The organism is Candidatus Poriferisodalis sp. (assembly GCF_965219595.1).
Taxonomy (GTDB): Bacteria; Actinomycetota; Acidimicrobiia; order Acidimicrobiales; family Poriferisodalaceae; genus Poriferisodalis.
In genome coordinates, this window is the sequence record NZ_OZ244781.1 from 1491645 (window position 1) to 1951353 (window position 459709).

Below are 459709 nucleotides of genomic sequence, written 5' to 3' on the forward strand. Positions count from 1 at the left end.
TCCCGCCGGTGCGGCGGCGGCCATGCGTGCTGCAGGCGCCGGCATCAAGGTGACCGCGTTCGAGAAGGCTCCTGCGGGGCGCGACAAGGTCTGCGGGGATGGCCTGACACCGCGGGCGGTGGCCGCGCTGGACGAGCTGGGCGTGTCGCTGGCGGAAGCGCACCGCATCGCGGGGCTGCGGATGATCGCCGGTCGGCGGGTGCGCGAGCTGGACTGGCCGGCCAACGGGCAGTTCGGTCCGTACGGCGCGGTGTGGCCCCGCCGCCGCCTGGACAGCGCGCTGTGCGACGGCGCGGCTGACGCCGGGGCCGAGCTGTGCTTCGGCACCGAGGCGCTGCCGATCATCGAAGACGGCCGGGCGGTGGGCGTAACGGCCGGGGGCGAACGCTGGACCGCCGACTTGGTGGTGCTGGCGGCCGGCGCCCAGGGCCAGGCCGCCCGCATGCTGGGTGCGCTGCGCGATCCCGACGAGCCGTTCGGCCTGGCCATCCGCACTTATGCCGAGACGCCCCGCCACGCCGACGAATACCTCGAAGCCTGCCTGACGTTGCGTGACGCCGAGGGCACCGCGGTGCCCGGTTACGGCTGGCTGTTCCCCGCCGGCGACGGCACGGTCAATATCGGCGTGGGCGCCCTCAACACCATGAAGGGCTTCGCGAACCTGAACCTGAACCGGCTCTGCGACAGCTACCGCGACCTGGTAGCCGAGAGCTGGCAGCTCGGCCCGTACCTGGAGCGGCCCCGGGCGTGGCGCCTGCCCATGAGCGCCACCAAGCGGCACGGTCCCGGCTGGGTGGCCATCGGCGACGCAGCGGGGCTGATCAACCCGATGAACGGCGAGGGCATCGACTACGGCCTCGAAACCGGGATTCTGGTGGCCGACCTGTTCGCCGAGGATCCGCCCGCGGTTGCCGACACGTACGACCGCATCGTCGCCGAGAAATTCGACGCGTTCCTGCGGACAGGTCGCCGGTTCTCGTTCCTCATCGGCCACCCCCGCATCCTGCGAGCCGGCCTGCGGCTGGCGGTCGGCACCGACGCCATCGCCCGCCTCACCCTGCAAGTGATGGGCAACCTCATCGACAATGAGACCCCCGGCACGCCCGGCCGAGTTCTCGCCGCCGCCGACCGCGCCCTCGCCGCCGCATCACCCACGCTGCGCAAGCTGCATCAGCGCCGCAGGCGCAGAAGCTCGCCGTCATGTCGAACCTCTTTCGGGTCGGGTCTTCCCGATCCCCCTAACCCGCCGTCCGGCATCACAAAGCGATGCGCTACGGCGATTCGCCGTCCAGAGTCGTAGTAGCCGACGAGTTCACTCATCGTTCCGTGCGGTTGACCTGACGCGACCGCGGCTCGCCCGCTCATCAGCACGAGCTCATCCAGTTCGCCGTGTTCGATCCGCGGCCAGACGAACGCGTTGAAGACTGCGCGCAGCTCTCTGGCCGAGGTCAATCGCCTGGATTCCATCAGCCGCAGATTGCCAGCGCGGACTCGCGGGCGAGAAACGAATTCGATCAGGACCTGTGCGAACCGCTGTGTACAGTCGCGCTCATGGTCCGCGCGACGGCAGAAGCGACGCACCCTGCTCGCTCCACCGTCGGCATGCTCGAGGACTGGCTCGCTGCGGATCAAGCACAGGCGGCTGTTCTGCAAAACAGCCTGTTGGATTTGCTTGACGCTGTTGAGGATCCGTCGAAGCTTGCACTTGAAGCCCTGCGAATAGTCGCCGAGGCCACCTCAGCCGACTGGACACTCGACGAACTGCGTCACGCCGTAGGCCAGCTGTTGGCAAGTCACCGGCAGGAGTCGTCCGCCGTCGCTGGCTGACTCAGACAGGCGGCCGTCCGCTGCCGTGTGCCGGTCCCTCAGCGCGTTCGGCAGACGGCGAGCGTCCCGTCGCAGCGCTACTACGGTGGCAGCCCGTGACTGCGGTGCTATTGGACGGCCAAGCGCTGGCCGAACAGATCAAGGACGACCTGCGAGAACGGATCGAAGCCGAGGGTCTGCAGCCGGGACTCGGCACGATCCTCGTCGGCGACGACCCGGCATCGCACAGCTACGTGGGAGCGAAGATCCGCGACTGCGGCGAGGTGGGCATCGCGTCGATTCACGAAGAGCTGCCCGCCGACATCAGCCAAGCTGACTTGGACGTGGTGATCGAGCGCTTCAACGACGATCCCGCCGTGCACGCGTACATCGTCCAGCTGCCGCTGCCCCGCCAGCTCGACGAGGAAGCGGCCCTGCTGGCCATCGATCCCGACAAGGACGCAGACGGCCTGCACCCGGTGAACTTGGGCAGGCTCGTGATGGGGGTGGACGGACCGCTGCCATGCACACCGCGGGGCATCCAAGTGATGCTCGAGCACTACGGGGTGCCGGTGGAGGGGCGCCACGTGGTGGTGGTGGGTCGTGGCCTCACGATCGGCCGCCCCATGGCGCTGCTGATGGCGCTGAAGCGGCCGGTGGCGAATGCGGCGGTGACTGTCGTGCACACCGGCGTGGCGGATCTGGGCGCCTATACCCGCGAGGCCGACATCGTCATCGCCGCGGCCGGCGTGCCCGGCCTCATCACGCCCGACATGGTGAAACCCGGAGCAGCAGTGGTTGGCGGCGGCATCACCCGCGAAGGCCGCAAGATCCTGTCCGACGTGGACGAATCAGTCGGCGAGGTGGCCGGCTGGGTGACTCCCCGCCTCGGCGGCGTCGGCCCGATGACCCGCGCCATGCTGCTCGCCAACACCGTCGACGCCGCCGCTGCAGCTGGCTAGATCAGCGCCGCGGCGCGCTCGTCATCCGTCGGGGTAGAGCAGCCACAGCAGCGACAGCGCCACCCAGGAAGCGACGATCAGCCAATACGTGACCGGGTCGCCTCGCCGGGTGACGCGCTGTATGAAGCTGCTCTCGCCCGTGACGATGTCGTAGGCGGCCCAGCCCAAGAACAGCGCCGACCACATCCAGTACTGCCCGGAGAACGTCAGCACCCACAGGGCGGCCAGCCCGGCCCACGTCATCCAAGGACGCCGGAGGCGGGTCAGCGGTGGATCGTCCCAGCTCTGGATCATCGGTTCTCTCCTGTGTCGGGGGCCGTGTGCACAGCCGGTGGTTCCACGCCGTTGAGGCGCCAGTTGAGGTAGTGCCCGAAATCGGCAACGACCCGTTCGATCGGAACGAGCGGCCCGGGAGCGAAGTCACCGATCGCGCCACGCTGTCCTCGCTCGCAGATCGCTTTGTCTTCCGGGAGGAAGTCGGGCAGTCCGTATGCGGCGCCGCTCACCTGGCGGTTGAACCAGTTCGCGATCCGGCTGCGCGAGCGGATGCTCGATGCCGAGCCCCAGGCAGCGCCAGTTCTCACGGCGCATCGTTCGGCATCGATGGGGTGGACGGCCTGCCAGAAGAAGACGCCCGAGTTGAATGCGCCGACAAAGCCGGGAGGCAGGCTGATCAGCAGGTAGTCGTCGCCGGAGGAAGTCGAGCCGCCGGTGGCGGTCGCCCGAGCCGAACCGGCGATGTAGTAGGCCCCTTTAGTCGGCGAGAACGGTTCGAGCGTCTCAGGGTGCACCCTGAACAGGTGGTAGCTCTCCATGGCGTTGAGGATCGCGAGCTTCCAGTTGCAGGCCCATTCCTGCGTTTCTTGCAGATCGGACCGGTGTGCCACGGCGTCGAGGCCGTATGCGGCGACGTGCGGCTCCACCGCGGCGAAGCGCTCGGCGAGCGGCTCGACATCGGGGTTCAGGCTGACGAAGATCAGGCCATGCCACGACTCCACCCGGTAGACCGGCAGGCAGTGCGCCGGCTTGTAGACGGCGTCTCGCGGTGCGTGCGGCACCGACAGCAGCCGCCCGCCGCCGTCGTAGGTCCATGCGTGGTACGGGCACTGGATCCGTTTGGCGTTGGCCGGCCGGTCCACCAGCAGCGTGCCCCGATGGGCGCACAGGTTCGACAGCGCAGCGAGATCACCGTTCTGCTGGCGGATGAGCAGCACCGGCTGCCTGCCGACGATCACCGGCAGCTGGTCGCCGGGATTGGGCACGGCATCGGCGGTCGTAACGAACACCCAATCGCCGTGCCAGATCGCATCCAGCTCCGCGGCAAAGATCGCGGGGTCTCGATAGGCGACGTTGGGCAGTGCCGAATCGGGGTCGAACACCATCTGGCCAGGGCTCATGCGAGCAGCATACGCGAAATGCCGCATTAAATCAACGGCCGTTGATAATCTACGGCATAGGAGCAAGGAGTCAGCATTGAGCGATCACGCTGCGGAGGAGCAGATCTCGCTCCCGACTCGCGCACTGGTGCTGTCGACAGTCGGTACTGACGGTGCACTGCACGCCGAGCCGATCTTTGTCATGTCGGCCTTGCTCGGCCACAGCGACAAGGCGGTGCGTGACTGCCTGGCTCGGCTTGCCGGCGAGGGGCTCCTCGTTCACGATGCAGGGCGGGGCCGCGGCGCCAGCTACCGCGTGACTGCTGCGGGCCGTGCGGTTATCGAGAGCGACATCGGCTGGGCCGCCTACGCGCATCGCGTCGATGCAGGTCTCGAACCGTGGGATGGATGGTGGCATCTCACGGCATTCGAAGTGCCCGAGCGGCGCCGAGCTGCCCGCGATGCCCTGCGTCGCTTGCTCATCGAGCTCGGTGCTGCACCGATCCAGTCGGGGCTGTACGTGCACCCGCACGACCTCTTCGATCTGGTGTCCCAGCTCGCCGAGCATCTCGAAGTGCCTGATGCGGTGCGCAGCTTCGTCACGCCGTCGATCCGCACAGGCCTCGTCGCGGCCCAGGGCGCCGAGCCCACAGACGACGATCCGGCGGAGTTCGCAAGACGCACTTGGCCCCTCGATGAGCTCGCCGATCGCTACGGCGTTCTCGAACTCAGGCTCGCAGCGATCGAAGCGGATGCCGACCGCCTCGGCGGCGAGGAGCTCGCCGCTGCCATGTTCGCTGCCACTGCGGAAGCGGAGGCGATCCATCGCGACGACCCGCTGTTGCCCGCCCGAGCACTGCCCGACGACTGGGCGGGAAGCCGGGCGCGCCGGGCGTTCATGGCCGCTCACGCCGCAGTGAGCGCCCGCAGCGAGCTCTACCGCAATTCGCACTCGATGTCGTCATTCGTCGCCGAGATCGTCCGGTCGCTCGACGAGACCTCCGAGCAGTTCTGGCAGCGCTGGTGGCCCAGATTCCTCGATGCCTACCGGGCCAAGCTTCCCCCGGCCGCTACCGGCCTGGCACAGCGAGACTGACCGGCATAGAGCGGGGTGCAGAGGGACAGATGCTGCGCTAGAAACGCACGCGGCCGGGGCGGGTGCCCGGCACGTCGAATCAGGAGAGCGCAGTGAACGATCCCGTACGAGTTGCTGTGACCGGTGCAGCGGGCCAGATCGGCTACAGCCTGCTGTTCCGGATCGCCTCGGGGGCCATGCTCGGCCCCGACCAGCCCGTCGAGCTGCGGATGCTGGAGATCCCCCCGGCGATGGGCGCGCTCGACGGCGTGATGATGGAGCTCGACGACTGCGCGTTCCCGCTGCTGGCGTCACGCGCCGGCACGTCGGATCCCAACGAGGCCTTCGAGGGCGCCGACTACGCGCTGCTGGTGGGCTCGATGCCTCGCAAGGCCGGCATGGAGCGCAGCGATCTGCTCGAGGCCAACGGCGGCATCTTCACCACCCAAGGCAAGGCGCTCAGCGACTCGGCCAACCCGTCGGTGCGGGTGCTGGTGGTGGGCAACCCGGCCAACACCAACTGCCTGATCGCCATGCGTAATGCGCCCGCCATCGCCGATGGGCAGTTCACCGCCATGACCCGGCTCGACCACAACCGGGCCGTCGCCCAGCTCGCCGCCAAGGCCGGCGTGTCGGTGAATGACGTGACCCGCATGACCATCTGGGGGAACCACTCCGCCACCCAGTACCCCGACATCTTCCACGCCGAGGTGGGCGGTCACAACGCCGCGGCCCTGGTGGACGACCAGGCGTGGCTGGAGGACGACTTCATCCCCACCGTGCAGCAGCGCGGCGCTGCGATCATTAACGCCCGCGGCGCCTCCTCGGCGGCGTCGGCGGCGTCGGCCGCGGTGGATCACATGCGGGACTGGTCCTCGGACACGCCCGGCGGCGACTGGGTGTCGATGGGCATCCCGTCCACCGGCGACTACGGCGCCCCCGAGGGCATCATCACCTCGTACCCGGTCACCGTGTCGGGCGGCCAATACCACGTCGTGACCGGCCTCGACCTCGACGACTTCAGCCGCTCTCGCATCGAAGCCTCCTGGGCCGAACTTGTCGATGAGCGCGACACCGTCGGAGGCATGGGCCTCCTCGGCTGAGCCCTCAGCACATGCGCCGGCCAAGAGCCGCGTCGTCGAGGATACGCAAATGGTTTAGTTCTGCATAAACTCGCTTGCGATGGCGCCGAGTGCTGGAGGCCGCATATGAAGACCACCGACACCAGCAATTCGGACGACTTCGAAGAGGTCGCCGACATCCTCGACGGACTCGACCTCACGCACGCGGAACGATCGCAGATTGAGGACAGGACAGCCGGCCTGCTCGCGTTGGACGCCTGCCTCAAGAGCCTCCGGGTCGCCGCCGGAATCCGCCAGACAGATGTGGCACGGGCCATGGACGTCACCAAGTCCGCCGTTTCCCAGCTTGAAGCTCGCGGCATGCTCGAGGCCAAGCTCAGCACTTTGACTCGCTACTTCGCCGGCCTCGGGTACCAGATGGAAATCACCCTCACGCCCATCGACGCGTGAGCTCATAGGCGACACTGGCTCACGGAAGACACGGGGTCATGCGAGATCGGGCTCGCTGGCAGCGACCCGGTGCGCGAGCGACTGGTAGCCGCCGGCTTCCTCGATGGCTTCGCTGAGCATCGCCCTCAATCCGCCACGGCCTGCGGGCACCACCACCAGCGCGGCGCCAAGATCGGCGATCTCGACTGCGCCGCCGTCAGCGATTCTCCAGTGGCGGCGTGTCTCAGCCGGCAGTGTCATCCGACCACTTGCCGAGACTTGATACTGCGCAATTGCCATGGCGTCACTCTTACAGGGGAGACGTATGTCGCTGCAAGCGCACGTGTTCACGTAGGGCAGAGTGCGCTGTTGGGTGAGCTTGGGGTTGCGATGTGCCCATCGCTGGCCGGCGCAGCGGCCACCTACATTCGCTGGCCAAGCGGTCGAGCCGTCCCGGCGGAAGGATGCTCGTGAGAGAACTGACCCTCGACGACATCGACGACTTGGCGCTCGGAGCCACGCTGCTCGGCACCGGCGGAGGGGGAGACCCCTACGTGGGCAAGCTGCTGGTCTCCCAAGCCATCGCCGACCACGGACCCGCTCGCGTCGTGAGCGCCGACGAGCTCCCCGACGACGGCCTGGTGCTGACCACCGCCATCATCGGCGCACCGACGGTCATCTTGGAGAAGATCCCCGCCGGCACTGAGTTCCGGTCGGGCATCCAGGCACTGGCGGCCTACCTGGGCGAGGACCCAGTGGCGCTCATGCCGATCGAGGTGGGCGGCGTCAACACCCTCGTGCCGATCGCCACCGCCGTCGAGATGGGCCTGCCGGTGGTCGACGCAGACGGGATGCGCCGCGCCTTCCCCCAGATCGAGATGACCGTCTTCACCCTGCACGACCTGCCCGCCGGCCCGCTGTCGATCGCGGACGAGAAGGGCAACATGTGCGTGTTCGAGGCGAACACGAACCAGATCGCCGAATCGCTCGCCCGCGCCGCTGTCATCCAGCTCGGCCTCGCCGACGCCATCAGCTGCTACCCGATGAAGGTGGCTGACGTGCGGCGGGCCGGCATCGCCGGCTCCATGAGCTACTGCACCGAGGTCGGCAAGCGGCTCGCTCACGTGAAGCTGGGTGCCGAAGGAGCGTGGGACGAACTCCTCGACTACACCGATGCGGCCCACGTCTTCAGCGGCAAGGTGATCGACATCGACCGCCGGACCACCGAAGGCTTCGCCCGCGGCACGGTGGTGCTTGAACACCTCGACGATCCCGGCCGGACAATGCGCGTCGAGATTCAGAACGAGAACCTTGTTGCGTTCGAAGACGGCGACGCCGTGGTCACCGTGCCCGACTTGCTCTGCCTGCTCGATTACGAGTCGGCCGATCCGATCACCACCGAGGGACTGGCCTACGGCCAGCGCCTCAATGTGCTGGCCATGCCGTGCGCACCCGAGTGGCACCGCGACGGGATGTTGGACCTCGTGGGGCCCAGGGCCTTCGGATACGACATCGACTACGTCGACTTCCGGGAGCGTGCGCGATGAAGGAGATGAAGGACCTGCGGCTCGGCGTCGACGTCGGGGGAACGAACACGGATGCCGTCGTGGTGGACGGCAACGGCCACATCATCGTCGAGACGAAGACCGCGACCACCCCGGATCCCATCGACGGCATCATCGATGCGATCACCACAGTCATCGACCAGATCGACGACACCTCCCGGCTGGGCAAGGCCATGCTGGGCACGACGCACCCGACGAATGCCATCATCCGGCGCCGCGACCTGGACCGGGTGGGTGTACTCCGGCTGGCGGCGCCTTCATCGCTGGGCGTACGGCCCAGCGCCAACTGGCCGGAAGACTTGCGAGATCTGGTCATCGGGCGCAGCCAGATCATCGAGGGCGGCTTCGAGTACGACGGCACGCCGATCGCACCCCTCGACGAAGACACCATCCGCCGGTTCGCCGGCGAGTGCGCGGGCGACGTCTCTGCAGTTGCGGTGTCGTGCGCATTCAGCCCGGCATGCACCGACCATGAGCTGCAAGCCGCAGCGATCATCGAAGCCGAATGCGGAGCCGATCTGCCGGTCTCGCTGAGCCACACGGTCGGATCGCTGGGCTTGCTCGAGCGTGAGAACGCCACGATCCTCAATGCATCGCTGCTGACAGTCGCGAGGCGGGTGGTGAACGGCTTCCGTGACACGCTCGCCGACCTCGGACTCGACGTCGAGAGCTTCCTGACCCAGAACGACGGGACGCTGATGACGGTAGAGGAGGCAGACCGCTACCCAGTGCTCACCGTGGGCTCAGGACCGACGAACTCGATGCGCGGGGCGTGCGCGTTGGCGAAACTGACCGATGCGCTCGTGATCGATGTCGGCGGCACCTCGGCAGACATCGGCATCCTGGTCAACGGCTTTCCTCGTGAGTCCACTGCCGCTGTGGAAGTCGGCGGAGTGCGCACCAACTTCCGCATGCCCGATCTGATCTCGGTGGGCCTGGGCGGCGGCACCATCGTGCGGCACGATGGCGAGGCCGACGGCGATGTGTCCGTAGGCCCGGACTCGGTGGGCTACCGGGTCATCAGCGATGCAATGTGCATGGGCGGCCCCACGCTGACGCTCTCCGATGTGTCGTTGGCGATGGGCCGGCTGGACGGGTTCGGCGATCCGTCGCTGCTGGGCGGCGTCGAGAACGAGATCTGCGAAGCGGCGATCGCCTGGGTCGACGAACGGATCGGTGTGCTGGGCGAGCGGATGAAGGCATCCAGCACACCGCTGCCGCTCATGGCCGTAGGAGGCGGCGCTCACCTAGTGCCGGCGGAGCTGGCGGGCTTCAGCGAGGTCATCTGGCCACCGCATCACTCGGTGGCGAACGCCTTCGGCGCGGCTATCGCCGAAGCCGCCGGATCGATCGACAAGGTGTACAGCTACGACGCCACCAGCCGTGAGGACTGCCTGCGGAGCGCCCGCGAGGAAGCAACAGATGCCGCCATCCGTGCTGGCGCCAACGCCGGCGAGGTGCGGATCACGAGCGTCGTGGAGATCCCGATGACGTACGTGCCGGGCGGCGGGTGCCGGGTCATCGTCAAGGCGGTCGGGCCGCTCGCCGCGTGAGCCACGCCGGGGTCCGCGTCGCCGACGCTCACAACGACCTGCTGCTCGCGGTCCTGCATCAACGAGAACGCGGCCGTTCCGACCCCTTCGGGGACTACTGGCTGCCGCAGCTGCGCTCCGGCGGCGTGGACCTGCAGTTCCTGCCGATCTTCACCGAGGACCAGCACGTCGGCGAGGGCGCCTTGCGGCGCGCCTTGCTGCTGCTCGAAGAAGCTCGACGCATCGCTCACGTCCACGCTGCCGATGTCGCCATCGTCGAGACCCCATCTGATCTCGAACAGGCGCTGGAATCCAACCGGATCGGACTGCTGCTTGCCCTCGAGGGCTCCGAGCCGCTCGGCGCTGATCTCGAGCTGCTCGAGACGTTCTTCCGGCTCGGCGTGCGCAGCATGTCGATGACGTGGAACCGTCGCACGATGATGGCTGACGGCGTCGGCGAGGCCGCCACCGGTGCTGGGCTGACCAGCCTCGGCGCCGATGCTGTGGCCGAAATGGAACGGCTCGGGATCATCGTCGACGTGAGCCATCTCTCGGCGGCCGGCGTGGCCCACGTGTCCGAAATTGCGACCCGTCCCTTCGTGGCGACCCATTCGTCGTGCCAGGCGCTGTGCGGCCACCCGCGCAATCTCAGCGACGAGCAGATGCGCCAGATCACAGCTGCCGGCGGAGTCATCGGCATCAACGCGTTCGGCGGCTTCCTCGCTGACGAGCAGCCTGCGCTGGCCGACTATGTGGCGCACATCGCCTATGCGCTCGACGTTGCGGGCGATGGGGCGGTCGGTCTGGGCCCGGATTTCATCGACGATCTCCTGCACACGATCGACCCGATTCTGGGCGCAGGCCTCGTCGATCCTGACCGCCTGCCGCTGGTGGACGAGTTGCGCTCGCCGGCCGATCTGGCGCCGCTCGTCGAGCTGCTGGTGGCGAAACTCGGCCCCGAGATCGCGTGCCGTGTCGCGGGCGACAACTGGATCGACTTCGTCCTGGCCAATCTGCCGTCCCGTCGACCGCACGAGGTCGCGGAGAATAGAGCTGCCGGGGCCGCCGACGCCTAGGAGCCAGAGTGTTGCAATCCAGCGAGCAAGCTCGACCGCTGACTCTGCGGCAACTGCTGGCGGCAGGCGTGCTCGGCGAGTCGCATGTCGTGGCCGGTGCCAAAGGGCTCGACAGTGTGGTTGCCGATATCGCCGTAACCGAGCGTTGCGACCGGACGACGCCGATCTCCAGCGGGCTCCTGGTGGTGCTGGACGCGAGTTCGCTGGCGCCGAACTCCTACGCGCTGGACATCGCTCTGCGCGCGGTGCGCGATGGCAGCGGCGCCGGACTGGTGGCGGTCAACGCCGTGGCAGCACCAGGACTCGCCACGCGGCGATTGGCCGATCGCTTCTCCACGGCCCTCGTCGAGGTCAGCACGCCCGATGTGCTGTCGATGGCAGCTGCGGCACGCGAACTGCTGCTGCAGCCCACCGTCCGTCAAGCAGCGATGGTGTCCAAGCTGCTGCATGGCCTAATGGGCACCAAGACCGTGCCGGACACGCTGGCGCTGGTGACCGACGTGCTAGGCCGACCGTGCTCGCTGGTAGAGGCCACCGGCGCGGTGGTTGCCGGTCCTGATGTCACCGTCGAAGCCGGCGCGCTGCGACAGAGTGCTTTCAGCTCTCCCCGTGTGGGTGGCGAAGGCGCGGCGGGCATGACGTGTCCTGTGATCGTGGTACCGGGCGAGCCGGCCCGCTTCTGGCTGGTGTGTGTACTCGACGCAGCCGACGAGGCATTCATGGGCACCGGGCTGGAGCTGATGGGCGTGGCGTCGTGGGCGGTCGGCGCCTATCTGGTTCGGGATCGGCTGGTAATGGAGCGCGACGCTCGTCACCGGCTGGCGCTGCTCAACGAGATCGTGGGCGGCGGTGAATTGCCCGATGAGACCGTGCTGGCGCAGATGGCCACCGCCGGCTGGTCGGCCGCGGGATGGGTGACTGCCTTCCACGTCGAGGTGTCCGGCGCGGTCGATGCGGCATGGGTGCTGGTGAACACCGACACGCTGGGCGAGCTGCTGAGCGCCTGCGGCATCGACGGCCCCTTGATCGAGCGCACCGACGGCTGGTCGGGCTGGGTCAGCGCTCGCGCGGAGCCCCCCGTGGAGGAATACCGTGCGATGACGCGCCGGCTGCGGGACGCGGTCACCCAGCTCACCGACGAGGCTGCCGAAGTCATGGCGCACGGCGGGGTCGGGCGGCCGGCGACGGGCCTGCCGGGCCTGCGCGCCAGCCTGACCGATGCGCGCCAAGCCGCAACCTTGGCTGGTGCTGGCGGCCGACGGGTCGCTGTGCGACACATCGACGAGCTCGGCATCCAGCGGATCATGCTGGGCTGGTACGGCTCCGCCGATTTTGGCCGGGTCGTCGATGCATTCCTGGCACCGCTGGCCGCAACCGACGCCGACGAAACACTGCTGCGGACGCTGGAGGCATACCTGGACTGCCAGTCGTCAGCCACCAACACAGCGGCCGTGCTCGGCGTGCACCGCAACACTGTGATGAAACGGATCGACCGCATCTCTGAGGCGCTCCACGTCAACCTCGCCGACCCTGATCAGCGTCTGGCTCTGCAGCTCGTGATGCGCAAGCACCGGCTGGACCGGACCCAGCAGTGACAGGACCCCGAGACGCGGCCGATGTCGTGGTCATCGGCGGTGGTATCGCCGGAATCTCGGCTGCGTTCGAACTCGCCGGGACTGGTCACGAGGTGGTGCTGGTGGAGCGCGAACCGACGCTGACCGCGCACAGCACGGGCCGATCTGCCGCCCAGTTCCTGGCCTCCTACGGCGAGGCGACCAATCGACGGCTGAGCGCGGCCTCTCGGCAGTTTCTGGACTCGAACGCCGACGGGCTCGCTGACAGCGATGTGCTGCTGCCGCGCAATGTGCTCTGGGTCGCTCCGGCACGGCACGAGGCTCAGCTTGAGGAGCGTCTGCGGGCCAATGCCACCACCGGCACGCCCTGTGACCGGCTCGATGTCGACGAGGCGATGCAGGTGTGCGGGGCACTCGATTCCGCATGGGTTGCTGGGGCTGTGCTTGAGCACGGCGGGTTTGACATCGACGTCGCGGGTCTGCACCAGGCCTACGTGAGAGGTGCCCGCTCGCGTGGGGTCAAGATCTTGCGGCAGCACGGTGTGCGCGGCCTCGCCTCGGCTGGCGACGGCTGGCGGGTGGACACCGATGCGGGCGAGTTCAGCTGCAGAGTCGTCGTGAACGCGGCCGGCGCCTGGACCGACGAGGTAGCTGCGCTGGCTGGTGCATGCAAACTTGGCATGCGCCCGCTCCGCAGGACCGTCTTCACCTTCTCTACGAGCTATGACTGCGACAACTGGCCGCTCGTCATCTCGGCCGACGAGAGCTTCTACTTCAAGCCCGAAGGGCCAGGGCAGCTGCTGGGATCTCCGGCCGACGAGCACCCTGACCGACCGGGCGATGCACGGCCGCGCGAGGTCGATGTCGCGCTCGGCATCGAGGCCGTCAACCGGGCGACCACGCTCTCCATCCGAGCCGTTCGCTCGACATGGGCGGGATTGCGGACGTTCTCGCCCGATAGCGTCCCGGTCGTCGGATTCGACCCGTACGTGCCGGGATTCTTCTGGTGCGCCGGCCAAGGCGGGACCGGAATCCAGACAGCGCCGGCTGTTGCCCGGCTCACGGCTGCCCTCATTGGGGGCGAGATTCCTGCTGGCGACTTGGGGGCGCTCGAATCGCAACTCAGTCCAAAGCGCTTTGCCGCCGTCTAGCTGCCTCCCTTACGTGAAGCTCCGCCTCGGGCATGCGTGATCTGCACCACTAGGGCCTCCAATCGCAGCGATCTGCCCATTGAGGGGCGAAGTCCTCCTCCTTACGTTCGCCTCCACAGGCCGGAACGAGGCCCTGAGGGGGGATCCGATGAAGGCACGCACCTTGATGAGACTGCTCGGCGCGGCGCTTGCGCTGATGCTCGTTGCCGCCGCATGCGGCGACGGTGACGACGACGGCGGCGCAACGACCGATGTCACCGCAGCGCCCACGCAGACCGCCGCGGAACCCGCTGCGAGCGAAGACGAGCCCGACGCCACCGCGGACACCGCCGCGACCGAAGCCGACGACAGCGCCCCGGCAACCACCGCGGCACCCGCCGAACCGGCCGACGAACCCGATCCCGAGCCGTGGCGCATCGCCTACCTCTCGGCTAGCTCAGCCAACACGTTCCTGCTGGCATCAGTCGGCGAGATGCAGCGGCTCGCGGACGAGAACAACATCGAGTTGGTCGAGTTCGACGCCCAGTTCAACGCCGAGCTGCAGACCACCCAGCTACAGGACGCCATCGCCAGCAGTCAGTACGACGGCATCATCCTAGTTGCCCTCAACGGACCCGGGCTCGTTCCCGACGTCGAGTCAGCGCTGGCGAGCGGCCTGCAGGTCGTGCTCTTCAACCAGATCGTCGGCGACGATCTCTCGACGAACGAGCCGCAAGTCGACGGCATCGCAGCCTCGGTGATGGCGCCTCCGGTTGTGACCGGCGAACGCGCCGGCCGACTCACGATCCAGGCATGTGAGGGACTCGACCCCTGTCGCGTCGTGTACCTGTTCGGCATCCGGGGGATCCCGCTGGATGTGGCGCTGCGGCAGGGCTTCGACAGCGCTGTTGCCGGGCACGCCAACATCGAAGTAGTCGCTGAAGGCGAGGGCCTGTACCTGGGGCCCGAGGGCGGCATCAACGCCATCCAGGACATCCTGCAGGCGCAGCCAGAGTTCGACGTGGTGGTCGGCGCCGACCAGTCGCTGCAGGGCGTTGAGCTGGTGTTGACCGACGAGAGCAAGCTCGACGGTGTCGCCCTGATCGGCTTGGGCGGCTCCTCACCTGCGATCGAAGGCGTGCGCGACGGCCGCTGGTTCGCCACCGTGTACTACGCGCCAGCGAGCGAAGGCCGCCTGGCGATGGAGGCGATGATCGCCGCCCTGCGCGACGGCACCATGACCGGCGGCATCGACCCCAATGCCAACTTCCTCGATGAGGGTCTGGTCACTTCCGCCAACGTGGATCAGTTCACTGCGGAGTGGGATGGGTGATCGTCGAGCCGGCTCAGGGCCCAGTCCAAGCACCGGTCCACATTGAGCTGACGGGCGTCTCCAAGCGATTCGGATCGACGCAAGCGGTGGACGGCGTGAACCTCGCCGTCCGCCGCGGCGCGATCCACGCCCTCGTCGGCGAGAACGGTGCGGGCAAATCCACGGTCGGCAAAGTCGTCTCGGGGCTGTATGGCCCCGACAGCGGTTCCCTGGCTGTGAACGGTCGGCCGGTCCGGTTTCGGTCGCCGCGGCACGCCTTTGACGCCGGCATCACGGCCATTGCCCAGGAACTGGCGCTGGTTCCCGACCGCACCGTGGTGGACAACGTGTTCCTCGGCGTGGAGGCCACGCGATGGGGATGGGTGCGACCCCAGGAGTCGCGCAGGAGGTTCCGGGCGCTGGCTGAGCGCACTGGCATCCACGTCGATCCCGCCGCGCGGGTGGACGACCTCAGCGTTGCCGACCAGCAGTGCGTCGAGATTCTGCGAGCAGTTGCGCGCCGTACCGAGTTGGTGGTGATGGACGAGCCCTCGGCCCGGCTCTCGATTGCGGAGCGCGATCAGCTTCACCGCTTGGTCCGTTCTTTGCGCGATCAAGGCATCACCGTGCTGTTCATCTCGCACTTCTTGGACGAGGTGCTGGCGTTGGCCGATGAGGTGACGATCATGCGCGACGGGCGGGTCGTGCGTACCACGACTCCATCGTCGGAGACGGCTGATTCGCTGGTCGAGGCCATGATCGGCCGGCAGCTCGAGGCCACGTTCCCGCCGAAGCCTGCACTGCCTGACCTCGTTGGCATGCCCGCGCTGCGTGTGCGGGGACTGCGGTGCACAGGTTCGGCCCGCGAGGGCTCGCCGGCAGGCCTGGATCTCGACGTGGCTGCCGGTGAGATCGTCGGCATCGCCGGATTGGTCGGCTCAGGTCGCACCGAGTTCTTGCGAGCGATCTATGGGGCGGATCCTGGCGATGGCGGCGAAGTGGTGGTTGGCACACAGTCCCTGCGGGGTTCGCGTCCAGACCGGGCTATCCGAGCGGGTGTGGGCCTGATCCCTGAGTCGCGCAAGGACCACGGGCTGCTGATTGAGCGCAGCGTCCGCGAGAACGTCAGCCTGCCTCATCTGGCACGGATGACCCGAGCAGGCGTCGTCAACCGCATCGCCGAGCGCCGCTTCGTCCGGGCCGCAAGCACCGATGCCGGGGTGCGCGACGGCGGCATGGAAACCCCCATGCGGCTGCTGTCAGGCGGCAACCAGCAGAAGTGCCTTTTCGCACGCTGGCTGGTGCCGGGGCTGCGGGTGCTGATTGCCGACGAGCCGACCCGCGGCGTCGATGTGGGCTCCAAGCGCGCCATCTACGACCTCATCGCATCCGCTGCCGCAGACGGTCTTGCCGTGCTGGTCGTATCGTCCGATCTGGAGGAACTGGTGGGCCTGTGCCATCGCATCTTGGTGATGCGCGACGGCAGCTTCGTCGGCGAGTTCACCCACCCTGACCTTGACGAGGCCGAGTTGCTGCGCCATGCCTTCGGCGAAGCCTCCCTGAGCGCAGCGACGTGAGGGCGGCAGGGCCTGCCGTGGCCGATGCCGCAGTATCCGTTCCGTCGACATCGGGTGCCAGGCACCAGCTCAACGTGCTGGCGCGTTTCGGCATCGTCTGGGTCACCCTTGCGCTCTTCGTCGTGCTGGCCATCACGACAGACGGCTTCCTGACTGCTCCGAATCTGCGCAATGTGCTGGATCAGCAGGCGACCCTGCTGATCGCAGCCTCGGTCGCAACGCTCACCATGATCGCCGGCGGCTTCGACGTGTCGATCGCCGCAGTGGCGGTCGTAGCGCCGCTGGTTGCGCTGCGGGTCGAGAACGCCACCGGTTCGGTGGTGGTGGCGCTGTTTGCCGGGTGCGCCTTCGGTCTGGCGGTGGGGCTCGCCAACGGGTCGATCGTGGCGTTCGCACGCATCAACTCATTCATCACGACGCTGGCCATGTCGTTCATCGTGTTCGGACTGGGCTACATCGTGAGCGAGCGCAGCATCCTGAGACCGGTCAGCGAGAACTTCCGTGACATCGCACGGACGCGCGTGCTGAGCCTGACCACAGCGACGTGGATCTCGCTCGCCGTGGTGGCAGTGGCGTGGGTTGCGCTCGCAGGCACCCGCTTCGGCCGCCACGTATACGCAACAGGCGGCAACGCAGAGGCAGCGCGACTCGCAGGTGTGCGCACCCGGCGCATCGTGGTGTCGGTTTTCGCCCTGTCGGGGCTCGCAGCCGGCCTGGCCGGTGTCGTGGCGGCCTCCCGCACGATCAGCGCCACCCCCTCCGATGACTTCAGCTTCGTCTTCGGCGTCATCGCCGCCATCGTTGTCGGCGGCACATCGATCGCCGGTGGCACCGGTGCCGTGTGGAGGACACTGCTCGGCGCTCTCTTCATCGCCTTCATGGTCAACGGCTTCAACCTGCACCAGGTCGACCCGATCTGGCAGCGAGTCATCCAAGGCGTTGTGATTCTTGTTGCGGTCGCCGCTGACGCTTGGTCCCGTTCCCGCCGATCCTGATTTCTGACTCTTCATTGCATACGAAAGGACTCACCATGAAGATCCACATCGTCGTTCCGATCACCTCGGACACGTTCAACGAACAGATCACCCTTGAAGCTCGAAGCTTCGTCGGGCCGGAGATCGACATTGAGGTTTCGAATCTGCGCTACGGGCCGGCCTCCATCGAGTCGTTCTACGACGAGGTGCTGGCGGGCCCAGCAATTGTCGAGGAGGTGGGCCGCGCAGCCGACTCCGGGGCGGACAGCGTGTTCATCACCTGCTTCGGCGACCCGGCTGTGCCTGCGGCCCGCGAGCTGGTGGACATCCCCGTCGTCGGCGGTTTCGAACCGGCCATAGCGACAGCGCTCACGTTGGGTGCTCGCTTTTCGGTCATCACCGTGCTGGAGAACGTTGTGCCCATGATCTCGGATCTCGCGACACGCATGGGCATCCGAGAGCGCATGGTCTCGGTCGAAGTGGTGGACACGCCTGTCCTCGAATTGCACGACGGCGACGCCCTCCTCAAGAGTCTCTCCCAAGCGTCACACCGTGCCTTGGATCAAGGTGCCGATGTGCTGGTGCTGGGGTGCACTGGCATGCTCGGCGTGGCAGCGGCACTGCAGTCCCAGCTCGCAGCGGAGCGCGTGAGGGTTCCCGTTGTCGACCCGACCGGTGCTTCGCTCGGACTCCTGCTCACACTGCACTCGATGGGCTTAAAGCCGAGCCGGCGCACCTACATGCCCCCGCCTGACAAGGAGCGCGTCAGCGCCTGAGGGGAGTTCCACCGCTCTTGGGCACCGGCTGCAGGGAGTCATCGCCGGCTGCGCCAAGAGCGAAGTCGATTCTGAGGCCACCACTATGCTGGCGCCATGGCATCGGCGCCAAGCCTCGGCACGGCGGACTGAGTGTGCCTACAGCTTCCACACTGACGCCTTCGGCGAGAATCCAAGCGCTCATCAACGATTTCGTGGCGGAGGGAGGCTCCAGGAGCGTCGTCGTGCGTCTGCACGAGCCGTTCGATCAGGAATGGTCGGCCAACGCAGAGTTGCGACATCCTGCAGCGTCGCTGCTCAAGGTGCCGGTCGTCGCTGCAGCACTGATAGCGGGTGCAGAGGGACGCCTGTCACTCGACGAGCGGATCGATCCCAAGATGCTTGAAACAACGGTGTATCCCACCATTCAAGCTGCATTCGACGGTTCAACGCTGTCTCTTCGAGAGATAGCCGCGTTGTCGATTGTCACGAGCGACAACGCGGCGGCATCGGCAATCCTCGACGCCGTCGGCGATGCCGCAATAAAGGATTTCCTCGAGCGCGCAGGTTGTCGCGATACTGATCCGGTGCCTGGCTTCAGCGATGCCGACTTCGAGAATCTGCGAGGTGCGTACACCACGGCGGTGGACCAGTATCGAATTCTCACCCAGGTGTGGTCGAGTCGGAGGCTCGGAGACCTGCGCAGGTGGCTGACCAACAACTTGCGCAATACGCGGCTGTCAGCGCGGATCGAGCCCCCGCGAACGTTTGCGCACAAGACGGGAACTCTCTGCGACGTCGCTCACGATGTCGGAATGCTGTCGACGCCGCAGTGCCGGGCATCTGTGATCGTGCTGACCTCCAAGGAGACAGATCCGACAGCCGTGGCGTACAAGATGGCGGGACTCGGCTCTCAGATGGCGGACGAACTCGACTGCCTTACCGCCGGCTGAGGAATGGCTGACTCTCCCGGCAGGGACCGAAGGCAGACATCACGAACCGCGTACATCTGGGCGGCGCTGGCTTGTGCGATTGGCCTGCTGCTACTGGTGGCGTTCGATCCGGTCGACGCACTGTGGGGCCGGATCCTCAAGCTCCTCGGGCAGGCGCTCTTCGCGGCTGGCGTGGTTGCGATGACATTCGGTTGGATCTCGGCTGAAGAGAGCGCCGTGCGAATGCGCACGGTTGTAGAGGGGATCATCAGGTCGGCGCTGTCGCCGGTCGTCAGTCGCGTCGTGGGCGACGCAATTCGAAATCGCAGTTGGCGTTGTCACCTAGAGGCACCTAGCGAAGATGACGGGTACCCGGATTTCGCGTATCAAACGGTCGCTGTCTCTGCTTTGCTGCCCGACTGTCCGAGTTCGCTGCGCTTTCTCTGTATTGCCCAACAGTCGCCCGACTGGCGGGCTTACAGCGATTCCAGCTACCAATTCCGATGGGAGGTTGAAGAAGATCTCGACCCGCGTGACCCTGAGGTTTTTCGTGTCGACGAACTGCGAATCGACGGAGTGAGACACGAGGTGACTCCACGGCAGTCCAAAGACGGTGCTTGCGAGTACGTGTGCTCCACGCCGCGAGACCAGCGGGGCAGGGAAGCACAGGTCTCATTCGTGGTAACCGTGCGGAAATTCATCGGTGCGAACGACCGGCTTCACATTGCCACCAAGGTCTTCCGCGACGTTCAGGGCGCTGAGTTCTCACTGTCGGTCGGGGAATCAATGTGTGTAGCGGAGATCTCAGTTGGCACCGATGGCATCACTCCGCTGAGCGGCGGTGAACTCACGTACGACACTCGCCGTATCACTGCCCCAGATAGTTCTCCAGTCGAAGTTGCACTGCGAATCTCCGAAGCGATCCAACGAGACAGTCAAGTCACTTTTGCAGTCCGTCGGCGATGAGGGTGATTCCGCGCCGATCCTCGACGGATCGTGCCGGAACGGGTTTAGCTCGCGGGGCCGTAGGTGTAGCGGCCTATGGCGTCGAGGGTGAGCTGGCGCAGGGCGTTGCAGCTTCCGATTCGGATGATCAGCGGTTCGTTGGCGATCATGGCGAAAGTCAGCACGTCGCCGTTGGGCGCAGTGCTGACCCCGGCGATGGCCGAGCTGTCGTTGAGCTGGCCGCCCTTGGCGAAGACCGTGTTCGCCGGGCCCTGCCCGTTGCCGGGAGACCGAGGCCCGCAGCTCTGCAGCGTCGGGGTTCGACCTGCGATCGACAGCGAGGTCGCGAAGCGGGAGTCACTGCCCGCCAACAGCAGCAGCCGTACAGCGGCCTCGCAGCTCATGCGGTTGTGAACCGACAGCCCTGAGCCGTCCACCAGGACGATCTCGTCGGCCGCCGTTCCCAGCAGCTTGCCGAGCGCCGCCGTCGCGGCTGCAGCCGAGCCCGCCCGCGACGAGTCGCCGCGGTGCCGGCCGATCTGCTTGAACAGCACCTCCGCCGGCGTGTTCTCCGAGTAGCGCAGGATCCGCACCAGCATCTCGGCGACCGACGGCGAGGTGATGCTGCCCAGATCGGTCGAGTCGCCTGCTGCGGGGGCGCTGCCCGAACGCGGCCGGTGACGGATCACCATGCCGCGCTCTTCGAGCAGGTCGTCGAAGTCTGACGCTGCTGCCTGGGTCGAATCGGTGCTGCGGGTGTGGCTCCGGCGGTCGATGGCGTAGGGCGAGTAGCCGTCGTTGATGATCAAGCCCGACAAGACGCCCACGAAGTTCCCCGACAGGTACGACTGCTTCCAGATCGCAGGGGTCTCCGGCGTCGCGCCCGGCAGGGAGTGCGAGGTGTAGCTCTGCTCGCCGTCGGCGAACCACGATCCGTCGCCGACGATGGCGCCCTCGATGGTGTCGATGCCGTGAGCGTCGAGCGCCGCCATGACGCTGTCGGCGAGCTGGGTCACGTCGGTGTACGGGCGCGCATCGGCAATGCGATTGATGTAGCCGGGCGTGGCCAGCACCGGGTCGCCGTCGCCGATCAGGTACAGGTCGCCGCGCAGCACGCCGTCGGTGACCGCATCGAGCGCGCCGGCGTCGGCAACCACCCGGGTGGTGAAGGTGGCATCGGCACCCAGTTCGCTCAGCGCCACGGTGACCGTTGCAAGCTTCGCGAGCGATGCCGGCAGCAGCGGTGTGTGCGGCATGTGCTCGAAGATCGGCTCGCCATTGCGATACAGCGACATGCACATGTCGTCGGTCGCTTCGCTCGACCGCAGCGCGGCCGAGAATTCGGTTGCCAGCCGCTGCTGCCAGGCAGGCGCGCTGTCGTCGGCCGATTCATCGGTGTCGCCGGACCCGCTGGGGTCCTCACCCGCTGCGAGCGCCGCCGCAATGTTGCCCACGGCGGTTGCGGTCTCCCAGCGATCCGCGCCGTAGACGCGGATCATCTTGCGGCCCGACAGCTTGGTGTTTGGCACTGCTGCGGGCCCGCCGACGACGTAGCCGCCGGCCGATGCTGTGGCGAGCCTGTCCTGCTGGTCCTGCGGGAACGGGTCGTCGCGGCCGCCGGCCAGCACGATGCAGCTCTTGGCGTCCAGCACGCCGGCGAGCAAGACCGCCGCATAGATGTCTGACTGTGCGTCGCTATCGGATGCCACGATCACCGGCACCGCATCGGTGCAGTCGCCCAGCACCTCAGGCGGCGGCAGCGTCGCCGACCCAGCCGTCTGCGCGCCCGCGCTCGCAGGCCACATTCCCACCAGACCCGCGATGACAAGTGCCGCCGCAATTGCCTTCGATGTTCTTGCCATCAGTGGCGGAACTGCCGCTCGCCGGTGAACAGCATGGCGAGGCCGAGCTCGTCGGCCTTGGCAATCACGTCGTCGTCTCGCAGGGCGCCGCCAGGCTGCACCACCACGGCCACGCCGGCCTCAGCCGCGGCCTCCACACCGTCGCCGAAGGGGTAGAACGCATCGCTGGCGCACGCGCCGCCTGCAGCCCGCCCGTCGGCTTTCGCGGCGGCGAGCTGGCCTGACTCCACCCGGTTCTGCTGGCCGGCTCCGATGCCCCATGCCGTGCGGTCGCGCGCCAGCACGATCGCGTTCGACATCACATGCCCGCAGACGCGCCAGGCGAAGCGGGCATCGGCCAGCTCGCTCGCCGTGGGCTTGCGCTGGGTGACCACCTGCCAATCCTCGGGTGCTGAAGCGAACGTGTGGGGCGACTGCACCAGCCATCCGCCGTTGATCTGCCGCAATGACAGGCTGGCCTCGTCGGGCCGTGGCGCCTCCAGCACGCGGGTGTTGCGCCGCTTGGCCTCGAGACGCTCCACCACGCCGTCCTCGTAGCCGGGCGCGATGATCAAGTCGGCCTGGGCCGCTGCCTCGATGCGCTCGACCGTGTCGAGGTCGACGATCTTGTTGAACGCCACGATCCCGCCGAAGGCAGATCGGGCATCGCAGTCGTACGCCCGCTGGTACACGTCGGCGAGATCGTCGCCGGCCGCCGCGCCGCACGGGTTGGCGTGCTTGACAATCACGACCGCCGAAGAGCGCTCAGCATCGCCAAGGTCATACACGATCCGCCACGCAGCGTCGGCATCGAAGAAGTTCAGGTAGCTCAGCGCCAGCCCGCTGTGCTGGTAGGCGTGATCCCACCAGGTCAGCTCGCCGACCGGCCGGTAGCGGGCCCCGAGATGGTGCGGATTCTCGCCGTAGCGGCATTCGTCCACCCGTTCCAGCGCCAGGTGCACGGTCGGCGGCAGGGGAGCGGGCTCGGGTGACTCGCCGGTGCCCGCCGCTTCGGTCTCGCTGCCGGCCGGCTCGTCCAGCCAGCTCACGATGGCCGCGTCATAGGCAGCCGTATGGGCGAAGGCGGCCCGCGCCAGCCGCCGCCGCGTTGCCGCGCTCAGCCCACCAGCACCCGACGCGGCCGACGCCGCCAGCTCGTCCAGCACCGCCTCGTAGTCGGCCGGGTCCACCACCACACCCACGCCGCCGCTCTCGTCGCCGTGATTCTTGGCAGCAGCCCGCACCATCGCCGGCCCGCCGATGTCGATCAGCTCAGGACCGGGGTCGGACCGGAACGGGTACAGGTTGCACACCACCAGGTCGATGGCCGCAATGCCGTGCTCATCGAGCGACGCCAGGTGCGCCGGCTTCGACCGGTCCGCCAGGATCCCGCCGTGGATGCGCGGGTGCAGCGTCTTCACCCGGCCGTCCAGCATCTCAGGGCTGCCGGTGACGTCTTCCACCGCCAGCACTGGCACCCCCGCCTCGGCCAGCGCTGCGGCCGTGCCGCCGCTCGAGACGATCTCCCACCCGAGGCTCGACAGCCGGGTCGCGAAGTCGATCACGCCCGTCTTGTCCCACACCGAGATCAACGCCCTCATCGGGTCTGTCCTTCCTGCCTGCATTCGAGTTCGACTTCCCGCAGGCCCATCGCGTCCTCGCCGGCGCAGCGCTCCAGGAATGCCGCAATCGTGGCCGGGTAGAGCTCGCGTTCCACCGCTTTGATGCGCTCGTGCAGCGTGGCCTCGTCGTCGCCCGCCAGCACCGGCACTGCTTGCTGCGCCAGCACCGGGCCGGCGTCCACTTCGGGAATCGCCACGTGCACGGTGCAGCCCGACTCGGCGGCCCCCGCATCCAGCGCGTCACGCACCGCGTGCCAGCCCGGGAACGCCGGCAGCAGCGACGGGTGCGTGTTCAGCACCCGCCCCCGGTAGCGCCCGTCGCTCCATGCGAAGAACGACCCGTCCAGCACCGTGCCGAAGCCGGCCATCGCCACCACGTCCACACCTCGACCGCCGAGCACGGCAGCCAGCTCGCAGCTGTAACCCTGCCGGTCGAAGCGCCGCTGCCCTGGGACACTGCCCCCGCCCATCCAGTCCGAACGCGCCACCAGCACCGTCTCGAGCCCCGCATCGGCAGCAATTCCCAGCCCTCGGCACGGCCGATCGGCCCCCACCAGGTCCACTGGCAGCTCCACGCCGAGCATCGCTTCGAGGATGGATCCGGTTCCCGAGACCAGTACCGCCAGCCGCACGGCGCCGAACCTACGCGCCCCGCGCTCCGGCGGCGCGGTACGCCGGCTGCGGCGCCTGCGCTCCCCAGTAGCCTCAGCGCCGTATGCGCCCGCCCGAGGACATGCCACCCCCGTCGTCTGGGCCACCAGGCGGGCCCCAGGGTCCCCAAGGCCCCGGCGGCCCTCAAGGCCCCCAAGGTCCCGGCGGCCCCCGGCGGGTGCCGCGCCGCCCACGCGGACTCACCCGCTTCCGCCTGATCATCGGCATCGTCGTCGCGGCCGGCCTCATCCTGCTGTTCTCGATCCGGGGTCTCGCCGGCTTCTGGACCGACTACCTGTGGTTCGACAGCCTGGGCTACGCCTCGGTGTGGTGGAAGGTGCTGTGGGCCAAGATCGGCCTCGGCCTGCTGTTCACGGCGATCTTCTTCGTCCTGCTGTGGGTGAACCTGTTCATCGCCGAGCGTCTGGCCGCACGCGCCACGCCGACGGGCCCGGCCGAGGACATCGCCGCCCGCTGGCACCAGATCTCCCGTCGTCGCCGCGCCCTCATCCGCATCGGCGTCTCGCTGGTGCTCGCCTTCATGGTCGGCACGGGCGTCTCGGGCCAGTGGGAGTCGTGGCTGTTCTTCATCAACGCCACCGACTTCGGCCTCACCGATCCCCAGTTCGGCCGCGACATCGGCTTCTACGTCTTCCGCCTGCCGTTCTTCAACTTCCTCGTCGGCTGGGCATTTGCCGCCGTCCTGGTCACGTTCATCTTCACCACCATCTGGCACTACCTGAACGGCGCGATCCGGGTGCAAGCCCCTGCCGGCAGCCGGGTGCAGCCGCAGGTGAAGGCGCACCTGTCGCTGCTGCTGGGCCTGCTGGCGCTCATCAAGGCGGTGGGCTACTACTTCGACCAGTTCGAGCTCACACTGTCCACCCGGGGCTTCGTCGACGGCGCCACCTACACCGACGTGAACGCCCAGCTGCCGGTGCTGCGGCTGCTCATGGTGATCAGCCTGTTCAGCTTCCTGCTGCTGGTGGTGAACATCTGGCGGCGGGGCTTCACCTATCCGGTGATCGCGGTGGCGCTGTGGGTGGTGATCGCCGGGCTGGCGGGCGCCGCGTACCCCGCCATCGTGCAGCGCTTCCAGGTGGAACCCTCGGAGTCGACCCGCGAGGCGCCCTACATCGAGCGCAACATCGAGATGACCCGCATCGCGCTCGGGCTCGACAACGTGTCGCCCCGCGAGTTCAACTACGAACCCGGGTTGACTGCCGAAGACATCGAGAACAACTTCGACACGGTGCGCAACGTGCGGCTGCTCGATCCCGCCGTCATGCAGGACACGTTCCAGCAGACCCAGGGCATCAAGAGCTTCTACGACTTCCGCGACATCGATGTCGACCGCTACGAGATCGACGGCCAGGTCACCCAGATCGTGCTGGCGGCCCGTGAGCTGCGGCCCACCGAGCTGCCCACCGACACGTGGGAGACCGAGCACGTCGCCTACACCCACGGCTACGGCGTGGCGGCAGCGCCGGCCAACGGGGTCGACGCCAACGGCCGCCCGGCATACGCGCTGGGCGACATCCCGAATGTGATCACTCCGGGCGCGGAGGCCCTCGAGCTCGACGAGCCGGGCCTGTACGTGGGCGAGGACCTGCACGGCTACGCCATCGTGGGCGCCCAGCGTGCCGAGGTCGACTTCCAGGACGACGACGACCGCACCGAGACCACCCGCTACGACGGCGCAGACGGCGTGGGCATCGGCGGCTTCTTCCGGCGCCTGGCGTTCGCGGTGCGCTTCGCCGAGCCGAACCTGCTGGTGTCGGGCGAGATCCAGGGCGAGAGCCGGATTCTCTACAACCGCGACATCCAGCAGCGGGTGAGCCTGTTGGCCCCGTTCCTGTCGTATGACAACGACCCCTATCCCGTGGTGATCGACGGGAAGGTGAAGTGGGTGCTCGACGCCTACACCACCACCACGCAGTTCCCGTACGCGCAGCGCACCAATTCGCGGGCGGCCACGCTGGGCAGCGATCTGCGAGACCCGCATAACTATGTGCGCAACTCGGTGAAGGCCGTGGTGGACGCCCACGACGGCACGGTCACGTTCTACGTGGTCGACCGCAGCGACCCGATCGTGCAGTCCTACATCAAGCAGTTCCCGGCGCTGTTCGCCGAGGAAGACCCGCCCGCCGAGCTGCAGGAGCACTTCCGCTATCCCGAGGACCTGTTCCGGGTGCAGACCGATGCGTGGGGCCGGTACCGCCTCGATGACCCGTCGGAGTTCTACGACGCGGCCGGTGCGTGGGCGGTGGCGCAGGATCCGGGCGACTCGATCGGCCAGACCACGGTGGAGACCGTGCGCGACGAGACGACCGGGCAGGTGATCGCCACGGTCGAGGCCAGGATCTCGCCGCAGTACCTGCTGTTCCGATTGCCGGGCGACGATGCTCCGTCGTTCGTGATCTTCCGGCCGTTCGTGCCGTTCTCCGAGGATGACTCCAGGAAGAATCTCGAGGGCTTCATGGTGGTCCACAACGATCCGGACCGGTATGGCCAGATCGAGGTGTTCGAGATCCGCTCGGATCAGCCGATCGACGGTCCGGCGCTGTTCAACTCGAACATCCAGACCGAGGAGGAGATCTCCGAGCGGCTGACGCTGCTGAACCAGAACGGCTCGGTGGTGCGACCCGGCAACCTGCTGCTGATCCCGGTGGAGAACTCGCTGCTGTACGTGCGGCCGCTGTTCATCGCGGCCACTGGGCCAACGGCGGTGCCCGAGCTGCAGCTGGTGATTGCGGGCATCGGCTCGAACGTGGTGATCTCCGAGACGTTCGAAGGGGCGCTCGAGAAGGCAATCGGTGCCAGCATCGATATCGGCAACGGCACCGTGCGCCTGCCCGATGAGCCCGAAGCGCCCGACGACACCGAAGACGAACCGGCAGCTGCCGCGCCCGACGACGAAGCCGACGAGCCCGACACGACGCCGGACACCGACGATGTGGGCAACCTGCTCGAACGTGCCGCAAGGGCCTTCGAGCGAGCCGACGCCGCACTGCGAGAAGGCGACCTGGCCGCCTACCAAGAGGCAGTCGACGAAGCCGAGCGCCTGATAGCCAGAGCCGCCCGAATCCTCCAACAAGCCGCCACCGGCTAGCCCCGCACGCCGCCGCTGATAGGGCTTCGACCCTAGTCAGGAGGCGCGTGCTACAAGCCGAATGTCGGCATCGAGGGCGTCAGCGATCCGCTGAAGCGTGCGCGCCGTCGGGCTCGTGGAGCCGCGTTCGATCCTGCTGATGTCGGCTTGATTCACACCGCAGCGTTCAGCTAGCTGGCCTTGGGTCAAGCCGTGCTTCTCACGCAGATCCACGACCTGCATCGCGATCTTGTACGCCCGCGCGAACACCTCGCCCTGGGCTGCGACCTCAGGGGCAAGTCGTGCCCGGCGTGCTGAGACGACCTCTTCGTAGGGAAGTGACATAGGTAGGCCATCCCTCCTCAACCCATTATGGGGAATTCACCATAGGAGTTGCCAATGGGAGAACCGCGACCTTGCTGGCGTCGGGAGGCCACTGGTAGGGTTATCGCTCTCGCCGCGGGGTGGAGCAGTCTGGAAGCTCGTCGGGCTCATAACCCGAAGGTCGCAGGTTCAAATCCTGCCCCCGCCACCAAGGGGTCTTGGCCAGTGCACCCCATTTGTGTTGGCCAGTTGCACCGAAATCGGGCCATTTTGGCCCGATTTTGCGCGTATTGGCCCGTGTTCAGGGCTTGTCTTGCCGGTTCGCGTTCGTTAGGCGGTGAGGTGCGTGTGGACGCACGCGACGAAGCAGACGGCTTCGTGGCCGTCTGCTTCGCTGGCGGGCCGCCGGTCCGCTATGGGGGTGGTCGTGCGCGCGAGTCGGGTGCCTCGCCGGTCGGCGGGCTTGAGGCCGGTTGGTCGGTGTCTTGCCGCGTTTGGGGTGTGTTGTTTGGGGGATGTGCCTTGTTGGCGGCTCGTCGAGCTTGTTTTGCGGCTGTGAGTTCCGCTTCGAGTTGTGCTTCGCCGTTGCGGGAGAGTTTGAGGTTGTACCAGACGGCTTGTGCGAGGCACATGATGTGGCGGGCGGCGATGCCCATGATGCGGTTGACCTTCTTGGAGAGGCCGTTCTCGTCTTTGATCTGGGCGAAGATGTTCTCGGCGGGATTGCGCTGTCCGTAGACCTGGTCGTGCAGCGGTGTGCCCCATGGTGGCCACTGGAAGTAGTCGAGGTCTTCGACGATTGCGGTGATGAGTCCTTGGTGGAGGATGCCTTGGGGGAGGTTCTTGAAGATGCTGGTGAGATCCGGCGGCGGCGGGTACAGCGGCTGTTGACTGGGTCCGGCGTTCTGGTCGGGGTCGATGTTGAGCCGTCCGTCTCGGGTGGGCGACGAGAGCCGCTTGGCGCCGCCTTCGATGTGCGCGTGGACTCGCAGCGCGAGTCGTTGGGCTCGTTCTGTGTAGAACTGCTGGAGCTCGTCGCCTTTGAGTCCTGGTGGGGGTTTGCGCCAGCTGCGCGGGGTGCAGGCGTTAATCGCCAATCACCGAAGGCAGGCCAGGGGGCGTGCCCATATTCGAACTACTACGGTCGACGACATGGCTGAGAACGCTGCGGTGGTCATCAAGGGAGCCACGATCGTGTCGATGGACGCCGAGATGGGCACGGTCGTGGGCGACGTGTTGATCCGGGACGGTTCCATCAGCGCGGTCGGGTCGGTCGACGAAGCCACAACACGTGATGCGGAGCGGGTTGACGCTCGCGGGATGATCCTCATCCCAGGGCTGGTCGACTGCCACCGTCACGTGTGGCAGCTTCCGCTGCGCAGCGTGACGGCGAACTGGTCGCTCATGGACTATGTGATCGGCATTCGCACCACGGCCGCCGACGCGTACCGGCCCGAAGATCTCTACATCGCGCAGTTGGCCGGGGCGCTCGACGCGTTGAGCTGCGGCGTCACGACGGTGGCCGATTACAGCCACAACATCTTGAGCCCGGCCCACGGCGCGGCCGCATTGCGGGGCCTTTCCGAGTCCGGGATCCGCGCGTGGTGGGGAGCGGGGTTCAACGTCCCGCCGGGAAGCGCAGACCGCTACGGATCCAATGCCGACCGGGCGGCGCGGCTCGTCGATCTCGCCGCCGCGGCGGCCGACCATCCGCTCATCACGATGGGCATCTGCCCCGAGGAGTTCGGTATAGCGCGGCCCGTCGACGTGCCCGATCAATACGAGTTCGCCCGATCCAATGGGCTGCGCATCATGCATCACGTCAACAGCACCGCCGGCGGCCACGAGGTGGGCAACCACCTCGGTCCCCGGGGGTTGCTTGGCCCTGATGTCTTGCTCGTCCACATGAACTTCAGCACCGACGAAGAGTGGGAGACCGTCGCGGCCTCCGGTGCGTCGGTGGTCTTCACCCCCGAGACCGAACTCCAGATGGGCATGGGCATGTCGTCAACCGAGAAGGTCCGATCCGCCGGCATGGCGCCGACGATCGGCACCGACATCGTCTCCAACAACAACGGCGACATGTTCTTCGCGGCCCGGCTCGCGCTCCAGGTCGAACGGGCCCTGGCCAACGAGGCCCGCATCGCATCCGGCGAGATGTTCAGTGGCACCACGGTTGCGGCCGGCGACGCGCTCGCGTGGATAACCGTCAACGGTGCGCGAGCGTGCGGCCTCGAGGCAACCGTCGGCCGTATCGCCGTGGGTATGGCTGCCGACCTCGTACTGCTCGACGGCACCGACATCTCGATGAGCGGCTGGACCGGCGCCGACGCGGCCGGCCACGTCGTGCTTCAAGGCCACCCCGGAGTCGTCGACTCGGTCATGGTCGGTGGCACGTGGCGCAAACGCAGCGGACGACTGACCCACGATCTCGAACAGGTACGCGGTCTCGTGACCGACACCGCCCAGTACCTCCGGCAATCGATCGACGACGCCGGCGGATTCCTCAACGCCCAGTCCTTCGAGGCGATCGCCAACCAGCTCGCCATCATCGAGGGCGAGTAGAGCCAGAAAGGTCAGCTCATGCACACGAGACGCGTCGTAACCGGCCACAACGAACAGGGCAAGGCCGTCTTCACCATCAACGAGGTCGTAGAACCGATCGCGTCCGCCGTCGCCCCCGGGTACGAGTTCCGCCGCATTTGGGGCGCCGACACCATCCCCGAGTTCCCCGACGCCGGCCAACCACGACCAAGTCACGACTACTTCCCGCCGACCGGCGGGATCCGGTTCGCGACCTTCACCGTGCCGCCGACCCAGGTCGTCGACCTCGACGACATCGACTTCGAGGCGGCCGCGGCGGAGATGGAGGAGCGCCTGCCCGGCCTGGCCGGCCACATGGAGCCCGACAACCCGGGAATGCACACCACCGCCTCGATCGACTTCGACTACGTCGTGTCGGGTCGCGTCGTGCTCGAACTCGACGACGGAGCGGCCGTCGAACTCGGCCCTGGCGACGCCGTAGTCCAGAACGGCACCCGGCACGCATGGCGCAACCCATTCGACGAACCCGCGGTCATCGTGGTCACGCTCATCGGCACCACCCACAACGGCCTGCCTGGGTAACGCTTGGGTAACGGACTTCTCACGATTCGCCGGCACAGCCCGGGACCAGCCGGACCCCCCCTCCGCGGATTCCCGCAGAACTCAGCACAACCCGGCACTCGACGGGAGCGGACCGCACCGGCGGGCGGGAATTCCTAAACCGTGCGTCGCAGGTTCAAATCCTGCCCCCGCCACCAAGGGGTGGGAGTGAGTTGCTGCACGTCCCCACCGGGTCACGGCGGGGGAGCGTTGCCTCAATCGCCGGGTTCGGCGAAGATCTGAGCGAGGGGGCAGCTGAAACCGGGCAGCACGTCGTGCCCGTCGAGCGAAGCCTCGGGCGCCAGCAGTTCGACCGGTCCGTCGAGCCGGTGGACCCGGGCCGAGCGTGACTCGGGATAGATCACCCACACCAACCGCACGTCGAAGCTGAGCCACATGCGAGCCTTGTCGTGCGTTTCGCCACGGCGCTCGCTGGGCGAGGCCACCTCGACCACCAAATCCGGCACGACTTCGGCGTACCCCGCCAGCTCCTGCCCGACAGCCAGCCGCCGGGCGGAAGTGAACGCGATGTCGGGCTCTCGCACTGTGTCGGGATCGCGTTCGAGCAATACCCCCGAATCAGAGCCGACCACGGTGCCGAGGCCAGCAGGCGCCACGAAGTCGACCAGTCGCGCGCCTAACCGCATGACGATCGCTCCATGCATCTGGCCCGCCGACATCGTCTCGCAGAACACCCCTTCGATGAGTTCGCCACGTACGCCGGAGCCGTCGAGCCGCAGCAAGTCGGCTGCGGTCAGCAGCGCCGTTTCAGCTCTCGCCTCGGTCATCGTCATCGGTCTCCGCGGAACCTAACCCTGTCCAATCGTAGGTCCAAGCGATTATCGGCCAGCAACTCCAAGGCGGCCCGGACTGGTCACGGCCACTTGAGGTTCGGTGGTTGCTCCCGACATCACCCAGCGGGATCGTGGGTTGTTGGGTGCCATGAGTCAGCTGCGGGCGAAGCTGAGCAGTGGGGAGATGTCGCCGCGGTCCGCGGTGCGCAGCGCGCTGAGGTATGTGCACCGGAGCGCGTCAGTCTCCAGGTGGAGGCGGTCGCTCGGCGCCGGAGTGCCTTGGTGATGTTGCGCTGTTCAGCGTCGTTGAGGTCGTCGCGGGTCGCGATATGACTGAGCAGAAGACCCTGCCGGTCCTCTTCGGACAGCGGGGTATGTCCGCTGTCTTGGGGAAACTGCCAATCGCTCATTGGTTCTGGGCGTCGCTCCACAGTCCGCGTCGCTCGGCGAGCTCCGCAGCGAGTTCTTCGATCTGCTCGGCGAGGTCTGCGTCTGTGGGCTGTTGATCCTCGAGAAGGGAGTGCTGGGTGACGCGGCGCACATGCTCGGTTGCTCGACGTCGTGCCTGATCGTGGACCATGTCGTCGAGGCTGGTGCGGGGGACAAGCGCGTAGACGAGCTTGCAGTCGAGTGCATGAGCCGCACGCATCAGCGTGTCGAGCTTGATGGTCATGTCCTGCTCACCGCGTTCGATCGCCGGCACTCGCTGCTGGCTGACCCCCATGCGGCGCGCGAGGTCGGCGCCGGACATGCCGAGGGCGTCGCGCAGCGCCCGGATCCAGCCCTTGTTCGGCCGCGCCAGATCGGGCACGCCCGCGAGGCGCGCGTCGAGACGGTTGCGGGCGACAGCTCGTTGACTCTTCATGATCGTCCTCACAGGCCCTTGCCAATAGCAAGTATTGACACAATGTAAATATAGTGAGAAATGAGTTTAATGACAATTTATATATTGTTATACTGATCCGTCTCACAACTTGTCCTTCGACTCGTGCAGCGACTGCGAGCACCACCGGGGTGTCGCTGACGACCGGGCTGTGCTCGATGCGTCAGCGAATGATGTCGCCGATTGCTTGGCGGCGGCGGATGTCGGGAAAGGCTGATAGATCGGCACCATGAAGTTCACGCCTGCTGGAGACATCGGGGCGGTGCGGCGCTTGCTGTCTGCGACGAGCCGCGATGGCCGGCAGATGCGGGTGCTGGCTGTGTCGCGGACGTTCGATGTTGCGCCCGGCGAGTTGTGGGACGTGCTAACCACGCCGGATCGGATCCGAGTCTGGTTGGGTCCGACGAGCGGGGAGTTTCGGGTCGGGGGCAGGTTTGACATCGAGGGCAATGCCAGCGGCGAGATCCTTGCCTGCGACAAACCACGACTGATCGAGGTGACCTGGGAATACGGGGGCGACATCAGCTGGGTCGATGCGACGCTGATCCAGATCGGGGACGGCACTGACCTCACCATCGCTCACACCGCTGAGGTACCGCCGGAATTCTGGGACCAGTTCGGCGCAGGCGCGACCGGCATCGGGTGGGAAATGGCATTGCTCGGCATCGCCGAGCACCTGGCTGCACCCGACGCGCCGCAGCTCGATCCAGCCGACCCCGACCTCGTGGGCCCGTTCAAAGAGTTCATGGCCGCAAGCAGCGCGGCGTGGGCCGATGCCGAGATCGCCGCCGGAGGCGACCCGGACCAGGCACGCGCCGCCGCAGCGCGCACCCTGGCCTTCTACACCGGCAGCGACAGCCCCTAGACGGCGTCAACCGCTCGCGGCTCTGAGCGCCGCTGCGCCTATTGATTGTCAATCGTCCATGGCGTGGACGCAGATGTCATGCAGGTCGGCGGATCGGCCGACCATGGACTCTGGCGTGGCGGACGAGCCGGCGAGTCTGCCATCTCGGGACGATTGGCGTTCAATAGTTGACACTATAAAAAAAGCGATATCAGTCTCTTGACTTGGGGTTCGGGGCTGCCTAGTGTCGGGCGCACATCGATCTCGGTCGGTCGAATGCGACAGCCGGAGACCGGCCCTGGCGGCCCAAGGAGCGGCTATGCCCAGAACCCGGCCCCGCAACCGAACGCGACCTGCAGCAAAGTGGCGATTGCTGGTGGTACTGCTCGCCGTAGCCGGCCTGCTCGCGGCCGCATGCGCCGACGACACAGACACCGACTCGACCGCCGACGCCGAAGCCCTCCAAGAGGCACAGGACGCCGCGGCAACCGCCCAGGCGGAAGCCGAAGCGGCCGCTGCCAAGGCCGAAGCAGCCGAGGCAGCCCTGGCCGAGGCCGAGGCCGCAGAAGGCGTCGACCCCGAAGTCGTCGCCGACCTCGAGGAGCAGCTCGACGAGGCGCGCGAAGCCGCCGCAGCCGCCGAGGCAGAAGCCGAAGCGGCCGCCGCCGCAGCCGTCGAAGAGCGCAACTGCGTCGACGAGGTGGTCATCGGCACGGTCTGGCCGATGTCGGGAACCTTCAGCTTCGTCGGCAGCGCCGAGATCGCCGGCGCCAGCAAGGCCGTCGAGGACATCAACGCAGCCGGCGGCATCGAGTCGCTGTGCAACGCCACGCTGCGGCTCGCCATCTACGACGCGGGCGGTTCCGCCGAAGAGGCAGCCACCGCCGTCGAGCGCCTCCTCGACGACGAGCCCGACGTGTCGGCCATCGCCGGATCATGGCTGTCGTCGTTCAGCCTGGCCGCCACCGAGGTGTCCGAGCGAGCCGGCATCCCGTTCGTCACCGAGAGCTTCGCCGATTCGGTCACCGACCGCGAGGGCTTCACCCACGTGTTCGGCTACTCGCCGCCGGCATCGGCCATCAAGGGCCTCATCCTCGACGCGATCCAGCCCGGTCTCGACCAGGCAGGCATCACCATGGAGACCGTGGCAGTGGTGGGCTCCACCTCGGCCGCAGCCGTGCCGCTGCAACAGGCACTACTGGCCGAGTTCGCCGATCGGGGCATCGAGGTTGCCGTCACCGACACGTGGGCGCCCGGCGGGCTCGACGATCCCTCCGGCGTGGCCACCAAGATCGCCAACGCCGACGTCGACGTCATCTTCAACATCGCATTCGCATTCAGCGATGTCAGCGGCCTGCAGAACGAGCTGATCGCCCGAGGCGTCACCGCACCGGTGATCCAGAACGGCGGCCAGGGCCTGCTGCCCGCATGGGCCGACCTGGGCCCAGAGGTGGCCGGGCTGTCGACCTTCGTCTATGCCAACCCGCTGGCAGGCAGCGACGCGTTCGACGAGCTGGCAGCCGCGATCGACCAGCCCTACGCCCGCCAGGACCACATCGGCGGCTACTTCGTGGTCCACCTCATCGCCGCCGTGCTGGAGCAGTCCGGCGACCCATCGCCGGCCGCCGTCGCCAAGGCGTTCAACACCGTCAAGCTGACCGAGGGCGTCGCGGTGGATCTCATGCCGGCCTCAGCCATCAGCTTCAGCGCCACCGGCCGCGTCGACCAGCACTTCGGCGTGCCGGCCCAATGGCAGGAAGTGGACGGGAGGCTCATCCCGTGCACCGTCTATCCGGAGGAGTTCGCAATCTGCGACCCGGTGTGGGAGTAGCGCCGAGCTCGACCCCGCCCACAGATGACTGAATTCCTGCAGTTCCTCGTACCGGGGATCCTCATCGGCGGCGTCTACGCGCTGCTGGCCTCGGGGCTCGGCCTGATCTTCGGCGTGATGCGCGTGGTCAACTTCGCCCAGGCCGACTTCATGATGCTGGCCATGTACCTCTCGTGGGCGCTGTTCGCGGGCGGAATCGGCATGGACCCGTTCCTGGCCATGCCCGGCATCTTCGCCGTGTTCTTGCTGCTGGGCATGGCGATCCACTGGCTGTTCATCCGCTTCGTGATCGGGCGGCACGAGAACCACGACGCCCAAGTCATCCTCACGCTCGGGCTCGGGCTGATCTTCCAGAACCTCATCCTCATCAGGTACTCCTCGGAGCCACGCGTGGTGGCGCCGTCGTACGCCAACACGGGCGACTTCATCGGCGACATCTTCATCAGCCGGGCCCGCCTCTACGCCTTCCTGCTGTCGCTGCTGGTGGCAGCGCTGCTGTTCCTGTTCCTCAACCGCACCGGCACCGGCCGCGCCATCCGGGCCGCGTCGGAGAACTGGGAAGCCGCCACCTACATGGGCATCAACATCGACCGGACGAACCGCATCGCGTTCGGCGTGGGCGTGGCGCTGACTGCAGTGGGGGGAGCGGCTCTGGTCACGTTCCAGAGCATCACGCCGTTCGTGGGCCTGCGGTTCGTGGTGGTGATGTTCGCCGCAGTGGTGCTCGGCGGGCTCGGCAGCGTCAGCGGCGCCTTCGTGGGCGGAGTGCTCATCGGGATCATCCAGTCGGTGTCGCAGGTCTGGACGTCGGCGGCGGTGAAGAACGTCTGGGTGTTCGCGCTGTTCCTGCTCATCCTGTATGTGCGGCCCAACGGATTGTTCGGCAAGGTCCAACGGGCCATATGACGCGACGCCTCATCCCGTTCGTCGTGCTGGTCGCGGCCGTGGCGCTGCTCAACGGCTGGCTGTACCAGCGATTCCATGTGCGGGTGCTCACCCTGGCGGTGGTATGGGCGCTGGCCGGCGTGGCCTGGAATCTCATGGCCAAGGCCGGGCAGATCTCGCTCGGGCACAGCGCATTCGTCGGCATCGGCGCGTACGGCTTCACCGTGCTGCTGCGCGAGGGCGGCATGTCGCCGTGGACCGGCATGGCCATCGGCATGGGCGCCGCCGCAGTGGTGGCCTTCGTGATCGGCCTGCCCACGTTCCGGCTGAAGGGCTTCTACTTCACGCTCGCCACCATCTCGTTCCCGCTGATCCTGGAACTGCTCGTCTCCCACTACGGCGAGCCCGAGCTCACGGTGCCGTTCCATCCGGAGAACCAGTGGAAGTTCATGGAGTTCTCAAACGCGCACACCTACGTGTGGGTGGGCCTGGGGATGCTCATCGTGGCGCTGCTGATCAGCGAGCTGATTGATGTGACCTCGTTCGGATTCGCTCTGCGGGCCATCCGTGACAACGAGGTGCTGGCACGCGCGGTCGGCATCCGGACGGTGGCGTGGAAGTCGGCTGCCTTCATGATCTCGGCAGCGCTGTCGGCGGCCATGGCCGTGCTGTGGGTGAAGGCCGTGCTGCGGGTGACAGTCGCCGAGGAGGTTTTCGGCATCACCGTTGTCATCGTGATGCTGTCAGTCGCGTTCGTGGGCGGCGTGGGGCTGACGTGGGGGCCGGTCGTGGGCGCGGCGTTCCTCATCCCGCTGGCGATGTTCCTCGACGACTCGATCGGCGAGGCCGTGCCCGGCGCGCAGGAGCTGGTCTATGCCGCCGCGCTCGTGCTGGTGGCGCTGCTGATACCGCGCGGGATCCTGCCTGCTGCGGGACGGGGCTGTCGCTGGCTCGCAACACGGCTCGGGTCGACGCCGGGGTCGCCGGTACGGCAGTCGCTGCAGCGTGTCGTGGCGCCCCCGCCACGGCCGTCGCCGCTGCTGAGCGTGCCGCGCCGGCCCCGGCGACCGGTGGTGCTGCCGCAAGCGGGCGAGGCGCCGGTGCTCGAGGTGGACAGCGTGGCCAAGAGCTTCGGCGCTAACCGTGTCCTGTCCGACGTGTCGTTCACGGTTGCCGCCGGCACGCGGGTCGGCATCATCGGCCCCAACGGCGCCGGCAAGACGACGCTGTTCAACATCATGACCGCCCACCTGCGCGCCGATGCCGGGCGGATCCGCTTCAAGGGCATCCCGATCGACCGGCTCCGCGCCCCGCGGCGCTACGAGCTCGGCATCTCGCGCACGTTCCAGGTGCCTCAGGGCTTCGGGTTGATGTCGCCGCTCGACAACGTGGTGGTCGCCGCGATCGGTGCTTCGGTGCGGCACCCGGTGGATGCCTCGATGGCGATGCTCGAACGGGTCGGCCTCACCAGCAAGGCGCTGGGTTCGCTCAGCGCTCTCACCGTCGCCGAGACCAAGAGTCTCGAGCTGGCCCGCGCCATGGTGAGCGAGCCCCATCTGCTGCTGCTCGACGAGCCGCTCGCAGGTCTCAACGAGGCCGAGCGTGACAGGTTCTTCGGGATTGTCGACGACCTCGTTGCGCCGCACACGGCGATCGTGGTGATCGAGCACTCGGTGAGGTCGTTGGTGCGCTACGCCGAATCGGTGGTGGCGCTCGACGAAGGCCACATCATTGCCCACGGCTCGCCCGACGACGTCGTGTCCGACCCCCGTGTGATCGAGGCCTATCTCGGCTCGAAGTGGATGGAACGTGCTCGAGATCAGTGACCTGTCCGCCGGCTACGACGGCATCCCCGCCTTGAGATCGGTTGATTTCCGCGTGGGGCCCCGCGAGCACGTGGCCATCCTGGGTCCCAACGGCGCCGGAAAGACCACCCTGCTGAAAGCCATCAGCGGCACCGTGGTGCCCGACTCCGGGTCGATCCGCTTCGACAAACGGGACCTGCTCGCCCAGGCGCCGCACAAGCGGGTCGAGGCCGGCATCGTGCACGTGCCCCAGGGGCGGATGATCTTCGCGTCGATGACTGTGGCCGACAATCTCCGGCTCGGCAGCCACCGCGCGGCTGCGCAGAACCGGCACGACGAGCGACGCGAGCTCGTGTTCGAGATCTTCCCGGCGCTAGCCGACATGCTCGGCCGCGACGGCGGCGCGCTCTCGGGCGGCCAGCAGCAGATGCTGGCGGTGGCGCGCGGGGTGATGGCCTGCCCCCGGCTGCTCATGCTCGACGAGCCGTCGATGGGGCTGGCGCCACGCGCCGCGGACGACATCTTCGAGGGCGTCACGCGCCTGATGCAGAGCGAGACGACCGCAATGGTCGTGGTGGAGCAACGAGCCCATCAAGCGCTCGAGGTCTGCGACCGGGCCTATGTGCTCGAGTCGGGCGAGGTGTCGCTGGAGGCCACCAGCCGGGAACTCCTGGCCGACGAACGGCTGGCGGCCGCCTACCTGGGCTCAGAGCTCTGAGATGCTCGCCCCACGTACGCCCAACTGCGGCACCCACGACGGCACCGCCGCCAGGGCTGCCTCAGGCCTCGTCGGGCTCTCCGTAGAAGCTCCGGTGCCAGGCCCTTGTCACGATGCGCGCCACCGTCTCCACGTCGACCGTGGTGGTGTTGAGCGCATCGTGGGCGAACGTGGTGTACGCGGTCTGCTCGACCAGCGACGCCATGGCCCGGGCCACCGTGGCCGGGTCGAGCCCGTCGAGCCGGACACGGTCGTCGTTCTCGATCGCGTGCACGAACCGGGCGACGTGACGCTCGCGCATGGTCCACCAGATCGTGGTGAAGCGCTGCTCCACGGTGGTCGCTGCGATGAACGCACGCATCACGCCGCTGTTGTCGTGGTAGTGCTGCAGGTAGCCGAGGTTGGCCTCGAACAGCGCGGCCTCGGGGTCGTCGCTGATCGGCGTCGAGGATCTGCTCCGCCGGAAGAGCTCCTCGTGGATGTCGCGGATCACGCTGCTGAACAGGTCTTCCTTGTTCTCGAAATACCGGTAGAGGCCGCCGAGCGAGAGACCGGCCTCGGCTGCGACATCGCTCATGCGGGCGTCGACGTAACCGTCCTTGGTGAAGACCGTCGATGCTGCATCGAGGATCGATTGCCGTGTCCGGCGACCCTTCGGAGTGGTGGGTTCAATCGCCATGGTCGCTTCGGCGGCCCGAAGGCCTGCGTACGGTCTGAGGCACGTGACTGATCCCCGTGTCAGCGATTCGTGTGCGGTTCGTCTCGGGTCAGGAGGCCCGCGGCGGGCCAGCCTATCCGCACGGCTGGCGCACCCTAAAAGTAAAAGCGAAGTCGCTCTAGTGAACGCTCGACGAGCCTGCAATACTCCCGAGAACGGACCTCGCGGCGAACGGAGGAGCGCCGTGAGCGACAACCGGGCGCAGCACTACCGCCTCGCCGGATGGTGGACGGGTGTCCGGCTGATCGACCGGTTCGAGAGCCACGTCGGCGAGGGCGGCGACCAGCTTGCGCTGGTCAGCGGTGGCCACTCCATGACACGGTCCGAGCTGTGGCACGCAGCCGGCGAGGCTGCCGAGCAGGTTCGCTCGCTCGCCGGCACCACCAGGCGGCCAGTCGTGATTCACCTGCCCAACTGCGCCGACTGGATGGTGATGTTCCTGGCGGTGCTCAGGGCGGGCCATGTGCCGGCCACCACGCCCGTCACCACGCCCGAGGCCCATCTGCGCCACATTTTCGAGCTCACCGGGCCGGCCTTGGTGGTCTGCGAGGGCCAGAACCGAGGCAGCAGCTCCGCAGAAGCCGTCCGGCGAGCCGCCGCTGCGGCGGACTGCGAGCCCATCGCCGTGGCCGCGGCAGAGGGCAGTCGGCTCAAGCCGGACGGCCCGCCGACACCACCGACCACCACCGCCGAGGTGCCCGAGGCCACCGCACACCTGATGTTCACTTCGAGCACCACCGGGCCGCCCAAGGCGGTGAGCCACAGCGAAGACTCGCTGGCCGCGCTCAACATACAGTTCGCCGAGCGCTTCGATCTCAGCCAGGGCACGCCGGTGTTCATGCCGTCCCCGCTCGGCCACAGCGTCGGCGCCATTCATGGCTGCCGCCTGTCGCTGTACGTGGGCGCGCCGCTCATTCTCCAGGACGAATGGGACGCCGGCGTGGCGCTGGAGCTGGTGGCCGGACACCGGGCCGACTTCACGGCAGCAGCGACACCGTTCCTGCTGGACCTGGCGAATGCCCACTGGGACGCCAGCGAGCCCAAGCTGGCATCCATGCGGAGCTTCCTCTGCGGCGGCGCCCAGGTGCCGCCCGCCCTCATCCGGCGCTGCCGCGCCGAACTGCCCAACACGTTCGTCACCCCGCTGTGGGGCATGACCGAAGGCGGCCTCACCACCTGTGTGAGCACGTCCACCGAGTCGCAGCTCGAGACCACCGTGGGGGTGGGACTGCCCGGGTTGGAACTGCGCATCCTCGACGCCGAGGGAGCGCTGGGCGATTCGGGCAGCGGCGAGCTGGTGATGCGCGGCCCGGGCGTGTTCAACGGCTACTACGGCCAGCCCGAGCTCTATGCCGCGGAGATTGTCGGCGACGGCTTCTTCCGGACCGGCGATCTCGCCCGCATCGATGCCGACGGCTACGTGTCGATCACCGGACGGCTCAAGGACCTGATCATCCGCGGCGCTGTCAATATTTCTCCCGTGGAGACCGAGAATGCCATCGCCGCCCATCCCGACGTGGTCGGCGTGGCCGTGATCGGATGGCCCGACGAACGACTCGGCGAGCGCATCTGCGCTGCCGTCCACGCCCGCGTTGCGCTCGGCCTCGACGAATTGCTCGCCTTCTGCGCAGAACAGGGGCTGCCGCGTCGCTACTGGCCCGAGCGGCTGGTGCAGGTCGACGGCTTCCCGCGCACAGCGGCGGGCAAGATCCGCAAGCAGCAGCTCCGCGATGAGCTCGTGGCCGCCGCCGGCACGGCCGAAACGACGCTCGGCAGCAGTGCCGGCCCAAGCCGGGACACGAACCGATGAGCTCCGTCGAGCTAGGCGACATCGAGGTCAACTACTTCCGACACGGCTCGGGGCCGCCGGTGGTGCTGTTGCACGGGCTGGCCGAGGATCATCAGTCGTGGGACGGCGTCGCCGACCATCTCCGCGGGTTCACCGTGTACGCGCTCGACCTCCGCGGCCATGGCCAGACGACAGCCGGAGAGGGCACCGGCACGCTGTCGCAGCTCAGCGGCGATCTCGATGCGTTCCTGCGCAAGGTGACCGGCCCGGCCGCAGTGGTCGGCTACTCGCTCGGCGGCACCATCGGCCTCCGCGCAGCGACGGAGCCGGCCGCCCTGATCAGCCACCTGATCGCGATTGCCACCTCGTCGGTGGTCGGCTCTGCTGCGGCCGAGTTCTTCGCGGGACGCATCGCCCAGCTCGAAACCGGCGACGCGAGCGGATTCGCCGCCGGACTGCGCGACGACACGGCCGCCCAGATCGTCACCCCGTCCGACATCGACGCAGTGACCGCGAGGCGGCTCAATGCCATCGGCGACGGCAGCGGCTACATCAACGCAGCCCGGGCGATGATCGGCATCCGGTCCGAGCCGCTCAACCCGCTGCTCGAGAACGTCGAGATTCCCGTGGACATCATCGGGGCGTCGGACGACGTCTTCTGCCCCCGCCGGGCATCGGACATCATCGTGGAGGGTGTCAGCGGCAGCCGCTACCACGAGATAGCCGGCGCCGGCCATCTGATCTCGGTGGACCAGCCCGATGCCTACGGCACGCTGATCGCCAGGCTTCTGGGCGAGAGGCAGTCAGCATGAAGCGCCGCTACGGCATCTCGATGGGCGTCAGCCCCCGCGAGCCGCTGGAACGCACGGCCGAACTGGCGCGGGCCATCGACGAGCGAGGCTTCGAGGCGCTGTGGTTCATCGACTTCCAGCTCGGGATGAAGGACGTGTACGCCGCCATGAACTTGGCTGCGATCTCCACCGACAAGGTGCTCATCGGTGCGGGCGTCACCAATCTGGTCACCCGTCACCCCACTGTCACCGCCAACGCCACCGCCGCTGTGGACGAGCTGTCCGGCGGCCGTGCCGTGCTGGGTCTCGGCGCGGGCTGGTCAGCGGTGCTTGGCGCTGGGGGTGCGCCGTCGAAGGTGGCCGAACTGCGCTCGGGGATCGACGAGTTCCGGCAGCTCTTCAGCGGCGAGCCATGCGATCTCTACGGCAGCCAGGTTCGCCTGGCCACTGCAACGCGCCAGATCCCCATCTACCTGGCCGTGTCGCAGCCCGCCATGCTGCAGCTCGCCGCACAGACGTGCGACGGCATCGTGCTCATGGGCGCCGCCGACCCCGAGTTCTGCGCGTGGCAGCTCGAGTTCATCCACCAGGGGCTGGCCGCAGCCGGTCGTGATCGATCAGAGCTCACCGTCGACCTGTTCGTCACCATGTCGATGGATGAGGACCGCCAAGCCGCTCTCGACGACGTGCGGGCCTGGGCCGTCAGCCAGGCAGCCACCTTCCACCCGTGGAAGCGCATGCCGCCTGCGTGGGAGCGGTTCCGCCCCGAGTTCGAGCGCGCTGCAGACGCGTACGGCCTGGTCGACCACCTGTCGCTCCAGGCGGAGCACAAGCACATCGTGTCTGACGAGTTCGTCACGTCGGTGGCGCTCGCGGGCAGCCGCGACACCTGCGTCGAACGGATCCGTGAGCTCTGGCAGCTCGACATCGACCGGATCACGTTCGCGCTGCTGTCGGGCGGCCGCGAGCAACGCCTCGCGCAACTGGCCGACGATCTCATCGCCAACGTCGAAGCAGGGGGAGAAGGCTGATGACAACGGAGACGCAAGTGGCGCTGGTGACCGCAGCTGCCGGCGCCGGCATCGGGGCTGCAGCTGCGAGGCGGCTCGCCCATGACGGCTTCGACGTGGTGGTCACCGACGCTCACGAGCGCCGCTGCCACGAGTTCGCCGAGACGCTCGCCGGCGAAGTCGGGCGGCCGGTGAGCGCGTACCACCTCGATGTCACCGACCACGCCCAGGTGCAGCGCGTCATCGCGGAGACAGCGGCGGCCAAGGGCAGGCTCGATGTGCTGGTCAACAACGCAGGCTGGTCGAAGATCGAGCCGGTGGCCGAGATGTCGGTGGAGACGTGGCAGCGCTGCCTCGACGTCGACCTGACCGGCACGTTCGTGTGCATGCGCGCTGCGCTGCCGCAGATGATCGCCGCAGGCAGCGGCTCGATCATCAACATCTCGTCGATCGCGGCCTGGGAGATGTCGGCCGAGCACGGCGCGGCCTATTCCGCAGCCAAGGCCGGCGTGCTCGCGCTCACCCGTGTGGCCGCCGCCGAGAACGGCACCCACGGAGTGCGGGTCAATGCGATCGCTCCGGGCCTGATCTACAACGACTTCCTGCGCAGGATCTACCCAGAGGAGTTCTTCACGAGCTACCTCGCCGAGAAGGCATTCCTGGGTCGCATCGGCCAGCCCGACGATGTCGCGGCCATGGTGTCGCTGCTGGCGTCGGACGAGTCGAGCTACGTCACCGGCGAAGTGTTCACGGTTTCGGGCGGCGTGTCGGCTCGTGGATGAGGGACCCCTGTGGTGGCCGGTGCGCCAGCTCATCGACGCGTACGGCAGCGGCTTGCTGTCGCCGGTCGAGGTGTGTGAACAGGCGCAGGAGCGCATCGCCCGCCTCAACCCGTTGCTGAATGCGGTCGTCCTCTCCACCTGGGAGCTGGCCCGTGGGCAGGCCGTCGCCGCCGAGGAGGCGTATCGCGGCGGCACTGCCGGTCCGCTGGCTGGGGTGCCGGTGTCGATCAAGGACGCCTTCCATCTCGAAGGGCACGTCACCACGCTCGGTTCGCTGGCGCATGCCGACGACGTGAGGCCGCACGACTCGGGTGCCGTTCGTCGCCTGCGCCAGGCTGGGGCGGTCTTTGTCGGCAAGACCAACGTGCCGGAGTTCTGCCAATCGGCCACCACTGACAACTTGCTGGGTCCTGACACGGCAAATCCGTTCGACCCTCGTCGCACTGCCGGTGGTTCCAGCGGTGGTGCCTCATCCTCGGTTGCGTCGGGCATGTGCACCCTCGGCCTCGGCTCGGACGGGGGCGGATCGATCCGCATTCCTGCGTCGTTCTGCGGCCTCGTGGGATTCAAGCCCACCTACGGCACTGTCCCCGACGAGGGAGGGTTCCGTGCCTTCAGCCCGTTCATCTCGGTCGGCCCGCTGGCGCGCTGCGTCGCCGATGCCCGCCGCATGCACGAGGTGCTTTCCGACGGTGGCAGCAGTGCCTCCGACGCCCTCGGCGACGCGGCACCCCGCCGGGTCGCTTGGTGTGCCAAGCCCGAGGGTCGGCCGATCGATACCGGCGTCGCCGACGTGGCCACGGCCGCGGTGAACGCGCTTGCGTCGTGCGGGCACGACGTGCACCCGGTGGACCTCGATCTCGGCGGCTGGGAGGAGATTTTCGGCCCGCTGGTGCTGGCCGACGAGGGCGAGCGCCGCGGGCATGTGCTGGGCGGCCCCCACGAGCTGACCTGGTATTGCCGCCGGTCGCTCGCGGCAGCGGCGCGGCTCGATCCCGCTGTTGTCGCGGCGGCCCGTTCAGCCCTGGCGATGTACCGCGAACGTGTCGACCGCTGGTTCGGTGACTACGACGTGATTGCGACCCCCGCCACTGCCACCACCGCGTTCGAGCTCGGATGCCGGCCGTCGGCCATCGCCGGCGAATCCGTGTCGAAACTGTGGGGAGCCTTCCCGTTCGCCGTGCCGTTCAACGTCTCCGGGCATCCTGCGGTGGTGCTGCCCGCCGGGTTCGTCGAGGGCTTGCCGGCAGCGATCCAGCTTGTCGGGCGCCACGGAAGCGACCACGAGCTGCTGGCCGTCGCCGAACAGCTCGAAACGGCGCTCAACGTGCGCCCCTTCACTCGCCTGCCAGCTGGCGTCAGCGCCTAGCGGGCGGTGGACGTCAACAGGTCGGCGACCTGGTTGGCGGTGCTCTCGCCGGTGGAGAGGGCGCCGTTGACCGACGGGATGCCCATGTAGTCGCCTGCCAGGAACAGGTTGTCGATGTTGCCCGCAAGCTGTCCGGGCACATCGGCCAGGGCGGCGAGCATGCCGGGCAGCCCCATGCACAGCGCCTCTTCCCAGCGGTACACACGGAAGAACACGCCCTCGTCGTCGCCCGGAAGGGCGGAGCCCGGCGGCGCATTGCGACGAGCGGCGGCGAGCAGCTCGCGCTTGATCGTCTCGTCGTCGAGCGGGATCAGCTCCTTGGCGCGGTCGCGGCCGATGAGCAGGTCGAGAATGCTCTTGCCCGGCGGCGCGCAGGCAGGGAGGAACTTGGACCGGTCCATCAGCAGCGGGGCGTCGTCGTCTTCGGGGTAGAGCGCGCCATGCCAGCCCTCAGGCAGCGGCGAGCCCTCGACACCGATCACCACCCGGCAACCGGTGGAGTAGTTGATGGTGCCGAGCGCTCGTTGCACCGGCGCTGGCAGTTCCGGCACCAGATCGGCAACCTTCGTGCCGGGCACGGCGCAGATGACCGCGTCGGCATCGATCGTCTCGCCGTCGGCGATCACGCCGGTCGCCTTCCCGTCGGCGACCACGATCCTGCTGACGGGCGTGTCGACCCGGATGGCCTCGGCACACTTCGCGGCCAGCGCTGCGCTGAGCGAGCCGATGCCCCGCTCGGGCATCGACACCGCACCCCCGCTCAGCATCGTCTCGCCGATGTAGGCCCGCATCAGCGCCTGGCCGGCCGGCCTCGGGTTGCCCAGCACCATCTTGAGCGGACCGGTGAGCGTCACCTGCAGCTTGTGGGGCACACCGAGCCGCTGCAGGTAGTCGCCGAACGATTCGTCGTCGTCGATCTCGGCGAGCGGGCTGTCGCCGGCGAAGCTCATGTAGTCCGCTTGGCGGTGGATCTGGCGCATCACCTTGGTGCCCGACCGGAACCCGGCGGGCGACATGAAGCCCAGGGCAATGGCCGCAGGCAGCTGCCGCACGAAGCTCCCCAGCGACCCCTCGGGTGAAGTGGTCACCCACCGCCCACCGCGGAGGTGACCGAACTTCATCTGCGAACGCACCAGCGGCAGGCCCAGTTCCTCGCAGATGCGGAAGGCGGTGTCGTAGGTGGCGGTGAAGACGAAGGCGCCCATGTCCACCGAGAAGCCGTCGATCTGCTCGCCCTTGCCGCGCCCGCCCGCCCGCCCGCTCGGAACCCTCGAGCAGCAGGGGAGTGATGCCCCGCTTCATCAGCGTGTAGGCAGCGCTGAGCCCAGCGAAACCCCCGCCGACGATGACAACCCGCTCGGTGCTCATGCGAAGGGCTCCCCTCTCGCGGCTGCAGGCGCTCGCAGCAATTGAACGTTATGGCTGTGGCGGCCTGCAGGGCAGGCGGATGGTGACGGTGACGCCGCGCTCGAGGCCCTCGCTTGCCACGTCGATGGTGCCGCCGTGCGCCTCGATGATGGCGCGCGAGATCGCCAGGCCCAGGCCGGTGCCGGCGGTTCCCGCCTCTCGCGAGCTGTCGGCTCGGTAGAAGCGCTCGAATACTTGCGGCAGGTCGTCGGCACCGATGCCGATGCCGTCGTCGATGACCGAGATGGCCAGCATGTCGCTGGCTGCGCCGGCGTCCGCGCCCCGCTGCGAGTCCCGGTCCGCGCTGCCGGTCTCACACGCTGCGGCGATCACGATGCTCCCGCCGGCGGGGGTGCTGTTCATGGCGTTGCGCAGCACGTTTCCCAAGGTTTGGCTCATCCGCATGCGGTCGACCTGCACTTCGGGCAGGTCGTCGGCCAGGTCCAGCGACAGCGAGACCTCTTCGGCCTCGGCCTGGGGCAGCCAGCGGCCGAGTTCTGCTTCCAGCAGTTCGCTGGCGTCGGTCGCCTCCAGCGTGAGGCTCAGCTCGCCGAGTTCGGTCTCGGCGAGCGAGTTGAGGTCGGTGACCAGCCCCCGCAGCCGGGTCACCTCCTCGATGATGTGCCCGCTCACCCGCTCGGGCGTCTGCAGCCCGTCGCGCAGCCCCGCGGCTTCGAGCTGGATCACGCTGAGCGGCGTGTTCAGCTCATGGGAGACGTCGTCGATCAGGCGCCGCCGCAGCTCGCGCTGCGCATCCAGGTCCGACGACATCTGGTTGAACGCCGAGGTCATCTGGCCCAGCTCGTCCGACGAGGTCACCGGGAGCTGCGACGTGCTGCCCCGCGCGATGCCTTCGGCGGCCCGGGTGAGCGCCGTGACCGGTGCGGTGATCCGCTTGGTCAACCAGGCGGCGATCAGCATGGCGACCGCCGCGGTCACCAGCGCGCCGACCAGCGTGATGTACAGCAGCGCACTGAGGAATCCGTGCGACTCGCTCGAGAGCAGTTCGTGGTTGGTGTCGACGCGCACGTGGCCGACGGTCTCGCCGGTGGCCAGATCGATGACCGTGCCGGGATGGCCGCCCAAGCCGTCGCCGGTGCTTCCGGGCGACAGCTCGGCGGCGTTGTCAAGGATGACGCGGCCGTCGACGTCGGTGATGACCACCCGCACGAACTCGACGTGGGCGCCTTCGGTGCCGCCGCCCTCATGGCTGCCCTCTCCGCCGGCGCCCCCATGACCGGCTTCCGCACCGCTGCCTTCGCCTCCCTCGGCGTGGCCGCCGGCGCCTTCGCCCCCCGCGTCGTGCGACTCCCCGGGCGAGCGGTCGAGGCCGAAGCCGGCGTCGCCCAGCTCGTCCTCCGCAGTGGCCCACCCGCCTGCGTCGGTGTAGGCACGCGACAGGCCCTGTGCCAGCCGGTGCGCCTCGCGCTCGCCGATCTGGCCGACGAACAGGTCCAGGCGAGACTGGGTGGCGTAGTAGGCCACGCCCACGCTGGTCAGCACCGCCAGCACCACCACCGCGGTGGTGGCCGCCAGGATGCGCCAGCGAAGCGACATCACTCCTCCACGGCTACGAAGCGGTAACCCGCGCCGTACACGGTCTGGATGGGCTGGGTGCCGTCGCGCTCGATCCGCTTGCGCAGCCGTGCGATCTGGGTGTCGATGGCCCGGTCGAAGCCGTCGAACTCGTCGAACGACAGCTCGATGAGCTGGTCGCGGCTGAGCACTTGGCCGGCGTGGCGCATGAAGGTCGCGAGCAGGGCGAACTGGGCTTGCGTGAGCGTGACGGCTTCCCCACCCACGGTGACGGTGCCGGCGGTCTCGTCGAGCGAGATGTTCCCCTGGGTGAATATCTCCTGCACGGTGCCGTGCACCCGCCGCAGCACCGCTTGTGCCCGGGCCACCACTTCGTCGGGCTCGAACGGCTTGACGATGTAGTCGTCGGCGCCGCTCTCCAGCCCTCGGATGCGGTCGGCGGGGGCCTCCCGGGCGGTCAGCATGATGATCGGCACGTCCGACTCCCGCCGCAGGGTCTGGCACAGCGTGACGCCGTCGAGGTAGGGGAGCGTCAGGTCCAAGATGACGAGGTCTGGCTTGGTCTTGCGGGCCGTGTCGAGGCCTGCCCGGCCGTCACGGGCGATCTCGGCGGTGAAGCCGGCCCGTTCGAGGTAGGTCTGCACCCACTCGGCGATCCGGCGGTCGTCCTCCACGATGAGCACTCGGCCGCTCATGACACCATCTTTCTTCACGCAGGGATGATGTGGTGCTGCGGAGGCCGCTAGCCGCCGCTGCCCTCGCCGCCGCCGGAGCCGTGTTCACCGCCTGATTCGCCGCCCGAACCGTGCCCCTCGCCGCCCGAGCCATGCTCTTCGTTGCCGATCTCGGCGTGGGTCGTCCAGCTCGTGAACGGGGCGATGGTGGAGGGAAGTCGGATCTGCAGCACCTGGCCCGGTGCCAGGTCGGTGGGCGTGGTGGGGCCCAGCTCGGTGCCGTTGGAAAGGTGAATCTCCACCCTGGCCCTCGTGAGGACACGGTTGGTGGTGTTCTCGACAGTGCCCGTGAACGCGTTGGCAGCAGCGTCGTAGCTCATGATCAGCCGAGCGCCGTAGCGGGTCTCGTCGTAGGTGTCCTCCGGCGCCAGCGCCGCTGCCGTGCTGCCTTCGCGGCCCTCACCGCCGTGCTCGCCGCTGACTTCGCCGCCCGAGCCGTGCTCACCGCTGCCTTCGCTGCCTGAGCCGTGCTCTTCGCCGCCTTCGCCGTTGTGGGGGGTGGGCCCAGGCCCGCCGCAGTCGAACACTTCGAGGTGTACGACGTACCCGTCGAATGACACGCCGTCCATGGCGGGTTCGCTCGACACCGACAGCACCGACATGGTCTCCTGGCCAGGCTTCAGGTCGCCGAGCCGGTCGGGGCCAAGCTCGCCGACAGTGCGCGTGCCCGACTTGAGGTGCGGTTCCGACTGCACGAAGCACAGCGTCTGGTCGGTGGTGTTCCGCACCGTGGTGTAGGCGGTCTGGCTGGCCTCTTCGAACCAGGCGTCCACCTCCAGCCCGCCAAGATTGCCCGTCCACGGCTGGTCGAGCGGGGTGATCGGGCTCGACATGTCCGCCTCGTTGCGCTCGCGGATGCTGTCGCCATGTCCTTGGCCGCCGTGCTCGCCTTCGCCTTCGCCTTCGCCGGAGCCTTCACCGCCGTGCTCGCCGCTGCCTTCGCGGCCCTCGCCACCGTGTTCGCCGGAGCCTTCGCCGCCGTGCTCGCCCTGCTCTCGCTCCGCGTGCTGCTCTCCCGATTCCCGATCATCGTCCGAAGCGCAGCCGGCCAGCGCCGCCCCGGCGAGCAACAGCGCCGCTGCCACTCCCGCAATCACCTTCTTCATCCGCTGCCGCAGCCACCTCATCGCTGTCTCCTTTCGTGAGGTGTTGTTGGCTGCGCAACGTAAGAACGAGTTGTGTCACAAATGTGTCAGTGCTGCCCCGAATCCGAAGTGTGCGCGCATGCCCGTGCCGTGCCCGTCAGCGGTTCAGGGCTCGGGCCGCAGCCGTCGGAACGGCAGCGTCGGTCTAGGTGTCGCTGGGAGCGGCCAAGCGGTAGCCGATCCCGTGCTCGGTGAAGACGTAAGCCGGCCTCGCGGCATTGTCGCCGAGCTTCGCCCGCAGCTTCCGAACGGCTGCTCGTATGCGGTCGGAGTGGCGCGAGTCGGAGTGGCCCCAGACCTTCTCCAGGAGGACTTCGGTGGTCACCACCCCTCCAGCGTTGGCTGCGAGCACTCGCAGCACATCGAACTCGGTGGCGGTGAGAGTGATCGCCTGGCCGGCCAAGCTCACCTGGCGCCGCGCGAAGTCGACGCTGAGGTCGCCTCGCCGGTAGGTCTGGGGTTGCGTACGCCCGCGGAGCGCGGCTTGGACCCGCGCGACGAGTTCGATGGCTGAGAACGGCTTGACGATGTAGTCGGCAGCTCCGTTGTGGAGCGCCCGTGCAATCGTTTCGTCTCTGCCGTAACCGGAGACGAAGATGATCGGGATGTCGGCGAGCTCGGGCGTGTCGTTCATCAGTTCGATGCCGTCAGCGTCGGGGAGCATGAGGTCGAGCAGAACAAGGTCGGGCTTCTCGGCTCGGACGAGCTGGGCGAGCTTGTGCGAGTCCCCTGCCGTCAACGGTGCGTAACCGACCGCCGAGAGAGCGTCTCGCATCATGTACAGGGCGTGAGGGTCATCATCGATGATCAGAATCGATGCCTCAGCCTCTGGGGGTTCGGTGGTGCGCGGCTCGGCGGTGGCGGCAACCGATTCGCTGGAAACGGCCGGAATCGTGAACGTGAAGCGCGCGCCATGACCTGGTCCGTCGCTGCGGGCTTCGATCCGGCCACCGTGGGCTTCCACCAGGCCCTTGCAAATGGCCAAGCCCAAACCGGTCCCTTCTGCAAGGCGGGAGCGTCGCTCGAACAGGTGCGACAGCCGCTCCGGCGCGATTCCCTCGCCCTTGTCCGAAACCGAGATCGCGATGAAGCCGTTCTCGTGGACCGCTTCGATCCCGATCGGGGAAGACGCCGAACTGTGCCGGGCGGAATTCGACAGCAGGTTGTTCAGCACCTGCGTGATGCGCTCAGGGTCGGCCAAGGCTGGCGGCAGCGTCGGCGGGAGATCGATGATGACGGGGTTGCTTCCGCCCCCGCTCAGGAAATTGTTGCGAGCCGCATCGACCAACTCGACCACGCTTGAGGGCTGAGGAGCGACGGTGAGCGTGCCCGCATCGATGCTCCCTGCGTCCAGCAGGTTGGTGATGAGACTGCGCATGTGGTCGGCCTGCCCGTCGATGATGCGGAAGAACTGGAGCAGTTCGGCTTGAGGCGGCGCCGGTGTCGCGCCGAGCGCAGTCGATGCGGAGCCCTTGATCGACGTCAGCGGTGCGCGCAGCTCATGGCTGACCATCTCGAGGAACTCCGCCCGCTGCCGTTCCAGTGCTTCGAGGTCTGCGCGGGCTCGCTCGACAGCGGTGTGCGTTCGCGCGTTCGCGATCGCGGTCGCCGCCTGGGATGCGAAGAGCACGAGTATCTCCTCGTCATCGCTGGTGAACTCCCGCCCGTCTCGCTTGTCGCCCAAGAAGAAGATGCCGAGGTATTCGCCTTGGTACAGCATCGGCGTGCCTTGCAGCGTCGTGGAACCACCAGGAATCGCGGACAGGCCGAGCGATCGCAGGTACTCGGGCACGTCCGCAATCCGCAGTGGCGCAGAGAGGTGCCGCAGGTGGTCGAAGAACTGCGGGCCGTCCGGCCAGTCCAACATCTGCCGGCGCCTCTTGGCTGAGAATCCGCCAGTGACCAGGTCTTGGACCGTTCCCTGCTCATCGACCGTCGTCATGACACCCAGTCGAGCCCCCGTGAGGGAGCGGGCGCTTGCCTCCACTTCCTCGAGCACCGTGGCGACCTCGAGGCTGCGATTGATGCGGAGGATCGCCGCACTCAAGCGGGATATGCGGCTGCCGGATCCGCACTCGCCTGATCGCGCTGCGTCATCGCCGGCCAATTTTCCACCCCTGACGCAGCATCGGGTCCATCGTGACCTCTGTAGTTGTAGCTACAAGCTTCTCACAGTTTGATATTCGGCGATGTTCACACAATGGACACAATAGAGCGCGGCTCTCTCACAAACTGTGCTCGAACCCATCGGGCGAATTGCACAACACATCTCGCCCGTGTACGTCACACGAGCAACAGCGCGGCGAGCATCGCGCCGCCGACCGCGGCTGGGCCGCACGGCAAACACCCGGTGTATGCAGGATCGTTCGAAGAAAGGCAGCAGTCTCGTTGCCCAGATCCGAAGAGAAAATCACATATTGGTCACATAGTTTCCGAATATGACCACAATCCAGTCACAAGTAATCGACCCTGCTGAATTTCTGTCTCTATTTGAAGAAAGTCCGTGGCCAATTTGTCCTGATGGCGAGGCATTGTGCGTCCATTGCTGTTTTAGTCTGGTTCTACATCGTGCTACTTTCAGGAAAGTCCCGGCCAGAAGCTTCGGCGTATGTTGCTGTGAGGGGGAGAGATAGGTCGTCGGTTTCCACTCATGGGCTGATGACCACGCAGCGACCGTCAGAGTCTGACTGGCATAGGGGAAGTACTGAGAATTGGAGGATTTGATGTCAGTACTCCGGAAGTTGATATTGCCGCTCGCCGTTCTCGCCCTCGTGGGTTCAGCATGTGCGAGCGACGACGATGAGGAGGCGGCCCCCGCAACCGAGGCGCCTGCCGCTACCGAAGCGCCGGCGGCGACCGAGGCGCCAGAGCCTGAAGAAGAGGAGATGACGGATTCGTCAGATCCGATCCGTATCCCGCTGCACAACTGGTCGAGCCAGCTCGTGGGCGCCGAGGTTGTGGGCGGCATCTTGGAGGCGGCCGGCTTCAGCGTCGAGTACGTGCCATCTGACAGTCAGGTCGTGTACCAGTCGATGTGCGACGGCGACATTGAGCTGGTGCATGAGGTCTGGGAAGGTGCCTTCGGCGTCGCTTTCCAGGAACAGGTCGACGCCGGCTGCGTGCTCGACTGGGCCACCCACAACGCGGTGACGCGTGAAGAGTGGTGGTACCCGATCTACGTGGAGGATGTGTGCCCAGGGCTGCCCGACTGGGAAGCGCTGAACGACTGCGCCCATCTGTTCGCGACGGCCGAGACCGGCGACAAGGGACGCTTCCTGGGCGGGCCCGTGGACTGGCTCAAGGGTGACGAGGAGCGTGTCGAGGGCCTCGGCATGAACTTCGAGGTCATCAACGCCGGTTCCGCGGCAACGCTGTGGGCAGAGCTGGACGCCGCATCCGCCGACAACACCCCGATCGTGCTGTTCAACTGGACGCCGAACTTCGTGGAGGCGGTCTATGAGGGCAAGTTCATTGAGTTCCCGACGTTCGAAGACGCATGCCGCACTGATCCCGAATGGGGCACCAACGCCGAGCTGACCCACGACTGCGGCAACCCCGCAGACGGGTACCTCAAGACCGGCGTCGGCATTCACTTCCCGGAGAAGTGGCCGACAGCGGCAGCCATCGTGCAGCGCATGGACTTCACCAACCCGATGCTGGCCGCCATGGCCGCCGCGGTTGACGTGGACGGCAAGGAGGCATCCGAAGCCGCACAGGAATGGCTGGCCGCCAACGAAGACCTCTGGCGCAGCTGGATCGACGGCTGATCACAAGAGCAGCAGCGCAATGACCTCCTCCCTGGAGGCAGTCGGCGGGGAACGACACCGCGATCCCAGGACCCATCGGGATTCGTGAGCGGTGGACTTCCCCGCCGGCCGCGCCGTCTGTGACGTTGACGCGCAGCCGTTGAATTCGCGCGCTGCGCCCGCTGTTTCTTTGCGAGAGACGTGGATGGTGCCGTCGTGAACAGTGACGCCGTGATCTCGTGCCGTGACGTGTGGAAGCTGTACGGCCCCGATCCTGAGAAGTTCCTCGAACGCCACGATGGGGCACCGTCGGCCGACGCCGTCAAGGAGGCCGGCTACATCCCGGCCGTGGTGGCGGCGAGTCTCGACGTGATGCCGGGGGAGATCCTCGTGCTGATGGGCCTGAGCGGTTCCGGCAAGTCGACGCTGGTGCGCTGCCTGTCGCGCCTGATCGAGCCGACCGCGGGATCGGTTCACTTCGCCGGCATCGACCTGCTCGCAGCTTCGAACCGTGAGCTGATCGACCTCCGGCGCCACCGCATGGGCATGGTGTTCCAGCATTTCGCGCTGTTCCCCCACCGGACTGTGGCCGAGAACATTGTCTTCCCGCTGGAAGTGCAGGGGGTGGACAGCGCGACCCGGCGCGGTCGCGCCGAGGAGATCCTCGCGCTCGTGGGCCTCGAAGGACGCGGCGGCTACTACCCGCGGGAGCTCTCGGGCGGCCAGCAGCAGCGGGTGGGCATCGGCCGTTCCTTGGCGGTGGAGCCCGATGTCTGGTTCCTCGATGAGCCCTTCTCGGCTCTCGATCCGCTGATCCGGCGCGAGATGCAAGACGAGTTTCTGCGCCTGCAGTCGGTGCTGCACAAGACAATCGTCTTCATCACCCACGACTTCAGCGAGGCGATCCGTCTCGCGGACCGCATCGCCATTCTCTATGAGGGCCAGATTGTGCAGCTCGGCCGCGCCGAAGACCTGGTGACCCAGCCCGCCACCGACTACGTGCGCGCGTTCGCCCGCGACGTCCAGCGAGACCGGATCCTCACGGCCGGCAGCGTGATGGGCGACATCGCCGATGCCTCGCCGGATGCGCCGACCGTGGAGGCGCATGCAGTGCTGCGCGACATCGCCGCACAGGTGCTGGCCGGCCAGGAGCCGCTGAGAGTCGTCGGCGCCGACGGTGCGGTAGCCGGCAGCCTCGGGCGTGACGCGGTCATCGATGCCATCTGGGGCATCAGCGACCGCGACAGCCCCGGCGGAAGCGGCGGCGCCGAAGGCATTCGCACCGACGCTCACTGATGGCTGTGCCAGTCGAAGCCGAGACGCCTCGCACCGGCGTCGAGCCGGCTGCACCGCTGAGCCTGACCGAGCGGGTCCGCCGCCTGCGGGGCTGGCGGATGGCGCTGCTGCTGGTGTCGCCCTATCTCGCCATCCAGGTGTTCCACCAGGCGGCGCCGGACCTGTTTCCCGACTTCCTGTCGAAGCTGGGCGATTTCCGCTTCCTTCCCGACTGGGCGAACGAGGCCCTGCTGCACCTCAAGAACGAGCAGCTGTTCGGGCTGTTCAACGTCAAGGACGTCACGCGCACCGTCTCGGGCTGGCTGGAGTACCCGCTCGACATCAGCGAGCAGCTCCTGATCGCGGGTGACGGCCCGTTCGGCATAGGCGCGGTTCCCTGGGTGGTGCTGGTCGGTCTGTTCACCGTGGCGGGCGCCAAGCTCGGCGGCTGGCGGTTGGCGGTGCTGGCCGGCTGCTGCTCGCTCTACCTGGCGGTCTTCGACATCTGGGACGACTCCATGATCACGCTGTCGATCGTGGTGGTGGTCGCACCGCTGGCTGCCTTCTTCGGCTGGGCGGCAGGTCTGGCGGCAGCCAAGGCGAAGTGGTTCGAGGCACTGCTGGTTCCCGTCCTCAACGTGATGCAGTCGATGCCGCACTTCTCGTACCTGCTGCCGATCTCGGTTTTCATCGGCATCGGCGACGAGGCCGGCGCCATCGCCACCATCCTGTTCGCCGTTCCCCCGATGGCCCGCCTGACGCTGCTGGGCCTGCAGACGGTTCCCACCGAGGTGCGGGAAGCGGGCCTCACATCGGGCTGCACACGGTGGCAGATGCTGTGGAAGGTGGAGATGCCCGCGGCACGTCCGCAGCTGCTGGTGGGCGTGAACCAGGTGCTGATGCAGTGCTTCGGCATGACCGTGCTGGCGTCGTTCGTCGGCACCCGCGGCCTGGGCCTGCCGCTGCTGAACTTCCTGCAGAGCCTGCGGATCGGCAAGGCCCTGGAGTACGGCGTGGCCATCGTGCTGATGGCGATCATGCTCGACCGGTTGAGCCAGGCCATGGGGGCACGCCGGCCAGAGCACGTCGACCTGTCGAAGTCGTGGCTGGCACGCCACCCGTTCTGGGTTGCGGGTGCAGCCGTCGCCGCCGCCGGGACTGCGCTGGCCCAGTTCACCAGCCATGCACAGGTGCTGCCGAAGAGCTGGACCGTCAGCACCGCTCCGGCATGGGAATGGCTCGTGGACTGGGTGCAGCTCAACCTCAAGACACCGCTCGGCTATTTCCGCGACTTCATGATCCTGGAGATCCTGTTCCCGATGCGCGACGGGTTCGGGTCGCTGCCATGGATCGGGCTGCTGGTGCTCGTCGCGGCGGTGGGCTGGCGATTCGGCGGCTGGAAGCTCGCCGGGATCGTCTCGCTGTTCGTGGCGTACCTGGCGTTCTCCGGCTTCTGGATCGAGTCGATGGAGACGCTCTACCTGGTCGTGGCGGCCCTGATCGTGAGCGTGGCCATCGGCGTGCCGATCGGCGTGTTCGCCTCGACATCGGCTCGGCGGTATGCCGCGATCCAGGTCGTGCTCGACACATTCCAGGTGCTGCCATCGTTCATCTACCTGATCCCGGTGGTCATGCTGTTCCGGGTCGGCCCGGTCGCGGCGCTGTCCGCCATCGTCATCTACGCCACCGTGCCGGCGGTCCGCTACACGATGCTCGGCCTGCGCAATGTTCCCCCTGACATGGTCGAAGCCGCCGAGATGTCGGGTTGCACCCGCTGGCAGGTCTTGCGCAAGGTGAAGTTCCCGATGGCGTTCCCCGAGATCATGCTGGGCATGAATCAGGTGCTCCTGTTCGGGCTGCTGCTGGTGATCATCTCCGCGTTCATCGGCGGGATCGATGGTCTCGGCGACGAGATCCTCCTCGCCCGCACCGAGCAGGCCCTCGTCGGAGAGGGGCTGGTTGCCGGCTTCAACGTGGCAGTCATCGGGCTGACTGCCGATCAGCTCATCACCAACTACGCCCGTGAGCGCAAGTCGCAGCTCGGCATCAACTAGCGCCGCGAACCGGGGTGCTCATCGCTGCGTCGCGACCGGTCAGGCGTCGTTGCTGCCGGCGTTGGCGTCTTCTTGGCCGCTGTTGCTGTCGGTGGTGGCGGCGGCGGCGAACATTCGCACGATGACGTCAGCCCAATCCCGTTCGGAGGGAATCAGGCGTTCGGATCGTCCGGCCGAGATCAGCAGATCGGTGCCGACCCCGATGGCTTGAATCATCAGCGCCAACGCGGTCGTGCTCAGTTCTGGGTCGCACATTCCATCGGCCTTGGTCTGCTCGACCATGACAGCGAGCTGGTCGGCCTGCTTCTCGAGGAATTCCTGCAGCCGCTGCTGGATGCTCGGATACGCATGCGCGCTGCCGAACAGGTGCTTGAGCGCGCTCTGGGCAAAATCGGCAGTCAGCAAGTCGATGCCCCACGTCACCAGAATCTCCACTGGCTCCGCGTCGGAGATGCCCAGGTCCGCCATCCGCTGGTGCGTCCCGATCTTCTCGAGGATGTGGTCGACGGCGGCGACCATGATGTCGTCCTTGGTGGGCCATCTCGAGAAGATCGCTCCCGTCGACAGACCCGCGCGGCGTGCGATGTTGCTGATGACCGACCCGTCATAGCCGCGCTCAAGAAACTCCGCCGCCGCGGCGTCGAGCAGCCGGCGTGTCGTCGCACTCGGACCGTATCGACTGAGGGGCTCACCGCTCTCTGGCATGTGTTTCCCCCTGCACGGCCGAACGCCAAAGTACACACGTCACGCCGGAATTCGTGACGCAAGGCGTGCTTGTGAGTGCCCGCGTCGCCCTGCGCCGCTGGCGAGTTGGCCAACGCTGCGGACTCTCAGCGGCAACCCTCAGTCAGTGAACTGTCGGTGTCAGGCCTTGCTGCCGAGATGCCCGGCGCAGATGGTGAGTCGGACGGGCTAGCTGCGCTCGATCACGCCGCAGGCCACGCGGTCGCCGGCGCCGGGTTCGGCGCCGTAGGAGTCCGGCTGGGCGTGGATGATGATGGCTGAGCCGTCGGCGTCGAACACCGTGGTGTCGGCGTCGGCCGCGAGCGTGATCTTGCCGGTGAAGACGTCTGCCCGAGCCGTGCCATCGCTGGCGGCGTAGAGGTTGGGAAGATCACCGGCGTGCTGGTCGTCGCCGTACATGAACCCGTGACCGTGACCGCTGGGGGCGAAGTGGCTGCCGGCGGCGGAGAAGTCCGGTGTGCAAGCGCCCACATCATGAATGTGGAACCCGTGCGGACCCGGCGTCAGCCCGCTGACGTCGGCAGAGATCAGCACGCCGTTCGGACCCTGCTCCAGGGTGACGGTGCCCATCGGCGATCCGTCGGCCCCCGATATTGCGGCGGTTGCCCGCTGGCCGACACCGGCGATGTCGTCGCCGTCATCCCCGCCGCAGCCGGCAAGCCCCAGCAAGGCGAGGAGCCCCGCCGCCAACACAGTGATCGTTCCCCGAAAGCGCATACCCAGTCCTGACTGTTTCACCAGCTGCAAGCCCCGACCAAGCTAGGTCATGGCGAACCGGGTACCCGGGAGTCAATTGACGGCGGGGTGCGGCACGGCAGTGTCGCGAATCACCTCGGTGCCGCACAGCATTGAGCGGCCGCGAGAATTGGGGCTGCTATGGCGGCGTCGGCGAGGTTTGAGCAGTTCACGTTGGCCGGGATCGCTGCGCTGCATCTCGGCGTCGGGCTGACGCATACCTACAGCCACGCTGCTGCGGACGTGCCCATTCCGGCCGCCCAACAGGTGTACATCGCGATCGTCGTGACGCTGCTGCCGCTCGCCGCGGTGTGGCTGGCGTTCCGCCGCAGCCTCCGGCTGGGCGCTGCGCTGTTCGCCGCCTCGATGTACGCCTCGTTCGTGTTCGGCTACCTGCTGCACTTCGTCATCGACAGCCCAGACCTGCACTCCAACGTCACCGGCGACAGCGCAGGCGTGTTCTTCCACACGGCGCTGAACTTGGCGCTCATCGAGTTCGTCGGTTTCGCATTCGGCCTGGTCGCCGCGGCCCGCCGAGCCCGCTGAGGGGAATGTCTGTGATTGTCAGTGCTGAGTCGGAGCCTTCCCCTCGCGAAGAGTCGGCGAGATCGACCCCGTCCTCGGGGCGTCGGCCTCGCTGGGCCGATGGGCGGTTGATCCACCCGCGGGATGACGGAATTGCCGCGTGGATCAAGTTCGCCACGTGGAGTCTCGCCGGAATCGGGATCTTGTTGCTTGGGCTGGCAGGAATCCCTACTAGCGCGACGATGCCTGGAGCCGCGTTGGTTGTCGTGCTGGCTGTGGCCCTGGCGATCGCTGCAGGGCGGGTAGTGAGCGTTCGCGCCCGCTCGTTGGCGGAGCGTGCCGCGTGGACTGGCACCACAGTCGGGTACTCGCCGTCTGAGGCCGGCAGCTCGACGGATTGGTGGCGCGCAGCACGTTGGCCCGATGGCCGCTTTGTGGCCGCTACCGGCGTCGTCGCCTACGTCGCCGGGTTTGCCGTGCCGGTGTTGTTGGCGGTGGCATTGTGGGTGCTCGGGCGCATGGGCGCGCCGGATCTCGGTGTCCCGTCATGGTGGGGTTCGTTGGCCGCCGTGCTGATGTTGCCGACTTCGTTCGTAGGTGTTGCATCGAGTCGGCGGCTCAAGGCACTCGCCACCAAGGACGCTGCAGCCGGCGTCGGCGAACCAACCGAGCAGCCGACGACTTTCTAGCTGCGGGCGAATTCGACGAGTTCGCTTATCGGTCGCTGTCGGACTCAGCTCGCCAGAGGTCACGCCGACGCTTGAACTCGAAGGCAAATTCTCCGATCTGCGCTTCGAGCTCGAGCTGCGGCGTACTGATAATCCTGTCGCTGCTCGGAGGCATCTGGTGGTAGTGATGATGTTTGGCAACTGCGGCAACTGGAGTGGATCCTGAACGGAACGCAAGAATTCGACCTGAGCCAGCCCGTCTATTCGCTGACTGACGCGGCCGCGATCCTCGCAGTCAGCCGGAGCACGCTTGGTTGGTGGCTGGAGGGCGGCGAGCGTCGCGGCCATCACTACAAGCCGGTCATCCGGACCGAACCAACCGGCGACACCCGCCTCACCTGGCCGGAGTTCCTGGAAGCGGGACTCCTGCGCCAGTATCGGCGCAAGCTCCAGGTCCGACTCCATGAAATTCGCAACTTCGTCTCGGCCCTCAGGGACGAGCTGGGAGTGGCGCATCCGCTGGCGTACGCGACGCCGTGGGTCGGCGAGGGGCGGCGGCTGCTCATCCGTTTCCAAGAGTTGTGCGAACTGCGCGGCGAACTGCGTCTTATCGCATTGGTAGACGACCAGCCGTTGCTGCTTCCTCCGGCTGATTCATTCGTGAAGCGGGTGGAATGGGATGACGACCGGCCGGTCGCATGGCGGCCGCACGCCGATGATGCTTCGCCGGTCCGGTGCCGGCCAGACCGGCGGTTCGGCAGGCCGGCTATCGCTGGCATCAGCACGTCGGCGATTGTCGAACATCTCGACGGGGGCGAAACCGAGAGTGAAGTGGCTGAACAGTTCGATCTGGCGCTCGAGAACATCCGGTGGGCTGTCGCCTACGAGACATCGCGTGCCGCTGAGCACGCGGCGTGAAGGCAGCCGCTGTTCGCTTCTACTTCGATGCGGACATCCTCGGGCTTGCCAAGGTCGTCGGAGCGCTGAGACCAGACGTGACCTTTCCAGGAGATCCCGGTGCGCAGATGCACGGCTTGGTACGGGCGCCGTGTGCCATCAGCACCACGGACACACCCGACACGGTGTGGATCCCCTACACAGCCGCCGAGGAGATGATTGCCATAACGCGTGATGGAAGAATCAGTCAGCGGGTTGCTGAATTGGCTGCGGTCATTCAGCACGGAGCTCGTTTGGTGGTGCTCACGAGTGCCGATGCCGGGACGGTTTGGGGCCAGCTTGAGGTTCTGATGACGCAGTGGCGAAGGATCGAACGGTTGCACGAATTGCCAGGGCCGTTCATCTACCGCGCGAGCCGCAGCAGCCTCCAAGCAGTCGAGCTCGCCTGACCTTCACCTCGAACAGATGCGTTACTCCGGCAGGCGGCGTCCGCCGGTGACCTGAAACGTCAGCTCGTCGCTGTCGCTCGTGTTAGTGCTGTCGAGCACTAGGTGGGCAGCGTCGCCGGGGCGGTGCTGGGATCGGTAGCGGTCCTCGACGGGCATCCAGATGTCTTCCCAGCGGGTTTGTGCAGCTTGGCCGTCACGAGCCAGCCCACGGGCCAGCCGGGTGGGGCGGTCGGCTTCGACCCAGATCAGGAAGTGGTACCGGTCGCGGATCGACGGATGGGCGCAGTAGACGCCCTCCACGATGAGCGCATTGTCATGTGGCGCGGTGACCCATTCGCCGGGACGGTCTGTGCTCCAGTCGTAGCGCCGGTATCGAATGGGCGCGCCGCGTTCGTGGGGCTCGAGCACGTCTCGCTCCAGCCGGGAGAGGTCGAAGAGGCCGCCGATCTGCTGCTCCGACCTGGCCGGGTCGACCGTCGGCCGTCCGAAGTCGTCGCCGTGGACGAGAGCGACATCGGCCGGCCAGCAACGGACCAGCTCCGCAGCCAGCCTGCTCTTGCCGGACCCGCCCGGCCCGTCGATGCCGACCCGCACAGGTGATCCCGCCGGCGCCACCAGTCCCACGATGTCGGCCGCGCCAATCCGACCACCCTGAGACACAGCACTTGGCGACATGCATCTCCTCTCGCCGTTGGAGCACGTGATTCAGGTGCTCGATCCGACCAGGCCGACCCTACGTTCGGCACATGGCCGCCGACATAGTGACGGCGGCAGAACTGGAGTAGCTCCGCCTAGCTGAGCGTCACGGCGAATCCATCCCAGCCGCTGCTAGGTCTGTGCCTCATTGCCTCGCCATCGCGAACGACATCACCTAGAGTGGGCACCTAGACCACCCGGCCCTTGAGGGGCCGGGTTTTCTTTTGCCTACTAGCCAGTCGGTTTGGACAGGGTGCCGTTCAGGAGTGCATCTCGAAGCGGCCGTCGCACATGGTGAAGCACAGCCTCGACAGCACATCCATGCCGAGCACGATGTCGCAGTCGCTGATACGGCGACCCAGCCCGATTGCGATGACGGCGTGCGCTCTGCCGTACCTGTAGCCGTCGCCCCACGCGCTGGCCGCATCTGGCGTGTCAACAGGCAAAGCGATGTCGAGGTCGAAGGTGTCAGTCTGCACCTGCCCGATGGGCGTGTTGACGATCTCGATACCGCTCGCCGTAACCCCGAGCCGTTCAATCACTTCATGTGTCGCCGCCGTTGTCGTTGCGCCCGTATCGACAAGCGCCCTGTACCGGGCCGGATCCTGATCGCTCGTCGGAGCGCTGACTTCGACATAGAACCGCACATAACGGCCATGTTCGATGTCGGTTTCGAAGGTTGTCACCCGTGTCAGGCCAGGGCGGCGGCCATGGTGCCCAGTTCGATCGGCTCGGAACGGATCTCTTGGGTGGTGAAGTTTCCGACTCCGCAGCTTGCGTTGCCGGCGGTTCGTGCTTCGCGAATGCTCGCATAGGTGCCGATGAGCTGGCCGTCGTGCAGCACAGCGAACTGCCCGAGATGGCTTGCTTCGAGCTCTGCGCGCACGGCTTCGAAGGCTGCGTAGTTCTTCAGCACGTCGGCGCGTTCCATGGTGGCCTCCGAGGTTGCTGCGCTGAACTGCACCATAGCGATGCCAGCACGCGTGTCTCGGAACCATTAGTGCTCGATCCGGCCTCGTCGGTGCGGACAAGTCCGGGGGCGACGGTCCGAGGCCGCTCAGTCGGGGATCCAGTCCTCGGTTTTGATGCCGAGGCCGTCGGCGATGCGGTTGGCGTAGGCGTAGTAGCCGACGACTTCGGTGATGTCGAGGATGTCGCGGTCAGAGAAGCCGGCGTGGCGCAGGGCCTCGACGTCGGCGTCGTCCATGTCGGCGGGTGCGGCGGTGAGCTTGACGGCGTAGGCCAGCATGGCGGTGCGCTTGGGTGACAGCGGGGCGGTGGTCCAGTCGTGCTCGACGGCTGCGACCAGTTCGTCGTCGGCGATGAGGCGGCGCAGACCGCGCCGGTGGTGGACCACTCAGTAGTGGCAGTGGTTGGTGAGGCTGACGACCAGGGCGATGAGCTCGCGTTCGACCTTGCGCAGCGTGGCGGTGCCGGCCATGGCCGATTCGTAGAGGCCTTGGTGTGCGGCCATGGAGCGGGGGTTGAGCGAGTGGACGGCCAGGATGTTGTCGACCCGGCGGTGGGTGGGGTCCACGACCCGGAGGTGCAGCTCGCCGAGCTCGCCGTCCCAGGAGTCGTCGGGGATCATCTCGATACGCGCCATGGGCCAGCGTGACACACCGGCGGGGCACAGCCCGCACCGGGCCGTACCTCGCCCGAAAACAATTCTTCGGCCCTTCCCGCCATAGGTACATTGAGGCGCAGTCCACTCCCGGTAGAAGCCGTTCGCGATCGTTGGCCACCCCTTTTGCTGTTCGAGGCGTGTCACCGGAATCGTCGCTGGTGTCGCTGTCTGCTGAAAACCTTGCACATTGTGAAAGGTATTCAGTACGATTTCGAGTGCCGCTGTGGACGCCGGCGGCCCGCGGCGAAAGGACAGAGCGTTGGGCGCAACCGTGGTCGGCCGTCTTGGGGACGTGCCCGCAGCTCAGCATGGCTATTTCACCCGTGCTCAGGCGGCAGAGGTCGGCGTGCCCGACTGCGACCTCACCCGCTCGGTGCAGCGCGGGCTCATTGAGCGGGTCGGCCACGGCGTGTACCGGGTGGCCGGTGCGGGGCACGACCCGCTCGCGGACCTGCGTATCGCATGGCTGCGTCTCGACCCCGCCCGCGGCCCTCGCGAGCGGGTGATGCAGCCCACGGTGTGGGTCACGCTCGGGTCCGCAGCCCGGATTCACGGCTTGGGGGTGTTCGCCGGCGCCGGCCACACGTTCACCTCAGCGCGGCGCATCCAGACTGGTGGGCTTGTGACGGTGTATCGCCGCGTGGGCGGCGTGCCGCGAGCGGACTGGGAGGTCAAGGACGGGTTCGCGGTGACCACCGTGGCCCGCACAGCCGTCGACCTGCTTGCTGCGCGCACCGACGGGGGCCATGTCGGCCGGTTCCTCGACGACGCGCTCCGCGTCGGCGCGGTCAGCAAGGACCAACTCGCCCACCGCCTCGCCGTCAGCCACGACGACATCGAAGCGCTGCTAGCCCAAGCTGCCCAGCACCCGGCTCCGGCGTTTCATGGCTGACCCGGCCGTCGGCGACACTCCAGCCCAGCGCTATCGCACGCCCGAGGCATTCCGCCAAGCCCTCGCCGCTCGAATTGCCGACTGCGCTGCCGAGGGCGGCATCGCAGCGAGCGAGATACGGCGCCACTTCACATACGACCGACTGCTCTCGCGACTGTTCATCGCAGACCCCGACCGGTGGGTGCTCAAAGGAGCCACAGGCCTCTTGGCCCGGGTACCGGGCCGAGCCCGCTACAGCCTCGATGTCGACCTGTTCGGTCGAACCGGCGTCACGACGGCTGTCGAAGCACTACAGCGGCTTGGCACAGCCGACACCCTTGGCGACTACTTCACATTCGACATCAACGCCCGCCGTGCTCCCTCGCCGCACGAGGACGCAGCCTCTCTCACGGCCACGGCGTTCCTTGGCGAACGAGAATTCGAACGATTCAAGATCGATCTCGTGGTCGTCTCCAACATGACAGCGGAGCCCGAGTCCGTGGACCCCATCCAACCGGTCGAAGTGCCTGGGCTGCCGACCGCTAGATACCGCGTCTACCCGCTCGTCGACCACATCGCCGATAAGCACGCTGCCATGCTCGACACCTACCGAGGTCGGCCGAGCACCCGATACCGCGATCTCGTTGATTTGGCCATCATCGCCGAGACCCAGGTGGTCAGCGCCGATGCGCTCCGCACGGCATTGCTCAGCGAGTACGCCTTTCGCGGCTTGCCCACGCCGACTGCCGTCACGCTCCCTTCGCCGGACTGGGAGCGCGGTTATGCACAGGCTGCAAGACAGGCAGCACACCTTGAACACACCACCGCTCGCGGCGCTGCGGAACTCGTCGGCAGACTCATCAACCCCGTCCTCGCGGGCCGGCACCACGGCACCTGGGACCCGACCTCTTCGGAATGGACCGACGAACCTCACGCCGGCACCACGTAGCGCCACCGGTCAATCTCAGCGATACCGCACAGGCCGCCGCGGAGATCACTCCCAGTTCCATGGCCTGAGCAATGCGCAGAGTCGGACGCGTTGATCCAATGGCCGCTGCTGGCGGTGCGCGAAACTCTCCCGCATGGCAACTGAGCGCAGCTATCAGGGGTTTCCGCTGCACGAAGCCGTGCGACGTGTTGCGCGCCACCATGTGCACCCCGACGTGCGACACATCAACGATGAGGAGCTGCACATCTTGCTGAACGCAGCTACGTGGCTGGAATCGAACGGCTGTGAGGAGCTCGTCGGAGAGCCGCAGTTGTTCAGTCGCAGCGATTAGGCCGGCTTCGTTCGGCGGCCTCGTGAAGACAGGTGGGCGCCGACGCCGGCGTCTGCGTCACGTGCTCGGTTTCCGGTGCCCGGCGCTGCTGTGCGTGTGCGCCCTCTGGGCGGTGGCGTGCGGGCTTGGGGGCGAGGGCTCGTCGATAGCCGACGACACTCACCCAACACCCGTTTCGGCACTGACGCCAGCTGCAGCTTCGACGCCCGACTCCAGCAACGCGGCCGGTGCAGGGCGGGCATCCAGTCCAGACGCCACCGTTTCATCGGACCCAGGTGCCGCAGCGGATGCCGGTTCTTCGTCCGCGTTGCCGGATTCTGCCTCGGCTGATGCCAGCAACTCGCCGGCTTCGGACACCTCGGAGGTCGCCACGGCGGCCGCCCCGGAGAGCGAGCCGATCGCCGACTCGGGCAGTTCGGCGGCCGGTAGTCAGGTGCTGCCGCCGGTCACCTTTCCTGAGGCGTCGATTCGTGATCCCGAGGCCGAGGCGACAGACCTCGAACGCCGCCGCAGCGTGATCGGGCTGTTCGAGCGGCTGCGGGTGGAAGCTGAGCACCGATCGGGCTATGACCGTGACGCCGTGTTCGGCGGGTGGTTGTACAGCGGCGGGATGTCCACGAGGGAACGGGTACTTGCCGCTGAGCGCTTGGCGGACGGGTCGTGGCACTCGGCGTACGACAACTTGGTGGTTGCGGATGCGTCAAAGCTCGACATCGACCATCTGGTGCCGCTGGCCGAGGCGTGGGAATCGGGCGGCTATGCGTGGACAGCGGCAACCTGGCGGCGCTTCGGCAACGACCTCGACGATCCCCGATCGCTGATCGCCGTGACCGCGAGCACCAATCGCAGCAAGGGTGCGGGTGATCCCGCCGACTGGCTGCCGCCCAGAACGCAGTACCGATGCCGCTACGCCGCCGACTGGGTCGCAGTGAAGACGCGCTGGGAGCTCAGCGTGGACCGCCGTGAGCAAGCCGCAATCGAGACGCTGATCGACGGCTGCACCGGCGCCGACTTCGCGGGCGACCCCGCCGCAGCCAGCCCTCCAGACGGCCTGGCCGGCACCCCGCCGACCGGCGCCGCACCGGTCGAATCCCCGTCAGCATCGCGGGCCCAGTCTGATGCCGGCACCGATTCCGAGAGCGAAGACGTCGCCACCAACGACCCGAACAGCGCCGAGCCAGGCAGCACCGCGTCATGCACCCACTGGCACGCCGGCCACCCCAAGCACACCCATACCCGCCGCGCCGACGGCACCGTTACCGGTCACAGCCACCCACCGTCATCCCAAACCAAATGCGGCTACCTCTGGCAATAGGCCCTCACCCCGATGCCTGGATGCAGCCGCCGACATGCCCGGGTGCGTCCTGCTCTCGTTTCGGCGTGGCGATCCCCGGGGCCGCGCCTCGCCCGAAAACCATTCTTCGCCGCTTACCGCCATAGGTACATTGAGGCGCAGTTCGGCACTGGTGAGAGCCGTTCACGGCCGGGACTCGGAGCCAGATCAGATCGATGACCGCTTACGAGCCGCTCTCCGCACGCCTGAACGCCGCATTCGACGGCTGCTACGAGGCTCACCGCGCCTCGGCCCTGTCGGGCGTGCCGCAGTCGACGGTGTACCTGTGGGCTCGCAACGGGCTGGTGACCCCGTCGGTATCACCCACTCGGGTGAAGCTCTGGTCGTACGCCGACCTGATGGCGCTGCGCATCGTCTATTGGCTGCGGCATCCGAAGTTCGAGACCGAGGCGAGCGTTCCAGCGAGCCCGATGCCGCGGGTACGTGAGGCCCTGTCCGAGCTGGAGAGGCACGGATTGGACATCTGGGACGACAGCGGCGGCCGGCTGACGTCGCCGCTGTGGGTCGATGCCTCCGGCAAGATCTGGGTCGACGTGGACGGCGTCCCGCACCAGACGGGACAGGCGGCCCTGCTCAAGTCGATGGACCTCTTGGGTCCGTTCGATGTCGCCGATCGCCGCGGGCCCGACCTCATCCGCCCCCGCCCGAACTTGCGCATCGTTCCGGGCCGGGTCTCAGGCGAGCCGCACCTCGCCGGCTCGCGCATCACAACCCTGTCGGCCGCCGCGCTCTACAAGAGCCTCGGCGACTATGAGGCGGTCGCCGGTCTCTACCCGGGCTTTGACACGGCGGCCTTTAGGGACGCAGTCGAGCTCGAGAGCTCACTGGCTGCGTGATGCAGCTCTCGCTGGATCGCAACTCTCCTGAACCGATCGTCAACGCCCTGAAGCCCAGGATGGCTTCGCTGGAGAATCGTCGTATCGTGTGACTATTCCTCCCCGCCGTCTCGGCCTCGCCGGGCCTGGCGGGGTTATTTCTTGCCGCGTCATCTGGGCGGGCGGAATTCACGCCCAATGTCGTCGGCCGGGTCAGATCAAGGCCGCGGCGATCATTCCTAGGTCGACCGGTTCAGGTCGGATTTCTTGGGTGGTGAAGTTCCCGACTCCGCAGAGTGCGTTGCCGGCGATTCGGGCCTCGCGAATGCTCACGTAGGTGCCAATGAGCTGACCGCCGTGCAGCACGGCGAACTGCCCAAGATGGTCTGCTTCGAGCTCGGCGCGCATAGCTTCGAATGCTGCGTAGTTCTTCAGCACGTCGGCTCGTTCCATGCCGGCCTCCGAAGCTGCGGCCCTGTACCGCACGGTAGCGACGCCAGCGTCAGCGTCTTTGGACGGGAGAGTGTGACTCGTCGCGGCCATGCTCTCCGGGCGACGTTCGTGTCCGCGGTAGGACGACCCTCGGTCCGCGGCCAGCGTGTCGTCCGGGCCGGATCACCACGTTGCACATACGCTCCGGGCGTGACCGAGGCACTGCCTGCGAGCGTTCTTGGAGGACCCCAATAATGAAGGCGACTGAAACCCGGCTCCTCGACTTCCTGGAGAATTCACCGCAGTTCGTCATTCCCGTGTATCAGCGCACCTATAGCTGGACCGAGCGCGAGTGCAAGCAGCTCTGGGATGACGTTCTTCGCACCGGTGGCAACGAACAAGTCACGACGCACTTCGTCGGTTCGATCGTCTACATCGGTGAGGGAGCTCACCACGTCACGCGACGGCCACCGCTGCTGGTGATCGACGGGCAGCAGCGTCTCACAACAGCGATGCTGATGCTTGAGGCGCTGGCGCGGCACGTCGGGGACGATGAGCCGGTTGATGGTTTCTCCGCGCTCAAGATCCGGAACTACTACTTGCTGAATGACCTAGAGAAGGACGAGCGTCGTTTCAAGCTCCTCCTGACCCAGACCGACAAGGAGAGCCTGATTTCTCTCATGGGGCAGAAGCCACCTCCGGTGGACCAATCGTGGCGCATCCATGAGAACTTTGAGTTCTTCGAGAAGCAGATCTCCGCCTTGGGCGACGATCTTGAGCCACTCTGCAGCGGACTTGCGAAGTTGATGATCGTCGATATCGCCCTCAGTCGGGATCAAGACAACCCGCAGCTCATCTTCGAGAGCATGAACTCGACTGGTCGCGAACTGAGTCAGGCCGATCTCATTCGCAACTTCGTATTGATGGGACTGCCACCTGCGGAGCAGAAGCAGCTCTACGAGAGACATTGGCGTCCGATGGAAGTTGCCTTCGGACAGAAGTCGTATGGAACGCACTTCGACAGCTTCATGCGCCACTACCTCACCCTGAAGACCGGCGAGATTCCGAAAATCAGCGCTGTCTACGAGGCGTTCAAGGCATACGCCCGCCGGCCCCAGATCGCGCCGCAAGGGATCGGCCAACTGGTTGCCGATGTACATCGGTTCGCGAGCCACTACTGCTCGATGGCCCTCGACCAAGAACCCGGCGGCGTTCTCGGTGCAGCCTTCCGGGATCTCCGCGAACTGAGAGTCGACGTCGCCTACCCGCTGCTTCTTGAGCTGTATGACGACTACCGCGCTGGTCAGCTGAGCGGAGACGAGTTCTGTCAGGCGGTTCGACTGATCGAGTCGTATGTGTTCCGGCGGGCGGTCTGTTCGATCCCTACGAACTCGCTCAACAACACGTTCGCGACCTTCTCCCGTGACCTTCAGAAGGATCGCTACCTCGAGAGCATCAAGGCTCGGTTTCTTCTGCTCCCCTCGTATCGGCGATTCCCGCGGGACGAGGAATTCAAGCGCGAGCTCCAGAGCCGAGATGTCTACAACTTCCCGAGGCGCAGCTACTGGCTACGCCGCTTCGAGAACCATGGTCGCAAGGAAAGGGTTCCCGTAGACGAGTACACCATCGAGCACATCATGCCGCAGAACCCGGCTGTGTCGGCCCAGTGGCAGAAGGACCTCGGCGAGGAATGGCAGCGAGTCCATGAGACCTTCCTGCATACTCTCGGCAATCTCACGCTGACTGGCTACAACTCCGAGTACAGCGACCGTTCATTCGCCGAGAAGCGCGACATGGAGGGTGGCTTCAAGGACAGCCCTCTGAAGCTCAACAAAGGGCTGGGAACGCTGGAGCGATGGGACGAACTGGCGATCCAGGCCCGCGCCCGTCACCTCGCCGAGATCGCCGCGATGGTGTGGGCGGATGTGCATCTGCCAGAGGATCAGCTTGCGCAGTACCGCACGCAACCAGAGCGGGGATTGCCCAACACCTACACGATCGACGACCATCCGCAGCTCGCCTCGGGCGGCACCAGCCGCTCGCTGTTCGATGCGTTCCGTGCCGAGGTGCTCGCGCTGAGCCCCGTGGTGGCCGAGGAGTACCTCAAGCTCTACGTCGCGTACAAGGCGGAGACCAATTTTGTCGACGTTGTTCCTCAGGCGTCCCGGCTTCGACTCGCGCTCAATATGCAGTTCCACGAACTCCACGATCCGCGACATCTGGCCAAGGACGTCACCAACCTGGGACGATGGGGGAATGGCGATGTCGAGGTCCACTTCGGCGATTTGACCCAGTTGCCGCACGTGATGGCCTTGGTCCGCCAAGCATTCGAAAAGCAAATGGGCAACGGCGACGGCGACGCGTGACCGGCACCCACCGCTCTCGACCTGAGAGCTATTCGATCGGGCGTTTCGATAACGGCGAGCCGTACGTCGTACTGCCGCTGGGCCACATCTGGACAACCCATCCCGAAGCCGATGAGATCGGTCTTGTCATCTATCGGGAGCGCAGCGGTGGGAGGCACTGCCGAGCCATGACGGCTGTCGATTGTGAGCGCGCTCTCGCAGTTGCCACTCGACACAAGGAAGGAATCGACGGGCAGGGCAGGCGTGTCTCGGCCGAGGTGAAGCGGCGCGCGCCCACAGTGGTCAGCAAGCTGCGGAAGGGCCTGCAGAAGCTCAGTGCGTCTTCGCAAGGTGGTGCCGGCGCGCAACGCAAGATGTTCGTGCTCACGTGGAATCCCCGGCCGGACGAAATGAGCCCTGCCGAGCTGGACGAGCACCGGGAGTATTGGCTGGACAAGATTCGATCGACAGAAGGCGACGCCAAATCGGATGGTTGGTGGTCGACGGGTTCACGCAGTAGTGGCATCGACGAGGGCGACGACTTGATCTTGTTCCTGCACGGCGCCGGGGGCGGCATCATCGCGAGCGGCACTGCCACCAGCGAGGTCTACGAGGATCCTGCCGATGGGACTAATTGGATCGATGTCGAATGGGAGCACTGGGTGGCTGCCGAGGACTGCCTGCCGGTCGAGCTGCTGCGCAGCTACGTCGCGCCGAGGTTCTTTGAGCATGCGCCGCGAGGGTCCGGCCAACGGCTTTCGGACGGAGAAGCGGCCTCATTGCGGCAGGCTTGGCAGGACCTGCTTGAGCAACCCCCGTCACTCTCAGGTGACGAGGCAGGAGTGCAAGTGTCTGGGGGCCGAACAGTGCCGGAAGGGGCGATCAGTCGCGCAGAAGTGAACCGGTATGAGCGCAGCAGATGGGCCCGTGCGCAATGCCTGAGCTACTACGGGTGTCGGTGCCAAGTGTGCTCCCTCGACTTCGAGGAGCGATACGGTGAACTCGGCAGAGGCTTCATGCACGTGCATCACGTCACGCCGCTGCACGAGATCGCCGGCGACCCCAACTACCGGCTTGACCCAATCCAGCACCTGAGGCCGGTGTGCCCCAACTGCCATGCCATGCTCCATCGGCCCAAGGACCGGACCCTCACAGTGGAAGAACTGTGTGAACTCATTGATGTCGGGCCGGACGAAGGCGCTGGCAACTGAAGTCAGATATGGCAGCGACGGTCCAGAGCGTCGTTGGACTGGCAGTGTTCAGAGTCACCGCTCGTCAGTTGCGGCGAATCTTGAGACTGAGGGCGCGGTGAATGCTGTCGATCCGTGCATGTGTGTCGACGTCACCTAAGTCGAGCCTTCGCGTTTTTTTGGGATGGGGCTGCTGGGCTCGGTGGGGTCAGGCTATGTGGTGAGGATGCCGCGGGCTTCGAAGTTGGCGTGGTTGGTGAAGCCGTGGGCTTTGCGGCGCAGGACTTGGAGCAGGTTGTTGGTGCCTTCGATGGGGCCGTTGCTGGGCCGCCCGGCGCGGTGCCAGCCGAGGATCTGTTCGTGCCAGGCCAGGAACGTGTCGACGATGCCGCTGAACTCGGGGATCTGGCCGGTGCCGTAGATGTCGGCGAACCGGTCGAGCGCTTCGAGGGCGCCTTTGCGGTCTTTGGCGAGGTAGAGGTTGTGCAGCTCGCCGAGCGCGTCCCAGGCGGCTTTGAGCCGAGGGTGGGCGGCGAACAGGCCGTCGAGGCGTTCCCGCTCGGCGGCGTCGAGGGTGTCGGGTCTGCGCATGAGCAGGAACCGTGCCCGGAACACGTCGGGGTCGAAGCGGGGCTTGGCGCCTTCGGGGCGGCGCTGGACGTCTCGGCGCACCGCGGTCAGCCCGGCTGCGAACCATCTGATGACGTGGAACCGGTCCAGCACGTGGCGGGCGTGGCCCAGCCGGGCGTCGATGGCTGCCTTGTATGCCTTCGAGCCGTCGGACACGACGACCTTGACGCCGCGGCACCACTTGTGGCCCTGGGCGGCCAGGAACGCCGTCAGGGCTGCCTGGCTGCGGTGGGGCACCATGGCGAGCACCTCGCCGGTGTCGCCGTTGACCAGCACCGTCACGTAGCGGTGCCGACGGCGGATCGAGGTCTCATCGACCAGCAGCAGCCGGCACCTGCGCCGACGGCGATGCTCGCCGACCAGCCCCGCCCAGGCGACCACCAGCGCGTTCACCAGGCCCCAGCCCAGCCGGTGCCGGCGGGCCGCCGCGTTGACCGTCATCGCCTGGGCGTCCTGGACCACACGGCGTGCCAGCCGGGCCGTGAGACGGCCCTCGAACGCCGGGTGGTCCTCACAGAATCGACGGCCGCACGGCTCGCAGACCATGCGCCGCCGCTCCCAGATCAGCGTCACCGGCCGGCCCGACACCTCCAGGTCGCGCACCTTGTTGTCGCGGCGGTCATGGGTCCGCCCGCTCGGCGCCGAACAGTGCGGGCACTTCGGGCGCACCACCGTCGAGGCGACCCGCACCACCAGCCGCTCCGGCAGATCGGCAAGCACTCCCAGCACCCGCACCTGCGGCAGCCACAGCCGCACCGACATAACATCTCTCGCCATCGAGGCCCTCCAGGGTTCGGCGTCTCACGAACACCGATCCCAGCAGGGCCTCGACCCCTACCCAAGGACCCTCAACCCACCGTCATCCCAAAAAAACGCGAAGAGCCTATTTTCGTGGACGCGTGGCGGCTGGAACGACGAGGAGCGCAAGGCACTGCTGGTGATGGCCACCGGCGCGGGCAAGACGCGCACCGTGATCGCGCTGGTGGACCTGCTGATGCGTGCCCAGTGGGTCAAGCGGGTGCTGTTCCTCGCCGATCGCACTGCGCTGGTGAATCAGGCGGTGAACGCGTTCAAGACGCATCTGCCCGATTCGGCGCCGGTGAACTTGGTGACCGAAGGCAATGAGGACGGCCGGGTGTACGTGTCGACCTACCAGACGATGGTCGGCAAGATCGACGAGTACCGGGCCGACGGGACCCGCCGGTTCGGCGTGGGGCACTTCGATTTGGTGGTGATCGACGAGGCGCACCGGTCGGTGTACCGCAAGTACCGGGGCATCTTCGACTACTTCGATTCGCTGCTGGTGGGCCTGACGGCGACCCCCAAGGACGAGGTGGACAAGAATACCTACGACCTGTTCGACCTCGAGACCGGCGTGCCCACCGACGCGTACTCGCTCGATGACGCCATCAAGGACGGCTACCTGGTGCCGCCGCGGGGTGTGTCGGTGTCGTTGAAGTTCGTGCGCGAGGGCATCAAGTACGACGACCTGAGCGAGGACGAGAAGGGCGACTGGGACGAGCTCGACTGGGGCGAGGACGACGAGGGCAACCCGCTCGACCCGCCCGAGGAGGTCGACGCTGCCGAGCTCAACAAGTGGCTGTTCAACAAGGACACCGTCGACCGGGTGCTGGAGTACCTGATGACCGACGGCATCAAGGTGGCCGGCGGCGATCGGCTGGGCAAGACGATCGTCTTCGTCAAGAACCAGCGCCACGCCGACTTCATCAAGGAGCGCTTCGACGCCAACTACCCGTCGCTGGATGCCGGTGGCTTCGTCCGGGTCATCACCTATCAGGTCAAGTACGGCCAGAGCCTGATCGACGACTTCTCCAACAAGGCCAAGTCGCCGCACATTGCGATCGGCGTGGACATGCTGGACACCGGCATCGACGTGCCCGAGGTGGTCAATCTCGTGTACTTCGAGCTGGTGCGGTCGAAGACCAAGTTCTGGCAGATGCTGGGGCGGGGGACTCGGCTGTGTGCGGACCTGTTCGGGCCCGGCGACGACAAGACCGAGTTCAAGGTGTTCGACTTCTGCCAGAACCTGGAGTACTTCAGCCAGGAGCTGGTGCCGGCGGACAAGGCGGGCGTGAAGTCGCTGGGCGAGATGCTGTTCAGCACGCGACTGGAGCTGCTGCAGGCGCTCGGCTCCATCGAATCGCTCGGCGACGAACGGGCTGAAGTTGCCGCGACGCTGCATGAGGCGGTCGCGTCGATGAACCCGAAGAACTTCTTGGTGCGGCCTCACTTGGAGCTTGTAGAGCGGTTCAGCTCGCTGGCTGCTTGGGAGGCGGTGTCGCTCGAGGACCTCGCAGCGCTGAACGACCGGGTCGCCAAGCTGCCCGATCAGCTACGCGCCGACGATGAGGACGCCAAGCGCTTCGACGTCGTGATGCTGAATGCGGAGCTGAGCCTGCTGCGGCGGGAGCCGTTCGAGCGGCAGCGCAGACGCATCATCGGTGTGGCGTCGGCCCTGGAGGACTTGGGCACGACGATTCCTGGTGTGGTCAAGCAGCTGGAGTTGATCACCGCCATCCAGACCGATGAGTGGTGGGTAGATGCCACCTATCCCATGCTCGAGGACGCTCGCAAGCATCTCCGGGGCCTCGTCCATCTGATCGAGCGCACGAAGAAGAACGTGCTCTACAGCGACTTCACCGATGAGCTCGGTGAGCCAGAAGTGGTCGTGCTGCCGGGTGCCGGGGGAGCGGTCGACAGCAACGAGTTCGCTCAGTTCCGCAAGAAGGCCGAGCATTTCTTGAAGGAGAACCTGGCCGACGACGTGGTGGCCAAGGTGCGCAGCGGCGAGACGCTGACGCTGGTCGACATGGAGGCCTTGCAGCGGGTGTTGGTCGGGGCTGGCATCGGCGATACCGACACGTTCGCCGAGGCTTCGAAACGTGCCGGCAGCTTCGGGCTGTTCATCCGTTCGCTGGTGGGGCTGGACCGGGCCGCAGCGATGCGAGCGTTCGACAAGTTCCTCGACGACAAGCGCTACAGCGCCAACCAGATCCGCTTCGTCGAGATGGTGATCGAGTACCTCGCCGACAACGGCACCATCGATCCCGGCCGCATCTACGACTCACCATTCATCAGCGTCGCCCCCCAAGGCCCTGAACTGCTCTACAGCTCAAGCGACGCCGACGAGTTCTTCGAGATCGTCAAGCACTTCTACGACACCGCCGCCGTCTGACCGCCGGCGTTCGGCCTCGCCCGACTAGGGCAGCCAACCCTTCGGCGCGCGCAGCCGGTGACCATTCGCCTGCATCACCGGGTCGGGAAGGCGGCAGGAGCGGATGATGCCGCGACCGATTGGGAACGCCGTATCAGCCACGCGTCTGAGTTCACCGGAGTGTCGTTGCGGCGGGAACGCGACAACGACGGTCTTGGACGGGTACCTCCTCCGGACCGACTCGATGGGTGGAGCAAGATCGCTGTCACCCGAAACGATGATGGCGATGTCGAAGAGATCGTCGAATGCGTCCTCCAGCAACCGGACGGCGATGTTGACGTCTGTTTTCTTCTCTTCGTTCCGCCTCCATGTCGCACCGCAGGTCCGGCAGCGCGCGGACTGCGAGAGGAAGTGGCCGTAATCGATCTCGACCGCGCCTCGCGCCAGCAGCGCGTCGATGTAGGTCTGCTGGCGACTGTGCTGCGAAGGGTTGTTCCTGATACGAGTCGTGAAGTAGCGGACGAGGTCAAGGTGTTGTTGGGCGCTGAGCAGTCTTGTGCACATGGACCTCAGGTCGAGCCAGCGCGAGGTGCCCAGCTTGGCGTCCATGAGGCCGTGATAGAGGTTGAACCCGTCGATATAGGCGACAACTCTCTCTACGCGCATGGTGGGCTGACAGTAGGGAGCAAATGAGTTTCGACTGAAGTCGTTTTTCCGATACGATGTCCGTACCCCACCGGGGCTCGTTACCCCGGTCCGACGGCCCCGGCTTCGGCCGGGGCTGTTTAGCGTCTGGGCAGACGGTTGATGTCGCCACAGCGACCGTCGGAGACGTGTCGGTCACGGAGAGCTGTCACACCCCGTCCGTACGGTTGGGGCGTGGCTGACAGATCGGGGATCGAGTGGACCGAGGCGACGTGGAACCCGACCACGGGCTGCGATCGGGTGTCGCCGGGCTGCGACCGCTGCTATGCGCAGACGCTGGCCAAGCGGCTCAAGGCGATGGGGTCGCCGAAGTACCAGAACGACGGCGACCCGTCGACGAGCGGGCCGGGCTTCAGGCTCACCTTGCATCGGTCGTCGCTCGATGTGCCTCGACGCTGGAGCGCACCCCGCCTCGTGTTCGTGGACTCGATGAGCGATCTCTTTCACGACGATGTGCCGCCGGGGTTCATCGCGCAGGTCTTCGAGGTGATCCGCGAGACGCCCCAGCACACCTACCAGGTGCTCACCAAGCGAGCGCAGCGGCTGAGCCGGATCGCACCTGAGCTCGACTGGCCGCCGAACCTGTGGATGGGCGTGAGCGTCGAGACTCGCCGGTACGGGTTCCGCATCGACCACCTGCGCCAGGTTCCCGCAGCGGTGAGGTTCGTCAGCGCCGAGCCGCTGCTCGGCCCGCTCGGCGAGCTCAATCTTGCGGGCATCGATTGGGTGATCGCCGGCGGCGAGTCCGGTGCCGGCGCCCGGCCCATGGAGCTGGACTGGGTCACCGAACTGCGCGACGCCTGCATCTCGGCCGGCGTGGCGTTCTTCTTCAAGCAGTGGGGAGGCCGCACGCCCAAGGCCGGCGGCCGCGAACTCGAGGGCAAGCTGTGGGACGAGCTGCCGGCGCCGGCGGCGAGCTAGGGCAACGGCGATGCTTCAGGGCGGAGTGAAGATCCGATTCGGCGCCAATTAATTCGCTCCGCAAGTGTGAGAATTTATCGATACAATTTCTTCTCATGAGCGTTGCGGAGACGGTCCGTGAGCATGTCGAGCGCCTGCCGGTGCGGTCGTTTCTGTCGCGAAGTGACCTGCCGACACCAGGTCACGCAGTCGACTGCGAGCTGGCGCGGCTGGCAGGCCGGAATGAGCTGATGCGTGCCCACAAGGGCCTGTACTGGAAGGGGCCCCAGACACGGGCTGGGATGGTGCCTCCGGCGCCACTCGCGGTCGGGATGGCAGTAGCGGGCGCCGGGGCCGGCCCAGCTGGCTTCTCGGCTGCAACAGCACTGGGCTTGACGACGCAGGTTCCCTCTGTGGAGGCGGTGGCGGTCGCCGGCCGTGCTCATCGGCCTCCCCGAGGAGTGGTGTTTGCGGCGAGGTCTGTCGAGCGTCGGTTCCGGGAGCTGGAGCCGCTTGAAGTCGCCGTGATCGAGCTGATGCGCGACGGCACTCGATACGTCGAGGTCAGCTGGGACGATGTCGAGGCTGCTGTCGTAGGCCTGGTTGAGTCCGAAGCCGTCCGGCCGCGTGCGGTCTGCGAGCAGATCGACGACGAGCATCACGTGGCAGCCCGCACACGCTGGCAGGCCATCGAACGTCGGCTCGGCTTGTGAGCTTCCGACTGCGCGACGACCTGGACGAACTAGCGGCGTACGCGAGCGCGGTGTCAGATGTGTCGGGGATCCCTGCGTCACATGTCGAGAAGGATTACTGGGTGACCGAGACGCTGCGGGGTGTCGCGGACGTCTCGCGCCGCAACGGCTGCTCGGTGATCTTCAAAGGCGGGACGAGCCTGTCGAAGGCGCATCGGCTCATCGAGCGTTTCTCCGAGGACGTCGACCTCTTGATTGTGCTGCCGGAGGCTGGCAAGAAGCGGCGCGACGGCATGCTCAAGGAGTTCATCGCAGGAGCCGAAGCGGCGACCGGCATCGAGGGCCGTCTGGACGTCGCAACGGCCACAGCAGGTGTCAAGCGTTCGGTGAGGCTGCACTATCCGACGGCAGCGCCGAGCGAGGGCGTGACCAGCGGAGTCTTGCTCGAACTCGGAACTCGCGGCGGTGCCCTGCCGTGCGATCGGCGACCGATTCAATCTCTCATCGCCGAGTATTCCCAGCGAGCCGGCCTCGCCTCTGACTTCGAAGAGGTCGAGCCGATTTCATTGCTCGTGTTGGATCCTGTTCGCACGCTCGTCGAGAAGATGATGATCCTGCACCACGCGGCGACCGTCGGGGACTCCGAACGGCGCCGCCAGACTGCGCGCCATTACTACGACGTTGATGCGCTGCTGCGGAGCCCGGCCGTCATGAGCAGCCTCGAACAGCACGAGACCGATGTGCTTGCTCGTGAAGTTGCACGGCACTCGATGGCTGCGGGCCTTCCCAGCATCGACCGGCCACCGGCTGGGTTCTCTGCCAGCCCAGCCTGGCGGGAGGATCAGCCGGACATCGAGCGAGCTTACGAAGATGTGCTCGAACGGCTTGTGTGGCCGAGTGCGCTCACGTCAGCGTTCGCGCAATGCTGCCAACGCGTACACGATCACGCGTACCTGCTCTGAGCGTGGCGGCTTGGGCTCTTGAATCGCCAAAATTGCTTTGATGGCATTATCGCATTAGTGCGATGATGGGCTGTGCTGCCGATCGTGACGGAGTCGAGCTGTGGCTAATCGATCTCGCTGGGAGGATGTCAAGGCTGGCCGCGGCGAGCCTTCCCCGTCGACGCGAGCTGTCGTCGAGCAGGATCTTGCGTTGGGTCAGCTCATCCATGATCTGCGAGTGCAGGCGGGCCTGAGCCAGCGCGAGCTGGCCGAGCGCATGGGCACGACGCAATCGGTGATCTCGCGCCTTGAGGAAGGCGGGGGAGCACGCAACCGGATCGACACCCTTGCTCGCGTTGCGTCCGGGCTGAACCGGCACCTCGTGCTGTCGTTTCCGGCGGAACTGCCGAGCCGGCTCTACGATGCCGTCCAGGTCGCCTGAGTCGCCCGGTTCCCCATGGCTTCAGCCACCGATGCCTTTGGTACGATGAGCGCACCCCACCGGGGCTCGTTACCCCGGTCCGACGGCCCCGACTTCGGTCGGGGCTGTTTAGCGTTTAGGCCGCGAACGTCGTCAGGTCGTGGCTGAAGTGGGCCCGGACTGGGTTGAGCGAGCGCAGCGAACAGGAGAGTTCTGCTGATGCCGAGCACCAGGAAGTTCAGCGAATTGCGAGACGAGGCCCGACGCGATCCCGAGCGAGCCCGCCGAATCGACGAAGCCAAGCGGCGGGCGCTCTCGGAGTTGCGTCGATACGAATCGTCGACGTCCCCACGGCAGAGGGAGTAGCGCGAGCTGCGGATCGATGAGACCTATCGTCACGTCGCAGTATTTCCTTTAAATGGAATAAGCTTCTCAAGATATGGGAAAGACAGAGGCGCCGAAGTTGCTGCCGTTGCTGCGGTCACGCCAGCAGGGCGAGATTCTTGCTCTGCTGCTCGGCGATCCCGAGCTCGAAGCCAGCGTCACGGACATCGCAGCCATGGCGGGTGTTCCGATCAGCTCCGTGCACCGTGAGATCGAGCGAGCCGAAGCGGCCGGAATCGTCACGAGCCGCAAAATCGGCAACGTCCGGCTCGTGCGAGCCGACACCGACAGTCCCTACTACCGGGGGCTCGCCGACGTGCTGGTCAAGGCGTTCGGCCCGCCGCAAGTGCTCGCTGAGGTTCTTGAGGACATCGACGGCATTGAGGCCGCGTACATCTTTGGCTCGTGGGCAGCTTGCTGGACTGGGGAGGGAGCCAAACGTCCCGTCGCCGATATCGACGTCCTCGTGCTCGGCGCGCCTGATCGCGACCGGCTCTACGCAGCGCTCTCTGTTGCCGAGGAACGACTCGGCCGTCCGGTCGAGGACGCCATCCGCCCGGCCGACTGGATCGCCGAAGGAACAGACAGCTTCCACGCAACCGTCGTCAGTCGACCGCTGGTACCGATCAACCTCGGTCAGGACTGAACGGTTAGAGCTTGGCTGCGATGCGTTCGAGCGTGTTCCAGTTGCGGGCCGTGGCTGTCACGCCGAAGTGACGCTCGAGATGTGCGTACGTCAGGCGGAGCGCCTTGATGCCGTCGGGCGCCCAGACGTATGCCTCTGAGCCTTCGACGTGGAGGACTTCGGGGGTGTGGTCGGCCTCGGTGAGCTCACGCACGGCCCCGGGGCTCGGTTCGTCCGACAGGAAATTGACGAGGTAGCGCGACCCGTCATCGGCGAGGTGGCGGAGGGGATTGCGCTCGAGGATGGCCTCGATCTCGGCGGCGGTGCGGGCCACGCAGGCCACGTGGACGTCGAATTCGTCGGCCAGCAGCTGCTGGACGGATGCGGCCACGGCGGCGGCTACTGCGGACGGGCCCGGGGCATCGTCGGGCTGGTCGGCGGTGACGATGATGTTGCCGCTCTGGAGGATCGTGACGGGGTCGGCGTAGCCGGCGTCGACCAGCTTGGGGCGCAGCTCGGCCATGGGGACCCGGTTGTGCCCGCCCACGTTGATGCCTCTGGGCAGGACGACGCAGCGGGTGGTCATGGCTGGCGGCTCACTCGGGTCGCTTCGGCCATGACCGAACGGTAGGGCGACGGCGGCAGTCGGTGCCACGAACACATGTCACACCCCCCTTCTACGTTGACCGTCATGACCTCCGCCGTGGGAAGCCGACCAGCGACCGTCCGGCGTGGTCCGGACGGCCGCCCTGCGGGGAAGGCCTGCCTGGCGGAGATGCGTGCGCGGTTGGCGCTGCAGTGCGGTGGTGACGGTGGCGGTGACGTGGATGGCGGCGGTGGTGCTGTAGTTCGGTGCGCGGTCGATGCTGCGGTGGGGCCGCTGGTTGGTGGGGGTCCGTTGGTGGATGCGGCGGCGGTTCGGTCTGTGGGCGATGAGGATTTGGTGTGGTGCGCGCAGGCGGTGCAGCGCGCCATCAACGTGCTGGAGGGGTCACGCAGCGCGCTGGCTGCCGAAGCGGTACGGCGTCGGCTGCATGCCCGCCGCGGGGAGGCATCGGGGGCAGAAACGTTGGTGAACGCCACCGCGGTCAGCGGTGCGCTGGCGCGTCGGATCGAACGCGACGCTCAGGCTGTGAGCGCCCAGCCACCGGTTGCGGAAGCGCTGGGGCGCGGTGAAATCAACTCCGATCAAGCCGCGATGGTGGCCGCAGCAGAAGTGCCCGACGACGTGCGGCGCGAGCTGTGCAAGCAGGCGAGGAGCCAGACGGCTGATCAAACACGGCAGACCGTGCGTGCCGCAGAGGCGGCGTGGCGGCGCGAGAGCGACGCGCAGCGGCGGGCTCGCCAGCGCGCCGCGAGGTCGGCATCGATGTGGGTCGACCCGCACGACGGCATGTGGCACTTGCGTGCGAAGTTCGATGCGCTGACCGGCGACGCCGTCAACCGCCTGTTGGTGGCCGCGATCGAGCGGAACTGGCGCAGCGACAAGGACCTTCCTAAATCCCAGCGGCGCAGCGTCCCCCAGCGCGCCGCCGATGCGCTCGTGTGGCTGCTCACCGCCGCCGGCGCGCAGAGCGCTGATTGCGCGGAAGAAGGTGACGCGAGTTCTAGGAGCACCGGCAGCGCGGAACCAGCGCAGGGCGCGGACTCCGCTCGCGGTGACGCTTCGAGCCCCAGCTGGGCAGGGCATGCAGGTTCTGCGGCTCGAGATGCTGTGTCGGCCCCAGGTGATCTGGAAGCGGCACCCGCAGCCCGCGATAGGTCAACTGTCGCTGGCGTGGGCTCGGGTGACGACGGCTGGGTGATGCCGAATCCGACGCAGATGATCGTGCTCACCACCCTGGACAACCTGCGCGGCAGTTCCCCGCACAGCGCAACCGATCCCGAGTGCACATGCGCGGCGTCGAGACCTGCGAACGATCTGCTGGTGGTTCCGGGTGCTGCGGCGATTACCGAGACCGGCACGGTGCTCGGCGCGGCCGATCTGCGCAGGATCGCCTGCGACACCGGGGTCATACCGGTGGTGATGGGCGGCCCTGGCGAGGTGCTCGACGTGGGTCGTGCGAAACGCACCATCCCGCCAGCTATTCGCCGGGCGCTGATCGCCCGCGACCAAGGCTGCGTGTGGCCCGGCTGCGACCGGGCGCCGATCCACTGCGACGGGCACCACATCCAGCACTGGCTCGACGACGGCCCCACCAGCCTGGTGAATCTGGCGCTGCTGTGCCACAGCCACCACCAGCGGCTGCACGAGTACAACCTGGTGCTGCACCTGCCGACGGCGCCGGCACCCCCCGGCGAGGGCTGGACGGTCACACCAGCCCCGCCCCGCAAGCCCCGCACCCCAACGGGAGACCACGTCCGTCAGAACTGCTGATCTGCGGATCTCGTGCCCGCCCGCTTGCCGAACGTGCGCAGTTGCCTGGCGTTGCGGCGACGCTCGAACTTGCCGAGGTGAGTCTGAGGTGCCGCATGCGAGGAGTGCAGCGGGCTTTGACGAAGCACTGAGCGTCTGGGGACCGCCAAACTGTTCCACGCAGCGGAACGGATGAGACCAGCAAAGGGACGGACGATGAACGGACGGGTCAGCGACTCCACGGCACTGCGGGAGATCTACCGCCAGCCATCCAAGCTGGTGGCCAACAAGAACGTGCCGGCGATCGATGATGAGTCGGCCCGATTCCTGGCGATGTCGCCGTTGTGCGTGCTGGCCACCCATGGCCCGGGCGGGACCGACGCGTCGCCCCGTGGCGGGCCTCCCGGATTCGCCCGGGTGCTCGATGACGGCGCACGCTTGGCCTTCGGCGACCTCGCTGGCAACAACCGGCTCGACTCGTACACCAACTTTCTGGACAACCCCCAAGTGGGTCTCATCTTCTTCGTACCCGGAAGCGACCACACCGTGCGGGTGAACGGCACGGCATCGCTCACCACCGACTCCGACGTCTGTGCGGCGACAGCGGTGGGGGATCGGGTGCCCAAGACGGCCGTGGTCGTCGATGTCGACGAGTGCTTTCTCCACTGCGGCAAGGCGCTGATACGCGCCAACCTCTGGGACACGTCGACGTGGCCGGATGGCGAGGTGCCCACGGCGGGCGAGATCCTCGCCTCCCAGCACGAGCTGCAGGCCGAGCCAAGCGCCATCGACCAAAACCTCGAAGCGGGCTACGAAGCAACGCTGTGGTCCGACGCAGGTTGAAGGCGGGACTCAAGACCTGACGCAAGCCGCGCCGCCGGCGTGGATCAGCCGACGTGGCTCAGACTGTGCGAAGGGTTTCGGTATTGCCGTCCACGCTGAGGACTTGGCCCGATACATAGCGGGCGGCATCCGAGAGCAGCCAGCAACAGGCTTCACCGATGTCGGTGCCGGTGACGAGCGTGTGCATCGACACCTGTGCGGTGTAGCCGGCCTTGACCTCTTCGGCAGTGGTGCCGGCGGCGGCTGCCTCCCGCTCGATCACGCCGTCCATGCGCGGGCCTTCGACGGTGCCGGGGCAGACGGCGTTGACCCGGATGCCGCGCTCGCCGAGTTCCATGGCCCACGTCTCGGTGAGGCCCACCACCGCCCACTTCGAGGCGGCGTAGGGGCTCCGCAGCGGGTAGCCGAAGATGCCAGCGGTGGAAACGATGTTGACAATCGAGCCGCCCGCACCTAGCAGCGGCACCGCCGCCGCAGTGCAGCGGAACGTGCTGCCCACGTTCACCTTCACGCAGTGATCGAACGCTGCCGGATCGAGGTCTTCGACGCGGCCTGTCGGGCCGGCGATGCCGACGTTGTTGACCAGTCCGTCGATGCCACCCATCTGCTCGACGGCGGCTGCGAACAGCTGGGCCACATCGGCCTCGTCGGCGACGTCGTAGTGCCCGTCGACATCGGTGTCCCGGTCGATGTCGGCGCCGAACACCTTGGCCCCGTAGCCACGTGCCGTTTCCGCAATGGCAGCACCGATCCCGGCCCCCGCCCCGGTCACAACGATCCGCTTGCCCTCCAAGCGTTGATCGGCCGACATGTCGGAAAAGCGCTCTAGCTCGGGGTCGTCAATCTGACGCCTCGAGCATCCATCGGAAAGCGAACCGAGCCATGACGAGCACTGCTGCGCCGGTCAAGAACATGGCCAGCGCCAATGCGGGGCGATCACCGATCATTGTCGCGGCTACGGCGATCGGCACGATGGCGCCGACCAGCATGAGCAGGGTCGTCCAGAAACGAAAGGACGCCGACACAGGAAAACAGTAACTCTTGGGGCGGGACACTCCGTCCCTGCTTGACTGCCCCTACGGGGCTGCGATGTAACCGATAGCCGGGTCGTACGGCTGAGTCGGGGGACCCTTGAGCTCGACGGTATTGCCGTCGGGATCCTTGACGTACATCGACGGGCCGCGCCCGTCGGCGCCCCAGTTGTTGTAGAGGCGGCCGGCTTCGACGCTGTGGGCCGCGAAATGCGCACGCAAATCGGCTTCGTCGAATGGCTCGATCCGAACGCAGAAATGGTCGACGTTGTGCGCAGTCGGGCCTGGCGGCGGGCCACCCTCCTGCCCGAGCACGCCTGCCACGTCGACGAGATCGATGATGCAATCGCCGGCCCGCAACTGGTACAGACCGATCTCGTCGTTGATGTGCTCGACGCTGCAGCCCAGCACCGTCGTATAGAAGTCCATGCTCCGCTCGACGTCGACGACCCGCAGCACAATGTGGTCCAGCGATGTCAATCGGAACATCGGGCAACCTCCCGGCGCTCATCGGCCGCTGAAACTGGCACTGCCGACCACGCCAACCGCCGCCCGCAACTGCTCGCGACCGAGCGTACCGATGAGGCACAAGCAGCTTCGAACGCTGCTCAACGGATAGGTGGTGAGGGCAGAGTGAACCCTGCCGCGTCATAGGGTGGCCGCGTGCGGTTCCGCATCCTCGCCCGATCCATCACGGCGTTGTTTGCAACCACCCTGCTGGCAGCGGCTTGTGCCACTTCCGACACGAGCACGCCGCCGCCGAAGACCGATTCCGATTCAGAGGCACCGGCAGAAACGTCCGGCGGAGATTCTGACCAACGAGCCACGTCGGCAACGTCTGCCGATGTGACTGCTGACGCCTCGGGGACCACTGCTGACACGTCGGCAGGGGTCGCCAGCGAGGGTGAGAGCGGGAGCGATGTGGTTCTGGACCCACGTGAAACCGGCCAGCTGCGCAACTTCCTCGGCTACACGTTCCCTCCCGCACCCGAAGTGCAGACAGGCCCGCTGCAACGCGCCGCGCTCAACGACCTCAACATGATCTGGTCGGGCCTGCAGCGAGGCGGCATCAGCGGCGACGCCATTGCCCGGCTCGGCCAGACGGGCGACCCTCGACTCGGGTGGATCCTCTCCGACTTGCTCAGGTTCGTCCCCCCGGGCGAACTCACCGACGGGGCCATCTCGGCCTTCCAGTCGCTCACCGGCGTCAGGCTGGCCGACGACCCCGTCGCCCTGCGCAGCCCGTGGCAGTCGGTGACCGACCACCTGCTCGCCTGGGACCTGCCCGTCTTCGACGGCTACGCCGAATACAAGGAGCGGCTGTTCACGCTGGTCGAGCCCGGCTGGCAGCCGTTCTTCGACGACGCCGAATCCGACATCGACTGGCGGATCGTGAGCTGGGGCGGCGTGCTCATCGACAACCGCGAGCTCGGCGACGCCCGACTGTGTCCCCGAGGCTGCATCCCCGCGCTCGACAACCCCGGCGTCACCGACGCCGAGGGCGGTTCCTGGTACCCCGACGACGGCATCGTGTTCGCCGTTGTGCTCGGCGGGGAGGCCCGGGCGTACCCCCGCCACATCATGGAAATTCACGAGATGATCAACGACACGATCGGCGGGCGCCGCATCGGCATGCCGTACTGCACGCTGTGCGGGTCGGCCCAGGCGTACCTGACCGAGGAAGTGCCCGAGGGTGTGGCTACGCCGGTGCTGCGCACCTCGGGCCTGCTGTCACGGTCGAACAAGGTCATGTACGACCTGGTGACCAAGTCGGTGTTCAACACGTTCACTGGCAGGGCCATCTCGGGCCCGCTGCGCCGCGAGGGCGTCGTGCTGCCCCAGACCACCGTGGTCACCACGACCTGGGGTGAGTGGAAGGCCGCCCATCCCGACACGACGATCATCGCCCCCGACGGTGGGATCGGGCGCAGCTACCCGTTCAATCCGCTGGGCGGCCGTGACGACAACGGGCCGATCTTCCCGGTCGGCGACGTCGACGAGCGTCTCAGCGTGCACGACCAGGTCTTCGGCGTGGTGCTCGATGACGGCACGCCAGTCGCATTCCCCGTCGACGCGGCCGTGGCCGAGCTGGAAGCCGGCAGGACGGTGGAGCTCGGCGGCGTCACGCTGCAGCTCGACGGCGGCGGGGTGCGTGCAGTCGACGCCGCCGGCGAGCCGATCGAAGGCCACCAGTCGTTCTGGTTCGCCTGGAGCCAATTCATGGCCGACACGCTCCTGTGGGAGCCCTAGCGCAGGAGCAGGCTGCCGAGCGCGGTCATAGCGGCAGTCGCCGTCGCCTGCGGATCCCGCCACGCGACATGGCCGTCGGGCCGCACCAGCACGGCACCCTCCCGGCCGATGCCGTAGGCGGCTGCCAGCTCGCCGCCCGGATCGTTGAGATCGACCCCTAAGCGCAGCATGCGCAGCGTCGGGTGTGACTGACTGCTGCCGCAGTCGGTATGAGCCTCCGTGTCAACCGCCGCACCGACCTGGATGCCCTCAACCGCGGCCTCCGCCCCGTCACCGGCGGCGACTGCAGCGTCGCAATCGGCACCGCACAGCAGCACGAACTGCGTGTCGTACAGATCCAGCGTCGATGTCGCACCTTCCAGATCGATCGGCACATGGGGAGCGCGGTGTCCCGGCCGGGCCGTCGGCACATACTCGGATACCGGGTCCTCCACCTGCGGGGGCTCAGTGCCGTCAGGAATCAGGCACCCCTCGTCGTACCGCAGCCCCAAGTCCATCCCGAGCCAGTTGCCGTACTGCGTGGAAGCTCGCAGGGCCTCCCGCTTCTGCTCGACGGTCGCGGTGCCAGATTCGACCAACCGCCGGATCCGCCCCACGCTCCGGGAATTCTCACGAGACCGGTCAGCGTTGTACTGGGCGACCGGCGCCCGCTCGCTCTCGTAGGTGTCGAGCAACCCCTCGCCGGCCTGGCCGCCGGCCACCGCCGCGAACTTCCACGCCAGGTTGTGGGCGTCTTGCACCGCCGTGTTCATGCCGAAGCCACCCGTCGGCGGCAGCTGGTGCGCCGCATCGCCGATCAGGAACACCCGCCCGTCCCGGAACCGCTCAGCCACCGTCGAGGACATGACCCAGGGGATGACATCGGTGACCCGCAGGTCGAAGTCGTCGGGAAGATCCGGCCCGATCGAACGCCGGATCCACTCTGCCGCCACCTCGGTGCTGAAGTCCTCCGCCCGGTGCATCGACGGGTCGTAGTTGAGCTGGCACAGCCAACGGTTGTTGACGTCGATCTTCTGGAAGACATTGCGGGCCGGGCTTGTGGTCCAGTACAGGGCAGCGGGACGATGATCGGTCCACGGCCCCAGGTCGGCGTAGAACTGGCAGTTGATCATGGTGCCGAAGCTGGCGATGCCGTCCATCTCGATGTCGAGGCTTCGCCGCACGCTCGACGCCGCGCCGTCGGCACCGACCAGCCAGCGCGCCGTCAGGTGCCGCGTGCCCGATGGTCCGCGCACTTCGGCTGTCACCTGCTCGTCGCCCTGGGTCACCTCGACCAGCTCGGCGTCCCAGCAGATCTGCACCCCGTCCATGCCCGCCAGCCGGCGCAGCAGGATTTTGGGCTTCCCCCCAAATTTAGGAGGGTTTGGTCAGTGGTTGTTGGCTTGTTCGTAGTCGGTCGGGCTGGTCATGTCGAGGGTGCTGTGGAGCCGTCGTGTGTTGTACCAGTCGGTGATCCATCTGGCGATGTCTCGGCGGGCTTGGCGTCGGGTGGCCCAGTGTCGCTTGTGGATGAGTTCGTGGGTGAGGGTGGAGAAGAACGATTCGGCGGCTGCGTTGTCCAGGGCGCAGCCGACCCGCCCCGTGGAGCGGGTGATGCCGAGCCTGTCGCAGGCCCGGGCGAAGTCGCCGGCGGTGTACTGGGTGCCTTTGTCGGTGTGGAAGATCACCCCGGTCACGTCGCCGCCTCGGGTGGCGACGGCCATGTCGACGGCGGCCTGGGCGAGCTGGGCTGTGGGATAGGAGTTCGAGGTCGCGAACCCCACGATGCGCCTCGAGTACAGGTCCATGACCGCGGCGAGGTGCACTTTGCCCTCGCCGGTGGGGATCTCTTTGAAGTCCCCGACCCAGCGCCGGTCGGCCGCGTCGGCGGTGAAGTCGCGTCCGATCAGGTCCTCGGGGGCGGCGTCGCGGTCGTCTGTGCGGGAGCGGCGGCGCTTGGTGGGGCGTGCGACCAGGCCCTGGCGGGCCATGGAGGCCTCCACGGACTTCTTCGACACAGCCCGGCCCGCTCGTCGCAGCTGCACCCGGATCCTGGGGGACCCGTAGGTCCCTTCTGAGTCCTCGAAGCAGGCCAGCACCGCAGCGTCGAGCTCCGCCCGGCGGGCCTCGATGCCCGACGGGGACCCGTGCCGCCACCGGTAGAACCACGACTCGCTGACGTCCAGCGCCCGGCACGCGACCGCGTGAGGGATGCCGTGATCGGTCCTCTGGGAAGCCACAAACCGCGCCAGGGTCACTTTGTCGCCTCGTTCACCCACAGGACCACGGATCGTTTGAGCACGTCGCGCTCCATCTCCAGCTCAGCGCAACGGCGCCGAAGCCGAACCAACTCGGCCCGCTCGTCCGCGTCCAGCGCCCCCTCGCCGGCACCGCGCTCGGCCTTCACCCAGTTGCCCAGCGTGCCCGCGTGAATCCCAAGATCGCGGGCGACCACAGCGATCGGCTTGCCCGTCTCTGTCACGATCCTCACCGCACCAGCGCGGAACTCCGGATCGAACCTTCTTCGTGTCTCTGGCACAGCTCCCCTTTCCTCAAAGAGCATGCCTCCCAGATTCCGGGGGAAGCCCACTTTCCTCGATCCGGTCCTGCGACGTCAGCAGCCACGGCGCCGGCGACAGCTCCACGCCGTCCACGACCGGTTGCACCCCCGTGATCACACGGCCGATCTCGGTGCCCGCCAGCGTCTCGCAGTACACGAACTGCTCCGTCCACGGCAAAGGAAGGCTGGCGGCCTCGATCTCATCGAGCACATCCCACTGGCGCATCAGCTCGGCCGTTCGCACGTTGACCGACCGGGCGCGGGGATGAGGGTTGATGCCGCTGCGACGCTCCACGACGATCGAGTCGAGCCCGAGGCGCCCGAGCAGGATCGCCATCGACAGCCCCGCCGGCCCCGCACCCACGATGAGCACAGTGGTATCAGTCACGGGCGTTTTAGGGCAACAGCCCAGACAGCGTGGCCAAGGCTTCCCGCAGCTCGGCGTCGAGCTCGGAGTCGGACAGAACACCCGCTTCGGTATCGAAGTTCTCGCCGAACCGGGGGACGGCCAGGCTGGCCAGCACCTCGTTGCCGAAGTATCCGGCCAGGTGACCGGCGGTCCGCAGCACGAATCCGCCCCCGCCGCCGCCGGGCGACGTCGACAGCATCACAATCGGCTTGTCGTGGTACACCCGCATGTCGATCCGCGACGCCCAGTCGAAGACGTTCTTGAACGCAACCGTGTACGAGCCGTTGTGCTCGGCGAACGAGATCAGCAGCGCATCCGCCGCCCCGAGCGTGTCGTAGAAGTCGTGCGCCGCCTGCGGGATGCCAGCGGCCTCCTGCCGATCGATGCTGTAGATCGGCATCTCGAAGTCGTTCAGGTCGAGCGTGCTGATCTCCAGCGCACCGGCCGGCACGCCCTCGATCTCGCCGTCGGCAAGCAGCCCGATGGCGTAGTCGACAAGCTGACGGTTGATCGACTGGCTGCTGTTGGAGGCGGCAAAGGCCAAGAGTTTCATGATGTCTCCGCGTGGGCAGTGTGGCTGATGATCGCATCGATCAGGATCGGCCACAGCGGTTTCGGCAGGTCGTGGCCCATGTCGCCCACCATCAGCAGGTTGGCACCCGGCACGAGTTCGGCCGTGCGCTCACCGCCGTTCGGCATGATCAGCGGGTCGTCACGGCCGTGGATCACCAGCGTCGGCACGCCCAGCCGGCGCAGCGCCTCGACCCCGAGCGGCGAGCACCGCACGGCCGCCATCTGCCGGGGGAGGCCCTCCGGGTAGTACATGCGGTCGTACGAGGCGGCCACCATCTCGGACGCCTGGTCGGGGTCGAAGTGGCGGGGGCTGGCGCTGATCTTGCGAGAAGCGACGCTGGCCGCGATGTATCCCTCGCGGTCGGGCGGCGGCGGTGTTGTCAGCGCCGCCATGGCCTCGGGCGTGGCCTCGAAGTAGCCCGGCTCACGGGTCGTCGACATGATCGACGTCATCGACAGCACCCGGTCGGGGTGATCGATCGCCATCTGCTGCACGATCATCCCGCCCATCGACACCCCGGCGATGTGCGCCGCCCCGATGCCCAGATGGTCGAGCAACCCGGCGGCATCATCGGCGAAGTCGGACAGCGTGTACGGCACCGGCGGCATGGGCTCACCGGCGGCCGCAGCCTTCACGGCAGTCTTGCTCACCGCACCGAGGTCCACGTCGACACCGTCCAGGTGCGTCGACAGGCCGACGTCACGGTTGTCGAAGCTCACAACGAATCGCCCCCGCTCGGCGAGCTGCTCCCGGAAGCCGGGGTACCAACCCAGGATCTGCGACGAGTACCCGTTCACCAGCAGCAGCGCCGGGTCGGCCGGGTCGCCGTGGGTCTCGTAGTAGAGCTCGATCGCTGTCGCTTCATGGGTGTTGACGGTCGCATACGGCATCGTGGGTGCTGCTCCTGCTGGCGACGCGACGGGCAGCGCGTCGGCAGCGCCGAAGAGTCTGCCGCAAGAACTGCACGCGAGGGCCATCGCAGTACCCGCCACATCGCCGGATGCCGGCCAGCACCATTCAGGCCAGAGATACGTCCGTCAATGTCCTTTCGTGCGAGCCATGCCGCGCCCTATCGTTCGAGCCATGCGGCGCATGCACATCGGTTTGCAGGTCGACGACCTCGACGAGTCGATCGAGTTCTACACCCGGCTGTTCGGCTGCGAACCCACGATGCGGCGCGCCGACTACGCCAAGTGGATGCTCGACGATCCCCGGGTCAACTTCTCGCTCGACACCCACGGCGACGGGCCGGCCGGCTCGGCCCACTACGGCATCCAGGTGGAAACGCACGACGAGCTCACCGACCTGCGTTCCCATATCGATGCGGCCGCCCTGCCCCGGTCCGACCAGGACGACTTGGTGTGCGGCTACCAGCTCCAGCACAAGTCGTGGGTCACCGATCCCAACGGCCTGTGGTGGGAGGCCTTCTTCACCGAAGGTGTGGTGGACGAGGGCTACGGCACCGCCGAGATGCCCGATCCCGCCTAGCTGAACTACAGGTACACCGGCTGCGCTCGCCGCCGCCTCGGGCTGAGCGGGTTGGGCACGAACATCGGCACCGCAGCCTGGTAGCGGCTGTAGGCGGGATACCTCTCGCCCGAGATCTGCTCAGTGAGCCTCGTCGAGACAGCGAACAGCAGCAGCAGGATCACCCAGCCCAGCCCGGTCCAGTGCCACAGCCGGCCCGATGCCGAGATCGCGAACAGGTAGAACACGATCCACATGGCCTGCTCGCAGGTGCAGTTGGGATGGCGGCAGTAGCGGAACAGCCCCTCGGTGAGGAACGGCCGCTCCACCTCGGCACCCTCGGCCACGAGACGGGCCTTGTTCTGCTGGAACCGCCACACCTGCTGGTCGGCGATGGTCTCGAGTACCAGCAGCACCACGAACGCCACGATCGCGACGTAGTCCAGCCAGCCCAGCGGCACGTCGGCGTGCTGCCACGCCTGGTGCACCGGCGACGTGAACAGCCAGATGAGCGCCATCTGGCCGAACGACACGAAGAGCACGTTGAATGTCTGGAAGCCCACCTCGCCGATCTGCCAGCCGAGAACTCGCCGCTGGCTGATCTGCTCTCGGAGATAGCTCCAGCGATAATCCTCGCTGTCGCGCCGCCACCCACCCCGGCGGATGAGGTTGAAGGTGAGCCGTGCTCCCCACGCGCACGCCAGCGCCGTCATCACGGTGATCCGAGTCGAGCCGAGTCCCACGTCGGCGAGAACGATCCCGCAGTACAGCGCCGGCACGATCGACCACAGCCGGTCCACCCAGGAGGCGTCCCTCGTCAGCATCGACGCCATCCAGCTCAGCACCGCCACCGCAGCGCACACTCCCAGCGCGACGCCGTACGGCGTGCCCACGAGGGGATGGTCGATGGCTGCGTAGGCGATCCAGCCGGGCACGAAGGCCACGACGCCAACGATGGCGACTACGAGTGCCCTCAGGCGAACGCCGCGCACGAGAGCCTCTCGGGGTCTGCCGCTGCCGGTGCCGTCAGTTGCAGAGACCCTGCGCGCTGACGCCGCGATCGATGTAGCACATCAGGGTGCCTTCGACGTTGCGCAGCGTGAACGTTCCGTCGCTGTTGCGGGTGGCGAACACGCGCAGCCGGAAGCCGCGGATGGAATCGTCGGGCTGACCGACGATGTCCATCGTGACTTCGCTGAGTTCGCCGACTGTGGGCTCGCCAGCGATCCTCACACGCGATTCGGGTTCCTCCGATGCCACGGCGCCGGCGACAGCGCGTCCCAGTGCCGCCAGGTTCGCCGCGCTGGGTGCTTGGCCGAGGCGTGCCACGATCTCGGTGGTGGTGTCGACGGTCGCGCCCAGCGGCGTCACATAGTCGCCGCTGACCCAGCCGATCACGCCGGCCGCGTGCACTTCGTGCCAGAGCACCCCGGACACCTCTTGCCTCGTGCCGGTGGGAACGATGCCCGTGCCCATCGAGTCGAGCTTGGCCACGATCTGGCCGCCCGGCTCCTCGCGCACGTTGAGCGTGCTGTCGTAGCCGATGCCCACGACCGACAGCACCAAGCGCTGCTCGGCATCCTCGTCGGCTTCAGCCGCCGTCGTGGCGGTCACGACCTGCTGCGCGGATGTCGTCGTGGGCGCGGGCGGCAGCGTCTGGACCGTGCCGATAGTGGTGGTGGGAATCGGTGCCGGTTCGGTCGCTACAGGCGCCGACGTGACGGCGGTGGCCTCAGGCTGGTCATCGACCGCAGCGGCGCTGTCGTCGTCGGAGTCTCCGAGGGCGACCACCAACGCCGCGATCGCCACGATGAGCGCGAGCAGCGCGACGCCCAGCGGCAGCCGGTCCTTCAGCGCGATGAATCCCTCAGAAGGCGCGCGCTCCATGCCCTGGGGCTCCGGGAAATCAGTTGGACCGGTCATCGGTGTCCTTCGTGTAGCTCTCGGCGTCGAGGGGGGAGCCGAAGCGACGAGGACCGCCAGGACTGCCCTGTGCACCAGGCCAGCCAGCGATATCGACTCGCTTGGCATAGCGACGCACGAGTATCGAGAGTACGACCTTGCGGGTCGGCGGAAAGAGCATGATCAGCCCGGCAGCATCGGTCAGGAAGCCGGGTGTGAGCATGAACGCGCCGGCCAGCAGGATCAACAGCCCATTCATGAGTTCATTGCCGGGAATCTCGCCCTGTGCCAAGCGGGTGCGGATCTGGTTCAGCACGCCGAGCCCGGAGCGCCGCACCATCCAGGCACCCACGACGGACACCACGACCAGCAGCAGGATGGTCTGGCCGGCGCCGAGCCCACCTGCCACCTGCACGATCACGAACAGCTCCAGCAGCGGCACCGAGATGAGCACCAGGATCAGCACGGCCAGCACGCCGCCCACCCTACGGCTGCCCGCCGGGTCCGCTCCGTCACGTCCCGTCAGCGCCGGAGAGTCACGCTGCCGGATTAACGAGGCGCCCGACGAAGAGCACTGCTTGTGTCTCGCGGTGGATGATCGCCCACAGGAAGGGCCGATCGGCGACCACCGTCAGATCTGGCGGCGGGGGCATGGACTCGGCGAACGCCATGGCTGTTGCTGCGGCCGCTTCGGTGCCCTTCTCATCGACGATCACCTTGGCGCTGTGCAGCGCAGAGGTGATGAAGATGCCGGGCGCGATGCCGTCGAACGCTGCGCCGGCGCAGAACCCTTGCGGGCAGAGCCATTTGAAGAGATCGGCCGGCGGCAGCGTCTGCTCCCACTTCGGCATGGTGATCTTGACCGTGCCCGAAAGCGCATTGCTGGACAGCTCGGTCAGAGCCGCGGCGTCGAGCGATGCTTCAACGGGAGCGAGGCCGTCGGGAGCGTGGGGGACGATGAGCCACATGGCCAATTCGCTTCTGACATAGGGAAGTTCCACGGCATCGGCGTCGTCCATCAGGACGTAGCGGCGATCCACCGCTTCGTGATCGCGCATGAACGGCACGGTCACCGTCTGGCCAGAGTTGGTGGTGAACTCGCCGTCGCGGGTGAGGTCTGCCAGGAAGGGCTCCAGCCAGTTGGCCTTGAGGTAGACGGTGTTCACCAGGATCAGTTCCTGATCTTGGACTGTGGCTTGGTTGACGATGGCGGGGATGAGGCCGCGGGTGCGCCCTGACACCCAGTCGTTGATGACAGCGGCCGCCGAGTCGCCGTCGGCCGTGTCGACCGGTTGCATCGTCGCGCCGTAGTGCAAGGCGGCCGTCTCGAGGAACTCGGCCAGCGGCGAGAATTCGTCATCGGGGAAGAGACGGTTGGCTACTTCCACAGTGTTCGGCGCAACCGAAGCTTCGGCCAGCATGAGATCGACCGCGTTGGCAGCGCTGTGGCTGCCCTCCTCGGGGAACTCGAAGATGTCATCGAGCACTGCTGCGGAGTCGGCTGACGCGCCGGCCCGGCTCAGGCTGAAGGCGACGCCGATGCTCATCGGGCTGGACACTGCGTTGCCCTCGAGGTGCCGGTGGAATTCCCATCCCGCCGCGTTCACCCCCGCGACCCACTCAGCCGTCGGAGCACCGCGGTCAGCGGCCAAACGATCAGTGACCGGCTCGATGGCTGCGGGAACGACGGGCTCGGAAGCAGTTGCATCGGCAGTGGACAGCGCTGCGGGAGCGTCTCCTCCGTCGGCCGCGGGGTCACCGGCGTCCGTCGAGGTGCCGCAGGCCACAGCCATGATGCCGACCAGCACCAGCGACCCCATCAGTCGCATCCGCACCCTGCCCACCCTACGGCTGCCCGCCGGGTCCGCTCTGTCAGGCCCAGCGGCGGGATGGTCGAATACGCACGACGCCGCGCTGCGCGCGAGCCGTAAATTGTCGGGTCGCTGACGGGTCGAGAGGCTGCGCTGTGATCGGGTCCTACCTTGCTGGCGTGCCGTGCTGTCATGCCGTGCCGTCGTCGCCGTGGCAGGGGAGACCGAGCTGTGACTAGTCCGAACCTCGAACAGCGGATTCGCAGTGCTTGGATCGGCCGCATCAGCGGCTGCATGCTCGGCAAGCCCGTGGAACTGCTGTCGATGCGCCAAGGCCCCGCGGTACTGCAGGACTACCTCGCCCAGGCCGGCGCCCTGCCGCTGCGGAACTACGTCCCGCTTCTCCCGGGAGCGCCTTCGGCCGTCGAGCGCAACGCCGACGCCTGCAAGGACCGCCTGGTCGTGGCCGTGCCCGACGACGACATCAACTACACGGTGCTGTCGCTGATGCTGATCGAAGAACACGGCACCGGCTTCACCACCGAGGACGTGGCCCGGGCCTGGTTCCGCTTGCTGCCCGGCGGCCTCACCTTCACCGCCGAGCGGGCCGCCTACGCCGTGCTGATGGCCAAGGCTTCGACGCCATTCGCCTTCGGGCAGCCCGCCGGATTCAACCTCGACGAATGCAGTGACAACGAGTTCAACGACTGGATCGGGGCGCAGATCCGCGCCGACATGTACGGCTGGGTTGCGCCCGGCGATCCCGCGCTCGCAGCCGAACTCGCCGCCCGTGACGCCCGCCTGTCCCACCGGGGCGAGGGCGTGTACGGCGCCCAAGCCGTTGCAGCGATCGGTGCAGCCATCCCGTCGACCCCGTCCGTGCTGGCTGCGATCGAAGCCGCCATGGAATTGCTGCCGGCCGACTCGGCGTGCGTCGAAGCCATGGCGCTCGGCATCCGCTGCGCAACGGCCAACGACGGCCCGGACCCGATCCATGAGGCCTACGACGGCATGTCGCCGGTGCACACCGTGAACAACCTGGCATTGGTCACATGGGGCCTCCTTTCCGGCGAACACGACTTCTCGGCCGCCATAGGCGACACTGTCGCCGCGGGGTGTGACACCGACTGCAACGGCGCAACCGTGGGCGCCCTGTGGGGCCTGACCGGCCGCCCGATCCCGGCACATTGGCCCGACGCATGGAACGGCCGTGTGCAGGTCTCCCTCGCCGGCGTCGGCGAACTCGCTCTCGACGATCTCGTCGCCCGAACTGTCGCCGTCTGCGGTTGAGCGACTGTCTGCGGAGCTCGGCGCGCCTTGCGCGGCGCCCGTGCGACGCGCCTAGAGATCGAGTCCGATCGCCGCAATCGGCGTCGTCATCTGCATCTGCGGCGGCGAACCCATGAGCGGGCCGAACGCCGCCATGGCCTCCTGCATGGCAGGGGTCTGGCCGTGGTGCTGCATCGACTCAGCGTCGCTCATGAGAGCGAAGAACCAGAACTGGTTTCCCTCGCCCCGGTGGTACGAGTAGATCTCGACGCCCGGCTCACCCTTGGCGGCCTCGACCATCGAAGCCAGCACCGCCTCCATCTCGTCAGCCTTGCCGTCTTGACACGTAAAGCTGCCGATCACCGTTGCCTTGCCCATAGCTGTCGCTCCCGATGGTGGATTCGCCTCGGCGCTGTGCGCCGCGGCGGAATGCCTACCACGCTCGCAACTGGCCTGAAGCAACGGCGTCGCCTAACCGCCGGCCCATAGGGGAGGGGTGGGCATCGGGCCACGAGCCGCCTCGTACGCCGCTGCCAGCGACAGGGACAGGGTCTCGTCGCCGCCCCGGCACATGAACTGGATCGACGTCGGCAAGCCGCCCCCCGGTCCCGCCGGCGACACGCCCGTCGGCACGGTCGTCGAGCACAGTGCCAGGAAGTTGCCGGCCCGAGTGAACAGCGCCGGGGTATTCGTCTCGTCGGCCTCATCGACGGGCAGCGGCAGCATCGGCGTGGTGGGCGTCACCATCGCATCGAAGTCCTTGAACGCCTCGGCAAACTCGGCAAGGTCGACTCGCCGCTGCACCATCGCCGCGATGTACTCGCTGGCCGAGATGGCGGCGCCCGGCAGCACCCTGGCCCGCACCCGCTCGTCAACCTTCGAGCTTGGATCCTCCATCATCTCGCCGTAGCAGTGGTACGACTCGGCCGTCACGATCACGAAGCGGGTGTTCTTCATCTCCTCGAACGACGTCGGCGGGTCGAAGGGCACCACCTCGGCACCCAGCCCGACCAGCACCTTGAGCGCCGCGTCATAGGCGGCGAGCTGAGCAGCGTCCACACCCACTCGCTCGGCATCGCTCAGGCAGCCGATGCGCCGGCCGCCCAAACCGCCGTCGAGCGCTGCCTGCAGCGCCCCGTAACGACCTCCCCCGGCCAGCCAGTCACGTTCAACCTCGGCGGCAGGTGTGCCCAGCATGGCGTCGAACATCAGCGCCGCGTCCAGCACCGTTCGAGCCAGCGGCCCCGGCGTGTCCAGCGTGTGCGACAGGGGAACGATGCCGTCGATGGGCAGCAAGCCCTCGGTGGTCTTCAGCCGACGATCCCGCACAGCGCCGCCGGCAGCCGCACCGACCCGCCCGTGTCGGTGCCGACAGCACACGGCGCCATGCCCGCTGCCACTGCCGCGCCCGACCCAGACGACGAGCCGCCCGGCGTACGCAAGACATCCCGGTCCCACGGATTCCACGGCGTGCCCATGTGCTGGTTGGTGCCCCAGCCACCCATGGCGAACTCGACGGTCTTGGTCTTGCCCAGCAACACGCCGCCGGCCTCCAGCAGCCGGCGAGCAACCGTGCCCGTCGCTGGAGAGACCCGGTCGGCCCACTCGGCCGATCCCGCCGTGGTCACCCGGCCTTCCACGTCCACGATGTCCTTCAGGGCGAACGGCACACCCCAGAACGGCCCCACCGGCTCGCCCGCCGCCAGCGTCAGCGCCACCTCGGCAGCCTCGGCCGACGCCCGGGCCTCATCCGCGTACACCGCTTGCCAGGCCCCCACCCGCCCGTCCAGCGATGCAATCGCTGTCAGGCATTCCTCGGTGGCCTCCACCGGCGACCGAGATCCATCCCGGTAGCCCGCCGCCAGCTCAGCAATCGTCGCCGTCACAGTTCCCCCCGCCAGCCCGGTCTCATAGCAGCGAGCAGTCTCGCGCCTCGGCCAGTCCCTCTCACGCCCGGAAGCTGCCGCGCCGACCGCCGGGGTTCTCGCGCGGCCCGTAGTAGCCGAAGGTCCAACCCGGCATGTGCTCCCACTCGATGCGCCCGACCTCGACCGCATAGCGCTCGGCCGCAGCGATCAGCGCGTCCTCGGCGGCGTAGTCGAATGGATCCTGCAGCCGGGCCGCCACACCAGCATCGCTGGGAAGGTTCTCCGCCTGCCATCGCACGGTCCGCCGCAACCCGTCCTCGGGGTCGACCTTGTCTCGATAACCGAGCTGCTGGCGGATCTTCTCTGTGCTGAGAATCGAGTGCGCCGATGAGTGGTTGAGCAGGAACGGCCCGCCGGTCGCGGCCAGCTCACCCGGCACCGAGACGAGCTCGAACGGGTTGCCGAGCTCGTCGCCGATGATCTGCGCGATCTGCGCATACGTGAACTGCCGGTCGTCGCCCACGTTGTAGACCTCACCCGCCGACGCATCGATGTGATCCACCGCCAGCAGCACCGCTGAGGTGGCGTTCTCGACGAACGCCGACGTAGCGACGGTGAGCCCGCCGTCGGGCACGATGACCCGCCGCCGGCCGTCGAGCGCACGCTTGACCAGCGTCCACTCCCGCGGCAGCACCTGGTTGGGGCCGTAGATGTACGGGTACCGGAAGTGCGTCGCATCCGGATGCAGCGAGAATGTCAGCTCCTCCGACTCGGCCATCTTGAGCGGCTTGGGCCCCGAGCGCTCATCGCCGACCAGCAGATCGTCCTCGTTCGTCGGCACCGCCATCCCTTCGGGAAACTCGACAGCAGGCTCGGCGTACCCGCTGTACACCGGCACGCCGCCGATGGAGATGAGACGGGGCGTCCGGCCGACGAGCACTTTGACGATCGACCGCAACCGGCCGTACATCGCAAACACCACATCGAAGTTGCGGCCCTCGATCGACGAGCGGAACGCATCCTCGTCGAAGGGATCGGTGTGGATGTGCTCGAGATGGTCGGGAATGGTGTCGACCTCGTGGCGCCCGGTGTGCAGGATCGTCACGGTGTGACCGCGATCGACCAGACCGTTCACAATGTGGGGCCCGGTCGGCCCCGTCCCCCCAATAACGAGGATGTCCATCCCGTCAGCTTGGCCCACCAGCGCAAACGACGCTCAGTCCCGGCGCACCTCGGGCGGCGTCGGTACGGCCCGGGTCAGCCAGCACGCCGCCGTCCCATCGCGCCGCAAGCCGCACGCATGCTCCCAGCCGACGGAGACCGCGGCGAACGGACCCTCGGGAACGATCATGTCGGCCTCGGTCACATCGCCCCAGCACCGCACAGAACCGTTGGTCCGCACCCCGCAGCCATAGTCCTGGCTCAGCGACACTTCCAGATAGCTGCCCGCTGGCGGTTCCGCCTGGCCCGAATCGTTGCGACCCCAGCACGTCAGCTCACCGTCGAGCCCGATGGCACAGGCGGTGGCCCATCCCGCTGCGACGCCGAGGAATTCCTTGTCCGGCACCCGAGTCTGCCCAAAGCCATTGTCACCCCAGCACTGGACGGTCCTGTCAAGCCCCGTAGCGCACGAGAAATGACCCCCTGCGGACACCTCGACGAATGTGCCTGACGGCGAGTCGAGCTGGCCGTAGCGATCGTCACCCCAGCAGGTCAAGGTTGCATCTGAGCGAAGCCCACAAGCGTGTTCTAGACCGGCGGACACTGTGTCGAAGACACCACCAGGCGGCTTGCTGGCGCCGTAGTTGCTGTAGCCCCAGCACCTGAGAGCGCCGTCGGTCCGCGCCCCACACGAGTACAGGGCGCCGGCGGACACATGCCAGTAGACGCCTGCCGCCGCCGACGCACGACCCCACAAGTCCGCGCCCCAGCACACGACTTGTTCATTCGAGCGGATTCCGCATGAGTGACCGCTGCCCGCGGAAACCTGGTTGAAGGTGCCGGCTGGTGCGTCGATCACGTCGTCTAGGTCGTGACCCCAGCAGGTGAGTACGTCTTCAGTTGTGACGCCACAGGTCTGCAAGTTGCCCGCTGACACCGACCGGAAGGATCCCGCCGGCGGGTCGGCCTCGCCAGCCTGGTCCGATCCCCAGCAAGCGATGGTGCCGGTGACCCGCAGTGCACAAGATGTCAGCGCTCCTGCCGATACCGCGGAGAAGCTGCCGCTGGGCGCATCGGTGCGGCCTGGACCGTTGTAGCCCCAGCAGATCAGCTTGGCGTCGCTGCGCACCCCGCAGCTGTGGACGTTGCCCGCGGAGACATCCAAGAACCTGCCTGCAGGCGGTTCAGCCCGTCCCGAGTTGTTCAAGCCCCAGCACGCGAGCGTGTCGTCAGAGCGCACACCGCACGCGTGATACGAGCCGGCTGACACGTGGGTGAATTTGCCCGGGGGAGGCTCAGCCTGCCCGAACCGGTTGTTGCCCCAGCACCTCAACGTGCCGTCGATCTGCTGACCACACGTGAAGCCATCGCCGGCGGACACCCTCGTGAAGTCGCCGGACGGCGGCTCGGACTCCCGGTCAATGTTGCGACCCCAGCAGGCGAGAGCGAAGTCGTAGCGGATGGCACACGAGTGATTGCCGCCGACCGAGATGTCCACAAACTCGCCAGCGGGCGGTTCGGCTTGGCCATGAGTGTTGCGGCCCCAGCAGGTGAGCGAGTAGTCGCCGCGGACCGCGCAGGTGTGCAGGCCGCTGGTCGAGACCCACTCGAACCACTCGACGGGAGCGGCTGCCGTGCCGTCGCCTGCTCGGTCTGCTGCTGCAGAGTCATCGGCCGCGCCGTCCGAGTCGTCCGCAGGCTGGTCCGCGGTTGTCGGAGGCGGCGCAGTGGTGCCGGTCGGCGTGTCGCTCGAAATCCCATCGGCCGTGGTGGTTGCGGCGGGAGCGAGAGCAGCCGAGGAGGTCGTGGCGGGAGCCGGAGCTGTTGTGGCCAATGCAGCGGTCTCGACGCTGTCGATCTCAGCATCGTCGTCGTCGGTCCCGCCACCGAACAGCCACATCGAAGCAAGGAGAATGACGGCGACCAAGACCACGAGCGCGCCAAGCAGCTGGATCCAGCTCACTCCTGTTCCGTCTGCGTCGTCGTCCACGCTGCCGATCGTACGACTGGGCGACGGGTTGAGGCGGTGGGTTAGGTTCGACGTTGGCGCGGCGCATTGACGAGGGGGCTTGCGATGGTCGGAGAACTGGACGGGCATGAGCTCGACAAGATGCGGGGATTGACATTCCTGTGGGTGGTGCTGCTGGGCGGCGGCCTTGCGCTGATGTTCGGTTTGACGCAATGGGGCCTGCTCGACGACGTTCCGATAAGCGAGAGCGCGGCCATCGCCGTGGGCACCAACAACGGCATCGGGATCGTCGCGTTCGGCGGGTGGAACGCCATCGGCATCGTGGCCATCGGAGGTGCGAACTCCATCGGGATCATCTCGATCGGCGGTCTCAACAGCATCGGGGTGATCTCGTTCGGGGGTCTGAACTCGGTGGGCTTCCTCGCCCACGGCGGCGTCGGTGCCTTCGGTGCTCGCAGCACACGGTTCCTCGCGTGGTCGCCGCTCAAGATGCGCGGCAGCAAGCCCTGCTGAATGGACGTGCATCTGCCCGCAGACGGCTCGCTTGGCCGACACCTCACCGGAGCACTTGGTTGCGATGACTGCTCGGCAGTGCCGTTCAGGGCGTAAGCGGTGACGGCGGTCGAGTCGGGAGCGCCGCAGGGACCGTTGGCGGGCATCCGCGTAGTGGAGATCGCCACGTTCATCGCAGCGCCCGGCGGTGCGCACCTGCTGGCGTCGCAGGGTGCCGACGTCATCAAGGTGGAGGACCTGGTGGTCGGCGACCCGCTGCGCATGTTCGGGTCGAGCCGGGGCGGCATGTCGGGCTGGTTCGCCAACCTCAACGCCGGCAAGCGTTCGCTCGCCATGGACATCGCCTCGCCCGAGGGACGCGAGCTCATGGCCGACCTGCTCGCCACCGCCGACGTGTTCGTGCAGGCGTACCGCCCCGGCGTGGCCGAGCGGCTCGGCATCGGCGAGGCGGACGTGCGCAAGCGCAACCCCGAGGTCATCTACGTCTCGATCAGCGGTTTCGGCCGTGATGGGCCGTATTCGAAACGCCCCGCCTACGACGCCGTCATCCAGGGTTGGTCGGGCATTGCCGCCGTGCAGGGCGGCGACGGCGAGCCGCAGTTCGTCAAGAGCTTCATCCCCGACAAGGTCACCTCGCTGACGTGGACTCAGGCGGTGTGCGCGGCGCTGTTCGCCCGCGAGCGCACCGGCCGCGGCGAGCACGTAGAGCTCTCGCTGCTCGACTCGGCGGTCAGCTTCATGTGGCCCGACGCGATGATGGACCACACGGTGCTGGCCGACGACGCCGACCACCGCCCCAACGTGCTGGCCGGCTACCGCTTGCTGGCCTGTCGGGACGGCTACGTGGCGGTCATGCCGCTGACTGATGCCCACTGGAAGGGCGTGGCCGATGCGTTCGACCGGCCCGACCTGCTCACCGATCCTCGCTTCGCCGAAGCGGGGCCGCGAGCGGCGCATTTTGCCGAAATGCTCGACACGCTCGGCGAGGTGGTGGCCGATGTGGCCCGCGATGACGTTGTGGACTGGCTGGTTGCCGCCGACGTGCCGGTGGCACCGGCGCTGCGCCCCGAAGAGGTGGCCGCCGATCCGCAGGTGCAGCACACAGGCGTGGTGCGAGAAGTCGACCACCCCATCGTCGGCCGGATCCGCCAGCACCGCCCCGCTGCACTGTTCGCAGGCGACACGCCCGAGCTGGGCCCCGCCGTCGAGCGCGGTGCCGACACAGATCAGATTCTCGCTGAGCTCGGCAAGACCTCCGACGCCATCGCCGAGCTGCGTGCCGCCGGAGTCGTGCGTTAGGAATAGTGAGATGACGGTCACCGACGCACCAGGCGCTGCCGCTTCGGGCGATCCGACCCCCGGTGTACGCATTGACGAGCACGCAGGCGCAGTGCTGGCCGAGCACGCCGCTTGGAACGAGGAGCACCGCCGCCTGTCCGAGCATTCCCTCTCGGCGCTGCGCGACTCGGGAGCGCTGCGGCTGCTGGTGCCCGAACGGGTCGGCGGCGACGAGCTCACCCTTGCCGACATGGTGGCCAATGTGCGCGAGGCCGCCCTCTACGACGGTGCCGCGGCCTGGGTGCTGATGGTGCTGGTCGGCCACAGCTGGATGCTCGGCTCGATGAGCGAAGACCTCCAAGACGAGGTGTACGGGGCCGACCTCGACACGATCGTGCCGGGCTCGCTGGCCCCGGTCGGCTCGGCCACCGAGTGCGAAGGCGGCTGGCTCGTCGACGGGCGCTGGCCCTTTACCAGCGGGGCTGTTTGGGGCGATTGGTTCCTGCTGGGTTCCCAAGTGCTCGAGCCGGGCGAGCGACCCCGCCTGATCCACGTGGTGATGCCCCGCTCCGACATCGAAGTCGACGACAACTGGTATGCGATCGGCCTGCGGGGCACCGGCTCGTGCGATGTCACCGCCGAGCAGGCCTTCGTGCCCACCCACCGCATGCTCGACTCCGGCGAACTGCTCGGCGCCCGTTCGCCGTGGTCAGCCCGCCACCGTACGTCGCTGTACCACACGCCCGTCCTGCCTGGGCTGGCAGTGCATGTCGCGGCGACCGCGCTCGGGCTCGCACGGGCCGGGCTCGACGATGCCGCCGACCGCTTCGGCGTCCAGGACGATCGTTACATGGGCACCGCCAAGTCGCGCCGGCCGGGGCTGCACATGCGCCTCGCCGAGGCCAACGCCGAGGTGCGCTCCGCCGAGATGCTCATCGACGACACGATCGGCCTGCTCCGCCGGGCCGCCGAAGGAGACGACTCCAAGGCGCTGCGGGCCCACGCCAAGTACCAGGGCAGCTACGCCATCGAGCTGTGCCGCCGGGCGCTCGACCGGGTCACCACAGCCGCCGGCGGGCGGGCCGTGTTCGACGGCAGCCGCCTGCAGCAGGCCTTCCGGGACGTGACGATGGCCTCCCAGCACCAGGTCGCCGATCTCGACACGGTCGGCGAGGCCTACGGCCGCACCCGACTCGGCATGGACCCCGGCCCCCACCCGCTGTAGCCCGGACCCGGACGAGGCTTTGCGAATCGGCGGCGCCCTGCTCGCGTCGGCATTGTCGGCACTCCAGCAGGCCCCCTGGTTGAGGTCTTCGAAGAGCGAAGCCGTTGGCAGCCAATGACGTGCAGTGCAGCGGTTTCCTCTGGAACGCGGCCAGAATGTGCCGATGAGATTGCGCGCAGGCGTCGTGGGTGTGACGGCAGTCCTGCTGGTGGCGGCGCTGCTGGCACAGCCCGCTGCCGCGCAGCGTCCAGACGGACCAGTGTTCGCTGTCAAGGATCGCTGGACAGCGCTTGCAGACATCGAATTCCCGACCGCCTTCACCGCCGTGTCCGCCGGGAACGACTTTTCCTGCGGGCTGCTCGCTTCGGGCGAGGTGGTCTGCTGGGGCGATAACGCAGCCGGGCAGCTTGAGGCCCCAGATGGCTCATTCGCTGCAGTGTCGGTCGGCAGCCATGCGTGCGCGCTGCGCACGAGCGGCGAGGTGGTCTGCTGGGGCCGCAACTCTCGCGGGCAGGCCGATGCGCCGGAGGGTTCATTCATTGCGGTTGCTGCTGGCTTTTCCCATTCCTGCGGTGTGCGCAGTGATGGTGAAGTGGTCTGCTGGGGCGATAACGCATCCGGGCAGCTCAATGCGCCGGAGGGCCCTTTCACTGATATTGCTGTCGGCACTTTCTATTCCTGCGGTGTGCGCAGTGATGGTGAGGCGGTCTGCTGGGGCTACAACCGGGACGGGCAGCTTGACGTGCCGGAGGGTTCTTTTGCTCAGATCGCTGTCGGTTTTCATTCCTGCGGGCTGCGTACGGGTGGTGAGGTGGTCTGCTGGGGCGACAGGGGCAGTCTGCAGCCGAACGTTCCTGAGGGCTCGTTCGTTGCCGTGGCAGTCGGTGGCCTTTACTCGTGCGGGCTGCGTTCCGGCGGTGAGCTGGTGTGCTGGGCAGGGGCGCTTGACAGGGAGCTGTACGCGCCGGGGGGTTCGTTCGTCGCGGTATCTACCAGCGATTGGCATGTATGTGGAATTCGCGTCGATGGCGAGGTGGTCTGCTGGGGCACCTACTACGACGGCCAGCTTGACCCGCCCGACGCACGGCTCGAAATGGTCGCCACCGGTTCAGACCATGCGTGCGGGCTGCGCGCCAGCGGCGAGGTTGTCTGTTGGGGTGAGGGCCGTCACGGCCAGCTTGACGCGCCCCAAGGTCGGTTCACCGCTGTGACTGTCGGCGATAGCCATTCCTGCGGTGTGCGTAGCGACGGTGAGGTGGTCTGCTGGGGTGACGGCCGCTACGGACAACTCGATGCACCCGATGGTGCCTTCGCCGAGGTGTCCGCCAGCGGCACTCATTCGTGCGGGTTGCGCGCTGGTGGCGAGGTTGTCTGTTGGGGTGGTTATTGGGATCGTCGGCCTGACGCGCCGGACGGTGTCTTCACGGCCGTGGCCGCGGGCGATGGCTATTCGTGCGGGTTGCGCGCCAGCGGCGAGGTGGTCTGCTGGGGCAGGAACCACGACGGCCAGCTTGACGCGCCGGGTGGTTCTTTCGTCGCCATCGCCGCTAGCTACCACCATTCGTGTGGGGTACGCCCGAGCGGCGAGGTGGTCTGCTGGGGCGACAACACCTACGGGCAGCTTGACGCGCCCGACGGCTCGTTCTCTGCGGTGTCGGCCGACTTTGGCTATTCGTGTGGGTTGCGCGCTGGCGGTGAGGTGGTGTGCTGGGGCAGGAACGACGCTGGGCAGCTTGACGCGCCGGGGGGTTCGTTCACGGCAGTCGCCTCCGGTCGCTCCTACTCGTGTGGGTTGCGCGCCAGCGGCCAGGCTGTCTGCTGGGGCTACTGGCAGTCGGACCCACTGGTTGCGCCCAGACCGCTATGGCGCGATCAACAAGTGATCGCCGGAGGCTGGGCCGACGGCTTGATCGGCGCAGACAGGCTCGATCCAACAGAGCTCAGTGCCCGAGAAATCGTGATAGCGGCCATGAGTACAGAACACACAGAATCCAGCCGAGTCCGCACCGCTACCTACACGGGCGCTGCCGAGCGCCTCACGCAGGAGCAGTATTCCGAGGTCGACGAACACGGCAACACGCACACCTTAATCCGAACCGGGGTGGGACCGTACGACTCTGAGACGCAGTCGATTGTCGAGATTCTCATGGTCGACGATGTCGTATACGCCCGGCTCAGCATTGCCGAGGAGCTGCTCCAGGGTTCGGGCATCGAGTTGACCGATGGCTGGATGACAGTGGGCCGCGCGACGATGGAGCTGCTGGGTGTCGACTGCGGCCCTCCGGTGCCGGCTTCGGGACTTGCCGGCGATGAGTGCGCGCCGCCGAACGATCTTTCGGAGATGGCGGATTTCGTGCTTGAAGCCACCATCGTCGGACGTGAAACCGTGCGTGGGGTCGAGACGATCAGGGTTCAGTCTGCGCTTGACTTCAGATCGCTCATGGAAGAGGCCCTTGGCGAAGCTGTCGATGGCGGATTGCTGGGCCTGACGCTTGCATTGATGCCCAGCGAGTTGCCCATCGAGCTGTGGATTGACGACGATCTTCGGGTGCATCGCATCCGCATGGAACTCACGCTGAACTTCGAAGCGTTGAGCGAAGCGCTCGGGGAAGAGATCGACGAGCCGCCGACGACCGTCGTGGTGACGGACTCCTACGACTTCGGCGCCGACATCACCATCGAGGCGCCCCCGCCCGACCAGATCGTCGGCGAGTTCGGCGAGTGGCTTGAGGACTTGGGATTCCTAGGCCTCTTCGACGATCCGATCTTCGATCCGAATTCCACGGCATAAATGTCGGCACCGCCGCCGACCGAAACAGGTGGCCGTCCGCGGACACGGCCTGCCAAGACACCGGAAGAAGGCCGGTTCGTGTCGGCAGCGCCTGCGCCTCGGCTCCCCGGCACCGGCACCGGCAAGGAGATGATGACGGTGAAGGCTCGCAAGGCGAGGTTCGCGGCAGCTCTCGCGGCTGCCGCGCTAGCGGCCGTTGCATGCGGTGGCGCTGGCGAGGGAAATGAGGCGGACGTCGTGACGCAAGCGACATCCGCACCGATGACTGCTCCAGCGCCCCCGACCAGCGCTGCTCCCGCAACGGCTGTGCCGCCGGTAACGACCGCGGCAGCCAGCGGCTTGCCGACCGATGCCATGGAACTGCTGCATGCCAGTACTGAGGCAAGCATGGGCCGCTCCGTCCGGGGCGTCATGTCGCTCTCGTTGCCGGGTCCTGACGGGGACGCAGCACCGCTGACGGCGCGATTCGAAGCCGACGCCGATGGAGATGTGGCGGTGTTCATCAACCTCGACGAGGTGTCGGAAGCTGAGTCCGGCGCGCCCGAGGATGCCCCAGCGTCGAGTATCGAGATGGAGTACCGCTTCGTGGATGGCCTCGGGTATGCCCGGCTTGTGGTGCCGCCGGAGTCGCGCGATCGAGCGGGCGCGGATCTGCCGCCCGATGGCTGGTTCACGCTCGGCCCAGAGACAGCCGATGCAATCGGCCTGCTGTGCCCGTCGTCGATCATGGCGCAGGCTGTGGCCGGCGAGGAGTGCCCGCCGCCGCCCGACCTGTCTGCCTTGTTCGCAGCGGCCGCGGGGGCCGAGATCGTGGGTGAGGAAGAGCTCGACGGAACAGCGACGACGCGAATCGATGTGGCAGTCGATCTCGCCGTCCTGGCGGAAGCAGCGTCCTCGACCGGGATGATCGACGACGACGGCCTTTCGGGACTCCTGCTCAGTGGATTCTTTCCTGACGATCTGATCGTGAGTTTCTGGGTGGATGAGGACGCCCTGATGCGCCGCGTATCCATCGATCTGGGTTCGATGCTGAGGGGATCGCTGGGCGCATTCGCACAGGGCACCGATGAACTGGCGGACGAGATGCCCCAGCTGGGCCAAGTGGTCGACTTCCACGATTACGACACCGAGATCACCATCGAGGCACCGCCCGCGGACGAGATCATCGGCGATTTCGGCGACCTCGGCGATCCGACGGGATTCGGCATGTTCGACGGACAGGAAGCGTCCGGCATCTCGGCACCCGCGGGGGGTTGACGCCGTCGACAGATTCGCCTGCGCCCGGGCCTGCGCCCTCGTATAGCGCTGTCTGCGGCCTGCGCTTGAGTACCACGTTGCATGCCAGACTTCCCGCAGCGACGGCGAGAACACGGGGCAACGACAATGGCGATCGATGCAGCCACCGCTCCGGGATACGAGAACTCATAGCTGCGTGTCAGACTGCCCCGTGGATGGCACCGGAAACGGGGAGCGGGCATGTCGCTGGAACTTGAGACCGTGCGGGTGGACGGCGATGGGCCGGTGCGCCACTTGGTGCTGAACCGGCCCGAGGTTCACAACGCCGTCAACTCCCAGCTGATCGCCGACGTTCATGCTGCGTGCCTGGCGCTGGATACCGACCCGAGCGTGCGGGTGGTGATCGTGCGCGGCGAGGGCCGCAGCCTGTCGTCGGGCGCCGACCTGAAGCAGGGGCGCGGCACCAGCCTCGACGCCATGTTGGGCTCCAAGGCCGGCGCCCGCATGTACGACACGCTGATGCACCTCAACGCGATCACGATCTGCCTCTGCCACGGCTACATGATCGGCGGGGGAGGGGTGCTGCCCGCTGCGTGCGATTTCCGCATCGGCAGCCCGTCGATGAGCCTGACGCTCAACGAGGTCAGCATCGGCTTCAACCTCACCTGGCACTCGGTGCCGGCGCTGGTGAACCTGGTGGGGCCGCACCGGGCCAAGGAGATGCTGATCCTCGGGCGCACCTACGGCATGGACGAACTCGACGGGTGGGGCTTCTTCACCGAGACCGTGTCCAGCGACAACGAGCTGGTGCCCGCCGCCGAGCGCCTGGCTGCAGCCGTCGTGAACCAGCCGCCAGTGCCGGTCACGTCGTCGAAGGCATCGATCAATGCGCAGGCGATGCCGCTCGGCCGGGCCATCAACCACCTCGACCACGTGGCCGTCGGCTACATGGGCAAGAGCGACAGCTCCCGCACGGCCGTGCGCAGCTACTTCGACCGGGACGATCCCGACGCCCGTACCTGGTCCGACGACTGAGCAGGGCGATGGCTGGGTCCGGCAGCGCTGAGTCTGACGGTGTCGAGCCCGACGACCTCGAGCCCAGCGGCGCATCGAGCGGCGCGAGCGGGCCGAACCGGCGTGACCGTAGCTGGCCGAACCAGCGCACCCTGCTGCTGTACCTGCTGGGCGGGCTGCTCATCGCGGCGATCCCCGTCATAGTGGCGCGCTTCGTCGACCAGCCCCCCGGCGACACCTACACCATCGACATACCGCCGGGAACGGCCGCCGCCATCGCAGCCGGCCAGGACGTAGACGTCGTTCCTGACGAGCTGGACCTCACGCTTCGAGACGTGCTGATCATCGTGAACCGTGACTCGGTGGCGCACACCATCGGCCCGTTCGAGATAGGATCCGGCGAGCAATCCGAGCACTCGTTCAACGAGGTGGCTGCCATCAGCGCCTATTGCTCGCTGCACCCCTCCGGCAGCATCAGCATCTCCATCGGCGAGTAACTGCGGCTTCGAAGAATCAAACCCGCAAGTCCAGATGCCACAGCGGGCTCACGTGACTCTCTATGACTCCTGGCAGGCCGGCAAGGCCTCGTCGGCGAACTGCACGACCGCATCCTCGGGCCGGCCCATGCGCAGCGCCGCAGTGTTGATCAGCAGTCGCTGCACACCGTGGTCGCGGTACACCTCGAGCCCTTCAAGCCCTTCGCGGTGGTAGTTCCAGTACGCCGTCAGCGCCAGCTCGGCTGGGTCGCGCCCGTGCCGGTCGCATTCGGCGTGCATCTCGCCGATCAAGCGCTTGAAGTCGTCGAGATCCTTGTGGATCACATACCAGCCGTCGCCCCGCGCCACCAGGCGACGGATGGCCGGCGGCGTGGTGCCGCCGATGAGCAGCGGCATGCGGGGCCGCTGTGCCGGTGTCGGCAGCATGCAGAACCCGGTCCAGTCCAGGAACTCGCCCCGGAAGTCGACGTCCTCGCCGGTCCACGCGGCGGTCATGGCGTCGATGTACTCGTCGGCACGGGCGCCCCGGCGGTCGAACGGCACGCCGAGCGCGTCGAATTCCTCCTCCAGCCAGCCCACGCCGATGCCGAGCTCCAGCCGCCCGCCCGACAGGTGGTCCAGCGATGACGCCTGCTTGGCGAAGTACAGGGCGTTGGCCTGGGTGACGATGTTGACGCCGGTACCGAGTCGCAACCGCTCGGTGGCCCCGGCGACGAAGGTCAGCGCGATGAACGGGTCGGTGAAGCCTGCGTCCGTTGGGAGGCCCAGCTTGCCGCTGGGGTTGTACGGGTAGCGGCTCTCGTAGTCGTGGGGCACGATCACGTGCTCGAACGTCCACACCGATTCGTAGCCGAGCTCCTCGAGCTGCTGGGCGAACGACCGCAGGTATCCGGGGTCGAGGTAGGCGGCCGAGTTGATGGGGGTGATGCCGACGTGCATCTGCGGGACTGTACGCAACACCCGTGGCGTGTGACGGGTGGAGCGTGACGAGTGACTGTGGCTTGCCGGCCCGGTCAACCCACCGAGTCCGCAAGCCGGGCGTTCCGCGCAGTCGTGCACGCTGCGGCGCAGTGCGCCAAGCTGTTGCGGTGCGGGAGGAAGTTGCCATCAATGGCGCTGTCTTCGCCGTGCGGCGCGCCTCGAGGTACTCGCGCTCAGACCAAGCGCGCATCCAGCGGCGCACAGTCGTCGTGCTCATCGCCAGCCAGGCGGCCGGCGGTTTCGGCCTGGTCGCCACTTACATCGTGAGCGCCCTGCTGGCGAAGGACATCACCGGCAGCGCCACGCTCGGCACCATCGCCGCAAGCTGCCTGTCGATCGGCTCGGCGTCGGTTGCGGTGCCGATGACGCGCCTGATGAACCGCTACGGGCGCCGCTCGGGTCTGCGCTTCGGCTATCTGGTCGGCGCCGGCGGGGCGCTGTCGGCAGTGCTCGGCGCGATCCTGCTGAATTACCCGCTGCTGTGCGTGGGTGTGTTCGGCGCGGGTGCCGGCAATGCAGCCAACCTCGCGACGCGTTACGCCGCCTCGGACCTGTCCACCGAGCAGCGCCGTGCCAGCACCATCAGCATGATTGTGTGGGCGACCACATTTGGCTCGACTGCGGGCTCGGCGGTGTCGGGCTTTGCCAGCGAGGTTGGCGTCGCGTTCGGGCTTCCCGACAAGACCGGCTCGTATGTTTTCGCCGGCATCATGTTCTTGCTCGCAGCGGCGATCATCGAAGTCTTCCTGCGCCCCGACCCGATGCATGTGGCCAGCGAGCTGTCCGAGAACGGCCACGACGGTGCCTCCAAGGAGCCTGCGCTGCCCGCCCCGTCGACGCGTGAGGCAATCTCGCTGATCTGGCAACGGCCCGAGGCTCGGCTGGCGGTGCTGGCGATGATCGTCAGCCAGGTGACCATGGTGGGTGTCATGGCGCTGACGCCGTTGCACATGGATGAAGGCGGCCAGTCTCAGAGCGTCATCGGGTACATGATGGCGTTCCACATTCTGGGCATGTACCTGTTCTCGCCGGTGGTCGGTCGTCTGACCGACAGGATCGGCAGCTACCCGATGCTGTTCATTGCCGGTGGCCTCTGCACTTGGGGTGCCTACTGGGCCGCGATCACGCCGCCTGCCGGGGCGCTGGGAGTGTTCATGGGGAATTTCCTGGTGGGCCTGGGCTGGTGCTTCGGGGTGGTCGCGGCGTCGAACCTGATGGTGGCGCTGTATCCGATTCACCAGCGGGTCTCGGTTCAGGGTGTCGGCGACTTCGCGATGCTCGCTTCGGGGGCGGTGGCCGGTCTGAGCTCGGGGGCGCTGTACTCGATCTTCCAGTACAGCGGTGTGAACTACGCGAATGCGCTGTTCGGCTTGGCGCTGATCCTGGCCACGTTCCTCACCTACACCGGCGTGCGCCGCTCGGTGCGCCGCCCGCACCACCAGCAGCCGGCAGTCGCGGTCGGCGGCTGAGCCACAGCGCCGCGAGTTCGCCAATTCGTTCAGCGGCAGCCGAACGGGCTGCTGTTGCAGGGCCGGCTCGCCCGCGTTGCGCGCGGTCGCGCTCCCTACGGCGCAGTGAAGCTGAAGGTGCGCTCGCGCTCGCTAGGGCGCGATGAAGCTGAAGGTGCGCTCGCCGTTCAAGACGACCTCGAACGTCTCGCCCGAGATGAACCGGTCGCCGAGGTGGACGATGGCGTCGAGTTCGAGGTCTCGCTCGGAACAGTCCTGCGCCCATGGCACCGGTGCCGGCACCCATGCCGTCACGGCGACTTCGTAGCGGTCGCCGTTGCGCACGACTTCCTCCCGGCCGATGTGGTAGCAGCCGTCCTCGCTGGAGGCGGCGAACTCAACCCGCAAGAAGCCGCTGCTCTGGCTGCCAGTTGAGCCCTCCCAGAGCATCTCCACGCCGGTCACGTGCACCGGCGCGTCGACCCGGTCGGGATCGGTCGGGCTCCAGCCGTCGGGCGCAAGCTCGGGCGGCGGCTCCACCATCACGAGCGTCATGTCGACCCTGCGCGGGTTGCCCCGGGTGATCACGTCGTACGCGGTGTCGTTGGTGAACGCCATCCGACCGTCGCCCTCGGTGATCACCGCCGAGACCGAGTAAACGTTGCGGTCGTCGATCTCGTCGCTGACGTAGCGCACATCGAATTCGATCGGCACCTGGCCGGGACTGCTGATGATCTGCTCGGCGACGAGCACTGAGGCTGCATCGGCGAGGGACGTGTCGCGCAGCTGCACCGTCACGACGGCATCTGGCGTCAGTGCAATGCGCTCGCGGTAGGTGATGGTGCCGCGCACCGACGCGTCGGCACCCGGCGCTGCGGGCGTGACCACTTCGGTGGTGTCGTCGTAGTAACCACACGCGCCCGCAACGAGTGCGAGGGCGATGCCAGCCAGTTCTGATGCTCTGAGGACGAATCGCATGGGTCGCTTATGCCGCGCTTTGGAGGGAGGCCAGCAGCGAGCCCTGCTGTCCCAGCGGCTCGACGCCGAGCGTGCGGAAGATCCGCCAGTGCAGGCTGATGTCTGAGGCGATGATCGGCACGCCGAGCTGCGCTTCGATGTCGGCGGCCAGGCTGACGAAGCGCTGCGGCAGCCCGTCGGCGCCGCGGTAGTTGGACATGCCGTTGACCAGCACCGCGTCCACGTCGGGCGCCTGGCTCAGGGCATGCTCGCAGGATCGCAGTGCGAGGTCGCCAGGGAAGATCCAGGTGCAGTCGTTCACCTCGTCTTGGGTGTCGTACCAGCCTTGGTCGACGAAGTTCCCCGCCCACACCACGTCGATGCCCGCGCTGCGCAGGAACCGCACCACGCCGTCGCGCCAGTCGGGCCAGAAGTACACGGCGTTGAGGGCGATCCGCTCGTAGCCACGCGCTTCGCAGGCCTCCACCAGCGTCAGGCCGGCCATGTGGAACGGCGTTTCGTATTTCTCGGACATCTCGGCGGTGAAGCGGCGGATGTCGGCGCAGTCGGTGCCGGCAGCGTGCACCCAGTTCGTGCCGACCTGCCCCACCACGTCGGCGCCGCTGCCCGCCAGGCAGTGCACGGTCTCTTCGAGCAGGTGAAACAGCCCGGCCCGGTCGCTGAGCCGGTGCGCGTAGCCGGGGGCGTGCAGCAGACGGCCGTGCACGCCCACCGACGGCGGGCACATGCGCAGGAAGTCGGTGGGAGCGGCGTCGAAGTCCATCGGCGGCGCCGTGAAGCCGACCTGGTGCGGGAACAGCTTCTTCGCCGGGTCGGACCACTTGCTGGGCTTGATGGCCGAGCTCGCCGAGCTGTCAGCCAAGTCAGCCGCCGATGGGGCTCTGTGCTGTGAGGCCACCGTCCACAGTAAACACGCTGCCTGAGACGAAACTGGCCGCGGGACCCGCCAGCCAGGCGACCACTTCGGCGACATCATCGGGGGTGCCGAGCCGGCCCACGGGATGGCGCTCGATAGCCGCTTGCCGGGCTGCGGCGGGGTCCGCTTCGAGGTCGAACACGGCGTCGGCGAGCGAGGTCGCGATCCAGCCGGGGCTGACCGCCACGCAACGGATGCCCTGGTGGCCGTGGTCGATGGCGATGGCCCGGGTGAGCGCCTCGACGGCACCCTTGGACGCGTTGTACACGGCCATGCCGGCGTCGGCGTGGGTTGCGGCAATCGAGGCGATGTTGATGATGACGCCGCCATCGGGCCGGTTGTTTCGCTGGGCGTCGTGCTGCTCGGCGAGCTGGCGGCCGGACTGCGCCGCTCGCTGGCCGTCGTGCTGGCTCGACATGCGACGCACCGCAGCACGGCACATGTTGAACACGCCCCGCACGTTGACGTCCATGACCCGGTCGAATTCCTCATCACTGGTGTCGGCCACGGTCTTCTCCACCTGCACGCCGGCGTTATTGACCACCACGTCCAGCCGTCCGAACCGCTCAGCAGCGGCAGCCACCAGCGCGTCGGCCTGCGCCGGATCGGCGACGTCAGTCCGCAGCCAGAGCGCGCCATCGAGATCAGGCTCGCTGCGACTGCCGGTCAGCACATCCCAGCCGTCTGCCACGAACCGCCGAGCGATCGCCTGGCCGATCCCCGAGCTCGCCCCCGTCACCACCACACTGCTCACAGCCACTCCTCCGCCACGATCTCCCGCCGCAGTTGGCAGGCTTGCAGCATGGCTCAGCCGCAGCGTGCCACGTACACATCTTCCGAAGCGCACGACACCACCACAGGAGCGGCTTCGTGAGGATCGTCGCGATTGACCACGTGCAGCTCGCGATGCCGGCTGGCGAGGAAGCAGCGGCCCAAGCGTTCTACGAGGGATTACTCGGCGTGCCGCGGGTGCCCAAGCCGCCGCACCTTGAACGACGCGGCGGCTGCTGGTTCGAGAGTGAGCGCGGCGAAGGCGCAGTCAAGATCCACCTGGGCGTTGAGGATCCGTCTTATCCCGCTCGCAAGGCCCACCCAGCGCTGCGGGTCGAAGGACTCGCAGCGTTGGTCGAAGAGCTGCGAGCCGCTGGTGTCGCCATCCGGGACGACGAACCGCTCGAGGGCTACGACCGCGTCTACGTGGACGATCCCTTCGGCAACCGGTTGGAGCTGTTGGAACCGCACGCTTGAGCCGCGGGGCCGCGCTCGGGCCGGGATACCCGGTTCGCAGCGTCCTGATAGCGGTAGTCGCTTCGCGATGTCCGGTTCACACGCCGTTTGACGGACGGAACGATTCGAGCTTGAGCACGGGGTCGGTCCAGCCCTCCTCGGTGAACAGCGTGCCTGCGAGTCGTCCGATCTCGTCGGCCGACTTGGCGGCGGAACCGCATCCGCCGACCGCGACGGCGACGCGGTCGTCCACCCAGTCGATCCACGGCAGGTCGTGCGGCGTGTTCGTGACCACGCAGGGCTTGAAGTCGCGCGACCGGATCGTGCGGTTGGGGAGGAACTCGCGCAGCCGGGCCTCAAGGTCGTCCGCTTCGGCCACGCTCCCGCCGCTGCGGAACCAGTCGACCACAGTGGGCACGTCGTCGGCCATGGTGGCGGCAGGGTCGTAGCCGCCGATCTTCAGCATGACCCGACCGTCGGGGAACCGAACGGGCGGCACCCAGTAGACGTCGTGACGCGGATCTTCCTCGCAGGTGGCCGGGTCGGTGCGGGAGATGAGGCTCGGCAGTGCCGGGCCGTCGTCGAGCTCGGCCATCAAGATCGTCCGCAGGCTGCGCTCGAGTGGCAGGTCGATGCCGACCAGCTCGGCCGCCCACGCGCCGGTGCACAGCAGCACACCTTGCGCGTGCACCGTGTCGCTCCCGACGGTGAGCTGCACGCCATCGGGTGTCGGCACGGCCGCGGAAACCGGCGCGTCGACGACGGTTCCGCCCGCTGCGGCCGTCAGCCGGCTCTGTGCCGTGATCATCCGTCGTGGGTTGATGTGGCCCGCCGGTGCGGCTTCGAGGATGATCGCGTCCGCGCTCGACATGTTGATCCCGAAGCGCTCGGCAACCTCGGCAGCTGTGACCTCGCGCGCGTCGACATCGAGCTCGAGCGCGTGGGCGAGATCCGCATGCGGATCAGCACCCGAATAAACCAGTCCGGTGCCCGAATGAAACCCGATGCCCGAGCGTTCCTCGATGTCGGCGTACCTGCCGATCGAGCGGATCGCCAGGTGTGACCAAGCCGGATCCGGATCGATCATCCGCGTAATGCGGCCTTCGTCATAGTGGCTCGCAAACGGACCGGTTGACGCGGCGTAGTCCTCTGGCTCACCAGGCCCGATCAACGCCACCGAATGCCCGGCCTCCGCGAGATGGCGGGCCGCAGCACTGCCAATCAGCCCCCGCCCAACAACCGCCACCTCAAAGTTCGACATGCCCGCAACGTAGACCGGCGCAGTCAGGACTGCAGCGCCGAGACGTGGACGATGGTGCTGCCCGTGACGCGGTCTGCCACCGTGCGGGAGTCATCGCTCAACGCCAGCAGCATGACGTCGATGATCATGCCGAGACCCAGCGTGAGAACCCAGTAGATCTGTTTGAAGATCTCGCGAATCAACATCCGCAGCCAGCCGAACCGCGTCCCGTCTGATCTCACGGCCGCCATCCCAAGCAGCTGCTTGCCGGGTGTTTGCCCGCGCATCAAGGCGAACACGAGCCACACGACATAGGCAATTGCGACGTACCAGTAGGCAACGATGAACGCCCAGATCACCACCTCGATGAGATGCGCAGCCACACGTCGCATCGGCCTTGCCGACATCTCGTCCAGGTAAGGCGCACGCCGAGGCGGCTCGGGCCCGTCAGACATGCGGCGAGTCTGTCAGCGCGCCTGGGTGGACGCAGTGATCGGCTTCGCGAGGATGTCTGACACGTTGGGACGCGGCAGGCTGTGTATGTGCCAACCGAAGCAGGCGAGCCAACCGACGAGTCCGGTGCCTCTGCCGACGACTACCGCCTGGCCAATGGCCTGTCTGGACAAGCGCTGACCATCCCGTCGGCGAACCCGATCAACTTCCACCAGGCCATCTCGGACACGGCCGGGATGGCCGGCCAGGACATCTGGGCCAAGCTCTTCCTGCCCGACGGGCCCGGACCGTTCCCGGCGGTCATCGTGGTGCCGGGCAGCCTCGGGCTCCAGCCCCACCATCTTGCCCACGCGTCGGCCATCGTCGACGCCGGGATCGCCGCGTGCGGCCTCGACCCGTTCGGCCCCCGCAGCGTCACCTCGACCGTCGCCAACCAGGTCCAGTATTCCTTCGCTGCGAGCGCCTGGGACGTTCTGGCCACGGCCGAGGTGCTTGCGGCCTGCCCCGACATCGATGCGGCACGCATCGGCGCGCAGGGTCACAGCCGGGGCGGCTCAGCGGTGCTGAGCGCGGCGTCGGTGCACCTCGCCGCAGCCTCGGGCGCCCCGAAGCTGGCCGGCGTGTATGCCGCCTATCCCTGGTCAGGCCATCAGTTCGTCGATCCGTCGATCGGCAGCACCCGTGTGCGGGCGATCATCGGCGATCAGGACGACTGGTGCTCGCCGATGCAGGTCCAAGCCCACGTCCACGCCATGCGGGTGGCAGGCGACGACGCCACCGTGCGGATCGTGCCCGACGCCCACCACAGCTTCGACCGCTCCACCCCGCTGGAGCACATCGCAGATGCCGCCGTGACACCGGGAGCGCCCACCGTCTACATCGCCGACGACGGAGCCTTCATCCCGCCCACCTCCGACGAGCCAGACCCGTCGATGGTCGATCTCGACGGCTTCCTCTACGCCATCAACGCCGGCTACGGCATCCGCGGCGCCCACATCGGCGGCACGCCCGAGCTCGCCCCCCTCTTCACAGAAGACATGCTGACCTTCTGGACCGACGTCATGTCACCGGTTCCGTAGTACGCAGCAAGGCGCCGCGCGGGCCACAGGCGCGGTAGGGCTACCAACCGTCGTCAGACTCGGACGACTTCCAGGTCGTCGAGCTCAGGAAAGTCGGCGTCCCCGGTGACGACGGGAACGCCATGGGCGATTGCCGTGGCTGCGATCCATGAGTCGTTGATCGGCATCGCCAGGCCTCGCTCCCGAAGAGTGACTCGCAGCCGTGCCCATGCGGCAGCCACGTCGCCATTCACAGGAAGGGGGTGCAGCGCCATTGCGCTGGCCAGTGTCGAGAGTCGGCGATCGCGCACGACGGTGTCAGATGCTCTCAGCACGCCGACGCGGAGTTCGCCGATGGTGATGGCCGACACGCTCAGACGATCAGGTATTGCATCGGTTCGCAGGGGGCGACCCGTCTCCCGTGCGATGAACAGTGACGTGTCCGCCAGCCCGCGACTCACGGCCATGGCAGATCGTCCGTCGTCTCGGACCTGAGATCTGCCAGGTCATCAAACAGACCGGGGTCTGCCTGATGTGCCAGGACGTCGCGGATGAAGCGCTCGCGGCTCATCCACTGAGGCCGTTCTTCGATGGGACGCAGCTCGGCAACCGGCCTGCCGTGCACGGTGATGCAGATCGACTCGCCGGCCGCCACTCGGTCCAACAGGGCCCGCGTCTGGTTGCGCAGATCTCGAGAAGCAACTTCCTCCATCATGGAAGTGTCGCATATGTGCGACATTTGTCGCAAACCTTGCCGAGTTGGATGAGTGCCGTCTGGCGTACCGAGCGCTGTCCTTGGTTCAGCCACCCTGGCGACCGTAGAAGCGATCTCCCGCTCGGGCGCAGGACCCGCTTGAACGGCCCACCCGCATCACGCGCGCCGACTGCTAATCGCCGGTCTCGAACGACCACGGCTCGGCTTCGGCCATGGCGATGGCGTTGGTGATCGCTGCCAGGTCCTCCTCGGGCCCTTGCGGAAGCTCCCGGTACGACGCCTCGATCGCCTCGCCCTCGCGCGCCCGCTCGCCGCTGGACCGCGTGACGGGCTGGCGCAGAACGCGCCTGTGCCAAGAGTGTGGCGATGTCATGGTCCAACGCGCTGCGTCCCGCCTTCGAGACTGCGGTGCATTCGTACTTCATGCACCAGTTCTCACTGTGAGCTGCGCGACACGTCCGATGGTGTCTCGATGACGGTGAGCGTGACTCGCTCGGCGGCACACGCCGTTCGAAAGCGGTCGGTGGCGTTGCGACTGGAGGCATGCACTTGTGCGTGATGGTGAACAGCGGCGCCAACCAGTTCTGCCAAGGCCAAGCTGAGCCCGTACTCACGGGCGCATTTGGTGGCGTTCACTGTGTACGGGCGTGGATCCAAGACTTGAAGGAGGTGAGCGGGAGGATCCTGCGCGCGTTGGATCATCAACGGTGCCGCGTCCCGACTGATTCGACCAGTACGTCTTGAGTCGAGCAGCGCTCGAATGAGCCGGTAGTACATGGCCCAAGAGATTGCCGGGGTGTCGTCAGGCCATAGTTGCTGAGGATCACCGCTTAGTGCGTACGTCGCTAAGTGGTCATCAACGATGATCACGCCTTTGGCAACCGAGCTATCTGTTCTAGGTGGTCACGCGATACGAGCACGACGATGCCGCTCGGACTGCTCTTGTCGCTCGGGAGTTGCATATAGACGTGACTCGTGAGGTCGTCCGTCGCCGGGAGAGCACCAGCTACTGCGAGATTGGCAGGGAGGTACTTGGTCAGCAAGAACAAGCGAGTATCGCTGCGGAACCTAACAGTCCCAGACTGGGGGTCTTGCCCGTCAGGATCGCCAGTGCCACGCGGTTCTTTGCTTCCGAATAGGCCCTCTGCGATCTCCTCGTACTGTTCGGCCAAGATGCCGAATGCACGATCGACATCGCTGCTGGTCAACTCTGGTCTTGCACGATCCGCGTCCTCGGGCTTCGTTGCACTCGGATCGGCGGGCGCTGTGGGCACCTCCGCAACTTGCTGGTCCCCTTCGGCCGACTCGTCGGCGTCACTGTCATCGTGATACTCGGTGCCAAGGTCCGGATCTGATGCGAAGAGTGCGTCGCAGAGATCCGGGTAGGCGGCGGCGAAGTCGGCGAAGGCCTGGTCAACTGCTGATTCGTCCAGTTCCTCTAAGTCTCCAACACCCTCGTCGAGCGCAGTTGCCACGATGTCGCGGAGGATCTCGTCAGATGGACGCTGCGCTGCCCGAGCGCGCTTGTTCAACGTTCGCGCTTGGGCATCTGAGAGCGGCACCGTGACGTGCGGCATAGATTGAGCGTATCCCTGCCCGTCAGCGCAGGTGGCCGCGGCGGCTGCCGCTGAGCGGCTGGGTAACGGCGTCGCTAGGGGCCATGGCGAGCGCGTTCCGGTCGCCACGCCCTACTGCGATAAGCACGCCAGCACCGAGAATCACAGGCCGTGTCGCTCGCCCGTCGCCGACAGATCTTCGTCGCTCAGCGGGCCCTCTGCCGCTTCCCATTCGTCGAAGAAGGCGCGGACGGCTTCCTTGCGGTCGTGATCGGCTGCGAGTCGCCGTAACGCCTCGCCCACGGTCGCCGCCCGACCGCCGAACTCGGGCGCGATTCGCTCAAGCAGCCGCCGGGTCTCCTTGTCAAGCCGCACCCTTGCCCCCATCACGCTGCCGACTGTATTGGGCGCCTGCCTGGCAGTTGCCTGAATTTCGCGGCCTGAACGCTGGGTGCATTCACCGGCACGGCCGTTGGGCCGCCTGTTACATGATTCAGTACATTTTGTAGGGATGCGTAACTGTCACGTCTTGATCACTCACCGGGGATCGTTGTGAGCGAACTCGGTGAAGTGCTCGCGCGGGCTCGTGCACATGGCCGCTACTCGCAGAAGGATGTCGGCGCAGCGCTGGGTGTCAGCAGGGTGATGGTGTCGTACTGGGAATCCGGCGAGCGCACACCGAACGACCGGCAATTGAGTGCCCTCGCCCGGCTGTACAGCGTCGAGCCGGCGGCGCTCATCGCTGGCAGCTACGTGGAGCCAGTGGATGACCATCTCGCCAACACGCTCCTCCAGCATTGGCAGGGTGCCGAGGGCGACGTCGTGCTGAGAGTCCGTGAGTTCGTCCGCTTCCTTGACCGCTTCGCCGAGCTGGCGCAGATTCTCGACCAGCCCGTCCGAAGCCTCCGCCAGAGCCCATTCGCGGGTCGGCAGAGAAACTCGCAGAGCGACGACATCCGCCGCAAGGCAGCGGAGGTGCGTGCCCATCTCGGGCTCGGCCTGGCGCCGGTCGCTGACCTTGAACCGGTGTGCGAGATGCTGGGCGTCGTCGCCTACGGCGCGTCTCTTGGGCCAGATCCGCACACATCTCCGTCGGGTGCGTTTCTGAGGCATCCAGCTGCGGGCTTGTCGATATTGACCAATCTCGACTTGGCACACGATGAGCGACGCTTCGCCGTCGCGCACGGGCTAGCTCATGCTTTGTTCCACAGTGACGAGACCAACCAAGTGCTCTGCTGGGGCGGCGGCGGGCGTGAGAGCTTCGCCGACGCATTCGCAGGCGAGTTCCTCATGCCGAGCGATGGCGTCCGTCGCTTTGCTGAGGCCATCGGTCTCCCACGACGAATGGACGACCCACTCGATATCGCCCAGGTTCAGCACTACTACCGCGTGTCATGGTCGATGGCGCTGGAACGGCTCCGTCAGATGAACGCAATCACGCGAGGCGCCCACGACGAACTCCTGGCGGGGGAGCACCCGGCGGCCGCCGTCGCGCACCCGGCCGCGCTCGAGGCCGACGAGTTGGTGACCGAGCCGTTGCGACGGTTCCCGAGACCGTTCCTGCGGATGCTGCGCCATGCAGTGCGGACAGGAGCCATATCGCCGCCGACCGCCGGATCGTTCGCTGGTGTGGCGATTCCCGACATTGTCCAAGTCCTCGGCCAGCATGTGAGCAACGATGAGCACTGGTGAACGGAGGAGATGGTGATGATCAGATCCAAGTTCCGTGATGCGTGGGCCGCTTCCCGCCGTCGCAGGCAGTCACGCCCGGTCTACAGGCCGGCATTCAGCGACATACGCGGCCTGCCAGGGCCGAACGCCAAAGCGCCGCCTCCGCCCCCACGCGCCAACCAGACGAGTAGACCGCACGCAGAGTGACCGCCGCAGTGGCCTGGTTGGGCGTAACCTGCGGCCAAGTTCCCCCAGTCGCTTCGGTGGCTGGGTGCAGGGCCCGCTTCGGCGGGTCCTTGCGTTTTCATGATGCGGGTGGCTTGCGGGCAATCCTCGGTGGCGCTCGGTGCGGGGGGCGGCTGACGACGCATTGGCCGGATGTCACTACAAGGGCTGCTTGCGAGCGCTTACTCCTCCGTGACGCGAATTGTCCGCAGCGCAGGTGATGCAGCGAATCGACGTCAGGCCGACAACGGATGCATGCCGTGTTGGGAACGCATCGTGCTCATTCCGAAGTCATGTGAAATGGCCACCGAGTCCCGGAATCTGGGCGTAGCTCGATCCTGCCGATCCCGTCGGTCACGACTTCGGCACTTGCGAGATGCATCCCCTCATGCCAGTGCTCCTGTCGCTGGAACAGGTCCGAGAGCATCAGCCGAATATCGTCGCCCTCGACCTCGGCACCGCACGTGAGGCAGGCGATGAGCCTGTAGTCGTCGACCTCGACAGGCTTCCCGTGCCCTTTGGCACACTCAATGGTGCCGACGACCAGTTCCTGCTTGTCCACGTCGGATCCGGCGGGAACGGCTCCCATGAGCAGCCTCAGCAGTTGTTCCAGCAGATTGGGTGGGTTCGAGGTGCGCATGTCTCCACCATAAGGCTGCCCAAGCGACGTCGAGCGGAAGTGATCGGCCGATCGAAGCCGTTCCCTTGACCGGCTCGTCGTGACCGAGTGTGACCACCTGCATGACGCCCTGTTCGAGATCGGGAACCCGAAGACGCCGGGCGGTGACTTCGTCGCGACACTGGCTCGCGGCGGCAAGAATGTGGCGGTTCGTCGGAGGGATGGGTGTGGCGACAGATCTTGGTGAACTGCAGAGCAAGCTCTGGGAGACGGCCGACCAGCTGCGAGCCAACTCGGAGCTGAAGTCATCCGAGTACGCATCGCCCGTGCTGGGGCTCATCTTCCTGAGGTACGCCGATCAGCGATTCGCCACAGCCTCCGAACAGGTAGGCAAGGGCAGCGCCCGTCGGAAGATCGGCCCCGACGACTACAAGGCCATCGGAGCGCTGTACCTCCCGGAGGAGTCCCGCTTCGAGCGGTTGCTGAACCTGCCGGAAGGCGCTGATCTCGGCAAGGCGATCAACAAGGCCATGGAGGCGGTCGAAGAGGACAATCAGGACCTCCGCGGTGTGCTGCCGAAGGACTACTCCCGCATCCCCGACGACATCCTCGGCGAGCTGCTGCGGTTGCTGCAGACGCTGCCCGACGCCATCGAGGGCGACGGGTTCGGGCTGATCTACGAGTACTTCCTGGGCAAGTTCGCCCTCGCCGAGGGGCGCGGCGGCGGCGAGTTCTTCACGCCGACCTCGATCGTGCGCCTCATCGTCGAGATCCTCGAGCCGTTCCACGGGAGGATCTACGACCCCGCTTGCGGCTCGGGCGGCATGTTCGTGCAGTCGGCGCACTTCGTGGAGCGCCACCGCGACGATCCGAGCCGGGAGCTCTCGATCTATGGGCAGGAGCGAGTCGCCGATACGGTCCGGCTGGCCAAGATGAACCTTGCCGTCCATGGGCTCGGCGGCGATATCCGCCAGGGCAACACCTATTACGAGGACCTACACGACTCGCTCGGCCAGTTCGACTTCGTCATGGCGAACCCGCCGTTCAACGTCGACAAGGTCGATAAGACCAAGCTCGAAGACGACGACCGGTTCCCGTTCGGCCTGCCCACGGCCGACAACGCCAACTACCTGTGGATCCAAACCTTCTACTCGGCCCTCAACGGCACTGGCCGAGCTGGCTTCGTTATGGCCAACTCTGCGTCGGATGCCCGAGGAAGCGAGCTTGAGATTCGCCGCAAACTGGTCGAAGACCGCTGCGTTGACGTGATCATCGCCGTCGGGACCAACATGTTCTATACCGTGACGTTGCCGGTGACGCTCTGGTTCCTCGATCGCGGGAAGCGGGGCACCGAACGCGAGGGCAACGTCCTTTTCGTTGACGCTCGCGAGATCTACAACCAGGTTGACCGAGCGCACCGAGACTGGACTCCGAGACAGATCGACCAATTGGCTAACGTCGTGCGCCTCTGGCGTGGTGAACCTCCGCAGCTTGCTGACGGAAGTGCAGAGCTTCTCGACGAGCTTCTATGCGGTAGAGAGTATTCTGATGTAGTTGGATTCTGCGCAGACGCCTCAATTGAAGAAATCGAAGCTCAAGGATGGAGTCTCAACCCCGGTAGGTATGTGGGCGCGGAGACGCGGGCGGTCGACGATCTCGAGTTTGCAGCACGGCTTGAAGCACTTCTCGAAGAGTTTGAATCGTTGTCGGCTACAGCTGATGTGTTATCTCGCTCAGTTCGCGAGCAAATGCTGCAGGCACTCTCGTGAGCGTTGCGTCTTGGATGACTGTTCCATTTGAACAGTTAGTTGAGTTTCACGACCGCAGGCGAATTCCACTTAGCAAGCAGGAAAGGCACCAGCGTCCCGGAACGTTTCCGTACTATGGCGCACAAGGCATTATCGACTCTATAGATGACTACATCTTTGATGGAAGATTCCTCTTGATCGCTGAAGATGGCGAGAATTTGCGGTCTCGGAAGGAACCTATCGCGTTTATTGCAGACGGAAAGTTCTGGGTAAATAACCACGCACATGTTGTAAGAGCCATTGATAAGAAAGCCGATGCGGATTTTCTGCGTGCATATCTCGAGTTCCATCCTTTGAAGGGCTTTGTGACGGGCGCCGCACAGCCGAAACTGTCTCAGTCCAATCTCAAGAGCTTGCCAGTCACGGTTCCCCCATTTGACCTTCAGTTCAAGATTGGAGAAAGAGTCCGCGCCGTAGACGGGTTGATCGAGCAAATTGGGCGACAGATCCACATCTTGGAGAAGACGGCACAGCTATTGTATGACCAAAGGTTCACTTGTTTCCTGTTTCCGGGGCATGAGAAGTTCGAACTCGTCGCGTCTGAACTCGGCCCAATACCCAAGGGTTGGGCGATTTCCTCTCTTGGTGCAGAAATAGAGCTCAAGCGCCAGAACATCAAGCCATATGAGAGCGCGGATGAAGTATTTGATCATTATTCGATTCCTGCATTCGACGCCCATCGCCGACCGAAGGTTGAAGCTGGCTCAGATATCCGCAGCGGAAAATACTTGCTTTCGGGTCAGTCCATTCTGGTATCAAAGCTGAATCCTCGTCTACCGCGTATCTGGCGCGCTGATGTGACGAACGGATCCCGGCGAGCAGTGGCATCCACCGAGTTCTTGGTGTTAAGCGAACCGATGCGTTGGCCGTTGGCCTTTATCTATGGGTTGGTGTCATCGACTGGGTTCACCAGTGCGCTCGCATCGACTGCCGGGGGCACTTCGACAAGCCATCAACGGGTGAAGCCAGCGGATGTGATGGCTACGGCGATTGTGGACCCTCCATCGGAGTTGGTGGCGAACTATGCAAGGGCGGTGGAACCGATACTTGCCATGGCCGACGTGCTTCTCCGACAAGTGGAGGTCTTGCGCGAGTCACGCGATCTTCTGTTGCCACGCTTGGTGTCTGGTGAGTTGGATATCTCAGATTCGGACTTGGAGGCGGTGGGGGTGTGAGCCCCTCCGGTCTGACCGAGGATGAGCTGGTCGAGCAGCCGGCGCTTCGACTACTGGCGCAGCTCGGTTGGGAAATCGTCTCGGGCTTCGATGAGACGCTTGGTCCTGCTGGCACCCTCGGCAGGGATTCGCAATCGGAGCCTGTCCTCACTCATCGACTTCGAGATGCTCTACGGGGGCTAAACCCGGGGCTCGACGACACCGTCCTTGGGGAAGCGATCGACCAGCTCGTTCAGGATCGATCTGCGATGGATCAGGTGCGAGCCAACCGCGGGATCTACGAACTGCTCCGAGACGGTGCGAAGGTCGAGATCAGCGGCGACGACGGCAACCGGCAGACGACAACCGTCCATTTCGTCGCTTGGGATCGAGTCGATGCCAACGACTGGCTCGCTGTCTCGCAGTTCTGGATCGCTGGCGACATGTACAGGCGGCGTGCCGACGTCGTGCTGTTCGTCAACGGCATCCCGCTCGTGCTCATCGAGCTCAAGGTGTCGCACAAGAACGTCCACGATGCCTACGAGGACAATCTGCGAGATTACCGCGACACGGTGCCTCACCTGTTCTGGTTCAACGCCTTCGTCATGCTCTCGAACGGTGCCGACACGCGGGTCGGATCCACCTACGCCCCATGGGGGCACTTCGCGGAATGGAAACGCATCGACTCCGAGGGCGAACAAGGCATCGTGTCGCTGGAAACAGCGCTGCGGGGCACCTGCGACCGATATCGGACGCTCGACCTCGTCGAGAACTTCGTCGCCTACACCGAGCGACCCGGTGGCCTGGTAAAGGCGCTTGCCAAGAACCACCAGTACCTCGGGGTGAACAACTCGCTGGAAGCTCTGCAGCAACTGCAGCAGCGGGAAGGCCGGCTCGGCGTGTTCTGGCACACGCAGGGTTCGGGCAAGTCGCTGTCGATGCTGTGGTTCACCCAGAAGGTGCTCCGCAGGGAACCCGGCAACTGGACATTCGTGCTGGTGACCGACCGCAAAGAGCTCGACGAGCAGCTCTACGAGCAATTTGCCGACTCGGGTGTCATCACCGCCGGTCAGGAAGTCCACGCCGAATCCTCGGCCGACCTGCGGGAGCTGCTGGGCCAGGACCACCGCTACGTGTTCACGCTGATCCACAAGTTCATTCCGGCCGAGCAGGGCCAGCAGATGCCGGTGCTGTCCGAGCGAGACGACATCGTGGTCATCACCGACGAGGCGCACCGCACGCAGTACGACACGCTGGCCGCCAACATGCGGCTGGCGCTGCCCAACGCCTCATACCTCGGGTTCACCGGCACGCCGCTGATCGTCGGCGAGGAAGAAACACGTCGCGTCTTCGGCGACTACGTCTCGATCTACAACTTCCGGGACTCGATCGCCGATGGCGCCACCGTTCCGCTCTATTACGAGAACCGCACTCCCGAGCTGCAGCTCACCAACGACGATTTCGACGACGAACTCGAAGACCTGCTCGAAGAGGCCGAGCTGGACGACGCCCAGGAGCGAGCCGTCGCCCGACGCTTCTCTCAGCAGTACGAGCTGATCACGCGGCCGCAGCGCTTGGAAGAGGTCGCCGCCGACTTGGTCCACCACTTCGTCAATCGCGGGTTTCGCGGCAAGGCCATGTACGTGGCTATCGACAAGGCCACAGCCGTGCGCATGTTCGACCTAGTCGAAGCCGAGTGGGCCCGCTACCGGGCTGAGCTCGAGGGGCAGTTGGCCGATACGCCTGAGGTGGAGCGCCCGCACTTGGAGTCGCTGATCGAGTTCATGCGCTCCACCGACATGGCCGTGGTCGTGTCGCAAGCGCAGAACGAAGTGGCGGACATGGCCGATGCCGGACTCGACATCGCCAAGCACCGCAAGCGGATGGTCGAAGAGGATCTGGATTCGAAGTTCAAGGACCCCGACGATCCGTTCCGGCTGGTGTTTGTCTGCGCGATGTGGCTGACCGGCTTCGATTCGCCGTCAACGTCGACGGTGTACCTCGACAAGCCGATGCGCAATCACGCGCTGATGCAGACCATCGCCCGGGCCAACCGAGTGTTCGGCGACAAGGACAACGGCCTCATCGTCGACTACGTGGGCGTGTTCCGGAACCTGGAGCGCGCCCTCGCGATCTATGCGGCGGAGCGGCCAGACACCGACGGTGACGACGCCGGAAGGGAAGTTGACTCGCCGATTCGTCCCAAGGACGAGCTGATCGCCGAGCTCGAGTCCGCATTCGCCGAGACCATCGATTTCTGCCACGCCCACGACATCGATCTTCACGACTTGGAATCGGCGCAAGGGTTCGAGTTCATTGCGCTCCAGAAGGCAGCCGTTGAGGCACTGCTGGTCGACGAGGAGACCCGACGCCGATACATCGCCCTAGCGCGACGGGTGCGCAAGACGTTCAAGTCGCTCTTGCCCGATCCCGAAGCGATGGCCGTGACACATCGGGTGGCAGTGATCCGCTCGATCGCATCGAAGATCGAGTCATCGTCGGAGGCGCCAGACATCAGCGAGGTGATGGATTCGGTCTCCGACCTGCTCGACCGGTCGGTGGGCGCCAAGGAATACATCATCCGTTCGGCTGGCGGTGCCGATCCGCTCATCGATCTGAGCCAGCTGGACTTCGATCAGCTTGCGTTCCAGTTCGCAGCCAACAAGCGCACCGTCGCGAAAGCCATCGAGAAGGATCTTGAGCAACGCCTCGACGACGCGGTGCGGAAGAACCCGATGCGCCTCGATCTCGCCGAGCGATTCCGGCAGCTGATCGACGACTACAACGCTGGCACCCACAACCTCGAGGAGTTCCTGCGTCGCCTCAAAGCCATCAACGACGAACTCACCGACGAAGAGCAACGGGCCGTCCGCGAGGACCTGAGCGAGGCCGAGCTAGCGATCTTCGACCTGCTCACCAAGCCCGACCCGGAGTTGACCGAGTCGGAGGCTCGCAAGGTCAAGGGTGTTGCGAAGAAGCTGCTGAAGCACGTCGAGGACAAGCTCGTCCTCGACTGGAAGAAGCTGCAACAGACCCGTTCGGCCGTGAAGGTCGCGATCAGCAGCGTCCTCGACCAAGAGTTGCCTGAGGTCTACGGCCCCGAATTGTTCGACCGCAAGGTCGGCAACATCTACGACCACATCTACGCCAGCTACTTCGACGATCGCGGAAGTGTGTACGACGCTCCCGAGACCGCAGCCGGCCCGACCACAGCCGTAGCCACGCTGCCGACCGTCGCTGAAGAAGTCAGCAGCGAGTTGGTCGAGCTTGCTGGTGCCGATCCGGAGGTACGGGCGCTGCTCATGGAGCAGTTGCTCGGCGCGCACGCCACTTGGGCACGCCCGACCAACGAATTGCTCCGCGGCGAGACGCGTGAGGTCGAGTACAAGCAGACGGCCAGGTGGAACGTTCGGGAACGGCGCAAGGACCGGGCAATGGAAGAGGTGATCGTCAAGACCGCCGCCGGAATGCTCAACGACCACGGCGGCACGCTGCTCATCGGCGTGACCGACGACGGCGACCCCGTCGGTCTCCACGACGACTACGCCCAAGTCAAACCCCCGAACGCAGACGGCTTCGTGAACTGGCTCGACACCCTGTTCGAACACCGCCTCGGCCACGCCGGCGCCAACCGCCTCGCCATCCGCATGGACCAAGTCGACGGCCACGACATCTGCCGAATCGACATCCCCGCCAGCTCCCGCCCCATCTGGGTCAAGAACCCGAACGGCGCAGACACCCTCTACCAGCGCCGCAACAACTCCACCCGCGCCATCCCGGCAGACGAGATCGACAGCTTCCTCACAGACCGCTTCGATTAGCGCTGCTCCACAGGTAGCATCAGAGTCGGTGAAGCCCCCAAGGGGGGTAGGCCACCGGAGACCTACCGGATCACGTTCGGGTTGATCACCCGGTGATCCGAAATAGGAGCCACACCGTCAGGTGCGACTCCTGCGTGAGTGCGATGTTTCCCTTCCGGAATCTTCGGAGGCCGCTAGGTCCGGCCCCATTTGGGGCCGGGCCTCGCCAACGAAAGCGAGAATAATGCGCATTCAAGATGAAATACTGCGAGAAGCGCAACGTCTCATTGCGCGTCACGAAACGAAGGGTCGACTCCTCGCTGAAGAGAATGTACGGCGGGATCGACGTACGACATCGCCAATCCAGCCCCTAAAGCTTGAGCGTCCATCCCAATGGTCGATAGACGACGGCTTCAATCCCTATCTCACTCGCGCCAGAGCCTCTCGGGTCGCGCACAGCATCCGTAAGCGACTCGAAGAGCGAGAATACGAACCCAGGAATCCCATTCTCCTTCGCATACCAAAGGCAGACGGTAGCGAACGCGAGGTAAGTGTGTATCAGGTTGCTGATGGTGCCGTTTCGAAGATGTTGTTCGAAGGGTTGCTGAAAAAGAACCTTCCGATCATAAGCGCTAGGGCCTATGCCTACCGCAAAGACGTGTCTGCGCAAAATGCCATTCAATATGTCAAATCTGAATTTGCCGCTTCGAACCGGCTGTTCATAGCAGAGTATGATTTCCAGAAGTACTTTGACATGATCCAGCATGATCATATTCACAAGGTGCTAAAGGACCATTTTCTGATGACTGAGATCGAGCGCTCTGCAATTGAGGGCTTCTTGCGTGTGCCTGCGCATGATCAGGAGCGTTATGGAACCCAAAGTGTGGCCGCACGAGATTGCGGAATACCGCAAGGTACATCCATCTCACTCTTCCTCGCCAACGTTGCCGCTTGGCACCTAGACCGAGAGCTAGAGCGGTGCGGTGTGGGATTCGTACGCTACGCGGACGATACGCTCATCTGGTCTAGGGATTATGACCGACTGTGCCAAGCCGTCGACGTGTTGCATGCGCAGGCGGCATCAATAGGCGTAGATGTCAATCTAGACAAGTCACCCGGCATTAGGCTTCTTGTGCCGCCTGACGCGAAGTCAGAGATGAGCCGTACCGAGGGTGTCGATTATCTCGGATACCGTGTGGGCCTCACCAATGTCGGCATGAAGCAAACAGCTGTCGACCGAATAAAGAAACGCATCATCAGTCTCATATACTGGAACCTGCTTCATGAACCACTCAAGCAAACACAGAATCCCAAGCGCTTCGCAGGCAACGTCGATCGAGACTATGTTTCCTTGATCTGGAGTATTCGCAGGTTTCTGTACGGTGATCTCTCACAGAAAGCTGTTCGTCGATATCAACAGCGCGATACCCCATTGAGAAGATTCAAGGGCATTATGTCCGCTTACCCATTGATTGACGATGATGAGCGACTCATCGAACTCGACGACTGGATTCTTGACCGACTGTTCCTTGCCGTTCGAAAACGTGGTGCTATCCTCCTAGGTCAAGGATATGGGCCGAAGTTGCCACTGCCACATGCTCAATCGCGTAGCGACCTGCGTAATTTGAAAACGACCGGAACTACATCGCGCCAAGAGATTGACCTTGCCGTGCCGAGTGTGAGAATGATCGCGAGAGTGATTCGATCTGCCGCCGCTCAGCATGGCCCGAGCGTTGTGGGTAAGCGCGATCCTTACGGTCACCTGTCGACGGTCTCGTATCCTTGGTGACGGAGTAGCGCGGCGTGGTTGACGGCAGCAGCCCAGTAGGCCGTCGAACTTGAGGTAGAACAGATCAGCTGTCGGCCAACATATTCAGCAACTCTTGGTGTCGCTTGAGATTTCGCCGAAGTAACGCTTGGAACTCTGGGTCTCTGCGCCGGCGTTCGACATGTTCGGTGAGGGCAGCGCGGATCACATCGCTCACGGTCAATCCTTCGACCTCAGCGACGGTCCGGACCCGGTCGGCCAGCGTGCGGTCAATGCGCAGCGTCAAGTTCTTCGTGTCAGATTGTGTAGGCATCTGATCGTCCCTGCGTCAGCATCGCGGTCGAACGTAGCTGCTCGATGGTGAGGTAGCAAGGCATCTAGATACTTGCACAAGTAGCCTGAACCATTCGCCCTGCAAGCGCTTGGTCTGCTGCGACGTGGCGGACCGGGGTACCGTCAGGGGCGCGGGGAGGCTGGCGGCATGGCTACGGCGGACCAGGTCAAGGCGCTCATCAAGAGCCATGCGTCTGGCGATGACGAGCGCTTCTACGCGGTCGCGCTGCAGCTTGCTGCTACTGAAGCTCGTAGTGGCCACGCGACGTATGCACAGGATCTCAAGGCACTCATCGACGCAGGCAGGGGTCAGCCACGTGCTGCGACGCCCACGCCCGTGGCGGCACCACGCGGAGAGCTTGCATCGCTACTCACGGCTGCGTATCCCGATGAGCGACTGGCTGACTTGTCCTTGGCGGCACCATTGCGTAGTGAGCTACAGCGGGTGCTTCATGAGCAGCGCCAGCAGGACCGGTTGCGTTCGCGTGGGTTCGCGCCTGCCCGACGATTGCTGCTGGTGGGGCCTCCCGGTACCGGCAAGACGATGACGGCGCGGGCGTTGGCGGGCGAACTGTCGTTGCCGTTGTTCGCGGTGCGGCTTGACGGGCTCATCACAAAGTTCATGGGCGAGACGGCCGCGAAACTCCGTTTGATCTTCGATGCCATGGTCGCCACGACGGGCATCTATCTCTTCGACGAAGTTGACGCGCTGGCAGGCACGCGAGCCGCCCCGAACGACGTTGGCGAGATCAAGCGGGTGCTCAATTCGTTCCTGCAATTCCTGGAGGACGACGATTCCGACAGCGTCCTGATTGCGACGTCCAACCTGCCCGAAGCCCTTGATCGGGCACTGTTTCGCAGGTTCGACACTCGACTGGAGTACTGCCTTCCAGATGTGCGGATCGGGAACAAGGTCATCCGCAACCGCCTGGCAGCACTCGATCTCGCTGACATTGATTGGCGCAAGATCGGGGCCGCGGCAAAGGGGCTGAGCCACAGCGAGATCACCATCGCCGCGGAAGGCGCCGCCAAGGCCATCATCTTGGCCGACCGACGCACCATGGATACCGAGACGCTTCTCGACGCGCTCCAAACCCGTCATCGCGACGACACTCACGAATAGTGGCGGCACCCCGCAATCGCCCCCACATCGTCGTGGCCGCGCCCGCCACAGCGGAGGACTACCAACCGACGCCGCGCGGTCCCATAGGTCAGGCGCCACCGTCACCCGGCGACCGCGCTGCCCATGGCGAGCGCCTGCGCAACCGGCTCAACGTTGCCTTCGACGACGCCCAGACTCGACGCGCAGCCGCACGCGACATCGAGGTTGAGGGAACGATCGAAGGCATATACGTCGAGTTCGAATCGTTCCCCGACATTGAGCTGGCGCTTCCCTCGCTCGAACCTCGAAACCGACGGAATCACCCGGAGCTTCGAGCTGTGAAGAGCGTCGCGATTGAAGATCGCGTTGTTCAACGTGCGACCGTCTTCGTTCCCGACGAGCAAGTCGGTGACTTCTTGCAGAAATTTGAGCAGTACGCCACCGAAAATACAAAAAAGGGGCACCCGCGTCACCGGAAGCTCGCTGTGCCCATCGCAGATCTGCGACTAGCGACGCTTGAGACCTTCTGGACTGAGTCGACGGAGTCGTTTCCACCACCCGAAGAACGAAGGTGGTGGGAGCTATGGCTGCGCGAGAGGGAAGGCGTGGAGGAGCGAATCGTCTCATTCGCTGAACAGACAGGTGTGGTGATCGGGCCAACCCGAGTGCTCTTCGAAGACCGCCGCGTACTCCTCGCTCTAGCGACGGCGCAGCAATTGTCGTCGGCTATTGGCGTACTGGATGACCTGGCGGAGCTCCGCCGTCCGACTGTCGCGGCTCAGCCGTTGGCGGACTGGGCCGCGGCCGACCAGCGTGAATTCGTCGATGACCTCGCGGGTCGCATCAGCCCGCTGGCTGCCGGTGCTCCTGCGGTGTGTCTGCTCGACACAGGTGTCGACGAAGGCCATCCGCTCATCACGACCGTCTTGACGCCGTCAGATGCACATACATGCCACCCGCAGTGGGGACCAGCGGATCGTCGGGGGCACGGAACTCAGATGGCAGGCGTCGCTCTCTATGGCGACCTTGGTGGGGCGCTGCTTTCGCCGCTGCCAGCGACACTCGCCGGGCAACTTGAATCGGTGAAAATTCTGCCGGACCAAGGCCTCAACGATGAGCGACTCTATGCGGCACTCACCGCCCAGGCCGTCTCGCTGCCCGAGATCGCGCAACCAGAAAGAGACCGCACCTTCGTCATGGCGGTGTCTGCAGACTCGGGCAAAGCAGCCGGCGCAGAACTCGGCCAACCCACTGGATGGTCGGCCGCACTTGACGCACTTGCAGCCGGACAGGCGATAGACGTATCCGACGACGGCATCGTGGCAATCCTCGAAGAGGAGCATGTCAGTCAGCGGCTGTTCTGTGTATCGGCCGGGAACGTGCGCCGCCCGTACGAACTTGACCATCTCACGCGATCTGATCTTGAGCCGATCGAAGATCCCGGTCAAGCGTGGAATGTCATCACCGTCGGCGCGTCTACGGAATTGCACGACCTGTCCTCTCAGACTGATTTCAATGGCTGGGCTCCGCTCGCGCCGCGCGGCGAGCTGTCGCCATTCAGCCGCACCTCGGTTGGGTTCAAGCAACAGTGGCCCCACAAGCCCGAAGTGGTCTGCGAGGGCGGAAACGCGGCCGTGTCGCCCGCGAGGACGGCAGTCGACACACCGGGTGCACTGGGAGTGCTGACCACCCGTTCCACTGTGCTCGGTGGTCGCCTGCTCACGACGATGACAGGCACGAGTCCAGCGACGGCCGCAGTCGGTGGCCTAGCGACTGACTTGCGGGCGAACTATCCAGATTTCTGGCCCGAGACTCTTCGAGCTCTCATCGTGCAGTCTGCACGATGGTCGCCTCGGATGATCACCAGCACTCCGGGCCGCAGGAAGCAGGACCACGCGAATCGTGTACGCCGCTATGGCTGGGGTGTGCCTGACCGGGAACGGGCGATGCGCAGTGCCGACGACGCGGTGACCTTGATCGCTCAGGATGCGATCTGCCCGTACACCGGCGGCAAGATGCGAGAGATTCACCTCCATGACCTTCCGTGGCCCGATGCAGTGCTGGCCGACCTCGGAGACACTCAAGTCGAACTCAGAGTCGCGTTGTCGTACTTCGTTCTTCCGAACCCTTCCCGGCGCGGATGGACCAGCCGCTTTCGATACGCCTCGCATGGCCTCAGATTCGACATTCGCCGCGCGACCGAGTCTCGAGAGGAGTTTCGCCAGCGTCTCAATCAGCTGGCCCGCGCTGAGGACGAAGAGCGAACCCCCTCTGCTGACGACACCGGTGAGTGGTTCTTGGGCCCGCAAGAACGCGTACGCGGTTCGCTGCACGTCGACTACTGGACAGGATCGGCGGCCGATCTGGCGCAGCGCGCCACGATCGCAGTCTTTCCGGTCACTGGCTGGTGGAAAGAGCTGCCAGCCCGCGACCGCAGCGATCTTGGCGCCCGCTATTCCTTGATCGTCACGATTGAGAGCCCCGAGGTCGAGGTGGACCTCTGGACGCCAGTAGCCGTCGCTGCGGGCACGGCAATCCCGATCGAGATCCCCAGCGGAACCCAATGATCCGATTGTTTCTTGCCGTGCTGTGTTGCGTTAGCCGGGGCTGCCGAAACGAGGCAAGCTGAGGGTATGGCGGATTCGGGACGAGTGATTGATTTGTCGGTCGAGGTGATCGGCGACGTTGACACGGTGTGGCGGGCGGTGGCGACTGGGCCGGGGATCTCGGCATGGTATGTGCCTCACACCGTTGAGGAACGCGCTGGGGGAGCGGGAGTGGCTTCGTTCGGCCCTGAGCCCGAGATGCAGATCGAAGGCCGGGTCGCCGTCTGGGAGCCGCCGCGACGCATCGTGTTCGACGGGGGCGAGGGTGTCGACGGGCTGACGTTCGAGTGGATCGTCGAGCCGCACGACGACAACACCTGCACCGTGCGGCTGCACAACGCCGGTTTCGGCGACGACGACCCGCAGTACGACGCCATGGTGGACGGCTGGAAGCTGTTCATGTCCAACCTGCAGCTCCACCTCGAGCACTTCGCCGGACAGACCGCCACCTCCGCGCTCCCCATGGTGATGTGGCCGGTCACTCCCGAGCAGGGATGGGAGATCCTCGCCGGCGGGCTCGGCATCGGCCAGATGCCCAGCGTCGGCGAGCGGCTCGACGTGGCAGCCGATGACGACACGAAGATGGGCGGCACGGTCGTCGGCACCGGGCCACGCCGCATCAGCCTGCTGCTCGACACCCCCGCACCCGGCACCGGCTTTCTGACCTCCGAGGACGGGGGCGGGTTCACGATGGTCTCGGTGTGGCTGTATCTGTACGGCCCCGAGGGCGAGGTCGCCGCCGAGCGCGACGATGCCCGCTGGCGCGCCTGGCTGGACAGCCACGCCCCGGCGGTCGACTGACGTCTCGACTGTCTTTCCCTAGGCCTGAGAGCAGGGCCCGTGATGACTCAGTCGGGGTACACCTGCGTGCGGCGGCGCTTCAGCATGCGGTCCTGCACACGCCAGCCATCGGGCGTCTTGACCACCAGGTCGTGATAGGAGGCGGTGCCGACCTTGCCGCCGCCGAGCAACGCCAGGATGCGGAACTTCAGCTCGACGCCGTCCGCCGTCTCGTTCACGTAGATGTTGGTCATGGTGTGCGTGCGCGGGTGCTCGGCTTCATCCGCCATGAAGTCCCGGATCGCGGTCAAGCCCTCCAGCCGTGGCGCGCCCAGATCGGTCAGGTCGAACACCGCATCGTCGGTGAAGATCGTCCCCAGCCGATCCCAATCGCGGTCGTCAATGATGTCGCCGTAGCGACCCGGCAGCTCGTGCAGTTCCAGACGGTCAGCAATGTCCATGCCGGGACCATAGGTCACTCGACGCAACCGTTCCCCGGCGAATCCGGCCTGAGGCCGAGATTGCCGCACCGGACGGTCAGAGGGCGAGGTTGGCGCGCACCCTGGGGATCACGTCGCGGGCCATGCGCTCCAGCGAGGCGTTCATCACCGACGGCGGGAGGCCGGGCGGGCCGCCCCAGGTGACCAGGTCGGTGACGTCGTGGTCACGGATCATGGCGGTCAGCTCGGCGACGCAGTGGTCGGCGTCGCCGGCGGTCCACACCAGCGGGTTCAGCGGATCGGGCTGGCGCGGACCGGTGCGGGCAGCACGCTCGCGGGCCGTCTGCTTGTGGTCGGCGCTGGCCTTGATGATGCCGATGTAGACATCGCGGCGGTACTTCTCAGCCGCGGCCACCGCCTCCCAGACGGGGTCGTCGGCCGGGTCGGAACCGTCGGTTACATACACGCCGCGGATGATCCCCACCCGCTTGTCGCCAGGGTCCCGGCCGTCCGTCGCCAGCGCCTCCTTCCACGGATCCAGCACGGCAGCCTTCGGACCCTGGGGCAGCAGGTTCGTGTCGAAGCGGGCAGCTCGCAGGGCCCCGGCGCGGCTCGTGGCCGCCACCCACAGCGGCGGTCCGCCTGGCTGCACCGGATCGGGCGTGACCCGCAGGTCCCGGTAGGTGTACCGCTTGCCCTCATAGCTGAACGGCTCGCCCGACCATGCCAGCCGCACGACCTCGATGGCCTCTTCAGTCAGCGACACACGCCGGCTGAGCGGCAGCCCGAATCCGGCAAACTCATGCGCGGCGTAGCCCATGCCGATGCCGAGCTCCATGCGGCCGTCGGAGATGTTGTCGAGCACGGCCAAGTCCTCGGCCAGCCGCACCGGGTCGCGGAACGGCATCAGGCAGATGTCGGTGGAGAACCGGATGCTGCTGGTGAGCGCCGCTGCCGCACCCGCCACCGGCACGAAATTCGGCAGGTAGCCGTCGGCCATGAAGTGGTGCTCGGTGAACCAGCACAGCTCCATGCCGAGCTGCTCGGCCAGCACTACCTGCTCGAACGTCTCGGCGTACACCTGCGGCATCGTCACGTCGCTGCCCGGCGGGCAGCGGAAGTCGTGCACGATCCCGAACCTGAGCGATTGCGCCATGCAGCGAAGCTACTTGGACAGCCCCAGGCCGGCCCGGGCTCGTTCGGGTCAGTACCAGGCGTCGGGCACGGCTGATTTGCGGTCTTCGACGAAGGCTTGCAGCTCGCGGTCGACTGCGCCCTCGAGGGGTGGGGGCGGCTCGTAGTTGGCGAGGGTTTGCTTCCATTGCTGGTTGGCACGCTGGGCCATGTCGAGCGCACCCTCTTCTGACCACTGCTCGAACGAGCGGGTGTCGCACAGCGCGGCCTCGAAGTTGGCCGTCTCGAAGTTGGTGATGGTGTGGGCGGTTGCCAGATAGTTGCCGCCCGGGCCGGCTTCGCTGAACGCCTCGCCGCCGAGCTCGTTGCTGTCGACAGTCAAGCCTTCCATGAGGCGATGCAGCATGCCGCAGCGATCGGCGTCCATCACGAACTTCTCGTACCCGAGCGTCAGCCCGCCTTCCAGCCAGCCCGCTGCCTGCAGGATGAAGTTCGCTCCGGCTAGCAGTCCCGGCGTCATCGCATCGGCTGATTCCTGCATGGCCTGGGCATCGGCGATCTTCGAGGCCGTGTAGTGGCCGCCGCAGCGGAACGGCAGGCCCAGTCGCCGGGCGAGCTGGCCGATCGCGTAAGTCGCCAGCGTGGATTCGGCAGTGCCGAACGTGGGCGCTCCCGAGCGGAGGTCCATCGTGGTCAGGAAGTTGCCGTAGATCATCGGCGAGCCGGGCCGCACAAGCTGGGTGAGCGCGATGCCGGTCATGGCCTCGGCATGGGCCTGTGCGATCAGAGCCGGCTGGGTGACGGGCCCCATGCCGCCGCCGATGATGAACGGCGAGATCAGGCAGCCCTGGTTCGCCCCGGCGTACGCCTTGAGCGCGCCGCTCATGGTGGCGTCCCACACCAGCGGCGAGTTCACGTTCACGTTGCCCTGGATGACGCAGTGCGTCTCCATGTACTCGGCGCCGAACACGATGCGAGCCATCGCTATCGAGTCCTCGGCCCGCTCCGGCGCGGTCACTGCGCCCATGAACGGCTTGGCCGACCAGCGCAGGTGTGCGTCCACCATGTCGAGGTGGCGCTTGTTGACCGGCACGTCAACCGGCTCGCACACCGTGCCGCTGCCGTGTGCCAGCCACGGCGACATCCAGGTGAGCTTCACGAAGTTCCGGAAATCGTCGATGGTGGCGTAGCGGCGGCCCTCGTCGAGATCCGTGACGAACGGCGGGCCGTACGTCGGCGTGAAGATCACGTGATCGCCGCCGATCTCGATGCGCCGGCCGTCGCGGCCCCACATGGAGAATTGGCGCGGGGCCGTCGAGCAGAGCTGCCGGGCCAAGCCGGGCTCGAAGCGCACCCGCTCGCCATCCACCTGCGCCCCAGCCTCCCGGAACAGCTCCAGCGCCTCGTCATCGCCACGGAATTCGACGCCGATCTCCGACAGGATCCAGTCGGCGTGCGCCTCGAGCTGTTCCAGCGCTGGATCGTCGAGCAGCTCATAGGTGGGAATGCGTCGGCGCGGTGTCGTTCCGAGTGTCGACGGCGTCGGACCGGCGGTGCGTGCAGCGACCCGGCTCGACCGCCCGCGCCGTGTGCGGCGTTCGTTGCCGGTGCTGCCCGCCATCGGCACATTCTGGGCTACCTCCCTGGTCGGCGGTGTCCGCCGTGGCCGCGGCTCCGCGCAGCACTGCCCATCCCGCCGATGATGAACGGCGAGATCAGGCAGCCCTGGTTCGCCCGGGCGTAGGCCTTCAGCGCCCGGCTCATCGTGACATCGTTCCGAGCGTCGACGGCGCTGGGCCGGCGGTGCGCGCCGCGAACCGCGCTGGACGGGCCGGGCCCGCTTGAGAGCGTCCCGATCCCGCTGGCTACTGTGCTGTCGCTGTACGAAATCGCTGCATGTCATCGCTGAGCGGTGAGCGAGAGGATGCCGAGATGTCCGATCGATACGAGAACCTGAGCATCGATGCGCCCGCCGACGGCGTCACCCGCATCACCTTCAACCGGCCCGAACGGCTGAACGCGATCACGCATGGGCTGGTCAGCGATCTCCACGACGCGCTCAGCGCCGTCGACAACGATCACGACACCCGCGCCATCGTGCTCACCGGCGCTGGCCGGGGCTTCTGTGCCGGGCTCGACCTGACTGGGTACGGCACGGTGCCGGGCACCGAGGACCACGGCGGCCCCCAGCGCGGCATGGCCGTCCAGCAGGAGATCGCCGAGCTGGTCCACCACATGCGAGATGTGCGCCAGCCGATCATCGCAGCCATCAACGGCGCAGCCGCGGGCGGCGGGTTTGCCATCGCCTGCGCCTCCGACGTCCGTTACTGCGCCGAGACCGCCAAGTTCGGCACCGCCTTCGTGCGCCTCGGCATCTCGGGCTGCGACATCGGCGTGAGCTGGATGCTGCCCCGCCTCATCGGCGCCTCCCGGGCGTGGGAGCTGCTGCTCACCGGCAGGGTCATCGACGCCGCCGAAGCCGACCGGATCGGGCTCGTCAGCGCCGTCGTGCCCGATGACGACCTCATGGACACCTGTCTGGGCGTCGCCGCCGAGATCGCGGCCAACAGCCCCTTCGGCGTGTGGATGACCAAGGAAGTGATGTGGTCGAACCTCGAGATCGGCAGCCTGCGCGCCGGCATCGACCTCGAGAATCGCACGCAGATCATGTCGTCGCTCACCGAGGACAGCCGCGAAGCCATGGCGTCGTTCCTGGAACGCCGCCAGGTCAAGTGGTTGAACCGCTGACCGCCGTAGCCAGCCAGCAGCGGACTCGACCGGCCCGGCGCTCGGCTAGCTGACGGGCTGCACTGGGCTAGCCGGCGGGCTGGGCCACGTGATCTGGCTTGAACTCGAACAGGTAGGGGTCGAGCGATTCCTGCGCGGCGATCCGCCACTTGTGCCAGTAGCCGCCGCCGTAGTACGCCAAGCTGCCCGGCTGCGCGTCGCCGTGACCGTTGTAATACGACAGGCAATCGCGCAGCGGGGCCGTCGTAATGTCGGCTACCCGGCAGTGCTCGGCGTAGTTCATCTCTGAGTCGGCGGTGATGTCCACCACGTTCCAGGCTTTGTCGCGCAGCTCGGTGAGCATCCAGACGATGTAGTCGCCATGGGTGTCGATGGCGTCGGTGAAGTTGAAGCTGCCGCCGCCTCCCTGCGGACCCGACACGATGAACAGGTTGGGGAAACCATGGCTGTGCAGGCCGAGGAACGTCCGGGTGCCCTCGTTCTGCCACTTCTCGCTCAGCGTCACGCCGTCACGACCGCTGATCATGTTGAACGTCGAGGTCGCCATCCACTGGAACCCGGTGGCGTAGATCAGCACGTCCAGCGGGTACTCGATGCCCTCGTGCACCACGCCCCGCTCGTTGATCTCCTGCACGCCCATCGGGGCGGTGTCCACCAGGTGCACATGGGGCATGTTGAACGTAGGCAGGTACTCGTCGTGGAACGTGGGCCGCTTGCAGCCGTAGGGGTAGTAGGGCTTCAGCGCCTCGGCAGTCGCGGGGTCTTCCACGATCGCGTCCACCCGGGCACGGATCTGCTCCATGATCCGGAAGTTGGTGTTGAGCTGCTTCTGCACTAGCTCGTCGGGCGACAACTTGCGAGCGTGCTGCTTGCGCTCCTTGAAGTCGTCGACCCGGCCGGCGAGGTAGTCGTCGTTGGCCTTGATGGCGGTACGGCCCGACGAGATGCGGGAGAACCGCTTGCGACGCGCCCGTGCCCAGCCGGGCTCCTTCGACCACTCGGCGATCTCCTCTGGGTCGGTCTCGCGCTGGTCGCGCACGTCGATCGACGATGGCGTCCGCTGGAACACGTACAGCTCGCCCACCACCTTGGCGATCTCGGGGATGACCTGCACGGCGGTGGCGCCGGTGCCGATGATGCCCACCCGCTTGCCTTCGAGGTCGATGTTGTAGTCCCAGCGTGACGTGTGGAACGACTCGCCCGCAAAGCTCGCCATGCCGTCGATGCGGGCCAGCTTCGGGCTGGTGAGGATGCCGTTGGCCAGGATCACGTAGCGAGCCTTGATGGCGTCGCCGCGATCGGTGTAGACGGTCCAGCGGCCGGTCTCCTCGTCCCACACCGTGGAGTTGACGGTGGTGTGGAACAGGCAGTGGTCGTAGAAGCCGAACTTGTCGGCCATCGCCTGGCAGTACTCGAGAATCTCGAAGCCCGAGGCGAACTTCATCGTCGGGATGTACTTCATCTCCTCGAGCAGCGGCAGGTAGCTGTACGACTCCACGTCGCAGGCGATGCCCGGGTAACGGTTCCAGTACCAGGTGCCGCCGACGTCGCCGCCCTTCTCGCAGAAGCGCACGTCGGTGAAGCCGGCGCTGCTCAGCTTGTGCCACAGCAGCAGTCCGGCGAACCCGGCGCCGATGCACAGCACCTCGCACTCGTCGTCGAGTGCCTCGCGCTCGATCGGCGGCTCGGAATAGACGTCGTCGAGGTAGCGCTTGAACTCACCTTCCATGGCCATGTAGTCGGCAGCGCCCCGGCGCGCTTCCTTGAAGTCGCGGTACTTGGCCTGCTCTTCGGCGTTGAACACGGCACCGGCCGGGGGCGGGGGCAGTTCCTTGAGATGCTCATCGGCATTGACCGAGTAGCCCACGCCGTCGATCTTCTCCGAGGCCTTCGCTGCTCGGGTGTTGAAGATCTTGCGACCCGTCTCCGGGTCGATGCTGACCGCCGGACGTGTGCTTGTGTCAGTTGCCACCTGGCTCGCCGCCATCGGTTCAACCTCCCTGTAGGCCCCGTTTGATGTTAGGGGAGAGGCTTCGGGGCGCGCCGGGGTGTGACAGCCTTCTCAGCGGTATGCGGCGCGACCCACCGCGAGCGTTCATGTGGGCCTCGATCGGAATGTGCGTCGTGCTGGCCGCGTTCGTTGTGCATATGCGCACGGCAGTCGTAGCGGGCGGGCCAGTGGCGGTACCCGATGTGCCTGCATACCTGGGAATCGCTCAATGGGTCGGCGGCGACGGGCTCGCGCTGGGTCACATCCCGTTCCAGCCGGGCTACGGGCTGGTGGTTGCGCCGCTGGTGGCCGTCGGGCAGGTCTCGCTGCTTGGGACGCAAGGCGAGGCGGTGCACTACCTCGCGCTGGTCGTCAACTCGCTGGCGGCGGTCGCCGCCGTGGTGGTGGCCGGCCGGCTCGGCCTGGTGGGCTCACGGCGCTGGTGGGTGGCGGGTGCAGCGGGGCTGGTCGCGGCGGTCCATCCGTCGCTGTCGAGCGCCTCGCGCATCGCCTGGCCCGAGACCCTGCTCTCCCTGTTCGTGCTCATCGTGGCGCTCGCAGTGGCCTTCGCCGTGCTGCATGCCGGCTCCGCGGCGAGCCAGCGGGCGTGGGCCCGCGCCGGGCTGTTCGCCACGTTGGCAGTGGCACTGCATGCCCGCATGATCGTGCTGGTGGTGGCCGTGGTGGCGACGGCGCTGCTGTGCCGGATCGGCCGCCGTGCCTGGGCCGCCTTCGGTGCGGGACTGGTCGCCGGCGGCGCCGCGACGGCCGTGGCGCTGACCCTCACCGACACCTGGCCGGCGGAGCGGCTGAGCGAAGCTGCACAGCTGGATCGCGGCGCCGAGCCCGTCGCCACGGTGTCGGGACAGCTGCTGGCCCTGAGCGGGGGAACGCTCGGCCTCGGCCTGATCGGTCTGGTGGCCGGGCTGGGCGTCGTCTTCGAGTTCGTCCGAAGGCGGCCTTCCGACGAGGAGGATGCGCTGACTGCACCGGCCAGACCGGCAGCGACAACCGGCGGGCTGTTCGGACGGCGGCCTCCTGAAGGGCGTATGTCCGGGGACGCTGAGCGCAGTCCGGCCGCTCGGATGCCGCGTGAACATGCCGGCATCCCCGGTGCGCTCTCGGCAGCGCTGGTCTGCTTGGCGATTGGCGCATTCGGGGCCGTGCTGCTCGGCGGTTGGACGCTGACTGGAAGCGCGCGGGCCGACGCGCTGCTGTACGGGCGCTATGTCGACCCATGGGCGGTGCCGTTGGCTGTCGTTGCGCTGGCCTGGCTCGCGGCCCGGCCAACGACGCCTCGCGGCGGATCGTCGACGTCCGGCGTCGGTGCATCTCCAGGGCCGGCGTCGTTTCCTCGCAGCCCGTTGCCGTCCCGCGGTTCGGCCGTCCTCGGGACAGCCGTGGCCGTGGCGGTGGTCACGTGCGCGGTGGTCGTCGGTGTTGCAGGCGGCTACGACGCTGCGCCGCGCCGCATCATGACCCTGTCGCTCAGCCCGGCGTGGGCGTGGCTCGATGAGCGGCTGAGCGCCGTGGCCGTGGCGGCGCTTGTTCTCACGCTCCTCGGCGTGCTGTTGGCCGCCGCAGCGCTGCGCAGGCGAGCGGTGCTCGGCGAGGATGAAACCTCTCCACCCCCTATATCTGACATGGATCGCCGGGATACTCGCCAGCGCACGGCGAAGATCCCCGACATCGCGCTGGTCGCACTTGTTGCGGCAGTGCTCGTGCTCGGAGCGGTCGCGACGGTCTCGAATCACCGCCACCTGGCCGATGTGGGCGCCGTCGCCCGAGACCAGGTCGTCTCGGCAGGCACTGTGTCCGAGGCCGTCGACGACGGCCTGACGTGTCTTGCCCACGATCGGTCGTCGGTGCCCGAGTACGCACTGTGGCTGTACCGCCTGGAGCTGCCCGAGATCACTCACGAACGGGTGCAGCTCGAGGCCGGCGACCGACCGTGCTCCGAGCTGGTCATTGCCCACGATGATCTGGCGCAGCGCTGCACGAACGCCCGGCACCTCGTCGACGAACCGGCTGCTTCGTGGGCGCTGTGGCATCTGCCGGAGCGCACCTGCGTCGCCGCCCTGAACATGGAGGCGCGAACTGCCGGAGTAGCGTCGCACGATGGCTCTCACGACAGCGGCATCCGTTCCGGCTGAAGTCCGCGCCGGCACGACGACCAGCCGCCGTCTGAATCGATTCCGGCTGAAGCTGGCGCCCGTGCGCCGGCGTCGTGTCGGCCTCGCGCTGCGGCTGCTCGCCGCAGCGCTCATGCTCGTCGCGCTCGGGTGTGCCGACAACTCGTCCAGCGACGAGCCATCCGAACCCGACACCACCGAGACGGCGAGCACCGACGCCGCACCGGCGACGACGGCCGCGGCGCCCCCGTCAACCACGCCAACCGAGGTGATCGTTAACGTCAAGGTCACCCAGATTCCTGGCGGCCCGCGCGAGTCCACCGTCTCGGCGCTGCGCGAAGGCATGACCGCACCCCTGCTGCCCGAACCGCTGGTGTCGCCCCTCGATGTCCTCTCCGGCGGGCCGCCACCCGACGGCATTCCCTCCATCGACGCACCAGAGTTCGAGCGGGCCACTGACGTTGGCTTCCTTCAGCCGCAGGAGGCGGTGGTCACGCTCACGCTCAACGGCGATGCCCGGGCCTACCCGGTGCAGGTACTGCTGTGGCACGAGATCGTCAACGACACCGTCGGCGGCGAGCCGGTCACCATCACCTACTGCCCGCTGTGCAACACGGCCATCGGGTACTACCGCCAGCTCGACGATCGCATCTTCGACTTCGGCACCTCAGGCCGGCTCTACAACTCAGCACTCGTCATGTACGACCGCCAGACCGAGAGCCTGTGGGCGCACTACACCGGGCAGGCCATCGCCGGCGCGCTCACCGGATCCCAGCTCGAGCTGATCCCGATGGCCACCGTGGCCTTCGAAACGTTCCTCGACGAGCATCCCAACGGCCTGGTGATGACCCGTCCCGGCGGTTTCGGGCGCTCATACGGCACCAATCCCTACGTCAACTACGACACTCCCAATGGAAGCCCGACCTTCTTCGGCGGCCCTCCCGATGATCGCCTGCCGCCGCAGACCCGCGTGCTGGTCATCCGCCACGGCGGCGCCTCGGTGGCAGTGCAGCTCGACACGCTGAGCTCAGCCGGCGTGCTGCCGCTGGACCTGGGCGGCACGCCGGTCGTCGCTTTCCATCTCCCCGGCACGGCCACGCCGATCCAGAACCAGCAGGTGGCCTTCGGCCGCGATGTCGGAGCCACCGGCGTGTTCGACCCCATCGTCGACGGTCAGGCCCTGACGTTCAGCCGCATGCCCGACGCTGCGAGCTCGTCCGGGCCGGGAGCATTCACCGACGACCAGACCGGCTCCACCTGGTCGATACTCGGCCGGGCGCTCGACGGCCCCTTGGCGGGAGCCCAGCTGCAGCCCATCGAGCACATCGACACGTTCTGGTTCGCAGCCGCCGCCTACGACCCAGACATCGACCTTCTCGACGCCCCGTAGCTCAGCACGCATCGCACAGAGACCACCGCCATGCCGATCCGGCTCTCGCAGATACTCAGACGGTCCTTGGATCCCGAAGACGTCGAGTCGAGCGTCGGTGCCCACGAACGCAGTTTCGACTTCGGGCGCCGCAAGGGTCGCGACCGGCGCGCCACCGATCATCGGGACTTCGTGGAGAACTACTACGACCTTGCGACCGATCTGTACGAGTACGGCTGGGGCGAGTCGTTTCACTTTGCCCCGCGGGTTCCCGGCGAGAGCCGTCGTGCGTCGATTGCGCGACAAGAGCACCTCTTTGCACTCAAGCTCGGCCTGCGGCCCGGCATGCGCGTCGCCGACTTTGGCTGCGGTATCGGCGGCCCGCTGCGGGAGATCGCCCGCTTCTCGGGGTCGCAGATCGTGGGAATCAACGTCAGCGCGTACCAGATCAGGCGCGCGGTTGCCTACACCGAGGAGGCAGGGCTCAGCCATCTCGGGACCTACCTCGAATCGGACTTCACCGACATCGACGAAGCGGACGAGTCATTCGATGCCATCTACGCGCTCGAGTCGACGTGCCATGTGCCCGACCGCGTGGACGTTTTCGCCGAAGCGTTCCGCCTGCTCAAGCCGGGCGGCTGCTTCGCGTCGCACGAGTGGTGTCTCACGGATCGATTCGACACGGGCAACTCGCATCACCGGCAGCTCAAGCACGACATCGAACTCGGCGCCGGGCTGCAGGACATCATCTCGCTCCACGAGGTGGATGCCGCCTTGGACAAGGTCGGCTTCGAGGTGCTCGAAGCACTCGACATGGCCGATCAAGCCGGGCCGTCGATCCCGTGGTACGAGCCCCTAGCCGGCCCCAAGCTGTCGCTGACAGGCCTCAGGAGCTCCCGTGCCGGGCGATCGGCGACCCACACGATCCTCCGGGCGCTCGAAGCGCTTCGGGTCGTGCCGCGCGGCACATCGGGAGCATCGCGAATTCTGAACATCGGCGGGGCTGCCCTCGCAGAATCGGGGCAGCTGCAGATCTTTACCCCGCTGTACTTCGTGCTCGTGCGGAAGCCGGCGTAGCCGGTCGCCCGGCGCTGCCGCCCAGAGCGCCGAATACGGCGTACAGGGCGGCGATTCCCGCGAGCACCAGACCGCTGACGACGGCGACGTAGGCCGGGTAGTTCGAGTGCTCCTTGCCGCAGACGGTGTACCACTGCACGTCATGCGCAGGAGGCGTAGTGCACGCAAACGTGAAGTCCTCCGCGTGGTCCTCCACGCAGAGGTACTTGTCGCGCGTGTTGCCGGTGATGTCCGATTCTTCGACACCGCAGGGGCCGGGTACCTGGTGCAGACCGCTGCTCACGTGGGTCTCCGGCGCGAAGAACGCCATGCAGATGACCAAGGCGATCAAGTAGGCGGCAGCTCCGCGCCCCAGCCAATCCACCGGTTGCCCCTCCGGACGCGCAGTGCGGCGCCCCAGGAAGGAAACAGCGCCGTAGATGACCGCCCCGGTGCAGAACGCGACCAGTCCAGGCGTTCCCCCGTCGAGCAGCTGCAGAACGAACATCTGCGCCATCATCAACGGCGTCGTGATGCACGCAGTCAGCACGATGCCGGCGATGAAGCGCCGCCTGGTGACAAAGCTCTGCTCGGTGCCATCGTGGCCGCGCAGGACCAGATCGAGCAGCAGGGCGAATGATCCGGTGAACGTGAGCACCCACAGGCTGCTGCTCAGCGGCGCCCCGAAGAGCCGGTCCGCTATGGCGGGATCGGTGTCATGCCAGGTCCACCAGAGGAACTTGGCACCGACGATGTCGTAGGGCGCGTACAGCACTACCGCCACCAGTCCGGTGAGCGCCGCGGCAGGCCAGCGCCCCAGCCCGAGACGACGGATGCCGACCGTCGGCCAGTACAGGAAGACGATGTACACGCACGGGATGTACAGCGGCAGGCGCGGGGTGATCATGATGGTCGCCTGGGCCTGCCAGAAGGTGTCGACGACCGGCAGCGCCATGAAGATCACGTCGTTGGCTGTGCCGGCGATGAGCGCGGCAACCCAGGTCAGCCGGTTGCTGCGTCCGGCGCGGACAGCGTGGATCAGCGCCAGCGCTGCGCAAATGATGATGACGTACTCGCCGATCAGGAACGTCGGCTGGTTGGCCCATTGTTCGGCGGGGCTGGTGAACGTCTTCCAAGGAAGGTCTGGCGACACCTCCCACGGCAGCGTTCTCACTGTCGGAACGTCCGCTCAGTACCTGACGAACGGTTCGAGTTCGCGCCCGGCGACGGCATCGCCGAGGTCTCGCTGGCCGCGACCGCCGAAGACCTCCGGGCCGTAGTGCCTGCCGTGCCTGCGCAGGGTGCCGTGCAGGCGGTCCCAGATCAGCAGATGCTGGCCGAAGTTCACATGGACATGGGCGTGATGGTCATCGTGGAACTGCGCCGGCGGCTGCCAGGGCAGCACCGACGCCAGCCGGATGCCGGAGTGGCCAGCGACGTTGTAGACAACGATGTACAGCAACACGCCGATGACAGACAGTGCATGGAAGGGAATGACGAGCAGCGGTGCCAATGTGGCGGCTTGCAGCATCAGCAGTTCCGCCGGGTGCATTGCCATCGTCACGTAGGGATTCGTCGCGACGAACCGATGGTGAAATCGGTGCACGTGGCGGAACATGAACCGTGTGTGCAGCAGGCGGTGCACCAGGTAGGCGGTGTATTCGGCCAGCAGGAACCACACGACAGTGGAGCCGACCGTGTACGCCCAACCGCCCCAGCTCGTGACATCGGTGTAGATGGGCGTGTCGAGGCTGCCGCTGAGGTTGGCGTAGATCAGAGCGCCGCTCAGCAGGCCGCTCAGCATCATGTTGCGGGTGCTGGTCCAAACGGCGAGGCGGTGAAGCGCGGGCGACAGGAAACGGTCAGGCTGCAGCTTCCACGATTGAGCTGTCGAGCGCTGCCGGACGTAGTACCGGAAGTAGAAGTAGCCGGCGACCGCGTGATACGTGACGATGCCCGCGAGGCTGGCACCGCCGATGCACGCAATGAGGAGGCTCCAGTCGACCCCTCCCATGTCGATCACTCCGTCCCGCGCCGATCCTCGGCGCTAGTCGTCGCCGACCTGGCTCTGTAGGTAACGCTCGATGCCGATGTCATCGATGAGACTCTGCTGGGTCTCGATCCAGTCGAGATGTGCTTCCTCGCCGACCAGCAGGTGCTCGAGCAGCTCGCGGGTGCCGGCGTCACCGTTGTCGAGGCAGAGCCGCACACCGCTGCGGTACCGATCAATGGCGTGCTCCTCGAGCTGCCGGTCGAGGGCAAGTTGTTCTGGCACGGTTTCGCCGATCATCACGGTGCCCAGCCGCTGCATGTTGGGGAGCGCATCCAGCAGCAGGATGCGCTCCATCAGCTTCTCGGCGTCGCGCATCTCCTCGATGGACTCCTCGTGGTACTTGGAGGCCAACCGGTCATATCCCCAGTTGCTGGCGATCTTGGAGGCGGCGAAGTACTGGTTGATAGCCGTCAGCTCGGCCGTCAGCGCTTCGTTCAAGAACTCGATGACCTCGGGTGATCCCTGCATGAACTCCAGCCTATGCGCCCACGGTGATCGTCTCGAAGGCGATCGAGTGGACAGGATGATGCTCTGGATCGATGGCCTCGAGCACGCACTGGTCGAGCACGGCCTGGATCATGGCGACGCAGCTGCCGCAGTCGGTCCCGGCACCGCATGCCATCGACACGTCGCGGACCGTGGTGCCGCCGTGCGCGGCGAGGCGCCGGATGGCGGCCTCATTCGTCGCAAGACATTGGCAGACGATCATGGATGCAGCGGGCTCCGGCGGGCAGCGGCGCATGCACCAACGTGGTGCACGACTCCTTATGGCCCATGTTAGGCATTGCTAACGCACCGCGCGCAAGCGCGGCGTGTGACAGCGCGCAAGTCATTGCTCGGCGCAGCGAGCCGATGCGGGCGTGGAGACCGAACTGAGAGACGCCGCGGCAGGCGCCAGATCGCTTAGTCGCCTGCGGTGACGAGAATGCGCGCAGCGGTGTAAGCGCTGACGCCCACCGTGCCCTCGTCCATCTCCACGGTGGCAGTGCCGTCGGGCGAAACCGACATGACGGTTCCCGATCGGCCCGGCATGAGCCCGGACTGCTCCAAGAACTCGAGCTGGCCAGGTGCGAACTCCAGCTCTTCGGGAATGCGTTCCACGGTGAAGCCACCGGCCCGCCCGACATCCGCGAGCGGCTTTGCGTCGGCCGGCGCCATGTAATCGGAGCCGGGGATGGGGTTGCCGTGCGGGCAGGTGTTCGGATCGTGGAGCAGATCCATCATCGCCCGTTCCACGACCGGGGAGATCACGTGCTCCCAGCGGCCGGCCTCGTGGTGGGCGTCGGCCCAGCTCAGCTTCAGCACGTCGGTCAGGAATCGCTCGGCCAGCCGGTGTCGGCGCACCACGGTCGTGGCGATCTGCTCGCCCTCGTCGGTGAGGCTGATGTGCGCGTCTTCGCCCACATTGACCAGACCCTCGCGCTGCATGCGACGGATCATCTCCGACACTGCCGGACGCGAAACCTCCAGCCGTTCGGCGATACGCGCCTGGATGACTTCGACGCCATCCTCGGCCAACTCGTACACCGTCTCGGAGTACTCCTCGAAGGCCGGATGGTGTTCGGTCGGCTCGTACCCCATGGGCGTCACCATAGCGGTAGCCCGCAGATCAGCTGTACCGGATTACGGCAGAGCTTGCTGCCGTCGTGGCAGCGCGGTGCCGCGGGGGCGCTGGCGCTCACGTGCTGATCGCGACAGCGCTTGTTGCCGTCGTTGCAGCGCCATGTGGGGGCGCGCGGGCGCTCACGTGCAGGTTGCGGCAGACTGACGGAGCCCCGTGCGGGCGGGGGCCGACGAATCGGAGCGTGCGATGGATCTGCAGCTGTCAGGAAAGAACGTCCTCGTGACTGGGGCAGGGCAGGGGCTCGGGCTGGCCATCGCTGCGGCGTTCGCCGACGAGGGTGCGAATGTGGCCTTCGCCTACAACGCGTCGAGTGAGGGCGCGGAGAAAGGCGCAGCCGCAGTCCAGGAAGTCGGCCGCGCGGCGCTGGCGATCCGCTGCGATGTCACCAGCGGCCGCGATGTGCAGCGCGTGGTCGATGAGGTGGTCCGCGAGTTCGGCAGCATCGATGTGCTCGTCAACAACGCCGCGTACACCGCCACCGGACCGTTCGTCGACGCCGACCCGGACGACTTGGCCCGAATGGTGGACGTGACCGTGATGGGCACTCTGCGGATGACTCAAGCGGTGGTGAGTCACATGGTCGATGCCGGTGTTGAAGGCTCGATCGTGTCGCTGATGGGCGATTCTGGCCGGGTAGGCGAGAGCAGGTTGGCGGGAGTGGCCGCCACTCGGGCGTCCACGATGGGCCTGATGAAGTCGATCGCCAAGGAGTTCGGCCGCAACGGCATCCGCGCCAACACCGTGTCGCTCGGGTTGGTGCGCTCGGAGCGGTTCGCCCACCACACCGGCAATGCCGACGACGAGCGCATGGCCCGCATTGCGAAGATGTATCCCTTGCGCCGCGTCGGCGTACCCGACGATGTGCCGCCGATGGTGCTGCTGTTGGCCTCGCCACTGTCGGGCTGGACGACCGGCCAGACCGTCTCGGTCAACGGCGGCTACTCGATGGTATGACTCGTGTTCCAGCTTGACGAGACCGTTCCGACGAGCGGCGGGCCGTTCGGCGAGCCGGTACTCAGACGCGAGGACAGTCGGCTGCTGCGAGGCCGCGGCCGTTACATCTCGAACGTCCGCTACGACGGCCAGCTCGCTGTGGCGTTCGTGCGCAGTCCCGTCGCTCATGCGCGCATCGTCTCGGTGGATGTCTCCGCCGCCCGACAGGCCCCCGGCGTGGTCGACGTCGCGACCGGTGCCGATTCGGACTTCGCCAGCTTGGCGCTCATTGCCGAGTCAGCGTTGCCGACCCATGTCGCCACGCCTCAGCCCGTGCTGGCCGCCGACAAGGTGCGCTACCAAGGTGAGGCGGTGGCAGCGGTCGTGGCGGCCAGCCCGGCTGCTGCCGCTGATGCTGCGGAGCTGGTGGAGGTGACCTACGAAGAGCTGGGTGCCCATGTCGACGCCGTGGCTGCCGCCGCGCAGCCTGCCGACCCGGTCCACGACGCCGCGCCCGACAACCTCCTCGTCACACGGACCTTCGACGCCGGCGACGCGCACGCGGCAATTGCGGGTTCGCATTTGGTGATCGAACGCAGTTACCGCACCAACCGGCACGGTGCCGTGCCGATGGAGGGCCGTGGCGCTGTGGCCGCTTGGGACGCCAGCGGAGCCAAGCTCACGCTGCACTCGGTCTCGCAGGTGCCATACCTGCACCGAAGCAGCCTCGCGACCGCGTTCGCCCTGCCCGAGAGCGCGGTGCGCCTAGACGTCGGTGATGTCGGCGGCGGCTTCGGCACGAAGGCCGCGCTGTATCCCGAGGATGCTGCGGTGTGCCAGCTGGCCCGCCGCGTGGGTCGCCCGGTGGGATGGGTCGAGACCCGATCCGAGCACATGGCCACGGCCCTTCAAGCGCGTGACCACCAGTACCGGGTTCGAGCAGGCTTCGAGGCCGACGGCACACTGGTGGCCGTTGATGCTGTGCTGCACGCGAACGTCGGGGCATACAGCTCGCCGCCGTGGACGGCCGGCATCGAGCCGCTCATGGCCGGCGGCTTGCTGACAGGCCCCTACAAGCTCTCCCACTATCGCTGCGAGGTGCTGGGCGTGGCCACCAACACCGCGCCGACCGGCCCGTACCGGGGCGTGGCCCGGCCGGCGACAGTATTCGTCATGGAACGGCTGCTCGACGATGCCGCCGCTGCGCTCGGGCTCGACCCGGTCGACATCCGCCGCCGCAACCTGGTCGCCCCCCAGGACGTTCCGTACACCGCTCCGACCCGGCTGGTGCATGACTCGCGCACCTACCTCGACTGCCTCGACCAAGCCGTCGAACTCATCGACTACGAGGGTTTCCGTGCCTGCCAACGCGATGCCCGGCTTGTCGCATCGAGCGCCGACATTCCGGGCGGCGATGGCGGTGCTAACGACGGAAACGCCGGGCGAGACCGACTCATCGGGATCGGCTTCGCTTGCTACAACGAGCTGACCGGGCTCGGGCAGAAGGCGTCAGCCGGGCCGCGGCTGCCGTTCCGCACCGGTCACGAATCGGCCGAGGTGCGCGTTGATCCGTCGGGCGCGGTGACCGCAGCGATGGGCGTGACGGCCCAAGGTCAAGGCATCGAGACCACCATGGCCCAGGTGATCGCGGCCGAACTCGGGGTCGGCGTCGATGACGTGGCCGTGGAGATGGGCGACACCGATCGGCTCGCATTCGGCTTGGGGGCTTTCGCCAGTCGCCAGGGCGTCATCGGTTCGGGCGCTGCGACGCTCGCAGCGCGCACGGTGCGCGCCAAAGCGCTCGTCATTGCGGCACATCTGCTCGAAGCCGAACCCGAGTGGCTGAGCATCGACGACGGCTTCATCCATACGCAGGACGCCCCATCGGTCGGCATCACGCTCGCTGAGGTGGCGCGCTTGGCCTACTTCGAGCCGCACCGGCTCCCGCCCGGACTTGAGCCCGGCTTGGAGGCCATGCGCTTCTACGACCCAATGACCGGCACGTTCGCGGCGGGCGCGCAGGCCGCAGTGGTCGCCGTGGACCTCGAAACCGGCGAGGTCGACCTGCAGCGCATCGTGTGCGTGGAAGACACCGGCCGCGTGATCAACCCGATGATCGTGGAGGGCCAGATGCACGGCGCCATCGCCCAAGGCGTGGGCGGCGCGCTGTACGAGCACTTCGTCTACGACGCCGACGGCCAGCTGCAATCGGGCACGTTCATGGACTATCTGGCCATCACCGCAGACCGGATGCCCTCGATCGAGCTGGGCCATGTCGCCGATCCGGCACACAATCTGAACCAGATCCGCGGTGTGGGCGAGGGCGGCACGCTCGGCCCGTATGCCGCCATCGCGAACGCCGTGTGCGACGCGCTTGCGCCGCTGGGCATCACGATCGACGAGCTGCCGCTCAGCCCCGCCCGCATCCACGCCGCAATCACCGCTGTCTCATAACACCCCATCTCTATGTTCATCGCATGCCAAAGCCATGCATTGAGCGCAGCGCGCCCACACGAGAATTGCTGTCCTGGCCCCACGATCGCTTCGGATTCGCGGCGAACACGAAACAAGTCGCTGACGGCGGCGTGGACGGCCGCGGCATCAAGCCCCGAGCGACGGTCTCGCGTTAGTCATCTGCCGCCGCTGAACGATACGCGGGCTGCTGACACGTCGAAGCCTAGGAACGTCTGCGAGTACTCGCAGCTTCCGTCGACCATCTTGGCTGCCACGGTGCTCGGTCCTACCGCCGTGACGCGGATCGGATTGGCGCGGCTGTCGTTCTGGAACACCGTCTTGCTGTTGATCAGATCGCGGATCTCGGCTGCCGTCAGGCTGCCGACGGCCAGGTTGATGCGCGTCGCGCTGGAGCGGTAGACGCCGTTGTCCAAGCCGAGGTCTTTGCTCACGCCGATCTCGACGCCGTTGGCGTCCGCGCCGGCCGTGTGCCATTCAAGCTCGAGCCGCTCCTCGCCCATCTCGAAGTTCATGCCCCAGCACTGGTAGCGCTTCTCGACTGTCAGGCTGGCTGTGGCCTTGACCGTGCCGGCTGCGGCCGGGGGGCAGACATTCACCCATTCGTCGGCCGGGTCCACCGATACGTAGCCGGCTGTGCCGGGCGTGCGCGCGGACAGGTTCTCGCCGCCCCGCTCGACACGCCCGAGCCTGATTTCGGCGGGACCCAGAGAGCAGTCGATAGCGAGGCCGACCGTGCCGGCGAAATCGTCCATGGAGGTGAAGCCTCGCTCCAGCACAGTCCCGGTATCCGTGCCCGGACGCCACGTCAGATTTTGATAGGCGCTGGTAATGCTGGAGCCTGAACTGGTCCAGCCAGCACCGCGAACATCGTACGTGAGTTCCCATCGCGGAGACCCCTCCAGCGTTCGCCACACACGGAAGCCTGTTGGACCCGATCCGCCATACTGTGGTTCAAGCGTGATGCTGCCTGTATCGTCCTCGGCCACGCGCATGTCGACGTTTTGGGACAAGCCGTCGATGGTGTAGTCGGAACTCGACTTGAGGCGGATGGTGTGCGTGAGCACATCTGGCCCGACCCGGTTGTCGTCGGTTGACGTGCCCCATACACGGACTTCGGCGTCATGCCAGTCGGCATGCCAGCGGTCCGCCAGCACCCAGCCGTTGCTGTCCAATCCGTCCACGTTGACGCTGAACCTGGCCGTAGGAGGCAGGTCTATGCAGACGGCGGGATGGGGAGGGCCTGTAAAGGTGTCATTGTGGATCTTTAGGCGATAGTGGGCTTCCCCCGGAATCTGGGAGGCATGCTCTTTGAGGAAAGGGGAGCTGTGCCAGAGACACGAAGAAGGTTCGATCCGGAGTTCCGCGCTGGTGCGGTGAGGATCGTGACAGAGACGGGCAAGCCGATCGCTGTGGTCGCCCGCGATCTTGGGATTCACGCGGGCACGCTGGGCAACTGGGTGAAGGCCGAGCGCGGTGCCGGCGAGGGGGCGCTGGACGCGGACGAGCGGGCCGAGTTGGTTCGGCTTCGGCGCCGTTGCGCTGAGCTGGAGATGGAGCGCGACGTGCTCAAACGATCCGTGGTCCTGTGGGTGAACGAGGCGACAAAGTGACCCTGGCGCGGTTTGTGGCTTCCCAGAGGACCGATCACGGCATCCCTCACGCGGTCGCGTGCCGGGCGCTGGACGTCAGCGAGTCGTGGTTCTACCGGTGGCGGCACGGGTCCCCGTCGGGCATCGAGGCCCGCCGGGCGGAGCTCGACGCTGCGGTGCTGGCCTGCTTCGAGGACTCAGAAGGGACCTACGGGTCCCCCAGGATCCGGGTGCAGCTGCGACGAGCGGGCCGGGCTGTGTCGAAGAAGTCCGTGGAGGCCTCCATGGCCCGCCAGGGCCTGGTCGCACGCCCCACCAAGCGCCGCCGCTCCCGCACAGACGACCGCGACGCCGCCCCCGAGGACCTGATCGGACGCGACTTCACCGCCGACGCGGCCGACCGGCGCTGGGTCGGGGACTTCAAAGAGATCCCCACCGGCGAGGGCAAAGTGCACCTCGCCGCGGTCATGGACCTGTACTCGAGGCGCATCGTGGGGTTCGCGACCTCGAACTCCTATCCCACAGCCCAGCTCGCCCAGGCCGCCGTCGACATGGCCGTCGCCACCCGAGGCGGCGACGTGACCGGGGTGATCTTCCACACCGACAAAGGCACCCAGTACACCGCCGGCGACTTCGCCCGGGCCTGCGACAGGCTCGGCATCACCCGCTCCACGGGGCGGGTCGGCTGCGCCCTGGACAACGCAGCCGCCGAATCGTTCTTCTCCACCCTCACCCACGAACTCATCCACAAGCGACACTGGGCCACCCGACGCCAAGCCCGCCGAGACATCGCCAGATGGATCACCGACTGGTACAACACACGACGGCTCCACAGCACCCTCGACATGACCAGCCCGACCGACTACGAACAAGCCAACAACCACTGACCAAACCCTCCTAAATTTGGGGGGAAGCCCAATAGTCGTAGACGCCGCCCTCTTGCAGGTTCTTGGCGATGCGCACGTTGGAGTGGTATAGCTCGTACCCGATCAGCTGCAGGGTGTGCCTCCGCACAACCTGCTGCTGTTGCTGCTGCGCCGCGGGCTGCACTGAGTCCTGATGCGCTTCGGCCTGCACGGCGTGAGGGTCGAAGCCGCAGCCCTCCAGCCGCTTCAACTCGTCTCGGACGGCGATCCAGCGGTTCCAGCCGCGAGCGGCGTAGCCGCCCGCTTCGCCTGATGTCATCGGGTTCGCGGCGTCGCTGCGCCCGAACGCTGCCAGCACCCGATCCCAGCGCTTGTAATGAGCCGACACGGCCGGCTGCTCGACACGCCAGCCCTCCACTTTGCTGATGATGCTGCTCTTGGGCTCGCAGTCCTCAGCGGCGGCGGGCGACACCGGCAGCGCGACAGAAACGGCGGACAGCAGCAAAGCAGCGATGACGAGGCGGTGCCTCATACGTCCCCCCCCCGTAAATTCAGGATGGTGGGTCAGTCGGTGTTGGCCTGTTCTGAGCCGATGGGGCTGGTCATGTCAAGAGTGCTGCGCAGCCGACGGACGCTGCACCAGCCGGCGATCGGTCTGGCGATGTCTCGTCTGGCTTGGCGGCGTGTGGCCCAGTGTCGCTTGCGGATGAGTTCGTGGGCGATGGTCGAGAAGAACGACCCGGCGGCGGCGCTGTCCAGGGCGCAGCCAGTGCCGGCTTTTCGTGGTGCCGGTGTAGGGGCATCTTCGGTTGCCGCGAGGGCTGGCCGATTGGCGTGCTCAGGTGCTGGCGCCCGAACCCAGATAGGCATCGACCACCGTCTCGTTGGCCCGAATCTGCGCCGGGGTGCCCTCGGCGATGATCTTGCCGAAGTCGAGCACATAGATGTGGTCGCAGATGTCGAGCACGAGATTCATGTCGTGGTCGATCAGCAAGATCGACACGCCCTCCGAGGCCACGTCCAGCAGGCGCACGCCCAGCGCGATGCTCTCGGGAGTGGTCAGTCCTGCGGCGGGCTCGTCGGCGAGCATCACCCGGGGCTCCGACGCCAGCGCCCGTGCAACGCCGACCAGCTTCTGGCGGCCGAGCGGGAGGTTGGCTGGACGAGTCTCTGTGTCACCGACCAAGCCGACGATTTGCATCGCTGCATCAACCCGCGACGTGTCCGCTGGCCGCTCAGGTACAACGAGATCGGCGAGCACCGAGCGCATCGAAGACCGCTCGGCGGCAACCTGCACGTTCTCCCGCACGGTCAGGTCACCGAACAGCTCCAGCGACTGCCATGTGCGCGCCAGCCCCCGCTGGGCGCGCACATGGGGGGCTTCACGGGAGAGCCGTTCCTCGCAGAACGTCACGTGCCCACGGGACGGCACGAAACCCGTCAGTGCGTCGATCAGCGTCGTCTTGCCGGCGCCGTTCGGCCCGATCAATCCCACGATCTCGCCCTCGCGAACTCGCAGCGACACCTGGTCCAGTGCCTTCAGCCCGCCGAAGCGCACCGTGAGATCCTCGACTCCTAGCACGACCGGTGCGCCCTCGAAGCTCCTCTGGCGCTCCTTGCGCCGATACTCCGACAGGCGGACCGACTCGCCCGCTGTCCCGGGGCCGGGCTCGGCGGGCATCGCTCCGAGATCGCTGCGTTCGCGCGCCTCTGCCCGGGCCCGCCTGCGTGACCGGAATGCTCGCAGGCGTGCGAGATTCTGGCGGTACGCGCCGGCCACACCTTCGGGGAAGAAGATCGCAGTGGCCACCAGGGCGACACCAGCCACCAATTGGTACCACCGGCCCAGTTCGGCGATCCGGTCTGCGGTGATGTAGACGATGCCGAGCGGGGCGAACAGCCCCGCGATGATCGCGCCGGGAACGCTCGTGATGCCGCACAGGTAGGCCAGCGCCAGGAAGCTCAGGCCGATGAGCACGGCGAAGCTCTCCGCCGAGAGCTGTCCCCGGCTGTAGCCGATGAACGCACCGCCCACACCGGCCAGGAACGACGCAAGCGCGAATGCCAGCATCTTCGTGCCCGCGACATTGATGCCGACCGACGCGCCCGCCCGCTCGTTGGAACGAACGGCCAGGAAACGGCGCCCTGTCGCACTTCGGGCCAGGTTGCCCACGGCAATGGCGCACACGGTCACCACGGCCAGCACCAGGAATCCGAATTCCATGCGGGCAAAGTTCCTGCCCTCGCGAATGCTGAGGTTCGCCCCGAAGAACGAAGGACCTGTAATGGGATTGCCGTACAGGCCGGTGATGGCGGAGTTACGAAACACGAACTCCTCGAGCGCGACCGCACCGGCCAAGGTGACGACCGCGAGCTGCGCACCGCGGATGCGGAGGGCCGAGACGCCCACCACGAGTCCGAAGGCGGTGGCCATGAGCGCTGCCAGCAGCAGCGAGATGGGAAACGGGATGCCAACCGAATCGCCCAGCTTGCTGAGCGCGAAGCCAGCGGCTCCCGCGATGGCGGCCTGGGCCAGCGAGATCTGGCCGACGAGGCCGGTCAGCACCACCAGCGACAGCATCACGATCGTCATGATCATGCTGGTCATGATCCCGATGCGGTAGCTGCCTTGCGCCACAGCCGTGAGCACTCCGGCCGCCACCACGGCCGATGCGACCACGCTCGATCGCATCTTCGGCCGGACGACCTCGGGCAGGGCATCGGCTTCCACGGCGCCACGGGTCGGCAGGTTGTGGCCCAAGCCGAACAGGGCGATCACGATGACCCCGAACGGCAGTGCGTCGGGTATGCCGGTGATCGCCCAATCGGGCCACCACGGATTGGTGGTCTGGTACACGACGATCGACTGGAAGATGCCGAGCCCGAATGCGGCCGCCACGGTGACGGCGATCGACAGCAAGCGACCGATGACTGCCGCGGCCAGTGCCGGAACGATCGAGAGGTAGGTCCACGGGCTGAGGGAGACGACCGGCGAGGCCATGATCAGCAGGAAGCCGACGATGGTGCTCGACAGCACCCACGTCGAGCCGGCCAGCACCTGCGGCGAGTAGCGGGCCAGGCTGACCGCCCGCTCATTCTCGGTAGATGCCCGCGTGGCGAGCCCCAAGCGCGTGAAGCGGAACCACGCCCATGCCGCGGCGGCGGTCAGCAGCACGACGGCCGTGAGCCAGAGGCGATCGCGAGAGAAGCTGACCCCTGCGAAGCTCACTGGCTCGTTGGGCAGGATCGGAGCGACGACGCGGGCGCTGCTCATGAAGTGCATCACGATCAGGGCTTGGATGACCAGCAGCACGCCGACCGACGCGACCACGCGAGCCAGGATCGGGGCTCGTCGGAGCGGCCGGAAGACCAAGAAGTGCACCATCAGCCCGATGAGGCTGCACGACAGCACGGCGAGGACGATGGCCACCCCGAACGGCACGCTGCCTGAGCTGCCTCCGAGGCTGATGCGGCTGCGAATGATCACCAGCGGCAGCACGAGATCGCCGGTGTCGCTGAGTTCGTCGTAGACGTACGCCCCCCACATCGCCATCGCGCCAGTGGCGAAGTTGATGATGCCGGTGCCCCGGTAGGTGATGACCAAGCCCATCGACAGCGCCGCGTAGAGGCAGCCTGATCCCAAGCCGATGATCGCGAACAGCAGGTACTGGTCCACTTCGGCAGATCCGCCTCAGATTGCCCGATGACTCATGCGCAGATGCTCGCAGATGGTCCGGAGGCTGTGTGGATATTGACTGATTTTCTCGGGCCTGCGGCTCTGCTTCCCTACAGCCCGCTCAGCTCGTACGCGTCGAAGAGCCCGTCGCCGATCACGATCCGGCGCAGCGATCCGTCGTCGGCCTCGACGACCTGCCAGACCATGATGTGCGACATGCAGTGCGAGGACTCCGGCGGCCATGGTGCCTGACCGCAGCGCAGGTTGGGGCCGAACCATCCGGGAGTCTCGCCGGCGTTGGTGAACGCGTCGGTGATCGACTCGGAGGTGATCGGGCCCTCGATGGTCTCGAGAATGAACTCGATCTCGCGCCATGCCCCGTAGGGGGCGATGGCGAAGCCCTCGATGAGTTTCTCGTGACCGGCCGCTGTCATGTGGTCGGCGTATTGCGCGAGGCGTTCTTGGATCTCGGGCGGCGCAAATTCGGCAACCCAGGGGACCCACTGGTCGCCTTGGGTATAAGTGCCGATGGCGGCAGACCCGAGTACGCCGATGTACAGCGTGCAGGACCCGGCGAAGATCGGCTTGTCGAAGCCGCTCGCCGCGGCCGATCCCACCATGCCGATGCAGCCGAACTCGTCGAGCTGGCCCATCATGCCCTCGACGCCGGCGGACTGCGCCGCCGCGATGGCGGCGGTCCAATCGGGCGCCGCGATGTCGACCACGATGCGCTCCATCTCGATGCCGTAGTGCGCGAGCACCGGGGCGATGATGTTGTCCATGAAGTCCAGGGCGTTGGAGGAGTCCTGGACGACGACTGCGATGTGGTCGATGCCGAGTTCGGAGAAGGTCTTGGCGGGGCCCACGGCGAATGCCCCGGTCGCCACATGGAGCAGGAAGGAGCCGGGACTGTTCCTCTCGGTCTGGCCCCACGAGTGGGACGAGACGTAGGGAATTCCGGCGTCGAGCCACAGTCCGAAGGCCGCTTCGGAGCCCAGTTCGACGCCCATGTACGCCATGTCGACGTCTTCTTCGATCAGCTTGATCGCGCAGTTGATGGCGCTCTCGGGCGTGCCGTCGGAGAGGCAGACGATCAGCTCGATCATGGCGCCGTGGATGCCGCCCGCGTCGTTGATCACCTTGATGGCCACTTCGCCGCCGATGCGCAGCTCGGGCAGGGAGATGTTGCCGCCTTCGTTGTTGACATAGCCGACCCGGATGACCTCGCCGGTGCGGTCGATGGGCGCCGCATCGCCCGACGCGTCGTCGCCTCCTGCAGCAGCGCCGCCAGCGCCGTCGCCGGTCGTGTCATCGGTCGCCGTGCCGGTGCCGGTGGCAGCGCCGCTCGAAGCTGTGGTGGTCGGGGCGTCGTCGCCAGTGTCGTCTGAACCGCCGCACGCTGCTGCCAGAAGACAGAACGCAACGAGCAGCGCCAATGATCGTGCATGTAGATGTCTCATGGAGTCCCCGACGCTACTCCTGGTCGAGGGTGCGCTCCCCGAGGTAGCTCGCTTCGAGCACCTCGGGTCGCTGCGCCAACTCGTCCGCCGTTCCCGACAGCGCCAGCTCGCCGTGATTGAGGACATACGCCCTGTCAGTGATGGCGAGGGCGGCATGCACGTGCTGTTCCACCAGCAGCACGGCCGTGCCGGTTTCGTCGGCGATGCGCCGCACCACCGGCAGCAGGCGCTCCACGATGATCGGCGCGAGTCCCAAGCTCATCTCGTCCACCATCAGGAGCTTCGGATCGGCGATGAGCTTGCAGCCCAAGGCCAGCATCTGCTGCTCGCCGCCCGAGAGCAGCCCGGCCCGGCGGTCCAGGAGCTGCTCGAGGGCCGGGAACCAGCCGATGATGTCGGCTTCGGTCACCTCGCTGCGACGGTGCCGGTGCAAGCGCAGGTTCTCCGCCACGGAGAGCTGGAAGAAGATGCCGCGGTCCTCGGGCAGCAATGCGGCGCCCCTGCGCGCCACTTGGTGCGCGCTGGCGCCGTCGAGCGGCTCGCCGAGCACGTCGATCTCGCCGTCGATCGGCCGCAGGATCCCCGCGATGGTCAGCAGCGTGGTGGTCTTGCCGGCGCCGTTGGGCCCCAGCAACGCCACCACCTCGCCGGGATGGACATGCAGCGAGAGGTCGCGCACGGCGGGCACGCCGCCCCAGCCGGCCACGAGGTTCCGCACGTCCAGGGCAGGGGTCGTGGCTGGCCCGAGTGCATCGGCTGGTGTCTGGGTGTCGGTGCTGCTCATGCGTGTACCTCGGAACCAAGGTAGGCGTCGATGATCGCATCGTCGGAACGAATGTCAATGGATTCGCCGGACAGCATGCGTGACGACGCCGCGAAAGAGTCAGGCGTGAGCGGACATGACAGCCATGATGGCTGTCTGCATGCTCGCCGCTCACGACGAGGCCTGGTTCCGGCACCTCTATGCCGAGGCGTACCGCCCGCTGCTGGCGTATGCCCGCCGCAGGGTCGATGCCGCAACTGCCGACGAGGTTGTCGCTGACACGTTCCTGACAGCGTGGCGCCGTCGCGACGACGTTCCCGAAGGCTCCGAACGTCTGTGGCTGTTCGGCGTGGCCAGGAACATGATCCGCAACGCCACACGCTCCAGTCGCCGGCGCCAGACGGCGCACGATCGGTTGCGACTGGTCCGCCCCGCCGCGGCAGACGAAGCGGTCGCGCCTGAGGTCAGCGAGCGCTCGACGCTGATCGCAGCGGCCCTCGCTGCCCTGTCTGAAGCCGACCGGGAAGTGCTCATGCTCGTGGCGTGGGAGGAGCTCAGCCATGCCGAGATCGGCCAGGTGCTCGGCATCTCGGCGAACGCCTCGGCCATCCGTGTTCATCGGGCCCGCAAACGACTCGCTGCGCGCCTTGATCGTCTTGATGACGCAAGCGGCGGCGAAGGGAGTGCTTCATGACCGGTACCGGTATCGAAGACGAACTGCTAGCTGATCTGCGCCGGGCGAACCCGGTCAACGTCGATGCGCTCGCCTCGGCGACGGACCCGGAGCCGGCCCAGTTGCTGGATTCGATCCTGGCGGACAGCGCGGACGCATCTCCGCGGCTTCGAGTGGTTCACGGGCCGAAGAGATCGTCATCAGTCGGCGTGCCCGCTCGTCGACGCTGGATCAGCGCAGCGGCCGCGGCGGCGGTGATCGCCGTCGTCGCGGCTGCGACGATCGTGGTGTACGACACCGGCACCGGTCGCGATGCAACCGCTGCCGTGCACGAGGCCGTCCAGACCACGATCGGGGTGAGCAGCTCGGCCACCACATCCACGACGGTCACGTTCGACTTCGATGTCTTGGCCGAGCCGTGGGAGATGACGATCGAAGGCGTGTTCTCGGACCGCAGCTTCGAGTACCGGTTGACATCCGGACCCGCCGTGCCCGAGGCGGGCATCCCGGATCTGGGCTCCTACGCCGAAGTGGTCATCGGCGATCAGGCGTATCGAGCGACCGGCGACGGACCGTGGGAGGGCCCTCATCCATATGTCTGGGCTCCGGAATCCGAGGATTCGAGCGCACCCGTCAGGTCGAATCTGACGTTCGGCGTCACCATCGACGATCTCGGTGCCGTGTTCGACTTCGTCGAGGTGGGCGACACCAGTCTCGACGGCGTGACGGTCGCCCACTACCGCACGCACTCCCTGCCTGCTGGCGCAGGGGCCGGCTTCCTCATGTCGCTCGGCATGTTCATGACCATGACGAATCAGGAGCCGCCTCAGCGACTCGACAACGTCCAGCTCGACGTGTGGGTGGATCGCGACGACCTGATCAGGCGGGTCAGCTACACCGCCGTCATCGACGGCGCGGGATCATTCAGCGTCGTCACGGATTGGGCTGACTTCGGCACAGCACCGTCGATCACGGCGCCGACCACCTGAGCGCGGAAGTCACCCGCGGCCGCGCAGCGTCCTGGACGGACACCTTCGGCATGGGCGAGTGCATGCAGCTACTGCCATGATGAGCCCCGAATTGGCGGCCGTGCGGGCCGGCATGGCACGAAGGGCAGGTCATGGAGATACACGGCACGTGCAGGGAGGGATTCGAGGCAGTTCGCGACGCCTTCGAGCGGAACTTCAGCGAAGGCCTCGAAGTCGGTGCTGCGGCGGCGGTGACCGTCGACGGCGAGTCTGTTGTGGATATCTGGGCTGGAGACGCCGATACGAACGGCACTCCGTGGGACCGGGACACGATCGTGAACGTGTACTCCACCACCAAGACCATGGCGGCGACGTGCATGCTCGCCTTGGCTGATCGGGGCGAGCTGGACTTCGATGCGCCGGTGTGCGAGTACTGGCCCGAGTTCGCACAGAACGGCAAGGAGGGCGTGCTGGTGCGGCACGTCATGTCGCACACGGCGGGCCTGCCCGGATTCGTGCCGCCGGTATCGGCCGAGGATCTGTACGACCTCGACGCGATCGCCGAACAGCTCGCTGCCCAGGAACTGTGGTGGGAGCCAGGAACCAAGTCGGGTTACCACGCCGTCACCCAGGGCAACCTCGAGGGCGAGATTTTCTACCGCATCACCGGCCAACGCATGGCGGATTGGTTCCGCACCGAAATCGCCGAGCCGCTCGGTGCCGACTTCTGGATGAGCCTGCCCGCGTCGGAAGACCACCGCGTCGGCGAGCTTCTTCCGCCCCCGTCCCTGCTGGAGGTTCTCGAAGCGAGCGGGGTGCCGATTGACCCTGATTCGATTGCCGTCCGCACCTTGGCGAGCTGCTCGCTTGACGCCACCGAGCCCCGGACGCGTGCGTGGCGAGCAGCCGAAATCCCGGCGGCGGGCGGGATCGGAAATGCCCGCGCGGTTGCACGGATCCATTCGATGCTGGCCTGCGGCGGAGAAGTGGACGGCGTCCGGATCATGTCCGAGGCCGGGGCGCGCAAGGGCCTCGAGGAGCAGGTCGACAACATCGACGAGGTGCTGATGCTGCGACTGCGGCACGGCCTGGGCTTCGCCCGTCAGCTCGACGGCTGGGTGACCAGCCCGAATCCGAACCACATGTACTGGGGTGGCTGGGGCGGATCCATCGCCGTCGTCGACTTCGACGTGCGCACGTCGGTGGCCTACGTGATGAATCGGATGGATGCCGCCATCACCGGCGACCCGCGGGGCGGTCGCATCGTGGATGCCGCCTTTGCCAGCATCGCTGCGATGAACTGAGCGCAACGAGCTCGCCGCCGCCCACTGGCGGGCGCGCCGAGTCGCGCCAGTCACGGCACACTACGAGCCGCTCATCGCCGCTCGAAGGGAAACGGCATGCGCTTCAGCATCTTCTACGAACACCAACTGCCGCGCCCGTGGGACGACGGGGCCGAGGCCCGCATCGTGCACGAGGCACTCGAACAGGTGCAGCTCGCCGACAAGCTGGGCTTCAGCACCGTGTGGGAAGTGGAGCACCACTTCCTGGAGGAGTATTCGCACTCCTCGGCACCCGAGGTGTTCCTGTCGGCATGCGCCGCAACCACCCAGAACATCCGCATCGGGCACGGCATCGTGCCGGTGCTGCCGGGCTACAACCACCCGGCTCGGGTGGCTGAGCGCATCGGCACGCTCGACATCATCTCGAACGGCCGGGTCGAGTTCGGCACCGGCGAGACGTCGAGCGACATGGAGCTGGGCGGCTTCGAGATCGCCCGCGCCGACAAGCGGGCGATGTGGGAAGAGGCCGTCCCCGAGATCGCCAAGATGATGGCGCAGTCGCCGTACGAGGGGCACATCGGCAAGTTCTTCTCGATGCCGGCGCGCAACGTGGTGCCTAAGCCGTTGCAACGCCCGCACCCGCCGATGTGGGTGGCGTGCAGCCAGCGCGACACGATCCTGATGGCGGGCCAGCGAGGCCTCGGCGCGCTGAGCTTCTCGTTCATCGATCCTGACGAGGCCCGCCAGTGGGTGTCGGACTACTACGAGGCCTTCGAGGCCTGCACCGACCCGGCGGGCCTCGCGCCGAACCCCAACATCGCGGTGACGACGGGCTTCATGTGCCACCCCGATGAGCAGACGGCGATCGACCGGGGCCTCGACGGCTTCCACTTCTTCGCCTACTCGCTGCTGCACTACTACGCGTTCGGCACCCACACGCCGGGCGCCACCGACATCTGGACCCAGTTCGAGGAGAACCGCGAGGAGATGGGCTTTGCGAAGCTGACCGCCACCGTGCAGGCGGCCGTCGGCTCGGAGGACGCGGAGAACCTAGTGTCGGCTGGCGGCCTCGACTCGCTGCGCGGCTGCATCGGCACGCCCGACCAGATCCGTGAGTTCGTGCGGGCGTACGAGGACGCTGGCGTCGATGAGCTGATCTTCGTGAGCCAGGCGGGCCGCAATCGCCACGAGGACATCTGCGAGTCAATGGAGCTGTTTGCCCGCGAGGTCATGCCCGAGTTCGCCGAGCGTGCCCCCGAGCGGGAGGCCGCAAAGCGCGAGCGCTACGCCGAGACCATCGAGCGACTCCAGAACTTCCACGGCCTCGACCTGACACCGGAAGTCACCACCACCGTGCAGGCTGCCGCTAGCGCCTGAGGCACCGCGCCTGCACGCGACCTACGCGCGTGCTCTCAGTCGGTGTGAGCCGTGGCGGGTTCCTGAACGACTCCCCGGGCGATCAGGTCGTCCACCGCATCGGGCGCGTACCCCAGCACGTCGGTCAGAACCTCCACGGTGTGCTGGCCGAGCAGCGGCGCCGGGCGTCGCAGCCCGTTGGGGCCGTCGCTCAAGCGCCAGGGGACGCCAGGCACCACCCGGTCGCCGGTGAGTGGATGGTGAGGCCGCTCAAGCATGCCGATGGCTTCGAAGTGGGGATCGCCGGTCCACAGCTCGTGCGATGAAAGCGAGGGAAAGGCGGTGACGCCGACCGCCTGCAGCTCCTCGGTGATCTGCCAGCGGTCCCGCGTCTGCGTCCACGCCGAGATTGCGGCATCCAGTTCTGCCTCGTTCCGCTTGCGATTCGCGGCGCCGGCGAATTCCGGGCGGGTCGCGAGGCCGGGGTCGATGACCGTGCACAGCGATTGCCACATGTCCTCGTCGGTGCAGGCGATCGTGACCCATTGATCGTCTCCGCGCGCCGGGTAGCAGTTGTGAGGCGACCAGAACGGGTCGTGGTTGCCGATGGGAGCCGGCGACTGGCCGCTTTGCTGGTACTGCATCCAGCCCTCGCCGACCGTGGCGGCAACGGCTTCGGCCATCGCGACATCGATGGTGGCGGCGATGCCGCCGCGACGGCGAGCGGCGAGCGATGCCACCACCGCCCACGCGGCGGTGATTCCTGTGCATGGATCGCCGATGGCCACGCCGGTCTCGTACGCCGGGCCGCCTTCGTAGCCGTTGGAGGCGTACAGGCCCGCGAACGCCCCGCCGGCAGGTCCGTACGCCACATACTGCGCGCAGGGGCCCGTGCTTCCGTAGCCGGACAGCGAGGCGATGACGACATCCGGGTTGATCGCACGCAATTGCTCGACGCCGAATCCGAGTCGATCCATGACGCCGACGCCGAAGTTGTCGACCACCACGTCGCTGATGGCGACCAGTCGTGCGACGACCGCCGCGGCATCCGGGTGGGACAGGTCGATGCCGAGGCTGCGCTTGTCGCTGTTGTAGAGCTGAAACAGGCCGGAGGTGTCATGCGACGGCGGGCTGTCGGGCGGGCTCAGCGGCAGTCGCCGGAACATGCACAGATGATCGGGAGATTCGAGCTTGATGACGTCGGCGCCGAGGTGGGCCAAGATCTGCGTGCAGAACGGGCCGGCCCAGATCCACGTGAAGTCGCAGACCCGCACGCCCTCGAGCGGGCGGTGTCCCGCCGCCGCGGCGGTGGTGCTGCTGGCGCCCGCGGCGGCTCCAGCACCCTCAACGACGGCTGCCCTGGGCCGCCAGCCGTCCCCCTCGTGAGCGCCGGCGTCGGGTGCTTCGGCGGCGAGATTCCACCACGGCTGATCGATCTGGAACCCCGGACCCGGCAGCTTCAGCCCGTCAGGCGTCATGGCAAAGAACCCGCGTTCGGCGAAGTGCCCATCGGCTTCGAGCTGGGCCATCGTGTTCACCGGCGTCACGGCAATCCGAGCAGCTTGGGCGGCGTGGTAGATCTCGTCGGCCCGTTGTTCGGCGAACCACTCGGCCAAGTACATGTTGACGACATCGGAGTTCTGGGTGCGGTCGGGACCGGTGGCGAACACGTCGAGTGATGCCCACTCGGGGGAGCCCATGAGCTCCACGAACGACTCCCACTGGGACTGCTCGGGGCAGATGAGCTGCAGCAGCCCGTCGACGCACTGGAAGATGCGCCACGGCACCACCGTGCGCGTGCCCAGCCGGGAGGCCTCCACGCCCAGGAACGAGACCGACGCAGGAGCGACCTCAGTGAGCTTGGCCGCTGCGGCGACAGCCGAGAAGTCGATGTGCTCGCCGTAGCCGCTCATGGCGGCACGCTCGGTTGCCGCGAGGGCCACGATCGCGGCAACCGAGGCCACGTTGATGTTGGCGTGATGCCCCGGTGCCTTCAGCGGCGGGAGGTCCGGATCGGTGGCGCCCCCGGGTGACAGGTTTCCCCAGCTCGACCCGTGGATGACGTTGATCTCGGTGGCGTCGTAGTGCGCGTAGGGCCCCGTGAGCCCGAACGGGGTGATGGACAGCACAACAAGCCGGCTGTTCTGCTGCGTCAGATCGGCCAGGTCACGGCGATCGTGAATCACCAGGTCGGCACCGGCGATCAGCTCGTCGCTCACTGACCAGACGGAGCGCTTGTTGGAGTTCAGCCAGCGGTGGACATCGTGGGGCCGCGACCGGACCAGGTCGTGGTCGTCCTCGATGCGTATGACGTCAGCGCCCAGGTCGGCGAAGAGCTTCGCCGCCCAGGCAACTCCCACGCTGCCGGCGAATTCCAGCACCCGCACATGGGACAGTCCGGCTTCGGGCGCAACTGGCGGCGGGCGGCGGGACGGCATCGGCGCTGCTTCGGCCATGACTGCCCCCGTTCGTCGCGCGGCGATGGTAGGCGCGAGCGATTGCGCTCTGGGCTGGAGCGCTATCGCCCGGACCCCTCCGACGACCGCGAAGTAGCGTGCGGGGGCTCAGAGGCTGAGCCGTGAGGCGAAGCCGTGGCCCGAGCGGCCCGTGAGCGTCAGCGAACAAGAGCGGGAAACGACAGGTGCGACAACCAGTAGGCGCACCTCTCAGCGCGACTGCTCTCGGGGGACGGCGGTGAACGGCGAGTGGCGCCGGGTGCTGCTCTACCTCGGCGGGATGATGGGCCCGCTCGGCACGTTCGTGATGCTGCCGATGATCCCCGAGCTGCGCGACGCGTTCTCGGTCAGCACGAGCCAGATCGGCTGGGCGCTCAACGTCTACCTGGTGCCCTTCGCCGGCCTCCTGCTGGTGTCGGGCACGCTCGGCGACAAGTGGGGACGGGCGCGCACGCTGCGCAGCGCCGTCGCGCTGTATGCCGTCGCGACGCTCGGGTGTGCCCTGGCGCCGAACTACGGATGGTTTCTCGCGGCCCGTGCCGGCCAGGGCGCCATGAATGCGTTCATCACGCCGCTGCTGCTGGCGACACTCACCGAGACCGCGCCGACCGGGGGAATCGGCCGCATCGTGGGCCGTTACGCGGCATGCCAGGCACTGGGACAGCTCTCCGCTCCGATGCTGGGCGGGATCGGAGCCGACACGAACTGGCGCATCGCATATGTGGTGACGGCCGCCGTCGGTGCTGCGATTGCACTCCTGTTGCCGGCCAGCACAGCCCGAGCCGAGCCGGACGCTCGCCAGCAGGCAGGTTCTCCGCCCCGATTCCAGTCCTTGATGCGCCGCCCGACGCTGCTGATAGCCGCCACGGCATCGCTGTGCGCTATGGGACCCATCGGGGCCAGGATCCTCGTGAGCTTGAGCGGCCGCGATGTGGTGGGACTGTCGGGTTCGCAGGTGGGGGTGCTGCTGCTCGCCGGCGGCTTGGCCGGCATGGCTGCGGCTCCGCTGTGGGGGATCGCGCTCGACCGCTTGGGAGGGCGGCGGGCGGCCACTATTGCCATCGCCGTGTGCTCGGGACTGGTGGCCCTGCTGTCAGCCGCGGACGCGGTATGGCTGCTCGCCGTTCTCTGGTTCGTCACTGGCGCGGCAACGCAGGCCGTCGTGGTCAGCTTCCAATCGCTCGCCTCCATTGCGACACCCGACAATCGCGCGGGAGCGCTGTCGTTCACGCTCTCGCTCCGATTCAGCGGCCATGCGCTCGGTGCGGTGATCTGGTTGCCCGTGTTCACCTTCAGCCCGACGTGGGCCTATCTCGGTTCTGCGGTGGCAGGCGCGTTCGCCATCGTCGCCGTTCTGGCCAGCCGGATCGACACTGCGGGCCCATCCTGAGACAGCGGTGCAGCGGTCGTCCTGGAACCTCAGATGTCAGGCCAAGTCAACCCACAGGTAAGCGAATTCTTCGCCCCGAGGTTCCACCGAGACACGCACCGGCTGCCCGAGGCCGGCCTCGCCGGGCTGCACGTCGCGCAGCGAGCCGACCACGCGGGGGCCCTCGTCGAGCTCCACGACGGCGGTGATGTACGGCAGTTCGTCGGCCCAGCCGCGATCCACCGTGAAGTGGTTGACCGCCATCGAGTAGATCCGCCCGCTGCCTGAGACGGGGGCGAAGTCGTAGTTGCGGCTGTGGCACGACGGGCAGTACCAGCGCTGCGGGTGGCGGAAGTGGCCGCAGTCGGTGCACCGCTGAATGCGCAGCGTGCCCGCTTCCAGGCACGCCAGGTGGAATTCGAGGTTCAGCCCCTCGGGCTTGGGCACGTACTTGCGGGCCGATTTGGCTGTGCTCATGGCATCAATCTCATCCGCACCGGCTCAGCCTCGGGCGAGCACGGCGATGCTGCCGTCGCCGAGGTCGCCGTAGCCGGTCACCACGCCCAGCTCGGCGTCGCGCACCTGCGCGTCGCCGGCCTCGTGCCGAAGCTGGCGCGCCGCTTCCACCACGTGGTTGAGGCCCCATGCGTGGCCCTGCGACAGCAGGCCGCCGTGGGTGTTCATGGGGTAGCGACCGCTGAGCGAGATGTTCCCGTCGGCCACGAACTCCTTGGCGGCGCCCTTGGGGCACATGCCGATGGCTTCGAGCTCCATCATCACGACGTAGGTGAAGCAGTCGTAGATCTGCAGGAAGTCCATGTCGGCCGGCTGCACACCGGCCATCGCGAACGCCCGCGGCGCTGCGGAGTCGAGTCCGAGCTTCAGCATGTCGGGCCGGTTGGTGATCTCATCGGCGGGGTAGGGGTGCCCTTCGGCACCGCCGAGCCACAGCACCGGCGCGTGGGGCAGATCCTTCGCCCGCTCGGGCGATGTCAGCACCACTGCGGCCGCGCAATCGGTCTCCAGACAGCAGTCGAACTTGCGCATCGGCTCGGTGATGAGCGGCGAGGCCAGGTAGTCGTCCATGGTCATCGGCCGGCCGCCCATGAGAGCCTTGTCGTTGAGGTGCGCGTGCTCGCGACAGGTCAGCGCGACCTGGGCGGCGTCGGTGGGCTCCACGTCGTACAGGTCGACATAGCGCTGGATGTACATCGAGTACCACTGCACCGCCGAGCGCACGCCGTAGGGCGCGTAGAAGTTGCGGCTCACGTCCACGAACGGGCCCGGCTCGAGGCGTCGCTTGGTGGGGCGGGCATCGGGACGGGGCCGCATTGCCGAGTAGCCGTTCCAGCCCACGGTGATCACGACATTGGTGGCGATGCCTGCCGCAATCGCCATGGTGGCCGACTGCAGCGCTGCGACCGGGCTGGCGCCGCCCATGTGCACGGTGACCGCGTAGCGGATGTCGTCAGCGCCGAGGTTGGCGGCGATCTCCTCCGACGAGATGAACCCCGGCGGCGGCAGGATGCCGTCGATCTCGCTGGGGTCGAGCCCGGCGTCGGCAATGGCGGCCATGGTCGCTTCCAGCACCAGCTCGGGCACGCTCAGCGAGGTGCCCCGCATGTAGTCAGTCTCGGCGACGCCGACGATGGCAGCGGCTCCGGATATGTCCACGGTTCACCTCATCGGGAAGCGGTCACGTCAGCGCGTGGGTCACAGGTCGCGGCCCTGTTTCGGTTGTGCCGATCCGGTTCAGCCGACGCCGACGGCCGTGCGCTCGGTGGCGAAGTCGACTTCCTGGTAGCTGCCGTCGGCGACCTCGTCGATGCGGCGCTTGTACTTGGGGGCGCCGCCGTTGTACACGAAGTACCGGATGGTGCCCGCCTCATGGCCGTCGATGTTCGAGTTGTACCCGGTGAACCAGCCTTGCGCCTTGCGCATCAGCATCATGCTGTACATCTCGATGACGTGGTTGGTCCACTCCCGCTCAGCGTCCGCGTCGGCCTCGAAGCGGGTGTAGCCGTTCTCCCAGACGAAGTCCATCAGGCCGGTGATCCATTCGACGCCGATCTCGATGCCCCGCGGGTAGTTGGTGGAGGCTGAGCCGCTCTGCGGGCCGGCGATCGTGAGCAGGTTCGGGAAGCCGTTGACCATCATGCCCAAGAACGTGACGGGGCCGTCCTTCCACTTGTCAGCCAGCCTCTGACCGCCGCTGCCCCGGAAGTCGATGCGGTCGAACGCGCCGGTCATGGCGTCGAATCCGGTGGCGTACACGATCAAGTCGAACTCGTAGTGCTGATCGGAGGTCTGGATGCCGGTGGGGGTGATCCGCTCGATCGGGGTCTCCTGCAGGTCGACCAGCGAGACATTCGGCCGGTTGTACGTCTCGTAGTACCTCGTCTCGAGCGGAACCCGCTGCACGCCGAAGCCGTGATCCTTGGGGATGAGCTTCTCGGCGATGACGGGGTCGTCGACCCGCTCGCGGATCTTGTCGGCGATGAATGCAGACAGCTCGGCGTTGGCCTCCTCGTCGAAGAAGATCTCGCGGTAGTTGGCCATCCAGATCCCGAAGCCGGGCTCGCCGTACAGCTTCTCCCACATCGCGCGGCGCTCCTCGGCAGAGACGTTGTGGAAGCCGGTACGGATCGGCTCGTGCTCGAAGCCGCCCGGTGTGCGAGCGCACAGGTCGAAGATGTCGTCGTAGCGGGCGCGGATGGTGGACATCTCCTCGGGGGAGATCTCGCTGTTGTGCAGCGGGGCGCACCAGTTGGGGCGCCGCTGGAATACCGTCAGGTGCTCAGCCTGCTCGCCGATGGCGGCGATGGCCTGCACGCCGGTGGCACCGGTGCCGATGACCGCCACCCGCTTGCCCTCGATCTCGACTGGTTCGGCGGGCCAGTGGTAGGTGTGGAACGACGGGCCCTCGAACACGTCGGTGCCGTCGAAGCTGACGCCCTCGATGCGGGGATAGGTGGGCGCGGACAGCAGGCCCAGTGCGGTCAATAGGAAGCGGCAGCTCAGGTCGCGGCCGTCGCCGAGGTGCAGCCGCCAGAGACCGGCATCGTCGTCGAAGTGCGCCGTCTCGACGGTGCAGTTGAACTGCATGTACTTGCGCAGGTCGAACTTCTCGGCCACGTAGTTGAGGTAGCGCAGGTTCTCGGGCTGGCCAGAGAAGCGCTCCTTCCAGTGCCACTCCTCGAGCAGCTCGTCGGAGAACGAGTAGCCGTAGGTGTAGCTCTCCGAGTCGAAGCGGCAGCCGGGGTAGCGGTTCCAGAACCAGGTGCCGCCGAGATCGCTGCCCATCTCGAGCACGGTCGCGTGCACGCCCCGCTCGGCCAGCCGGTACATCTGGTAGATGCCGGCCACGCCCGCGCCGATGATGATGACCTCGTATTCGTTGGTGCCGTCGGCGCTGCCGTTTGAGGTTCCGTTGGTCGCTGTTGCTGCCATGTCTGGTCTCCCCCAATTGAGATCGTACGGCGCATCGCCGGATCGAGCGGCTGCGAATTCGCCAGAGTCGACGCCGACGCTCCGGACCCGTCTCTTCACAATAGTCGAACGCCCATTAGGAAATTTCGTGGGGGCCCAGCGTCGAACGGTCGGCTCGGCTGGCCTGGCCCTAGTCTCCGGCCATGGCTCAACCACTGCGCTTCGGGGTCGTCCACGATCTGCGAAGCCCGCCCGGCAGCGATGTGCCGCTGCCCGAGATGTACGCGCAGGCGCTCGATCAGCTCGAGATGGCCGATGAGCTGGGGTTCGACCTGGCGTGGTTCACCGAGCATCACTTCCTCGACGACGGCCACTTGCCGAACTTCGTGCCGGTGGCGGGGGCGGTGGCTGCTCGCACGTCGAGAATCCGCCTGTCCACCGACATTTTGCTGGCGCCGTTCGCGCATCCGATCCGGCTGGCGGAGGATCTGGCGATTCTCGACAACATCTCGGGCGGGCGCATCGAGCTGGGCATCGGCATGGGCTACGCGGCGCATGAGTTCCGTGGCTTCGGGATCCCCCAGTCGCGCCGGGTGTCGCTCACCGAGGAGTTGGTGCAGATCCTGCGGCTGGCGTGGAAGGGCGAGCCGTTCAGCTTCCGCGGCAAGCGCCACCGCTTCGACGACCTGCTGGTGACGCCGGCGCCGGTGCAGCCGGGAGGCCCGCCGCTGTGGATTGCAGGCATGAGCGCGAACGCGGCGGTGCGGGCTGCCCGCTTCGACACGCACCTGCTGCCGCAGGGTGCGCCCGAAGTGGTGATGGATCCGTGGAAGGACGAGCTGCGGGCGACCGGGCGTGATCCCGACGACTACCGGGTGGGCATCATCCGCTCGGTGTTCGTCACCGACGACGAGGAGCGCGAGTGGAACCCCATCAAGGCCGCAGAGCGCTACCGGCTCGGCGTGTACGCCAAGTTCTTCGCCGAGACGCCCGACGAGTTCACCGCATTCGACCCGTCGAAGGGTGCGATTCCCCAGAACTGGATCGTCGGCGATGAGGACCACTGCGTCGCCGAGCTGACTGGGTTCATTCAGCAGTACGGCTTCACCGACGTGTGCACTTGGGGTGCCTCGCCCGGCATAGCCCCGTCGCTGTTCAACACGTCCCTCGAACGGCTCGCTCGAAACGTCATCCCGCGGGTGCGAGCCGCCGTCGAGGGCTGACCGTTCGGTTCGTAGCGGTGTGGCGGACGGTGCAGGCGTAGCTGGCGAGCGCCGCCGCAATCAGGTGCTGGCGTTGTCGACGAGCCAGCGGAAGCAGGGGTCGGCGAGTGCCCCGGTCATCAGCTCGGGGTGCCACTGCACGGCCAGGATCGGCAGCTCCGCGTGCTCGATGCCCTCGATGATCCCGTCGGGGGAATGCGCCGTCGCGATGTAGCCGTCACCGAGCTGATCCACCGCTTGGTGATGCAGCGAGTTCACCGCCACCTCTGGGCCGTACATCTCGCGCAGCTGGCTGCCTTCGACGGTGATGACGGTGTGGGGGGTGGCGTCGGGCGGCCCGTCGGTGGCTGCGTGCTCGGGCAGGTGCTGGTGCAGGGTGCCCCCGGCGGCGATGTTGATGAGCTGCGGGCCGCGGCAGATGCCCAGCACCGGCAGGCCGCTGTTGACGGCGGCGTCGAGCAAGGCGATCTCGAACGCATCGCGCAGCGGCACGCGGTCGGTGACAGCCGTAGACGGGTTGCTGTGCTCGCCGTCGCTGCGAGCGAGCATTGGAACCGCGTCGACGGCGCTGACGGTGTCGTTGTCGAATCCTGCGGCGCGCTCGGCGAACGGGTCGATGCCGTCGTACACCTGCTCATGCAGGCGGTCGGCGTACAGGCACGCAGCCACGTCCTCACCGCCGGTGAGCAGCACCGCGTCGAGGCGCGGCACCACCTCGGCGGGGTCGGCGTCGAGCGGCACGTGCACCGCGATGGCCCCAGCAGCGTGCACCGCCTGGGCGTAGTGAGCGATGTACAGATCGACTTCGACGTCGACGAACACCGGCGGGAAGCCGCGGATGCGAGCGCCGGCGCGGCGCCGTCCCGACAGTCCGATCAGCGGCTTGGGCACCGGGCCACCCTAGAGAATCCGCTTCGCGCGTCCTCTGACCGACTGTGCGCAATCGGTTGCAGGTACGGTCGCGCGCATGGTGGTGTCGAGCTCAGGTCGCCGCGGTCCTGATCAGCCTCGAACGCGATGGTGGCTGGTTGCGGCCATCGCCGGCCTGTTGCTCGTTGCTGCTGCCGCAGTCAGTTCGCAGCTGGGTTCGAATGGGGCCGCCGACGACGCCGAACCCGCAGAAGCGGCCCCGGAAACGAGCGCAGATGCTGTTGCGCCCGAGGACGATGCCGCGCCGGTGACGACTGCTGCCGCTGCCGAGGCACCGGTGGATTCGGAGCCTCCCCAACCTGAAGACGAACCAACTGACACAACCGACGCATCGGGCTCGGAGCTGTCGGAGGCATTCGGCGAACCGGAGCACCCGGTGTCGGGCGTCGAGCCGTACATCCCCAGTCGCATCCGACTCGACGAGCCTGGCCCGCCCGCCGCCGTCTGCAGGGGAGTGCTGCCCGCCCAGCGGGTGCAGCTCCCCCTGAGCTTCGCGAGCACCAAGCCCGAAGGCGTCGATCATCTGTCGTGGTCGCCCGACTGCCGGCGCATGGTGTTTCGGGTCGGCAGCACCCTGTGGGTTGCGAACGGCGACGGAACCAGCGACCTGCCGTTCCTCACTGCCCAGTACGGCCTGAATGCTCCGGCGTGGTCACCCGACAGCCAGTGGATCGCGTTCTCGCAGGGCGCAGTCGTGGAGGGAGAACGAGCCAGTCACATTTTCATGATCTTGCCCAACGGTCTGGGCCTTGCTCAGATCACGCAAGGGAGCGTGTTGGATCAAGACCCCACCTGGTCTCCCGACGAGGGCCGCATTGCGTTCGCCCGCCGAATGCGGGTGACTGAGGCCGATGGGACTAGCCGCTTCGAGCACCGCATCGTCGTGGTGGATCTGCTGGACGGCGCCGAGCAGGTGGTTGCGGCCAGTGGCGGGTGGTTGTCAGCGCCGTCGTGGTCTCCTGATGGCGGCGCCATCGCCTACCGGATCGGCGACGATCTGAGAATGGTGCAACTCGACGACCTGTCCGAGTCGCTGTTGTTGACGGGCGTTGTCGGCGGCCGCGGCACGTGGTCGGCCGACGGCTCGGCAATCGCGGTGATGCGCGAGTGGTCGGACGGCCAGGCGACCGCCGCGATCCGCTCGCTGCAAGATCCGACCGCCACCGAGGACTTCAGCCTCACCGTGAATGCGCCGGGCGAGATCGCTTCAGGCAGCACGCCGACACTGCGATGGAGCGAGACCGGCGAACACCTGCTGTTCCACGCGATCGACCCAAGAGGCGGCCACTGGATCTACCGCCTCCCCACGCCTCACCCAGACGGCTAGCGCCAACATCCGCTCGCCTCCGACGCCTCCCGTATTGCTGCCAGGGCAAGTCCGGGTGTCATGGGACAATCACAGCCTTGCGGTTTGGGGGCGAGAGTTCGGAGCATTGTCATGAGCGAGATCGACCAGCCTTCGTCCGGACCGGCGGCTTCGGGTCACTGCTTGTGTGGTGCCGTGAGCTACGAGGTGCACGGGCCGATCCGGCATGTGTGGAACTGTCACTGCTGGCGCTGTCGGCGGTGGACGGGGCACTTCATGGCAGCGACGGGCTGCAAGACCGCCGATCTCCGGCTGATCTCGGATGCCTCCCTGGCGTGGCACCACCCGGCCGACGACCCCAACGTGGCCTACGGGTTCTGCCGAGAGTGCGGCGCGTCGCTCTTCTGGAAGGTGGCCGAGGGCAAGTCGCACCAGGTCGACACCATTGCCATCTGTGCTGGCACGCTCGACCTTCCCTCGGGCCTGCACACTGAACGGGCCATCTTCGTGGACGATGCCGCCGACTACCACACGCTCGACCTGGCAGTCCCCAGCGAGAACCGCGAGTGAGCGGATGGCGGGCAACCTTCACGTGCCGTAGATGGCCTCGTCGATCTCGCTAGGTTCCGCGCTCAATCCCTGCGGCCCGAAACCAGCTTCGGTTCTTCAAGGATCATCAACAGTCCGTGATGCGTTGAGTCTGGTGTCAGGCGTGCGGTGGGCGAGGTTCGCGACGGCAGTGGGCGTGGCGATGCCATCGGTGAGGTCGGCGGCGGGAGTGGGCAGTTCGAAGCGGGTGGTGAGGGGGACGACGCCGGCCCACCAGTTGCCAGCCATGTCTTCGGCGTCGTCGACGGGATCGCCGGCCCGGACCTTGGCAGAGGCCTCCGCCAGCGGCAGTTCCAGCACGAGCGTCGCCCGCAGGTCCTCCGCGGTCGGTGGCCGGGAGGTGTCCCAGTTGGCGACGATGTGGTCGGTCACCAGCTTCAGTGCCCGTTCCTTGGCCGCGGCGTCGGTGACCCGGTGAGCGAGGCCGCGCACCACGACGCAGCGGAAGTTCATGGAGTTGTGGAACGGCGTGCGCGCCATCACCAGACCGTCGAGGTGGGTCACCGTCACGCAGATCTCGGTGCCCTCGCCGGAGTTCAGCAGGTGATTCGCCAACGCCCCGTGCAGGTACAGGTTCTCGTCGTCGCGGCCGTAGGCCATCGGCAGCACCAACGGGCCGTCAGGTGTGTCGACGCCGACGTGGGCGATCAGCCCGGCGTCGAGGATCTCCCGCACGTCGTCACTGCCGTAACGGCCGCGCTCAGCCATCCGCCGCAACTTGGTGCGCGCCGAGGGTGCCTGGGTGCTGTTCTGGTCTGAAGGGCCTGATTCGCCTGATTTGCTCACGCCCGCACGGTACGCGGCACACGTACCGCCGTCATGGTGATTTTCGGGTTCCGGTCCAGCCGTTTTCCGTCAGTCGAGCAGGTCGTCCTCGCGCACGCGGCTGCGCTCGGCTTCCTCGTGCTCGGCCAAGACGCGGCCGAATAGCTGGCGGGTTCGCTCGACTCGCCCGATGACACCGGGCTGGTGGGTGTAGGCGAAGATCGCCGCATGGCGGGGTTGCGAGCTCGCAGCCACCCGGGTCACCCGGTGCAGCGAGTAACGCCCGCGGAAGATCTGCAAGTCGCCTGGCTGCAGATCCAGCGTATGAACGCCGTCGCGCCCGCCGTCCAGCAGCCCGTCGATCGCCTCGAAGCCCTCGTCATCGGCCGACCGCACTGCAGGCGCGTACTCAAACAGTCCGCCCTCGTCGGCGGGCTGCACCAGCACCGTCACGGCGAAATCGTTGGTGTCGAAGTGCCAGGGGAACTGCTGACCAGGATCCAGGATGTTCGCCGTCAGGCCCGCTAGCGGATCGGCGTAGCAGTGCAGCTCGTCGATCTCGAGGCAGTCAGCCAGCAGCCGGCACAGCTGCGGCGCACGGAACACAGCGTCAATGGCGCACACCGACGGCCACGCGTCACCCGGAATGAAGCCGCTCGAACGTTCGGTGAACGTGTTGACCGGGTGGTCGTCGCTGAACTCGGGATTGACCTGGGTGTGGAAGTAGGGATTGATGACCTGCGTCGAGAAGTGCGTCTGCGGCTTCGCAGCGACAATCTCCTCGTTGAGCTGCCTCACGCCGTCTGGCGTCACGAATCGCTTCAGCACTGCACAGCCGTCGGACCGCAGCCCGCTGCGAGCGTGCTCGACCACGTTCCAGTAGGCCGAGTGACTGGGGTTGGCCGCGGGCAGGTCGCGCCCTTCCAGCTGGTAGCGGCCGACATCGACCAGTCGCCCCAATCCGGCTGCTTCGCTGCCGTCGTCCAGGCCCGACGGCGCAGCGGCGGTCGTGCTCATCTCGTCATGCCTCCCAGTGCGGAACCCAGTCGCCGTCGAGCCGCAGCGACAGGCCGGCGTCGTCCTCGATGCGGCGGGCCACGCTCAGCTCGGGTCCGTCCACGCCGTAGCGCTCGGCCGCTCGCTCGAACGCAGCCCGCGCTGCCGCAGTCATCGGCAGCTCGGCGCCCACGATGGTCTCCAACTCGCCCAGCAACCCGAGGTCCTTCACGCACAAGCCCAGCGAGAATGACGGGTCGTAGTGCCCGGCGAAGATGCTGGGCGCGTCGTGGCGGGCAACGAAGCTGTCGGCGACGCTGCCCTTGATCGCCTCCCAGAGGTCGCCGAGCTCAACCCCATTGCGCACTCCGACCGCCAGCCCCTCGGCCAGTGCGGCAGCGCCCACAAACCACAGCTGATTGGTCACCAGCTTCGTCACGCACCCCGTGCCCAACGCCCCGCACACAATGACCCGCCCCAAGCGTTCGAGCAGCGGTTGCACCCGCTCGACGACCGTCGACTCACCGCCTGCAAACAAGGTGAGCGTGCCGTTGCGGGCACCATCCACAGCACCTGTGACCGGCGAGTCCACCACCGCGACGCCCTCGGGAGCCTCGCCCGCCAGACGCCGGATCAGCTCAGGACGGCTCGTAGTCAAATCCACCCACACCGACCCCGCCGACAGCGCCCCGAGCGCTCCTGCATCGCACATCACCGCCTCGACATGCTGAGGAGCGGGCAGCGATGTCAGAAAGACGTCGGCCCCAGAAGCCGCTTCCGCAGCCGAACCAGCCGCAGTTGCGCCTGCTGCCACCGCGGCATCGAGCGCGTCAGCATTCAGGTCGAAGGCCGTGACCGGGTAGCCGGCGCCGACCAAGCGAGCGCACATCGGCCCGCCCATCGTGCCCAGCCCCACGAATCCAACGGTGTTCACGCTCATATCTTCGCACCGCCCCCATTCCCGTCCAAACACCCCTGTATGCAACGTCAGCGGAGGGGTGGGTGGCAGGACCAAGCTCACCGATCAGCCCAGCTACCTAGGATGACCGGCGGTCCAGCGCACAGGGAGACACAACATGAAGTTCGGGATCTTCTACGAGCTGCAGCTGCCGAGGCCGTGGAACGACGACTCCGAGTTCGTCCTGTTCCAGCAGGCGCTCGACCAGATCGAGCTGGCCGACAAGCTCGGCTACGACTACGCGTGGGAGGTCGAGCACCACTTCCTCGAGGAGTACAGCCACAGCTCGGCGCCCGAGGTGTTCCTGGCGGCAGCCAGCCAGCGCACGAAGAACATCCGGCTCGGGCATGGCATCGTGCAGCTGCCCACCAACCATCCGGCCCGCGTGGCCGAGCGGGTCTCCACGCTCGACATCGTGAGCGGCGGCCGGGTCGAGCTGGGCATCGGCGAGGGTTCATCGGTCACCGAGCTGCATCCCTTCGACCGCCGTTTCCGCGACAAGCGCGTCGTGTGGGAAGACGCCGTGCGCTGCCTCATGCCGATGTTCCAAGAGGTCAACCACAGCTACGACGGCGAGATCTTCAAGTTCCCCGCCCGAAACGTCGTGCCGAAGCCGTACCAGAAGCCGCACCCGCCCCTGTGGGTGGCGTGCAGCCAGCTCGACACGATCGTCATGGCGGCCCAGCGGGGCATGGGCGCGCTGGGCTTCTCATTCGTGTCGGCCGACGCCGCCCGGGCCTGGGTGAACGCCTACTACAACAACTACCTCAACCATCTCGACCTGCTCTGCGACTACCAGACCAACCCCGGCGTGGCAGTGGTGAGCCCATTCATGTGCGCCGAGACCGACGAGGAGGCCCAGGCCAAAGCGGAAGGCTGGACGTTCTTCCAGTTCTCGCTGGTCTTCTACAACTCCCACGGGCCCGTCGAGCCGGGCTCGGTCAACCTGTGGGACGAGTACCAGGAGTGGAAGAAGTCGCCGAAGGGCCAGAAGGCCAGCAACAACGTCGGCCTCGTGGGCTCACCCGACACCATCCGCCAGAAACTGGAGATGTACGAGGACGCCCACGTCGATCAGCTCATCCTGCTGAACCAGGCCGGCAAGAACACCCACGAGGACATCTGCTCCAGCCTTGAGCTGTTCGCCGCCGAGGTCATGCCGGAGTTTCACGAGCGCGATGCCGAGCACCAGGACTGGAAGTCAGCAGTGCTGGCCGGCGATGTCATCCTCGACGACATCGACACCGACCTGTACCAGGTGATCACCAACCAGACGCCGGTGGAGAAGCGCGAAGAGATCGAGCGCAAGCAGCGCGAGGCTCGAGCCCGCCAAGCAGTCGGGCTCGGCTAGCTCAGCGGTTCGCCAGCCAGTCGGCGATCGCTTGTCCGATCTCGTCGGGGCTGTCTTCCTGGCAGAAGTGATTGCCCTCGACGGTCACCTCGGTCTGGTTCGGCCAGGTGCGGCAGTACTCGAGCTGCGGACCGTTGAGGATCGCGCCCGGATTGGCGTTGACCAGCAGCTTCGGCACGTCTGAGCCCGACAGCCACTCGCCGTAGTCGGTCACGATCTGGGTGACGTCGGCAGGCTCGCCCTCGATCGGGATCTGGCGCGGCCAGGTGAGGGTAGGACGCCGGTGCTCGGGCTCGACGAACGGGCGCCGGTACTCGTTCATCTCCTCGTCGGACAGCTTGCGCTGGATCGAGCCGGGCAGCACCGCTTCCACGAACAGGTTCTTGGTGATGACCATCTCTTCACCGGCCGGCGACCGGAAGCCTTGGAAGATGCCGGCTGCCGCCTCGGGCCACTCCGCCCAGCTCATCGGCCGCACGATGGCTTCCATGTAGCAGAGACCCGCCACCCGGTCACGGTGCCGGTTGGCCCAGTCGAAACCGAGCGCCGATCCCCAGTCGTGGATCACGAACGTGATGTTGTCGCCCAAGTCGAGCTGGTCGAGCAAGCCGTCGAGGTACTCGCGGTGCTCCACGAAGCGATACGAGTCGGGCCCGGTGTCGTCCAGCTTGTCGGAATCGCCCTGGCCGATCAGGTCAGGCACTACGACCCGAGCGTGCGGCCGCACATGGGGCACGATGTTGCGCCACAGGTACGACGACGTCGGGTTGCCGTGCAGGAACACGACCGGATCGCCCGAGCCGGAGTCGTGGTACGCCATCTGCTTGCCGTTGACGGTGGCGTAGGACTTGGACAGCGGTTCCGCAGAGAGGGTGGCCATGGGTGCTCCTCGGGGTTGGGGGGTGCGCCGGATCGGCGCCACATCATGCCCGCCCCGTCGCACCAATGCTCCGGCTGCCCTCGTTGCTAGCGGTACGAGACGGGGATGCCCTCATTGGTGTAGGTGACTTGCGGATCCCACAGCAGCCAGTCGCTGATGCCGAGGTCGGCTGCGGCATCGATCTGGGCGCGCACCTCGGCTGGGCCGTAGTTCACCCGCATCGAGAAGTCCTGCAGCCACGGCACCACCGCCGTGTTGGTGCCCGCAAGCACGCGCTGGAATTGGGCCAGTGACGCCCTGGTGATGTCGTAGGGCTGTGCCTCTGGGTGCACCACCCCGTACTCGCCGCGCCCCCAGTGCGACGGGTACACCATGGGCGCCACATAGTCGACGTGGTCGGACATGGCGCCGATGTCCTGCGCCACCCACTCACCGCGGTCTGCCGCGATGCCGAACACCGAGACACCGTGGAACACCTGCGCTTCGCGCAGCATGGAATTGGCCTCGGCCAGGAAGCTCACTATGACCGGCGACGGATCGCCGCCATCCCAGCCGGGAATCCGCATGCCGCTCAGGTCGCCTTCGGGCCGGCGCATGTAATCCCACAAGATGTCGTCGATGCCGGCCGCGGCGGCCTCGGCGGCGATATCCAGGTTGTACTGCCGCACGACCGGATGGTTGAAGTTGGTGAACCCGCCGTACTTCGCCAGCGGGCGTCCGTCCGGCGTCTGCACGACCCAGTCCAGGTCGCCGTTCGCCGCGGCGTAGCGAGCCAGCGTCGGGTCGTTGAACGCCACGATGCGCCCGATCACCCGCACACCGAGGTCATGCAGCTCGTCGATGGCTTCCTGCAGGTCGTAGAGCTCTCTCGACGCACCTGTCAGCTGGGCCAGCCGGACCTCTGTCCGGTGGCCGATGCGACCATCCTCGTCTTTCAGATCGAGCTGTACTGCGTTGATGCGACCTTGCTCGATGAGCTCCACCACCGACTCGCGCAGCCCGTCGTGGTCCCATGCGGCCGCCGTCACGTGAACCCCCGTGGTGTGCGGGTAGCCGATGGGCACGATGACGTCGAATTCGGTGATGTTGCCGGCAGCGTCTGTGGCGATCACCGGCACCGGGCCGCCGGGCGGACTCGGCAAGGTGAGGCTGAACGAGCCCGATGCCGTATCGACGCGCTGGTCCCCGATCTGCAGCGACACGCCCGGCTCGACCGACCCGGCCAACACGACCGGCTCGTCCAATGCCACCGGTTCGAAGATCCTCGGCAGCTCCACCGCTGGGGGCGTCCCGTCGACCGTGAACGTGACCGCTGCCGTTGCCGTGCCGAAGAAGCGTCGATCGACATCGAGCGTCACGATGTGCGCGCCTTCGGTCAGTTCCGGCACCGGCCACACGATCCGGTTGTCGTAGCGCTGCACTCCGCTCACCGGGAAGCCGTCGAGCAGCATCTGCGCGGAGGTGACATCACCGCCGTCGATGCTGAACTCCAGGACGGTCCCGGCCAGTCCAGCCGGGCGCACCATCGCGCCGTCGTTGATGCCTGAGACGGTGATCTCGGTGACACGCAGCGCGTTCATTGCCACGAAGCCCACACCGATGGTGGCGGCGATCAGCAGGATCGCGACGATCGCACGGCCGCGGCGACGGCGCTTGGGCGGCGGTCCCGCGATGCCGATCACGGCGCGGTCGGCCGCTCGGCGCGCACGCCGGCTCAGGCCGGTCGCATAGAGCGGCGCTTCGGGCTTGGGCGGACGCCACGGAAAGCCCCAGCCCTCGGCCGGGTCGGTCGGACCGGTCGCCTCGTGGCCATCGGGGCCGCCGGCGAGGTCGCTTCCGACCAGCGACGGCCCCACTTCATGGCCGTGCCGGGTGAGCGACCAGCGTGCGCCCCGCAGGCCCGGCACGGAGCCGGCCTGCGCCACGATGCCCGATTCCTGCAGGGTGTCGAGCGACATCTGCACGGTCTGGTTGTCCAGCACCACAGCCGCGCTGATCTCGCCGATCTCGGCCGTCCCCCCACGGCGGAGCAGCTCGCGCAGAATGCGCCTGTCGGCGGGCGCCAACAATGGCATCGGATCGAGTGTATTGAGGCCGCCAGACGGCCTTCGGTCAGGCGTGCCGCCGCTTCAGCCCAGAGATGCCTGGGCGGGATGGCGGGCCGTGACCGTCGTGGTGATGCCGCCTCGCACCAGCCAGCGCGTCTCTACCGTGGCCTGCTTGGGTGCGACGGTCGCCACCAGGTCGTCGAGGATGCGGTTGGTGATGGCTTCGTGATGGACCGGCTCGTCCCGGAAGCTCCACAGGTAGAGCTTGAGCGACTTCAGCTCGACGATGCGACGATCGGGGATGTACGCGATGTCGACTGTGGCGTAGTCGGGCTGCCCGGTCACGGGGCATACGCAGGTCAGCTCCGGCGTGGTGCAGCGCACCTCGTAGTCGCGGTCGGGGTAGGGGTCGTCGAGCGCGATCAGGTCTCTGGACGGTTCGCTTCCCATGTCGGACCTCCTCGACTGACGGGCACGGGTGCCCGTCAGTACGACAGGGTGGCGTGCGGGGTGTTCTCCGCCAACCCGAGCGGCGTCACGGCGACAAACTCGGTGCGCTCGGTGAATTCGGCCAGATTGCGGGCGTTGGTGTAGCTCATGGCGCTGCGCAGGCCGGCCATCAGCTCGCCGATCAGCTTGCCGGCCTCGCCCCGGTAGGGCACGGTGCCTTCGACGCCCTCAGGCGCCCGCTGTTCGAAGTACTCGTCGTCGATTTCCTCGCCGTGACGCTCGGCCCGGGCCTCGATGGCTTCGAAGCTGGCCATGCCGCGGATGCGCTTGCGCAGCCCGTGCGGGCCCTGCTCGACCTCGCCGGGGCTCTCCTTCGTACCGGCGAGCATGCTGCCGATCATCACGGTCTCGGCACCGACAGCCAGCGCCTTGGCGATGTCGCCCGATGTCCTGATGCCGCCGTCGGCGATGACCGGCACATCGAATCCCGCATCGGCGAGCCCGTTGACCACGCTGTCGGTCGCAGACAGCTGCGGCACGCCGACTCCGGCCACCAGCCTCGTGGTGCACACGCCGCCCGGTCCCACGCCCACCTTGATCGCGTCGGCACCGGCTTCGGCCATGTCGATCGCGCCGTCGATGGTGGCCACGTTGCCGGCGATCACGTCGGTGTCGGCGAAGTTGTCCTTCAGGCGGCGCACCCCGTCGATGGCGTGGTCGGCGTGACCGTGCGCTATGTCGAGCACCAGCACATCGGCTCCTGCTGCCACCAGCGCCTTGGCCCGGTCGCCCATGTCGTGGTCGGTGCCTACCGCGCCGCCGGCTACCAGTGAGCCGTCGTCGGCGTTCTTGATGGCGGCGATCTGGGCTGCTTGCGCGTCGATGGGCATGAACCGGTGGACGATGCCCGCACCGCCCAGACGGCCCATGGCAATTGCCATCTCGTGCTCGCAGACCGTGTCCATGTTGGCCGCAATCACTGGCAGATCCAGCGGGATGTTGCGGGAAAGGCGGGTGCGCACCGACACGTCGCTGCGGCTGCGGATCGACGACCGCTGCGGCACGATCAGTACGTCGTCGAAGGTCAGTCCGGTTCTCAGGTCGCGCAGTTTCATGAGCGGCCCCAAGCTACCGTGAGCCGCCATGAGCCCCCGGCGCCGGACGGTTGTGACGGTGGTCGTACTGATCGTGATCGTCGCGGCCGCAGCGGCCGTCGGCGTCTGGCGGGTGCTCGGCGACGCCCCCGAAGAGGTCAGCCTGGCCGGAGCGGTCGAAGTCGCCGAACAGGCGCAAGCAGAGGCCGAGGCGGAACCGGCCACGCCGGACACCGGCAGCGATGCCCGGCAAGGCGACGACGCTGCGCAGGACGCCGAGGACAGCAGCGAGACAGGCGATGCGGGCGACGGCGATACGGGCGACGGCGCGGCCGACGCAACCGGCGGCGACAGCGGCACCGATGACGACACAGCCTCCGACGGCGTCGCAATGGCCACCGCTGAACTTGACGGCACGTGGGCGGTGGATGCCGAGACCGGGGAATTCACCTTGGAGGACGCCACCGGCTCGTTCGCTGGCTTCCGCGTTGACGAGGAGCTGGCGCGCATCGGCGCATTCACCGCCGTAGGCCGCACCGGCGATGTCAGCGGCACGTTGGTGATCGCCGAGGAATCGGTGACCTCCGTGGAGATCGAGGTCGACCTGACCACGCTGCGCACCGACGACAGCCGCCGCGACGGCGCGGTCCAGCGAGCGCTGGGCACCTCTCAGCACCCCACGGCCACGTTCTCGCTCAGCGAGGAATTGCACATCGAGGGCGCCGTGGAACTCGGCGAGTCCATCAGCCTCATGGCATCGGGCGACCTGACGGTCAACGGCATCACCCAGCCAGTGACCATCGACATCGAAGCCCAGCTCGTCGGCAGCCTCATCGCCGTCGTCGGCTCGGTCGAGATCACCTTCGCCGACTTCGACGTGGCGGTGCCGCAGGTGCCCATCGTCCTGTCCGCCGAAGACCACGGAATCATGGAGTTCCAGCTGCTGTTCCGACGCTCTTGAGCGTCGGAACCATCAGATACAGCGACGCAGTTAGTCGAAGCGTTCTCGCAGCCGGTACTTCTGGATCTTGCCGCTCGGCGTCATCGGGAACTCGTCGACGATGACGAGTTCCTCGGGCCAGAACTGCCGTGTCACCTGCTGGTCGTCGAGAAACTCTGTGAGCTCCGCCAAGGTCGGCGCCTCGCCGATGGCTTGAACGAACGCGCAGCCGATCTCGCCGAGTCGTTCATGAGGCTTGGCGACGATTGCGGCCACACCCACGGCGGGGTGCCGCAGCAGGACGTCTTCGACTTCCTTGACCGGGACGTTCTCGCCGCCGCGGATCACCAAGTCCTTCGTACGGCCCGCAATGCTGATGTATCCGTCGCTGTTCATGACCGCACGGTCGCCCGTGTCGAACCAGCCGTCTGTCCAGAACTGCTCCGTGAACTCCCGCCCGGCCATGTAGCCGGCGAACAGCGCGCTGCCACGGCACTGCAGGTCGCCTTCGGCGTCGGTCACTGCCTGGCCGGCTTCGTCGATCACCCTCACTTCGTTGTCGTCCACGGCTCGGCCGTCGGTCAGCCGGCGCTCGAGCGGGTCGCTGGGCCGGCCCACGGTCAGCAGGCCGGTTTCGGTCATGCCCCAGCCCGGCATCACCACGCAATCGGGCAGCAACTCGAGCGCACGTTCGAGCACCGGGCGAGGGATCGCTGCGCCCGCACACAGGAATCGCTGCCACGTGGAGAGGTCGTAGCCGGCCAGATCGTCCACGTTGAGCACATCGGCCAGGAACGGCGTCGCACCCATCGACAGCTGGATCCGGTGCTTGCCGATGAGCCCCACGAACTCCACCGGATCCCACACGTCCTGCATGACGACGTGGCCGCCCGTGTAGAGCGGCAGCCGCATCCCGTAGAGGTAGCCGGTTTGGTGGCCCAGGGTGGAGGCCATGTGGGTGACGTACGCCTGCGGCGCCCCGGCTCCGGGATGCGGCTCGAGCCCCTCGCACACCGTGTCGAGGAAGGCATCGACGGCCACCGACAGGATGTTGTGGGTGTGCATGACGCCCTTGGGCAGGCCGGTGGTGCCCGAGGTGAACATCATCTCGCACACGTCGTCGGGTCCCGGCCGGCACAGGTCGACCGCGGCGCGGTCGTAGGAGGAGAACCGGCCTTCCTCGACCAGGTCCTCCCAGGTGATCGCGCCCTCCGGCAGCCACGACTCGTCCTCGCTCGCATCCGACTGCAGGACTTCCGGTCCGGGCACAACCACCAGCTCGGTGACCCATTCGCATTGCTCGCGCAGCTCCGCGTGCATCTCGGCGAGCTTGAAGCCCCGGTAGCTGTCGGCGGTCACCACCACCATCGGCCGGCCGAGTTCGCTCATCACCGTGAGCTCGTTGTGCCGGAAGATCGGTGCCACCGGATTCACCACTGCTCCGATGCGGTCGCACGCCACCGCCGTCACCACGAAATGGCGCCAATTCGGCAGCTGCAGCTGGACGACCGTGCCGGGACGCACGCCGATCTCCAGCAAGCCCTTGCTGACGGCGTCCACGTCGTCGCCGAGCTCGCCCCAGGTCATGGTGCCGAAGCGATCGGTGATGACCGGCTCGCCGGCCCGCTCGGCAGTCCACCTGTCGATCCGGTCGTCGAGCAGCCGGTTCGGCCACGCTCCCGAAGCGCTCGTCTCGTCGATGCGCTCCGCTGCCAGCGTCGTCTCGAAAAATCGCTTTGCCGACATCGGGTCCCTTCCGGCGACTAGGCCTGCCCCTCGCGGAAGCGTGGAAGCACCTCCGCTGCCCAGAACCGTTCGCTTTCTTCGATATAGCTCATCGGCGAGGCAGCGCTCAATACGACAGTGCGCGCACCGGCGTCGATGTACTCGCGCAGCCGCGCTTCGCAGCGGTCGGGATCGCCGGCGATGGCGAATTTGTGGACGAGCTGGGAGAAGTCCTGCGCGTACTGCTTGGACAGCCGCTCGGCGGCGTATTCGATGGCCGTGTCGTTGTCTTCGTGACAGCAGAAGAACACGAACAGGCCGGGCTCCACCGGAGTCGGGTTGCCCTCCTCCTCCCGGTAGCCGGCGATGGCCTCGATCGACTGCGCGAGCCGCTCGGGCGTGTACATGTACGGCAGCCAGCCGTCGCCGTAGCGGGCTGCCCGCCGCCACGCGGCGTCCTGGCGCCCCGAGACCCACACCGGCGGCGGCGATGCCGGCTTGGGAGCAAGCGTGACGCCGTTCAAGGTGTTGAAGCGGCCCTCGAACGTGACGTCGTCTTCGGTGAACAACCGCCGCATGATGTCGAGCGCCTCATTGGTGCGAGCGCCACGCTCGCGCACCGGCACCCCGCAGGCCTCGAACTCCGACGGCATCTCGCCGCCCACGCCCACGCCGAGGTGGAAGCGCCCGCCGGAGGCCACGTCGAGCGAGGCCGCGAGCTTTGCGCACAGCGCCGCCGGGTAGAGCGGGATGAGCGTGATCGACGTCATCAGCTTGAGCGTGGTGGTGGCGCCCGCTGCCACCGCCAGCGAGATGAAGCCGTTCGAGGTGGGCACGTGGAAGAAGACGTGCTCGCCGGTGGTGGCGTAGTCGTAGCCGAGCGCTTCGATCTCACGCGCGGCCCCCGCGATGTCGTCGCTGCGACGAATTGCCAGCCCGAACTCGATCTTGCCGTTGGCCGGTGTGCTGTCGCTCATTGGGTCCCCCTCAGTTTTGCCCGCTCTTGTTCGCTGGCGCTCACGGGCCGCTCGGGCCACGGCTTCGCCTGCCGGCTCAGCCTCTGGCCCGCTCTTGTGGAGCGAGACGGTAGCCGCGGGTGCTAGGCCAAGGCCGTGAGCACAACAACTGACGCTGCACCCACTGTCCAACCGTCCCGCATCGATGCGCTGCTCGACCGCTGCAAGCGCGAGGTGGAATCGGGTCTCCTGCCGAGCTGCCAGGTGGCTGTCGGATTCGAAGGCGAGATCGTTGCGCAGGCCACCTACGGCGATGCCACCGACGAGACCCGCTACTGCATCTTCTCGGCTACCAAGCCGTTCGTGGCCTCCACGATGTGGCAGCTCATCAGCGAAGGGGTGGTGGAGCTCGACGCCACAGCAGCCAGCTACGTGCCGACATTCGGCGAGAACGGCAAGGACCAGATCACGGTGGAGCAGGTGATGCTGCACACGTCGGGTTTTCCGCACGCTCCGCTGAAGCCGCCGCAGTGGGACACGTCGGAGTCGCGGCTGGTCGCCATGGCGAACTGGCGGCTCAACTGGGAGCCAGGCACCCGGTACGAGTACCACCCGACGTCGGCGCACTGGGTGCTGGCCGAGATCATCAACGCAGTCACCGGCAACGACTTCCGCGACGAAGTGCACGACCGTGTCACCGGCCCGCTCGGGCTGCCCCGCCTGCTGGGCTTGGCACCCGACGACCAGGACGGCATTGCGGAGCTGATCCTGGTGGGCGAGCCGGCCACGCCCGACGAGCTCGAGGCGACGTTCGGCGTGCGGGAACTGCCCATGACCGAGGTCACCAACGAGGCAATCCTGCGCTTCAACGAGCCGACGGTGCGCGAGGTGGGCGTGCCCGGCGGCGGGGGATTCGGCACCGCGGTCGACCTGGCGCTCTTCTACCAAGGCCTGCTGCACAACCCCGACGACCTGTGGGACCCCGAGATGCTGGCCACCGGCACCGGCGAGGTCCGCAACACGATGCCCGACCCGATGGGCATGCCCGCCAACCGCTCGATCGGGCTGTTCCTGGCGGGCGACGACGGCCTGTCGAACATGCGCGGGCTGGGCCGGACCGTGTCGCCGATGGCCTTCGGCCACAACGGCGCCGGCGGGCAGCTCGCCTGGGGCGACCCGGCCACCGGCCTGTCGCTCGGCTACACCACCAACGGCTACGACGAGCACGAGGTTCGCCAGCCCCGGCGTGACACTGCGATCGGCAGTCTCGCCGGGCTCTGCACCACCCCCGGCTAATCGCCCCTGACCGACCGCGATCGCCAACGTGGTAGCAACGGGGGCGATGCGGCTCCTCGTCCTTCAGCACATCGACTGCGAGCATCCCGGCCGGCTGCGCGACTTCCTGCGTTCCGACGGCGTGGAGTGGACCGCGGTGGAGCTCGACGAGGGCGAGCCCATCCCGCCGCTTGAGGACTACGACGCCATGTGGGTGATGGGCGGCCCGATGGACGTATGGGACGTGGAGGACTGCCCCTGGCTGGTGCCCGAGAAGCGTGCCATCCGCCGCTGGGTGCGCGAGCTGCAGCGGCCGTTCCTGGGGCTGTGCCTGGGGCACCAGCTGCTGGCCGACGCGCTGGGTGGAACCTGCGGGCCCCAGCGCCCGCCCGAGATCGGCGTGCTGGCCGTCGATCTCACGCCAGAGGGCCGCAGCGACCCGATCTTCCGCCAGATGAGCGACCGCCAGCACGCGCTGCAGTGGCACTCAGTGCAGGTGGCGCAGCCGCCCGACGATGCGGTCGTTCTGGCCAGCTCGCCTGAGTGCCGGGTGCAGGCGATGCGGGTCGGCCCACGGGCGTGGTCGATGCAGTACCACGTCGAGGTGGAGGACGACACAGTGCGCAACTGGGGAGCCATCGACGCCTACCGCGACGCCCTGGAGTCGACGCTCGGCCCCGGCTCGCTGGACGCGCTCGCTGCCGACGCCGACCGCGCCATGGTCGGCTTCGCTGCCGACGCCGAGCAGCTCTACCGCAACTTCATGGCGGCTTCGTTCGACTAGCGGGCGGCCTGCAGGGGCCCGACTCACCATGGGCTGATGTGCGCGCCGGGGCTAGCTTCGGGCCGTCATGAATCGGCCCGCCAAGCCTCGCAGCCGCGACTCCTCGACAGTCCACGGGGCGCTGTCGGGACTGCGTGTCGTTGACCTGACTGGAGACGCAGGCCGGTTCGCGACGAAGCTGCTGACCGAGATGGGTGCCGACGTGGTGAGAGTCGGCACCGGAGCGCCGGGCCTGCCGCTGGCCGATCCGGCTGCAGCAGCGCTCGGCGGGGTCGCCGACTGGTGGTACGACGGCGGCAAGCGCCGCTGCCCGGTGGACCTGAGCACCCCTGAGGGTCAAGACGCTTACCGTCGATTGGCTCTCGCGGCCGACGTGGTCGTGGAGACCGAGCGCCCTGGCCGGCTGGCCGAAGCGGGCATCGACTACCCCGACATCAGCGCAGTCAACCCGGCGCTGGTGCAGGTGTCGATCACGCCATTCGGGCGCACAGGCCCGCGGGCGCATTGGCTCGGCTCGGACCTGGTGGCCGCTGCGATGGGCGGGATGATGGCGTTGACGGGCCTCGCCGACCGCCCGCTCAACGTGTGGGGCCGCCAGGCGTACAACTACGCGGGTTTCGTGGCGGCGACCTCAGGCGTTGCGGCGGCATTGTCGGCCCGCTCGACGGGCCGCGGCGCACACCTCGACCTGTCCATCCACGAGACGGTCACCGGTTCGATCGAGAACCTGTTCATGCAGTACTTCTTCGACGACCTGCTGCCGCTGCCCAAGGTGGCCCCGCGCCAGGGCGCCCTGCACTGGCTGGGCGCATACGACCTCGCGCAGTGCCGGGGCGGCGACGGCGGTTACGTCATGATCACGCCCACGCCGACGCCGGATCTGCTGTTCGAGTGGATGATCGAGGTCGGTCCTGACGAATCCGGCCGCGAGGTGAAGCGATGGCTTGGCGTCGATCCGGCCGACATGCTGCTCGACGTCGTTGAGGTCATGGATGCCGTCCGGCGCTGGATCGCTCCGCAGGATGCGCACGAGGTCTGGTGGGAAGCGCAAGAGCGGCACGTGGCCTTCGGCGGTGTGCTCGACATCGCCGAAGTCTGCGCGAACCCGCAGTTCGCGCATCGTGGGTTCTTCGCCGACGTCCTGCCGCCCGGCGCGGCGGCTGCGAACGGCTCGCGAGTGCCCGACCGAGCTGCATCTGGCCAGCCGGGCCCGGTGCGAGTGCCGAGCCGGCTGGTTCGCTGGAGCGACGCCGGCCGCTCGGGCACGGTCCCGCCGAGTCCGCCGGCCAGCATCGACACGCCGCTCGACGAGGTGCTCGCGTCGTGGGCGGCACCGCCAACCGAGGCTCGCAATGGCGGCACTGGCAGCCTGTCTGGGGCAGTGTCGACCGGGAACGAAGGCGCCCGGCGCCCGCTCGACGGCATCCGTGTGGCCGACTTCACCTGGGTGCTGGCCGGGCCGTCGGCCACGAAGCTGCTCGGCGACCTCGGCGCCGACGTGATCCGCATCCAGAGCGAGGAGCGATCCACCCTCGTCAACTCGCCGGACTTCCCCTACTACTTCGTGTGGAACCGCTCCAAGCGCAGCGCCACGCTCGACATGAAGCATCCCGACGCCCTTGCGGCAGCGCGGCGGCTGATCGAGACGTGCGATGTGCTCATCGAGAACTTCAGCGCCGGCGTGCTCGACTCGTGGGGCCTCGACTGGGAAACCGTGCATGAGTGGAACCCGCGGCTCGTGTACGTGACGATGTCGGGCTGCGGCCACGACGGGCCGTGGCGGCATGTCATCTCGTACGCGCCGACGGTGCATGCGGTATGCGGCATCACCCACCTGACCAACTTCGCCGACCGCGGTGACGTAGGCCCGGGCTTCTCGCTCAATGACCACCTGGCCGGATTCGCTGCGGCGGTCTCGACTGTCGGCGCGCTGTACGCCCGCGAGCGCACCGGGGAGGGGCAGCGCATCGACATGGCGCAGCTCGAAGTGGGCACCTACGCGATCGGCGCCGCGATTATCCGCCAATCGGCCGGGGTGTTGCCGCCCCGTCCCGCAGGCAACCGCGACGGCATAGCCGACCATGTGCCCAACGAGGTGTACGCGACGGGCGACGGTTTCGTGGCGGTGACAGTGACCGAGCCGGCGCAGTGGCTCGGGCTCGTCGGCCTGCTCGACGATCCCCGGCTCGACGATCCGTCGCTCGTCACCGAGGCGGCCCGCCGGGACCGCAGGACGATGATCGATGCCGTGCTGGGGGAGTGGGCCGCCGGCCGCACCGCAGCCGAAGCAGCCGATGCCCTGCAGGGTGCCGGTGTGCCGGCGGGCCCCGTGCAGAGCTCACACCAGCTGTATGCCGACGATCCCCAGCACGCCGACCGGGGCTTCTGGCAGCCGGTTGACCATGCGGTCTTCGGCGAGCGGACCGTCGACGCGTTCGCAGGGCTGTGGAACGGCCGGCGTTGGACGCCCCGACATCTCAGCCCCGCATACCTTGGCGAGCACAACTTCGACGTCTGGGCCGATGCCGGCTACTCGCCAGAGGAGATCGCCGAGGGCATCGGCGACGGCCTGTTCCGCTGAGCCGCCCCGCCGCGGACCTGCGCCGCGGAAGCACCAGCTCTGCGACTCTATGCTGCCTCGCCGAAGCGCAAGGCAACCGCCGAGTGCGGGTGCTGGGTGCGGGAAGGCCGCGGCGATGAAGCTGTACCGCTACACCCTCACGTTCGATTCTGGGTTTGCTCCTAACCCCTACGGCGGCTACTGCACCTTGGCGACCTGCAAGCCGCGGGTGCGTGAGCACGCGCAGGTCGGCGACTGGGTCGCAGGATTCGGGAGCGCTAGCAGGGGACGCTCGGGGCAGCTCGTGTACGCCATGCGCGTTGCCGAGACCATGACGTTCGAGGAGTATTGGGGCGATCCGAGGTTCGCAGCTAAGAAGCCCATATGCAGCTCCCGCTACGAGGAAACTTGCGGAGACAACGTCTACCGCCGTGCCCCTGACGGCAGCTGGTTGCAGGAGGCCTGCTTCCATTGCTCAGACCATATGGGCAACGATCTCCGCGTCGACAGGGTCCTTGTGGCGACAGAGTTCGTCTACTACGGCGACGAGTCGATCGATCTGCCATTCGAGATCGCATGCCTTGGCGAACGGCATTTCGCAGGCATACGCAACTATCGCGTGAATGGCCTGTCGAACGATGGCGTCCAGATGGTCATCGCGTGGCTGCGGGGTCTATGCAGCGATGGCGGAGTCGTGGGCTCGCCAGCACAACGGCAGCAGATCATCGCTTCAGACCGAGACACTGGCCCCAGCAGGCGCTGCTGACAAGCTGCCCGTTGGCGCACGCAGACCGACGAGCATGGGGCTCTTCGTCCTTTTGTGGGCTGGGGGTGGGTTGAAGGTTCCCTGGCAGGCGTGTATTGCACCGGGTTCGGAAGAGTCTGTCTGCTATGTGTGTTGCAGCCGCGTCAGGGATGTGCTGTTTCGCTGAGCCGGTACCGACCCCGCCAAGCGAATCCGAGGATCGTCAGCCGGCGGCGATCTCGGCGACGAGAGCCAGCACTGCGTCGGAGGTCTCGCGGTCCTGCTCGATCCGATCTTGGGTCGAATAGGTGATCTTGCGGGCGACACGCACACCGCTGTCGCTGACCGCCGCGATGTGTGCCCGATCTTCTCCGCGCCGAGGCGGGTCGGTGACCAGCGCCGCGGTGCATGAGATGCCCGCCAGAGGCCACGGCTCGGCGCCCGGCCTAGGCGTCGACACCAAGTACTGCGCCCGGGCCAGGCAGCCGTCGGCCATGGCCAGCGCGGCCTCATCGGACACGTGCGGCTCTAGCTCTGAGCCCATCAGCTCATACAGCGATTTCACCGAGTACGGCACGCCGGCCTCGAGGATCGTGCGCGAGCCGCCCGGTACCGTCAGCAGGTCGCTGACCGCCAGCATCCCGCCTCCCGTCACCGACAGCACGATTCGCAGCGGCGAGTCATGGATCGCCCGGATCGTCGCCAAGCGCTCGTCAGCTGTCATATCGGCACCTCGTGTTCCTTCGCGTCGCTCGCCGCGCCGGTAATCCGGCTTGTTCACCTGAAGCCGAGCTGCAGTTCCGGAGTATTGCCGCCAGTCGCCGAATGGACGAGCGACGCGCGACGAACGATTGTTGTCACACCCCGAAATCATGCTGGTCCAGCGGGCGAGATGGGCGCGCCACGGACTCGGAGGTGTCGTATGCGAACATGCCAGCAGATGGCCTTGACCTTGCCGGAAGCGGTACTCGATGACGGCCCGACCGGCGGCATCGTCGACGAGCAGCAATTGTGCGCGATTGCGTGGGCGCTCGCCGGTGCCGGGCATCTCAAGGACGTGAGCCGTGCCGAGCAGAGGCTTATTGCGAGAACGAGTCAGTCACCTGCGCAGGCTGTGATCGAGCAGGTTGCGTCAGCGATCCGGCAAGGAGAGGACCCGCTCGGCACGGCGTTCGCATCTCTTCGGCCTGCGGCACAGCGGCGCAAGTTGGGCGCGACGTATACGCCTGCATCGCTGATCGGGCCGATGTCGGAATGGCTCGCGAATCACAAGCGCGCGTCTCGGGTGGTAGATCCCGGTGCCGGCTCCGCAAGGTTCTTGGTTGCGGCAGGCCGACTCCTACCGGAAGCTCGGCTCGTAGCGGTCGAAATCGACCCACTCGCATCACTCGCAGCGCGCGCGAACCTGACCGTCCTGGGTTTCGATGAGCGGTCGGAGATGCACACGGCCGACTATCGCACGTTGGCACTGGAGCCTGGCCCCGGCCCGACGGCCTTCATCGGCAACCCCCCCTATGTGCGTCACCACGACATCGCGCCCGAGTGGAAGGCATGGCTGCGAGAACGTTCTGCGGAGCTCGGCTTGAAGGCGTCAGCGCTCGCGGGATTGCATGTCCACTTCCTCCTCGCAACGGCACATCACGCGCGAGCGGGCGATTACGGCGTCTTCGTCACCTCATCTGAATGGCTTGACGTGGGCTACGGACAGCTCGCACGCGATCTGATGGCCGGGCCGTTGGGCGGCCTGTCCATTCATGTACTTGATGCCCGAAGCCAAGCATTCGCGGACGCCGCGACCACCGCAGCCGTCACTGCGTTTGAGGTGGGCGACTCGCAGCGCGGCGTTCGCGTGCGCAAGATCAAGCGAATGGAGGACTTGCGATGCCTGCAGGGTGGCAGGAGGTTCAGCCGTGAGAGGCTGCGCACGGCGCGTCGCTGGTCTTCGCTCTTGGAGCCCAAGGTCAGCGTGCCGCGGGAGTTCGTTCCGCTCGGCGAGTTCTGTCGAGTGCACCGGGGAGCGGTCACCGGCGCGAACTCGACGTGGGTTACACAACAGGACGACCCGCGATTGCCGACCTCGGTGCTGTTCCCCGCCGTGACGAGAGCTTCTGAACTTATCAATCTTGGCTCCGACGCCTTACGGGACGACGGCCATCTCAGGGCAGTGATCGATCTGCCAGAAGACCTGGATGTCTTGGATGCAGACGGTCGAGAGCTGGTCAAGCAGTTCCTGAGTTCGGCTCGACAAGCGGGCGCTGCGAGCGGTTACATCGCTCGCCACCGCAAGCCGTGGTGGTCAGTCAAGTTGCGTGACCCGGCGCCGATTCTCGCCACCTACATGGCGCGGCGCCCGCCGACGTTCGTGCGCAACCTCATCGCAGCCAGAAACATCAACGCGGTGCACGGCATATACCCAATTGACTTCTTGTCGGACGAAGCGCTGAGCAGGCTGACCAAGTCACTGGGCGAGCGCGCCACCGTGGCCGGGGGCCGCACGTATGCGGGCGGTCTGACCAAGTTCGAGCCCTCAGAAATGGAGCAGATCATGGTTCCGCCTCCAAACTGGCTCGAATCGAGCGAGGCGCTGGCATCCTTGGCGTAGAACGCAGAGGCTGTTGGTAGTCGAGCCGAGGTACGAGGGGGCTGCTAATGGACATGGGAGGCGGGACAACGAGCCGGATCCGCCCGGAACCGCAGACGGTGCACAGCGTCGGCCCCGATGCGTCTGGCCGCGACAGCATCGCGGCGGTTGACGTCTTCTGCGGGCTTGGTGGCCTTTCTTTTGGCCTAGCCGCTGCAGGAGTCGATGTCGTAGCAGGTCTCGATGTGGACGGATCCTGCCGCTATCCCTTCGAGGCCAACGTGACCGGTGCGAAGTTCATCGAGCGAGACGTGTGTGACGTGACGGCTGAAGAGCTGTCCGCTCTGTGGCCTGAGGGTGCGACGAGGCTTCTGGCCGGATGCGCGCCATGCCAGCCTTTTTCGTCATATCGCAAGAACGTGTGTCCGTCGAGCGACGACCGGTGGGCGCTCTTGCGCGAGCTGGGCCGACTTGTCGAGGAGACACAACCGGAATTCGTCACCACCGAGAATGTCCCTCGTATCCAGGGCAAGGCCGTCTTTGGGGACTTTGTGACGATGCTTGACCGTCTGGGCTATTCCGTTGACTACCGCATCTGCAGGTGTACCGACTACGGGCTCGCACAAGATCGCCGCCGCCTCGTGCTCGTCGCATCGCGGATCAGTGCAGCTGTAGTGCCGGAGGGGGCGCGACGCGACCGTCCTGCTAGAACCGTCAAGCAAGCGATCGGGAATCTGCCGTCACTCGAAGCTGGCGACACTCACGAGGCCGACCCGGTACACCGCAGCCGCGGCTTGTCGGCACTCAACCGCCAAAGAATGGCTGCGTCGGAGCCGGGAGGCACTTGGCACGACTGGCCGGTTGACCTGCGGGCCCCTTGTCATCGGCGTACCAGCGGAGCGGCCTTCAAGAACGTGTACGCCCGGATGTGCTGGGACAAACCATCTCCGACGATCACGACCTATTTCCACAACTTTGGAGCAGGCCGCTTCGGCCACCCCGAACAGAACCGAACCATCTCCCTGCGGGAGGCTGCCATTCTCCAAGGCTTTCCCGTTGACTATAGGTTCACACCAGACGGCGAAGCGGCGCCGCTGACGACCTTGGGGCGACACATCGGCAACGCGGTTCCGCCGCCGCTCGGAGAGGCCATAGGCCGCAGCCTGCTTACCAATCTCCGCGAAGCCGGAGTGCATGAGTGAAGGAGAGTCCATCACCGAGTGGCCTACATCGTGATCTAGGGACGACAGAGATGCGCACTTATGAAATGACGGTTGATCTCGTTGTGGTGGAACACCTCGGCATCAACCTTTACAGCAATATCGCAGCGGTACTGAGCGAAGCGGTCGCGAACGCGTGGGACGCGGATGCGCGAACGGTACATGTCGATCTTGATCAAGCGGGTGACACAATCATGATCACCGACGACGGCGTTGGCATGACTGTGGATGATATGAACAACCGCTACTTGAGGGTCGGGTATGCGAGGCGCGACGACGACGCGCAGACGGGCGAAAACACCGCCCTGGGCAGACCAGTAATGGGCCGCAAGGGCTTGGGCAAGTTGTCGCTGTTCTCGATAGCCGAAACAATCCGAATACAGTCAGCAAAGGACGGTCAACGACACGGCTGCATGCTCACCAGCCAAGGTATTCGCGAAGCAAGTGGCAGGAATGAGCGCTATCACCCCAGCCCGCTCGACGACAGCGAGATCGCAATAGAGGTTGGCACGCGTATTACTTTGAATGACCTCAAGAGTGAAAGACTCGGCGTCACCGCGGCTGCTCTCCGAAAAAGACTTAGCCGACGTTTCTCGATTCTGGGGATGCAGCATGACTTCAAGATGTATATCAATGGTGAAGCGATCACTGCCGACGACCGAGGTGACTTGCGAGCTTCCGAGTACTTGTGGACGATCGGGCACTTCGAGGAAGAAACTAGTAATCTGCCAAACCTAAAGACACAGAAACAGATCGAGTTTGAGCGTGTCAGCGATGATCCAGTGCGAAGTATCAGTGGATGGATCGGAACAGCGCACAAGCCGTCAGACCTCAATTCGCGCGACGCCGGTAACCTGAACGGGGTTGTTCTGTTCGCTCGTGGCCGCCTGTTTCATGAGAACATCTTGGACAGCATTAGTGACGGACGGCTATATACCAAGTACATTACCGGCCGCATCAATGCAGACTTTTTGGACACCAAGGGCGACGTTGACGTGGCGACCAGTGATCGCCAACGGGTACAGGAGGATGATGAGCGAATAATACTACTCAAAGATCACCTCAAGCGTGTACTCAACCACGTTAAGTCTGATTGGACCGAATGGAGAGGTGATCAGCAGCTGGAGGACATCATCCAAAGCACTCCGGCATTGCGTGAATGGCTGACAACCCTTAAAGCGGGGCCGCGACGGCAAGCCGAGGCGATGATCCGTCGAATCGGAAGACAACACTTCGAGTCGGACGACGATCGTAAGGAACTTCTGAAGCACTCAATATACGCCTTCGAGCGTATGAAATTGCGGGGCATGACTGCCGAATTCGCGGAAGCAGTTGACGACTCCGATAAGCTCCTGCGGCTATTGGCAGACCAAGACAGTTACGAGGCTAGCTTATACTTGGACATCGTGACCTCACGGCTAGATGCCATCCAAGGATTGATGCGAGCAATCGACAACAATGCGCGCGAGTTGGCGCTTGAACAATATCTGTTTGATCATCTCTGGCTTCTAGATCCCGCGTGGGAAAGGGCTGACGGTAGTGAGCGAATGGAATCCAGATTGCTCGAAGAGGGAGTAATTGTCGAGGATCTCACTGAGAAGGAGCGTCTGGGCCGAGTCGACATTTGCTACAAAACGATAGCCGGCAAGCACATCATTGTCGAGTTGAAGCGTGCCAAACGCAACCCGAATACTCTAGCTCTTGTTGAACAGGGTACAAAATACGTCGACAAAGTCAAGAAGATCGCTATATCGCAGGGCGACAAGCATCCGAATGTAGAAGTGGTGTTTGTGCTCGGTGACCCGCTTGTAGAAGAGACGCAAAACCCCGATCGGCTAAGGCGCCTTATGGAGTCCATTTCGCCTGGTTCTCGCGTCACCTACTATGAAACACTGATTACAAAGGCAAACAAGGCATATGGCGAGTTCATTGACAAACGAGACCAATTCGCAACCGTGCAGAGGATCATTGACCAAGTTTGAATCCCCGCGCTTCTCGGGACATTCTCGTGTGGCGCGATCGAACCACTGCGTATCGCCGCCTTATCCGTGCGCATGACTTGACGGAGCGATCGTTTTCTGAGTTTGAGCTGCTCAGGACCCGGTTCCTTGGAAGGCTGGAGATGGGAGGAAGATGCCGCTCGTAGACCCACCTCATTGGACTGACGGTGAGCTTGAGCAGGAGCGCCGTCGAGCGATCGAACTATTTCGCAACGAACGCCTTACCGAGCCGGTCGAGCGATACCTCCAAGCGTTCGACGACTACGCGGCCAGTGTCGATCGTCTCATGCGCGAGAGTCAGGATCTCCAAGCTCTGCGAGATGTTGCCCAGTCCGTACTGACTGATGAGGACCTGCTGGAAGCGTTCCGTTACGTGGCCGGACCGCCGGTCTCTGCGGACGATCTGATGGAGTTGGCGGAAACGAGTTTGACCGCGAGTCGACTGCGAGACGACGTAGCCGCCGTCGAGCGGGTGATCGCAACGGTGTTGGCGATGCTCGACAGCCGCCGATTCACGTGGGTAGCCGAAGGACGAACGCCTAGCGACGACGAACGTTCCGCGGCCGCCATGGCCTCTGCATCTCTCATGGCGAGCCAGCGAGTACGAACGAATCGGGCTAACGAAGCCAAGACCGATCAGGAGGAAGCCGTCCGCAGCCACCTCTCAGGTTCAGGGTTGACGGAGGTTGAAACACGCGAGGTATCGACACCCGCGGATGCACCTCGCCGGGGTGAGTTCTGCGCTGAGTGTTCCGTAGCCGGTCGCAAGGCCGATGTGGTGGTCGGATTGCACGACGGTCGAGTGATGCCAATTGAGTGCAAGGTTTCCAACTCATCGACCAATTCGGTCAAGCGCCTGAACAATGATGCGGCGGCGAAGGCCGCAGAGTGGATCCGGGCGTTCGGCCATCAGGGCATCGTGCCGACTGCCGTACTGTCGGGCGTCTTCAAGACCCACAATCTTGTTCAGGCGCAAGATAGTGGTCTCACGATTTTCTGGGCGCACGACCTAGAGCCACTCACCAACTTCGTGTCAGCTACTCACTGACGCACATGCCGTTCAGCCGATGGCGCCAGCCACGGCGAGTTCGACAACACGGTCGTCGTCGTAACCGAGGATGTCCCGCAGGACGCGGTCGTTGTGCTCGCCCAGGCTGGGTCCTGACCTGGTGACCTCGTGGGGTGTCGCGCTGAGCTGCAGGCGGGGCGCCTCGACGGTCATGCGGTCGTACACCGGGTGCTCCACGTCCATCCAGTGGCCGCGGTGAATGAGCTGCGGATCGGCCAAGCAGCCGAGACTGTTCTGGCTGGCGTGTGCGGGCACGCCCGCAGCCTGCAGCGCGGCTTCGGCCTCTCCCGGCGTGCGCCCGGCGGCCCATGCCGCGATGGCGGCGTCAATGTCTGCGCTGAGCGCGACGCGTCCCGCTGCATCGAGGCCGGCGAGTTCCGCCGGCACGGGCTGACCGTCGCGGTCGAGCACCTCACACAGTGACTCCCACTGATGCTCGGTCTCGCACACCACCGCGATCCACGCCTCCGGCGGCTCGAGCGGATTGTCGGGGTCAGCGTCGCCCGGGTCGCAGGGGTACATCGCATGGGGGCACAGGAAGGCGTCCGCGTTGCCCGACCGGGTGGCAGCAACGCCATTGACCGTGTGCTCGAGCACCTCGGTCGCGAGGAAGTGCACCGCGGCCTCGGCCTGAGCGAAGTCGAGATGCTGGCCCCGGCCCTGCGGATCGGCGTCGCGGGCGTCGAGCGCGGCCAGCAGCAGCGGCACCATGTACTGCGGGGTGACGTAGTCGGTGTAGGCGAGGAACGGTCCCGCCGGCGCCCGGTCCGGCCAGCCGGTCATCTCGTAGTAGCCGGTGATGGCACCGGCCAGATTGCCGAAGCCGGCGAATGTGGCGAGCGGTCCGCTCTGGCCCATCAGGCTGGTGCTCAGCAGAATCAGGCCCGGGTTGCGGGCCGAGAGCGTCTCGTAACCGATGCCCCAGTCGTCGAGCGTGCCAGGCGTGTACGACTCGACGTAGATGTCGGCCCATTCCGCCAAGTCGCACAGCACGTCGCGGCCCTCGGCGGTGTTGAGATCGATGGTCACGCCGAGCTTGCCCGCGTTGAGCGTGCCGTACTGGATCGAGGCGTCAGGTCCCATGTCGCCCCGCAGGCCGCCGCCGCTGCCGCGTGCAGCGTCGAATCGCGCTGGCCCTTCCACCTTGATGACCGTGGCGCCGAAGTCGGCGAGCACCCGCGTCGTGAACGGCCCGGCGTACACCCACGTGGTGTCGAGCACCTTGATCCCCTCGAGGGGCCGCGGGCTCGACGGATCGCCGCCGCCGTCGCGCAGTTTCTCCGCGGCGTCCAGCAGCGCCGAGCGCGGCTTCGCCTTGATGGCCGCGGTGTGGGCGCCGAGATCCGGCGGGGTGCCGAGGGAGCGGAGTGGCGTGCGGCTGGGCTTGCACCATGCGCCTGGGGTGATCACGCTGCCCCACGCAGGATCGGCGACGGTGTCCCAATAGCCGCGCTCGTTGAAGTGCTCCACCTCGGTCAGCTCGGCTGGCGTGTACACGGGTGCCAGCAGCAGCTCGCGGCGCTGCGCTTCCGCGAACAAATCGGCGCGGGTGCGCGTGCTCGTCAAGCGGGTGATCGCGGCCTTGGTCTGCTCGAGCTGGCCCGGCGCAACCTCAGGATCGGTGAACAGGCGCATCCCGAAATCGACCCAGTCGAGTGCCGCGAGCTCGTCGTCACAGCAGCCGTTCTCATGCACCCAGTCCATCAGCCGCTTGGTGAATCGGCCGATGGTGTCGCCGAACAGCAGCGTGATTGAGACGTAGCCGTCGGACGCCGGATAGACGAACTGCAGGTGGAAGTTGAGGAAGAGGATCCCGCCTGAGGTTCGGCGGGCCGACGGGTACTCGTTAGGGGCGTGGATGATGCCGGGGAATGCCGTCTGCATCATCGCCTGCTGCGCCGAGATGTCGACGTGCTGGCCGTACCCGCTGCGGTCGCGTTGGCGCAGCGCGAGCGACGTGCCGACGGCCGCATGCGATCCCGCATGCAGCCAGCTCTGCGGTGCCGTGATGCGCAGCGGCGCCCGGTCGGCGTCGCCGGTAATGGCGGCGCTGCATGCCGAGGCGGCAATGGTGAGATCTGATGCTGCCCATCCGGCCTTGGGTCCCGTGCTTCCGAATGGGGTGACGGTGGTGTGCACGAGTCCCGGGTTGACCGCACGCAGCTCGTCGTGGCTGAGGCCAAGTCCGGGGTCGGGCGATTCGATCAGTGCGTCGGCGCTGGCGACCAGCTCCATCAGCTCGTTGCGATCGTCAATGACGCAGCTCTGCGCACCGCGCCGCAGGTTCCACCAGCTCAGCGATGTGCCGTCGGGGCCTGTTTCCCGATGGTCTCGCCCGCGGCCATCGGGGCCTTCGATGAGGATCACCTCGGCGCCCAATGAGCCGAGGATCGAGGTGCACATCGCGCCCCGGGGATCGGTGAGGTCCAGCACTCGGTATGGCTTCAGCATCGCCGCGAAGCTAACGCTCGCTCTCGGCGCCGACCGACGACCCGGCACCGGCGCAGATCGGGCATCGCGTCGGCGCCGGCGGCTAGCGTGCCGCCGGTGACGATTCGAGGCAAGGCGCTCATCGCCGGGGTGTACGAGCATCCCGGCCGTGAACTGCCCGATCGCACGCTGCCGCAGATCCACGCCGAGGTAGCTGCGGGCGCGCTGGCCGACGCCGGGCTGACCCTGGCTGACGTCGACGCCTACTACTCGGCCGGCGACGCACCCGGCTTCGGCGCCCTGTCGATGGCGGAGTACCTCGGCCTCGACCTCACCTACATCGACGACACCGAGACCGGCGGCTCGGCGTACTTGGTCCATGTTCAGCATGCCGCTGCGGCCATTGCTGCAGGCCACGTGAATGTGGCGCTGATCACGCTGGCCGGCAAGCCGCGCACCGGCGGCGCCGGGCCGGGCGGCAGCGCTCGGTTCAGCTCGGCGCCCGAGGCGTCATTCGAGAACCAGTTCGGCATGTCGGTGCCCGGCGGGTACGCGCTGGCCGCTGCTCGGCACATGCACGAGTTCGGCACTACCTCTGAGCAGCTGGCCGAGGTGAAGGTGGCGGCATCCACGCACGCCCAGCACAATCCGCACGCCTTCCTCCAAGATGTGGTCACCGTGGATGAAGTGGTGTCCTCGCCCGTGATTTCCGACCCGCTGCATCGCCTGGACTGCTGTGTGATCACCGACGGCGGCGGTGCCCTCGTGCTGGTCAGCGAAGCGGTGGCGGCGTCGCTTGACCGTCACTGCGTGCCGGTGCTGGGAACGGGAACGGCCATCAAGCACACCTCGGGCGGGCGCATCGATCTGACCCACACGGGGGCGACGCGCTCGGGGCCGCTGGCGTTTGCCGAAGCCGGCGTGACACCCGCCGACATCGACTACGTGTCGATCTACGACAGCTTCACCATCACGGTGCTGATGACGCTGGAAGACCTCGGCTTCTGCGAAAAGGGTCATGGCGGACGCTTCGTGTCCGACGGCGCTCTGCAGTCGCCCGGCGGTGCGCTGCCGTTCAACACCGACGGCGGCGGCCTGTGCAACAACCATCCGGCCAACCGCGGCGGCATGACCAAGGTGGTCGAAGCCGTGCGGCAACTACGCGGCGAGGCGCATGCGGCCGTGCAGGTGCCCGACTGCGAGCTGGCCCTGGCGCACGGCACCGGAGGCAGCCTCGCCACTCGCATGGGAAGCGCCACGCTCGTGATGGGCAGGTCGACATGAGCGAACTCGGGCAGTTCGGCCTGCCGGTGCCGCCGCCGACGGTGAATCTCGAGACGCAACGGTTCTGGGATGCCACCGCCGAAGGCCGACTGGTGCTGCCCCGCTGCGACAACAGCGGTGACGTCGTGTGGTACCCGCGGGAACGCTGCGATGGGCCCGGCAGCAACTCGGTGACCTGGTTCGAGGCCTCGGGGCGAGGCACCGTCTACAGCTGCACGGTCACCCGCCGCATCCCGGGTTCGTGGCGCAAGGCGGCCCCGTTCGTGCTCGCCTACGTCGAGTTGGAAGAGGGTCCCCGAGTGCTCACCAACATCGTCGGCTGCGACCCCGAGACGGTCCATATCGGCCAAGCCGTGCAGGCGGTCTTCGACCCCACACCCGACGGCCCCGCACTGCTCCGCTTCACGCCGGCCTGACCGCTGTTCAGCGGGAGCGCCGGAGTCAGACTTCGAGCATCAGCGTGACCGGGCCGTCATTGATCAGCTCGACCGCCATCTCGGCCCCGAACGAGCCAGTGGCCACGGTGGCGCCCAGGCGACGCAGTTCGGCAACCAATTCGTCGATCAGCCCGGTGGCCTGATCGGGCGCTGCCGCGGCGACGAACGACGGGCGGCGACCCTTGCGGGTGTCGCCGTAGAGCGTGAATTGGCTCACCACCAGCACCTCGCCGCTGGTATCTGCTACTGACCGGTTCATCTGGCCGTTGTCGTCGGCGAAGATGCGCAGGTTCCAGATCTTGCCGGCAAGCTTGTGTGCCGACTCAGTGCTGTCGTCGTGCGTCGCACCCACCAGGCAGCACAGCCCGGGACCGATCTCGCCGATCACCTCGCCGCCGACTCGCACCCGGGCCTCGGCGGCCCGCTGCACCAGTGCTCGCACGCGCTCAGGGAATGATCGCGTCGACTTCGATCTCGATGACGAGGTCGGGATGGATCAGCCCCGACACCTCGACGAGCGTCGACGCCGGCCGGATGTCGCCGAACACCTCACCATGGGCGCGGATGAAGTCGTCGAGCATCCCGATGTCGGTGACGAACGAGCGGGTCCGCACGACATCGCTCATCTGCGCTCCCGCCTCAGCCAGCGCCTGCTCAATAACGCCCAGCGTGTAGATGGCCTGCCCGTAGCAGTCGCCCGGGTGCGCCACGCCGTCGGGGCCCAGCGACGTGCTCCCCGATACCGCGACCCAGTCGCCGAGCCGCACAGCCCGCGAGTAGCCGGCCACGGGCTCCAGCGGCCCGCCGCTCGAAATGTTCTGCCTGTCGACGCCTGAAGCGCCGCTGTCTGTGCTCATGCTGACCTCAATTCGGCATGGTCGGGTTCGGTGGAAAGCTGACGGAGCGTTCTAGGCGAGGGCGCCGGCTATGACGAGTTCGGCGATCTTGTCGCCGTCGTAGCCGAGGATGCCTTCGAGCACTTCCATGTTGTGCTCGCCGAACATCGGGCCGCCCCACAGCGGCCGGCCGGGCGTGCGTGACAGCTCGAAGTTGCTGTTCTCGACCCAGGTGTGGCCGTGCTTGGCGTGCGGTACCGACAGAAAGTGATCGCGGGCCACGATCTGTGGGTCGGCCATGAGATCTGCTGCATCGCTCACACGGTGGGCGGGCACGTCTGCCGCTTGGAGCGCCGTCTCGATGTCGGCTGCCGCCTGAGGCTCTGTCCACGCGGTGATTGCAGCGTCGATGGTTTCGGCGTGCGCTCGACGGCTCTGCGCATCGAGGCCTGCAAGGTCCCCATCGGCGCTGGCGCTCAGCGTGTCCAGCGCCTGTGCCAGATCGGCGTTGCCGGTCGCAGCCTCAGCGAGCAGCGCCGTCAAGGCGCCCCACTGGGCCTCGGTCTCGCAGGCGATCGCCACCCAGCGGTCGTCGCCTGCGGCGGGGTACACGCTGTGGGGGCACATGTGGCGGTCGGCGTTGCCGGCCCGGCCCGCGGTGCGGCCGTTGATCTCCTCGTCGGCGAACTCGGTTGCCAGGAAGTGCAGCGCTCCCTCCATCTGGGCGAAGTCGATGTGCTGGCCCCGCCCGGTGCGATCGCGCTCTGCCAGCGCGGACAGGACCAGCATCACGCCCAGCTTCGGCGAGATGTAGTCGGTGTAGGCGGTGAACGGCCCCGCCGGGATGCGGTCTGGCCATCCGGTCACCGGGTAGAAGCCGGCGATGGCTGCCGCCATCGTGCCGAAACCGGCGTACATGCGCATCGGTCCGGTCTGGCCCATCAGGCAGCTCGAGAACATGACCAGCTCGGGGTTCACCTCGCGCAGCACGTCGTAGGTGAGGCCCCAGTTCTCCATGGCCTTCGGCGAGAACGACTCGGTGAGTACGTCGCACCACGCCACGAGGTCGAGGACCACGTCGCGCGCCTCAGGCAGCGACAGGTCGAGCGTCAGGTCCATCTTCCCCGCGTTGATCGAGTGGAACTGCAGGGCGTTCTCCTGCCCGCCCTCCTCGCCGATGAACGGGTGGACGCCCCGCAGCACGTCGGGCTTCAGCTCGCTCTCGACCTTGACCACGGTGGCGCCGTAGTCGGCCAGCGTGCGGGTGGCGCCCGGGCCTGCCAGCGCCCACATGAAGTCGAGGATCTTGACGTCGTCGAGCGGGCGCTCCAGCGAGCGGCCGGTGGCGGCGATCTCGGTGCGAGGGCGCGCCGTGATGGTAGTGCCCGGCGAGCCATCGCCGTTCAGGTACGCCTCAGTGTGCTCGCCGAGTCTCGGCGCGACGGGCAGGACCGGCAGCGGATCAGCGGTGGTCTTGGCCAGCGAACCGCACAGCCGCACGGGCGCCGAACCCCCGGCCCGGGGCACCTCGACGTGCTCCCAATAGTCACGCACTTCGAGATGGTCGAGCGCCAGCACGTCGGCGGTCGTCGTGATGGGCGCGATCAGCAAATTGTCAACCAGCGCCCGTTCCAGCAGCTCGGCCTTGGTCTTGGTGGCCACGAACGAGGTGAGGGCCTTGATGGCCTGATCGAACGTGTCCATCGACTCGCGGCCCTCCACGATGGCCATGCCGAAGTCCACCCAGTCCTTGTCGCGCAGCTCGGGCTCGCAGAACCCTTCCTCGCAGGCCCATGACAGGATCCTGCTCGTGAACGGGGCGATCATCGGACCGAACAGGAACGTGACGGTCACGTAGCCGTCGGCGCATTCGTACACCCACGGGATCAGGAAGCCGCCCAGGTTCACCGCTCCCGGCAGCCGCACCGGCACTTCGCCGCCGGTGAGCACCGCCATCATCTGGAATTGGGTGCAGTCCACGAACGACTGCTGGGCCGAGGTGTCGACGTGCTGGCCTAGATGATTGGTTCCAAGGGGTGGGGGGTCCGCTGTTGGTGGGGTGAGGGTGTCCAAGCTCGGGGTGTGTACCTGCACCTCGATCCTGGAGGACCTGGGCATGAACCCGGACTTGGACACCCTCGCGACGGCACTGTATGTGAGGATTGACGATCTGTTGGCCGACAATCCCGGCTGGGCGCCGCGGCGGCCCCGTGTGGGGTTCGCACCGAAGCTGTCGGACGCGGAGCTGGTCACTTTGGCGGTGATCTCGGCGTTATTGGGGTACGACTCCGAGCGCGGGTTCGTGCGCTTCGCTCATCAGCACCTGCGGCCGTGGTTCCCGTACCTGCCCAACAGAGAGGGCTTCAACAAGCGGCTGCGCCGCGCCGGCGAGATGATCGGCCACGTCACAGCAGCGCTGGCCCGCGACTGCCCGGACTGGCACGACGACGTGTGGCTGGCCGACTCCACGCCGGTGCCGTGCGGCACGAGCCGACCCACCGCGGTGCGCTCCGAGCTCGCCGGATGGGCCCAATACGGCTGGTGCGCGTCGCATTCGCGCTGGTTCTGGGGGCTGCGACTGCACCTGATCACCACCCCGGCGGGGCTGCCGATCAGCTTCGCCCTGGCAGGCGCCAAGGCCGACGAACACGACACCTGCGCCGCCATGATCGACCACGCAGACCTGGCCCGCCCCGGCCAGACGCTCATCGCCGACAAGGGCTACCGCAGCAAAGACTTCGAGAACCGGCTCAACGACGCCGGGATCACCCTCATCCGGCCCGCCGCCCGCAACGAGCCCGCCCGCCCCCACCAGCGGTTCCTGCGCCCGTTCCGCCAGATCATCGAATCGGTCTGCGACACCCTCAAAGGCCAGCTCAGCCTCGAACGCCACAACGGCCGCACCCGCGCCGGCGTCGCCGTGCGCGTCCTGGCACGCATCCTCGCTCTCACCGCCGCCATCTGGCACAACAGAACCCACCACCCCCACCTGCCAGCACGCACCCTCACCCACTACGACCACTGACCCCTTGGAACCAATCATCTAGGCCGGAGGTCTGCCGCTCGTGCAGCGCCATGAGGATCGCGCCGGCGGTGTCCACCGCAGCGTTGTGCCAGGTTTGCGGCGGCCCGATGCGCACCGGCGCCCGGTCGCGGTCACCGGTGAGCGACATCGTGCCGCTCGACGCCGCGATGGTGAGGTCGGTGGCGGCCCAGCCGGTCTTGGGGCCCGTCTCGCCGAACGGCGTGATGGCCGCGGTGACCAGCTGCGGGCTGGCAGCGCGCAGCGCATCGAGGTCGACGTCGAACGAGCCGCACGAGATCACCGCATCACAGCCCGCAGCAAGCTCGGCAATCTGCGCCGGGGTCTCGACGACCACCGAGTGCTTGCCCCGGTTATAGACGAGGAACTCGATGGAGCGCTCCGGATCGACAACGTCATCGACGTACGGTCCACGGTGTCGGGTGCGGTGCCCGCCGGGCGGCTCGCAGAGCACCACCTCGGCACCGAGCTGAGCCAGCAGCATTCCGGCGAGATGGCCCCGGTCGTCGGTCAGATCCAGTATCCGGTAGCCGTCCAGCACCTCGGTATGCCCCCAGTTGTCGCCAATGAGCCGGAGTGCCCGGCTGAATCCCGCAAACTCTGCCAGAACCGCTCACCGCACGCGTGCAATGCGTGCGGTGTCCAGTCCGCGGAACTGCCGCTCGGCAAAGAGCCTGAGCGTTACTTTGCTTGCATGACCACGCTTGAGGCACAGGGAAGCTCGAAGGGTTCGTCGAGACCGTCAGGCCCGCGTCGGCGCCGCAGTCGACGTTTCGGCATCGCTCTGATGGCCGTCGTATTTCTTGCCGCAGCGTGCGGCAGCGATACGTCCACCGACGAGCCGGTGCCCGATGAACCGGCATCCGGATCTGCGACCACTGTCGCACCCGATACCGGGGATGACCCCAGCGGCGGCACGCTCGTGCTGGCCGTCGAGCAGTGGCCCGAGTGCGTCAACCCCGTCACCTCGTGTGCCAATGCCACCTGGACGATCTGGTCGGTGCTGATCCACTACCTGCCGCGGCTCATGGAGCTCGACCAGAGCAATACGTACGTGGCGTCGTCGTTGCTGGCCGAAGAGCCGACCGTGGCGAACGGCGGCCTCGTCACCGCAGACGATGGCACGTTCACGCTCACCTACCGCCTGAATCCTGACGCGACGTGGAGCGACGGCACGCCCATCACCAGCACAGATGTCTGGTTCAGCTGGCGCGCCGGGCTCGACACCACCGGCACGCTCAGCACCATCGGTCTGGATCTGATCACCGACATCGACCATTCCGACCCACATACGGCCGTCATCACCTTCAGCGAGCCGTATGCACCGTGGCCGACGCTGTTCGGCGGCTTGCTGCCGGCGCACGAGCTGGGTCCCGACACCGATATCGCCGACAAGTGGAATGACGAGATCACGGTCTCGGGCGGTCCGTGGATCCAGGAGGAATGGAATCAGGAGCAGCACATCCTGGTTCCGAACCGCAGCTACTGGGATGCCGAGCGCATCCCACTGGTGGATCGGGTGGTGATGGTGCCCCGCGAGGACACCGACTCGGAACTGCTGGCCCTGCAGACCGGCGAAGCCATGGCCGCCTTCCCCCAGCCGTTTCCCGGTGCCCGCGAGCGGATCACCGGTGATCTGACCTACAAGGTCGCTGAGGGCACCTACATGGAAGGCCTCTGGATCAACCAGGACGCGCCCGACCGCCGCTTCGACATGACGCGCAACGTGCGCCAAGCCGTCGCCTATGCGCTGGATCGCGAACGCATCGCCGAAATTGCGCTTGGCACGATCACCGCCGACCCGCCGGTCCTGCAGTGCACTGGCTGGAATCCCGGGTTCGGCCCCTGGTGCCAGGACGACTTCGCCCGCTACACGCAGGATGCGGCCAAGGTCGCCGAGCTGCTCGAGGCCGAGGGCTGGACACGACCCGACCCCGACGGCTTGTGGATGAACGCCGAAGGCGAAGAGCTTGTGCTGGCATGGAACACCGTCGCCGGCAACAACCGGCGCGAGGACGTGCAAGCGCTGGTCGTCGACATGACCGCTCCGCTGGGCATCGGCTGGGAGATCATCAACTACGACCCGGGCGAGCTATTCCAGAATCGACTGCCGGCGCTGAACTTCGGCCCGGTGGCGCTCTTCGCGAACAGCACCAACCCGGATCCCTCCGTAGCCAATCTCTACGACATCGACGGCATCCCCACCGAGGAGAACGAGTACACGGGCCAGAACTTCACGGCCTACCGCAGCCAGCAGGCCAGCGACTTGGCGTTCGCGATTGATGCCGAAGTGGACCCAGCAGCCCGCTTGGAGCTGGTTCACGAGTTAAGCCAGATCCTGGCGGCCGATGTGCCGTGGATCCCGCTGTACATGCTGCCCAACATGATCATCTGGGACCCCAATGCGGTGTCGGGACCGGGCGCCTATGTGTCGAGTCCCTACGGCGGATTCTTCGACATGTTCGACTGGATCGTGCACGTCGAATGAACGCATAGTCCGCGAACGGGCTGGCAGGCTCAACATCGTGGCGCGTTACGTGCTGACACGGCTCGCGACGACGGTCCCGATCCTGCTGGCCATCTCGTTCGCCGTGTTCTGGGCGGCGAATCAGGTCTCGGATCCCACGGTCGCGCTCACGGTGAATCCCCGCATCGCGCCAGAGGACATCACCAGATACCGCGAACACCTCGGGCTCGGTGATCCGATCCTGAGCCGATACCTGCAGTGGCTCGGGGACTTCGTGCAAGCCGATCTTGGCATCTCGCTGGTGCGCAACGGTGCGGATGTATGGCCCATCGTGCGCACGGCGCTGGTGAACACGCTGGTGCTGGTGAGCTTGGCGGTCGCGCTCTCGCTGGTCGCGGGAATCGCAATCGGCGCGATCTCGGCCATCCGTCGCGGCTCATTCATCGACTACCTGGCCACCACGATCTCGTTCCTGGGGATTTCCATCCCGGTGTTCTGGCTGGGCCTCATGCTGCAGCTGTTCTTCGGCTTGTACCTCGCAAACTGGCTGGGGATCGGTCCACCGCTGCTTCCGACGGCGGGGCTGTACTCGCCTGGCCAGCAGGGTTTCGACCTCGCCGACCGAGTGCGACACCTAGTGCTGCCCACGATGGCGCTGTCGCTGCAGCTCATTGCCGTCTACAGCCGCTATATGCGGGCCAGCCTGCTTGATGTCATGAACTCGGATCACGTCCGCGCTGCTCGTGGACGAGGCCTGCCGGAACGCACCGTGGTGGTTCGTCACGGCGTGCGCAATGCGCTGCTCCCCGTGACTGCGCAGGCCGCCACCGATGCTGGTCAGCTGGTCGGCGGGCTGGTGGTGACCGAGCTCGTGTTCCAGTACCCGGGCATGGGCCGGTTGTTCGTCGACGCCCTCTACGGCGGCGACTATCCCGTGCTGCTGGCCTCCGTGATGATCGTTGCAACAGCGGTTTTCTTGGTGAACCTCGCAGGCGATCTCTCCTACGGCGTCCTCGACCCCAGGATCCGGCGTGGCGCTCGCTGAGCACGAGCTCGCAGAGCGCCCGTTGATGGCAGCCTGGCGGCGCTTCGCCAGCCGTCGCGTGTCGGTCGTAGCGCTCGTCGCGCTCGTGATCATTGCCGCGGCAGTCGCCGGTGCCGACCTGATCGCCCCCTACCGGTCAGGACAGCAGCATCTCGATCATGTGCTGGCGCCTCCCGGGGCGGAATTCCTGCTCGGGACCGACACCTTGGGTCGGGACACGCTGAGCCAGACGCTGTATGCCGGCCGGATCTCGCTCGTCATCGGCATATCGGTGGCGCTCATCGCCTCGCTGCTCGGCACAACCGTCGGCGTGGTCGCCGGCTATCTGGGCGGACGCATCGATGCCGTGTTGATGCGTTTCACCGACACGCTGCTCGCGCTGCCGCTGCTCATGATGATCATCCTGCTGGCGCGCATCTTGGGCGACAGCGCCGCTGATGTGGTGTTGGTGCTGTCGCTGCTGGGGTGGATGGCGCTGGCCCGCATCATCCGGGCGAAGACGCTGGCGCTGCGCGAGCAGGAATTCGTTGTGGCGGCCAGCTCGATGGGCGCAAGCACCACGCGGATCATGGTTCGCCACCTGCTGCCAAATCTGGTCGGTGAGATCTCTGTCGCGGTATCGCTCGCAGTCGCTGGTGCAATTCTGGCCGAGTCAGTGCTGAGCTTCCTGGGCTTGGGGGTCAGCTCTGCCCACACGCCGACATGGGGAAACATGATCGGAGGCAACGAGGGCTTCATGACCGTTGAGCCATGGCTGGTGTGGGCGCCCGGATTGGCCATCGTCATCACAGTGTTGGCCGTGAATTACGTCGGCGACGGCCTGCGCGATGCGTTTGACGTGCGAGGTGAAGGCCGCAGCTGACGGTCGCTCCGAGCGCCGTCGCGGGGTGCAAGTACCGGGTCGCGCCGATAGACAGCGGGCCGCAATTCCACCACTTGAGGGCTTTTGTGTGCTGAGGTGGTACCCCGAATCGTTTCAGAGAGGAACTGGACTGTGGTGAACAAGGCAGAGACCATCAAGGCAGTAGCCGCGGAAGCCGGTGTGACTGCGAGCGACGCAGAGCGGACGCTGTCAGCGTTCTTCGATCTCGTTGCGGCCGAAGTGAAGGCCGGCGGCAAAGTGACCTGGCCGGGATTCGGCTCGTTCTCCATGTCTGAGCGTGGTGCCCGCATGGGCCGCAACCCGCAGACCGGCGAGTCCATCCAGATCGGTCCGAGCCGGTCGCTGAAGCTGGCAACCGCTGCAGCCATGAAAAAGCAGCTGATGAGCTGAGCTGACGCTCAGCTCAACGGCGCCGGCTGTGGCGCCACACCATCCCTGCGGCGCATCGTCGCCATGCAAAAGCATGCAGTGAGGGCCAGTGCAGCGATGACCCCATAGGTCGCGCTGAAGCTGCCCGTGCGGTCGGCGAGCCAGCCGCTCGCGGCGGGTCCGATGACCGACGCGGGGCCATAGAACATCGTCATCGAGCCGAGCACCGCGGCGAAGGTGCGGTCGGATACGTGATCGCTCACGAACGTCGCGGTGAGCGACGGGAATGAGAATGACGCTGCGCCGAAAACCACCACTGCGATGATGATCGCCGCGCCGGGCGCACGCGTCGTCAGGACCACGGCAGCACCGGAGCTCAAGGCCATGACCGTGGCCATGGTCAAGGGTCGCCCGATCCGATCGCTGAGCCGTCCAAAGGCCAGCGCTCCCACAATCGAACCCGCGCCCATCCACGAGAACATGAGCGTCGCGGCGGTGCGGCTGAATTCGTGATCGCCCTCCAGCGCTCGCCCCAAGAAGTTCGCGAACGAGGACGTCATGTAGGCGAATGCCATGTACGCCGCGACCGCGCGCTTCCACCCGTGAATCCGGAACAGTGCCCCGAAGCCGCCGGCACCGGCCACTCGCTCGGTGCGTCGAGCTCGGACGAAGACCGACAAGGCTGCAAGCAGCACTACCGACAGCGCAGCCTGGGCCACCCAGACGGGCCGCCAGATCGCATCGTCGGCCGCAATGCTGCGCAAGGCAGCGGTAGCGATGGGCACGCCGATGAGCGCGGCGCCCATGGTGGCGGTAAGCGTGCCCAGTGCGGCACCGCGCCGGCTCGCCGGCACACCTTCGCTGGCGATCACCGGTGCCGTGAGCCAGATGCCGCCGCCGCCGAGGCCGGCCAGTGCAGTCCCGATCACCACGGCTGCCGGGCCCGACGCCGTGCCGATCACCGCAAGGCCCACGGTGGAAGTGACGATGCCGGCGCGCAGCAGGGTGAACGGTTCGATTCGGCCGGCAGTGAATGTGACGATGATCACTCCGGTGAAGTAGGCGCCCATGTTGGCCGAGCCGAGCGCGCCGATGAGCGTGTCGCTGAGGTCGAGATCGTCTGCCATGGCGGGCACCAGCACCCCGACTGTGGCCCGGCCGAAGACATGTGACACCACTCCCGACAGCGCCACCAGCACGACCCGTCCCCAGCGGACGCGCTCGCGCCGGGTGCGCCCGACCTCGCTGGGTGCCGCTGCGCTAGATGCGGCCTGGCCCGAAGTGACCTTGAAAACGTCGGGCAGGCGGCCCATCTGCGCGGTGACGGGGTTCAGTGCCCCGGCGTGAACCTGATCGGCAGTGTCGATGGCCCCCAGATGCCGTTGGACACAGGTTTCCATTCCACGTCGCCGTCGAGACGCAAGTCCGGCATTCGCTTCGCGACGGCCTTGAGGGCCTCCTGCAGCTCGGCTCGTGCCAGGAATGCGCCGAGGCAGTAGTGGATGCCGCTGCCGAAGGTCATGTGCGGCGCACTCGACCGGCGCGTGATGTCGAAGCGCAGCGGCTGATCGAACTGCGTCTCGTCATGGTTGGCGGCGGTGAAGCTGGGGAAGATCAGCGTGCTGGCCGGGAACTCGATGTCGCGGTACACGAGATTCTCGCTGGCGTAGCGGGCGGTGCCTCGGATGGCGCCGAAGTGCCGCATGACTTCTTCGGCAGCCAGGGGAGCGAGCGACGGCTCGTCACGCAGCAGCCGGAGCTGGTCGGGGCAGCGGGCGAACAGCTCCACAGCGCAGGCGAGCTGATTGCGCGTGGTATCGGTGCCGGCGAGCAGTACGGCGTTGGCCAGCGACTGCATCTCCTCAGTGCTCAGCCGGTCGCCTTCCTCCTCCGCGGCGATGAGGTCCGAGAGCAGGTCATCGCGCGGTTCGGCGCGCCGCTCGGCAATGAGCTTGGACATGTAGGCGCCCATCTCGTCCTGCGCGGCCATGATCGTGTGCAGGTCGCGAGCCAGGTTGCCGTTGAACACCCGGAAGATGTCGGTGGCGAGGCGGCTGAACAGCTCCCAGTCGTCGCGAGGGGCGCCCAGCAGCTCGCAGATGATCGGAATGGGGTACGGCTCGCAGACCTCAGTGACGAAATCGCCGTGCCCGCGGGCACACAGCGGGTCGAGCAGCTCATCGATGACCTCAGCCATGAACGGGCGCAGCCGTTCGGCGGCCTTGGGAGTGAACGCCGGCCCGACGAGCCGGCGCAGTCGCTGGTGCTCGTCGCCCTCCATGCCCAGGATGTTCTGCCCGCTGCGGCGGTTCCACTCGGCGTCGTCGACGCCTTGCATCTGGGCGATGAGGCCGATGGCGCTGAACCAGCGCTTGTCGCGCAGCATGGCGGTCACGTCGGCGTGACGGGTGATGACGTAGCCCAGCGGCGTGCGGGCGATCCAGTTGCGCTCAGCGAGCCCGATCAGCGCCTCTCGCCTCTCGTCCTCGCCTTCATCGCCCCCGAGACCGACCTCAGGCATGTCGACATCGGCAACAAGTGTGGCCATGGCCGCACCCTAACCAGCCCGCCTGCGGCGCCGAACAGAAGCCCCACGAGATCGGGTCGAGGCCGACGCTGGTGGTCGATGCCGAGGATGCGGGGGGTGGGTACGAAGCTGAGCACAGCGCCGTTTGGCGGCCGTACCATTCGCCCGATGAGCGAGACAACAGACAACGGGAGCGGGACGGTTGCGGCAGAGCGGCACGGCGACGTTCTGCTGGTGCGCGTGGATGACGGCAAGGCCAATGCCTTCTCGGTGCCGATGCTTGCGGCGCTCGATGCCCAGATCGACATTGCCGAGGCAGACGATGAGATCGGGGCGGTGGTCATCGCCGGCAATGACCGGGCGTTCTTCGCGGGCTTCGATCTCAACGTGATCCGCGGCGGTGACCGTGCTGCGATCGGCGAGTTGGTCTCGGCGGGCGGCGCGATGGTGCGGCGCGCCTATGGCGCATCGGTGCCGGTGGTGGCGGCCTGCACCGGCCACGCGGTCGCCGCCGGCGCCTTGTTGCTGCTCGGCTGCGATCACCGCGTCGGACCCGATGCGCCGGTCAAGATCGGCTTGAACGAAGTGGCGATCGCGCTGACGCTGCCCGACTGGGCCATGACCATCTCCAAGGAACGGCTGTCGCGCCGTCACCTGCAGCGCTGCGTGGCCAACGCCCGCTTGCTCGACGGCAATGGAGCGGTCGAGGCCGGCTACCTGGACGAAGCCGTCAGCCCCGATGCCGTGGTGGATCGAGCGCTGGAGGTCGCCGCGGAGCTGTCGGAGACGCTGGATGCCGGTGCCTACGCCAGCACGGTGCGCGCGCTGCGCGGTGACGTTCTCGCGGCCATGGACGCTTCGGTTGAGCGGGATCGGGCTGCAGCGGCTTGAAACAGACATGACAGCCAGCAACATGGGGGCTCAGTGATGAAGGCAATCGTCTTCGACGAGCACGGCGATATCGACGTGCTGGCGTACCGCGACATCGACACGCCTGAACTGCAACCCGGCGAAGTCCGGGTAGCGGTGCGGGCCTGCTCGCTCAACTATCACGACGTCTTCACCCGTCGGGGCATGCCAGGCATCAAGGTGCCGCTGCCCGGCATTCCGGGCTGCGACGCCGCTGGGCAGGTCGCCGAGCTCGGACCCGACGTCGAAGGATGGGCGGCGGGCGACCGGGTGCTCGTGGACCCTGTGCGGTGGGACCGCGGCACCGGCAAGTTCTCCATGATCGGCGACACGCTGTGGGGTGCGTATGCCGAGTACGTCGTGGTGGCGGCAAGCCAGCTGATCCCGCTGCCCGATGACGTCTCCTACGAGGACGCTTCGTGCCTGCCGGTGGCGTACGGCACGGCACACCGGATGATGATCACCCGCGGCGAGGTCGGCCCCGATGACACGGTGCTGATCCTGGGCGCCAGCGGGGGCGTAGGCACCAGCGCGCTGCTGATCTCGAAGATGCGCGGCGCCAAGGTGATCGCCGCCGCAGGAACCGACGAGAAGTGCCAGCGCCTCGCCGACCTCGGTGCCGACGAGACCATCAACTACTCCGAGGTCGACATCGCCCGGTACTGCCGCGAGCAGACAGGCGGCCTGTTCGGCGGGGGCGGCTACGACGTGGTGGTCAACTTCACTGGCGGCGACACTTGGGCCCGCTCGCTGCGATGCGTGCGCCAGGGCGGGCGCGTGCTCACCTGCGGTGCCACGGCTGGTTACGACCCGCAGACCGATCTGCGGTTCATCTGGACGGCCGAGATGGACATCCGAGGCTCCAACGGCTGGCAGCGCAGCGATCTCGACGAGTTGCTGCGGATGGTGCAGACCCGCGAGCTGGTGCCGGTCATCGATTCGCTGGTGCCGCTGCCTGACGGCGTGGAAGCGCACCGGGCCATGGAGGAGCGTCGCTTCTTCGGCAAGATCGTCATCACCGCCGACGCGCCGGCCTGAGCATCGCTGCCGTGCCCGACGACGGGAGTCCCCCGGCCGACGGAGGCGACACCGATGACGTAGGCGTCATCGACTTCCGGTTCCGGCCGATCGGCGCTCGCAGCTGGACGCCCGAGACCACCTACCACTACCTCGAGCGAATGGGCCTCGAGCCGTGCCCCAGCTTCGAGACGCAGTCTCGCGACCTGATGTTCGCCGAGATGGACGAAGCCGGCATCGCGCTGGGCGTCATCGGCGTGCCGGGGCCGACCGGCATACGCGGGCTGGACCCCACCGGCTCCGCCGAGATCCGCCAGATCGTCTCGGAGCATCCGGATCGGTTCGTGGGGTTCGGCTCGGTCGAGCCCAGCGATGTCGAGGCCGCAGTGTCGGCCGTCGGCGAGCTGGCACGCCAGGGCATGCGCGGCGTCACCGTCGATCCGTCCACCGCCCAGATCAGCCGCCGGTTCGACGACCGCGAGCTCTACCCGATATATGAGGAGGCGCAGCGCCTCAGGCTGATCGTGTCCACCACCATGAGCTGCCTGCTCGGGCCGTACCAAGACGACTGCCGCCCCGAGTACGCCGACCACGTCGCCACCGACTTCCCCGGCTTGACCGTGTCGATCCAGCACGGCGGCTGGCCGTATGTGCGCGAGGCGCTGGGCGTGGCCTACAAGCAGCCCAACGTGGTGATCGTGCCCGGCCAGTACGTCCACTACGGCTTCCCCGGCTCCGAGGATTATGTGACCGCATTGGCCCGCCAGCTTCCCGACCAGATCCTGTTCGGCAGCGTCTATCCCAACTGCGGCCCGCTCACCGACCTGCGCCGCATCGTGGCCGGCTGGGAACTGCCGCCGCACATCGAGCGCAAGTACCTGCGCGACAACGCCGCGCGAGTGCTCGGCCTCTGAACGCGACGCGAGCCTCAGGACGCTCGCAATGCCGGACCGCAAGCCGGGAGACACGCCAGACTTGACCGACTCATGGATCGCATCCCGGGTGCCGCCGAATCTGACGACTGATCGCCTGTCGACAGATCCAGGGATCAGGAGAGCGGGGAACGGAAGTCAGGAGGTTTGATGACTCAAACGCTGGAGCTCATCACGGCCGTTCGTCCGCGTACGCGCCGCGCCGCGGAATTCGCGGCGATGGCGGAAGAAGCGGGCTGGCATGGCATCGGGTTTCTTGACAATCAGAATCTCTGCGGAGATGTGTATGTCTGTCTGGCGTTGGCGGCCGCAGCGACCGAGCGGATCCAGCTGAGCACCGATGTGACGAACCCGGTGACCCGTCACCCGGCCGTGACGGCCGGGGCGATCGCAAGCATTCAGGAGGTGTCAGGGGGGCGAGCGTCGCTGGGAATCGGCCGGGGCGACTCGGCGCTCGCGTTTGTGGGGCACGCACCCGCCTACACGAGGCTGCTGGAGAGCTACCTGAAGGCGCTGCAGACCTATCTGAGGGGGGACAGCGTGGCATTTGGCGAGCTGACACCTTGGTGGCGCGAGATGGCGCCACCCGTCGATGCAGTCCAAGTTGCAGACGCATCTGATGAGAGCCGACTCAGATGGATCGATTCACGGGACGAGAAAGTGCCCGTCTACGGCGCAGCGACCGGGCCGAGGGTGATCGGGACCGTGGCGAAACACGCCGACATCGTCATGTTCGCCCTCGGGGCAGACATCGAGCGACTGAGATGGGGATTGCAGCAGGCCCGAGCCGCGCGTCGCGAGGCAGGCCTGGACCCGGACGGCGTGCGCTATGGCGCATACCTGAATGTCGTCTGCCACGCGGAGTCCGAGTCTGCTCCCGACACGATCCCGTTCTTGGACACGTTCGTGCGCTTCTCGACGTTGCACGGCAAGACACACGGTCCGGCCACGAAGGCGGCGAAGGAGCTCTTTGCGAGTGCGCACGAGGGGTACCGAATGTGGGACCGCGGCCCATCGCTCGACGTGTCCGCGGAATTCGTAGACCGGTTCGCGATCGTCGGGCCGCCGGACACGTGCATCCGGCGAATCCAAGAAATCGTCGACTTGGGAATCGACAGGATCGTGGTGATGGGTCCCACCGTGGACGACACCGACGATGCCCCGAAGCGGTATGCGGAACTGATGGTCCGCGAAGTGCTGCCCGCGTTGGCGAACTGAGGCCTCGTCGTTCAGGTCAGGCCGGCGGTGGCGTCGAGTTTGCCGCCATCAGGTACGGAGGGAACGCCCAAGATGGAGGCGGCCATCCAGCCTCCGCCGACCGCCAGGGTGGTGCCGGTGACGTAGCTCGCCAAGTCCGAGACCAGGAACAGGGCCGCTTTGGCGACTTCGTCGACCGTTCCGAGGCGCTTGGTCGGGATCAGGCCCTCGCGCGTCCTCTCCTGCCGCTCGGGTGTGGCAGGGATACGCGGCGTGGCGATGCTCCCGGGCGCTATCGCATTGACGCGGATGTGGTGCGGTGCCCATTCGACGGCCATCGATCGCACCAAGTTCACGAGACCGGCCTTCGCCACGCCGTAGGAGGCGTGATTGGGAGCGGATTGCAGCCCGGCTACCGACGAGACGCACGTCATCGCGCCGGGCGTACCGCGGGCGATCATCGAGCGGGCCGCTTCACGCGCGATGAGGAAGAAATAGCGCAGGTTGAAGTGCTGGTCGCGGTCCCACTGCTCGGGCTTCATGTCGACGAGCGGGGCGAAGGATGCTTGGCCGACGGTCGCCACCAGGACGTCGAGTCCTCCGAGCGCGGCCTCGGCCCGCTCGACAATTCGGGGCACCTGATCATCGTCGAGCACGTCGCCGACTATCGGCGCGCTGGGCTGGCCCATGTCGGCGACCTCGGCGGCGACCCGCTCGGCGCTCCCGCCCTTGATGTCGGCAACGGCGACACCGCAGCCGACTTGCGCCAGGAGCCTCGCGGTGGCTTCGCCCATGCCTTGCCCCCCGCCGACCACCAACGCATTCTTGCCTTCGAGCTGAAAGAGCGATGTGTCCATGGCGTTTTTCCTGTCCGTCTCACATAAATCGGCCGATAGCTGCAACCCTACGGTCCGCCGCTATCTGCGCTCGACTTCGACAGTGATGATGTCGATGCCCGAGTACTGCCGGTGGCGCACTGTCGAGGCGAAGTGGCTCAGAAGGCGCAGCGAGAAGGCCCCCTCGTGAGATGCCTCGGATCGTTCGCTCAGGAAGGTCAGCCGGTCTTCGAGATTCTCTGCATCCAGCGACGCTCGCAGCTCCAGTTCGATCTTGGCCGGTGCAGGCTGCGCGATGACAACGAGGCGGGGCTGAGACTCCTCCTCGCTGGCTTCGATGAGGCTCAGCAGTGATTCCTCCCCGACGAGGCGCAGCCGATTCGCCGACGCTTCGTTCCAGCCGACGCTGGCGGCAACCTCCGACAGGAAGCCGTCGACCTCCCGCAGCGCCTCCGCCTTGAGCTCGGCTTCGAGCCTGCTGCGCTTGCGACTGCTCAGCTCGATGTACGCGGTCAGCAAGAGCGCTGTCAGCGTGCCGAGGATCATGCCGTTGCCGAGCAACGCCCCCCAAGCACCCCCGATGATCGACTCCATCAGATTGTTGCCGTGCAGGCTGGCGCCGATGCCGATGGAGACGCCCACGATCACAGCCTTCTGCGGTGCGATGCCGTCTTGGAACACCAAGCGGAGGCCCTCCACGAACAGCAGGCCCATGAAGAAGATCAGGTAGCCCGAGGTCACGGCATGGGGAATGGACAGCAACGCAGCCACGAACTTCGGCAGCATCGCCAAGGCCACGAAGATGGCGCCGATGCTGTAGCCCACCCGACGTGCCGCGACGCCGGTCAGGGAAGCGAACGAGATCGAGGTGGCGTCCATCGTGCCCACCGGGAGCGTGCCCGCCAACCCGCCTGCGAGCGAGCCGACGCCGATGGCGTTGACCGTGCCCCGCACCAATCGGTAGTCGGGAGTGGTGGGTTGGCGCCACGAGACACGTTGAAGCACCACGCTGGTCGTCATCGTCTTGATGACACTGGCCAACGAGACGACGAGAAACATCGGCAGCAGTGTCCAGAAATCGACGCCCGGCGTCAGATCGAGTCCTGGCATGTCCGGGCGCGGCAGTGCGATCCAAGCGGCGTCGCGCACACCTTCGAGGTCGAACAGGCCGAAGAGGGCGGCGATGACGCATGCCACGATGACCGCGAGGACCGGCGACCAGAGCCGGAGCCGGCCCCGGGCACGCATCGCGACCGCCGCAGCGCTCAGGATGGTGATGAGCGCCACCGCAGGTTCCGCAGCCGCCGTCACACCCTCGGACGATCCATCGAGCCGATCCACCGCGACCTGCATGACGCCGATCGCAATCAGCATCAGGACAACGCCCGAGACGACCGGCGTGATGATTCGGCTCAGCCGGTGGAGCCAGCGCGCCAGCACGATGTGGCACAGGGCCGAAGCAACGACGAGTGACGCGAACGTCTGGGGCCCAGCACGATTCACAGCGAGGATCGAGACCGCCAGAAAGGCGGTCGAGCTGATGATGAGCAGGTTGTGCCCGCCGCCGACAGGGCCGAGGCGAGCTGCTGACAGCACGCTCGTCATGCCGCATACCAGGATCGCAGCGACCACCGCCCACGTCGCCTGACGCTGGCTCAGATTTGCTGCCTGCACGAAGAGCGACATGCCCAGCACCGTTGGCGCCAATGCGAGCACCACACCCTGGATGCCCATTCCCAGCGACAGCGCAATGGAGCACTTCTCGTCCGGTTCGTAGGTGATGCCCTCGCCCGGCGCTGCTGCGGACACGGAGATCGAGTCGCCCGCTACATGGAGTAGGCGAAGTCGCGCAGGGCTGCGGCGGTGGCGGCGTAGACATCGGGGATGGCGCCGCGGAAGATCACGTCGCCTGCGTGGCAGGTGCCGTTGACCGTGCGCGACTGGGCTGCATTGCCGGCCGCCAGCAGCTTGCGGTAGTAGGCGAGCCCCTCGTCGCGCAGTGGGTCGAGCTCGTTCACCGAGATGACATGCGGCGGCAGCCCGGTCAAGTCCTGCTCGGAGGCATGCAGCGGCCACGCCAAGGGGTTGTTGTCGCTGGCGCCAGTCGGGTCGTACAGCCGCATGATCGCGCCCATGTTGGCCACGTCCAGGAAGTACTGGTCGTTCTCGATCAGCGACGGCAGGTCGGCGGGCGGGTCGCTGTAGGCGCCGGAGATGTACGGGCACTGCGCGAACACGCCGTCGATGATGTCGAGGCAACCGTCGTGTTTGGCCTTCAATGTGGTCGCGAGGGTGAGGTTGCCGCCGCCGGACTCGCCCGAGACGGTGATGGTGCTGATGCCCAGGGCCTCCTTGTTGGTGGCCACCCACTGCAAGCCCGACATACAGTCGTTCAGCCCGGCGGGAAAGGGGTGACGGCCCAGTGCCCCGCTGGCGTTGCGAAACTCCACGCCCACGGCCACTAGGCCCAGTGCGGCGAGTTCGTCACGCCAGCGCACGTACGACTTGCCCGATGCCTTGAGCAGCACCATGCCGCCGCCATGGATGTGGTACACGCACGGCAGCGGGCCGTCGGCATCGGCCGGTGCATGGATGTACAGAGCGATGTCGTTGCCGTCGATGCCGCTGATCACTTCAGTGCGCGACGACACGCCTTCGACGGGCGGCAGGGTGTCGTACAGCGCGTCGAAGAGCGTCTCATACATGGGCTCGGCGGCGTCCACGTACGCGTGCATCTCGTCGAGCGATGAGCTGGCAGTGACCGGCGTGGGGGGCGACTCGTCGGCGATGCCCATGGGTTCCATCACCGCCACCATCCGGCGGTCGGCTCTGGGATCGGTCGCCAGCGTCATCGTCGGATCGCCCAGCCGTCCGGGACGATGTACTGCTGCAGTGCTCATGGGAGATCCCCTGTTCGCCCGGCGGCCCCGTGCCCCCGGGATGTGGCGATGAGAGTAGCCCCGTCCAGTGACGCCCCGGTTGTGCCGTGCAGGGCAGGCCGACCGGCGCGTCGGTGTGTCTAGAGATCTGACGAGTCAGGACCGGTCAAGCGACGGGAGGGAGGGGGACCGCCTTCGGATTTGTCGACGAGCAGGCGCCGGGCAATGTCCTGAGCTTCGTCGAGCGAGCCGACCATGTGCTCGGACGGGATGCGGCGGAGAGCGTTGAGAGACTCGAGAGTGGCGGAGGGCGCACCGTCGAGGTTGAGGACTATGCACGTTGCATCGCCGTCTGCGGCGGTGTCGATGAGCTGCTCGATGACGAGCGCGGCGCTGTCGTCGATGTACTCGGTCTCGGAGAAGTCCACGATGACGACCTCGTGGCCGACGATGTCGTCGCCGATGGTGCGGATGAGCTTGCTGGACGAGGCCACGGTGAAGCTGCCGCGCAGTTTGACGATGCCGGTGCGCGCGGAATACGGGCTGATGCCGTGCGACTCCGCGCTGTGCTCGTACAGGAAGATCTGGTCGAGCAGAGGCACCGAGACGACGCTGTCGAGCTGGAGTCGTTCGAACTGGCGAGCTCCGATCATGCCGGCCACGATCAGCCCCACGGCGACGGCAGTGACCAAGTCGACGAAGACTGTGATCCCGAGCGTGGTGAGCATGATCAGCAGGTGCTCGCGCTGCACTCGCCGGAGCCGCGCCAAGAACCGCCAGTCGATGAGCTGCCAGCCGATCACGGCGAGCATGCCTGCCAATGCAGCGTGGGGCACGTAGGCGAGCAGCGGTGCCAGGCCGAGAATCAGCACCAAGAGCGTCAGCGAGCGGACGACGGGTGAGATCGGTGTACGGGCTCCCATCCGCCACGCCAGAATCGACGAGACGAATGTCAGATTCCCCGGCAATCCACCGATCAATCCGGCGGCCACGTTGCCGATGCCGGTGCCCAGCAGCCCCTTGTCTGGGTCGAGCTGCGTGCGGGTCTGCGCATCCACCGCCAAAGCGGCCAGCAGCCCGCGCACGGTGCTGAGCAGCGCAATGGTCAAGGCCGGCACGACGGCGCTAGCGAGGAATCCCAGCGAGAGATTTGGGCGCTGCAACTCGGGCAGAGCGCGAGAGATGCCCTCGAGCGTCGGCACGTCGCTCAGCCACAACACACTGAGCAGGGTCCCGGCCAGCAGCGCCGCGACCATGGCGGGCAGCAGCTTGCGCAGCCGCTGAGGCCATAGCAGCGAGACGCCCAGTGCCGCCAGCCCGATGACCAGCGCGCCTGAGTTGAACGAATCGAATGCGTCGGGCCAGCCTTGGATCGCATTCACGGGCTTGGTGATCTTGACCGGATCGCCCAAGAAGGCGTTGACCATCGAGAGCACAATCATCACGCCGATTCCCGACGTGAATCCAGCGATCACCGAATACGGGGTGTAGGTGACGTAGCTGCCGATGCGCAGGATGCTCAACAAGAGCTGGATGACGCCGGCGAGCATCGCGATCGTGAATGCCTCAGCGGCCGTGTCGGCATGGGTCGCGACCACGGACGCCATTGCAACGGCCAGGACGCTGCTGACTGATCCCATCTGGGGTCGAGACCGCTCGAAGACGCCGATGAAGAAGCCCACTGCCGCGGCGCCGTAGATGCCGCTCGCGGCCCCGAGTCCCGATACCACGCCGAACGTTGCAGCGGGCGTGATGGAGATAGCCGCCGCGGTCACGCCGCCCGCGACATCACCTCGCAGCGTCTGCAGGTCGTAGCGCATAGCGGAGCTCCCGCCCCCCGGTCGGACGCCGAACTGTACGACGCTGTTGCACCGTGGTCATCGGCACCGTTGTCAGATCGCTAGCTGTCTGCCGTGATCACGACCAGCAGCTCGCCGTTGTCGACTTGGTCGCCGACCGCAGCCCGCACTTCGCTCACCTCACCGTCTGCTGGTGCGGTGATCTGGTGCTCCATCTTCATGGCCTCCATCACCACGAGCACCTGGCCTGAGGTCACCCGGTCGCCGGGCTGCACGTCGACCATCAGCACCTTGCCCGGCATCGGAGCGACCAATCCCCCTTCGACAGCCTCGGCATCGGGATCGGGGAACCGGGACCGTTCCCGCAGGGTCGCCGAACCCGTGAGCGGGCCCGTCACGTACCAGTTGTGGCCGCGCCTGCTGACCTGCCAGGTGCCCCGCATGCTGCCCGTCTCGACATCGAGCTCCGCGTCGAACTCCTCAGCGGGCGGTGCGTCGGTCACCCCGCCGCCAGCGTCGGTTCGGATGTGGTCGTCGGCGATGGCGTGGATCTGGATCGAGTGGGGCCGAACGACGAACTCGCTGGCCTCTGGCAGATCGCCGTCGTCGCTGTCGCGACTGCCGTCGTCGTCCGGTGGCGCTTCGCTGTCGTCGGGAGGGGCGTACGGCGCGTCCGCTCGCAGCGGGGCGACTCGAAGCCGGTAGCTGCCGTCTCGCTGCCGCCGGTAGGTCACGCTCACATCCACATCGCCTGCGGATGGATCGAGCGCTGTCAGCGGCAGCACCTCGTCGGGCATCACGCTGTTGCGGTAACCGGAGCTCATGAAGCTCAGCGCGGTCGCCCGAGACCGATTACGGGCCTGCGAGACCAGCGCCACCGCCGATGCCGCCGCGTGAAGGAACTGGCCTCGGTACGGCGGCGAGTCGCTCGCGAGCCCGGTTCGCGCGATGAAATCCGTCGTGGTGTCGCCGGCGAGGAACTCGTCGCTGCGCAGCACGGTGCAGAGGAAGTCTCGATTCGTGACGACGCCGCCCAATCGTGTGCGGTCGAGCGCCGATGCCAGTCCGAGCGCGGCCTCTGTGCGCGTCGGCGCCGCCATGACCACCTTGGCCAGCATCGGGTCGAACTCGGTGCCGACCACCGACCCCACCTCGATGCCGGAATCGAAACGTGCCTGCGGATCGCGCGCTGGCGCCCACAATTCGATCGTGCCGGTGGCGGGCAGGAATCCGCTGGCGGGATCCTCCGCGTACAGGCGGGCCTCGGTGGCATGCCCGCGGATGGTCAGGTCGTCTTGGCCGTAGCCCAGCGGTTCGCCGGCCGCGATGCGGATCTGCTCCCGGACCAGATCGAGGCCCGTGATCTCCTCGGTGACCGGATGCTCGACCTGCAGGCGGGTGTTGACCTCGAGGAACCAGAACTCGGCGTCGTCGCCGCTGCCCTCGAGCAGGAACTCGACGGTGCCGGCCGAGTGGTAGCCGATGGTGCGAACGGCCGCGACGGCTGCGGCGCCCATGCGGTCGCGCAGCGCAGGTGTCACGGCGGGCGACGGTGCCTCCTCGATGACCTTCTGATGGCGCCGCTGGATGGAGCATTCCCGCTCGAAACAGTGCACCAGGTTGCCGTGGGTGTCACCGAGCACCTGGATCTCCACGTGGCGCGGCGCAGGCAGGTAGCGCTCCAAGAACACCGTGTCGTCGCCGAATGCGCCGACGGCCTCGCGCCGGGCAGCGGCAACGGCGTCGGCGAGGGCGTCGGCGGAATCGACGATGCGCATTCCCTTGCCGCCGCCGCCCGCCGATGCCTTGACCAGCAGGGGGTAGCCGACGTCGGTGCCGGCAGCAGCCAGGTCATCGCCGGACATCGAATCAGCCACTGGCACCGACGGCAGCGTTGGCACACCGGCAGCGATCATCGATTCCTTGGCGGCCAGCTTGTCGCCCATGGCCGCAATCGCCGCCGGCGCAGGCCCCACCCAGACCAGCCCGGCGTCGATCACTGCTTGGGCGAAGTCGGCGTTCTCCGACAGGAAGCCGTAGCCCGGATGCACGGCATCGGCAGCGCTGGCAGTGGCCGCCGCGATCACCTTGTCGATGGACAGGTACGAGTCGGTCGCCGTGCGGTCGCCGAGCGGCACGGACAGGTCCGCGTCGGTCACGAAGGGTGCCTCAGCGTCACCGTCGGCATAGACGGCAACGGTGGAGATGCCCATCGAATGTGCGGTGCGGAACACCCGCCGGGCGATCTCGCCGCGGTTGGCCACGAGCAGGCGCCGGATCGGTCGAAGCTCAGAATCAGTCATACCCAGCCGCCCTTACATCCGGAAGACGCCGAAGCCATCGGCGCCTTTCACCACGTTGTTGTGGCATGCAGACAGCGACATCGCGATCACGTCACGGGTGTCGCGGGGGTCGATGACACCGTCATCGGTGACGCGCCCACTGGCGTAGGGGGCCAGCGATTTCAGCTCGTGATAGTGCTCCACCTGCTCGGTGATCTTGCGGTCGGCATCCTCGTCGAACTCGATGCCGCGACGCATCGCCTGGCCCCGCCGCACGATCGACATGACGCCTGCGATCTGCTTGGGCCCCATGATGGCGATCTTGGCGGTGGGCCACAGGTAGGTGAAGCGGGTGTTGAACGCCCGACCCGACATGCCGTAGTTCCCCGCGCCGTAGCTGTTGCCCAGGATGACGGTGATATGCGGGACCATCGAGTTGGACACGGCGTTGATCATTTTCGAGCCGTTCTTGACGATGCCGCCCTGCTCGAAGTCTTTGCCGACCATGTAGCCGGTGATGTTCTGCAGGAACACCAGCGGAATGTCCTGCTGGTTGCAGAGCTGGATGAATTGCGTGGCCTTCTCGGAGCTGTCGCTGAACAGCGGGCCGTTGTTGCCCAGGATCCCCACGGGGAAGCCGTGCACGGAGGCCCAGCCGCAGATGAGCGTGGTGCCGTAGCGGGCCTTGAACTCCTCGAAGCGGGAGCCGTCGGCGATGCGGGCGATCACCTCGCGGCAGTCGATCATCGCCTGCAAGTCCCGCGGCATCAGCCCGAGCAGCTCCTCGGGATCGTGCACCGGGGGATCGGCCGGCATGGTGGGCCCGGGACCCAGCTTGCGCCAGTTGAGATGCGCCACCACCTCGCGGCAGATGCGCAGCGCGTCGGCTTCGTCCTCGGCCAGGTAGTCGGCGAGGCCCGAGATCTCGGCGTGCATCTGCGCCCCGCCGAGCGTTTCGTCGTCGGAGTCCTCGCCGGTGGCCATCTTCACCAGCGGCGGCCCGCCCAGGAAGACCTTGGACTGGTTGCGGATGAAGATGTTGTAGTCGCTCATGCCGGGCTGGTAGGCGCCCCCGGCGGTGGAGCTGCCGAACACCACCGAGATCGAGGGGATCTTCATCTTCGACAGCTCGGTGACGTCATAGAAAAGCCGGCCGGATTCGGCGAAGTGGCTCTCCTGCTCGAGCATCTGGCGCTCAGGGTCGTCGTCGCCGCGCAGGTCGCCGCCCGCCGACTCCACGAACTGGATGTAGGGCATGCGGTTGTCGCGGCAGATCTCGATGGCCCGCATGATCTTGCGGCCCGCAAACACCGTGATGGCCCCGCCCAGCACGGTGGGATCGTTGCCCTCGATCATGCACTCGACGCCGTTCACGACGCCGATGCCCATCACCAATCCGCCGCCGACGGCGTAGTTCGAGCAGTAGCCGGCCAGCGAGCTGATCTCGAAGAACGGCGAGTCGCGGTCGAGCACCATGGCGATGCGTTCGCGCACCGGCATCTTGTCGCGGCTGCGCATGCGTGCCATAGCCCGAGGCCCGCCGCCGGCCGCAGCCTGCTGCTGCAGCTCGTCGAGCTCTGTGAGCTGCTCGCGCATGTCGTCGCAGTTCTTCGTGAACCACTCAGCGGAGGTGTCGATGTGGGATCGCAGTACCGGCATGTGACTCCCGCAGGCTCGCAGCGCTCCCGCCTGTGCCCCGCCCTCAGGCCAGCCGCAGACACGAACCCCCGAAGTCTGCTTGACGCGTCCGCCGATTGCTCAGTTGGGCTCTGAGTGGGACACGCCAATAGCCTCCCGGCCGTGTGCATCAGGCTGTAGGGCCTCTGTCGTAAGCGGCCAGCGGCGCCCGGTCTCGACCGGCGCACCTACACTTCCGTGGTGGATCCGGTCGTTCGGCACAGCGCGCGACGGCACGGCATCAGCGACGAGGACATGCTTCACGCCTACCGCAACCCCATGCGTGCGTTCCGTGACGAGGACGACGAGAACTTCATCATGTACATCGGCGGTGACCGGAGCGGTCAACCACTCGAAGTCGGCGTTGTTGCCGACGAGAACGGCGGCGAGACGGTCGTCCACGCTATGCCGGCGCGACCTCGCTATCTGGAGTAGGACCCATGGGCTGGACGTCTGAGGACATCGAGGAGCGAGCTGACGAGCTGGCCGATTGGTTCGAGAACGAGTTCCCGGAGCGGGCTCGCGAGGTGCCAGTGGCAGAGCTGCTTCTCGAGCGCGCAGCACGCGCCCGTGCGCAATGCGAGCAGGCGGTGGCCGATGCCGTGCGCTCGGCGCTCGATGCCGGAGTGCCGTGGTCTCGCGTCGGCGCGATTCTTGGCATCGACGCTCTCGATGCGCGCCGCACCTACGGGCTCGGAACCGCGGAAGACTCGGTTGGCGTTCCCGCAGGATTGGAAGTCTCCCGGGACGACAACTCCGGCGTGGCGATCGACCTGTAGCGCAGAGTCGCAGCCCGCTCGGCCTTGGCGGCACAGGGATGACGGCTCGACGATGACGGCTTGACGTCCCTCAGCGGTGAGGTAACCGCCGCCGCCGGGACTTATCCGCTGGTCAGCTCAGGGTCGCCGAAGCCGATGGCCGCCTCTGCCCAGACCTCGTCGGTGATGGCCTTGAGCAGTTGCGCGCGCTGCCATCCGATTCGGTCTGGCTATGGAGCGATCGGATCGACTTGGAGTTCCTTGCATCCGTCGAGGTACACGTCGATCGAGCGTCGGAATTCACGTTTGAGGCTGACGGGTTCAGCGGCTTCAGCATTAGCGACGGGGTAGGAGCCGCTGTTGACCACGCGCGCATGCAGCAGTCCCGTCTCTTCGTCGCATGAGACTTCGCCGATGTAACCCTTGTATTCGAGCACCAAGCGGTCTGGCGGCGGTGCGTCGAGCGGCTGAACATGCCGACGATCCATCTCGGCAACCTAGGCCGTGTTGACAAAAGGTGAGTTGTGATTGTTCAACTGGGCGCGTTGGCTGCGGTGCTGAGCTTCGCGATGTTGTCGTGGCCTCGCTTGAAGTGGCAGGTGTCGGTTCGGTTGGCTGTGCAGCTTGGCCGTAACGACTTGTTGTCGATGGTCGGGCTTCACCGTCCTACGCGTTTCGGCTGGTGGTGGATCGGAGCGAGACGACGGCTGATCGATCCTGACCATCGCCGCAGCGCTAACAGCGTGCGTTACGGCTGCCGGATCATTCGCTTGGAGAACGGTGTTCGCTGGCTGGCCTCGGTCCCTCGTGTGAAGGGTGTTCCCGCTGGTGACGACAAGCGGGCGTACGAGATGATCGAGCGCCAAGTGAAGCGCAGTCTGCGTCGGCGGCTCATGCGTCGGACCAAGCGTGTGCGGCGGCTGATGGACGCTGCCACTGCGCGATGAGCGCGCCGGAACGTGTGTCGTCGGTGGTTGCTTGACAGGCTGCGCTATTCTGGCTGCGCCGGAGTCCGGCGCTTGCGCCGACTTGTGATCGCAGCCCCCGTGGCCATCCTGACGGGGGCTGCGTCGCGCTTCAGATGGCCTCTGTCGGGGTGCTGGATGAGGCAGAATTGAAGCACGTAATGGATGTCCCTGCGGACTCCGGCAGAGCAGGCAGGGCAGGATGGAAGGAGCCAGTGATGGCTCGATTGTGCAGATATGGACGTGACCCCGCCGAGTCGGTGGAGGTTGCGCTGTGACGGCAGAGAAACGGCTCAGCGATGAGCAATGGCAGCAGATAGCGCCGCTGCTGCCTTCGGCTTCGGGCCATCACGGTCGCCCCTATTGCGACGACCACCGAAGGACCGTGGAGGGCATCTTGTGGATCGCCTACTCGGGCGCTCAGTGGCGGTTGCTGCCCAAGGAGTTCGGGAAGTGGCAGACCGTGTATCGGCGGTTCCGCCGCTGGGCTGAGCGCGGCGTGTTCTCACAGGTGCTGGCGGCGAGCGCGGACAGCCTGGATCTGTCGATCTCGCAGGTGGACGGCACGTTCATCAAGGTGCATCAGGACGCTGCCGGCGCGAGAAAAAGCGAAGGCCCCCCGCTGAGTCCCGACGAATTCAGGCCATCGGGTCCACAGCGGGGGGCCATACTTCCAAGCTCATCGCGCTGACCGACTGTGCAGGCCGCTTCGCGCGATTGATGCTCACAGCAGGGAACACCAACGAGAGTCGAGTGTTCGGCTCTGTAATCGAAGACGCCCCCTCAGGTGTCGGCAAGGTCATTGCTGACAAGGCATACGATAGCTACACGCTGCGCGACGACCTGACCGAGCAGGGCATCGAGCCGGTGATACCGCCCCGCAGCAGCAACACCCGTCCGGTGATCTTCGATCCCGGCCTCTACAAGGCCCGCCACGCCGTCGAGAATGCCTTCGCTGACCTGAAGCGGTTCCGGGGGATCGCCATGCGGTCACACAAGCTCGCCGTCACGTTCCTCGAATTGGCGTCGCTGGCCGCGTGGTACGTGTCCACCACCCCAGGGCACCGCAAGACCTCGCCGCACGTCAAGCCCGACAGCACCGGCACGCCCACAGTGGGCGACAAGCCCCGCCAAGGACGGTTCTGGCAACGAGAATGAGCGCCCCAGCCAAGAAGGGCTGGGGCCATCCCGACCAGCGTCAGCCAGTAGTCAGGGCGACTTGATAGGTCATCAGCGCAGCAAGCAGAAAGCCGATGCTGGCAGCGATACCGAATACACGAGCCATATTCCTCACCTCCCGACTTCGGCCTGACCCGGCCTCTCGATGGGATATGGGAACGCTCAGTCTGATGGTTCGCGCAGCGAGTCACACATGTGGATTTGCAGTGCTGTTCTGAGAACGACTTCGGCCCGCCGCAGTCGGAAGCGGCGGGCCGAGCGTTCGCGAATGAAACAGCGCTGAGTGGTCACTGCTGACTATAGCAGCAATCGGCGGAAACCCGCGTACCTGTTGGGATTTTGGCCGTTCGCGTCAGCAGCTATTGTGTGTGTTTTGCTCGGCCACGATCATTCCGGCACGAGCGTCCACGATCTGTCGGGCGGTCAGTTCGTGCTCGTCGTGATCGACGGTATGGCCGTCCGCTTCGACTCGGTGCGCGGCTTCATGGGCTTCGATGGCGTTGCCCCATGCCTGTTCGGCGTGTGCTTGCGCGTAGGCGGCATCCTCGCACGCGCTCGACGTTGCCGAGCACGCGAAGGATGCCGCCCCAAGCGCTGCGGCCAAGCAGGCCGCAATCATCTTCACGCCGGTCAGGCTGAGCTTCGGACGCGTCGTCCTCGACGCGGCAGCCTGCGCTGTTTCACGCTGCCGTCGCGTGCGAGACGTTGCCCGTCTCGGGTGATGCGGTAGCGGCCCGTCGGCGGGAATATCTCCCGCAGCCGAGCAGCAGCCCCGCTCCACTCGCCGTAGTCGCGTCGGGCGGCTTGCAGCCGCCGGACCGTCTCCCTGTCAGGCATGAGACGACTTCCCGGCAAGCTCCCCCCGCAGCTCGGACGCGGCACGCGCCTCTGCCAAGGTCGGGGCATTGCGTCGGGCCAGCATCCCGTTCGCTCGCAGAAGCCGGAACGCTGTCAGCGCGGCCTGCACCACGATGATCGCGCCGACCACAACCATGAGACGGGCGGCAAGGCTCCACTGCGTACGCGAGAACATCGCGGCCACGACAGCGCCCATGTAGCAGGCGCCGAGAACTATTCCCAGCCTGTTTCTGATCTGCATGACGACGCTCCTAGATGTGGGCCATGAACATCCAGCCGCAGGCAGTGCTGATGCCCGCGCCGGTCTTGCCCTTGGTCGCCGCCCCGGCACCGGCGCAAGCGACGTGATACCAGTGAGCGTGATAGTAGGGGCGTGTGTCATACACACGGTCACAAACAGTCCTGGTGGTCGGCTTCAGCGTGTACGTGCCAGCAGCGGCCTGCTCAGGCGTCTGCACCTTCGCGTAATCAGTCACGACGCGACAGTTCGACTCGACCAGCACGGTCTCATAACGCGTGTCAGCCGAAGCAGGCTGCGTAGCCGTCAACACGATGACGCTCGACAGTGCAACTGTCAGCGCCATCGCCAAAGCCAACGTTTTTCTTCGCATGGCGGTTCCCTCCTAGCGGGAGACAAGGTGTGCTTGTCACCAGCACCGCGCCAGCCGAAAGGAGGGAACCATGAACCCGACTCCCGCAATCCGACTGGCACGGCCTGAGAGGCCGCGGCACTGGTGACAGCGGGAGAACATAGGCGAACCGCCACGCGCGCGCAAGCCCAACCGTACCCAGCCAGCAGACAAGCCCTAACCCGGTACCGCCCCGACCTTTTGTCAACACGGCCTAGCCTCGCCGGGGTGTCCCGGGATTCGGGGTTTGTGGAGGAGCGGGCTGCGCTGTATGCGGCCGCACATTCGCTGCGGCCCAGCGAGGTACAGCTCGAACTGATTGAAGAGACGGCATCGCTCGGCCGGGTTGCCGGCATGCAGATCGGCCCGCTGCAGGGCGCGTTCATGACGGTGCTGGCGACGGCGCTTCGTCCGCGGCTGGCCGTCGAGGTGGGCACATTCACCGGGTACTCAGCCTTGTGCGTCGCCAGTGCCTTGGATCCGGGCGCACAGCTCATCTGCTGCGATGTGTCCGAGGAATGGACGTCGATTGCCCGCCGGTACTGGGAGCGCGCAGGCGTGGCTGATCGCATCGATCTCCGCATCGGGCCGGCACTCGACACGCTGCGTGCACTGTCGCCGGAACCGCTCATCGACTTGGCGTTCATCGATGCCGACAAATTCAGCTACCCGGATTACTACGACGAGATCTTCACGCGGCTGTCGCCCGGCGGCGTGATCTTGGTGGACAACGTGCTGTGGGGCGGCGCGGTTGCCGATCGGGCCAGCGGTGACGAAACCGCCGAGGCGATGCGCGCGTTCAACAAGCACGTCGCCGCTGATGAGCGCACGCGCACCGTGCTGCTGCCGATCGGCGACGGCCTGACGATGATCACCCGCCGGCTGCCTGCGTAGGAGGTCTCTGAGCAAATGGGTGCGGTTGCGGAGATCAGATCGCGGCTTCGGCTCGCTGGCGTGCTCTCTGGCTTAGAAGTCGGCGATGCGCAGCGGCCCGACGACGACGCTGTTGGGCACGCACGGCGACGAGCGGGCCAGGGGACACACCTTTCCGAGCTGGTGCGCAGCAATCGGCGACGGCCTCACGATGATCAGCCCCAAGCTGTAGCCCTCCGCAATAGCATCGCCGCCGTGGCTGACCCGGGCGCCTGGCCCATTGACACGCACATCCTTCACCGGCGCGATGCGGGCCGGAGCTACCAGCTCTGGGTGGCGCTTCCGATGGGCTACCGGGCGGATGCCTCCCAGCCGTACCCGCTGGTCGTCTGCTGCGATGCGCCGTGGACGTTCGGCACGGCGGTGGACACCACCAGAATCCTGTCGATGTCGCGGGAGACGCCCCGCTGCGTGGTGGCCGGCATCGCGCACGACACGGCCGACATGCGTGAGATGCTCGACCTGCGCGCGATCGATTACACGGTGACACCCGCGGAGGCCCCGCCGATGACCGGCATCCGTGCACCGGCCGCCGAGACCGGCCAGGCCGAGCCCTTCCGCCAGTGGCTCGCCAGCGACGTGATGCCGCTGCTGTACGACCGGTACCACGTCGGCGAGCCGACCTATGTCGGCCATTCGTTCACGGCGCTGTTCGGCCTGCATGTGCTGTTCAACGCACCCGACATGTTCGCGCGCTACCTGCTGGCCAGCCCATCGGTGTGGTGGGACTACGAGGTCATGTTCCGACTCGAAGCCGAGCACGCGGCGGCCGGAGGCGACCCGGAGGTGAAGGTCTTCATGTCGATGGGCGAGAACGAGACCGATGAGTACTCGCCCCAGGCCAAGTTCCACGGTCAGTTCGCTGCCCGCGGCTACCGCAACATCGACCTCACCTGGCATGTCTTCCCGGGCGAGAACCACAACACCGTGGTCGGCCCGGCCGTCAGCCGAGGGCTCCGGACGCTCTACGCCTACTGACCTCGCACCGCGGCGCCGGGCGGGGCTGCCCCTTTGCCCGCGCTCCTGTGCGTCGCTGTGCCGAGTTCGCCACGCGATCCCCTCGGCCCTGCCTGTCCCGAGAGCCAGCGTCAGCCGGGCTCAGTCAGAAACGGAGTCAGCACGTCGAGCAGGCCAGTGGGGTTGTCCACCGGAATGACGTGGGTGCTCGCGTCGACGCTGGCCAGCTGCGAGTTCGCGGTGAGCCGGTCCATCTCGGCCATCACCTGGGCCCGGACGAAGCTGTCGGCGGCATGGACAAACAGCACCGGCATCGCCAATTCGGCCAGCCGGTGCCAATGGTCGTCCGAGCGGAATGGCCAGCGCTCGAAGAAGAACGGGTCGTGCTTGGGCACGAGCCAGCCGTCCGGTGCCGGGCCGAAGCACGTTGACGCCACGATCTCGACCATCTCGGCGGGGGCATTGGGGTACGCGCGCTCCACCGCTAAGCGCACGTCTGCGTGATCCTCGTGATGCGTTGGGCGGGGGAACAGCTCGGTCTCGCCCTGCTCGAACGACGGCTCCACATCGATGACCGCCAGCCTTCCGACGGCGTCGGGATGTTCGGCGGCGTACTGCAGCGCCACCAAGGCGCCCCAGGAGGAACCAGCCAGATCGACGGGTTTATCCGCTGACAGCGACTCGACGACATGAGTGAGATCGGCGACGTGATCTGCAGTGGTGTACCGGTGCTCCGACGACCACTGGCTCTCGCCGTACCCCCGGAAGTCGAGCGCCAGCACGCGTCGGCACCCCAGCAAGCCCTGCGCCACCGCGTGCCAGTTCCAGGCATTTCCGGTGACGCCGTGGAGGCAGATCAGCGTTGGACCATCGCCGCCAAAGTCCAGACCGTGGATGCGGTTGCCGTTTGCACCGCTTGAGTAGACATGCCGAACCTCATTCGATGCGCGCACGGGATCCATAGGCGGCATGCTCGCGCGGTTGCCGCAGGGGGGCAACCGGGGCGGTACGTTCGCGCCGAGGGTTTCAGGCCGATGCCGAGGCGGAGGATCGCTCGTGTCCACTACCCCGCTAGACGACATCGTCGACCCGTTCGTCCCCGAGCGAGAGTCGACGTGGTACCGGGCCATGCGGCACTTCTGGCATCCCGTCGCCTACTCCCGGGACGTGGCCGAAGGTGCGATGATCTCGGGTCGCCTGCTCGGCGAGCGCATCCTGGTGGTGCGCCATGACGGCGAGGTCCGAGCATTCATGGACGTGTGCCGGCACAAGGGGGCCGCCCCGTCGCTCGGCTGGGTCGAATCAGGCTGCATCCACTGCCCGTACCACGGCTGGGCTTACAACATGGATGGCAGTCTGGTCTCAATTCCCTCGCGCCCCGAGCTGAACGGGGTGTTGCAGGCAAACCTCCTCCGCTATCTCTGCCAGGAGCGGGCGGGCATGGTGTGGATCAGTCTCACAGATCAGCCGTGGGGCGATCCGCCGGGCATCGACGAGTGGGACGACCCGACGATGCGATGGCTGACTCCCGACCACTACGACTGGGCCACCAGTTCGCCCCGACGCCTTGAGAACTTCGTTGATTTCTCCCATTTCCCATTCGTGCATGAGAACATCCTCGGCACGAGAGACAAGGCGCATATCGACCAGCACGACGTGTGGCGGGAGGACGGGGCCCTTCGATTCGAAAAGGTGTTCGTCGAGCCGAACGTCGACCGCATGAGGGAACTGCTGGGCATCGACGACGAGACGATGGCTGTGCGCAACTGGTACCGGCTGACCGTTCCCGGATCGATCGAGTTGGTGCGCACCTTTCCCAACGGCAGGCGTTACGCGCTGTACATGGTGACTGCGCCCACCGGCCCCGCGACGTGCCGCAACTTCTGGCACATCGGCGCCGACTTCGCACCGACCGACGACGACATGGACTTCCTTCTGGAGTTCGAGCACTTGGTGCTGGCACAGGACCAGCCTGTGGTGGAGTCGCAGTGGCCGGAGCACCTGCCCGACCGGCTCAGCGCGGAGATGTACGTGAAGGTCGCCGACGACGTGACGCTGGCCTACCGTAAGTGGCTCTTTGAGCTGGCCGGCGAGTTCGAGCCCAACTGAGTTCTCCGGCGACGAGGAGGAGCCTCATGGGAATGCTCGACGGGCGAGTGATCATCGTGACCGGTGGCGCGAAGGGCATCGGACGGGCCTATTGCCGGGGCCTCGCCGAGCATGGAGCGACGGTCGTCGTGGCCGATCTGTCCGATGCCAGCGAGACGGCCGATCAGGTCATGGCGCTGGGCGGCGAGGCGATGGCGCTGCGGGTCGATGTCTCAGATGCAGCCCAAACCGAGGAGATGGCTGCCAGCGCCGTGGCGAGGTACGGCCGTATCGACGGACTCGTCAACAACGCGGCGTTCTACCTGGCTGCGACGCGTGCGCTCATGGAAGATGTCCCGCCCGACGAGTGGGACCTCTGCTTCGCAGTCAACGTCAAGGGCACTTGGCTCTGCTCAAGGGCGGTGGCGCCCACGATGAAGGCTCAGCAGAGCGGCAAGATCGTCAATATTGCCTCGATGACGGTAAACGACGGAACGCCGCGGTTCCTGCACTACGTCTCGTCAAAATCGGCGATCTGGGGACTGACCCGGGCAATGGCCCGTGAACTCGGCGCCCACGGCATTGCGGTCAACACGCTCACGCCCGACTACATCCCTCACGACGCGCAGTATTCCGGCGTCCAGCCCGAGGTGGATGTCGCCATCCGGGCTCGCCGTGCGTTCTCGCGCACGCAGGTGCCCGAGGACATGGTCGGCACGCTGATCTACCTGATGAGCCCGCTGTCCGACTTCGTCACGGGACAGAACATCTGGGTCAACGGCGGCTCTGGCTTCAATTGATCGAGTCTCGGTGGCGCGGATGCCCCATATTGCGGCGGACTAGGGTTCGCATGAGGGAGGCAGTCCTGCCTCCCTCATGACGAAGTCCGGCACGTCTGCCCCGTGGGTCAGAAACCTGGTCGACGGCACGACGGTGTCCACCCTGGGGAGGGAAGGTCTGACATGCGCAAAGTGTTGATTCGAGTCCTGATCGCTCTAGCCATCGTTGCCTCGGTCGCAGCCTGCGGCAGCGACGACGACGCGGAGACCGCCGACACAGCGACACCAGCGACGACAGCGGCGTCGGCGCCCGCGACCACGGCGGCACCTGAAGACATGGCGCCGACTGAGCTCGATGTAGCGATGATCCTGCTCGGCACCAAAGAAGAGGGCTGGTACGCCACCTTCATCGACAGCATGAATCGGGTCATCGAGAACCAACCTCACGGCCTCACGATGACGCTCGACACCTTCGAGGAGATCGCCTACGCCGACGGTGAGCGAGTTATCCGAGATCTCGCCCAGCAGGGCAAGTACGAGATGATCGTGGCCCACAGCACCTACGTGGACGGGGTGCAAGCAGTGCAGGGCGACTATCCCGACATGCTGTTCGCCTACTCCGGCTCGGGCAACGACGACCACGTCGGCGGCACCAATGCCTACTGGATCGATGTGTTCATCCATGAGCCGGCCTACCTCGCAGGCATCATCGCCGGCATGATGACCGAGACGAACAAGCTCAGCGCCGTAGCGGCGTTCCCGTTCCCCAATGTGAACGGCCCGCTCAACGCGTTCTTCGACGGCGCCAGGTCGGTCAATCCCGATGTCGAGATCGCCGGCGTGACCTACATCGAGAGCTGGTTCGACCCGGCGACCGGCGCCAACGCCGCTGCCGCGCAGATCGACGCCGGCGCCGACATCGTCTACGCCGAACGGTTCGGCCCCTTCGCAGCAGCCGAAGAAGCTGGCAACGTGCGGGCGATCGGACACTTCACCGACCAGCTGGGGCTCTCCGACGTGGTGCTCACGAGCGCCGTGGCGCAGTGGGACGCGGCCATCAATGACCTGGTGGACGCGTGGTACGGCTACCACACCGAAGGAACGCCCTACAACGCTCCAGGGGAGCGCATCGTCTACCAGTCGATGCGCGACGGCGGCTCGGCGCTCGGTGGCATCAGCGACGCTGTGCCCGCCGATGTCGTAGCAGCCGTCGAAGAGGCGGAGGCGGCGATCCTCGCCGGCGAGTTGACCATCCCGCTGGTTCTCGACTCGCCTTCGTGAGTCGCGAGACGAACAGCCAGGGCTGAAGCGGCAGAGATCACGAGCAATCCGGAGTGACGACAGCCGACGCGACCGCGCCGGGGGAGCCGATCCTCATCGTTGATGAGGTTTCGAAGCACTTCCCCGGCGTGGTTGCCAACGACGCGGTCAGCGTGGAGATACGCAGAGCCGAGATCCACTGCCTGCTCGGCGAGAACGGCGCGGGCAAGACCACGCTGGCCGACATCCTCTACGGCGTCTACCGGCCCGACGAGGGCCGTGTGCTGCTGCACGGGCAACAGCTTGAGCTGAGCTCACCCCGTGACGCCATTGAGGCCGGGATCGGGATGGTCCACCAGCACTTTGAGCTGGTGCCACCGATGTCGGTCATCGAGAACGTGGTCATCGGCACTCAGGCCAAGCAGTGGCTTGATCTGTCCGAGGCGAGGAGTCGTCTTGACGATTTCTTCGCCGACTACGACGTCGAGATCGACCCCGATGCCGAGGTGGGCCGGCTCTCGGTGGGCGAGCAGCAATGGGTGGAGATCTTCAAGACGCTCTACTTCGGGGTCGAGATCCTGATCCTCGACGAGCCCACCGCGGTGCTGACACCCCAGGGTGTCGAAGAGCTCTTCCGCATTCTGCGCCGGATGCGCGACGACGGGCTCACCATCATCCTCATCACGCACAAGCTGAAGGAGGTCATGGAGCTGTCCGACCGCGTCACCGTGCTGCGACGCGGGGAGGTCGTGGGAACGGTCAACACTGGCGATGTGGATCAGCGAGATCTCGCGCGGATGATGGTCGGGCGCGATGTGCTGCTCCAAGTGGACAAGCACCGACGCGACCCGGGCGATCCCGTGCTCGAGGTGAGTGATGTCCACCTGGTATCCGACACCGGCCGCGGCTCCCTCGAGGGCCTGTCCGTCACGGTCGGTGCGGGCGAGATCGTCGGTGTGGCCGGTGTGTCGGGCAACGGCCAGAACGCCCTGTTCGACGCTGTGATCGGGGTGCGACACCCTGACACCGGCACCATTCGCATCGCGGGCACCGACGTCACCGACAGCCCGCCCCACCGGATCGCCGAGCTCGGTGTCGCCAGCGTTCCCGGCGATCGCATCAACCAAGGCCTGATGATGGACTTCAGCGTCAAGGAGAACTTGGTGCTGGGTGACCAACGAGACCAGCGATTCGCGCGGGCGGGCTTCCTCAGCCGCAACCGGATCGACTCGTTCGCCGAGGAGTCCATCGAGCGCTTCGAGATCAAGACCCCGTCCGCTACCCAGAAGACGCGGACGTTGTCGGGCGGGAACCTGCAGAAGATCATCATGGCGCGGGAGCTGTCAGGCGATCCCCGGCTCATCGTGGTTCATCAGCCCACCCGCGGTCTGGACATTGCCGCCAGCGAGTACGTCCGCCGTCGCTTGGTGCAAGAACGCGACCGCGGGGCCGGACTGCTGCTGCTCTCGGAGGATCTCGACGAGATCTTCCAGCTGTCTGATCGGATCGCCGTCATCTACGACGGGCGCATCGTCGCGGTCACCGAACCCGACGACACCACGCTCGAAGAGATCGGCATGCACATGGCCGGCGCCAGCGGCGCAGACGCGAGCACGACCGCTGCACCATGAGCGAACCGACCACGCAGGCACCACCGGAGGATCCCGCCGACGGCCGGGATCTCCGTCCCAACTTGGGGGCGATGCTCTCCCGCTCGGGCGGGCTGCGGCTCGAACGCAGGCTCGACACCCGTCCCGTCCACGAGTTCTACGCGACGGTGGCGGCGCTCGCGATCACCGCCGTGCTGATCGGCGGACTCGTCGCCCTCGCCGGTGTCTCACCCACCGACGCATACAGCGCCCTGTACGACGGCGCCTTCGGCAGTGTGGAATCGGCGCTGGAGACGCTGGTCCAGGCGACGCCGCTCATCCTCACAGGTCTGGCTGCTGCGGTGGCATTCCGTGCCGGAGTCTGGAACATCGGCGGCGAGGGACAGTTCTTTGCTGGGGCGATGGGTGCGTACTTTGTCTCGACCCTCGTCGGGCCGCTGCCGGCGCCACTGCTCTTCGTGGCAATGTTCGTCGGCGGTGCAATCGCCGGGGCGCTGTGGGCGTCGATCGCCAGCGTGCTGCTGGTCCGCTATGGCACCAACGAGATCCTGACCACAGTCATGCTCAACTTCGTGATCCTGTACGGGCTGTCGTGGCTGCTCGCCGGGCCATGGCAATCACCGAAGACGCCCTATTACCAGACCGAGCGGATGGACGCCAAGACGTTCCTGCCCCGCTTCGTCGACGACAGCAGGCTCCACTGGGGCTTCGCCATAGCGCTGCTCGCAGCCGTCGCCGTCTACTTCCTCGTACAGCGCACGAGCCTTGGCTACGAGCTGCGGGGCGTCGGCGTGAACCGCACCGCCGCCGCGTACAAGGGAATCCACGTCGGCGCAGTGGTGATCGCCGTGATGGCGATCTCGGGGGCGCTGGCCGGCATCTCAGGTGCCGGCGAGCTGCTGGGGCTGCACCACCGGCTGCAGCTCGACATTGCAGCGGGCATCGGGTTCACTGGCATCATCATCGCCCTGGTCGCTCGGCTCAATCCGGCGGGAGTCGTGGTGGTGGCAATCGCCTTTGCCGGGTTGCTCAACGGGTCGACGTCGATGCAGGTGGGCACGGGCATCCCAGCAGCGTTGGTCGAGGTGATCGAGGGTGTTGCCCTGTTCCTGGTCTTGCTGGCTGCGGTGGCCTGCCGTTATCGCCTCAGGAGGCGGAGGCAGATCCATGACTGAACCTGTCGAGGGCGTGGTGAAGCGCCATGGGTGACTTCTTCACGTACTCGGTGATCCTGGGCATCTTCGTGGCGACGCTGAAAATCGCCACGCCGCTGCTCATCGCTGCCACCGGCGAACTCGTGGCAGAAAGCAGCGGGATCCTCAACCTGAGCATCGAGGGCACGATGACGTTGGGAGCGTTCGCGGGCTTCGTGACGGCGAACGAGACCGGCAGCCTGTGGCTCGGATTGCTGGGAGCAGCCGCTGGCGGCGGAGCACTGGCGCTGCTGATGGCGATCATGACAGTCACCGTCAGAGTCAACCAAGTAGTGGCGGGGCTGGCGCTCAATATCTTGGGTCTCGGCGCCGCATTCTTCTGGTATCGCTCCGTTTACTCCGCCGGCGGAAGCATCCAGATCCCGGTGGTCGACAAGTTCGAAGTGGTGTCGGTGCCGCTGCTGTCGAGTATCCCCATCGTGGGCGAGGTCCTGTTCGAACAGCATTGGCTCACCTACATCGCATTGCTGATGGTGCCGGCGACATGGATGTTCCTCAACCGCACCAAGTACGGCCTCGAGCTGCGTGCCATCGGGCACAACCCCGAAGCGTGCGACATGCGCGGTGTGCCGATCGCGTCGAGGCAGTACGCCGCGGTGATCTTCGGGGGCGCGATGGCCGGGGTGGGCGGGTCGTTCCTCTCGCTGGCGGCCACCGGGCTGTTCTTCCCGGACATCGTCGCCGGGCGGGGATGGATCGCCTTGGCCATCGTGATCTTCGGCAACTGGCGAGCGACATGGATCCTGGCGGGCTCGCTGCTGTTCGGCTTCCTCGAAGCGACGCAGCTCGCACTGCAGGCCAGTGACGTCAACTTGCCCTACCAATTGCTGCTGGCGCTGCCGTTCGTGTTGACCATCCTGGCCTTGGTGCTGAACCGGAGTCGTTCGGGGGCGCCGCTCTCGCTGACGATCCCGTACCACCGCGGCGAGCGATGAGCCGCCTAGACCCGCCGATCAACATCTCGGAGCACGTACGTCACAGCACCCGCTACGTCGGGCGTTCGCTTCGGAGGCGCGAAGACCGGCGACCGCTCACCGGGCGTGCTCGGTACGTGGCCGATCTCCAGCTTGCCGGAATGGTCGAGGCGGTTGTGGTGCGCAGCACCGAGGCCCACGCGAGGATCGTCTCGATCGACACCTCGGAGGCTCGCGCGCTCGACGGCGTTGTTGCGGTGTTCACCGCGGCCGACCTCGCTGAGGTTGCGAGCTTCCCGGACTACATCGACTACATCGGCCCGGTCCGCCAGCGGCCGCTCGCGGAGGATCGGGTGCGCTATGTGGGGGCGCCGTACGCCGTGGTCGTGGCCGCCGACCGATATGTGGCTGAAGACGCGGCGGCGTTGGTGGCGGTGGGAACTGTGTTCGAGCCGCTGCCGGCCGTGGCCGACATCGACCAGGCGCTCGCAGCCGGTGCGCCCAAGCTCCATGACGACTGGGCTGACAACCGCTCGGTCGACATCGGCGCCGAGCGCCCGGAGATCACCGAAGCGTTCCGGCGCGCAGATCACACTTTTGCCGAGACATTCACGAGCCAGCGCCAGACCGGGTTGCCCATCGAGACCCGGGGCGTGGTCGCGGATCCGTCTGACGGGGTACTCACGGTGTGGTCGTCAACCCAGAGCCCGCACATGGTTCGCTCCACCATCGCCCTGATGCTGGGCGTGCCCGAACCGCAGGTCCGGGTGGTGCTGCCGACGGTCGGCGGCGGGTTCGGCACCAAGACCCACATCTATCCCGAGGACATCGTGGTGCCGTGGGCCGCCCGTCTGCTCGATCGGCCGGTGCGCTGGATCGAGGACCGCATGGAGAACCTGGTGGCGTCGGTACATGCTCGCGACCAGCGTCACAACGTCGAAGTCGCCTATGACGACGACGGCACCATCCGGGCGGTGCGCTGCACGTCCATTCTGGATCTGGGCTCGGGTGAGATCTTCATGCCGGGAACCGCACCGGTGTTCGTCACCAATGCGTGCATCACGGGCGGTTACGACTTCCCCCTGATGCAGACACGCACGGTGGCGGTGGTCACCAACAAGACCCCGGCAGGCGCCTATCGCGGGTTCGGGATCCCGGAAGGCGCGCTGGTGATGGAGCGGGTCATCGACCGGGTCGCCCGGCTGACCGGGACCGACCGGGTCGGGCTGCGCCGCAGGATGCTGCTGCGGCCCGAGCAGCTTCCGCACGTGATGCACGGCGGTGGGCGCCTCGACTCGGGGTCGCACGCTGAATCGTTCGAGCGCGCCCTGGAGATGGCCGAGGCGTCGCTTGCTCGTATCCGTGAGCAGTACGCCGACGATCCCGACATCCGGGTGGGCGTCGGCTACTCGAACTACGTCGAGCCGACGTCGCCGACCTATCACCTCACCACCGGGCACTGGGCCGGCTATGACGCAAGCACGATCCGGGTGGATCCCGACGGTTCGGTCCGCGTCGCCGCGGGTCTCAGCTCCATCGGGCAGGGTGCTGAGACCATCGCGGCCCAATTGGCGGCCGACGCGCTCGGCGTTGCGGCCGATGACGTCACGGTGGTGCTCGGCGACACCGAGCGTTCTCCCTACGGCTTGGGGTCGTGGGGGAGCCGGGGCGCCATGATGCTCACCGGTTCGGTGCTGATGGCCTCGAATCGGCTGCTCGACAAGGCACGCGCCATAGCGGCCCACATGCTGGAAGCGGCGGACGAGGACGTAGTGGTGTCCGACGGCGCGTTCCATGTCGTCGGCAGCGAACAACCCAGCGTCAGCTGGTCTGAAGTGGCGACGGCGGCGTGGATTCGCACTGTCGACTTGCCGCCCGGCACCGAGGCGGGCCTCGAGACCTCCGGGTATTACGACCCTCCCTACCTCGAACACGAGCTTGACGCCTCCGGCAAGATCAACGCCGCTGCGAGCTGGTCGAACGGTTCTCACGTCGGGATCGTGAGCGTTCGACTGAGCACCGGCGAAGTGAAGATCGAGGACTACGTCGTGGTACACGACTGCGGCACCGTCATCAACCCCCAGCTGGTGGACGGGCAGATTCACGGGGGCGTGGCGCAGGGCATTGCCGGGGCGATGTACGAGCACTTCCAGTACGACACCGAGACGGCCCATCCCCTGTTCGCTTCATTCATGGACTACCTGGTCCCCACGAGCGCCGAAGTGCCGAGGCTGCGGCTCGACCACTTCGAATCGCCGTCGCCCGACCAGCCGCTCGGCGTCAAGGGATGCGGCGAGGGCGGCACAATCGGCCCCCCGGCCGTGGTGACCGGGGCAGTCTCCGATGCGCTGGCCGAGTGGGGTGTCGACCTCACGACCTGTCCGGTGACGCCTGTCTCGGTGCGTGCGGCACTGCGGGCAGCACAGTCCCGGCCCGCAGCAGAGGGCGAGCAGCCGTGAAGCCATCGGCGTTCGACTATGCCCGGCCCCGCAGCGTGGCAGAAGCCGTCGAGGCTTTGAGCAGCACAGAATCGTCGCGAGTGCTGGCGGGCGGTCAGAGCCTGATCCCGGCCATGAACTTCCGCTTGGCCGAGATGTCGCTGCTCGTCGATATCTGTGATGTGGACGGACTTGGCACGGTGTCCTGCGACGCCGCCGGAGTGCGTGTCGGCGCTGCTGCCACCCAGACCCGCGTGCTGGATGATGCCGACGCCGCCCAGGCTGTGCCCGGTCTGCGGGCGGCGCTTCGTCACGTCGGACACCTGCAGATCCGCAACCGGGGCACGGTCTGCGGCAGCCTTGCCCATGCCGACCCGGCTGCAGAGCTGCCAGCGTTGGCGCTTGCCTCTGATGCGCTCATCGGCATCGCTGGGCCGCGGGGCCGACGCGAGGTGACTGCGGCGGATTTCGTCACTGGCCCGTTCACCACGGTCGTCGAGGACGGGGAGCTGGTGACCGATGCGCTGTTCAGGCGGCCGCCGTCGGGCGCGGTGACGGTTGTGGACGAGGTGTGCCGGCGAGCAGGAGATTTCGCCCTCGCCGGCCTGGTCGCCGTCGTCGAGGCCCAGGACGGTGCAGTGCGCACTGCCCGGCTCGTCGGATTCGGGCTTCGCGGCGTGCCGACCCGTCTGCGCAACGCTGAGGATGTGCTGGCCGGCTGGGCGGGCGATCACTCGATCGAGGCCATCACCGAGGCCGTTGCTGCCGACACCACTGAGGTGTTCGACGACACCCACGCACCGGGCTGGTACCGCCGCGATGCCGTGACGGCGCTGGTGGTGCGAACGGTCCGCAGCGTCTTGGAATCGCATGCGGCCCCATAGGGTTACCGTGGGGGTCAGGGAGGAAGCACGCCGATGATTGACACGGCGCGTGAGGCCGACGTTCACGTCGACATCAACGGCCGGTCACACCATCACCGCGTGCCCGTACGGCTGCTGCTGTCGGACTACATCAGAGATGTCGTCGGCCTCACCGGCACCCACGTGGGCTGCGAGCATGGCTATTGCGGAGCATGCACCGTCATGGTCAATGGCGACGCCGTGCGTTCGTGCCTCATGCTCGCTGTCCAGGCCCATGGCGCCGATGTGCGCACCGTGGAGAGCCTCACGGCTGACGGGACGGCGCTGTCGCCGATGCAGCAGGCGTTCCACGAGAACCACGCGCTGCAGTGCGGCTTCTGCACAGCCGGCTTTCTGATGACGTTGGAGAGCGTCGACCCGGACGATTGGCGGGACCGCACGGTCGAGTTGCTGTCGGGGAATCTGTGCCGGTGTACCGGCTATCAGAACATCATGGCCGCCGTCGAGCGGGCGTGGGGCATCGAACGAGCCGGCTCACGGGACGCAGCGGGCGTTGGCGGGGAGGCGCACGGCGATGGTTGAGCCACAACCGGCAGCGACGATCGAGTTCGACGAGGGCATCTGCGTTGTCTCAGGCATGTGCACGTCGCTGGCGCCGGAGATATTCCGCGTGAGCGACGATCGCCTGACCCTCGAAGTCCTGCAGACGGAGATACCCGCCGACTTGGTCGCGAAGGCGGAGCGAGCAGAGGCCTGCTGCCCGATGGACGCCATCAAGGTGGTCCGACGAGAGGGAGAAAGCACAGCATGACCATCGCAGAGCGATCGAGGCCCATCGCGGAGCGGGCCTCCGCGGAACTCGAGTTGCACGGCAGCACCCAGCTCGACATGGCAGGCGAGGAGCGGCTGTATGAACAGCTCAAGCGCTTCTGGCATCCGGTCGCGTTCTCCGACGACCTGACCGACGAGCCCCTGCAGGCCACCCTGTTCGACACCCGCCTGGCGGTGGCGCGCCTCAACGGCGAGGCTCATGTCTTCCACGATGTCTGCCGGCACCGGGGCTCGGCGCTGTCACTGGGCAGGGTCGATGGCTGCAACCTGCGATGCTCCTACCACGGCTGGGCGTACGACCGGGAAGGAACGGTCGTAGACATCCCGGCCCGCCCCGAGCTCAACGGCCAGCTCGTCGCCCAGCTGCCGGTGTATCCCGCTGTCGAGGCGGCGGGGCTGGTGTGGACCTGCCTGGCTGGCGAGACGCCGCTCTTCCCGCCGGCGGAGTTCCCCGAGCTCGAAGATCCCGAGTACCGCATCATGCGATTCCCGCCGTATGAGTGGAACTGTTCGCTGGCTCGGCGCTTGGAGAACTACTTCGACTTCTCTCACTTCGCTCATGTCCACCATGGCATTCTCGGCGACCGGGACGAAGCGGAGATCGCCGACTACGAGGTGAGCCGCCACGGTGCCGAGCTGCGGATAACGGCCGGTCCTTTCGTGGAGTACACCGACAATGTCAAGAACTCGGCCGTCACCCATGTCGGGGAGACCTACGACGCGTGGAAGCGCTACCGGGTCTACATGCCGAACGCCATGAAGCTCAACAGCTCCGCAGGCGTCACCGAGGACTACGTGCTGTTCGTCGTGGTTGCACCCGTCAGCCGACGGCGGACACGTTGCTTCACGTTTGTCGCACGCAACTACGCCCACGACCGCGATCAGGACTTCCACGAGATGCAGTACGTCATCCTGGGTCAGGATCAGCCGATCGTGGAGTCGCAGCGGCCCGAGGAACTGCCGGTGGATCTCACGGCGGAGATGCACGTCAAGGGTGCCGACTTGGGCACGGTGATGTACCGCCGCTGGCTCATCAGCATCGCCGACGGCGACATCTCGCTTGCCCCGACGGGCTGAGCCGCTCTGTCAGCCGCCGTTTCGCTCCGCGCCGGGCCTCGGGAGTGGGGCAGAATGGGCGCACAGGGGCAATGGGGAGGCCGTGACATGACGGTGACCGAGACCACATCCGCTACCCAGGACCGCAGCCGCGGACCCAAGCCGGCCAACGGCAAGGTGCCGGTGTACGACGCGGACGCGCACATCGCCGAGCCGACGTCGGTGTGGGAGGAGTACGCCGATCCCAAGTACCGGGATCTGATCGCGCAGTGCCGGATCATGGGTGACGGCAGCGATGCCATGTTCGTCGAGGGCAAGAGGCTGCGCAACGGCATCGCGCCGGCCTGCATCCCGCACGCCTATGGCACCGACGTCACCTGGGACGACATCGTGCCCGGCAGCTACGACCCGGCCGCTCGCTTGTCGGTGATGGACGACGAGGGCCTCGACGCGGCGCTGATGTTCCCGTCGCTCATGCTGATCTCGGGTGACATCAACGACCCCGATATCGCAGTCGAGAATGCCCGTGCCTACAACCGCTGGATGACCGACTTCTGCTCGGAGGATCCGAACCGGCTGTTCGGCATGGGCGTGTGCCCGCTGCAGTCGATCGACGGGGCTGTGGCCGTGATCGAAGAGGTCGCCAATGCCGGTCTGACTGGCATCACCTTCCGGCCCGAGCGGTATAACGGGCTTGAGCTGTTCTCCGACGACATGTACCGCGTGTGGTCAGCCGCCGAGCACCACGACCTGACGGTCGGCATCCACGGCAGCTTCGGCTCTGGGATGCCGAGCTTCGCCAAGACCCGCTACGAGAACCAGTTCTACGTCCATATGGTCTGCCACCCGTTCGAGCAGATGGCCTCGGTGATGGAGATGGTGGCCTCCGGCGTGCTCGACGACCATCCCATGCTGCGGGTGGGATTCTTCGAGTCGGGCCTGGGCTGGCTGCCGTACTGGCTCGACCGCCTCGACGAGCACAAGGAAGCCATGGGCCACCTCGTGCCCCGGCTGAAGCGCGACCCCACCGAGATCTTCTCCGAGCAGTGCTTCGTGACCATGGAAGCCGGCGAGGGCGAGGCCTTCGAGCAGGTCGCCGCGATGGGCCTGGCGCACACCGTGGTGTGGGGATCCGACTACCCCCACTACGACTGCACCTTCCCCGGCGCGCTCGCCGAGCTCAACGAAACCTTCGAGAGCTTCGACGACGAGGTGAGCAGCCTGCGCGACGAGGTCGTCTACACCAACGCCCGCCGCTTCATGGGCCTGACCTAACCCCATGAACACTAGGCGCAGCATGGAGTTCATCTGAATGGACTCCGCGCCCGACGACATTGCAGCCGTCCTGCCCACGGCCAGGCCGTGGGATCAGCGAGGAAAGTCAGTTCTGCCGCTTGCAGGCGGCTACACGCAGTACCTCGAAACGCTCCGGTGGATACTGGAGACTTGCCGTGACGAGGAACCCACTGAGGCAGTGCTCCAGCAGCGCTACGCGGCAGAGTTCAACCTGGGACCTCGGGTAGCCCAGCAGCAGCTCTGGTTCATACGCAGATGCGATTTGTTGCATCAGCATCACGGCCGAATCCGAGTCGCGGCCCCGAGCGCCCGGTACTTGGCTGCGCAGCGTCCGGAGATCATCATCGGCACTATGCATGCGAATCTCCAGTTCGTGGGCGAATTGCTCCACGAGATTCGAGGCCCTAGAACACGGAAATCCCTGCTTGAGACGGCTAACGGCCGCTACGGACTCGCTTGGAAGAAGGACTCGCCAGTCGCGTATCGACTCGGATGGCTCCGGTCCGCAGGCCTTGCCGAACACCTTACGGGCCATTCCTACCAAGCAAACGGCGCAGGAATTGCGTTCTTGGAACGGATTGACTTGTATGTGCCGTCGGCTGACTCGCCGCTGCGGAATGACGTGTCGCCACCTTGCTCGGCTGGGTCGGACGCGGTGGGGTCACTGAAGGGCGCAGACATGTCGGTCACCCCGCTCGACTCCGCGGGTGGGACGACGCAAGGCGAAACACGAGAAGGCAGCGACGTTGACGCGATTGAGGATCGGGACGGAGAGGCCGCGGCGCCCGGTACGAAGTTGGGCCGATCCGCTCATGGTGTGGCTGCCGAGATTGGCGACAGGCTGGAGTCACTGTCTTGCGACGGTTCCAAGCATCAGGAATTCGAGGTCGCCGTGCGCGATGCGTTCGCGTTTCTGGGATTCGGCGCTGAGCGCTTGAGCGGCCCGGGTCAGACTGATGTGCTGCTTACGGGCGTCCGACCGCCGGAAGCTCAAAGACCCGATGACTCGACATCATGGCGCTACCTGGTGGCGGTCGATGCGAAGGCCGCGACGAATGGCCGGCTCGCTGACCTTCAGGTGACGTGGCCGGCGCTGGCGCTGCACCGGAAGCAGCACTCAGCGGCGTTCTCGGTGCTCGTGGGGCCGAGTCCGCGGTCTCGATTGCTGCAGTTCGCGGTTGACGCCTCCGTAACCGTGCTGAGTGCTGAGCAACTCGCGTTGTTGTGTCGCAATCACGCTGAGGTGCCGTTGCCGGTAGCCGACTACCTCTGGCTGTTCGTTGACTCCGAAGGTGACCCGCGAGGGGGCGCTGTTGACCTCAGTCCCATTGCAGATGCTCGCGCTCAAGCGACAGCACGCCGGGATCTGCTCGCGCAAGTGGGCGAGGCCGTTCAGGACATCGCGGCCGACTTCGGCCCGGCCAATCGACAACTGGTCCGTTTCTCGCTTGCGAAGACGGCTGCGCTGAGCGGTGATGCGCTCGGTATCGAGGTAGCGGCGGCCTTGGACTTCCTCAGCAGCAGATGGCTACGAGCGATCGCGCGCTCCGATCCTGAGTCCGCCGACCCTCACTACATGTCGACAGCACCCGGTCGAACCGTGGCGGCACGACTGCGATGGCTCGCTGACGCCTTTGACGAGGTGGTGGACCAGGCGAGGGAAACTCCTGAAACCGGCTGAGCTCAAGCGGCCGATTCGATGGCGAGCCGTTCGACGGGCTGGCCGGTGATCTCCGCGATGAGCTCGAAGTCCTTGTCGACGTGGAGAATGGTGAGTCCGGCGAGCTCGGCAGTCGCAGCGAGCAGAAGGTCCGCAACTGACGGAGCGCGGTGGCGACCCTGCTCCGCCAACAGCAGTTGAACTTCGACAGCCCGACCCTCGGCCATCGGCGTCAGGTCTTGCGTCAGCATCTTGTTCAGGGGAAATTCCGCAAAGCGCTGCCGATACTGCGCGGCAGATCGAGCGGAAAAGCCGAGTTCCAACCTTGTGACGGTCGAGATTCGTACCAGTCCGCGCTGGATGCGCGAGAACCACTCAGCGGCATCGGATGCGGTATCGAGACGAACTAGCGCAGAGGTGTCAATTAGCCACTCTGTCACCGCCACGCGCCGGCCATGATCTCTGGATCTCGGGCGTCGGCAAACGTCTCGGCAAGCCTGCGGAAGCACTCCAGTGGGTCTTCAGGGGCCGGCGCCTCGGCGACGGCCGCGCGGTCGCGTTCGCGCAGGAGCACTCGGTGCATGTAGTCGGCTCGCGAGAGTCCCGCGCGGTCCGCGTTCGCATCGACTGCAGCGACAACATCGTCCGGAACATCCGGAATCAGCATGTCTGCCATCTTCGACCTCCCGCATCTCGTTGAGATGCGACTCTAGCGATGCCTGTCGAAAGCAAGAAATCGATTACTGCAGCGACGAGGCCCTCGTCGACTTCCTCTACCGTTACGAACCGGACCAGGAATCGCTCCACCGCGTCCTCGTCGAGAACCCGGCACGGCCCTTCGGCTTCGAAGATTGACCGACCGATCACACCCAGCATCAAGAAAGAGGGGCAATGGAGTTCGGGATCTGTCTGCATTCGAAGATCGACGACATCGACTTGGTGGTCCGGGCCGAGAACCTGGGCTTCGATGCGGCCTGGTTCGCCGACTCACAGATGCTGTGGTCTGACTGCTACTCGTGCATGGCACTGGCAGCCGACCGCACCACGCGCATCAAGCTGGGCACTGGCGTATCGGTCGTCGATACTCGGGTCGCGCCGGTCACAGCGCACAGCATCGCCACCATCAACGTGTTGGCTCCCGGTCGAACGTTCCTGGGCGTGGGTAACGGCTTCACGGCGTGGCGGCTGATGGCACGGAAGCCAGCGCGCCTGGTTGAGTTCGAGGCGTTCCTCGACACCACACGTCGACTGCTCAGGGGCGAAGAAGCACCGTTCACCCACGGGGGGAAGACCACTGACGTCGCGTTCCAGATGGCCGAGCTGGGGTTCGTCAACGTCATCGATCCGGTGCCGATCCACGTTTCGGCGTTCGGGCCGAAGGGGCAGGCCCTCGCCGGTGCGTACGGTGACGGCCTGATCGCAGCGGTGCCACCCCAGCGCAGTGCAGTTGAGCGTTGCCTGGCAAATGCTGCAGGCGGCGCCGCCGGTGCCGGTCGCGAGTTCGACGAGGACAGCTTCCAGCTGACGACTTTGACGGCGATGGCGGTGCTCGAGCCGGGCGAGGACCTCACCTCGGATCGTGTCGTCGAGCAATGTGGACCGATGGCGGTGATGGGCCTCCACTATGCCTATGAGCGTTTCCGCCAGTTCGGGGTCGACCCGACGCCCCACCTCCGCAGCGTGTGGGACGACTATGTCGCGCTGGTGGAGCAGAGTCCGGAAGCCGAACGCCACTATCGCATCCATGCTGGCCACGGCACGTATCTGCACCCCGACGAGGTCCAGTTCGCGACTCCGGAGCTCATCGAAGCAGCCTGCATCGTGGGCCAGGCCGATCAGTTGGTGGAGAAGATCTCCGAGCTTGAGGCTGCCGGTCTCGATCAGCTGATGGTGCTGCCGAGCTTCGCGTCCCGCTACCGAGCTGCCGAGGAGATCGGGTCGTTGATCAAGCGGTCAGGCTGAGGTGAGCAGATGTCGGTGGCGCCGAGCTCAGGGCGTTTCGGTGACCAAGGTTCGGTGGTAGACGGCTCGCACGGCCAGTGCCTCGCGCAGCTCCTCGGTCATGTCCTCGGCGAACTCTGAGCGGTAGCTGGAGTCGAGTACGACCGACACGGCGAACTGCAGGCCGGAGAACAGCCCGATGAAGGCCGCTACCAGCACGAGTTGGCGGCTGAACAGCAGTTCGCCGCTCCAGAGCGGAAGACGCACGACCCACGAGCCTTCCCAGGTGACCTGGCTCAGCGTGGTCCACTGCAGCAGTGTGCTCTCGCGCACGGTGAAGATGCCGAAGAGCACGTAGAAGCACGTCACGATCACCGCCACCAGCGCGATCTGGATGCTCTGGGCCACGAACAGCAGCAGGCTGACATTGAATCGAGCCCGGCGTCCCAGCGGCGGTGAGTCCGGAGGCGGGGCCTCCTCGGCGGGCACCAACTTCGCCACGGGAGTGTTCGCGCAGCGAGAACGCACATCGGCCCACGACGGGAAGCGGGCCATGTCCACCGCAAGGCGTCGCACCGAGATAATGACGAACAGCGCCCCGACTGCCATGAGCAGCAGGGCGACCATGCCGAAGAACGGCAGTGTGAAGTCGTTGGCTACCTGCCACATCTCGGCATTCAGGAAGATGAACGCCGAGAACACCAGCAGTATCGGGAGCGACTTGGCCAGCAGCGTCATCATCTGACCCACCTGGCGCCACAGTTGGCCTACCGACCACCGCACCATCGGCAGCAGGCCCCAGCTCGTCACTACGTATGCGCCGACGAGCAGCACCGCGTTCAAACCCAGGGCGAGCGCTGCGTCGACAATGACGGCATTGGAAGATCCCAGACCGGCGAAGACGGCGCCGAGCCCGAGATAGGCGAGCACCTCGGTGATGCCGAACCGCTCGGGAAGCTGCCACAGGCGTCGGCCGCGGATCCGGTTCACGAGCGCCATGGCGCCGGCCATCACTGTTGAACCCACCACGAAGATTCCGGCCTGGGCCCAGCCCGTCCACCGGTCTCCGAACACGAAGAAGAACTCGATGAACACCACAAACGCCAGAAACGGCGCAGCGCGGGTCAGCACATCGGAACTTGCCGAATAGTCGTGTATCAGGTGCGGCAGGCCTCGGTGAACGAACCACCGCTCGCACCGATGTCGCTCGGCTGCGAGGTCGTGCTCGTTGCTTGACTCGCCGGGGCCGTCCATGACCGAGCACCTTAGGAAACCCGTGGACGGCGGCCAAAGTGGTGGCTGCCAAATCATCGGCGGTGCTCGGGCCGCTAGACATTGGCGCCATGGGACAGACGATTTCCTTGACAGCTTCAGACGGCGTGACCTTCAGCGCATACCGGGCCGATCCTGACGGTCCGCCCAAGGGCGGTGTGGTGGTCGTGCAGGAGATCTTCGGTGTGAACGACCACATCCGTAGCGTCGCCGACGGCTATGCGGCCGACGGCTACCTGGCGGTAGCGCCCGCACTGTTCGACCGTGTGCAGGGCGGCGTCGAACTCGGCTACAACGCCGAGGGCATTGACGTCGGGCGCAAGATCGCCTTCGAAGATCTCACTGTGGACCAGGTCATGGACGACATCTCGGCGGCGGCCGATTGCGCTGCCGACGGCGGCAAGGTCGGCATCGTCGGCTATTGCTGGGGCGGGTCGATGTGCTACGTGGCCTCAGCCCGGCTAGCCGACAAGATTGCGGCGGCGTCGGGTTACTACGGCGGGCAGATCATGCCCCACCTCGACGAGCGACCCACCGCACCGCTGTTGCTGCACTTCGGCACCGAGGACCACGGCATCCCGCTCGAGAATGTGCATGCCATTGACGAGCGTTGGGATCACATCACCGTGCACATCTACGACGGTGCCGATCACGGCTTCAACTGCGACGCGCGTGCCAGCTTTCACCCCGATGCGGCAGCACTTGCCAAGCAGCGCACGCTGGATCATTTCGCCCAGCACCTGAGCTGAACCGCTCGGGGGCCGCAGCAACCGACCTGCTTGATGACCGGCTCTGCGACGCCGAGGCGCCGACGTCGCTCGGCAGCTGAGGTCAGTCGCTCAAGAAGATGACACCGCGGTCGACTGCGGGGCCGCCCTCGGCGTTGAGCACATCGAAGCGCACGGCCTCGGTTGCGCCGCTGCCGTCGCTGATGGGGATTACGTCCCAGATGCGTACGGTGATGGTCGAAGGCATGAGCACCATGGCGCGGAAGCGGCAGACGATCCGGCGCACCCGGTGGGGATTGCCGTCGGCAACGGCGTCGACGACGGCCGAGACGCCCAGCGCAAGCGTGGCGGTGCCGTGCAGGATGATGCCCGGCAGCCCGGCCTTGCGGGCGACCGCGGCGTCGGTGTGGATCGGGTTCCAGATGCGGGCGCATTCGGTGTAGGCGTGTGCTGCCCCGTGTGCCACTGGCACCCCGATCTCGGCGAGCGGCTCGGCGGGCAGGTCGCCGAAGTCCGGCTCGGCAGGGGCGTCGGGATCGGGCCTGTTGCCACCGGTGGTCTCGACGTTGAGGAACACCCCGCCCTGGTACGTCGTGGCAACCGGGTTCCCGTCGGCATCGGCAGTGTCGATGCGCATGGTCTGGTAGGTGCCGGGCTTGCGCTGCTCGACACCGGTGTAGGTGACGCTGGTGGTGAGATGGTCGCCGGGGCGCACCAGCCGGTGCACCGTCAAGTCATGGGTGGCGTGCACTGAGCGCCGGACCTCGTCGGGTGTGATGCCCCAGCGGTCGGAGATATCGCGGCCTGCCACGATGACGGGCCACTCCGGGCACACGGCGAACATCGGGTGCGCCACCACGCCGTCGTCGCCCAGCGTGTCGAAATAGCAATCGTGGGTGTCGCCGAGCGACGCTGCGTAGGCCATCGTCCAGCGCTCGTCCACATCGTGGGTGATCGGCCCGATCACCTCGCCAACCATGTCTGAAGGAACCGGCATCGTGCTTCCCCTCGCTCTGACGCGCAGAGTAGTCAGCGCCGACCGTCAGGCGGATGCCCATGGTGGCTGGCATGCCCGGCCATCGCCGTTGCGTCAGCGAGCCGGGTCGTCGCGCGACCACTGAGAAACGCCAGAATCACCGTGTGGACATCGGCAAGCGATTGCGACACCTGACCAGGCCGGGCGGACTGCTGGCCGATGACGGTCTCGCTGGGCTACTGGCGTGGCGGGCGGCGCGGGGACTGATACGCATCCTGCTCTTTCGCATTTTCCGGCTGCGCGCCACCGGGTTCGAACGCTTGCGGGCGGACGGCCCGTTGATCTACGCGCCGGTGCACCGCAGCCACCTCGACGGCCCTCTCATCGGCGGCCTCACCCATCGCCGGGTCCGGTACCTCGGAAAAGAGGAGCTCTTCCATCCCAAGCCGCTCGGCTGGTTCATGCGCTCGATCGGCACGTTTCCGGTGCGACGCGGCGAGGCCGACCTGGATGCGATGCGCGCAGCGCTCGGCCTGCTCAAGGGCGGCGCGGCGATGCTGGTCTTTCCGGAGGGAACACGTCAGCCCTCCGACGACATCGGCCCCGTGTTCGACGGCACTGCGTGGCTGGCGGCGAAGTCGGGGGCACCGGTGCTGCCGGTGGGCATTGCGGGCACGCGCGAGGCGATGCCCAGCGGCGCGAAGTTCCCGAAGCGGACGCAGGTAGCGATCGTGGTGGGCGAGCCGCTCGCGCCGCCGACCGGACCCGATGGCGGCCGTGCCAGGCGACCGGACATGACGGCATGGACGGCAACGCTGCGAGATGCCCTCGAAGACTGCCAGCAGCGCGCGCGAGCGTTGGCAAACGAGCCCGGCCGCGCCCGTACGCCTATGCGCGACCTCGTACCGTGATCGGGCCGGATCACCGTTCGCCGGTGTGGCCCACGGCTGAACCAGCAGCGTTGGCCGGCATCCGCATCTGCGACTTCACCGGGCAGCTCGCGGGCGCCGGCGCCACCAAGATCCTGGCGGCTCTCGGCGCCGAGGTGATCCGTATCGAAGACCCGGTACGACAGGGGAAGTGGGACATCCTGCGAGGCACCCAGCCATTCGTGGGCGACCACCGCGGCATCGAAGCCGGAGGCTCGTTCAACAACCACAACGCCGGCAAGCTCGGTATCACGCTCAACCTGCGCGACGACCGGGCCAAAGAACTGCTCCGCGACCTGGTTGCGGTTAGCGACGCCGTCACTGAGAACTTCGCGGCCGGCGTGCTCGAGCGGCTCGGCTTCGGCTACGAAGCGCTGCGGCGCATCAAACCCGACATCGTTTACGTGTCGAACTGCGGCTTCGGGGCCGATGGGCCCTATGGCAGTTTCCGCTCGTGGGGACCGATCGTGCAGGCCGTGTCGGGTCTCACGTTCCAGTCGGGGCTGCCCGACTTGCCGCCCGCCGGCTGGGGCTACTCGTTCATGGACCACACCGGCGCCTACTACATGGCCACGGCGATCCTGATGGCGCTGTTCCACCGGCGGCGCACCGGCCAGGGCCAATGGGTCGACCTCGCGTGCATCGAGGCAGCAGGAACGCTCCATGGCGCCGCGTCGCTGGACTTCACTGTGAACGGCCGCCCGGCCCGACGAAGCGGGATGCCCAACAGCAACCGATCCCAATCACCCGCGATGGCACCTCACGGCATATGGGCCTGCGACGGCGACGACGAGTGGGTCGCGATTGCGGTGCGCCACGATGACGACTGGCAGCGCTTCGCCGGAGCGGTCGGTGAGCCGTGGACCGGCGACGAGCGGTGGGCGCGCCTCGCCGGGCGCTTGGCGCACGAGGACGAGCTGGAGCGTCTAGTCGGCAGCTGGACGGCCGGCCGCCCCAAGCACGATGTTGCGGGATCGCTCGTCGCGGCGGGTGTGCCCGCTGCGCCGGTGCTGCGCCCGAGCGAGCGCATCGACGGCGATTCCCGCACCCGGGACTGGGGCCTGTGGGTCACCGTGCCGCACAGCGCCGTAGGTGACACCCGGGTCGAGGGCCTGCCCGTCCGCCTGTCGGAGACCGACTGGGCGATCGGCCGTGGCGCTGCGTGCTTGGGTGAGGACAACCCGTACGTGTTCGGCGAGGTGCTCGGCCGCAGCGCCGACGAGATTGCCGAGCTCGAAGCCGACGGGGTCATCTGATGTCTGCGTTCGATGCCTCGTCCCCAGCAAGCCCCCGCCCCCTCGACGGTGTCCGCGTCATCGAGCTGACCTCAGAACGATGCGCGCTCGCAGGCAAGCTGCTCGCCGACATGGGCGCCGACGTCATCGTGGTCGAGCCGCCCGGCGGGTCGCCGATGCGCGCCTACGAGCCGTTCGCCGGCGACGAGCCCGATCGGGAACAGGCGCTGTGGTGGTGGCACTACAACACTTCCAAGCGCTCGGTCGTGCTCGACCTCGACGAGACCGTCGGTGCTGATGACTTCCGCCGACTTGTGAGCACCGCCGACATGGTGATCGAAGCCGAGCCGCTCGGCCGTCTCGACGCAGCGGGGCTCGACTGGCGCCAGCTCGGCGCGGTTTCGCACGCGGCGACCGGCGCAGCCCAGCCCTCGACCGATGCCGGCAGGCGCAACGAACGGCTCATCTGGGTGTCGATCACGCACAACGGGCGAGAGCGCTCCGACCCTCCGGCCACCGATCTCACCGTGCTGGCTGAAGGCGGTCCCGTGTGGTCGTGCGGCTACGACGATCACACCATTCCTCCGGTGCGAGGCGGCGGCAACCAGGGCCTGCAGATGGCCTGCCACTACGCCGCCGCCACGCTGATGGCAGCGCTGATGTGGCGGGAGGACTCAGGCCGCGGGCAGCTCATCGACGTCTCCATGCTCGCTGCCGCCAATCTGACCTGTGAGTTCGCGACCTACTTCTGGCTGAACCAGCAGGTCGATGTGCAGCGCCAGACCGGCCGCCACGCCCTTCCGCAGATCTCCGAGCCCACCCAGGTGCGCTGTGCAGACGGGCGCTGGCTCAACACCGGCGTGCCGCCCCGGCGCGGACCCGAGTTCGCAGCCCTCTCAGGGTGGCTGGCCGAGTTGGGCCTAGCCAGCGAGTGCCCCTATACCGAGCTGCTGAAGCTGGGCGAGAGCTATGAGCAGATCGACATCCTGCACCTCGACGCCGATCCGCTCAGCGCGGAAGTGTTCGGAGCCGGCCGCGACACCATCAACTTCCTTGCCGAGCGCCTCGGCGCTCACGAACTGTTCGTGGGCTTGCAGTCGATCGGCCTCGCCTGCGGCATCGTCTATTCGCCAGAGGAGATGCTGGCCGACGAGCACTTCGTGGCCCGGGGCTTTCCCGTCGAGATCGATCACGACGGCACCCCGGTCACCTACCCAGGCGCGCCCTACAGGTTCTCAGCCACGCCGTGGCGCTCCACACGGGCGCCACGTCTCGGCGAGCACCAGGATCTGCTCGCCGACTGAACGCCGCAGCACAGTCAGCAGTCTGCTAGGCAGCTGCGGTCACTGGTTCGGTGGCGGCGAGGCCCACGGGCGGGGCGTCCCACTCCTTGAGCACAGGCAGCACCTCGGTGGCGAACAGATCGCGGTTGCGGCGCGCCTCGGTCCAGGTCATGCCGGCGTAGCAGAGGTTCGGGAAGAACGCCGCCATGTCGATCTTGTCCTTGATGATCTGCAGCTTCTCAAGCACCTGATCTGGCGTCCCGTAGGGCATGAGCCGGGTGAAGTCCTCGGCAGCGCCACGGGCCCCGTGGCGGTCGATGTACTTCGAGATGCCCTCGTAGAACTCGTAGCCCTTGACGCCTTCGTGCGGCCGCTTGGGCCCGAACTCGTAGTGCTTCATCACCGTGCCGTAGTAGTTGCCGATGTGCTCCATCGCCTTCTCCTCGGCACGATCTGCGTTGGTGTCCACCCAGCAGAAGCCGCCTGACAGGGGCGGGGGCGGCGGTGCAGTGTGGTGCTTGGCCCACTCGCCGTGGTACGCGGCGAAGTCGGATTCGACGATCTCCCAGGGCTTCTGGGGGATCACCAGCAGGCCGATGCCGAGCTGTGCCATGAGCGGCATGCCTTCAGGCGACACGGCAGCGGCGTAGGTGCGTCCCTTGAACGAGTGCTCCGGCCGGGGGCGGATCTCACGGCGGGGCTGGGTGACGAACTCGCCGTCGTGCTCCACATAGCCCTGCTCGAGGCCCTCGATGAGCATCTTGGCGTACTCCAGGAACCGCTCCCGGCTGGAGTTCATGTCCACCCGGAAGCCCTCGTACTCGATCCGCGCCAGGCCGCGGCCGATGCCCAAGATCAGCCGGCCGTCGGACAGGTTGTCGAGCATCGTGACCTGCTCAGCGACGCGCATCGGGTCGTGCCACGGCAGCACGATGACCGCGGTGCCGAGCTGCAGGTTTGTCTTGCCGGCGACCCAGGTCAGGAACTGCACCGGGTCGGGGCACATCGTGTAGTCGGTGAAGTGGTGCTCCACCGTCCAGATCGAGTCGAAGCCGAGATCCTCGGCCTCCTCGACCATGCGGATCTCCTGCTCCCAGACCTCGCGGTCCGAGAGTGCGTTCTCCGGATTCTGAAAAACAGCCGAGTAACCGACGTGCATGACGTGCCCCCTACCTCTGGCCGCTTGTGCCGCGACCAAAATCTAATGTTAGGCAGATTCTCGACCTTCCGTGGCCGGGCCGAAGCCGTTGCCGCGATGTGCGTACGTGCTGCCGCAGAGCCAGCACGTTTCACGCGCAGTGGAGCCATGCACGGTCGAGGACCCGACGGTTAGCGTCGGTCCGAATCGAAGCAGGAGAACGCAGGAGAACACGGTTATGGAGACAACGGCGGTAGCGCGCAGCATGCGCGGCTCAGTGGGAATGCTGGCGATGGACTGGCTGATGGACCCGTCCACCCTGGAGAAGGCCGCGCAGCGTGGCATGGCCGAGGGCCTCGGGGCGTATGCAACCGGCCGGCTGGGTGTGCTCGGCGAGTGCCCGGTCGACAACGTGATCGGCGCAGCGTTCTTCTGGAATCCCGACACCATGCGCTCGGCCGTCGAAGCGGGCCGCGCGGTCATGAGCCCGTCGCAGGGGGCGCTGATCTGGGCCGACATCTGCACCGAGTACGGCGAGAAGCGACTCGCCGGGATGGAGGGCGCGGAGCGTTTGGGGGAGCTGCTCGAGCGGGTCGTCGACGCTGCAGTTCCCCAGGGTGCGCCGACCTTTGTCGGCTGGCGGGATATGCCTCGACCAGGCCAACCCGGCCCGGCTCATGCCTTCTTCATGGCACAGATCATGCGCGAGCTGCGCTTCGGCCGGCATGCGGTTGCCGTGCAGGCGCTGGGCATGGGGCCGCTCGAGGCGATCCTGTCGGGTCCTGCCGGCGAATGGAATGCCGAGTTCTTCGGCTGGCCCAAGCCCTACCCCGACGTCAGTGATCTCGGCGATGCCCGCGAGGAGATCGAGTCGCTCACCGACAAGCTGCATGCGCCCGACTTCGAGTGCCTGACGCCCGATGAGCGGGCCGAAGTGCGCGAGCTGGCCAAGGCGGCGCGATTCCACAATCCCGACGAGTAGCGGGGACTGCACGTCAGGCGACGGTCGCAGGCTCCTCGCTTGGCGCCCACTGCTCGAGCGGTGCGGCTTCGCTGACCATTTGCAGGCCGAGGGCGGCGAGAGCTCGTTCGACCTCGTCGGGCTTGGCGGGCCGGTAGATGTCGGTGAGCCGTTTGGCGTGCGAAGGGCGCATGCCGATGCGGCCCGCCAACTCTGCAGCGGTGACGCCTTGAGCCAGCATGGCCTCGTGGAGCGCGAACTGCGAAGCCACCCCGGGCGACACCGCCACGACGACCTGACCCGGCGCCGGCTCGCTTGGCTCTGGCAGCGGTTGGGCGTCGTACACGCAGAAGTTGAGCGCCGTCTCGAGGCAGTCACGTAGTCGGCCGTTCACCTCTTCGAGCGTGTCTCCGCAGGTGTGCGCCCCGTGTACATCAGGAAACGTTGCGTTGTAGCCCTCCCGGCCGGTGTCGCGCAGGTGCTCTTCGTCGAGTTCGACAGTGCACGGATACGCATGCGGCATGTCTCAGAACTCCTGCTTGTCGATTCCCAGATCGCGCAGAATGCTGCGAAACGTCCCTGGCTTCATCTCGCCTCTCGGCAGTGTGGTCTTGCGATCTCCCAGCCACACCTCGGCGTGGCTGCCCTTGCCGTGGTCAGGCCGATACTCGATCTGCAGCCCACGCTTGCGAGCGTAGCGGCGGAGTCTGCGCAGGAATTCCTGGTCGGTCACTGCTCGCCATACCAACCGAGTCGGCAATGTGCGGCAAGCGAATTTCGGCGCCGCGGGAATCCGCGGCGCTGATCGGCCATGATGTTCGCCGCCGCGCCGCCCGAGCGCGGCGGACAGGGGCTTCCAGATGAGATTCGGCCTGATCTCAGCGAACTTGATGGGCAACGTCGATGGCGCTGCGGCGCAGGAGACCGCGCAGACCGCTGAGGAAGTCGGCTTCGATTCGCTGTGGGCGATCGAGCACGTGGTGGTACCGAAGTCGTACAGCTCCACCTACCCCTACGACGACGGCGGGCGCCTGTTCAAGGGCGCCAGCCAGCTCGATCACTCCGACCCGCTCATCTGGCTGGCCTATGCCGCCGCAGTGACCACCCGCATCCGCCTGGCGACCGGCATTCTCATACTGCCCCAGCGCAACCCCCTGATCCTGGCAAAGGAGATCGCCTCGCTCGACCGCCTGTGCGGCGGGCGTTTCGACTTCGGCATCGGCGTGGGATGGCTGCGCGAAGAGTTCGACGCACTCGGCGTGCCCTTTGATCGTCGGGGTGCGCGCACCGACGAGTACATCGCGGCGCTGCGCGTGCTGTGGACCGAGGAGGAAGCCGAGTTCCACGGCGAGTTCGTGGACTTCGACCCGGTCTACTCTCAGCCCAAGCCCATCCAGCAGCCGGTGCCGATCCTGGTAGGCGGCCACAGCGACCGCGCCGCCCGGCGCGCCGGTGAGCTCGGCAACGTGTTCTTCCCGGCCGAACGGCCTGCTGAGGTGCTCGCGGGGCTCTTCGAAGCGACGCGTCGCTATGCCGAGGCCGCGGGACGCGACCCAAGTGAGATCGAGATGTGGACGACCGGCGGGACCGACCGCGCTCACCTCGATCAGCTCGTCGAGCTCGGCGTCAGCCAGGTGATGGTGCCCGGGCGCAGACCGCCCCAGCTCGGCGAGACATACGGGCAGATCCTCGCTGATTATGCGGATGCCTGAGGCTGAGCCGAACGGCGAAGCCGTGGCCAGAGCGGCCCGTGAGCGCAGCGAACAAGAGCGGAAATAATGGCGAGGAGGCTCTAGTGCAGGAGGCAAGCAATGGCTGAATACGGCGACGGCGACGCGATCAGCCACGAGCAACGGGTTGCCGAGATGCAGGCCCGAGCCGAGGTGATCCGGCGGGACATGGGCGGCGCGTCGAAGGTCCGCGCCATGGAGGCCGAAGGCGACCGGACGATCCGCCAGCACATCGATGCGTTCCTCGACGACGGCTCCTTCCGTGAGATCGGCACGTTCAGCCGGTCGCTCCGTCCCGAGATGCGCGACATCACGCCCGGCGACGGCAAGATCGGCGGGCACGGCAATGTGGACGGCCGGCCGGTGGCAGTGTTCGGTGACGACATCACCGTGCTGCGCGGCTCGAGCTCCATCGTGGGCACTCGCAAGGAAACCCGCCTCTACGACCGCGCGCTCACCATGGGCATTCCTGTCGTGCACTTCGGCGAGACCGGCGGCGGCCGCATTCCCGATCTCATGGGTTCGGAGGGCATCTCCGAACCCGGTGCCATGTTCGAGATGGCCCAGCGGCGTCACCGGGTGCCGATGGCCACCATGATCTGCGGCCAGTCGTTCGGCGGCTCGTCGTTCGTGTCGGCCATGAGCGACTACGTGGTCATGGTGCGCGGCTCGTGCTTGGCAGTCACCTCGCCGAAAGTGTTCGAGATCGCCACCGGCGAGGTCATCTCATTCGAGGACGTGGGCGGTGTGGACGTGCACGCTCGCATCACTGGGCAGATCGATCTCGGCGTCGACACCGACGAGGAGGGGTATGAGGCAGTCCGGCGGTGGCTGTCGTACATGCCGTCGAATGCGTGGCAGCCAGCGCCACGGGCCGAGCCGACAGGAGATGACGGACCCGACCCCCAGCTTGCCAAGATGGTGCCGGCCCGGCGCACCCGCGGCTACGACATGCGACGCGTCGTCGCCCGCATCTGTGACCCGGGGTCCGTCTTTGAGATGCAGCCGAACTACGCCCGCAATGTGGTGTGCGCGCTCGCCCGGCTGGACGGGTACGCGGTGGGCGTCATTGCCAACAACCCGATGTTTCAGGCGGGAACCCTCGACCCGCAGGCCTGCCACAAGGTCATTCGCCTCGCGACCGTGTGCGACTCATACAACATCCCCATGATCTTCCTGGTGGACGTGCCGGGTTTCATGGTTGGCAAACGCGTCGAGCACGACCTGATGCTCCACTGGGGCATTCGCATGATGCATGCGCTGCAGAATGCGTCCACGCCCACGCTCACGGTGTGCCTGCGCAAGGCATTCGGCATGGCTTGGCAGGCCATGAACGGCTCCCGGATGCCGAGCCATGGCATCTACTGCTGGCCTGGTGCGGAGGTCGGCTTCATGGATCCTGAAGTCGGCGTGAACGTGGCGTTCGGCTCGAAGCTCTCGCGCATCGCCGATCCCGACGAGCGCGAGGCCGAGCGGCTGAAGCTCGTGGCCGAGGTGGCTGAGGCGACGAACCCCTTCGAAGCAGCCGGCACGATGCGCATCGACGAGATGATCGACCCGGCCGACACCCGCAGTGTGCTCATCTCGGACATTCGGATGCTGGCCAATCGGCCGGTGCCGCCGCCCGAGCAGCGACCGCTCAGCTACTGGCCGAGCTGCTGAGGCCCGGGCCCGAGCGGCCCGTGAGCCCAATCGCACGAAATACGGGAACAAGAGCGGGAAACAACGGGTGCGGTTCACCTGGCTGAGTAGCCCACGGACTAGCCAGCGAGCAGTAGCGTCTTGGAGCAATGCCGAGCGACCATGATGACGGTCGAGAGTTTCAGTAGTTCGTACCATTACCGACGTCGGCAGCGACTGGGGAGATCTCTGAGGTGATCGATCTCGAAGGCGTCACGAAGCACTACGAGGTGGGTCCCGTGCTGGTCACGGCGCTGGCCGGTATCGACCTGCACGTCGATACCGGAGAGTTCGTGGTCGTGCTTGGTGCATCCGGCAGCGGCAAGACCACGACGCTCAACATCATCGGTGCCCTGGACGTGCCGTCGTCTGGCAAGGTGACCGTCGGGGGACGCGATCTCACCACGTCAAGCCGCAGCGAGCTCTTTGCGCTGCGGCGCGAGACGGTCAGCTTCATCTTCCAGAGCTTCAACCTCTTCCCGGGTTTGACCGCAACCGAGAACGTCGAGTTCGGCATGGACGTCTCCGGCAAGAGCGGATCGGCCGATCCTGCCGACATACTCGACTCCGTCGGGCTCGGCCACCGGCTCGGTCACTTCCCGCATGAGCTGTCGGGCGGTGAGCAGCAGCGCGTCGCCATTGCGCGAGCACTCGCCACCGGCAACCCGGTGCTGCTCGCTGACGAGCCCACAGGCGAGCTGGACTTCAAGACGGGTGCCCAGATTCTCGAATTGCTCGCCGAGCAAGCCAACCAGGACCGGGCAGTGCTCGTGGTGACCCACAACCGCGAGATCTCCCGGATGGCCGACCGCGTCGTGGAGATGAGCAGCGGGCAGATCATCAGCGACGGTCCACCCGAGGGCGGCAAAACCCCGCTGTCCGAACTGCACTGGTAGGCCCGCAGCCATGTGGTTGTTCCGGCTGCGGTGGTCCCTGCGGGACGCGCGCAAACGCTGGATCCAGATCGTCGCCATCGGCTTCACGCTGGCGATCGGCATCGGGCTGTACGCGGGCCTCTCGAGCGTGACGCAGTGGAGGCTCACCTCCATTGACAAGAGCCTCGAGGCCACCAGCATGTACGACCTGCGGGCGACGGTCGGCGAGGGCGGGGATGTACCGGCCGGCTCGCTTGCTCGCATCGCCAGCGAGATCGACGGCATCGACCGCTACAACGAACGCCTCCTGTTCGACACCCAGGTCGAGACCGTCGTCGACGGCGAAGAACTGCTGGTGCATGGGCGCATTGTCGGCATGGACCTGTCGGGGAGCGAGCCCGTCGTCAATGACGTCTACCTGATCGACGATGCTGCGCGGCCGGTCTCGAACAGCGCAACACCGCAGGTGCTGGTCAATCGGGGCTTCTCGACCTTCTGGGACTTGCCGACGAGCGGCGCGCTGACTGTGGGCGGCGACGTCGGCGTGGACTACGTCGGCTCTGCCGTGTCACCGGAGTTCTTCCTCATCATTGAGGGGAACGGATCGCTCGGCAGGTCCAACCTGGCGGTGCTCTTCGCTCCGCTGGCCGCCGCGCAGGACATCTCGGGTCGGTCTGGCGTGGTCAACGACCTGGTGCTCACCCTGGAGCCCGGTGCCGACGCTGCGGCGGTGACCCAGCAGCTCACCGAAGCCGCCGCGTCGCAAGGCGGTGTACTGCTGGACGTCCTCACCCGAGAGGCGACGCCCTCGTACATCGGCTTGACCGGCTCGCCGGAGATCGACCAGGGCATCTACAACGCCATCTCGCTCCTGCTCTTCGTTGGAGCTGCGTTCGCCGCGCTCAACTTCTCGGCCCGCATGGTCGAAGCACAGCGGCGCGAGATCGGCAACTCCATGGCGATCGGGGAGCATCCCCGGACGATCGTCATCCGGCCGCTGCTGATCGGTCTGCAGATCGGCATCATCGGCATGATCCTGGGCGTCGCCGTGGGCTACGCGATCGCCTTCCAGACGGTGACCGTCGTGCAGGAGGTTGCGTGGCTGCCGATCTTCGAGCAGCCCTTCCAGGCGGGCATCTACGCGCAGGCCATGGCGCTCGGATTCGCAGTGCCGGTGCTTGCCGTGCTCTGGCCTGTCCTGCGCGCCGTCAGGGTGCGGCCGGTCGACGCGATTCGCTCAAGTCATCTGGCATCGAGGGGCGGCAGTCTGGGGCCCATCATCAGCCGCATCCCCCTGCCGGGCCGCAGCCTCGAGCGGATGCCGTTCCGGAACCTGATGAGGGCTCCCCGCCGGACGTTCCTGACGCTGCTGACCTTCACCATGAGCTTGGCGATCATGTTCGCCATGCTGGGGCTGGGCAGCACCTTTACGGCCACGCTTGACGACGGCAACGAAGAACTGCTCGGTGGCGAGCCTGACCGCTTCACGGTGCAGCTGGATTCCTTCTACCCGGTCAACTCGCCGCAGGTCCAGGACGTGCTCACCAATCCGACGGTGCAACTCGGCGAGCCGGCGATGGTGCTCGGGGCCAATGTCACCGCCGCCACGTCAGAAGCCGCCGACGACCCGATCCGGCTGGATCTCGCGGTCCGCTTCGTCGATTTCGGCAGCGCCGTGTGGACACCGACCGCGACGGAGGGAGCGCTGTCGCGGGGATCGCCGGGCATCGTGCTCGCCGACAAGGCCGCTCGTGACTTCGGTGTGGGGGTCGGCGATGATGTCATCGTGACGCATCCGGCGCTCGTCGACGGGGCATTCACCTACAGCACGCGCACCCTGCCCGTCGCGGCGATCCATCCGCATCCGCTGCGGCTCAACGCCTACATGGATCTCTCGCAGGTGTCCACCTGGGGCTTCGGCGGTCTTGCCAACATCGTGACCGGCGTGCCGGCAGACGGCAGCAGCCTGAACGACGTGAAGCGAGCGCTCTTCGGCAGCGGCACGGGCGTGGCACTGGTGCAGGGGTTGAATGAGACGTTCCAGTCCTTGGAGGATTCGCTGGAGCAGTCCAGCAGCGTGTTCGTCATCACGCGGATCTTCGTCATCTTCTTGGTGATGCTGATCGCGTTCAACACCGCCAACATCAATGTCGACGAGCGCTCCCGCGATCACGCCACGATGTTCGCCTACGGCATACCCGTGCGGCGGGTGATCGCGAACCTCTCGGTGGAGGGGCTGCTGCTGGGCGTGGTTGCCGTCGTGCTCGGCGGTCTGTTCGGCTACGCCCTGTTGCTGTGGATGGCGCTGTTCCAGATGCCGACGGCTGTGCCCGATGTCGGGATGATCGTGTCGGTGCGCTGGTGGGAGATGGCGGCGTCGTTCGTCGTGGCGTTGGCCGCGATCGCGCTGGCGCCTTTGTTCCCTGGTCGCAAGCTGAAGAAGATGTTCATTCCGGGCCAGCTCCGGGTCATGGAGTAAGGCTCCACAGCTATTGCGTCTGTGCCTCACCTTTAAGCGCGGGGGGTTCGTACACCCACGGCTGTCGTGGCAGCACTGCAGGGTCGAATTGCTGCGCTGTCTCGGCGAGACCTTCGAGGCTCATCACGGGGTCGAGTTCGAGGCTGGTGAGCAGGAGATTCACCACGTCGAGCGGTGTCTCGCCGAGTGCTAGATGATTGGTTCCAAGGGGTCAGTGGTCGTAGTGGGTGAGGGTGCGTGCTGGCAGGTGGGGGTGGTGGGTTCTGTTGTGCCAGATGGCGGCGGTGAGAGCGAGGATGCGTGCCAGGACGCGCACGGCGACGCCGGCGCGGGTGCGGCCGTTGTGGCGTTCGAGGCTGAGCTGGCCTTTGAGGGTGTCGCAGACCGATTCGATGATCTGGCGGAACGGGCGCAGGAACCGCTGGTGGGGGCGGGCGGGCTCGTTGCGGGCGGCGGGCCGGATGAGGGTGATCCCGGCGTCGTTGAGCCGGTTCTCGAAGTCTTTGCTGCGGTAGCCCTTGTCGGCGATGAGCGTCTGGCCGGGGCGGGCCAGGTCTGCGTGGTCGATCATGGCGGCGCAGGTGTCGCGTTCGTCGGCCTTGGCGCCTGCCAGGGCGAAGCTGATCGGCAGCCCCGCCGGGGTGGTGATCAGGTGCAGTCGCAGCCCCCAGAACCAGCGCGAATGCGACGCGCACCAGCCGTATTGGGCCCATCCGGCGAGCTCGGAGCGCACCGCGGTGGGTCGGCTCGTGCCGCACGGCACCGGCGTGGAGTCGGCCAGCCACACGTCGTCGTGCCAGTCCGGGCAGTCGCGGGCCAGCGCTGCTGTGACGTGGCCGATCATCTCGCCGGCGCGGCGCAGCCGCTTGTTGAAGCCCTCTCTGTTGGGCAGGTACGGGAACCACGGCCGCAGGTGCTGATGAGCGAAGCGCACGAACCCGCGCTCGGAGTCGTACCCCAATAACGCCGAGATCACCGCCAAAGTGACCAGCTCCGCGTCCGACAGCTTCGGTGCGAACCCCACACGGGGCCGCCGCGGCGCCCAGCCGGGATTGTCGGCCAACAGATCGTCAATCCTCACATACAGTGCCGTCGCGAGGGTGTCCAAGTCCGGGTTCATGCCCAGGTCCTCCAGGATCGAGGTGCAGGTACACACCCCGAGCTTGGACACCCTCACCCCACCAACAGCGGACCCCCCACCCCTTGGAACCAATCATCTAGACGGTCTTGGAGTGTCACGGCGCCGTCTCGTTTGGCTAGGCGGCGGCCTACGGGGCCCAGAACGAGTGGGACGTGGGCATATGAGGGCGGTTCGATGCCGAGCAGTTGAGCGAGGTGGGCCTGGCGGGGCGAGGACGGCAGGAGGTCGTCTCCTCGCACGATCTCGGTGATGCCTTGTGCGGCGTCGTCCACGACTACCGCGAGGTTGTAGGCGGGCGTGCCGTCGCCTCGCTGGATCACGAAGTCGTCGACGGTGCCGGTGTAGGCGCCGAGCTGGCGGTCGACGACAGTCACCTCGGTGGGCTCGGGACCGTCCGAGCCAACGCGCAGCCTGAGGGCTGGTGGTCGGCCGCTGCTGCGACGCTGTTCTCGCTCAGCCGGTGTCAGGTGCCGGCAGGTTCCGGGGTAGGCGCCTTCGGGTGATGGTCCGTGCGGGGCTGCCGCGGCTTCGGCTATCTCGCGCCGGCTGCAGAAGCACTCGTAGGTGAGGTCGCGCCGGCGCAGGTCGGCGATGGCGTCGCGGTAGCGGTCCAGGCGCTCGCTCTGGCGGACTGGCTCGCCGTCCCAATCGAGGCCGAGCGCGGCCACGTCGCGCAGCTGCGAGTCGTAGAACTGCGGCCGCACGGCCCCGTCGAGGTCTTCGAACCGCCACAGGAACCGCCCGCCGGCAGAGCGGGCGAACAGCCATGCCAGCAGCGCTGTGCGGAGGTTGCCGAGGTGCAGGTCGCCTGTGGGGCTCGGGGCCCAGCGACCGATTGTCGGGCGTGGGGTCAAGCGCTGCCCTCGGCGAGCGCCTTGATGCCCTCGACGCAGCGCGCCATGTTCGCCAGATGCTCGTCCTGGCGGCGGGACAGGATGCGAGGCTCCTTGTCGGGCATCGCCGTGATCGCCACCGAGAGGCCCGATTCGCCCGGACCGATCCGCACGGTATGACGCAGGCGGCAGCGCTGACCGTGCAACACGTCGATTTCGTAGCGCCACCGGGCGCCGGCTACCTCTTCGGTCTCGCCGGTTGCCCAGCCGAACAGCACGTTGGGCTCGTACTCGGTGACCGTGAGATCGATGTTCCACTCGCCGATGGCGGGATGCTGGTTGTGGCCAATGAACTTGGCACCAGCGGCCGGCCCGTCGTAGCCCGGGGCCCACTCGGCGCGCACAAACTCCTCGGAGAAATCGGCTCCGGCGTTGATGTCGCTGACGATCTCCCAAACGCGTTCGGCAGGCGCGTCGATGTCGACTTCGACTGTGGCGCCGGGACCCTCGCTCAGCGAGCGGGCTGCTGACTCGTCACCGCGTGCCTCCCAGGTGCGACCCCAGCCGTCCACGTACGCGATCTCATTGGCGCGCCGGCGTGGCACCGAGCCGAACTCGGTGCCCTTCGCATAGGCCAGCGGAAGCAGTGCGACTGGCGTGACTCCCTCAGGGATGCCGAGCACGTCGCGCAATTCGTCTTCCTTGTTCAGAATTGCCGTCGTCCACGCCGTAGCGAGGCCCCGGGCGCGGGCCGCGAGGCAGAAGCTCCATGCCGACTGCAGGACTGAGTCGAACAGGCCCGGCTTGCCGCTGTCATCGTGGACTCCCCACACGCAGGGAATGACGATGACCGGCACCTCGGCGAGATGTTCCGCGAGGTGGAACGCCGACTTCATCACCTGTTCCATCGGGTGCCCGGTTCCCGCGGTCGCGTCGCGCCCCCGCTTCATGAACGCGCCGACGACCGAGTTGTACATGTCGCCGATGGCCTGACGCTGCTGTGGGTCACGGATCAGCAGCCATCGCCGGCTGGCCTGGTTGCCGCCGCCGGGACCCTGCTCGGCCACGTCGATGCAGTCGAGCACGACTTCGTGGGGGACCTCACGTTCCAGGTCGAGGCGCAGCCGCACCGAGCGGGTGGTCGACAGCACGCCGTCGACCGACGCGAGGTCGACAGCGGCCGTGTCGTAGCGGGCGGGCACGTGGGGGTTCAGCTCTGGTGTCGGCATGCCGCCAGTATTGCCGTCTCACTCAATAGTTTCTCCGAGCGTGATGAGACCCCCGCCGGCCGGCTCGCTGCCGAGCCGCATGGCCAAGCCATGGCCCGAGCAGTTTGTGGGCCTGTTTCGAATGGGGACGGGGAGCAGGATCGGAAAGCAGCTGGCTCTGGCTGCCCTCGCCGTGCTCGCCGCCGCGTGCCTGCCGGGTCGTGTGGAGACGCACGAGCCTGCGGCTGCTGCCGGGGAGGATGCTGGCGCGGTTGCTGAGACGACGGCTTCCCGAGCGCCAGAGCCATCCGAACTGCCTGCGCCCGCTACGACTGTTCGCGACTGCTCGCCGCGGGACGCAGCCGACGACCTGCCAATCGACATCGCTGCTGCTGTGCTCGCGAGCGTCCAGATGTCGCGTGCGCTCTACGACTGCGCCGACGAGATCGGCTTGGCGTTCGCCGATGATCCGGAGGCGATCCTCACGCTGGCCGCACGCGGGATTGGCGGACCGCTGCTGCTGATCGAGTCGTGGTCGGCAGCCGAGCCGATGACCGAGATTCAGCGGCTCGCGCCAGAGCGGATCGTGGCGGCAGGCTTCAACGAGCAGCGACTCTCCCAACAGCTCCCCGGCTTCGATATCGAGTGGGTGCCCGTCAATCCATCGGCAACGCTGCCGCATCGAGACGCTCCCCCCGAGCGGGTCTGGATCGTCGGCAATGCCGAACAGGCTGCAGTGTTCGGGGCTCTCGGAAGCCAGATCGACGCAGCGGCGCTGACGGTGAGCGAGGGCGACGACTTGCGAGCTCTGCCTGTGGCCGATCGCGCCATGCTGCGCGACGCTGCGCACGTCGAGTTGCGCTCGGACCTCGGCCCCGACGCAGCGTGGCAGCTGGAGGTGGTCCGCGGCGGCCACGAAGTACCCGGAGGCGGCCTGCTTCTGTTCGAGCCGGGCCGCGCCCGCCGCCTCGTGGCCATGTACGGCCACCCGGCGACATCGCAGCTCGGTGTGCTGGGCGAGCAGGACCCAACCGAGGGCGTGGCCCGCCTCGCGTCCATCGCGGAGGGCTACGACGCTGACGGATCCGATGTGGTGCTCGCCTTCGAGATCATCGCCACCGTTGCGTCAGCCAGGGCCGGCCGTGACGGCGATTACTCCAACGAGACCGCTCTCGACGACATCAGGCCATGGGTCGAGGCGGCGGCTGCCAATGACATGTACGTGGTGCTGGACCTGCAGTCGGGCCGAACCGACTTCCTCACGCAGGCGAAGCACTATGAGGAATTCCTGCGGCTTCCGTACGTCGGGCTGGCGCTCGACCCCGAATGGCGGTTGCGGCCCGGCGAGGTGCATCTGCAGCAGATCGGAACGGTCGATGCTGCCGAGATCAACGAGGTCGTCGGGTGGCTGGCCGGCCTCGTGCGTGAGGAGGCTCTGCCTCAGAAGCTGTTGATCCTGCACCAATTCCGCTTCTCGATGATCACCAACCGCGAGCTCATCGAGACCCCAGCAGAACTCGCAGTGATGATCCACATGGACGGGCAGGGTCCGATCAACACGAAATACAGCACATGGAATGCGTTGACCGGCGAGCCAGACGCCCACCGCTTCTACTGGGGCTGGAAGAACTTCTACGACGAAGACTTCCCGACGCCCACCGCAGAACAAGTGCTGGCTCAGACACCGTCGCCGTTGTTCGTCTCCTACCAATAGGCCTGAGGTACAGCCTCTAGCCTCCGCGACATGGCACGGCTGCCGTACTTGAGCTCGCGCCTGCAGGGCTACCAGTCGACGATCTTCGCCGAGATGTCGGCGCTGGCGGTTCGCACTGGTGCCATCAACCTGGGCCAGGGCTTCCCCGACACCGACGGGCCGGCGGAGGTGCTCGAGGCAGCGGTCGCAGCGATACGCGGCGGCACCGCAAACCAGTACCCGCCGGGCATCGGCATCGTTGAGCTGCGCCATGCGGTTGCCCGCCACCAGAAGCGGTTCTGGGGCATGGAGGTCGACCCCGACAGCGAAGTGCTCATCACCGCTGGTGCGAGCGAGGCTTTGGCCGCGAGCATCCTGGCGCTGACCGAAGTGGGCGACGACGTGCTCACGTTCGAGCCGTGGTACGACCTCTACGGCGCCGTGATCTCCATGTCAGGCGCTGTGCGCAAGGTGGTCACCTTGCGGCCGCCCGACTACGGCTTCGATCCCGACGAGTTGGCAGCGGCGGTCACGCCGCGCACCCGAATGCTGGTGCTCAACAGCCCGCACAACCCGACCGGCAAAGTGTTCAGCCGGGCCGAGCTGGAAGCCATTGCTGCCGTGGCCATCGAGCGAGATCTCATCGTGGTCACCGACGAGGTGTACGAGCACCTGGTGTTCGACGGCGAGCACATCCCCATCGCGACGCTGCCCGGCATGGCCGACCGCACGGTCACGATCTCCAGCGGCGGCAAGACATTCGCCGTCACCGGCTGGAAGATCGGCTGGGTCTGCGCCCGCCCGGAACTGGTGGCGGCAGTGCGCACGGCCAAGCAATGGCTGACCTATGTCAGCGGCGGACCGTTCCAGCACGCCATCGCCGCGGGGTTGGATCTCGGCGACGACTACTTCACAGCCCAGGCCGAGGATCTGCGCGCCAAGCGGGACCGGCTCTCGGAGGGTCTGCGCTCGACCGGCCTCGAGGTCTTCGAGCCGTCTGGCACCTATTTCATCACTGCCGACATTCGCTCGATCGGGCACGATGACGGCGTGGAGTTCTGCTGGGGTCTGGCTGAACGGATCGGCGTCGCGGCGGTGCCCAACGTGGTCATGTACGACAACGTCCACGAGGGCCGCCACCTCGTCCGCTTCGCCTTCTGCAAGCAGCACGACGTCCTCGACGCCGCCATAGAGCGCCTCCGCACCCTCTAGCCCGCAAGCTGGTTGATCGCTCGGGCTAGGGCAGCGACCCGTGCTGCGCCGAGTGTTGCCCGGATGCTGGGTTCAGGAGCTCGCTCGCAGGGGAGCGATCACGCCTTCGGCGAATTCGTTGAGCATGGCCAGCTCTTGGTCTTGCGTGAAATAGCCGACGTGGTGCCACAGGAAGAACTCGGTAACGCCGAACTCCTCGTGCAGCGAGGCGACGTGGTCGAGTTCCTCCTCGCGGCTGCCGCGCCAGACGCGACCCATCGGCACCACGTAGGGCGGCGCGTTGTAGGCCCAGTTGAACAGCTCCTCGAAGCCTGCGTACAGGTCGGCGCCCTCGGCCGGCGTGCGGCCCATCGTGAGGTGGCCGCCGATCGCCAGTGCATCAGCCGCCGTGGTGTCACGCCCCGAGTTGTGAGCCTCCTCGAGGTAGATGTCGAGCGCTGTGCCAATGAAGCTCTGCCGCTCGGGCGCCACGAAGCTGACCATCTTGCCGCCCTCGCGGGCCCAGAACTTCGAGGTCTCCATGCTGTAGCTGAACGGTGCGTACACCGGCGGGTGCGGCTGCTGCAGCGGCCGGGGCACGATGCCGATCTCGCGCAACGTCTTGTTCTCGTCGACCGCCGTCGGGTCGAAGTCGTCGGTCGGCGGGAAGTGCCACTCCATCTCGGGCGGGGCCTGCCAGAACTCGCCTCGGATCGACACCTTGTCCTGCGTCCACAGCGACTTCACCAGGTGCCAGTTCTCGTACAGGGCCCGGCGGCTTCGCTGGTCGGCATCGGATTTGTCGGACTCGGTGGAGGTGATGCCGAGGTGCTGGCCGAACGTGCCGGTCCAGCGCGGAGTGTTGCCACGCGTGAAGCCCACGAAGGTGCGCCCGCCGGTGAAGTGGTCGAGGATGGCGATGTTCTCGGCGAGCTGGATCGGGTTCACGGCGGTGAGGTTCATGCCGAGCTGGCCCACCCGCATCCGCTCGGTGTGCTGGGCCACGAAGTAGTCCCAGAACAGCGGGTTGGTGGTGGTCTCGATGCCTTCCACCTGCATGTGCTGCTCGGTCATGGCGAAGCCGTCGTACCCCACCGACTCGGCGAACTGCATCTGGGTCCGCACGTGATCCATGAGGGTCTGCCAACGCTCGGGCATCGACCCGGGGAGGCCGATCTGCTCGCCGCGACGGCGCATGTACGGCACCACGAGGATCGTGAAACGGAAGTCGGTCATCGAGACTCAGGGTCCTTTCGGCTCACAGCACTTTGCGGCAGCGGCCGCACAGACTGCAACACTAGGAAACCGGCTGGCTCCTGAACCGGCCAGCCCAGCGCCATCCGATTGGAGGAGGAACCGCCAGATGCCCAAGTTCGAGCCCACCGCCGGGCGGGGTCTGCATCCCATTGAGAATGCCCCGATCCCGGAGATCCGAGCGCTCCAGCTGGAGCGGCTGAAGTGGAGCCTGGCGCACGCCTACGCACATGTGCCTGCATACCAGCAGCTGTTCGACGAGGCGGGCGTCCACCCGTCCGATCTGCACACGCTCGACGACTTGGCGCGCTTCCCGTTCACCTCCAAGACCGAGCTGCGCGAGAACTACCCCTTCGGCATGTTCGCCGTGCCGCGCGAGCAGGTGCTGCGGGTGCATGCCTCCTCGGGCACCACTGGCAAGCCGACCGTGGTCGGTTACACGCAGTCCGATCTGGACATGTGGGCGCATGTGTTCGGGCGCTCGCTGATGGCGGCGGGCGTGCGACCGGGCGACGTGGTCCACGTCTCCTACGGCTACGGGCTCTTCACCGGCGGGCTGGGGGCGCACTACGGAGCCGAGCAGTACGGGTGCACCGTGGTGCCGGCATCAGTGGGCCAGACGGCCCGGCAGGTGCAGCTGCTGGTGGACTTCGACGCCGATGTGCTGTGCGCTACGCCGTCGTATGCGCTGGTGGTCGCCGACGAGTTTCGCAACCAGGGCATCGACCCGGCGTCGACGTCGCTGCGCGTGGGGATCTTCGGCGCGGAACCGTGGTCCGAGGCGATGCGGGCCGAGCTCGAGGAGGCCTTCGGCATCGACGCCGTCGACATCTACGGCCTCTCCGAGGTCATCGGCGGCGGTGTGGCCAACGAGTGCGTGGAGACCAAGGACGGGCCGACGATCTGGGAGGACCACTTCTATCCCGAGGTCATCGACCCCGATTCGGGCGAGGTGCTGCCCGAAGGCGAGACAGGCGAGCTGGTGTTCACGTCGCTGACCAAGGTTGCGATGCCGGTGATCCGGTACCGGACCCGCGACATCTGCTCGCTGCAGCCCGGGACCGCCCGGTCGATGCGCCGCATGGGGCGTGTGGCTGCCCGTACCGACGACATGCTGATCATCCGCGGCGTCAACGTGTTTCCCAGCCAGTTCGAGGAGCTGGTGTCGGCCGATCCGAGGCTGACCGGGCATTTCTTTCTCGAAGTGCACTCTGCGGGCCGAATGGAGGGCATCACCGCAGTGGTGGAGCCCAAGCCCGACGCCGGCGACCACGAGGCCATCGCCGCAGGCTTCGCCGCCACCGTCCGCCAGCGCATCGGCATCTCTGTGGAGGTGCGGACCGTCGAGCCCGGCGGCATCCCGCGCTCAGAAGGCAAAGCCCAGCGCGTCCGCGACCTCCGAGGCTGAGCACATGGGCGGCGCGCTACGGTGCGGCGGTCGAGCCACGACGGGGCATGGCTTGAGCACGGTCGAAGGAGACAGTCATGAGCTTTGTGGAGATGCGGCACTACCGGCTGAAGGTGGGTGCCCCTGAACGCTGGGTGAAGGAGTACTTCGAGAAGGGCTACGAAGCGCAGCGCAAGTACCTGGGGGAACCGGTGGGCTACTACACGACCGAGTTCGGCGGCATCAACGAGATCTACCACCTGTGGCGCTACGACACGCTCGAGGAGCGTGCCCAGAAGCGCAAGGCGCTGTTCGAGGATCCGCAGTGGCTGGAGTTCGTCAGGGAGATCGCGCCCCTGGTGGAGATTCAGGAAAACGTGATGCTGCGCGACATCTTCGAAAGCTGAGCTGACGGCCATCTGTCGTTGGCAGTGAGCCGGGCTGCGGCTCGGCTCGTGAACTTGCATTGACCCTGTGAACGGAGACGGGAGCGCACACACATGCCGAACACGATGATGGATGCCTGGGCCGCTGGAGACGAGACGCTGGGCACATGGCTGTCGATGGCGTCGAGCCATTCTGCCGAGATCGCCGGGCGGGCCGGCTTCGACTATGTGTGCGTCGACATGCAGCACGGCGTGGCCGACTACCAGGTCGCGGTGGAGATGATGCAAGCCATCGAGATGGGCGGCGGAACACCCATCGTGCGCGTGCCATGGAACGAACCCGGCATCATCGGCCGGGTGCTCGACGCGGGGGCGCGGGGCGTCGTTGTGCCCATGGTGAACTCGATCGCCGAGGCTCAGGCGGCGGTGGCGGCATGCAAGTACCCGCCGCTGGGCGCCCGCAGCTTCGGGCCGGTGCTGGTGGCTGCCCGGGCCGCAACGGGGGAGAACTACTTCGATGTGGCGAATGCGACCACGGCCTGCATTCCCATGATCGAGACCCGCCAGGCGGTCGAGGCGCTGGACGAGATCCTGGCGATCGAGGGCGTCGATGCGATCTACGTCGGGCCTGCGGACCTGTCGATCAGCTATGGCTACGGCCCCGGCTACACCGACGACCACGCCGACTACAAGGCGGCGCTGGAGCACATCGCCGAGCGGTGCGCCGCACATGGCGTGGTAGCAGGCATCCATTCCACGGCGGCCCTGTCGGCGGACCGCCGTGGCAAGGGCTTCCGCATGCAGACGGTGGCCGGCGACGCCATGGCGCTCGGCCGCGGCATGGCCCGCGACCTGCGCACCGCCCGCGAATCCGGCACCGCCGAGGCCGCCACCGGAGCCGACTCCAAGATCTACTGACGTGCAGAAGCATCGGCTCAGCCGTGAATGGGTCCCTCGCTGCTCTTGGACTCAGCCGTCGGGCGTATCCGGCAGGTCGACTTCGGCGTCTTCAGGCTCGTCGCGGTCAATGAGCGCCTTGGTTCGCTGCGCCGCTGAACCGACTGCGGACGCAGTCGCCGTGGCGGCGCCCGCTGCGAGGCGTCCGGCAGCCTGAGCTGTGCCGACCGCCCCTCGTCCGGCTGCTGATGCTTGCTCGGCTGAGAAGCGTCCGACGCTTGCCGCCGAGTTCGCGACTGCCTGTCCGGCGGTCGCGGTGCGGCGCACTGCAACCCGTCCTGTGTCGGCCAAGAAGGTGCCGATTGCATCGCCGAGGGCGCATGCCTGATCGGCAATCTGCCGTATGACCTTGGCAGCGTCTTCCTTGACGAAGGTGCTGATCGCATCCAGTGTCACCTTCTTGGCGGCGACATGCGCGAGCACTCCAGCGGTGATTCCGGCGAGGAGAGCAACCCCAGCCGATCCGCCGGCAATGCCAACGAGCGTGACCGTGCCCAAGACGGATGCCGAGGTGATCAGACCCTTGAGCATGCCTTCGGCGAGCTCGTCGTATTCGTCGGCGAAATGTGCCTTGTGAAAGGCGCGTGCTAAGGCTATGACCGCGACGGGCATCAGCAGCGGGTTGACGCTCACTGCCGCTGATATGCCCATGCCGACGGCGAGGCGAGCGAAGGTCTCGGTGTCGGCTCGATTCCATCCGAAGATGACCGAGACCACGCCGATGGCGCCGCCCAGCAGGTCGCCGGCGTCGTAGGTATTCAGCTCGCGGAACCAATCCTTGGGTATGCCGAAGGTCGACTCGAGCGAGTCTGCGACGGCATCAAAGGTCGCCTTGTCCCAGTTGGCCAGCGGCAGGCCCCGTGGGGTAGAGACATCGCGCAGCAAACCCTGAACTGCACCCAGCGCTTCTTCGATGAGGCTGTCATCGGGAGACGCCGCGTGAGCCGCACTGAATGCGCCGGGAATCGTATGCCCGCCATCGAACAGCCGGTGCCAACTGCCGCCGATACCGGTCTCGATGAATGCAGCGTCCATCGCCTTGTCGTAGATGGTGGCACTGCCCTTGACGGCCGCCGCGACCAAGTCATTGATTGATGCGGCGAGATCGCTCGCCACGAGCGATTGCGCCGCTGACAGCACCGCCGCCGACCGGTCGATGCTCATGTCGCGCATCCGCCGTACGCCAGTGACGACGGCACGTCCGCTGGCAATTCCGGCCCTGGCGGATCCGCTGCCAATGGTCTTCGCTGCCGATGCGCTCGTCGCCACTGCCGCCTCGGCGCCATCGCTGATGGCTCGCCCCGCCGATGCACCGGCTGCGGCTGCTGTCTTGGCGCTCTCTTCGATGACCCGCGCCGTCGACGCTGCGGTTGCGGAAGCGGCCTCGGCCGCCCTGCGACTTCCGGAGATGGTCGCGTCAGCCGTTTGCTTGGCAGTTTCAAGCGCCTTGTCGGCGAGGCGACTGAGACGTCCAGGCTCATCGTTCTCGGGTTCTGGTTCCTCCTGCGAAGCGGGCGGCGGTGCCAGCGGGTCGGTGCAATCGGACGGCTGGTCTCCCGCTGCCGACCGGCGATCGGCAGTTTCGTTCAGATCCTGTTGCACGTTGCTCATTCGGCTGAGACTAGATGATTGGTTCCAAGGGGTCAGTGGTCGTAGTGGGTGAGGGTGCGTGCTGGCAGGTGGGGGTGGTGGGTTCTGTTGTGCCAGATGGCGGCGGTGAGAGCGAGGATGCGTGCCAGGACGCGCACGGCGACGCCGGCGCGGGTGCGGCCGTTGTGGCGTTCGAGGCTGAGCTGGCCTTTGAGGGTGTCGCAGACCGATTCGATGATCTGGCGGAACGGGCGCAGGAACCGCTGGTGGGGGCGGGCGGGCTCGTTGCGGGCGGCGGGCCGGATGAGGGTGATCCCGGCGTCGTTGAGCCGGTTCTCGAAGTCTTTGCTGCGGTAGCCCTTGTCGGCGATGAGCGTCTGGCCGGGGCGGGCCAGGTCTGCGTGGTCGATCATGGCGGCGCAGGTGTCGTGTTCGTCGGCCTTGGCGCCTGCCAGGGCGAAGCTGATCGGCAGCCCCGCCGGGGTGGTGATCAGGTGCAGTCGCAGCCCCCAGAACCAGCGCGAATGCGACGCGCACCAGCCGTATTGGGCCCATCCGGCGAGCTCGGAGCGCACCGCGGTGGGTCGGCTCGTGCCGCACGGCACCGGCGTGGAGTCGGCCAGCCACACGTCGTCGTGCCAGTCCGGGCAGTCGCGGGCCAGCGCTGCTGTGACGTGGCCGATCATCTCGCCGGCGCGGCGCAGCCGCTTGTTGAAGCCCTCTCTGTTGGGCAGGTACGGGAACCACGGCCGCAGGTGCTGATGAGCGAAGCGCACGAACCCGCGCTCGGAGTCGTACCCCAATAACGCCGAGATCACCGCCAAAGTGACCAGCTCCGCGTCCGACAGCTTCGGTGCGAACCCCACACGGGGCCGCCGCGGCGCCCAGCCGGGATTGTCGGCCAACAGATCGTCAATCCTCACATACAGTGCCGTCGCGAGGGTGTCCAAGTCCGGGTTCATGCCCAGGTCCTCCAGGATCGAGGTGCAGGTACACACCCCGAGCTTGGACACCCTCACCCCACCAACAGCGGACCCCCCACCCCTTGGAACCAATCATCTAGGACCGACGAGGCTCCCCAGTCAACTCGCTAGCGCCTCGCGCGTATTGCTGTCACACCCCCTTCGTACGGTTGTTCTCATGTTGCGAGACGGGCCGGGCGGAACTCGACGAGTCGGCGATGGGGATGTCACCGATGTGCTGACGCTGCGCCGTTTGGGAGCCGTCGGGTTCGCTGAGCTGGGTCGTGACGAGCTCATGAGCGAGCTGGGCGACATCGAGCGGCTGGCGAACCGGCTGGCCGGCTATCGGGCACAGGTTCTCGGCGCGCTGGATCAGCTGGATCGGTCCGGTGTGGCGCCCGATGCGGCGCCGCACCTGTCGTTGCGCGAGGCGACGGGGGTGTCTGAGAGCGACGCTCGCCGACTGGTTCGGTCCGGGGAGAAGACCCGCGAGCATGGCCCCGTACTGGTGGCGCTGTCAGATGGCGACATCAATCCTGCCCAGGCCGAGGTGCTGAGCGACGCTCGTGTGCCCGAAGACGTGCGCGACGATTTAGTCGTAGCGGCCGCCAGTGAGAACACTGACGAGACACGCCAGCGTGTGCGCCGAGCCGAGGTTGAGCATTCGAGCGAAACCTCGATGGAGCGCTTCGAGCGTCAGCGCCAAGCTCGTGGCGCCGGATGGCGGCGAGATCACGAGGGGACGCTGCGGCTGTAGGCCAACTTCGACCCTCACACCGGCGCGCAGGTCGAAGCCCGGCTCGAAGCGATGCGGCGCGAATTCTGGAACGACGACAAGCAGGTGCGCAACGGGCGGCGCACGCCTGCGCAGCGGGATGCCGACGTATTGGCCTACGTGCTGGCGGGCATCACCCACTCCGATGCTGACGCCGCAGCGGTCGAACGCCTGCGCGCACGCGCTCGCCGCCGAGGGCTGGCAGCGGACGATCAGCCGGTGTCCCGGCGCGTCACGCTCCGCAAGGACGCACACGAGCACCCTGCGCCAGAGGATTGCGGGTTGGGCCGCGGTGTTCCCGAGGGCCAGACGGCCGACGGCGAGTTCCTCGGCAGTGAACCATGGCTGCCGCCGGCGCAGATCAGCGTGCTCATCGGCCTCGACGCTCTGCGACGTCGAACCGACGAGATGGGATTGACTGATGCCGGCACTGAGCTGCCGCCCGAGCTGGTGCGACGGCTGGCCTGCGATGCGGGGATCATTCCCATCATGCTCGACGGCCCGGGTGGCTCCGCCGATGCCGGACATTCGCGCCGCACTGTGACACGGCGGCTCCGCAGACTGCTCGTCGCACGCGACAAACACTGCCGATGGCCCGGCTGTCACGAGCCGCCGTCACGGTGCGACGCACACCACATCATCCACTGGCTCGATGGCGGGCCGACCAATCTCGACAACTTGGTGCTGCTGTGCCACCGGCATCACCAGCACCTCCACGAGCACGGCTACAAGATGGTCCCGCAGCCCGACGGCACCTGGACTACAGCTCAAGCGTCAGAGCCCAAGCCGGTACGGCGACGGTCCGCACGGCAACCCCGTGGCCCTTGAAGGCCGCGGCGACGCGCGGCCGGCGGCCCGAGTGTCCCGCGCCAGCCGCACGTGGAACCCCCGTCGCTTGGTGATCACCGGCGAGGAGTGTCTGGCCGCATGCCTTGTGCTTCGCACCGGAAGTTGTCACACCCCCTCTCTACGTTGGAGATCAGTGGGGTGGAGGCCGATCAGCGGCTCCGCCGCCGGTCCGTCTGGCAGTCACGCCGGGTGGGTCGGGGTCTGCAGAAAGGGAAAGACAGTGGGCTCAACATCAACCAACGGGACTGCGAACGGGCAGCTCGAGCGGAGCAGCACGGCGCCGTGGGAGCGCGGTGGCGACGGCGCAACTTCGGCGGGCGACGTACAGCAAGCGAGGAGTTCCCAGAAGGCCAAGGGCGGCAAGAAGAGCGGCCAGCAGGGTCAGAAGGGGAGCGGCAAGGGGCCGACATCTGACCGATCGAAGGTGTGGATGCTGCTTGACCGGTCCGGCTCGATGTCGGGGCTCGAGGTCGCGGTCGTGCACGGCGTCAACGGGTTCATGGCCGAGCAGGCAGCCCTGCCGGGCAAGTGCAAGGTCACCCTTGTGCAGTTCGATTCCGAGGAACCGTTCGAGATCCTCGCTGACGCTGTGCCCGTGAACAAGGCGTGCCCGCTGTCAGTGGAGCAGTATCGCCCGCGTGCCGCGACGCCTCTTCTGGATGCGATCGGTTCGCTGATCGGGCGGGCTGACGAGCGAGCGAAACGGCGCCGCAAGGCCGGCAAGGAGCCCGAAGATCAAACCGTCGTGATCGTCACCGATGGCCTGGAGAACGCAAGCACCGACTTCACCTGGGCCGATATCCACCGGCTCATCAGCAGTCGGCGCGAGCAGGGCTGGGCGTTCGTGTTCATGGGTGCCAACCAAGACTCGTACTTCGAGGGCGCCCGGCTGGGCGTCGAGCCCGGAAACGTGCAGAACTACGAGGCGTCTGACGAAGGCGTCGGTGAGGCATTCGCGTCGGTGAGCCGGGCGTACAGCGAGCGGCGAACCATGCACTCCACTGTGGGCCTGACGCCCGACAACGATGAGTTCTTCGGTGGCGTACGCGAGGCCGAGGAGGGGATGCGACGCCGCGCGCAGTGAGATGGGTCCCGGCGCTTGCAGTTGACGCAGCGGCGACTGTGTGGGCCCGGCGGTACTCCGTGTGAGCCGGGCGGTGCTCGGAGCTCGGACAGTACGATCCGCTGCGGGGACCGACCTGGAGGGGAACGTGGACGTCGACTATCCGATCATCTCGGCCGATTCGCACATCGCGGAGGCACGCAACACCTACGTCGACTACATCGACCCCAAGTGGCGAGATGTGGCGCCGCGGGTCGAGTGGACCGAGGAGCGTGGCGATGTCTATGTGATCGACGGCATGAAGCGCACGATCGACATGGGCCTCATCGCCGCCGCAGGCCAGAAGCCCGAGGAGCTCAAGCGCAGCGCGGCGTACGAGGAACTGCCGGCCAGCAGCTACGACCCGGCCACGCGGACGGCCGACCAGGATCGTGACGGCGTGTCGGCAGAGGTGATCTACCCGTCGGTGGGCATGGTGCTGTGCAACCACTCCGATCCCGACTACAAGAAGGCGGCCATGGACGCCTACAACCGGTGGATTGCCGACTACTGCTCGGTGGACACCGACCGGTTGCTGGCGGTGGGCCAGACGGCCCTCCGCTCGGTGGAAGAGGCCATCAGCGACATCGAGGCCATGGCCGAGGCGGGCATGCGCGGCGTGATGATGTCGGGCAACCCCCATACCGAGTTCGACTTCGACGATCCCCAATGGGACCCGTTCTGGCAGGCCGCCGTCGACCTCAACCTGCCCGTGTCGTGGCACATCCTCACCAGCCGCGGCCAGGGCCGGCCGAGAGGGCCGAAGGCGAACGCCTTCATGACGATCATCCGGGCCAACCAGGACATCATGGGCACGCTGGTGTTCGGCGGCGTGTTCGAGCGCAACCCCGGCTTGCGAGTGGTCTGCGTCGAGGCCGACGCCGGCTGGGTGCCGCACTACATGTACCGGATGGACCATGCGTACAAGCGCCACCGGTACTGGCTGCCGCCGGGCCAGGAGCTGTCCAAGCTGCCCAGCGAGTACTTCAGCGAGCACATCTACACGACGTTCCAGGACGACTGGGTGGCGTTCAAGATGGTGAACGACGTCAACCACAAGCGGCTGCTGTGGGCCAACGATTTCCCGCACTCCGACAGCACGTGGCCGTGGAGCCAGGAGCTGCTCGACGAGCACTCGGCCAATCTGACGCCAGTGCAGCAGCGGGACATCCTCTGCAACAACTCAGCAGAGCTGTACGACATCGACCTGTCCAAGCTGCCCGTCGGCGGTGATCGTCTCGCGGCCAACGCAGCCTGAAGGCACAGCCGCGAGCGCCGCGCCGACGCCTCGTCTGGCCGGCAGCTTCGGCCTGAAGGCAGCCCAGCCAGCGTTTCGGCAGCGATCGGCCAGCGGCTAGCGCGGCCTGAAGGCAGTCTGGCCGGCGCTTCGCCGACGGTCGTTTAGCGCCGGCCAAGGGCTGAGAGCGACGCCTGCAGTGCATCGTTCTCCACTGGTACAGCGGGCCTCAGCGCCGTAGCCGACGCGCGCCAGACCGAGTGAGATCGACCGGTACCTTGGGCGAGGAGCGCCGCTCGCGCCCGCTCGCGGCCAAACCAGCGAGGAGCCACCCAGCCATGCAGAGCCACGAAGTCGACTACGAGATCTTCGGCGACGACATGCAGTTCGTCGAGGTCGAGCTGGACCCAGGCGAGACCGTCGTCGGCGAGGCCGGAACGATGATGTTCATCGAGGAGGGCATCACATTCGAATCGGTCATGGGCGACGGCTCCCAACCCGACTCAGGCATGTGGGGCAAGCTCAAGGGCGCCGGCAAGCGGGTCATCTCCGGCGAGTCGCTGTTCCTCACCCACTTCACCAACACCGGCGCCGGCGGCAAGTCCAAGGTCGGCTTCGCAGCGGGATATCCGGGCAAGATCATCCCCGTCGATCTGGCGCAGATGGGGGGCGAGATCATCGCCCAGCGGGACGCCTTCCTGTGCGCCGCGCTCGGCACCAAGCTCGACATCGCCTGGCAACGCGGCATCGGCACGGGCCTGTTCGGCGGCGAAGGCTTCATCCTCCAGCGCCTGTCCGGCGACGGCATGGCGTTCCTGCATGCCGGCGGCTCGATCAAGGCCGTCCAGCTGAACAACCAGACGATCAGGCTCGACACTGGCTGCCTCGTGGCGCTGCAGCCGTCGCTCAACTACACGATCGAGCGGGCCGGCAACCTCAAGTCGATGTTCTTCGGCGGGGAGGGGCTGTTCCTGGCGACGGTGTCGGGCACCGGCTGGGTGTGGCTGCAGTCGTTGCCGTTCGAGCGGCTGTCGTCAAGGGTGCTGGCCAACGCCGCAGGCCCGATGTCGGACGACTCCCGCGGACTGCTCTCGGGAATGTTCGAGCGCAACTGACGACCCCGCGGCCCGACCAGCGTCGCGGAGGCCGCAGCCGCCGGCTGGCCCGCCTGATGCAGGTGGATCGCCGGCAGGCCCGCCTGCCGCGGACGGCCGACCCGGCCATACAGTCATGGCCATGCAGCTGACCTCGAGTCGCATCAGCGTCGACGACTTCGCCGAGGCCCAAGAGACGTTCCACGCACGTGGGTGGACCGATGGCCTGCCGGTCGTGCCGCCCACCGACGACGCAGTGGCGGCATGCCTGGACTGGGCGATGCTCCCGCCCGATCACCTGATCGGCATCGAGCCGGTGCGGGCGCGCACAATCACCGCGGAGAAGGCGGCCGTCAACGCTGTGATGGCAGGGTGCCTGCCGCCGCACTTCCCGGTCGTGGTGACCGCGCTCACCGCCCTGCTGCAACCCGAATTCGGCCTGCACGGGCCCACGGCGTCCACCGGCGGCTGCGCGCTCCTGCTGATCGTGAACGGCCCCATCCGCAATGAGCTCAACATGGACGCCACGTTCAGCGTGCTCGGGAGCGCCGACCGGTCGCGCGCCGTCATCGCTCGGGCGGTGCGGCTGGTGCTGGCCAACGTGCTCGACGTCAAGCCCGGCGGCATCGACCGCTCCACGCTGGGCCACCCCGGCAAGCTCGGCTACTGCATCGCCGAGGACGAGGAGGCCACGGGCTGGGTCTCGCTCGGCGATCAGCGGCTCGGCACTGCACCCGCCGAGCGGGGCCATGTGTCGTCAGTGACGGCGGTGGCCTCGCTGGCGCCCAGGCAGGTCATGAACGAGTGGACCACCGACCCCACCGAGCTGTGCGAGACCTTTGCCGCCGAGATCCGGGCCAACCAGCTCAACTACTCCATCTGGCCGGGCAACTACGTCCTCGTCGTGCCCCCGCAGCTGCGCACCCACTTCGATGCAGCCGGCTGGACCAAGGCCGACGTCGCGGCGTGCGTGTACGAGCGGGCCCGGGTGCGCCGGGGCGACTGGGCGGCCGTCGGCAAGGGAGCCGTGGTCAAAGATCGCGCCGAGCGCATCTACCCCGCCTTGGAATCGCCCGACGACCTGCTGATCGTTGCCGCCGGAGGTCCCGCAGGCGGCTTCGCTGCGGTCATCCCGCCCTGGCTCGGCACCCGCAGCCACGCAGCCACGGTGGCGGTGGGCGCCTGCGTCGACTGCGAGATCAGCTAGCGCGATCAGCCGTCGGTGGCGAGGCGGAGGCTCGACGCCCTCGGCGTGTGCGTCGTGCTTGGAGCCTGCTGCGCTCAGCCGCGGGTGAACGCCACCGCACGCCTGGTCGCGCAAGACTCCGAATATGGACAAGAACCACAGTTCGCACCAGCCGCAGACTGTGCACGATGGCTTACTGGCAGAGCTGCCAGACGGATACCTCGCGTCGGTCGAGGACTACCACCGGCTGGCCTTCGCCGTGGTGGGCGAGGCGCGCCGGGTGGCGACCGGCCGGTTCGGCCTGCGCAGCCTGGACGAGGGTTTCGGCACGCCGGTGTTCGAGGTGACGATGGGCCGCGCCGGCGAGATGGAGTGCCAGCTATGGATTGATGGCGACGAGCTGTTCGCCACCGAAGGCGGCACCCTGCGCAGCGCCCACATCACGACGCTGTCCGCAGCCGCCGACTTCGCCGGGGTGTCGCCGGGCACGGAGGCGCGCGAACAGGACAGCCCAGAGCTCGGCGATGTCGATCGCTGGCTGCGGGTGAGCCCCGAAATGGGTGCGCACCTGGCGACATGGTTCCGGGTCGGCAAGCAGGCGCTGGGACAGTTGCACGAGCTGCCCGGCGCAGCAGTGCCCGACGAGATCCAGCTGTGGCCCGGACACTTCGACATAGCGACGGCCGTCGGCGATGCCGACGACGGGGCCCGAGCCACCTACGGTCTGTCGCCCGGCGATGCCGCACACCCGTTCCCGTATGCCTACGTGGGGCCGTGGGGCGCGGTGGACCGCGCCGATCCCTACTGGAATGACGACGCCTTCGGCGGGGCGTCGCTGCGGTATGCGGAGATCATCGCTGCGGCAGACCCCGCCAGCGCCGTGTTCGAGTTCATGTACGCAGGCTTCGACACCATCAACGGCTGAGAGATCAACGCCACGCACGAGGCGCAGCCCTGCGCTCGTGGCAGCATGTAGCCGACCGGTGCTCGCCGGAGCAAGCTGTCGAGTCAGGCCATCAAGGAGGACAGCGTGGAACTGCTGGACCCGACACATGAGCAGGATCCCGCAGGTTTCGCCCCGCCGGCGCGGCTTACGACGCTCAAGGGCGCCACCGTCGGCGTCATCTCCAATGGCAAAGAGAACACCAAGCCGTTTTTTGACCACGTCGAGCGTCTGCTGCGCGACCGTCATGGCGTGGCCAAGGTGATCCGCCGGATCAAGGCCAACTACAGCGCCCCCGCGCAGCACGAACTGATGGCCGAGGCGATGGGCTGGGACGCCGTGCTGGCCGGCGTCGGCGACTGAGGCAGCTGCTCGTCGTGCAGTCTGCACGACGCCGTTGCCGCCGAGAAGGTCGGCGTGCCTGCCATCAGCGTGATGACCAGCGCATTCATCGACGCAGCCGAACTGATGGCCCGGGTACAAGGCGTGCCCGAGCACCCCTTCACCGTGATCGAGCATCCCATCGCCAGCGCCGACCAGGCGGGGCTCGAAGCCCGCGCCGAGACGGCAGTGGAGCAGGCCGTCAGGGTGCTGGTCGGGCACTAGCTTCGGTCTGCGCCCGCGCACCTGCGGGCCACACGCACGAGCGCTCCGGCCGGAGCGCCGGACGAGTCGAATTCAGGAGCACATCTCGATGGTGAATCCCATTCCCGACGACTACCCGCGCATCTCGGTGTCGATGAGCATCGACGGCGCCGCAGCCGCCATTGCCTTCTACACCGAGGTGCTCGGAATGACCGAGCGGATGCGCATCGACATGGGAGACAGGATCGGGCACTCTGAACTGACGCTCGGCGACTCGCTCATCATGGTGGCCGATGAGTTCCCGGAGATGGAGTTCCAGTCACCCAAGCACTACGGCGGATCGCCCGTGCAGATGAGCGTGTACGTGGAGGACGTCGACGCCACGTTCGCGGCGGCGCTCGCAGCCGGTGCCACCGAGGTGCGGCCCGTCGTGGATCAGTTCTACGGCGACCGCTCGGGCATGATCGAGGATCCGTGGGGCCATCGATGGAACCTCACCACCCACATCGAGGACATCGATCCCGAGGAGATGGCCCGCCGCTCTGAGTCCGCCATGGCCGAGATGGGCGACTGCTGACAGGAGCCGACCAAACCGACTCGGGATCTCACGCCGGATTCTGGATCCGCTGCGACACGACGCTGCTGTCGCGGTGTCGGCGCCGACGCCCGATGTGTGCCGTTGTGGAACTCAGTCCTCAGACGCGGCAGTGCGCCACCCGACCACCGCCGCGGGCGCAGCCGAGGCGGCGAAGAGCGCCGCAGCAATCGCCAGCGCGAACGGCAGCGAGACGAGCTGCGCCACCGTTCCCAGCGCCAGGCCGATCGACGCTTCTCCCACTGCCTGGGACTGCCCGACGAACGAGACCACGGTGGCGCGCACCGACGAGTCGGCATGCCGATTTGCCATCGCCTCGGTCAGCGAATATGCCGTCTCGCCGGCCACGTCGAGGATCGCCCAGCCGATGAGTGCCACCGTGAACCACGGGCTCAGCGCCAACGCCATGGCGCCTGCGGCGGCGATCACCAGGAATCGCGCCAGCAGGAAGGCGTCACGGCGGGCGCTTCGCTGGTCGGCCTGCGAGCGCTCGAGGTGACGGCGCAGCCACGTCATCATCGGGATCGCCAGCGCCGACATCACGAACCAGGCCGCGCCGAAGAACAGCACGGCTTCACGGCCGTCGAGCTCGGTGAGGCCGAGTTCGAACAGCCGCAGGGCCGAGAGCCGGTCGTTGGCTTCCCACGCTCCGGCGGCAATGGCGGCCGCGAGCGTCACCGCCAGCAGCGACGGGCTGCGGCGCACGAGCCGCGCGCCCCGCTTCCACAGAGCGATCGCATCTCGCCATGCGCTGGTGCGCGCCGGCCGGGGTGCGCCGCCGGCCCGGCGGCGGGGTGACTCGAAGCCGGCCTCGGGCATCGTGACTGCCAAGTAACCGGCCGCCGCGATCGACAGCAGGCCCATCACGGCCATCGACCCCCGGACTGACCAAGCGCCCAGTGCGGTGGCGGCGACCAGGCCCACCATGACGCCCGCCGACCGGAAGACGGCATGGCGCACGATGAGCCCGTCCACCTCGCGGCTGGGATCGCTGCCGACCGCACCGCTGTCGCCGTCAGCCCCGCCGCCGTCGTCAGCCCCGGGGTCGGCTGCTGCGGTTTGGGGTTCGACAGGCATCACGGCGGCACTGCGATGCGAATGCGAGGCGTGGTGCGCCAGTTCGTCGGTCATCCACGCCGTGGCAGCGCCGCTCTGCAGCGTCCAACCGACCCCCCACAGCACCTGCCAGATGACGAGAACGCCGAACAGCTCGGTGACCGGGCCCAACGCCATCGCCGTGCCCATCACGACGTAGGCCGCGACCACGGAGTACTTGCGGCTGTAGAGGTCGGCGACCACCCCGGTCGGCGTCTCGGTCACGAGAATCGACAGCACCAGCGCGGTGCCCAGCACCGCAAGCCGGAATGGGGACAGCCGCAAGTCGACCACCCACCACACCATCGCCGGCAGGCCCCACGAGAAGGCCAAGCCCTGTACGCCCCCCGTCAGCAGAAAGAGCCGATCAGGCCGATGCCGCACAACGCCGCAGCCTAGAAACCACTTCCGGTTACCTAGCGCCGAATGCGATGATCCCGACCTAGCCGCTCAAGAGGGAACCGCGACTAGAGTGCAATATATAGTGCAATATATGGCAGACTTCACAGCATGATGCAGACGACGATCTACCTGCCCGACGAACTCAAGGAACGACTCGAACGCGCAGCGGAGGAAGCCAGTTGCTCTGAGGCTGCGCTGGTCCGCGAGGCGCTGGTCGAAGCACTCGCTCGGCGTGAAGCTCGCCCTACAACTCCGTTGTTCACTGAGGGGTGGGGCGATCCTGACATCGCCGAAAACGTCGACGAATACCTAGCCAAGACCGGCTTCGGCACGTGATCGTCGACACCAGCGTCCTGCTGGCGGCCTTCGTGCCAAATCAGCGGATGCATGAGCCGTGCGCCCAAACACTGGCCGAGACCCGTCCGCTGGTGATCTCGCCCTTTGTGCTTGCGGAACTCGACTACCTCACTGCGCGCATCGCTGGTGTCGATGCTGAATTGATGGTGCTCGAGGAGATCTCGTCGGGTGCGTACGAGTTCGCAGCATTCGATGCCGTCGATCTCGTCCGGGCACGCGCCGTCATCGAGCGATACCGCGACCTGCCGCTTGGCTTGACCGATGCATCGCTGGTCGTCCTAGCCGACAAGTACGACGAGGTTGCGATTGCGACGCTCGACGAGCGGCACTTCCGCGTCGTCCAGTCACTGCGCGGAAAGCCATTCCGCATCCTTCCCGCCGACATCGATCACTGACAACGACATCGCGGCCCGACTCGGCCGTCTCGTCTAGCTTGCATTCCGGTTGTCCGCCTGCGGAGTGTGGGCTTTGCGCGAATACGTGGTGTTCGACTTAGAAGCCAATGCGGATCGCTCCGACCCGCCGGCCCATGAGATCATCGAGATCGGGGCCGTGCTCGTCATCGACGGCGTCGAAGCTGGCGACTTCGCGACGTTGGTGCGACCTACCCGGCCGTTGCGACCCCAGACTCGTGAACTGACGGGCTTGACTGACGAGGACTTGGCGCAAGCGCCGACCTTGGCCGAGGCCTTGCAGAGCTTCGCCGCATTCGTCGGCGACTGCCCGCTCATGGCTCACAACGGCTTCGGCTACGACTTCCCGCTGATTGATGCGGCGTCAGCGCAGTCGGGGCTGCCAGCGCTCGGTGGCCAACGTTTCGACACGTTGGAGCTGGCGCACCTCGCGCTCCCGAGGGCCGGTCGGGACATGACGATCGGCAGTGATGACAGCAAGCCCCCACCTGGGCGGAGCCTCGACGATCTGGCGGAACGGCTCTTGGGGCGTACCGCCCGTTCCGAGCACCGGGCGCTCGGCGATGCCCGTCTGCTGGTTGATGTGCTGAGCCCGCTGCTCGCGTCGATGAACGAAAAGTCCCCGCCTCGTCGCCTTCAACGCTGGGTGCTGCACGCGACCGCCCACCCATGGTCCGCATTCCTTGACGCCGAATCCGACTCGCCGTCGCTGGCCTCGACCATCCCGGTGCCCAGGCAACGGCAACGGCGCGAACCGACACGCAGATTCAACCCAGAAGCGGTCGCTGGCATGCTTGACGACGGCGGCGTACTGATGTCGCAAGGGCGCTCACCACGCGCGCAGCAGGTCGAGATGGCTCACTTGGTGGCGTTGGCGCTAGCCAACGGCGAACGTCGACTCATCGAAGCTCCGACGGGCACGGGCAAGACCTTCGCCTATCTCGCACCCGCTATCGAATACGCCCGCGCCAGCGGCGCGACGGTCGCAATCGCTCCGCATTCCAAGGTGCTTCAGGATCAGATCGCGCACTCCCTTGAGGAACTGACCCCGCTGTTGGTGCCCTTCAACTGGGTGTTGCTCAAGGGCAGGGGCAACTACATCGACGTGGCCGCGCTGGAGAGCGCGCTTGGCGAGTTGGGCATTCAAGGCGACCATTCCGGCGACGCACAGGATGTCGTCGCGGGACGCACCGCGCGCCCGGAGCACGAACCCGGTCACCGTGCAGGCTCGCGTCAGTCAGTGCGCGGTTTCGCACTCGCAATCCTGTGCGGCTGGGTTTCGCAAACGCCGACGGGCGATTGGGACGATCTGAACACGTGGGCTCTCGGCAGCGATTTTCGAAGCGTCATGTCGAGTCTTCGATTCGTGCTCTCCGTCAGCGAGCAGCCGGGTCCGGCAAAGACAGTTTTGGACGAGCGTTGCTTCTATCGCCGTGCTCGTGACGGGTTGCGCCATGCGGACGTGGCCGTGATGAACCATGCACTGGTCGTGACCGATCACGAGTGGCTCGATCACGCCAAGTACCTGGTGCTCGACGAAGCGCACAACCTCGAAGACTCGGCGACCGATGCACTGACGGCCGAAATCGGAGTGGGCGAAATTGAGCAACTCTGCGATGCAATCGATCCGAGCGGCGCAGGGAGCGGGACGCTAGGCCGGCTCGCCCGCGCCGCTCGCTGGTCCGTGCGTGAATCGCCGTTGACCGACGTGCGCCGCTGTGTCACCGCCGTACGGAATCAGCTGCCGCGCTTCGGCTCGGAGCTGACGGCCTACATGCGGGTGCGAACTGCAGCGAGTTCCGACGATCGTTACCCCTCGACGTATCGAATTCGCCGCGGCATCGACACTGCGCACCCCGACTACTACGCAGTGCTGCGCGAAGGGCGGTCGCTCGCCGAAGCCTTGGAAGGCATCGTCGGCGAGCTGAACGAGATCAATTTGCCAGAGCAGCTCGCCGGACGGTACCGGCGCGACCGCCTCGAAGCCGAGTTACGACACCTTGGGCGCTTCGCCCGAAATGCCGCCAAGACGCTCCGCCGCGTCATCCACGCCGACGCGGGCTCGGCTGGCCCGCAGGCTGCGGGAGACGGCGGCGATGCGATACGCGGCGCAAGTCTGATTGCCAATCTTGAAGAGCAACAGCGCATCGCAGTCAGTCAGGTCCAGTACACCGAAGGACGCTGGACATGGCTGCTGCGGCATGTGCCCCTGTCGGTAGCGCCGCAGTTGCGGCAGCTGTGGAATGAGCTCGACGCCACAGTCGCAACATCGGCGACCCTGCAAGTGGGCGGCAACTTCAGCCACATCCTGAATTCACTGGGACTCGACGCCGCCCAGACGAGGGCCCTGCCAACTCCGTTCGAAGCGCTCAGCGAACAGCATCTGCTGATCTTGGCTGACTGGCTGCCCTCCCCCAGAGCACGCCTGATGGACGAGTTCACTGAGGCAGCAGGCCGTGAGACCGGGCGGCTGATGCTGTTGTCCCGAGGTCGGGCGATGGCGTTGTTCACCGCTCGTTCCCGCATGGAAGCGGCTCGCAACAAGCTCCGTGACTACCTCGATCAGCACGGAATTCCGCTGCTCACCCAAGGCGACGCACCAGCACCTGCGCTCGTCGCCCGGATGAGAACTGAGATCGCCACCAGCCTGCTCGCTCTGCGATCATTCTGGGAGGGCGTCGACATCCCCGGCGAGGCGCTGAGCTTGCTCCTATTGGAGAAGATCCCGTTCGACTCTCCTGCTGACCCGATCTCGGGCGCTCGGATGGAAGCCGTGGAGCAGCAGGGCAAGGATGGCTTCGCCGACTATGCCGTGCCGCGCGCCGCACTGAGGATGGCCCAAGGAGCAGGGCGGCTGATCCGTACGGCAAACGATCGCGGAGTAACCGTGATGCTTGACAACCGCCTGTGCCGGGCCACCTCGTACGCCGATCAGATCCTCGCCACCCTGCCCGGCCCGCCCTCGCAGCATCGCGTGCGTGATCCCAGCGACGCGTATGACCTCATCTGTGACCAACTCGACGGCATCGAGCTGACCGATGAACTGCGGAGCGCCATGGATGCAGTTCCGGTCGACGACACCCTTGTGAGGCTTCGAGCGCTCGCGCTCGACGAAGATCAGGCCCGCGACGCCCGCATCGTCGAGCAGCGGCTGGACCGCGTGCGTCAGATATTCGGCTTCGAACGATGGCGGCCCGGCCAGTTCGAGACCATGCAGCGCTTCATGGCAGGCGAAGACGCCCTCTCGGTGCTGCCGACAGGATCTGGCAAGTCGATTACCTACCAGATTCCTGCGCTACTGATGCCCGGCGTGACGCTTGTGCTGTCGCCGTTGATCTCGTTGATGAACGACCAAGTCGAGAATCTGCGCCGTCGATGTATCACCGAGGTGGCAGCCATCCACAGCGGCGTGGGGCAGAGCGAATGGCGCGACGTCCTTCAAGGCGCAAGCCGGGGCGACTACAAGCTGCTGTACATCAGCCCCGAACGGTTGTGGTCGCAGGAGTTCATCAGTCTGCTCTCCCAAGTCGACGTTGCTCGGATTGCCATCGACGAAGCGCACTGCATCTCGCAGTGGGGACACACATTTCGGCCCGAGTACGCCAGGATTCCCGAGGCAATCGAACTGCTCGGAGGACCACCGAGAGATCGCCGCCGCATCGTCCGCGGCAGGGACGCGTCAGCCGGTGACCGTCCGGCACTGTTGGCAGTGACGGCTACCGCCAATGCCAGAGTGCGTGCTGACATTGTGGCTTCGCTGAGACTGCGGACTCGTGAGCCGACGGTGCTGTCGCCGGATAGGCCCGAGATCAGCTATCTCACCGAAGACTGTGTGAACCGCAGCGACCGCGATGTCCGCATCGCTCAGGTGGTGGAGTCGTTTCGCCGCCAGGCAGCTGTGGTCTATGTGCCGACCCGGCGCGACGCCGAACGCGTCAGCGGGTTGCTGCGCGTTGCCGGCCATACGGTGCGCGCCTACCACGGAGGCATGGAGGCAGTGGCAAGGTCGCACGTCGAGGACGCATTTCGTCATGGCGAGATCGATGTGGTTGTCGCTACCAAGGCCTTCGGGATGGGCATCGACAAGCCTGATATCGCTCTGATCGTGCATTCCGAGATGCCCGCCACCATCGAGGAGTACGTCCAAGAGACCGGCAGGTCCGCCCGCGGTGCCGGTCAACCAGGTATGCCGACCGACGGCACAGCAGTGCTTCTGACTATGCCGAAGGACTGCTCCATCCATCGAGTCTTCGTTCGCAGCGCTGCGCCGTCAATCGCGCAGGTGCGAGGCATCTGGGCGAAGCTGCTGCCGGGCCTGGGCTCATACGACCCGGAGGATCTTGTCGATCGACCCGATGGCGAGACCCGCGAGAGCGACGCGGAATCGGTCGCGACCTCGCTCGCCGTTCACTACTTGGCGCTCGCGGACGTTCTGAAACGCCACCCTGACACGCCATGGGAGGGCCGCGTCACGATCATCGACGACTCCCGCAAGCGGCTCAGCGAGCTGCGCCTGAGCGACGCGTCGGGCGATTCCGACACGCCGAACGCCGACGGCGTCGCAGGCCTGCAGAGAGACACAGCGGTTGAACCGGAGTTCATCGCCCGCGCTCAGCGGCTCATTGAACTCGCACAGCAATATGGCGGCCGTTATGACGCACCGCAGTGGTCGAAAGACCTCGGCCGATCCGAGGTGGAGGTCGCGCAGGACCTGCTTGGGCTTCACCACCGGGACGTCATCGGGTTCGCCGTCTGGAAGTACGGATGGGTGCTTGAGCGATCGCAAGGCGAACCGGACTGGGCAGAGGTCGAACGACAGTGCGAACAGCGCCGCAGCGAGGTGGCCGAGAAGTCTGACCGTGCCAAGGCTTTCGCCCGCGACCGAGGCGCGTGTCGGGTGACTGCCCTTCTTGATTATCTCGATGCATCGAATTCACTGCCCCTTGCAGCCGACGGTGGCTGCGGTCGGTGTGACGTGTGCTCTGACTTGCCGCGGCCGTGGGCCGACAGCCATCTCACCGAGACCGGCCTGCGCGAGGCACTACCGGTCGCTCAAATCATCCTCGGCCTGCTGGCAGACACCGCTCATTGGAAATATTCACGCAAGAACGTCGAACTCTGTCTTGCAGGCAACCCGTGGGGTGCCGAGGCCGTCGGGGCGGGTGGTTCAACTTCGCGTCTGGCGACGCACCCGTCAGCAGGCCGACTGGCGTTCCTCGGTGAGAAAGACGTGAGAGCAGCAGTTGACGCGTTGATTGGCGAGGGCCTCGTCGCTGCCGTCGCCGACGAGTTCGACGGCACTTCTTACGTACGGCTCGAACTCACCGATGACGGTTCTGACTTGGTCAGCACCATGTAGGCGCCTCATGGTCATCGGCCCGAAGTCGCAGGGTGAGTGACGCGTTCACTAGATTCGCATAGCCCCATCCGCGGAGCACGCATGGCATTCCTGCAGCCTGAGAATCTTGCGAGTCGAAACGATGTGCCGGAGCGGCTGCATGAGGTGGCTCGGCATCTTCGGGACGACTTGCCAGGGGAAGTGACCGTCTGGCTTGAGCGCACCGGGGAGGGTGAAGCGGCGGCGCTGCGGCGCGAGTTCGACGGCGCTACGTCGTCTGGCGACGACGGTGACTGCTATCTGGTGGTGCTCGACCCGCAGGCCGGGATCGCCGTCCTGCAGGCGCCGTCGCGTCGGCAGATCAAGGCTTCTCGCCGACGCCGCGCACGGCTCGACGAGGGAGAGACCCATAGTCTGGTAGTGCAGCGGGCGACGCAGCTTGGCGGCAGTGTCGCCGAAGTCCCGGTCGAGTCGCTGCCGGTGCGGCACGTCTTCGCATTACCGCAAACCAGCCGAGAGCACGCAGCCGAGATCGACGGCCGGCTTCCGTTGTTGACCCGCGACGACTTCGAGCCGGGCGAATTGCGGCCGGCACTTCAGCGAGCCATAGGCGGCCGGATTCTGCCGCTGGGCGTACCTGAGCGAGCGCGCACCCGAGCAGCGGTCAAGCCGGAAATCATGATCACCGGCAAAACAGCTGCGATGTTCCGAGAACCCGATCCTGCCAGCGAGGAGATCATTCGAACGCTCGACCGCGAGCAAGAACGCATGTCTCGGCACTTGGGGGCCGGCTACCGGGTGATTCGTGGCGTAGCTGGCAGCGGCAAGACGCTCGTGCTCACGCACAGAGCCCGGCACATCGCCCGATACTTCCCGGATTGGCGAATCCTGATGATGTGCTTCAACAGGCCGCTGGCCTCGGCACTTCGGGCACAGGTACGGGACTGCAACAACGTCTTCGTCAGGACTCTCGACCAGCAGGCGCGCCGCGTGCTGAAGCAGGCCGGCCTCGTTGGGGATGCCGAGGCCAAGCCAGACTTTGGACAGCGCCGTCTTGACGCGATCGCCCATCTCCGCACGCTCACGGAAGCGCAGCGCCGAGATCGGGGGTACGACATGGTGCTCGTAGACGAGGCCCAAGACCTCGGTGCCGACGGTTTGGACTTGGCATGGACCCTGCTCAAGCCCGGCCGCGATCACTTCGTGATGGCGCTGGACGGCGCACATCGAATTTACCGCGGCAAGCGCAGTCGCTGGTCCCCGCCGGGAATGGAAATGACAGCGCGAGGGCGCACCAAGGAACTCAAGGTCAACTACCGCAATACGGAGCAAGTTCTAGAGGTGGCGCTGTCGGCGCTGGGCGATTTCGCGGAGCGAGTTCGCTCGGCGGGCTACGGAGTCGATCTCGATGTCTTCGTGAAGCCGGGGCAAGCAGCTCGACGAGGATCGCAACCGGTGCGACTCGCCTGCGGCTCGATGCGCGCGGAAGCCGATGCCATCGCCCACCGCATAGCAGAGTTGCGAAAGGATGGCACACCTCCCGAGCACATCGCAGTGCTGTCGGGCTGGCCGGATCTGCGCGAGGAACTGCTCCAGCGCATCCCTGACGCTGTAGAAGTCGAAGGTAAACAGCGCGACAAGATTGCCGATGCCGTCGGCATTGTGCCGGTCGCGACCTTGCATATGCTCAAGGGCCTCGAGTTTCCTCATGTCGTCATCGGCGGCGCGAACAACATCCGGGTCAATAGCGACGAGCCCGACGAGCAGGATCGCCAGCGCCGTCGACTGCTGTACGTGGCTATGACCCGAGCCAGCGAAACGCTGACGGTCACCTATTCCGGTAAGGGAATCATGGATGCCATCAGTTGGCTGCCGGAGCTTCGGCCGACGCAGCCTTGATTTCGGCACGGAGCGTTGCTAGGTGATCAGGTCGATGCGTGGCGGCGGCAGGTCGGTTGGCCAGGGGGCGCGTGCGGTGCGGGCGTCGAGTGTCACCAAGGGGGCGTCGAGCATCACGGCGAGGGCAGCGAATGAGGCGTCGTAGGCGGTGAAGTTCTCGCGCAGCCACCAGATCACCGGCAGCAGCAGCTCGTGCGGATGGGCCACGATGCCGAGCCGCGGGAATTCGTCCAGCGCACGCTGCGCTTGCTCAGCCGACAGGTCCCCCCTTCGCACGTAACGCTGCAGCACATGGGCGGTTTCCACTGCGAGCAGCGCAGGCGCGTGCAGCGAATCGGACGACATCACACGCCGCTCGACATCGGCCGCTTCCGGCAAACGAAGCAGCCAGGCGATGACGGCCGATGTATCGAGAACGATCACCTCGCGTCGCGTATCGCGCGCACCGCATCGGCAGGCGACTCGGTCACCGCAATGCGATCAAGGGCCGCGATGCGCTCCATCATCTCCTGCCGTGTCGGGATATCGAGCGAACGGCGCAGCTCGCGCAAGACGTACTCCGACATCGACTGGCCTTCCAAGGCGGCGCGCGCCTTCAGACGGCGATGAAGCTCATCCGGCATGTCGCGAATCTGCAGCGATGTCATGCAGAAATCATACTCTCATGCAAACTTCATGCAATCGCGCCAGTGGGTTCCCGCGGCTTGCGAACGCCATATGGGGCAAGATTCAGCCAGCCCGCCAACGGTTTCGGCGGTGGGCTGGCAATGCGAGCGTCCAGGAGGTTTGCCCAATGAACACGACCGGAACAGCACAGCATCGGATTGACGGGGCGACGACGGCGTCGACACCGGGAGGCTGCGCAGACGAAGCAGCGCAGTTCGAGGAGATGGGGCTGTCGGCGGCGTGGACGTTCGAGGCATCCCACGACCCATTCCTGCCGCTGGCGCTGGCAGCAGAGCGCACGCAGAGCATCGAGCTCGGCACAGCCATTGCCGTAGCTTTCGCCCGCAACCCGATGACATGCGCCGTCACTTCGTGGGATCTGCACCGCATGAGCGGCGGCCGCTTCATCCTGGGGCTCGGAACGCAGATCAAGCCGCACATCACCAAGCGGTTCAGCGAGCAGTGGTCACGCCCCGCTGAGCGGATGCGCGAGTACATCGAGGCGGTACGCGCCATCTGGCACACGTTCGAGACCGGCGAGCGGCTCAACCACCGGGGTGAGTTCTACACCCACACCTTGATGACGCCCTTCTTCAACCCGGGCCCGATCGGCGGGGCGCCGCGGCGATCTACGTGGCTGGCGTCGGCGCCCGCATGGTCGAGGTGATCGGCGCCGCTGCAGACGGCTTCTTCGTCCATCCGTTCCACACGCCGCAGTTCATGAACGACGTGACCCTCCCGGCGATGGCTGCCGGCGCGGAATCCGCAGGACGCGACGTCGGCGAGGTCACCGTGGCCTGCCTAACCATCGTGGCGATGGGCGAGAACGACGAGCAGATCGACAAGGCGCGCCGCTCCGCCGCAGGCCAGCTTGCGTTCTACGGATCGACGCCTGCCTACGCCGGCGCGCTCGACCACCACGGCTACGGCGACCTGCAGCCCCGGCTGAACACGCTGTCCAAACAGGGCAACTGGCGGGAGATGAGCGACCTCATCGACGACGACCTGCTGGATCTCATCGTCGTGTCGGGTACACCGTCGGCCGTGGGCGCGCAGATCGCGGAGCGCAACACGTTCGCCGACCGCACCACGATGATGTTCTACGGCCCGGCACCCACCAACGACGCCATCGCCGAGGCCGTCGCCGCCGCCAGCGGCGCATGAACCGACCGGCTGAGGTGCCTGAGGGGCTGAGGCGACGGGCTGACGGAACGCTGGCGTGCTGGTGGGGCGAGGGCCACGACGACTACGAGGCGTACCACGACACCGAGTGGGGTCTGCCGGTCACCGAAGACGCGCGCCTGTACGAGAAGATGTGCCTCGAGGGCTTTCAATCGGGGTTGTCATGGCTGACGATCCTGCGCAAGCGGGAGAACTTCCGGGCCGCGTTCTGCGGGTTTGACTTCGAGATCGTGGCGGGCTTCGGTGACGCCGATGTCGAGCGACTCCTCGGCGATGCAGGCATCGTGCGCCATCGCGGCAAGATCGAAGCCACCATCAACAACGCGCGCGCTGCGCTCGACACCATCGATGCGCACGGCAGCCTCGCCGCCTTCTTCTGGTCGTTCGAACCGGCGCCGCAGGATCGGCCGCTCGTCATCGACTACCGCACGCTCGCCTCGATGCCCTCAACGCCCGAATCGACAGCGCTCAGCAAGGCACTGCGCAAGCAGGGCTGGCGTTTTGTCGGCCCCACCACCTGTTACGCCCTGATGCAGGCGTCGGGCATCGTCAACGACCACCTCGAGGGTTGCCATCGCCGGCCGGTCATCGAGGCCGTGCGCGCAGCGCTTGAACGACCGGCTGCGCTGAGCACCTGAGGTTCAGTCCCAGCCCGCTGCATGGTTTCGCGACGCCGGCGGCTGCGGCGATGAGCCGGCCGGCGGCTGGGTGTCAGGCGGAGCCGGGGGCGATGACGGTGTCCACCATCGAGAGGTGCATGCCGCTGACGCGATCGGGCTGGCCGGCGAACACGGCCGCTCGCTCAGGCGACGAGGCGAACTCCTCGTACGCGGCTTCGTAATCGCCAGGGTGGCTCACGGCCCACACGAGCTGGTTGTTCTCGCGGTCGGCGTACATGAACTCGACCTTGAAGCCGAACTTCTCCCGCACGGCGATGATGTTGGGGAACCACTCGAGCAGCGAGTCCATCTGGCCCTCGATGACGTCGTAGCGGCGCAGTTGTGTCGCCATGCCGGCTCCTCTCGGTGTGATGCCTCACCGCTATTGCTAGCGCGATTCGACGAGGTGCACCACTAACTGCCATCGGAGCCGAGATCGACGACGCCGTCTTCGGTGGCGAGGTGGGTCATTGGCACATCGTGGGGCTCCGATGGAAGCTGGTCGAAGACGATGTCGCGGCAGGCGACCCCGACGCGCGGGCAGTCTTCGGGCAGCCTGGCCAGCAGCTCGTCGAAATAGCCCACGCCGTGGCCCAGCCGGGTGCCGTGACGGTCGAACGCCACACCGGGCACCAACGCCAGCGAGATGTGCCGGGTTTGCAACTCGAATGCATCCGCGGTGGGCTGCGCAAAGCCGTACCGGTGCTGTTCCATCGCGCCGATCGCCGGATGCAGCGTGAGCGGGCCGTCCGGGGGAGTGCGCGTCACAGCGAAGCGCTGCCAGCCGACGGCGTCTGCGAGCCGATCCAGCGACAGCTCATTCGCCATGGCCCGGTAGAAGAGGATCAGGTTTGCGCCCGGAGGCACCCGCCTTCCGGCGATGGCGGCTGACTTCCCGTCGAACGCCTCGATGAACGCCTGAATCCCTGCGACTACGGCGGCAGTCGACGCTGCTGTGATTGGTGGCCGGTGATCTCGAATCCACCGGCGCCAGGCGTCCTTGGAAGACCTAAGTCCGGGCTCGCCGCTCATAGAAGCGAAGCTAGGTGCCTCGCGCCCCTCGATGTCACCGCCGCTTCATATGCGAAGAGGCACAATTCGCTGCCGGCTAGCCGGCGACGCTTGCCGAGCGGCGTCCCAAGCAGTCGTACACTTCGCGTCGTGGGGATTGGGGAGGTGACGCTCCCGCCGCTGTACGACCGGCCGCCTCGCCCGCTTGCGATGGCCCGCTGGACCATCACCAAGTTCCTGTGGTGGCAGGGCGGCCTGTGGATCGCCGTCGGCATCGTGGCGTGGAACTGGCTCACGCCGTCGCTTGAGAGCTTCGCGACCCCAGCGGCGTGGGCCGTCGCAGCGCTGTACCTGCGCAACGTGGCGCTCCTGATTGCTGTGGCCGGCGGCCTGCACTGGTGGCTATTCATCCGGCGCAGCCAGGGAACCCAGCACAAGTACGACGAGCGCTGGCTGTCGGTCGGGCGCGGGCCGTTCCTGTTCCGCAACCAGACCCGCGACAACGTGTTCTGGTCGCTCGCCAGCGCATGCTCCATCGCGGCGCTGTACGAGGCGCTGATGCTGTGGCTGTATGCCAACGACCTCATCTGGACCGTTCCGGCAACGGGCAGCCTCGCCAGCTTCGGCTACACAGCAGCATTGACGCTGCTGATCTTCCCGCTGGGCTCGGTGCACTTCTATGCCAACCACCGGCTGCTGCACACCAAGCACCTGTACCGCTGGGCTCACTCGCTGCACCATCGCAACGTCAACATCGGCCCGTGGTCGGGCGTGTCGATGCACCCGCTCGAGCACGTGCTGTACCTCTCGGTGCCGCTCGTTTTCCTCGTGATCCCGGCGAACCCGTACTTGATCACCCTGACAACCACGTACTTCCTGCTGTCACCGGCGGCGTCGCACTCGGGCTTCGACCGATTCGCCGTAGCCCGTGGGCGCACTGTGGCCGGCGGCGACCGGTTCCACACGCTCCACCACCGGCACTTCGACTGCAACTACGGAACAGCGATCGTGCCGCTCGACAAGTGGTTGGGCACGTTCCACGACGGCAGTCGCGAAGCTACCGACCGCATCGTCGAACGCCGCCGCCGCGAAATTCGTTCGTAGCTCGGCGCAAGCGGTTCGTATGGTGATCCGTGAGGCGGGTCGCTGTCACCACACTTAGCAGGGAAGCGCAGCGACCTGCCTCACTTGTCGGATCCGAAGTGCCACGGTACCACGCTGTGGCACTGAGCCGTCCAGCGCATTACGTCAATGCGATGCTCAGGCGATGGTCTCGGGTTCGGTGGTGACGAGCAGCTCGGCGACCGATGCGGTGTTCGGCAAGCGCAGGATCGTGGCCAGAGCCTGGGCCAGATCGTCGGCTTGGATCATGATCGACGGGTCGACGCCGAAATCCGAGGTCATGTCGGTCTGCACGTAGCCAGGGCATACGGCGGTGCAGCGGATCCCATCGGGGAAGGTGAGGTGCCGAACCGAGTGGTGCAGCGCCATCGCGGCGTGCTTGCTCATCGCATAGCCGGGCGCGAAGGTGCCGCGCACTCGCTTGCCCGACATCGAGATCACGTTCACGATGCGGCCCTCGCCACTGCCGCGCAGGTGGTCGAGCGTGGCGCGGAGCATGCGGAACGGCCCTTTCGCGTTGACCTCCCACATCTCGTCGAGCGTGCTCTCGGTCAGGTTTTCGAAGTCGTCGGGATGGGCGACGCCTGCGTTGTTGACGAGGCAGTCGATCCGGCCGTGCGCCGAAATCGTCTCTGCGGTCCAGCGCTCGGCAGCCTCGGGATCGGTGGCGTCGTAGCGGTGCAGACTCACCGCCGGCCCGCCGCTGGCGTCGGTTCGATACTCAGCCGCTGAGGCTTCGAGCGCGGCCATATCGCGTGCGCTCAGCGACAGAGCCCAGCCATCGGCATGCAGAGCTGCGGCGATGGCCTCGCCGATGCCGCGATTGGCACCGCTGATCATCGCCACGCAGCCGGTGATGTCTCGCATCTCGCACTCCTCCTGCCGGGCAGCCGGGTCATCCCGACGCGCTTCGGTGACCCGCAGTAGCGTTCGCAATCGGCCCCGCCGCGGTACCGGCCGGCCGATCCGGAGGCTAGGTCGATGGTGCAGAGTTTGTCGGAGGGCAGCGGGGGAGCCGCATACCTCCCGGGTTCGCCCGAGCGCGACGAACTGGCACGCCGCACCATCCGGGTTCTGCAGCTCGGGGTGATCCCCGGCGGGCTGGCCATGACGGCATCGTTCTCGGCGTCGACCCTGCTGGCCGACCAGATGACGGGCAGCGAGACAAAGGCCTCGCTGGCCGCGGTATGCCTCAGCATCGGCGGCACCCTCGCCGGCATCCCGCTCGCTGCGCTGATGGCCCGCCGCGGCCGCCGCGCCGGTCTCTCAGCCGGCTACTTCGTCGGGGCAATCGGCGCCACGCTGGCGCTGCTATCAGCGTTCATGGGTCGCTACTCGGTGCTCGTGTTCGGCATGGTGCTGATCGGCACCGGCCAGGCCGCCAATCTGGCAGCGCGCTACGCCGGCGCCGACCTGGCCACCGACGAGAATCGGGCCCGCTCGATCAGCTTGGTGCTGTGGGCGAGCACGGTCGGCTCGGTCTTGGGACCCACGGTCGCGCTCGGTCTCAAGAGCGTCTTCGCTGACACCGAAGGGCTGAGCGGATTTGCGCTGCCGTACGCACTGGCGCTCGGTCTGTTCGGCCTGGGAGCCGTCAACATCTGGCGCCGCTTGCGCCCAGATCCACTGCATGTAGTGGCCGCCGATGCGGGTTCGACGAGCGTCAAGCTGCCGAGCTTGGCCGAGGCCGGCCGCATCCTGGCCCATCCCGTGGCGTCCATTGCGCTCATCGGCATGATGCTGTCGCAGGCCGTGATGGTGGGCGTCATGACGGTGTCGCCGATTCACATGTCCCAAGGCGGCCAGAACCCGCTGATCATCGGCATCATGCTCTCGTTGCACATCGCCGGCATGTTCGCGTTCTCGCCGTATGTGGGCTGGCTGGTGGACCGCGTCGGCGGCCAGATCGTCATCGTCGCCGGCGCGCTCGTGCTCACCGTCGGCGCTGTCATGGCCGCCAACACCGACGCTGAACACGCCACCGGTCTGCTGTCGGGGCTGTTTCTCATCGGCATCGGCTGGAGCTGCTGCGTAGTGTCCGCCAGCTCGCTGCTGACCGCCTCATTCCCGCTGGAACGCCGAGTCAGCGTGCAGGCCACCGCCGACGTGCTGATGACGGCCCTCGGCGCCGCCGCCGGCGTCAGTTCAGGCTTGGCGGTGGAGCACCGCTCCTATGCCGATCTGGCGAGCTGGGGAGCGTGGGTGGCCGTGGCGCTCGGCATCGCGGCCGTCGTGATGCTGGTGCGCAACTTCCGGGTCACGCGGCGCTTCACGGCTTGATCAGCGGCTCAGCCAGGATCGTCTCTCAGAACAAGCCGTTGAGGCAGGCAGTCAGCTTGGCGTCGGCCGTCGGCGTTTGCGCAGTGAGACGCGACAGGAACGACACCGAGACGAAGTCGTCCATGACCGCGCCGGTGTCGACCTCGGCGGGCATGTCGACAGCGTCGCCCCACTCCATGGCGACCCGGAACGCGTCAGCGTTGTCGGGATGCGGCTCAAGGCTCACCGAAGTGATCGAACGCGGCGGCAAGGTGCCGACCTCGGTGAACCGCCAGCCCTTCATGTCGGCGACTTCACGATTCGGCACATTGAGGTTGACTGCCCACGCCGAGTCATGTTCGTCCGCGAGCAGGCCGCTGAGCACGACGCTGGCGACCTCGGCCGCCGAATGCCACTTCTGGTCGGCGATGGCGTCTTCCCAGCCTTGGCCCTCAACCCCGAATCCCTCGACTGTCTGGCTGACCGCAAGGCCCGGGATATTGCCATTGCGGCCGGTCAGCACCGCGCCGACGGTGCCGGAGTGGTACACGGATCGGCCGACGTTCGCGCCCGGGTTGATCCCCGACACCACCAAGTCCACCGGGCCGAAGGCGCCCAGCCGGGCGAACATCACGCACAGCGCCGGCGCTCCCGAGACGGCCCAGGCGTCGGTGACGCCGTCGAATCGCACCTTGTGCACTTGGGGATCCATGAGATGCAGCGGACCGATCGCGGCGCCCGCACCCGAGTATTCGGAATCTGGCGCCACCACAACCACATCGCCATGAGCGGTCATGGCGCTCGCAAGTACGTGCAGTCCTTCGGACTCGATTCCGTCATCGTTGGTCACCAGGATCCGCACTGTGTCGAAGGTACTGCCCGCCGGTGAAGCGTGGATGTATGGCTCCCGAACGGGGAGTGTCGGTGTCGTGGCAAGCTGTCTCGCTGTGAAGGAGTGGGCTGAAACGGGCAGCGAGCGCCAGTTGCGCGTCCTGCACACATCCGATGTGCACATCGGGCATGTACGCGGGCCGCACGGCAGTCACCGCGACGTGTGCCAGTGCCCTATCCATGCCCTCGCCGCGACCGCAGTAGCCCACGCAGCCGACATCCTGCTGATTGCAGGTGACCTGTTCGACCACGCCCGGCTGAAACGCTCCGACGTCGCACACACCATGGAGCTGCTCGGCCGCGTCGATGCGTCGGTTGTCATCATCCCCGGGAACCACGATGTCCATGACGAACAGTCGCTGTGGGGTACCCATGCCGACCACGAGCACCGGCTCGAGGTCACCGGCGCCGGCGTGATCTTCCTGGACGATCCCGAGGGCGCGACGCTGCATTTCGGCGAGCACGACCTGACGCTGTGGGGTCGGGCGATGGACCTGCACCACTCCGAGTACCGACCCCTCGCAGGCGTACCGGTACGCCCGGACGACGGCTGGTTCATCGCCGCTGGGCACGGGCACTTCCAGCGCACCGCTGACGATGCACACCGGTCATCGCCGATCGCAGCCGAAGAGATCGAGGCCACCGGAGCCGACTACGTGGCTCTCGGGCACTGGCATGTGACGACCGATGTCTCGGTGGGCGACGTCGTCGCCTGGTACCCCGGGGCGCCCATGGGCATCCCGTCGAATGGCACGGCCTCACTCGTCACGTTCTCGCGGGGTGCTGACGGCGCAGATCGCTCGATCGGGGTATCGCATGTGCCGGTGGCCGCGCCGCTCGACGGCTGCGCCTAGCGATTTGCACCGCTGCCCAGTGCTCAACCCCTTGGCGCGGGTTGGTCAGAATCTGGTTGCAGCGTGGTCGGCTGCTTAGCTGCCGGCTGCGGCGCGGTCGATGCGACGCTGCAGCACCTCGCATGCGGACATGTGGCGCATGGCATCGGATTTGGCCGTGCCGTAGTCCTCGGCGACCTGGCGCGCACGTTCGGGATCGTCGTAGGTCGTGGGCTCGCCGAGCAGTGCCTGCAGTTCCGCGACGCGGTGCTCGGCGGCTTCCCACGACCGCTCGGCCGCAGCGAGTTCCTGGCGCAGGTCCGCTGTTGCGTCGTGAGCGGCTTGACGCTGGCGGGCGGTGTCTCGACGTCGCTGCGCCGCGCTGGCACGAGTGGATGCGGGTGCGGACGTGTTGCCGGTTGTGGTCGAGCCATCGGCACCCTGACTGCTGGTGCTCCCGGCAGTACTGCCGCCGGCGGTCCGCCTCGTGCTCAGCCCCGGCGGTCGCAGCAGACCCTCGTCGACGCCCGGGTGCAGGGTGGCGGTGCCATCACGCACCACGATCAGCGAGTCGGCCACGCTTCGGATGAGGTGGCGGTCGTGGGTCACCAGCAGCACCGTGCCCGGGTACACCGACAGCGCATCCTCCAGTAGATCGCAGCTGGGCAGGTCGAGGTGGTTGGTGGGCTCGTCGAGCACGAGCAGGTTCACCGGGTTCGCCATCGTGATGCCAAGCGCCAACCGGGTGCGTTCACCGCCCGAGAGATCCGCCACCTTGCGATCTGCAGCGTCGCCCGGAAAACCGAAACCGCCGAGCATCGTGCGCACATTCCGCCCGGGCTGATCGCCCACTGAGGCGGTGAACTCCTCCACCACCGACCGTCGAGGATCCATGACCTCGGCGAGGTGCTGAGCGAACGTGGCCATGTCCACGTTGCGTCCACGGTGCAGCTCGCCGTCGAGAACGCCCAATTCGCCCTGCAGCACCCGCAGCAGCGTCGTCTTGCCGGCGCCATTCGGACCGACCACGCCCACTTTGGTGCCTCGTTCGATGACGAGGTCCACGCCTTCGAGCACCGGAGCGTCACCGTCGGCGTATCCCACCGAAGCACCGATCAGCTCCACGACGACCCGCGACGAGCGCCGCGGCGTGCCGAAGCCGAAGCGCGCCGCCAGTTCCTTGCGGCTCGGCACCTCCACCGGCTCGATCTTCGCCAGTGCCTTGATCCGGCTCTGCACCTGGCGGGCCTTCGTGGCCTTGTAACGGAACCGCTCGATGAAGCGCTCGGTGTGAGCCCGCCGGCGAGCCTGTTGTGCCGCAGCCGCCTCGGCTGCCGCTATCCGCTCCTCGCGGGCCATAACGAATTCGGCGAAGCCGCCGACGTGCTCATACGCGGTCGTGCCGTCCATCTCGATGACGCGGTTGGCGACGGCGTCAATGAAGTCGCGGTCGTGGCTGACGAACAGCAGCCCGCCCTCCCAGGCAGCGAGCTGGTCTTCCAACCAGGCCACCGAGTCGACATCGAGGTGGTTGGTGGGCTCGTCAGCCAGCAGCACATCGGGCTTCGCCAGCAGCAGTTGAGCGAGCGCGACCCGCATCCGCCAACCGCCCGACAGCTGCGCCACCGGGCGTTGCGCATCATCGGCTGCAAAACCCAGGCCGGCGAGCACCCGGTGAGCCTCCGCTTCGAAGCCGTAGCCGCCGATCTGGCGAAAGTGAGCCTCCAGCTCGCCGTAGCGGGCGAGCACGTCGTGATGGTCGGCAGCGTCGACATCGGCCAGCCTCGCCTCCAGCGATCGAAGCTCGGCTGTCATAGCGGTGACGTCGCCCGCCCCGGCCAGCGTCGCTTCGAGCACCGTGCCGTCGGCGATTTCGGCGAGCTCCTGGGGCAGGTAGCCGATCGTCAGCCCGCTCTGGCGGTGTACCTCGCCCTCGTCCGGATCGTTGATGCCGGCCAGGATCTCCAGCAAGGTCGTCTTGCCGATCCCGTTGCCGCCCACCAGCGCCACGCGCCGGCCAGGCGCCAGCTGCACGCTGACGTCAGCGAACAGCCGCCGCGGCGGATACGACTTGCCGAGCGAGGAACCCCACAGCACGCAGCGAGTCTGCCGCAGGGCCGCCCGATCGAGCGGCTGAATATTGGGTCAGGCGTTATGCGAAGTGGGGAGCGACGTCGGCCATGAAGGCACGCAGCGCGTCGAGACGGCCCTCGATGCCGCCACGTGCCACCGGATCGAGCACGAAATGCGTCACGCCGGCCTCGGCAACTCGCCCGACGCTGTCGATCATCTGCTCGGTGCTGCCGGCGATCGACACCTCGGGCTTCATGGCCGATGCCGGATCGAGGTAGTACCGCAGCGACAGCGTGATCTCGCTGCGGTCCCGGCCGGCGGCGTCGCACGCTGCGCCCACCCCGCTCCAGCCCGCAGCAACCTCGTCGACTGTCTCGAACGCCGCATGGAAGCCGTGCCCATACTGCGCCACCCGCCGGTATGCGGCAGCCGTATTGCCGCCGACCCATACCGGCACCGGGTCTTGCACCGGCTTGGGCTCGAAGCCGACGGCGGGGAACGAATAGAACTCGCCGTCGAAACTCGGGTCGTTCTCGGTGAACAGCGTGCGGAACACTTCGAGCTGCTCGTCAGAGCGCTTGCCGCGGCGATCCCACGGCATGCCCAGTACTTCGGCTTCCTCGCGCATCCAGCCCACGCCCACGCCCAGGATCAGCCGGCCGTTCGAGAGCACATCGATGGTTGCGAGACGCTTCGCCGTTTCCACCGGCGGCCGGTACGGCAGGATCAGCACGCTGAAGCCCAGGCGCAGGTTCTCGGTGACGGCGGCGACGAAGAGCAGTGTGCCGATGGGGTCGAGCCATCCCGTCTTCGGCGGCGCCGGGAACGAGCCGTCGTCGGAGTACGGGTACTTCGACACCAGCTCGGCGGGCCAGCAGACATGGTCGGACGCCCAGCCCGAAGCGAATCCGAGCTGGTCGACTTCCGATGCGAACGTGATGAGCCCATCGCGAGATCCGATGCGGCCCAAGTGCGGCAGAGTGACTCCCCATTCCATGGGCCGACACGCTATGCCTCCCGCGCCCGCTGCGCAGGCGGCAGGACCCTCAGCGACCAGCGACCAGCGATCCAGCAGGTCGCAACGTCGCAGAGTTTCCTGCCGCCTCCACAGCTACCGCATCTGTGCCTGTGGCTCTAGGCGATTGTCACGCGATCGTCGTACCCGAGCTGAGAACGGCCCGGCGCGGCGCGATTACTCTCGCGCGCACCGCCGCAGCGGTCATGGGGAGACAGTCGGGGGCTTCGGCTGCTGATTGTCGGCTTGCGACGCCGCGGTGGCTGCTGTTCCACCCAGGAGGGGACCCATGCAACTATCCAAGAACCGCCTTTTGCGCTTGCTAGCGCTGCTCTTCGCATTTTCGCTCGTCGCGGCCGCCTGCGGTGGCGACGATGGCGACGATGACGCCGGCGAAACCCAGACCACTGAGGCCATGGCCGAAGAAGAGGAGATGGCCGAAGAAGAGGAGATGGCCGAAGAGGATGAGATGGCCGCCGACGAGCCCGAGGAAGAGGCCGGCGGTCTCAGCCAGGAAGTCATCGAGCAGGCGGCCGAAGAAGAGGAGATGGCCGACGACGAGATGATGGACGAAGAGGAGATGATGGAGTTTGACCGCTCCACCATGGAGGGCATCTTCGAAGAGGCCGAATTCCGGCGGGCCAAGGTTGTCGAGCGCATCACTGCTCAGATCGAGGCTGGCGAGTGGGGCGTTGGCGACGACAACGTCCTCCGCGGCCCCGAAGGCTTCACCATCGACCTCAACGAGTGTCCCGATGACTGGTCCAACACTGAGGGCATCACCGACACCGAGATCCGTCTCGGCCAGACCGGCCCGCAGTCGGGCACCCTGGCGCTGTACGGCAACGCCCGTCTGGGCTGGCAGACCTACCTCCTGCATGTGAATGCCGAAGGCGGCATCGCAGGCCGCGATGTGGTCATGAAGTCCTACGACGACGCGTACGTGGCTGCACAGACCATCGAGTTCGTCGACGAGCTGATCGAGAACGACAACGTCTTCGCGATCCACACGCTGGGCTCGCCGAACACGCTGGCCGTGTACGACACGCTCAATGCCGAGTGCATCCCGCAGCCGTTCGTGTGGACGGGCCACCCGGCCTGGGGCGATCCCGAGATTCACCCATGGACCACGGGCAGCATCCTGTCCTACTCCACTGAGGCAGTGCTGTGGGGCAACTGGATCAAGGACAACCTCGCCGATGAGCTGCCGGTTGTGGTGGCTGGCCTGGTGATGGACAACGACTTCGGCTTGGCCTACGAGCTGGGCTTCGAGGAGTACGCCCACAACAACCCCGACGTGGTGTCGGAGTTCGTGCCGGTGCGTCATGACCCTGCATCGCCGACGATCACCAACGAGATCACGACCATCGCCGCGAGCGATCCGGACGTCTATATCTCGATGACCGCTGGCAATGCATGCCTGCTGGCCATCCAGGAGGTCGCAGCGTCAGGTCTGAAGGATGACATCTCGGCAGCGTTCACGCCGTCAGTGTGCAAGGCACCCGCAAGCTGGGTCTCCCCGGCCGGCGACGACGGCGACGGCTGGTACATCGTGGGCGGCGGCGTCAAGGACACCACCGACCCGGCGCTGATCGGCAGCGATGCGTTCATCGACTTCATCATCGAGAGCCTCGAGGCCAATGACCTCGATCCGACCATCTCGATGTTCGGCAACGGCTACATGCTGGGCTACCCGTACGTGGAGGCGCTGCGCATCGCCGCAGAGCTGCCTGCGAGTGCGAACAACCCGGCAGGCCTGAACCGGGCCAACTTCATCCTGGCGGTGCGGGCGATCGACATCCACCACCCGATCTTCCTGGACGGCATCACGTTCGCCATGAATGGCAACGCGGATGCCTTCCCGATCGAGGGCACGGATATCAGCCAGTACGACTCGTCCACGCATTCCTGGATCGTCTCGAACGTCATCGACGTGAACGGCGCTTCGGGCAACTGCGTCTGGGACAAGGACAACGGCGGCTGCCGCTAGTCCTTTCTGACTGAGCGACATTGAGCGGCCGTCGCCGCCGGGGACGATCCCGGCAGCGGCGGCCGCTCGTCGCGTCTGTGCTGCGTGTGGCGAGCGATTAGCTTCGGCGGAACTGTTGGGCGCCAGCAGGCCTCGGCCGCTGGTGCGGGGATACATCAAGAGGGAGTACCCATGACCGGATCACACCGACGGCTGTGGCGCCTGCTAGCGCTGCTGTTCGCGTTCTCGCTGGTCGCTGCTGCGTGCGGCGGCGGTGACGACGACGATGCCGGCGACGGCACCACCGACGCAGGCACACAAACCGCCGATGAGGACATGGCCGATGACGAGGCCATGGCTGATGAGGAGGAGATGGCCGACGAGGCTGAGCCGGAGGACGAAAGCTCCATCGGCGGCGGCATCACCCAGGAGGCGCTGGAAGACGACGCCGCCGAAGACGAGGGTGACATGGCCGATGAGGACATGGCCGACGACGGGATGATGAGCGTCAACATCGACGACTTCGATCTGTCCACCATCGACGGCATCTGGGAGCTGGCAGCGGCGCAGCGTGCAGCCATCGTCAGCAATCTGACTGCCGGTATCGAAGCCGGCGACTACGGCGTCGGAAGCGATGGCATCCTGCGCGGACCGTCAGGCTTCGAGATCGACATGAACGAGTGCCCGTCGGACTGGTCGGACACCACCGGCATCACCGACACGGAAATCCGGATCGGCCAGACGACCGTAAAGTCGGGCAACCTGGCTGCCTACGGCGACATCACCGTCGGCTGGGAGAACTACTACGAGTACGTCAACGCAACCGGCGGCGTCGCCGGCAAGGAGATGGTGCTGATCTCCCGTGACGATGGCTATGTGGCCGCACAGACCATCGAGTTCGTTGACGAGCTGATCGAGTCGGAGAACGTCTTTGCCCTGCACACGCTGGGCTCGCCGAACACGCTGGCCGTGTACGACCAGATCAACGACGAGTGCATCCCGCAGGTGATGGTCGCGACGGGCCACCCGGCCTGGGGCGACCCGGTGAACCACCCGTGGACGACCGGCCTGCAGATGTCGTACTCGACCGAGGCGATCCTGTGGGGCAACTGGATCAAGGAGAACCTGGCCGACGAGCTGCCTGTGAAAGTGGCGGGCCTGGTAATGGACAACGACTTCGGCTTGGCCTATGAGCTGGGCTTCGAGGCCTACGCCCATGCCAATCCTGATGTCGTCAGCGAGTTCATCCCGGTGCGCCATGATCCGGCCGCTCCCACGCTGACCAACGAGGTCACCACCATCGCTGCGGCGAGTCCGAACGTGTTCATCTCGATGACCGCAGGCAACCCGTGCCTGCTGGCCATCCAAGAGGTCGATGCGTCGGGCCTGCTCGACGACCTGTCGGTGGCGTTCACGCCGTCGGTCTGCAAGGCCGTGGCTGCCTACATGGCGCCGGCGGGCGACTCCAGTGACGACTGGTGGATCGTGGGCGGCGGCGTCAAGGACACCACCGACCCGAAGCACGTGGACGAGCCGTTCATCTCGTTCCTGCGCAACGAACTGGCCGATCGCGGTCTCGATCCCGAGATCTCGCTGCTGGGCACGGGCTACTACTTCGCGTACCCGCACACGGAGGCGATCCGGGTGGCCGCTGAGCTGCCGGGTGGGCTGACCAGGACGAACTTCATCCTGGCTGCGCGGTCGCTCGACATCTACCACCCGCTGCTGCTGGACGGCATCAGCTTCGCTGCCGACGGCGCGGTGGACGGCTACTACGTCGAGGGTTCGGACTTCAGCCAGTACGACGCCACAGAGCAGACGTGGAACATCGTCGGCGACATCGTGGATGTGAACGGCGGCTCGCCGAACTGCGCTTGGGACAAGGACAACGGCGGCTGCCGCTGATCCTTCCCTACTGAGCGACACAGAGCGGTCGTCGCCGCCGGGAGCAATCCCGGCTGCGGCGGCCGCTCGTCGCGTCTAGGGGCGGACGCGGATGAGCGGAACTTCCCGTTGCGTCACCTGTTGTCTCCCGCTCTTGTTCGCTGCGCTCACGGGCCGCTCGGGCCACGGCTTCGCCATGCGGCTCAGCCTCAGGGATCGATCAGCACGCCGGGGTTGAGGATGCCGTTGGGGTCGAGCCGCTTCTTGGAGGCCCGGATCGCTTCGGCGAAGAGCTCGGGGCGCTGGCGGTCGTAGGCGTTGGGACGGTGCATGCGGCCCACCGCGTGATGGTGCGTGCACGTGCCGCCGGCTGCCTCGAGTGCCTCGTTGGCGGCGTCCTTGACGATCTGCCATTGCTCGATCTCGCCGCCCTGGGCGCCCATGCCCGACCACGTGTAGTACGGCGCCGGGCCATCGGTGTACACGTGGGTGAAGCGGCACGACAGCGTGTGATGATCGCCGAACACTTCTGCCAGCACGGCGCCCACCTTCTCGCGCACGACGGCGTCGAATTCGGGCCACTGGTCCCAGGTGATGGCGGTTTCGAAGGTGTCGTTGATGAGGCCCAGCGAGGTCTCGACGCCGTTGCCCACGCCGATGAACGCGTTGCGCCACGCGCCGACTGCGCCGCCCCGGCCCGTAGGCGTGCCGGTGCCGTCGTCGATCTGGACCTCGTCGTCGGGCACGTGCCCGTCGCACCCGCGTGCGATCTCGACCGCCTGGGCGACGTTGTGGCGCTGGGTCAGCTCGGCCGATTCGAACGACACGATGACCAGCGCGCGCTCGCCGTCCATCCCAGCGGCGCGCCCGGCTTCGGCCGGGTCCAGGATCCGCAGGTTGGCCGGCCACAGCTTGGCCTGCACCAGGTGTCGCACGGCGTTGTAGCCGGCTTCCCATGATGGGAACGTGATGCCGGCCGTGGCGCGGAACGTGGGGCGCTTCTGGATGCGCATCCACGCCTCGGTGATGATCCCGTAGATGCCTTCGGAGCCGATCACCATGCGGTCGGGGCTGGGCCCCGCGCCCGAGCCGGGCAGTCGCCGCGACTCCCACCAGCCCGACGGCGTGATCATCCGGGCCGACTCGACGAAGTCGTCGATGTGGGTGTGGTTGGTGGCGTAGTGACCGCCCGAGCGTGTGGCGATCCATCCGCCGAGGGTCGAGAAGCGGAACGACTGTGGGAAATGGCGCAGCGTGTGCCCGCTGGGACGCAGTTGGTCCTCGAGGTGCGGCCCGAACACGCCCGCCTGGATGCGCGCGGCCCGGGACACGTCGTCGATCTCGAGCACCTGGTCGAGCTGGTCCAGCGAGATGACCACGGTAGGGCCACGATCTTCGGGCGGTGTCAAGCCCCAGACCACCGACGAGCCACCGCCGTAGGGGACGGCGATGTAGCCGTTGGCATCGCACCAGTCGAGCGTGGCCTCGACCTCGGTGTCGTTGCGAGGGTGGGCCACCACGTCGGGCGGGTTCGGGAAGTCGAGGTTGAAGGCCCGCACCCGCTCGGTGAAGTGGGCGCCGTAGGCGTAGCGGGCTCGGTCGTAGGTGCTGGTCGAGCACCAGCCGGCGACCGAGTCGGGAATCGCGATGCGCGGCGGGCGCAGGTCGGCATCGTCCACCGACGGCACGGGCTTCGCTGTGATCTCGGTGCCGTACTGGGCTGAGAGCTCTTTGGCCAGCTCAGCCCGCTCGGCGTCGGTGGGTTCCTCGGACTCCAGGCACCACGCCCAGAACGACTTGCGGTCTGCCATTGCACTACCTCCAGGTGCGCCCCCGCCAACCTAGGCGCGCCGTGTCACATTTCTCCCAGCACCAGACGCCTTCGCGCCCGTCGCCGCCGCGACGTCTCAGTCTTCCGCGAGCAGCGCCCGGCTGATGACCAGCTTCTGGATCTCGCTCGTTCCTTCGCCGATGATCATCAGCGGCGCGTCGCGGTAGTAGCGCTCCACGGGGTACTCGGTGGAGAAGCCGTTGCCGCCGTGAATGCGCATGGCGTCCAGCGACAGCTCTGCAGCCGTTTCCGATGCGAACAGCTTGGCCATGCCCGCGGCCAGGTCGACCCGCTCGCCGGCATCCGCCTTGCGAGCGGCGTCATAGGTCATCAGCCGGGCGGCGTGCAGCTTGGTGGCCATCTCGGCGATCTTGAAGGCGATGGCCTGGTGCTTGGCGATGGGCTTGCCGAAGGCTTCACGCTGCTTGGCGTAGGCCACCGCGGCGTCATAGGCGGCCTGCGCCACGCCGACACCGCGCGCCGCCACGTTGATGCGGCCGAGTTCGAGCGCGGCGAGCGCCCAGCGAAGGCCATTGCCGATGCCGCCGTCTCCGTTGAGACCGTCGCCACCCAGCACCCGGTCCGCCGGCACCCGGTGGTCCACGTAGGACATCTCGACGGTCTCGAGGCCGCGGTAGCCGATCTTGTCGATCTTGCGGCTCACGGTGATGCCGCCCGAGTGCTTGCCCGGCGTCTTGTCGACCAGGAAGCAGGTGATGCCCGAGCTGCCCGACGGGTCGCCTTCGGGAACCCGTGCGAGCAGTGCCACGATGCCCGCGCGCTCGCCGTTGGTGACCCACATCTTCGTGCCGTTGATGACGAACTCGTCGCCGTCGCGCACCGCACGGCAGCGCAGCGCGCCCGCGTCGGAGCCGCTGTCGGGCTCAGACAGTGAGAAGCAGCCGCGCAGCTTGCCAGTGGCCATTCCGGGCAGCGACCGGTTGCGCTGGTCGTCGGTGCCGAATCGGGAGATCAGCTTGGCGCAGATGAGGTGGCTGTTGACGATTCCTGCCAGCGACATCCACCCTCGCGAGAGCTCCTCGATCACCCGGGCGTAGGTGACGTGGTCGAGGTCGAGCCCGCCGTGCGATTCTGGAATAGTGGCGCCGAACAGGCCGAACTCCTCCATCTGTTCGGCCATCGCGGTGGGGTACTCGTCGGCCAGCTCCAGGGCAGACGACTCGGGCACCACCACCTCGTCAACCCAGCGCCTCAGCGTGTCGATGATCTCGTCGGCTACCTCGTCGGCGGCTTCGTCGTTGTCGTGCACCGATCCTCCCAACATGGTTCGTGCCGATGCTTGCCCCGTCATCGACGCGGCGTTGCTCCTAGCATTCGCGCCGACCGAACGCAGCAGCGAGCACGACGGAGTACGACGATGAAGATATCCATGGCGATCGGAGCGGGCGCGAGCTTGGACCCCAAGCGCCTCACCCAGCACGTGACAGATCTCGAAGCCGCCGGCGTCGACATGATCTGGGGCGGTGAAATCTACGGCTTCGACTTGGTGTCGACGCTGGCCTATGTGGCCGCGAAGACCGAGCGCATCCAGCTCATGACCGGCATCCTGCCCATCTACTCGCGCAGCCCCGCCATCATCGCCCAGACCGCAATGACCATCGACACGCTGTCGGAGGGGCGGTTCATCCTGGGCCTGGGGACTTCGGGACCGCAGGTGATCGAGGGCTGGCACGGCGTGCCGTTCTCCAAGCCGATGGGACGGACCCGCGACGTGATCGAGATCTGCCGCAAGGTCTGGTCGGGCGACAAGGTGGTCCACGAGGGCAGCGCCGTCAGCCTCCCCTATGACGGGGGCACGGGCCTGGGTAAGCCGCTCAAGCTCATGGCCAAGCCGCACCGCCGTGACATCCCGATTGCGGTCGCTTCGATCGGCCCGCGCAACGTGGAGATGACCGCCGAGCTGGCCGAGGTGTGGCAGCCCATCCACTTCCTGCCCGAGAAGTTCAACGACGTGTGGGGCGATGCGTTGGACGCCGGCGGGGCCAAGCGCTCCGACGACCTGGGAGACCTGCAGATCGTGGCCGGCGGCACGGTGGCGATGGGCTCGGGCCCGATGGTCGAGGGGGTCCGCAAGGGCGTGCGTGACAACGTGGGCTTCTATGTCGGCGGCATGGGCGCTCGCGACAAGAACTTCTACAACGACCTGTTCAAGCGCTACGGCTACGTGGACGAGGCCGAGAAGATTCAGGACCTGTTCCTGACCGGCAAGCGAGACGAGGCGTTCGCCGCGGTGCCCGACGACTACGTCGACCGGGCCAGCCTCACCGGCGACCCCGAGCGGGTGAAGGAGCGCATCGAGGTGTACCGCTCGGTGGGCGTGTCGTACCTCGACATCACCATCCCGCCCGAGACCGAGAACCCCCTCGACGTGATCTCCCAAGTCAAGGCCTGGGCCGAGTAACGGGCGACCCATTGCCTGCCCATCTGGCGCTGACGGGCGCTGGTCTCTCTGGCGCTGTGGAGTAGTTCGTCAACCCATCGGCTATAAGGCAAACGATGGTCGAGCTGCCGCTGATTACCCCGATGCCCGCCGTCGCCGATTGCGTGCTCCCGTGGGACGGGCCGGTCAGCGACACTGTGGCGGCCATCGGTGCCGCCCGGTCGGCGTGCGGCGACACCTTCGTGGTCGACAGCGGCGACGATCGCTACCTGTTCCTGTTCTCACCGGTCGGCCTCAGGCATTTCTACGCAGTTCCCGAACAGCAGGCCAGCAAAGCCCTCGCCGACTGGAAGATGCTCAGCCGCAAGCTTCCCGACGAGCTCTTCGACGGTCGGCGGACCCTGCCCCACGAGCTGTTCACCCGAGCCCAGGCGTCGGGCCTCCGAGCGTCGCTGGAAGCGGCCATCTCGGCCCAACTGGCAGAACTGAGTCACGGTGCCGAGATCGATCTGTTCGATTTCGCCCGACGGCTCGGCCACCGCATGGGTCTGGCCAGCTGGGGCGGCCGCGAGACGCTGCGCTCCGGCAGATTCGAGGAACTGACTGCAGCGCTGGATGCGCTCGACGGGTCCGAGGCCTTCGTGGCTCCTGCCCGCATGCGCGACGTCGCACAGTCGGGCAAGGCTGCCGAGTACGCCGCCATGGCCAAGGCCGAGCAGATCCTGGCCGAGTCCGTGGCCTCCCGCCGCCGACCTGTCGGCGACGTGCTGGACATGATCCTCGAACGATGGGCAGACGCCCCCGATGCGGAGAGACGAGTCGGCGTGGCCCGCGACGTGATACTGATCCACATCGCATCGATGTCCAACCTGTTCGCAGCGCTCGGTTGGTCGCTTGTCCATCTGGTGCAGCATCCCGACGTGATTGCCCGCATACGGGTCCGGCGAGGAGACGATCACGACTTGGCGTCGCGTTGTGCGCTGGAGTCGACTCGCATCGGCCAGCGATCCATCATGCTGCGCATGGTGCTCGAACCCGTGACCATCGATGACGGCTCTCGGATCTACGAAGTTTCTTCCGGCGCCTCGCTGGCGACATTCCTGCCGCTGACGAACATGTTCGTCGGGCCCGGGTTGGACCGCTACAACCCAGACCGGTGGCAGGGCTCCCGGCTGGTGGCGCCATCGGGGCTGGCGCCCGAGTCGGTGGTCACCTTCGGTGTCGGCCCCCACGCCTGTCCGGCCCGGCCCTTTTCCCTGACGGCGATGTCGCGAGTGATAGAGCATCTGTTCGACGCGTACGAACTGGTGCCGCTGTTCGACGATCCCAAGCCGCGCCCCGACCAGATCGGGGGTGTGGCCCGTGCAGCGGGAAGCTGCCGGGTGGCGGTGCGAGCCCGCTGACACGGCTGCAGTACCTTTCGTGCTCCGAACAACGCGCCTGCCCGGGCGGCGCCCCGTTGCATGGTGCGTCTGGGGATCTGCTTGTCGGGGTCGCACCGGGTTCCCTCGGTGCAGCCCCGGCTGCACGCCGTGAGTTTTCGCTGTTCGGTGCATGTGCCTGCGGAAGTCTCCGAAAACCACTTGGAAGTATCGAGCTTCTGTGTCTACGGTTCGGTTCTGTCGCTGTCAGCGCCATGGGAGGGCTGCCATGTCTGAAGAGATCCGCTCGGGCATCTACGCTTGGCTGCGTGAGCAGACCGACGAGCAGCGCGCCGAGTACCTGATGTCGTGCCTGGCCCCCGCCCCGCTGTCCGATCTGGTCACCAAGGACTTCCTCACCGCGGAGCTGTCACGGTTCGCCACCAAGGACGACCTCGCCGCGGAGCTGTCACGGTTCGCCACCAAGGACGACCTCGCCAAACTCGAAGCCAAAGTCGACCGGCTCGACAGCAAGATCGACAGCAAGGTCGACGGCCTGGACGCCAGGGTGACCGGCCTCGAAACCGCCGTGGCCAAGCTCGACACGAAGGTCGATGGGCTCGCCGCACAGCGCGACGAGGACAGCAAGGCGCAGCGGGTGCGCCACTACTGGCTCGTGGGCATCGGCGTGTCCATCATGGTGCCAATCTGGCTCAGCGTCGCAGGCGTGATCGGGGCCGGCGGCGTTATCGGCTGAGTTCCGCACGCCAACCAATACTGCCGCGCCCGGTCCCCGTCAGCACCCTCTGGAGCTGACGCAGGCAGCTTTGCCCCCGCTCGATAGCTTGCCGCGGATGAGTGAAGGCAGGCGCAGCGCAGGTGCTCGGGAGCGATTCCTTGCGGGGGCCGAGGCGCTGGGCTTGACGCCGGAGATCCTGCGCTTTCCTGAGGGCACGCGTACTGCGGAGCAGGCGGCTGCCGCTGTGGGCTGCGAGCTCGGCCAGATCGTGAAATCGCTGGTGTTCCTGTGCGGCGGTGAGCCGGTGCTGGCATTGACCTCCGGTGCGAACCGGGTCGATACCACCCGACTGGGCGACCTGCTCGGAGGCGCGATCAGCCGTGCTGACGCCGATGGCGTGCGGGAGGCCACTGGCTACGCGATCGGCGGCACGCCCCCGTTCGGGCACGCTCAGCCTCTGCGTGCTGTCATCGACCGGGCGCTGCTGGCCTACGACACAGTGTGGGCCGCCGCGGGCACACCCGACACGGTCTTTGAGCTGACGCCAGATGAACTGGTGCAAGCGAGCGGCGCCGAGGCAGCCGACTTCGCCGCCGACTGAGGTGCGGAATCGGGCTCAGGTCGTGTGCTCGGACGCCTCGTCAGCGACGACGGCTGAGGCAGGTTCGTCTGCATCGTCGGCCGGCACGCGGTCGGGCAGCTCGCCTTCGACGCGCAGGTTGGGGATGATGCGGTCGAGCCAGGCCGGGAGCCACCAGTTGCGGGCGCCGAGCAGTTCCATGGTGGAGGGCACGATCAGCATCCGCACCACTGTTGCGTCGAACGCGATGGCGGCTGCGAGCCCGAAGCCGAACAGCTTGACGACGCGGTTGTCCTCGAGCACGAAGCTGCCGAACACCACCACCATGATCGCTGCAGCAGCACTGATGACCCGCGCTGTCGCGGCCAGACCGTCGGCGATCGAGTTCACGGGGTCGCCGGTGCGTTCGTATTCCTCCTTCATGCGTGACAGCAGGAAGACCTCGTAGTCCATCGACAGCCCGAACAGGATCGCGAACAGCATCATCGGGATGAACGGCTCGATGGGCGCCCCGTCGATGCCGAACAGGCTGCCCAGCCATCCCCACTGGAAGATGGCCACCACGACGCCGTAGGCAGCCCCGATCGACAGCATGTTCATCACTACCGCCTTGAGCGGCACCACCAGCGACCGGAACACCGCCATGAGCAGCAGGAACGAGGCGCCCAGCACTGCGGCGAAGAAGATCAGCATCCGCTGTGCCAGGTAGTCGCTGAAGTCGATGCCGAACGCCACGCTGCCGCCGACCTGTGCCGAGACCGACGTGCCGGCGAGTGCCGCGGGAACCACCTCGTCGCGCAGGCGCTGCACCAGTTCCTCGGTGGCGGCATCCTGCGGCCCGGTGGCCGGCTGCACCCGGATGAATGCTGCGCCGCCGTCGGGACTCGGCATCGGGGGCGACACAGTGGCGACGCCCTCGGTGCTGCTCATGGCCTCCGCCAGCAAGCCGAGCGACTCCATGTCGCCTTGGTTCGGCGTTTCGGCAACCACCAGCAGGGGGCCGTTGGCGCCAGGGCCGAAACCCTCGGCGAGCAGGTCGTAGGCCTGCCGTGTCGCGCTGTCGGGAGGGAAGTTGCCCTCATCGGAGAAGCCCAGCCGCAGGCTCAGCACCGGTGCCGCCAGCAGAATCAACAGAGCGATGCCTCCGAGAGCGCCCGCCCACGGCCGCGCCTGCACCATGCGGCTCATGCGGTACCAGCCGGTCTCTCGCAGTGCCTTGGGCGGCCGTTGCTGAATGACACGGCGCAGCGGATTGCGGTCGCCGGCGAACGAGCCGGCGATGATCACAGCCGCCGCAGCTGGGATGCCCGCCAGCAGCAGCGTGATCCCCAAGCCGAATCCCAGCAGCGCGACGGCAACGAGAGCCGATGCGGCGATGCCGCGCACCCTGATGGTGCCCAGCCTCCCGCCGACGAGTCCCAGCACAGCCGGCAGCAGTGTGATCGAGCCCGCCATGACGATGGCGACCGTGACTGCCGCTGAGATGCCCAAGCCCGAGACGAACGGCAGGCCCACCAGCAGCAGGCCCAGCAGCGACAGCACCACCGTGGCGCCGGCGAACACCACCGATCGTCCCGCAGAGTCGAGCGCCGACCCCACAGCATCGTCCAGGCCGAGTCCGTGGCGTGTCCACTCGCGGACACGATTGATGATGAACAGCGCGTAGTCGATGCCGACGCCGATGCCGATCATGACGCCCAGCGTCGATGCGAAATCGGGGACGGTCGCGACGTTGCTGATGATCACGATTCCCGCGGCGCCGATGCCGACGCCGATCAACGCGGTGCCGACAGTCACACCCATCGCCGCTACCGAGCCGACTGCTGCGATGAGCACGAAGATCGCGAACGCCAGCCCGATGGCCTCGGTCTCGGGAGGCTCTTGCCCGGAGAGCCAAGCCCCGCCGACATGCGCCTGCACCCCGGGGAGGTCGCGCAGCCCGCTGGCGTCGATGAGATGATCGATCTCTTCGCCGAGGCCGGCAGCTTCGTCGACGTTGAACCCAGGGGCCACCTCGACGTCGGCGTAGGCGATGCGGCCCGCTGCTGGTCCGGTTGCAGAGATGCGGCGAGCGCCCCCGGCCTCGAATGGAGAAGCTGCGGAGACGTCAGGAATTGCGTTGACATCGCTGACCAGTGCCGTCATGGCGGCGCGAACAGCAGGATCCTCGACGCCGTCTGCCGTCTCCCGCGCGTCGACGACGATCGTGCCGCTGACGCGCGAGCCGACGCTGCCGAAGTGCTCGCCGAGGATGTCGGCGGCCCGGCCGCTCTCGGAGTCGGGGGTGGACAGTTCGGCGCCGAACGAGGGACCGAGTCCGCCGGCGACGGCGCCGACGGCGACGGCGACCGTCAGCCAGACGGCCAGTACGCGCCACGGGTGGCGAAAGCACCACCGGCCGAGAGACGAGTACATGTCAGTTCCTTTCGCAGGCAGCTGCCATGGCACCGGGCGCGCTGCGGCGATGCCGGAGGCGACGGCGTCGGGAAGCCGTCAGGATGACGGGGGAGGGATCAGGCCGGGACGCTATCCGGCGATTCCGCTCGCGCCCGTGCCGGGTCGTGGTGCGCTCGGACCGCGCTAGCGACGGCCAGCGACCGGCTCGGACACCGCCCGGGCGGGCTCCGCGTGGTGCGTCCCGTTGGTGGGGTGAGTAGCCCGTCCGGTCTCGGCGACTTCGGACTCGATCACCACGGTGCGTCCGGTGATCGCGGCCAGCAGCTCACTGCGATTCTGGGCAGTGAACATCTCCACTGAGGTGTCGACGCCGGGTGAGACCCGTGCGAAGAGGCGAAGCTCGCCGTCGTGGTTCGAAGACTGGAGCCCGCCTGCGACTCGCACGCGGGTCACCACCTGACGATTGGAGCGGTCCAAGCCGATGGCGACGCGCAGCATGGCTGCCATCCACCGCACCCTGTCCTGGTCAGCCGAATTCAGCGAGGCGAAGTCGGCATGCTTGGACTTGGGCGCGCTCTTGCGGTGGTAGCGAGCGACTTGGGCGATGATCTCGATCTCGCGTTCGGTGAAGCCGGTGAGGTGCTCGCTGTTGCGGATGATGTAGTAGCTGTGGCGGTGGTGGGCACTGTGGGAGATGAAGATGCCCACGTTGTGCAGCAGCGAAGCCGCTTCGAACAGCTCCCGGTCCTCTTCGTCGAGTCCGTGCAGCCCGCAGAGGCCGTCGAACAACTCCAGCGCCAGGTCGGTGATGTGCTCGGCGTGCCGCAGATCTTCGTGGTAGCTGTTCGCCACATACATCACGCCGGAGCGCCGCAGATCCTCCAAACGGTGGAACGGGTCGAGCTCGGGCGCTGCTGCCCGCCGCATCTGCTCGAAGAGAATGCCTTCACGCAGCGCGTAGTCGGAAACTTCCATGCGCTTGATGCCCAGCAGCTTGAACGTCTCCGCCAGCAGCAGCGCGCCGCCCACGATGATGTCTGCCCGGCGTTCCTCCAACCCCTCGACAGAGAGCCGGCGAGCAGGTGTCGCGGCGTCGGTGAGGTCGGTCGTGAGCGATCGGAGCTCTTTGCGTGTGAATGACAGCCTCCCGGTGCGGTTGTCGCGATCGCCGCGCCGGATCGCGCACATGCGTGCCAAGGCGATGATCGTTCCCGACGAGCCGACGGCGGTTTCGAAGCCGAGTTCCGCGACTTCTGCCGGCAGGTGGCCCAGGAACGATCTGATGTAGTTGCGGCACTCGTGCACCGAGCGCTCTCGCGTGCGGCCTTCTGGGAAGAAGCGATCGGTGAGCCGGATCGATCCGAGCTTGAGACTGCGCAGCAGCAGCGGTTCGGCGCCGTCGCCGACGATGAACTCCGTAGAGCCGCCGCCGATGTCGATGATCAGGTGCCGCTTGTCGAGCAGCGGCACGGCTGCCAGCACGCCGAGGTGGATCAGCCGGGCCTCCTCGACTCCAGAGACCACCTCGATGTCGACGCCGGCCTCGGACAGGGCCCGTGCCACAAACTCGCCTCGGTTGTCGGCCTCCCGCACCGCGCTGGTGGCCACCGCGGTGACTGAAGTGGCGCCGGCGTGGTCGGCGATGCGTCGCATCCGATCCAGCGTCGAGACGCCGCGATCCATGGCATCGAGCTCGAGACGCTTCATGTCCTCGCCGCCCGAGCCCAGCCGGACCGGTTCGCGTTCGCGTGTCAGTACTTCGAAGTGGCCATCTGCGTCGATCGATGCGACGACGAGGTGGAACGAGTTGGTTCCGACGTCGATCGCCGCGATGACGCTCACGCACCGCAACGCTAGAGGGAGCAGTGCGCGGCCCAGATGATGTCGGCTCAGCGATGGTTGCGGCCAGCCTGTCGTGGCGCGCCACTAGCGTTCTGCCGATGGCGACACACGCGACCCAGATCGTGCCCCGATTCGGCGAGCTGGACCCGTACAACCACGTCAACCATGCGGTCTATGTGTCGTACTTCGAAGCAGCCCGCTGCCTGGCGCTGGAATCCGCCGATCTTGCACTGCCGGACCTGTCAGATCAGAACGTCCAGATCGTGGTGACCAACCTCGAGGTGCGTTTCCGGGCGCCGGCGACCGCCCGCGACACGCTGCGCGTCGAGACCGAGCTGGTCGAGCGCCGCCGTGCGAGCACCCGCTGGCAGCAGCGAATCATCCGCGAAGCAGACGACGCGGTGCTGGTCGAGGGCAACCTGACCGCGGCCATCTGCGACAACGACGGCAAGCCCCGCCGTCCGCCGCCAGGCTTGATGGACAAGTTCGACGCGCTCGCTCCCGGCTAGAGGCTCGAACCTATACCGGCATAGAGGAACTCGGCCGCTCCGGCTAGTCGTTGTCGGTGATGGTGCCGATGCCTTCGCCGTCGGCGATTGCTGCTTGGACTGCGGAGTACAGCACGACGGTGAACGTCTCGTCGCCTTCGGGGCTGCTGTCGTCGACTGCTGCCACGGTGATGGTCTTGGAGGTCTCGCCGGGGTTGAAGGTGAGCATCCCGTAGGCCTGCGCGAAGTCCGCGAAGGTCGCCGACAGCCCGGCCCCGAACGCGGGCCGCGCGTAGTAGTGCACCCACACATAGCGGCCGCTGGCGGGGCTGAGCGTCACGGTGAACGTCAGCGTGCCGCCCTCGCCCGCCGTCGCGTCGCTGATCGACAGCGACGGCGTCGCGTTCACCGCCGTCGGAGGCGGCGGGTCGTCGTCGGACACCGCGACCGTCGCTGTGCCCGCAGTCGCGGAGACGGTGTAGCCGCTGCCGGCATCGACGGTGACGGTGGCCGTCCCGTCGGCCTCGTCGGCGCTGTCGTTCGTAGTGGTCACTGTGAGCGTCGCGGTGCCCGACGTGCCGACGGTCACCGTGCGCGGTCCGGTCGCGACGCCGAAATCGCCGGACTGGGACACCGACACGTCCACCGTCAGCGGCGCCGACGGCGCAGGAACAGCAGACACAGTGAAGGTCGCGTCGCCGCCCTCGGTCACCCCTGCGCCCGCCGCGACGCTGATCTCGGGGATCACAGGCGGCGGGTCGTCGTCGTCTGCCACCGCGACCGTCGCTGTGCCCGCGGTCGCCGACACGGTGTAGCCGCTGCCGGCGTCCACAGTTGCGGTGACCTGCCCGTCGGCCTCGTCGGTGCTGTCGTCGGTGGTGCTGACCGTGAGCGTGACGCTGCCGGAGGCCGGGACCGTGACGGTCCGGGTCCCCGGCGACACACCGAAATCGCCGGACTGGGCCACCGAGACATCCACCGTCAGCGGCGCCGACGGCGCAGGAACAGCAGACACAGTAAAGATCGCGTCGCCGCCCTCGGTCACCCCGCCGCCCCCGGCGACGCTGACCTCAGGGTCAGGCTCAGGATCGGGCGTCACCGGATCAGGGTCAGGGTCGGGTGTCACCGGGTCGGGGTCGGGGTTGTCAGCGGTGGTGCAGCGTTGCAGCGCGTCGTTGATGGGCGCCCAGCCGGCCCAGCCCTTGCCGTCGCTGAAGTCCCTCGCTTCCTGAGCCGTGATCGTGTCGTGGGTCACCCCCGGCGGCTTCGCCGGCAGGTCCTCGGCGCCGAGCGTGTTCAGGATCCGCCAGAACAACGCCGCGTTCGACCCGTGGCTGAGATGCCACTCGAACGCCGCACGCGCCCGCCTCACGCCCTCGCCGGCATCGCAGGGCACCGCATCGTCCTGCGCCGACACCGAGTCCAGGCTGTCGTCGCCGCCGGAGGACGCCAGCACCGTCACCGTGGTGAAACACGTCCACGACACGGTGTTCACCTGCCGCGCCCGGCCAGGCTCGCCCGGATCCACAATGGGTACGCCGTGCCGGTTGTGGCCCTCTACTCGAGGGGCCCTGTAGGGCCGTGCGGGAATCACCTGCTCAGCCGCCTTGCAGTTCGGCGCATCCGGGTCATAACCCGTCTCGGGATACGGAACGTTGTACGGGGAGGGGTCGCCCCAGTTGATCTTGAAGTTCTTGCCCACCGACGGCGTGCACAGCCTGATCGGAATCGACACCGACCCGCCAGCCCGCAGGTTGCGATAGTGCCAGTGCTCGTCCCAGCCGTGGTTGTCGTGGTTGTCGTAGTCATTGTCGACGCCGCACGAACCCTTCAAGTTGTCCCGAGCAGTGCCATCGGAAATCGTGAACAGCACACGATTGCCGTGCACACCCGGCGGCACCGGCAGCACCACGTTCACCACCCGGCCGTGGCCGCCGAACTGCACCGTCGCCGTCTCCGGCGGACGCTTGTACTGCAAGCCCTGCGGTTCGGCGACCTGGAAGATGCCCGACAGTCCGACATAGACGTTGTTCATGCCCTTGGGGATGTCGCCCTGGTCGATCGGGTTCTGGCCCGGGTCGCCGCCGCCCCAGCGCGTCTGGCTGGCGCCCAGCGGCCTGTTGGGCTTCTTGGTGCCCGCGGTGGCATGCGTTGTGCCGGTCCGGGTGCCGGTGTTGGGCCCCCGGTTGTTGGTGGAAACGTTGCCGTTGGCCCGCCGATGAGCGCCGTGGCTGTTGTCGTCCCAGGTGCCGTCCCAGAAATCGTTGTAGTCATCAGCGATCCTGGGACCGTTCAGCCAGTAGATCGGCGTCGAGAACGGCGTGTGGCTCGGCTCGCCGGCGACCATGATGCCCGTCGCGGTATGGGCCGCCGCGTCCACCGTCGCCGTGGAGCCCACCACCCGGAACGTCGACGAGTACTGGCGGATGTCCGCATGACCGGTGCCCGCGCCGCTGACCCGGTTGCGCACGAAGGTGTCGTAGGTGGAGATGGTGCTGGCGGTGGCGTCGCGCTCGTTGTGGGTCTTGAACAGCAGTCGGAACTGCTCGCCGGGGCCGACGCCGCTGGGCTTGAGGGCCCAGTTGTCAGGCACCAGGCTGACGTTCACGATCTGCACAGTGGCGTACTGCCCCTGGTTCGTGGCGTCCTGCTGGGAGCCGATGGTGATCCCCGCCGGAATCGCGCCGAAACCCATGACGAAGGTCTCGTAGTCCTCGATCTCGCCGTCCGCCGGCACGGGAACGTCGAAGGTGTGGCTGGTCACGCCCGCCGGCACCGTCACCGAGTGCGCGGCGGAGACATCGGTGCTGCGCGCAAATGGACTTTGTTCGGCGTAGTCCACGCTGATGTCATTGGTCAGGTCGGCGTCGCAAGTCTGGAAGACAATCTCGAAGGTCTGCTCCGCCGCCGTGGGCGAGCCGAAGGTCAGCGTCGGCCGCAGCGAGTCGCCCTCCCGCACGTTGTAGTCGCCGCGGCCGAACCCCACCGTGTTCTCCGCCGCAACCGGCCCGATCGGGCCGACGATCGGCGAGTAGACCCGCGTCCTAACGTTGTTTCCGTCGTGGTACTCGACACGGAGCCGCAAGTAATAGCCGGAGTCCGCTTGCGTCAGGGTGTAGCTCTGGGAAGTCGCGCCGATGATCTGGGTAAACGTAGCCCTTCCGGGTGTAGCTCTTCTCTGCCACTCGTAGCTGAACGTGCCGTTGCCGTCGGCGTCGTCGCAGACCCGATGCCCCGTCAGGGTGCCGTTCACCGAGGGCTGGCCGCCGATCCGAAACGCGGCCTGGCCGGAGTTCTCAACGATCGTCACCGTGTATGTGGTTCCTGAGCCCAGGTTGTAGTCGGCGCCGTCGTTGATGGCCAGAATGATGGTCTCGCCGCTGTCGGGGACCGCGTCGCCCAAGGCCGCAATTGGGAATTCAACATTGGTGAACCTCGCCGTACCCGCCGGAATAGTGAACGTCCCGGTCCCTTGGCCGCAGTCCGCGCCGGCGATGGTGTAGTCCGTCCCGCAAGTCGCCGTGCCGCCAATGGTGTAGCTGACGGTCAGGGGTGCAGTGAGATTCTGGTTGACCTGCAAATTTGACCCTGGTACCTCTGACGACTCCAGTACGACATCAGCTAGTACGCCCCACCACACGTTCGGGACACTCTGCGCCTCAGCCCGCCCGGCCGGCGTCACCGCCACGACCGCGACGAGCAGCACCGCGACAGCCGCGAGACGTCCCCCCAAAGCGCGCCTCACGCGCCTCGGCCGCCCAGCCGAACCAAACAGGGGGGGGGGGAACTCCTCAGCCCAGACCCGAAGTCTGCGAACACCCATACCAAGCCTCCCTCGCCCGCGCCGACGCACGCTCACACTCACCATATTGTCGGAGATCAGCGAGCCGAAAGCAACCCTCGAAGGCTCCTGATTCTGTCCAAGCCGGTGGAGCTGACGGAACTCGAACCCGTGACCCCCTGCTTGCAAGGGGGCTATACGACGGGGCACAGACCGCCGTCGATGTTGATTGCGGCGCCGGTGACGTAGCTGGCGGCGTCGCTGGCGAGGAACAGAGCCAAGTTGGCGAACTCCTGGGCGTCGCCCATGCGGCCGATGGGAATCCGCTCGCCGACCGCTGCGGTGTACTCCTCGAACGTTTCGGCGGGCTGCATCCGCTCCCAGCGGGCCTGCCACTGGTGGGTCACGAGCAGGCCTGTGTTGAGCGCGTTCACGAGCACGCCGTCGGCTGCGAACTCCGACGCAAGCGCCTTGGTCATCGCCATGCCCGCGGCGCGGGTCGCAGAGGTCGGGCACGTCTGCGCCCTCGGCGCTTTGGCCTCGGCATTGAGCGAGTTGATGATCCGCCCCCAGCCCTGGCTGCGCATGTACGGGATGCAGAGCCGGCACAGTCGGATCGCCGAGAACAGCTTCAGGTCGAGATCGTCATGCCAGTCGTCGTCGGTGATTTCCAGGAACGGCTTGGCGTGCGACGTCCCGGAGTTGTTGACGAGGATGTCCACCGGACCGCAGACCTCCACCGCTTCGGCGTGCGCCCGGGAGACCTCGTCCGCCACGCGTACATCGGCCGAAATCGCTGTGTGAGCGACATCTGGGTTCGCATCTCGGAGCGCGCCGAGCGTCTCGTCGAGCACGGTCTGGTCGCGGGCCACCACTGCCACCGCGGCACCCGCAGCAGCGAACGTCTTGGCCATCGCCCGTCCCAGACCCCGGCTGCCCCCGGTGATCAGCGCTGTGCGGCCGTCAAGTCTCAATTCCATACGCGAACGATATGTGAAGGCGGTGATCTGTACGCGTTGCCGGTCGGCTGGCTCGGCTTGGGTCGGTGCTAGCTGGGCAGTGCCTCGAGGGCGCTGGCTACAAGTGACTTGTGCATCGCCGACAGGCGCCGCCTCTCGGCCTCGGGAAAGTTCTTGCCCGATCCGTACTTGCACCAGAGCTCGGCGTAATTCGGAGCGCCGCCGGCGGCGATGACGCGGTCGATCTCGGCGGCCGGCACGGCGACGCGGCGGTCCGGGTCGGGCCCCCCGATGATCTCGCCCCACTCGATCATGCAGTAGATGTCGAACAGCTCGACGCCGAGCCGCTCCGCAGCGATCCCCGCTCGCACGGGGTCATCTTCAGGTACCAGATGCCGCATGGTCGGGGGTCTAGCCATTGTGATCTCCGTTCATTTCGAGAATGTCCGCGAGCTCGTCCCAGAGCTTACGCGTGATGAGCAATTTGGCGGCCTCTGCAACCCGCTCTTCGTGTGCGCTTCGAGCTCTCGCGATTGCAACGTCGAGCGCGTACAACACTGCCAGCGCCTCGTCTCCATTCAATTCGATGAGGCCGGGAAGCCACACATACGGCTCATCTGCTGACATCGCTGAGAGAATAGATTGAGAATTATTGAAATATACTATTGTTTTCTGACAGGCGCGGCGATCAAGCTGCTGGTCGGTCCCACTGCCGGCTGAAGCGGGCGGGATGCCCGTCGGGCTCGGCAGGCAGGCACCCCGAGCGCAGCCGTACCCTTTGTGCGGGTTCGCTGCGTCGGGGCGAGCCGCCAGAACGGGGGTTGCATGAGCTGGGAGCCTGAGATCGCTGAGCTGCGCCGCCGCGAAGCGTTCGCTGAAGCGCTGGGCGGGCCCGACAAGGTCGAGCGGCAGCACTTCTTCGGCAAGATGACCGTCCGCGAGCGCATCGATGCCATGGCGGACAAGGGCTCGTTCCACGAGATCGGCAAGACAGCCGGCGTTGCCGAGTACGACGATCACGGCAATCTCGTCCACCTGACGCCGTCCAACTTCATCTTCGGCCTTGCGCGCATTGACGATCGGCCTGTTGTCCTGTCCGGTGATGACTTCACCGTGCGCGGCGGCTCCTCGGACGCCACCATCCCCGCGAAGCGCGACGCCGCCGAGTCCATGGCGTATGAGATGCGTCTGCCGCACATCCGCCTGGTGGACGGCATGGGCGGCGGCGGCTCGGTCAAGTCCATCGAGATGGCGGGCCGCACCTACATCCCCGAACTGGCGGGCTGGGATGTCATCGTGAACCACCTCTCGGTGGCACCGTCGGTGTCGCTGGCGCTGGGATCGGTTGCGGGTATCGGCGCCGCCCGGGTGGCCACCGCGCACTACTCGGTCATCGTGCGCGACACCGCGCAGATGATGATCGCCGGGCCGGCCCTGGTCGAGCAGGCGTCGCTGGGCGATCACGGCAAGGAAGAACTCGGCCACGCGGACATCCATACGGCCAATGGCGCCATCGACGATGTGGTGGACAGCGAAGAGGAGGCGTTCGATCGCGCACGCCGGTTCCTGTCGTTCCTGCCTGCCAATGTGGACGAGCTGCCCGAGCGGGTGCTGAGCGGCGACAGCCCGCAGCGGCGCGACGACGAGCTGATCTCTATCGTGCCCCGGGAGCCACGACGCGTCTACAAGATGCGCTCGATCATCGAATCGGTCTGCGACCAGGGCAGCTTCTTCGAGATCGGCAGTCGCTGGGGGCGGTCGATCATCACTGGACTGGCACGCCTCGACGGATGGCCGGTGGCGATCTTCGGTGAGGATCCCTACGTGTACGGCGGCGGCTGGACAGCCGACAGCTGCCGCAAGCTCATCCGCCTGCTCGACACCGCTTCTACGTTCCACCTGCCGGTGGTGCACCTCGCGGACTGCCCGGGCTTCTTGATCGGCAAGGAATCCGAGGAGAGCGGCACGATCCGGTTCGGCTCGGCGGCGCTGGCCGCACTGGGCCAGCTCACCGCGCCGTTCGCCTGTGTGGTCATCCGCAAGGCATTCGGCGTCGCGGGTGCGGCCAACAACCAGCCGGGCGCCCGCAGCTTCCGGGTGGCATGGCCCTCGGGCGACTGGGGCTCGCTGCCCATAGAGGGCGGCCTCGAGGTGGCGTACAAGCAGGATCTGGCCGACAGCGACACGCCCGACGAGCTGCTCGAAGAGATCCGTGAGCGGCTCAACAGCGTGCGCTCGCCGCACCGCTCGGCGGAGTTCTTCGAGATCGAGGAGATCATCGACCCCCGCGACACCCGTCCGGTGCTGTGCGAGTGGGTCGATCTGGCCCGCCGCTCGCTCCGGCCCGGGCCGAGTACCTTCGGCTACCGGCCGTAGCCGAACCTTTGGACACGGCGGCTACCGGCCGTAGGCCGGGGCCGAAGCGACCAGCACAGCGGGTATCGACCCTGAGCCAACCTTCCTGTCGCGTGGCAGACTCAGCGGCGAGCTGAGCTGAATCTCAAGCAGGGGAGCGCACGTCATGGATCCCACCTACACCGACGAGGCCGAGGACTACCGGGAGAAGATCCAGGCCTTCCTGGCAGAGCACCTGCCCTCGAACTGGTCCGGCATGGGCACCCTCGACGACGAGGCTGCAGACCGCTTCACTGACGAGTGGCGGGCGCTGCTGTCGGAGAATCAGCTGCTGGCCGTCTCGTGGCCGGTCGAATACGGCGGAGCGGGGCTCAGCGAGGTCGAACGGATCGTGCTGGCCGAGGAATTCGCCAAGGCCGGCGTCCCCACCGGCGGCAACAATGACGGCTTCAGCATCACGATGGTCGGCAACGCCATCATCGAGTGCGGCACCGAGGAGCAGAAGCGCCACTTCCTTCCCAAGATCATCTCGGGCGAGCACCGCTGGTGCCAGGGCTACAGCGAGCCCGACAGCGGCTCGGACCTCGCCAACCTGGGCACACGCGCCGTGCTCGACGGCGACGAGTGGGTGATCAACGGCCAGAAGATCTGGACCTCCAGCGGCCACACCGCCAACTGGATATTCGTGCTGTGCCGCACCAACCCCACCGAGGCCAAGCACCGCGGCATCTCGTTCCTGCTGGTGCCGGTGGATCAGCCCGGTGTGGAGATGCGCCCGATCATCAACATCAACAACCGTCACGACTTCAACGAGGTGTTCTTCACCGACGCCAAGACGGCGAAGGAGAACGTGGTCGGCGACGTGAACGACGGCTGGCGGGTGGCGAACGTGCTGCTGGGCTTCGAGCGGGGCCATGGCGCCACCACCGATGCGCTGCGCTTCCGCGACGAGCTCGACCGGATCAAGGCCGAAGCCGTCGACCGGGGCGCAACTGACGACCCGCTCATGCGCCAGGATCTGGCGCGGGCCCACACCAAGGTCGAGATCATGCGGTGGATGGGCCAGCGCAACGTCACCAACGTGCTGGCGGGCGACGCACCAGGGCCCGAGTCGTCGCTGCACAAGCTGCTGTGGAGCGAGTATCACAAGTGGGTCACCGAGCTGTCGATGGACCTGCTGGGCATGGAGGCGACCGCGCCCAGCGGGCATCCCGCTGCGCACGGCATCAGCACCGATGCCGTCGGTGTCGAGTTCTCGTCGCTGGCGTGGGTGCAAACCTTCATGGGCGCACGCCCCGGCACGATCTACGCCGGCACGTCGGAGATCCAGCGCAACATCATCGGCGACCGGGTGCTCGGGCTGCCGCGTGAACCGCGTGCCGACGGCGGCCCGTGGAACGAGATCGGCAAGACCTGATCCGGGCAGAACGAGACCTGTACGAGCGAGGCGCGCACGCGCACACACCTATGACCGAAGAGGACTGAAGGGGACTGATCATGGAACTGCGACTGGACGGCAAGACGGCGCTGGTGACCGGCGGCTCCGCCGGCATCGGCAAGGGCATCGCGAAGTCGTTCGCCGATGCGGGCGCGAACGTGATGATCACAAGCCGCAAGGCCGACAAGTGCGAGGCGGCAGTGGCCGATCTGGCCGAGACAGCGAGCGGCGAGGTGAGCTACATCGCGTCGCACATCGGGCACCTCGAAGAAGCCGAGCGGGTGATGGACGGCACGATCGAGCGATACGGATCGCTGGACATCCTGGTCAACAACGCGGCCACGAACCCGTGGGCTGGCCCCATGATGGACTGCGACATCCCGCGGCTCGACAAGACCTACGAGGTGAACCTGCGCGCACCGCTGCAGTGGTCGCAGGTGGCGTGGGACAAGTGGATGGGCACCCACGGCGGCTCAGTCATCAATATCGCCTCAGTGGGCGGGCATCACACCTCTGAGGCGCTGGGCGTCTACTGCATGTTCAAGGACGCGCTCATGCACATGACCCGCCAGCTCGCAGCCGAGATGGGGCCGAAGGTGCGGGTGAACTGCATCGCGCCCGGGCTGATCCGCACTGACTTCGCTCGTGTGCTCTGGGATGGACCCCGCGGGAAGATGATCGCCGACCAGCTGCCGCTCAAGCGGCTAGGCGAGCCGTCCGACATCGGCGAAGCTGCGCTGTTCCTGTCTGCTGCCGGCTCGTGGATGACCGGTCATGTGATGGACATCGACGGCGGCGAGTGCGTGAAGATCTCCGGAGAGCTGCCGCTCGAAGAGGGTTAGGGCGCGCTCAACGCAGCGAGCCAGTCGGCAACTGCGCGGGGCTCCTCGACCATCGCGTTGTGGCCGAGGCCGCTGAACACGTGTGGCTCGGCGACGCCTGCCGCCAGCGGATTCGTTGACGCTGCAGCGGTCAGATCGTGGTGATGCTCCGGGGTGACCACCGGGTCGCGCCCGCCGAGCGCCATGACGACCTGGCACTTCGCCGCCGCGAGCAGGCCTGTCACGTCGGGCGGCCCGACGCCGACGGTCGCCGGGTCTTGGGCGACGCACCAGCCGGCCGCCGAGTCGGGCGAGTTCTCGTGTGCCGGCTCGTCGCCGGCGCTGAGGCGGCGTTCGCTGCCTGTGCGCATCACCCCGGCCTCGATGGCCATCCCGATGCGCTCGTCATCGGTCTCGACAACTCGGTGCAGGCCCGCCAGCTTCATGAACCACTCGACGGCGTCGGCGCGTTCACTGAACTCCCGAGGCGGCCGGCTGGCGAGCTCGGCGATGCGGCCGACCTCCTCTGCCGACCACCGCAGCTTGACGCCGATGGTGGCGGCGAGTTGGGGCGGCGTTCCGAACCATCCGCTGGCGAGCGCCAGGCCCACCACGCCTCCCATCGAATGCCCGGCGACGATGTACGGCGTGCCCCTGTGATCACGTTGCAGCGCCTCGGCCACGTCGGCTGCCATGGCGCCGAAGGTGTAGGGCTTGCGCCAAGGCGCCTCGCCGTGCCCGCGTATGTCGGGCGCGTACACCGTGACGCCATCTGCGCGCAGCAGTCCGGCTACGCCGTCCCACACATGGCGGTTGGCGCCCAGCCCGTGCAGCAGCACCACGACCGGTTGCTCAGCCATGGGTGCACCTTCCGTGCTGCCCGATCTGCGCGTGCTGCCCGTGCAGTCCGTTCCGGTCGCGATCACCGCCGGCCTCGCTACTGGTGACGCCACTCATCGGGGACGCTCGCCGTAGTCGCCATGGGGGGCGTCGCGCTCGGCGATTACTTGGCGGAAACCCTTGGTCTCGAACGACTCGGCCCAGCGGTAGGCCTCCTCGGTGTGGCGGGTCACGCCGTCGAAGAACGTGCCCAGAAGCTGGCTGGTGCGCAGGCCCATGTTCTCGTAGGCCTGATTGATGAGCAGCTTGTTGAGCGCGAGCTGGTTGGCGGGGATGTGAGCCAACCGCCGCGCGAACGCCTCGACCCGCTCGCCGAGTTCGTCGGGCGGGTACACGTAGGCAACCAGACCGATGCGATGGGCGGTGTCGGCGTCGATGGCATCGCCAGAGAGCAGGAACTGCTTGGCGTGCTCGAGGCCCAACCGGTACACCCACATCATCGTGGTGGGCGTGCCGTAGATGCGGGATGGGGCGTAGCCGATGTGCGCATCGGAGGCCATGAACAGCAGGTCGCAGCACAGGATCATGTCGGTGGCGCCGCCGATCGCCCAGCCGTGGATTTGGCCCAGTACCGGCTTGGGGCACTCCCAGATCTTCATGAATCGTTTGACGTTGTGGCCCATGAACTGCCAGTCGCGAACCGGGTCCCAGGCGCCTTCGCGCGGCTTGGGGCCGGGGGCGCTGTACGGGCTGCCCCATGAGTCGTACAGCTCGTCGTGCGCCCCGCCGCTCGAGGTCTGCCCCGACGCGGTCGGAGTGCCGCCGCCTGGATTCAGGTCGTAGCCGGCTGTGAGCGTGGGGCCGTTGCCACGGAGCACGATCGAGCGCACGTTGCGCGACGCCGTCGCCCGGTCGATGCCGTCTGCCACACCGGCAATGACGGCTTCGGTCAGCGTGTTCATGCGCTCGGGCCGGTTCAGCGTGATGAACGCGACCGTGTCGACCTCGTCATAGAGCACCACCGGCTCGGGCTCACTGGTGCCTTCAGTCCCTCCGGCGGTTCCCGCGTCTCCCGCGTCGGAATTCATGGCGCGGACGCTAGCTGCGCGCGCCCGGCGCATGGCTGCGAGGGCCGGCGGGCGGCGGAGGACCGGGGTGTTTCGGGCGGTGCGGCGACGGAAAACGGGCGAGCTTCGGCCGGTGCACGTCGGCCGACGGTTCAGGACTGAGATGTTTCTGGCGGTGTGGGCCAGCCGGGGATGCCTTCTTCGAGTTGCACGCCGGCGCTGTTGTTGAAGCCGCACACCATGCGGTAGCAGCCCGACACGGCGAGAAGCTGGCACATATCGGCGGCGCTGTAGTGCTGCGACGCCTCGGCCCAGGCCGAGTCGGAAACGCAGTCGTCGGCACACAGATCGTCGACAAGCTGGAGCATGGCGGCCTCGGCGGGCGTCCAGTGGCCTTGAGAGATGGGGCGCGTCGCGTCGTAGAGCTCTGCTTCGTTCACGCCGTCGACGAGCGCCACAAGGCCGTGCTGTGCGAACGTGTATTCAGAACCGCAGTTCCAGCATGTGCGCAGCACGGCGATCTCCACGTCGCGCCGGGTGAGTTCGTCTTCGAACTGGAGCAGGATGGTCTGGGAGAACATGCCCATGGCCTTGGAGACGAGGCGATTGTGCGCCATGGTCGCTCGCATGTTCACCACGTTTGCAGGCGACGATTTCATTGCCTCGCGTGCGAGCTCGGCCGCCCACTCCAGGGGCTCCAGCCGCGGCTCAGATGGTCGGTTCAGATGCATGCTCCGAGCCTACGACGCTCTCCGTACACCAGTGCATGTCCAACGTCGGCGGCGATGCTGAAGCCGAGCCAGCGTCCTGTGCCGAACGCCTGACCTACGCTGGCACCATCTGAGACCGTTGGGCCTCGGGTGAGGGGGCTGCTGTGAGTGCGACGACCGGTGTTGATCACGGTGATGTCGAGCGCGATTTCGACATCTTCAGCGACGAGTACATAGCAGACCCGTCGCTGGTCTGGGACGAACTGCGCACTGAGTGCCCTGTCGCGCACAGCGACCGCAATGGCGGCGGCTGGATGCCCACCACCTGGGACGACATCGCGGCGGTGGCCTACGACACCGACAACTTCAGCTCGCGTGATAGCTCGGTGGCCCAGACGCCCGAGGGCGCGTCGTTCATCTCGGCCCCGCCGATCACGTCAGATCCGCCGTTCCATGCGGACGCACGTCGGATGCTGCTGCCGTTCTTCTCGCCCAAGGCAGTGGAGGAGCTTGTGGAGGTGACGCGCAGCATCGCCCGTGAGCGCCTCGGCGTCATCGCGGCCGAGACGGGGGCAGACCGGGGCGGCTCGGGAGTGATCGATGCCGCCGACACCTTCTCCAAGTACATCCCGGTGCGCGTGATCGCCCGCATTTTGGGACTGCCCGAGTCGGACGAGCCGATGTTCACCCGCTGGGCGGTCGCCGTGCTGCAGGCCACGCCCGAGGAGCACGACCACCGGGCCCTTGCGACCCGTGAAGTGCTGAAGTACTTCGGCGACCTCGTCGACGCTCGCCGTGAGGAACGTGCGGATGATCTTCCCTCGAAGCTGATCGACACACCGTTGCCGAACGGCGACCCGCTCACCAATCGCCACATCATCGGTGTCGGTTTCCTGCTGCTGCTGGCCGGCATCGACACCACGTGGAGCTCGATCTCGGCCAGCCTGCTGCACTTGGCGACCCATCCCGACGACCGCGAGCGTCTGCTGGCCGAGCCTGAACTGCTGGATTCGGCGATCGAGGAGTTCCTGCGGGCCTATGCACCGGTGACGATGGCACGGATCAGCGCCACCGACGAGGCCGAGATCAGCGGCTGCCCGGTTCCCAAGGGCGACAAGGTGTACCTGCCGTTCGGTGCGAGCAATCGCGACCCCGCCATGTTTGACCGTCCCGATGAGGTGCTCATCGACCGAGCCCACAACCGGCACGTCGCCTTCGGCATCGGCATCCACCGCTGCCTGGGCTCGAACCTTGCCCGCATGGAGCTCAAGGTGGCGCTCGAGGAATGGCTCGCACGCTTCCCCAACTTCGAGCTCGCCACCGACGCCGACAGCCGCAGCGCCGAATGGGGCGGCTCACAGATCCGAGGCCCCCGCAACCTGCAGATCCGCGTCGGCATCTGAGCCCCGGCCAGACGCCGACTTCTGGCGTCAAGCGACCAAGACGCCAGCTCGTATTCGTTGACGTCGCCGCTTGGGCTCGGCGCGTACGAGACGTTTTGCTGCTGCCTTTGAACGCTCCTTGTTTTCGTGCCTCTAAATCCTTGGAAATATGACCTCTAAATCCCTAGATCTCGCATCTCTAAATCCTTGGAAATATAACCTCTAAATCCCTAGAAAAATAGTCTCCAAATCCCTAATTCAAGTTACGATACCCAACATGCTGCAATCCATCGACCGGCGTATAGCCGCAAACGTGCTGGATCGGTTGCGCGACGAGCCGGTGGTGGCGTTGCAGGGACCGCGCACCGTGGGCAAGTCGACTCTGCTCGCCGACATAGCCCGTCGCCATGGTGTCCAGGTGATCGATCTCGACCAGCCAGCGGTACGCGACGCAGTGTCATCCGATCCCGCAACTTTCGTTTCGGGGCCCGCGCCCGTGTGCATCGACGAATTCCAGAAGGCACCTGTAGTGCTCGATGCCATTAAGGCCGAACTGAACCGGAACCTTGCACCAGGGCGGTTCGTCATCACCGGTTCGACGAGATTCGACGCCTTGCCGACCGCAGCGCAAGCGCTGACCGGGCGCATTCACATCGTCGACGTGCTGCCGTTCTCGCAGGGTGAGATGACAGCGCACGCCGAGGACTTCTTGACGACTGCACTAAACGACCCCGACTCACTCGTGTCGCCGATTCAGTCGAACTCCACTCGCGCCGACTACATCGACCGGCTCTGTGCCGGAGGCATGCCGCTTGCCGTCGCTCGAACCCCCGCAGGCCGTCGCCGGTGGTTTGACGACTATGTCCGGATGTCATTGGAGAGGGACATCCGAGACTTGACGAATGTCCGCCACGGCGAACTGTTGCCGGCGTTGCTCAGGCGTCTCGCGGGTCAGACGGCACAGGTGCTGAACATGGCACGGGCCGGCAGCGCTGTCGGCCTCAAGGCCGCCACGACCGAGACGTATACGAAGCTGCTCGAGGCCCTGTTCCTCATCCGTCGGCTGCCTGCATGGGGTAGGACGCTGCGGGCACGTGCGGGCGCATCGCCGAAGGTGCATGTGCTCGACAGCGGCTTGGCTGCGCGCCTGCTGGGATTGACGCCCGAACGTCTGGTTGGGCCAGATCCGGCGGCGCGAGTGGAGTTCGGTCATCTCTTTGAGACATTTGTCGTCGGCGAGCTGCTCAAGCAGGCGTCGTGGACCGAGGACATCGCGTCCGTGGGTCATTGGCGGACTCACGATGGCCAAGAGGTCGATCTGGTCACTGAGCGCGTGGATGGATCCGTTGTCGCGTTCGAGGTCAAGGCTGCGTCGCGTATCGAACGTCGTGACGCCAGCGGCCTGCGTGCGTTGCGCGAAACACTGGGCGACAGCTTCCTGGCGGGCGTCGTTGTCTGTACAGGCGAAATGAGCTACCGCTTGGAAGATCGCATCTGTGTAGTCCCGGCAGATCGCCTCTGGAGCGCCTGATCCGTTAACCCGCGGACTCGTCCGGCGCTCAGGCTGGGGGTGCTCTTGGGGACCTGCTGTCACCCGTCGCCGGCGGCGTGGCGGGAGAGCGCAGTTCGTAGCGGCCGGTGCCGGGCACTGGTTCGACGGTGTGGCCGTGGTCGTGGATCTTGTGATGGCAGTCGTTGCAGACCAGCACGAGGTTGTCGTAGTCGGTACGGCCGCCGTGCTGCCATTCGATGATGTGGTGCGCCCGGCAGTAGTCGGGCGACACGTCACAGCCGATGCAGCCCTGGTCACGGAGTGCGAGCGCGGCACGCTGCAGCTCGGTGGCGGTGCGGCGGCTGCGGCCCATGCGCAGGTCGCCGGTTGCGTGATTGAAGATCGCCGGCAGCACCTGTGCATCGGCGGCAATGCGGCCGATCTCACCGATGGGGATGGGGGTGCCGTCTGACAGGCGAGCGTTGGTGAGCCGGTGGTTCACGGCGTCGTAGTCGGCCACCACCAGCAGTGAGGTGCCGACTGGCCGCGCAGCCTCGGGCTCGAGCATCAGCATGGCGATCGCATCCGCAGTGCGCTGGGTGTGCGACGGACGTGACTTGGGGTCTTCGTTGCTGTAGAGGCGCCGTTCTGCCGCGGCGATCGCGGTCGCCAGCCGGGCTCCGGTGACCGGGTCGAACTGGGCATTGAGCACCACCATGCCGTCGTGCCGGCTGGTGAAGACCTTCCCTGAACGCGCCTGACGCTGTCGCTCCAGCAGAGAGGCGCCGTCATCGGCGCTCGCCTCGGCTTGGTGGCGGGCGACGGTGCGGCGGAACTGGTCGTACCCCTCACGCTGAGCCCGGTCGGCCAACCATGCCTCGTCGATGGGCCCCTCGGTAGACGCGCGGGCGATCAGCTGAGCGTGCCCGTCGGGAATCGTGCCTTCCTCGAGACCGCTGCGAGTCGCGTCGAGGTCGCCGAGCGCCACGCTGAGCTTCACATCGCTGCGCGCCGCCCGCCCCGGAATCCTCAGTGTGTCCTTGGCCGTCTGTTCGGCCGTAGCGGCATCAGTACGCCGGGTCAGCTCCCGCAGCGTCTCGCTGCGCAGCGCGGCCAGCGCCGACGTCGCCCGGCCGATCTCGGCCAACCTGCGATGCAGCGCAGCATCGGACAGCGCAGACACCGCCACGGCATCGACCCGCACCTCGACACCGGCAGACGCCTCAGGTGAGGCACCCGCAGCAGAGGAGTCGCCACCGCCAACCCGGTCGCTGCCGTCCGTTTCCATAAGAACAACCGTACGAAGGGGGTGTCACAAGTACCGCCGCAGAGGCGAAATCGGGCACCGGCTCGACGGCGTCCGCCCTATGGAGCGGTCGTCGCGGCTCGTGCTCAGGACTGCTGGCTCGAGTGGGCGGCGCCGTTCAGGAGCAGGGTTTCGATGCGCGCGAGACGTTCGGCATGATCGAGCAGCACCGCACCGACCTCGGTCCGGAAGTCATGCAGTTCGGTGCGCAGCGACCCGATCTCGTCTCGCATCTCGGTGCGCAGTGATCCGATCTCACCGTTGATCTCCTCTCGCAGCTCGGTTCGCACAGAGATGATGTCGGAGCGGAGCGTGTTGAAAGCTGTGACGGCTGCCAGTGTCATGGACGCGATCAGCGCGGCGATGATCGTGACAGCCGCCGTCGGGCCGAAGAAAGCCCGGCGCTGACTGGCGCGCGAACCTGACATCGGCGGCGGTTGTGTGCTGTTCGTGCCATCGTCGTGCTCGCCTGCGGGCTCCCGGGACGCAGCCGCGCCGTGCTCGTCCTCTGCCTCGCTGGCCGCGCCTGCTGTCGCGGACTGCTCGTCCACAGCCTGAATGGTAGCCACGTGCCCTTCCGCTGCTCGGCGAGCCATGCGTCCCGAACGTACGGCCATTGATCCGGCACATTCCAAAGGTTTTCAATGCCTCTCGCGCCTGCCGCTCGAACGGATCGGTCTTGGCAGCCGGCCATTTCCTAGCCATCTAGAGTCTGCGGCAATGGGGCAAGCAGTGAGACGCCGGCAACAACCCGTCAGAGTGCTGCTGGCCGAAGCCCTGATCTACCTCATGTGCGGGCTGATCGTGCTGCTCCTGTGGCTGTTCGCGTTGGCAGCGTGGTACCCGTCCAGCAGCGCCGTCGATCCGTTGATCCATCCGAATGCAGGCTGTCCCGACCGGATGGCGTGCCTGTCCCTGTAGGGGTGGCCTGTCGCACCCACCGCAGGGGAGCCATCGCTGACAACCTGCTCTTCGCCGTTCGTTTCCATGAGAACAACCGTATGAAGGGGGTGTCACAAGTACCGCCGCCGAGGCGGAATCGGGCACCAGCTCGACGACGTCCGTCCTGTGGAGCGGTCCTTGTGGCTGGAGCTCAGGACTGCTGGTTCGGGTTGACTGCGCTGTTCAGGAGCAGGGCTTCGATGCGCGCGAGACGTTCGGCATGATCGAGCAGCACCGTCCCGACCTCGGTTCGGAAGTCATGCAGTTCGGTCCGCAGCGATCCGATTTCGTCTCGTGTCTCGGTCCGTACCGAGAGGATGTCGGAGCGGAGCGTGTTGAACGCCGTGACGGCTGCCAGCGTCATGGACGCGATCAGCGCGGCGATGATCGTGATTGCTGCCGTCTGGCCGGGGAAGGGACGGCGCCTGCTGGTGCGATGGTCGGCAGTCGCGGCCGGTTGCGTGCTGCCCCTGCCGTCGTCGCTCCCGCCCGTCGGCACTCGGGATGCGGTTGAGTCATCCGGGCCGTCGGCAGCCTCCGTGGCTGCGGGCTGCTCCTCCACAGACTGAATGGTAGCCATGCGTTCTCCCGCTGCTCGGCACGCGATGCGCCTCGAATGTACGAATGCCGATTCAGTACATTCAAATGGTTTTCAAGTCATCTCGCGTTCGTCGCTGGAACTGGATCGCTGTGGTGATGCTGTCGCTGCCGACGGCGGAGCACCGCGGCATGCCGCCATCGACCATCTCGGCCCTTGACCCCCTGCCTGTGCCGCAAACGGCCGATTCGGCAATACGCCGACGCGCTGTTCAGAAGTGTGGACACGAGACTGCCCGACTGCGGCATCAGGCGATCGGTGACCTGTAGATGCTGAGCACCTCTGAGCAAATTCACTCAACGCGATCCACTGGATGCAGGTCATCACGCGGTGGTCACCGTTCGTGTCACAGCCCCCGACCAAACTGTGATCAATGGTCCACGACGCCGCCTCAGATACAAATCGGCCTGCGCGCGTGCCCAGTTCCTCGCCTCGGTATGGATCGACTCTCGCGGTGCGGTCCGATCTGACGGTAGAGGAGCTGTACCTGCAAGCGACAGGGTTCAGGCCGTATGGATTTCAGCGACGTGTTGCTGACGACGGACTTCCCGAGTTGTTGCGAGTCCCGACAGGTTGCGGCAAGACGGAAGCCGTCGGCTTGGGATGGCTCTATCGCCGACGCGTGCATCCGGACATCCAAGTCCGCACTACTACGCCCCACTGGCTTGTCGTTGCGCTGCCGATGCGAACCCTCGTAGAGCAGACCGCCGATCGATTCGAATCGTGGCTCAAGCGCCTTGGCATGGATGGCGACATCGCCCTTCACAAGGTTCAAGGTGGGGCTGGCTGGAGCGACGACGACTGGCGGCTCAGTCCCGATCGTGACGCTGTGTTCGTTGGGACCATCGACATGCTGCTGTCCCGAGCTCTCAATCGCGGGTACGCCGATCGCCGGTGGCATTGGCCTATGGCATTCGGGGGGTTCAACAACGGAGCGCACTGGGTGTTCGACGAGATCCAGCTGATGGATGTCGCCACGCCCAACACCCGCCAGCTCCAGTCGTTCCGTGACTCCTTCGGCACGGCTCTGCCGACGTCGAGCACGTGGATGTCTGCCACTGTGGATGAGCGGCTCCTGAGCACGGTAGATCGGCCTGACATCGGGTCCACGATCGAACTCGACGATCAAGATCGACGTGGTGCCCTCAGTCGTCGTTTGGATGCGCTCCGGACCGTCTCAGAGATCGACCTGCCGCTGAAATGGCCGGAGCGAACTCTCGCAGAACAGCTGGTTGACCGCCACCAACCAGGCACCCTCACGTTGGCAGTGTTCAACACAGTTGACCGAGCGACAGCTGCCTGGAGTGCGCTAAAGGAGCTCGGCCCAGACGCCGACGTGGTGCTCCTGCATTCTCGTTACCGGCCCGCCGACCGTGAGGCGCACACGGCGGCTGCTCTGTCCCCACCGGGTCCGGCGGGAAAGATCGTTGTCAGTACGCAGGTTCTGGAAGCTGGCATCGACCTCTCATCAGCGGTCCTGTTCACCGAATCTGCGCCGTGGCCATCGATCGTGCAGCGCGCCGGGCGCTGCAACCGAGACGGCGCACGAGACGACGCTCAGCTGTTGTGGGCGATGCCGCCCAAGTCTCTGCCTTATGAGGAAGACGACGTGCATGCGTCGGCCTCAGCGCTTCGCTCGCTTGAAGGGGAACGAGTATCGACCACGAGATTGCAGAACGCTGACGTACGCACAGTCGACCGGATCACGCCCGTGATTCGACGCAAGGATCTGATCGATTTGTTCGACACCACTCCAGATCTGAGCGGTAACGATGTCGATGTCGCCCGGTTCATTCGTGACCGAGGCGATCGCACGGTCCAAGTGGCATGGCGCGAAGTCGCCGACAAGCAGCCTTCGGGGGCATCACCGCGTAGGGATGAACTCTGCGGCGTGCCGATAGCCGAGCTCGTGCAATGGTTGCGGAAGGGCAATTCGGGGAGAGGCAATTCGGCATGGTTCCTCGATCACTTGGCTCGCGACCGCGACCAGCCCTGGGCGGAATGCAAGGCTGGCGACCTGCGCGACGGGGTCGAAGTGGTGCTCGATGCGAGCGAGGGTGGATATGACTCAGAAATTGGCTGGAATCCAAGGAGTAAGGAGCCGGTGGCCGTCGTCACTCCACCCGGCTCGCCATCGGTTGGCGCTGGGTCGTTACCCGACGAAGACGTCGCAGTGGCTGACGAACCAGCGTCACTCGCTGACGCTTGGTATCCGCTGACCGAACATCTCATCGATGTCGAGCGTGAGTGCACCACGCTGCTCGAGGCGTTCGGAGCTGTCGGTCTGACCGCCGAAATGCACCATGCCGCAATCGTCGCCGGACGGCTACACGACATCGGAAAGGCATCGGAGGTGTGGCAACAGGCGGCACTGGCAACTGCACGCGATGACGAGCGAGATGATCTCCAATCAGGCGGTCCATTTGCCAAGACGGGCAACCGCACGCCATTGCGCTTCGATCCACCATTCTTCCGGCACGAGCTTGCGTCGGCCCTGGCCCTGATGAGTGAGGGTGCGTCCGCATTGGGTGACCACCGGGAAACCGATCTAGTGATCTACCTCGTCGCGTCGCACCACGGGCGCATCCGTCTGTCGATCCGTCGGCCGCCCTCAGAACTCGGCACCGATGATCAGGCCGTCACCACGCTCGGCATCGCACCCGGGTCCGAACTACCGGAGGTAGATCACGGCGACGGGACGATTCCGGCGACTCAACTCACGATTCCGACAGGGCGCGATCGGTACGAGCGACGCGCGCTCGCCTTGCGAGACCGCTCCGACCTCGGCCCGTTTCGGCTGGCATTCCTTGAGATGGTCGTTCGCTGCGCGGATTGGCGGGCAAGCCGCAACGTTGGCCAGGCCCCATGAACACGGTCCATCTACACGGGTGCAGAGCCGAGCCCTTGCTTGGCTACCTGACAGGTCTCGGGGTCATCCGACTGGTGGGCGAGCAACTCGACCCAGATGCATCGGCCAGATGGGATGGTGATCACTTGGTCATCTCCGGCACGTACCTGAGCGAGACCAATCTCGTTGACTTCTTTGCTGAGGACTACAAGCCCACTCCGGCAGTAGCCCCTTGGAACAGCGGGGGCGGCTTTCAGGATGCGGGCAAGCCCACCTCCCCATCCGCACAAAGAGTCGTCGAGATGGTCAGAAACAGTGACTTGGCGCGGCTAGGCCCGTACCGCGAAGCGATAGCCGCCGCCGACGAGGCACGGCACAGGGCACGCCGACTCGGGCTGACCAAGGACGGCAAGGTCCTCAAGCAAGGTAAGGCGCCGCTCATTGAGCTGTGCCGCGGTTCGTTTCCGGACGAAGCACTCGCTTGGCTGGATGCATCGGTGGTCCTGCTCGACGACGACATTCGCTACCCATTGATTCTCGGCACCGGGGGCAACGTCGGCAGGATGGACCTGTCGGCAAATTTCTTGGAGCAGCTAGAGACAGCAGGGCTCTTGGAGGATTCGCCGAATCAACCGATGCGGGGGCGCATTGACGCCCCCACATCGAGAGCGCTTCTTCGTCATGCCCTGTTTCGAGTCGGCGAGGTTCGATTCGTTCCTAGCAGTACCAGCCAATTCGACCCAGGTGCCAAGGGCGGCCCAAATTCCTCCGCGGTCGGGGATGGCAAGGCTCTCGCGAATCCGTGGAGCTTTGTGCTGGGTATCGAGGGAGCCATGGTGTTCGCCAGCGCAGCTGCTCGGCGGCTCAGTGTTGAGAGCCAAACGGGCGGCAGCAAGGCCAGCATGCCCTTCACAGTCGATGCAACGGCGAGTGGCTACGGTTCAGCCTCAACAGGTGAGAACGTAAAGGGTGAGTTGTGGGCACCGTTGTGGCGCAATGACTTGTCTCATCGTGAGATCCAGCACCTGATCTCAGAAGGGCGATCTCAGTGGGGCCGCAGTCAAGCTCGCTCGGGGCTTGATTTCGTTCGAGCCACGGCGACGCTCGGCGTTGATCGCTCCATTGACGAGTTCGTTCGTTATCTCATCGGCGTTCGGGATGGGCAGAGTCCGCTGGCCGTACCCGTCGGGCGATTCAAGGTTCGCGATCGGGTGAGACCTGAGGCCGATCTCTTGCGTCAACTCGATGGATGGGGCGGCAAGGCACGATTCAAGTTCAACAGGGTGCCTGCAGCGGTCAGGTCTGCGCTGAACTCTCTCGAGCGGGAGCAGTTCGCGGTGTCGACGTTTGGTGGCGCTGCCCGTCTCCAGACGGTGCTTGCCGTGCTCGCCGAGACGGAACAAGCCGCGTCCCGGTCAGCCAAGTATCGGCAGGACCGACGTCTTGAGCCGATTTCGGGGCTCTCAGCCCGAGAGTGGGTGCCGAAACTCAACGATGATTCCGTTGAGTTTCGGATCGCAGCAGGCCTTGCTTCGCTGAGCGATCGCATGTCTGCGGGGCGGCCCACCGCCGCGGAGGCGGTGGGCGGAAGCCTCATGACGCTTCTCCGTCCGGTCGTCCTGACCTCATTCGGTTTGGGTTGGGCGAAGGGCGGGCCGAGAGTTCCGAACCTCGGCCGTCGCCCGCTGTTCGATGTCCTCAACGATGTCGTGGGCGCTCGGGCTGCTCTCGCGTGCTCAGCGCGATCAGGTATCGACGCTTCGGATCAAGTCGCAGGCCTGCCCTTCGCATTCGACTACGGACTCGGCGTTGATCTCGCCGACATCGGGCGCCTCCTGCATGGGCAGGTCGATGAAGAACGCCTAGGTGCGATTCTCAGCGGCCTGCTGCTTCTGCAATGGAAGGACTCGTTCAGTGTCATCGGGCATGATCTGGCCGTCCCCGATGATCCAGTCGCCCGACTCCATGCTGCGAGCGAGCCCGCCTATGTGGTGCTCGCTCCCTTCTTCGCAGGGCGATTGCCGGTCGCGCCGACCGACGCAGAACCAAGACCCAACCGATCAATCGCGGTACACCCGCGACCCGAGTGGGTCGGAGCAGTCCGCACTGGGCATGCCCACGCCGCAGCACGATCTGCTGCGCGACTGTTGCGCGGGCGCGGCTGGAGGCTCATCGTCGACAGCTTCGAACGGTCCAATGTCGCGCGCAGCCGGTTGGCAGCGGCGCTGTTGCTGCATCTCGGCCGGGGCGACGGTGATCTGCGCCAGATCCGTTTTCTGCTCAATCACCAATGCACAGTCGGAACTCGCTGGATTGCGAGTCGAGAGAGTCAGGAGTCAAGCAATGAGCAAACGTGAAATGCACGCGATCGAGTTGAGGGCCGTGCCCTCGGATCGCTTTCAACCCACCGGCTTCCCAGACTTGGGCGCAGCCAAGTTCGAGAAGCCGGTCGGCAACAGCGAGTGGGTCGACGCCATCCTCGTTGAATCCGCTCAGTCCATGGCGAATCGGTTCGAGGCCGTGGGCTGGAGTGAGGCGCTCCACGAGCCGATATCGACGCTCAAGGGATTGCCATGGATCAAGGTCGTAGCCGAAGACGACAGTCGATACTTGACATCGAGCCGCACTGAGGCGCATCGGCTGGCTTCGGCATTCGTCAAGGAATCGATGAATGCCAAAGGCGAGGACATGGTCACCAGCCTCGGCACCCTCCTTGAGCTGTCTGACGACACCCCTCTCGCGGCGAACCGCATGGCTGCTGCCATCTTCGCCTTGGACCCCCTGTGCCTGATCCACGGTGTCTTCTTTGCCGACGCGAAATGGCCTGGCCAGCCCAAGGTTGCTCGCGCACTCACCGGCTTCATCGAGGCTGTCGATGTCAAAGAGGCCTACTCCGGCGGTGTGAAGCGAGATGATGTTCGGCACAAGATCGGCCAAGGGGACAGCGGATCCACCGAAGGGTACGGCTCCGTCCCGTATCACCGAACGGAGTACACCGCCCGCTCAATCACGCTGTATGTGTCGATCGACATAGGCCAGATCGAGGCGTATGGCCTCTCTCCGGAGGCAACAAACCTGTTGCTCGCCGTGGCCCGCTGGCAGGTCCGCACACTGCTCGACAGCGGACTGCGTCTACGCACAGCCTGCGAATTCGAACCGCGAAACGACGACGAGACGATCGATCTCGCGGACAGCGAGACCCTGGCGTCGGAGATACGAACTCTCCTTGACCAAGAAATTCCCGAGCTCAGAGACCTGGCTGAGCCTCCGATGATCGTCCGGTGGTCAGATGGGAAGAAGCGCCCAAAGTGACCACGGTTCTCCGGCTGGAGTTTCCGTGGGGCCGGTATCACGCCACTCCCTGGGGCCGCAATGTGAACGAAGGGCTGCCCGAGTGGCCCCCATCGCCATGGCGCGTTCTTCGAGCGCTGGCCGCTTCGTGGAAGACCCGCTGTCCAAGTCTCCCAGCCGAGGATGTCGGAGCGGCCTTGGGTCAGCTCGCAGGTGCGCCAACGATTCACGTCCCGGCGATGAAGCCTGCCCACCTGCGCCATTACATGCCCCAGATCGCTCATCGTTCGGTCGGCAAGCGCTCCACGACGCTCACCTTCGACACGTTTGCGGTGATGAACCCCAGCGCGTCGATCTTCATCGAGTGGGACGCCGACATGGCGCCTTCGGCACTGAAGGCCCTCGACGAAATAGCACTCGGAATTCCTTACTTGGGCAGGTCGGAATCGATCTGCAACGTGGCGTTGGTGCACCAAGTCGAGGATCGCGCCGGCTATGTCCCGTGGCGACCAGCAGCGAAGGACGATCCGCCGGATGCCGAGATCCTGTGTGCCCAGCAACCCCTCGAGTTGAGTGACCTGATGCAGAGCCCGGACGTCGTCCGGAGGAACAGACGGCTGTTCCCGACGGGGAGCCGCCTTGTGCCCTACCGGAGGATCGACTCGGCAACGGTCCCGACGACCGCCGATGACTGGCGACCGACACACGCGGCAGTGCGGTTCGCAGTTCATCCCCGACCTCGGCCGACGCTGGCCAACGCGGTTGTTGCGGGCGAGTTGCTGAGACGTGCTTCGCTCAGCAAGCACGGAACCCCGTCTGAGACTCTCAGCGGCAAGCGGCCATCTGGAGAGCGGCAACTCGGCAGGCATGAACACGCCCACTACATTTCTCTTCCCGGTCAAGACCGAGGGGGACCATCGTCGCCGATCGAGTCGCTTCTCGTCTGGGCACCTAGTCGGTTGAACGGCGATGAGTTCGCAGCGCTTGCCCAGATCGACTGGTTACGCGCCGGCCGCGCAGTCTCGGGCTTTCCGGACATCGCGATAGCAGTTCAGGGCTTCGGTGATGTAGATGACGTTGCTCGCGAATTGGTCGGGCCATCGTTCGTCTGGGCCTCGTGCACTCCATTCGCACCCGGAAGGCACCCCGCCAAGAGAACCACTTGGCCTGACCACATAGCGACCGAGATCGAACGTGAGCTAACGACGTACCGCGACTATCCGGTGCCCGTCTCTGTCGAAGTGATTGACGGAGACGCTCGTCGGTATCGCAGGTATCGCTTGCGACCCAAGGAGCGCTTGGCGAACAGCCGGTATGCCTCCATGGTCGAAATCCGATTCGCACATGCCGTCAGAGGCCCCATCGCCCTTGGCTCTTTGAGCCACTTTGGGCTCGGCCTCTTCAAGCCGGTCGGGTAGACCCCTCGACGTGGCTGACGTTCCTGAGCTTGTGCCGGCCCGGATGGTCAATGAGTTCGTGTACTGCCCGCGGTTGTTCTATCTCGAATGGGTGCAGGCCAGATTCGAGGACAATGCCGACACGGTGCACGGTCGCTATGTGCATCGCAATGTGGACAGGGGCGGCGGTCGGATGGGTGAGTCGTCGGAGGGCGATCCGGTTCGCGACGCTCGCTCTGTGCTCGTGAGTTCCGAGCGTCTGGGTCTCATTGCGAAGACGGACATCGTCGAGGGTTCTGACGGCAGGGTGGTGCCGGTCGAGGTCAAGCGGGGCCGGCCGCCGAAGCACGGCCCCGCGTGGGAGCCCGAGCTGGTGCAGCTGGCCGCGATCGGGTTGATCTTGCGCGAGAACGGTTACGACTGCGATCACGGCCAGTTCTATTTCGCCTCGTCACGAGAGCGCACAACTGTCGAGTTCGATGATCGTTTGGTTCATCGGACGCTCGACACTGTCGACCGGCTGCGCGAGGTCGCTGCTGCCGATGACCCGCCGCCGCCGTTGGTGGACAGCCCGAAGTGTCCGCGTTGTTCGTTGGTGGGTATCTGCCTTCCCGACGAGACCAATTTCCACACTGGGCGTGTTGACGGGACGCCTCGGCGCCTGACGCCTCGCGATTCGGCTGCGCGGCCGTTGTATGTCGGCCAGCAAGGCGCTCGGCTCGGCATCAGTCAGCGTCGGGTCGAGGTGATGGTGAACCGCGAGGTGGTCAGCAGTGAGCGCCTGATCGATGTGTCGCAGATCAATCTCACTGGCAATGTGCAGGTGTCCACTCAGCTTCTCCACGCAGCGTTCCGGCAGGACATCCCGGTGTGCTGGTTCAGCTACGGGGGGTGGTTCCAAGGGATGGCCCATGGCCTGCCGTCCAAGCATGTGGAGCTGCGGCGGCGCCAGGTCGCGGTGGCAGCGCAGGCAGGCTTGCCGTTGGCGCGTCAGATGATTGTCGGAAAGATCCGCAACTCCCGAACTCTGTTGATGCGCAACTCTCGTGAACCGGTGGACTCAGCCGTCGCGCAGCTGAAGGAGCTCGCTGCCAAGGCTGCTGAGGTTGATTCGGTTGAGTCGTTGCTCGGGATCGAAGGCGCCGCCGCTCGCTCGTACTTCGGCAGCTTCGCGACGATGCTGAAGGACGACCGCCTCGGGACATTCGACTTCGGTGGGCGCAACCGGCGGCCTCCCCGCGATCCCGTGAATTGTCTGCTGTCGTTCCTGTACGCCCTGTTGGTCAAGGATCTCACGGCGGTGGCGTTCTCGGTCGGCTTCGATCCCTACCTGGGCGTCTATCACCGGCCGAGATTCGGGAGACCGGCGCTCGCGCTCGATCTTGCTGAGGAGTTCCGCCCCATCATTGCTGAGTCAGTCGTCGTGAACGCCGTGAACAACGGCGAGGTGGCCGCGAACGGGTTCGTCGTCCGGGCCGGGGGAGTGGCGCTGGAGCAGCCAGCACGCCGAGCAGTCATCGCCGCCTACGAGCGGCGGCTCGACCACGAGGTCACGCATCCGACGTACGGATACAAGATCACCTACCGTCGTGTGCTCGAAGTGCAGGCACGGATGCTTGCAGCAAGCATGCTCGGCGAGATACCCGAGTACGTACCCTTCATGACCAGGTAGAGCCATGAGTGATCGACGCCGGTACTTGGTCTCATATGACATCCGGGATCCGAAGCGACTGCGCAAGGTCCACAAGGCCATGAAGGCATACGGCTGGCCCATGCACTACAGCGTGTTCATCAGCGATCTAGATCGCATCGAGTTGATAGAACTCAAGTTCGAACTCGGCGAAGTGATCCACCACGGAGAAGATACAGTTGCGTTCATCGACCTAGGAATGCCAACAGAACGCGGCCGAGACTGCTTCGATTTTCTCGGAGTAGCGCCGCCACTGCCACAATCTGGACCGGTAATCGTCTGATGCGAGCGGTCCGGTCAGGCCTCGATGCCTGGGCAGCGCTCGCAGCCCTGGAGTACGGGCCTGAAACGCACCTTGACAACAGAATCCTATGCTTCCCGAGCACTCCTGCACAAGGAGCACTCGCAACCGCCCTCAACGCCGCTGGTCACAGCCGGTAGTTTTCGAGAGCGGTTTGGCGGGGAATATTCCCCGCCCTTCATTGAAGCGCTGTAGTCACGCTCGTAGCTATCCAAGATGGTGCGCAGTTTGGCGGGGAATATTCCCCGCCCTTCATTGAAGCACCACCACCCCGCTCGAAGCGGACTGCTCCTACGCGGTTTGGCGGGGAATATTCCCCGCCCTTCATTGAAGCCCGCTTATCGCAGCCGTGCCAGAACGCACCCGTGACGGGTTTGGCGGGGAATATTCCCCGCCCTTCATTGAAGTGTGCAGGGCGACGTGGTGTGCAACGCAGACGGCTAGTTTGGCGGGGAATATTCCCCGCCCTTCATTGAAGGCTCCAGATGCACGCAGGCTACGTCGTTGTCGGGTTGGTTTGGCGGGGAATATTCCCCGCCCTTCATTGAAGGCGCAAGTGAGGGTCGCCGTCATCGCCGCAGCCGTGGGTTTGGCGGGGAATATTCCCCGCCCTTCATTGAAGGGTCTTCGTCGGCTGTGAAGGTGATGCTCACATTCCGGTTTGGCGGGGAATATTCCCCGCCCTTCATTGAAGGCCGACCCGCACCGACGAGAACCACGGCGTCACGTTCAGGTTTGGCGGGGAATATTCCCCGCCCTTCATTGAAGGTCATGGACCGCGGCTGCTGCGCCGACTGTCTCCATTCGTTTGGCGGGGAATATTCCCCGCCCTTCATTGAAGGTGCAGGTCAGCTTGCCGGTGGACCGGCCCGCCTGCCGTTTGGCGGGGAATATTCCCCGCCCTTCATTGAAGGGCGCGTCCCGTCTCACTCATGCCGATGGTCGCTAGTGTTTGGCGGGGAATATTCCGGCTCTTCGTGTTTTAGCGTGGAGTCAGCGTGTCGAGCAGGGTCCAGTCGGGCTTGCCTGCATACAGCAGGACTCGTGTGCGGTAGTGGTCGAAGTTGGTGATCCCGAACGACACCCGCTTGATCAGCTTGGCGAGGTTGTTCGCTGCTTCGGTCGGCCCGTTGGTCACACGCGACCGGTGCCAGTTCGTGATCTGGGTGCGCCAGGTGGCCAGGGTGCGGCCGAGCTTGTTCAGCTCCGCCGAGAACGTGTCGTCTTGGAGGTCGCGGGCGAGCTCGTCGAGCGTCTCGGCGGCGACGCTGCGTTTTGGGATCCGGTAGACGCCGCGCAGGGTCTCCTTCGCGTGCCACGCGTCGCGCACCTCGCCGCGGGGGTCGCCGGCTGCGAGCAGGCCCCGCAGCTTGGCTCGTCCGCGGTCGGTGACTCGCTCGGACGCTTTGAGCAGCAGTCTGCGTATCCGGTAGAGGGGGTCGTGTTTGGTGCCTCGCCCGCCGGTGGTCTCGTTCTGAACCCGGCGGCGCACGTCGTCGATAGCCGAGTTGGCGAGCTTGATCACGTGGAACGGGTCAGCGACCTGGCGGGCGTGCGCCAAAGCGTCGGTGAACGTCTTGCGATAGGGACCCGACAGGTCCATCACGCCCCAGCGGATCTGCTTGCGCCATAGCGACGATCTCGCTCGGATCCATGCGGTGGCCCCGTCGGCGCTGCGACCAGCGACTATGTCGAGCAGCCTGCCGCGGCGGGTGTCCACGATCGTGGTGCCCCAGTGCTTTTCTCGGTACCGGCCGCGGCGGAACATCAAAATCTCGTCCAGGCCCAAAGCGGTTACCCCGTCGAGGCGTGCCGAGTCGGCATCGAGCAGCGCCGATCCCCACCGGTGCACTGCCCGCATCACCGTGTGCCATCCCGCACCCAGCTCGGCGGCGATCTCGCTGACCGCCCGACCGGCACCCGCGCGGCGGGTCGCGTGACGCGCTGCCCGGCTGGTCATCCGCGCCCTGGGCGGCGCGACTGCGGGGTCCTGGTCGGTGAACGTGCCTACCGCGCACGACCCGTCGGGGCAGCGCCAGCGGCGCTTGCGCCACCCCAGCCGCACCGGCCGCCCGAACGCCGGCAGATCAGCCAGCCTCACCGTGCTCGCGCTGTGCGCCCACACCGGCCCCCCGCAGCCGACACAGCACGGCCGCCCCGCCAGCTCGACCCCGATCTCGAGCGGACCGCCGTCGCGGTCCCTCACACCGGTCACCGTCACGCCGGCGCCCAAGCCGACAACCACATGCAACGCGCGAATAGCGTCAACCCTCACAGGGATCCTCCAGAACTCGGGGCTACGAACACCTCCGATTCTGGGGGATCCCTCCCAATCAGGCCGTGACCCTCACACAGCTACTCCACGCGCAAACGCGAAGCGCCAATATTCCCCGCCCTTCATTGAAGGTTCGCGCTCCTGCTCCGACATGTCGCGGGCGTTGTCGTTTGGCGGGGAATATTCCCCGCCCTTCATTGAAGCATTAGGCCACGGCGGACGAGGCAGAAGGTCAGGCCGAGTTTGGCCGATCAATTGATTGGCCCTTCATTGAAGGCTCGTATTCGCCCGTTTCGCGGCCCGGACGTAGCCAAGCATGGTCGGTCATTTGGCCAATCCTTCATTGGAATACCTGTGTGAATGCCGGCTGCCTTGCGCTGTGGGAGTGCTGCGTGGCGGGGCCTGTTTCTCGCCGTTTATTGAGCGACGGCTGGCTATTCGGCTGGGAAGGGGAGCTGGAGCCACCAGGGGCGGCTGACGGGGTCGATACGGCTGACCCACTTCACCCACCAGAAGCCCCGCCTGCCGGGGGCCACCAGCCGCACCGGTGCGCCGTGGCCTCGAAGCAGTGGTTCACCTCCGTAGCCGATGGCCAAGTACAGGTTGGCGGCGTCGCGGGCGGGGAACAGGCGGCTGTAGCCGGTCAGCGAGGTGACTTCCAGCGTGGGCGCGTCGATGTCTGGGAACAGCTCAGCCAGGGGCACGGCATCCCACGACTGGCGGCTCCACCATCCGCCGGTGCAGTCGAGGTCGGCGGTCAGGGGCGCGGTCAGTTCGTGGAGGGCTGCAAGCTGCACTGGCTCGCCTGCGACGGTGAGCTCCCAGTCTGCGGCCGCTACCCGGGGCGACCGGTCATTGAGCCACATGGTCGTCGGCATCTCGGCGGGGTTGAACGAGCCGATCTCGTGCGAGCCGGTGAATCGCCGGTTGTCGCCCACTACCAGCTGCTGGATCCAGTAGGCCGCGCCCGCGGCTGCCAGCGCGATGGCCCCGCCGATGAACGCCCGGCGGTCGAGGTCGCCGATGCCGGGACGGCCCGGCCGGCTGGCGATGTGCCACAGCAGCAGCGGGGCCACGAACGCGACCAGCAGGACGTGAGTCCACAACGCCGACCAGTAGCCCACGCCGTGCCACAGCCCGGTTGCGTGCAACACCCCGAGCACAACGGTCGCAACGACGAGAGCTCCGAGCAGCATCGACAGCCATCGGCTGGCACGGCGGCGCTTCAGCCCGGTGCGCACCGAGCCGCGGAGTTTTGCGGGGGCCAGCGCCAGCAGGCTCAGGCCGGCGAGGGCGTGCGTGACGGTCAGCCAGCGGCCCCAGCCGGTGCCCACCGCCCACGACGCCAAACCCGTCCCGACCGCAACGATCGCCGCAGCTGCCAGGAGCACATCGACCTGCCGGGCGGTGAGCTGTATGCCGAGCCTCATGCCATGGCGATTTGCCGCAACGCAGTCATGGGCGCACGTCGTTGCTCGTCAGCAGCTCGCCAGCACCGACAGCGGTGATGCGCTCGTCGAGGGCGAAGCGGTGAGCGCCCGCGTGAACGACGTAAAGATGATCGAGTTCGAGGTCGGCAAGGGCACTGCGCATCGAGCGGGTCACCGAGGGCCGCTCCGTGCGTTTGATCTCGAACCCCAGGGTCTGCCCGCCGACCACGAGACGCAGGTCGAGTTCAGCACCGCCGTGCGTCGACCAGAACGCCGCTGTTGCCCGAGTCGCGCTGTCGAGGCGGGCAAGGAGCAGTTCGACCACCAGGCCTTCCCAGCTCGCGCCGAGCCGGGGGTGACGCTCGAGTTCGACATGGTCGGCGATCCCGAGCAGTCGGTGCAACAGGCCGGTGTCGCGCACATACACCCGCGGCGACTTGACCTGCCGCTTTCCGACGTTGGCGAACCAAGGCGGCAGCTGGCGCACGACGAGCGCATCGGTGAGCGCATCCAGATAGCGGCGCACGGTGCTCGCCGAAACATCGACCGATCGGGCAACCGCGGCGCCGTTCCACGTCTGGCCGTGAAAGTGAGCGACCATCGTCCAGAACCGCCGCATCGCGGCCGCCGGGATGCGGACGCCGAGGTTGGCGAGGTCGCGTTCCAGGAAGGTGGTGATGTAATCGTCCCGCCAACGGTTGGAGGACGGGAGGTCTGGCGCAAGGAAGGAGGGGGGCAGTCCGCCTCTCAGCCAGAGTTCGTCGAGCCGCTCCCGGCCGAGGTCGTCGAGACGGAAGCCGGTCAACTCGACGAAACGCACCCGGCCGGCGAGCGTTTCGGCGCTCAGCCCGGTCAGGTCGGGAGAGGCGCTGCCGAGGACGACGAACCGGCCCGGCCGGCGATGCTGATCCACCAGCACACGCAACGATTTGAAGAGTTCTGGCATGCGCTGTGCCTCGTCGATCACGATGGTCTCGCCGCGGTCCCGCAACGCGAGCATCGGCTCGGACAGGCGGGCGTGGTCGCGATAGTCCTCAAGGTCGAAGAACGCGGCGGGCGAGGGCGCGATGACGCGGCGCACCATCGTCGACTTGCCCGCCTGGCGTGGTCCCGTCAGCAAGGTCACCGGCGCTTCGGCAACCGCGGCGCGCAGCGCTTGTTCGTCAGCCGGCCGAGGCACGAAGGCCATGTCCGCCAGTTTATCGTTGAAAATCGTTCATTTTTCGGAGGATTTTCGTGTTAGAAATCAGCAGCCATCTCCTCCAGCCGCTCATGCCCCGAGCGCCGGAATGATCCGCTGGCCGTAGGCGTTCAGGGTTTCGTCCTTGGCATCGTGCATCAGGTAGATGGCGAACTGGTCCACGCCGAGATCTCGCAGTTCGCGCAGGCGCGAGACATGGCTGCTGGCGTCGCCGAGAATGCAGAACCGGTCGATCACCTCATCGGGCACGAAGTCGGTGTGGACGTTGCCGGCCTTGCCATGCTCGGCGTAGTCGTAGCCCTCGCGCCCAGCGATGTAGTCGGTGAGGGCTTGGGGCACCGCGCCCCCGGTGTCGCCATACCGCTCGACGAGATCGGCCACGTGGTTGCCGACCATGCCGCCGAACCACCGGCACTGGTCGCGTTGGTGGGCAAGGTTGTCACCGACATAGGCGGGCGCCGCCACACAGATGTACAGGTCGTCGGGGTTCCGTCCGGCGTCGGCCGCAGCCCGGCGGACGGCGGCGACGGTCCACTCGGTGATCTGGGGATCGGCAAGCTGCAGGATGAACCCGTCGGCCTGCTCGCCGCAGAGTTGCAGCGCCTTCGGTCCGTACGCCGCCATCCAGATGTCGAGCCGGCTGCCCGACGACCACGGGATCTGCTGGCGGGTGCCGTTGTAGGTCACCTCGCAGCCTTCGGCCAACCCCTTGATGACCGTCATCGACTCCGACAGCGTGGCCAGGCTGGTGGGACGGTGTCCCAGCACTCGCATGGCCGAGTCGCCCCGGCCGATGCCGCACACCGTCCGGTTGCCGAACATGTCGTTGAGCGTGGCGAACAGCGACGCGGTGACCGTCCAGTTCCGGGTTCCCGGATTGGTGACCATCGGGCCGACAATCATTCGGTTCGTGGCCGACAGCATCTGGCTGTAGATCACGTAGGGCTCTTGCCACAGCACATGGCTGTCGAAGGTCCACCCGTAGTCGAACCCCAGCGTCTCTGCTCGCTGGGCCAGATCAACCACTCGCCACGCGGGCGGATCGGTCTGAAGAACAACGCCAAAATCCATGTTCTCAGTCCCCCGATCCGCTCCGCTGCCCGAACGCTCCGTTGCGTCGGGCCATGGTGATGCCCCCTACTGCAGGTACTGGCAGAGACCCCGGCGCAGGTACTGGCCGTCGCCGGCCCGCCCCAAGTACTGGTTGTCGTCGATGATCTTGCGACCCCGAGAGAACACCGTGTCGACATGTCCTGTCACATCGACCCCTTCATAGGCCGAGTGGTCGATGTTCATGTGGTGGTTGTCCACGCTGATGGTCCAGCGATGCTCGGGGTCATAGATCACGACGTCGGCATCCGAACCTGCCGCGATGATGCCCTTGCGCGGGTACAGGCCCATCATCCGGGCCGGGGTAGTGGCGCAGAGCTCGATCCAGCGTGCCAAGCCGATCTCGCCTGTCACCACGCCCTGGTAGATCATGTCCATGCGGTGCTCGACGCTGCCGATGCCGTTGGGTATTGCCCGGAAGTCGTTGAGCCCGAGCTCCTTCTGCTCCTTCATGCAGAACGGGCAGTGGTCGGTGGACACGACGGCGAGATCGTTGGTGCGCAGACCTTTCCACAAGGCGTCCTGGTGGCCTTCTTCGCGGGAGCGGAGCGGCGGCGAGCAGACGTAGGCGGCACCCTCGAAACCGGGCCGGTTGAGCTGCTCTTCCAGGCTGAAATGCAGGTACTGCGGGTAGGTCTCGGCGAACACGTTCATGCCGGCGTCGCGTGCGAGGGCCACCTGCTCGAGGGCCTCGGTGGCTGACAGGTGCACGATGTACAGCGGCGCAGCGCCCACCTTCGCCAGCTGGATCGCCCGGTGGGTGGCTTCTGACTCCAGCTCCTTGCGGCCCACGTAGCCATGAGTGACCGGCGCTGTCTCGCCGCGCTCGAACGCCTGGGCAGCCAGCACGTCGATGGCCAAGCCATTCTCGGCGTGCATCATGATCAGCCCGCCGTTGCCGGCGGCCTGCTGCATCGCTCGCAGGATCTGCCCGTCGTCGGAGTAGAAGACCCCCGGATAGGCCATGAACAGTTTGAAGCTGGTGATGCCCTCGTTGACCAGCAGGTCCATTTCTTTCAGCGAATCGTTGTCGACGCCGCCGATGATCATGTGAAAGCCGAAGTCGACAGCGCAGTTGCCCTCGGCTTTGGCCATCCATTCATCGAGGCACTCGCGCACGTTCTCGCCGTAGCGCTGCACGGCGAAATCCACGATCGTGGTGGTGCCGCCCCACGCTGCGGCTCTCGTTCCCGTCTCGAACGTGTCCGAGGCATACGTGCCGCCGAAGGGCAGCTCCATGTGCGTATGCACGTCCACGCCGCCAGGCACGACGAGCCGTCCGGAAGCATCGATGACCTCAGCGCTCTGCTCGGCGGCAACGGCGATGTCGCTGCCGGGTTGCAGCACTGCTGCGATCTGCTCACCGTCGATCAGCACCTCGGCCGGATCTGCCCCGGTCGAGCTGACAACGGTGCCCCCCTTGATCAGCGTCGTCATCTCCATGTTTGTGCACTCCTCGCTCCGTTGGGAGTCCTTGGTGCGTGGCTGGAGGAAAAAAACGAGTCTAGATCAGCCCAAAGAGGGGTTCTGAACCGACGCAGCAGCCGCCTCATCAGGCAGGATGTAACGATGTCCAAACGCAGCACCACCTTCCGCGGCTGGAAGGTGGTGGGAGCGGGGGCAGTGATCCAAGGGCTGCAGTCGGCGCTGATCATGCACGCCATGGGCGCCTACTTCGTCGAGCTCGAAGAGGAGTACGGCTGGAGCAAGACGGCGCTGTCGGGCGCGTTCGCGATGAATCGCGCCGAGACGGCGCTGCTGGGGCCGGCACAAGGTTGGCTGATCGACCGTTTCGGACCCAAAGCCATCACCCGAGCAGGCGCTGTGGGCATGGCGGTCGGCTTCGTGTGGTTCAGCCAGCTGCATTCGTTGTGGCAGTTCTACGGCGCATTCCTGGTCATGGCCGTCGGCAGCGCGTTCTGCGGATTCTTGACCGTCACCGTCGCGATCGTCCGATGGTTCGAGCGGCTGCGAGCGCGCGCTCTGGCATTCGGTGGCATGGGCCTCGCTGCGGGCGGGGTGTGCCTTCCGCTCGTGGTGCTGTCGTTCACATGGTTCGGCTGGCGCTGGACCGCTGCGGTCACCGGCGTCGGGGGTGCCGCTGTCGCGTGGTGGCTGGCCAAGTACCTCGACGGAAGCCCTGCCGAGTTCGGCCAGGAGGTCGACGGCGGGGCCAAGATTGTCGCTGACGGGAGGACGGTCCGCGCGGAAGGCCTCACCGATGTCCACTTCACGGCGAAGGAGGCGATACGCACGCGAGCGTTCTGGACGATCTCGTTCGGTCACCTGAGCGCCCTGTTCGTGGTGGGCGCCGTGATGGCGCACCTGCAGCTCTACCTGACGTCCGAGCGGGGCTACTCGCCGCAGCATGCCAGCTTGTTCGCTGCAGCACTGCCGCTGATGCAGCTGGCCGGCATGGTGGTGGGCGGCTGGCTCGGCGACCGGGTCAACAAGCGGCTCATTGCGTCGGTCGCCATGTTCGGGCACGCGGGCGGCATCTTGCTGCTGGCGTGGGCGCCCAACGCGTTCGTGGTGGTGCTGTTCGTAATCTTCCACGGGCTCGCGTGGGGAGCGCGTGGGCCGCTCATGCAAGCCTTGCGAGCCGACTACTTCGGTTCCTCGGCGTTCGCTGCGATCATGGGCGTGAGTTCGCTCATCGTGATGATCGGGCCGATCGTCGGCCCGATCGCCGCAGGGCGGCTGGCTGACACCACCGGCAGCTACGTCACCGGTTTTGTGGCGCTTGCAGTGCTCACGGCGCTGGGCATGCTGTTTTTTGTCGTCACGAAGCCGCCGGCGCCGCCGGAGCGAGGCGGCAGCAGCCCTCGCAGGCCTGCGGCCAAGCCGAACAGCGACGATGTCGATGCTCCCGCCGTCGCTGAGGGGTCGAGCGACGGCGCGGACGTGGGTTCCGCGCAGCGTCAGGTGGCAGGCTGAGCGGCGTGAGCACGGTTTGTGCCGCGAGCGGCTCGAACAGCACTGCACCGGATCCGACGCAGTTGTTCGATCCGCGCACGTATCTGGACGGCGTGCCCCACGATCTGATTGCCGAGCTGCGCTCGTGCGCCCCGGTTCACTGGGTGCCCGAGCCGGAGCTCATGGGGTGGGAGGCCGGACCTGGCTTCTGGGCGGTGCTCACGCACGAGCTCATGAACCGGGTGCTGCGCGATCCGGGGACGTTCTCGTCCCACCTCGGCGGCACGCAGATCCGTGACCCGGGGACCGCTGCGATGCTCGAATTCGTCCAGCGGATGATGCTCAATCAGGACCCGCCGCAGCACACGCGGCTGCGGCGCCTGCTGATGCGCTCGTTCACACCGAGCGCGGTGGCTGAGCTGGAGGCCACCATCTCTGCTCGGGCCGAACGGCTCGTCAGTGCCGTCGTGCATCGCGGGCACGCCGACTTCGCCAAGGAGGTCTCAGCCGAGCTGCCGCTGCTGACGCTCGCCGACATCATGGGTGTGCCGTCGCAGGACCGGATGCTGCTGTTCGACTGGTCCAACCGGGTCATCGGCTACCAGGACGCCGAGTATTCCGTGTCCGACGCATTCGATCCGGCAACAGGGACCGAGATGGCGCAGCGCGCCTGTGAGGTGCGAGCCCAGATCCGCCCCGGTCCCGACGGTCGCATGCCCGACCCGCGCTCACGCGAGGGCCTCGCAGACATGTACGCCTACGCGCACGATCTTGCGACCTACAAGCGGGCGAACCCGGGCTCTGACGTGGTGTCAATCCTGCTGGCTGCCGACGACGCCGAGGGCGGCATCACCAACGAAGAGTTCGAGACCATGTTCTTCCTGTTTGCCGTGGCCGGCAACGAGACGTTGCGAAACGGCATGCCCGGCGGGCTGTGGGCGCTGCTGCAGCATCCCGACCAGCTCGACAAGCTGCTCGCCGACCCGGATCTGCTGCCCGGTGCCATCGAGGAGATGCTGCGGTTCATACCGCCGGTGGTGCACTTCCGCCGCACGGCCTCGCGCGATGTCGAACTCGGCGGCCGCTCCGTGCGTTCGGGCGACAAGGTGGTGGTCTTCCATGTGGCGGCCAATCGCGACCCGGCCGTATTCGCCGAACCTGACCGGTTCGACATCGAGCGCAGCCCGAACGACCACCTCACCTTCGGGGCAGGTCCGCACTTCTGCCTGGGCGCTCACCTGGCACGCCGCCAGATGTCCGCGATGTTCACCGAGTCGTTGTGGCGAATGCCGAATCTGCGCCTCGACCCGGCCCGCAGGCCCGAGCGCCTGCTGTCGAACTTCCAGCACGGCTTCAAGCACCTGCCGGTGCTCTGGGATGTGCCTGCCGGCAGCGAAGCGGCTGCCAGTCGCGAGGCGGCTGCGCAGTGACCGGGCGCCCCGCTGCGCCGCCCATCCGGGTCGGCGTCACACCCGACGTGAAGCTCTGGTCACGACCGTGGGCCGAGCGCCGTCGCATGCTCGAACTAGTGGCCGACGCGGGCATCGACCACGTGTTCTTCGCCGATCACGTCAGCTTCCGGATCGGGCACGGCAATGACGGCATGGTCACTGCGGCGGCGCTGGCCAACCTGCATCCCACGCTGGGCGTGTATCTCGGCGTGTACCTGCTGCCGCTGCGCCACCCGATTCCCGTCGCCCGCCAGCTCGCGAACCTGGCGGAGATGGCACCGGGACGGATCAGCTTCGGCGTGGGCATCGGCGGCGACGACCGCCACGAAGTCGAAGTATGCGGCGTCGATCCGCGAACCCGGGGGCGCCGAACCGACGAGTCGCTCGGCATCGTGCTGCGGTTGCTGGCCGGCGAGACCGTCGATCACGCAGGCGAGTTCTTCTCATTCGAACAGGCCCGCATCGTCCCGCTGCCCGACCCGCCCATCACCACCTACGTCGGCGGCCGTTCCGACGCCGCCATCCGCAGGGCCGGTCGCTTCGCCGACGGCTGGCTGGGCATCTGGTGCACGGTCGAGCACTACCAGGCGGCGCTTCGCCTGTACGCAGAGACGGCCGCCACCGAGCGGGCGACCGATGCCCCTGCGCCCGGCGCACCGGATCACGGCATCCAGCTGTGGATCGGCCTGGGCGACACCCGCGAAGAAGCGGCCGGCTGGGTCGGCCCGGAGCTGGAACGCTTCTACCGGGTGCCGTTCAAGGCGTTCGAGAAGTACACGCCCTGCGGCAGGGTCGACGACATCGTCGAGTTCTTCATGCCGTACCTCGACGCCGGCTGCCGCCATATCAACATGACGCTGTGTGGAGGGAACCCCGATGAGGCGATACTTGCAGCGGGGGAAGTGGCACAGCGGCTGAAGCAGGCAGACCCGTTCGGCGTCAGCGCCCGATCTGTCGATGCCGTCATGACGCCGAAGTGAGCTGGTCGAGGCAAGGACGCCGCAATGAACGCGACAGCAACGAACGCGACAGGGCCGTCATGAGCATCACGGCCAAGCCCCTCGCCGGCGCACTCGGTGCCGAGCTCTGGGCACCCGACGGCGAGCCGCTCGATGTCACCACGATTGACGACCCCGGGTGCGCAGCGATCCGGGAGGCACTGTGCGCGCACCACGTCGTGGTGATCCGAGACCAGCAGATGGATGCAGCAGCGCTCGCACGTTTCGGCCGTCGCTTCGGCGAGCTGGAGCGTCACCCGTATCTCGGCGGCACCTCGGATGAACCCGAGGTGGTGCCGGTCATCAAAGAGCCCCACGAGACGGTCAACTTCGGCGGCGGGTGGCATTCGGAGATGTCGTTCCTGGAATGCCCCCCGATGGCGACAGCGCTGTATGCGGTGGAGGTGCCGAGCTTCGGCGGTGACACGCTGTTCGCGAACCAGCAGGCGGCCTATACGGGGCTGTCCGACACGATGAAGCGCTTCGCCGAGAGCCTCAGCGCGGTGCACTCCGCAGCCCGCCAGTACGGGCGGCGAGGCGATTCAGACCGGTACGCCGGCCAGCGCAGCTCGATGAAGGTAGAGGTGTCCGACGAGGCGCACGCACAGCTGACACATCCGGTCGTGCGGACCCATCCTGAGACCGGCGCGAAGGCGCTGTATGTGAATCGGGCGTTCACCGAGGCCATCTCGGGCATGCGCCGGCACGAGTCGAAGGCGCTGCTCGACATGCTGTGGAGCCATGCGGTCGGCGAGCAGTTCACGTGCCGGGTGCGGTGGGAACCGGGAACGTTGACCATGTGGGACAACCGCAGCGTCCAGCACTACGCGCTGAACGATTACCACGGGCAACGCCGGCACATGCTCCGGGTGACGATCGCCGGCGACCGGCCTCGCTGAGTCACTGCGCGGGAGGCTGAGTCGATGAGACCGCTGGCAGGCATCCGCGTGGTCGACATGAGCCGCGTTCTGGCCGGGCCCTTCGCCGGACGGATTCTCAGCGACCTCGGAGCAGACGTCGTGAAGGTGGAACCCCCCGAGGGCGACATCTCGCGCCTGTGGGGCGTCAATCGAGCGGGGCTCGCCGGCTTCTATACCCAGCAGAACGTGGGCAAGCGAAACGTCTGCATCGACCTGCGTGCCGAGGGCGGAGCCGAGACGGTGAAGCGGCTTGTGGCGGAGGCCCATGTGCTCGTCGAGAACTTCCGACCGGGCGTCATGGCGCGCCATGGCCTGTCGTTTGCCGAGCTGTGCCAGGTCAATCCGGCACTGGTGATGCTGTCGATCAGCGGTTTCGGGCAGGAAGGTCCCGATTCGCAGCGAGCGGCCTATGCGGCGGTGCTGCACGGCGAGTCGGGCTGGATGGCTCGCGCCGCCAAGATCCACCAGCAGCCGCTCCAAGAGCCGTACCTGGCCGTCGCCGATACCAACGCGGCGCTCCATGGATCCATCGGCGTCCTCGCCGCGCTGCGCGTCGCCGAGACGACCGGGCACGGCCAGCACATCGACATCGCGATGCTTGAGTCTTTCTTGGCGACCGATGAGGGGAGCCAGGCCGGACTCGACGGCGGGAACTACACATCCCAAGGCGGGCTCGTATGGGACGGTGTGGACGGGCCAGTTCTGACTGCAGGCGATTTCCGATGGATCTGGCGGCAGCTGAGCGAAACCCATGGGCTTGCGGACCCATCGCCCCCCGATGCCGACATCCCGACTAAGCGGGCGCACCGCGCCGGGGCGATCAACGCGTTCCTGAGCTCGTTCACGACCCGTGCGGAGATGCTGTCGGCCCTCGACGAAGCCAACCTGGCATGGGGTGACATCCGCACGACGGCGGAGGCGCACGAATCGCCCACCGCGACCCATCGGGGTTCCTCGGTGGAGATCAGTGCTCGCGACGGCGGCACGCGCCGCGTGACCCAGACGCCGTACAGATTTGCCGGTGCTACTGCGGATTCGGCGGCGGTCTCGGGGGTGACATCGGACTCTCTGGCGCCGTACCTCGGCGAGCACAACGGCGAGGTGCTGGCGGAGTGGCTGGGCGCCGGCCGCACAGAAATCGACGCGTTGCGCGAAGCAGGCGTGCTCGTCGAGGACGACTTCGCGGCCGAGCGGCGCGCGCACGGGCGGCCGTGACCGTCGGCCATGACGTTCATGCAACGATCTTCATGGAACCGAAACAGTCCGGCAGGAGTCTGAAGGGATAGGCAGTCTTCGTGGGGACTTGGCATGGCTGGCGCGCCCGTTGCATTGACGATTCCGGCAGTGATGAGCTGGGGTCTGCGTCCCGATGCTTCGCCGATGGCTGCCCCGATGACGGAATCGAGCACGATCGGCTCGGCCGCCATCCGCCCAGGACTGACGGTGAGCGCGGCTGAGGGCGGGCCGTCGACCGGGGCCGGCCCCATCGATGCGGTGGCGGTCCGCTTCGAGGACTTCTATGCGGCCCATCGCGACGAGTTGGCGCGGGCGCTCGGGATGGCACTGCGCGACAGCGCGCTCGGCGCCGAAGCAGCCGACGAGGCATTTGCACGCGCATGCCAGCGCTGGGGACAGGTCAGCGCCTACGCGAATCCGCAGGGTTGGGTCTTCCGCGTCGGGCTGAATTGGGCGCGGTCGTGGCTGCGACGGGTTCGCCGGGAACGAGAACGGCGACCCCTGCTGGCCCAGCCGCACGCCACCGAGGACCGGACGCGCGACGTGGACCTCGAGCGGGCATTGGCGACGCTCAATGATTCGCACCGCGCGGTGATTGTGGCCCGCTTCTACCTGGACTGGTCGGTGGCCGAGACTGCCGATGCGCTTGGCGTCGCGACGGGCACCGTCAAGAGCCGTCTCAGCCGCGGTCTGGAACAGCTGCGCGAGGTGCTGGGAACGGCAGCCGACGAAGAGGACGGGTCGTGACCGACGAGGATCTCCTCCGCGGGCGGCTGCGCAGCGCAGCATCGGATATGCCGGTGGGCTCCGGCTCGCTCGCGGGCGTCCAGGCGCGCGCAGCCCAACTGCAGCGTCGACGCAACGCGGTGCGCGGCGGCATGGGCGCCTTTGCGCTCGTGGCGGTTGCGCTTGTCGGCGTGGTGTCGCTGCGCGGCGGCGGGCTTGATGAACTCAGCGACTCCGTGGTTTCCGCCGAGCAGCAGGAGGCGGCCGAGCCCATGTCGGCGACGACTGCTGCTGTCGCATTCAGCGTCGCTGAAGAGGACATGGCCGAGGAGGAAATGGCCGACGAGGCTGCCGCTGAGATCGTGACCGCGGCGGCGGCGAGCGATGACGATTCCCAGCAGGACGCAGCGGAGCTGTTGGAGGACGCCGCTGCTGGCGCCGCCACGCCGCCCGTCGGCGAGACGCTCGAACCGGCGATAGCTGGCGAGTCGGAGAATTGGGACAGCAAGCCGCCGGCCAGCAGCGACTCCGAAGCGGCAGTGTTCGCCACGACCGTGTCGATCGTGAATCCGCCGCCAGCGGCCGAGGGCGCAGACATGCGCTACTCGTTCAGCGGCGCGCACGCCGTCGCCCGCGCTGCCGGCAACTGGTACGCGTACGACGGCGCGGACTGGCAGTCGGTGGGCCTGCCCGATGACATGGACGTCATGGCGGTCGATCTCTCCGGATCGGGGCGCATTGCCGTGCTCGGTGTGGTTCGACCGCTCGACTGCGCACGTGAGCAGGTGGTGGCGATCCGCACAGGCAAGCAGTGGAGCTACGTGCGCGTCGATGACGACACACCGCCGACGGTGGGGTGGGAGCTGCTCGATGCCCGGATTCGCGTCACCGACACCGCCATCGAACTCGAGCGCGTCGAGCGCCTGTGGCTGGACGAGCAATGCACAGGCTCAGCGGAGTACGAAGCGCCGACCGGTGCGGCAGCAGAACTCGTCACCGAGCTGGAGGAGCTCGGCGAAATCCAGCGTGACAGCTGGCCGCTCGCACGGTTGGACGGGGGGTTCGCGGATCGCTGGCCGCACGTGGCTCGCTCCGACGCCGATGCTGCCGCAGCATCCGGCGCCGACTTGGATTGGACGACGATGAGTCCGCCGACGTACACGGTGCCTGCGCTGCAGCTGACTCCCAGTCGATCGGCAGACGGGGGTACCGCAACCGTGGCCCTGCACGAGGCCACCGTCATGGATGTCGCCACGACGGTGCACGTCAGCCATGGCATGGCGATGCTGCGGCGGGGCGGACAGACGTGGGAGGTCTGCCCGATCACCGATGAGGAGCTGGACCAGGTCAACGGGGAGGTCGGCAGGGCGGGCGAGCATCTCGCGGTCGTCGTCGGCAAGCCGGAACAGACGCTGTTCATCGTCGAGCGCACCGAGTAGCGGCGGTCGGTCAGGCGGCCGTGCACCTGCTGCGCGTGCCATGCAGCCGATGAATCGATTTCACGCGCAGGCAGTGTCCTAGTGTCTCGCAGATGTCAGACAGAGCAGTGGCACCGCAAGAGTTTCCCGAGCTGGGCTTCTACATGCTGCCTGGCGATGCGCTCGACTCAGGAGATGCCCTCACCGAGGTTCGAGCGGCCGAAGCGATGGGGATCGGCCGGGCCTTCCTAGGAGAGCGGCCCAATCGCAAGGAGGCGGGAGCCATCTGCGGTGCCGCCGCTGCGGTGACCGATTCCATCGGCATCACGCTGGGCGTGACCAACATCAACACCCGCCACCCGACGCTCACCGCGGGCCTCGCGCTGACGGTGCAGAGCCTGGCTGGCGGGCGATTCACGATGGGCTTCGGGCGCGGCGTCGCCGTGGCGCAGCAGATCATGGGCTTGGAGCCCGTCACCACGGCCGAGCTGGAGGACTTCGCCTTGGTCATGCGCCGGTTGTTCCGGGGCGAGATCGTCGGCGACTACGACGGACCGACCGGTCGCGTTCCGATCTTGCTGCTCGACATGACGCTGGACGAGCACCTGCCCCTGGCACTGGGGGCGATGGGGCCGAACACGCTGGCCTTGGGCGGGCGCTGCTTCGACGACGTGATCCTGCATCCGTTCTATTCCGACGAGACCGTGGTGCGCTCGGTGGACGCGGTCACGGTGGCGGCCGAGCAGGCCGGGCGCGATCCGGCTGAGGTGAAAGTGTGGTCATGCTTCGTCGTGGTCAGCGACGAGGTGCCGCATGAGTTGCGGCTGCGCAAGACGGTCGGACGGCTGGCCACCTACCTGCAGTACTACGGCGACGTGCTGGTGAGGGTGAACCGCTGGGATCCCGAAGTGCTGGCGAGCTTCCGTGCGGACGAGGTCGTCGCCAAGTTCCTTGCCCCGATCGACGGCACGGCCACGGTTGCCGAGCTTGAGCACATCGGCGCGCTGCTGCCGGATGAATGGCTGGCCCCGATGGCAGCGGGTACGCCGGCCGAATGCGCCGCGGCGGTGAGACGCCAGATCGACCTCGGCTGCGATGCTGTGCTCATGCACGGCGCAACGCCTGCCGAGCTGGCAACGGTGATCGACGCCTACCGGCAGATCGGCGCGTGAACGCGGCGGCTGCCTCAGCCGCGACGGCACTGCACCCAGAACCTGCCTGCGACGTCAGAACTAACGTCGGCGCAGCGCCGGGGCGAGATCGGCGCGTGGGGATCAGGGGACAAGATGGCGAGCGATGACCCGGGACTGTGGAGTGCGAGCGAGCAGGCGAGAGCCATCGCCGCGGGGGAGCTGTCGAGCCGCGAGCTGACTGCCCATGTCATCGACCGCATCGAGCGGCTCGACGGCGACATCAACGCAGTGGTCACCCGCGACTTCGAAGCGGCGCTCGAGCGCGCCGCTGCTGCCGATGCTGCGCAGGCGGGCGGTGGCACACTCGGGCCGCTGCACGGCGTTCCGTTCACCGCCAAGGACGCCCTGATGACCGAGGGCATCCGCTCGACCGGCGGGGCGCGGGAGCTGACCGACAACATTCCCGACACCGATGCGGCCGTGGTGGCGGCCTGCCGTGCTGCGGGAGCGATCGTGATCGGCAAGACCAACCTGCCGCGCTGGTCGGCCGACAACCAATCGTTCAATGACCTTTTCGGCACCACCAGCAACCCGTGGGACCTGACGAAGGTGCCCGGCGGCTCCTCGGGCGGTGCGGCAGCGGCGACCGCCATGGGCTTCACAAGCTTCGAGATCGGCACCGACATCGGCGGTTCGATCCGATTCCCGGCTTCGTACAACGGCATCTGGGGCCACAAGCCGAGCTTCGGGGTGATCCCGACCACGGGTTACCTCGATCACCTGCGCGGCGGCACCACCGAGCCGGACATCAACGTTTTCGGCCCGCTGACGCGCAGCTGCGACGACCTGGAGTTGCTGTTCGACGTGCTGCTGCGCACCGAGGAGCCGTGGGTGCCGCAGCTGCCGCCTGCGCCGGATGACATCGGCGGCTTGCGTGTCGCCGCATGGCTCGACGACGACTACTGCCCGGTCGACGGGGACGTGCTCGAGGTCATGAATGCGGCTGTCGCGGCCCTCGAGGCCAGCGGCCTGAGCGTCGACCACGCCGCCCGTCCGGACATCGATCCGATGCCGGCGTGGGAGACGGGGCTGTGGTTGGTGCGGGCCGCCATGACGCTTGCGGGCCGCGGCGAAGGCCCTGGCCATCGTGAATGGCTCGAGCGTCACATGGCGCGCGAGGAGTGCCGCCGCAAGTGGGCGGACTTCTTCACCGGCTACGACGCGATCCTCATGCCGGTGAGCTTTCACCCGCCCTTCGACCACATGCAGGAGGGAACCTTCGCCGAGCGCCGCATCCCCGCAAACGGCATCGAGCGGCCCTACATCGAGATGACCCGCTGGACGATCCTGACCGGCATGTCGTACCTGCCCGCCACCGTGCCGCCGCTGGGCCTCACCACTCAGGGCCTGCCCGTGGGGTTCCAGGTGGTCGGCCCCTACGGCGGCGACCGCACCACGATGGCGCTGGCCCGCCGCATCGGCGAGCTCACCGGCGGCTATCAGCCCCCACCCCGCGCGCTGGCGTGATCTTCAGGCACCCGGGCTCGTCAGCGCTGCTGCAATGCCGTCCACGGCGTCGATGTTGCCGCGAAGGGCGTCGCCGACGAGCGCATCAGCAGTGGCGGGAGAACCGTCTGCCTGCAGGTACAGGAGCACCACCCGGCTGACCGGTTTGCCGGTTGCCCGTTCAAGGCACCAGGCATAGGCGGCGCACTGCCGACGGTACTGCTGGGCACGTTCGCTGTCGGAGTCGGGCATCTCGCCGAGCGCATCGGTCTTGTAGTCGACCACGACGAGCCCGCCGGTTGCCGAGTCTGCGTACATCAGGTCAACGAAGCCCTCGACGACGGTCGAAAGCGATCTGGGCGAGTCGGAGTCGCCAGTCGGCGCGGCGACATACACCTCCTTCCAGTGGGGCGCACGCGCAGCGCCTTGCACCTCGTCGCTCGCGAGTGCCGACCGCACGTACGCCTCGATGACGTCTTGGCGACCCCCGATTCCTTCGGCGACTGCCTGTGCCGCTGCGAGCGGTCGGAGCCCGATGCCGCTGCGAAGGTCGATCGATTGCAGGACGCCATGGACGGCTTTGCCGGTCGCGGTCGCGCCGCGTCCGCGGCGGACCGGGGCGCGCCCGACGCCGAGGCGGTCATCGGGCTCGTTCTTGGCGTACACCTCCGGCCGCGAGCCGAACGATCCGTCTGCGTCGTCGCCGGCCGCCCGGTGCGCGATGGCCGTCGCGCTCACAGCGGATCGCTGCCTCGACGCCTCAGCAGCGCTGTCGCGTCGTGTCAGCCATTCGGCCCGATCGGGACGGCTGGCGTCGCGGGACGGGCCGCTGGCCCCGCGCAACCTTACGATCTCGGCCTCGGGATCACGGTAGTGGCGGTAGTCCCACTGGTGAGGCGCAGTTGCTGCATCTTCGGTGTCGCCTGGACCGCCGGGCGCAGACATGGCATCGACGATGACCTGTGCGTGACTGCGATTGAACAATTCGCCCGCGCTCGACGGCGTCTCGCGGTGAAGCGAGACCACCAAGCGGTCACGCGCTCGCGTGCATGCCACATACAGCAGCCGGACGCGCTCGTGGTGCTCCGCCATCCGCTTGCCATTGGCCAGATCCGCATACGTCGACGTCTGCGCGTTCTTGCGCAGGCGCACTGCTGCTGCTCCGCCGTACCGGCCATCGGCGGAGTCGTCGGCGCGTTCATCGGCGAACATCGCCCCAGCGGAGGAGGGGCTTGCGCCGTTTCCCTGCAGCCCGGCGACGATCACAACGGGAAACTGCAATCCCTTCGACGCATGCACAGTCATCACCCGGACCGAGTCGTCGTCGGACTCGGGCAGGATCGCCTCGGTCACCTTGGACCGCTCGGCGCTCTGCATCTCCACCCAGCGCAGAAACTTGCGCAGACCGCCGCGCTGGCTCTCCGACCAGGCACGCGCCTGGTCGATGACGAACCGCACGTGTCGCCAGACATCGCGCGTCCGTGGCCCCGCAGCGGCTTGCTCGAAGACGCGGCGCTCGCGCACGAGACGTTCGAGCAGCACCGCGGGTGCGATCAGGGAGTGCGCGTCGTACAGCGTTCGCAGATGTGCCAAGGCCGACGCGACCCGATGATGCTCGCCATGCTGGGACGAGACGACCTCGGAGGCGAAATAGCTCCACGACCCGACGGCCCGGAAGTAGGCGTACAGGTCGTCGTCACCGCAGCCGTACATCGGGGTCCGCAGCGCGCTGACCACCGCCAGTGAGTCGTCGGGATCTGCTGCAGCCCGCAGACACATCATCAGGTCGCGCACTGTTCGGCTGCGCCACACGAACTCGGAGGCCTCAAGCCGGTAGGGCACCGATGCTGCTGACAGACCGGCTTCGAGCTGAGGCAGGCAGGTGCGGGTCGGCACCAGGATCGCGATGTCGCTGAGGCGCGCCGCTCTGGTGTCGTTGAGATGACGGTCGTGCACCTCCCAGCCGTCGTGGATGATCTCGGCGATGATGCCTGCGACATCGGCCGCCTCGACCGCGCGGATGCCGTCGGCAGTGAGGCCCGAGGTCTTCTTGTCGTGAGCGTCGAGGCCGAGCGCGGTGACCGCCGGCTTGTTGTCGAAGTCGGCTCGGTTTGCCGTCAGGGTCGCGTACGGAGCCTGCAAACGGCCCGCAGAACTGTCCGCATCACCCCCCATGAGCGCGCCGAACACTGCGTTGACCCACGCCACGATCGACGCCGTTGATCGGAAGTTGACTCGCAAGCTGGCCAGTTCGCCGATCTCGCTGCCGAATCGCTGTCGCGCGTCGGCGTACAGCTCGATGTCCGCTCTCCGGAAGCGATAGATGGACTGCTTCGGATCGCCGACGAAGAACAGCTGACCGGGTGCCGTGTGGATGTCGTCCCAATGCGGCGGGTGCACCGGCTCGGTTGCGCCGACGGCGTCGCTGTCGGCGGCGATGAGCGCAGCGATCTCGATCTGGATCGGGTCGGTGTCTTGGAACTCGTCGAGGAGCAGGTGGCAATAGCGGCGGTGGAGCGATGCACGCGCCTCGGGTGAGACGCGCAGCAGATCACGGGCGCGAACGAGCAGATCGTGGAACTCCAGGCGCCCGGCCGCCCGGCGCTGTTCGGCTGCGCCCAGGGTGAAACGGGCGATCCGATTGCACAATGCGGCGATCGCGGCGTCGATGGTTTCGGTGGCCGCGGCAGCGCACTGCTCCCGCAGATCGGCGAGCCCCTCTCGGATCGGGGCCCAGTCATCTCCCCGAAAGACCCCGCCGCCCTTGGGCACGCCGCTGCCATCGACGCTGGACTCGTTGAGCACAGCGAATCGCTCGACGTCTGTCGTCGCCGAGCTCAGCCGCTCCAGATAGCCGTGGAGACGTGCCAGCAGCCTCGTAGCAGCAGGGGTGAAGTCTCTGGCGGGATGCCGCCACGCCATCAGCCCAAGTCCTCGATCGATGATGCGGCTCGCATCGACCGGGGCCGCTCGCACCGGCACGTCGTCAGTGCGCACACGATCCCAGTTCGCGTTGAAGGCGAGGCCGATGTCACGAAGCATGCTGAGCGGGGTGTCTGTGGCATCGACCAGCTCGACGGCCCAGCCGATGTCGGGGTCTGACAGCAGATCGTCGACGAAGCGATGCCACCGTTCGTCGAATTCGACATCGCTCGCAATCTGGTCGAGCGCTTCGAAGCGGGGCGGCAGTCCAGCCTCGATCGGGTGTTCGGAGAGGATCCTGCGGGCAAATCCATGGAGCGTGGAGATTGCTGCGCCGTCGAGCCCGTCGAGCGCCTCCTGCAACGTCTCCTTCGCGCCGCTGTCAGCAGGCGACTCGAGCAGTTCGTTCAGCGACGCCCGGATGCGGTTGCGCAACTCTGCGGCCGCCTTCTCGGTGAACGTGATGGCGGCGATCGAGCCGATTGGTGCGGCACTCGAGCCGGTCACGAGTTCGAGTACCCGATTGACCAACGCCGTGGTTTTGCCGGTTCCCGCGCCCGCTTCGACGAACATCGTCGTGCCGGTTTGGCGATTGACCCGATGGCGGTCTGCCTGATCGACCGGCTCGTCAGTGATCGGCCCGGCGCCGGCGGAGCCGTTCCGCAGCGATGCAGCCGGCATCGGCACCGCGGTCATGGCGACGCTCCGTCCGGATCTGCCAGTCGCGCGAACACTGCGAGCGCCGGGTCGTCTCGCTTGAGACGCCACGAATGCCCGATGTCCGCGGTGCCGAGCCCATCTGGGTCGCAATAGGGGCACACGCGGTACTGGCGCCGGTCGTCGGCAGGTCGGGCGAAGCCGGGGAACACTCCGCTGCGGATCCCGCGCACCATTGCACTGACCACCTCGCGAAAGCGAGCCAGCACCGGCTCGTCGATGCTCAACTGCAGCCACATCCAGCGTCCCTCGGCGGTCGAGACGAACCAGTACGCGCTCAGCACGGCCTCGCGTGTCGTCTCGCTTCGTCCGAAGTGGGCGGCTGCCGCGAGCGCGTACACCGGCAGTTGCAGCTTTGTGCCCCGGACCGTGGGGTCAGCACCCTCACCCTTAGTAATGCTGCGGTAATCGTCGGTCTTGCCGGTCTTGTAGTCGACGACGATCAGATCGCCCTTGATGTGGCGCTCGACGCGGTCGATGATGCCCCGGAAACGGATCACGCTCCCGTCGTCGAGACGGTAGGGGACCGCCGGCGCGGAGCCGTCGAAGCCGAAACGAAACTCTGAGCTCTCGATGTCCCCGCGCGAGTGCGGCTCGCGCTGGCTGTCGCGGTCGAGCAGTTCGCCGAGATCGGCAAGCAACCTCTCACGATCACGTTGCCACAGCAGCGGCAGGCCTGTCATCCCGCGCTGTTCGGCCTCGTCGGCGAGCTGGCGCCCCACGCCGACGAGCTCGCTGCGATCCTCGTCGGTCGGCGGGCGGCCCGGACCAGGCGGCGGCCGTCCCGAGCCTTGGCTCGGCATCGGCTCGCTTGATGTCCATGCCTCGCGATTCGCGATGAGCGGTTGGTAGAAGCGATCGATCGCCTCGTGCACCAGGTGGCCCCGATCGAGCGCGCTGAGCCGAACAATCTGCTCGGGATCGGCTACGGCACGTACCTTGAGGAGATGCTCGAACAGGTACCGGCGAGGGCACGACGCCCACGCCTCGAGGCGCGTCGGCGACACGACGTCTGCCAAGGCGCTCTCGCTGTCGATGACTCCCGTGAGGTTCCCGTCGAAACGCGTGAACTCTGCGCTGCGGCGCGCTGCGGAGAGTTCGACGCCGTGGCGGAACGCGGGATCGGCGAATGCCGGATGCTGTTGTCGGCTCAACGAGGCGGGACTCGACTCGAGCAGGCTCGCTGCGTCGTATTCCCAATCGGCAGCAGGGAAGTCGCAGGTGCGCACGGCACCCAGGAACGATGGGTGCTCGACTATGCCCGATACCCGATCATCGAGCGCTGCGGCTGCGAGGTTCGCGGCGTCGAGATACCCGTCGGCGAAGTAGCGCCCCGTGCTGTCGAGCCGGCGTGCCGTGTCTGCCAGCCAGCGCGACGGCACATATTCCGCGCTCTGGCGCAGGTCGCCGCGCGGCACCAGCAACGCGCAGTGCTGCGCGGTGCCGGCGATAGCAGCGAGTAGGACCCGGTGGCTGTCGGCTGCAACGTCGGCGTGCAGGCTCAGTGCACCGTCCAGTGATCGCCGCTCGTCCTCGTTGACGAGGCTGTCGGGCTGAGGTCTGGTGGGAACGATGCCTTCGGCCAGCCCGACGACATAGCTCCGGCTGGCAGCGACGTCGGGCGCGCCGGCCAGCGGACCGACGTACACGCCCATGCCCTCGGTTCCGCTGCGACCGTGGGGCTGTGCGAGCTCGGCCTGAAGCGCTTGATGCACTGTGTCGAAGCTGACGAGCGGTTCTAAGGCACCGAGGTCGGAAAGCCGTTCGAGCACTCCCTCGATGCGCTCTGCCGCGGTGATCTCCCACTCAGGCCAGTCTCCGAGCCACGGCGCTCGACCCAGCGCGCCCAGGTAGCGACGTAGCGACGACTGCATCCAATTGCACAGGCTCTGCCACGTGTGCCTGGTTCGGCCGTCGATGAGGCGCTCTCGCATCTCCGACATGAATGCCGACGCTGCGTCGCACTCTGCTGCCTCGCGTTCAAGCCGTCGGCACCGGGCCCGACTGGGATCGTCGCTGTCCTGCTCGCGAGCCGCGCTTTCGCGCAACTCGGCACAGTAGCGCCCCAGCCGTGACGTCCAGTCGCCGCCGCCGACCACGTGCGCTGCCCGTGCGAGGCGCTCCCATGCCGAATCGGGCACGAAGAACTGATCGGTGCCCATCGCATCGACGTGATGCCCGCCATGCACCTGGCGGGGCACCTGCGCGCCGGCGAGCAGGTCGAAGACGTCGCGGCGCTCGAGGCGAGGCTCGTCCAGATGGGCGTCGGCCAGCGCGGCGAGGCCCAGTGCGAACCGCCCGTAGATCGACTCGGCCAGCGTTCGGGCCGTGTTGCCGTACGTGGCGACACCGGCGGCAGCGAATTGATCTTCGAGTGTGCGTCCGTACGGCTCGGCCGCGCCGAGATACACCGCGATTCTGCCTGGGGGGATGCCCTCATCGAGGTCTGCGAGCACCTCGCGCACCACGGTGCGAGCTTCTTCGTCGGCATCGGTGACGCTCACGATCCTGTCGGCGCACGCAGCGCTGCACAGCGATTCCCGACGCTGATCGTCAAGCATCGGCACCGCGACGCGCAGACGTCTGCAGATGCGCTTCGCCGCTGCGTCTGCGCTGTCGCTGCCGGTCAGCCCGACGAGCACTTCGACCCGAGCCGTGGCCGGAACATCGCCGAGTGCGCGCAGCAGGCGCATCTCGTGCTGATTGAGTGTGCGAGGCAGGTAGACGCAGATGCTGCCCAGTTCGGATGGGAGAGCATCAAGCGAGGCGACGTGTTCCGCGGCAGCCGACATAAGGTCGAACTCGTCGTACCAACTGTGCCGCAGCGACGCCCGAACTCGTCGGCAGATATCCACCACGCCGGAGGCTCTCTCGGAGGCGGCGGCGAGATGGTCGAGCTGGGTGGCCGACAGATCGCGCAGCTCCAGGTATGTGTCGGCCAGAGCGCGGGCCGTCTGATGATGGCCGGCGACGGGACCGAACGGACCGGGTTCTTCGGCGAGCGCGATACGAGTGGCCGCTGCGATCGCCATGCTGCTCAGAGGACGCCGCCCCGATTGCTGCAGCGACGATCCGCCGAGGCGATCGGCCAGCGCAGCGATCGTGAGCGTCTCGAGCACGGCCACGCCGCCGCTGCGCCTGCCGAGTTCGCGCCGCAACGACAGGCCCGTGTAGTTGGACGGCACCACGACAGTGGCCGCCCCGAGCGGGTCGCAGGCCTTGGCCCGGGTCACGAAGTCGGCGACAGCCTCACGCGCCTCGGCACCGAACCCGACTCCGACCACCGCCAATCCGCCTCCCGACAGCGCATGGTCGTCGCCTGCCGCCTCGTCTGCAGGCCCTGACGTGCTCACAGCAGGCAAGATAGGCCGAGGGTGTGACGGACACGCTGTTCGGATCAGTCCGACTCATCTTGTGCGATGACGCGCAGCTCGACCTGCTCCAGATCGCAGATTTCAGGCCAGTGCTGTCCCACGTTCCCGACGGCTAAGAGCACAGGTGCCCGGTGATGGACAGCGGCACCCAGCAGATCGGCGGCGATCATGTTGAGTCGGTACTCGAGCTTGAGGCGAGTAGCGAGGCCGGTATACGGTCGCGGGTCAAGAACCTGCAAGACGGCTTCGGGCGGGGACAATGCCCGTTGCACCATTTCGGGCGTTGCCCGCCGGCTCAGTCTCCCCGCGTCTGACGGGCTCTGCAATGCCGTGAGCAATCGGGCGTAGAGCACCCACGGGATTGTCGGGGTCTCGGTCGGCCAGTAGGTGTCGTCACCCTGCAGCGCCCTGAGCGCAAGGTCGTCATCAACAATGATCACGCCCTCGCGCTGTCGGAACGAGGATCTGGCTGTGATTGCGGATAGACGATCAGCGGCCCATCGAACGGCTCGTCACCGGCGAGATACATGTGCACGATGTACTTGCTGAGCATCCTGACCCGTGACGATGTCCAATCGTGTGGTTCCAGCATGCTCGCCATCGTGACGACATCGCTGTCGGGTTTGGCATCGCGAGGTATCCGAACCGCCATCGCATAGACGTGCCGATCAGCCAGGTGACCTGTCAAGGCCGCATCCCCGTCGTCCGCTGATGAAGAACCCGATGAGGACGGGATCGCACCACCCGATTCTGCGCTCGGTGCGGTGGGCTCGTCCAAGCGCAGGTCGGCGTCAGCATCAAAGAGCTCCCGCCGAAGTGCCGGATACTCCCGGGCGAAGTCAGCGAACTGCGCCTTCAGAGCCTCTTCGTCCACGCTGCTGACGCGATCATCGAGTTGCCGGAGCACAGTCTCGATCAGCGTGCGCGCGCACTCGCTCGTCGTGCTCTGTTCAGCGTCGGCCAGTTTGCGAAGCAGCCGGTGGAAATCCTCCGAGAGCAGCACCTCGATGCGCGACATGGGGAAATCGTAATGGCAGTGCCTCGAATGACCCGAAGCGATTTTTTCAGCGGCGTGGGTCAGTGGGCAGCGAGCGCCTTGAGTCTCACGGCGGACAGGCGTTTGAGCTGCTGGTTGCGCGGGTCGACCTCGATGCCGGCTGACTCCAGCGCGGTGAGGCCGAGCAACGGCTCGACGTCGTCGTCGACGAACACCACGGTGCCCATGACCATCTCGTCCATGAACTCGAGCTCGGCACCTCCGATGTCGAATTGCAGTCGACGGCCGTCGGCCATCTCGTATGTGCGAGATCCGAACGGCTCGACGCCGATGGCTTCGAGGTGCTGGCGCGGCACCAGCGACTCGATGGCGCCGGTGTCCACCAGGAACTCGCCTTGCCAGGCGCGATCGCGTGCTGCTGGGTTCTTGACGGTGACGGTGACGTGCGTGGTGCCCACAGGAGGCCTCCTCTGTCGAACAGGGCGGATAGACGGCAGCCGACGGCTGCGTCGCTGAGCCTCGCGCGCGCCGTGAGACGCGTCACCATCATTTTCGGGCGTTGAGTCTTCCTGCGTTGATGTCATGGATTCATTGTCGCAGTGCAATCGCGTCATTCGCGACACGGCGGGCGACAGGGCTCAGGTGCCGGCGAGCCGGGCCACCACTGGGGCCATCGCGTCGACCTCGGGGTCGTGGATGATGATGTAGCTGGCGCCGTAGGTCTCGCGATGGTGATGCAGCTGCTCGCAGATGTCGTCGACCGTGCCGGCCAGCACCAAGGGAACTTCGCGCGCCTCTTCCAGTGTCAGCCCGAAGCCAGGCGCGAACTGCGCGAGAATGCTGTCGGCGTCGTCGGACACCAACGCCATGAACGTGTTGAGCTGGATCTCGATGTCGGCGAATCGGTCGCCGGCGGCATCGGCAATCCACTGGCGGCGCTCGACAAACTTGTCCGCTACCGAGCTGCGGGCAGCATCGGGGCCCACGGTGCCAGACCGCAGATTGGGATTCAGGCTGATGATGTCGGCAAGGCGGGCAGCTGCGCTCAGCACCCGCTTGCCGCCGCCGCCGATGATGACGGGCGGTCCGCCCGGCGTGTGGGGCAGCGGGCGGCCCACCATGCCGGAGATCTGGTAGTGCTCGCCGTCGTAGTCGAAGGGCTCGCCGGTCCACAGCCCCTTGATGACCTCCAACGCCTCGATCATGCGGTCGATGCGCACTCCGGGCCGGTCGAGCGCAATGCCCGACTGCTCATAGTCCTCGGTCAGCCAGCCGGCGCCGATGCCGAACTCGGTGCGGCCTTCTGCCAGCAGGTCGAGCGTGGCGAAGTCCTTCGCCAGCACTGCGGGGTGCCGGTAATCGGCTGCGTACACCAGGGTCCCGACGCGCAGCGTCGTGGTGATCTCCGCCGCAACAGCGGGATGCACGATGGGCGACCAGCTGTCCCAGAAATGGTCGTGGCAGAACAAGGTCGAGTAGCCGAGATCCTCCACCTTGCGTGCCATCTCGCGGAACGCCGCTGGACTCTCTGGCTTGCCGTACTGGACACCAAATCTGAACGGATGCACAGCGGCATCCTACGCGCCGCCTTACGACGTCACGGCGTGCCCGACAGCGGGCTGATGTCGGCCCCGAGCCGGTGAGGTCCGGCTAGATCTGCGTCTGCTGGTCCAGGAAGGAACGCTCCGCCAGGCCGTGCCACTCGGCGATGCCGTCACGGAACTCCCGCCACGGCGCCAAGATGGCGGCGAAGCGAGCATCGTCCGCCGCCACCGCGTCCAGCACGTTCTCGGTCTCTTCCTTGAACGCCGCCATCAGCTCGTCGGGGAACTGGCGGATGCTGGCGAACTCCTTGACGCGCTGGAGATCGGCCTGGTTGCGCACGTCGTAGTCGGCGATCGTGTTGATGTTCGCCGATGCCGCCGCAATCTCGATGGCTGCCTGGTATTCCGCCGGCAGGTCGTTCCACAGCGACAGCGGGAACTGCACCTCGACCGCCGTGCCCGGTTCCCACCAGCCCGGGTGGTAGTAGAACAGATCGCCGGCGAACTGGTCGAGGCCGAGGATCAAGTCGTCGGTGGGTCCCACGAACTCGGCGCCGTCGATCGCACCCTGCTGGATCGCAGGCAGGATCTCGCCGCCCGCCAGGGTGACCTGCTCGCCGCCGAGGCTCTCGAGCACACGCCCCGCAAGACCGGGGATGCGCATCTTCAGGCCCTGCAGGTCGCTGACCGAATTGAGCTCCTTGGTGAACCAGCCGCCCATCTGGCAGCCGGTGCCGCCGGCCGGGAAGGCGATGACGCCATGCTCTTCGGCGTAGAACTCGTTGAGCATGTCGAGGCCGCCGCCCTTGTACAGCCAGGCGTTCTGCTGGCGCTGCGTCAGCCCGAACGGCACAGCGGTGCCGAACTGCTGCACGGGGCTGAGCCCGACGTAGTAGTACGACGCCGTGTGGCCCGCCTGCACGCCGACGTCACGCACGGTAGGCAGCACCTCAAGGCCGCCCACGATCTCGCCAGCGGGTCGAGGATTGATCTTGAACCTGCCGCCGGTGAGCCGGCTCACCTGCTCGGCGAAGAAGTTCGCCGAGCCGAACAGGGTCACCAGCGCCGCCGGCCAGCTCGTCGCCATTTCCCATTCGATCTCGGGGCCGTCCTGGGTGAGCGCCACCGATGTGGCCGGGGCGTCGGTGGCGGCGGGACCTTCGGTCGTTGCTGCGGTGTCTCCGTCGTCGGAGGTGCAGGCGTTGAGCACCGTTGCGGCCGCCGCGAATCCTGCTACGCCGAGACCGGCCTTGAGGAACGATCGCCGGTCGAAGCCAGCGTCTTCGATGCCTTCATCGAGAGCAGTCTCCGGACTGGCCTCGTCGTGCATAGTCATAGGTAGTGCCTCCCCGCAGGCGCGCAAGTCGCGCCAACTACGTCGCGCGAAATTAGCACGCACCGAAATTGCGCCGGACAGGCTGCGCAGCTAACTGAACAGTTCGAGCGACGTGTACACGATTCCCGGAAACACGCCGAGGATGATCAGGGCGATGGATTGCAATCCCATGAACGGGATGGCGCCCTTGTGGATGTCGGCGGTGCGCACTTCGGGCGGCGCCACGCTCTGCAAGTAGAACAGCGAGAATCCCACCGGCGGCGAGATGAACGCCATGTTCAGGTTCACCGCCATCATCACGGCGAACCAGATCTTCTCGTCCTGGGTGAAACCCAGAATTTCCATGGCCGGAACGAAGATGGGCACCACGATGAAGGTGATCTCGAGGAACTCCAGGTTGATGCCCAGCAGGAACACAGCGATCATCGCGACGATGACGAAGCCCAGCTTCCCGCCGCCGATCGAGGTGAGCCATTCGGAGGTCTGATCGGAGCCGCCGAGCTGGAAGAACATGGCGCTGAAGAAGGTGGAGCTGAACAGCAGCGTCATCACCAGCACCACGACGCTGGCGGTCGACTTGCCCGCCTGCACGGCAGCAGCACGGCTGAGCCGCCACTGGGGCGTGATGTGGGTGGCGCCCTCGCGCATGAGCAGGCGGTCGAACAGCCAGTTCAAGCCCGTCAGCGCCAGCGCTCCGAACACGCCGACTGCGCCCGATTCGGAAGGCGTGGCGATCCCCTGGAAGATCGACACCAGCACGCCGAGGATGAGCACCACGATCGGCACGATCGCGATGAGCACCTCGCACGCCAGCATCCGGGTGAACGCCATGATCGCGAAGCTGACGATGAGCACCAGCACCGCCGCCATGGCTGCCACCCGCAGATTCGCGAGCAGCATCACGCACCCGACCATGAAGCCCAGCAGGGCTGCGATGAGCAGTTTGGTCTGGATCGACGGGTTGCCTTCCAGCTTGCGCTCTTCGAGCGGCATGGCCGGGCCCATGTCGGGCTTCCACCACGACACGATCAGCACGTAGGCCACGTAGAGGCCGCTGAGCATCAGGCCGGGCAGCAGGGCACCGGCGAACAGGCCCAGGATGCCCACGCCCATCTGCTGGGCCAGCAGGATCAGCACGATGCTGGGTGGCAGCAACTGCGCGAGCGTGCCCGAGGCGGTGATGGCACCTGTCGAGAGCTTGTTGTCGTAGCCGAGCCGCACCATTGCCGGCAGCGACAGCAGGCCCATCACGATGACGGTGGCCGCCACCACGCCGGTCGCGGCAGCCAGCAAGGTGCCCACCAGCACCACCGCAGCGGCCACGCCGCCGCGCAGCGCGCCCATCAGCATGCCGACGGCGTTCAGCAGCCGCTCGGCCATGCCGGATCGCTCCAGGATGGCGCCCATCAGCACGAACAGCGGCACCGCCAGCAGCACTGGGTCGCTGATGTTCACGAACCAGCGCGCCGGCAGCGTGTTCAGCGTGGCGGTGTTGAACGACCCGGTGAGATCGCCGATGAATGCGAACGCCAAGGCTGTCGCGGCGAACGAGAACGCGACGTTGTAGCCGGTGAGGATCATGCCCATGAAGACGACGAACATCGTCAGGGCCAAGAACACGCCCGTATCCATGCCGAAGATGGCCAGGAGGTCGCTCATGAGGGATTACTCGACGCGCAGCGGCGACTCGTGTTCGACGAGGTCGCCCTTCTCGTCGTCGCCGATCATCACGAAGCCGGTCTTGATCATCTCCGCAAGGATCTGCAGGCCGAACAGGATGAACGCAACGAGGAGCATCACCTTGATCGGTCCTACCGGGAGGCTGCCTGCATCAACGCCCTCTTCCCACGTCTCCCAGACCCGCCAGCTGCTGGGCCATTCGCCGTTGTGCCGACGGCCCAGCGAGGTGGCCGCGTAACCCCTGAGGATCCGAATGGCCATGACGATGAAGGGCAGCAGCAGGGCCGAGTGAATGACGAAGTCGAGCCAGGCCTTGCGCTTGGCGCTGAAGTTGGCCCACCAGAAATCGATGCGCGGGTTCACGCCTTCGCGCACGCCGAAGTTGATGGCGAGCAGGAACATCAGCGCGAACGACTGCCACGCCAGGCTGGTGGTTTCGCCGAAGAGGATGTCGGTCTCGACGAGGTCATTGCCGTAGCGGGTGATGACGTTGAACAACTGCAGCAGGAAAACCACCCACGCCAGGATCCACGCCGCGGTCAGGCCGAACGTGGCGATCGACTCCACGCCCCGGCGAATCCGGTCCAGCCCGTCGTGCCACAGCCCCATCGCGAGCGCTCCCGCGAGGACCAACCAGTTCCACCACACCAGGTTGCCGATCCAGTACTCGGTGTCCCAGAACAGCCGGGCCGCGAATGCGAGGACAATCGTGGACCCTGCCATCCAGCCGATCGGGTGCAGGCGCGCCCACCATGGCCTCGCCGTGGCGACCGGCGGCGCATCCCGAGCCACCGCAGCGGTGTCTGTCACGGCGCCCCTTCCCCTGTTGCTCGCCTGCATCGCTTGAACACGAAAACAGGCGATCCAACATCCTGCCACCTAGCTTGTCGCCGTGGAGAACATCGGATCTGAGCCGAGTAGCGCGAACTCCTACCCCGCTCAAACATCGCCCCCGGGGGGTATGCCGCCTGCGCTCTTCGTGCTGGGGGCCGGCGGCGTGCGCGCGACAGAGTTGACGCGCGGTCCGTGGGCGCACCAGGTGATGCACGGCGGCGCGATCGGCGGCCTGCTGGGCTGGGCAGTCGAGCGCGAGCAGCGGCGGCTCGGCATCTCGCAGGTGTGCAGCCGGTTGACCGTGGAGATCCTCTCCGGCATGCCGATGGCGATCTATGAGGTCGCTGCGACCATCGTGAAGGGCGGCAAGCGGACGGCGCTCGTTGACGCCGAAGTGCGCGAGGCATCGGGTGCTGGTGGAGGCGGGCGCTTGGTGGCGCGGGCAGCTTCACAATGGCTGACGCCCACTGCGCTCTCGGACGGCGAGCCTGGGGGTGACGGGCAGTCGCTGCCGCCGATCCCGGCCGAGCGCGCCGACCCCGGAGCCAATCCCGACATCGACTACCCGCGTCCCGGCTTCAACGCCGACGCGGTGGATTTTCGCTTCGTCGGCGGCTCGACGGAGGAGCCGGGCCCCGGCCGCACGTGGCTGCGATTGGACCATCCGCTCATGGCCGGCGAGGAGACGTCTTCGCTGGTGCGGGTTGCCACACTGGCCGATCTCGGCGCGGCTGTGGGGTGGGATTTCTCCCCGTCCGGTGGCGCCTACATCAACACCGACGTGACGTTGCAGCTGCTGCGCGTGCCAGCGGGGGAGTGGTTCTACTTCGACGCGGCCACGGTGGTGGCACCCCAGGGGCTGGCCGGCACGCACACGGCCATCTGCGACCGGCACGGCCTGCTCGGCTGGGTGTTGCAGAGCCAGGTCGAGGCCCCCGCCGAGATCGGCTTCCCGGGCGGCATGAACGCCGCCCGTGTCGCCGGTCACTGAACGCGACCGGCGACGTTGCGGCGGTCCTAGAAGACGCCGGTTCCGATCAGCGTCAGCATCACAAATGTCATAGCTGCATTGTCCCGCATCGCAACCGATTTGTGATCGCGGGCAGGAGAGGAATCCGATCGCGGGCTAGCCGGCGACCTCGGCCAGCAGGTCGTCGATGACGTGGGCCATCTGGCTGTAGTCGGGCCGCTTCATCACGAACGCATCCGCGCCGAGGTCATACGCGCGGGCACGGTCGTCGGCGGCCTCGTCGGTGGTGAGCGCAACCATCATCACCTTGTTGAATTCGTCGGCGGCGCGTGTCTCGGCGAGCAGATCGAACCCGCTGACCACCGGCAGTTTCAGGTCGAACAGGACGAGATCGATCTCTGACGGACCTACTGCACGCATGAACGCCAGGGCATTCGCACCGTCATGGGCCACACGGAGCTGGTTGCGGGTGCCGGCCTCGGCGAGGGCCATGGTGATCACGTCGACGTCGTGCTGGTTCTCCTCGGCTAGCAGCACATGAACCGTGTCGTCAGGAGCGTGGATGACCGGCGGCTCGAACGTGCCTGCGCGATCGACGGTCTGCGTCTCCGCCGAGACGTGCTCGACGGGAACGCCGAAGCGCCGCTGCAGCCGATGGGGCAGGTCGAGATGCAGCCACCTGCTGGCGCCGGCGGGCAATGTGCTCAAGATGATGAGGTCGGGATTCAGCCGGTCAATGGCCAAGTTGACCGCCACGACGGGATGTGCGGGGCCGACCTCGCCGGTGACCCGGGCACCAATGTCGTCGAGTGCCTCGAACGCTTGGCTGAGCCTGCGGCGTGCACCGGCGAGCGCCCGCGCGGGATCAGGACCGTTCGCACCTGTCGCGGGCACGACGATGTGAAACCGGGTCTCGGGATCGACGGCGAGGATGTGCTCCACGCGCTCGTGCAGGTGGCCGCCGACGAGGGTTTGGTTGGCCACGATCAAGACGTGTCGCATTCCGGGCACCTCCTCGGTGGTGGGTCTATGGAAGCGAACTTAGACGCGGCGCTCTTGTGCCTCGCGCACGGCATCATCGGCGATCAGTCCGTCGATCTCGTCATCGGACATCCCCAGCGCGCGCGATCGGGTTGGTGCGCACTGGCCCCTGAACGTTCAGCGGCTGTTCGAGTCGCGCGATCTCAATGCGTTCTCGTTCGTATGCCTCGCCCTCGGTCAGGTCAGTCGCAACGATGACAAGTTCGTACTCGACGCCTTCAGCAACCAGATCGCTGATGCGCGCTGAGCCGCCCGTCAAGCGCGCGTCGCCCGATGTGTGTTCGGCTTCGCGGGCCCATGCCGATCGCTGAGTGATGCCTGCGTACTGCTGGCCGTTCTCGAAGTCGAACCGATACACAGTCCAGCGTCGGCTCGGCGGTTGCGGAGTGTCAGAGCACTGTTCCAGCGCCCGGTAGTCGATTTCGCGCTGCCGCATTTGGTCGAACAGCGGTCTCAGGTCGCGAACACGGGTACCTCGCCTGCGCTGGCTCCAGTATTTGCTGCGAGCGCTCGTGTACAGCCGCCAGAGCCTCGCTGCCTCTGTGCAGGCCGCGCAGGGTTCCTCGTCACGCTTCAGGTGGCGCTGGAATGCTGCATAGGTACCGCACGGCCGGAGCTTCCTACCGCCGACATCGACTCGAGAACGTTCGCCCCCATCCGATAGCGAGTAACCCCTCTTGGTCATCGGCTCGCTCCCTGAAGCCTGCGCCTGAGCTGTTCGCCGTGGCCACAGCCATGACAACCGCCGAGCACTCGCCCGCCACGATCTCGGCGACGCAGGTACTTCGCACCGCTCTGGTGCCGCTGACCGTACCGGCGTCGTTGGCAAGTGTCGAAGCTGCGTCCGTCGAGACGGTTTCCCAACTCTTAGGCAAATCGGTGATTCTGCGCAGCCCGAAAATCAGCATCGAGATGGCCGGCGAAGCTGCTAGAAGCCGGCATTGGCAATGTCGTCAAGGGGTTGCATCGTGTCCATTGACAAAGCTGGCAGCGACACTCTTGGCGCGTGGGATCAAGTCCTCGTGGAGGCGAGGGAAATTCGGAACAAGCAGGACGTTCGCCTAGCAAATGCGCAGCGGCAATCCCAGCTGATCGTCGCTGGTTTTCTTGCGATGACGGCGATCTTCGTGACCGCCGTTTCGGTCGCCGTCGCGTCTCGGCCGGAATCCGCCGACACATCGGCCGTAGTGGGCGTTCGAGCACTCATTGTCGCTGCTGCCTTCGCGGCAGTAGCACTCGTCAATGGGGCCACATGGATCAACACCCACACGGTGGCGAGACACTGGAGAGAAGTGGCCAACTTCGACCAGCTGACGAGCTTCCCCGGACGCGTCGACGGGTTGCCACGGTTGCGGCGCCACCTCGTGATCAACTTCCTGGAGCACTTCAACTACAACGAGGACATCGTGCGGCGAGCTCAGCGCCTGGTCGGCGCCCAAGCAGTTCTCACGCTCCTGTTCGTCTACTTGGTGCCTTTTGTGTGGGTGTTACTGTGACCGCGATGGACTCGACGAAAGCACCCGTCGGCCGTTCGACGCGCTATCCGCGCGTCGATGTCAGCCGCGGACTGATATTCGACTTCGGGTTGCCGTCTTTGTGGCGGCGCGTGCTGACTTTGCTCCAGCGCGCTCGGCATCCGGGGCGCGTCTGAGTCTGGCCTCCGGCCGCAGTCAGTCCGACTCGCTTACAGGTGTGTCCAGAACAGTGCGATTGGCGACTAAGTCGTCGATTTCGCCCTCGGAGAGGCCTGCGGCGGTCAAGATGTCGCGGGTGCCCTCGCCCAGTCTTGGTGAGGGGCCGCGCGGACCGACGTCGGCGTTGGCGAATCGCATCGGGATGCCGACGCTGCGGTAGGGGCCGATGTCGGGACTGTCCAGCGTGGGGAAGAGGCCGAGCGCCTCGGCTTGGGGATCGTCGGCTACCTCGTGCAAGCCCAGCACCGGGCCCCAGATGATTCCCTCGGCATCGAAGATCTCGCCCCACTCGTCGCGGGTGCGGTGCGCGAGCGCCTCGTCGATGCCGGCCACGATCTCGGGCATGTGGGCGAACCGGCCGCGGATATCGGCAAAGCGCTCGTCGTCGATCCAGTCGAGTCGCTCGATGACCCGGCACAGCAATGGCCAGGCGCTCTCGGCGGGCATATTGAGCACCACCCACTTGCCGTCGCCGCAGGGGTAGCGGTTGGCGGTGGGGACGATCATGTTCTCCCGGGCACGCTGGCGCAGCGGCGCCCTGTCGACGGCGGTGATGGCGTAATCGGACGCCTGGGTCCACACCGCGGTCTCGTAGAGCGATGTCTCGACGACCTGAGCCTCGCCGGTGCGTTCGGCCAGCCGCAGGGCCGCCAGCACAGCACCCACCAGCGCCAGGCCCGTGGTGTGGTCGCCTTGGGCGGGGCGCGCCATCGGCACTGCGCCGTCGGGTCCTTCCCTCATGGCGTCGTAGATGCCCGATCGGCCGAAGAATGCGGTGACGTCGTAGCCAGGGCGCCATGCCTCGGGACCGGAGGTGCCATAGCCCGTCAGCGTGGCGTGCACGATGCGCGGGTTGACCGCCGTCACCGTGGCCGAGTCGAGGCCGAATCGCTCCTGGCGGTGGACGAGCAGGTTGCACATGAACACGTCTGCGCCGGCGATGAGCCGGTGGACCACCTGCTGACCCTGCGGCGAGCCCAAGTCCACCGCGATCGAGCGCTTGCCGCGGTTGTCGACGTCGAACTGGAAGTCGTAGTCCTTGATCTCCGGCGGCAGCTTCGCCGGACGGCTGTAACCCCGCATCGGGTCGCCGTCGAGCGGTTCCACCTTGATGACATCGGCGCCGAGGTCGGCGAGGATCGCGCCAGCCGAGGGGGTGGCCATCCAGCTGTCCACCTCGATCACCTTCACATCGTCCAACGGTGCCGCCATCGGACCTCCAAGCCAGCGTCGAGTCCGAGCCGCGAGATTACGCTGCCGGGCCATGGAACTTGCTGGAAAGGTCGCTGTCGTCACCGGCGGTGCGAGCGGAATCGGGGAAGCGCTCATCGAGCGATTCAAGGCAGAAGGGGCGCGGGCACTGGTGGTCGTCGACCGTGACGAGGCCGGCGCGCAGGCGGTGGCTGATCGGGTGGGCGGCACAGCCGTCGGGCTCGACGTCACCGACGAGGACGCCATCAAGGCGGTAGTCGCCGACACCGTCGCAGCGCACGGTGCGCTCGACGTGTTCGTCTCCAACGCCGGCTATGTGACCCAGGGCGGCTTGGAAGCGGCGAACGACGAGATCCAGCGAATGTGGGAAGTGCACGTGATGTCCCACGTGTATGCGGCACGCGCGGCGGTTCCCGTCATGGTCGAACGCGGCGGCGGCTACCTGCTCAATACGGCCTCAGCGGCAGGCCTGCTGACCCAGCTCGGCTCAATGCAATATGCGGTCACCAAGGCCGCCGCGGTGTCGCTGGGCGAATTCCTCGCGATCACCTACGGCGATAAGGGCATTGTGGTGTCGATGCTGTGCCCGCAGGCGGTCGAGACCAACATTTTGGCCAACAGCCCTGACCGCACCGGCGATGGCGACCAGGAGCGAGGCACGCCGGGCGCCGCTGCGGGCGACGGCATCCTGCAGCCCGCCCAACTGGCCGACACGGTCATCGAGGCCATGGCCGAGGAGCGCTTCCTGGTGCTGCCCCACCCCGAGGTGCAGACCTACCGCGAGCGCAAAGCATCCGACATCGACCGCTGGCTGTCGGGCATGCGCCGCTTCCAGTCGCGGCTCTACGCCGACGCGGACATCACCCCTGCGGATTGGCTGCTCGGCTGAGCGCTGCCGGGCCAGATTTCTGTCTGCCCAGCACGCGCAAGGGCACGCTTCAGCTCGGGTACCTAGCGACGAGGCGCGCCTCGTGGCGCTGACCGAACCACTCCTCGTCGAAGCTGATCGTCTCGAGGCCCCAGCACAGCTCGGGCAGCTCGCCCAGCTCCACCAGGAACGGGCGGCTCGGGCGCGCGTTGACGAGCAGGTTCTCGACGGTGGCGATCAGCACCAAGGCGATACCGCCGGGCACGAGGAATTCGCGAAGCGCGCCCAGCAGAGGTCGGTGCAGGAAGTTGGTGCACACCGCCGCGTGCCAGCCGCCATCTGGGACCGCCGCGCCTGCAAGCCGACTCAACTGCCCCGGGGTCGGCACGGGATCGGCTTCTAGGTCGGTGCAGATCGTTTGCAGCGGCACACCCCGCTCGGCAGCAGTGTTCTCGGCAACCTGCAGCGCGCGCTCGGAGACATCGACGAGCGTGGTCTCGATGCCCTGCTCGGCGAGCCAAAGTGCTGTGCCGCCTGCGCCGCCCGCCAGATCAACCGCCGTCGGGCAGTCGGCCAGCAGCCCGGCCTGGTCCATCACGAATCCTGACGGCAGGCCTGGCTCATGCCAGTCGGCGTACTTCGCGTTCCAGCGCTCGGCGGCGCTCATGCGTCGTACAGCCGCACGGCGCGCGCCCGGCGGCTGCGTGCGTAGGCGGCCACCAGCAGCAGCGCCGCATACAGGAAGAACTCAGACTTCAAGAAGCCGATCCAGCCGCCTTGGTTGACCCAACCGGGCCGGTCGACGAGCCAGACCGGCAAGAGCACCAGAACGGTTGCCGCCGGAACGGTCATGATGAGCCGGCTGCCCCCGATCGCCGTGCTGCCGAAGGCGATCGTCAGGGCGAACAGCTTGATCGACAGTTCCTCGGGATACTGAAACTGGTCGTTGAAGTTCACCGGGATCAGCATGAGGCCGCCGGCCAGGCCAGCGAGACCGCTGCTGAGGCTCACCCCAGCCAAGCGCAGCCGGTACACCGACACGCCGAAGGTCGCGGCCGCGGTGGGCTCATCCCTGGTAGCGACCAGTGCGCGCCCGATCGGCCCCGTCAGCAGGCCATGCAGCAGCCAGAAGGCAACCGCCACCCACGCCACCACAATCCAGAACTCCCAGATGTGCTCGTCGTTGGGTGCGATGCCGGTCCAGGTCGGCGCGATGAACTCGCTGTCGAGGGTGACCGGCAGCGGGCCGTCGAGCTGTCGCAGCACGATCGGGAACGCCACTGCCGCCGACAGGGTCAGCAGCGCCAGGTACGCCTTCGGCAAGCGCAGCGCCGGGATGCCGAGCAGCGCACCGACCGCGCAGCCCGCCGCAAAGCCGGCCAGCGGCATCAGCATCGGCGGCAGGCCAAAGTCGTTCACTGCGTGCAGCGCCGCGTAGGCGCCGACGCCGGTCAATGCTCCATGGCCGACCGACAGCAGACCCATCCGGTGCGTCAGCAGCCAGAGCCCGGCGAAGACGAGGCAGAACGCTGCGAGCTGGGTGACATCGGTGAGGAAGGTGGACGAGGCTCGCAGCGGTACCACGACCACCAACGCAGCGATCGCGACCAGTGCCGCAACGGTCAGCCGGGATGGCCACCGCGCCGCGGCCGGCTGGGTCGAGTCGGACGGTATGACGGCGAGTGGCGCTGGGCCGTCGGGTGCTTGATCGCGAGCGGGCGTGGCCGGCGTGTCCGATTCAGCGACTTCGCGTGCTGCGCCGGCCCGCGGGATGGGAACGCTCACAGCGGGACTGCCGTGCGGGACGGGGGCTTCGCGAAGACCCAGGCGGAACACCGGTGATTCGGATCCGGGAGTCGGCGGCTCGTGCGAATCGGTCACGTCCGCAGCCCCTCGCGTGCGGCCTTGCGCGACAGCAGGCCCGACGGCCGCACCGACAGCACCACGATGAGCACGCCGAGTGCCCACACCAGCGTGACCTGGCTGTCGATGAAGCCGACGTAGCCAGCCATCATCGTCTCGGCGAAGGCGAACAGATAGCCCCCGGCGAGCGCCAGGGCGGGGCTGCGCAGGCCGCCGAGCGTGGCGGCTGCAAGGCCGAAGATCAGGAGACGCTCCATCATGTCGGGGCGCACGTTCAGCTCGCCCGCAATGAGACCGCCGGCCAGCCCTCCCAAGGCTGCTGCGACCGCCCATCCGCCCATCACCACCCACTCCACTCTGATGCCCACGAGCGCAGAGCTGTCGCGATTGGAGGTGATGGCCCGGAAGGCGAGCCCGACCTTGGTCGTGCGCTGTATCAGCGCGAGCAGGCCGATGGCCGCCAGCATCGTGAGTGTCAGCCCGATGGTGTCGAACCACAGCCGAGCACCGCCGATGATGAACCGGTCGGTGTGCTCCTGCGGGAATGGAGAGCCCAGGAACCTCTGGCGACCGCTGAAGTGCTTCACCACGAAGGTGCCGATGAGCAGGTACAGCCCGAGCGTCGCCCCGATGGTCGGCACGGGATCGCCGCGCATCGGCCGGATGACCGTGTATTCCAGCAAGGCGCCCACCGCGGCAGACACGACGACCGCGCCGGCAACCGCCGCCCAGATCGGCCACGGCGTGGCGAACGGCGTCAGCCAGCCCGAGAACGCCACGCCAGGGTCGGCGCCCGCAGCGAACACCACGGCGATGTACGCGGAGAGCATCGCCATCTGGCCCTGCGCCAGGTTCAGCACCCCGGTCGAGCGGAACACCATCGAGATCGCCACCGCCAAGGCTGCGTACGCGGAGCCGTTGGCAAACGAGTCGAAGACCCGCTGCAGGAACAGGGTCACGGCCGCAGATTGTGTCACGGGCGGGCGCGTTGACCCCTCGCCGCCCGCCGGTGCGAAGATGAGGCCGTGCCGAACGGATCAGACGCCCCCTCGATCGACATCCGCTATCTCGCCGATGTCGTGCTGACCTGCGACGAGCACTTCGCGATGATCGAGCGGGGGGCGGTGGACGTTCGTGCGGACGGGCGCATCGCATGGGTCGGCGCCGCCGCCGACGCATCGGCCACTGATGCACCGGTGATCAACCTGGGCGGGCTGCTGATGCCGGGTCTCGTCAACACCCATGCGCATACGCCGATGACCTTGGTGCGCGGTGCGGGCGACGGCCTGCCGTTGATGGCCTGGCTCGAGGAGGTGATGTGGCCACGAGAGGGCCGCCTGCATCCCACCGACGTGTGGTGGGGGATGACGCTGGGCTCGGTCGAGATGCTGCGCTCGGGCGTCACCACCACCTGCGAGATGTACGCCTTCGAACACGACGTGATCGATGCGGGCAGTGAGGCCGGCATCCGGCTGGTCATGTGCCCGGGGGTGCTGTCGGTGGCGCACTTGGACGACACCGGAAGCGTCGCCGATCGAGTCGGCGAGATCGCTGCCGTGCACGACGCGGTGGACGACCCATCGGGCCTCGTCACGATCGGGTTCGCTCCGCATTCGGCGTACGACCTCGGTGTGGGCGCCTGCGCGGAGATCGCGGCCGCGGCCCGCGAGCGGGACGCCCTGCTGCACATCCACGTGGCGGAGACCGCCGATGAGGGTGATGCGCTCGCCAAGCAACACGGCGGGGCCAGCGTGCCGCGCTTGCTGGCCGACGCCGGCGCGCTCGACGGGCGCGTGCTCGCAGCACACAGCGTCTGGCTGGATGATGCCGACCTCGACGTCTACGCCTCGTCCGGCGTTGCCGTGGCTCACTGCCCCGTCAGCAATATGAAGCTGGGCTCGGGTGTGGCCCGGGTGCCCGAGATGATCGAGCGGGGCATCACGGTGTCGCTCGCTACCGATGGGCCTGCGTCCAACGACGACCTGGATCTGTGGGAGGAGATCAAGATCGCCTCGCTGCTGGCACGGGTGACCTCGCTCGATCCCACCGTGATGAGCGCTCAGCAGGTGATCTCCATGGCGACCCGCGGCGGTGCGGAGGCGTTGGACCTGCACACGGGCGTGCTGGAGCCCGGCCGCTGGGCCGACATGATCCGGCTCGACCTCGACGACCCTGCGTTCGTGCCGGTCACCTCGCCCCAGGAGCTGATCGCGCATGTGGCCTGGGCCGGGGGCAGCCGGCACGTCACCGATGTCTGGGTAGGCGGCGAGCGAGTGATTGCCGACCGCGTGTGCCTCACGGTCGACGAGTCACGGGCTCGCTATGAAGTGCAGCATCGAGCGCAGCGACTGGCGCAGGAATCTGGGACGTGAGTGAGATGAGCGATGCGAACGAGACCGGCGGGAACGGCGGCGCGGGCCACGAGCGTCCCCCGGTGGGGATCATCGCCGGGACGGGCTTCTACGAGCTGCCTGGCCTGACCGAGGCAGCGCACCACGACGTGCAGACCGACTGGGGCGAGGCTCACGCCATGACCGGCCGCTGGCACGGGCGGCAGATCGTCTTCGTGCCGCGCCACGGAGGCGACCACTCGATCCCGCCGTCGGCCATCAACTACCGCGCCAACATAGCGGCCATCGGGGATCTGGGAGCCACGGCCATCCTGGCCGTGAGCGTCGTGGGCTCGATGGTGCCTGAGCGGGGGACGGGCTCGTTCCTGCTGCTCGACGACTACCTGGAATTCACCACCGGCCGCGCTGCCACCTTCTTCGATCAGCCGGGCCAGGTCACCCACACCGACATGACGACGCCCTACGACCCGTCGCTGCGCGCTGCCCTGGCTGCCGCAGCAGAGGCCGAGGGCATCGACGTGGCCCCCACTGCCACCTACGTCTGCACGAACGGGCCCCGCTTCGAGACGCCCGCAGAGATCCGCATGTATGCGCAGATGGGCGGCAGCGTCGTCGGCATGACCGGCTATCCGGAGGTGGCACTGGCCCGCGAGGCCGGCATTCCCTACGCCGGCATTGCCGTCGTGGCGAACATGGCCGCGGGGATGTTCGACGGCGAGATCTCGCATGAAGAAGTCTCGGCGGCGCTCGAAGCCACCAAGGAACCGCTGTTCGCCCTGCTCGGCCACACGGTGCAGATGATCTGACGTCGGCCTGAGGCCAATCTGCCATCCCCTACCCGCAGACTGGCGAGAAACAGAGTCCGACGTGATGCCTGCACTGACGCGTTTTGGACCGTTCAGCGGGCTGCGCCGGCGATTTTGGGGCGGCTCTCACGCACTCACGGGGCGGTTGATGCGCACCTGCTCGGCACTGCGCCGGAGCGCGCGCCGAGGCACGACGATGCTTGCCGTTCTGGTGCTGATCGCGGCCGTGCTGGCACCCGCGGCGTCGGCGCAGACTCGGTCCATCGGCACGGTGGTCATCGCCAACGGCTGGAGTTCTGCCGACTCAGCCGTTGCATCGGCCCTCGCAGCCCTCGAGAGCGACAGCCAATCCGACGCCGTGGTGCTCTATGCGAACTCGAGCGAGCTCACCGCCCGTACTGCAAGCTTCATCCGAGACCGCCAGCCGTCGGCAGTGATCCTGGTCGGCGGCACGGCTGCGCTGTCAACCGCAGTGCAAGATGAGGTGATCGCACTGGTCGGCGGTGCCGCAGTCCGGCGGATCGAGGGCGCCGACCGCTTCGATACGGCTGCGAAGGCGGTGCCGTCGAACGCCACCACGTTCATCGTGGCGAACGGTTTCAGCGCCGCAGACACAGGCGTGGCGGTTGCCTTGGCGGCGACAAGGTCCAACGCAGCAGTGCTGCTGGCCAACGCCGACGACCTGACGGAGCCGACCGAACGCATCATCCGCGAACGGCAGCCCTTGCAGGTCGAATTCGTCGGAGGCACGGTGGTGCTCGCAGCATCGCTCGCCGATCGTGTCCGAGAGCTCGCTCCGTCGGTGCAGAGCGTGCCGCGCCACAGCGGCGCGTCCCGCACCGACACCGCAGCAGCGGCCGCGCCCAACCTCTCCACCACCCTGGTGATCGCGAACGGGTGGAGTCCGGCAGATATGGGAGTTGCCGCTGCCTACGCGGCCATCACCGCCGGCGGAGCAGTGCTGTACTCCCAGACGAGCGCGCTGACCGCTCCCACCGAGCGCCGCATCCAGGAGCTGCGGCCGCGCGCGATCGTGCTGGTCGGCGGGCGCGCGGCGCTCGACACCAGCTTGCATGCCCGCCTGCGCGCGCTGGCCCCCACGGCTGCTCTGCACAGGATCAGCGGGTCGGACCGCATCGACACTGCGGCCCGTGCCGCGGCAGGCACGCTGACGGCCATCGGCACCGAACCGCCGAGCGCACCGACGTCGCTCACGGCGACTGCCAGGAATGCCGGTCTGTCAGTGTCGTGGAGGGCACCCACCAGCGCCGTTGGTGCCGCGGTCTCCGGCTACGTGGTGGAGTACCGCACGTGCACGGCCACGCCGAGTACCTGCACGTCCGGCGCAAGCTGGGGCGGCTGGACCGCACATGCGCATTCCGGTACCAGCACCAGCACCACCATCACCGGGCTCGCCAACGGCACCGCCTACCAAGTGCGGGTGCGGGCCCGCAACATTTTCGGGCCTGGCTCATGGTCGCAGATCGTGCAGGGCATACCGGCAGTGCAGACCGGGCGGCCCTCGGTTCCGGCCAGCCTGACCGTGGAGGCCGCAAACGAGCAGTTGAAGGTGACGTGGGCGCCTTCGACGCCCCCGAGCGGCGGGACCGTCGACGGCTACGACGTTCGATATCGGACGTGCGGTTTGAGCCTGACATGCGGCAGCTGGACGCCCCACAGCCATCAAGGCACCGGCACTACCACGACGATCACCAAGCTGAGCAACGGCGTCAAGCACGAGGTGCAGGTGCGCGCCCGCAGCGGCGGCAGCGAGAGCGACTGGTCGCCAACTCAGTCGGCAACGCCTGAGGAGCTGCCGAGCTTCGAGCGTGCTCCCGACTTGACACCCGGCGACCGGCAGATCCTCGTGCAATGGAACGAGCCCGGATATTCGGGATCGGCCATCACCGACTACGACGTGCAGTACCGGGCCTGTATGGCGACCGATGGCGACACGACGGTGCGGACCTGCGAGTCCGATGACGACGACGTGACGTGGGGCAGCTGGCGGACACGCAGCCATTCAGGCACCGGCAAGATCGTGACGGTTACTGGGCTAGTCAACGGCACCGCCTACGAGGTGCAGGTGCGGGCCAGGAACTCCAACGGCGTGGGCCCGTGGTCAACCGCCGGCAAGGCGACGCCGGTCTCGGTGCCGGCGAGGCCCAGCACTCCAACCGTGGAGGCCGGCCACCAGTCGCTGGTGGTGACCTGGGTTGCGCCGGCCGACAACGGTCTCGACATCACCGGCTATGACGTCGAGTACTGCACCGGCACCTGTGCCAGCAGCTCAACCGACTGGACGGATGCCAGTGACTCCGGCACCGACACCAGGCACGAGATCCTCAATCTGGACAATGGCATGGCCTACAAGGTGCGCGTTCGGGCCATCAACGATCTCGGCGGTGCGGGCCTGGGCCTGGGGCCGTGGTCGTCGGTCAGGTCGGCCACGCCGAGGGCCCTGCCAGACGCCCCGGATGCGCCGGGTCTGGCGGCCGGTGACCGCCAAATCGTCGCTACGTGGGTTGCGCCAACGGACAACGGCGCCACGATCAACGGCTACAGCGTCCAGTACCGGGCGTGTACGGCGACGCCGAGGGACTGCAGCCAGAATCCGCGCTGGGGTGGATGGCAGACGAGAAGCCACACCGACCTCACCAACCTCGAGCTGACGATCACAAGCCTCGCGAATGCCACCAAGTACCAGGTGCGGGTGCGGGCCCAGGTCTCGAACGGCGTCGGGCCGTACTCGCCAGCCGCAGAATCAACGCCGCTCGGCAAGCCGGCCAAGCCCGCGACGCCCACGCTCACCCCGGGCAACGAAACGCTGGACGTGACGTGGAAGGCACCAGCCGACAACGGTTCGGCCATTATTCGCTACGACGTCTCGCACTGCGTGAGCACGGCCGATTGCAGCATCGACGGAGATTGGTCATCGCCGAGCACTGTCAGCGGAAACCCGCCGGCAACCACGCACACGATCAGCACACTGAGCAATGGCACGACGTACAGGGTGCGCGTCCGAGCTGCCAACAGCGTGGGCGACGGTCCGTGGTCCTCGTCTGCGTCGGGTACGCCGTCATTGCGGCCCGACGCTCCTGCCGCTCCGAACATCAACCCGGGCGACCGGAAGTTCAGCCTCTCGTGGGGCGAGCCAAGCGGCAACGGGCTGGCGATCACCCAATACATCCTCGGGCACCGGGCATGCACAGCGACGCCGAGCGACTGCACCGGCGCCAACCCGACATGGGGGAACTGGGCTGAGCGGAACTACGCGCCGACCAGCACCGCTGCGACGATCACTGGGCTGACCAATGGCACCAAGTACGAAGTGCGAGTCCGAGCCCGTAACGCCAACGGCGTCGGGCTGTGGTCGCCCGTAGTCAGCACCATCCCCCTGGCGGCGCCGTCGACACCGACAGGGTTGACCTTGGAGCCAAGCCACATGCAGCTCGTGGTGTCGTGGAACGAGCCGGCGTCGCATGGTTCGACCATCACCGGCTACGAAGTGGAGTACCGCGACTGCACGGCGACACGGAAGGACTGCACGTCGAGCCCACAGTGGAACCAGCAATGGATGTCGACGACCGTCGCCGCTGGCACCACGACAACCACGATTTCCTCACTGGCAAACGACACCGCGTACCAGGTTCAAGTTCGGGCCACGAGTTCCACTGGTAACAGCGGCTGGTCGCCGATCAAGTCGGCCATCCCGGCAGCGGTACCTGCTGCTCCGGTCATTGAGGCACCGGAGTCCGACGATCGCCAGCTGCGCATCGCGTGGGAAGAGCCAGACGATCGTGACTCGACGATCGAGCATTACGAGGTGGCCTACCGGGTCTGTACCGCGACCGATTCTGATGCCGCTGTCAAGACCTGTGCCACGAATCCGACGTGGGGGGGCTGGCGGCTTCACGGCGATACCGGCGCCAGTCTGTCGAGGATCATCACCGGCCTGACAAATGGCACCGCCTATCAGGTGCGAGCGCGAGCCCAGAACGAGAAGGGCTGGGGGCCGTGGACCGAGACGCCGGTGGTCGGCACGCCTGTGGGCGCGCCATCAGCACCCACCATGCCCCGGGTGACCACGGGCAACACGGCGTTGACCGTGAATTGGATCGTGCCGCGGGCCAACGGTTCGATGATCGACGGCTATGACGTGCGCTACCGGGCGTGCCTCGCGACCAACTCCGATACGACGGTCCTGACCTGTGCCTCGAATCCGACGTGGGCCGCCACATGGGAGACGCACGCCCACTCCGACGACAGCACGAGCACGACCATCGGAAGCCTGATCAACGGCACCGCGTACCAAGTGCGGGTCCGTGCGACGACCGACGACAACCGTGAGAGTCCGTGGTCGGAGTCCGCCATGGGCATGCCGAGGGGCGCGCCCGATGCACCCACGCTGACGCTGGCATCAGGCAATCGACAGCTGATCGTGACGTGGCCCAGGCCGAACGCCAGGGGGTCGACAATCACGAGCTTCCAGCTGCGGTACTGCGACAACGAGGACACTGCGAAGGACTGCACCAGCGATTACGACGACTGGACGATGAGGACGATTGGTGCGAGTTCGACGCGCTACCCGATCTCTGGGCTCACCAACGACAATGAGCACAGCGTCGAGATGCGCACCATCAGCAGGAGCCATGGCGCGAGTGCTTGGACGGACGGAGCAACGGCGACACCGGGTGCACCGAATCCGCCCTCGACGCCTCGACTGACGGCCGGCAATGCACAGATCAGCGTGGCGTGGACGGCTCCCGCCAAGAACCACTCGGACATCGACGAGTACGAAGTGGCGTATTGCAATGACACCGACGACGACTGCTCCGCTGTCGGCGACGGCTGGCAGACGCCTGTGTCTCACACCGACCTGACGGACTTGAGCGCGGTGCTCTCGTCCCTGACGAACGGCAAGACCTACAGGGTTCGCGTCAGAGCACAGAATGTTCAGGGATGGGGCGCGTGGTCGTCGCTGGCTACGGCGAGGCCCACGTCGGCCTAGCGGGCCGCGCGGGCAACGCAGCGACACCCCGGGCGTAGCATTCGGGTTGTTCACCTCGGCAGGGAGGCGTGCATGCGCAGCTGGGATTCGATGGAGGACTTCGAGGCCTTTCTGGATGACGGCGGGCTGGTGGAGCCCGACGACGATATGCCGGACGCGTACCGCGAGGCGGTGTTCCGGTTCATCGAGCTGCACGCCAACAGCGAGTACATGGGCGGGCTGACCGAACGGGACTGGATCGCCAAGGCACCGGGACTGACGAACAAGCTGACTGCGTTGGCCAAGACTCAGGACGAGATCGGCCACGCGCACCTGCTGTACATGGTGGCGGCCGACATGGGCGTCAAGACCCGTGACGAGATGACCGCCGACCTGCTTGCGGGGCGCACCACGTTTCACAACGTCTTCCATTACCGGGCGTACTCGTGGGGCGATCAGATCGCCATTGCGTACCTGGTCGATGCGGCGGCGCTCGCCAGCCAGCAGGCCGTCTTCAAGAACTGCAGCTATGGGCCCTACAAGCGCATCCTGCGGCGGATCATCGCCGAGGAGGGCTTCCACATGCGCAACGGCGAGGAGCTGTTGCTGAAGATGGCCAAGGGCACCACCCAGCAGCACGAGCTGATGCAGGAAGGCATCGACCGGTGGTGGTGGCCGTCGGTGCAGCTCTTCGGCCCCGACACGAGGCCCGACGACGTGCTGCTGCGCTGGCACATCAAGTCTGAGCGCAACGAGGATCTGCGGGATCGGTTCGTGCAGAAGATGGTGCCGCAGCTGACCGCCGCCGGCTTCACGATTCCCGACCCGGACTTGCACCAGGACCCGGAGACTGGCCGTTGGGTCAGCGGGGAGATCGACTGGGATGCGCTGAAAGCGGCCATTGCGGGACGTGGTCCCGACAGCGCTCGCCGCTTGAACGACGCGCGCCGTGCTTGGGACGGGGCAGCGTGGGTGCGTTCCGCGCTGGACGAGGCCGCGGCGGTGCCTGCATGAGCCGAGCGGTTCCCGCTGGCGTCGTCGCGGCTGTCCGCCGATCCGTGTCGCAGGTGTGCGACCCGGAATATCCGGAGGTGACCATCGCGGAGTTGGGGATCCTCGAACGTGTCAGCAGCAGTGACTGCGGTTCGACCGTGCGGATCGAGCTCGTGCCGACCATGCTCGGCTGCCCTGCGCTTGATGTCATCGCGCGGGATGTCACCGATGCCGCGCGAAGGGCGTGTGCAGGTGCCGACGTCTCGATCGAAGTGACCTTCGTCGACGACCCCGTGTGGACGCCGGATCGGATCGCGCCTTCCGCAGTGGGCTTCCTCGCTCGAGAGTATTCAGTGGCAGTGCGAAGCCGGTCCGCGGCTGCGAGCTGCCCTATCTGCGGCAACGATGCCCTGGAGCACCGATCGGACTTTGGGCCGACGCCATGCCGCAGCGTGGAATGGTGCCCGAGCTGCCGCAACCCGATCGAGGTCGTCGGCAGGGTTGACCTTCCGGCCGCCATTGGGGCGGCGCCAGCTAGCCCGGCCTTGGCATGAAGACCTACGAGGTGTTCCTCAAGCGTCCTGGCAAGGATCCGTTCACCCATGTCGGCGCACTCGAGGCACCCGATGACGATCTGGCCCTCAGCTTTGCCCGCGACTGCTACACCCGGCGCTCCGAGGGAGACCAGATGTGGGTGGTGGCCCGCGAGGACCTGCTGGTCGCCGACCCTGTCGAGCTCGAGATGGCAGACCGTCCTCACCGCCACAACGACGGCGCGCTGTTGCGGGATCTGCGGCAGGCCGGAGACCCACCAGCCTCATGACCGACTCGGCCTCAGCAAACACGCACGGCTCGCGCGAAGTGGTGCTGGCGCTCGCCGACGACGAGCTGTGCATCGGCCAGAACCTGGCGTGGTGGATCGCCGTCGGCCCGTTCCTCGAGGAGGATCTGGCGCTCACGTCGATCAGCCAGGACGAGCTGGGTCATGCTCGGGCGCTGTACGGGCTGCTCGGAGACGACATCGACGCATTGGCCTATGGACGCCAGCCGCACGAGTACCGCAGCGCGCACCTCACCGAGCTGCCGTGCCGCGACTGGGGCGAAACCCTGGTCCGGCACTTCCTGTACGACACCGCCGAGACCGTCCGCTGGGCAGCGTTGACCAACTCCTCGTGGGAAGCCCTCGGCGCGGTTGCGCGTCGTGCCCTAGCCGAAGAACGATCGCACCTGCGCCACGCGTCGGGGTTGCTGTCACGGCTGCTGCGCACCGAGGAAGGCCGGTCGCAGCTGCTCCCGCTGTTCGATCGATTCACGCCGTTGGCGTGCGAGCTGTTCGAGCTCCCGCCTGGTTGCTCGCAAGATGCACTCCTCGCCGACGGCGTGATGAATCGCAGCATGAGCGACCAGCGTGCCGAATGGCAGGGTGCGGTCGACGAGGCTGTGGCGAGCGCGGGGCACCAGCCACAGTGGCCCGCTGACAGCGCCAACGCAGCAGCGGCGAGCGGCCGCGCAGGTCAGCGCTCGGCGCACTTTGCGGCCTTGCACGCCGAAATGGTCGAAGTGCTCTCCATCGACCCGTCAGCGGTCTGGTAGCCCAGCCTCGCGCCGGCTCGGCACTGGGCCACGCTTCACTAGGAACCTCGTCATGGGCGTGACGACGCTGCTGCGGTGTGACGCGGGTGCCCCGGCAACCGACATGCCACAATCGCCGGGGCGCTGGCCGCGGCACCCGCGACCACGAGAGACGGAGCGAGGGATTTCATGGCATTGCGAGGGACATCGGTGGTTCGACGCGAGGACGAGTCGCTGCTGCGCGGCCGGGGCCGGTTTGTCGCCAACCTCACCGCCGATGCCGAGTGGGAGCCCATGGCGCACGCCTGCTACGTGACGTCGACGGTTCCCCACGCTGAGATCACTGGCCTCGATGTGAACGCTGCTCGCAGCGCGCCCGGTGTGGTCGATGTGGTCACCGCAGCCGATGTCAATCTGGAGCCCTACCCGTCGCCGAACCCGGCCTTTGACGCCGCCATCGTGCGCCCGATGCTGGCCGCCGAGCGGGTGCGGTTCGTGGGCGAGCCTGTCGCCGTCGTGGTGGCAGACAGTCCGGCCGCGGCGATCGATGCAGCGGAGCTGGTCATCGTCGACTACGAGCCGCTGCCGGCGCTCGTCGATCCTGAAGCAGCACTGGAGGGCCCAGCACTGTTCGACGGCATGGCCGAACCGAACGTCGTGATCCGCATGTCGCTCGACGGCGAGCAGGCCGACTTCGATTCATGCGAGGCGGTCGCCGAGGTCCGCACGATCAACAACCGCATCGCACCGTGCCCGCTGGAGCCGCGCGTTGCAGCGAGCCGCTGGGCTGACGACGGACGCCTGCACCATGTCAATGCCGGCCAGGGGCCTCACCCGGTGCGCGCCGGTCTCGCCAAGATCCTCGAACTCGACCGGTCACAGATGCGTGTGCTCTCGCGCGACGTGGGAGGGAGCTTCGGGGCGAAGGCTCGCCCGCATCCCGAGGAGGCGCTGCTGGGTTGGCTGGCAGCTCGCACCGGCCGGCCGGTCATGTGGGCGCCCTCGCGCACCGACGACATGGTAGGTCTTGTCCATGGCCGCGGGCAGATCCAGTACTGCCGCATCGGCGGCACCCGCGACGGGCGCATCACGGCGTTTGCGGTGCACGTGGTCCAGCAGGCCGGCGCTTACGGGAACATGGGCGCGGCGTTGCCGAACAACGGCCGGGCGATGCTCGCGGGCTGTTACGACATCGCCACGCTGGGCTTCACCTCGGTCTCGGTGCTCACCAACACCACACCGACCGGTCCCTACCGCGGCGCCGGCAGGCCCGAAGCGGCGGCGGCCATCGAGCGTGCGGTCGACGTCTTCGCCGCCGAGATCGGCATGGACCCTGCCGAGGTGCGCCGGAAGAACTTCTTGCAGCCCGAGGTCTTCCCGCTCACCACCCGCACCGGCATGCCCTACGACACCGGCGCGTACGAAGCCAGCCTGGATGCTGCGCTCGACGCGGCCGGCTACAGCGAACTGCGTGCAGAGCAGGTCCGCCGCCGTGCAGGCGGCGACGACAACAAGCTGCTCGGCATCGGATTGGCGACCTACGTCGAGCGCACCGCAGGCATCGGGCGCTCCGAGTACGGGGCAGTGGAACTGCTTGCGGGCGGCCGCATCGTGGCTCGCACCGGTTCATCGCCCTACGGGCAGGGCCACCACACTTCGTGGGCGATGCTCATCTCCGACCGCACCGGCGTGCCGATGCACAGCATCGACATCGTCCACGGCGACACCGACGAGGTACCCCGTGGCGAGGTGACCGGCGGCTCGCGTTCGGTGCAGCTGGCAGGTACGGCCATCTGGGAAGCCTCCGGCACGCTGGTCGATCAGGCCCGCTCGGTGGCCGCGACGCTGCTGGAAGCCGACCCGGCAGACATCACGCTCAACACCGACGTCGGCGCATTTCACGTCGTAGGCACCCCGGCGGTGTCGGTGGGCTGGACGGCGATCGCCGAACACCTCGCGTCGGCCGCTGAGGCATCAAGGGGCGACGACGACGACTCAGATGGCGACAACGCTGCGGGGCCGCGCCTGCTGCATGCCGAGGAGGTGTTCGACTCCGAAGCACCCACGTTCCCCTTCGGCACCCATGTCGCCGTGGTGGAGGTCGACCGCCACACCGGCGAGGTGGAGCTTCGCCGGCTCGTGGCCTGCGACGATGCCGGCACCATTCTCAACCCGCTGCTCGCAGCGGGTCAGGTGCACGGCGGCCTCGCACAAGGTGCGGCCCAGGCGCTGTACGAGGAGTTCGTATACGACGCCGACGGCATCCCGCTCACCGGGAACTTCGCCGACTATCCGATCGTCTCTGCCGCAGAGCTGCCGTTCTTCGACCGCGTCGTGCTCGAGACGCCCACGCACATCAACCCGCTCGGCGCTAAGGGCATCGGCGAGTCGGGCACCGTGGGCGCCACGCCGGCCGTCCAGAACGCCGTCGTCGATGCCGTCGCCCACCTGGGCATCCGCCACATCGACATGCCGCTCACCCCCCAACGCGTCTGGCAAGCCATCACCGACGCCACTGCAGGAGTTTCGTGAGCATCGAAATACTCTGAGATTGGGGCGGCCTAACCCTGACCTGGCTCCAACTCAGCCGCTGTCACCGCACGGACATCAAGTTCGATGGGATTGGGCTCATCGAGTTCGTCGCCGCCCGTGACCGAACCCAGGTCCCGGAAGCGCTTCGCCTGCGGAAGCACTCTGCTCTGCAAGGAGCCCACGCTGTCGTTGTAGGCACCGACCGCGCTGCGCAGGCCGCGACCCATCTTGTCGACGTGTTCAAGGTAGGTGGAGAGCCGGGAATAGAGGTCGTTGCCGAGCTTGGCGACCGTCTCCGCGTTGCGGGCGATGTCCTGCCGCTGCCAGGCTAGTGCGACGGTCCGCAGGAATGCAATGAGCAAGCCCGGGGTTGCGATCAGCACCCGGTGACGGTGCCAGGCGTTCTGCCAGACATCGCTGTCGACGTCCATGGCCACGTCGAGCATGGGGTCGGTCGGCACGTACATGAGCACGAAATCGGGAGATCCGGACACCCACCGGCCATAGTCGCGGTCGCCGAGTTCCTTGGCCCGCTCGATGAGGGCGGCGGCATGCTCCGCGAGGGCCCGCTGCTGCTCTGCCTCGTCCGCAGACTGCACGGCGCGGTCGTAGGCAGCGAACGGCGTCTTGGCATCGATCACGACGCTCGCCCCGCCCGGCACCTTGACCACCACGTCGGGTCGCAGCCGGCCCTCGGCCCCGAGTTCGCCGACGGTGGCCTGCTCGATGTAGTCGATGTGGCGGCTCATGCCGGCAGCCTCGATGACATTGCGGAGGTGCTGCTCGCCCCATGCACCTCGCATCTTGGAGTCGCGCAGGATCTGGCGCAGGCCGCTTGTCTCCGACACGAGCTGATCGACGCTCTGCGACACCTTGGCCGTGTCTTCCACACGGGCCTTGTTGGCTTTGTCCACGTGCTCCTGCAACTCCGCCAGGCGTTCCCGCATCGGCTCGACAAGTTCTTTGACCGTCTTGCCAGCCGTCTTGGTCTGCTCGGTGCTCAGGTCGCGGAATTCCTTCATGAAGGCGTCGCGCGTCGTCTCGCTCACCTGGGCCGCAATCTCCTTGAAGCGATTCTCGATCTCCGCCTGCTGTTTCGCCATCGTCTCGACCCGCGCCGCCCGATCAGCCTCCACCGAGGCCAGCTCGGCCCGCAACTCAGCGACAGCGTCGCGTTGCCCCGCCGACTCGTCGCGAGCCGTGTCGCGTTCGTGCGCCACCTGTGCCAACCGGCGGGACAGCACGGCCCATACGACGACCGCGCCAGCGGTCAGGCCCATCAGCAATCCGAGCACAACGGCAAAACCGGTGGACATGAGGCGCACTCCTTGTTGATGATGAGTTCCGGGTTGATGATGGGTTCGGGCGGTCAGCGGACGTACCCGACCGGAACGGGCTCCTCATTGTCTAGATGATTGGTTCCAAGGGGTGGGGGGTCCGCTGTTGGTGGGGTGAGGGTGTCCAAGCTCGGGGTGTGTACCTGCACCTCGATCCTGGAGGACCTGGGCATGAACCCGGACTTGGACACCCTCGCGACGGCACTGTATGTGAGGATTGACGATCTGTTGGCCGACAATCCCGGCTGGGCGCCGCGGCGGCCCCGTGTGGGGTTCGCACCGAAGCTGTCGGACGCGGAGCTGGTCACTTTGGCGGTGATCTCGGCGTTATTGGGGTACGACTCCGAGCGCGGGTTCGTGCGCTTCGCTCATCAGCACCTGCGGCCGTGGTTCCCGTACCTGCCCAACAGAGAGGGCTTCAACAAGCGGCTGCGCCGCGCCGGCGAGATGATCGGCCACGTCACAGCAGCGCTGGCCCGCGACTGCCCGGACTGGCACGACGACGTGTGGCTGGCCGACTCCACGCCGGTGCCGTGCGGCACGAGCCGACCCACCGCGGTGCGCTCCGAGCTCGCCGGATGGGCCCAATACGGCTGGTGCGCGTCGCATTCGCGCTGGTTCTGGGGGCTGCGACTGCACCTGATCACCACCCCGGCGGGGCTGCCGATCAGCTTCGCCCTGGCAGGCGCCAAGGCCGACGAACGCGACACCTGCGCCGCCATGATCGACCACGCAGACCTGGCCCGCCCCGGCCAGACGCTCATCGCCGACAAGGGCTACCGCAGCAAAGACTTCGAGAACCGGCTCAACGACGCCGGGATCACCCTCATCCGGCCCGCCGCCCGCAACGAGCCCGCCCGCCCCCACCAGCGGTTCCTGCGCCCGTTCCGCCAGATCATCGAATCGGTCTGCGACACCCTCAAAGGCCAGCTCAGCCTCGAACGCCACAACGGCCGCACCCGCGCCGGCGTCGCCGTGCGCGTCCTGGCACGCATCCTCGCTCTCACCGCCGCCATCTGGCACAACAGAACCCACCACCCCCACCTGCCAGCACGCACCCTCACCCACTACGACCACTGACCCCTTGGAACCAATCATCTAGCGAGGGGTCGTTACACGATAGCGCGGCGGCCGCTGCAATGCTGACACGACGCGAGGCGTGCAACAGAATTCCGCCGTGGTGAAACGAGAAATATTGTGGAGGAAAAACAGAAAAATAAATGTATGAAAGTAGAATTCGACCGTTAGCCTGCCAGCATGATCGAACGGGCCATTGCATCGGGGACCCCCGCATCACTGCTGCATCAGCGACTGTCGCGGTACCCCGCTGTCGCGCTCGTCGGGCCTCGCCAGTGCGGGAAGACCACCTTGGCCCGTTCGCTGGGCAGTCACTATTTCGACATGGAGCAGGAAACCGACCGCTTGCGACTCGATCTGCAGTGGGCCGACGTCACCGCCGCATCCGAATTGGTCGTGATCGACGAGGCTCAGGCTTCGCCGGAGATCTTTCCGCGACTGCGAGGCGCCATCGATGCGGACCGACGCCGCAATGGACGCTTCCTCCTGCTCGGATCGATCTCGCCGGCCCTCATGCGAGATGTCTCCGAATCGCTCGCCGGACGGTTGACCGTGGTGGAACTCTCGCCGTTGTCACTGCGAGAGTTGCCTCCCGATGACGCTGAGCGGCTGTGGCGTTGCGGGGGCTTTCCCGACGGTGGCGTGCTCGACGGCCACGGTTTCCCCCAGTGGCAGCGCGACTACTTGACACTGCTGGCTCAGCGTGATCTCCCGGCGTGGGGCCTGCCGTCTGGCCCCCAGACCACCCGGCGGCTATTCGGGTTGCTCGCGGCTCGCCACGGCCAACTCTGGAACGCCAGTGACATCGGGCGGGCCCTCGGCCTCTCGTACCACACGGTCAATGCGTATCTCGACTACCTCGAAGGCGCCTTCCTGATCCGCCGGCTTCCCGCCTACAGCGCCAACCCTTCCAAGCAGTTCACCAAGCGCCCGAAGATGTACTGGCGCGACAGCGGCTTGCTCCACAGCCTGTCGGGCTTGGGCATCGACGACGAGCTCGCCTCGCTGCCGGGTGTGGGGGCAAGCTGGGAAGGATACGTCATCGACCAGGTCCTGACTGCGCTGAGCCAAGCCGGACACGACCATGAGGCGTGGCATCTGCGGACCGCAACCGGTCGAGAGATCGACCTCGTGCTGCGGGTTCGCCGAGAAGTCTGGGCAATCGAGATCAAGCTGACCACCCATCCTAAGGGCGCGGACATGGCCCGACTCGATGAGACGGCCAGTCTCATTGGCGCACACCGCAAGTTCCTGGTGTCACGCCAGCCCGGGTCGTTCGGAGACGGTGTGCGCACTGCCTGCGATCTCGTCGGAATGATCAGCGCCGCGACTCGATAGCGTCCGCGGCGCAGCCAGCAGGGCGTGCAGCCCTCGGGGCCGACCGCGACCACCGCGCCACTAGCGTCAGAAACGGTGCACAGCGCAAACGTCGGCACGCGTTCATGGGTCACGAGCAGCAAAGGCCCGGGCCGCTGAGTTCCCGACGTGCCACAGCGGTCGCATTCGCAGTGCTGCTGTTGGCGTCGGCGTGCAGCCCCGGTGCCGACGAGCCGACCGAGCCGACGAGCGCCCCCCGTGCGACCCGAGCTCCCGGCGATACGTCTGTTGTCGAGACCGCACCTGCAACGTCGCAAGCGCCGGCGGTCGCGCCTGCGCCACCGGAGTCGCCAGACGCCGGGCCACGCCGGGGGGGCACGCTGCGGGTGCTGCTGGCCGCTGATCCCACTCCCATCACCGGCTGGACACCGTGGGATCACGTCTGCGCATGGTCGTGCCGCAATGTGCTCGACCATGTGCTCGAGACGCTCACCGTCGTGGCGCCCGACGGCTCGGTGGAACCGTGGCTGGCGGAGTCGGTGTCCGCGGACCCGTCGTTGCAACGCTGGACGGTCACGCTGCGCCCGGGCATCACCTTCACCGACGGCGAGCCGCTGGATGCACTCACGGTCAAGACCGGCATCGACGACTACCTGCGCTCGGGTCGAGCCAGCAGCAGCCACCTGCGCGACGCCCGCATCACCTCGGTCATCGTCGTCGACGAGCTCACGCTGGTCATCGAAGTGGGCGAACCCAACGCCGGCCTTCCCGCTGCGCTGGCCGGCCCCGTCGGGCGGGTTTTCTCGACGGTCGCCGCCGAGGCCGAGCCGGAGACCTTCGCCAGAGCACCGGTTGGCACCGGGCCGTTCGTGTTCCGGCGCTGGTCGGTGGGGGCACCGGCGGTCTTGGAGGCCAACCCCGACTACTGGCGCACCGCGGCAGATGGCGCGGCGCTGCCGTGGGCCGACGACATCGTGTTCACCGAGATGCCCGACGAGCGGCAACGTCTCGAAGCACTGCTCGACGGCCGCGGCGACATCCTGATGTCGAGATCGGCCGAGCTGTCCACGGCGGTGGCTGCGGCGACCGACGGCGCAGGCCGCCAGCTCGCCGCCGTCCAGCGATATGACGACAACGCCGGCGTGGTGCTGTTCAACCTGCTGCGCGCCCCGCTCGACGACATTCGGGTGCGGCGAGCGCTGGTGGCTGCTGCCGACCAGTCCCGACTTGTTTCTGCACTCGGCCCAGATGTCAATTGGCTGGCCGCGACGCAGTGGTGGTCGCCCGCAAGCATCTGGTATTCGGAGGAGGTCGCGGCGGCCTGGCCGACACATGACGCCGAGCGCGCCCATTCGCTGCTGCGTGAGTACACGGAGGATCCCGAACGATCCGACGACCGGGATCCCGGCGAACCTGTGCGCATCAGAGTGTTGTGCACCAACGACCTCGCCCTCGGCCGGATGACCGCCGAACTGGAGCGCCAGTGGGAGAGCACCGGTCTCGTCGATGTCGACGTCGAGACGCTGGCGCGCACAGGACTCATCAGCCGGGCCATGGGCTCGGTGGTCCAGAGCCCTTCCTTCGCTGGCGACTTCGGCGCAACGTGCTGGCGTGTCGGCGGCGAGTCCGATCCGGCGGTGCTGGCATCGGCCGCTGTCGGCCCGGTGCGAACCACGCCGCTGAACGCGTCCAATCTCAGCGGTGAGCACTTGAGCGCCTTGGTGAGCCTGATCAAGTCGACTGACGCCGGAGATGACCGGCGCGACGCCGTCGCACAGTTCATGGCCGAACTCGCCAACGAAGCTCCCTACGTGTTCCTGGCCTATTCGTCGAGCGTGGTGGCGGCGACGGCGGATGTCGAAGGGCTGGGGCGGGTGTCGCTTCCCGACGGCAGGGTGATCGAAGGGCAGCGACTCGGCGTCGGTCGCTACGACGAGGTGTGGCTGCGCCGTGAGTGACAGCACCGATCCGCAAGCGGGCGAATCACCGGCCGTGCCGACGCTCGGGCAGCTCGGTTGGCGCCGGCGTCCCGGCCAGGCGCCCCAGGTCCCGGCGGGTCACTGCGTGAGCCGTGTCGCGGTCGAGCATCGCGGCGCCTATGAACTCGTCGACGGCACCGGCGAGGTCACCGGAGCGCTCGATGCCGCCGGGCGTCGCGCAGCCCGCTCACCCTTCGACTATCCGACTGTGGGCGACTGGGTTGTCCGCTCAATCGAACCCCGAAGCGATCGTCGCGTGGCAATCACCGAAGTGCTCGACCGCACATCGCTGCTGTGCCGTCGCGCAGCCGGCCCGCGGACACGACCTCAACTGGTGGCAGCCAATGCCGACACGCTCGCCGTCGTCACCACCCCCTCACCCGCCGGCAGTGGGTCTGCTGCGGACTCGGCGGCGTCAGACCCCGCAGGCCACCGCATCGAGTGGTACCTCACGGCGGCATTCGGCGGTGGCGCTCGACCCGTGATCGTCGTGAACAAGATCGACACGGTGTCGAATGTCGAGTACGAGGCGACCGTCGATGCACTGCGCCGCAGGCTCGGCTCCGCAGCGGCGGAGGTCCCGATCCTGGCAACCAGCGCACTCGACGGCCGCGGGCTCGACAGCCTCGGCGCCCTGGCCGGCGACGGCGCAACGGTCGCGCTCAGCGGCCCGTCCGGGGTCGGCAAGTCATCACTGGTCAATCGGCTCGCCAGAGCCGAGGTGATGCCTGTCGCCCCGCTGAGTACTGACGGCCGCGGTCGCCATACGACGGTGCGACGCCAGCTTGTGCCGGTCGGCGGGCCCGACGGCGGGACGTTCGTGGACACCCCGGGCCTGCAGGATCTGATTCCCTGGAGCGGCGATCTGGGTCTCCCGGCAGCGGCGGCCGTGCTCGACGGCCTTGGACAGACATTCGGCGATATCACGGCGCTCGCTCAGCACTGCCGCTTCGCCGACTGCTCACACACCGTCGAGCCCGACTGCGCGGTCATTGCTGCGGTGCAATCCGGCGAGCTGGCGGCCGAGCGCCTGAGCACCTACCTCGAACTCGTCGCCGACATGGAAGCAGGCGACTCGCTCAGCGGCCCTTGAAGTCCGGGCGGCGCTTGTTCATGAACGCGTCGACGCCCTCTTGATAATCCTCGCTGTCGAAGCACGCCCGGATCATTGCCTCCACCTCGGTGAAGTCACGCTGGGACTCCGGTTTCTGCCATTGGGTCAGCGCCGCCTTGGCGGCAGCGATGGTCAGCGGAGCGTTCTGGCCGATGAGATCGGTCCATTCCTCCACCGACGCTTCGAGGTGCGCCTTGGGCACCACCCGGTTGACGAGACCCATCTGCAGGGCCTCCTGCGCTCCGAAGCGATCGGCCAGGAAGAAGATGCGCTTCGCGGCCGACGGTCCCACCAGCCGCATCAGCGTTCCGATCCCTGCGGCGCCGTAGCCGAGCCCGAGGCGAGCTGCGGGGATCGTGAACTGCGCATCCTCTGCCGCGACGCGCAGGTCGGCTGTGAGGGCCACTGCGAGACCGCCGCCGATGCAATAGCCGTGGATGGCAGCAATGAGCGGCTTGGACAGTCCCAGCAGCGCGGCATGCGCTCTCGACGTCGTGTCGTCGTAGTCGCGGTTGCCGCTCGCGTCAGACCGCTGTTCGCCGAATTGGCTGATATCGGCGCCTGCCGCGAATGCGCGCTCACCGGCACCGCGGATCACCACCACCCGGATCTCGCGGTCGTTCTCCAGCTCGGTCGCGGCATCGGTGATGCCGTTCCACATCTGCGCGCTGATGGCGTTGTGCCGCTCAGGATGGTCGAGGATGATGCGGCCCACGTGGCCGTCGCGTTCGAGATGCACCTGCCCGCTCACGACGGCCGACGCTACCGCCCGGAGTCGATCCGGCGCGGATCAGCCGAACTCAGGATTCGGGCGGGACCCAGCTGGCATCACGGCGTTCGCGGAATGCGGCGATGCCCTCGGCTGCCTCATCGCTCTGAAACAGCCGCTGGCTCAATTCGGCCGTCCACTCCCAAGCCTCGTCCCGGGGCATCTGCGGCACCCTCGCGACGAGCTGCTTGGTGTTCGCCAGCGCATTGGGACCGCCGCGCACCAGTCGACGCAATGTTGCCGCCACTTCGTCATCGAGCTGGTCGCGCGGCACCGCTCGATTGATCAGCCCGGCCGCGGCCGCTCGGGGGGCCGGCACCCGCTCGCCTTCGAGGAACAGCTCGCTGGCATCGGCTCGGCGCAGTTTCGGCAGGCAGACCACCGAGATCACCGCGGGCGCCACGCCGATGCGGACTTCGGTGAAGCCGATGATGGCGTCGTCGGCGGCGATGGAGATGTCCATCGCTGCAGCCAGCCCCACACCGCCGGCGGTGACGTGACCTGCCAGCCGGCCCACTACGGGCTTGTCGCAGGTCATGATCTTCTCGAGGATCTCCACGAAGTTGTGGCGCAGTGTGGGCTGGGGCACACCGGGTTGGGCGGCGCGCAGGTCCGCGCCAGCGCAGAACGTGTTGCCGACGTGCGTGAACAGGATCGCTCGCACCCCTGGGTCGGCCAGTGCCGCTTCGAAGTGATCGCCGACGCCGTTCACGATCTCGACGCTGAGCGCGTTGCGGTAGTCGGGCCGGTTCAACGTGATCGTTGCCACGCCGCCCGCGACCTCATAGAGCACGGCCGCATCGGGGCCATCGATCGGCGTGCGATTGTCGGTGCCGTCGCCGGCAAGGTCGGTAGACATCGCAGCGATGCTAGGCAACCAGCCTTGAGTCTGGGCAGGAACCTCCGCCCGGCCGCTGCCCAGCAGCGCGCCGCATAGCATCCCGCTCATGGCGGATTGCTTCGTGCACGCATCCGACCTCCACCTGGATGCGCCGCTCGGAAGCTTGGGATACCTCCGCGAAGTGCAGCGGAAGGACTTGGCTGACCGTGCTGGGCAGGCATGGGACGCACTCGTGCAGCTCTGCATAGACGAGAGGGCCTCGTTCTGCGTTCTGGCCGGCGACATCTTCGACGATGCGATAGCCGACGTCGGTGTGCAACTGCGCTTTCAGCGAGGACTCCGCCGACTTGATGAAGAAGGCGTGCACGTATTCATTTGCCACGGCAACCACGACCCTCTGAGTAGCGATTTCCGGCAGGTCGGCGACCTGCCGCAACGAGTCGTACGCTTCGAGCCTGGCAGGCCGCAATCGCACCAGGTCGAATTGCGCCACAGCGGCGACTTGGTGCAAGTCAGTGGCGTCAGCTTCGGAAAGCGACACGAACGCGAGAATCTGGCGCTGTGCTTCGGTGAGATCGAACGACAGCCGAATTCGGCCGCGCACGTCGCGGTCCTGCATGCGAACGTCGGGGCAGATCCGGGACACGACCCATACGCCCCGTGCTCGTGGGATGACCTCGACGCCGCACCCGTCGACTACTGGGCATTGGGGCACATTCACAAGCGCGCCGTGCGGCGATTGCCGGGCGGCGCATGGGCTGCGTACTGCGGCAATCTGCAAGGTCGCAGCTTCAAGCCTTCCGAGTGCGAACTCAAGGGCGCTCTGGTTGTGCCGGTCGACAGCGGGCAAGTCGGCAAGCCGGCATTCAAGCCATGCGACCAAGTCCGGTTCGCGCGCAGCAAGGTCGAGGTGGGTCCTGATGACACCATCGAAGATGTCTGCGTCAAGATCACGGATGAAGCGTCCAAGCTGGGAAGTGAGCACTCAGCGCTGCCAGTTGCCTGGGAGCTGCGGTTGACAGGGCACAACGCGGATGCAGCACGGTTACGCGATGCAGTTCGCGATTGCGATGCCCCCCTCTTGACCGACATGGCCGACGAGTTGTCTGATCGCCTCAACGGCGGCGGGCTGTGCCGTGTCGAGATGGCCGTGCGGGCTGCTGTCAATCGTGAGTCTGTGCTGGCTGGACACGATCTACGAGCCGACGTGTTGCGTGAATTGGAGATGTGTCGGAAGCAGATTCATGACAAGTCCGTCGCTGATGACTCCAGCGGATTGGAGAAACCCGGGCGCGCCCAAGCAGATGCAAGCGAGTTCGGCAAGCAGCTTCCGTCGAAGGTCGCGTCGGTGTGGGAGGAGATGATTGCGGAACGGCCGGAACGGCTCGACGACATACTCGCGTTGGCAGAAGAACTCCTGCTTGAGATCTTTGCGGATGGTGTGGCGGAAGGGTCATGAGCGAATCGCTGCAGGTTCGACGTCTGGTCACCGACTACTGGGGACGGGCTTCCGGGTTCGACTTGGCACTGCCGCATGAATCCATGGTGGTGCTCTTCGGACCGAACGAGTCGGGCAAGACCAGCGCTGCTGCGGCACTGGCATGGTTGATCGCAGGACCTGGAACGCATGAGCTCCAGCACCGATTCGGTGCAGCAGGCGACCGGCTGGCCGCCCGAATGGAAGGACAGCTGGGCATCGATGCCGTGCAGTTCAGAGTGACGATGCAGGTGCCGAGCGCCGCCTCTCGGCGTGTCGCGGCTGAGTCGTTCTCAGCTGTGGTTGGCAGCGCGCGGCTCGAGCGCGCGCAACTGAACGCCCGACTGGGCGGTGGTGATCTGGACAGCTATCGGCACCTGTACTGGGTAGAGGCGCTTGATGTCGCCGACGGTTCGGGCCTCCAAGAGACGGTGTCAATTCGGGCAGTTTTTGGCGGTGTGAACCCATTCACCAAGGCTGACGAGCTTGAACGCCGGGCTGGTGACGTGTTGGGCCGCCGGAAGGGCAGGGCTGCCCGTGGATCCGCGCGCGAACTGCTGGATCGCGTCAGGTCCTGCGAGGCCCGGCTCGCTGAGTTGGCGAGGACGAAGTCGCGGTGGGCCAGTATCGACGGCGACTTGGATATCGCTCGCCGCGATCAACAAGAACTCCAAAAGCAGCTTCAGGGTCAGCAAACTTCGCTGCACTCGGCGCGTCTGGCGCTGGAGGCGTTTCAGAAAGGCCTGGTCGCATCATTGGCAGACAAGCAGGCCGAGTTGGCAGACATGCCTGTGCCATCGGCTGCTGAGCGAGAGCTGCTTGGTCGAGCCACCGAGTTCCAAGCCGCAATCGGGGCGTTGCAGACTGCGAACAGCGATGCCGAGACCGCCTATCGACAGAGCGAGAGCGCACGAAGCGCAGTTCACGGCGATTGGGTTGCGCTTGTTGACGGACCTCCTTTGGGCGAAGCCGGGGTCGATTCGGCCAAGCTCTCCGAAGGGCGCCTACTGGATGCGGCCGGGGAACTCAGGACCGCCAAGGCCAACCTCAGTGATCGCAAGGCGAGGTTGCAGCATTGGAGCACGGAGGCAGAGAAGCAGCGGTCGCAGTGGAACCGTCGTTATCCGCGGAGTCGGTCCCCTGAACGTATTGCAAGATTGGGCGAGGCCCGCTCAGGGCATGACGCTGGCTGGGACATCCAAGGCAGGACTGCCGACCGCACCATGCTGGGACGGCTGGTTGGGACGGGAACTCGCCTCGCCGGTGCAGGTTGCGTTGCAGCCGTCACGGTCTTGTTGGCATTGCGAGGCGATTGGCGGACCGCAGTGATCGCAGCGGTCGGCACCGGAGCGACGCTGCTATCTCTGCTGCGGGCATGGCGTTCGAGGTCAGGACTCGACGAGGAGCGAGTCCGGCTTGCACAGCGGCTGATCGATACGGAAGAGAAGCGACATGCCGCCCACTCCCGGCTCGCCGACGCTGACGCCGACGCGCAGGCCAAGCGAAGCCTCTTCGAGGACCGCAGTGCCGAATACCGCGACTCGATATCGGCGCTCGGTGTGCCGACGAGACTGATTGCGCAGTTCGAGCCCGACGCTGTGCAACATCTCAAGCTGGTGCGGGCAGCGCAGTCGGGTGCCGATGATGCCGCCGCTGCTGCACTGACATCGGCCAGACGACTTAAAACACTGCGTCGGTTGTTTGCAGATGGTCACTGTGAATCGACGCTGGCCTCGGAGGAGCAGGCGCATTCGAGTGGTGTATTTCGAGTCGAGGACGCTACTGACGCTGAACGGAGACTTGATGCTGTCGCCGAGAGAGTCGATCGGTACGACGGGGCAGCCGAGGCATCTCGCCGGGCTGCCGATGAGCTGCAGCGCGCCATTCGATACGACGAGATTGCCATGCGTCACGTCTGCGAAGAGAACCCGAGCAGTCTGGGCGCATTGGTTGGCGAGTTGGAAGGCGAATGTCAGGCACTAGAGGACGAGCTCGCAAACAAATCGGAAACCGTCACCGATCTGATGGGCGAACGCAAGTCTCTCGAGTCGCCTGATATTCACAGTGCTGGGGTGAACCTGCAGCGCAGCGAATTGCGCGCGCGCATCGAGGACAGCGTGATGGAGGGCATCAGCAGTCGGCTTGCCGCGAGGCTCTTGCACAACGCTGCCGAGGACCATCGGCGAACCCGCCAGCCGGCGCTGCTGGAACGCACCGGCGCACTGGCTGCCGAGGTGGCCGACTGGGCCAACGTGACCGTTGACCCGTTCGCGTCCGACGGCGCCCAGGCGTCTGTCCGCAATGCCAGTCTCTTGGTTGAGGGGCCTCACGGCGAGCACTCTGCCGGCCGACTGTCGTTTGGCTCTCAATCGCTGCTGTACTTGGCGCTGCGCCTCGCCACAATCGAACAGCAGTCAATGGCGCGCGGTGTGCGGTTGCCGGTGATTCTCGATGATGTGCTTGTCGGCCTCGACGATGATCGTGCCGAGCGATGCATCGGCGTGCTGAGGGACTTCTCCGAGCAGCACCAGACCATCTTGCTGACCTGCCACCGGAACACTGTCGAACGCGCCGAGGCGGCTGGCGCTGCGGTACTCACCATGCCATGACCAACCGCCGAATGGCATCGTCGCCGCTCTCATCTCATCCGACACCGCACGGAGACAAGGACATCGAAGTGAACGCTTGCCTGTTGGTCAGGGACCGAGCGACGTCACGGGCGCGACGATGACGCCGTCGGTGCGGCGGTAGGCCGCGCCGGTCGAGGTCACTACCAACAGCGCTGTCAGGTCGGCGTTGCGTCGGCGAGCCACCTTATCGCGCAGGCGCAGCAGCGATGCAGCCGCTGCATCCACCGCGGAGCGACCTGGGCTCAACTTTGCCTGCACACCGATCCATGCTCCGTCGCGCCGTTCGATCACCGCATCTGCTTCGAGGCCGACGTTGTCGCGGTAGTGGTACACGTCGGCGCCGATGCCCTGGCTCAGTATCCGCAGGTCTCGCACTACCAGCGACTCGAACAGCGATCCCAGCGCAGGCGTATCGGCCATGAGGCGCGTCGGCGTGGCCCGCAGCAACGATGCCGCCAGCGAAGGGTCGACGAAGTGCAGCTTGGGCGATTTGCGCAACGAGGCCCGGGAGCGCAGTTCCACCGACCATGCCGGCTGCCGCTCGACGACGAAGATGCGCTCCAAGGCGGACAGGTACGAGCGCACCGTGGCGCTCGCCAGTGCCGCGTCGCCCCCTGCGTCTGCGGCCAAGCCGGTGAGCCTCGCTTCGGTTGCCACATTGCGAGCCACCGAACGCATCAGTCGCAGCAGCGCCTCGGGCTGATGCCGCACGCCGACAGCTTCGGCGACCTCCACCCGCGCTGCCTCGTTGATGTAGTCGCCGATTGCGCCGCTGGCGCCAGATGCCTGGCCTGGGGCATCTGCGCTGTCGTCCACGTTGGCGGGCCAGCCTCCCACGCAGATGGCGTCGACGACATCGACGAGCGAGACATCGTCGCGGGGCACCGCTGCTGCAGCGTCGCCGTCGAACATCGACCGCAGCGATGCGCTGCCGTCGGAGAGTCCCGATTCGTACAGCGACATCGGGCGCATGCGGATGCGGGCGATGCGCCCCATGCCCGAGTGGCGGGTGATCTCGTCGCTCGGCGATGCCGATCCTGTCAGGATGAACTGGCCGGGCTGGCTGCGGTCGTCGCAGGCCCGGCGCACCCGGTTCCACAGCGACGGCGCCATCTGCCATTCGTCGAGCAGTCGAGGCGAGGTGCCCGCCAGCAGCGACTCGGGCGCAGTCTCGATAAGCAGCTGTGACGCCGGGTCGTCGATGCGGGCTTCGCTGCGCGCAAAGTGGCGGGCGGTCCACGTCTTGCCGCATGCTCGTGCCCCGTCGATGAGCACGGCGCCCACCCGCGCCAGCGCTTCTGCAATCTGAGTCTCGATGACCCGTGGCCGATAGCCGGGCATGGTCAGCCGATCAGACGGCGGACTGTTGGTGGCGAGGGATTCAGCGTCATTCATCGCAGGCGCTCCTGCTGTCGTCGCCGCCCACACCTCATGCGGTGTCGTACTGGGACAGGAATATCAAATATAGCGTTTTGCAAGCCATTTATGTATCGAATTAGAGATCATCTACTGCTTGGATTGCAAGTTCCGTAGCCGCCACACTGGTGCGTGAAGTCTGAACTGCCAGATTCTGACAGTCGTGCCGACGCCTCCGGGTTTAGGCTCCCGCGGGTGACCGGACTTCTTGCACAGGCCGAATCGGCGACCGACGCGGTCAACGCGCTCCTGGAAGTCAGTCGCGTCAACGAAGTGTGCGGCCCCGAGCCAAGTTGGGTCTGCGAACGCATCTACGACTGGACCGGCAGCGAGGGCTTCGCGTCGGCCTCGGTATGGATCGTGGACAAACCGCTCACGGTGCTGATCATCCTGCTGCTGGCCGTCATCGCCCGCCGGGTCGTGCGCCGCGCCATCGACCACATGGTGGAGCGCATCGCTTCCGACAAGCAGCACGCCGAGGAGGACGAGGCCGCCCGCACCGCCGAAGAGGGCCGAACCTGGGACCCCGAGCGGCTCGCCGAGAAGATGAAGCAGCTGCGTGAGCGCACCGAGCGCGCCAGCCAGCGGGCCACGACGCTGGGCACGCTGTTCAAGAGCATCGCCACCACCATCATCTGGGCCGTTGCGCTCATGATGCTGCTCGGCGAATTCGACGTGAATCTCGGGCCGCTCATCGCAGGCGCCGGCATCATCGGTGTCGCCGTCGGCTTCGGCGCCCAGTCGATTGTGCGCGACCTGCTGACCGGTGTGTTCATGCTGATCGAGGATCAGTACGGCGTCGGCGACGTGGTCGATCTCGGCGATGCGGTCGGCACGGTCGAGTCGGTCGGGCTGCGCACCACACGGCTGCGCGACATCGCCGGCACGGTCTGGCATGTGCCCAACGGCGCCATCGCCCGGGTGGGCAACATGTCGCAGCTGTGGGCTCGCGTACCGCTCGACCTCGACGTGGCCTATGACACCGACCTCGACGAGGCCATGGCGATCATCAAGCGAGTCGCGGACGAGGTGTGGCAGGAGCAAGGTGAGAGCACCACGGTGCTTGAAGAACCCACCCTCTCGGGAGTGCAGGCCTTCGGTGCCGATGCCGTCACCATCCGGGTCATGCTCAAGACCGAGCCATCTGAGCAGTGGGCAACGGCGCGCTTGATGCGCAGGCGCATCAAGGTCGCATTCGACGAGGCCGGCATCGAGATCCCGTTCCCGCAGCGGACGGTTTGGGTGCGCAGCGGCGAGCCCGACGGCGAGAGCGGCGTGCGGCGTGTCAGCGCCTTCGAGACCGTGGCGTCGCCGATGGAGGCAGGCGACCCAGACGCCGACGGCGCCGACAGCGATCTGTAGCTGCAGCGGCTTCCCGACGCGGCCTGAAGCAAGTGGCCGCCGGCGAGTCGCGCGTGAGCCGCAGATGTGCATCGATCGGCAGCTCGCCCGGCGGGGAATCGCGTGGTGGCTGCCGATTGTCATTACGGCGAAGCGCTGCCGCTTGCGAACGCGTATCCCGCGGTATATGATACTGACAATGCCACTTGTCAGAACTAAAAGTACAGCCGCCTCAGCCTTGCGGCTGATCGACGTGGTTGGTGTTTCTCCGACGAAGCACATTGATGCAGAGCACCAGCATCGCGAGAAGAACGGGCGCGCCCAGCCAAAACGCCGCTTCACTGCCCGGCGATATCCAAAAACTGACGACTACCGCCCACAGAATCAGGACTGTTCCCGGCACGTACCTAAGTAGGTCGCCCAGCTCTGACGGCGGCGGCGTTTGGGCGTCGCTGTCCGACGAGACCCCCACAGCCGCCGAGGCCTCGCGGCGGGACCTTCTGCGGCGATACAGCAATATGGCAAGGTGCACCAGCACAATCAGGGCCAGCACGCTCAGCCAAAACCCTACGGCCAGGTAGCCAGAAGGCAACGCGTAGTTCACGATGGTCAACGTCACGAATAACGCCGGTAGATACCAAAACAGATAGCGCCGCGACGACTTCTGCGGCTGCGGCTCGGCTGATGCCTCGGCGTCGGCGCTCATGGTGTCAGGGTCGTTCGGGGCGTTCACCGTCGTTCTCGCAGTCGCTGTGTCGGTTAGGGGCCGTCGAACCATGCGTACCAGTCGGTCCATTGCTGGGGCGTGGTGTTGCTGGGGCCGATCTTGTACGGGTTCGTCGGAGCCGAGTTGCGGTCGCAGATGCCCGGCGTCGGCTCAGGGTCCTCGCCCTCTTCGGAACTCCCGCCATCGTCGGTGCCGCTGTCCGAGTCGTCGTCGGTGCCGTTGCTGTCGCCGTCGGTGCCGCTGTCGTGGTCCCCTGAGTTGTCGGTGCCGCTGTCGTCGTTTTGCCTGTTCTTCGACAGCAGGCTCTCAAAGTCGGCATTGGCCCACTCGTAGAGACCGGCGGCACACGCAGCCCCTACAACGGCAGTGCCAGCGACGCCGCCGGGCCTTGCCCGCATCGGCGCAGTACGCCAAGCACTCAAAGACGCCGGCTGCGGCTAGACCCGCCGCCACAGCCTCGCAGTTGCGTCGTCTACAGGCGGCGTTCGCAGCGGTACCTCAGCCGTGCTCGCAAGCCGAGCCAGCCGATGGCTGCAAACGGCGTTGCGGCAGCAAAGCTCATGTAGAAGTCAAGGTCGGCCAACAGGCGGAACAAGAACGCTGCGATGACGAATGGAATCGTCACATAGAACGCCTGTGCTTGGCGCTCTCTCGCGTAGCGAGACGTGAAGTCAGGTCGCCACCACGACGGTGGCTCCGGTTCCATCGCGCCGCCATGACGCACCTTGCGCGGCTGTGTCGCGCTCATGGCCTCAGGGTAGTTCGCGGCGCTCATCATCGTTCTCGCTGTCGCTGTGTCGGCTAGGAGCAGTCGAACATCTACTGCGGAAAAACACGCTGACCAGCAGAAACGCAACAGGATTTTTCTGAAGGTATCGCTAGGGGTATCACGCCGACAGCAGAAACGGCACTTTGCGGCGCTTCCTCAGCGTCTCGAAGCCTCACGCCGCTGACTCTCAGGATAGCCGGCCGCAGCGTCAGCACGACACCAAAGCCAGCTGCCCCAGCCCGAGCGCTTGCGGAGTGCTGTAGCCGAGCCGCCGGAGCACCTCACGCTGTTCGTGCGGAGCTAGCGCCAGCAGCTTGCTTGCGCCGTCGCCTTGCCCGTCTCGGCGTGCTGACAGACGCCACGCTGTCACAGCGGCAGAGATGCGGCGCTCCGCCTCCGTAGCGTCGTTGTGTGCCATCTGCGGCAGGTGTGCCAGCAGATCACGCCACAAGCGCTCAGAGACGCCGTATAGGGCGCTGGGCGGCTATGCGCAGCCAAGCTCGCGTAGCTGGCGGTTGTGACTCAGCACGTTGTTTGCGTTGAATCACGCCGGGTTTGTCGCCCAGCTTCGCCAGATTGTCTGCTTTGGCTTCGCGGATCGCCGCACATCTCGGGTGCTCAGCAGCCTCAGTGTCGTTGTGTGCCATCTGCGGCAGTGTGCCTGCGGACAGCGTGCGGGCGCTCAACCCGCCAGCAGCCACGAACACAACGACGCGCAAGACCCCTCAGAGCCGACCTGAGCCGACCTTGAAGGGTGCTGCGAACGATGGTTACCCGCCGTCAAGGCAGGCGCTACAGAGCCTGTGAGCGCACTGGCAGCCCGTCAGACACTCAGCCCGACGAACCCCCAGCAGCAGTCTCGGCCTTGCGCCGTCTCTTACCCCATTCGAAGGCAACGACAGCAGCCGCGATGACCACGCCGCCGCCGCTGACGATCCACCAAGGCCATTCCGTAAACCGCTGAATGAGAGTCACCGTCACAGCACCTGCCAAAACAGGTCCGACAGTCATTACCCGTGACTCGCGCCGCTGCTGCGGGGCCGTTGGCTCGGCGTCGGCGCTCATGGCGTCAGGGTAGCTCTCAGCGTCGGCTAGGGGCAGTCGAACCATGCCCACCAATCGGCCCACTGCTGGGGCGTCGTGTTGCTGGGGCCGATCTTGTACGGGTTCGTCGGAGACGTATCGCGGTCGCAAATGCCCGGCGTCGGCTCAGGGTCCTCATCCTCGTCGGAGCCGCTGTCATCGTCGGAGCTGTCATCATCGTCGGCGTCGCTGTCTGACTCATCGTCGCCCGAGGCGTCGTCGCCGTCGGCGTCCTCCGGCTCGATCTGCTCTGGATCGAATTCCAGCTCTTTTTTGATGTGCTCTTGGTACTCGTCCCAGAGCTGATCGCAGGGATGATCGAGCGCGATTTCCACGGTCTGTTTGAAGATCCATTTCGCAACTTTGCTGGAGCCCTTCAGAATGAGGTTCGCTGCTTTCGTCGCGGCGCCGCCGGGCACGACGGTGCAAATGACTTGCCCGGTCCCCTCGATGTAAAGGTTCGTGCCGCGTTGGAAGATTCTTAGGGCGGTGTCCAGCTCGCATTTCTGCGTCGAGTACGAGTAGGTGTAGTTCTCGGCGCACTCCGCCGGCTCCGACGTCGCAGTGTGGCAAGAGCCGGAGTGCTCGTGCGAGTGCTGGCCGGTCGGGCAGTGGTCGGTCCAGCCCGAATGCGTCCCCGTGCTGTTCTCGACAGCCGTGCCGAGAGCGTGGCATTCCTGCGATCCGTGAACGTGCTCGTGCTGGCCGCCTTGGCAGTGAGACGTGCTCGCGATGTGGCAGCTCGACATCGTTCCGCCGCCGCGGTTCTTGTTCGCGCCCATGACGTGCCGATGTTGAAACCGCAGCCCAGGATGAGACAGCGAGCAGTCGTTGTTCTCGCGCCCGCACTGGGGCCGCTGCCTGGGCGTGTGGCCGGCGTGGGGCGCCCATGTGCCGATGTCGCTGCCGGTGCCGCAAGGAATCTTGCTCCAATCGTGGTCAAGGTGACAGGTGGTCCCGTGGGGATGGTTGCCCGTAGCGCACTCCTTCACACAGTTCGGGGGCGAGCCGCTGTAGCCATCAGCGCACTTGGGCGGCTCGACTTTCTTGCAGTTCGGCGGGGTGCCCGTCTGCCCGTCGGGGCACACGTCCTTGACGCAGTCCGGCGGCGTGCCGCTGTAGCCGTCAGGGCACACGGTCTGAATGATCCGGCAGTCAGGCGGCGTGCCCGTCCACCCCGTCGGGCATTTGGGCGGCGGCGGGCACGGTTTCAGCGGAACGGGTGTGTGGCCGTGTCCGGGCGACCATGTGCCGGTTCCGCAGTGCGGCGGCGTGAAGCTGTGGCTGTGGCAGTTCTTGCCTGCGCCGCCGTTGGAGTGCTGGCCCGCAGGGCACGTCTTGGGCGGGGTCTTGCAGTTCGGCCAAGTGCCGGTCTGACCTGCGGGACATTTGGGCGGCGGCTGGGTCTCGCAGTTCGGCGGGGTGCCGACGGTTCCAGCGGGGCATTCCTTGTCTTCCGGATCAGGTGCTGGGTCGTTGGTGGGCGGGATCGGCGAGCAGTTCGGAGGGGTGCCCGTCGTGCCCGTGGGGCACTTCTCGGGCTTGGGCGACGTGTCCGGCGGCGGGTTGTCGGGAATCACCCGGTGCGTGTGGGCGACCGTCTCGGTCCAGCACTGCTGAACGTTCGTGAACGGGTCATAGGAGCAGCGCTTGACAGTCTTGGTGTGCGCCTCGGCTGTCTCGCTGGTGGCGAGCGGAACCGCGACGAGCACGGCCATGAACGCCAGCAGCGCGGCGAGCGCGGCGAGGGTTCGTTTGGTCATTGGGTGCGTGTCTCCTTGGCGTGGCAGGCCGCGTAAGGGGCCAAGAGCGGTGCCGGCCGCGCGGGGGAACCCATGCGATTTGTTGCCGCCTGCGCGGCCGGCGCCGCTCGAATCTGTCTGGCTAGTGGCATTAGCGGAGCTAGAGTCCGCGTCCTATGACGCCGCAGCCCTCACAGCACCCTCAACAGCCCTGCCGCATCACCGCCGACGCGTTCAGCGCCGCGTCAGCGGACTTCGCCCCCGCGACGCGACGCGCCTACACCGGGCGACTGCGCGCAGTGCAGGCCGTGCTCGGCAGCGAACCGCTCACCGACTCCGCGCTCAGCAGGGTGCTCGATGGCATGGCAGCCCAGGGACAGTCGCCGTCGACGCTGTCGCTGACCGTCGCAGCAGTGCGGACCGCTGCGCGCCGTCTCGGAGAGCCCGACCCCGTCGGACCCTTATGCGAGATCGCGCTGCGCACCCACCGCAGAGCGGCCCCGCCGGCGCGTCAAGTCGCGGCGGTCGACTGGGCCGCGGCCGACGCCGCAGCCGACGCGGCAGCCACACGCGGCGACGCCATCGGACTGCGCGACGCAGCCGTCATCGCGGTGATGAGCGACGCTCTGCTGCGCGTCGGCGAGACCGCATCGCTCGATGCGGCCGACATCGGCCGAGCCGACGACGGAACCGGCCATGTTCACGTCCGCCGCTCCAAGACCGACCAGAACGGGGATGGCGCGTCGCTGTTCTTGCGCCGCGCAGCCATCATGCGCATCGACGCCTGGCTCACCGCAGCCATCATCGACGGCGGGCCGCTGTTTCGACGCGTCCGCAAAGGCAACCGCGTTACCGACGAGCGGCTGTCGACGCGCGCCATCCGCGCCATCATCACCGCCGCCGCAGCTCGGATCGGCATCGATGGCGCGTCAGGCCACTCCCTGCGCATCGGATCGGCCCAGTCCCTCATCCGAGCCGGCGCCCAAATGCCCGAAGCCATGCTCGCCGGCCGTTGGACCAGCCCAACCATGGTTCACCGCTACGCCAAATCCGAACTCGCACATCACAGCGCCGTCTCACGACTCCGACCCGACCACCCCACACCATGACAAACCGCAGCGCGGCATCGGCTGTGGTCGGCGGGCCCGGGCTCCAACCAAGCGTGAGAATGATCTAGGCGTCTGGTGGCGCGAGCGTCACGCTGACCTCGGGGTGAGCGAGCGAGCCGTCCGCCACGAACGTCAGGCTCTCAATGCGCCCGGCATCGATCAAGTCGGCCCGCGTCTGCTCCAGCGTGGCGATGTGCGCATCCGCGGCGCCCACCGTCACCTGCTCTGCGGGCACGCGAAGGCTGCGCTTGGCCTCGGTCTTGGCCCGGCGAACCTCGCTGAGCACCGATGCGGTGAGCTCGAACGCGCCCGAGGGATGGTCGGGAGCCAGCGTGTCGATCTCTGCCGCATCGGGCCACGTCAACTGGTGCACTGAACCGCCTCGCCACCACGACCAGATCTCCTCGGTGACGAAGGGCAGGAACGGCGCGAACAGTCGCAGCAGCACGTCGAGCGCCGTCGTGAGGGTGAGATGCGCGTCCGCTGCCGCCTCGTCGCCTTGACCGCCATAGGCCCGGCCCTTGGCCAACTCCACGTAGTCGTCGGTGAATCGCCAGAAGAACTGCTCCGACCGCTCGAGCGCCCGGGCGTAGTCGAAGTTCTCGAAGGCGTCAGTAGCGGCCCGTACCAGCCCGGCGAGCTCAGCCAGCAGCGCTGCATCCAGTGCGTTGCGCACCGGTCCGGCACGACGATCCGGACCGGCGTCCGTGGCCGCCTCGGGATTCGCGCCGCCGGTCAGCGTCAGAGCGAACTTCGCTGCGTTCAGCAGCTTGATCGCCAGCCGGCGGCCGATCTTCATCTGTCCTTCGTCGAAGGCCGTGTCGGTGCCGGGGCGGCCGTTGGCGGCCCAGTAGCGCACGGCGTCGGCGCCGTAGGTGTCGAGCAGGTCGACCGGAGTCACCACGTTGCCCTTGGACTTGGACATCTTCTTGCGGTCCGGGTCGAGGATCCAGCCCGACAGGGCGCAGTGGCGCCAGGGGGCGCAGTCATGCCCGAGATGGCTGCGCACCGCCGTCGAGAACAGCCAGGTGCGGATGATGTCGTGCCCTTGGGGGCGCATGTCCATTGGGTAGGTGCGCTCCCACAGGTCCGGGTCCTCGCTCCAGCCGCATGCGATCTGCGGTGTCAGCGACGACGTGGCCCAGGTGTCCATCACATCGTGATCGCCGATGAAACCGCCGGGCTGTCCCCGCTGCGACTCGTCGTAGCCGGCCGGCACGTCGCTGCTCGGGTCGACCGGCAGCACGCTGCCGTCCGGCACCAGCGGCTGCGCCCAGAACGGCTCGCCGGCGTCGTCGAGCGGGTACCACAGCGGGATGGGCACGCCGAAGTAGCGCTGGCGACTGATCAGCCAGTCGCCGCTGAGGCCCTCGATCCAGTTCGTGTACCGGCCCTGCATGTACGGCGGGTGCCAGGTCATCTCTGAGCCGCGGGCGATCAGCGCGTCGCGCAGCTCGGCGTCGCGCCCGCCGTTGCGGATGTACCACTGGCGGCTTGAGACGATCTCCAGCGGCCGGTCGCCCTTCTCGAAGAACTTCACGGCATGGGTGATCGGGCGGGGCTCGCCGATGAGATCGCCGGAGCTTCGCAGCAACTCGACCGTTGCGGTGCGGGCGCCTCCCACCGTCCGGCCTGCGAGGCGGTCGTATGCCTCGCGACCCGCTGCCCCCTCGATGCCGTGCGGCGGGTCGGGGGTTATGCGGCCCCGGCGGTCCACGATCGCCCGCACAGGCAAGTCCAGCTCGCGCCACCACGTGACGTCGGTGGTGTCGCCGAACGTGCAGATCATGGCGATGCCGGTGCCCTTGTCGGGCTCGGCCAGCTTGTGCGCCACCACCGGCACTTCCACCCCGAACAGCGGCGTCAGCACGGTGGATCCGAACAACGGCTGGTAGCGCTCGTCGTCGGGGTGGGCCACGAGTGCTACGCATGCAGCCAGCAATTCCGGCCGGGTGGTCTCGATCTCGACGGTGCCGTTGTGCGATCGGGGTGGACCGGTTCGGTGGAACGCAATGCGGTGGTAGGCGCCGGGCCGCTCGCGATCTTCGAGCTCGGCCTGGGCCACAGCAGTGCCGAAGGTGACATCCCACAGCGAGGGCGCTTCGATCTGGTATGCCTCGCCGCGTTCGAGGTTCCCGAGAAACGCGCGCTGTGCGATCCGCTGGCAGCGCTCGTCGATGGTGGCGTAGGTCATCGACCAGTCCACGCTCAGCCCGAGCTGGCGCCACAAGGCCTCGAAAGCGTGCTCGTCTTCGGCGGTGAGCACGTGACACAGCTCGATGAAGTTTCGGCGCGAGATCGCCAGCTCGCCGCGGGCTTCCACCGCCTTGGCGTCGCCGCCGTCAGCAGGCGGCTCGAAGTTCTCGTCGTAGGGCAGCGAGGGGTCGCAGCGCACCCCGAAGTAGTTCTGGACGCGCCGCTCGGTGGGCAGGCCGTTGTCGTCCCAGCCCATCGGGTAGAAGACCTCGTAACCCGCCATGCGCCGGTAGCGGGCGATGTTGTCGGTGTGGGTGTAGCTGAACACGTGCCCCATGTGCAGCGAGCCGCTCACGGTCGGCGGCGGGGTGTCGATGCTGAATACCCGGTCGCGGGTGGCGGTGCGATCAAAGCGGTACACGCCGTCGGCTTCCCAGCGCTGCGACCACTTCGCTTCGAGCCCGTCGACGGTGGGCCTGTCGGGCACCTGCGTCATGCGCCGCAAAGCTACCGGCGCGCTCCGCCAGAGGCCGATCCACTGCACCCGCCAGATGCGAGGCGTTTCGCCCATGTATCCGGGGCTGTCATGAAATTGTCACAAGAAAGCAATGAAATTGACTAGTGTGTGCGTTGGTTGCCGCCTGCGGGGGCGGTCGGCAACTTCAGCCGTATTGCCGACCAATAAGGGGGTCGATTGGCATGATGGCGACAATTCTGACGCTGATCATCCTGGGAATGGTGTTCCAGGGTGCGATGGTTGTCGTGGACAGCGTCCTTGACACGATCAAAGTGAACGACACGCTGAAGTCCATTCCGATTGTCGGCGGCAATCTGAACCTGATCTGGGCGTACCTGTTCGTACTGATTTCTCAAATCAACGGCGCGAACGATGTGCTGAATCTGGGCTTCGGAACGAACATGGAGCTGCTGTCGCTGGGCCGCTTTGGCATGGACATAGCAACGGCCATCGTGCTTGTTGCGTTCATCCCGGTTCGAGACGCTGCAATCAGCGCCTTGAAGAAGGGCATTGGCGGACGCAGCGACTGATCAGCGCTATGGGCGGCGCCCGCCGGGTGCCGTGCAATCGGTTACGAGCCGACGTAGGGGCATCCCGCTCGCGGGGTGCCCTTTGCGTTGCCGGAGGGCTGTCAGATCGGCAGAACGATGACGCCCTGGTCGCGCAGCGCGTCGATCTCATCGTGGCCGTAGCCCAGCTCGCTGAGAATCTCGACCGCGTGCTCGCCCAGCAGCGGGGCATGGCGGCGCAACCGTGTCGGCGTCGCTGAGTACATCACCGGATCGGCCACGTAGCGGTACGCCCCTTCGGTGGGGTGCTCCGAGATGCTGACCAGGCCCACGGCGGCGAGCTGAGGATCTGCGTCGAGGTCTGCCAGGTCCATGACCCTCGCAGCGGGGATCGAGTGGGTGTCGCAGTAGGCGATCCACTCATCGGTGGTGCGGCGCACCGAGAGTTCGCCGAACAGTGCGTACAGCTCGTCGATATGCGCGATCCGCGAGTTGTGGTCGGTAAAGCGCGGATCATCGGCCAGCTCGGGTCGTTCGACGAACGCGAAGAAGGCTCGGTACTGGGCATCGTTGTAGGGCAGCAGGCACACCCAACCGTCGGCCGTGGGATAGGGCCGCCGGTGCGGCGTGAGCAGCCGGTCATAGCCGAATGGCCCCTCAGGCGGCTCGAACACGGCGCCGCGGTAATGCTCCACCAGGTTGAAGGCCACCATCGTCTCGAACATGGGCACTTCGATCGCCTGTGCCACACCGGTCCGTTCTCGATGGAATAGGGCCGCGAGCACCGCCTCCACCACATGCAGCCCGGTCACCTTGTCTGCAATCACCGAGGGAACGAAGCCAGGTTCCCCTGCGATGCGGCCGATCAGGTTCGACAGGCCAGAAGCAGCTTGGATGGCGTCGTCGTACGCCGCCTTGTCGCGGTAGGGGCCGCCGCTGCCGTAGCCGTTCGCACGGCAGCAGATGAGCTGCGGATGCTGTGCTCGCAGGGAATCGGCGTCGAGGCCGAGGCGTTCGAGCGCGGCAGCCCGCATGTTGGTGATCAGCACGTCAGAGCTCGCGAGCAGCCGCTGCATGGCTGCGCGACCGGCATCTGACTTGAGGTCCAGCGCCAGCGAGCGCTTGTTGCGCTGGATGTTGAGGCTGAAGCCGGACATGCCAGCCGACCGGGCAGGCAGACCGTTGCGCGTGGAGTCGCCGTCGAGCGATTCCACCCTGATCACATCGGCACCGTGATCTCCCAGCATCCGGCAGGCCATCGGCCCCATGAGCACGGTGGTGAGATCGACCACGCGTATTCCATCGAGGGCGCCGATCGATTCGTGGCCGGCCGCGGCGGCGATGCCTGCAGTGTCTGGCATGAGAGCCTCGCTTACTCAGTCGATCCGGCTGCCGCGGCTTGGCGCTCCTCGCGCTCGGCGGCTTTGATGCCGTGGCTCATGACGATGGTGGGCGCGAGCAGCATCGAACCGACCACGAGCGCCACGGCGATCAGCGTGCTGAGCAGCGGTGTATATCCCCAGCGGATACCGATGGCCCCACAGATGAGGGACGCGGCATAGAGGCCGTACCCGGTCCGTTGCCCCAGGCTCGTGATCCGCTTCAGCCGAGCTCGCCGAACGAGAACATCGTCCACGGTCCCATTATCTCGGCACGCTGTGGCGTTCAGGCTCCGAAGAGCTGGGGATCGTGGCTCCCCGTCGGCTCATCGCCCGGGTCACGGTCGGGTGTCCTGGTCTGATGGGTGCTTGGCTCGGCGACCTGCGGCTCATGGGGCCACGGAGCAGGGGCCGGCCACGGTGCCGGTTCGACCCTCGAGGCCCAGGCTGGCTCGCTGGGTATGGGCACAGGGCTGGGTTCGGCCGGGGCAGCGACGGGTGCAGGCGCTTCGGGAGTTGCCGCTGCGGTTGAACCGATCAGTGGGGGATGCTCCAGCGTCGTGCGCTGCCCTGCTGGCCTCAGCACGACCGAAGCGTCGTCGTAGTCGTCGAAGTCGCTGTGCGACACGGCCGCCAGTTGCTGCAGATCCCGGGCACCCGGCCACATCAGTCTGAATGCGACATTCGCCAAGCCGGCGGCAGTCACCAGGTCGCCGAGCGTGATCACGTCTTTCAGCGGCGCGAGCGGGATCGCAGCGCCCAGCCAGGCAGCGATCGTTGCGTCGTCCGACCATCGGCGGGCCGCACCGAGCAGCACCCGGTTGATCCCGTCGAAATCGATGATGCCCGCAGCCACGACGGCACCTTCGCTCACCGGTACGTAACCGTTCACCAGGAGTACGCCGAGATTTGCAGCCATGCCGATTGCAGCGATGCTCGCGCCGGCGATGTGCCGGTTGAGCAGGCACCCTGCCAGCAGCAGCGCCAACGAGATGCCGAGGGCGAACCGGCCGGCGAGCATGTTGGTGTCCAGCCCGACGGCGAGCGACAGGACAGCTCCGAGCACCAACACCGGCCAGTGGTTGATGCGCACCCCTCGCATCCTGCTGAGAGTGCTGGCGGGCGTGCCGCCGGTAACCAGAGCGACAGCAAAGCCGACGCCGAGTCCGATGAGGGTCACGAGCGCGATGAAGGACACCGCGTTCCGAAGATACCGAGTAGCGCGCGAGCGTTCGTGGATGCGGCAGCAAGTGGCCCTGTAGCTTTGCGCCGGCCCTTCGCCCCGGGTCTGTGGAGGAGAGACGACGTGCTGGACGTTCGAGCTGAGTTGACTGCGACCGTGTGGAAGGTGGTCGCCGAGGTGGGCACCGCCGTAGCTGCCGGCGACGAATTGCTCATCCTCGAGTCAATGAAGATGGAGATCCCGGTGACCGCCCCCGAAGGCGGCACGCTCGCGGAGATGCACGTGTCCGAAGGCGATTCCGTTGCCGAAGGCGATGTGCTTGCGGTGGTCGCCACGTCCTGAACAGACGCGCGGCCGTAGCCTTGACGTTCCGTGGGCGCTGCCGTTGCCTTCGAGGGCGTCGTTGCCCTGCTGGACCGCTTTCCCGCATTGGCGGGCGTGGACCTCAGCGTGCAAGCCGGCGAGATGGTGTGCCTGAGAGGACCCAACGGAGCAGGCAAGAGCACGTTGCTGCGGGCCTGCGCGGGGCTCGTGCCCGTGCGGGGCGAGCGCGCCGAGGTGCTCGGCTTTGACCTGAGAGCGCAGCGTCGCTCGGTCCGGCCTCACGTGGGACTGCTGGGGCATCGGTCACCCCTGTACGGCGATCTGCGGGTCGACGACCAGCTGCGCCACTGTGCCGACGTACACCGTGCCGAGGCGCCTGAGGTTGCCGCCGCGATCGAGCGCTTTGGACTCGGCGGCCGTCTTGGCGATGTCGCCATTCGACGGCTGTCGGAAGGCCAGCAGCGGCGCGTGGCGCTGGCGTGCCTCACCATTGCGCGCCCGCGGCTGTGGCTGCTGGATGAGCCGCATGCTGGGCTTGACATCTCGAGCCGGGATGCGCTCGACGAGCTGCTGGCTGACGCCGTCACCGCAGGCGCCACCGTGATGTTCGCAACGCACGAGACGGGCCGCTCCCGCGTTGCGGCCGCTCGCCAGGTGATGCTGGCCGGCGGCCGCGTCGAGCCGACTGCGCCCCCAGATTCTCAGGACGGCGTGACCGATGTGGCGTGAGATCTGGCTCGTCTGCCGCAAGGACCTGATCATCGAGTGGCGGGCTCGCGTCACTCTCATCCAGATCGTCCCGACTGTGCTGCTGGTGCTGGTCGTCTTCGCATTCGCTCTCGACGCGAACCCCTCGTTGCTGGGTGCGGGCGCAGGCGGCCTGTTCTGGGTAGCGGTGCTCTTCGGAGCCGTGCTCGGGGCAAAGCGCAGCTTCGACATCGAAGCCGAAGGCGGGAACCTCGATGGTCTGCGCCTCGGAGGGCTCGTGCCTGCGGCCATCCTCTGGGGCAAGGCGGCGGCGCTGGCCCTGCAGCTCGTGCTCGTCGGCGTCTTCGCCGCCGCGGGCCTGCTGGTGCTCTACTCGGTGTCGGTCCAGGATTGGCTGCTGATCGTGGTTGCAGGACTGTGCGGCATGGCTGCGTTCGCCATCTGCGGGACGCTGTACGGGGCGATGACAGTAGGTCTGCGGTCGGCGGATACCCTGCTCCCGCTGCTGCTGATCCCGGTGGCAGCACCGGTGCTCTTGGCCGGAACCCGTGCGTTCGACGTGGCGCTCGGGACCAGCGCCGACCAAGGCTGGAGCTGGACAGCACTGCTCGCAGTGGTGCTCGTCACCTACATCGCAGTGGGCTGGGCGGCAGCCGGTCCGCTGCTGGAAGACGCCTGAGTCGCCCGATGATCGAGACCCCTGAGCCCGACCTTCGCCAGCAGGCGCAGCGAGCCGGCTCCCTGACGATGACCGGCAGCGTCGCCACTCGGGTGCTCGGCGTGGTCGCGATCGCCGCTGTCGGCGTGATGGCGCTGCTGGCGCTGTGGATCTCGCCCGCCGATGTGGTCCAAGGCGACGCAGTGCGGCTCATGTACGTCCACGTGCCCTCCATCTGGGTCGCGTATGGAGGCTTTGTGCTGACCGCATTCGCCAGTGCCAGGGTGCTGTGGCGGACCCGAAGCGGCGCCGGCGGCACCTACGGCGTCATCGCCGATCGGCATGCCCGGCGGTGGGACCGCGTCGCCGGTGCGGCCGCCGAACTTGGCGTGCTGTTCACGGCCCTCACGCTGGTGACCGGTTCGCTCTGGGGAAAGGTGACCTGGGGCACCTACTGGCAGTGGGACGCCAGGCTCACCACGACCGTGCTGCTGTTCGTCACCTACCTGGGGTACTTGGCGCTGCGCCGTCTCCCGGCCGAGTCGCGTGCCCGGGCCCGCAGGTCGGCGGTGATGGCACTCATCGCGGTCGTCAACCTGCCGATCGTGCACTACTCGGTGGACTGGTGGCGCACGCTGCATCAAGAGGCCAGCCTGAACCTCGAGCCCGGAGGCGACCGCAACATCACCGGTGAGATGTACTGGACGCTGCTGTATTCCTGGGCCACGTTCACGGTGGTGGCGCTGTGGATCGGCATCCACCGCTACCGGGTGCTGCGCCTCGAGGAACTCGCCGAGGAGGCATCGCTGGAAGAACTCCTCGCCCAGCGCCGTGACGAGCAGGCGGCGGGCCGATGACCCACGCGGCAAACGTGATCTCGGGCTACGTGCTCGCAGCCGTCGCGACGGCCGCCTATGTCGGCTGGGTCATTCGCCGTGGACGCACGCTCGGTCGGGACTTGGGGATCGGCGCGCGAGGCCCCGTGCCCGAGGTCGCCGACGAGTCGCGTCCCCATGACTGACCTCAGCCCGCGGCACCCGCTGGAGGCACCCGATGACCGCGCGGCGGTGCGCCGGCAGATGGGGCGCCGGCGCAAGGTCGTGATCGGCGCCTTCGTGCTGTTGCTGCTCATCGCCGGTGGGGCGGCAACGGTTGCCGGCCTGCGCAACGCCACGCTGTTCTTTCGCAATGCCGACGAGGCGATCGCGGAACGGGTCGAGCTGGATGATCGTCGCTTCCGCCTGCAAGGACGGGTGGTGCCGGCTTCGGTGGCGGTCGACGGCGGCGTGACCACCTTCGAGGTGATTCACAACTGCGCATCGGTCGCGGTGCGTCACTCGGTCGATCCTCCGGACCTGTTCGAGTCGCCGTGGATACCGGTGGTGCTCGAAGGGCGCTGGGTGCCCGGAGACGTCGTGACGGTTGCCGGCCGCGACACCCACTTCTTCTCGAGCGACAACATGCTCGTGAAGCACACCAACGAGTACGCAGCAGCCAACGCGGACCGCATCGGTGATCCCGACGAGCCACCCGAGGGCTTCCTCGACGACTGCCCATTCGAGGTGCCCCGGCTGTGATCGCCGTGCTGGGCACGCTCGGCGTGGCCGTCGGCCTCGTCAGCGCGCTCGGCGGTGCCGCAACGCTGGTTGCAGCCAGAGCACTCCGTGAGCCCGAGCGGTGCCGCCAGGCGCTGGCATGGATCGCGGCCATGGCCGGCGGCTGCGTGCTGGCCGTGGGAGCGATGGAGTTCGCGCTGCTCAACGACGACTTCTCGCTCGCGTATGTGGCGCGCAACTCCACCATCGCCACGCCGCTCATCTACAAGATCGCCACGCTCTGGGGCGCGCTCGAAGGATCCATCCTGCTGTGGGCGCTCGTGCTGTGCGGCTATGTGAGCACCGCGGCATGGCGCTTCCGTGCCCGGATGTCAGAACCGACGGTCGCTTGGGCGCTCGCGGTGATGCTGGGCGTGTGCATCTTCTTCTTCGCCCTGCTCGCCGGGCCGGCAAATCCGTTCGGCACGCTCGCCGACCCGCCGGCGGACGGCGGCGGCCTGAATCCGCTGCTGCGCAACCACCCGCTGATGGCCATTCATCCCGTGATGCTGTACCTGGGGTACGTCGGGTTCACCGTGCCGTTTGGGTTCGCGGTGGCTGCGCTCATCACCGGCCAGTTCGACAGCCGCTGGCTGGCCGATACCCGCCGCTGGACGCTGGTGGCCTGGGGCAGCCTGGGCGCAGGAATCATGCTGGGCGCCTGGTGGTCCTACGAGGTGTTGGGCTGGGGCGGGTACTGGGCGTGGGATCCCGTCGAGAATGCCTCGCTGCTGCCGTGGCTGACCGCCACCGCCTTCGTGCATTCGCTCATCACCCAGCAGCGCCGCCAGATGCTGCGCGTGTGGAACCTGTCGCTGCTCATCGTGACGTTCGCGCTGACGATCTTCGGCACGTTCCTCACACGCTCGGGCGTGCTCGAATCGGTGCACGAGTTCAGCGAGTCATCGCTGGGGCCGATCCTGCTGGCGTTCTTCGCGGTGATCGTGGTGAGCGGGGTGGTGCTGGTGGCGTGGCGCGGCGAGGCGCTGCGAAACCCGGCCAGCCTGCGGTCGATCTGGTCACGGGAAGGGTCGTTCCTCGGCAACAACCTGCTCTTCGCCGTCGCAGCATTCGTGGTGATGCTCGGCACGGTCTTCCCGCTCCTGGCCGAGGCGGTCGCGGCCGAGCGCCTGGCTGTGGGGCGGCCGTACTTCGACCGGATGCTCGCGCCGGTCGGGATCGCACTGCTCGGCCTCATGGCACTGTCGCCGGCGCTCAATTGGCGCGACACCCCGGCTGAGCTTCGCTCGAAGCGGCTCGTGTGGCCCGCGGCGGCAGGGGCACTGACCATGGTGCTGTCGGTATGGGCGGGAGCGCACGGTCTGTGGCAGGTGTTGGCGCTGGGCATGGGCGGCTTCGTCATCGGCAGCGCGGCGCGGCTGCTGTGGCTGGGCGTGCGGCGCAATGGCTGGCGCGGCCTGCTGGGACGGACCGGCGGCGGCATGATCGCCCACATCGGCGTCGCCGTGATCGCCTTCGGGTTCATCGCGTCGAGCGCCTACGGGTCTGAAGGCGAGTTCACGCTGTCGCCGGGGGAGTCCGGCGTGGTCGCGGGCCACCAAGTCACCTACTTGGGGCTCACCGATGAAATAGAGAACGGCAACCGGGTCGTGCGGGTGCGCGTGGACGTCGAGGACCGGGGCATCTTCGAGCCGGCGGTGACACGTTTCGCCGAATTCGGTCAGCCGATCTCGACGCCGTCTGTGGCGACGAGCCTGATCGACGATGTGTACCTGTCGCTGGCCACCATCCCCGAAGAGGGAGACAGCGACGTAGCGCTGCGCGTGCTGATCAAACCGCTCGTGGCGTGGATGTGGCTGGGCGGTGCCGTGCTCGTGCTCGGCATTGCCGCTGCGCTTGTGCCGACTCGCATCGGCGCACGCGACCGCGTCCCGCGCCGCACTGGCTCAACTGCGGATTCCGTCGGGGCGCGCGAGTCGTGATTCCGCCATCCAACGATGCGTCGCGCGTTGAGCCGCAGGCTCCATCCGGCAACAGCAGCGACTCGGGAAGGCGACGGAGCCGCTCGTGGGTGCGGGTTGCTGCAGTGCTCGTGGGTCTGGTGGCCGTCGGCTTGATCGCACTGCTGGCGACACGTGATTCTGACGGCGGCAGCATCCGTGCCGCGAGCCCGCTCATCGGCGAGTTGGTCCCGCCCTTGCGCGGCGAGCTCATCTGGCCGCCCGAGTCGTTCTTCGATGCCGGCGGCGCGCAGGCCCTGCCGGGGGTGCGGATCGGTCCCGATGACGTGGCGCGTTTCGACATCGACGCCGTGGGCCCGCTGTCGTCGAATCCGCGGTGGGTGCTGGTCAACTTCTTTGCGTCGTGGTGCGTGCCGTGCGACCGCGAACACCCTGCGCTTGCGACGTGGGCAGCTCGCCATTCCCACGATGGCGTCTTGGTGTCCGTGCCGTTCGGCGACCGAACATCCGACGCGATTGCGTTCTACGAGCGCCTCGGCGGCGACTGGTCGGTCGTCGACGATCCCGATTCCCGCTGGGCGGTGGAGTTCGGCGTGCTGCGGCCGCCCGAGTCGTTCCTGATCACACCCGACGGCATCGTGGCAGCTCGCTGGCAGGGGCAGATCAGCGCCGACGATCCCGACGCGGTCATCGATCTATTGCTGGGCGCCGCGAATGGTGATGCAGCAGCCCCATCATCTCCCGCTCTTGTCTCCAGTTCTGATTGGACACGGGCTCACGGGCCGCTCGGGCCCGGCGCTCAGCCTCTGGGCCCACCATGAGCGACTTAGGAGCAACATCGCAAACGCAGCCGATTGCACCGAGCCGAGGCGGTTCAGGAATGCGGCGCATTGGCTGGCTGGCCGTGACCGCTGTGGCCATCGTCGCTGCAGTGCTCGCCGCGACGGCGACGCGCCCGCCGGCGACAGAGGCCGAGCGTGCGTATGAGCTGAAGGAGGCGACGCTCTGCCCGGTCTGCGACGGCCAGAGCGTGCTCGAGTCGAATGCTCCAGCGGCGGCAGCCATGCGCCGGCAGATCGACACGTGGGTGGATGCTGGCCGCAGCGATACCGAGATCAGGGCCGACCTTGCCGCCGCCTACGGCGACGACGTGAACGCGCTGCCGCCGGGGGAGGGGGTGGGCACGCTCGTGTGGGCGCTGCCGGTGGCCGCCTTCGCCGCGGCCGCAGCAGGGTTGTGGGCCGCGACCCGCCGCTGGAAAGCCCGCGCCGTCGCACCCGATGCTGGCGGGGATCGGTCTGATGGCGACGGCGCCGAGGCCGAAGGCGGCACAGTCGGGGACGCATCCACCGCAGCCGGCGACCTCGATCTGCCGGGCAGGCGTGGCCGCGGAACCGGCTGGCGCAACGCGACGGTGGTCACCGTCGGTGCACTGGTGCTCGTCGGAGCAGTCGCGGGCGTGTTGGTGGCGCGCTCGGCAGGGCTGCGCCTGTCGGGCGAGACCCTGACGGGCGACATCGACCGCTCAGCCCGCTCGCTGCTCGTCGATGCACAGCGCCAGTTCGCCGCAAATCAACTCGATGAGTCCCGCGCCACGCTGGAGGAGATCTTCCGGCTCGATCCCGACCTGCGCGGCGCTCTGGTGCTGTCAGCCCGCCTGCACCTGCGTCACTGCGAGTCGGTGTCTTCGCAGGAGCCGTCCGGTGCTGGCGAGGCGACCGATGCTCCCTCAGCCGAATGCGATCTGCAGTCGGCCCTCGTGGATCTGGACCGCGTCCTCGCTGACGACCCCAGCGACACCGAGGCACTGGCGTTGCGCGGCTGGCTGCTGGTGCGCATCCCCGACCGCGAACTCATCGTCGCCGGCATCGCGTCGCTGGACGCCGCCGTGGCGCTCGACCCCGGAGAGTTCGATCCGTGGGTCTTCCGCGGCTACACAGCCCGCTTCATCGAGCGCGACCTCGAAGCTGCCATCGGCTACTACGGCGCAGCGCTGCAACGCAACCCGCCCCCCGCAATGGCCGCCGCCCTCGAAACCGCAATCACCGAAATGCAAGCCGAACTCGAATAACCGACCGCAGATCGGCCGCGAGAGCGCTCAGTCGAGCGAGTGCGATGCGCTGCGGCCGACGTCGGTTGCGGCAGTAGCGTGCTTGTCGAACGGCAGGTGCGGCTGCAACGCCGGTGCAGTCACCGCGCGGCAAGCGATCGCAACCGGTCAGGGGCACCCAGTGAAGGGCAAGCGTCGAGGGTCAGCCGCTAACGGCGGCCCAGCCAGCGTCACCGATCAGCAGCTGGCCGCTGCCGTCGCCGACGTGATCGATCCCGAGCTGCGCCGGCCCATCGGCCAGATGGGCATGCTGCGCGCTGCCGCGGTGGCAGGCCGAGCCGGGCAGGTGCTGGTCGCACTTCCGTCGAATGACTGGCCGGCTGCTGGCCACGTTTCGCACGCCGTGACCGAGGCAGGACTCGCCCTCGAGGGCATCGACGACGTGGTCGTGGAATTCACCGTCATGGACGAGGCCGAGCAGTCGACGTTGCGGGCCCAGCTCATCGGCGATCCGGCGGCCACCGCGGGCACCCAGGCCGGCCACGGACACGCCGAAGGCCGTGAGGTGCCGTTCGCCCAGGCAGGCAACAAGACCCGCGTGCTGCTGGTAGCCAGCGGCAAGGGCGGCGTCGGCAAGTCCAGCGTGACGGTCAACCTCGCGATAGCGCTGGCCCAGCGCGGCACGCGCACGGCCGTCATCGATGCCGATGTGTGGGGTTTCTCCATTCCCCGGATGCTCGGCGTGCAGCGCCCGCCCACCGTGATCGACCAGATGGTGGTGCCCACCGAGGCGCACGGCGTGCGGTGCATGTCGATGGGCTTCTTCGCTCGCGAGGACCAGCCGGTCATCTGGCGTGGCCCGATGCTGCACAAGGCGCTCGAGCAATTCCTCACCGATGTCTTCTGGGACGAGCCCGACCATCTGCTGATCGATCTGCCGCCCGGCACCGGCGACATCTCGCTGTCGCTGGCGCAGTTCCTGCCCCGCTCGGAGATGCTGGTGGTGACCACGCCGCAGCCCGCCGCGCAGAAGGTGGCCCAGCGCGCTGCCCAGATGGCGGGGCGGGTCAATCTGCAGGTGCGGGCGGTGATCGAGAACATGAGCTGGTTCACGGGCGACGACGGCAAGCGCTACGAACTCTTCGGCTCCGGAGGCGGCCAGGCGCTCGCCGACGAGCTGGACGTGCCGCTGCTCGGGCAGGTGCCGCTGGTGCCGCAGTTGCGAGCCGGGGGAGACGAGGGCATGCCGATCGCCGCTGCGGATCCTGACAGCGAGACGGCCGGTGTATTCCAGAACATGGCACGCCTGCTCTGCGAGGAGCACCTGCCGACCCGCCGCTACAACGAGGGATTGAAGCTGCTGTGAGCATCACTGCAGCGCCGACGCCGATCGGCTCGCTCGACCAGCTCAGTTTCGACAATCGCTTCACTGCCGCGCTTCCCGCCGACCCCGACGCCGGCAACAACCGCCGGCAGGTAGTGGGCGCTTGCTACTCGAGGGTCGAGCCGACACCGGTGCCCGCACCGCACCTGCTGGCGCACAGCGCGGAGATCTTCGACCTGCTGGGCTTCGACACCGACCTGGCGAGCAACCCGGAGTTCGCCGCAGTGTTCGGCGGCAGCACGCTGCTCGACGGCATGGATCCGCATGCCCACTGCTACGGCGGCCACCAGTTCGGCAACTGGGCCGGTCAGCTCGGCGACGGCCGTGCGATCGCGCTGGGCGAAGTGGTGGATCGCAACGGCCAGCACCAGACGCTGCAGCTCAAGGGCGCCGGTCCCACGCCGTATTCCCGCACCGCCGACGGCCTGGCAGTGCTGCGCAGCTCGGTGCGCGAGTTCCTGTGCAGCGAGGCCATGGCGCACCTCGGCGTGCCGACAACCAGGGCGCTCAGCTTGGTGGCGACGGGCGGCATGGTGATGCGCGACATGCTCTACGACGGCAACGCCGAGCTCGAGCCCGGGGCGGTGGTGTGCCGGGTGGCGCCGTCGTTTGTGCGGTTCGGGAACTTCGAGATATTCGCTTCCCGCGGCGACATCGACACGTTGCGCACGCTGACCGACTTCGTCATCAGCACCGACTTCCCTGACCTGGCCGCCGGCGCCGGGTCCGGCAGGTCGTCGCCGGAGCGCTACGCGCAGTTCTTCGCCGAAGTGGTGCGGCACACGGCGGACATGGTGTGCGAATGGCTGCGGGTCGGCTTCGTGCATGGGGTGATGAACACCGACAACATGTCGATCCTGGGCCTCACGATCGACTACGGCCCCTACGGCTGGCTCGACAACTACGACCCCGACTGGACCCCCAACACCACCGACGCAGCCCACCGCCGCTACCGCTTCGGCACCCAGCCGGCCGTTGCGCAGTGGAATCTCATGCAGCTCGCCAATGCCCTGTATCCGCTGGTCGGCGAGGCCGAGCCGCTGCAGGCAGCCCTCGACGGCTACGTGCCCTACTTCGAGGCGCAATGGTCGGTGATGATGGCCGCCAAGCTCGGACTGCCGGCGCTGGAAACCGAAGCCGACCGCGAGCTGGCGAACGGTGTGCTGGAAGTGCTGCGGCTGGTCGAGACAGACATGACGGTCTTCTGGCGTCGGCTTGCCATAGTCGACACCGCCGAAGGCATCGATCCTGCCGAGCGCATTGCCCCGCTCGCCGACGCGTACTACCAGCCCTCGGAGGTCACCGACGAGCACCGCTCAGCCACGAGCGAGTTCGTCGAGCGCTACGCGGCACGATTGCGAGCGCTGGGCATCGCGGACGCCGCACGGGGCGGGGCGATGAACCGGGTCAATCCCAAGTACGTCCTCCGGAACTACCTGGCCCAGCTCGCCATCGACGCCGCCACAGGTGGCCGCCCCGAGGCCATCAACGAACTGCTTGACGTCATGCGCCGCCCTTACGACGACCAACCCGACCGGGAGTTCTACGCGGCAGTGCGCCCCGACTGGGCCCGCACCCGAGTCGGCTGCAGCCAACTCTCCTGCAGTTCCTAGCTCCGGCTGCTCATGGTGCGTACTGCTGCTCGGCACGTTGTCAACGCGACGGAGTCGGGGCCGCCTGCTCTTGTGAATTTTGTTGGCTTTGCAGATTTTGGCAAGTCGATGATCTGCACAGCGTCTGGTTGTTCCGGCTGTATCTCGTTGAATCTGGATTGAGTCCGCTCGCGCGCCAAGGCCGAGGCCCCGACGAGATATCGAAGTCAGGATCCCCGAGAGGCTGTCTCTGACGCTCTGAGAAGATCCATAACCGCTGGTCAGAGGCTGTTTCTGGCCGGTCGGTAAACGTTCGTATAGTAACCGGCCCCAACAGGCCCCGCAACCCGGTCGCACTGCTGCTGCGCCGCGACTCGGCGCGATGCGCTCCGAGGGACCAGCACCCGCCTAGCTGCTGGGTTTCCGCGCCGACACGCCCTGCTGGCCGAGTCACGCAGCCGACGGCCCCCAGGCATGCGTTGCGGCCCGTTTTGCGCGCTCGCAAAACGAACGATTCACGGCCGCGCCGGCCGCACGGACGGCACAGATGCATGGGTCCCTCCGTATCGGGCGACGCGGCCGTGGATCACACACAACCACCTGCATTGGCAACGGAGGACTCCCGCCATGACCAAACGAACCCTCGCGGCGCTGGCGGCGCTGCTTGTCGCCGCGTCCACGCTCACTGTCATCGCGGCAGCGCCCGCCGGCGCTCACGGCGTCACCGTGCGCCGCTGCGCCTATGACCCGTTCGCGGGCAATCAGTGCTGGAACGAGACGAGCTACAACCACTACCACACGCCCGTACAGCGAAATCTGACATGCGGCGAGGGGATGCTCGGCACCTACCCGAACTGCTACCCGGCCCCGTCCACCAACGAGAACCACGACCCCAACGCCGACAAAGACAACGACAGCGGCGGCGGCGATGACTCCGGCGGCGACGACGACTCCGGCGGCGACGGCAGCGGCTCAGGCTCCGGCTCGGGTGGCTCCGGCGACGATGGCGGGGGCAGCTCAGACGGAGATGACTCCGGAGAAGATGACTCGGGCGGCGGAGATGACTCCGGGGGAGATGACTCCGGCACCGGCGGCTCGGGTGGCTCCGGCACCGGCGGCACTACGACTACCACCACGAGCACCGACCCCTGTGGCGACTGGGCAAACGCCGTGATCGCAGCGGTCAACAAGAACAACGACGGCACCGGCACCTACACCGCGCCGCCAGCCGCGCCGGCGGCGTGCAAGGGCTCCACCACAAACGAGATGTTCAACAAGATCAAGAGCAAGCTCGCCGAAATAGGCCGCAAGATTTCTGAGTACCAGGGCGAGGCCGTCGAGGGCGAGCGCGAGGCAACCGAACAGGCGTACGAAGACCTTCGCAAAACGCTCAAAGCAGCCTGGAATTATGAGGTTCCGGGCTACGAATACTTGGATGCCACCAACGAGTTTCTCCTCTGCGCCGGTGTTGTCGCCATCTATGTCAGGACGAAGGGCAAGGCCGCCAAGATTCCCGGCTGGACACAAGTTGTGGCCGGTCTTGGCTGTACGAATGCGCTTGTTGCTCTGGAGATTCACTACCGTGACCCCGGCACCGGCAGCTCGGGTGGCTCCGGCTCAGGTGGCGGTAGCCAGCAGCCGACGCCTGATCCGAACGATCCTGACGGCGACTACGACGGCGACGGCACGACCTCGCGCGAGGAACTGAAGAAGGCGGATCAGAAGCTCTGGGACGAGGAGATCACCGATGAGGAATACATGCGGATTTGGCGCAAGTACGCCTGCGACCAAGGCGACACCCACGAATGCAGGTGAGGCGGGAAACGACGATGAGCGCCCCAAGCTACCCTGACACCATGAGCGCCGACGCCGCGACGCTGGCCCCGCTGCAGAAGAAACGCGAAGGCATGTGGCGCTGGTTGTCGTGGCTGTCGTGCATGTTGCCAGTCTTGTTTCTAGGCCAAGTGATTGCCCGACGGTCTTTGTGGGCCGGAGTGATGCTCATGCTTAGCGTCGCGATTGTCGGCATGGTCTACGAGTGGATCAAGCGCCGGCGCAACACCCACCGCGGGGCTGAGGCGGTTTCGTCGGGCTGACGTTCGGCGCTGCGGCCGTTCCCGTCGTTGTCGGAAGCGGCGGTGCTGCTGTCGCTGGCGGGGCGACGTTCGGCGGTGCGTGTAGTTACGCGGCATACAAAACCGAGTCGCTGCCGCTGCCGCAGCTGATCCCGGAAGGGTGGACCCCGCCGAGCGATGACAGCGGCTCGGGCGGCTCCAGCCAGCGGCCGACGCCGGACCCGAACGATCCCGACGGCGACTACGACGGCGACGGCAAGACCACGGCCGAGGAAGCGCACGAGGCAGCCCTCAGATACGAGGCCGGGGAGCTCACCGACGCGGAGTATTGGCGGATCATCTACAAGTCCTGGTGCGATCGTGGCGACAGCTACTACTGCAACAAGCGAGGCGGGAAACGACGATGAACACCGCGAACTACCCTGACACCACGACCGCCGAGGAGCACACCGACGTGGCAGCCACCACCAACGACCGCACCTACTCGCAGGCGCTGCGGCGGATGTCCTTGTGGCCATACCTGGGCTGCATGACTTTCCTGCCGATCTGGCTCTTTGGGATGGAGCGGGTGGCACCAGATCAGCGGCCGGTGCCGACCAGCGCAGCTGAATGGGCCTTGTTCACGGTCGCTGTCGCTGCTTGTGGGGCCGTGAGCTGGCTGGGTTTAGCTTGGCAGAAGCGGAGAAATCCCGAACGCTACGCAGCCTGCAAGGCTGTGATCGCCGCGAGACGGGCGGGCTTCTGGACTGGCTCCCTGACCGCCCGCCGCGCTGCCGATCCTGAGGTGACAGCGCAGAGTCCGAGCGGTTTCTGGGGCTTCGACCGGCGCAACGCCGGACGCGGTTTCATGGTGGTAGCTGTCGCCGTGCTTGTTCTGGGTCCCGCGGTTTTCTTGTGGTTGCCTCGGACGTTGTTCCTGATGCTTCTGGCACTTCTTGCGATGGTCGTTTTTCGGCGGATTGCGGTCGCCGGCGACCGTCCTGAAGCGGCCCGCAGGAGCGCTGCTATGGCCACGGGTGGCGGCGGCGGTCGCCCCCGTGTCGCCCAGCCGCCCGCAGTAGCGGCTGAGCGCCGCCCTGACAGTGAAGTGCCTGACAGGCGACGAGGGCGACGACCGGTCTAGCCGAGATCGTTTGCGGGACTCCTCCGAATCGGCTCATCAGGTCGGCGCTGAGGGGCCCTGCGCGTGCTTGTTCGGCGGAGGCGAGCATTACGACCGGCTGGCAGGCCAATGAGCGCCCCGAGCTACCCTGACACCGTGAACGCGGCACGGCAGCGCAAGATGCGTCACGGTGCTATGGAGCCGGAGTTCCCGTCGTGGTGGCGGCCTGACTTCACGTCTCGCTACGCGAGAGAGCGCCAAGCTCAGGCGTTCTATGTGACGATTCCGTTCGTCATTGCAGCGTTCTTGTTTCGGCAGCTAGTCGGCCTTGACTTCTATATGAGCTTTGCTGCCGCAGCTCCATTTGCGGCCATTGGCTGGCTCGGCTTGCGAGCACGGCTGAAATACCGCCGCGAACGCCACCTCTAGACCGCTAGCTGCTGGCTTGGCTCGCTGGCCTATTGGTCGGGGCAGCCGACGCGGATTGTTGGCAAACATCCTCATTGGAGCGCGTCGGCTGCCCTCGATACGCGGGCGCTGAGGGGTCCTGCGCAGTGGCAGGCCAATGAGCGCCGAGAGATATGCTGACTCCATGACCGTGACGCACAGCGACGGCCTGAGCACGGTGCAGCCGTTGAGGTGGCCGAGACTGTTTGCAGGTGCATTTGTTGGATCAATGGCGGCTCAGCTCATGATGTGGCTTGGCGTCCCGCCTCTAGTCGTAATGGCCGTCGTCCTGGGCTTCGGCGTCGTGTCGTATGTGCGGTTCGTGAGGCAGCAGCGGCGCAAGGCTGAGGCGGCTGCTGGGATTTTGTCAGGCTGACCGTCAGCGAGCGCCTGTAGCGCGTGCTGGTTCGGCGGCGCCGTTGTGATCGGACCGCTCGACTGGGCCGGGGCTCGGCGTGGCCGCAGCCGCGTGACTGGCTTCGTGAGGGAAGTGGCGCATGTCGCAGGCGGAGGGCCGCGAGGAGCGGCTGCACTCAACGCCGGTGGCCGTGGGCAGAGGCGGCACTCCCGGATATCAAGCCGCTGCGCTGAGCACAAGCGCCGTCAATGCCTCAGTTCTGTGCGGGCTCGGGCCAATTCAGTCTCGGTTAACTTCCCATGCACGGCTTCCCAATCTGCGACGACGTCGCTGAGGCCCCGGGTGAGGAGCCGACTGCATGCTGCCTCGGCCAGCCATACCGACACGCTCTGCTCCTTGGCTGCAGCGGCGTCACGAACCGCGGCCGCGAGTCTTGACTCAAGGGAGATGGTGAGGCGTTCGACGGCCACGGTCAGAATCGTACGCTTTCGTGACTGCAGGCGATCTCAGACTTCTCGGCTCAGGGCAACGAGTCTGGCGTCGCGACAAGCCAAGCCACCACCCACGCGATCGTCAGGCGATCGTCCGCAGCTGGGATCTGCACCACGGCTTCGGAGCCCGGAGGGGGCGTCCGGCACTGCGCCCCGACTGTGCCCGCACCCGAGTCGGTTGCAGCCAGCTCTCCTGCGGCTCCTGACCCGGCGCGCGGCGCTCAATAAAGAAAACAAAAACAATAAAGGAAACAAATACACTAAAGGTCGCAAAAGCTCCCCGTTGACAAGGGCCACGCACATGCAGAGAGGCAATTCAGCCCAAGCCCAGCCGCCCTGCCTGCAGAGGTCGCTGTGATGGCACACTCGCCGAACCCGTTTGCCCCGACATTCGGCAGAACTCCGCCAGTCATCGCCGGCCGTGACGACATTCTGGACTCGGTCTACGAAGCCCTCGCTACCGGCACCAATCACCCTGACTACACCTCGATCTTCTTCGGTGTGCGCGGAGCGGGCAAGACCGTCTTGCTCAATGCGGTCGAAGACATCGCCCGCGAACAAGGCTGGTTGACCATCTCCGAGGATGCCTCACGAGCTGGGCTCGTTGCCCGGATCGAACGGGCAGCGCACTTGCATCTCCGTGCGCTGCTCGGGCCGCCGAAGCGCCGGGTGCGGGGCGTCCAGGCCGCAGGGCTCGGTTTGGAATTGGACGACGCACCCTCGCTTGGCGACAGCGAAGGCCTGCGTGAAGCTCTCACGCGGCTCGGAGACCTGCTTGCCGAGCGCGGCACAGGGCTCATGATCACGATCGACGAGCTGTTGAGCGCCGATCGCGCCGAGATCAGGGAGTTCGGCTCGGTGATGCAGCACGTGTGCCGCCGTGAGGAGCGTCCCGTCGCCTTCGCGGGCGCCGCGCTGCCGCCGTTCGAGGAGTACATCGAGACCGAGGATCAGTCGGCATTCTTGCATCGCTGCTCGCGTCACAACGTCGGGCAACTCGGCCAGGTCGCCACTCGTTTGGCGATCGCGGGGCCAATCGTGCAACAAAGCCGCACGATCGACGACGGCGCGCTCGACGCAGCGTGCGCCGCGACATCCGGATACGCCTTCATGGTGCAACTCGTCGGCTTCTACAGCTGGGCAGCAGCACCCGCCGATTCGGAGCACATCACGCTTCGCCATGTCGAGAAGGGAATAGCCGAGGCCAATCAGCGTGTCAGCCGGGTGGTGCTCGTACCCGTCTGGAGAGACCTCTCGCCGGTCGACCGGCGCTTCTTGCGAGCGATGGCCGTCGATGATGCCGACTCAGGTCTCGCGGACATCGCCAAGCGTCTCGACGTGGATATCAGCTATGCAGGCGTCTACCGCCAGCGGCTCGTGCGCGCCGGCATGATCGTGGCCACCGCACGCGGACGCGTCGACCTCGCCCACAGCGCAGCACGCCAGTGGATCCGGGACATGCCACCAGAACCGCACGAGCAGCCACTCATGCCCGACTGACCCAAGATCCAGCCCCAGGATCGGTCCCGCACCGCGTCTGGACGACCGAGGCACCGAGCCCGCCTGATCGCTGAGCGTCACGGTCGGCCGGGGTACCGGCATTCTTGATGACCTTGGAACGCAACGCTCTAGCGATATCCCATTGAAATTGGTGGCCTGTCGGGCACCGCATTCAGGCTGCAAGCCCCGACCGAAGACGGGCATCAGACCCCGTCCGGCAGCCATAACCGCTGGTCAGAGGCTGTTTCTGGCCGGTCGGTAAACGTTCGTATAGTAACCGGCCCCAACAGGCCCCGCAACCCGGTCGCACTGCTGCTGCGCCGCGACTCGGCGCGATGCGCTCCGAGGGACCAGCACCCGCCTAGCTGCTGGGTTTCCGCGCCGACACGCCCTGCTGGCCGAGTCACGCAGCCGACGGCCCCCAGGCATGCGTTGCGGCCCGTTTTGCGCGCTCGCAAAACGAACGATTCACGGCCGCGCCGGCCGCACGGACGGCACAGATGCATGGGTCCCTCCGTATCGGGCGACGCGGCCGTGGATCACACACAACCACCTGCATTGGCAACGGAGGACTCCCGCCATGACCAAACGAACCCTCGCGGCGCTGGCGGCGCTGCTTGTCGCCGCGTCCACGCTCACTGTCATCGCGGCAGCGCCCGCCGGCGCTCACGGCGTCACCGTGCGCCGCTGCGCCTATGACCCGTTCGCGGGCAATCAGTGCTGGAACGAGACGAGCTACAACCACTACCACACGCCCGTACAGCGAAATCTGACATGCGGCGAGGGGATGCTCGGCACCTACCCGAACTGCTACCCGGCCCCGTCCACCAACGAGAACCACGACCCCAACGCCGACAAAGACGACGACAGCGGCGGCGGCGATGACTCCGGCGGCGACGACGACTCCGGCGGCGACGGCAGCGGCTCAGGCTCCGGCTCGGGTGGCTCCGGCGACGATGGCGGGGGCAGCTCAGGCGACGACGGAGGGTGAAGATGACGGCAGCGGCTCCGGCACCGGATCGGGCAGCGGCTCCGACGTATGCCCCGCCGGGCAGACCGGCACGCCGCCGAACTGCGCCGAGCCGAACAAGAACGGCAAGGGCGGTGGTTCGGGCGGCTCGGGCCAGCGGCCCACGCAGAGCGCTGTGAGGGCCGCGCTGGCGACGGGGTGGTCTTGGCTGAGCGGCGCTGTGAAATGGGTAGCCGACAACAACGCCGAGGTATCCGAGGCCGAGGCGAAGGCTTGGGAGGCGCAATCGGAAGCCACCAAGAACGCCGCTGCGTCCGCAGCGAAGGGAGCGGTCGCCGGGTTGGAAGCGTTCGTGAAGTCCCTCAGCGAGTCCGAGCGGCAGCGCATCAACGCCGACCTTGCGGCGGTCCGTTCCATGTTGCAGGGCTGGCAGAACCTCAACCCCGCAGCGCAGGCCGCTATCGGCGGCGTGGTGTGCTACGGAGCAGGCACAACTATCAGCGCTGGGACTGCCGGGGCCTTGACTCCGGGCGGTGCTGCGTTTGCTGGGGGATGTGCCACGTTGGCATATGGGTCCACCAAAGCGCCGCTGCCGCAGTTGATCCCGGAAGGGTGGACTCCACCGAGCGATGACAGCGGCTCCGGATCGGGCGGCTCCGGCTCCGACATGTGCCCCGACGGGCAGACCGGCACGCCGCCAAACTGCACCGAGCCGAACAAGAACGGCAAGGGCGGCGGTTCGGGCGGCTCCAGCCAGCAGCCGCAGCCGGACCAGAACGACCCTGACGGCGACTACGACGGCGACGGCAAGACCACGGCCGAGGAAGCGCACGAGGCAGCCCTCAGATACGAGGCCGGGGAACTCAGCGACGCGGAGTATTACCGGATCATCTACAAGTCCTGGTGCGACCGCGGCGACAGCTACTACTGCGGCAAGTGAGGCGGGAAACGACGATGGACGCCGCGAACTACCCTGACACCATGTCTGCGGGCACATCGACTGGGCCGTTTTGGCGGCTATTTGTGAAAAGGCTACGCCCTCGCGACCGCTGCGAACGGCTGGTCTTCCTCGCTACCGGAGCACCGGCCTCAGCAGCTGCCGGAGTGCTGACGGGCCTAGCAATCGGCTGGGTCCCGTTTCAGCTTCCTGTGTTCCTAGCGGCGACGGGAACGCTGGCGATTTACTGGCTGGCGGTTGTGCCGCTGCTGGCCCGCTGGCAGCGGCGGCGCGTTCCGAACGTCGAGCCGGCCACGCTCGGCAGAGCGCGGCCCGAGCCGCCAGCCGATCCGCGTCGTGTGGTGTACGGGTTTCGTGAGGCGGGTGCGTCGTGTGGCTGAGGCGGTTTCGTCGGGCTGACACGTCGGAGAGCGCTTGTAGCAGGCGCTGTGTGCGCTTGGGTGCGCTGTCGAGCGTGCTTGCCTGTGCCCGAGATCGTTTGCAGGACCCCTCAGAGTCGGCTCAGGCCGGCGCTGAGGGGTTTTGCGCGTGCTAGTTCGGCGGTGCCGTTGTGATCGGGCCGCTCGACGGGGCCGCCTTGGCGTGGCCGCAGCCGCGGGACTGGCTTCGAGAGGGACGCGGTGCACGTCGCTGGCGGAGGCAGCGAGGAGCGTGCGCTCAACGCCGGTGGCCGTGTGGCAGAAGCGGCGCTCCCGGACATCAAGCCGCCGCGCTGAGCACAAACACTGTCAGTGCCTCAGCTCTGAGCGCGCTTGGGCCACCTCAGTCTCGGTGAACTTCCCGTGCACGGCTTCCCAATCTGCGACGACGTCGCTGAGGCCCCGGGTGACGAGCCGACTGCGTGCTGCGGCCGAGCGGGACCGGCACCGGCCGAGCGCCAGGCGGCGACAGCCTGGACCGGCGCAGCCTGCCGTATTGCAGGCCCACGCAGTGGTTCGCGAACCCCGACCCGACCGACTGCAACCCGGGAGCGGAGGGCGACGAATGAACACCACGAACTACGCCGACGTCATGAACGTCGATGCCGAGGCACCGACCCAGCCGAAGAAGAGCGAATCTCGGGAAGAAATCTGGGGAGCCGTCCCTAGCTGGCCCTGTCTTGGGGGGTCTCGTTCGCTGGCTGACGGACTGGCGTTGGTGGATCGCCAGCACTCCCGACGTCGCCGCAATCATCCCGATTCTCATATGCGAGTACGGCTGGAAACGGCGAAGGCGCGAGGCTGAGGCGGGCCGGACCGGCACTGGTCGCCAGCGGAGTCCTACTCTGACGCCATGAGTGCAGCGCAGGCACAGCGGCTGTCGTGGCGGCAGTTTCTCACGATGCGTCCCCGCGACTGGCGCGAAGCGCTGGCAAGTTCGGGAGCGACCTGCTTGGCGTTGCTGTCCGCACATCGGTTGGCAGACGCAGAGGTGTTGCCCTTTGGATACTTGCTGTCATTCACGCTCGTGTCTCTCTTTCTGTTTCTCGCTCTCTGGCCGCCGCTGTTCGCGTGGATGCGGCGACGCACCCCGAGGCCGAGGGTCATTCGTTCTATGGGCGACACGACCCGCCGCCGTCGGCGTGAGTTCCCGCGGCCTTCGCCGGTTCCTGTTGAGGGTTCGTCGGGCTGACGGGTCAGCGAGCGCTTGGGGCGGATGCCGGACTGGTGGCATCTGCTGCCTTGGCTTCGGCTTCACGGTCGAGATGCAGCGTGTGCAGCGCACGTTTGACGGCCATGGGGTTCCATGGACGCTGCCGGTCGCCCGTGGCGCGAGGAAAGCGCTCTGCGGTGAGTGCGTCGGCAATTGCTCGCAGCGTCAGCCCATCGGCCGCCAGCGCCTTTGCACGCCGAGCTGCCGCCCGTGTCTCGTCGCTGACGGGACGACCCAGCCGCACCCCGACCGCAGCACGCTCTGCCAGAGCCAATCGAGTGCGCTCGGAAGTCATATCTCGCTCCATGCGCGCCATGGCGGCCATCACGGTGGCGACCATGCGCCCGGCGGGTGTGGTGGCATCGACGCCCAAGTCGAGCATCACCACCGACCATTCCTCCCGCTCTGCGCGGTCCATCAAATCGAGCACGTCGATGACGTTGCGCCCGAGCCGGTCGAGTCGCGAAACAACGAGCACCTTGGCAGGATCGGCGGGATCGGCCAGTCGGTTCAGCAGCTTGCTGAGCACGCGCCGCTTCTCAGGGGCCACCATCCCACTGGCGCCATTCTCTTCGTGGTGCTCCACGGCGAACTGGCCCAGGCGACTGGCGGCCCAGCCATCGATGGTGGACTGCTGCGCAGCAATACCCAGCCCGCTACGCGACTGCTCGGCCGTCGAGACACGCGCATAACCCAAGGCAACCGCCTCGAACGGCTGGGAACCCGCTGCGGACAATCGCTCTGAGGCGACAGATTTCGTGATCACTGGCTCACTATATAGAGAGTTATACCGTTGTATCCATGTGAGGGTGAAGACGCGGGCATGTTGCAGGCCTCTCACCCTTGTCGCACAAGCTGCCGAAAATGGGCGACGGCGCCGGGTGCACTCGGCGCGGCTCGGCGTTCGCGCCGAACCCCACCGGTAGCCTGCGGGCATGGACATCCGGATCGGCATCACGCACGGCGGTCGGGAGCTCAGCGTCGAGATCGACGACGAGGCTGCTGAAGACGCGGCGGCATCGCTCGAAGGCGCGCTCAGCGGCGACGACACGGTGCTCTGGCTGAACGATCGCAGCGGGCGCCGCGTCGGCGTGCCCATCGACAAGCTCGCCTACCTGGAGCTGGGTCCGGCCGGCGATCGGCGCATCGGCTTCGCAGCCGACTGAGATTCGGATGCGGGCGCCCGCAGACCGGCCGCTGCCCGCAGACAGCGTGCGCGACAACTCCGGCGACGGCCCGCGCGAGCACCTGCGCCGCCTGCTCGCATGGTGGTCGCTGCTGGCCGACCTGTCGTTCTCCGACCTGCTGCTCTTCGTGCCTGGACAGGTGACCGCACTCGACGAGCTGCCCGACAAAGTCGCCGACCATGACTCGAACCGCCCCGACGGCCCGCCCCGTCCGTGGCGCCGTCTCGGTCCCGAGACACCGCTGACCGTGATCGGCCAGATCCGGCCCACGACCGGCCGCACGCTGTACCGCGACGACCACATCGGGCTCTGCGTCGCCGCCGGCGAGCGGCCTTTGGTGTCAGAGGCATTCGCCCGCGGCGTCATCGTGACCGGCGAGGGCCTGCGCGTGCCAGGCGACCGGCGCGCACGCATCACTGCGGTGCCGGTGACGTTCGATGGCGTGACGATTGCCGTGATGAGCAGCGAGGTGACGCCGCGTTTCACCGACATCCGTGATCCCGGCGAGCTCGAGCGCACCTACATCGCGACGTTCGGACGCCTCGCCCGCATGGTCGCAGCCGGCTCATTTCCGTATCGGGGGGCCGATGTCACCCACGAAGAAGCCCCGCGGGTTGGCGATGGGCTGTTCCTGACCGACGAGACGACACGCATCGGATTCGCCACGCCCAATGCGGTCAGCGCCTTGCACCGCATCGGGGTTGGCGGCAATGTGCAAGGGCGCCGCGTGCGAGACCTTGATCTCGGACCGGACGTCGTGGGGCGGGCCATGAGCGGCGGGATCCCCGTGGTGGACGAAGTGGAGCACCAGTCAGTGACGGTGCAGTTGCAGGCGCTGCCGCTCACCGACACGCCCGTGCGCAACGCCCTGGTGCTGCTGCGTGACGTGACGGAGCTGCGGCGCCGCGACCGGCTGCTCATCTCGAAGGACGCCACGATCCGAGAGATTCACCACCGGGTCACCAACAACCTGCAGACGGTCTCGTCGCTTCTGCGTATCCAGGCTCGCCGCTTGGAGTCGCGCGAGGCGAATCGGGCGCTCGACGAGGCAGTGCGACGCATTCGTGCCATCGCGCTGGTGCACCAGACGCTGTCGACCGAGACCACCGACGATGTCGACTTCTGCGATGTGGCCGAGACGCTGACCGAGACGATGCGACAGAGCATCACGTTCCCGGAGCGGCCCATCGATTTCACCGTCTCCTGCGAAGCGGGGAGGCTGCGATCGCAGACGGCCACTTCGCTGGCCGTGGTGCTCAATGAGCTGCTCCAGAATGCTGTGGACCACGCCTTTCCCCAGTTGTGGGAGATCGAGGACCAGGCGCTTGAGGCGGCGCCGGCGCTCGACGAGAGCCCCATCGGCCACGTCGAGGTGGAGATCTCCCGGCCGTCGCCGGATCTGCTGTCGATGGTGGTGCGCGACGATGGTGTCGGCATCCGGGCCGACTACGACTCGCAGCGATCAGGCGGGCTCGGCACCTCGATCGTCCGGGCGCTGTGCGGGTCCGATCTCGGCGGCACCTTCGAGGTTCGGCGCCGGACGCCCCCGCCGGGGTCCGAAGCCGTAGTGCAGATCCCCCTGCGCACGCTCGCCTGACGACCGTTTGGGTGGTGGCTCGGCCCGCCGGGACACCAAGCTCGTTGCGCTGAGCCGTGACGTCTGAGATCGCCTGCAGTCACGAAGGCGTACGATTCTGACCGTGACCACCGAACGCCTCACTGTCTCACTCGAGTCAGGACTGGCGGCTGCGGTTAGCGAAGCCGCTGCAGCCAAGGATCCGAGCGTGTCCCTATGGCTGGCCGATGCAGCACGCAGTCGGCTTGTCACCCAGGGCCTCAGCGACGTCGTCGCAGATTGGGAAGCCGTGCACGGGAAGCTCACCGAGACTGAATTAGCCCAAGCGCGCTCAGAGCTGAGGCACTGACAGCGTTTGTGCTCAGCGCAGCGGCCTGATGTCCGCGAGCGCCGCTTCTGCCACGCGGCCACCGGCGTTGAGCGCAGCCGCTCCTCGCTGCCCTCCGCCAGCGATGTGCACCACATCCCTCTCGAAGCCAGTCCCTCGGCTGCGGCCACGCCAAGGCGGCCCGTCGAGCGGCCCGATCACAACAGGGCCGCCGAACCAGCACGCGCAAAACCCCTCAGCGCCGATCTGAGCCGACCCTGAGGGGTCCCGCAAGCGGAAAGCAGCAGCCTGCCCCACAGCAGGCGCTACAGCGCCGCTGAGCGCGCTAGCAGTCCGCACAACCCGTAACGGTCTACAGGCGGCGTTCGCGGCGGTACTTCAGCCGTGCTCGCAAGCCAAGCCAGCCGATGGCTGCAAACGGCGCGGCGGCAGCGAAGCTCATGTAGAAGTCAAGGCCCACCAACAGCCGGAACAAGAACGCCGCTATGATAAAGGGGATCGTCACATAGAACGCCTGTGCTTGGCGCTCTCTCGCGTAGCGAGACGTGAAGTCAGGCCGCCACCACGACGGCAACTCCGGTTCCATCACGTCATGACGCGTCTTGCGCCAATCGCCCTGCCGCGTCGAAACCATGGCGTCAGGGTAGTTCGCGGCGTTCATCGTCGTTTCCCGCCTCACTTGCCGCAGGTCGCTGTCGCCGCTGTCGCACCAGGACTTGTAGATGATCCGGTAGTGCTCCGCGTCGGTGAGCTCCCCGGCCTCGTGTCTGAAGGCTGCCTCGTGCGCTTCCTCGGCCGTCAACCGGGGCGCTGAGCCTCAGCTAGACCAGCCGGCCAGCGGCGAGGCGCTCGCGCCTAGGTGCCGCTGGCCGCCGATGCCTCGCGGCGCTGTCGCCGCGAGGCACGCGAATACAACGTGATTGTCAACCACAGCGGGCCAATCCATACAGCCCATGCCGCGAAGCGAGCGCCTGGGCCAATCAAAAGACTCGACGCTGCTGCGGAGCCGACGAGACACGCGCAGCACCAGGCCGTCCACTTCCAATTCCAAAGCGGTTGGGCGGAATTCAGCGACGTTTCCACAGGCTCAGGTTAGCGCTCGGCGCTCATCGTCGTTTTCCGCCTCACTTGTTGCAGTAGTCGCTGTCACCGCTGTCGCAGAAGAACTTGTAGACGATCCGTTCGTACTCCTCGTCGGTGATTTCCTCGTCCCAGTGCTTCTGATTCGCCATACCCAATTCGTCGCTCGTGGTCTCGCCGTCGCCGTTGTAGTCGCCGTCGGGGGCGTTCGGGTTCGGCGTCGGCTGCTGGCTGGAGCCGCCCGATCCGGAGCCGCCGCCGTCATCGGGCGGGAGGTCCGGGATCGTTAGGTCAATGCCGAGCGCAGCGCCGCAAGCCGCCGCCAGCGCCCCGCCTTTCAGCGCTTTGCCCTTCGTGGCGGGGATAATGGCGTAGCAGGCTGCTGCGGTGGCGGCGTCCCGCAACGGCTCAGGCACCGCAGTCCAGGCTTTCTGATACTCCGCCCATGCCTTATCGCGTTCCTCGTCATTGAGCTTGGCCACTCCCTCCGTGGCCTCTGTCCAGTCATCGAAAATCTGCTGCATCTCACGGGTTATGTTGACGCCTGCGACTCGTGCTTTGCCCAGCAATTCCTGCGTCGTAATCCCGCATCCCGACGGGGCAGGGCTGATGTTGTAGGTGCCGTCGGGATTCGCTGTGTTGAGCGC

The 459709-nt window shown here is 66.8% G+C and carries 411 protein-coding genes, 1 tRNA gene, 5 pseudogenes and 1 CRISPR repeat array (2 of these 418 only partly in view); of the genes and pseudogenes, 235 read left to right on the forward strand and 182 right to left on the reverse strand.

Going from position 1 to position 459709, the window contains the following annotated elements:
- From ACOQPE_RS06620 to ACOQPE_RS06630, 3 genes are all read left to right on the forward strand, one after another.
- Positions 1 to 1300 carry the 3' portion of an NAD(P)/FAD-dependent oxidoreductase gene (locus tag ACOQPE_RS06620; RefSeq protein ID WP_420611043.1) on the forward strand. 35 nt of this gene lie to the left of the window's left edge, so only the last 1300 of its 1335 coding nucleotides appear in the window; the start codon falls outside the window, past its left edge; the stop codon is at positions 1298 to 1300.
- Between the two features lie 89 nt (positions 1301 to 1389).
- On the forward strand, positions 1390 to 1827 hold the full coding sequence (locus ACOQPE_RS06625; protein WP_420611044.1) for a hypothetical protein: 438 nt from the start codon (positions 1390 to 1392) through the stop codon (positions 1825 to 1827).
- Positions 1828 to 1922: 95 nt separating this feature from the next.
- Entirely contained in the window at positions 1923 to 2768 is an 846-nt protein-coding gene (locus ACOQPE_RS06630) for a bifunctional 5,10-methylenetetrahydrofolate dehydrogenase/5,10-methenyltetrahydrofolate cyclohydrolase (RefSeq protein ID WP_420611045.1), read from the forward strand.
- Positions 2769 to 2789: 21 nt separating this feature from the next.
- Here the strand turns inward: ACOQPE_RS06630 and ACOQPE_RS06635 are convergent, their stop codons facing one another.
- Together ACOQPE_RS06635 and ACOQPE_RS06640 are read right to left on the reverse strand one after the other, a co-directional pair.
- Positions 2790 to 3062, reverse strand: coding sequence for a hypothetical protein (locus ACOQPE_RS06635; protein ID WP_420611046.1), 273 nt, complete (start codon positions 3060 to 3062; stop codon positions 2790 to 2792).
- Entirely contained in the window at positions 3059 to 4165 is a 1107-nt protein-coding gene (locus ACOQPE_RS06640) for an aromatic ring-hydroxylating oxygenase subunit alpha (protein ID WP_420611047.1), read from the reverse strand. The genes ACOQPE_RS06635 and ACOQPE_RS06640 overlap by 4 nt, the downstream gene beginning before the upstream one ends.
- Positions 4166 to 4241: 76 nt before the next feature.
- Between ACOQPE_RS06640 and ACOQPE_RS06645 the strand changes: the two genes are divergently transcribed.
- The 3 genes from ACOQPE_RS06645 to ACOQPE_RS06655 all read left to right on the forward strand — a co-directional run bounded on the left by ACOQPE_RS06645 (position 4242) and on the right by ACOQPE_RS06655 (position 6751).
- The gene (locus ACOQPE_RS06645) at positions 4242 to 5240 is read left to right on the forward strand and encodes a PaaX family transcriptional regulator C-terminal domain-containing protein (protein WP_420611048.1); all 999 of its coding nucleotides are present in this window, start codon (positions 4242 to 4244) and stop codon (positions 5238 to 5240) included.
- Positions 5241 to 5332: 92 nt separating this feature from the next.
- Positions 5333 to 6322, forward strand: coding sequence for a malate dehydrogenase (locus ACOQPE_RS06650; protein ID WP_420611049.1), 990 nt, complete (start codon positions 5333 to 5335; stop codon positions 6320 to 6322).
- A gap of 105 nt (positions 6323 to 6427) precedes the next feature.
- A complete protein-coding gene (locus ACOQPE_RS06655; protein WP_420611050.1) occupies positions 6428 to 6751 on the forward strand; it encodes a helix-turn-helix domain-containing protein in 324 nt (107 codons plus the stop codon).
- 36 nt (positions 6752 to 6787) lie between these two features.
- On the opposite strand, the gene ACOQPE_RS06660 is transcribed toward ACOQPE_RS06655, so the two are convergent.
- Positions 6788 to 6991 (reverse strand): hypothetical protein, encoded by a 204-nt coding sequence (locus ACOQPE_RS06660; protein WP_420611051.1) that lies wholly within the window; start codon positions 6989 to 6991, stop codon positions 6788 to 6790.
- A gap of 209 nt (positions 6992 to 7200) precedes the next feature.
- Between ACOQPE_RS06660 and ACOQPE_RS06665 the strand changes: the two genes are divergently transcribed.
- The 11 genes from ACOQPE_RS06665 (at position 7201) to ACOQPE_RS06715 (ending at position 20123) form a co-directional block, all read left to right on the forward strand.
- On the forward strand, positions 7201 to 8277 hold the full coding sequence (locus ACOQPE_RS06665; RefSeq protein WP_420611052.1) for a DUF917 domain-containing protein: 1077 nt from the start codon (positions 7201 to 7203) through the stop codon (positions 8275 to 8277).
- Positions 8274 to 9848, forward strand: coding sequence for a hydantoinase/oxoprolinase N-terminal domain-containing protein (locus tag ACOQPE_RS06670; RefSeq protein WP_420611053.1), 1575 nt, complete (start codon positions 8274 to 8276; stop codon positions 9846 to 9848). Before ACOQPE_RS06665 ends, ACOQPE_RS06670 begins: the two co-directional genes overlap by 4 nt.
- Positions 9845 to 10903: a dipeptidase gene (locus tag ACOQPE_RS06675; protein WP_420611054.1), complete on the forward strand. Its 1059-nt coding sequence runs from the start codon at positions 9845 to 9847 to the stop codon at positions 10901 to 10903. Before ACOQPE_RS06670 ends, ACOQPE_RS06675 begins: the two co-directional genes overlap by 4 nt.
- Positions 10904 to 10911: 8 nt before the next feature.
- Positions 10912 to 12498 (forward strand): PucR family transcriptional regulator, encoded by a 1587-nt coding sequence (locus ACOQPE_RS06680; RefSeq protein WP_420611055.1) that lies wholly within the window; start codon positions 10912 to 10914, stop codon positions 12496 to 12498.
- Positions 12495 to 13628, forward strand: coding sequence for an NAD(P)/FAD-dependent oxidoreductase (locus ACOQPE_RS06685; protein ID WP_420611056.1), 1134 nt, complete (start codon positions 12495 to 12497; stop codon positions 13626 to 13628). Before ACOQPE_RS06680 ends, ACOQPE_RS06685 begins: the two co-directional genes overlap by 4 nt.
- A gap of 148 nt (positions 13629 to 13776) precedes the next feature.
- Positions 13777 to 14940, forward strand: a complete 1164-nt coding sequence (locus ACOQPE_RS06690; RefSeq protein ID WP_420611057.1) for a sugar ABC transporter substrate-binding protein — start codon at positions 13777 to 13779, stop codon at positions 14938 to 14940.
- Positions 14937 to 16496, forward strand: coding sequence for a sugar ABC transporter ATP-binding protein (locus tag ACOQPE_RS06695; RefSeq protein ID WP_420611058.1), 1560 nt, complete (start codon positions 14937 to 14939; stop codon positions 16494 to 16496). Before ACOQPE_RS06690 ends, ACOQPE_RS06695 begins: the two co-directional genes overlap by 4 nt.
- A complete protein-coding gene (locus ACOQPE_RS06700; RefSeq protein ID WP_420611059.1) occupies positions 16493 to 17491 on the forward strand; it encodes an ABC transporter permease in 999 nt (332 codons plus the stop codon). Before ACOQPE_RS06695 ends, ACOQPE_RS06700 begins: the two co-directional genes overlap by 4 nt.
- A 35-nt stretch (positions 17492 to 17526) precedes the next feature.
- Positions 17527 to 18246, forward strand: coding sequence for an aspartate/glutamate racemase family protein (locus ACOQPE_RS06705; protein ID WP_420611060.1), 720 nt, complete (start codon positions 17527 to 17529; stop codon positions 18244 to 18246).
- 224 nt (positions 18247 to 18470) lie between these two features.
- The gene (locus ACOQPE_RS06710) at positions 18471 to 19178 is read left to right on the forward strand and encodes a serine hydrolase (RefSeq protein ID WP_420611061.1); all 708 of its coding nucleotides are present in this window, start codon (positions 18471 to 18473) and stop codon (positions 19176 to 19178) included.
- A 96-nt stretch (positions 19179 to 19274) separates the two neighbouring features.
- Positions 19275 to 20123, forward strand: coding sequence for a hypothetical protein (locus ACOQPE_RS06715; protein ID WP_420611062.1), 849 nt, complete (start codon positions 19275 to 19277; stop codon positions 20121 to 20123).
- Between the two features lie 44 nt (positions 20124 to 20167).
- On the opposite strand, the gene ACOQPE_RS06720 is transcribed toward ACOQPE_RS06715, so the two are convergent.
- From ACOQPE_RS06720 to purN, 3 genes are read right to left on the reverse strand one after another with little or no spacing between them, the layout of a single operon-like run.
- A complete protein-coding gene (locus ACOQPE_RS06720) occupies positions 20168 to 21964 on the reverse strand; it encodes a D-alanyl-D-alanine carboxypeptidase (protein WP_420611063.1) in 1797 nt (598 codons plus the stop codon).
- On the reverse strand, positions 21964 to 23544 hold the full coding sequence (purH, locus tag ACOQPE_RS06725; protein ID WP_420611064.1) for a bifunctional phosphoribosylaminoimidazolecarboxamide formyltransferase/IMP cyclohydrolase: 1581 nt from the start codon (positions 23542 to 23544) through the stop codon (positions 21964 to 21966). Before purH ends, ACOQPE_RS06720 begins: the two co-directional genes overlap by 1 nt.
- Complete coding sequence (gene purN, locus ACOQPE_RS06730) at positions 23541 to 24197, reverse strand: phosphoribosylglycinamide formyltransferase (RefSeq protein ID WP_420611065.1); 657 nt, start codon at positions 24195 to 24197, stop codon at positions 23541 to 23543. Before purN ends, purH begins: the two co-directional genes overlap by 4 nt.
- Before the next feature lie 83 nt (positions 24198 to 24280).
- On the opposite strand from purN, the gene ACOQPE_RS06735 reads away from it, so the two are divergent.
- Positions 24281 to 27328 (forward strand): UPF0182 family protein, encoded by a 3048-nt coding sequence (locus ACOQPE_RS06735; RefSeq protein ID WP_420611066.1) that lies wholly within the window; start codon positions 24281 to 24283, stop codon positions 27326 to 27328.
- A gap of 36 nt (positions 27329 to 27364) precedes the next feature.
- Here ACOQPE_RS06735 and ACOQPE_RS06740 read toward each other — a convergent pair whose 3' ends face one another.
- The gene (locus tag ACOQPE_RS06740) at positions 27365 to 27652 is read right to left on the reverse strand and encodes a helix-turn-helix domain-containing protein (protein WP_420611067.1); all 288 of its coding nucleotides are present in this window, start codon (positions 27650 to 27652) and stop codon (positions 27365 to 27367) included.
- Between the two features lie 113 nt (positions 27653 to 27765).
- On the opposite strand from ACOQPE_RS06740, the gene ACOQPE_RS06745 reads away from it, so the two are divergent.
- Positions 27766 to 27842: transfer RNA gene (locus tag ACOQPE_RS06745), tRNA-Met, on the forward strand.
- Positions 27843 to 28044: 202 nt separating this feature from the next.
- Here ACOQPE_RS06745 and ACOQPE_RS06750 read toward each other — a convergent pair.
- Positions 28045 to 28728, reverse strand: coding sequence for a hypothetical protein (locus ACOQPE_RS06750; protein WP_420611068.1), 684 nt, complete (start codon positions 28726 to 28728; stop codon positions 28045 to 28047).
- 55 nt (positions 28729 to 28783) lie between these two features.
- On the opposite strand from ACOQPE_RS06750, the gene ACOQPE_RS06755 reads away from it, so the two are divergent.
- Both ACOQPE_RS06755 and ACOQPE_RS06760 read left to right on the forward strand, forming a co-directional pair.
- A complete protein-coding gene (locus ACOQPE_RS06755; protein WP_419909728.1) occupies positions 28784 to 30196 on the forward strand; it encodes an amidohydrolase family protein in 1413 nt (470 codons plus the stop codon).
- An 18-nt stretch (positions 30197 to 30214) separates the two neighbouring features.
- Positions 30215 to 30757, forward strand: a complete 543-nt coding sequence (locus tag ACOQPE_RS06760; protein WP_419909726.1) for a cupin domain-containing protein — start codon at positions 30215 to 30217, stop codon at positions 30755 to 30757.
- Positions 30758 to 30990: 233 nt separating this feature from the next.
- Here ACOQPE_RS06760 and ACOQPE_RS06765 read toward each other — a convergent pair whose 3' ends face one another.
- Positions 30991 to 31563, reverse strand: coding sequence for a Uma2 family endonuclease (locus tag ACOQPE_RS06765; protein ID WP_420611069.1), 573 nt, complete (start codon positions 31561 to 31563; stop codon positions 30991 to 30993).
- A gap of 412 nt (positions 31564 to 31975) precedes the next feature.
- Positions 31976 to 32434 (reverse strand): mobile mystery protein A, encoded by a 459-nt coding sequence (locus ACOQPE_RS06770; protein WP_420611070.1) that lies wholly within the window; start codon positions 32432 to 32434, stop codon positions 31976 to 31978.
- 247 nt (positions 32435 to 32681) lie between these two features.
- Here ACOQPE_RS06770 and ACOQPE_RS06775 point away from each other — a divergent pair, with 247 nt between their 5' ends.
- The 5 genes from ACOQPE_RS06775 (at position 32682) to ACOQPE_RS06795 (ending at position 38535) form a co-directional block, all read left to right on the forward strand.
- The gene (locus tag ACOQPE_RS06775) at positions 32682 to 33317 is read left to right on the forward strand and encodes an SRPBCC family protein (protein ID WP_420611071.1); all 636 of its coding nucleotides are present in this window, start codon (positions 32682 to 32684) and stop codon (positions 33315 to 33317) included.
- Between the two features lie 355 nt (positions 33318 to 33672).
- Positions 33673 to 35127, forward strand: a complete 1455-nt coding sequence (locus ACOQPE_RS06780; RefSeq protein WP_420611367.1) for an ABC transporter substrate-binding protein — start codon at positions 33673 to 33675, stop codon at positions 35125 to 35127.
- A gap of 24 nt (positions 35128 to 35151) precedes the next feature.
- Positions 35152 to 36033 carry a branched-chain amino acid ABC transporter permease gene (locus ACOQPE_RS06785; RefSeq protein WP_420611072.1) on the forward strand — a complete coding sequence of 294 codons (882 nt, stop codon included), beginning with the start codon at positions 35152 to 35154 and terminating at the stop codon, positions 36031 to 36033.
- Positions 36030 to 37838 (forward strand): ABC transporter permease subunit, encoded by a 1809-nt coding sequence (locus tag ACOQPE_RS06790; RefSeq protein WP_420611073.1) that lies wholly within the window; start codon positions 36030 to 36032, stop codon positions 37836 to 37838. The genes ACOQPE_RS06785 and ACOQPE_RS06790 overlap by 4 nt, the downstream gene beginning before the upstream one ends.
- Positions 37822 to 38535: an ABC transporter ATP-binding protein gene (locus ACOQPE_RS06795; RefSeq protein ID WP_420611074.1), complete on the forward strand. Its 714-nt coding sequence runs from the start codon at positions 37822 to 37824 to the stop codon at positions 38533 to 38535. Before ACOQPE_RS06790 ends, ACOQPE_RS06795 begins: the two co-directional genes overlap by 17 nt.
- A 61-nt stretch (positions 38536 to 38596) precedes the next feature.
- Here ACOQPE_RS06795 and ACOQPE_RS06800 read toward each other — a convergent pair whose 3' ends face one another.
- Positions 38597 to 39214, reverse strand: coding sequence for a TetR/AcrR family transcriptional regulator (locus ACOQPE_RS06800; protein ID WP_420611075.1), 618 nt, complete (start codon positions 39212 to 39214; stop codon positions 38597 to 38599).
- 223 nt (positions 39215 to 39437) lie between these two features.
- Here ACOQPE_RS06800 and ACOQPE_RS06805 point away from each other — a divergent pair, with 223 nt between their 5' ends.
- From ACOQPE_RS06805 to ACOQPE_RS06825, 5 genes are read left to right on the forward strand one after another with little or no spacing between them, the layout of a single operon-like run.
- The gene (locus ACOQPE_RS06805) at positions 39438 to 41063 is read left to right on the forward strand and encodes a class I adenylate-forming enzyme family protein (RefSeq protein WP_420611076.1); all 1626 of its coding nucleotides are present in this window, start codon (positions 39438 to 39440) and stop codon (positions 41061 to 41063) included.
- Positions 41060 to 41854, forward strand: coding sequence for an alpha/beta fold hydrolase (locus ACOQPE_RS06810; RefSeq protein ID WP_420611077.1), 795 nt, complete (start codon positions 41060 to 41062; stop codon positions 41852 to 41854). Before ACOQPE_RS06805 ends, ACOQPE_RS06810 begins: the two co-directional genes overlap by 4 nt.
- Positions 41851 to 42864 (forward strand): LLM class flavin-dependent oxidoreductase, encoded by a 1014-nt coding sequence (locus tag ACOQPE_RS06815; protein ID WP_420611078.1) that lies wholly within the window; start codon positions 41851 to 41853, stop codon positions 42862 to 42864. Before ACOQPE_RS06810 ends, ACOQPE_RS06815 begins: the two co-directional genes overlap by 4 nt.
- On the forward strand, positions 42864 to 43625 hold the full coding sequence (locus tag ACOQPE_RS06820; RefSeq protein WP_420611079.1) for an SDR family NAD(P)-dependent oxidoreductase: 762 nt from the start codon (positions 42864 to 42866) through the stop codon (positions 43623 to 43625). The genes ACOQPE_RS06815 and ACOQPE_RS06820 overlap by 1 nt, the downstream gene beginning before the upstream one ends.
- Entirely contained in the window at positions 43618 to 44994 is a 1377-nt protein-coding gene (locus ACOQPE_RS06825) for an amidase (RefSeq protein WP_420611080.1), read from the forward strand. Before ACOQPE_RS06820 ends, ACOQPE_RS06825 begins: the two co-directional genes overlap by 8 nt.
- Here the strand turns inward: ACOQPE_RS06825 and ACOQPE_RS06830 are convergent.
- The 6 genes and pseudogenes from ACOQPE_RS06830 to ACOQPE_RS06855 form a co-directional block, all read right to left on the reverse strand.
- A complete protein-coding gene (locus ACOQPE_RS06830; RefSeq protein ID WP_420611368.1) occupies positions 44991 to 46220 on the reverse strand; it encodes a protoporphyrinogen/coproporphyrinogen oxidase in 1230 nt (409 codons plus the stop codon). The genes ACOQPE_RS06825 and ACOQPE_RS06830 overlap by 4 nt on opposite strands.
- A gap of 7 nt (positions 46221 to 46227) precedes the next feature.
- Positions 46228 to 46362 (reverse strand): annotated as a pseudogene (locus ACOQPE_RS06835) (FAD-dependent oxidoreductase); the annotation flags it as partial.
- A 48-nt stretch (positions 46363 to 46410) separates the two neighbouring features.
- The gene (locus tag ACOQPE_RS06840) at positions 46411 to 47958 is read right to left on the reverse strand and encodes a sensor histidine kinase (RefSeq protein ID WP_420611081.1); all 1548 of its coding nucleotides are present in this window, start codon (positions 47956 to 47958) and stop codon (positions 46411 to 46413) included.
- The gene (locus ACOQPE_RS06845) at positions 47958 to 48632 is read right to left on the reverse strand and encodes a response regulator transcription factor (protein WP_420611082.1); all 675 of its coding nucleotides are present in this window, start codon (positions 48630 to 48632) and stop codon (positions 47958 to 47960) included. Before ACOQPE_RS06845 ends, ACOQPE_RS06840 begins: the two co-directional genes overlap by 1 nt.
- 47 nt (positions 48633 to 48679) lie before the next feature.
- Positions 48680 to 49798 (reverse strand): FxLYD domain-containing protein, encoded by a 1119-nt coding sequence (locus tag ACOQPE_RS06850; protein WP_420611083.1) that lies wholly within the window; start codon positions 49796 to 49798, stop codon positions 48680 to 48682.
- Between the two features lie 163 nt (positions 49799 to 49961).
- On the reverse strand, positions 49962 to 51863 hold the full coding sequence (locus ACOQPE_RS06855) for an ATP-binding protein (protein WP_420611084.1): 1902 nt from the start codon (positions 51861 to 51863) through the stop codon (positions 49962 to 49964).
- Between the two features lie 724 nt (positions 51864 to 52587).
- On the opposite strand from ACOQPE_RS06855, the gene ACOQPE_RS06860 reads away from it, so the two are divergent.
- The 3 genes from ACOQPE_RS06860 to ACOQPE_RS06870 all read left to right on the forward strand — a co-directional run bounded on the left by ACOQPE_RS06860 (position 52588) and on the right by ACOQPE_RS06870 (position 56891).
- On the forward strand, positions 52588 to 53583 hold the full coding sequence (locus tag ACOQPE_RS06860) for an ABC transporter substrate-binding protein (RefSeq protein ID WP_420611085.1): 996 nt from the start codon (positions 52588 to 52590) through the stop codon (positions 53581 to 53583).
- A 195-nt stretch (positions 53584 to 53778) separates the two neighbouring features.
- Positions 53779 to 54858: a quaternary amine ABC transporter ATP-binding protein gene (locus ACOQPE_RS06865; RefSeq protein ID WP_420611086.1), complete on the forward strand. Its 1080-nt coding sequence runs from the start codon at positions 53779 to 53781 to the stop codon at positions 54856 to 54858.
- Entirely contained in the window at positions 54858 to 56891 is a 2034-nt protein-coding gene (locus ACOQPE_RS06870) for an ABC transporter permease (RefSeq protein WP_420611087.1), read from the forward strand. Before ACOQPE_RS06865 ends, ACOQPE_RS06870 begins: the two co-directional genes overlap by 1 nt.
- A 39-nt stretch (positions 56892 to 56930) precedes the next feature.
- Here ACOQPE_RS06870 and ACOQPE_RS06875 read toward each other — a convergent pair whose 3' ends face one another.
- Positions 56931 to 57596 carry a TetR/AcrR family transcriptional regulator gene (locus tag ACOQPE_RS06875; protein ID WP_420611088.1) on the reverse strand — a complete coding sequence of 222 codons (666 nt, stop codon included), beginning with the start codon at positions 57594 to 57596 and terminating at the stop codon, positions 56931 to 56933.
- 207 nt (positions 57597 to 57803) lie between these two features.
- On the reverse strand, positions 57804 to 58325 hold the full coding sequence (locus ACOQPE_RS06880) for a superoxide dismutase family protein (protein ID WP_420611089.1): 522 nt from the start codon (positions 58323 to 58325) through the stop codon (positions 57804 to 57806).
- A gap of 186 nt (positions 58326 to 58511) precedes the next feature.
- Between ACOQPE_RS06880 and ACOQPE_RS06885 the strand changes: the two genes are divergently transcribed.
- The 4 genes from ACOQPE_RS06885 (at position 58512) to ACOQPE_RS06900 (ending at position 60909) form a co-directional block, all read left to right on the forward strand.
- Positions 58512 to 58916 (forward strand): hypothetical protein, encoded by a 405-nt coding sequence (locus ACOQPE_RS06885; RefSeq protein ID WP_420611090.1) that lies wholly within the window; start codon positions 58512 to 58514, stop codon positions 58914 to 58916.
- 221 nt (positions 58917 to 59137) lie between these two features.
- Positions 59138 to 59584 (forward strand): hypothetical protein, encoded by a 447-nt coding sequence (locus ACOQPE_RS06890; protein ID WP_420611091.1) that lies wholly within the window; start codon positions 59138 to 59140, stop codon positions 59582 to 59584.
- Positions 59585 to 60070: 486 nt separating this feature from the next.
- Positions 60071 to 60481, forward strand: coding sequence for a DUF433 domain-containing protein (locus tag ACOQPE_RS06895; RefSeq protein WP_420611092.1), 411 nt, complete (start codon positions 60071 to 60073; stop codon positions 60479 to 60481).
- Positions 60478 to 60909 carry a hypothetical protein gene (locus ACOQPE_RS06900; RefSeq protein ID WP_420611093.1) on the forward strand — a complete coding sequence of 144 codons (432 nt, stop codon included), beginning with the start codon at positions 60478 to 60480 and terminating at the stop codon, positions 60907 to 60909. The genes ACOQPE_RS06895 and ACOQPE_RS06900 overlap by 4 nt, the downstream gene beginning before the upstream one ends.
- A gap of 21 nt (positions 60910 to 60930) precedes the next feature.
- On the opposite strand, the gene ACOQPE_RS06905 is transcribed toward ACOQPE_RS06900, so the two are convergent.
- The 4 genes from ACOQPE_RS06905 to ACOQPE_RS06920 form a co-directional block, all read right to left on the reverse strand.
- A complete protein-coding gene (locus ACOQPE_RS06905) occupies positions 60931 to 61584 on the reverse strand; it encodes a uridine kinase family protein (RefSeq protein ID WP_420611094.1) in 654 nt (217 codons plus the stop codon).
- Between the two features lie 281 nt (positions 61585 to 61865).
- Complete coding sequence (locus tag ACOQPE_RS06910) at positions 61866 to 62291, reverse strand: aspartyl protease family protein (protein ID WP_420611095.1); 426 nt, start codon at positions 62289 to 62291, stop codon at positions 61866 to 61868.
- Positions 62292 to 62296: 5 nt separating this feature from the next.
- The gene (locus ACOQPE_RS06915) at positions 62297 to 62536 is read right to left on the reverse strand and encodes a hypothetical protein (protein ID WP_420611096.1); all 240 of its coding nucleotides are present in this window, start codon (positions 62534 to 62536) and stop codon (positions 62297 to 62299) included.
- A gap of 126 nt (positions 62537 to 62662) precedes the next feature.
- Positions 62663 to 63211, reverse strand: coding sequence for a carboxymuconolactone decarboxylase family protein (locus tag ACOQPE_RS06920; RefSeq protein ID WP_420611097.1), 549 nt, complete (start codon positions 63209 to 63211; stop codon positions 62663 to 62665).
- A 280-nt stretch (positions 63212 to 63491) separates the two neighbouring features.
- Here ACOQPE_RS06920 and ACOQPE_RS06925 point away from each other — a divergent pair, with 280 nt between their 5' ends.
- From ACOQPE_RS06925 to ACOQPE_RS06945, 5 genes are all read left to right on the forward strand, one after another.
- On the forward strand, positions 63492 to 64124 hold the full coding sequence (locus ACOQPE_RS06925) for a type IV toxin-antitoxin system AbiEi family antitoxin domain-containing protein (protein ID WP_420611098.1): 633 nt from the start codon (positions 63492 to 63494) through the stop codon (positions 64122 to 64124).
- Positions 64117 to 65052 (forward strand): nucleotidyl transferase AbiEii/AbiGii toxin family protein, encoded by a 936-nt coding sequence (locus ACOQPE_RS06930; RefSeq protein WP_420611099.1) that lies wholly within the window; start codon positions 64117 to 64119, stop codon positions 65050 to 65052. Before ACOQPE_RS06925 ends, ACOQPE_RS06930 begins: the two co-directional genes overlap by 8 nt.
- 133 nt (positions 65053 to 65185) lie before the next feature.
- Positions 65186 to 65383 carry a hypothetical protein gene (locus ACOQPE_RS06935; RefSeq protein ID WP_419917273.1) on the forward strand — a complete coding sequence of 66 codons (198 nt, stop codon included), beginning with the start codon at positions 65186 to 65188 and terminating at the stop codon, positions 65381 to 65383.
- Positions 65384 to 65690: 307 nt separating this feature from the next.
- The gene (locus tag ACOQPE_RS06940) at positions 65691 to 66698 is read left to right on the forward strand and encodes an HNH endonuclease family protein (RefSeq protein WP_420611100.1); all 1008 of its coding nucleotides are present in this window, start codon (positions 65691 to 65693) and stop codon (positions 66696 to 66698) included.
- 194 nt (positions 66699 to 66892) lie between these two features.
- Positions 66893 to 67573 carry a hypothetical protein gene (locus tag ACOQPE_RS06945; RefSeq protein ID WP_420611101.1) on the forward strand — a complete coding sequence of 227 codons (681 nt, stop codon included), beginning with the start codon at positions 66893 to 66895 and terminating at the stop codon, positions 67571 to 67573.
- Between the two features lie 192 nt (positions 67574 to 67765).
- Here the strand turns inward: ACOQPE_RS06945 and ACOQPE_RS06950 are convergent, their stop codons facing one another.
- Positions 67766 to 68005 carry a hypothetical protein gene (locus ACOQPE_RS06950; RefSeq protein WP_420611102.1) on the reverse strand — a complete coding sequence of 80 codons (240 nt, stop codon included), beginning with the start codon at positions 68003 to 68005 and terminating at the stop codon, positions 67766 to 67768.
- 233 nt (positions 68006 to 68238) lie between these two features.
- Between ACOQPE_RS06950 and ACOQPE_RS06955 the strand changes: the two genes are divergently transcribed.
- Both ACOQPE_RS06955 and ACOQPE_RS06960 read left to right on the forward strand, forming a co-directional pair.
- Positions 68239 to 70350, forward strand: a complete 2112-nt coding sequence (locus ACOQPE_RS06955; protein ID WP_420611103.1) for a GmrSD restriction endonuclease domain-containing protein — start codon at positions 68239 to 68241, stop codon at positions 70348 to 70350.
- Positions 70347 to 71540, forward strand: a complete 1194-nt coding sequence (locus ACOQPE_RS06960; protein WP_420611104.1) for an HNH endonuclease — start codon at positions 70347 to 70349, stop codon at positions 71538 to 71540. The genes ACOQPE_RS06955 and ACOQPE_RS06960 overlap by 4 nt, the downstream gene beginning before the upstream one ends.
- 192 nt (positions 71541 to 71732) lie before the next feature.
- On the opposite strand, the gene ACOQPE_RS06965 is transcribed toward ACOQPE_RS06960, so the two are convergent.
- Complete coding sequence (locus ACOQPE_RS06965; RefSeq protein ID WP_420609076.1) at positions 71733 to 72926, reverse strand: ISL3 family transposase; 1194 nt, start codon at positions 72924 to 72926, stop codon at positions 71733 to 71735.
- On the opposite strand from ACOQPE_RS06965, the gene ACOQPE_RS06970 reads away from it, so the two are divergent.
- On the forward strand, positions 72925 to 75345 hold the full coding sequence (locus tag ACOQPE_RS06970) for a DEAD/DEAH box helicase family protein (RefSeq protein WP_420611369.1): 2421 nt from the start codon (positions 72925 to 72927) through the stop codon (positions 75343 to 75345). The genes ACOQPE_RS06965 and ACOQPE_RS06970 overlap by 2 nt on opposite strands.
- 24 nt (positions 75346 to 75369) lie before the next feature.
- On the opposite strand, the gene ACOQPE_RS06975 is transcribed toward ACOQPE_RS06970, so the two are convergent.
- Entirely contained in the window at positions 75370 to 75990 is a 621-nt protein-coding gene (locus tag ACOQPE_RS06975) for an NYN domain-containing protein (RefSeq protein ID WP_420611105.1), read from the reverse strand.
- Between the two features lie 213 nt (positions 75991 to 76203).
- On the opposite strand from ACOQPE_RS06975, the gene ACOQPE_RS06980 reads away from it, so the two are divergent.
- The 5 genes from ACOQPE_RS06980 (at position 76204) to ACOQPE_RS07000 (ending at position 80013) form a co-directional block, all read left to right on the forward strand.
- Complete coding sequence (locus tag ACOQPE_RS06980) at positions 76204 to 76950, forward strand: DUF5131 family protein (protein ID WP_420611106.1); 747 nt, start codon at positions 76204 to 76206, stop codon at positions 76948 to 76950.
- A gap of 95 nt (positions 76951 to 77045) precedes the next feature.
- Positions 77046 to 77642 carry a hypothetical protein gene (locus ACOQPE_RS06985; RefSeq protein ID WP_419909602.1) on the forward strand — a complete coding sequence of 199 codons (597 nt, stop codon included), beginning with the start codon at positions 77046 to 77048 and terminating at the stop codon, positions 77640 to 77642.
- Positions 77639 to 78583, forward strand: a complete 945-nt coding sequence (locus ACOQPE_RS06990; protein WP_420611107.1) for a nucleotidyl transferase AbiEii/AbiGii toxin family protein — start codon at positions 77639 to 77641, stop codon at positions 78581 to 78583. Before ACOQPE_RS06985 ends, ACOQPE_RS06990 begins: the two co-directional genes overlap by 4 nt.
- A 100-nt stretch (positions 78584 to 78683) precedes the next feature.
- A complete protein-coding gene (locus tag ACOQPE_RS06995; protein WP_420611108.1) occupies positions 78684 to 79004 on the forward strand; it encodes a helix-turn-helix domain-containing protein in 321 nt (106 codons plus the stop codon).
- Positions 79005 to 79422: 418 nt separating this feature from the next.
- A complete protein-coding gene (locus ACOQPE_RS07000) occupies positions 79423 to 80013 on the forward strand; it encodes an ArsR family transcriptional regulator (protein ID WP_420611109.1) in 591 nt (196 codons plus the stop codon).
- A 4-nt stretch (positions 80014 to 80017) separates the two neighbouring features.
- Here the strand turns inward: ACOQPE_RS07000 and ACOQPE_RS07005 are convergent, their stop codons facing one another.
- Complete coding sequence (locus ACOQPE_RS07005; protein WP_420611110.1) at positions 80018 to 80578, reverse strand: DUF1697 domain-containing protein; 561 nt, start codon at positions 80576 to 80578, stop codon at positions 80018 to 80020.
- Between the two features lie 339 nt (positions 80579 to 80917).
- Between ACOQPE_RS07005 and ACOQPE_RS07010 the strand changes: the two genes are divergently transcribed.
- Positions 80918 to 82369, forward strand: a complete 1452-nt coding sequence (locus ACOQPE_RS07010) for a hypothetical protein (protein WP_420611111.1) — start codon at positions 80918 to 80920, stop codon at positions 82367 to 82369.
- Between the two features lie 195 nt (positions 82370 to 82564).
- Positions 82565 to 83191 (forward strand): MSMEG_1061 family FMN-dependent PPOX-type flavoprotein, encoded by a 627-nt coding sequence (locus ACOQPE_RS07015; protein ID WP_420611112.1) that lies wholly within the window; start codon positions 82565 to 82567, stop codon positions 83189 to 83191.
- Positions 83192 to 83249: 58 nt separating this feature from the next.
- Here the strand turns inward: ACOQPE_RS07015 and ACOQPE_RS07020 are convergent, their stop codons facing one another.
- From ACOQPE_RS07020 to ACOQPE_RS07030, 3 genes are read right to left on the reverse strand one after another with little or no spacing between them, the layout of a single operon-like run.
- Positions 83250 to 84002, reverse strand: a complete 753-nt coding sequence (locus ACOQPE_RS07020) for an SDR family oxidoreductase (protein ID WP_420611113.1) — start codon at positions 84000 to 84002, stop codon at positions 83250 to 83252.
- 28 nt (positions 84003 to 84030) lie between these two features.
- Positions 84031 to 84216 (reverse strand): hypothetical protein, encoded by a 186-nt coding sequence (locus ACOQPE_RS07025; protein ID WP_419854619.1) that lies wholly within the window; start codon positions 84214 to 84216, stop codon positions 84031 to 84033.
- Between the two features lie 51 nt (positions 84217 to 84267).
- Entirely contained in the window at positions 84268 to 84711 is a 444-nt protein-coding gene (locus tag ACOQPE_RS07030) for a VOC family protein (RefSeq protein ID WP_420611114.1), read from the reverse strand.
- 174 nt (positions 84712 to 84885) lie between these two features.
- Between ACOQPE_RS07030 and ACOQPE_RS07035 the strand changes: the two genes are divergently transcribed.
- The gene (locus ACOQPE_RS07035) at positions 84886 to 86472 is read left to right on the forward strand and encodes a DUF3179 domain-containing (seleno)protein (protein WP_420611115.1); all 1587 of its coding nucleotides are present in this window, start codon (positions 84886 to 84888) and stop codon (positions 86470 to 86472) included.
- Here the strand turns inward: ACOQPE_RS07035 and ACOQPE_RS07040 are convergent.
- Genes ACOQPE_RS07040 through ACOQPE_RS07065 form a run of 6 tightly spaced genes read right to left on the reverse strand, consistent with a single transcriptional unit; the run spans position 86469 to position 90884 of the window.
- Positions 86469 to 87806, reverse strand: coding sequence for an FAD-dependent monooxygenase (locus ACOQPE_RS07040; protein ID WP_420611370.1), 1338 nt, complete (start codon positions 87804 to 87806; stop codon positions 86469 to 86471). The two genes, ACOQPE_RS07035 and ACOQPE_RS07040, sit on opposite strands and share 4 nt — an antisense overlap.
- A 33-nt stretch (positions 87807 to 87839) precedes the next feature.
- Entirely contained in the window at positions 87840 to 88709 is an 870-nt protein-coding gene (locus tag ACOQPE_RS07045; RefSeq protein WP_420610885.1) for an IS3 family transposase, read from the reverse strand.
- The gene (locus ACOQPE_RS07050; RefSeq protein ID WP_420609181.1) at positions 88706 to 89014 is read right to left on the reverse strand and encodes a transposase; all 309 of its coding nucleotides are present in this window, start codon (positions 89012 to 89014) and stop codon (positions 88706 to 88708) included. The genes ACOQPE_RS07045 and ACOQPE_RS07050 overlap by 4 nt, the downstream gene beginning before the upstream one ends.
- Positions 89004 to 89399: an FAD-dependent monooxygenase gene (locus ACOQPE_RS07055; protein WP_420611116.1), complete on the reverse strand. Its 396-nt coding sequence runs from the start codon at positions 89397 to 89399 to the stop codon at positions 89004 to 89006. The genes ACOQPE_RS07050 and ACOQPE_RS07055 overlap by 11 nt, the downstream gene beginning before the upstream one ends.
- A 7-nt stretch (positions 89400 to 89406) precedes the next feature.
- Positions 89407 to 89973, reverse strand: a complete 567-nt coding sequence (locus ACOQPE_RS07060; RefSeq protein WP_420611117.1) for an NADPH-dependent FMN reductase — start codon at positions 89971 to 89973, stop codon at positions 89407 to 89409.
- Positions 89970 to 90884: an alpha/beta fold hydrolase gene (locus ACOQPE_RS07065; RefSeq protein WP_420611118.1), complete on the reverse strand. Its 915-nt coding sequence runs from the start codon at positions 90882 to 90884 to the stop codon at positions 89970 to 89972. The genes ACOQPE_RS07060 and ACOQPE_RS07065 overlap by 4 nt, the downstream gene beginning before the upstream one ends.
- 193 nt (positions 90885 to 91077) lie before the next feature.
- Between ACOQPE_RS07065 and ACOQPE_RS07070 the strand changes: the two genes are divergently transcribed.
- A complete protein-coding gene (locus ACOQPE_RS07070; protein WP_419917317.1) occupies positions 91078 to 91482 on the forward strand; it encodes a VOC family protein in 405 nt (134 codons plus the stop codon).
- A gap of 5 nt (positions 91483 to 91487) precedes the next feature.
- Here the strand turns inward: ACOQPE_RS07070 and ACOQPE_RS07075 are convergent, their stop codons facing one another.
- The 4 genes from ACOQPE_RS07075 to ACOQPE_RS07090 form a co-directional block, all read right to left on the reverse strand.
- Complete coding sequence (locus tag ACOQPE_RS07075; RefSeq protein ID WP_420611119.1) at positions 91488 to 92405, reverse strand: DUF1295 domain-containing protein; 918 nt, start codon at positions 92403 to 92405, stop codon at positions 91488 to 91490.
- Positions 92406 to 92487: 82 nt separating this feature from the next.
- Complete coding sequence (locus ACOQPE_RS07080) at positions 92488 to 93384, reverse strand: hypothetical protein (protein ID WP_420611120.1); 897 nt, start codon at positions 93382 to 93384, stop codon at positions 92488 to 92490.
- A complete protein-coding gene (locus ACOQPE_RS07085; RefSeq protein WP_420611121.1) occupies positions 93368 to 93838 on the reverse strand; it encodes an FxsA family protein in 471 nt (156 codons plus the stop codon). Before ACOQPE_RS07085 ends, ACOQPE_RS07080 begins: the two co-directional genes overlap by 17 nt.
- A 61-nt stretch (positions 93839 to 93899) precedes the next feature.
- Positions 93900 to 95192 (reverse strand): serpin family protein, encoded by a 1293-nt coding sequence (locus ACOQPE_RS07090; protein WP_420611371.1) that lies wholly within the window; start codon positions 95190 to 95192, stop codon positions 93900 to 93902.
- Positions 95193 to 95405: 213 nt separating this feature from the next.
- Here ACOQPE_RS07090 and ACOQPE_RS07095 point away from each other — a divergent pair, with 213 nt between their 5' ends.
- Entirely contained in the window at positions 95406 to 96464 is a 1059-nt protein-coding gene (locus tag ACOQPE_RS07095; protein ID WP_420611122.1) for an ADP-ribosylglycohydrolase family protein, read from the forward strand.
- A 51-nt stretch (positions 96465 to 96515) separates the two neighbouring features.
- On the opposite strand, the gene ACOQPE_RS07100 is transcribed toward ACOQPE_RS07095, so the two are convergent.
- The 4 genes and pseudogenes from ACOQPE_RS07100 to ACOQPE_RS07115 all read right to left on the reverse strand — a co-directional run bounded on the left by ACOQPE_RS07100 (position 96516) and on the right by ACOQPE_RS07115 (position 101462).
- The gene (locus ACOQPE_RS07100) at positions 96516 to 96821 is read right to left on the reverse strand and encodes a putative quinol monooxygenase (RefSeq protein WP_323672276.1); all 306 of its coding nucleotides are present in this window, start codon (positions 96819 to 96821) and stop codon (positions 96516 to 96518) included.
- Between the two features lie 93 nt (positions 96822 to 96914).
- Positions 96915 to 98500: pseudogene (locus tag ACOQPE_RS07105) on the reverse strand (amidase).
- Positions 98391 to 99494: an epimerase gene (locus tag ACOQPE_RS07110; RefSeq protein ID WP_420611123.1), complete on the reverse strand. Its 1104-nt coding sequence runs from the start codon at positions 99492 to 99494 to the stop codon at positions 98391 to 98393. Before ACOQPE_RS07110 ends, ACOQPE_RS07105 begins: the two are co-directional and overlap by 110 nt.
- Positions 99495 to 99527: 33 nt before the next feature.
- A complete protein-coding gene (locus ACOQPE_RS07115; protein WP_420611124.1) occupies positions 99528 to 101462 on the reverse strand; it encodes a hypothetical protein in 1935 nt (644 codons plus the stop codon).
- 84 nt (positions 101463 to 101546) lie between these two features.
- Here ACOQPE_RS07115 and ACOQPE_RS07120 point away from each other — a divergent pair, with 84 nt between their 5' ends.
- From ACOQPE_RS07120 to ACOQPE_RS07150, 7 genes are all read left to right on the forward strand, one after another.
- On the forward strand, positions 101547 to 101954 hold the full coding sequence (locus ACOQPE_RS07120; RefSeq protein WP_420611125.1) for a hypothetical protein: 408 nt from the start codon (positions 101547 to 101549) through the stop codon (positions 101952 to 101954).
- Positions 101955 to 102053: 99 nt separating this feature from the next.
- Entirely contained in the window at positions 102054 to 103253 is a 1200-nt protein-coding gene (locus tag ACOQPE_RS07125) for a CaiB/BaiF CoA transferase family protein (protein ID WP_420611126.1), read from the forward strand.
- Between the two features lie 10 nt (positions 103254 to 103263).
- Positions 103264 to 104457, forward strand: coding sequence for an acyl-CoA dehydrogenase family protein (locus tag ACOQPE_RS07130; RefSeq protein WP_420611127.1), 1194 nt, complete (start codon positions 103264 to 103266; stop codon positions 104455 to 104457).
- Between the two features lie 163 nt (positions 104458 to 104620).
- Positions 104621 to 107248: an RCC1 domain-containing protein gene (locus ACOQPE_RS07135; protein ID WP_420611128.1), complete on the forward strand. Its 2628-nt coding sequence runs from the start codon at positions 104621 to 104623 to the stop codon at positions 107246 to 107248.
- A gap of 78 nt (positions 107249 to 107326) precedes the next feature.
- Complete coding sequence (locus ACOQPE_RS07140; RefSeq protein ID WP_420611129.1) at positions 107327 to 108505, forward strand: hypothetical protein; 1179 nt, start codon at positions 107327 to 107329, stop codon at positions 108503 to 108505.
- 219 nt (positions 108506 to 108724) lie between these two features.
- Positions 108725 to 109519 (forward strand): enoyl-CoA hydratase/isomerase family protein, encoded by a 795-nt coding sequence (locus ACOQPE_RS07145; protein ID WP_420611130.1) that lies wholly within the window; start codon positions 108725 to 108727, stop codon positions 109517 to 109519.
- A gap of 8 nt (positions 109520 to 109527) precedes the next feature.
- Positions 109528 to 109995, forward strand: coding sequence for a cupredoxin domain-containing protein (locus tag ACOQPE_RS07150; RefSeq protein ID WP_420611131.1), 468 nt, complete (start codon positions 109528 to 109530; stop codon positions 109993 to 109995).
- A gap of 60 nt (positions 109996 to 110055) precedes the next feature.
- Here the strand turns inward: ACOQPE_RS07150 and ACOQPE_RS07155 are convergent, their stop codons facing one another.
- Positions 110056 to 110934 (reverse strand): LLM class F420-dependent oxidoreductase, encoded by an 879-nt coding sequence (locus tag ACOQPE_RS07155; RefSeq protein ID WP_420611132.1) that lies wholly within the window; start codon positions 110932 to 110934, stop codon positions 110056 to 110058.
- 131 nt (positions 110935 to 111065) lie between these two features.
- On the opposite strand from ACOQPE_RS07155, the gene ACOQPE_RS07160 reads away from it, so the two are divergent.
- Positions 111066 to 112445, forward strand: coding sequence for an MFS transporter (locus tag ACOQPE_RS07160; RefSeq protein ID WP_420611133.1), 1380 nt, complete (start codon positions 111066 to 111068; stop codon positions 112443 to 112445).
- Between the two features lie 132 nt (positions 112446 to 112577).
- Here ACOQPE_RS07160 and ACOQPE_RS07165 read toward each other — a convergent pair whose 3' ends face one another.
- From ACOQPE_RS07165 to ACOQPE_RS07175, 3 genes are read right to left on the reverse strand one after another with little or no spacing between them, the layout of a single operon-like run.
- Positions 112578 to 113402: a YbaY family lipoprotein gene (locus ACOQPE_RS07165; protein WP_420611134.1), complete on the reverse strand. Its 825-nt coding sequence runs from the start codon at positions 113400 to 113402 to the stop codon at positions 112578 to 112580.
- A 7-nt stretch (positions 113403 to 113409) separates the two neighbouring features.
- Positions 113410 to 114264: a hypothetical protein gene (locus ACOQPE_RS07170; RefSeq protein WP_420611135.1), complete on the reverse strand. Its 855-nt coding sequence runs from the start codon at positions 114262 to 114264 to the stop codon at positions 113410 to 113412.
- A gap of 1 nt (position 114265) precedes the next feature.
- A complete protein-coding gene (locus ACOQPE_RS07175) occupies positions 114266 to 115072 on the reverse strand; it encodes an SDR family NAD(P)-dependent oxidoreductase (RefSeq protein WP_420611136.1) in 807 nt (268 codons plus the stop codon).
- A gap of 116 nt (positions 115073 to 115188) precedes the next feature.
- On the opposite strand from ACOQPE_RS07175, the gene ACOQPE_RS07180 reads away from it, so the two are divergent.
- A complete protein-coding gene (locus ACOQPE_RS07180; RefSeq protein WP_420611137.1) occupies positions 115189 to 115566 on the forward strand; it encodes a VOC family protein in 378 nt (125 codons plus the stop codon).
- Positions 115567 to 115642: 76 nt separating this feature from the next.
- Here the strand turns inward: ACOQPE_RS07180 and ACOQPE_RS07185 are convergent, their stop codons facing one another.
- Entirely contained in the window at positions 115643 to 116806 is a 1164-nt protein-coding gene (locus ACOQPE_RS07185) for an NAD(P)/FAD-dependent oxidoreductase (RefSeq protein ID WP_420611138.1), read from the reverse strand.
- 23 nt (positions 116807 to 116829) lie between these two features.
- A complete protein-coding gene (locus tag ACOQPE_RS07190; RefSeq protein ID WP_420611139.1) occupies positions 116830 to 117240 on the reverse strand; it encodes an RDD family protein in 411 nt (136 codons plus the stop codon).
- Positions 117241 to 117327: 87 nt separating this feature from the next.
- Here ACOQPE_RS07190 and ACOQPE_RS07195 point away from each other — a divergent pair, with 87 nt between their 5' ends.
- Positions 117328 to 118317 carry a dienelactone hydrolase family protein gene (locus ACOQPE_RS07195; RefSeq protein ID WP_420611140.1) on the forward strand — a complete coding sequence of 330 codons (990 nt, stop codon included), beginning with the start codon at positions 117328 to 117330 and terminating at the stop codon, positions 118315 to 118317.
- 53 nt (positions 118318 to 118370) lie between these two features.
- Here the strand turns inward: ACOQPE_RS07195 and ACOQPE_RS07200 are convergent, their stop codons facing one another.
- The 6 genes from ACOQPE_RS07200 to ACOQPE_RS07225 all read right to left on the reverse strand — a co-directional run bounded on the left by ACOQPE_RS07200 (position 118371) and on the right by ACOQPE_RS07225 (position 120957).
- A complete protein-coding gene (locus tag ACOQPE_RS07200) occupies positions 118371 to 118763 on the reverse strand; it encodes a type II toxin-antitoxin system VapC family toxin (protein WP_420611141.1) in 393 nt (130 codons plus the stop codon).
- Positions 118754 to 119035 (reverse strand): type II toxin-antitoxin system Phd/YefM family antitoxin, encoded by a 282-nt coding sequence (locus tag ACOQPE_RS07205; RefSeq protein ID WP_420611142.1) that lies wholly within the window; start codon positions 119033 to 119035, stop codon positions 118754 to 118756. Before ACOQPE_RS07205 ends, ACOQPE_RS07200 begins: the two co-directional genes overlap by 10 nt.
- A 148-nt stretch (positions 119036 to 119183) precedes the next feature.
- Positions 119184 to 119384 (reverse strand): hypothetical protein, encoded by a 201-nt coding sequence (locus ACOQPE_RS07210; protein ID WP_420611143.1) that lies wholly within the window; start codon positions 119382 to 119384, stop codon positions 119184 to 119186.
- A 62-nt stretch (positions 119385 to 119446) separates the two neighbouring features.
- The gene (locus ACOQPE_RS07215) at positions 119447 to 119713 is read right to left on the reverse strand and encodes a hypothetical protein (protein WP_420611144.1); all 267 of its coding nucleotides are present in this window, start codon (positions 119711 to 119713) and stop codon (positions 119447 to 119449) included.
- 164 nt (positions 119714 to 119877) lie between these two features.
- A complete protein-coding gene (locus ACOQPE_RS07220) occupies positions 119878 to 120486 on the reverse strand; it encodes a hypothetical protein (RefSeq protein ID WP_420611145.1) in 609 nt (202 codons plus the stop codon).
- 243 nt (positions 120487 to 120729) lie between these two features.
- The gene (locus ACOQPE_RS07225) at positions 120730 to 120957 is read right to left on the reverse strand and encodes a hypothetical protein (RefSeq protein WP_420611146.1); all 228 of its coding nucleotides are present in this window, start codon (positions 120955 to 120957) and stop codon (positions 120730 to 120732) included.
- A 162-nt stretch (positions 120958 to 121119) separates the two neighbouring features.
- On the opposite strand from ACOQPE_RS07225, the gene ACOQPE_RS07230 reads away from it, so the two are divergent.
- Positions 121120 to 122259 carry a helix-turn-helix domain-containing protein gene (locus ACOQPE_RS07230; RefSeq protein ID WP_420611147.1) on the forward strand — a complete coding sequence of 380 codons (1140 nt, stop codon included), beginning with the start codon at positions 121120 to 121122 and terminating at the stop codon, positions 122257 to 122259.
- 484 nt (positions 122260 to 122743) lie between these two features.
- Here the strand turns inward: ACOQPE_RS07230 and ACOQPE_RS07235 are convergent, their stop codons facing one another.
- Positions 122744 to 123103 (reverse strand): hypothetical protein, encoded by a 360-nt coding sequence (locus ACOQPE_RS07235; RefSeq protein ID WP_420611148.1) that lies wholly within the window; start codon positions 123101 to 123103, stop codon positions 122744 to 122746.
- 200 nt (positions 123104 to 123303) lie between these two features.
- Here ACOQPE_RS07235 and ACOQPE_RS07240 point away from each other — a divergent pair, with 200 nt between their 5' ends.
- The 4 genes from ACOQPE_RS07240 (at position 123304) to ACOQPE_RS07255 (ending at position 131633) form a co-directional block, all read left to right on the forward strand.
- A complete protein-coding gene (locus ACOQPE_RS07240; RefSeq protein WP_420611149.1) occupies positions 123304 to 124851 on the forward strand; it encodes a type I restriction-modification system subunit M in 1548 nt (515 codons plus the stop codon).
- 14 nt (positions 124852 to 124865) lie between these two features.
- Positions 124866 to 126065: a restriction endonuclease subunit S gene (locus ACOQPE_RS07245; protein WP_420611150.1), complete on the forward strand. Its 1200-nt coding sequence runs from the start codon at positions 124866 to 124868 to the stop codon at positions 126063 to 126065.
- Positions 126062 to 129865: an HsdR family type I site-specific deoxyribonuclease gene (locus tag ACOQPE_RS07250; protein ID WP_420611151.1), complete on the forward strand. Its 3804-nt coding sequence runs from the start codon at positions 126062 to 126064 to the stop codon at positions 129863 to 129865. The genes ACOQPE_RS07245 and ACOQPE_RS07250 overlap by 4 nt, the downstream gene beginning before the upstream one ends.
- A 223-nt stretch (positions 129866 to 130088) precedes the next feature.
- Positions 130089 to 131633, forward strand: a complete 1545-nt coding sequence (locus ACOQPE_RS07255) for a reverse transcriptase domain-containing protein (protein ID WP_420611152.1) — start codon at positions 130089 to 130091, stop codon at positions 131631 to 131633.
- 64 nt (positions 131634 to 131697) lie between these two features.
- On the opposite strand, the gene ACOQPE_RS07260 is transcribed toward ACOQPE_RS07255, so the two are convergent.
- Positions 131698 to 131898 carry a ribbon-helix-helix protein, CopG family gene (locus tag ACOQPE_RS07260; RefSeq protein ID WP_420611153.1) on the reverse strand — a complete coding sequence of 67 codons (201 nt, stop codon included), beginning with the start codon at positions 131896 to 131898 and terminating at the stop codon, positions 131698 to 131700.
- A gap of 195 nt (positions 131899 to 132093) precedes the next feature.
- Between ACOQPE_RS07260 and ACOQPE_RS07265 the strand changes: the two genes are divergently transcribed.
- From ACOQPE_RS07265 to ACOQPE_RS07275, 3 genes are all read left to right on the forward strand, one after another.
- On the forward strand, positions 132094 to 133068 hold the full coding sequence (locus ACOQPE_RS07265) for an AAA family ATPase (protein ID WP_420611154.1): 975 nt from the start codon (positions 132094 to 132096) through the stop codon (positions 133066 to 133068).
- Positions 133068 to 135614, forward strand: coding sequence for a S8 family peptidase (locus ACOQPE_RS07270; protein WP_420611155.1), 2547 nt, complete (start codon positions 133068 to 133070; stop codon positions 135612 to 135614). Before ACOQPE_RS07265 ends, ACOQPE_RS07270 begins: the two co-directional genes overlap by 1 nt.
- An 84-nt stretch (positions 135615 to 135698) precedes the next feature.
- Positions 135699 to 136454 carry an SRPBCC family protein gene (locus tag ACOQPE_RS07275; RefSeq protein ID WP_420611156.1) on the forward strand — a complete coding sequence of 252 codons (756 nt, stop codon included), beginning with the start codon at positions 135699 to 135701 and terminating at the stop codon, positions 136452 to 136454.
- A 47-nt stretch (positions 136455 to 136501) separates the two neighbouring features.
- Here ACOQPE_RS07275 and ACOQPE_RS07280 read toward each other — a convergent pair whose 3' ends face one another.
- The 3 genes from ACOQPE_RS07280 to ACOQPE_RS07290 form a co-directional block, all read right to left on the reverse strand.
- Positions 136502 to 136894 (reverse strand): nuclear transport factor 2 family protein, encoded by a 393-nt coding sequence (locus ACOQPE_RS07280; protein WP_419914049.1) that lies wholly within the window; start codon positions 136892 to 136894, stop codon positions 136502 to 136504.
- A 76-nt stretch (positions 136895 to 136970) separates the two neighbouring features.
- Positions 136971 to 138029, reverse strand: coding sequence for an LLM class flavin-dependent oxidoreductase (locus ACOQPE_RS07285; protein ID WP_420611157.1), 1059 nt, complete (start codon positions 138027 to 138029; stop codon positions 136971 to 136973).
- A 48-nt stretch (positions 138030 to 138077) separates the two neighbouring features.
- Positions 138078 to 139628 carry a trimethylamine methyltransferase family protein gene (locus ACOQPE_RS07290; protein ID WP_420611158.1) on the reverse strand — a complete coding sequence of 517 codons (1551 nt, stop codon included), beginning with the start codon at positions 139626 to 139628 and terminating at the stop codon, positions 138078 to 138080.
- 311 nt (positions 139629 to 139939) lie between these two features.
- Here ACOQPE_RS07290 and ACOQPE_RS07295 point away from each other — a divergent pair, with 311 nt between their 5' ends.
- Positions 139940 to 140755 (forward strand): enoyl-CoA hydratase/isomerase family protein, encoded by an 816-nt coding sequence (locus tag ACOQPE_RS07295; RefSeq protein WP_420611159.1) that lies wholly within the window; start codon positions 139940 to 139942, stop codon positions 140753 to 140755.
- Positions 140756 to 140822: 67 nt separating this feature from the next.
- On the opposite strand, the gene ACOQPE_RS07300 is transcribed toward ACOQPE_RS07295, so the two are convergent.
- Positions 140823 to 142742 (reverse strand): flavin-containing monooxygenase, encoded by a 1920-nt coding sequence (locus ACOQPE_RS07300; protein WP_420611160.1) that lies wholly within the window; start codon positions 142740 to 142742, stop codon positions 140823 to 140825.
- 83 nt (positions 142743 to 142825) lie between these two features.
- Here ACOQPE_RS07300 and ACOQPE_RS07305 point away from each other — a divergent pair, with 83 nt between their 5' ends.
- The 3 genes from ACOQPE_RS07305 (at position 142826) to ACOQPE_RS07315 (ending at position 147323) form a co-directional block, all read left to right on the forward strand.
- The gene (locus ACOQPE_RS07305) at positions 142826 to 144898 is read left to right on the forward strand and encodes a hypothetical protein (protein WP_420611161.1); all 2073 of its coding nucleotides are present in this window, start codon (positions 142826 to 142828) and stop codon (positions 144896 to 144898) included.
- On the forward strand, positions 144864 to 146267 hold the full coding sequence (locus ACOQPE_RS07310) for a DUF3179 domain-containing protein (RefSeq protein ID WP_420611162.1): 1404 nt from the start codon (positions 144864 to 144866) through the stop codon (positions 146265 to 146267). The genes ACOQPE_RS07305 and ACOQPE_RS07310 overlap by 35 nt, the downstream gene beginning before the upstream one ends.
- A gap of 66 nt (positions 146268 to 146333) precedes the next feature.
- Complete coding sequence (locus ACOQPE_RS07315; protein ID WP_420611163.1) at positions 146334 to 147323, forward strand: methyltransferase domain-containing protein; 990 nt, start codon at positions 146334 to 146336, stop codon at positions 147321 to 147323.
- On the opposite strand, the gene ACOQPE_RS07320 is transcribed toward ACOQPE_RS07315, so the two are convergent.
- The 5 genes from ACOQPE_RS07320 to ACOQPE_RS07340 form a co-directional block, all read right to left on the reverse strand.
- A complete protein-coding gene (locus ACOQPE_RS07320; RefSeq protein WP_420611164.1) occupies positions 147283 to 148476 on the reverse strand; it encodes a hypothetical protein in 1194 nt (397 codons plus the stop codon). The genes ACOQPE_RS07315 and ACOQPE_RS07320 overlap by 41 nt on opposite strands.
- A 15-nt stretch (positions 148477 to 148491) precedes the next feature.
- Entirely contained in the window at positions 148492 to 149316 is an 825-nt protein-coding gene (locus ACOQPE_RS07325; protein ID WP_420611165.1) for a sterol desaturase family protein, read from the reverse strand.
- A gap of 33 nt (positions 149317 to 149349) precedes the next feature.
- Positions 149350 to 149823 (reverse strand): bacterioferritin, encoded by a 474-nt coding sequence (gene bfr, locus ACOQPE_RS07330; RefSeq protein ID WP_420611166.1) that lies wholly within the window; start codon positions 149821 to 149823, stop codon positions 149350 to 149352.
- A 10-nt stretch (positions 149824 to 149833) separates the two neighbouring features.
- Complete coding sequence (locus ACOQPE_RS07335; RefSeq protein WP_420611167.1) at positions 149834 to 150064, reverse strand: (2Fe-2S)-binding protein; 231 nt, start codon at positions 150062 to 150064, stop codon at positions 149834 to 149836.
- Between the two features lie 194 nt (positions 150065 to 150258).
- The gene (locus ACOQPE_RS07340) at positions 150259 to 150936 is read right to left on the reverse strand and encodes a metal-dependent transcriptional regulator (RefSeq protein ID WP_420611168.1); all 678 of its coding nucleotides are present in this window, start codon (positions 150934 to 150936) and stop codon (positions 150259 to 150261) included.
- Positions 150937 to 151165: 229 nt separating this feature from the next.
- Between ACOQPE_RS07340 and ACOQPE_RS07345 the strand changes: the two genes are divergently transcribed.
- Both ACOQPE_RS07345 and ACOQPE_RS07350 read left to right on the forward strand, forming a co-directional pair.
- Entirely contained in the window at positions 151166 to 151933 is a 768-nt protein-coding gene (locus ACOQPE_RS07345; protein ID WP_420611169.1) for an SDR family NAD(P)-dependent oxidoreductase, read from the forward strand.
- Between the two features lie 3 nt (positions 151934 to 151936).
- Positions 151937 to 154366: a xanthine dehydrogenase family protein molybdopterin-binding subunit gene (locus ACOQPE_RS07350; RefSeq protein ID WP_420611170.1), complete on the forward strand. Its 2430-nt coding sequence runs from the start codon at positions 151937 to 151939 to the stop codon at positions 154364 to 154366.
- A 176-nt stretch (positions 154367 to 154542) separates the two neighbouring features.
- Here ACOQPE_RS07350 and ACOQPE_RS07355 read toward each other — a convergent pair whose 3' ends face one another.
- Positions 154543 to 155568 carry a hypothetical protein gene (locus tag ACOQPE_RS07355; RefSeq protein ID WP_420611171.1) on the reverse strand — a complete coding sequence of 342 codons (1026 nt, stop codon included), beginning with the start codon at positions 155566 to 155568 and terminating at the stop codon, positions 154543 to 154545.
- A 120-nt stretch (positions 155569 to 155688) separates the two neighbouring features.
- Here ACOQPE_RS07355 and ACOQPE_RS07360 point away from each other — a divergent pair, with 120 nt between their 5' ends.
- Together ACOQPE_RS07360 and ACOQPE_RS07365 are read left to right on the forward strand one after the other, a co-directional pair.
- Positions 155689 to 155997, forward strand: coding sequence for a transposase (locus ACOQPE_RS07360; protein ID WP_420609181.1), 309 nt, complete (start codon positions 155689 to 155691; stop codon positions 155995 to 155997).
- Complete coding sequence (locus ACOQPE_RS07365; protein ID WP_420610885.1) at positions 155994 to 156863, forward strand: IS3 family transposase; 870 nt, start codon at positions 155994 to 155996, stop codon at positions 156861 to 156863. Before ACOQPE_RS07360 ends, ACOQPE_RS07365 begins: the two co-directional genes overlap by 4 nt.
- 10 nt (positions 156864 to 156873) lie before the next feature.
- Here ACOQPE_RS07365 and ACOQPE_RS07370 read toward each other — a convergent pair whose 3' ends face one another.
- The 4 genes from ACOQPE_RS07370 to ACOQPE_RS07385 form a co-directional block, all read right to left on the reverse strand.
- Positions 156874 to 157374, reverse strand: a complete 501-nt coding sequence (locus ACOQPE_RS07370; protein ID WP_420611172.1) for a hypothetical protein — start codon at positions 157372 to 157374, stop codon at positions 156874 to 156876.
- Positions 157375 to 157680: 306 nt separating this feature from the next.
- Positions 157681 to 160518, reverse strand: coding sequence for an ABC transporter permease subunit (locus ACOQPE_RS07375; protein WP_420611173.1), 2838 nt, complete (start codon positions 160516 to 160518; stop codon positions 157681 to 157683).
- Between the two features lie 110 nt (positions 160519 to 160628).
- The gene (locus tag ACOQPE_RS07380; RefSeq protein ID WP_420611174.1) at positions 160629 to 161978 is read right to left on the reverse strand and encodes an ABC transporter substrate-binding protein; all 1350 of its coding nucleotides are present in this window, start codon (positions 161976 to 161978) and stop codon (positions 160629 to 160631) included.
- A 13-nt stretch (positions 161979 to 161991) separates the two neighbouring features.
- Entirely contained in the window at positions 161992 to 162762 is a 771-nt protein-coding gene (locus tag ACOQPE_RS07385) for an ABC transporter ATP-binding protein (RefSeq protein WP_420611175.1), read from the reverse strand.
- 115 nt (positions 162763 to 162877) lie between these two features.
- On the opposite strand from ACOQPE_RS07385, the gene ACOQPE_RS07390 reads away from it, so the two are divergent.
- The 4 genes from ACOQPE_RS07390 to ACOQPE_RS07405 all read left to right on the forward strand — a co-directional run bounded on the left by ACOQPE_RS07390 (position 162878) and on the right by ACOQPE_RS07405 (position 167042).
- A complete protein-coding gene (locus tag ACOQPE_RS07390) occupies positions 162878 to 163435 on the forward strand; it encodes an RNA polymerase sigma factor (protein ID WP_420611176.1) in 558 nt (185 codons plus the stop codon).
- Positions 163432 to 164403: a hypothetical protein gene (locus ACOQPE_RS07395; RefSeq protein ID WP_420611177.1), complete on the forward strand. Its 972-nt coding sequence runs from the start codon at positions 163432 to 163434 to the stop codon at positions 164401 to 164403. The genes ACOQPE_RS07390 and ACOQPE_RS07395 overlap by 4 nt, the downstream gene beginning before the upstream one ends.
- Positions 164404 to 164534: 131 nt before the next feature.
- A complete protein-coding gene (locus ACOQPE_RS07400) occupies positions 164535 to 165686 on the forward strand; it encodes a serine hydrolase domain-containing protein (protein ID WP_420611178.1) in 1152 nt (383 codons plus the stop codon).
- A 96-nt stretch (positions 165687 to 165782) separates the two neighbouring features.
- Entirely contained in the window at positions 165783 to 167042 is a 1260-nt protein-coding gene (locus tag ACOQPE_RS07405) for an LLM class flavin-dependent oxidoreductase (protein WP_420611179.1), read from the forward strand.
- A gap of 35 nt (positions 167043 to 167077) precedes the next feature.
- On the opposite strand, the gene ACOQPE_RS07410 is transcribed toward ACOQPE_RS07405, so the two are convergent.
- The gene (locus tag ACOQPE_RS07410; protein ID WP_420611180.1) at positions 167078 to 169477 is read right to left on the reverse strand and encodes a CoA transferase; all 2400 of its coding nucleotides are present in this window, start codon (positions 169475 to 169477) and stop codon (positions 167078 to 167080) included.
- Positions 169478 to 169715: 238 nt separating this feature from the next.
- Between ACOQPE_RS07410 and ACOQPE_RS07415 the strand changes: the two genes are divergently transcribed.
- Positions 169716 to 170867, forward strand: a complete 1152-nt coding sequence (locus ACOQPE_RS07415) for an MFS transporter (protein ID WP_420611181.1) — start codon at positions 169716 to 169718, stop codon at positions 170865 to 170867.
- Positions 170868 to 170903: 36 nt separating this feature from the next.
- Here the strand turns inward: ACOQPE_RS07415 and ACOQPE_RS07420 are convergent, their stop codons facing one another.
- From ACOQPE_RS07420 to ACOQPE_RS07430, 3 genes are all read right to left on the reverse strand, one after another.
- On the reverse strand, positions 170904 to 171323 hold the full coding sequence (locus ACOQPE_RS07420; protein WP_420611182.1) for a Zn-ribbon domain-containing OB-fold protein: 420 nt from the start codon (positions 171321 to 171323) through the stop codon (positions 170904 to 170906).
- A 24-nt stretch (positions 171324 to 171347) separates the two neighbouring features.
- Positions 171348 to 172520, reverse strand: a complete 1173-nt coding sequence (locus tag ACOQPE_RS07425; RefSeq protein ID WP_420611183.1) for a thiolase C-terminal domain-containing protein — start codon at positions 172518 to 172520, stop codon at positions 171348 to 171350.
- Positions 172521 to 172598: 78 nt separating this feature from the next.
- Positions 172599 to 174296: a flavin-containing monooxygenase gene (locus ACOQPE_RS07430; RefSeq protein ID WP_420611184.1), complete on the reverse strand. Its 1698-nt coding sequence runs from the start codon at positions 174294 to 174296 to the stop codon at positions 172599 to 172601.
- Between the two features lie 182 nt (positions 174297 to 174478).
- On the opposite strand from ACOQPE_RS07430, the gene ACOQPE_RS07435 reads away from it, so the two are divergent.
- Positions 174479 to 175498: an LLM class flavin-dependent oxidoreductase gene (locus ACOQPE_RS07435; protein ID WP_420611185.1), complete on the forward strand. Its 1020-nt coding sequence runs from the start codon at positions 174479 to 174481 to the stop codon at positions 175496 to 175498.
- A gap of 60 nt (positions 175499 to 175558) precedes the next feature.
- Here ACOQPE_RS07435 and ACOQPE_RS07440 read toward each other — a convergent pair whose 3' ends face one another.
- Positions 175559 to 176389, reverse strand: coding sequence for a gamma-glutamyl-gamma-aminobutyrate hydrolase family protein (locus ACOQPE_RS07440; RefSeq protein WP_420611186.1), 831 nt, complete (start codon positions 176387 to 176389; stop codon positions 175559 to 175561).
- 76 nt (positions 176390 to 176465) lie between these two features.
- On the opposite strand from ACOQPE_RS07440, the gene ACOQPE_RS07445 reads away from it, so the two are divergent.
- Together ACOQPE_RS07445 and ACOQPE_RS07450 are read left to right on the forward strand one after the other, a co-directional pair.
- Entirely contained in the window at positions 176466 to 177755 is a 1290-nt protein-coding gene (locus tag ACOQPE_RS07445; protein WP_420611187.1) for a hypothetical protein, read from the forward strand.
- A gap of 111 nt (positions 177756 to 177866) precedes the next feature.
- A complete protein-coding gene (locus ACOQPE_RS07450) occupies positions 177867 to 178304 on the forward strand; it encodes a GFA family protein (RefSeq protein ID WP_420611188.1) in 438 nt (145 codons plus the stop codon).
- Positions 178305 to 178400: 96 nt separating this feature from the next.
- Here the strand turns inward: ACOQPE_RS07450 and ACOQPE_RS07455 are convergent, their stop codons facing one another.
- The 3 genes from ACOQPE_RS07455 to ACOQPE_RS07465 form a co-directional block, all read right to left on the reverse strand.
- Complete coding sequence (locus ACOQPE_RS07455) at positions 178401 to 179129, reverse strand: pyridoxamine 5'-phosphate oxidase family protein (protein ID WP_420611189.1); 729 nt, start codon at positions 179127 to 179129, stop codon at positions 178401 to 178403.
- A gap of 69 nt (positions 179130 to 179198) precedes the next feature.
- A complete protein-coding gene (locus ACOQPE_RS07460; RefSeq protein WP_420611190.1) occupies positions 179199 to 180125 on the reverse strand; it encodes a HalD/BesD family halogenase in 927 nt (308 codons plus the stop codon).
- A 4-nt stretch (positions 180126 to 180129) separates the two neighbouring features.
- Entirely contained in the window at positions 180130 to 181038 is a 909-nt protein-coding gene (locus ACOQPE_RS07465; protein WP_420611191.1) for an NAD(P)-dependent oxidoreductase, read from the reverse strand.
- Positions 181039 to 181180: 142 nt separating this feature from the next.
- On the opposite strand from ACOQPE_RS07465, the gene ACOQPE_RS07470 reads away from it, so the two are divergent.
- Positions 181181 to 182413, forward strand: coding sequence for an LLM class flavin-dependent oxidoreductase (locus tag ACOQPE_RS07470; protein ID WP_420611192.1), 1233 nt, complete (start codon positions 181181 to 181183; stop codon positions 182411 to 182413).
- Between the two features lies 1 nt (position 182414).
- On the opposite strand, the gene ACOQPE_RS07475 is transcribed toward ACOQPE_RS07470, so the two are convergent.
- The 4 genes from ACOQPE_RS07475 to guaB all read right to left on the reverse strand — a co-directional run bounded on the left by ACOQPE_RS07475 (position 182415) and on the right by guaB (position 186906).
- Positions 182415 to 183293, reverse strand: a complete 879-nt coding sequence (locus ACOQPE_RS07475) for a haloalkane dehalogenase (protein WP_420611193.1) — start codon at positions 183291 to 183293, stop codon at positions 182415 to 182417.
- An 86-nt stretch (positions 183294 to 183379) separates the two neighbouring features.
- The gene (locus ACOQPE_RS07480) at positions 183380 to 185368 is read right to left on the reverse strand and encodes a putative glycoside hydrolase (protein ID WP_420611194.1); all 1989 of its coding nucleotides are present in this window, start codon (positions 185366 to 185368) and stop codon (positions 183380 to 183382) included.
- 54 nt (positions 185369 to 185422) lie between these two features.
- Positions 185423 to 185791 (reverse strand): preQ(1) synthase, encoded by a 369-nt coding sequence (gene queF / locus ACOQPE_RS07485; protein WP_420611195.1) that lies wholly within the window; start codon positions 185789 to 185791, stop codon positions 185423 to 185425.
- Between the two features lie 35 nt (positions 185792 to 185826).
- Complete coding sequence (guaB, locus tag ACOQPE_RS07490; protein ID WP_420611196.1) at positions 185827 to 186906, reverse strand: IMP dehydrogenase; 1080 nt, start codon at positions 186904 to 186906, stop codon at positions 185827 to 185829.
- A gap of 28 nt (positions 186907 to 186934) precedes the next feature.
- Between guaB and ACOQPE_RS07495 the strand changes: the two genes are divergently transcribed.
- Positions 186935 to 187846 carry a YceI family protein gene (locus ACOQPE_RS07495; RefSeq protein ID WP_420611197.1) on the forward strand — a complete coding sequence of 304 codons (912 nt, stop codon included), beginning with the start codon at positions 186935 to 186937 and terminating at the stop codon, positions 187844 to 187846.
- Between the two features lie 30 nt (positions 187847 to 187876).
- On the opposite strand, the gene ACOQPE_RS07500 is transcribed toward ACOQPE_RS07495, so the two are convergent.
- Both ACOQPE_RS07500 and ACOQPE_RS07505 read right to left on the reverse strand, forming a co-directional pair.
- Positions 187877 to 189571, reverse strand: coding sequence for an AMP-binding protein (locus ACOQPE_RS07500; protein WP_420611198.1), 1695 nt, complete (start codon positions 189569 to 189571; stop codon positions 187877 to 187879).
- 17 nt (positions 189572 to 189588) lie between these two features.
- Complete coding sequence (locus tag ACOQPE_RS07505; RefSeq protein ID WP_420611199.1) at positions 189589 to 190527, reverse strand: LLM class flavin-dependent oxidoreductase; 939 nt, start codon at positions 190525 to 190527, stop codon at positions 189589 to 189591.
- A 135-nt stretch (positions 190528 to 190662) separates the two neighbouring features.
- Here ACOQPE_RS07505 and ACOQPE_RS07510 point away from each other — a divergent pair, with 135 nt between their 5' ends.
- The 4 genes from ACOQPE_RS07510 to ACOQPE_RS07525 all read left to right on the forward strand — a co-directional run bounded on the left by ACOQPE_RS07510 (position 190663) and on the right by ACOQPE_RS07525 (position 195891).
- Complete coding sequence (locus ACOQPE_RS07510; RefSeq protein WP_420611200.1) at positions 190663 to 191802, forward strand: serine hydrolase domain-containing protein; 1140 nt, start codon at positions 190663 to 190665, stop codon at positions 191800 to 191802.
- Between the two features lie 46 nt (positions 191803 to 191848).
- Positions 191849 to 192565, forward strand: coding sequence for a type 1 glutamine amidotransferase (locus tag ACOQPE_RS07515; RefSeq protein WP_420611201.1), 717 nt, complete (start codon positions 191849 to 191851; stop codon positions 192563 to 192565).
- Positions 192566 to 192632: 67 nt separating this feature from the next.
- A complete protein-coding gene (locus tag ACOQPE_RS07520) occupies positions 192633 to 195146 on the forward strand; it encodes a CoA transferase (protein ID WP_420611202.1) in 2514 nt (837 codons plus the stop codon).
- A gap of 115 nt (positions 195147 to 195261) precedes the next feature.
- The gene (locus tag ACOQPE_RS07525; RefSeq protein ID WP_420611203.1) at positions 195262 to 195891 is read left to right on the forward strand and encodes a hypothetical protein; all 630 of its coding nucleotides are present in this window, start codon (positions 195262 to 195264) and stop codon (positions 195889 to 195891) included.
- Positions 195892 to 196093: 202 nt separating this feature from the next.
- Here the strand turns inward: ACOQPE_RS07525 and ACOQPE_RS07530 are convergent, their stop codons facing one another.
- Positions 196094 to 196594: a hypothetical protein gene (locus ACOQPE_RS07530; RefSeq protein WP_420611204.1), complete on the reverse strand. Its 501-nt coding sequence runs from the start codon at positions 196592 to 196594 to the stop codon at positions 196094 to 196096.
- Between the two features lie 216 nt (positions 196595 to 196810).
- Here ACOQPE_RS07530 and ACOQPE_RS07535 point away from each other — a divergent pair, with 216 nt between their 5' ends.
- From ACOQPE_RS07535 to ACOQPE_RS07550, 4 genes are all read left to right on the forward strand, one after another.
- Positions 196811 to 198472, forward strand: a complete 1662-nt coding sequence (locus ACOQPE_RS07535; protein WP_420611205.1) for an N-6 DNA methylase — start codon at positions 196811 to 196813, stop codon at positions 198470 to 198472.
- Positions 198473 to 198519: 47 nt separating this feature from the next.
- Complete coding sequence (locus ACOQPE_RS07540) at positions 198520 to 199653, forward strand: DNA cytosine methyltransferase (protein ID WP_420611206.1); 1134 nt, start codon at positions 198520 to 198522, stop codon at positions 199651 to 199653.
- A 50-nt stretch (positions 199654 to 199703) separates the two neighbouring features.
- Positions 199704 to 201653 carry an ATP-binding protein gene (locus ACOQPE_RS07545; RefSeq protein WP_420611207.1) on the forward strand — a complete coding sequence of 650 codons (1950 nt, stop codon included), beginning with the start codon at positions 199704 to 199706 and terminating at the stop codon, positions 201651 to 201653.
- 151 nt (positions 201654 to 201804) lie between these two features.
- Complete coding sequence (locus ACOQPE_RS07550; protein ID WP_420611208.1) at positions 201805 to 202719, forward strand: XamI family restriction endonuclease; 915 nt, start codon at positions 201805 to 201807, stop codon at positions 202717 to 202719.
- 12 nt (positions 202720 to 202731) lie between these two features.
- On the opposite strand, the gene ACOQPE_RS07555 is transcribed toward ACOQPE_RS07550, so the two are convergent.
- Entirely contained in the window at positions 202732 to 205191 is a 2460-nt protein-coding gene (locus ACOQPE_RS07555; RefSeq protein ID WP_420611209.1) for a CoA transferase, read from the reverse strand.
- Positions 205192 to 205287: 96 nt separating this feature from the next.
- Between ACOQPE_RS07555 and ACOQPE_RS07560 the strand changes: the two genes are divergently transcribed.
- Both ACOQPE_RS07560 and ACOQPE_RS07565 read left to right on the forward strand, forming a co-directional pair.
- The gene (locus ACOQPE_RS07560) at positions 205288 to 206454 is read left to right on the forward strand and encodes a thiolase domain-containing protein (RefSeq protein ID WP_420611210.1); all 1167 of its coding nucleotides are present in this window, start codon (positions 205288 to 205290) and stop codon (positions 206452 to 206454) included.
- Positions 206451 to 206870, forward strand: coding sequence for a Zn-ribbon domain-containing OB-fold protein (locus ACOQPE_RS07565; protein WP_420611211.1), 420 nt, complete (start codon positions 206451 to 206453; stop codon positions 206868 to 206870). Before ACOQPE_RS07560 ends, ACOQPE_RS07565 begins: the two co-directional genes overlap by 4 nt.
- 25 nt (positions 206871 to 206895) lie before the next feature.
- Here the strand turns inward: ACOQPE_RS07565 and dtd are convergent, their stop codons facing one another.
- Genes dtd through ACOQPE_RS07580 form a run of 3 tightly spaced genes read right to left on the reverse strand, consistent with a single transcriptional unit; the run spans position 206896 to position 209845 of the window.
- Positions 206896 to 207333 carry a D-aminoacyl-tRNA deacylase gene (dtd, locus tag ACOQPE_RS07570; RefSeq protein ID WP_419909354.1) on the reverse strand — a complete coding sequence of 146 codons (438 nt, stop codon included), beginning with the start codon at positions 207331 to 207333 and terminating at the stop codon, positions 206896 to 206898.
- A gap of 4 nt (positions 207334 to 207337) precedes the next feature.
- Positions 207338 to 207748 carry a RidA family protein gene (locus ACOQPE_RS07575; protein WP_419914181.1) on the reverse strand — a complete coding sequence of 137 codons (411 nt, stop codon included), beginning with the start codon at positions 207746 to 207748 and terminating at the stop codon, positions 207338 to 207340.
- A 51-nt stretch (positions 207749 to 207799) separates the two neighbouring features.
- Positions 207800 to 209845, reverse strand: a complete 2046-nt coding sequence (locus tag ACOQPE_RS07580; protein WP_420611372.1) for a CoA transferase — start codon at positions 209843 to 209845, stop codon at positions 207800 to 207802.
- On the opposite strand from ACOQPE_RS07580, the gene ACOQPE_RS07585 reads away from it, so the two are divergent.
- Entirely contained in the window at positions 209844 to 210752 is a 909-nt protein-coding gene (locus tag ACOQPE_RS07585; protein WP_420611212.1) for an IS982 family transposase, read from the forward strand. The two genes, ACOQPE_RS07580 and ACOQPE_RS07585, sit on opposite strands and share 2 nt — an antisense overlap.
- Here the strand turns inward: ACOQPE_RS07585 and ACOQPE_RS07590 are convergent.
- On the reverse strand, positions 210733 to 211311 hold the full coding sequence (locus ACOQPE_RS07590) for a CoA transferase (RefSeq protein WP_420611213.1): 579 nt from the start codon (positions 211309 to 211311) through the stop codon (positions 210733 to 210735). The two genes, ACOQPE_RS07585 and ACOQPE_RS07590, sit on opposite strands and share 20 nt — an antisense overlap.
- 153 nt (positions 211312 to 211464) lie before the next feature.
- Between ACOQPE_RS07590 and ACOQPE_RS07595 the strand changes: the two genes are divergently transcribed.
- The 4 genes from ACOQPE_RS07595 (at position 211465) to ACOQPE_RS07610 (ending at position 215555) form a co-directional block, all read left to right on the forward strand.
- Positions 211465 to 213258 carry an ABC transporter substrate-binding protein gene (locus ACOQPE_RS07595; protein ID WP_420611214.1) on the forward strand — a complete coding sequence of 598 codons (1794 nt, stop codon included), beginning with the start codon at positions 211465 to 211467 and terminating at the stop codon, positions 213256 to 213258.
- Positions 213259 to 213295: 37 nt separating this feature from the next.
- Complete coding sequence (locus ACOQPE_RS07600) at positions 213296 to 214282, forward strand: ABC transporter permease (RefSeq protein ID WP_420611215.1); 987 nt, start codon at positions 213296 to 213298, stop codon at positions 214280 to 214282.
- Positions 214269 to 215144, forward strand: coding sequence for an ABC transporter permease (locus tag ACOQPE_RS07605; RefSeq protein ID WP_420611216.1), 876 nt, complete (start codon positions 214269 to 214271; stop codon positions 215142 to 215144). The genes ACOQPE_RS07600 and ACOQPE_RS07605 overlap by 14 nt, the downstream gene beginning before the upstream one ends.
- Positions 215145 to 215276: 132 nt before the next feature.
- Positions 215277 to 215555 carry an HU family DNA-binding protein gene (locus tag ACOQPE_RS07610; RefSeq protein ID WP_420611217.1) on the forward strand — a complete coding sequence of 93 codons (279 nt, stop codon included), beginning with the start codon at positions 215277 to 215279 and terminating at the stop codon, positions 215553 to 215555.
- Positions 215556 to 215563: 8 nt separating this feature from the next.
- On the opposite strand, the gene ACOQPE_RS07615 is transcribed toward ACOQPE_RS07610, so the two are convergent.
- Entirely contained in the window at positions 215564 to 216934 is a 1371-nt protein-coding gene (locus ACOQPE_RS07615; protein WP_420611218.1) for an MFS transporter, read from the reverse strand.
- Positions 216865 to 218082, reverse strand: coding sequence for a cytochrome P450 (locus tag ACOQPE_RS07620; protein WP_420611219.1), 1218 nt, complete (start codon positions 218080 to 218082; stop codon positions 216865 to 216867). Before ACOQPE_RS07620 ends, ACOQPE_RS07615 begins: the two co-directional genes overlap by 70 nt.
- Positions 218083 to 218229: 147 nt before the next feature.
- Between ACOQPE_RS07620 and ACOQPE_RS07625 the strand changes: the two genes are divergently transcribed.
- From ACOQPE_RS07625 to ACOQPE_RS07640, 4 genes are all read left to right on the forward strand, one after another.
- The gene (locus ACOQPE_RS07625) at positions 218230 to 218952 is read left to right on the forward strand and encodes a crotonase/enoyl-CoA hydratase family protein (RefSeq protein ID WP_420611220.1); all 723 of its coding nucleotides are present in this window, start codon (positions 218230 to 218232) and stop codon (positions 218950 to 218952) included.
- A 36-nt stretch (positions 218953 to 218988) separates the two neighbouring features.
- The gene (locus ACOQPE_RS07630) at positions 218989 to 220008 is read left to right on the forward strand and encodes a zinc-binding dehydrogenase (protein WP_420611221.1); all 1020 of its coding nucleotides are present in this window, start codon (positions 218989 to 218991) and stop codon (positions 220006 to 220008) included.
- Between the two features lie 11 nt (positions 220009 to 220019).
- Positions 220020 to 220901: an amidohydrolase family protein gene (locus tag ACOQPE_RS07635; protein ID WP_420611222.1), complete on the forward strand. Its 882-nt coding sequence runs from the start codon at positions 220020 to 220022 to the stop codon at positions 220899 to 220901.
- Positions 220902 to 221069: 168 nt separating this feature from the next.
- Positions 221070 to 222137: an LLM class flavin-dependent oxidoreductase gene (locus ACOQPE_RS07640; RefSeq protein WP_420611223.1), complete on the forward strand. Its 1068-nt coding sequence runs from the start codon at positions 221070 to 221072 to the stop codon at positions 222135 to 222137.
- A gap of 11 nt (positions 222138 to 222148) precedes the next feature.
- Here the strand turns inward: ACOQPE_RS07640 and ACOQPE_RS07645 are convergent, their stop codons facing one another.
- The 6 genes from ACOQPE_RS07645 to ACOQPE_RS07670 form a co-directional block, all read right to left on the reverse strand.
- On the reverse strand, positions 222149 to 222973 hold the full coding sequence (locus ACOQPE_RS07645) for an SDR family NAD(P)-dependent oxidoreductase (protein ID WP_420611224.1): 825 nt from the start codon (positions 222971 to 222973) through the stop codon (positions 222149 to 222151).
- 60 nt (positions 222974 to 223033) lie between these two features.
- Positions 223034 to 224761 carry a uracil-xanthine permease family protein gene (locus ACOQPE_RS07650; RefSeq protein ID WP_420611225.1) on the reverse strand — a complete coding sequence of 576 codons (1728 nt, stop codon included), beginning with the start codon at positions 224759 to 224761 and terminating at the stop codon, positions 223034 to 223036.
- A gap of 17 nt (positions 224762 to 224778) precedes the next feature.
- Complete coding sequence (locus tag ACOQPE_RS07655) at positions 224779 to 225852, reverse strand: alpha/beta hydrolase fold domain-containing protein (protein WP_420611226.1); 1074 nt, start codon at positions 225850 to 225852, stop codon at positions 224779 to 224781.
- A 119-nt stretch (positions 225853 to 225971) separates the two neighbouring features.
- Positions 225972 to 227651 carry a SulP family inorganic anion transporter gene (locus tag ACOQPE_RS07660; protein WP_420611227.1) on the reverse strand — a complete coding sequence of 560 codons (1680 nt, stop codon included), beginning with the start codon at positions 227649 to 227651 and terminating at the stop codon, positions 225972 to 225974.
- A gap of 80 nt (positions 227652 to 227731) precedes the next feature.
- Positions 227732 to 229933 carry an acetyl/propionyl/methylcrotonyl-CoA carboxylase subunit alpha gene (locus ACOQPE_RS07665; protein ID WP_420611228.1) on the reverse strand — a complete coding sequence of 734 codons (2202 nt, stop codon included), beginning with the start codon at positions 229931 to 229933 and terminating at the stop codon, positions 227732 to 227734.
- Positions 229934 to 229945: 12 nt separating this feature from the next.
- Positions 229946 to 231571 (reverse strand): acyl-CoA carboxylase subunit beta, encoded by a 1626-nt coding sequence (locus ACOQPE_RS07670; protein ID WP_420611229.1) that lies wholly within the window; start codon positions 231569 to 231571, stop codon positions 229946 to 229948.
- Between the two features lie 219 nt (positions 231572 to 231790).
- Between ACOQPE_RS07670 and ACOQPE_RS07675 the strand changes: the two genes are divergently transcribed.
- Entirely contained in the window at positions 231791 to 232024 is a 234-nt protein-coding gene (locus ACOQPE_RS07675; RefSeq protein ID WP_420611230.1) for a hypothetical protein, read from the forward strand.
- A 5-nt stretch (positions 232025 to 232029) separates the two neighbouring features.
- The gene (locus tag ACOQPE_RS07680; RefSeq protein WP_420611231.1) at positions 232030 to 232368 is read left to right on the forward strand and encodes a hypothetical protein; all 339 of its coding nucleotides are present in this window, start codon (positions 232030 to 232032) and stop codon (positions 232366 to 232368) included.
- Positions 232369 to 232577: 209 nt separating this feature from the next.
- On the opposite strand, the gene ACOQPE_RS07685 is transcribed toward ACOQPE_RS07680, so the two are convergent.
- A complete protein-coding gene (locus tag ACOQPE_RS07685; protein ID WP_420611232.1) occupies positions 232578 to 232835 on the reverse strand; it encodes a hypothetical protein in 258 nt (85 codons plus the stop codon).
- A gap of 36 nt (positions 232836 to 232871) precedes the next feature.
- Here ACOQPE_RS07685 and ACOQPE_RS07690 point away from each other — a divergent pair, with 36 nt between their 5' ends.
- The 3 genes from ACOQPE_RS07690 (at position 232872) to ACOQPE_RS07700 (ending at position 234470) form a co-directional block, all read left to right on the forward strand.
- Positions 232872 to 233294: a hypothetical protein gene (locus ACOQPE_RS07690; RefSeq protein ID WP_420610893.1), complete on the forward strand. Its 423-nt coding sequence runs from the start codon at positions 232872 to 232874 to the stop codon at positions 233292 to 233294.
- Between the two features lie 292 nt (positions 233295 to 233586).
- Entirely contained in the window at positions 233587 to 234003 is a 417-nt protein-coding gene (locus ACOQPE_RS07695) for an IS5 family transposase (protein WP_420610894.1), read from the forward strand.
- Positions 234004 to 234032: 29 nt separating this feature from the next.
- Positions 234033 to 234470 (forward strand): transposase, encoded by a 438-nt coding sequence (locus ACOQPE_RS07700; RefSeq protein WP_420610895.1) that lies wholly within the window; start codon positions 234033 to 234035, stop codon positions 234468 to 234470.
- 373 nt (positions 234471 to 234843) lie between these two features.
- On the opposite strand, the gene ACOQPE_RS07705 is transcribed toward ACOQPE_RS07700, so the two are convergent.
- Genes ACOQPE_RS07705 through ACOQPE_RS07720 form a run of 4 tightly spaced genes read right to left on the reverse strand, consistent with a single transcriptional unit; the run spans position 234844 to position 235933 of the window.
- Positions 234844 to 235116, reverse strand: a complete 273-nt coding sequence (locus ACOQPE_RS07705) for a hypothetical protein (protein ID WP_420610896.1) — start codon at positions 235114 to 235116, stop codon at positions 234844 to 234846.
- A 5-nt stretch (positions 235117 to 235121) separates the two neighbouring features.
- The gene (locus tag ACOQPE_RS07710) at positions 235122 to 235328 is read right to left on the reverse strand and encodes a hypothetical protein (RefSeq protein ID WP_420610897.1); all 207 of its coding nucleotides are present in this window, start codon (positions 235326 to 235328) and stop codon (positions 235122 to 235124) included.
- Positions 235321 to 235590 carry a hypothetical protein gene (locus tag ACOQPE_RS07715; protein WP_420610898.1) on the reverse strand — a complete coding sequence of 90 codons (270 nt, stop codon included), beginning with the start codon at positions 235588 to 235590 and terminating at the stop codon, positions 235321 to 235323. Before ACOQPE_RS07715 ends, ACOQPE_RS07710 begins: the two co-directional genes overlap by 8 nt.
- 10 nt (positions 235591 to 235600) lie before the next feature.
- Positions 235601 to 235933: a hypothetical protein gene (locus ACOQPE_RS07720; RefSeq protein ID WP_420610899.1), complete on the reverse strand. Its 333-nt coding sequence runs from the start codon at positions 235931 to 235933 to the stop codon at positions 235601 to 235603.
- Positions 235934 to 236206: 273 nt separating this feature from the next.
- Here ACOQPE_RS07720 and ACOQPE_RS07725 point away from each other — a divergent pair, with 273 nt between their 5' ends.
- From ACOQPE_RS07725 to ACOQPE_RS07735, 3 genes are all read left to right on the forward strand, one after another.
- Positions 236207 to 236872, forward strand: coding sequence for an O-methyltransferase (locus ACOQPE_RS07725; RefSeq protein ID WP_420611233.1), 666 nt, complete (start codon positions 236207 to 236209; stop codon positions 236870 to 236872).
- A gap of 85 nt (positions 236873 to 236957) precedes the next feature.
- The gene (locus ACOQPE_RS07730) at positions 236958 to 237083 is read left to right on the forward strand and encodes a hypothetical protein (RefSeq protein WP_420611234.1); all 126 of its coding nucleotides are present in this window, start codon (positions 236958 to 236960) and stop codon (positions 237081 to 237083) included.
- 23 nt (positions 237084 to 237106) lie between these two features.
- The gene (locus ACOQPE_RS07735) at positions 237107 to 237889 is read left to right on the forward strand and encodes an alpha/beta hydrolase (protein WP_420611235.1); all 783 of its coding nucleotides are present in this window, start codon (positions 237107 to 237109) and stop codon (positions 237887 to 237889) included.
- A gap of 110 nt (positions 237890 to 237999) precedes the next feature.
- On the opposite strand, the gene ACOQPE_RS07740 is transcribed toward ACOQPE_RS07735, so the two are convergent.
- Entirely contained in the window at positions 238000 to 238830 is an 831-nt protein-coding gene (locus tag ACOQPE_RS07740; RefSeq protein WP_420611236.1) for an alpha/beta fold hydrolase, read from the reverse strand.
- Between the two features lie 94 nt (positions 238831 to 238924).
- On the opposite strand from ACOQPE_RS07740, the gene ACOQPE_RS07745 reads away from it, so the two are divergent.
- The 12 genes from ACOQPE_RS07745 (at position 238925) to ACOQPE_RS07800 (ending at position 252196) form a co-directional block, all read left to right on the forward strand.
- Entirely contained in the window at positions 238925 to 239977 is a 1053-nt protein-coding gene (locus tag ACOQPE_RS07745) for a Rieske 2Fe-2S domain-containing protein (protein ID WP_420611237.1), read from the forward strand.
- Positions 239978 to 240003: 26 nt separating this feature from the next.
- A complete protein-coding gene (locus tag ACOQPE_RS07750; protein WP_420611238.1) occupies positions 240004 to 240756 on the forward strand; it encodes an SDR family NAD(P)-dependent oxidoreductase in 753 nt (250 codons plus the stop codon).
- A gap of 162 nt (positions 240757 to 240918) precedes the next feature.
- Positions 240919 to 242016, forward strand: a complete 1098-nt coding sequence (locus ACOQPE_RS07755) for a BMP family ABC transporter substrate-binding protein (RefSeq protein WP_420611239.1) — start codon at positions 240919 to 240921, stop codon at positions 242014 to 242016.
- 53 nt (positions 242017 to 242069) lie between these two features.
- Positions 242070 to 243626: an ABC transporter ATP-binding protein gene (locus ACOQPE_RS07760; RefSeq protein WP_420611240.1), complete on the forward strand. Its 1557-nt coding sequence runs from the start codon at positions 242070 to 242072 to the stop codon at positions 243624 to 243626.
- Positions 243623 to 244780, forward strand: coding sequence for an ABC transporter permease (locus ACOQPE_RS07765; protein ID WP_420611241.1), 1158 nt, complete (start codon positions 243623 to 243625; stop codon positions 244778 to 244780). The genes ACOQPE_RS07760 and ACOQPE_RS07765 overlap by 4 nt, the downstream gene beginning before the upstream one ends.
- A 26-nt stretch (positions 244781 to 244806) precedes the next feature.
- Positions 244807 to 245754 carry an ABC transporter permease gene (locus tag ACOQPE_RS07770; protein ID WP_420611242.1) on the forward strand — a complete coding sequence of 316 codons (948 nt, stop codon included), beginning with the start codon at positions 244807 to 244809 and terminating at the stop codon, positions 245752 to 245754.
- Entirely contained in the window at positions 245751 to 248192 is a 2442-nt protein-coding gene (locus ACOQPE_RS07775; protein ID WP_420611243.1) for a xanthine dehydrogenase family protein molybdopterin-binding subunit, read from the forward strand. Before ACOQPE_RS07770 ends, ACOQPE_RS07775 begins: the two co-directional genes overlap by 4 nt.
- The gene (locus tag ACOQPE_RS07780) at positions 248189 to 249055 is read left to right on the forward strand and encodes an FAD binding domain-containing protein (protein ID WP_420611244.1); all 867 of its coding nucleotides are present in this window, start codon (positions 248189 to 248191) and stop codon (positions 249053 to 249055) included. The genes ACOQPE_RS07775 and ACOQPE_RS07780 overlap by 4 nt, the downstream gene beginning before the upstream one ends.
- A 33-nt stretch (positions 249056 to 249088) precedes the next feature.
- Complete coding sequence (locus ACOQPE_RS07785) at positions 249089 to 249616, forward strand: (2Fe-2S)-binding protein (RefSeq protein ID WP_420611245.1); 528 nt, start codon at positions 249089 to 249091, stop codon at positions 249614 to 249616.
- Positions 249609 to 249845 (forward strand): ferredoxin, encoded by a 237-nt coding sequence (locus ACOQPE_RS07790; protein ID WP_420611246.1) that lies wholly within the window; start codon positions 249609 to 249611, stop codon positions 249843 to 249845. Before ACOQPE_RS07785 ends, ACOQPE_RS07790 begins: the two co-directional genes overlap by 8 nt.
- Positions 249842 to 250942 carry a Rieske 2Fe-2S domain-containing protein gene (locus tag ACOQPE_RS07795; protein ID WP_420611247.1) on the forward strand — a complete coding sequence of 367 codons (1101 nt, stop codon included), beginning with the start codon at positions 249842 to 249844 and terminating at the stop codon, positions 250940 to 250942. The genes ACOQPE_RS07790 and ACOQPE_RS07795 overlap by 4 nt, the downstream gene beginning before the upstream one ends.
- An 87-nt stretch (positions 250943 to 251029) precedes the next feature.
- On the forward strand, positions 251030 to 252196 hold the full coding sequence (locus ACOQPE_RS07800) for an amidohydrolase family protein (RefSeq protein WP_420611248.1): 1167 nt from the start codon (positions 251030 to 251032) through the stop codon (positions 252194 to 252196).
- A gap of 106 nt (positions 252197 to 252302) precedes the next feature.
- On the opposite strand, the gene ACOQPE_RS07805 is transcribed toward ACOQPE_RS07800, so the two are convergent.
- Positions 252303 to 252608, reverse strand: coding sequence for a hypothetical protein (locus ACOQPE_RS07805; protein ID WP_420611249.1), 306 nt, complete (start codon positions 252606 to 252608; stop codon positions 252303 to 252305).
- Between the two features lie 426 nt (positions 252609 to 253034).
- On the opposite strand from ACOQPE_RS07805, the gene ACOQPE_RS07810 reads away from it, so the two are divergent.
- Positions 253035 to 253898 (forward strand): hypothetical protein, encoded by an 864-nt coding sequence (locus ACOQPE_RS07810; protein ID WP_420611250.1) that lies wholly within the window; start codon positions 253035 to 253037, stop codon positions 253896 to 253898.
- A 2-nt stretch (positions 253899 to 253900) separates the two neighbouring features.
- Here the strand turns inward: ACOQPE_RS07810 and ACOQPE_RS07815 are convergent, their stop codons facing one another.
- Positions 253901 to 254323, reverse strand: a complete 423-nt coding sequence (locus ACOQPE_RS07815; protein ID WP_420611251.1) for a PIN domain-containing protein — start codon at positions 254321 to 254323, stop codon at positions 253901 to 253903.
- Positions 254314 to 254553, reverse strand: a complete 240-nt coding sequence (locus ACOQPE_RS07820; RefSeq protein ID WP_420611252.1) for an antitoxin — start codon at positions 254551 to 254553, stop codon at positions 254314 to 254316. The genes ACOQPE_RS07815 and ACOQPE_RS07820 overlap by 10 nt, the downstream gene beginning before the upstream one ends.
- Positions 254554 to 254768: 215 nt before the next feature.
- Between ACOQPE_RS07820 and ACOQPE_RS07825 the strand changes: the two genes are divergently transcribed.
- Positions 254769 to 255839: an LLM class flavin-dependent oxidoreductase gene (locus ACOQPE_RS07825; RefSeq protein ID WP_420611253.1), complete on the forward strand. Its 1071-nt coding sequence runs from the start codon at positions 254769 to 254771 to the stop codon at positions 255837 to 255839.
- Positions 255840 to 255866: 27 nt separating this feature from the next.
- Here ACOQPE_RS07825 and ACOQPE_RS07830 read toward each other — a convergent pair whose 3' ends face one another.
- The gene (locus tag ACOQPE_RS07830) at positions 255867 to 257072 is read right to left on the reverse strand and encodes a hypothetical protein (RefSeq protein WP_420611254.1); all 1206 of its coding nucleotides are present in this window, start codon (positions 257070 to 257072) and stop codon (positions 255867 to 255869) included.
- An 89-nt stretch (positions 257073 to 257161) separates the two neighbouring features.
- On the opposite strand from ACOQPE_RS07830, the gene ACOQPE_RS07835 reads away from it, so the two are divergent.
- Complete coding sequence (locus ACOQPE_RS07835) at positions 257162 to 257839, forward strand: dienelactone hydrolase family protein (RefSeq protein WP_420611255.1); 678 nt, start codon at positions 257162 to 257164, stop codon at positions 257837 to 257839.
- Between the two features lie 82 nt (positions 257840 to 257921).
- Here the strand turns inward: ACOQPE_RS07835 and ACOQPE_RS07840 are convergent, their stop codons facing one another.
- Positions 257922 to 258815: a MaoC/PaaZ C-terminal domain-containing protein gene (locus tag ACOQPE_RS07840; RefSeq protein WP_420611256.1), complete on the reverse strand. Its 894-nt coding sequence runs from the start codon at positions 258813 to 258815 to the stop codon at positions 257922 to 257924.
- 143 nt (positions 258816 to 258958) lie between these two features.
- Between ACOQPE_RS07840 and ACOQPE_RS07845 the strand changes: the two genes are divergently transcribed.
- The 3 genes from ACOQPE_RS07845 to ACOQPE_RS07855 are packed head-to-tail and all read left to right on the forward strand — an operon-like array spanning position 258959 to position 262262.
- A complete protein-coding gene (locus ACOQPE_RS07845) occupies positions 258959 to 259705 on the forward strand; it encodes a lysophospholipid acyltransferase family protein (RefSeq protein WP_420611257.1) in 747 nt (248 codons plus the stop codon).
- A gap of 23 nt (positions 259706 to 259728) precedes the next feature.
- The gene (locus ACOQPE_RS07850; protein WP_420611258.1) at positions 259729 to 260979 is read left to right on the forward strand and encodes a CaiB/BaiF CoA transferase family protein; all 1251 of its coding nucleotides are present in this window, start codon (positions 259729 to 259731) and stop codon (positions 260977 to 260979) included.
- A complete protein-coding gene (locus ACOQPE_RS07855; protein ID WP_420611259.1) occupies positions 260979 to 262262 on the forward strand; it encodes a CoA transferase in 1284 nt (427 codons plus the stop codon). Before ACOQPE_RS07850 ends, ACOQPE_RS07855 begins: the two co-directional genes overlap by 1 nt.
- A 25-nt stretch (positions 262263 to 262287) precedes the next feature.
- Here ACOQPE_RS07855 and ACOQPE_RS07860 read toward each other — a convergent pair whose 3' ends face one another.
- Positions 262288 to 263400: an LLM class flavin-dependent oxidoreductase gene (locus tag ACOQPE_RS07860; RefSeq protein ID WP_420611260.1), complete on the reverse strand. Its 1113-nt coding sequence runs from the start codon at positions 263398 to 263400 to the stop codon at positions 262288 to 262290.
- Between the two features lie 217 nt (positions 263401 to 263617).
- On the opposite strand from ACOQPE_RS07860, the gene ACOQPE_RS07865 reads away from it, so the two are divergent.
- Entirely contained in the window at positions 263618 to 264361 is a 744-nt protein-coding gene (locus ACOQPE_RS07865) for a helix-turn-helix domain-containing protein (protein ID WP_420611261.1), read from the forward strand.
- A 13-nt stretch (positions 264362 to 264374) separates the two neighbouring features.
- On the opposite strand, the gene ACOQPE_RS07870 is transcribed toward ACOQPE_RS07865, so the two are convergent.
- Both ACOQPE_RS07870 and ACOQPE_RS07875 read right to left on the reverse strand, forming a co-directional pair.
- A complete protein-coding gene (locus ACOQPE_RS07870; RefSeq protein WP_420611262.1) occupies positions 264375 to 264863 on the reverse strand; it encodes a type II toxin-antitoxin system HicB family antitoxin in 489 nt (162 codons plus the stop codon).
- Positions 264864 to 264866: 3 nt separating this feature from the next.
- Positions 264867 to 265073 carry a type II toxin-antitoxin system HicA family toxin gene (locus ACOQPE_RS07875; protein WP_420611263.1) on the reverse strand — a complete coding sequence of 69 codons (207 nt, stop codon included), beginning with the start codon at positions 265071 to 265073 and terminating at the stop codon, positions 264867 to 264869.
- A gap of 127 nt (positions 265074 to 265200) precedes the next feature.
- Between ACOQPE_RS07875 and ACOQPE_RS07880 the strand changes: the two genes are divergently transcribed.
- From ACOQPE_RS07880 to ACOQPE_RS07895, 4 genes are all read left to right on the forward strand, one after another.
- The gene (locus tag ACOQPE_RS07880; protein WP_420611264.1) at positions 265201 to 266052 is read left to right on the forward strand and encodes an LLM class F420-dependent oxidoreductase; all 852 of its coding nucleotides are present in this window, start codon (positions 265201 to 265203) and stop codon (positions 266050 to 266052) included.
- Between the two features lie 99 nt (positions 266053 to 266151).
- Positions 266152 to 267732, forward strand: coding sequence for an acyl-CoA carboxylase subunit beta (locus ACOQPE_RS07885; protein WP_420611265.1), 1581 nt, complete (start codon positions 266152 to 266154; stop codon positions 267730 to 267732).
- A 212-nt stretch (positions 267733 to 267944) separates the two neighbouring features.
- Positions 267945 to 268646 carry an ABC transporter ATP-binding protein gene (locus ACOQPE_RS07890; RefSeq protein WP_419907314.1) on the forward strand — a complete coding sequence of 234 codons (702 nt, stop codon included), beginning with the start codon at positions 267945 to 267947 and terminating at the stop codon, positions 268644 to 268646.
- Between the two features lie 10 nt (positions 268647 to 268656).
- Positions 268657 to 271104, forward strand: a complete 2448-nt coding sequence (locus tag ACOQPE_RS07895) for an FtsX-like permease family protein (RefSeq protein ID WP_420611266.1) — start codon at positions 268657 to 268659, stop codon at positions 271102 to 271104.
- 10 nt (positions 271105 to 271114) lie between these two features.
- Here ACOQPE_RS07895 and ACOQPE_RS07900 read toward each other — a convergent pair whose 3' ends face one another.
- The 4 genes from ACOQPE_RS07900 to ACOQPE_RS07915 are packed head-to-tail and all read right to left on the reverse strand — an operon-like array spanning position 271115 to position 274307.
- Entirely contained in the window at positions 271115 to 271270 is a 156-nt protein-coding gene (locus ACOQPE_RS07900) for a hypothetical protein (protein ID WP_420611267.1), read from the reverse strand.
- A 45-nt stretch (positions 271271 to 271315) separates the two neighbouring features.
- Positions 271316 to 272224 (reverse strand): IS982 family transposase, encoded by a 909-nt coding sequence (locus ACOQPE_RS07905; protein WP_420611352.1) that lies wholly within the window; start codon positions 272222 to 272224, stop codon positions 271316 to 271318.
- Positions 272225 to 272277: 53 nt separating this feature from the next.
- Entirely contained in the window at positions 272278 to 273099 is an 822-nt protein-coding gene (gene gluQRS, locus ACOQPE_RS07910; protein ID WP_420611268.1) for a tRNA glutamyl-Q(34) synthetase GluQRS, read from the reverse strand.
- Positions 273096 to 274307: a nitroreductase family protein gene (locus ACOQPE_RS07915; RefSeq protein ID WP_420611269.1), complete on the reverse strand. Its 1212-nt coding sequence runs from the start codon at positions 274305 to 274307 to the stop codon at positions 273096 to 273098. Before ACOQPE_RS07915 ends, gluQRS begins: the two co-directional genes overlap by 4 nt.
- 40 nt (positions 274308 to 274347) lie before the next feature.
- Between ACOQPE_RS07915 and ACOQPE_RS07920 the strand changes: the two genes are divergently transcribed.
- Both ACOQPE_RS07920 and ACOQPE_RS07925 read left to right on the forward strand, forming a co-directional pair.
- Entirely contained in the window at positions 274348 to 276000 is a 1653-nt protein-coding gene (locus ACOQPE_RS07920; RefSeq protein ID WP_420611270.1) for a hypothetical protein, read from the forward strand.
- A gap of 30 nt (positions 276001 to 276030) precedes the next feature.
- On the forward strand, positions 276031 to 277191 hold the full coding sequence (locus ACOQPE_RS07925) for a pyridoxal phosphate-dependent aminotransferase (RefSeq protein WP_420611271.1): 1161 nt from the start codon (positions 276031 to 276033) through the stop codon (positions 277189 to 277191).
- Between the two features lie 72 nt (positions 277192 to 277263).
- Here the strand turns inward: ACOQPE_RS07925 and ACOQPE_RS07930 are convergent, their stop codons facing one another.
- A complete protein-coding gene (locus tag ACOQPE_RS07930) occupies positions 277264 to 278406 on the reverse strand; it encodes an LLM class flavin-dependent oxidoreductase (protein WP_420611272.1) in 1143 nt (380 codons plus the stop codon).
- A 127-nt stretch (positions 278407 to 278533) separates the two neighbouring features.
- On the opposite strand from ACOQPE_RS07930, the gene ACOQPE_RS07935 reads away from it, so the two are divergent.
- The 3 genes from ACOQPE_RS07935 (at position 278534) to ACOQPE_RS07945 (ending at position 281115) form a co-directional block, all read left to right on the forward strand.
- Positions 278534 to 279832 carry an AMP-binding protein gene (locus ACOQPE_RS07935; protein ID WP_420611273.1) on the forward strand — a complete coding sequence of 433 codons (1299 nt, stop codon included), beginning with the start codon at positions 278534 to 278536 and terminating at the stop codon, positions 279830 to 279832.
- Positions 279833 to 279909: 77 nt separating this feature from the next.
- Positions 279910 to 280218, forward strand: a complete 309-nt coding sequence (locus ACOQPE_RS07940) for an NIPSNAP family protein (protein WP_419914278.1) — start codon at positions 279910 to 279912, stop codon at positions 280216 to 280218.
- Positions 280219 to 280311: 93 nt separating this feature from the next.
- Complete coding sequence (locus ACOQPE_RS07945; protein ID WP_420611274.1) at positions 280312 to 281115, forward strand: HpcH/HpaI aldolase family protein; 804 nt, start codon at positions 280312 to 280314, stop codon at positions 281113 to 281115.
- Between the two features lie 51 nt (positions 281116 to 281166).
- On the opposite strand, the gene ACOQPE_RS07950 is transcribed toward ACOQPE_RS07945, so the two are convergent.
- Complete coding sequence (locus ACOQPE_RS07950) at positions 281167 to 282765, reverse strand: hypothetical protein (RefSeq protein WP_420611275.1); 1599 nt, start codon at positions 282763 to 282765, stop codon at positions 281167 to 281169.
- Between the two features lie 32 nt (positions 282766 to 282797).
- Positions 282798 to 283706, reverse strand: a complete 909-nt coding sequence (locus tag ACOQPE_RS07955; protein ID WP_420611212.1) for an IS982 family transposase — start codon at positions 283704 to 283706, stop codon at positions 282798 to 282800.
- Between the two features lie 178 nt (positions 283707 to 283884).
- On the opposite strand from ACOQPE_RS07955, the gene ACOQPE_RS07960 reads away from it, so the two are divergent.
- From ACOQPE_RS07960 to ACOQPE_RS08000, 9 genes are all read left to right on the forward strand, one after another.
- Positions 283885 to 284463, forward strand: a complete 579-nt coding sequence (locus ACOQPE_RS07960) for a hypothetical protein (protein ID WP_420611276.1) — start codon at positions 283885 to 283887, stop codon at positions 284461 to 284463.
- Between the two features lie 51 nt (positions 284464 to 284514).
- On the forward strand, positions 284515 to 285309 hold the full coding sequence (locus tag ACOQPE_RS07965; protein WP_420611277.1) for an HNH endonuclease signature motif containing protein: 795 nt from the start codon (positions 284515 to 284517) through the stop codon (positions 285307 to 285309).
- Between the two features lie 241 nt (positions 285310 to 285550).
- On the forward strand, positions 285551 to 286414 hold the full coding sequence (locus ACOQPE_RS07970) for a vWA domain-containing protein (protein ID WP_420611278.1): 864 nt from the start codon (positions 285551 to 285553) through the stop codon (positions 286412 to 286414).
- A gap of 127 nt (positions 286415 to 286541) precedes the next feature.
- Positions 286542 to 287690: an amidohydrolase family protein gene (locus ACOQPE_RS07975; RefSeq protein WP_420611279.1), complete on the forward strand. Its 1149-nt coding sequence runs from the start codon at positions 286542 to 286544 to the stop codon at positions 287688 to 287690.
- Between the two features lie 317 nt (positions 287691 to 288007).
- A complete protein-coding gene (locus tag ACOQPE_RS07980) occupies positions 288008 to 288784 on the forward strand; it encodes a TIGR00266 family protein (protein ID WP_420611280.1) in 777 nt (258 codons plus the stop codon).
- A gap of 121 nt (positions 288785 to 288905) precedes the next feature.
- Positions 288906 to 289970, forward strand: coding sequence for a hypothetical protein (locus ACOQPE_RS07985; protein WP_420611281.1), 1065 nt, complete (start codon positions 288906 to 288908; stop codon positions 289968 to 289970).
- Between the two features lie 124 nt (positions 289971 to 290094).
- Positions 290095 to 290874: a hypothetical protein gene (locus ACOQPE_RS07990; protein ID WP_420611282.1), complete on the forward strand. Its 780-nt coding sequence runs from the start codon at positions 290095 to 290097 to the stop codon at positions 290872 to 290874.
- Positions 290875 to 290979: 105 nt separating this feature from the next.
- Positions 290980 to 291498, forward strand: coding sequence for a UGSC family (seleno)protein (locus tag ACOQPE_RS07995; RefSeq protein WP_420611283.1), 519 nt, complete (start codon positions 290980 to 290982; stop codon positions 291496 to 291498).
- An 88-nt stretch (positions 291499 to 291586) separates the two neighbouring features.
- Positions 291587 to 292054: a VOC family protein gene (locus tag ACOQPE_RS08000; protein WP_420611284.1), complete on the forward strand. Its 468-nt coding sequence runs from the start codon at positions 291587 to 291589 to the stop codon at positions 292052 to 292054.
- A 111-nt stretch (positions 292055 to 292165) separates the two neighbouring features.
- Here ACOQPE_RS08000 and ACOQPE_RS08005 read toward each other — a convergent pair whose 3' ends face one another.
- Complete coding sequence (locus ACOQPE_RS08005) at positions 292166 to 293551, reverse strand: hypothetical protein (protein WP_420611285.1); 1386 nt, start codon at positions 293549 to 293551, stop codon at positions 292166 to 292168.
- Between the two features lie 126 nt (positions 293552 to 293677).
- Between ACOQPE_RS08005 and ACOQPE_RS08010 the strand changes: the two genes are divergently transcribed.
- From ACOQPE_RS08010 to ACOQPE_RS08025, 4 genes are all read left to right on the forward strand, one after another.
- Positions 293678 to 293905 (forward strand): CopG family transcriptional regulator, encoded by a 228-nt coding sequence (locus ACOQPE_RS08010; RefSeq protein ID WP_420611286.1) that lies wholly within the window; start codon positions 293678 to 293680, stop codon positions 293903 to 293905.
- Complete coding sequence (locus ACOQPE_RS08015) at positions 293902 to 294321, forward strand: type II toxin-antitoxin system VapC family toxin (protein WP_420611287.1); 420 nt, start codon at positions 293902 to 293904, stop codon at positions 294319 to 294321. The genes ACOQPE_RS08010 and ACOQPE_RS08015 overlap by 4 nt, the downstream gene beginning before the upstream one ends.
- 49 nt (positions 294322 to 294370) lie before the next feature.
- Positions 294371 to 299698, forward strand: coding sequence for a RecQ family ATP-dependent DNA helicase (locus ACOQPE_RS08020; RefSeq protein WP_420611288.1), 5328 nt, complete (start codon positions 294371 to 294373; stop codon positions 299696 to 299698).
- Positions 299699 to 299779: 81 nt separating this feature from the next.
- Positions 299780 to 301576, forward strand: a complete 1797-nt coding sequence (locus ACOQPE_RS08025; RefSeq protein ID WP_420611289.1) for a 3'-5' exonuclease — start codon at positions 299780 to 299782, stop codon at positions 301574 to 301576.
- A gap of 18 nt (positions 301577 to 301594) precedes the next feature.
- Here ACOQPE_RS08025 and ACOQPE_RS08030 read toward each other — a convergent pair whose 3' ends face one another.
- Both ACOQPE_RS08030 and ACOQPE_RS08035 read right to left on the reverse strand, forming a co-directional pair.
- A complete protein-coding gene (locus ACOQPE_RS08030) occupies positions 301595 to 301999 on the reverse strand; it encodes a type II toxin-antitoxin system VapC family toxin (RefSeq protein ID WP_420611290.1) in 405 nt (134 codons plus the stop codon).
- Complete coding sequence (locus tag ACOQPE_RS08035) at positions 301996 to 302223, reverse strand: FitA-like ribbon-helix-helix domain-containing protein (protein WP_420611291.1); 228 nt, start codon at positions 302221 to 302223, stop codon at positions 301996 to 301998. Before ACOQPE_RS08035 ends, ACOQPE_RS08030 begins: the two co-directional genes overlap by 4 nt.
- A 146-nt stretch (positions 302224 to 302369) precedes the next feature.
- On the opposite strand from ACOQPE_RS08035, the pseudogene ACOQPE_RS08040 reads away from it, so the two are divergent.
- A pseudogene (locus tag ACOQPE_RS08040) lies at positions 302370 to 303406 on the forward strand (TIGR03617 family F420-dependent LLM class oxidoreductase).
- Positions 303403 to 304062: a DNA-3-methyladenine glycosylase I gene (locus ACOQPE_RS08045; protein ID WP_420611292.1), complete on the forward strand. Its 660-nt coding sequence runs from the start codon at positions 303403 to 303405 to the stop codon at positions 304060 to 304062. The pseudogene ACOQPE_RS08040 and the gene ACOQPE_RS08045 overlap by 4 nt, the downstream one beginning before the upstream one ends.
- A gap of 73 nt (positions 304063 to 304135) precedes the next feature.
- Here ACOQPE_RS08045 and ACOQPE_RS08050 read toward each other — a convergent pair whose 3' ends face one another.
- The gene (locus tag ACOQPE_RS08050; RefSeq protein WP_420611293.1) at positions 304136 to 304435 is read right to left on the reverse strand and encodes a hypothetical protein; all 300 of its coding nucleotides are present in this window, start codon (positions 304433 to 304435) and stop codon (positions 304136 to 304138) included.
- A 62-nt stretch (positions 304436 to 304497) separates the two neighbouring features.
- A complete protein-coding gene (locus ACOQPE_RS08055; RefSeq protein ID WP_420611294.1) occupies positions 304498 to 305115 on the reverse strand; it encodes a 5-formyltetrahydrofolate cyclo-ligase in 618 nt (205 codons plus the stop codon).
- Positions 305116 to 305244: 129 nt separating this feature from the next.
- Between ACOQPE_RS08055 and ACOQPE_RS08060 the strand changes: the two genes are divergently transcribed.
- On the forward strand, positions 305245 to 306198 hold the full coding sequence (locus ACOQPE_RS08060) for a sterol desaturase family protein (RefSeq protein ID WP_420611295.1): 954 nt from the start codon (positions 305245 to 305247) through the stop codon (positions 306196 to 306198).
- 156 nt (positions 306199 to 306354) lie between these two features.
- Here ACOQPE_RS08060 and ACOQPE_RS08065 read toward each other — a convergent pair whose 3' ends face one another.
- Complete coding sequence (locus ACOQPE_RS08065) at positions 306355 to 307083, reverse strand: SDR family NAD(P)-dependent oxidoreductase (protein WP_420611296.1); 729 nt, start codon at positions 307081 to 307083, stop codon at positions 306355 to 306357.
- Between the two features lie 114 nt (positions 307084 to 307197).
- Between ACOQPE_RS08065 and ACOQPE_RS08070 the strand changes: the two genes are divergently transcribed.
- A complete protein-coding gene (locus ACOQPE_RS08070) occupies positions 307198 to 308496 on the forward strand; it encodes an MFS transporter (RefSeq protein WP_420611297.1) in 1299 nt (432 codons plus the stop codon).
- 25 nt (positions 308497 to 308521) lie between these two features.
- Here the strand turns inward: ACOQPE_RS08070 and surE are convergent, their stop codons facing one another.
- Positions 308522 to 309337, reverse strand: a complete 816-nt coding sequence (gene surE, locus ACOQPE_RS08075; RefSeq protein WP_420611298.1) for a 5'/3'-nucleotidase SurE — start codon at positions 309335 to 309337, stop codon at positions 308522 to 308524.
- A gap of 67 nt (positions 309338 to 309404) precedes the next feature.
- Here surE and ACOQPE_RS08080 point away from each other — a divergent pair, with 67 nt between their 5' ends.
- Entirely contained in the window at positions 309405 to 310220 is an 816-nt protein-coding gene (locus tag ACOQPE_RS08080; RefSeq protein ID WP_420611299.1) for a metallophosphoesterase family protein, read from the forward strand.
- Between the two features lie 75 nt (positions 310221 to 310295).
- On the opposite strand, the gene ACOQPE_RS08085 is transcribed toward ACOQPE_RS08080, so the two are convergent.
- Together ACOQPE_RS08085 and ACOQPE_RS08090 are read right to left on the reverse strand one after the other, a co-directional pair.
- The gene (locus ACOQPE_RS08085; RefSeq protein ID WP_420611300.1) at positions 310296 to 312296 is read right to left on the reverse strand and encodes an ABC-F family ATP-binding cassette domain-containing protein; all 2001 of its coding nucleotides are present in this window, start codon (positions 312294 to 312296) and stop codon (positions 310296 to 310298) included.
- 55 nt (positions 312297 to 312351) lie between these two features.
- Positions 312352 to 313269 (reverse strand): LLM class F420-dependent oxidoreductase, encoded by a 918-nt coding sequence (locus tag ACOQPE_RS08090; RefSeq protein WP_420611301.1) that lies wholly within the window; start codon positions 313267 to 313269, stop codon positions 312352 to 312354.
- A gap of 307 nt (positions 313270 to 313576) precedes the next feature.
- On the opposite strand from ACOQPE_RS08090, the gene ACOQPE_RS08095 reads away from it, so the two are divergent.
- Both ACOQPE_RS08095 and ACOQPE_RS08100 read left to right on the forward strand, forming a co-directional pair.
- Positions 313577 to 315277, forward strand: coding sequence for an ABC transporter substrate-binding protein (locus tag ACOQPE_RS08095; RefSeq protein ID WP_420611302.1), 1701 nt, complete (start codon positions 313577 to 313579; stop codon positions 315275 to 315277).
- Between the two features lie 171 nt (positions 315278 to 315448).
- Positions 315449 to 317161 carry an ABC transporter substrate-binding protein gene (locus tag ACOQPE_RS08100; RefSeq protein ID WP_419914318.1) on the forward strand — a complete coding sequence of 571 codons (1713 nt, stop codon included), beginning with the start codon at positions 315449 to 315451 and terminating at the stop codon, positions 317159 to 317161.
- Positions 317162 to 317349: 188 nt separating this feature from the next.
- Here ACOQPE_RS08100 and ACOQPE_RS08105 read toward each other — a convergent pair whose 3' ends face one another.
- Both ACOQPE_RS08105 and ACOQPE_RS08110 read right to left on the reverse strand, forming a co-directional pair.
- Positions 317350 to 318951 (reverse strand): FAD-binding oxidoreductase, encoded by a 1602-nt coding sequence (locus ACOQPE_RS08105; protein WP_420611303.1) that lies wholly within the window; start codon positions 318949 to 318951, stop codon positions 317350 to 317352.
- A gap of 96 nt (positions 318952 to 319047) precedes the next feature.
- Entirely contained in the window at positions 319048 to 320256 is a 1209-nt protein-coding gene (locus ACOQPE_RS08110) for an acyl-CoA dehydrogenase family protein (protein WP_420611304.1), read from the reverse strand.
- A gap of 93 nt (positions 320257 to 320349) precedes the next feature.
- Here ACOQPE_RS08110 and ACOQPE_RS08115 point away from each other — a divergent pair, with 93 nt between their 5' ends.
- The 4 genes from ACOQPE_RS08115 to ACOQPE_RS08130 all read left to right on the forward strand — a co-directional run bounded on the left by ACOQPE_RS08115 (position 320350) and on the right by ACOQPE_RS08130 (position 324073).
- Entirely contained in the window at positions 320350 to 321393 is a 1044-nt protein-coding gene (locus ACOQPE_RS08115; protein WP_420611305.1) for an LLM class F420-dependent oxidoreductase, read from the forward strand.
- A gap of 95 nt (positions 321394 to 321488) precedes the next feature.
- Positions 321489 to 322775, forward strand: coding sequence for a cytochrome (locus ACOQPE_RS08120; RefSeq protein WP_420611306.1), 1287 nt, complete (start codon positions 321489 to 321491; stop codon positions 322773 to 322775).
- A 247-nt stretch (positions 322776 to 323022) separates the two neighbouring features.
- Positions 323023 to 323490: a hypothetical protein gene (locus ACOQPE_RS08125; protein ID WP_420611307.1), complete on the forward strand. Its 468-nt coding sequence runs from the start codon at positions 323023 to 323025 to the stop codon at positions 323488 to 323490.
- Positions 323491 to 323587: 97 nt separating this feature from the next.
- On the forward strand, positions 323588 to 324073 hold the full coding sequence (locus ACOQPE_RS08130; RefSeq protein WP_420611308.1) for a YbaK/EbsC family protein: 486 nt from the start codon (positions 323588 to 323590) through the stop codon (positions 324071 to 324073).
- Positions 324074 to 324088: 15 nt separating this feature from the next.
- Here ACOQPE_RS08130 and ACOQPE_RS08135 read toward each other — a convergent pair whose 3' ends face one another.
- Both ACOQPE_RS08135 and ACOQPE_RS08140 read right to left on the reverse strand, forming a co-directional pair.
- Complete coding sequence (locus ACOQPE_RS08135) at positions 324089 to 326467, reverse strand: MMPL family transporter (protein ID WP_420611309.1); 2379 nt, start codon at positions 326465 to 326467, stop codon at positions 324089 to 324091.
- 165 nt (positions 326468 to 326632) lie between these two features.
- Positions 326633 to 328291 (reverse strand): Ppx/GppA phosphatase family protein, encoded by a 1659-nt coding sequence (locus ACOQPE_RS08140; protein ID WP_420611310.1) that lies wholly within the window; start codon positions 328289 to 328291, stop codon positions 326633 to 326635.
- 98 nt (positions 328292 to 328389) lie between these two features.
- Between ACOQPE_RS08140 and ACOQPE_RS08145 the strand changes: the two genes are divergently transcribed.
- A complete protein-coding gene (locus ACOQPE_RS08145; protein WP_420611311.1) occupies positions 328390 to 328800 on the forward strand; it encodes an acyl-CoA thioesterase in 411 nt (136 codons plus the stop codon).
- 43 nt (positions 328801 to 328843) lie between these two features.
- On the opposite strand, the gene ACOQPE_RS08150 is transcribed toward ACOQPE_RS08145, so the two are convergent.
- From ACOQPE_RS08150 to ACOQPE_RS08165, 4 genes are all read right to left on the reverse strand, one after another.
- A complete protein-coding gene (locus ACOQPE_RS08150) occupies positions 328844 to 332485 on the reverse strand; it encodes a Calx-beta domain-containing protein (RefSeq protein ID WP_420611312.1) in 3642 nt (1213 codons plus the stop codon).
- A 269-nt stretch (positions 332486 to 332754) separates the two neighbouring features.
- Entirely contained in the window at positions 332755 to 333540 is a 786-nt protein-coding gene (locus ACOQPE_RS08155) for an SDR family oxidoreductase (protein ID WP_420611313.1), read from the reverse strand.
- A 68-nt stretch (positions 333541 to 333608) separates the two neighbouring features.
- Entirely contained in the window at positions 333609 to 333920 is a 312-nt protein-coding gene (locus ACOQPE_RS08160; protein WP_420611314.1) for a hypothetical protein, read from the reverse strand.
- A gap of 10 nt (positions 333921 to 333930) precedes the next feature.
- A complete protein-coding gene (locus ACOQPE_RS08165) occupies positions 333931 to 334146 on the reverse strand; it encodes a hypothetical protein (RefSeq protein ID WP_420611315.1) in 216 nt (71 codons plus the stop codon).
- Between the two features lie 198 nt (positions 334147 to 334344).
- On the opposite strand from ACOQPE_RS08165, the gene ACOQPE_RS08170 reads away from it, so the two are divergent.
- The 3 genes from ACOQPE_RS08170 to ACOQPE_RS08180 all read left to right on the forward strand — a co-directional run bounded on the left by ACOQPE_RS08170 (position 334345) and on the right by ACOQPE_RS08180 (position 338154).
- A complete protein-coding gene (locus ACOQPE_RS08170; protein ID WP_420611316.1) occupies positions 334345 to 335895 on the forward strand; it encodes an acyl-CoA carboxylase subunit beta in 1551 nt (516 codons plus the stop codon).
- 145 nt (positions 335896 to 336040) lie between these two features.
- Complete coding sequence (locus tag ACOQPE_RS08175; protein ID WP_420611317.1) at positions 336041 to 337291, forward strand: acyl-CoA dehydrogenase family protein; 1251 nt, start codon at positions 336041 to 336043, stop codon at positions 337289 to 337291.
- A gap of 80 nt (positions 337292 to 337371) precedes the next feature.
- The gene (locus tag ACOQPE_RS08180) at positions 337372 to 338154 is read left to right on the forward strand and encodes an SDR family oxidoreductase (protein WP_420611318.1); all 783 of its coding nucleotides are present in this window, start codon (positions 337372 to 337374) and stop codon (positions 338152 to 338154) included.
- On the opposite strand, the gene ACOQPE_RS08185 is transcribed toward ACOQPE_RS08180, so the two are convergent.
- From ACOQPE_RS08185 to ACOQPE_RS08195, 3 genes are all read right to left on the reverse strand, one after another.
- Positions 338151 to 338993, reverse strand: coding sequence for an alpha/beta fold hydrolase (locus ACOQPE_RS08185; protein WP_420611319.1), 843 nt, complete (start codon positions 338991 to 338993; stop codon positions 338151 to 338153). The two genes, ACOQPE_RS08180 and ACOQPE_RS08185, sit on opposite strands and share 4 nt — an antisense overlap.
- 93 nt (positions 338994 to 339086) lie before the next feature.
- Positions 339087 to 340061: a crotonase/enoyl-CoA hydratase family protein gene (locus tag ACOQPE_RS08190; RefSeq protein ID WP_420611320.1), complete on the reverse strand. Its 975-nt coding sequence runs from the start codon at positions 340059 to 340061 to the stop codon at positions 339087 to 339089.
- Between the two features lie 131 nt (positions 340062 to 340192).
- Positions 340193 to 340771: a carboxymuconolactone decarboxylase family protein gene (locus ACOQPE_RS08195; RefSeq protein WP_420611321.1), complete on the reverse strand. Its 579-nt coding sequence runs from the start codon at positions 340769 to 340771 to the stop codon at positions 340193 to 340195.
- Positions 340772 to 340914: 143 nt separating this feature from the next.
- Here ACOQPE_RS08195 and ACOQPE_RS08200 point away from each other — a divergent pair, with 143 nt between their 5' ends.
- Positions 340915 to 342153, forward strand: coding sequence for a cytochrome P450 (locus ACOQPE_RS08200; protein ID WP_420611322.1), 1239 nt, complete (start codon positions 340915 to 340917; stop codon positions 342151 to 342153).
- A 256-nt stretch (positions 342154 to 342409) separates the two neighbouring features.
- Entirely contained in the window at positions 342410 to 343663 is a 1254-nt protein-coding gene (locus ACOQPE_RS08205) for an ATP-binding protein (protein ID WP_420611323.1), read from the forward strand.
- Positions 343664 to 343691: 28 nt separating this feature from the next.
- Here ACOQPE_RS08205 and ACOQPE_RS08210 read toward each other — a convergent pair whose 3' ends face one another.
- Positions 343692 to 344912: an HNH endonuclease gene (locus ACOQPE_RS08210; RefSeq protein WP_420611324.1), complete on the reverse strand. Its 1221-nt coding sequence runs from the start codon at positions 344910 to 344912 to the stop codon at positions 343692 to 343694.
- Between the two features lie 104 nt (positions 344913 to 345016).
- Positions 345017 to 345481, reverse strand: a complete 465-nt coding sequence (locus ACOQPE_RS08215; protein ID WP_420611325.1) for a hypothetical protein — start codon at positions 345479 to 345481, stop codon at positions 345017 to 345019.
- 169 nt (positions 345482 to 345650) lie between these two features.
- Here ACOQPE_RS08215 and ACOQPE_RS08220 point away from each other — a divergent pair, with 169 nt between their 5' ends.
- Positions 345651 to 345851 carry a hypothetical protein gene (locus tag ACOQPE_RS08220; RefSeq protein ID WP_420611326.1) on the forward strand — a complete coding sequence of 67 codons (201 nt, stop codon included), beginning with the start codon at positions 345651 to 345653 and terminating at the stop codon, positions 345849 to 345851.
- A 172-nt stretch (positions 345852 to 346023) separates the two neighbouring features.
- On the opposite strand, the gene ACOQPE_RS08225 is transcribed toward ACOQPE_RS08220, so the two are convergent.
- Positions 346024 to 346434 (reverse strand): hypothetical protein, encoded by a 411-nt coding sequence (locus ACOQPE_RS08225; RefSeq protein ID WP_420611327.1) that lies wholly within the window; start codon positions 346432 to 346434, stop codon positions 346024 to 346026.
- Between the two features lie 490 nt (positions 346435 to 346924).
- Here ACOQPE_RS08225 and cas3g point away from each other — a divergent pair, with 490 nt between their 5' ends.
- The 6 genes from cas3g (at position 346925) to cas2 (ending at position 355979) form a co-directional block, all read left to right on the forward strand.
- Positions 346925 to 349339: a type I-G CRISPR-associated helicase/endonuclease Cas3g gene (gene cas3g / locus ACOQPE_RS08230; RefSeq protein WP_420611328.1), complete on the forward strand. Its 2415-nt coding sequence runs from the start codon at positions 346925 to 346927 to the stop codon at positions 349337 to 349339.
- The gene (gene cas8g1, locus ACOQPE_RS08235) at positions 349336 to 351675 is read left to right on the forward strand and encodes a type I-G CRISPR-associated protein Cas8g1/Csx17 (protein WP_420608452.1); all 2340 of its coding nucleotides are present in this window, start codon (positions 349336 to 349338) and stop codon (positions 351673 to 351675) included. The genes cas3g and cas8g1 overlap by 4 nt, the downstream gene beginning before the upstream one ends.
- Positions 351662 to 352630, forward strand: a complete 969-nt coding sequence (gene cas7g / locus ACOQPE_RS08240; protein WP_420608453.1) for a type I-G CRISPR-associated RAMP protein Csb1/Cas7g — start codon at positions 351662 to 351664, stop codon at positions 352628 to 352630. The genes cas8g1 and cas7g overlap by 14 nt, the downstream gene beginning before the upstream one ends.
- A gap of 62 nt (positions 352631 to 352692) precedes the next feature.
- Positions 352693 to 354027, forward strand: a complete 1335-nt coding sequence (gene csb2, locus ACOQPE_RS08245) for a type I-G CRISPR-associated protein Csb2 (protein WP_420611373.1) — start codon at positions 352693 to 352695, stop codon at positions 354025 to 354027.
- Between the two features lie 10 nt (positions 354028 to 354037).
- Entirely contained in the window at positions 354038 to 355678 is a 1641-nt protein-coding gene (cas4g/cas1g, locus tag ACOQPE_RS08250) for a CRISPR-associated endonuclease Cas4g/Cas1g (protein WP_420608454.1), read from the forward strand.
- Between the two features lie 4 nt (positions 355679 to 355682).
- On the forward strand, positions 355683 to 355979 hold the full coding sequence (gene cas2, locus ACOQPE_RS08255; RefSeq protein ID WP_420608455.1) for a CRISPR-associated endonuclease Cas2: 297 nt from the start codon (positions 355683 to 355685) through the stop codon (positions 355977 to 355979).
- A 169-nt stretch (positions 355980 to 356148) separates the two neighbouring features.
- Positions 356149 to 356911: direct repeats of the CRISPR family, unit length 37 nt; unit sequence GGTTTGGCGGGGAATATTCCCCGCCCTTCATTGAAGG.
- Positions 356912 to 356979: 68 nt separating this feature from the next.
- Here the strand turns inward: cas2 and ACOQPE_RS08260 are convergent.
- From ACOQPE_RS08260 to hydA, 5 genes are all read right to left on the reverse strand, one after another.
- Positions 356980 to 358272: an ISL3 family transposase gene (locus ACOQPE_RS08260; protein ID WP_420608456.1), complete on the reverse strand. Its 1293-nt coding sequence runs from the start codon at positions 358270 to 358272 to the stop codon at positions 356980 to 356982.
- A 434-nt stretch (positions 358273 to 358706) separates the two neighbouring features.
- Complete coding sequence (locus ACOQPE_RS08265) at positions 358707 to 359702, reverse strand: molybdopterin-dependent oxidoreductase (RefSeq protein ID WP_420608457.1); 996 nt, start codon at positions 359700 to 359702, stop codon at positions 358707 to 358709.
- 25 nt (positions 359703 to 359727) lie between these two features.
- Positions 359728 to 360891 carry an ATP-binding protein gene (locus ACOQPE_RS08270; RefSeq protein ID WP_420608458.1) on the reverse strand — a complete coding sequence of 388 codons (1164 nt, stop codon included), beginning with the start codon at positions 360889 to 360891 and terminating at the stop codon, positions 359728 to 359730.
- Positions 360892 to 360972: 81 nt separating this feature from the next.
- Positions 360973 to 361974, reverse strand: a complete 1002-nt coding sequence (locus ACOQPE_RS08275; RefSeq protein WP_420608459.1) for a TIGR03842 family LLM class F420-dependent oxidoreductase — start codon at positions 361972 to 361974, stop codon at positions 360973 to 360975.
- A gap of 66 nt (positions 361975 to 362040) precedes the next feature.
- Positions 362041 to 363450 (reverse strand): dihydropyrimidinase, encoded by a 1410-nt coding sequence (gene hydA, locus ACOQPE_RS08280; protein WP_420611374.1) that lies wholly within the window; start codon positions 363448 to 363450, stop codon positions 362041 to 362043.
- Positions 363451 to 363582: 132 nt separating this feature from the next.
- On the opposite strand from hydA, the gene ACOQPE_RS08285 reads away from it, so the two are divergent.
- The 9 genes from ACOQPE_RS08285 to ACOQPE_RS08325 all read left to right on the forward strand — a co-directional run bounded on the left by ACOQPE_RS08285 (position 363583) and on the right by ACOQPE_RS08325 (position 374338).
- A complete protein-coding gene (locus ACOQPE_RS08285) occupies positions 363583 to 364950 on the forward strand; it encodes an MFS transporter (RefSeq protein ID WP_420608460.1) in 1368 nt (455 codons plus the stop codon).
- Between the two features lie 5 nt (positions 364951 to 364955).
- Positions 364956 to 366359: a cytochrome P450 gene (locus tag ACOQPE_RS08290; protein WP_420608461.1), complete on the forward strand. Its 1404-nt coding sequence runs from the start codon at positions 364956 to 364958 to the stop codon at positions 366357 to 366359.
- Positions 366356 to 367360: an LLM class flavin-dependent oxidoreductase gene (locus tag ACOQPE_RS08295; RefSeq protein ID WP_420608462.1), complete on the forward strand. Its 1005-nt coding sequence runs from the start codon at positions 366356 to 366358 to the stop codon at positions 367358 to 367360. Before ACOQPE_RS08290 ends, ACOQPE_RS08295 begins: the two co-directional genes overlap by 4 nt.
- A gap of 59 nt (positions 367361 to 367419) precedes the next feature.
- The gene (locus ACOQPE_RS08300; protein ID WP_420608463.1) at positions 367420 to 368277 is read left to right on the forward strand and encodes a TauD/TfdA dioxygenase family protein; all 858 of its coding nucleotides are present in this window, start codon (positions 367420 to 367422) and stop codon (positions 368275 to 368277) included.
- 24 nt (positions 368278 to 368301) lie between these two features.
- Positions 368302 to 369513 carry a CaiB/BaiF CoA transferase family protein gene (locus ACOQPE_RS08305; RefSeq protein WP_420608464.1) on the forward strand — a complete coding sequence of 404 codons (1212 nt, stop codon included), beginning with the start codon at positions 368302 to 368304 and terminating at the stop codon, positions 369511 to 369513.
- Positions 369514 to 369606: 93 nt separating this feature from the next.
- Entirely contained in the window at positions 369607 to 370281 is a 675-nt protein-coding gene (locus ACOQPE_RS08310; RefSeq protein WP_420608465.1) for an RNA polymerase sigma factor, read from the forward strand.
- Positions 370278 to 371699, forward strand: a complete 1422-nt coding sequence (locus ACOQPE_RS08315) for a hypothetical protein (RefSeq protein ID WP_420608466.1) — start codon at positions 370278 to 370280, stop codon at positions 371697 to 371699. Before ACOQPE_RS08310 ends, ACOQPE_RS08315 begins: the two co-directional genes overlap by 4 nt.
- A gap of 92 nt (positions 371700 to 371791) precedes the next feature.
- Positions 371792 to 372850 carry a TIGR03857 family LLM class F420-dependent oxidoreductase gene (locus ACOQPE_RS08320; RefSeq protein ID WP_420608467.1) on the forward strand — a complete coding sequence of 353 codons (1059 nt, stop codon included), beginning with the start codon at positions 371792 to 371794 and terminating at the stop codon, positions 372848 to 372850.
- A gap of 114 nt (positions 372851 to 372964) precedes the next feature.
- Complete coding sequence (locus ACOQPE_RS08325) at positions 372965 to 374338, forward strand: amidase family protein (RefSeq protein ID WP_420608468.1); 1374 nt, start codon at positions 372965 to 372967, stop codon at positions 374336 to 374338.
- 3 nt (positions 374339 to 374341) lie between these two features.
- Here ACOQPE_RS08325 and ACOQPE_RS08330 read toward each other — a convergent pair whose 3' ends face one another.
- The 9 genes from ACOQPE_RS08330 to ACOQPE_RS08370 form a co-directional block, all read right to left on the reverse strand.
- A complete protein-coding gene (locus tag ACOQPE_RS08330) occupies positions 374342 to 377935 on the reverse strand; it encodes a UvrD-helicase domain-containing protein (RefSeq protein ID WP_420608469.1) in 3594 nt (1197 codons plus the stop codon).
- Positions 377932 to 381309 (reverse strand): PD-(D/E)XK nuclease family protein, encoded by a 3378-nt coding sequence (locus ACOQPE_RS08335; RefSeq protein ID WP_420608470.1) that lies wholly within the window; start codon positions 381307 to 381309, stop codon positions 377932 to 377934. The genes ACOQPE_RS08330 and ACOQPE_RS08335 overlap by 4 nt, the downstream gene beginning before the upstream one ends.
- A 44-nt stretch (positions 381310 to 381353) precedes the next feature.
- A complete protein-coding gene (locus ACOQPE_RS08340) occupies positions 381354 to 381770 on the reverse strand; it encodes a hypothetical protein (protein WP_420608471.1) in 417 nt (138 codons plus the stop codon).
- Positions 381767 to 382348: a hypothetical protein gene (locus ACOQPE_RS08345; RefSeq protein WP_420608472.1), complete on the reverse strand. Its 582-nt coding sequence runs from the start codon at positions 382346 to 382348 to the stop codon at positions 381767 to 381769. Before ACOQPE_RS08345 ends, ACOQPE_RS08340 begins: the two co-directional genes overlap by 4 nt.
- Before the next feature lie 59 nt (positions 382349 to 382407).
- Positions 382408 to 382785 (reverse strand): clan AA aspartic protease, encoded by a 378-nt coding sequence (locus ACOQPE_RS08350; RefSeq protein ID WP_420608473.1) that lies wholly within the window; start codon positions 382783 to 382785, stop codon positions 382408 to 382410.
- A gap of 180 nt (positions 382786 to 382965) precedes the next feature.
- Positions 382966 to 383895 carry a TIGR03621 family F420-dependent LLM class oxidoreductase gene (locus ACOQPE_RS08355; RefSeq protein ID WP_420608474.1) on the reverse strand — a complete coding sequence of 310 codons (930 nt, stop codon included), beginning with the start codon at positions 383893 to 383895 and terminating at the stop codon, positions 382966 to 382968.
- A gap of 82 nt (positions 383896 to 383977) precedes the next feature.
- Positions 383978 to 385207 carry a TRAP transporter substrate-binding protein gene (locus ACOQPE_RS08360; RefSeq protein WP_420608475.1) on the reverse strand — a complete coding sequence of 410 codons (1230 nt, stop codon included), beginning with the start codon at positions 385205 to 385207 and terminating at the stop codon, positions 383978 to 383980.
- A gap of 90 nt (positions 385208 to 385297) precedes the next feature.
- Entirely contained in the window at positions 385298 to 386866 is a 1569-nt protein-coding gene (locus ACOQPE_RS08365; protein WP_420608476.1) for a TRAP transporter large permease, read from the reverse strand.
- 6 nt (positions 386867 to 386872) lie between these two features.
- Complete coding sequence (locus tag ACOQPE_RS08370; RefSeq protein WP_420608477.1) at positions 386873 to 387697, reverse strand: TRAP transporter small permease subunit; 825 nt, start codon at positions 387695 to 387697, stop codon at positions 386873 to 386875.
- Positions 387698 to 387779: 82 nt separating this feature from the next.
- On the opposite strand from ACOQPE_RS08370, the gene ACOQPE_RS08375 reads away from it, so the two are divergent.
- Positions 387780 to 388712 (forward strand): thioesterase family protein, encoded by a 933-nt coding sequence (locus ACOQPE_RS08375; RefSeq protein WP_420608478.1) that lies wholly within the window; start codon positions 387780 to 387782, stop codon positions 388710 to 388712.
- Positions 388713 to 388847: 135 nt separating this feature from the next.
- On the opposite strand, the gene ACOQPE_RS08380 is transcribed toward ACOQPE_RS08375, so the two are convergent.
- The gene (locus tag ACOQPE_RS08380; RefSeq protein WP_420608479.1) at positions 388848 to 389693 is read right to left on the reverse strand and encodes a response regulator; all 846 of its coding nucleotides are present in this window, start codon (positions 389691 to 389693) and stop codon (positions 388848 to 388850) included.
- 100 nt (positions 389694 to 389793) lie between these two features.
- Positions 389794 to 390168 (reverse strand): hypothetical protein, encoded by a 375-nt coding sequence (locus tag ACOQPE_RS08385; protein ID WP_420608480.1) that lies wholly within the window; start codon positions 390166 to 390168, stop codon positions 389794 to 389796.
- A 676-nt stretch (positions 390169 to 390844) separates the two neighbouring features.
- On the opposite strand from ACOQPE_RS08385, the gene ACOQPE_RS08390 reads away from it, so the two are divergent.
- Entirely contained in the window at positions 390845 to 391228 is a 384-nt protein-coding gene (locus ACOQPE_RS08390; protein ID WP_420608481.1) for a hypothetical protein, read from the forward strand.
- A 174-nt stretch (positions 391229 to 391402) separates the two neighbouring features.
- Here the strand turns inward: ACOQPE_RS08390 and ACOQPE_RS08395 are convergent, their stop codons facing one another.
- Complete coding sequence (locus ACOQPE_RS08395) at positions 391403 to 392638, reverse strand: CaiB/BaiF CoA transferase family protein (RefSeq protein ID WP_420608482.1); 1236 nt, start codon at positions 392636 to 392638, stop codon at positions 391403 to 391405.
- Between the two features lie 52 nt (positions 392639 to 392690).
- On the opposite strand from ACOQPE_RS08395, the gene ACOQPE_RS08400 reads away from it, so the two are divergent.
- Entirely contained in the window at positions 392691 to 393527 is an 837-nt protein-coding gene (locus ACOQPE_RS08400) for an SDR family oxidoreductase (protein WP_420608483.1), read from the forward strand.
- A gap of 49 nt (positions 393528 to 393576) precedes the next feature.
- On the opposite strand, the gene ACOQPE_RS08405 is transcribed toward ACOQPE_RS08400, so the two are convergent.
- Genes ACOQPE_RS08405 through ACOQPE_RS08415 form a run of 3 tightly spaced genes read right to left on the reverse strand, consistent with a single transcriptional unit; the run spans position 393577 to position 396346 of the window.
- Entirely contained in the window at positions 393577 to 394173 is a 597-nt protein-coding gene (locus tag ACOQPE_RS08405) for a class I SAM-dependent methyltransferase (RefSeq protein WP_420608484.1), read from the reverse strand.
- Positions 394170 to 395387, reverse strand: a complete 1218-nt coding sequence (locus ACOQPE_RS08410) for a branched-chain amino acid ABC transporter permease (RefSeq protein ID WP_420608485.1) — start codon at positions 395385 to 395387, stop codon at positions 394170 to 394172. Before ACOQPE_RS08410 ends, ACOQPE_RS08405 begins: the two co-directional genes overlap by 4 nt.
- Entirely contained in the window at positions 395384 to 396346 is a 963-nt protein-coding gene (locus ACOQPE_RS08415; RefSeq protein ID WP_420608486.1) for a branched-chain amino acid ABC transporter permease, read from the reverse strand. The genes ACOQPE_RS08410 and ACOQPE_RS08415 overlap by 4 nt, the downstream gene beginning before the upstream one ends.
- A gap of 48 nt (positions 396347 to 396394) precedes the next feature.
- Between ACOQPE_RS08415 and ACOQPE_RS08420 the strand changes: the two genes are divergently transcribed.
- From ACOQPE_RS08420 to ACOQPE_RS08455, 8 genes are all read left to right on the forward strand, one after another.
- Positions 396395 to 397741 carry an amidohydrolase family protein gene (locus tag ACOQPE_RS08420; protein ID WP_420608487.1) on the forward strand — a complete coding sequence of 449 codons (1347 nt, stop codon included), beginning with the start codon at positions 396395 to 396397 and terminating at the stop codon, positions 397739 to 397741.
- A 5-nt stretch (positions 397742 to 397746) separates the two neighbouring features.
- Complete coding sequence (locus ACOQPE_RS08425; protein ID WP_420611375.1) at positions 397747 to 398526, forward strand: S-methyl-5'-thioinosine phosphorylase; 780 nt, start codon at positions 397747 to 397749, stop codon at positions 398524 to 398526.
- A 196-nt stretch (positions 398527 to 398722) separates the two neighbouring features.
- Positions 398723 to 403537, forward strand: a complete 4815-nt coding sequence (locus tag ACOQPE_RS08430) for a fibronectin type III domain-containing protein (RefSeq protein ID WP_420608488.1) — start codon at positions 398723 to 398725, stop codon at positions 403535 to 403537.
- 72 nt (positions 403538 to 403609) lie between these two features.
- The gene (gene paaA / locus ACOQPE_RS08435; protein ID WP_420608489.1) at positions 403610 to 404530 is read left to right on the forward strand and encodes a 1,2-phenylacetyl-CoA epoxidase subunit PaaA; all 921 of its coding nucleotides are present in this window, start codon (positions 403610 to 403612) and stop codon (positions 404528 to 404530) included.
- On the forward strand, positions 404527 to 405063 hold the full coding sequence (locus ACOQPE_RS08440; protein WP_420608490.1) for an iron-sulfur cluster assembly protein: 537 nt from the start codon (positions 404527 to 404529) through the stop codon (positions 405061 to 405063). Before paaA ends, ACOQPE_RS08440 begins: the two co-directional genes overlap by 4 nt.
- Positions 405060 to 405332, forward strand: coding sequence for a hypothetical protein (gene paaB, locus ACOQPE_RS08445; protein ID WP_323671741.1), 273 nt, complete (start codon positions 405060 to 405062; stop codon positions 405330 to 405332). Before ACOQPE_RS08440 ends, paaB begins: the two co-directional genes overlap by 4 nt.
- Positions 405329 to 406102 (forward strand): 1,2-phenylacetyl-CoA epoxidase subunit PaaC, encoded by a 774-nt coding sequence (gene paaC, locus ACOQPE_RS08450; RefSeq protein WP_420608491.1) that lies wholly within the window; start codon positions 405329 to 405331, stop codon positions 406100 to 406102. The genes paaB and paaC overlap by 4 nt, the downstream gene beginning before the upstream one ends.
- A 168-nt stretch (positions 406103 to 406270) precedes the next feature.
- Positions 406271 to 408613 carry a xanthine dehydrogenase family protein molybdopterin-binding subunit gene (locus tag ACOQPE_RS08455; protein ID WP_420608492.1) on the forward strand — a complete coding sequence of 781 codons (2343 nt, stop codon included), beginning with the start codon at positions 406271 to 406273 and terminating at the stop codon, positions 408611 to 408613.
- Between the two features lie 29 nt (positions 408614 to 408642).
- On the opposite strand, the gene rmuC is transcribed toward ACOQPE_RS08455, so the two are convergent.
- Entirely contained in the window at positions 408643 to 409929 is a 1287-nt protein-coding gene (gene rmuC / locus ACOQPE_RS08460; RefSeq protein WP_420608493.1) for a DNA recombination protein RmuC, read from the reverse strand.
- 192 nt (positions 409930 to 410121) lie between these two features.
- Here rmuC and ACOQPE_RS08465 point away from each other — a divergent pair, with 192 nt between their 5' ends.
- From ACOQPE_RS08465 to rsgA, 4 genes are all read left to right on the forward strand, one after another.
- Positions 410122 to 411030: an IS982 family transposase gene (locus ACOQPE_RS08465; protein ID WP_420611352.1), complete on the forward strand. Its 909-nt coding sequence runs from the start codon at positions 410122 to 410124 to the stop codon at positions 411028 to 411030.
- Between the two features lie 177 nt (positions 411031 to 411207).
- Positions 411208 to 412365, forward strand: coding sequence for an ATP-binding protein (locus ACOQPE_RS08470; protein ID WP_420608494.1), 1158 nt, complete (start codon positions 411208 to 411210; stop codon positions 412363 to 412365).
- Positions 412366 to 412730: 365 nt separating this feature from the next.
- Positions 412731 to 414302, forward strand: coding sequence for an ABC transporter substrate-binding protein (locus ACOQPE_RS08475; RefSeq protein ID WP_420608495.1), 1572 nt, complete (start codon positions 412731 to 412733; stop codon positions 414300 to 414302).
- Positions 414295 to 415416, forward strand: coding sequence for a GTPase RsgA (gene rsgA, locus ACOQPE_RS08480; RefSeq protein WP_420608496.1), 1122 nt, complete (start codon positions 414295 to 414297; stop codon positions 415414 to 415416). Before ACOQPE_RS08475 ends, rsgA begins: the two co-directional genes overlap by 8 nt.
- Here the strand turns inward: rsgA and ACOQPE_RS08485 are convergent.
- Both ACOQPE_RS08485 and ACOQPE_RS08490 read right to left on the reverse strand, forming a co-directional pair.
- Complete coding sequence (locus tag ACOQPE_RS08485; RefSeq protein ID WP_420608497.1) at positions 415403 to 416188, reverse strand: enoyl-CoA hydratase; 786 nt, start codon at positions 416186 to 416188, stop codon at positions 415403 to 415405. The genes rsgA and ACOQPE_RS08485 overlap by 14 nt on opposite strands.
- A gap of 49 nt (positions 416189 to 416237) precedes the next feature.
- Positions 416238 to 417065 (reverse strand): enoyl-CoA hydratase/isomerase family protein, encoded by an 828-nt coding sequence (locus ACOQPE_RS08490; RefSeq protein ID WP_420608498.1) that lies wholly within the window; start codon positions 417063 to 417065, stop codon positions 416238 to 416240.
- Between the two features lie 88 nt (positions 417066 to 417153).
- Between ACOQPE_RS08490 and ACOQPE_RS08495 the strand changes: the two are divergent.
- The 3 genes and pseudogenes from ACOQPE_RS08495 to ACOQPE_RS08505 all read left to right on the forward strand — a co-directional run.
- Positions 417154 to 417711 (forward strand): annotated as a pseudogene (locus ACOQPE_RS08495) (metallophosphoesterase family protein); the annotation flags it as partial.
- Between the two features lie 75 nt (positions 417712 to 417786).
- Positions 417787 to 418506 (forward strand): hypothetical protein, encoded by a 720-nt coding sequence (locus tag ACOQPE_RS08500; RefSeq protein WP_420611415.1) that lies wholly within the window; start codon positions 417787 to 417789, stop codon positions 418504 to 418506.
- A complete protein-coding gene (locus ACOQPE_RS08505) occupies positions 418503 to 421133 on the forward strand; it encodes an ATP-binding protein (protein ID WP_420608499.1) in 2631 nt (876 codons plus the stop codon). The genes ACOQPE_RS08500 and ACOQPE_RS08505 overlap by 4 nt, the downstream gene beginning before the upstream one ends.
- An 87-nt stretch (positions 421134 to 421220) precedes the next feature.
- Here the strand turns inward: ACOQPE_RS08505 and ACOQPE_RS08510 are convergent, their stop codons facing one another.
- Both ACOQPE_RS08510 and ACOQPE_RS08515 read right to left on the reverse strand, forming a co-directional pair.
- Entirely contained in the window at positions 421221 to 422126 is a 906-nt protein-coding gene (locus tag ACOQPE_RS08510) for an ATP-binding protein (protein ID WP_420611376.1), read from the reverse strand.
- Positions 422115 to 422438: pseudogene (locus ACOQPE_RS08515) on the reverse strand (AAA family ATPase); the annotation flags it as partial. The gene ACOQPE_RS08510 and the pseudogene ACOQPE_RS08515, both read right to left, overlap by 12 nt.
- Positions 422439 to 422765: 327 nt before the next feature.
- On the opposite strand from ACOQPE_RS08515, the gene ACOQPE_RS08520 reads away from it, so the two are divergent.
- The gene (locus ACOQPE_RS08520; RefSeq protein WP_420608500.1) at positions 422766 to 423932 is read left to right on the forward strand and encodes a mechanosensitive ion channel family protein; all 1167 of its coding nucleotides are present in this window, start codon (positions 422766 to 422768) and stop codon (positions 423930 to 423932) included.
- A 211-nt stretch (positions 423933 to 424143) separates the two neighbouring features.
- Here the strand turns inward: ACOQPE_RS08520 and ACOQPE_RS08525 are convergent, their stop codons facing one another.
- The 5 genes from ACOQPE_RS08525 to ACOQPE_RS08545 all read right to left on the reverse strand — a co-directional run bounded on the left by ACOQPE_RS08525 (position 424144) and on the right by ACOQPE_RS08545 (position 428253).
- The gene (locus tag ACOQPE_RS08525; protein ID WP_420608501.1) at positions 424144 to 424617 is read right to left on the reverse strand and encodes a hypothetical protein; all 474 of its coding nucleotides are present in this window, start codon (positions 424615 to 424617) and stop codon (positions 424144 to 424146) included.
- Between the two features lie 53 nt (positions 424618 to 424670).
- Entirely contained in the window at positions 424671 to 425036 is a 366-nt protein-coding gene (locus ACOQPE_RS08530) for a hypothetical protein (protein WP_420608502.1), read from the reverse strand.
- Positions 425037 to 425110: 74 nt separating this feature from the next.
- A complete protein-coding gene (locus ACOQPE_RS08535) occupies positions 425111 to 425386 on the reverse strand; it encodes a hypothetical protein (RefSeq protein ID WP_420608503.1) in 276 nt (91 codons plus the stop codon).
- Between the two features lie 852 nt (positions 425387 to 426238).
- Positions 426239 to 426472: a hypothetical protein gene (locus tag ACOQPE_RS08540; RefSeq protein ID WP_420608504.1), complete on the reverse strand. Its 234-nt coding sequence runs from the start codon at positions 426470 to 426472 to the stop codon at positions 426239 to 426241.
- Positions 426473 to 426498: 26 nt separating this feature from the next.
- Positions 426499 to 428253 (reverse strand): hypothetical protein, encoded by a 1755-nt coding sequence (locus ACOQPE_RS08545; RefSeq protein ID WP_420608505.1) that lies wholly within the window; start codon positions 428251 to 428253, stop codon positions 426499 to 426501.
- Between the two features lie 155 nt (positions 428254 to 428408).
- Here ACOQPE_RS08545 and ACOQPE_RS08550 point away from each other — a divergent pair, with 155 nt between their 5' ends.
- Positions 428409 to 429341 carry a tyrosine-type recombinase/integrase gene (locus ACOQPE_RS08550; protein ID WP_420608506.1) on the forward strand — a complete coding sequence of 311 codons (933 nt, stop codon included), beginning with the start codon at positions 428409 to 428411 and terminating at the stop codon, positions 429339 to 429341.
- Between the two features lie 64 nt (positions 429342 to 429405).
- Here the strand turns inward: ACOQPE_RS08550 and valS are convergent, their stop codons facing one another.
- The gene (gene valS, locus ACOQPE_RS08555; RefSeq protein ID WP_420608507.1) at positions 429406 to 432033 is read right to left on the reverse strand and encodes a valine--tRNA ligase; all 2628 of its coding nucleotides are present in this window, start codon (positions 432031 to 432033) and stop codon (positions 429406 to 429408) included.
- Positions 432034 to 432236: 203 nt separating this feature from the next.
- Here valS and ACOQPE_RS08560 point away from each other — a divergent pair, with 203 nt between their 5' ends.
- Entirely contained in the window at positions 432237 to 432584 is a 348-nt protein-coding gene (locus ACOQPE_RS08560) for a hypothetical protein (protein ID WP_420608508.1), read from the forward strand.
- A gap of 101 nt (positions 432585 to 432685) precedes the next feature.
- Here the strand turns inward: ACOQPE_RS08560 and ACOQPE_RS08565 are convergent, their stop codons facing one another.
- The 3 genes from ACOQPE_RS08565 to ACOQPE_RS08575 are packed head-to-tail and all read right to left on the reverse strand — an operon-like array spanning position 432686 to position 435140.
- Positions 432686 to 433924 (reverse strand): CaiB/BaiF CoA transferase family protein, encoded by a 1239-nt coding sequence (locus ACOQPE_RS08565; RefSeq protein ID WP_420608509.1) that lies wholly within the window; start codon positions 433922 to 433924, stop codon positions 432686 to 432688.
- 11 nt (positions 433925 to 433935) lie between these two features.
- Positions 433936 to 434199 (reverse strand): hypothetical protein, encoded by a 264-nt coding sequence (locus ACOQPE_RS08570; protein WP_420608510.1) that lies wholly within the window; start codon positions 434197 to 434199, stop codon positions 433936 to 433938.
- 29 nt (positions 434200 to 434228) lie between these two features.
- Positions 434229 to 435140, reverse strand: a complete 912-nt coding sequence (locus tag ACOQPE_RS08575; RefSeq protein ID WP_420608511.1) for a DUF5317 family protein — start codon at positions 435138 to 435140, stop codon at positions 434229 to 434231.
- 108 nt (positions 435141 to 435248) lie between these two features.
- Here ACOQPE_RS08575 and ACOQPE_RS08580 point away from each other — a divergent pair, with 108 nt between their 5' ends.
- From ACOQPE_RS08580 to ACOQPE_RS08650, 15 genes are all read left to right on the forward strand, one after another.
- Positions 435249 to 435467, forward strand: coding sequence for a biotin/lipoyl-binding carrier protein (locus tag ACOQPE_RS08580; RefSeq protein WP_420608512.1), 219 nt, complete (start codon positions 435249 to 435251; stop codon positions 435465 to 435467).
- 30 nt (positions 435468 to 435497) lie between these two features.
- Positions 435498 to 436178 (forward strand): heme ABC exporter ATP-binding protein CcmA, encoded by a 681-nt coding sequence (gene ccmA / locus ACOQPE_RS08585; RefSeq protein ID WP_420608513.1) that lies wholly within the window; start codon positions 435498 to 435500, stop codon positions 436176 to 436178.
- Entirely contained in the window at positions 436168 to 436836 is a 669-nt protein-coding gene (locus ACOQPE_RS08590; protein ID WP_420608514.1) for a heme exporter protein CcmB, read from the forward strand. The genes ccmA and ACOQPE_RS08590 overlap by 11 nt, the downstream gene beginning before the upstream one ends.
- Positions 436837 to 436844: 8 nt before the next feature.
- Positions 436845 to 437672, forward strand: a complete 828-nt coding sequence (gene ccsA, locus ACOQPE_RS08595; RefSeq protein WP_420608515.1) for a cytochrome c biogenesis protein CcsA — start codon at positions 436845 to 436847, stop codon at positions 437670 to 437672.
- Positions 437669 to 437836: a hypothetical protein gene (locus ACOQPE_RS08600; RefSeq protein ID WP_420608516.1), complete on the forward strand. Its 168-nt coding sequence runs from the start codon at positions 437669 to 437671 to the stop codon at positions 437834 to 437836. Before ccsA ends, ACOQPE_RS08600 begins: the two co-directional genes overlap by 4 nt.
- Entirely contained in the window at positions 437829 to 438392 is a 564-nt protein-coding gene (locus ACOQPE_RS08605) for a cytochrome c maturation protein CcmE (RefSeq protein ID WP_420608517.1), read from the forward strand. The genes ACOQPE_RS08600 and ACOQPE_RS08605 overlap by 8 nt, the downstream gene beginning before the upstream one ends.
- The gene (locus ACOQPE_RS08610) at positions 438389 to 440353 is read left to right on the forward strand and encodes a heme lyase CcmF/NrfE family subunit (RefSeq protein ID WP_420608518.1); all 1965 of its coding nucleotides are present in this window, start codon (positions 438389 to 438391) and stop codon (positions 440351 to 440353) included. The genes ACOQPE_RS08605 and ACOQPE_RS08610 overlap by 4 nt, the downstream gene beginning before the upstream one ends.
- An 89-nt stretch (positions 440354 to 440442) precedes the next feature.
- The gene (locus ACOQPE_RS08615) at positions 440443 to 441153 is read left to right on the forward strand and encodes a TlpA family protein disulfide reductase (RefSeq protein ID WP_420608519.1); all 711 of its coding nucleotides are present in this window, start codon (positions 440443 to 440445) and stop codon (positions 441151 to 441153) included.
- A gap of 59 nt (positions 441154 to 441212) precedes the next feature.
- Positions 441213 to 442403, forward strand: a complete 1191-nt coding sequence (locus tag ACOQPE_RS08620) for a cytochrome c-type biogenesis protein CcmH (protein WP_420608520.1) — start codon at positions 441213 to 441215, stop codon at positions 442401 to 442403.
- Positions 442404 to 442563: 160 nt separating this feature from the next.
- Entirely contained in the window at positions 442564 to 443748 is a 1185-nt protein-coding gene (locus ACOQPE_RS08625) for an Mrp/NBP35 family ATP-binding protein (RefSeq protein WP_420608521.1), read from the forward strand.
- On the forward strand, positions 443745 to 445379 hold the full coding sequence (locus ACOQPE_RS08630; protein ID WP_420608522.1) for a protein adenylyltransferase SelO: 1635 nt from the start codon (positions 443745 to 443747) through the stop codon (positions 445377 to 445379). The genes ACOQPE_RS08625 and ACOQPE_RS08630 overlap by 4 nt, the downstream gene beginning before the upstream one ends.
- Before the next feature lie 606 nt (positions 445380 to 445985).
- Positions 445986 to 447173, forward strand: a complete 1188-nt coding sequence (locus ACOQPE_RS08635) for a hypothetical protein (protein ID WP_420608523.1) — start codon at positions 445986 to 445988, stop codon at positions 447171 to 447173.
- Between the two features lie 41 nt (positions 447174 to 447214).
- Positions 447215 to 447454: a hypothetical protein gene (locus ACOQPE_RS08640; protein WP_420608524.1), complete on the forward strand. Its 240-nt coding sequence runs from the start codon at positions 447215 to 447217 to the stop codon at positions 447452 to 447454.
- 382 nt (positions 447455 to 447836) lie between these two features.
- Positions 447837 to 448556, forward strand: a complete 720-nt coding sequence (locus ACOQPE_RS08645; RefSeq protein WP_420608525.1) for a hypothetical protein — start codon at positions 447837 to 447839, stop codon at positions 448554 to 448556.
- A gap of 135 nt (positions 448557 to 448691) precedes the next feature.
- On the forward strand, positions 448692 to 448964 hold the full coding sequence (locus ACOQPE_RS08650; RefSeq protein WP_420608526.1) for a hypothetical protein: 273 nt from the start codon (positions 448692 to 448694) through the stop codon (positions 448962 to 448964).
- A 621-nt stretch (positions 448965 to 449585) separates the two neighbouring features.
- Here ACOQPE_RS08650 and ACOQPE_RS08655 read toward each other — a convergent pair.
- Positions 449586 to 449810, reverse strand: coding sequence for a hypothetical protein (locus tag ACOQPE_RS08655; protein WP_420608527.1), 225 nt, complete (start codon positions 449808 to 449810; stop codon positions 449586 to 449588).
- 378 nt (positions 449811 to 450188) lie between these two features.
- Between ACOQPE_RS08655 and ACOQPE_RS08660 the strand changes: the two genes are divergently transcribed.
- The 3 genes from ACOQPE_RS08660 (at position 450189) to ACOQPE_RS08670 (ending at position 453241) form a co-directional block, all read left to right on the forward strand.
- Positions 450189 to 451331: an ATP-binding protein gene (locus ACOQPE_RS08660; protein ID WP_420608528.1), complete on the forward strand. Its 1143-nt coding sequence runs from the start codon at positions 450189 to 450191 to the stop codon at positions 451329 to 451331.
- A 580-nt stretch (positions 451332 to 451911) separates the two neighbouring features.
- Positions 451912 to 452322 (forward strand): hypothetical protein, encoded by a 411-nt coding sequence (locus ACOQPE_RS08665; protein WP_420608529.1) that lies wholly within the window; start codon positions 451912 to 451914, stop codon positions 452320 to 452322.
- A complete protein-coding gene (locus tag ACOQPE_RS08670; protein ID WP_420608530.1) occupies positions 452273 to 453241 on the forward strand; it encodes a hypothetical protein in 969 nt (322 codons plus the stop codon). The genes ACOQPE_RS08665 and ACOQPE_RS08670 overlap by 50 nt, the downstream gene beginning before the upstream one ends.
- A gap of 1633 nt (positions 453242 to 454874) precedes the next feature.
- Here ACOQPE_RS08670 and ACOQPE_RS08675 read toward each other — a convergent pair.
- Positions 454875 to 455657, reverse strand: a complete 783-nt coding sequence (locus ACOQPE_RS08675; protein ID WP_420608531.1) for a recombinase family protein — start codon at positions 455655 to 455657, stop codon at positions 454875 to 454877.
- A gap of 169 nt (positions 455658 to 455826) precedes the next feature.
- Here ACOQPE_RS08675 and ACOQPE_RS08680 point away from each other — a divergent pair, with 169 nt between their 5' ends.
- The 3 genes from ACOQPE_RS08680 (at position 455827) to ACOQPE_RS08690 (ending at position 458003) form a co-directional block, all read left to right on the forward strand.
- Positions 455827 to 456057: a DUF3107 domain-containing protein gene (locus ACOQPE_RS08680; protein WP_419914519.1), complete on the forward strand. Its 231-nt coding sequence runs from the start codon at positions 455827 to 455829 to the stop codon at positions 456055 to 456057.
- Between the two features lie 7 nt (positions 456058 to 456064).
- On the forward strand, positions 456065 to 457675 hold the full coding sequence (locus ACOQPE_RS08685; RefSeq protein WP_420608532.1) for a sensor histidine kinase: 1611 nt from the start codon (positions 456065 to 456067) through the stop codon (positions 457673 to 457675).
- Between the two features lie 103 nt (positions 457676 to 457778).
- A complete protein-coding gene (locus ACOQPE_RS08690; RefSeq protein ID WP_420608533.1) occupies positions 457779 to 458003 on the forward strand; it encodes a hypothetical protein in 225 nt (74 codons plus the stop codon).
- A 331-nt stretch (positions 458004 to 458334) separates the two neighbouring features.
- Here ACOQPE_RS08690 and ACOQPE_RS08695 read toward each other — a convergent pair whose 3' ends face one another.
- A complete protein-coding gene (locus ACOQPE_RS08695) occupies positions 458335 to 458784 on the reverse strand; it encodes a hypothetical protein (protein WP_420608534.1) in 450 nt (149 codons plus the stop codon).
- 322 nt (positions 458785 to 459106) lie between these two features.
- A protein-coding gene (locus tag ACOQPE_RS08700) for a hypothetical protein (protein WP_420608535.1) crosses the window boundary here: on the reverse strand, positions 459107 to 459709 show its 3' portion. 210 nt of this gene lie beyond the right edge of the window; the window shows 603 of its 813 coding nt (coding positions 211–813); the start codon falls outside the window, past its right edge; the stop codon is at positions 459107 to 459109.

What these genes read in the sequence shown, in the direction of transcription:
- ACOQPE_RS06635 (WP_420611046.1), bottom strand. Translation starts at nt 3,062, where the DNA reads ATGATCCAGAGCTGGGACGATCCACCGCTGACCCGCCTCCGGCGTCCT.
- ACOQPE_RS06640 (WP_420611047.1), bottom strand. Translation starts at nt 4,165, where the DNA reads ATGAGCCCTGGCCAGATGGTGTTCGACCCCGATTCGGCACTGCCCAAC.
- ACOQPE_RS06655 (WP_420611050.1), top strand. Translation starts at nt 6,428, where the DNA reads ATGAAGACCACCGACACCAGCAATTCGGACGACTTCGAAGAGGTCGCC.
- ACOQPE_RS06660 (WP_420611051.1), bottom strand. Translation starts at nt 6,991, where the DNA reads ATGACACTGCCGGCTGAGACACGCCGCCACTGGAGAATCGCTGACGGC.
- ACOQPE_RS06670 (WP_420611053.1), top strand. Translation starts at nt 8,274, where the DNA reads ATGAAGGAGATGAAGGACCTGCGGCTCGGCGTCGACGTCGGGGGAACG.
- ACOQPE_RS06690 (WP_420611057.1), top strand. Translation starts at nt 13,777, where the DNA reads ATGAAGGCACGCACCTTGATGAGACTGCTCGGCGCGGCGCTTGCGCTG.
- ACOQPE_RS06705 (WP_420611060.1), top strand. Translation starts at nt 17,527, where the DNA reads ATGAAGATCCACATCGTCGTTCCGATCACCTCGGACACGTTCAACGAA.
- ACOQPE_RS06720 (WP_420611063.1), bottom strand. Translation starts at nt 21,964, where the DNA reads ATGGCAAGAACATCGAAGGCAATTGCGGCGGCACTTGTCATCGCGGGT.
- purH (WP_420611064.1), bottom strand. Translation starts at nt 23,544, where the DNA reads ATGAGGGCGTTGATCTCGGTGTGGGACAAGACGGGCGTGATCGACTTC.
- ACOQPE_RS06735 (WP_420611066.1), top strand. Translation starts at nt 24,281, where the DNA reads ATGCGCCCGCCCGAGGACATGCCACCCCCGTCGTCTGGGCCACCAGGC.
- ACOQPE_RS06740 (WP_420611067.1), bottom strand. Translation starts at nt 27,652, where the DNA reads ATGTCACTTCCCTACGAAGAGGTCGTCTCAGCACGCCGGGCACGACTT.
- ACOQPE_RS06755 (WP_419909728.1), top strand. Translation starts at nt 28,784, where the DNA reads ATGGCTGAGAACGCTGCGGTGGTCATCAAGGGAGCCACGATCGTGTCG.
- ACOQPE_RS06760 (WP_419909726.1), top strand. Translation starts at nt 30,215, where the DNA reads ATGCACACGAGACGCGTCGTAACCGGCCACAACGAACAGGGCAAGGCC.
- ACOQPE_RS06765 (WP_420611069.1), bottom strand. Translation starts at nt 31,563, where the DNA reads ATGACCGAGGCGAGAGCTGAAACGGCGCTGCTGACCGCAGCCGACTTG.
- ACOQPE_RS06770 (WP_420611070.1), bottom strand. Translation starts at nt 32,434, where the DNA reads ATGAAGAGTCAACGAGCTGTCGCCCGCAACCGTCTCGACGCGCGCCTC.
- ACOQPE_RS06775 (WP_420611071.1), top strand. Translation starts at nt 32,682, where the DNA reads ATGAAGTTCACGCCTGCTGGAGACATCGGGGCGGTGCGGCGCTTGCTG.
- ACOQPE_RS06785 (WP_420611072.1), top strand. Translation starts at nt 35,152, where the DNA reads ATGACTGAATTCCTGCAGTTCCTCGTACCGGGGATCCTCATCGGCGGC.
- ACOQPE_RS06790 (WP_420611073.1), top strand. Translation starts at nt 36,030, where the DNA reads ATGACGCGACGCCTCATCCCGTTCGTCGTGCTGGTCGCGGCCGTGGCG.
- ACOQPE_RS06800 (WP_420611075.1), bottom strand. Translation starts at nt 39,214, where the DNA reads ATGGCGATTGAACCCACCACTCCGAAGGGTCGCCGGACACGGCAATCG.
- ACOQPE_RS06810 (WP_420611077.1), top strand. Translation starts at nt 41,060, where the DNA reads ATGAGCTCCGTCGAGCTAGGCGACATCGAGGTCAACTACTTCCGACAC.
- ACOQPE_RS06815 (WP_420611078.1), top strand. Translation starts at nt 41,851, where the DNA reads ATGAAGCGCCGCTACGGCATCTCGATGGGCGTCAGCCCCCGCGAGCCG.
- ACOQPE_RS06820 (WP_420611079.1), top strand. Translation starts at nt 42,864, where the DNA reads ATGACAACGGAGACGCAAGTGGCGCTGGTGACCGCAGCTGCCGGCGCC.
- ACOQPE_RS06840 (WP_420611081.1), bottom strand. Translation starts at nt 47,958, where the DNA reads ATGTCGCTTCGCTGGCGCATCCTGGCGGCCACCACCGCGGTGGTGGTG.
- ACOQPE_RS06845 (WP_420611082.1), bottom strand. Translation starts at nt 48,632, where the DNA reads ATGAGCGGCCGAGTGCTCATCGTGGAGGACGACCGCCGGATCGCCGAG.
- ACOQPE_RS06850 (WP_420611083.1), bottom strand. Translation starts at nt 49,798, where the DNA reads ATGAGGTGGCTGCGGCAGCGGATGAAGAAGGTGATTGCGGGAGTGGCA.
- ACOQPE_RS06870 (WP_420611087.1), top strand. Translation starts at nt 54,858, where the DNA reads ATGGCTGTGCCAGTCGAAGCCGAGACGCCTCGCACCGGCGTCGAGCCG.
- ACOQPE_RS06875 (WP_420611088.1), bottom strand. Translation starts at nt 57,596, where the DNA reads ATGCCAGAGAGCGGTGAGCCCCTCAGTCGATACGGTCCGAGTGCGACG.
- ACOQPE_RS06885 (WP_420611090.1), top strand. Translation starts at nt 58,512, where the DNA reads ATGGCGGCGTCGGCGAGGTTTGAGCAGTTCACGTTGGCCGGGATCGCT.
- ACOQPE_RS06890 (WP_420611091.1), top strand. Translation starts at nt 59,138, where the DNA reads ATGCCTGGAGCCGCGTTGGTTGTCGTGCTGGCTGTGGCCCTGGCGATC.
- ACOQPE_RS06905 (WP_420611094.1), bottom strand. Translation starts at nt 61,584, where the DNA reads ATGTCGCCAAGTGCTGTGTCTCAGGGTGGTCGGATTGGCGCGGCCGAC.
- ACOQPE_RS06915 (WP_420611096.1), bottom strand. Translation starts at nt 62,536, where the DNA reads ATGGAACGCGCCGACGTGCTGAAGAACTACGCAGCCTTCGAAGCCGTG.
- ACOQPE_RS06930 (WP_420611099.1), top strand. Translation starts at nt 64,117, where the DNA reads ATGGCTGACCCGGCCGTCGGCGACACTCCAGCCCAGCGCTATCGCACG.
- ACOQPE_RS06935 (WP_419917273.1), top strand. Translation starts at nt 65,186, where the DNA reads ATGGCAACTGAGCGCAGCTATCAGGGGTTTCCGCTGCACGAAGCCGTG.
- ACOQPE_RS06945 (WP_420611101.1), top strand. Translation starts at nt 66,893, where the DNA reads ATGACCGCTTACGAGCCGCTCTCCGCACGCCTGAACGCCGCATTCGAC.
- ACOQPE_RS06950 (WP_420611102.1), bottom strand. Translation starts at nt 68,005, where the DNA reads ATGGAACGAGCCGACGTGCTGAAGAACTACGCAGCATTCGAAGCTATG.
- ACOQPE_RS06955 (WP_420611103.1), top strand. Translation starts at nt 68,239, where the DNA reads ATGAAGGCGACTGAAACCCGGCTCCTCGACTTCCTGGAGAATTCACCG.
- ACOQPE_RS06965 (WP_420609076.1), bottom strand. Translation starts at nt 72,926, where the DNA reads ATGGCGAGAGATGTTATGTCGGTGCGGCTGTGGCTGCCGCAGGTGCGG.
- ACOQPE_RS06975 (WP_420611105.1), bottom strand. Translation starts at nt 75,990, where the DNA reads ATGCGCGTAGAGAGAGTTGTCGCCTATATCGACGGGTTCAACCTCTAT.
- ACOQPE_RS06985 (WP_419909602.1), top strand. Translation starts at nt 77,046, where the DNA reads ATGAGCGTTGCGGAGACGGTCCGTGAGCATGTCGAGCGCCTGCCGGTG.
- ACOQPE_RS07000 (WP_420611109.1), top strand. Translation starts at nt 79,423, where the DNA reads ATGGGAAAGACAGAGGCGCCGAAGTTGCTGCCGTTGCTGCGGTCACGC.
- ACOQPE_RS07005 (WP_420611110.1), bottom strand. Translation starts at nt 80,578, where the DNA reads ATGACCACCCGCTGCGTCGTCCTGCCCAGAGGCATCAACGTGGGCGGG.
- ACOQPE_RS07015 (WP_420611112.1), top strand. Translation starts at nt 82,565, where the DNA reads ATGAACGGACGGGTCAGCGACTCCACGGCACTGCGGGAGATCTACCGC.
- ACOQPE_RS07020 (WP_420611113.1), bottom strand. Translation starts at nt 84,002, where the DNA reads ATGTCGGCCGATCAACGCTTGGAGGGCAAGCGGATCGTTGTGACCGGG.
- ACOQPE_RS07030 (WP_420611114.1), bottom strand. Translation starts at nt 84,711, where the DNA reads ATGTTCCGATTGACATCGCTGGACCACATTGTGCTGCGGGTCGTCGAC.
- ACOQPE_RS07050 (WP_420609181.1), bottom strand. Translation starts at nt 89,014, where the DNA reads ATGCTCTTTGAGGAAAGGGGAGCTGTGCCAGAGACACGAAGAAGGTTC.
- ACOQPE_RS07060 (WP_420611117.1), bottom strand. Translation starts at nt 89,973, where the DNA reads ATGAAACTCTTGGCCTTTGCCGCCTCCAACAGCAGCCAGTCGATCAAC.
- ACOQPE_RS07065 (WP_420611118.1), bottom strand. Translation starts at nt 90,884, where the DNA reads ATGCCGTATGCGACCGTCAACACCCATGAAGCGACAGCGATCGAGCTC.
- ACOQPE_RS07070 (WP_419917317.1), top strand. Translation starts at nt 91,078, where the DNA reads ATGCGGCGCATGCACATCGGTTTGCAGGTCGACGACCTCGACGAGTCG.
- ACOQPE_RS07080 (WP_420611120.1), bottom strand. Translation starts at nt 93,384, where the DNA reads ATGACCGGTCCAACTGATTTCCCGGAGCCCCAGGGCATGGAGCGCGCG.
- ACOQPE_RS07090 (WP_420611371.1), bottom strand. Translation starts at nt 95,192, where the DNA reads ATGCGACTGATGGGGTCGCTGGTGCTGGTCGGCATCATGGCTGTGGCC.
- ACOQPE_RS07100 (WP_323672276.1), bottom strand. Translation starts at nt 96,821, where the DNA reads ATGGGCAAGGCAACGGTGATCGGCAGCTTTACGTGTCAAGACGGCAAG.
- ACOQPE_RS07110 (WP_420611123.1), bottom strand. Translation starts at nt 99,494, where the DNA reads ATGGACATCCTCGTTATTGGGGGGACGGGGCCGACCGGGCCCCACATT.
- ACOQPE_RS07120 (WP_420611125.1), top strand. Translation starts at nt 101,547, where the DNA reads ATGGTCGGAGAACTGGACGGGCATGAGCTCGACAAGATGCGGGGATTG.
- ACOQPE_RS07130 (WP_420611127.1), top strand. Translation starts at nt 103,264, where the DNA reads ATGACGGTCACCGACGCACCAGGCGCTGCCGCTTCGGGCGATCCGACC.
- ACOQPE_RS07135 (WP_420611128.1), top strand. Translation starts at nt 104,621, where the DNA reads ATGAGATTGCGCGCAGGCGTCGTGGGTGTGACGGCAGTCCTGCTGGTG.
- ACOQPE_RS07145 (WP_420611130.1), top strand. Translation starts at nt 108,725, where the DNA reads ATGTCGCTGGAACTTGAGACCGTGCGGGTGGACGGCGATGGGCCGGTG.
- ACOQPE_RS07150 (WP_420611131.1), top strand. Translation starts at nt 109,528, where the DNA reads ATGGCTGGGTCCGGCAGCGCTGAGTCTGACGGTGTCGAGCCCGACGAC.
- ACOQPE_RS07155 (WP_420611132.1), bottom strand. Translation starts at nt 110,934, where the DNA reads ATGCACGTCGGCATCACCCCCATCAACTCGGCCGCCTACCTCGACCCC.
- ACOQPE_RS07165 (WP_420611134.1), bottom strand. Translation starts at nt 113,402, where the DNA reads ATGCGATTCGTCCTCAGAGCATCAGAACTGGCTGGCATCGCCCTCGCA.
- ACOQPE_RS07185 (WP_420611138.1), bottom strand. Translation starts at nt 116,806, where the DNA reads ATGTCGAACTTTGAGGTGGCGGTTGTTGGGCGGGGGCTGATTGGCAGT.
- ACOQPE_RS07190 (WP_420611139.1), bottom strand. Translation starts at nt 117,240, where the DNA reads ATGTCTGACGGGCCCGAGCCGCCTCGGCGTGCGCCTTACCTGGACGAG.
- ACOQPE_RS07200 (WP_420611141.1), bottom strand. Translation starts at nt 118,763, where the DNA reads ATGGCCGTGAGTCGCGGGCTGGCGGACACGTCACTGTTCATCGCACGG.
- ACOQPE_RS07205 (WP_420611142.1), bottom strand. Translation starts at nt 119,035, where the DNA reads ATGTCGCACATATGCGACACTTCCATGATGGAGGAAGTTGCTTCTCGA.
- ACOQPE_RS07210 (WP_420611143.1), bottom strand. Translation starts at nt 119,384, where the DNA reads ATGACATCGCCACACTCTTGGCACAGGCGCGTTCTGCGCCAGCCCGTC.
- ACOQPE_RS07215 (WP_420611144.1), bottom strand. Translation starts at nt 119,713, where the DNA reads ATGATCCAACGCGCGCAGGATCCTCCCGCTCACCTCCTTCAAGTCTTG.
- ACOQPE_RS07235 (WP_420611148.1), bottom strand. Translation starts at nt 123,103, where the DNA reads ATGCGCACCTCGAACCCACCCAATCTGCTGGAACAACTGCTGAGGCTG.
- ACOQPE_RS07240 (WP_420611149.1), top strand. Translation starts at nt 123,304, where the DNA reads ATGGGTGTGGCGACAGATCTTGGTGAACTGCAGAGCAAGCTCTGGGAG.
- ACOQPE_RS07245 (WP_420611150.1), top strand. Translation starts at nt 124,866, where the DNA reads ATGACTGTTCCATTTGAACAGTTAGTTGAGTTTCACGACCGCAGGCGA.
- ACOQPE_RS07255 (WP_420611152.1), top strand. Translation starts at nt 130,089, where the DNA reads ATGCGCATTCAAGATGAAATACTGCGAGAAGCGCAACGTCTCATTGCG.
- ACOQPE_RS07265 (WP_420611154.1), top strand. Translation starts at nt 132,094, where the DNA reads ATGGCTACGGCGGACCAGGTCAAGGCGCTCATCAAGAGCCATGCGTCT.
- ACOQPE_RS07280 (WP_419914049.1), bottom strand. Translation starts at nt 136,894, where the DNA reads ATGGACATTGCTGACCGTCTGGAACTGCACGAGCTGCCGGGTCGCTAC.
- ACOQPE_RS07285 (WP_420611157.1), bottom strand. Translation starts at nt 138,029, where the DNA reads ATGGCGCAATCGCTCAGGTTCGGGATCGTGCACGACTTCCGCTGCCCG.
- ACOQPE_RS07290 (WP_420611158.1), bottom strand. Translation starts at nt 139,628, where the DNA reads ATGGCGGGCAGCACCGGCAACGAACGCCGCACACGGCGCGGGCGGTCG.
- ACOQPE_RS07295 (WP_420611159.1), top strand. Translation starts at nt 139,940, where the DNA reads ATGTCCGATCGATACGAGAACCTGAGCATCGATGCGCCCGCCGACGGC.
- ACOQPE_RS07300 (WP_420611160.1), bottom strand. Translation starts at nt 142,742, where the DNA reads ATGGCGGCGAGCCAGGTGGCAACTGACACAAGCACACGTCCGGCGGTC.
- ACOQPE_RS07305 (WP_420611161.1), top strand. Translation starts at nt 142,826, where the DNA reads ATGCGGCGCGACCCACCGCGAGCGTTCATGTGGGCCTCGATCGGAATG.
- ACOQPE_RS07310 (WP_420611162.1), top strand. Translation starts at nt 144,864, where the DNA reads ATGGCTCTCACGACAGCGGCATCCGTTCCGGCTGAAGTCCGCGCCGGC.
- ACOQPE_RS07325 (WP_420611165.1), bottom strand. Translation starts at nt 149,316, where the DNA reads ATGGGAGGGGTCGACTGGAGCCTCCTCATTGCGTGCATCGGCGGTGCC.
- bfr (WP_420611166.1), bottom strand. Translation starts at nt 149,823, where the DNA reads ATGCAGGGATCACCCGAGGTCATCGAGTTCTTGAACGAAGCGCTGACG.
- ACOQPE_RS07335 (WP_420611167.1), bottom strand. Translation starts at nt 150,064, where the DNA reads ATGATCGTCTGCCAATGTCTTGCGACGAATGAGGCCGCCATCCGGCGC.
- ACOQPE_RS07340 (WP_420611168.1), bottom strand. Translation starts at nt 150,936, where the DNA reads ATGGGGTACGAGCCGACCGAACACCATCCGGCCTTCGAGGAGTACTCC.
- ACOQPE_RS07345 (WP_420611169.1), top strand. Translation starts at nt 151,166, where the DNA reads ATGGATCTGCAGCTGTCAGGAAAGAACGTCCTCGTGACTGGGGCAGGG.
- ACOQPE_RS07360 (WP_420609181.1), top strand. Translation starts at nt 155,689, where the DNA reads ATGCTCTTTGAGGAAAGGGGAGCTGTGCCAGAGACACGAAGAAGGTTC.
- ACOQPE_RS07370 (WP_420611172.1), bottom strand. Translation starts at nt 157,374, where the DNA reads ATGAGGCACCGCCTCGTCATCGCTGCTTTGCTGCTGTCCGCCGTTTCT.
- ACOQPE_RS07380 (WP_420611174.1), bottom strand. Translation starts at nt 161,978, where the DNA reads ATGAGACATCTACATGCACGATCATTGGCGCTGCTCGTTGCGTTCTGT.
- ACOQPE_RS07385 (WP_420611175.1), bottom strand. Translation starts at nt 162,762, where the DNA reads ATGAGCAGCACCGACACCCAGACACCAGCCGATGCACTCGGGCCAGCC.
- ACOQPE_RS07390 (WP_420611176.1), top strand. Translation starts at nt 162,878, where the DNA reads ATGACAGCCATGATGGCTGTCTGCATGCTCGCCGCTCACGACGAGGCC.
- ACOQPE_RS07395 (WP_420611177.1), top strand. Translation starts at nt 163,432, where the DNA reads ATGACCGGTACCGGTATCGAAGACGAACTGCTAGCTGATCTGCGCCGG.
- ACOQPE_RS07400 (WP_420611178.1), top strand. Translation starts at nt 164,535, where the DNA reads ATGGAGATACACGGCACGTGCAGGGAGGGATTCGAGGCAGTTCGCGAC.
- ACOQPE_RS07405 (WP_420611179.1), top strand. Translation starts at nt 165,783, where the DNA reads ATGCGCTTCAGCATCTTCTACGAACACCAACTGCCGCGCCCGTGGGAC.
- ACOQPE_RS07410 (WP_420611180.1), bottom strand. Translation starts at nt 169,477, where the DNA reads ATGGCCGAAGCAGCGCCGATGCCGTCCCGCCGCCCGCCGCCAGTTGCG.
- ACOQPE_RS07420 (WP_420611182.1), bottom strand. Translation starts at nt 171,323, where the DNA reads ATGAGCACAGCCAAATCGGCCCGCAAGTACGTGCCCAAGCCCGAGGGG.
- ACOQPE_RS07430 (WP_420611184.1), bottom strand. Translation starts at nt 174,296, where the DNA reads ATGGCAGCAACAGCGACCAACGGAACCTCAAACGGCAGCGCCGACGGC.
- ACOQPE_RS07435 (WP_420611185.1), top strand. Translation starts at nt 174,479, where the DNA reads ATGGCTCAACCACTGCGCTTCGGGGTCGTCCACGATCTGCGAAGCCCG.
- ACOQPE_RS07445 (WP_420611187.1), top strand. Translation starts at nt 176,466, where the DNA reads ATGGTGGTGTCGAGCTCAGGTCGCCGCGGTCCTGATCAGCCTCGAACG.
- ACOQPE_RS07450 (WP_420611188.1), top strand. Translation starts at nt 177,867, where the DNA reads ATGAGCGAGATCGACCAGCCTTCGTCCGGACCGGCGGCTTCGGGTCAC.
- ACOQPE_RS07460 (WP_420611190.1), bottom strand. Translation starts at nt 180,125, where the DNA reads ATGAGCACGACCGCCGCTGCGCCGTCGGGCCTGGACGACGGCAGCGAA.
- ACOQPE_RS07470 (WP_420611192.1), top strand. Translation starts at nt 181,181, where the DNA reads ATGAAGTTCGGGATCTTCTACGAGCTGCAGCTGCCGAGGCCGTGGAAC.
- ACOQPE_RS07475 (WP_420611193.1), bottom strand. Translation starts at nt 183,293, where the DNA reads ATGGCCACCCTCTCTGCGGAACCGCTGTCCAAGTCCTACGCCACCGTC.
- ACOQPE_RS07480 (WP_420611194.1), bottom strand. Translation starts at nt 185,368, where the DNA reads ATGCCATTGTTGGCGCCCGCCGACAGGCGCATTCTGCGCGAGCTGCTC.
- queF (WP_420611195.1), bottom strand. Translation starts at nt 185,791, where the DNA reads ATGGGAAGCGAACCGTCCAGAGACCTGATCGCGCTCGACGACCCCTAC.
- guaB (WP_420611196.1), bottom strand. Translation starts at nt 186,906, where the DNA reads ATGAAACTGCGCGACCTGAGAACCGGACTGACCTTCGACGACGTACTG.
- ACOQPE_RS07495 (WP_420611197.1), top strand. Translation starts at nt 186,935, where the DNA reads ATGAGCCCCCGGCGCCGGACGGTTGTGACGGTGGTCGTACTGATCGTG.
- ACOQPE_RS07500 (WP_420611198.1), bottom strand. Translation starts at nt 189,571, where the DNA reads ATGTCGGCAAAGCGATTTTTCGAGACGACGCTGGCAGCGGAGCGCATC.
- ACOQPE_RS07505 (WP_420611199.1), bottom strand. Translation starts at nt 190,527, where the DNA reads ATGAGCGACAGCACACCGGCCAACGGCAAGATCGAGTTCGGGCTGGCA.
- ACOQPE_RS07515 (WP_420611201.1), top strand. Translation starts at nt 191,849, where the DNA reads ATGCGGCTCCTCGTCCTTCAGCACATCGACTGCGAGCATCCCGGCCGG.
- ACOQPE_RS07520 (WP_420611202.1), top strand. Translation starts at nt 192,633, where the DNA reads ATGAATCGGCCCGCCAAGCCTCGCAGCCGCGACTCCTCGACAGTCCAC.
- ACOQPE_RS07525 (WP_420611203.1), top strand. Translation starts at nt 195,262, where the DNA reads ATGAAGCTGTACCGCTACACCCTCACGTTCGATTCTGGGTTTGCTCCT.
- ACOQPE_RS07530 (WP_420611204.1), bottom strand. Translation starts at nt 196,594, where the DNA reads ATGACAGCTGACGAGCGCTTGGCGACGATCCGGGCGATCCATGACTCG.
- ACOQPE_RS07535 (WP_420611205.1), top strand. Translation starts at nt 196,811, where the DNA reads ATGGCCTTGACCTTGCCGGAAGCGGTACTCGATGACGGCCCGACCGGC.
- ACOQPE_RS07540 (WP_420611206.1), top strand. Translation starts at nt 198,520, where the DNA reads ATGGACATGGGAGGCGGGACAACGAGCCGGATCCGCCCGGAACCGCAG.
- ACOQPE_RS07545 (WP_420611207.1), top strand. Translation starts at nt 199,704, where the DNA reads ATGCGCACTTATGAAATGACGGTTGATCTCGTTGTGGTGGAACACCTC.
- ACOQPE_RS07550 (WP_420611208.1), top strand. Translation starts at nt 201,805, where the DNA reads ATGCCGCTCGTAGACCCACCTCATTGGACTGACGGTGAGCTTGAGCAG.
- ACOQPE_RS07555 (WP_420611209.1), bottom strand. Translation starts at nt 205,191, where the DNA reads ATGCTGAAGCCATACCGAGTGCTGGACCTCACCGATCCCCGGGGCGCG.
- ACOQPE_RS07565 (WP_420611211.1), top strand. Translation starts at nt 206,451, where the DNA reads ATGAGCGAACTCGGGCAGTTCGGCCTGCCGGTGCCGCCGCCGACGGTG.
- ACOQPE_RS07575 (WP_419914181.1), bottom strand. Translation starts at nt 207,748, where the DNA reads ATGAGCACAGACAGCGGCGCTTCAGGCGTCGACAGGCAGAACATTTCG.
- ACOQPE_RS07585 (WP_420611212.1), top strand. Translation starts at nt 209,844, where the DNA reads ATGAACCCGGACTTGGACACCCTCGCGACGGCACTGTATGTGAGGATT.
- ACOQPE_RS07580 (WP_420611372.1), bottom strand. Translation starts at nt 209,845, where the DNA reads ATGCCCAGGTCCTCCAGGATCGAGGTGCAGGTACACACCCCGAGCTTG.
- ACOQPE_RS07595 (WP_420611214.1), top strand. Translation starts at nt 211,465, where the DNA reads ATGACCACGCTTGAGGCACAGGGAAGCTCGAAGGGTTCGTCGAGACCG.
- ACOQPE_RS07615 (WP_420611218.1), bottom strand. Translation starts at nt 216,934, where the DNA reads ATGGAAACCTGTGTCCAACGGCATCTGGGGGCCATCGACACTGCCGAT.
- ACOQPE_RS07620 (WP_420611219.1), bottom strand. Translation starts at nt 218,082, where the DNA reads ATGGCCACACTTGTTGCCGATGTCGACATGCCTGAGGTCGGTCTCGGG.
- ACOQPE_RS07625 (WP_420611220.1), top strand. Translation starts at nt 218,230, where the DNA reads ATGAGCGAGACAACAGACAACGGGAGCGGGACGGTTGCGGCAGAGCGG.
- ACOQPE_RS07630 (WP_420611221.1), top strand. Translation starts at nt 218,989, where the DNA reads ATGAAGGCAATCGTCTTCGACGAGCACGGCGATATCGACGTGCTGGCG.
- ACOQPE_RS07640 (WP_420611223.1), top strand. Translation starts at nt 221,070, where the DNA reads ATGACTCAAACGCTGGAGCTCATCACGGCCGTTCGTCCGCGTACGCGC.
- ACOQPE_RS07645 (WP_420611224.1), bottom strand. Translation starts at nt 222,973, where the DNA reads ATGGACACATCGCTCTTTCAGCTCGAAGGCAAGAATGCGTTGGTGGTC.
- ACOQPE_RS07655 (WP_420611226.1), bottom strand. Translation starts at nt 225,852, where the DNA reads ATGAGCACTGCAGCAGTACATCGTCCCGGACGGCTGGGCGATCCGACG.
- ACOQPE_RS07660 (WP_420611227.1), bottom strand. Translation starts at nt 227,651, where the DNA reads ATGCGCTACGACCTGCAGACGCTGCGAGGTGATGTCGCGGGCGGCGTG.
- ACOQPE_RS07665 (WP_420611228.1), bottom strand. Translation starts at nt 229,933, where the DNA reads ATGACTGATTCTGAGCTTCGACCGATCCGGCGCCTGCTCGTGGCCAAC.
- ACOQPE_RS07670 (WP_420611229.1), bottom strand. Translation starts at nt 231,571, where the DNA reads ATGCCGGTACTGCGATCCCACATCGACACCTCCGCTGAGTGGTTCACG.
- ACOQPE_RS07680 (WP_420611231.1), top strand. Translation starts at nt 232,030, where the DNA reads ATGGGCTGGACGTCTGAGGACATCGAGGAGCGAGCTGACGAGCTGGCC.
- ACOQPE_RS07685 (WP_420611232.1), bottom strand. Translation starts at nt 232,835, where the DNA reads ATGGATCGTCGGCATGTTCAGCCGCTCGACGCACCGCCGCCAGACCGC.
- ACOQPE_RS07700 (WP_420610895.1), top strand. Translation starts at nt 234,033, where the DNA reads ATGCTCACAGCAGGGAACACCAACGAGAGTCGAGTGTTCGGCTCTGTA.
- ACOQPE_RS07710 (WP_420610897.1), bottom strand. Translation starts at nt 235,328, where the DNA reads ATGCCTGACAGGGAGACGGTCCGGCGGCTGCAAGCCGCCCGACGCGAC.
- ACOQPE_RS07715 (WP_420610898.1), bottom strand. Translation starts at nt 235,590, where the DNA reads ATGCAGATCAGAAACAGGCTGGGAATAGTTCTCGGCGCCTGCTACATG.
- ACOQPE_RS07720 (WP_420610899.1), bottom strand. Translation starts at nt 235,933, where the DNA reads ATGGCGCTGACAGTTGCACTGTCGAGCGTCATCGTGTTGACGGCTACG.
- ACOQPE_RS07730 (WP_420611234.1), top strand. Translation starts at nt 236,958, where the DNA reads ATGCGCAGCGGCCCGACGACGACGCTGTTGGGCACGCACGGCGACGAG.
- ACOQPE_RS07740 (WP_420611236.1), bottom strand. Translation starts at nt 238,830, where the DNA reads ATGGATCCCGTGCGCGCATCGAATGAGGTTCGGCATGTCTACTCAAGC.
- ACOQPE_RS07750 (WP_420611238.1), top strand. Translation starts at nt 240,004, where the DNA reads ATGGGAATGCTCGACGGGCGAGTGATCATCGTGACCGGTGGCGCGAAG.
- ACOQPE_RS07755 (WP_420611239.1), top strand. Translation starts at nt 240,919, where the DNA reads ATGCGCAAAGTGTTGATTCGAGTCCTGATCGCTCTAGCCATCGTTGCC.
- ACOQPE_RS07765 (WP_420611241.1), top strand. Translation starts at nt 243,623, where the DNA reads ATGAGCGAACCGACCACGCAGGCACCACCGGAGGATCCCGCCGACGGC.
- ACOQPE_RS07770 (WP_420611242.1), top strand. Translation starts at nt 244,807, where the DNA reads ATGGGTGACTTCTTCACGTACTCGGTGATCCTGGGCATCTTCGTGGCG.
- ACOQPE_RS07775 (WP_420611243.1), top strand. Translation starts at nt 245,751, where the DNA reads ATGAGCCGCCTAGACCCGCCGATCAACATCTCGGAGCACGTACGTCAC.
- ACOQPE_RS07785 (WP_420611245.1), top strand. Translation starts at nt 249,089, where the DNA reads ATGATTGACACGGCGCGTGAGGCCGACGTTCACGTCGACATCAACGGC.
- ACOQPE_RS07790 (WP_420611246.1), top strand. Translation starts at nt 249,609, where the DNA reads ATGGTTGAGCCACAACCGGCAGCGACGATCGAGTTCGACGAGGGCATC.
- ACOQPE_RS07795 (WP_420611247.1), top strand. Translation starts at nt 249,842, where the DNA reads ATGACCATCGCAGAGCGATCGAGGCCCATCGCGGAGCGGGCCTCCGCG.
- ACOQPE_RS07800 (WP_420611248.1), top strand. Translation starts at nt 251,030, where the DNA reads ATGACGGTGACCGAGACCACATCCGCTACCCAGGACCGCAGCCGCGGA.
- ACOQPE_RS07820 (WP_420611252.1), bottom strand. Translation starts at nt 254,553, where the DNA reads ATGGCAGACATGCTGATTCCGGATGTTCCGGACGATGTTGTCGCTGCA.
- ACOQPE_RS07825 (WP_420611253.1), top strand. Translation starts at nt 254,769, where the DNA reads ATGGAGTTCGGGATCTGTCTGCATTCGAAGATCGACGACATCGACTTG.
- ACOQPE_RS07830 (WP_420611254.1), bottom strand. Translation starts at nt 257,072, where the DNA reads ATGGACGGCCCCGGCGAGTCAAGCAACGAGCACGACCTCGCAGCCGAG.
- ACOQPE_RS07835 (WP_420611255.1), top strand. Translation starts at nt 257,162, where the DNA reads ATGGGACAGACGATTTCCTTGACAGCTTCAGACGGCGTGACCTTCAGC.
- ACOQPE_RS07840 (WP_420611256.1), bottom strand. Translation starts at nt 258,815, where the DNA reads ATGCCGGTTCCTTCAGACATGGTTGGCGAGGTGATCGGGCCGATCACC.
- ACOQPE_RS07855 (WP_420611259.1), top strand. Translation starts at nt 260,979, where the DNA reads ATGTCTGCGTTCGATGCCTCGTCCCCAGCAAGCCCCCGCCCCCTCGAC.
- ACOQPE_RS07860 (WP_420611260.1), bottom strand. Translation starts at nt 263,400, where the DNA reads ATGCACGTCGGTTACTCGGCTGTTTTTCAGAATCCGGAGAACGCACTC.
- ACOQPE_RS07865 (WP_420611261.1), top strand. Translation starts at nt 263,618, where the DNA reads ATGGAGACAACGGCGGTAGCGCGCAGCATGCGCGGCTCAGTGGGAATG.
- ACOQPE_RS07870 (WP_420611262.1), bottom strand. Translation starts at nt 264,863, where the DNA reads ATGCCGCATGCGTATCCGTGCACTGTCGAACTCGACGAAGAGCACCTG.
- ACOQPE_RS07880 (WP_420611264.1), top strand. Translation starts at nt 265,201, where the DNA reads ATGAGATTCGGCCTGATCTCAGCGAACTTGATGGGCAACGTCGATGGC.
- ACOQPE_RS07885 (WP_420611265.1), top strand. Translation starts at nt 266,152, where the DNA reads ATGGCTGAATACGGCGACGGCGACGCGATCAGCCACGAGCAACGGGTT.
- ACOQPE_RS07895 (WP_420611266.1), top strand. Translation starts at nt 268,657, where the DNA reads ATGTGGTTGTTCCGGCTGCGGTGGTCCCTGCGGGACGCGCGCAAACGC.
- ACOQPE_RS07905 (WP_420611352.1), bottom strand. Translation starts at nt 272,224, where the DNA reads ATGAACCCGGACTTGGACACCCTCGCGACGGCACTGTATGTGAGGATT.
- ACOQPE_RS07915 (WP_420611269.1), bottom strand. Translation starts at nt 274,307, where the DNA reads ATGCCGACACCAGAGCTGAACCCCCACGTGCCCGCCCGCTACGACACG.
- ACOQPE_RS07925 (WP_420611271.1), top strand. Translation starts at nt 276,031, where the DNA reads ATGGCACGGCTGCCGTACTTGAGCTCGCGCCTGCAGGGCTACCAGTCG.
- ACOQPE_RS07930 (WP_420611272.1), bottom strand. Translation starts at nt 278,406, where the DNA reads ATGACCGACTTCCGTTTCACGATCCTCGTGGTGCCGTACATGCGCCGT.
- ACOQPE_RS07935 (WP_420611273.1), top strand. Translation starts at nt 278,534, where the DNA reads ATGCCCAAGTTCGAGCCCACCGCCGGGCGGGGTCTGCATCCCATTGAG.
- ACOQPE_RS07940 (WP_419914278.1), top strand. Translation starts at nt 279,910, where the DNA reads ATGAGCTTTGTGGAGATGCGGCACTACCGGCTGAAGGTGGGTGCCCCT.
- ACOQPE_RS07945 (WP_420611274.1), top strand. Translation starts at nt 280,312, where the DNA reads ATGCCGAACACGATGATGGATGCCTGGGCCGCTGGAGACGAGACGCTG.
- ACOQPE_RS07950 (WP_420611275.1), bottom strand. Translation starts at nt 282,765, where the DNA reads ATGAGCAACGTGCAACAGGATCTGAACGAAACTGCCGATCGCCGGTCG.
- ACOQPE_RS07955 (WP_420611212.1), bottom strand. Translation starts at nt 283,706, where the DNA reads ATGAACCCGGACTTGGACACCCTCGCGACGGCACTGTATGTGAGGATT.
- ACOQPE_RS07960 (WP_420611276.1), top strand. Translation starts at nt 283,885, where the DNA reads ATGTTGCGAGACGGGCCGGGCGGAACTCGACGAGTCGGCGATGGGGAT.
- ACOQPE_RS07965 (WP_420611277.1), top strand. Translation starts at nt 284,515, where the DNA reads ATGCGGCGCGAATTCTGGAACGACGACAAGCAGGTGCGCAACGGGCGG.
- ACOQPE_RS07980 (WP_420611280.1), top strand. Translation starts at nt 288,008, where the DNA reads ATGCAGAGCCACGAAGTCGACTACGAGATCTTCGGCGACGACATGCAG.
- ACOQPE_RS07985 (WP_420611281.1), top strand. Translation starts at nt 288,906, where the DNA reads ATGCAGCTGACCTCGAGTCGCATCAGCGTCGACGACTTCGCCGAGGCC.
- ACOQPE_RS07990 (WP_420611282.1), top strand. Translation starts at nt 290,095, where the DNA reads ATGGACAAGAACCACAGTTCGCACCAGCCGCAGACTGTGCACGATGGC.
- ACOQPE_RS08000 (WP_420611284.1), top strand. Translation starts at nt 291,587, where the DNA reads ATGGTGAATCCCATTCCCGACGACTACCCGCGCATCTCGGTGTCGATG.
- ACOQPE_RS08010 (WP_420611286.1), top strand. Translation starts at nt 293,678, where the DNA reads ATGATGCAGACGACGATCTACCTGCCCGACGAACTCAAGGAACGACTC.
- ACOQPE_RS08025 (WP_420611289.1), top strand. Translation starts at nt 299,780, where the DNA reads ATGGCATTCCTGCAGCCTGAGAATCTTGCGAGTCGAAACGATGTGCCG.
- ACOQPE_RS08035 (WP_420611291.1), bottom strand. Translation starts at nt 302,223, where the DNA reads ATGACATCGCTGCAGATTCGCGACATGCCGGATGAGCTTCATCGCCGT.
- ACOQPE_RS08045 (WP_420611292.1), top strand. Translation starts at nt 303,403, where the DNA reads ATGAACCGACCGGCTGAGGTGCCTGAGGGGCTGAGGCGACGGGCTGAC.
- ACOQPE_RS08050 (WP_420611293.1), bottom strand. Translation starts at nt 304,435, where the DNA reads ATGGCGACACAACTGCGCCGCTACGACGTCATCGAGGGCCAGATGGAC.
- ACOQPE_RS08055 (WP_420611294.1), bottom strand. Translation starts at nt 305,115, where the DNA reads ATGAGCGGCGAGCCCGGACTTAGGTCTTCCAAGGACGCCTGGCGCCGG.
- ACOQPE_RS08065 (WP_420611296.1), bottom strand. Translation starts at nt 307,083, where the DNA reads ATGCGAGACATCACCGGCTGCGTGGCGATGATCAGCGGTGCCAATCGC.
- ACOQPE_RS08070 (WP_420611297.1), top strand. Translation starts at nt 307,198, where the DNA reads ATGGTGCAGAGTTTGTCGGAGGGCAGCGGGGGAGCCGCATACCTCCCG.
- ACOQPE_RS08090 (WP_420611301.1), bottom strand. Translation starts at nt 313,269, where the DNA reads ATGGAATGGGGAGTCACTCTGCCGCACTTGGGCCGCATCGGATCTCGC.
- ACOQPE_RS08095 (WP_420611302.1), top strand. Translation starts at nt 313,577, where the DNA reads ATGCAACTATCCAAGAACCGCCTTTTGCGCTTGCTAGCGCTGCTCTTC.
- ACOQPE_RS08100 (WP_419914318.1), top strand. Translation starts at nt 315,449, where the DNA reads ATGACCGGATCACACCGACGGCTGTGGCGCCTGCTAGCGCTGCTGTTC.
- ACOQPE_RS08105 (WP_420611303.1), bottom strand. Translation starts at nt 318,951, where the DNA reads ATGGCAGACCGCAAGTCGTTCTGGGCGTGGTGCCTGGAGTCCGAGGAA.
- ACOQPE_RS08110 (WP_420611304.1), bottom strand. Translation starts at nt 320,256, where the DNA reads ATGTTGGGAGGATCGGTGCACGACAACGACGAAGCCGCCGACGAGGTA.
- ACOQPE_RS08115 (WP_420611305.1), top strand. Translation starts at nt 320,350, where the DNA reads ATGAAGATATCCATGGCGATCGGAGCGGGCGCGAGCTTGGACCCCAAG.
- ACOQPE_RS08120 (WP_420611306.1), top strand. Translation starts at nt 321,489, where the DNA reads ATGGTCGAGCTGCCGCTGATTACCCCGATGCCCGCCGTCGCCGATTGC.
- ACOQPE_RS08125 (WP_420611307.1), top strand. Translation starts at nt 323,023, where the DNA reads ATGTCTGAAGAGATCCGCTCGGGCATCTACGCTTGGCTGCGTGAGCAG.
- ACOQPE_RS08130 (WP_420611308.1), top strand. Translation starts at nt 323,588, where the DNA reads ATGAGTGAAGGCAGGCGCAGCGCAGGTGCTCGGGAGCGATTCCTTGCG.
- ACOQPE_RS08135 (WP_420611309.1), bottom strand. Translation starts at nt 326,467, where the DNA reads ATGTACTCGTCTCTCGGCCGGTGGTGCTTTCGCCACCCGTGGCGCGTA.
- ACOQPE_RS08145 (WP_420611311.1), top strand. Translation starts at nt 328,390, where the DNA reads ATGGCGACACACGCGACCCAGATCGTGCCCCGATTCGGCGAGCTGGAC.
- ACOQPE_RS08155 (WP_420611313.1), bottom strand. Translation starts at nt 333,540, where the DNA reads ATGGAATTGAGACTTGACGGCCGCACAGCGCTGATCACCGGGGGCAGC.
- ACOQPE_RS08160 (WP_420611314.1), bottom strand. Translation starts at nt 333,920, where the DNA reads ATGCGGCATCTGGTACCTGAAGATGACCCCGTGCGAGCGGGGATCGCT.
- ACOQPE_RS08165 (WP_420611315.1), bottom strand. Translation starts at nt 334,146, where the DNA reads ATGTCAGCAGATGAGCCGTATGTGTGGCTTCCCGGCCTCATCGAATTG.
- ACOQPE_RS08170 (WP_420611316.1), top strand. Translation starts at nt 334,345, where the DNA reads ATGAGCTGGGAGCCTGAGATCGCTGAGCTGCGCCGCCGCGAAGCGTTC.
- ACOQPE_RS08175 (WP_420611317.1), top strand. Translation starts at nt 336,041, where the DNA reads ATGGATCCCACCTACACCGACGAGGCCGAGGACTACCGGGAGAAGATC.
- ACOQPE_RS08180 (WP_420611318.1), top strand. Translation starts at nt 337,372, where the DNA reads ATGGAACTGCGACTGGACGGCAAGACGGCGCTGGTGACCGGCGGCTCC.
- ACOQPE_RS08185 (WP_420611319.1), bottom strand. Translation starts at nt 338,993, where the DNA reads ATGGCTGAGCAACCGGTCGTGGTGCTGCTGCACGGGCTGGGCGCCAAC.
- ACOQPE_RS08190 (WP_420611320.1), bottom strand. Translation starts at nt 340,061, where the DNA reads ATGAATTCCGACGCGGGAGACGCGGGAACCGCCGGAGGGACTGAAGGC.
- ACOQPE_RS08195 (WP_420611321.1), bottom strand. Translation starts at nt 340,771, where the DNA reads ATGCATCTGAACCGACCATCTGAGCCGCGGCTGGAGCCCCTGGAGTGG.
- ACOQPE_RS08205 (WP_420611323.1), top strand. Translation starts at nt 342,410, where the DNA reads ATGCTGCAATCCATCGACCGGCGTATAGCCGCAAACGTGCTGGATCGG.
- ACOQPE_RS08210 (WP_420611324.1), bottom strand. Translation starts at nt 344,912, where the DNA reads ATGGAAACGGACGGCAGCGACCGGGTTGGCGGTGGCGACTCCTCTGCT.
- ACOQPE_RS08220 (WP_420611326.1), top strand. Translation starts at nt 345,651, where the DNA reads ATGGGGCAAGCAGTGAGACGCCGGCAACAACCCGTCAGAGTGCTGCTG.
- cas8g1 (WP_420608452.1), top strand. Translation starts at nt 349,336, where the DNA reads ATGAACACGGTCCATCTACACGGGTGCAGAGCCGAGCCCTTGCTTGGC.
- cas7g (WP_420608453.1), top strand. Translation starts at nt 351,662, where the DNA reads ATGAGCAAACGTGAAATGCACGCGATCGAGTTGAGGGCCGTGCCCTCG.
- cas2 (WP_420608455.1), top strand. Translation starts at nt 355,683, where the DNA reads ATGAGTGATCGACGCCGGTACTTGGTCTCATATGACATCCGGGATCCG.
- ACOQPE_RS08265 (WP_420608457.1), bottom strand. Translation starts at nt 359,702, where the DNA reads ATGAGGCTCGGCATACAGCTCACCGCCCGGCAGGTCGATGTGCTCCTG.
- ACOQPE_RS08270 (WP_420608458.1), bottom strand. Translation starts at nt 360,891, where the DNA reads ATGGCCTTCGTGCCTCGGCCGGCTGACGAACAAGCGCTGCGCGCCGCG.
- ACOQPE_RS08275 (WP_420608459.1), bottom strand. Translation starts at nt 361,974, where the DNA reads ATGGATTTTGGCGTTGTTCTTCAGACCGATCCGCCCGCGTGGCGAGTG.
- hydA (WP_420611374.1), bottom strand. Translation starts at nt 363,450, where the DNA reads ATGACGACGCTGATCAAGGGGGGCACCGTTGTCAGCTCGACCGGGGCA.
- ACOQPE_RS08285 (WP_420608460.1), top strand. Translation starts at nt 363,583, where the DNA reads ATGTCCAAACGCAGCACCACCTTCCGCGGCTGGAAGGTGGTGGGAGCG.
- ACOQPE_RS08300 (WP_420608463.1), top strand. Translation starts at nt 367,420, where the DNA reads ATGAGCATCACGGCCAAGCCCCTCGCCGGCGCACTCGGTGCCGAGCTC.
- ACOQPE_RS08305 (WP_420608464.1), top strand. Translation starts at nt 368,302, where the DNA reads ATGAGACCGCTGGCAGGCATCCGCGTGGTCGACATGAGCCGCGTTCTG.
- ACOQPE_RS08310 (WP_420608465.1), top strand. Translation starts at nt 369,607, where the DNA reads ATGGCTGGCGCGCCCGTTGCATTGACGATTCCGGCAGTGATGAGCTGG.
- ACOQPE_RS08320 (WP_420608467.1), top strand. Translation starts at nt 371,792, where the DNA reads ATGTCAGACAGAGCAGTGGCACCGCAAGAGTTTCCCGAGCTGGGCTTC.
- ACOQPE_RS08325 (WP_420608468.1), top strand. Translation starts at nt 372,965, where the DNA reads ATGGCGAGCGATGACCCGGGACTGTGGAGTGCGAGCGAGCAGGCGAGA.
- ACOQPE_RS08330 (WP_420608469.1), bottom strand. Translation starts at nt 377,935, where the DNA reads ATGACCGCGGTGCCGATGCCGGCTGCATCGCTGCGGAACGGCTCCGCC.
- ACOQPE_RS08345 (WP_420608472.1), bottom strand. Translation starts at nt 382,348, where the DNA reads ATGTCGCGCATCGAGGTGCTGCTCTCGGAGGATTTCCACCGGCTGCTT.
- ACOQPE_RS08360 (WP_420608475.1), bottom strand. Translation starts at nt 385,207, where the DNA reads ATGACTATGCACGACGAGGCCAGTCCGGAGACTGCTCTCGATGAAGGC.
- ACOQPE_RS08365 (WP_420608476.1), bottom strand. Translation starts at nt 386,866, where the DNA reads ATGAGCGACCTCCTGGCCATCTTCGGCATGGATACGGGCGTGTTCTTG.
- ACOQPE_RS08380 (WP_420608479.1), bottom strand. Translation starts at nt 389,693, where the DNA reads ATGCGACACGTCTTGATCGTGGCCAACCAAACCCTCGTCGGCGGCCAC.
- ACOQPE_RS08385 (WP_420608480.1), bottom strand. Translation starts at nt 390,168, where the DNA reads ATGCGGCAGCGCGAAATCGACTACCGGGCGCTGGAACAGTGCTCTGAC.
- ACOQPE_RS08390 (WP_420608481.1), top strand. Translation starts at nt 390,845, where the DNA reads ATGACGGCGATCTTCGTGACCGCCGTTTCGGTCGCCGTCGCGTCTCGG.
- ACOQPE_RS08395 (WP_420608482.1), bottom strand. Translation starts at nt 392,638, where the DNA reads ATGGCGGCACCGTTGGACGATGTGAAGGTGATCGAGGTGGACAGCTGG.
- ACOQPE_RS08400 (WP_420608483.1), top strand. Translation starts at nt 392,691, where the DNA reads ATGGAACTTGCTGGAAAGGTCGCTGTCGTCACCGGCGGTGCGAGCGGA.
- ACOQPE_RS08405 (WP_420608484.1), bottom strand. Translation starts at nt 394,173, where the DNA reads ATGAGCGCCGCCGAGCGCTGGAACGCGAAGTACGCCGACTGGCATGAG.
- ACOQPE_RS08425 (WP_420611375.1), top strand. Translation starts at nt 397,747, where the DNA reads ATGAGCGATGCGAACGAGACCGGCGGGAACGGCGGCGCGGGCCACGAG.
- ACOQPE_RS08430 (WP_420608488.1), top strand. Translation starts at nt 398,723, where the DNA reads ATGCTTGCCGTTCTGGTGCTGATCGCGGCCGTGCTGGCACCCGCGGCG.
- paaA (WP_420608489.1), top strand. Translation starts at nt 403,610, where the DNA reads ATGCGCAGCTGGGATTCGATGGAGGACTTCGAGGCCTTTCTGGATGAC.
- ACOQPE_RS08440 (WP_420608490.1), top strand. Translation starts at nt 404,527, where the DNA reads ATGAGCCGAGCGGTTCCCGCTGGCGTCGTCGCGGCTGTCCGCCGATCC.
- paaB (WP_323671741.1), top strand. Translation starts at nt 405,060, where the DNA reads ATGAAGACCTACGAGGTGTTCCTCAAGCGTCCTGGCAAGGATCCGTTC.
- paaC (WP_420608491.1), top strand. Translation starts at nt 405,329, where the DNA reads ATGACCGACTCGGCCTCAGCAAACACGCACGGCTCGCGCGAAGTGGTG.
- ACOQPE_RS08455 (WP_420608492.1), top strand. Translation starts at nt 406,271, where the DNA reads ATGGCATTGCGAGGGACATCGGTGGTTCGACGCGAGGACGAGTCGCTG.
- rmuC (WP_420608493.1), bottom strand. Translation starts at nt 409,929, where the DNA reads ATGTCCACCGGTTTTGCCGTTGTGCTCGGATTGCTGATGGGCCTGACC.
- ACOQPE_RS08465 (WP_420611352.1), top strand. Translation starts at nt 410,122, where the DNA reads ATGAACCCGGACTTGGACACCCTCGCGACGGCACTGTATGTGAGGATT.
- ACOQPE_RS08470 (WP_420608494.1), top strand. Translation starts at nt 411,208, where the DNA reads ATGATCGAACGGGCCATTGCATCGGGGACCCCCGCATCACTGCTGCAT.
- ACOQPE_RS08490 (WP_420608498.1), bottom strand. Translation starts at nt 417,065, where the DNA reads ATGTCTACCGACCTTGCCGGCGACGGCACCGACAATCGCACGCCGATC.
- ACOQPE_RS08505 (WP_420608499.1), top strand. Translation starts at nt 418,503, where the DNA reads ATGAGCGAATCGCTGCAGGTTCGACGTCTGGTCACCGACTACTGGGGA.
- ACOQPE_RS08510 (WP_420611376.1), bottom strand. Translation starts at nt 422,126, where the DNA reads ATGCGCCCGATGTCGCTGTACGAATCGGGACTCTCCGACGGCAGCGCA.
- ACOQPE_RS08525 (WP_420608501.1), bottom strand. Translation starts at nt 424,617, where the DNA reads ATGAGCGCCGACGCCGAGGCATCAGCCGAGCCGCAGCCGCAGAAGTCG.
- ACOQPE_RS08530 (WP_420608502.1), bottom strand. Translation starts at nt 425,036, where the DNA reads ATGCGGGCAAGGCCCGGCGGCGTCGCTGGCACTGCCGTTGTAGGGGCT.
- ACOQPE_RS08535 (WP_420608503.1), bottom strand. Translation starts at nt 425,386, where the DNA reads ATGAGCGCGACACAGCCGCGCAAGGTGCGTCATGGCGGCGCGATGGAA.
- ACOQPE_RS08540 (WP_420608504.1), bottom strand. Translation starts at nt 426,472, where the DNA reads ATGAGCGCCGACGCCGAGCCAACGGCCCCGCAGCAGCGGCGCGAGTCA.
- ACOQPE_RS08545 (WP_420608505.1), bottom strand. Translation starts at nt 428,253, where the DNA reads ATGACCAAACGAACCCTCGCCGCGCTCGCCGCGCTGCTGGCGTTCATG.
- ACOQPE_RS08550 (WP_420608506.1), top strand. Translation starts at nt 428,409, where the DNA reads ATGACGCCGCAGCCCTCACAGCACCCTCAACAGCCCTGCCGCATCACC.
- valS (WP_420608507.1), bottom strand. Translation starts at nt 432,033, where the DNA reads ATGACGCAGGTGCCCGACAGGCCCACCGTCGACGGGCTCGAAGCGAAG.
- ACOQPE_RS08560 (WP_420608508.1), top strand. Translation starts at nt 432,237, where the DNA reads ATGATGGCGACAATTCTGACGCTGATCATCCTGGGAATGGTGTTCCAG.
- ACOQPE_RS08565 (WP_420608509.1), bottom strand. Translation starts at nt 433,924, where the DNA reads ATGCCAGACACTGCAGGCATCGCCGCCGCGGCCGGCCACGAATCGATC.
- ACOQPE_RS08590 (WP_420608514.1), top strand. Translation starts at nt 436,168, where the DNA reads ATGTGGCGTGAGATCTGGCTCGTCTGCCGCAAGGACCTGATCATCGAG.
- ccsA (WP_420608515.1), top strand. Translation starts at nt 436,845, where the DNA reads ATGATCGAGACCCCTGAGCCCGACCTTCGCCAGCAGGCGCAGCGAGCC.
- ACOQPE_RS08600 (WP_420608516.1), top strand. Translation starts at nt 437,669, where the DNA reads ATGACCCACGCGGCAAACGTGATCTCGGGCTACGTGCTCGCAGCCGTC.
- ACOQPE_RS08605 (WP_420608517.1), top strand. Translation starts at nt 437,829, where the DNA reads ATGACTGACCTCAGCCCGCGGCACCCGCTGGAGGCACCCGATGACCGC.
- ACOQPE_RS08620 (WP_420608520.1), top strand. Translation starts at nt 441,213, where the DNA reads ATGCGGCGCATTGGCTGGCTGGCCGTGACCGCTGTGGCCATCGTCGCT.
- ACOQPE_RS08635 (WP_420608523.1), top strand. Translation starts at nt 445,986, where the DNA reads ATGACCAAACGAACCCTCGCGGCGCTGGCGGCGCTGCTTGTCGCCGCG.
- ACOQPE_RS08640 (WP_420608524.1), top strand. Translation starts at nt 447,215, where the DNA reads ATGAGCGCCGACGCCGCGACGCTGGCCCCGCTGCAGAAGAAACGCGAA.
- ACOQPE_RS08645 (WP_420608525.1), top strand. Translation starts at nt 447,837, where the DNA reads ATGAACACCGCGAACTACCCTGACACCACGACCGCCGAGGAGCACACC.
- ACOQPE_RS08660 (WP_420608528.1), top strand. Translation starts at nt 450,189, where the DNA reads ATGGCACACTCGCCGAACCCGTTTGCCCCGACATTCGGCAGAACTCCG.
- ACOQPE_RS08665 (WP_420608529.1), top strand. Translation starts at nt 451,912, where the DNA reads ATGACCAAACGAACCCTCGCGGCGCTGGCGGCGCTGCTTGTCGCCGCG.
- ACOQPE_RS08680 (WP_419914519.1), top strand. Translation starts at nt 455,827, where the DNA reads ATGGACATCCGGATCGGCATCACGCACGGCGGTCGGGAGCTCAGCGTC.
- ACOQPE_RS08685 (WP_420608532.1), top strand. Translation starts at nt 456,065, where the DNA reads ATGCGGGCGCCCGCAGACCGGCCGCTGCCCGCAGACAGCGTGCGCGAC.